At 52.4% G+C, this 459,275-nt stretch carries 430 protein-coding genes, 1 tRNA gene, 27 pseudogenes and 1 other annotated feature (2 of these 459 running past the window's edge); of the genes and pseudogenes, 267 read left to right on the top strand and 191 right to left on the bottom strand.

What is annotated here, in order from left to right; genetic code table 11:
• On the top strand, positions 1-877 hold the 3' portion of the coding sequence (tnpC, locus tag AC3RPL_RS10250; RefSeq protein ID WP_490739507.1) for an IS66 family transposase. It extends 695 nt beyond the left edge of the window; the window shows 877 of its 1,572 coding nt (coding positions 696-1,572); its start codon lies off the left edge, out of view; its stop codon occupies positions 875-877.
• Positions 878-1,095: 218 nt separating this feature from the next.
• Here the strand turns inward: tnpC (AC3RPL_RS10250) and AC3RPL_RS10245 are convergent, their stop codons facing one another.
• Entirely contained in the window at positions 1,096-2,640 is a 1,545-nt protein-coding gene (locus AC3RPL_RS10245; protein WP_490739506.1) for a methyl-accepting chemotaxis protein, read from the bottom strand.
• A gap of 370 nt (positions 2,641-3,010) precedes the next feature.
• Here AC3RPL_RS10245 and AC3RPL_RS10240 point away from each other — a divergent pair, with 370 nt between their 5' ends.
• Together AC3RPL_RS10240 and AC3RPL_RS10235 are read left to right on the top strand one after the other, a co-directional pair.
• On the top strand, positions 3,011-3,478 hold the full coding sequence (locus AC3RPL_RS10240) for a MarR family winged helix-turn-helix transcriptional regulator (RefSeq protein WP_490739944.1): 468 nt from the start codon (positions 3,011-3,013) through the stop codon (positions 3,476-3,478).
• Positions 3,479-3,572: 94 nt separating this feature from the next.
• The gene (locus tag AC3RPL_RS10235; RefSeq protein ID WP_490739943.1) at positions 3,573-3,791 is read left to right on the top strand and encodes a hypothetical protein; all 219 of its coding nucleotides are present in this window, start codon (positions 3,573-3,575) and stop codon (positions 3,789-3,791) included.
• A gap of 43 nt (positions 3,792-3,834) precedes the next feature.
• Here the strand turns inward: AC3RPL_RS10235 and AC3RPL_RS10230 are convergent, their stop codons facing one another.
• The 8 genes and pseudogenes from AC3RPL_RS10230 to umuD all read right to left on the bottom strand — a co-directional run bounded on the left by AC3RPL_RS10230 (position 3,835) and on the right by umuD (position 9,547).
• A complete protein-coding gene (locus AC3RPL_RS10230) occupies positions 3,835-4,104 on the bottom strand; it encodes a hypothetical protein (protein ID WP_490739942.1) in 270 nt (89 codons plus the stop codon).
• A gap of 774 nt (positions 4,105-4,878) precedes the next feature.
• The gene (gene iraP / locus AC3RPL_RS10225) at positions 4,879-5,226 is read right to left on the bottom strand and encodes an anti-adapter protein IraP (RefSeq protein ID WP_490739941.1); all 348 of its coding nucleotides are present in this window, start codon (positions 5,224-5,226) and stop codon (positions 4,879-4,881) included.
• 920 nt (positions 5,227-6,146) lie between these two features.
• Complete coding sequence (locus AC3RPL_RS10220; protein WP_490739940.1) at positions 6,147-6,392, bottom strand: hypothetical protein; 246 nt, start codon at positions 6,390-6,392, stop codon at positions 6,147-6,149.
• A 1,261-nt stretch (positions 6,393-7,653) separates the two neighbouring features.
• Positions 7,654-7,848, bottom strand: a complete 195-nt coding sequence (locus AC3RPL_RS10215; protein WP_490739939.1) for a hypothetical protein — start codon at positions 7,846-7,848, stop codon at positions 7,654-7,656.
• A 109-nt stretch (positions 7,849-7,957) separates the two neighbouring features.
• Positions 7,958-8,116, bottom strand: a complete 159-nt coding sequence (locus AC3RPL_RS10210) for a DUF2913 family protein (protein WP_490739938.1) — start codon at positions 8,114-8,116, stop codon at positions 7,958-7,960.
• A 74-nt stretch (positions 8,117-8,190) separates the two neighbouring features.
• Entirely contained in the window at positions 8,191-8,415 is a 225-nt protein-coding gene (locus AC3RPL_RS10205) for a KTSC domain-containing protein (protein ID WP_490739937.1), read from the bottom strand.
• Positions 8,416-8,887: 472 nt separating this feature from the next.
• Positions 8,888-9,115: pseudogene (locus AC3RPL_RS10200) on the bottom strand (Y-family DNA polymerase); the annotation flags it as partial.
• Between the two features lie 3 nt (positions 9,116-9,118).
• A complete protein-coding gene (umuD, locus tag AC3RPL_RS10195) occupies positions 9,119-9,547 on the bottom strand; it encodes a translesion error-prone DNA polymerase V autoproteolytic subunit (protein ID WP_490740666.1) in 429 nt (142 codons plus the stop codon).
• A 202-nt stretch (positions 9,548-9,749) separates the two neighbouring features.
• Between umuD and parM the strand changes: the two genes are divergently transcribed.
• The 8 genes from parM to AC3RPL_RS10155 all read left to right on the top strand — a co-directional run bounded on the left by parM (position 9,750) and on the right by AC3RPL_RS10155 (position 16,589).
• Complete coding sequence (gene parM, locus AC3RPL_RS10190) at positions 9,750-10,727, top strand: plasmid segregation protein ParM domain-containing protein (RefSeq protein WP_490739936.1); 978 nt, start codon at positions 9,750-9,752, stop codon at positions 10,725-10,727.
• Positions 10,728-10,730: 3 nt separating this feature from the next.
• Positions 10,731-11,126, top strand: coding sequence for a plasmid partitioning/stability family protein (locus tag AC3RPL_RS10185; protein ID WP_490739935.1), 396 nt, complete (start codon positions 10,731-10,733; stop codon positions 11,124-11,126).
• 84 nt (positions 11,127-11,210) lie between these two features.
• Positions 11,211-11,369 carry a hypothetical protein gene (locus AC3RPL_RS10180; RefSeq protein WP_490739934.1) on the top strand — a complete coding sequence of 53 codons (159 nt, stop codon included), beginning with the start codon at positions 11,211-11,213 and terminating at the stop codon, positions 11,367-11,369.
• 402 nt (positions 11,370-11,771) lie between these two features.
• The gene (locus AC3RPL_RS10175; RefSeq protein WP_490739933.1) at positions 11,772-13,052 is read left to right on the top strand and encodes an HlyD family secretion protein; all 1,281 of its coding nucleotides are present in this window, start codon (positions 11,772-11,774) and stop codon (positions 13,050-13,052) included.
• Positions 13,053-13,059: 7 nt separating this feature from the next.
• Positions 13,060-15,156, top strand: a complete 2,097-nt coding sequence (locus AC3RPL_RS10170; protein WP_490740665.1) for a peptidase domain-containing ABC transporter — start codon at positions 13,060-13,062, stop codon at positions 15,154-15,156.
• Positions 15,157-15,184: 28 nt separating this feature from the next.
• On the top strand, positions 15,185-15,847 hold the full coding sequence (locus AC3RPL_RS10165) for an ATP-dependent Clp protease proteolytic subunit (protein WP_490739932.1): 663 nt from the start codon (positions 15,185-15,187) through the stop codon (positions 15,845-15,847).
• Positions 15,848-16,026: 179 nt separating this feature from the next.
• Positions 16,027-16,233, top strand: coding sequence for a hypothetical protein (locus AC3RPL_RS10160; protein ID WP_490739931.1), 207 nt, complete (start codon positions 16,027-16,029; stop codon positions 16,231-16,233).
• Positions 16,230-16,589 (top strand): hypothetical protein, encoded by a 360-nt coding sequence (locus tag AC3RPL_RS10155; protein ID WP_490739930.1) that lies wholly within the window; start codon positions 16,230-16,232, stop codon positions 16,587-16,589. Before AC3RPL_RS10160 ends, AC3RPL_RS10155 begins: the two co-directional genes overlap by 4 nt.
• A 218-nt stretch (positions 16,590-16,807) precedes the next feature.
• Here the strand turns inward: AC3RPL_RS10155 and AC3RPL_RS10150 are convergent, their stop codons facing one another.
• From AC3RPL_RS10150 to AC3RPL_RS10140, 3 genes are all read right to left on the bottom strand, one after another.
• On the bottom strand, positions 16,808-17,452 hold the full coding sequence (locus AC3RPL_RS10150; RefSeq protein ID WP_490739929.1) for a PAS domain-containing protein: 645 nt from the start codon (positions 17,450-17,452) through the stop codon (positions 16,808-16,810).
• 2 nt (positions 17,453-17,454) lie between these two features.
• Positions 17,455-18,138: a helix-turn-helix transcriptional regulator gene (locus tag AC3RPL_RS10145; protein ID WP_490739928.1), complete on the bottom strand. Its 684-nt coding sequence runs from the start codon at positions 18,136-18,138 to the stop codon at positions 17,455-17,457.
• 276 nt (positions 18,139-18,414) lie between these two features.
• The gene (locus AC3RPL_RS10140; protein WP_490739927.1) at positions 18,415-18,564 is read right to left on the bottom strand and encodes a hypothetical protein; all 150 of its coding nucleotides are present in this window, start codon (positions 18,562-18,564) and stop codon (positions 18,415-18,417) included.
• Positions 18,565-18,692: 128 nt separating this feature from the next.
• On the opposite strand from AC3RPL_RS10140, the pseudogene AC3RPL_RS10135 reads away from it, so the two are divergent.
• Positions 18,693-18,926, top strand: a pseudogene (locus AC3RPL_RS10135) (DUF1281 domain-containing protein); the annotation flags it as partial.
• A gap of 222 nt (positions 18,927-19,148) precedes the next feature.
• Here AC3RPL_RS10135 and AC3RPL_RS10130 read toward each other — a convergent pair.
• The 4 genes from AC3RPL_RS10130 to AC3RPL_RS10115 all read right to left on the bottom strand — a co-directional run bounded on the left by AC3RPL_RS10130 (position 19,149) and on the right by AC3RPL_RS10115 (position 20,967).
• Positions 19,149-19,394, bottom strand: coding sequence for a hypothetical protein (locus tag AC3RPL_RS10130; RefSeq protein ID WP_490739926.1), 246 nt, complete (start codon positions 19,392-19,394; stop codon positions 19,149-19,151).
• Positions 19,369-19,902, bottom strand: a complete 534-nt coding sequence (locus tag AC3RPL_RS10125) for a hypothetical protein (protein ID WP_490739925.1) — start codon at positions 19,900-19,902, stop codon at positions 19,369-19,371. Before AC3RPL_RS10125 ends, AC3RPL_RS10130 begins: the two co-directional genes overlap by 26 nt.
• A 435-nt stretch (positions 19,903-20,337) precedes the next feature.
• Positions 20,338-20,622, bottom strand: a complete 285-nt coding sequence (locus tag AC3RPL_RS10120; RefSeq protein WP_490739924.1) for a hypothetical protein — start codon at positions 20,620-20,622, stop codon at positions 20,338-20,340.
• A 102-nt stretch (positions 20,623-20,724) separates the two neighbouring features.
• Positions 20,725-20,967 (bottom strand): hypothetical protein, encoded by a 243-nt coding sequence (locus tag AC3RPL_RS10115; RefSeq protein ID WP_490739923.1) that lies wholly within the window; start codon positions 20,965-20,967, stop codon positions 20,725-20,727.
• Between the two features lie 778 nt (positions 20,968-21,745).
• Between AC3RPL_RS10115 and AC3RPL_RS10110 the strand changes: the two genes are divergently transcribed.
• The 18 genes and pseudogenes from AC3RPL_RS10110 (at position 21,746) to AC3RPL_RS10025 (ending at position 33,112) form a co-directional block, all read left to right on the top strand.
• Positions 21,746-22,426: a DNA methylase gene (locus AC3RPL_RS10110; RefSeq protein ID WP_490739922.1), complete on the top strand. Its 681-nt coding sequence runs from the start codon at positions 21,746-21,748 to the stop codon at positions 22,424-22,426.
• Complete coding sequence (locus AC3RPL_RS10105; RefSeq protein ID WP_490739921.1) at positions 22,426-22,647, top strand: YubE family protein; 222 nt, start codon at positions 22,426-22,428, stop codon at positions 22,645-22,647. Before AC3RPL_RS10110 ends, AC3RPL_RS10105 begins: the two co-directional genes overlap by 1 nt.
• A 52-nt stretch (positions 22,648-22,699) precedes the next feature.
• Complete coding sequence (locus AC3RPL_RS10100; RefSeq protein WP_490739920.1) at positions 22,700-23,104, top strand: DUF1380 family protein; 405 nt, start codon at positions 22,700-22,702, stop codon at positions 23,102-23,104.
• Between the two features lie 359 nt (positions 23,105-23,463).
• Positions 23,464-23,910: an antirestriction protein gene (locus tag AC3RPL_RS10095; protein WP_490739919.1), complete on the top strand. Its 447-nt coding sequence runs from the start codon at positions 23,464-23,466 to the stop codon at positions 23,908-23,910.
• Between the two features lie 44 nt (positions 23,911-23,954).
• Positions 23,955-24,362, top strand: coding sequence for a DUF1380 family protein (locus AC3RPL_RS10090; protein WP_490739918.1), 408 nt, complete (start codon positions 23,955-23,957; stop codon positions 24,360-24,362).
• A gap of 336 nt (positions 24,363-24,698) precedes the next feature.
• Complete coding sequence (locus AC3RPL_RS10085) at positions 24,699-24,989, top strand: hypothetical protein (RefSeq protein WP_490739917.1); 291 nt, start codon at positions 24,699-24,701, stop codon at positions 24,987-24,989.
• A 608-nt stretch (positions 24,990-25,597) separates the two neighbouring features.
• On the top strand, positions 25,598-26,152 hold the full coding sequence (gene ssb, locus AC3RPL_RS10080; protein ID WP_490739916.1) for a single-stranded DNA-binding protein: 555 nt from the start codon (positions 25,598-25,600) through the stop codon (positions 26,150-26,152).
• 86 nt (positions 26,153-26,238) lie between these two features.
• Entirely contained in the window at positions 26,239-28,212 is a 1,974-nt protein-coding gene (locus tag AC3RPL_RS10075; protein ID WP_490739915.1) for a ParB/RepB/Spo0J family partition protein, read from the top strand.
• Between the two features lie 49 nt (positions 28,213-28,261).
• The gene (gene psiB / locus AC3RPL_RS10070) at positions 28,262-28,693 is read left to right on the top strand and encodes a conjugation system SOS inhibitor PsiB (RefSeq protein ID WP_490739914.1); all 432 of its coding nucleotides are present in this window, start codon (positions 28,262-28,264) and stop codon (positions 28,691-28,693) included.
• A complete protein-coding gene (locus AC3RPL_RS10065) occupies positions 28,690-29,421 on the top strand; it encodes a plasmid SOS inhibition protein A (protein ID WP_490739913.1) in 732 nt (243 codons plus the stop codon). Before psiB ends, AC3RPL_RS10065 begins: the two co-directional genes overlap by 4 nt.
• A gap of 71 nt (positions 29,422-29,492) precedes the next feature.
• Positions 29,493-29,765, top strand: a complete 273-nt coding sequence (locus AC3RPL_RS10060) for an AbrB/MazE/SpoVT family DNA-binding domain-containing protein (RefSeq protein WP_490739912.1) — start codon at positions 29,493-29,495, stop codon at positions 29,763-29,765.
• On the top strand, positions 29,765-30,130 hold the full coding sequence (locus AC3RPL_RS10055; protein WP_490739911.1) for a type II toxin-antitoxin system PemK/MazF family toxin: 366 nt from the start codon (positions 29,765-29,767) through the stop codon (positions 30,128-30,130). Before AC3RPL_RS10060 ends, AC3RPL_RS10055 begins: the two co-directional genes overlap by 1 nt.
• Positions 30,131-30,182: 52 nt before the next feature.
• Positions 30,183-30,311, top strand: coding sequence for a hypothetical protein (locus AC3RPL_RS10050; RefSeq protein WP_490739910.1), 129 nt, complete (start codon positions 30,183-30,185; stop codon positions 30,309-30,311).
• Between the two features lie 639 nt (positions 30,312-30,950).
• On the top strand, positions 30,951-31,310 hold the full coding sequence (locus AC3RPL_RS10045) for a hypothetical protein (protein ID WP_490739909.1): 360 nt from the start codon (positions 30,951-30,953) through the stop codon (positions 31,308-31,310).
• Positions 31,311-31,358: 48 nt separating this feature from the next.
• Positions 31,359-31,625 (top strand): hypothetical protein, encoded by a 267-nt coding sequence (locus AC3RPL_RS10040; protein WP_490739908.1) that lies wholly within the window; start codon positions 31,359-31,361, stop codon positions 31,623-31,625.
• Between the two features lie 92 nt (positions 31,626-31,717).
• Positions 31,718-31,966 (top strand): hypothetical protein, encoded by a 249-nt coding sequence (locus tag AC3RPL_RS10035; RefSeq protein WP_490739907.1) that lies wholly within the window; start codon positions 31,718-31,720, stop codon positions 31,964-31,966.
• A 37-nt stretch (positions 31,967-32,003) separates the two neighbouring features.
• Positions 32,004-32,330, top strand: coding sequence for a DUF5983 family protein (locus AC3RPL_RS10030; RefSeq protein WP_490739906.1), 327 nt, complete (start codon positions 32,004-32,006; stop codon positions 32,328-32,330).
• A 186-nt stretch (positions 32,331-32,516) separates the two neighbouring features.
• A pseudogene (locus tag AC3RPL_RS10025) lies at positions 32,517-33,112 on the top strand (DUF932 domain-containing protein).
• Between the two features lie 171 nt (positions 33,113-33,283).
• On the opposite strand, the gene AC3RPL_RS10020 reads toward AC3RPL_RS10025, so the two are convergent.
• Complete coding sequence (locus AC3RPL_RS10020) at positions 33,284-33,622, bottom strand: mobilization protein MobC (protein ID WP_490739905.1); 339 nt, start codon at positions 33,620-33,622, stop codon at positions 33,284-33,286.
• A gap of 199 nt (positions 33,623-33,821) precedes the next feature.
• Between AC3RPL_RS10020 and mobA the strand changes: the two genes are divergently transcribed.
• The 45 genes and pseudogenes from mobA (at position 33,822) to AC3RPL_RS09795 (ending at position 75,791) form a co-directional block, all read left to right on the top strand.
• Complete coding sequence (mobA, locus tag AC3RPL_RS10015) at positions 33,822-34,163, top strand: plasmid mobilization protein MobA (RefSeq protein ID WP_490739904.1); 342 nt, start codon at positions 33,822-33,824, stop codon at positions 34,161-34,163.
• Positions 34,163-36,127: a TraI/MobA(P) family conjugative relaxase gene (gene traI, locus AC3RPL_RS10010; RefSeq protein ID WP_490739903.1), complete on the top strand. Its 1,965-nt coding sequence runs from the start codon at positions 34,163-34,165 to the stop codon at positions 36,125-36,127. Before mobA ends, traI begins: the two co-directional genes overlap by 1 nt.
• A 108-nt stretch (positions 36,128-36,235) precedes the next feature.
• A complete protein-coding gene (locus AC3RPL_RS10005; RefSeq protein WP_490739902.1) occupies positions 36,236-36,508 on the top strand; it encodes a helix-turn-helix transcriptional regulator in 273 nt (90 codons plus the stop codon).
• Between the two features lie 193 nt (positions 36,509-36,701).
• Positions 36,702-36,908, top strand: a complete 207-nt coding sequence (locus AC3RPL_RS10000; RefSeq protein WP_490739901.1) for a TraY domain-containing protein — start codon at positions 36,702-36,704, stop codon at positions 36,906-36,908.
• 733 nt (positions 36,909-37,641) lie between these two features.
• Complete coding sequence (locus AC3RPL_RS09995; RefSeq protein ID WP_490739900.1) at positions 37,642-38,010, top strand: HNH endonuclease; 369 nt, start codon at positions 37,642-37,644, stop codon at positions 38,008-38,010.
• A gap of 543 nt (positions 38,011-38,553) precedes the next feature.
• A complete protein-coding gene (locus AC3RPL_RS09990) occupies positions 38,554-39,603 on the top strand; it encodes a TcpQ domain-containing protein (RefSeq protein ID WP_490739899.1) in 1,050 nt (349 codons plus the stop codon).
• The gene (pilM, locus tag AC3RPL_RS09985; protein ID WP_490739898.1) at positions 39,603-40,040 is read left to right on the top strand and encodes a type IV pilus biogenesis protein PilM; all 438 of its coding nucleotides are present in this window, start codon (positions 39,603-39,605) and stop codon (positions 40,038-40,040) included. The genes AC3RPL_RS09990 and pilM overlap by 1 nt, the downstream gene beginning before the upstream one ends.
• 257 nt (positions 40,041-40,297) lie before the next feature.
• The gene (gene pilN, locus AC3RPL_RS09980) at positions 40,298-41,935 is read left to right on the top strand and encodes a PilN family type IVB pilus formation outer membrane protein (RefSeq protein WP_490739897.1); all 1,638 of its coding nucleotides are present in this window, start codon (positions 40,298-40,300) and stop codon (positions 41,933-41,935) included.
• A 9-nt stretch (positions 41,936-41,944) separates the two neighbouring features.
• A pseudogene (gene pilO2 / locus AC3RPL_RS09975) lies at positions 41,945-43,252 on the top strand (type 4b pilus protein PilO2).
• Positions 43,239-43,817: a type IV pilus biogenesis protein PilP gene (gene pilP / locus AC3RPL_RS09970; RefSeq protein WP_490739896.1), complete on the top strand. Its 579-nt coding sequence runs from the start codon at positions 43,239-43,241 to the stop codon at positions 43,815-43,817. Before pilO2 ends, pilP begins: the two are co-directional and overlap by 14 nt.
• A 4-nt stretch (positions 43,818-43,821) precedes the next feature.
• Positions 43,822-45,345: a GspE/PulE family protein gene (locus tag AC3RPL_RS09965; protein ID WP_490739895.1), complete on the top strand. Its 1,524-nt coding sequence runs from the start codon at positions 43,822-43,824 to the stop codon at positions 45,343-45,345.
• Positions 45,338-46,453: a type II secretion system F family protein gene (locus AC3RPL_RS09960; protein ID WP_490739894.1), complete on the top strand. Its 1,116-nt coding sequence runs from the start codon at positions 45,338-45,340 to the stop codon at positions 46,451-46,453. The genes AC3RPL_RS09965 and AC3RPL_RS09960 overlap by 8 nt, the downstream gene beginning before the upstream one ends.
• Before the next feature lie 261 nt (positions 46,454-46,714).
• On the top strand, positions 46,715-47,068 hold the full coding sequence (locus tag AC3RPL_RS09955; protein WP_490739893.1) for a type 4 pilus major pilin: 354 nt from the start codon (positions 46,715-46,717) through the stop codon (positions 47,066-47,068).
• 39 nt (positions 47,069-47,107) lie between these two features.
• Entirely contained in the window at positions 47,108-47,464 is a 357-nt protein-coding gene (locus AC3RPL_RS09950) for a hypothetical protein (protein ID WP_490739892.1), read from the top strand.
• 40 nt (positions 47,465-47,504) lie between these two features.
• Complete coding sequence (locus AC3RPL_RS09945; protein WP_490739891.1) at positions 47,505-47,969, top strand: lytic transglycosylase domain-containing protein; 465 nt, start codon at positions 47,505-47,507, stop codon at positions 47,967-47,969.
• 18 nt (positions 47,970-47,987) lie between these two features.
• Complete coding sequence (locus tag AC3RPL_RS09940) at positions 47,988-48,641, top strand: prepilin peptidase (RefSeq protein ID WP_490739890.1); 654 nt, start codon at positions 47,988-47,990, stop codon at positions 48,639-48,641.
• Positions 48,641-50,077 carry a shufflon system plasmid conjugative transfer pilus tip adhesin PilV gene (pilV, locus tag AC3RPL_RS09935; RefSeq protein ID WP_490739889.1) on the top strand — a complete coding sequence of 479 codons (1,437 nt, stop codon included), beginning with the start codon at positions 48,641-48,643 and terminating at the stop codon, positions 50,075-50,077. Before AC3RPL_RS09940 ends, pilV begins: the two co-directional genes overlap by 1 nt.
• 182 nt (positions 50,078-50,259) lie before the next feature.
• Entirely contained in the window at positions 50,260-50,643 is a 384-nt protein-coding gene (locus tag AC3RPL_RS09930) for a DotD/TraH family lipoprotein (protein ID WP_490739888.1), read from the top strand.
• On the top strand, positions 50,640-51,461 hold the full coding sequence (locus AC3RPL_RS09925; protein ID WP_490739887.1) for a type IV secretory system conjugative DNA transfer family protein: 822 nt from the start codon (positions 50,640-50,642) through the stop codon (positions 51,459-51,461). The genes AC3RPL_RS09930 and AC3RPL_RS09925 overlap by 4 nt, the downstream gene beginning before the upstream one ends.
• Positions 51,461-52,627: a plasmid transfer ATPase TraJ gene (gene traJ / locus AC3RPL_RS09920; RefSeq protein ID WP_490740664.1), complete on the top strand. Its 1,167-nt coding sequence runs from the start codon at positions 51,461-51,463 to the stop codon at positions 52,625-52,627. Before AC3RPL_RS09925 ends, traJ begins: the two co-directional genes overlap by 1 nt.
• The gene (locus AC3RPL_RS09915; RefSeq protein ID WP_490739886.1) at positions 52,624-52,914 is read left to right on the top strand and encodes a conjugal transfer protein; all 291 of its coding nucleotides are present in this window, start codon (positions 52,624-52,626) and stop codon (positions 52,912-52,914) included. Before traJ ends, AC3RPL_RS09915 begins: the two co-directional genes overlap by 4 nt.
• A gap of 30 nt (positions 52,915-52,944) precedes the next feature.
• Complete coding sequence (locus tag AC3RPL_RS09910; RefSeq protein ID WP_490739885.1) at positions 52,945-56,592, top strand: LPD7 domain-containing protein; 3,648 nt, start codon at positions 52,945-52,947, stop codon at positions 56,590-56,592.
• 22 nt (positions 56,593-56,614) lie between these two features.
• A complete protein-coding gene (locus AC3RPL_RS09905; protein WP_490739884.1) occupies positions 56,615-56,965 on the top strand; it encodes a conjugal transfer protein in 351 nt (116 codons plus the stop codon).
• Positions 56,966-56,974: 9 nt separating this feature from the next.
• Positions 56,975-57,667, top strand: coding sequence for a DotI/IcmL/TraM family protein (locus tag AC3RPL_RS09900; RefSeq protein WP_490739883.1), 693 nt, complete (start codon positions 56,975-56,977; stop codon positions 57,665-57,667).
• 3 nt (positions 57,668-57,670) lie between these two features.
• The gene (locus AC3RPL_RS09895; protein ID WP_490739882.1) at positions 57,671-58,654 is read left to right on the top strand and encodes a DotH/IcmK family type IV secretion protein; all 984 of its coding nucleotides are present in this window, start codon (positions 57,671-57,673) and stop codon (positions 58,652-58,654) included.
• A 2-nt stretch (positions 58,655-58,656) separates the two neighbouring features.
• Positions 58,657-59,964: a conjugal transfer protein TraO gene (gene traO, locus AC3RPL_RS09890; protein WP_490739881.1), complete on the top strand. Its 1,308-nt coding sequence runs from the start codon at positions 58,657-58,659 to the stop codon at positions 59,962-59,964.
• Entirely contained in the window at positions 59,957-60,712 is a 756-nt protein-coding gene (gene traP / locus AC3RPL_RS09885; protein ID WP_490739880.1) for a conjugal transfer protein TraP, read from the top strand. The genes traO and traP overlap by 8 nt, the downstream gene beginning before the upstream one ends.
• A gap of 9 nt (positions 60,713-60,721) precedes the next feature.
• The gene (gene traQ, locus AC3RPL_RS09880; RefSeq protein WP_490739879.1) at positions 60,722-61,261 is read left to right on the top strand and encodes a conjugal transfer protein TraQ; all 540 of its coding nucleotides are present in this window, start codon (positions 60,722-60,724) and stop codon (positions 61,259-61,261) included.
• Positions 61,262-61,335: 74 nt separating this feature from the next.
• Positions 61,336-61,725, top strand: a complete 390-nt coding sequence (locus AC3RPL_RS09875) for a DUF6750 family protein (RefSeq protein WP_490739878.1) — start codon at positions 61,336-61,338, stop codon at positions 61,723-61,725.
• 64 nt (positions 61,726-61,789) lie between these two features.
• Complete coding sequence (locus AC3RPL_RS09870) at positions 61,790-62,113, top strand: hypothetical protein (RefSeq protein ID WP_490739877.1); 324 nt, start codon at positions 61,790-61,792, stop codon at positions 62,111-62,113.
• 96 nt (positions 62,114-62,209) lie between these two features.
• Positions 62,210-62,842, top strand: a complete 633-nt coding sequence (locus AC3RPL_RS09865) for a conjugal transfer protein (RefSeq protein ID WP_490739876.1) — start codon at positions 62,210-62,212, stop codon at positions 62,840-62,842.
• A complete protein-coding gene (locus AC3RPL_RS09860) occupies positions 62,814-64,814 on the top strand; it encodes a hypothetical protein (protein ID WP_490739875.1) in 2,001 nt (666 codons plus the stop codon). The genes AC3RPL_RS09865 and AC3RPL_RS09860 overlap by 29 nt, the downstream gene beginning before the upstream one ends.
• 63 nt (positions 64,815-64,877) lie before the next feature.
• Positions 64,878-65,864 (top strand): hypothetical protein, encoded by a 987-nt coding sequence (locus AC3RPL_RS09855; RefSeq protein WP_490739874.1) that lies wholly within the window; start codon positions 64,878-64,880, stop codon positions 65,862-65,864.
• 60 nt (positions 65,865-65,924) lie between these two features.
• A complete protein-coding gene (gene traW / locus AC3RPL_RS09850) occupies positions 65,925-67,106 on the top strand; it encodes a conjugal transfer protein TraW (protein ID WP_490739873.1) in 1,182 nt (393 codons plus the stop codon).
• 17 nt (positions 67,107-67,123) lie between these two features.
• Positions 67,124-67,885, top strand: coding sequence for a prepilin peptidase-dependent protein (locus AC3RPL_RS09845; protein ID WP_490739872.1), 762 nt, complete (start codon positions 67,124-67,126; stop codon positions 67,883-67,885).
• Positions 67,882-68,478, top strand: a complete 597-nt coding sequence (traX, locus tag AC3RPL_RS09840) for a conjugal transfer protein TraX (protein ID WP_490739871.1) — start codon at positions 67,882-67,884, stop codon at positions 68,476-68,478. The genes AC3RPL_RS09845 and traX overlap by 4 nt, the downstream gene beginning before the upstream one ends.
• The gene (locus AC3RPL_RS09835; protein WP_490739870.1) at positions 68,468-68,797 is read left to right on the top strand and encodes a hypothetical protein; all 330 of its coding nucleotides are present in this window, start codon (positions 68,468-68,470) and stop codon (positions 68,795-68,797) included. The genes traX and AC3RPL_RS09835 overlap by 11 nt, the downstream gene beginning before the upstream one ends.
• Positions 68,798-68,849: 52 nt before the next feature.
• Positions 68,850-69,053 (top strand): Hha/YmoA family nucleoid-associated regulatory protein, encoded by a 204-nt coding sequence (locus tag AC3RPL_RS09830; protein ID WP_490739869.1) that lies wholly within the window; start codon positions 68,850-68,852, stop codon positions 69,051-69,053.
• A 100-nt stretch (positions 69,054-69,153) separates the two neighbouring features.
• Positions 69,154-71,289, top strand: a complete 2,136-nt coding sequence (locus AC3RPL_RS09825) for a DotA/TraY family protein (protein ID WP_490739868.1) — start codon at positions 69,154-69,156, stop codon at positions 71,287-71,289.
• Positions 71,290-71,355: 66 nt separating this feature from the next.
• The gene (excA, locus tag AC3RPL_RS09820) at positions 71,356-72,024 is read left to right on the top strand and encodes a plasmid IncI1-type surface exclusion protein ExcA (protein ID WP_490739867.1); all 669 of its coding nucleotides are present in this window, start codon (positions 71,356-71,358) and stop codon (positions 72,022-72,024) included.
• A gap of 109 nt (positions 72,025-72,133) precedes the next feature.
• The gene (locus AC3RPL_RS09815) at positions 72,134-73,348 is read left to right on the top strand and encodes a secretion/conjugation apparatus DotM-related subunit (RefSeq protein WP_490739866.1); all 1,215 of its coding nucleotides are present in this window, start codon (positions 72,134-72,136) and stop codon (positions 73,346-73,348) included.
• A 14-nt stretch (positions 73,349-73,362) separates the two neighbouring features.
• Positions 73,363-74,391 carry a thioredoxin fold domain-containing protein gene (locus AC3RPL_RS09810; RefSeq protein ID WP_490739864.1) on the top strand — a complete coding sequence of 343 codons (1,029 nt, stop codon included), beginning with the start codon at positions 73,363-73,365 and terminating at the stop codon, positions 74,389-74,391.
• A complete protein-coding gene (locus AC3RPL_RS09805; RefSeq protein ID WP_490739862.1) occupies positions 74,378-74,662 on the top strand; it encodes a hypothetical protein in 285 nt (94 codons plus the stop codon). Before AC3RPL_RS09810 ends, AC3RPL_RS09805 begins: the two co-directional genes overlap by 14 nt.
• A gap of 580 nt (positions 74,663-75,242) precedes the next feature.
• Complete coding sequence (locus tag AC3RPL_RS09800; RefSeq protein WP_490739861.1) at positions 75,243-75,578, top strand: hypothetical protein; 336 nt, start codon at positions 75,243-75,245, stop codon at positions 75,576-75,578.
• 30 nt (positions 75,579-75,608) lie between these two features.
• Positions 75,609-75,791 carry a hypothetical protein gene (locus AC3RPL_RS09795; protein WP_490739859.1) on the top strand — a complete coding sequence of 61 codons (183 nt, stop codon included), beginning with the start codon at positions 75,609-75,611 and terminating at the stop codon, positions 75,789-75,791.
• Positions 75,792-76,104: 313 nt separating this feature from the next.
• On the opposite strand, the gene AC3RPL_RS09790 is transcribed toward AC3RPL_RS09795, so the two are convergent.
• Entirely contained in the window at positions 76,105-76,377 is a 273-nt protein-coding gene (locus tag AC3RPL_RS09790; RefSeq protein WP_490739858.1) for a helix-turn-helix transcriptional regulator, read from the bottom strand.
• A 503-nt stretch (positions 76,378-76,880) separates the two neighbouring features.
• Here AC3RPL_RS09790 and AC3RPL_RS09785 point away from each other — a divergent pair.
• From AC3RPL_RS09785 to AC3RPL_RS09765, 5 genes are all read left to right on the top strand, one after another.
• On the top strand, positions 76,881-77,294 hold the full coding sequence (locus AC3RPL_RS09785) for a GNAT family N-acetyltransferase (RefSeq protein ID WP_490739856.1): 414 nt from the start codon (positions 76,881-76,883) through the stop codon (positions 77,292-77,294).
• A 24-nt stretch (positions 77,295-77,318) separates the two neighbouring features.
• A complete protein-coding gene (locus AC3RPL_RS09780; RefSeq protein WP_490739855.1) occupies positions 77,319-78,005 on the top strand; it encodes a helix-turn-helix transcriptional regulator in 687 nt (228 codons plus the stop codon).
• An 11-nt stretch (positions 78,006-78,016) separates the two neighbouring features.
• On the top strand, positions 78,017-79,324 hold the full coding sequence (locus AC3RPL_RS09775; protein ID WP_490739854.1) for a purine-cytosine permease family protein: 1,308 nt from the start codon (positions 78,017-78,019) through the stop codon (positions 79,322-79,324).
• Positions 79,325-79,789: 465 nt separating this feature from the next.
• Positions 79,790-79,990 carry a hypothetical protein gene (locus tag AC3RPL_RS09770; RefSeq protein WP_490739853.1) on the top strand — a complete coding sequence of 67 codons (201 nt, stop codon included), beginning with the start codon at positions 79,790-79,792 and terminating at the stop codon, positions 79,988-79,990.
• A gap of 17 nt (positions 79,991-80,007) precedes the next feature.
• Positions 80,008-80,934 (top strand): hypothetical protein, encoded by a 927-nt coding sequence (locus tag AC3RPL_RS09765; protein ID WP_490739852.1) that lies wholly within the window; start codon positions 80,008-80,010, stop codon positions 80,932-80,934.
• A gap of 350 nt (positions 80,935-81,284) precedes the next feature.
• On the opposite strand, the gene AC3RPL_RS09760 is transcribed toward AC3RPL_RS09765, so the two are convergent.
• The 4 genes and pseudogenes from AC3RPL_RS09760 to AC3RPL_RS09745 form a co-directional block, all read right to left on the bottom strand.
• Complete coding sequence (locus AC3RPL_RS09760; RefSeq protein ID WP_490739851.1) at positions 81,285-81,698, bottom strand: hypothetical protein; 414 nt, start codon at positions 81,696-81,698, stop codon at positions 81,285-81,287.
• 542 nt (positions 81,699-82,240) lie between these two features.
• Complete coding sequence (locus tag AC3RPL_RS09755) at positions 82,241-82,891, bottom strand: YkgJ family cysteine cluster protein (RefSeq protein ID WP_490739850.1); 651 nt, start codon at positions 82,889-82,891, stop codon at positions 82,241-82,243.
• Between the two features lie 359 nt (positions 82,892-83,250).
• Positions 83,251-83,807 (bottom strand): annotated as a pseudogene (locus tag AC3RPL_RS09750) (hypothetical protein).
• 1 nt (position 83,808) lies between these two features.
• Positions 83,809-84,090 carry a hypothetical protein gene (locus AC3RPL_RS09745; RefSeq protein ID WP_490739849.1) on the bottom strand — a complete coding sequence of 94 codons (282 nt, stop codon included), beginning with the start codon at positions 84,088-84,090 and terminating at the stop codon, positions 83,809-83,811.
• A 375-nt stretch (positions 84,091-84,465) separates the two neighbouring features.
• Here AC3RPL_RS09745 and AC3RPL_RS09740 point away from each other — a divergent pair, with 375 nt between their 5' ends.
• A complete protein-coding gene (locus tag AC3RPL_RS09740; RefSeq protein WP_490739848.1) occupies positions 84,466-85,614 on the top strand; it encodes a PIN domain-containing protein in 1,149 nt (382 codons plus the stop codon).
• 110 nt (positions 85,615-85,724) lie between these two features.
• Positions 85,725-86,486, top strand: a complete 762-nt coding sequence (locus tag AC3RPL_RS09735; RefSeq protein WP_490739847.1) for a hypothetical protein — start codon at positions 85,725-85,727, stop codon at positions 86,484-86,486.
• 67 nt (positions 86,487-86,553) lie between these two features.
• Here AC3RPL_RS09735 and AC3RPL_RS09730 read toward each other — a convergent pair whose 3' ends face one another.
• The 3 genes from AC3RPL_RS09730 to AC3RPL_RS09720 form a co-directional block, all read right to left on the bottom strand.
• A complete protein-coding gene (locus AC3RPL_RS09730; RefSeq protein ID WP_490739846.1) occupies positions 86,554-86,928 on the bottom strand; it encodes a hypothetical protein in 375 nt (124 codons plus the stop codon).
• Positions 86,929-87,045: 117 nt separating this feature from the next.
• Positions 87,046-87,558, bottom strand: a complete 513-nt coding sequence (locus tag AC3RPL_RS09725; RefSeq protein WP_490739845.1) for a hypothetical protein — start codon at positions 87,556-87,558, stop codon at positions 87,046-87,048.
• Between the two features lie 146 nt (positions 87,559-87,704).
• Positions 87,705-88,286, bottom strand: coding sequence for a hypothetical protein (locus AC3RPL_RS09720; protein WP_490739844.1), 582 nt, complete (start codon positions 88,284-88,286; stop codon positions 87,705-87,707).
• A gap of 471 nt (positions 88,287-88,757) precedes the next feature.
• Here AC3RPL_RS09720 and AC3RPL_RS09715 point away from each other — a divergent pair, with 471 nt between their 5' ends.
• Together AC3RPL_RS09715 and AC3RPL_RS09710 are read left to right on the top strand one after the other, a co-directional pair.
• A complete protein-coding gene (locus AC3RPL_RS09715) occupies positions 88,758-89,489 on the top strand; it encodes a hypothetical protein (RefSeq protein WP_490739843.1) in 732 nt (243 codons plus the stop codon).
• Between the two features lie 20 nt (positions 89,490-89,509).
• Positions 89,510-90,280: a tyrosine-type recombinase/integrase gene (locus AC3RPL_RS09710; RefSeq protein ID WP_490739842.1), complete on the top strand. Its 771-nt coding sequence runs from the start codon at positions 89,510-89,512 to the stop codon at positions 90,278-90,280.
• A 340-nt stretch (positions 90,281-90,620) separates the two neighbouring features.
• Here the strand turns inward: AC3RPL_RS09710 and AC3RPL_RS09705 are convergent, their stop codons facing one another.
• The 6 genes from AC3RPL_RS09705 to AC3RPL_RS09680 all read right to left on the bottom strand — a co-directional run bounded on the left by AC3RPL_RS09705 (position 90,621) and on the right by AC3RPL_RS09680 (position 95,145).
• The gene (locus AC3RPL_RS09705) at positions 90,621-90,914 is read right to left on the bottom strand and encodes a hypothetical protein (RefSeq protein ID WP_490739841.1); all 294 of its coding nucleotides are present in this window, start codon (positions 90,912-90,914) and stop codon (positions 90,621-90,623) included.
• 33 nt (positions 90,915-90,947) lie between these two features.
• Complete coding sequence (locus AC3RPL_RS09700) at positions 90,948-91,214, bottom strand: hypothetical protein (protein ID WP_490739840.1); 267 nt, start codon at positions 91,212-91,214, stop codon at positions 90,948-90,950.
• 114 nt (positions 91,215-91,328) lie between these two features.
• Entirely contained in the window at positions 91,329-91,823 is a 495-nt protein-coding gene (locus tag AC3RPL_RS09695; RefSeq protein ID WP_490739839.1) for a hypothetical protein, read from the bottom strand.
• Between the two features lie 762 nt (positions 91,824-92,585).
• A complete protein-coding gene (locus tag AC3RPL_RS09690; RefSeq protein ID WP_490739838.1) occupies positions 92,586-93,125 on the bottom strand; it encodes a hypothetical protein in 540 nt (179 codons plus the stop codon).
• 77 nt (positions 93,126-93,202) lie between these two features.
• On the bottom strand, positions 93,203-93,676 hold the full coding sequence (locus AC3RPL_RS09685; protein ID WP_490739837.1) for a hypothetical protein: 474 nt from the start codon (positions 93,674-93,676) through the stop codon (positions 93,203-93,205).
• Between the two features lie 563 nt (positions 93,677-94,239).
• Positions 94,240-95,145, bottom strand: coding sequence for an omptin family outer membrane protease (locus tag AC3RPL_RS09680; protein ID WP_490740663.1), 906 nt, complete (start codon positions 95,143-95,145; stop codon positions 94,240-94,242).
• Between the two features lie 850 nt (positions 95,146-95,995).
• Between AC3RPL_RS09680 and AC3RPL_RS09675 the strand changes: the two are divergent.
• A pseudogene (locus AC3RPL_RS09675) lies at positions 95,996-96,259 on the top strand (IS110 family transposase); the annotation flags it as partial.
• Between the two features lie 168 nt (positions 96,260-96,427).
• Here AC3RPL_RS09675 and AC3RPL_RS09670 read toward each other — a convergent pair.
• Positions 96,428-96,811: a type II toxin-antitoxin system death-on-curing family toxin gene (locus AC3RPL_RS09670; RefSeq protein WP_490739836.1), complete on the bottom strand. Its 384-nt coding sequence runs from the start codon at positions 96,809-96,811 to the stop codon at positions 96,428-96,430.
• The gene (locus tag AC3RPL_RS09665) at positions 96,808-97,032 is read right to left on the bottom strand and encodes a type II toxin-antitoxin system Phd/YefM family antitoxin (protein ID WP_490739835.1); all 225 of its coding nucleotides are present in this window, start codon (positions 97,030-97,032) and stop codon (positions 96,808-96,810) included. The genes AC3RPL_RS09670 and AC3RPL_RS09665 overlap by 4 nt, the downstream gene beginning before the upstream one ends.
• Before the next feature lie 204 nt (positions 97,033-97,236).
• On the opposite strand from AC3RPL_RS09665, the gene AC3RPL_RS09660 reads away from it, so the two are divergent.
• Entirely contained in the window at positions 97,237-97,896 is a 660-nt protein-coding gene (locus AC3RPL_RS09660; protein ID WP_490739834.1) for a P-loop NTPase family protein, read from the top strand.
• A gap of 19 nt (positions 97,897-97,915) precedes the next feature.
• Here the strand turns inward: AC3RPL_RS09660 and AC3RPL_RS09655 are convergent, their stop codons facing one another.
• The 4 genes and pseudogenes from AC3RPL_RS09655 to umuC all read right to left on the bottom strand — a co-directional run.
• On the bottom strand, positions 97,916-98,164 hold the full coding sequence (locus AC3RPL_RS09655) for a hypothetical protein (protein WP_490739833.1): 249 nt from the start codon (positions 98,162-98,164) through the stop codon (positions 97,916-97,918).
• A 133-nt stretch (positions 98,165-98,297) separates the two neighbouring features.
• On the bottom strand, positions 98,298-98,600 hold the full coding sequence (locus AC3RPL_RS09650) for a hypothetical protein (protein ID WP_490739832.1): 303 nt from the start codon (positions 98,598-98,600) through the stop codon (positions 98,298-98,300).
• Positions 98,597-99,223: a division plane positioning ATPase MipZ gene (locus AC3RPL_RS09645; protein ID WP_490739831.1), complete on the bottom strand. Its 627-nt coding sequence runs from the start codon at positions 99,221-99,223 to the stop codon at positions 98,597-98,599. Before AC3RPL_RS09645 ends, AC3RPL_RS09650 begins: the two co-directional genes overlap by 4 nt.
• Before the next feature lie 176 nt (positions 99,224-99,399).
• Positions 99,400-100,438: pseudogene (umuC, locus tag AC3RPL_RS09640) on the bottom strand (translesion error-prone DNA polymerase V subunit UmuC); the annotation flags it as partial.
• A gap of 209 nt (positions 100,439-100,647) precedes the next feature.
• On the opposite strand from umuC, the gene AC3RPL_RS09635 reads away from it, so the two are divergent.
• From AC3RPL_RS09635 to tnpC (AC3RPL_RS09615), 5 genes are all read left to right on the top strand, one after another.
• On the top strand, positions 100,648-102,192 hold the full coding sequence (locus tag AC3RPL_RS09635; RefSeq protein ID WP_490739830.1) for a methyl-accepting chemotaxis protein: 1,545 nt from the start codon (positions 100,648-100,650) through the stop codon (positions 102,190-102,192).
• Positions 102,189-102,488, top strand: a complete 300-nt coding sequence (locus AC3RPL_RS09630; RefSeq protein WP_490739829.1) for a hypothetical protein — start codon at positions 102,189-102,191, stop codon at positions 102,486-102,488. Before AC3RPL_RS09635 ends, AC3RPL_RS09630 begins: the two co-directional genes overlap by 4 nt.
• A 99-nt stretch (positions 102,489-102,587) precedes the next feature.
• Positions 102,588-103,244, top strand: a complete 657-nt coding sequence (gene tnpA, locus AC3RPL_RS09625; RefSeq protein WP_490739509.1) for an IS66-like element accessory protein TnpA — start codon at positions 102,588-102,590, stop codon at positions 103,242-103,244.
• Positions 103,241-103,588 carry an IS66 family insertion sequence element accessory protein TnpB gene (tnpB, locus tag AC3RPL_RS09620; protein ID WP_490739508.1) on the top strand — a complete coding sequence of 116 codons (348 nt, stop codon included), beginning with the start codon at positions 103,241-103,243 and terminating at the stop codon, positions 103,586-103,588. The genes tnpA and tnpB overlap by 4 nt, the downstream gene beginning before the upstream one ends.
• Before the next feature lie 19 nt (positions 103,589-103,607).
• Positions 103,608-105,179 (top strand): IS66 family transposase, encoded by a 1,572-nt coding sequence (tnpC, locus tag AC3RPL_RS09615; RefSeq protein WP_490739507.1) that lies wholly within the window; start codon positions 103,608-103,610, stop codon positions 105,177-105,179.
• Between the two features lie 218 nt (positions 105,180-105,397).
• Here tnpC (AC3RPL_RS09615) and AC3RPL_RS09610 read toward each other — a convergent pair whose 3' ends face one another.
• A complete protein-coding gene (locus tag AC3RPL_RS09610; protein WP_490739506.1) occupies positions 105,398-106,942 on the bottom strand; it encodes a methyl-accepting chemotaxis protein in 1,545 nt (514 codons plus the stop codon).
• A gap of 160 nt (positions 106,943-107,102) precedes the next feature.
• Between AC3RPL_RS09610 and AC3RPL_RS09605 the strand changes: the two genes are divergently transcribed.
• The 4 genes from AC3RPL_RS09605 (at position 107,103) to AC3RPL_RS09590 (ending at position 111,157) form a co-directional block, all read left to right on the top strand.
• Positions 107,103-108,554 (top strand): hypothetical protein, encoded by a 1,452-nt coding sequence (locus tag AC3RPL_RS09605; RefSeq protein WP_490739828.1) that lies wholly within the window; start codon positions 107,103-107,105, stop codon positions 108,552-108,554.
• A gap of 14 nt (positions 108,555-108,568) precedes the next feature.
• Positions 108,569-109,240, top strand: a complete 672-nt coding sequence (locus AC3RPL_RS09600) for a hypothetical protein (protein WP_490739827.1) — start codon at positions 108,569-108,571, stop codon at positions 109,238-109,240.
• A gap of 185 nt (positions 109,241-109,425) precedes the next feature.
• Complete coding sequence (locus tag AC3RPL_RS09595) at positions 109,426-109,908, top strand: putative quinol monooxygenase (RefSeq protein ID WP_490739826.1); 483 nt, start codon at positions 109,426-109,428, stop codon at positions 109,906-109,908.
• A gap of 205 nt (positions 109,909-110,113) precedes the next feature.
• A complete protein-coding gene (locus AC3RPL_RS09590; protein ID WP_490739825.1) occupies positions 110,114-111,157 on the top strand; it encodes an oxidoreductase in 1,044 nt (347 codons plus the stop codon).
• A 130-nt stretch (positions 111,158-111,287) separates the two neighbouring features.
• Here AC3RPL_RS09590 and add read toward each other — a convergent pair whose 3' ends face one another.
• The 3 genes from add to manA form a co-directional block, all read right to left on the bottom strand.
• Entirely contained in the window at positions 111,288-112,286 is a 999-nt protein-coding gene (gene add, locus AC3RPL_RS09585) for an adenosine deaminase (RefSeq protein WP_034935900.1), read from the bottom strand.
• Positions 112,287-112,494: 208 nt separating this feature from the next.
• Positions 112,495-113,997, bottom strand: coding sequence for a YdgA family protein (locus AC3RPL_RS09580; protein ID WP_490739824.1), 1,503 nt, complete (start codon positions 113,995-113,997; stop codon positions 112,495-112,497).
• Between the two features lie 335 nt (positions 113,998-114,332).
• The gene (manA, locus tag AC3RPL_RS09575; protein ID WP_490739823.1) at positions 114,333-115,514 is read right to left on the bottom strand and encodes a mannose-6-phosphate isomerase; all 1,182 of its coding nucleotides are present in this window, start codon (positions 115,512-115,514) and stop codon (positions 114,333-114,335) included.
• Between the two features lie 194 nt (positions 115,515-115,708).
• Here manA and fumC point away from each other — a divergent pair, with 194 nt between their 5' ends.
• Positions 115,709-117,106 (top strand): class II fumarate hydratase, encoded by a 1,398-nt coding sequence (fumC, locus tag AC3RPL_RS09570; RefSeq protein ID WP_490739822.1) that lies wholly within the window; start codon positions 115,709-115,711, stop codon positions 117,104-117,106.
• Positions 117,107-117,179: 73 nt separating this feature from the next.
• Here fumC and tus read toward each other — a convergent pair whose 3' ends face one another.
• The 5 genes from tus to bhsA form a co-directional block, all read right to left on the bottom strand.
• Entirely contained in the window at positions 117,180-118,109 is a 930-nt protein-coding gene (gene tus, locus AC3RPL_RS09565) for a DNA replication terminus site-binding protein (protein WP_490739821.1), read from the bottom strand.
• A 167-nt stretch (positions 118,110-118,276) separates the two neighbouring features.
• Entirely contained in the window at positions 118,277-118,678 is a 402-nt protein-coding gene (locus AC3RPL_RS09560; RefSeq protein ID WP_034935908.1) for an H-NS family histone-like protein, read from the bottom strand.
• A gap of 772 nt (positions 118,679-119,450) precedes the next feature.
• Positions 119,451-121,493, bottom strand: a complete 2,043-nt coding sequence (locus tag AC3RPL_RS09555; protein ID WP_490739820.1) for a choline transporter — start codon at positions 121,491-121,493, stop codon at positions 119,451-119,453.
• A gap of 418 nt (positions 121,494-121,911) precedes the next feature.
• Positions 121,912-122,169, bottom strand: a complete 258-nt coding sequence (locus AC3RPL_RS09550) for a hypothetical protein (protein WP_490739819.1) — start codon at positions 122,167-122,169, stop codon at positions 121,912-121,914.
• Positions 122,170-122,215: 46 nt separating this feature from the next.
• Complete coding sequence (bhsA, locus tag AC3RPL_RS09545; RefSeq protein WP_490739818.1) at positions 122,216-122,470, bottom strand: multiple stress resistance protein BhsA; 255 nt, start codon at positions 122,468-122,470, stop codon at positions 122,216-122,218.
• A gap of 306 nt (positions 122,471-122,776) precedes the next feature.
• Here bhsA and AC3RPL_RS09540 point away from each other — a divergent pair, with 306 nt between their 5' ends.
• Together AC3RPL_RS09540 and msrA are read left to right on the top strand one after the other, a co-directional pair.
• Positions 122,777-123,439 (top strand): TetR/AcrR family transcriptional regulator, encoded by a 663-nt coding sequence (locus AC3RPL_RS09540; RefSeq protein WP_052018728.1) that lies wholly within the window; start codon positions 122,777-122,779, stop codon positions 123,437-123,439.
• 10 nt (positions 123,440-123,449) lie between these two features.
• The gene (msrA, locus tag AC3RPL_RS09535; protein ID WP_490739817.1) at positions 123,450-123,977 is read left to right on the top strand and encodes a peptide-methionine (S)-S-oxide reductase MsrA; all 528 of its coding nucleotides are present in this window, start codon (positions 123,450-123,452) and stop codon (positions 123,975-123,977) included.
• Positions 123,978-124,092: 115 nt separating this feature from the next.
• On the opposite strand, the gene AC3RPL_RS09530 is transcribed toward msrA, so the two are convergent.
• Positions 124,093-125,346, bottom strand: coding sequence for an MFS transporter (locus AC3RPL_RS09530; protein ID WP_490739816.1), 1,254 nt, complete (start codon positions 125,344-125,346; stop codon positions 124,093-124,095).
• Positions 125,347-125,440: 94 nt separating this feature from the next.
• On the opposite strand from AC3RPL_RS09530, the gene AC3RPL_RS09525 reads away from it, so the two are divergent.
• The 3 genes from AC3RPL_RS09525 to bioD all read left to right on the top strand — a co-directional run bounded on the left by AC3RPL_RS09525 (position 125,441) and on the right by bioD (position 128,593).
• Complete coding sequence (locus AC3RPL_RS09525) at positions 125,441-126,334, top strand: LysR family transcriptional regulator (RefSeq protein WP_490739815.1); 894 nt, start codon at positions 125,441-125,443, stop codon at positions 126,332-126,334.
• Positions 126,335-126,459: 125 nt separating this feature from the next.
• A complete protein-coding gene (mlc, locus tag AC3RPL_RS09520) occupies positions 126,460-127,677 on the top strand; it encodes a sugar metabolism global transcriptional regulator Mlc (protein ID WP_490739814.1) in 1,218 nt (405 codons plus the stop codon).
• Between the two features lie 244 nt (positions 127,678-127,921).
• Complete coding sequence (gene bioD / locus AC3RPL_RS09515) at positions 127,922-128,593, top strand: dethiobiotin synthase (protein WP_490739813.1); 672 nt, start codon at positions 127,922-127,924, stop codon at positions 128,591-128,593.
• A 44-nt stretch (positions 128,594-128,637) separates the two neighbouring features.
• Here the strand turns inward: bioD and osmV are convergent, their stop codons facing one another.
• The 4 genes from osmV to AC3RPL_RS09495 are packed head-to-tail and all read right to left on the bottom strand — an operon-like array spanning position 128,638 to position 132,102.
• Positions 128,638-129,777 (bottom strand): osmoprotectant ABC transporter ATP-binding protein OsmV, encoded by a 1,140-nt coding sequence (gene osmV, locus AC3RPL_RS09510; protein ID WP_490739812.1) that lies wholly within the window; start codon positions 129,775-129,777, stop codon positions 128,638-128,640.
• Entirely contained in the window at positions 129,777-130,424 is a 648-nt protein-coding gene (gene osmW, locus AC3RPL_RS09505) for an osmoprotectant ABC transporter permease OsmW (RefSeq protein WP_034935922.1), read from the bottom strand. Before osmW ends, osmV begins: the two co-directional genes overlap by 1 nt.
• 9 nt (positions 130,425-130,433) lie before the next feature.
• Positions 130,434-131,360 carry a glycine betaine ABC transporter substrate-binding protein gene (locus AC3RPL_RS09500; protein WP_490739811.1) on the bottom strand — a complete coding sequence of 309 codons (927 nt, stop codon included), beginning with the start codon at positions 131,358-131,360 and terminating at the stop codon, positions 130,434-130,436.
• A 25-nt stretch (positions 131,361-131,385) separates the two neighbouring features.
• A complete protein-coding gene (locus tag AC3RPL_RS09495; RefSeq protein ID WP_490739810.1) occupies positions 131,386-132,102 on the bottom strand; it encodes an ABC transporter permease in 717 nt (238 codons plus the stop codon).
• A 554-nt stretch (positions 132,103-132,656) separates the two neighbouring features.
• Here AC3RPL_RS09495 and AC3RPL_RS09490 point away from each other — a divergent pair.
• The gene (locus AC3RPL_RS09490) at positions 132,657-133,154 is read left to right on the top strand and encodes a T6SS effector amidase Tae4 family protein (RefSeq protein WP_490739809.1); all 498 of its coding nucleotides are present in this window, start codon (positions 132,657-132,659) and stop codon (positions 133,152-133,154) included.
• The gene (locus AC3RPL_RS09485) at positions 133,151-133,357 is read left to right on the top strand and encodes a hypothetical protein (protein ID WP_490739808.1); all 207 of its coding nucleotides are present in this window, start codon (positions 133,151-133,153) and stop codon (positions 133,355-133,357) included. Before AC3RPL_RS09490 ends, AC3RPL_RS09485 begins: the two co-directional genes overlap by 4 nt.
• A 460-nt stretch (positions 133,358-133,817) precedes the next feature.
• Here AC3RPL_RS09485 and AC3RPL_RS09480 read toward each other — a convergent pair whose 3' ends face one another.
• Together AC3RPL_RS09480 and AC3RPL_RS09475 are read right to left on the bottom strand one after the other, a co-directional pair.
• On the bottom strand, positions 133,818-134,114 hold the full coding sequence (locus tag AC3RPL_RS09480; protein WP_367167315.1) for a DUF1161 domain-containing protein: 297 nt from the start codon (positions 134,112-134,114) through the stop codon (positions 133,818-133,820).
• A 51-nt stretch (positions 134,115-134,165) separates the two neighbouring features.
• Entirely contained in the window at positions 134,166-134,513 is a 348-nt protein-coding gene (locus AC3RPL_RS09475; protein ID WP_367167314.1) for a DUF1283 family protein, read from the bottom strand.
• A 131-nt stretch (positions 134,514-134,644) separates the two neighbouring features.
• Here AC3RPL_RS09475 and AC3RPL_RS09470 point away from each other — a divergent pair, with 131 nt between their 5' ends.
• The 3 genes from AC3RPL_RS09470 to AC3RPL_RS09460 all read left to right on the top strand — a co-directional run bounded on the left by AC3RPL_RS09470 (position 134,645) and on the right by AC3RPL_RS09460 (position 136,707).
• Positions 134,645-134,971, top strand: a complete 327-nt coding sequence (locus tag AC3RPL_RS09470) for a YnfA family protein (RefSeq protein WP_490740662.1) — start codon at positions 134,645-134,647, stop codon at positions 134,969-134,971.
• 132 nt (positions 134,972-135,103) lie between these two features.
• A complete protein-coding gene (locus tag AC3RPL_RS09465; RefSeq protein ID WP_490739807.1) occupies positions 135,104-135,676 on the top strand; it encodes a cupin domain-containing protein in 573 nt (190 codons plus the stop codon).
• 11 nt (positions 135,677-135,687) lie between these two features.
• Entirely contained in the window at positions 135,688-136,707 is a 1,020-nt protein-coding gene (locus tag AC3RPL_RS09460; protein ID WP_490739806.1) for an SMP-30/gluconolactonase/LRE family protein, read from the top strand.
• Positions 136,708-136,759: 52 nt separating this feature from the next.
• On the opposite strand, the gene ydfG is transcribed toward AC3RPL_RS09460, so the two are convergent.
• On the bottom strand, positions 136,760-137,506 hold the full coding sequence (gene ydfG / locus AC3RPL_RS09455; RefSeq protein ID WP_490739805.1) for a bifunctional NADP-dependent 3-hydroxy acid dehydrogenase/3-hydroxypropionate dehydrogenase YdfG: 747 nt from the start codon (positions 137,504-137,506) through the stop codon (positions 136,760-136,762).
• 383 nt (positions 137,507-137,889) lie between these two features.
• Here ydfG and guaD point away from each other — a divergent pair, with 383 nt between their 5' ends.
• From guaD to xdhC, 4 genes are read left to right on the top strand one after another with little or no spacing between them, the layout of a single operon-like run.
• Complete coding sequence (gene guaD, locus AC3RPL_RS09450; RefSeq protein ID WP_490739804.1) at positions 137,890-139,221, top strand: guanine deaminase; 1,332 nt, start codon at positions 137,890-137,892, stop codon at positions 139,219-139,221.
• Positions 139,218-140,663: a xanthine dehydrogenase small subunit gene (xdhA, locus tag AC3RPL_RS09445; protein ID WP_490739803.1), complete on the top strand. Its 1,446-nt coding sequence runs from the start codon at positions 139,218-139,220 to the stop codon at positions 140,661-140,663. The genes guaD and xdhA overlap by 4 nt, the downstream gene beginning before the upstream one ends.
• Entirely contained in the window at positions 140,653-143,019 is a 2,367-nt protein-coding gene (gene xdhB, locus AC3RPL_RS09440) for a xanthine dehydrogenase molybdopterin binding subunit (RefSeq protein ID WP_490739802.1), read from the top strand. Before xdhA ends, xdhB begins: the two co-directional genes overlap by 11 nt.
• A complete protein-coding gene (gene xdhC / locus AC3RPL_RS09435) occupies positions 143,009-143,788 on the top strand; it encodes a xanthine dehydrogenase accessory protein XdhC (protein WP_490739801.1) in 780 nt (259 codons plus the stop codon). Before xdhB ends, xdhC begins: the two co-directional genes overlap by 11 nt.
• Before the next feature lie 91 nt (positions 143,789-143,879).
• On the opposite strand, the gene hpxO is transcribed toward xdhC, so the two are convergent.
• Positions 143,880-145,037, bottom strand: coding sequence for an FAD-dependent urate hydroxylase HpxO (gene hpxO, locus AC3RPL_RS09430; RefSeq protein ID WP_490739800.1), 1,158 nt, complete (start codon positions 145,035-145,037; stop codon positions 143,880-143,882).
• A gap of 241 nt (positions 145,038-145,278) precedes the next feature.
• Between hpxO and AC3RPL_RS09425 the strand changes: the two genes are divergently transcribed.
• Together AC3RPL_RS09425 and AC3RPL_RS09420 are read left to right on the top strand one after the other, a co-directional pair.
• Positions 145,279-145,917, top strand: a complete 639-nt coding sequence (locus tag AC3RPL_RS09425) for a hypothetical protein (RefSeq protein WP_490739799.1) — start codon at positions 145,279-145,281, stop codon at positions 145,915-145,917.
• 131 nt (positions 145,918-146,048) lie between these two features.
• Positions 146,049-146,495, top strand: coding sequence for a DUF441 domain-containing protein (locus tag AC3RPL_RS09420; RefSeq protein WP_034935954.1), 447 nt, complete (start codon positions 146,049-146,051; stop codon positions 146,493-146,495).
• A 211-nt stretch (positions 146,496-146,706) separates the two neighbouring features.
• Here AC3RPL_RS09420 and AC3RPL_RS09415 read toward each other — a convergent pair whose 3' ends face one another.
• Positions 146,707-147,981, bottom strand: coding sequence for a Glu/Leu/Phe/Val family dehydrogenase (locus AC3RPL_RS09415; protein ID WP_490739798.1), 1,275 nt, complete (start codon positions 147,979-147,981; stop codon positions 146,707-146,709).
• Between the two features lie 634 nt (positions 147,982-148,615).
• On the opposite strand from AC3RPL_RS09415, the gene eptB reads away from it, so the two are divergent.
• From eptB to AC3RPL_RS09400, 3 genes are all read left to right on the top strand, one after another.
• On the top strand, positions 148,616-150,274 hold the full coding sequence (eptB, locus tag AC3RPL_RS09410; protein WP_490739797.1) for a kdo(2)-lipid A phosphoethanolamine 7''-transferase: 1,659 nt from the start codon (positions 148,616-148,618) through the stop codon (positions 150,272-150,274).
• Between the two features lie 112 nt (positions 150,275-150,386).
• Positions 150,387-151,583, top strand: coding sequence for an enoyl-ACP reductase FabV (fabV, locus tag AC3RPL_RS09405; RefSeq protein ID WP_490739796.1), 1,197 nt, complete (start codon positions 150,387-150,389; stop codon positions 151,581-151,583).
• A 569-nt stretch (positions 151,584-152,152) separates the two neighbouring features.
• Positions 152,153-152,872, top strand: a complete 720-nt coding sequence (locus tag AC3RPL_RS09400; RefSeq protein WP_490739795.1) for a carbonic anhydrase family protein — start codon at positions 152,153-152,155, stop codon at positions 152,870-152,872.
• Between the two features lie 15 nt (positions 152,873-152,887).
• Here AC3RPL_RS09400 and ptrR read toward each other — a convergent pair whose 3' ends face one another.
• Positions 152,888-153,724: a putrescine utilization regulator PtrR gene (ptrR, locus tag AC3RPL_RS09395; RefSeq protein WP_490739794.1), complete on the bottom strand. Its 837-nt coding sequence runs from the start codon at positions 153,722-153,724 to the stop codon at positions 152,888-152,890.
• Positions 153,725-153,860: 136 nt separating this feature from the next.
• Here ptrR and AC3RPL_RS09390 point away from each other — a divergent pair, with 136 nt between their 5' ends.
• Positions 153,861-155,237 (top strand): NAD-dependent succinate-semialdehyde dehydrogenase, encoded by a 1,377-nt coding sequence (locus AC3RPL_RS09390; RefSeq protein WP_490739793.1) that lies wholly within the window; start codon positions 153,861-153,863, stop codon positions 155,235-155,237.
• A 114-nt stretch (positions 155,238-155,351) separates the two neighbouring features.
• Here AC3RPL_RS09390 and AC3RPL_RS09385 read toward each other — a convergent pair whose 3' ends face one another.
• Positions 155,352-157,100, bottom strand: a complete 1,749-nt coding sequence (locus AC3RPL_RS09385; protein WP_490739792.1) for a putative phage tail protein — start codon at positions 157,098-157,100, stop codon at positions 155,352-155,354.
• 384 nt (positions 157,101-157,484) lie between these two features.
• On the opposite strand from AC3RPL_RS09385, the pseudogene AC3RPL_RS09380 reads away from it, so the two are divergent.
• From AC3RPL_RS09380 to uilS, 3 genes and pseudogenes are all read left to right on the top strand, one after another.
• Positions 157,485-158,280 (top strand): annotated as a pseudogene (locus AC3RPL_RS09380) (siderophore-interacting protein).
• 30 nt (positions 158,281-158,310) lie between these two features.
• On the top strand, positions 158,311-158,847 hold the full coding sequence (locus AC3RPL_RS09375) for a PadR family transcriptional regulator (RefSeq protein ID WP_490739791.1): 537 nt from the start codon (positions 158,311-158,313) through the stop codon (positions 158,845-158,847).
• A gap of 113 nt (positions 158,848-158,960) precedes the next feature.
• On the top strand, positions 158,961-159,827 hold the full coding sequence (gene uilS / locus AC3RPL_RS09370; protein ID WP_490739790.1) for a UilS family quorum-quenching N-acyl-homoserine lactonase: 867 nt from the start codon (positions 158,961-158,963) through the stop codon (positions 159,825-159,827).
• A 54-nt stretch (positions 159,828-159,881) separates the two neighbouring features.
• On the opposite strand, the pseudogene AC3RPL_RS09365 reads toward uilS, so the two are convergent.
• Positions 159,882-160,281, bottom strand: a pseudogene (locus AC3RPL_RS09365) ((R)-mandelonitrile lyase).
• A gap of 660 nt (positions 160,282-160,941) precedes the next feature.
• Between AC3RPL_RS09365 and AC3RPL_RS09360 the strand changes: the two are divergent.
• From AC3RPL_RS09360 to AC3RPL_RS09340, 5 genes are all read left to right on the top strand, one after another.
• Positions 160,942-161,502, top strand: coding sequence for a hypothetical protein (locus AC3RPL_RS09360; protein WP_490739789.1), 561 nt, complete (start codon positions 160,942-160,944; stop codon positions 161,500-161,502).
• Positions 161,489-162,085 carry a glycosyltransferase gene (locus AC3RPL_RS09355; RefSeq protein WP_490739788.1) on the top strand — a complete coding sequence of 199 codons (597 nt, stop codon included), beginning with the start codon at positions 161,489-161,491 and terminating at the stop codon, positions 162,083-162,085. The genes AC3RPL_RS09360 and AC3RPL_RS09355 overlap by 14 nt, the downstream gene beginning before the upstream one ends.
• 118 nt (positions 162,086-162,203) lie before the next feature.
• Positions 162,204-162,725, top strand: coding sequence for a phenolic acid decarboxylase (locus AC3RPL_RS09350; RefSeq protein WP_490739787.1), 522 nt, complete (start codon positions 162,204-162,206; stop codon positions 162,723-162,725).
• Positions 162,726-163,078: 353 nt separating this feature from the next.
• Positions 163,079-163,870, top strand: a complete 792-nt coding sequence (locus AC3RPL_RS09345) for a DUF1460 domain-containing protein (protein ID WP_490739786.1) — start codon at positions 163,079-163,081, stop codon at positions 163,868-163,870.
• 107 nt (positions 163,871-163,977) lie between these two features.
• On the top strand, positions 163,978-164,193 hold the full coding sequence (locus tag AC3RPL_RS09340) for a hypothetical protein (protein ID WP_490739785.1): 216 nt from the start codon (positions 163,978-163,980) through the stop codon (positions 164,191-164,193).
• 15 nt (positions 164,194-164,208) lie between these two features.
• Here the strand turns inward: AC3RPL_RS09340 and AC3RPL_RS09335 are convergent, their stop codons facing one another.
• From AC3RPL_RS09335 to osmB, 7 genes are all read right to left on the bottom strand, one after another.
• Positions 164,209-164,877 carry an SDR family oxidoreductase gene (locus AC3RPL_RS09335; RefSeq protein WP_490740661.1) on the bottom strand — a complete coding sequence of 223 codons (669 nt, stop codon included), beginning with the start codon at positions 164,875-164,877 and terminating at the stop codon, positions 164,209-164,211.
• Positions 164,878-165,328: 451 nt separating this feature from the next.
• Positions 165,329-168,448, bottom strand: coding sequence for an efflux RND transporter permease subunit (locus tag AC3RPL_RS09330; protein WP_490739784.1), 3,120 nt, complete (start codon positions 168,446-168,448; stop codon positions 165,329-165,331).
• Entirely contained in the window at positions 168,445-169,926 is a 1,482-nt protein-coding gene (locus AC3RPL_RS09325; protein ID WP_490739783.1) for an efflux RND transporter periplasmic adaptor subunit, read from the bottom strand. Before AC3RPL_RS09325 ends, AC3RPL_RS09330 begins: the two co-directional genes overlap by 4 nt.
• On the bottom strand, positions 169,923-171,176 hold the full coding sequence (locus tag AC3RPL_RS09320; protein ID WP_490739782.1) for a TolC family protein: 1,254 nt from the start codon (positions 171,174-171,176) through the stop codon (positions 169,923-169,925). Before AC3RPL_RS09320 ends, AC3RPL_RS09325 begins: the two co-directional genes overlap by 4 nt.
• 14 nt (positions 171,177-171,190) lie before the next feature.
• Complete coding sequence (locus tag AC3RPL_RS09315; protein ID WP_490739781.1) at positions 171,191-171,526, bottom strand: copper-binding protein; 336 nt, start codon at positions 171,524-171,526, stop codon at positions 171,191-171,193.
• Positions 171,527-171,600: 74 nt separating this feature from the next.
• On the bottom strand, positions 171,601-172,020 hold the full coding sequence (locus AC3RPL_RS09310; RefSeq protein WP_490739780.1) for a hypothetical protein: 420 nt from the start codon (positions 172,018-172,020) through the stop codon (positions 171,601-171,603).
• A gap of 674 nt (positions 172,021-172,694) precedes the next feature.
• Entirely contained in the window at positions 172,695-172,913 is a 219-nt protein-coding gene (osmB, locus tag AC3RPL_RS09305) for an osmotically-inducible lipoprotein OsmB (RefSeq protein ID WP_034934216.1), read from the bottom strand.
• A gap of 312 nt (positions 172,914-173,225) precedes the next feature.
• Between osmB and AC3RPL_RS09300 the strand changes: the two genes are divergently transcribed.
• The gene (locus AC3RPL_RS09300) at positions 173,226-173,927 is read left to right on the top strand and encodes an L-ribulose-5-phosphate 4-epimerase (protein WP_490739779.1); all 702 of its coding nucleotides are present in this window, start codon (positions 173,226-173,228) and stop codon (positions 173,925-173,927) included.
• 102 nt (positions 173,928-174,029) lie between these two features.
• Here AC3RPL_RS09300 and AC3RPL_RS09295 read toward each other — a convergent pair whose 3' ends face one another.
• Together AC3RPL_RS09295 and AC3RPL_RS09290 are read right to left on the bottom strand one after the other, a co-directional pair.
• The gene (locus tag AC3RPL_RS09295; protein ID WP_490739778.1) at positions 174,030-175,961 is read right to left on the bottom strand and encodes an exoribonuclease II; all 1,932 of its coding nucleotides are present in this window, start codon (positions 175,959-175,961) and stop codon (positions 174,030-174,032) included.
• A 222-nt stretch (positions 175,962-176,183) separates the two neighbouring features.
• Positions 176,184-178,496, bottom strand: a complete 2,313-nt coding sequence (locus AC3RPL_RS09290) for an FdhF/YdeP family oxidoreductase (RefSeq protein ID WP_490739777.1) — start codon at positions 178,494-178,496, stop codon at positions 176,184-176,186.
• 426 nt (positions 178,497-178,922) lie between these two features.
• Here AC3RPL_RS09290 and AC3RPL_RS09285 point away from each other — a divergent pair, with 426 nt between their 5' ends.
• Positions 178,923-179,309 (top strand): hypothetical protein, encoded by a 387-nt coding sequence (locus tag AC3RPL_RS09285; RefSeq protein WP_490739776.1) that lies wholly within the window; start codon positions 178,923-178,925, stop codon positions 179,307-179,309.
• 627 nt (positions 179,310-179,936) lie between these two features.
• On the opposite strand, the pseudogene AC3RPL_RS09280 reads toward AC3RPL_RS09285, so the two are convergent.
• Positions 179,937-180,089, bottom strand: a pseudogene (locus tag AC3RPL_RS09280) (PTS fructose transporter subunit IIC); the annotation flags it as partial.
• Between the two features lie 1,200 nt (positions 180,090-181,289).
• Between AC3RPL_RS09280 and folC the strand changes: the two are divergent.
• Positions 181,290-182,567 carry a bifunctional tetrahydrofolate synthase/dihydrofolate synthase gene (gene folC, locus AC3RPL_RS09275; RefSeq protein ID WP_490739775.1) on the top strand — a complete coding sequence of 426 codons (1,278 nt, stop codon included), beginning with the start codon at positions 181,290-181,292 and terminating at the stop codon, positions 182,565-182,567.
• A 101-nt stretch (positions 182,568-182,668) separates the two neighbouring features.
• On the opposite strand, the gene AC3RPL_RS09270 is transcribed toward folC, so the two are convergent.
• Positions 182,669-183,643, bottom strand: coding sequence for a helix-turn-helix domain-containing protein (locus AC3RPL_RS09270; protein ID WP_490739774.1), 975 nt, complete (start codon positions 183,641-183,643; stop codon positions 182,669-182,671).
• A 311-nt stretch (positions 183,644-183,954) separates the two neighbouring features.
• On the opposite strand from AC3RPL_RS09270, the gene oxdA reads away from it, so the two are divergent.
• The 9 genes from oxdA (at position 183,955) to AC3RPL_RS09225 (ending at position 190,908) form a co-directional block, all read left to right on the top strand.
• Positions 183,955-185,001, top strand: a complete 1,047-nt coding sequence (oxdA, locus tag AC3RPL_RS09265) for an aliphatic aldoxime dehydratase (protein ID WP_490739773.1) — start codon at positions 183,955-183,957, stop codon at positions 184,999-185,001.
• Between the two features lie 30 nt (positions 185,002-185,031).
• On the top strand, positions 185,032-185,901 hold the full coding sequence (locus AC3RPL_RS09260; RefSeq protein ID WP_490739772.1) for a transporter: 870 nt from the start codon (positions 185,032-185,034) through the stop codon (positions 185,899-185,901).
• A 106-nt stretch (positions 185,902-186,007) separates the two neighbouring features.
• Positions 186,008-187,522 (top strand): amidase, encoded by a 1,515-nt coding sequence (locus AC3RPL_RS09255; protein WP_490739771.1) that lies wholly within the window; start codon positions 186,008-186,010, stop codon positions 187,520-187,522.
• 38 nt (positions 187,523-187,560) lie between these two features.
• Positions 187,561-188,184 carry a nitrile hydratase subunit alpha gene (gene nthA / locus AC3RPL_RS09250; RefSeq protein ID WP_490739770.1) on the top strand — a complete coding sequence of 208 codons (624 nt, stop codon included), beginning with the start codon at positions 187,561-187,563 and terminating at the stop codon, positions 188,182-188,184.
• A gap of 30 nt (positions 188,185-188,214) precedes the next feature.
• A complete protein-coding gene (nthB, locus tag AC3RPL_RS09245; RefSeq protein ID WP_490739769.1) occupies positions 188,215-188,874 on the top strand; it encodes a nitrile hydratase subunit beta in 660 nt (219 codons plus the stop codon).
• The gene (locus AC3RPL_RS09240) at positions 188,871-189,305 is read left to right on the top strand and encodes a nitrile hydratase accessory protein (protein ID WP_490739768.1); all 435 of its coding nucleotides are present in this window, start codon (positions 188,871-188,873) and stop codon (positions 189,303-189,305) included. The genes nthB and AC3RPL_RS09240 overlap by 4 nt, the downstream gene beginning before the upstream one ends.
• Before the next feature lie 31 nt (positions 189,306-189,336).
• Positions 189,337-189,546: a CbtB domain-containing protein gene (locus tag AC3RPL_RS09235; protein ID WP_490739767.1), complete on the top strand. Its 210-nt coding sequence runs from the start codon at positions 189,337-189,339 to the stop codon at positions 189,544-189,546.
• Between the two features lie 10 nt (positions 189,547-189,556).
• Positions 189,557-190,318 (top strand): CbtA family protein, encoded by a 762-nt coding sequence (locus tag AC3RPL_RS09230; RefSeq protein ID WP_490739766.1) that lies wholly within the window; start codon positions 189,557-189,559, stop codon positions 190,316-190,318.
• A 2-nt stretch (positions 190,319-190,320) separates the two neighbouring features.
• Entirely contained in the window at positions 190,321-190,908 is a 588-nt protein-coding gene (locus tag AC3RPL_RS09225) for a histidine phosphatase family protein (RefSeq protein ID WP_490739765.1), read from the top strand.
• On the opposite strand, the gene AC3RPL_RS09220 is transcribed toward AC3RPL_RS09225, so the two are convergent.
• Positions 190,900-191,415, bottom strand: a complete 516-nt coding sequence (locus AC3RPL_RS09220; RefSeq protein WP_490739764.1) for an SRPBCC family protein — start codon at positions 191,413-191,415, stop codon at positions 190,900-190,902. The two genes, AC3RPL_RS09225 and AC3RPL_RS09220, sit on opposite strands and share 9 nt — an antisense overlap.
• 144 nt (positions 191,416-191,559) lie before the next feature.
• Between AC3RPL_RS09220 and AC3RPL_RS09215 the strand changes: the two genes are divergently transcribed.
• The 5 genes from AC3RPL_RS09215 to AC3RPL_RS09195 all read left to right on the top strand — a co-directional run bounded on the left by AC3RPL_RS09215 (position 191,560) and on the right by AC3RPL_RS09195 (position 194,861).
• Positions 191,560-192,441, top strand: a complete 882-nt coding sequence (locus tag AC3RPL_RS09215) for a LysR family transcriptional regulator (protein ID WP_490739763.1) — start codon at positions 191,560-191,562, stop codon at positions 192,439-192,441.
• A gap of 185 nt (positions 192,442-192,626) precedes the next feature.
• Positions 192,627-193,085: a PACE efflux transporter gene (locus tag AC3RPL_RS09210; RefSeq protein WP_490739762.1), complete on the top strand. Its 459-nt coding sequence runs from the start codon at positions 192,627-192,629 to the stop codon at positions 193,083-193,085.
• A 247-nt stretch (positions 193,086-193,332) separates the two neighbouring features.
• Positions 193,333-193,455: a hypothetical protein gene (locus AC3RPL_RS09205; protein WP_490739761.1), complete on the top strand. Its 123-nt coding sequence runs from the start codon at positions 193,333-193,335 to the stop codon at positions 193,453-193,455.
• A complete protein-coding gene (locus tag AC3RPL_RS09200) occupies positions 193,452-193,826 on the top strand; it encodes a type II toxin-antitoxin system death-on-curing family toxin (protein ID WP_490739760.1) in 375 nt (124 codons plus the stop codon). The genes AC3RPL_RS09205 and AC3RPL_RS09200 overlap by 4 nt, the downstream gene beginning before the upstream one ends.
• Before the next feature lie 135 nt (positions 193,827-193,961).
• On the top strand, positions 193,962-194,861 hold the full coding sequence (locus tag AC3RPL_RS09195; RefSeq protein ID WP_490739759.1) for a LysR family transcriptional regulator: 900 nt from the start codon (positions 193,962-193,964) through the stop codon (positions 194,859-194,861).
• A gap of 676 nt (positions 194,862-195,537) precedes the next feature.
• Here the strand turns inward: AC3RPL_RS09195 and AC3RPL_RS09190 are convergent.
• The 3 genes and pseudogenes from AC3RPL_RS09190 to AC3RPL_RS09180 form a co-directional block, all read right to left on the bottom strand.
• On the bottom strand, positions 195,538-196,446 hold the full coding sequence (locus tag AC3RPL_RS09190; protein WP_490739758.1) for a LysR substrate-binding domain-containing protein: 909 nt from the start codon (positions 196,444-196,446) through the stop codon (positions 195,538-195,540).
• Between the two features lie 40 nt (positions 196,447-196,486).
• A pseudogene (locus AC3RPL_RS09185) lies at positions 196,487-196,585 on the bottom strand (Tn3 family transposase); the annotation flags it as partial.
• 273 nt (positions 196,586-196,858) lie between these two features.
• Positions 196,859-197,305 (bottom strand): winged helix-turn-helix transcriptional regulator, encoded by a 447-nt coding sequence (locus AC3RPL_RS09180; protein WP_490739757.1) that lies wholly within the window; start codon positions 197,303-197,305, stop codon positions 196,859-196,861.
• Between the two features lie 146 nt (positions 197,306-197,451).
• On the opposite strand from AC3RPL_RS09180, the gene AC3RPL_RS09175 reads away from it, so the two are divergent.
• From AC3RPL_RS09175 to AC3RPL_RS09160, 4 genes and pseudogenes are all read left to right on the top strand, one after another.
• Positions 197,452-198,228, top strand: a complete 777-nt coding sequence (locus tag AC3RPL_RS09175; protein WP_490739756.1) for an SDR family NAD(P)-dependent oxidoreductase — start codon at positions 197,452-197,454, stop codon at positions 198,226-198,228.
• Positions 198,229-198,238: 10 nt separating this feature from the next.
• A complete protein-coding gene (locus AC3RPL_RS09170; protein ID WP_490739755.1) occupies positions 198,239-198,658 on the top strand; it encodes a tautomerase family protein in 420 nt (139 codons plus the stop codon).
• A gap of 107 nt (positions 198,659-198,765) precedes the next feature.
• Positions 198,766-199,104, top strand: a complete 339-nt coding sequence (locus AC3RPL_RS09165) for a protein secretion chaperonin CsaA (RefSeq protein WP_490739754.1) — start codon at positions 198,766-198,768, stop codon at positions 199,102-199,104.
• 285 nt (positions 199,105-199,389) lie between these two features.
• Positions 199,390-199,698: pseudogene (locus tag AC3RPL_RS09160) on the top strand (carboxymuconolactone decarboxylase family protein); the annotation flags it as partial.
• Here the strand turns inward: AC3RPL_RS09160 and AC3RPL_RS09155 are convergent.
• From AC3RPL_RS09155 to pspF, 8 genes are all read right to left on the bottom strand, one after another.
• The gene (locus AC3RPL_RS09155; RefSeq protein WP_490739753.1) at positions 199,687-200,832 is read right to left on the bottom strand and encodes a CMD domain-containing protein; all 1,146 of its coding nucleotides are present in this window, start codon (positions 200,830-200,832) and stop codon (positions 199,687-199,689) included. The pseudogene AC3RPL_RS09160 and the gene AC3RPL_RS09155 overlap by 12 nt on opposite strands.
• 109 nt (positions 200,833-200,941) lie before the next feature.
• Positions 200,942-201,754 carry a putrescine export ABC transporter ATP-binding protein SapF gene (sapF, locus tag AC3RPL_RS09150; RefSeq protein ID WP_490739752.1) on the bottom strand — a complete coding sequence of 271 codons (813 nt, stop codon included), beginning with the start codon at positions 201,752-201,754 and terminating at the stop codon, positions 200,942-200,944.
• Entirely contained in the window at positions 201,754-202,746 is a 993-nt protein-coding gene (gene sapD / locus AC3RPL_RS09145; RefSeq protein ID WP_490739751.1) for a putrescine export ABC transporter ATP-binding protein SapD, read from the bottom strand. Before sapD ends, sapF begins: the two co-directional genes overlap by 1 nt.
• On the bottom strand, positions 202,747-203,637 hold the full coding sequence (gene sapC / locus AC3RPL_RS09140; RefSeq protein WP_490739750.1) for a putrescine export ABC transporter permease SapC: 891 nt from the start codon (positions 203,635-203,637) through the stop codon (positions 202,747-202,749).
• Positions 203,638-203,919: 282 nt separating this feature from the next.
• Positions 203,920-204,549, bottom strand: coding sequence for a hypothetical protein (locus AC3RPL_RS09135; protein ID WP_261640533.1), 630 nt, complete (start codon positions 204,547-204,549; stop codon positions 203,920-203,922).
• Positions 204,550-204,647: 98 nt separating this feature from the next.
• Entirely contained in the window at positions 204,648-205,613 is a 966-nt protein-coding gene (sapB, locus tag AC3RPL_RS09130) for a putrescine export ABC transporter permease SapB (protein WP_034934167.1), read from the bottom strand.
• Positions 205,607-207,238, bottom strand: a complete 1,632-nt coding sequence (sapA, locus tag AC3RPL_RS09125; protein WP_490739749.1) for an ABC transporter substrate-binding protein SapA — start codon at positions 207,236-207,238, stop codon at positions 205,607-205,609. Before sapA ends, sapB begins: the two co-directional genes overlap by 7 nt.
• Before the next feature lie 364 nt (positions 207,239-207,602).
• On the bottom strand, positions 207,603-208,604 hold the full coding sequence (gene pspF, locus AC3RPL_RS09120) for a phage shock protein operon transcriptional activator (RefSeq protein ID WP_490739748.1): 1,002 nt from the start codon (positions 208,602-208,604) through the stop codon (positions 207,603-207,605).
• A 163-nt stretch (positions 208,605-208,767) separates the two neighbouring features.
• Between pspF and pspA the strand changes: the two genes are divergently transcribed.
• The 7 genes from pspA to tyrR all read left to right on the top strand — a co-directional run bounded on the left by pspA (position 208,768) and on the right by tyrR (position 214,511).
• Complete coding sequence (gene pspA / locus AC3RPL_RS09115; RefSeq protein WP_490739747.1) at positions 208,768-209,433, top strand: phage shock protein PspA; 666 nt, start codon at positions 208,768-208,770, stop codon at positions 209,431-209,433.
• 56 nt (positions 209,434-209,489) lie between these two features.
• The gene (gene pspB, locus AC3RPL_RS09110) at positions 209,490-209,720 is read left to right on the top strand and encodes an envelope stress response membrane protein PspB (protein WP_034934161.1); all 231 of its coding nucleotides are present in this window, start codon (positions 209,490-209,492) and stop codon (positions 209,718-209,720) included.
• Positions 209,717-210,082: an envelope stress response membrane protein PspC gene (gene pspC / locus AC3RPL_RS09105; protein ID WP_490739746.1), complete on the top strand. Its 366-nt coding sequence runs from the start codon at positions 209,717-209,719 to the stop codon at positions 210,080-210,082. Before pspB ends, pspC begins: the two co-directional genes overlap by 4 nt.
• 12 nt (positions 210,083-210,094) lie before the next feature.
• Positions 210,095-210,352 (top strand): phage shock protein PspD, encoded by a 258-nt coding sequence (gene pspD / locus AC3RPL_RS09100; protein WP_071994966.1) that lies wholly within the window; start codon positions 210,095-210,097, stop codon positions 210,350-210,352.
• A gap of 60 nt (positions 210,353-210,412) precedes the next feature.
• Positions 210,413-211,810, top strand: a complete 1,398-nt coding sequence (locus AC3RPL_RS09095; RefSeq protein WP_490739745.1) for a YcjX family GTP-binding protein — start codon at positions 210,413-210,415, stop codon at positions 211,808-211,810.
• Positions 211,807-212,844: a TIGR01620 family protein gene (locus AC3RPL_RS09090; protein ID WP_490739744.1), complete on the top strand. Its 1,038-nt coding sequence runs from the start codon at positions 211,807-211,809 to the stop codon at positions 212,842-212,844. Before AC3RPL_RS09095 ends, AC3RPL_RS09090 begins: the two co-directional genes overlap by 4 nt.
• 92 nt (positions 212,845-212,936) lie before the next feature.
• Positions 212,937-214,511 carry a transcriptional regulator TyrR gene (tyrR, locus tag AC3RPL_RS09085; protein ID WP_490739743.1) on the top strand — a complete coding sequence of 525 codons (1,575 nt, stop codon included), beginning with the start codon at positions 212,937-212,939 and terminating at the stop codon, positions 214,509-214,511.
• A 362-nt stretch (positions 214,512-214,873) separates the two neighbouring features.
• Here the strand turns inward: tyrR and tpx are convergent, their stop codons facing one another.
• Positions 214,874-215,377 (bottom strand): thiol peroxidase, encoded by a 504-nt coding sequence (tpx, locus tag AC3RPL_RS09080; RefSeq protein ID WP_490739742.1) that lies wholly within the window; start codon positions 215,375-215,377, stop codon positions 214,874-214,876.
• Between the two features lie 156 nt (positions 215,378-215,533).
• On the opposite strand from tpx, the gene ycjG reads away from it, so the two are divergent.
• Positions 215,534-216,517 (top strand): L-Ala-D/L-Glu epimerase, encoded by a 984-nt coding sequence (gene ycjG / locus AC3RPL_RS09075; RefSeq protein WP_490739741.1) that lies wholly within the window; start codon positions 215,534-215,536, stop codon positions 216,515-216,517.
• Here ycjG and mpaA read toward each other — a convergent pair.
• Both mpaA and AC3RPL_RS09065 read right to left on the bottom strand, forming a co-directional pair.
• Positions 216,497-217,204: a murein tripeptide amidase MpaA gene (mpaA, locus tag AC3RPL_RS09070; protein WP_490739740.1), complete on the bottom strand. Its 708-nt coding sequence runs from the start codon at positions 217,202-217,204 to the stop codon at positions 216,497-216,499. The genes ycjG and mpaA overlap by 21 nt on opposite strands.
• A 191-nt stretch (positions 217,205-217,395) precedes the next feature.
• Positions 217,396-218,001, bottom strand: a complete 606-nt coding sequence (locus tag AC3RPL_RS09065) for an FMN-dependent NADH-azoreductase (protein WP_490739739.1) — start codon at positions 217,999-218,001, stop codon at positions 217,396-217,398.
• Between the two features lie 266 nt (positions 218,002-218,267).
• On the opposite strand from AC3RPL_RS09065, the gene hrpA reads away from it, so the two are divergent.
• Positions 218,268-222,164 (top strand): ATP-dependent RNA helicase HrpA, encoded by a 3,897-nt coding sequence (hrpA, locus tag AC3RPL_RS09060; RefSeq protein ID WP_490739738.1) that lies wholly within the window; start codon positions 218,268-218,270, stop codon positions 222,162-222,164.
• Between the two features lie 43 nt (positions 222,165-222,207).
• On the opposite strand, the gene AC3RPL_RS09055 is transcribed toward hrpA, so the two are convergent.
• The 6 genes from AC3RPL_RS09055 to rstA form a co-directional block, all read right to left on the bottom strand.
• Entirely contained in the window at positions 222,208-223,029 is an 822-nt protein-coding gene (locus tag AC3RPL_RS09055) for a trypsin-like serine peptidase (RefSeq protein ID WP_490739737.1), read from the bottom strand.
• Between the two features lie 115 nt (positions 223,030-223,144).
• On the bottom strand, positions 223,145-223,225 hold the full coding sequence (gene ydgU, locus AC3RPL_RS09050; protein ID WP_490740660.1) for a small membrane protein YdgU: 81 nt from the start codon (positions 223,223-223,225) through the stop codon (positions 223,145-223,147).
• Between the two features lie 86 nt (positions 223,226-223,311).
• On the bottom strand, positions 223,312-223,797 hold the full coding sequence (gene asr / locus AC3RPL_RS09045) for an acid resistance repetitive basic protein Asr (protein ID WP_490739736.1): 486 nt from the start codon (positions 223,795-223,797) through the stop codon (positions 223,312-223,314).
• Positions 223,798-223,996: 199 nt separating this feature from the next.
• On the bottom strand, positions 223,997-225,487 hold the full coding sequence (locus tag AC3RPL_RS09040) for a carboxypeptidase M32 (RefSeq protein WP_490739735.1): 1,491 nt from the start codon (positions 225,485-225,487) through the stop codon (positions 223,997-223,999).
• A 28-nt stretch (positions 225,488-225,515) separates the two neighbouring features.
• Positions 225,516-226,817, bottom strand: coding sequence for a two-component system sensor histidine kinase RstB (gene rstB / locus AC3RPL_RS09035; protein WP_490739734.1), 1,302 nt, complete (start codon positions 226,815-226,817; stop codon positions 225,516-225,518).
• Positions 226,814-227,542 (bottom strand): two-component system response regulator RstA, encoded by a 729-nt coding sequence (gene rstA, locus AC3RPL_RS09030; RefSeq protein WP_367167265.1) that lies wholly within the window; start codon positions 227,540-227,542, stop codon positions 226,814-226,816. Before rstA ends, rstB begins: the two co-directional genes overlap by 4 nt.
• Before the next feature lie 165 nt (positions 227,543-227,707).
• Between rstA and AC3RPL_RS09025 the strand changes: the two genes are divergently transcribed.
• Positions 227,708-228,121, top strand: coding sequence for a hypothetical protein (locus AC3RPL_RS09025; protein ID WP_490739733.1), 414 nt, complete (start codon positions 227,708-227,710; stop codon positions 228,119-228,121).
• On the opposite strand, the gene AC3RPL_RS09020 is transcribed toward AC3RPL_RS09025, so the two are convergent.
• Positions 228,122-229,513: an amino acid permease gene (locus tag AC3RPL_RS09020; protein WP_490739732.1), complete on the bottom strand. Its 1,392-nt coding sequence runs from the start codon at positions 229,511-229,513 to the stop codon at positions 228,122-228,124.
• Positions 229,514-229,705: 192 nt separating this feature from the next.
• Positions 229,706-230,659: a DUF1471 family protein YdgH gene (ydgH, locus tag AC3RPL_RS09015; protein WP_490739731.1), complete on the bottom strand. Its 954-nt coding sequence runs from the start codon at positions 230,657-230,659 to the stop codon at positions 229,706-229,708.
• Positions 230,660-231,168: 509 nt separating this feature from the next.
• Here ydgH and pntA point away from each other — a divergent pair.
• Positions 231,169-232,701, top strand: coding sequence for a Re/Si-specific NAD(P)(+) transhydrogenase subunit alpha (pntA, locus tag AC3RPL_RS09010; protein ID WP_490739730.1), 1,533 nt, complete (start codon positions 231,169-231,171; stop codon positions 232,699-232,701).
• 10 nt (positions 232,702-232,711) lie between these two features.
• The gene (pntB, locus tag AC3RPL_RS09005; protein WP_490739729.1) at positions 232,712-234,100 is read left to right on the top strand and encodes a Re/Si-specific NAD(P)(+) transhydrogenase subunit beta; all 1,389 of its coding nucleotides are present in this window, start codon (positions 232,712-232,714) and stop codon (positions 234,098-234,100) included.
• A gap of 228 nt (positions 234,101-234,328) precedes the next feature.
• Here the strand turns inward: pntB and uspE are convergent, their stop codons facing one another.
• Positions 234,329-235,279 (bottom strand): universal stress protein UspE, encoded by a 951-nt coding sequence (gene uspE, locus AC3RPL_RS09000; RefSeq protein WP_490739728.1) that lies wholly within the window; start codon positions 235,277-235,279, stop codon positions 234,329-234,331.
• Positions 235,280-235,570: 291 nt separating this feature from the next.
• Here uspE and AC3RPL_RS08995 point away from each other — a divergent pair, with 291 nt between their 5' ends.
• Positions 235,571-236,689 (top strand): metallophosphoesterase, encoded by a 1,119-nt coding sequence (locus tag AC3RPL_RS08995; RefSeq protein ID WP_490739727.1) that lies wholly within the window; start codon positions 235,571-235,573, stop codon positions 236,687-236,689.
• Between the two features lie 328 nt (positions 236,690-237,017).
• Here the strand turns inward: AC3RPL_RS08995 and fnr are convergent, their stop codons facing one another.
• Positions 237,018-237,773 (bottom strand): fumarate/nitrate reduction transcriptional regulator Fnr, encoded by a 756-nt coding sequence (gene fnr, locus AC3RPL_RS08990; RefSeq protein WP_490739726.1) that lies wholly within the window; start codon positions 237,771-237,773, stop codon positions 237,018-237,020.
• Positions 237,774-238,080: 307 nt separating this feature from the next.
• Between fnr and smrA the strand changes: the two genes are divergently transcribed.
• The 3 genes and pseudogenes from smrA (at position 238,081) to hglS (ending at position 241,713) form a co-directional block, all read left to right on the top strand.
• Positions 238,081-238,647, top strand: a complete 567-nt coding sequence (gene smrA, locus AC3RPL_RS08985) for a DNA endonuclease SmrA (protein ID WP_490739725.1) — start codon at positions 238,081-238,083, stop codon at positions 238,645-238,647.
• A gap of 202 nt (positions 238,648-238,849) precedes the next feature.
• Positions 238,850-240,175 (top strand): annotated as a pseudogene (locus tag AC3RPL_RS08980) (MFS transporter).
• A gap of 191 nt (positions 240,176-240,366) precedes the next feature.
• Positions 240,367-241,713, top strand: a complete 1,347-nt coding sequence (gene hglS / locus AC3RPL_RS08975) for a 2-oxoadipate dioxygenase/decarboxylase HglS (protein ID WP_490739724.1) — start codon at positions 240,367-240,369, stop codon at positions 241,711-241,713.
• Positions 241,714-241,728: 15 nt separating this feature from the next.
• On the opposite strand, the gene AC3RPL_RS08970 is transcribed toward hglS, so the two are convergent.
• The 3 genes from AC3RPL_RS08970 to AC3RPL_RS08960 form a co-directional block, all read right to left on the bottom strand.
• The gene (locus AC3RPL_RS08970) at positions 241,729-242,163 is read right to left on the bottom strand and encodes a DoxX family protein (protein ID WP_490739723.1); all 435 of its coding nucleotides are present in this window, start codon (positions 242,161-242,163) and stop codon (positions 241,729-241,731) included.
• Positions 242,164-242,200: 37 nt separating this feature from the next.
• Positions 242,201-242,884, bottom strand: coding sequence for a class I SAM-dependent methyltransferase (locus AC3RPL_RS08965; protein WP_490739722.1), 684 nt, complete (start codon positions 242,882-242,884; stop codon positions 242,201-242,203).
• Positions 242,885-243,198: 314 nt separating this feature from the next.
• Entirely contained in the window at positions 243,199-243,948 is a 750-nt protein-coding gene (locus tag AC3RPL_RS08960; protein ID WP_490739721.1) for an SDR family NAD(P)-dependent oxidoreductase, read from the bottom strand.
• Positions 243,949-244,053: 105 nt separating this feature from the next.
• Here AC3RPL_RS08960 and AC3RPL_RS08955 point away from each other — a divergent pair, with 105 nt between their 5' ends.
• Complete coding sequence (locus AC3RPL_RS08955) at positions 244,054-244,698, top strand: TetR/AcrR family transcriptional regulator (RefSeq protein ID WP_490739720.1); 645 nt, start codon at positions 244,054-244,056, stop codon at positions 244,696-244,698.
• 440 nt (positions 244,699-245,138) lie between these two features.
• On the top strand, positions 245,139-246,815 hold the full coding sequence (locus AC3RPL_RS08950) for a methyl-accepting chemotaxis protein (protein ID WP_490739719.1): 1,677 nt from the start codon (positions 245,139-245,141) through the stop codon (positions 246,813-246,815).
• Here the strand turns inward: AC3RPL_RS08950 and AC3RPL_RS08945 are convergent.
• On the bottom strand, positions 246,749-247,663 hold the full coding sequence (locus tag AC3RPL_RS08945; RefSeq protein ID WP_490739718.1) for a LysR family transcriptional regulator: 915 nt from the start codon (positions 247,661-247,663) through the stop codon (positions 246,749-246,751). The genes AC3RPL_RS08950 and AC3RPL_RS08945 overlap by 67 nt on opposite strands.
• Positions 247,664-247,781: 118 nt before the next feature.
• Here AC3RPL_RS08945 and AC3RPL_RS08940 point away from each other — a divergent pair, with 118 nt between their 5' ends.
• From AC3RPL_RS08940 to AC3RPL_RS08920, 5 genes are all read left to right on the top strand, one after another.
• Positions 247,782-248,948: a methionine aminotransferase gene (locus AC3RPL_RS08940; RefSeq protein ID WP_490739717.1), complete on the top strand. Its 1,167-nt coding sequence runs from the start codon at positions 247,782-247,784 to the stop codon at positions 248,946-248,948.
• 21 nt (positions 248,949-248,969) lie between these two features.
• On the top strand, positions 248,970-249,749 hold the full coding sequence (locus tag AC3RPL_RS08935; RefSeq protein WP_490739716.1) for a transporter substrate-binding domain-containing protein: 780 nt from the start codon (positions 248,970-248,972) through the stop codon (positions 249,747-249,749).
• 632 nt (positions 249,750-250,381) lie between these two features.
• Complete coding sequence (locus AC3RPL_RS08930) at positions 250,382-250,927, top strand: GlcG/HbpS family heme-binding protein (protein ID WP_490739715.1); 546 nt, start codon at positions 250,382-250,384, stop codon at positions 250,925-250,927.
• A 227-nt stretch (positions 250,928-251,154) separates the two neighbouring features.
• On the top strand, positions 251,155-253,581 hold the full coding sequence (locus AC3RPL_RS08925; protein WP_490739714.1) for a glycyl radical protein: 2,427 nt from the start codon (positions 251,155-251,157) through the stop codon (positions 253,579-253,581).
• A 66-nt stretch (positions 253,582-253,647) separates the two neighbouring features.
• Entirely contained in the window at positions 253,648-254,565 is a 918-nt protein-coding gene (locus AC3RPL_RS08920) for a glycyl-radical enzyme activating protein (protein ID WP_490739713.1), read from the top strand.
• Positions 254,566-255,008: 443 nt separating this feature from the next.
• Here the strand turns inward: AC3RPL_RS08920 and AC3RPL_RS08915 are convergent, their stop codons facing one another.
• Positions 255,009-255,332 (bottom strand): helix-turn-helix domain-containing protein, encoded by a 324-nt coding sequence (locus AC3RPL_RS08915; protein WP_490739712.1) that lies wholly within the window; start codon positions 255,330-255,332, stop codon positions 255,009-255,011.
• A gap of 53 nt (positions 255,333-255,385) precedes the next feature.
• Positions 255,386-256,054, bottom strand: coding sequence for a response regulator (locus tag AC3RPL_RS08910; RefSeq protein ID WP_490739711.1), 669 nt, complete (start codon positions 256,052-256,054; stop codon positions 255,386-255,388).
• A gap of 1,015 nt (positions 256,055-257,069) precedes the next feature.
• Here AC3RPL_RS08910 and rhaT point away from each other — a divergent pair.
• Complete coding sequence (rhaT, locus tag AC3RPL_RS08905) at positions 257,070-258,104, top strand: L-rhamnose/proton symporter RhaT (protein WP_490739710.1); 1,035 nt, start codon at positions 257,070-257,072, stop codon at positions 258,102-258,104.
• A 14-nt stretch (positions 258,105-258,118) separates the two neighbouring features.
• Here rhaT and rhaR read toward each other — a convergent pair whose 3' ends face one another.
• Positions 258,119-258,976 carry an HTH-type transcriptional activator RhaR gene (rhaR, locus tag AC3RPL_RS08900; RefSeq protein ID WP_490739709.1) on the bottom strand — a complete coding sequence of 286 codons (858 nt, stop codon included), beginning with the start codon at positions 258,974-258,976 and terminating at the stop codon, positions 258,119-258,121.
• Between the two features lie 8 nt (positions 258,977-258,984).
• A complete protein-coding gene (gene rhaS / locus AC3RPL_RS08895; RefSeq protein ID WP_490739708.1) occupies positions 258,985-259,812 on the bottom strand; it encodes an HTH-type transcriptional activator RhaS in 828 nt (275 codons plus the stop codon).
• 300 nt (positions 259,813-260,112) lie between these two features.
• Here rhaS and rhaB point away from each other — a divergent pair, with 300 nt between their 5' ends.
• Genes rhaB through rhaM form a run of 4 tightly spaced genes read left to right on the top strand, consistent with a single transcriptional unit; the run spans position 260,113 to position 263,994 of the window.
• Entirely contained in the window at positions 260,113-261,585 is a 1,473-nt protein-coding gene (rhaB, locus tag AC3RPL_RS08890; RefSeq protein WP_490739707.1) for a rhamnulokinase, read from the top strand.
• A complete protein-coding gene (locus tag AC3RPL_RS08885; protein WP_490739706.1) occupies positions 261,582-262,838 on the top strand; it encodes an L-rhamnose isomerase in 1,257 nt (418 codons plus the stop codon). Before rhaB ends, AC3RPL_RS08885 begins: the two co-directional genes overlap by 4 nt.
• Positions 262,839-262,847: 9 nt before the next feature.
• The gene (gene rhaD, locus AC3RPL_RS08880) at positions 262,848-263,690 is read left to right on the top strand and encodes a rhamnulose-1-phosphate aldolase (protein ID WP_490739705.1); all 843 of its coding nucleotides are present in this window, start codon (positions 262,848-262,850) and stop codon (positions 263,688-263,690) included.
• Positions 263,680-263,994, top strand: a complete 315-nt coding sequence (gene rhaM, locus AC3RPL_RS08875) for an L-rhamnose mutarotase (RefSeq protein ID WP_490739704.1) — start codon at positions 263,680-263,682, stop codon at positions 263,992-263,994. Before rhaD ends, rhaM begins: the two co-directional genes overlap by 11 nt.
• 43 nt (positions 263,995-264,037) lie before the next feature.
• Here rhaM and AC3RPL_RS08870 read toward each other — a convergent pair whose 3' ends face one another.
• Positions 264,038-265,222 (bottom strand): sugar transporter, encoded by a 1,185-nt coding sequence (locus tag AC3RPL_RS08870; RefSeq protein WP_490739703.1) that lies wholly within the window; start codon positions 265,220-265,222, stop codon positions 264,038-264,040.
• 273 nt (positions 265,223-265,495) lie between these two features.
• Between AC3RPL_RS08870 and AC3RPL_RS08865 the strand changes: the two genes are divergently transcribed.
• Complete coding sequence (locus AC3RPL_RS08865) at positions 265,496-266,368, top strand: NAD(P)-dependent oxidoreductase (RefSeq protein WP_490739702.1); 873 nt, start codon at positions 265,496-265,498, stop codon at positions 266,366-266,368.
• 202 nt (positions 266,369-266,570) lie between these two features.
• Positions 266,571-267,047 carry an RrF2 family transcriptional regulator gene (locus AC3RPL_RS08860; protein WP_490739701.1) on the top strand — a complete coding sequence of 159 codons (477 nt, stop codon included), beginning with the start codon at positions 266,571-266,573 and terminating at the stop codon, positions 267,045-267,047.
• Between the two features lie 219 nt (positions 267,048-267,266).
• Here AC3RPL_RS08860 and AC3RPL_RS08855 read toward each other — a convergent pair whose 3' ends face one another.
• Complete coding sequence (locus AC3RPL_RS08855) at positions 267,267-267,413, bottom strand: hypothetical protein (protein ID WP_490739700.1); 147 nt, start codon at positions 267,411-267,413, stop codon at positions 267,267-267,269.
• A gap of 583 nt (positions 267,414-267,996) precedes the next feature.
• Here AC3RPL_RS08855 and AC3RPL_RS08850 point away from each other — a divergent pair.
• Both AC3RPL_RS08850 and AC3RPL_RS08845 read left to right on the top strand, forming a co-directional pair.
• Positions 267,997-268,338: a helix-turn-helix domain-containing protein gene (locus tag AC3RPL_RS08850; protein WP_490739699.1), complete on the top strand. Its 342-nt coding sequence runs from the start codon at positions 267,997-267,999 to the stop codon at positions 268,336-268,338.
• 368 nt (positions 268,339-268,706) lie between these two features.
• On the top strand, positions 268,707-269,726 hold the full coding sequence (locus tag AC3RPL_RS08845) for an AI-2E family transporter (RefSeq protein WP_490739698.1): 1,020 nt from the start codon (positions 268,707-268,709) through the stop codon (positions 269,724-269,726).
• Between the two features lie 189 nt (positions 269,727-269,915).
• On the opposite strand, the gene AC3RPL_RS08840 is transcribed toward AC3RPL_RS08845, so the two are convergent.
• The gene (locus AC3RPL_RS08840; protein WP_490739697.1) at positions 269,916-270,101 is read right to left on the bottom strand and encodes a hypothetical protein; all 186 of its coding nucleotides are present in this window, start codon (positions 270,099-270,101) and stop codon (positions 269,916-269,918) included.
• Positions 270,102-270,257: 156 nt separating this feature from the next.
• Here AC3RPL_RS08840 and AC3RPL_RS08835 point away from each other — a divergent pair, with 156 nt between their 5' ends.
• Positions 270,258-270,929 (top strand): hypothetical protein, encoded by a 672-nt coding sequence (locus tag AC3RPL_RS08835; RefSeq protein ID WP_490739696.1) that lies wholly within the window; start codon positions 270,258-270,260, stop codon positions 270,927-270,929.
• The gene (locus AC3RPL_RS08830; protein ID WP_490739695.1) at positions 270,922-271,629 is read left to right on the top strand and encodes an RES family NAD+ phosphorylase; all 708 of its coding nucleotides are present in this window, start codon (positions 270,922-270,924) and stop codon (positions 271,627-271,629) included. The genes AC3RPL_RS08835 and AC3RPL_RS08830 overlap by 8 nt, the downstream gene beginning before the upstream one ends.
• 77 nt (positions 271,630-271,706) lie before the next feature.
• On the opposite strand, the gene AC3RPL_RS08825 is transcribed toward AC3RPL_RS08830, so the two are convergent.
• On the bottom strand, positions 271,707-272,519 hold the full coding sequence (locus tag AC3RPL_RS08825; protein WP_490739694.1) for an IclR family transcriptional regulator: 813 nt from the start codon (positions 272,517-272,519) through the stop codon (positions 271,707-271,709).
• Positions 272,520-272,845: 326 nt separating this feature from the next.
• On the opposite strand from AC3RPL_RS08825, the gene AC3RPL_RS08820 reads away from it, so the two are divergent.
• The 11 genes and pseudogenes from AC3RPL_RS08820 to araD all read left to right on the top strand — a co-directional run bounded on the left by AC3RPL_RS08820 (position 272,846) and on the right by araD (position 284,156).
• Positions 272,846-274,372, top strand: coding sequence for a sugar ABC transporter ATP-binding protein (locus tag AC3RPL_RS08820; protein WP_490739693.1), 1,527 nt, complete (start codon positions 272,846-272,848; stop codon positions 274,370-274,372).
• A 22-nt stretch (positions 274,373-274,394) separates the two neighbouring features.
• On the top strand, positions 274,395-275,489 hold the full coding sequence (locus AC3RPL_RS08815) for an ABC transporter permease (RefSeq protein ID WP_490739692.1): 1,095 nt from the start codon (positions 274,395-274,397) through the stop codon (positions 275,487-275,489).
• Positions 275,486-276,586, top strand: coding sequence for an ABC transporter substrate-binding protein (locus AC3RPL_RS08810; RefSeq protein WP_490739691.1), 1,101 nt, complete (start codon positions 275,486-275,488; stop codon positions 276,584-276,586). The genes AC3RPL_RS08815 and AC3RPL_RS08810 overlap by 4 nt, the downstream gene beginning before the upstream one ends.
• Positions 276,587-276,601: 15 nt before the next feature.
• Positions 276,602-277,432: an SMP-30/gluconolactonase/LRE family protein gene (locus tag AC3RPL_RS08805; protein ID WP_490739690.1), complete on the top strand. Its 831-nt coding sequence runs from the start codon at positions 276,602-276,604 to the stop codon at positions 277,430-277,432.
• Between the two features lie 245 nt (positions 277,433-277,677).
• Positions 277,678-278,676 carry a 3-dehydro-L-gulonate 2-dehydrogenase gene (yiaK, locus tag AC3RPL_RS08800; protein ID WP_034934050.1) on the top strand — a complete coding sequence of 333 codons (999 nt, stop codon included), beginning with the start codon at positions 277,678-277,680 and terminating at the stop codon, positions 278,674-278,676.
• Between the two features lie 14 nt (positions 278,677-278,690).
• A pseudogene (locus AC3RPL_RS08795) lies at positions 278,691-279,162 on the top strand (NanQ anomerase/TabA/YiaL family protein).
• A 12-nt stretch (positions 279,163-279,174) separates the two neighbouring features.
• Positions 279,175-280,470: an MFS transporter gene (locus tag AC3RPL_RS08790; protein WP_490739689.1), complete on the top strand. Its 1,296-nt coding sequence runs from the start codon at positions 279,175-279,177 to the stop codon at positions 280,468-280,470.
• Positions 280,467-281,948 carry an FGGY-family carbohydrate kinase gene (locus tag AC3RPL_RS08785; RefSeq protein WP_490739688.1) on the top strand — a complete coding sequence of 494 codons (1,482 nt, stop codon included), beginning with the start codon at positions 280,467-280,469 and terminating at the stop codon, positions 281,946-281,948. The genes AC3RPL_RS08790 and AC3RPL_RS08785 overlap by 4 nt, the downstream gene beginning before the upstream one ends.
• Positions 281,945-282,601 carry a 3-keto-L-gulonate-6-phosphate decarboxylase UlaD gene (gene ulaD / locus AC3RPL_RS08780; protein ID WP_490739687.1) on the top strand — a complete coding sequence of 219 codons (657 nt, stop codon included), beginning with the start codon at positions 281,945-281,947 and terminating at the stop codon, positions 282,599-282,601. The genes AC3RPL_RS08785 and ulaD overlap by 4 nt, the downstream gene beginning before the upstream one ends.
• On the top strand, positions 282,598-283,458 hold the full coding sequence (locus AC3RPL_RS08775; protein ID WP_490739686.1) for an L-ribulose-5-phosphate 3-epimerase: 861 nt from the start codon (positions 282,598-282,600) through the stop codon (positions 283,456-283,458). Before ulaD ends, AC3RPL_RS08775 begins: the two co-directional genes overlap by 4 nt.
• Complete coding sequence (gene araD, locus AC3RPL_RS08770) at positions 283,455-284,156, top strand: L-ribulose-5-phosphate 4-epimerase (RefSeq protein ID WP_490739685.1); 702 nt, start codon at positions 283,455-283,457, stop codon at positions 284,154-284,156. Before AC3RPL_RS08775 ends, araD begins: the two co-directional genes overlap by 4 nt.
• 592 nt (positions 284,157-284,748) lie before the next feature.
• Here the strand turns inward: araD and ahr are convergent.
• Positions 284,749-285,765 (bottom strand): NADPH-dependent aldehyde reductase Ahr, encoded by a 1,017-nt coding sequence (ahr, locus tag AC3RPL_RS08765; RefSeq protein ID WP_490739684.1) that lies wholly within the window; start codon positions 285,763-285,765, stop codon positions 284,749-284,751.
• 106 nt (positions 285,766-285,871) lie between these two features.
• Positions 285,872-287,218, bottom strand: coding sequence for a methyl-accepting chemotaxis protein (locus tag AC3RPL_RS08760; RefSeq protein ID WP_367167238.1), 1,347 nt, complete (start codon positions 287,216-287,218; stop codon positions 285,872-285,874).
• 411 nt (positions 287,219-287,629) lie between these two features.
• Here AC3RPL_RS08760 and AC3RPL_RS08755 point away from each other — a divergent pair.
• From AC3RPL_RS08755 to AC3RPL_RS08745, 3 genes and pseudogenes are all read left to right on the top strand, one after another.
• Positions 287,630-288,337: pseudogene (locus tag AC3RPL_RS08755) on the top strand (SrfA family protein); the annotation flags it as partial.
• Positions 288,338-288,381: 44 nt separating this feature from the next.
• Complete coding sequence (locus AC3RPL_RS08750) at positions 288,382-291,183, top strand: virulence factor SrfB (RefSeq protein ID WP_490739683.1); 2,802 nt, start codon at positions 288,382-288,384, stop codon at positions 291,181-291,183.
• Complete coding sequence (locus AC3RPL_RS08745; RefSeq protein WP_490739682.1) at positions 291,180-291,584, top strand: virulence factor SrfC family protein; 405 nt, start codon at positions 291,180-291,182, stop codon at positions 291,582-291,584. Before AC3RPL_RS08750 ends, AC3RPL_RS08745 begins: the two co-directional genes overlap by 4 nt.
• Here AC3RPL_RS08745 and AC3RPL_RS08740 read toward each other — a convergent pair.
• On the bottom strand, positions 291,550-292,359 hold the full coding sequence (locus AC3RPL_RS08740; RefSeq protein WP_490739681.1) for a HopW family type III effector protein: 810 nt from the start codon (positions 292,357-292,359) through the stop codon (positions 291,550-291,552). The two genes, AC3RPL_RS08745 and AC3RPL_RS08740, sit on opposite strands and share 35 nt — an antisense overlap.
• Before the next feature lie 180 nt (positions 292,360-292,539).
• Between AC3RPL_RS08740 and AC3RPL_RS08735 the strand changes: the two genes are divergently transcribed.
• From AC3RPL_RS08735 to AC3RPL_RS08725, 3 genes are all read left to right on the top strand, one after another.
• Positions 292,540-294,003: an anion permease gene (locus tag AC3RPL_RS08735; RefSeq protein WP_490739680.1), complete on the top strand. Its 1,464-nt coding sequence runs from the start codon at positions 292,540-292,542 to the stop codon at positions 294,001-294,003.
• Between the two features lie 288 nt (positions 294,004-294,291).
• The gene (locus AC3RPL_RS08730; protein ID WP_490739679.1) at positions 294,292-295,677 is read left to right on the top strand and encodes a diaminobutyrate--2-oxoglutarate transaminase; all 1,386 of its coding nucleotides are present in this window, start codon (positions 294,292-294,294) and stop codon (positions 295,675-295,677) included.
• A gap of 13 nt (positions 295,678-295,690) precedes the next feature.
• Positions 295,691-297,157, top strand: coding sequence for a pyridoxal phosphate-dependent decarboxylase family protein (locus AC3RPL_RS08725; RefSeq protein ID WP_490739678.1), 1,467 nt, complete (start codon positions 295,691-295,693; stop codon positions 297,155-297,157).
• A gap of 129 nt (positions 297,158-297,286) precedes the next feature.
• Here AC3RPL_RS08725 and dbpA read toward each other — a convergent pair whose 3' ends face one another.
• From dbpA to zntB, 5 genes are all read right to left on the bottom strand, one after another.
• Positions 297,287-298,666, bottom strand: coding sequence for an ATP-dependent RNA helicase DbpA (dbpA, locus tag AC3RPL_RS08720; protein ID WP_490739677.1), 1,380 nt, complete (start codon positions 298,664-298,666; stop codon positions 297,287-297,289).
• A 414-nt stretch (positions 298,667-299,080) separates the two neighbouring features.
• Positions 299,081-299,425, bottom strand: a complete 345-nt coding sequence (locus tag AC3RPL_RS08715; RefSeq protein ID WP_490739676.1) for a hypothetical protein — start codon at positions 299,423-299,425, stop codon at positions 299,081-299,083.
• 875 nt (positions 299,426-300,300) lie between these two features.
• Positions 300,301-301,197 (bottom strand): tRNA 2-thiocytidine(32) synthetase TtcA, encoded by an 897-nt coding sequence (gene ttcA / locus AC3RPL_RS08710; RefSeq protein WP_490740659.1) that lies wholly within the window; start codon positions 301,195-301,197, stop codon positions 300,301-300,303.
• An 88-nt stretch (positions 301,198-301,285) separates the two neighbouring features.
• A complete protein-coding gene (gene ynaL, locus AC3RPL_RS08705) occupies positions 301,286-301,477 on the bottom strand; it encodes a proline-rich small protein YnaL (RefSeq protein WP_490740658.1) in 192 nt (63 codons plus the stop codon).
• A 278-nt stretch (positions 301,478-301,755) separates the two neighbouring features.
• The gene (gene zntB, locus AC3RPL_RS08700; protein WP_490739675.1) at positions 301,756-302,739 is read right to left on the bottom strand and encodes a zinc transporter ZntB; all 984 of its coding nucleotides are present in this window, start codon (positions 302,737-302,739) and stop codon (positions 301,756-301,758) included.
• Between the two features lie 321 nt (positions 302,740-303,060).
• Here zntB and AC3RPL_RS08695 point away from each other — a divergent pair.
• Positions 303,061-304,443: pseudogene (locus AC3RPL_RS08695) on the top strand (PTS transporter subunit EIIC); the annotation flags it as partial.
• 161 nt (positions 304,444-304,604) lie between these two features.
• On the opposite strand, the gene AC3RPL_RS08690 reads toward AC3RPL_RS08695, so the two are convergent.
• The 5 genes from AC3RPL_RS08690 to AC3RPL_RS08670 form a co-directional block, all read right to left on the bottom strand.
• The gene (locus AC3RPL_RS08690) at positions 304,605-304,931 is read right to left on the bottom strand and encodes a hypothetical protein (protein WP_420842939.1); all 327 of its coding nucleotides are present in this window, start codon (positions 304,929-304,931) and stop codon (positions 304,605-304,607) included.
• A gap of 142 nt (positions 304,932-305,073) precedes the next feature.
• Positions 305,074-306,690, bottom strand: a complete 1,617-nt coding sequence (locus AC3RPL_RS08685; RefSeq protein ID WP_490739674.1) for a peptide ABC transporter substrate-binding protein — start codon at positions 306,688-306,690, stop codon at positions 305,074-305,076.
• A gap of 272 nt (positions 306,691-306,962) precedes the next feature.
• Complete coding sequence (locus AC3RPL_RS08680; RefSeq protein ID WP_490739673.1) at positions 306,963-307,289, bottom strand: YdbL family probable chaperone protein; 327 nt, start codon at positions 307,287-307,289, stop codon at positions 306,963-306,965.
• A gap of 12 nt (positions 307,290-307,301) precedes the next feature.
• The gene (locus tag AC3RPL_RS08675; protein ID WP_034933009.1) at positions 307,302-307,490 is read right to left on the bottom strand and encodes a YnbE family lipoprotein; all 189 of its coding nucleotides are present in this window, start codon (positions 307,488-307,490) and stop codon (positions 307,302-307,304) included.
• Positions 307,477-310,104 (bottom strand): YdbH family protein, encoded by a 2,628-nt coding sequence (locus tag AC3RPL_RS08670; RefSeq protein ID WP_490739672.1) that lies wholly within the window; start codon positions 310,102-310,104, stop codon positions 307,477-307,479. Before AC3RPL_RS08670 ends, AC3RPL_RS08675 begins: the two co-directional genes overlap by 14 nt.
• Positions 310,105-310,292: 188 nt before the next feature.
• Between AC3RPL_RS08670 and AC3RPL_RS08665 the strand changes: the two genes are divergently transcribed.
• A complete protein-coding gene (locus tag AC3RPL_RS08665) occupies positions 310,293-311,285 on the top strand; it encodes a 2-hydroxyacid dehydrogenase (protein WP_490739671.1) in 993 nt (330 codons plus the stop codon).
• Between the two features lie 42 nt (positions 311,286-311,327).
• Here AC3RPL_RS08665 and AC3RPL_RS08660 read toward each other — a convergent pair whose 3' ends face one another.
• Positions 311,328-311,600, bottom strand: coding sequence for a putative hemolysin (locus AC3RPL_RS08660; RefSeq protein ID WP_490739670.1), 273 nt, complete (start codon positions 311,598-311,600; stop codon positions 311,328-311,330).
• Positions 311,601-311,978: 378 nt separating this feature from the next.
• On the opposite strand from AC3RPL_RS08660, the gene AC3RPL_RS08655 reads away from it, so the two are divergent.
• Entirely contained in the window at positions 311,979-312,266 is a 288-nt protein-coding gene (locus tag AC3RPL_RS08655) for a putative quinol monooxygenase (protein WP_490739669.1), read from the top strand.
• Positions 312,267-312,349: 83 nt separating this feature from the next.
• Here AC3RPL_RS08655 and yciH read toward each other — a convergent pair whose 3' ends face one another.
• The 5 genes from yciH to pgpB form a co-directional block, all read right to left on the bottom strand.
• Entirely contained in the window at positions 312,350-312,676 is a 327-nt protein-coding gene (gene yciH, locus AC3RPL_RS08650; protein WP_490739668.1) for a stress response translation initiation inhibitor YciH, read from the bottom strand.
• Positions 312,673-313,392, bottom strand: a complete 720-nt coding sequence (gene pyrF, locus AC3RPL_RS08645) for an orotidine-5'-phosphate decarboxylase (RefSeq protein ID WP_034933025.1) — start codon at positions 313,390-313,392, stop codon at positions 312,673-312,675. The genes yciH and pyrF overlap by 4 nt, the downstream gene beginning before the upstream one ends.
• Positions 313,393-313,600: 208 nt before the next feature.
• Positions 313,601-314,770, bottom strand: a complete 1,170-nt coding sequence (gene lapB / locus AC3RPL_RS08640) for a lipopolysaccharide assembly protein LapB (RefSeq protein ID WP_490739667.1) — start codon at positions 314,768-314,770, stop codon at positions 313,601-313,603.
• 6 nt (positions 314,771-314,776) lie between these two features.
• Positions 314,777-315,082, bottom strand: coding sequence for a LapA family protein (locus AC3RPL_RS08635; RefSeq protein ID WP_490739666.1), 306 nt, complete (start codon positions 315,080-315,082; stop codon positions 314,777-314,779).
• Positions 315,083-315,226: 144 nt separating this feature from the next.
• On the bottom strand, positions 315,227-315,988 hold the full coding sequence (pgpB, locus tag AC3RPL_RS08630) for a phosphatidylglycerophosphatase B (RefSeq protein ID WP_490739665.1): 762 nt from the start codon (positions 315,986-315,988) through the stop codon (positions 315,227-315,229).
• 230 nt (positions 315,989-316,218) lie between these two features.
• Here pgpB and ribA point away from each other — a divergent pair, with 230 nt between their 5' ends.
• On the top strand, positions 316,219-316,806 hold the full coding sequence (gene ribA, locus AC3RPL_RS08625) for a GTP cyclohydrolase II (protein ID WP_034933037.1): 588 nt from the start codon (positions 316,219-316,221) through the stop codon (positions 316,804-316,806).
• 111 nt (positions 316,807-316,917) lie between these two features.
• Here ribA and acnA read toward each other — a convergent pair.
• The 5 genes and pseudogenes from acnA to topA form a co-directional block, all read right to left on the bottom strand.
• A pseudogene (acnA, locus tag AC3RPL_RS08620) lies at positions 316,918-319,600 on the bottom strand (aconitate hydratase AcnA).
• Between the two features lie 554 nt (positions 319,601-320,154).
• Positions 320,155-320,397, bottom strand: a complete 243-nt coding sequence (locus tag AC3RPL_RS08615; RefSeq protein WP_034933044.1) for a YciX family protein — start codon at positions 320,395-320,397, stop codon at positions 320,155-320,157.
• Positions 320,322-320,480, bottom strand: coding sequence for a YmiA family putative membrane protein (locus AC3RPL_RS08610; RefSeq protein ID WP_071994952.1), 159 nt, complete (start codon positions 320,478-320,480; stop codon positions 320,322-320,324). The genes AC3RPL_RS08615 and AC3RPL_RS08610 overlap by 76 nt, the downstream gene beginning before the upstream one ends.
• A gap of 500 nt (positions 320,481-320,980) precedes the next feature.
• Positions 320,981-321,955: an HTH-type transcriptional regulator CysB gene (gene cysB / locus AC3RPL_RS08605; RefSeq protein WP_490739664.1), complete on the bottom strand. Its 975-nt coding sequence runs from the start codon at positions 321,953-321,955 to the stop codon at positions 320,981-320,983.
• Between the two features lie 263 nt (positions 321,956-322,218).
• Positions 322,219-324,831: a type I DNA topoisomerase gene (gene topA, locus AC3RPL_RS08600; protein ID WP_490739663.1), complete on the bottom strand. Its 2,613-nt coding sequence runs from the start codon at positions 324,829-324,831 to the stop codon at positions 322,219-322,221.
• Positions 324,832-325,239: 408 nt separating this feature from the next.
• On the opposite strand from topA, the gene AC3RPL_RS08595 reads away from it, so the two are divergent.
• Positions 325,240-325,488, top strand: a complete 249-nt coding sequence (locus tag AC3RPL_RS08595) for a DUF2498 family protein (protein WP_490739662.1) — start codon at positions 325,240-325,242, stop codon at positions 325,486-325,488.
• A gap of 26 nt (positions 325,489-325,514) precedes the next feature.
• Here AC3RPL_RS08595 and sohB read toward each other — a convergent pair.
• Positions 325,515-326,530: pseudogene (sohB, locus tag AC3RPL_RS08590) on the bottom strand (protease SohB).
• A gap of 207 nt (positions 326,531-326,737) precedes the next feature.
• On the opposite strand from sohB, the gene AC3RPL_RS08585 reads away from it, so the two are divergent.
• On the top strand, positions 326,738-327,499 hold the full coding sequence (locus AC3RPL_RS08585; protein WP_490739661.1) for a YciK family oxidoreductase: 762 nt from the start codon (positions 326,738-326,740) through the stop codon (positions 327,497-327,499).
• The gene (cobO, locus tag AC3RPL_RS08580) at positions 327,499-328,089 is read left to right on the top strand and encodes a cob(I)yrinic acid a,c-diamide adenosyltransferase (protein ID WP_490739660.1); all 591 of its coding nucleotides are present in this window, start codon (positions 327,499-327,501) and stop codon (positions 328,087-328,089) included. Before AC3RPL_RS08585 ends, cobO begins: the two co-directional genes overlap by 1 nt.
• Positions 328,090-328,145: 56 nt before the next feature.
• Here the strand turns inward: cobO and rluB are convergent, their stop codons facing one another.
• Positions 328,146-329,000, bottom strand: coding sequence for a 23S rRNA pseudouridine(2605) synthase RluB (rluB, locus tag AC3RPL_RS08575; protein WP_490739659.1), 855 nt, complete (start codon positions 328,998-329,000; stop codon positions 328,146-328,148).
• A gap of 548 nt (positions 329,001-329,548) precedes the next feature.
• Between rluB and AC3RPL_RS08570 the strand changes: the two are divergent.
• Positions 329,549-330,701: pseudogene (locus AC3RPL_RS08570) on the top strand (glycosyltransferase).
• A 106-nt stretch (positions 330,702-330,807) separates the two neighbouring features.
• On the opposite strand, the gene AC3RPL_RS08565 reads toward AC3RPL_RS08570, so the two are convergent.
• Positions 330,808-331,428 carry an L-threonylcarbamoyladenylate synthase gene (locus AC3RPL_RS08565; RefSeq protein WP_490739658.1) on the bottom strand — a complete coding sequence of 207 codons (621 nt, stop codon included), beginning with the start codon at positions 331,426-331,428 and terminating at the stop codon, positions 330,808-330,810.
• 32 nt (positions 331,429-331,460) lie between these two features.
• On the bottom strand, positions 331,461-332,324 hold the full coding sequence (gene rnm, locus AC3RPL_RS08560; RefSeq protein WP_490740657.1) for an RNase RNM: 864 nt from the start codon (positions 332,322-332,324) through the stop codon (positions 331,461-331,463).
• Between the two features lie 169 nt (positions 332,325-332,493).
• Positions 332,494-332,590 (top strand) — a sequence feature (Trp leader region).
• A gap of 24 nt (positions 332,591-332,614) precedes the next feature.
• Between rnm and AC3RPL_RS08555 the strand changes: the two genes are divergently transcribed.
• From AC3RPL_RS08555 to yciA, 12 genes and pseudogenes are all read left to right on the top strand, one after another.
• Positions 332,615-334,177, top strand: coding sequence for an anthranilate synthase component 1 (locus AC3RPL_RS08555; RefSeq protein WP_490739657.1), 1,563 nt, complete (start codon positions 332,615-332,617; stop codon positions 334,175-334,177).
• Positions 334,177-335,770, top strand: a pseudogene (gene trpD, locus AC3RPL_RS08550) (bifunctional anthranilate synthase glutamate amidotransferase component TrpG/anthranilate phosphoribosyltransferase TrpD). The gene AC3RPL_RS08555 and the pseudogene trpD overlap by 1 nt, the downstream one beginning before the upstream one ends.
• Positions 335,771-335,772: 2 nt before the next feature.
• The gene (gene trpCF / locus AC3RPL_RS08545) at positions 335,773-337,134 is read left to right on the top strand and encodes a bifunctional indole-3-glycerol-phosphate synthase TrpC/phosphoribosylanthranilate isomerase TrpF (RefSeq protein WP_490739656.1); all 1,362 of its coding nucleotides are present in this window, start codon (positions 335,773-335,775) and stop codon (positions 337,132-337,134) included.
• Between the two features lie 42 nt (positions 337,135-337,176).
• Entirely contained in the window at positions 337,177-338,367 is a 1,191-nt protein-coding gene (gene trpB, locus AC3RPL_RS08540) for a tryptophan synthase subunit beta (RefSeq protein WP_490739655.1), read from the top strand.
• Positions 338,367-339,173: a tryptophan synthase subunit alpha gene (gene trpA, locus AC3RPL_RS08535; RefSeq protein WP_490739654.1), complete on the top strand. Its 807-nt coding sequence runs from the start codon at positions 338,367-338,369 to the stop codon at positions 339,171-339,173. The genes trpB and trpA overlap by 1 nt, the downstream gene beginning before the upstream one ends.
• 155 nt (positions 339,174-339,328) lie before the next feature.
• Positions 339,329-339,643 carry a BON domain-containing protein gene (locus AC3RPL_RS08530; RefSeq protein WP_034940938.1) on the top strand — a complete coding sequence of 105 codons (315 nt, stop codon included), beginning with the start codon at positions 339,329-339,331 and terminating at the stop codon, positions 339,641-339,643.
• Between the two features lie 223 nt (positions 339,644-339,866).
• A complete protein-coding gene (locus AC3RPL_RS08525; RefSeq protein WP_152542855.1) occupies positions 339,867-340,259 on the top strand; it encodes a CesT family type III secretion system chaperone in 393 nt (130 codons plus the stop codon).
• A 12-nt stretch (positions 340,260-340,271) separates the two neighbouring features.
• Positions 340,272-341,492 (top strand): type III effector, encoded by a 1,221-nt coding sequence (locus tag AC3RPL_RS08520; protein ID WP_490739653.1) that lies wholly within the window; start codon positions 340,272-340,274, stop codon positions 341,490-341,492.
• 216 nt (positions 341,493-341,708) lie between these two features.
• A pseudogene (locus tag AC3RPL_RS08515) lies at positions 341,709-342,127 on the top strand (YkgJ family cysteine cluster protein).
• A gap of 23 nt (positions 342,128-342,150) precedes the next feature.
• Positions 342,151-342,885 (top strand): YciC family protein, encoded by a 735-nt coding sequence (locus AC3RPL_RS08510; protein WP_490739652.1) that lies wholly within the window; start codon positions 342,151-342,153, stop codon positions 342,883-342,885.
• Positions 342,886-342,961: 76 nt separating this feature from the next.
• Entirely contained in the window at positions 342,962-343,498 is a 537-nt protein-coding gene (locus AC3RPL_RS08505; protein WP_490739651.1) for a septation protein A, read from the top strand.
• A 59-nt stretch (positions 343,499-343,557) separates the two neighbouring features.
• On the top strand, positions 343,558-343,989 hold the full coding sequence (gene yciA, locus AC3RPL_RS08500; RefSeq protein ID WP_034940955.1) for an acyl-CoA thioester hydrolase YciA: 432 nt from the start codon (positions 343,558-343,560) through the stop codon (positions 343,987-343,989).
• 221 nt (positions 343,990-344,210) lie between these two features.
• Here the strand turns inward: yciA and tonB are convergent, their stop codons facing one another.
• Positions 344,211-344,960, bottom strand: a complete 750-nt coding sequence (tonB, locus tag AC3RPL_RS08495; RefSeq protein WP_490739650.1) for a TonB system transport protein TonB — start codon at positions 344,958-344,960, stop codon at positions 344,211-344,213.
• A 204-nt stretch (positions 344,961-345,164) separates the two neighbouring features.
• Between tonB and AC3RPL_RS08490 the strand changes: the two genes are divergently transcribed.
• Complete coding sequence (locus tag AC3RPL_RS08490; protein WP_034940957.1) at positions 345,165-345,461, top strand: YciI family protein; 297 nt, start codon at positions 345,165-345,167, stop codon at positions 345,459-345,461.
• Between the two features lie 49 nt (positions 345,462-345,510).
• On the opposite strand, the gene AC3RPL_RS08485 is transcribed toward AC3RPL_RS08490, so the two are convergent.
• Positions 345,511-345,684: a YciY family protein gene (locus tag AC3RPL_RS08485; protein WP_152542859.1), complete on the bottom strand. Its 174-nt coding sequence runs from the start codon at positions 345,682-345,684 to the stop codon at positions 345,511-345,513.
• A gap of 150 nt (positions 345,685-345,834) precedes the next feature.
• Between AC3RPL_RS08485 and cls the strand changes: the two genes are divergently transcribed.
• Positions 345,835-347,295, top strand: coding sequence for a cardiolipin synthase (gene cls / locus AC3RPL_RS08480; RefSeq protein ID WP_367167204.1), 1,461 nt, complete (start codon positions 345,835-345,837; stop codon positions 347,293-347,295).
• A gap of 45 nt (positions 347,296-347,340) precedes the next feature.
• A complete protein-coding gene (locus AC3RPL_RS08475) occupies positions 347,341-347,664 on the top strand; it encodes an HI1450 family dsDNA-mimic protein (RefSeq protein WP_034940959.1) in 324 nt (107 codons plus the stop codon).
• A gap of 109 nt (positions 347,665-347,773) precedes the next feature.
• On the opposite strand, the gene oppF is transcribed toward AC3RPL_RS08475, so the two are convergent.
• The 7 genes from oppF to AC3RPL_RS08440 all read right to left on the bottom strand — a co-directional run bounded on the left by oppF (position 347,774) and on the right by AC3RPL_RS08440 (position 356,427).
• Entirely contained in the window at positions 347,774-348,775 is a 1,002-nt protein-coding gene (oppF, locus tag AC3RPL_RS08470; protein ID WP_034940960.1) for a murein tripeptide/oligopeptide ABC transporter ATP binding protein OppF, read from the bottom strand.
• Positions 348,772-349,785 (bottom strand): ABC transporter ATP-binding protein, encoded by a 1,014-nt coding sequence (locus AC3RPL_RS08465; protein WP_490739649.1) that lies wholly within the window; start codon positions 349,783-349,785, stop codon positions 348,772-348,774. The genes oppF and AC3RPL_RS08465 overlap by 4 nt, the downstream gene beginning before the upstream one ends.
• A gap of 11 nt (positions 349,786-349,796) precedes the next feature.
• Positions 349,797-350,705 carry an oligopeptide ABC transporter permease OppC gene (gene oppC / locus AC3RPL_RS08460; RefSeq protein WP_261643577.1) on the bottom strand — a complete coding sequence of 303 codons (909 nt, stop codon included), beginning with the start codon at positions 350,703-350,705 and terminating at the stop codon, positions 349,797-349,799.
• A 13-nt stretch (positions 350,706-350,718) separates the two neighbouring features.
• A complete protein-coding gene (gene oppB / locus AC3RPL_RS08455) occupies positions 350,719-351,639 on the bottom strand; it encodes an oligopeptide ABC transporter permease OppB (protein WP_034940963.1) in 921 nt (306 codons plus the stop codon).
• Between the two features lie 84 nt (positions 351,640-351,723).
• Positions 351,724-353,355, bottom strand: coding sequence for an oligopeptide ABC transporter substrate-binding protein OppA (gene oppA / locus AC3RPL_RS08450; protein ID WP_490739648.1), 1,632 nt, complete (start codon positions 353,353-353,355; stop codon positions 351,724-351,726).
• 165 nt (positions 353,356-353,520) lie between these two features.
• Positions 353,521-355,110, bottom strand: a complete 1,590-nt coding sequence (locus tag AC3RPL_RS08445; RefSeq protein WP_490740656.1) for an ABC transporter substrate-binding protein — start codon at positions 355,108-355,110, stop codon at positions 353,521-353,523.
• Positions 355,111-355,779: 669 nt separating this feature from the next.
• The gene (locus AC3RPL_RS08440) at positions 355,780-356,427 is read right to left on the bottom strand and encodes a YchE family NAAT transporter (protein WP_490739647.1); all 648 of its coding nucleotides are present in this window, start codon (positions 356,425-356,427) and stop codon (positions 355,780-355,782) included.
• Between the two features lie 490 nt (positions 356,428-356,917).
• Between AC3RPL_RS08440 and adhE the strand changes: the two genes are divergently transcribed.
• Positions 356,918-359,599 carry a bifunctional acetaldehyde-CoA/alcohol dehydrogenase gene (adhE, locus tag AC3RPL_RS08435; protein WP_490739646.1) on the top strand — a complete coding sequence of 894 codons (2,682 nt, stop codon included), beginning with the start codon at positions 356,918-356,920 and terminating at the stop codon, positions 359,597-359,599.
• A 208-nt stretch (positions 359,600-359,807) separates the two neighbouring features.
• On the opposite strand, the gene tdk is transcribed toward adhE, so the two are convergent.
• Positions 359,808-360,422 (bottom strand): thymidine kinase, encoded by a 615-nt coding sequence (gene tdk / locus AC3RPL_RS08430; RefSeq protein ID WP_490739645.1) that lies wholly within the window; start codon positions 360,420-360,422, stop codon positions 359,808-359,810.
• A gap of 529 nt (positions 360,423-360,951) precedes the next feature.
• On the opposite strand from tdk, the gene hns reads away from it, so the two are divergent.
• Complete coding sequence (hns, locus tag AC3RPL_RS08425; RefSeq protein ID WP_034940970.1) at positions 360,952-361,359, top strand: histone-like nucleoid-structuring protein H-NS; 408 nt, start codon at positions 360,952-360,954, stop codon at positions 361,357-361,359.
• Positions 361,360-361,402: 43 nt separating this feature from the next.
• Here the strand turns inward: hns and AC3RPL_RS08420 are convergent, their stop codons facing one another.
• The 5 genes from AC3RPL_RS08420 to rssA all read right to left on the bottom strand — a co-directional run bounded on the left by AC3RPL_RS08420 (position 361,403) and on the right by rssA (position 366,909).
• The gene (locus AC3RPL_RS08420; RefSeq protein ID WP_490739644.1) at positions 361,403-362,410 is read right to left on the bottom strand and encodes an NAD-dependent epimerase; all 1,008 of its coding nucleotides are present in this window, start codon (positions 362,408-362,410) and stop codon (positions 361,403-361,405) included.
• A 14-nt stretch (positions 362,411-362,424) separates the two neighbouring features.
• On the bottom strand, positions 362,425-363,765 hold the full coding sequence (locus AC3RPL_RS08415; protein WP_490739643.1) for a UDP-glucose dehydrogenase family protein: 1,341 nt from the start codon (positions 363,763-363,765) through the stop codon (positions 362,425-362,427).
• Positions 363,766-363,791: 26 nt separating this feature from the next.
• A complete protein-coding gene (gene galU, locus AC3RPL_RS08410) occupies positions 363,792-364,700 on the bottom strand; it encodes a UTP--glucose-1-phosphate uridylyltransferase GalU (protein ID WP_490739642.1) in 909 nt (302 codons plus the stop codon).
• A gap of 193 nt (positions 364,701-364,893) precedes the next feature.
• Positions 364,894-365,907, bottom strand: a complete 1,014-nt coding sequence (gene rssB / locus AC3RPL_RS08405) for a two-component system response regulator RssB (RefSeq protein ID WP_490739641.1) — start codon at positions 365,905-365,907, stop codon at positions 364,894-364,896.
• Positions 365,908-366,009: 102 nt separating this feature from the next.
• Positions 366,010-366,909 carry a patatin-like phospholipase RssA gene (rssA, locus tag AC3RPL_RS08400; protein WP_261643589.1) on the bottom strand — a complete coding sequence of 300 codons (900 nt, stop codon included), beginning with the start codon at positions 366,907-366,909 and terminating at the stop codon, positions 366,010-366,012.
• A 101-nt stretch (positions 366,910-367,010) separates the two neighbouring features.
• On the opposite strand from rssA, the gene AC3RPL_RS08395 reads away from it, so the two are divergent.
• The 4 genes from AC3RPL_RS08395 to xthA all read left to right on the top strand — a co-directional run bounded on the left by AC3RPL_RS08395 (position 367,011) and on the right by xthA (position 369,730).
• On the top strand, positions 367,011-367,466 hold the full coding sequence (locus AC3RPL_RS08395; protein ID WP_490739640.1) for a YchJ family protein: 456 nt from the start codon (positions 367,011-367,013) through the stop codon (positions 367,464-367,466).
• Positions 367,467-367,515: 49 nt separating this feature from the next.
• Positions 367,516-368,364: a formyltetrahydrofolate deformylase gene (gene purU / locus AC3RPL_RS08390; protein WP_490739639.1), complete on the top strand. Its 849-nt coding sequence runs from the start codon at positions 367,516-367,518 to the stop codon at positions 368,362-368,364.
• A gap of 174 nt (positions 368,365-368,538) precedes the next feature.
• Positions 368,539-368,623: transfer RNA gene (locus tag AC3RPL_RS08385), tRNA-Tyr, on the top strand.
• A gap of 300 nt (positions 368,624-368,923) precedes the next feature.
• Positions 368,924-369,730, top strand: a complete 807-nt coding sequence (gene xthA / locus AC3RPL_RS08380; RefSeq protein ID WP_490739638.1) for an exodeoxyribonuclease III — start codon at positions 368,924-368,926, stop codon at positions 369,728-369,730.
• A gap of 33 nt (positions 369,731-369,763) precedes the next feature.
• Here xthA and AC3RPL_RS08375 read toward each other — a convergent pair whose 3' ends face one another.
• From AC3RPL_RS08375 to AC3RPL_RS08365, 3 genes are all read right to left on the bottom strand, one after another.
• The gene (locus tag AC3RPL_RS08375; protein ID WP_367167195.1) at positions 369,764-370,114 is read right to left on the bottom strand and encodes a DUF1496 domain-containing protein; all 351 of its coding nucleotides are present in this window, start codon (positions 370,112-370,114) and stop codon (positions 369,764-369,766) included.
• Positions 370,111-372,024, bottom strand: coding sequence for a DNA topoisomerase III (locus AC3RPL_RS08370; protein ID WP_490739637.1), 1,914 nt, complete (start codon positions 372,022-372,024; stop codon positions 370,111-370,113). Before AC3RPL_RS08370 ends, AC3RPL_RS08375 begins: the two co-directional genes overlap by 4 nt.
• Before the next feature lie 284 nt (positions 372,025-372,308).
• Positions 372,309-372,860 carry an NAD(P)H nitroreductase gene (locus AC3RPL_RS08365; RefSeq protein ID WP_490739636.1) on the bottom strand — a complete coding sequence of 184 codons (552 nt, stop codon included), beginning with the start codon at positions 372,858-372,860 and terminating at the stop codon, positions 372,309-372,311.
• A gap of 192 nt (positions 372,861-373,052) precedes the next feature.
• Between AC3RPL_RS08365 and sppA the strand changes: the two genes are divergently transcribed.
• The 3 genes from sppA (at position 373,053) to pncA (ending at position 376,636) form a co-directional block, all read left to right on the top strand.
• Complete coding sequence (sppA, locus tag AC3RPL_RS08360; protein WP_490739635.1) at positions 373,053-374,909, top strand: signal peptide peptidase SppA; 1,857 nt, start codon at positions 373,053-373,055, stop codon at positions 374,907-374,909.
• Between the two features lie 82 nt (positions 374,910-374,991).
• Positions 374,992-376,008 (top strand): asparaginase, encoded by a 1,017-nt coding sequence (ansA, locus tag AC3RPL_RS08355; RefSeq protein WP_490739634.1) that lies wholly within the window; start codon positions 374,992-374,994, stop codon positions 376,006-376,008.
• A gap of 13 nt (positions 376,009-376,021) precedes the next feature.
• Entirely contained in the window at positions 376,022-376,636 is a 615-nt protein-coding gene (gene pncA, locus AC3RPL_RS08350; RefSeq protein ID WP_490739633.1) for a bifunctional nicotinamidase/pyrazinamidase, read from the top strand.
• A 5-nt stretch (positions 376,637-376,641) separates the two neighbouring features.
• Here pncA and AC3RPL_RS08345 read toward each other — a convergent pair whose 3' ends face one another.
• Together AC3RPL_RS08345 and msrB are read right to left on the bottom strand one after the other, a co-directional pair.
• Complete coding sequence (locus AC3RPL_RS08345; RefSeq protein ID WP_490739632.1) at positions 376,642-376,920, bottom strand: YeaC family protein; 279 nt, start codon at positions 376,918-376,920, stop codon at positions 376,642-376,644.
• Positions 376,921-376,925: 5 nt separating this feature from the next.
• On the bottom strand, positions 376,926-377,336 hold the full coding sequence (msrB, locus tag AC3RPL_RS08340) for a peptide-methionine (R)-S-oxide reductase MsrB (RefSeq protein ID WP_490739631.1): 411 nt from the start codon (positions 377,334-377,336) through the stop codon (positions 376,926-376,928).
• A gap of 347 nt (positions 377,337-377,683) precedes the next feature.
• On the opposite strand from msrB, the gene gapA reads away from it, so the two are divergent.
• Positions 377,684-378,679, top strand: a complete 996-nt coding sequence (gene gapA / locus AC3RPL_RS08335; protein ID WP_261643608.1) for a glyceraldehyde-3-phosphate dehydrogenase — start codon at positions 377,684-377,686, stop codon at positions 378,677-378,679.
• A gap of 2,076 nt (positions 378,680-380,755) precedes the next feature.
• Positions 380,756-381,634: a D-hexose-6-phosphate mutarotase gene (locus AC3RPL_RS08330; protein ID WP_490739630.1), complete on the top strand. Its 879-nt coding sequence runs from the start codon at positions 380,756-380,758 to the stop codon at positions 381,632-381,634.
• Between the two features lie 39 nt (positions 381,635-381,673).
• Here the strand turns inward: AC3RPL_RS08330 and AC3RPL_RS08325 are convergent.
• The 3 genes and pseudogenes from AC3RPL_RS08325 to AC3RPL_RS08315 all read right to left on the bottom strand — a co-directional run bounded on the left by AC3RPL_RS08325 (position 381,674) and on the right by AC3RPL_RS08315 (position 384,792).
• Positions 381,674-382,857, bottom strand: a pseudogene (locus AC3RPL_RS08325) (MFS transporter).
• A 251-nt stretch (positions 382,858-383,108) separates the two neighbouring features.
• Positions 383,109-383,957 carry an aldo/keto reductase gene (locus AC3RPL_RS08320; protein WP_490739629.1) on the bottom strand — a complete coding sequence of 283 codons (849 nt, stop codon included), beginning with the start codon at positions 383,955-383,957 and terminating at the stop codon, positions 383,109-383,111.
• 85 nt (positions 383,958-384,042) lie between these two features.
• Positions 384,043-384,792 carry a MipA/OmpV family protein gene (locus AC3RPL_RS08315; RefSeq protein WP_490739628.1) on the bottom strand — a complete coding sequence of 250 codons (750 nt, stop codon included), beginning with the start codon at positions 384,790-384,792 and terminating at the stop codon, positions 384,043-384,045.
• A gap of 425 nt (positions 384,793-385,217) precedes the next feature.
• On the opposite strand from AC3RPL_RS08315, the gene yeaG reads away from it, so the two are divergent.
• The 6 genes from yeaG to AC3RPL_RS08285 all read left to right on the top strand — a co-directional run bounded on the left by yeaG (position 385,218) and on the right by AC3RPL_RS08285 (position 394,124).
• Positions 385,218-387,152, top strand: coding sequence for a protein kinase YeaG (gene yeaG, locus AC3RPL_RS08310; RefSeq protein WP_034933107.1), 1,935 nt, complete (start codon positions 385,218-385,220; stop codon positions 387,150-387,152).
• A 71-nt stretch (positions 387,153-387,223) separates the two neighbouring features.
• Complete coding sequence (locus AC3RPL_RS08305) at positions 387,224-388,498, top strand: YeaH/YhbH family protein (protein ID WP_490739627.1); 1,275 nt, start codon at positions 387,224-387,226, stop codon at positions 388,496-388,498.
• 414 nt (positions 388,499-388,912) lie between these two features.
• Entirely contained in the window at positions 388,913-390,640 is a 1,728-nt protein-coding gene (locus tag AC3RPL_RS08300; RefSeq protein ID WP_490739626.1) for a potassium/proton antiporter, read from the top strand.
• Positions 390,641-390,717: 77 nt separating this feature from the next.
• The gene (locus tag AC3RPL_RS08295; RefSeq protein WP_034933118.1) at positions 390,718-390,951 is read left to right on the top strand and encodes a DUF1480 family protein; all 234 of its coding nucleotides are present in this window, start codon (positions 390,718-390,720) and stop codon (positions 390,949-390,951) included.
• Positions 390,952-391,338: 387 nt separating this feature from the next.
• Positions 391,339-392,805: an undecaprenyl-phosphate galactose phosphotransferase WbaP gene (wbaP, locus tag AC3RPL_RS08290; protein ID WP_490739625.1), complete on the top strand. Its 1,467-nt coding sequence runs from the start codon at positions 391,339-391,341 to the stop codon at positions 392,803-392,805.
• Positions 392,806-392,927: 122 nt separating this feature from the next.
• Positions 392,928-394,124: a multidrug effflux MFS transporter gene (locus AC3RPL_RS08285; RefSeq protein ID WP_490739624.1), complete on the top strand. Its 1,197-nt coding sequence runs from the start codon at positions 392,928-392,930 to the stop codon at positions 394,122-394,124.
• Here the strand turns inward: AC3RPL_RS08285 and dadX are convergent.
• Together dadX and AC3RPL_RS08275 are read right to left on the bottom strand one after the other, a co-directional pair.
• Positions 394,121-395,191, bottom strand: a complete 1,071-nt coding sequence (gene dadX, locus AC3RPL_RS08280; RefSeq protein WP_490739623.1) for a catabolic alanine racemase DadX — start codon at positions 395,189-395,191, stop codon at positions 394,121-394,123. The two genes, AC3RPL_RS08285 and dadX, sit on opposite strands and share 4 nt — an antisense overlap.
• A gap of 29 nt (positions 395,192-395,220) precedes the next feature.
• Positions 395,221-396,504 carry a D-amino acid dehydrogenase gene (locus tag AC3RPL_RS08275; protein ID WP_490739622.1) on the bottom strand — a complete coding sequence of 428 codons (1,284 nt, stop codon included), beginning with the start codon at positions 396,502-396,504 and terminating at the stop codon, positions 395,221-395,223.
• A gap of 503 nt (positions 396,505-397,007) precedes the next feature.
• On the opposite strand from AC3RPL_RS08275, the gene AC3RPL_RS08270 reads away from it, so the two are divergent.
• Entirely contained in the window at positions 397,008-398,543 is a 1,536-nt protein-coding gene (locus AC3RPL_RS08270) for a SpoVR family protein (protein WP_490739621.1), read from the top strand.
• 156 nt (positions 398,544-398,699) lie between these two features.
• Here the strand turns inward: AC3RPL_RS08270 and fadR are convergent.
• A pseudogene (gene fadR, locus AC3RPL_RS08265) lies at positions 398,700-399,419 on the bottom strand (fatty acid metabolism transcriptional regulator FadR).
• A gap of 299 nt (positions 399,420-399,718) precedes the next feature.
• On the opposite strand from fadR, the gene dsbB reads away from it, so the two are divergent.
• Positions 399,719-400,249, top strand: a complete 531-nt coding sequence (gene dsbB / locus AC3RPL_RS08260) for a disulfide bond formation protein DsbB (protein WP_490739620.1) — start codon at positions 399,719-399,721, stop codon at positions 400,247-400,249.
• 281 nt (positions 400,250-400,530) lie between these two features.
• On the opposite strand, the gene ycgN is transcribed toward dsbB, so the two are convergent.
• From ycgN to AC3RPL_RS08245, 3 genes are all read right to left on the bottom strand, one after another.
• On the bottom strand, positions 400,531-400,971 hold the full coding sequence (gene ycgN / locus AC3RPL_RS08255; RefSeq protein ID WP_261644492.1) for a cysteine cluster protein YcgN: 441 nt from the start codon (positions 400,969-400,971) through the stop codon (positions 400,531-400,533).
• A 63-nt stretch (positions 400,972-401,034) separates the two neighbouring features.
• A complete protein-coding gene (locus tag AC3RPL_RS08250) occupies positions 401,035-401,694 on the bottom strand; it encodes a fumarylacetoacetate hydrolase family protein (RefSeq protein ID WP_490739619.1) in 660 nt (219 codons plus the stop codon).
• 205 nt (positions 401,695-401,899) lie between these two features.
• Entirely contained in the window at positions 401,900-402,175 is a 276-nt protein-coding gene (locus tag AC3RPL_RS08245; RefSeq protein WP_490739618.1) for a YcgL domain-containing protein, read from the bottom strand.
• A gap of 156 nt (positions 402,176-402,331) precedes the next feature.
• On the opposite strand from AC3RPL_RS08245, the gene minC reads away from it, so the two are divergent.
• Genes minC through minE form a run of 3 tightly spaced genes read left to right on the top strand, consistent with a single transcriptional unit; the run spans position 402,332 to position 404,142 of the window.
• The gene (minC, locus tag AC3RPL_RS08240) at positions 402,332-403,015 is read left to right on the top strand and encodes a septum site-determining protein MinC (RefSeq protein WP_490739617.1); all 684 of its coding nucleotides are present in this window, start codon (positions 402,332-402,334) and stop codon (positions 403,013-403,015) included.
• Positions 403,016-403,056: 41 nt separating this feature from the next.
• Positions 403,057-403,869: a septum site-determining protein MinD gene (gene minD, locus AC3RPL_RS08235; RefSeq protein WP_490739616.1), complete on the top strand. Its 813-nt coding sequence runs from the start codon at positions 403,057-403,059 to the stop codon at positions 403,867-403,869.
• Between the two features lie 3 nt (positions 403,870-403,872).
• Positions 403,873-404,142, top strand: coding sequence for a cell division topological specificity factor MinE (gene minE, locus AC3RPL_RS08230; RefSeq protein WP_034933158.1), 270 nt, complete (start codon positions 403,873-403,875; stop codon positions 404,140-404,142).
• A 52-nt stretch (positions 404,143-404,194) separates the two neighbouring features.
• Here the strand turns inward: minE and rnd are convergent, their stop codons facing one another.
• The 5 genes from rnd to yoaA all read right to left on the bottom strand — a co-directional run bounded on the left by rnd (position 404,195) and on the right by yoaA (position 410,839).
• Positions 404,195-405,313 carry a ribonuclease D gene (gene rnd / locus AC3RPL_RS08225; protein ID WP_490739615.1) on the bottom strand — a complete coding sequence of 373 codons (1,119 nt, stop codon included), beginning with the start codon at positions 405,311-405,313 and terminating at the stop codon, positions 404,195-404,197.
• 247 nt (positions 405,314-405,560) lie between these two features.
• A complete protein-coding gene (gene fadD, locus AC3RPL_RS08220; RefSeq protein ID WP_490739614.1) occupies positions 405,561-407,243 on the bottom strand; it encodes a long-chain-fatty-acid--CoA ligase FadD in 1,683 nt (560 codons plus the stop codon).
• A gap of 208 nt (positions 407,244-407,451) precedes the next feature.
• On the bottom strand, positions 407,452-408,048 hold the full coding sequence (locus AC3RPL_RS08215; protein WP_490739613.1) for a Slp family lipoprotein: 597 nt from the start codon (positions 408,046-408,048) through the stop codon (positions 407,452-407,454).
• 118 nt (positions 408,049-408,166) lie between these two features.
• Positions 408,167-408,871, bottom strand: a complete 705-nt coding sequence (tsaB, locus tag AC3RPL_RS08210; RefSeq protein WP_490739612.1) for a tRNA (adenosine(37)-N6)-threonylcarbamoyltransferase complex dimerization subunit type 1 TsaB — start codon at positions 408,869-408,871, stop codon at positions 408,167-408,169.
• A gap of 57 nt (positions 408,872-408,928) precedes the next feature.
• Positions 408,929-410,839 (bottom strand): DNA repair helicase YoaA, encoded by a 1,911-nt coding sequence (gene yoaA, locus AC3RPL_RS08205; protein WP_490739611.1) that lies wholly within the window; start codon positions 410,837-410,839, stop codon positions 408,929-408,931.
• Between the two features lie 275 nt (positions 410,840-411,114).
• On the opposite strand from yoaA, the gene AC3RPL_RS08200 reads away from it, so the two are divergent.
• Together AC3RPL_RS08200 and AC3RPL_RS08195 are read left to right on the top strand one after the other, a co-directional pair.
• Positions 411,115-411,876 (top strand): DeoR/GlpR family DNA-binding transcription regulator, encoded by a 762-nt coding sequence (locus AC3RPL_RS08200; protein WP_490739610.1) that lies wholly within the window; start codon positions 411,115-411,117, stop codon positions 411,874-411,876.
• 170 nt (positions 411,877-412,046) lie between these two features.
• Positions 412,047-412,400 (top strand): RidA family protein, encoded by a 354-nt coding sequence (locus AC3RPL_RS08195; protein ID WP_490739609.1) that lies wholly within the window; start codon positions 412,047-412,049, stop codon positions 412,398-412,400.
• 16 nt (positions 412,401-412,416) lie between these two features.
• Here AC3RPL_RS08195 and AC3RPL_RS08190 read toward each other — a convergent pair whose 3' ends face one another.
• Both AC3RPL_RS08190 and AC3RPL_RS08185 read right to left on the bottom strand, forming a co-directional pair.
• A complete protein-coding gene (locus tag AC3RPL_RS08190) occupies positions 412,417-413,430 on the bottom strand; it encodes a hypothetical protein (RefSeq protein ID WP_490739608.1) in 1,014 nt (337 codons plus the stop codon).
• A gap of 2 nt (positions 413,431-413,432) precedes the next feature.
• Positions 413,433-413,615 (bottom strand): YoaH family protein, encoded by a 183-nt coding sequence (locus tag AC3RPL_RS08185; RefSeq protein WP_034933175.1) that lies wholly within the window; start codon positions 413,613-413,615, stop codon positions 413,433-413,435.
• 109 nt (positions 413,616-413,724) lie between these two features.
• On the opposite strand from AC3RPL_RS08185, the gene pabB reads away from it, so the two are divergent.
• From pabB to AC3RPL_RS08165, 4 genes are all read left to right on the top strand, one after another.
• Entirely contained in the window at positions 413,725-415,089 is a 1,365-nt protein-coding gene (gene pabB / locus AC3RPL_RS08180; RefSeq protein WP_490739607.1) for an aminodeoxychorismate synthase component 1, read from the top strand.
• Positions 415,082-415,654: a CoA pyrophosphatase gene (locus AC3RPL_RS08175; RefSeq protein ID WP_490739606.1), complete on the top strand. Its 573-nt coding sequence runs from the start codon at positions 415,082-415,084 to the stop codon at positions 415,652-415,654. The genes pabB and AC3RPL_RS08175 overlap by 8 nt, the downstream gene beginning before the upstream one ends.
• Before the next feature lie 346 nt (positions 415,655-416,000).
• Positions 416,001-417,365 carry an L-serine ammonia-lyase gene (locus AC3RPL_RS08170; protein ID WP_490739605.1) on the top strand — a complete coding sequence of 455 codons (1,365 nt, stop codon included), beginning with the start codon at positions 416,001-416,003 and terminating at the stop codon, positions 417,363-417,365.
• A 251-nt stretch (positions 417,366-417,616) separates the two neighbouring features.
• Positions 417,617-419,179, top strand: a complete 1,563-nt coding sequence (locus tag AC3RPL_RS08165; protein WP_490739604.1) for a cyclic di-3',5'-guanosine monophosphate phosphodiesterase PdeD — start codon at positions 417,617-417,619, stop codon at positions 419,177-419,179.
• Positions 419,180-419,213: 34 nt separating this feature from the next.
• Here AC3RPL_RS08165 and AC3RPL_RS08160 read toward each other — a convergent pair whose 3' ends face one another.
• The gene (locus AC3RPL_RS08160; RefSeq protein ID WP_034933192.1) at positions 419,214-420,779 is read right to left on the bottom strand and encodes a TerC family protein; all 1,566 of its coding nucleotides are present in this window, start codon (positions 420,777-420,779) and stop codon (positions 419,214-419,216) included.
• A gap of 534 nt (positions 420,780-421,313) precedes the next feature.
• Here AC3RPL_RS08160 and manX point away from each other — a divergent pair.
• The 4 genes from manX to AC3RPL_RS08140 all read left to right on the top strand — a co-directional run bounded on the left by manX (position 421,314) and on the right by AC3RPL_RS08140 (position 424,563).
• Entirely contained in the window at positions 421,314-422,273 is a 960-nt protein-coding gene (gene manX, locus AC3RPL_RS08155) for a PTS mannose transporter subunit IIAB (RefSeq protein WP_261644324.1), read from the top strand.
• A gap of 68 nt (positions 422,274-422,341) precedes the next feature.
• Positions 422,342-423,142 (top strand): PTS mannose/fructose/sorbose transporter subunit IIC, encoded by an 801-nt coding sequence (locus AC3RPL_RS08150; RefSeq protein WP_490739603.1) that lies wholly within the window; start codon positions 422,342-422,344, stop codon positions 423,140-423,142.
• A gap of 15 nt (positions 423,143-423,157) precedes the next feature.
• Entirely contained in the window at positions 423,158-424,018 is an 861-nt protein-coding gene (locus AC3RPL_RS08145) for a PTS mannose transporter subunit IID (protein ID WP_261644327.1), read from the top strand.
• An 86-nt stretch (positions 424,019-424,104) separates the two neighbouring features.
• Entirely contained in the window at positions 424,105-424,563 is a 459-nt protein-coding gene (locus tag AC3RPL_RS08140; RefSeq protein WP_490739602.1) for a DUF986 family protein, read from the top strand.
• A gap of 3 nt (positions 424,564-424,566) precedes the next feature.
• On the opposite strand, the gene rlmA is transcribed toward AC3RPL_RS08140, so the two are convergent.
• The 4 genes from rlmA to AC3RPL_RS08120 form a co-directional block, all read right to left on the bottom strand.
• Positions 424,567-425,391 carry a 23S rRNA (guanine(745)-N(1))-methyltransferase gene (rlmA, locus tag AC3RPL_RS08135; protein WP_490739601.1) on the bottom strand — a complete coding sequence of 275 codons (825 nt, stop codon included), beginning with the start codon at positions 425,389-425,391 and terminating at the stop codon, positions 424,567-424,569.
• 226 nt (positions 425,392-425,617) lie between these two features.
• Entirely contained in the window at positions 425,618-425,827 is a 210-nt protein-coding gene (gene cspE, locus AC3RPL_RS08130) for a transcription antiterminator/RNA stability regulator CspE (protein ID WP_001062678.1), read from the bottom strand.
• Positions 425,828-426,510: 683 nt separating this feature from the next.
• Positions 426,511-427,515 carry an MBL fold metallo-hydrolase gene (locus AC3RPL_RS08125; protein ID WP_490739600.1) on the bottom strand — a complete coding sequence of 335 codons (1,005 nt, stop codon included), beginning with the start codon at positions 427,513-427,515 and terminating at the stop codon, positions 426,511-426,513.
• Between the two features lie 26 nt (positions 427,516-427,541).
• Positions 427,542-427,802, bottom strand: a complete 261-nt coding sequence (locus AC3RPL_RS08120) for a YebO family protein (RefSeq protein ID WP_490739599.1) — start codon at positions 427,800-427,802, stop codon at positions 427,542-427,544.
• A 242-nt stretch (positions 427,803-428,044) separates the two neighbouring features.
• Here AC3RPL_RS08120 and AC3RPL_RS08115 point away from each other — a divergent pair, with 242 nt between their 5' ends.
• Positions 428,045-428,281, top strand: coding sequence for a YobH family protein (locus AC3RPL_RS08115; protein WP_490739598.1), 237 nt, complete (start codon positions 428,045-428,047; stop codon positions 428,279-428,281).
• Positions 428,282-428,316: 35 nt separating this feature from the next.
• Here the strand turns inward: AC3RPL_RS08115 and kdgR are convergent, their stop codons facing one another.
• Positions 428,317-429,108 (bottom strand): DNA-binding transcriptional regulator KdgR, encoded by a 792-nt coding sequence (gene kdgR / locus AC3RPL_RS08110; protein WP_490739597.1) that lies wholly within the window; start codon positions 429,106-429,108, stop codon positions 428,317-428,319.
• Between the two features lie 194 nt (positions 429,109-429,302).
• Here kdgR and AC3RPL_RS08105 point away from each other — a divergent pair, with 194 nt between their 5' ends.
• A complete protein-coding gene (locus AC3RPL_RS08105) occupies positions 429,303-430,670 on the top strand; it encodes an MFS transporter (protein WP_490739596.1) in 1,368 nt (455 codons plus the stop codon).
• An 82-nt stretch (positions 430,671-430,752) separates the two neighbouring features.
• On the opposite strand, the gene htpX is transcribed toward AC3RPL_RS08105, so the two are convergent.
• The 4 genes from htpX to AC3RPL_RS08085 all read right to left on the bottom strand — a co-directional run bounded on the left by htpX (position 430,753) and on the right by AC3RPL_RS08085 (position 435,209).
• Entirely contained in the window at positions 430,753-431,634 is an 882-nt protein-coding gene (gene htpX, locus AC3RPL_RS08100; RefSeq protein WP_490739595.1) for a protease HtpX, read from the bottom strand.
• A gap of 232 nt (positions 431,635-431,866) precedes the next feature.
• Entirely contained in the window at positions 431,867-433,906 is a 2,040-nt protein-coding gene (gene prc, locus AC3RPL_RS08095) for a carboxy terminal-processing peptidase (protein ID WP_490739594.1), read from the bottom strand.
• A gap of 19 nt (positions 433,907-433,925) precedes the next feature.
• A complete protein-coding gene (proQ, locus tag AC3RPL_RS08090) occupies positions 433,926-434,612 on the bottom strand; it encodes an RNA chaperone ProQ (protein ID WP_034933227.1) in 687 nt (228 codons plus the stop codon).
• A 96-nt stretch (positions 434,613-434,708) separates the two neighbouring features.
• Complete coding sequence (locus AC3RPL_RS08085; protein ID WP_490739593.1) at positions 434,709-435,209, bottom strand: free L-methionine (R)-S-oxide reductase MsrC; 501 nt, start codon at positions 435,207-435,209, stop codon at positions 434,709-434,711.
• 235 nt (positions 435,210-435,444) lie between these two features.
• On the opposite strand from AC3RPL_RS08085, the gene yebS reads away from it, so the two are divergent.
• The 4 genes and pseudogenes from yebS (at position 435,445) to AC3RPL_RS08065 (ending at position 441,615) form a co-directional block, all read left to right on the top strand.
• Positions 435,445-436,689 carry a membrane integrity lipid transport subunit YebS gene (gene yebS, locus AC3RPL_RS08080; RefSeq protein WP_490739592.1) on the top strand — a complete coding sequence of 415 codons (1,245 nt, stop codon included), beginning with the start codon at positions 435,445-435,447 and terminating at the stop codon, positions 436,687-436,689.
• The gene (locus tag AC3RPL_RS08075) at positions 436,658-439,294 is read left to right on the top strand and encodes a PqiB family protein (RefSeq protein WP_490739591.1); all 2,637 of its coding nucleotides are present in this window, start codon (positions 436,658-436,660) and stop codon (positions 439,292-439,294) included. The genes yebS and AC3RPL_RS08075 overlap by 32 nt, the downstream gene beginning before the upstream one ends.
• Before the next feature lie 147 nt (positions 439,295-439,441).
• Positions 439,442-440,834 (top strand): annotated as a pseudogene (rsmF, locus tag AC3RPL_RS08070) (16S rRNA (cytosine(1407)-C(5))-methyltransferase RsmF).
• A gap of 535 nt (positions 440,835-441,369) precedes the next feature.
• Positions 441,370-441,615: a hypothetical protein gene (locus AC3RPL_RS08065; protein ID WP_490739590.1), complete on the top strand. Its 246-nt coding sequence runs from the start codon at positions 441,370-441,372 to the stop codon at positions 441,613-441,615.
• Positions 441,616-442,114: 499 nt separating this feature from the next.
• On the opposite strand, the gene AC3RPL_RS08060 is transcribed toward AC3RPL_RS08065, so the two are convergent.
• Both AC3RPL_RS08060 and AC3RPL_RS08055 read right to left on the bottom strand, forming a co-directional pair.
• A complete protein-coding gene (locus tag AC3RPL_RS08060) occupies positions 442,115-442,366 on the bottom strand; it encodes a hypothetical protein (RefSeq protein WP_490739589.1) in 252 nt (83 codons plus the stop codon).
• Complete coding sequence (locus AC3RPL_RS08055; protein WP_490739588.1) at positions 442,366-442,809, bottom strand: DUF2778 domain-containing protein; 444 nt, start codon at positions 442,807-442,809, stop codon at positions 442,366-442,368. The genes AC3RPL_RS08060 and AC3RPL_RS08055 overlap by 1 nt, the downstream gene beginning before the upstream one ends.
• 266 nt (positions 442,810-443,075) lie before the next feature.
• Here AC3RPL_RS08055 and AC3RPL_RS08050 point away from each other — a divergent pair.
• Positions 443,076-443,303 (top strand): annotated as a pseudogene (locus AC3RPL_RS08050) (tyrosine-type recombinase/integrase); the annotation flags it as partial.
• Positions 443,304-443,567: 264 nt separating this feature from the next.
• Here the strand turns inward: AC3RPL_RS08050 and AC3RPL_RS08045 are convergent.
• From AC3RPL_RS08045 to yobA, 3 genes are read right to left on the bottom strand one after another with little or no spacing between them, the layout of a single operon-like run.
• The gene (locus tag AC3RPL_RS08045; protein ID WP_490739587.1) at positions 443,568-443,906 is read right to left on the bottom strand and encodes a YebY family protein; all 339 of its coding nucleotides are present in this window, start codon (positions 443,904-443,906) and stop codon (positions 443,568-443,570) included.
• Positions 443,907-443,955: 49 nt separating this feature from the next.
• On the bottom strand, positions 443,956-444,834 hold the full coding sequence (copD, locus tag AC3RPL_RS08040; RefSeq protein WP_490739586.1) for a copper homeostasis membrane protein CopD: 879 nt from the start codon (positions 444,832-444,834) through the stop codon (positions 443,956-443,958).
• A gap of 1 nt (position 444,835) precedes the next feature.
• On the bottom strand, positions 444,836-445,201 hold the full coding sequence (yobA, locus tag AC3RPL_RS08035; RefSeq protein ID WP_490739585.1) for a CopC domain-containing protein YobA: 366 nt from the start codon (positions 445,199-445,201) through the stop codon (positions 444,836-444,838).
• Between the two features lie 163 nt (positions 445,202-445,364).
• On the opposite strand from yobA, the gene AC3RPL_RS08030 reads away from it, so the two are divergent.
• The 4 genes and pseudogenes from AC3RPL_RS08030 to AC3RPL_RS08015 all read left to right on the top strand — a co-directional run bounded on the left by AC3RPL_RS08030 (position 445,365) and on the right by AC3RPL_RS08015 (position 447,482).
• Positions 445,365-445,595: a DNA polymerase III subunit theta gene (locus AC3RPL_RS08030; RefSeq protein WP_034935866.1), complete on the top strand. Its 231-nt coding sequence runs from the start codon at positions 445,365-445,367 to the stop codon at positions 445,593-445,595.
• Positions 445,596-445,679: 84 nt separating this feature from the next.
• Positions 445,680-446,423 carry a carbon-nitrogen hydrolase family protein gene (locus AC3RPL_RS08025; RefSeq protein WP_367167160.1) on the top strand — a complete coding sequence of 248 codons (744 nt, stop codon included), beginning with the start codon at positions 445,680-445,682 and terminating at the stop codon, positions 446,421-446,423.
• Positions 446,424-446,449: 26 nt separating this feature from the next.
• Positions 446,450-447,112, top strand: a pseudogene (gene exoX / locus AC3RPL_RS08020) (exodeoxyribonuclease X).
• On the top strand, positions 447,087-447,482 hold the full coding sequence (locus AC3RPL_RS08015; RefSeq protein WP_490739584.1) for an arginase family protein: 396 nt from the start codon (positions 447,087-447,089) through the stop codon (positions 447,480-447,482). Before exoX ends, AC3RPL_RS08015 begins: the two are co-directional and overlap by 26 nt.
• A gap of 72 nt (positions 447,483-447,554) precedes the next feature.
• On the opposite strand, the gene AC3RPL_RS08010 is transcribed toward AC3RPL_RS08015, so the two are convergent.
• Together AC3RPL_RS08010 and AC3RPL_RS08005 are read right to left on the bottom strand one after the other, a co-directional pair.
• Entirely contained in the window at positions 447,555-449,612 is a 2,058-nt protein-coding gene (locus AC3RPL_RS08010; protein WP_490740655.1) for a S9 family peptidase, read from the bottom strand.
• A 131-nt stretch (positions 449,613-449,743) separates the two neighbouring features.
• Positions 449,744-450,397 (bottom strand): tellurite resistance TerB family protein, encoded by a 654-nt coding sequence (locus AC3RPL_RS08005; protein ID WP_490739583.1) that lies wholly within the window; start codon positions 450,395-450,397, stop codon positions 449,744-449,746.
• Positions 450,398-450,632: 235 nt separating this feature from the next.
• Between AC3RPL_RS08005 and AC3RPL_RS08000 the strand changes: the two are divergent.
• A pseudogene (locus AC3RPL_RS08000) lies at positions 450,633-451,450 on the top strand (sugar phosphate isomerase/epimerase family protein).
• Positions 451,451-451,698: 248 nt separating this feature from the next.
• Here the strand turns inward: AC3RPL_RS08000 and AC3RPL_RS07995 are convergent.
• Positions 451,699-452,100 carry a YebG family protein gene (locus AC3RPL_RS07995; RefSeq protein WP_490739582.1) on the bottom strand — a complete coding sequence of 134 codons (402 nt, stop codon included), beginning with the start codon at positions 452,098-452,100 and terminating at the stop codon, positions 451,699-451,701.
• Positions 452,101-452,238: 138 nt separating this feature from the next.
• On the opposite strand from AC3RPL_RS07995, the gene purT reads away from it, so the two are divergent.
• Positions 452,239-453,417 carry a formate-dependent phosphoribosylglycinamide formyltransferase gene (gene purT / locus AC3RPL_RS07990; protein WP_490739581.1) on the top strand — a complete coding sequence of 393 codons (1,179 nt, stop codon included), beginning with the start codon at positions 452,239-452,241 and terminating at the stop codon, positions 453,415-453,417.
• A 101-nt stretch (positions 453,418-453,518) separates the two neighbouring features.
• On the opposite strand, the gene AC3RPL_RS07985 is transcribed toward purT, so the two are convergent.
• Both AC3RPL_RS07985 and zwf read right to left on the bottom strand, forming a co-directional pair.
• Positions 453,519-454,157, bottom strand: a complete 639-nt coding sequence (locus AC3RPL_RS07985) for a bifunctional 4-hydroxy-2-oxoglutarate aldolase/2-dehydro-3-deoxy-phosphogluconate aldolase (RefSeq protein WP_034935845.1) — start codon at positions 454,155-454,157, stop codon at positions 453,519-453,521.
• A 223-nt stretch (positions 454,158-454,380) separates the two neighbouring features.
• Positions 454,381-455,856, bottom strand: coding sequence for a glucose-6-phosphate dehydrogenase (zwf, locus tag AC3RPL_RS07980; protein ID WP_261640449.1), 1,476 nt, complete (start codon positions 455,854-455,856; stop codon positions 454,381-454,383).
• A gap of 375 nt (positions 455,857-456,231) precedes the next feature.
• Here zwf and AC3RPL_RS07975 point away from each other — a divergent pair, with 375 nt between their 5' ends.
• The 3 genes from AC3RPL_RS07975 to AC3RPL_RS07965 all read left to right on the top strand — a co-directional run.
• Positions 456,232-457,116, top strand: a complete 885-nt coding sequence (locus AC3RPL_RS07975; protein WP_490739580.1) for a MurR/RpiR family transcriptional regulator — start codon at positions 456,232-456,234, stop codon at positions 457,114-457,116.
• A gap of 105 nt (positions 457,117-457,221) precedes the next feature.
• A complete protein-coding gene (pyk, locus tag AC3RPL_RS07970) occupies positions 457,222-458,664 on the top strand; it encodes a pyruvate kinase (RefSeq protein WP_490739579.1) in 1,443 nt (480 codons plus the stop codon).
• 469 nt (positions 458,665-459,133) lie between these two features.
• Positions 459,134-459,275: the 5' end (the start) of a pyridoxal phosphate-dependent decarboxylase family protein gene (locus AC3RPL_RS07965; protein WP_490739578.1), read on the top strand. It continues 1,412 nt past the right edge of the window; the window shows 142 of its 1,554 coding nt (coding positions 1-142); the start codon lies at positions 459,134-459,136; its stop codon lies off the right edge, out of view.

The raw sequence follows: 459,275 nt of genomic DNA, 5'->3' as shown, positions 1-459,275 counted from the left end.
GGCGGTGAGTGAACTGCTGGAGCCGCTGTATGACCTGCTGCGGCAGTACGTGCTGATGCCCGGCAAGGTGCATACTGATGATATCCCGGTCCCTGTTCAGGAGCCGGGCAGCGGCAAAACGCGCACGGCCCGGCTGTGGGTGTACGTGCGGGATGACCGAAACGCGGGCTCGGTCATGCCACCGGCAGTCTGGTTCGCGTACTCACCGGACCGTAAAGGCGTTCATCCACAACAGCATCTGAGCGGGTACAGCGGGATCCTGCAGGCGGATGCATACGGAGGCTACAATGCCCTGTACGAAGAGGGGCGCATCACCGAAGCGGCATGCATGGCGCACGCCCGGCGAAAAATCCACGACGTTCACGTCCGTACCCCGACGGACATTACCACCGAAGCGCTGAAGCGCATCGGTGAGCTGTATGCCATCGAGGCGGAAATACGCGGCAGTCCGGCAGACGAGCGTCTGGTGATCCGGAAAGAGAAGACCCTCCCGCTGATGCAGTCGCTGTACGACTGGATACAGGCGCAGATGAAGGTGCTGTCGCGGCACTCGGATAGGGCGAAGGCGTTCGCGTACCTGCTGAAACAGTGGGACGCGCTGAACCTGTTCTGCGGCAATGGCTGGGCGGAAATAGACAACAACATCGCGGAGAACGCGCTGCGTGGCGTTGCCCTGGGCCGGAAGAACTGGCTGTTCGCCGGTTCAGACGCAGGTGGGGAGAGAGCAGCTGTGCTGTACTCGTTGATCGGCACCTGCAGGCTGAACGGCGTGGAGCCGGAGGCGTGGCTGCGTTACGTCATCGGCCATATCCAGGACTGGCCGGTAAACCGGGTCCGCGATCTGCTGCCCTGGAAGGCTGATCTCACATCTGTATAAGCATCAATACGGTCTGGACATGACGCTTACGAAAAGCGCATCGGTCTGTGACTTGATTTCTTCAACGCGCATATATTTTTCATGCATGGTGTTTTAATCTTCCCGTTAGCTGGCCGCTGTCATCTGCAGGATTCAGAAGAAGCCTGTCGTTCAGTATTACCTGGCAGTCATGTGCTGCCAGGTAATAAGGTGAAGAGACGGCCGTCATTCAGACCGGCTTATACCCTGAACGTCTCTACCATGCCGCGCAGCGCGTGCGCCTGCTCAGACAGTGACTGTGACGCTGACGAGGACTCCTCAACCAGCGCGGCGTTGTTCTGCGTGACGCCATCCATCTGGCTGACGGCAACGCTGACCTGTGAGATGCCATGCATCTGCTCGGATGAGGCCAGCGAAATGTTGTCCATGGCCTCCGCCAGCTCACCCACCATGCCGACAATTTTAAGGATGCTATGGCCGGTACCTGCCGCCACCTCCACGCCACTTTCCACCTGCTCCACGGCCTGCTCAATCAGCTGCTTGATATCACGCGCGGCGGTGGCGCTGCGCTGGGCCAGCGTCCTGACCTCGCCGGCCACCACGGCAAATCCCCGACCCTCTTCGCCGGCCCGTGCGGCTTCCACCGCCGCGTTGAGGGCCAGGATGTTGGTCTGGAAGGCGATGCTCTCAATCACGGCGGTAATGTCCCTTACCTTTGATGCGCTCAGCGAGATGGCATTCATGGTTTCCGACATGCGCTGTACGTCCGCTTCGCCGGTACGCGCAAGCGACGCAGTCTCACGGGCTGAGTCTGCGGTCTTCTGCGCGCCCGCCGTGTTGCTTTTCACCGTGGCGGTAAGCTGCTCCATGCTGGCGGCCGTTTCCTGCAGGGCGGCGGCCTGCTGCTCGGTGCGTGAGGAAAGCTCGGTATTGCCCTGCGAAATTTCATCCGCGGCCAGCGCCACTGAGGCGGAGGCGTCTTTAATCTGCGAGACCAGACCGCGAAGGTTCGCCTGCATACCGTCAAGTGAGGCGAGCAGGCTACCGGTGTCGTTACGGCGCAGCGTGACCAGCGTGGTCAGGTCGCCGGCGGCGATAGTGGCCGCGAGCGCCTGCGCCTGTGCCGGTTCCCCGCCCAGCTGACGCATCAGCACACGAATAGTCATTACGCAGGTTCCGGCCGCCACGAGCACGGATGCGGCCGCAAGTAACACCAGTATCAGCGATGCGCGGTCGACTGACCGGCTGTTCTGCTCAACGGCGGACTGGGTGTTTTTCATCTGAATCTGCGTCATGTCGTTCAGGGCTTTCAGCAGCGTGCTCTGCGCCGGACGCGTGACCTTCATGAGGTAATCGGTGGCTTCCTGAGCACGGTTAGCCAGCCCGAGCTGGCCCGCCTGCTCGAGCGCAGCCAGTGCCGGACCTTCAGCTTCAGCTATCTGGCTGAATACTTCGCGGCCCTGCGGCACAGAGTCCGCTTTCATCATCTCATCCAGAGCGCGCCGGTTTTCAATATAGAGAAGTTTCTGTTTCTGCAGACGCTCCCACTCCGGTTTCATGGCCTGAGGGTCGGTCAGCAGAGCCATATTACGGACCGCGATACCCATATCCCTCAGGCCCCCGCGCATGTCCAGTACCAGCTGGTACTTTTTCATTTTGACGTTGACGGCGTCGTCCATGCCGTCGCTTGCCTTACTCAGTGCGTTAAGTGCGATGCCGGTACAGAGTATAAAAAGCAGAATAAGCAGGCCGAAACCTGATGCAAGTCGCGTAGATATTTTCATGTATTTTCTCGTTATCCGGAAAGAGGAGGCCTGGTGTTAACTGTGTTATCGGCATAAACGGAGAAAAATACAGCAATCGGGGTAACTCACAATCCTTTTGCCTGAGGTGATCAGCACATTAAGCAGATAAACATATCCTGGCTGTCAATACGGTTTATATGTGACGCATACCACTAAGGGACCGCTTAACGTTGACATCAATTTAATCTGACTCAATACTGTGCGCGCCTCAATGGGCCGCACAGCGGCGGCGGCCTGTCCTGTCGGGGGAACTGACTGCCTGTCTGAAATTATCCAGCTCCCTGAGTACCCGTGCCTGCCTCAGCCGTACCGCCTGAAAGAAGTGGCTCTGACCGGAAGAAGTGACGATATGAAAGATGAAACACCAGGAAGCCCTGATGCGGCTCCCGAAACCATAGATCAGTTTCTGTGCTTTGCGCTTTACTCCGCGTCGCTTGCCATGACGAAACTTTATCAGCCCCGGCTGAAGCCGCTGGGGCTGACCTATCCGCAGTACCTGGTGCTGCTGGTGCTGTGGGAAAAGGATGGCCTCACGGTCTCCGAGGTCGGCACGCGTGTCCTGCTGGACTCGGGCACGCTCAGCCAGCTCCTGAAACGCCTGGAGCAGTCCGGCATTCTGTCCAGGCAGCGTGACACGCAGCATGATGAACGCCGCGTGCTGGTTTTCCTGACGGAGCAGGGCCGCCGGCTGAAGATTACGGCTGCCGGCGTGCCGGCGGACATGGTGTCGGTGATGGATACGGCCTGTGACGACCTGAGTGAGCTGACGTCGCGGGTCGCCGCGCTGCGGGAAAGGCTGGTGCGCGCCCGGGCCTGACACTTTTTACCGCTTTCCGTCCGGTACGGAAGGCATCATAAACCCGCCGGGCGGGATAAATGACGTCGTTTCCGGTGATAAGAGCAGGACATTTATGTCCCAGGAGTCTGAGTTGGGTACCGCCAGTCAGGATAATGAGGAAAGCGTTCAGTCAGTAATAGGGCATGCCGTCTCAAGCCTGCTGAAATCAGGTAAAGAGATAGATGAGCAGGAGATACTGACTTTTCTGAAGCAGCAGGAGGCCCGGTCGGTGGACGGCCGTAAAAAGCTTTACGGCCAGGCAATCCGCGTCGTCGCAGGCGGCACGGACTGATCATGTCATTTACCGGCTGAAGCACAGCCGGATGGCCGGTGCTTCAGTGCCTGTATGCGCTGGCGCATTCCGGGGCATCAGAACCGTTCATGACCCGGCCGTTTTCCTTTTCCTGCATGCACAGCGCTGCTTCAGCTTTACGGATGGCAGAAAAGGTTGCCTTCCGGCCGGCGGCATCCTTTTCGGTCATCAGCATCTCCTGCAGCCTGCACAGCAGCGCGGCCTCATTAACGGGCATTTCCTCGCTGAGTAAAAAAAGTACCGCCTCGCCGAGCTTTTCATCTGCCCGTTTTTCATCTTCTGTTCTGTACATGACACTGCATTCCTGGTTTCAGTGAGGGCAGATGCCGGCCGTGCCGGTATCTGCCGGAGGACTCTGACCTCAATGGTAGCCTCTGCGGCTGTATGTTCAACCGTAAATTTAAGCGCAGTCCGGCGGGCAGCAGCACGGCATCCTGACCGCCGGGGAAACGGCGACACATCCTGAGGCGGACGACTGCCGGCATGAAGCCTGACAGTGCGGGTGCCGGCGTGTTGCTTCCTCGCCCGGAACCTTTCCCACTGATTGCCGCCCTGAACTATCAGTGTCCGTCACTAACCTTCTGATGAACTTAACTATTTTTCTGAGGTCAGAATAATATCGGGAGACTTCCCGTAACGAATTTCCCCGCCGCTGGCGGGTTTTTTTTGCCTCATATCGCCCCTCCGGTGAGATGCTGCAGCCGGTCCGAACGTGCGGCATGACCGGCGCGGTCATTCCTGCCGGTTCGCTTGCGTATCCGCTTATTTGTATCAGAATTATCCTGTGCCTGTTTCTGAAACCCGGGCACGACGAGTTATTCTGAACTTTTTTACTGGTTCGCCCGTCAGGATGGCGGGTTTTTTTATGTCTATGGCGCGGCTCCGCGACGGTCGTGTGAACAGCCTGCCCCTGTGCCTGCCTGCGCAACCCGGCACGCAGGGAAGCACAGCGGCAGATAAACAGAGGTGGGGTTACCCGCACGGCCGTGCCCGTCAGACATTCACAGACGGTCTTCAGCCCGCGTCCGGCAACGGACATAAAGGCTGGCTGTTGCCAGACTGAACGTTATTCCTGTTCCAGAGACGTCACGCCGGTCAGCTTATCAAGGGCCTGATGATTGATTTCATCATCCGCACTGTCGACCGCCGCGGAAATGCTCAGCAGAGCCTGCAGCTCGCCTAACAGGATAGCGGCATCGGATTTAAGCAGTTCATCGGTTTCTGCGGAGTCAATCACGGTATTGATGGCCTTGTTCGCACTTTCAATCATCTCCGTTACGCCACCCTCCCGGCTCACCGCCAGAACAAGTGCGCTGATCAGCAGCGACTGTGCCTCAATGCGTGCTGTCAGCTGTTTCATGCCGGCATCAATGTGTGAAATTTTAGCCAGCATGCTCAGTACCACGTTTTTCATAGCGTCTGCCCCGGTTAAAAAGCCGATCTTACCCCCCCCATGCATGCTGTGCCTACGGGCTCGCTCTGAAAAAACTCCCGGCCATCCTGAAATGCGCACAGTCATCAGGAAAAAAACTGGCCGCTTCCTACTTCGGTTATCTTCAGAAGCGTGCTGTCCTGACATGCTTTTTCTGAAAAGGATACCGGTGAAAATTCACGATTCACCGGAAAGCCGGATGTTTTCGCAATGAAGCAGGCAGGACCGGCAGCAGGCTGTCACCGGCTCCGTTTGCCGAAAACCCTCGTGGCTCGGGGATTAAGGCCGGGATACGGCAGACTCGCCGGCTGCTGCCTGATGTTGCACCAGGTGCGGTAAGCGTTCTGACATGCCGCTTGTGGCTGTATACTCAGTGGCGGGAACAAGGGACTTATTGTTCGCGGCCACTACCGGCCGGGGTCTTACCTGCTGTCCGGCAAAGGCTCGATGTCAAGCCTGATGCCGCCTGCAGAGAGTTGTACATAAATTATCCACCATTTTTGTGGATAACATCAGCAGCCAGCTGTATTCACCGGCAGCTGATGCAATATACTCCCCCTCCGGCGATCCGGTCATTACATGCGTGCTCCCCGCCAGGTCAGACGTGTCCGGTTAAAGGAAAGATGCCGGACGCCTGAAGGCTTCCCCCGTGGCGGGTAGAGCAGAAGACCTGACACCAGCGTCTGACACCGTTGCGCTGAGTGCGCAGGCAGCCTCCCCATCAGGCCGGAACCGGTCCAGCCGGATAACATCAACGTGCTGCAGGCACCTTCACGCCCATAATCCGACTGTCCCGAAAATTCAGAACGCGCCGGGGGAGATGTGCTGACGGTGAAGGTTTCGGGCAAGCTGAAAAAGGGGAATAAAATTACGAAAAGAACGTCGGGTAGCGCGATCCTGAATCATTTATTACCGGCATTATCCGGCAGGTATTTAGACGGGATATAACGTTGTTTCATCTGATGCTCGTTTCTGACGTAGTCTTCTCCGCACTCAGCAGAACAGAAAGCCGTACCCGCCACGGCCGCTTCATCCCTGCACCAGATACACCTGCCATCCGGACTCTTCAGACCGGGTTTCCGGGCTGACAGGGCCGAAGCAATCAGTGCCTCCTGAACTTCATGTGCTAAATCTGCGTCATCCATCATATTTCCCTGAGCGTGATTGTTGCCTGCTGATATATCAGTGAAAAAACACCCGTTATGACCCAGTATAACCCAGGCCTTATTGGTGATTATAGTTCATGCGTATTGCCATTGAGTAAATTACATGCGCTGGCAGTGCAGGAAAATACGCATAACTGCACAACTCTCCGGTATTCACTGGTCCGCTGCCGGCATACTGACTCACTGAAATCCCTGCGGTTATCTAAGCGTCACGTTCACACCGCCTTCCGTTTCTGCCCGTGCTTTCTGCCAGGGACAAAATACGCCTTACACCAGAAGGCCTGGGATCACTGCATTCAGCCTGCGGTTTAATGACGCCCTGCCCGTCGTCCAGGGACGGAAGAACTGGCTGCCTGCCGGTTCAGACAAAGGTGGAGAACGTGCGGCAATCCTCTTTTCGCTGATAGGCACCTGTCGCCTGAACGGGTGTGGATGCGGGAACATGGCTGCGTTATACGGTCTTAACTGGCGCTTACGGTTGTAACGGGCTGATTTTTTTTCAGGTTGTGAACTGCGGCAGCCCGGCGTGAACCTGCTTTTGCTCTGGCGTATTTGATGACGGTTAACCAGCGTATATCACTGCAGCAGTTAAGGTATAAAGCCAGCGATAAACGCAGCTGTTCCCAGCTGATGATTTGCAACTCCGGCTGTTTCCGGTTCAGGTACCCAAGCTCACGGAGGGCGAGGTCGACACTGCGCTTTGCATCCTTCAGATTTCCGCCGCACTGATAAATTCCGGCTATCTGCCTGATTTTATGCGCACAATTCCCGGCTGCTGTATTAACTGCCAAAGAACACCCTGCTTTATACTTTTATTTGGCCCTTAAAAATTTACCCCAGAACAGGCCGCGGAAGGGTACTTACGGTTTAAAACAGTTCCACATTTATACAGAGTGCGGGCAGGGTTAACCGGCCTGTTCCTGAACCCGCATACGGGAAGGGGGGCCGGATAAGCACTAAAGATGTACCTGGATACAGACGGTTCAAAACATCAGGCAATCAGGTCCGGCGAAGAATCCACGCCGAAGGGTTTATGAAGGTACTTTACTGACAGCGACACATCAGTACCGGTTATAAATAATGATCCGTCAGGTTATCGTGCCAGATGTGCTGTTTTCATTATGCGGTGGATCCCCTGAGCGGCACGCCCGGGCGGCTATGTGACAGGAATCTGTATCTGCAAGATGATGACCGGCCCGCGCGCAGATGATAAGCGCAGCCGTGAGGGAGCAGCAGGAAAGGCTTACGGAGTCAGCCTGCCTGTGGTGTTCTCACACTCTCTGCTCTGCGCGATAAGATAATAAAGCAGCGGGTCACTGCCGTCCGGTTCCCGCCGCCAGCCGGACCGCTGCAGCAGGGAGTCCAGGGCATTCAGGTCGCCGGTGATACGGACGGGGAGGGCGGCCGCCTGAAAGCCGGCCCTGCCACTGACCTTCATCAGGCAGCCTGTAAACCCAGCCGGCCATCTGCAGCGCCTGAAGGGCATGCTGCAGGCGGGACAGGTCGTTCTGTGCCATCAACGCGTCGCTGCCCGTAAGCCAGAGGTATTACAGCTTACCGGGCAGGTCAGCGTGTACGCCCTTTTCGCGCCCCTCACGGAGCAGCCACCGGATGTCCGGCGCCAGCTCTTTACTAAAGCGCCGCTGTTTTTCAGCGACAGCGAGCCACCGCGTCAGAAACAGCGTCTCCTGAGCAGGCGTGCTCACCTGGCGGTCCTGCCGCACCAAGCCAGGTGCCCCACCGGGTTATTATCCTGACTCATTCTCTTCCTTACCCTGCTTTACTGCGGGCCGCACTGACCACGCACCGACAGGTAGCGCCCGTCTATGCTGCCGCGAAAAAATGCATCGGGGTCAGCGGCGGCGCAGAACCCCTGATACACCCGTGCGGGTACGGCCAGCCAGCGGCGGCAGCTGCCGTTGCGGTATTCCAGTTCCAGCACGCCGGACGTCGGATCAAATCCGGCGCTGCTGAACAACGTGGTATTCATGTCGTGTCGCTTCATGGGACCGTCCCTTATGCCGGTAATGCCGGAGGTCTACTGTAGCAGAAACGTCCGGCACTGAAAAAACGGGGGATCACGCCGGGGGCTGCGTAGCCAGCCCCCCCCACCTGAGGGTGCTTTAGTCCGGGAAGGAGATGCCGGAACCGGGGACCATGAGTCAGGCAGGACCGGTTACAGAGGCCAGGACAGAGTCTGCTGATAGCCGGAAAATACATGCCCGTTAATTACGGACTGATGAATGCAGCCAGGTGTACATAGCTGCCGCTGGCTGCAGAACACAAAATAATGGTGGGGCACTGCGGCAGGCGGTCAGTGTGTCCTGCACCCGTCCCTGGTAGGATAAGAGCTTCAGCCAGCGCTCTGCCAGCAACAGGACACGCTCATCAGGTGGGATCAGCATTGCGTTCACCTCTGCCAGCAGTTGTGCTGTTCAAAGTTACTCAGCGAATGTTGCATTCCACATAACTTACTACAACGAATAATTACTGGAAAAAGCATGTATGCGCCGCAGGAAATGTTGGGTTTTTATCTGGAACCAAGGCTGGCCCATTTTTATACCCAAAATTTTGCTCTCCGGGCTTCTGGCTATCACACAGCCATCGTTATTCGAAAGAACGATAACGGGCTCATTTTTTAAATCAGGACGGAATATCTTTTCACACGATGCGTAGAAGCTGTTGACGTCAACGAGAGCAAACATCGATCACCCCCGCGTGGCGTGAAGGAACCAGGTCACCACGCCAAAAATCTCCAGCGCGTCGGGTTCCGGATAGAGAGTGGGAAAAGACGGATTCATCGGTAACAGCGCCAGTGCCGGCCTTAAATGCAGCACCTTTACCGTGAACTCTCCGTCAACGGCGGCAATAACGATATCGCCATGGACGGGCTTCTCTGATTTGTCCACGACCAGCAGGTCGCCATCCCGAATGCCTGCATCCAGCATGCTGTTTCCTGAAGCGCGCACAAAATAGGTCGCGCTGCGGTGGCGGATACACAGTTCATTCAGGTCAAGCACTGCCTCAATATAATCCTGCGCCGGACTGGGAAAACCGGCGGCGCAGGGCTCGGCAAACAGGGGGATGCGCAACTGCGGTGCATCCGGAGCGGGAGAAACTGGAACGATTTTCAAAATATCACCTCGATACTGTATTTATATACAGTATATTGTCATCTCAAAAAAATCCAGAAAATTAAAGATACGCAATTTGCGTAAACTAATGATCAATGAAAAATTTTCCTTAAACTTAATATACTCATTTTGAGTATATTAATTGACTCTTTTTAAGAATTTTAGTAGGGTGTATACTCTTATTGAGTAACTACTAAGGTGCAAAATGAAACATATAACCTGTGACGACGGGTCTACCAGCGTTAAACTGGCATGGTATGACGGCGAGGAACTGCGGACGCTGGTCTCACCCAACTCGTTTCGCACGGGCTGGAAAGTTGAAGGGCTGAGTGGCAGCAAAGCCTTCAACTATCAGGTCGGAGGCATCAGGTACACAGCAGATAACGTCAGCAGGGATGCAGTAACTACGACAAACGTGGAATATCAGTACGGGGATTTAAACCTTCTGGCCGTTCATCACGCGTTACTAAACTCGGGCTTAGAACCGCAAAGGGTAAGTCTGACCGTTACGCTTCCTGTCAGCGAGTATTACGACGCAAACTGTCAGAAAAACCAGGAAAACATCAACCGTAAAAAGCAGAACCTGCTGCGACCCATCGCGCTGAACCGGGGAAAAACCTTCGGGATTACCGACGTCAGGGTGATGCCGGAGTCGTTGCCGGCGGTGTTCAGTGAACTCTCAAGGCTACAGGTCGGCCCGCTGGAAACCTCGCTGGTTATTGACCTCGGTGGCACCACCCTGGACGCTGGCGTGCTGGTCGGCCAGTTTGAAGACGTCAGCGCCATCTACGGCAATCCGGGAATGGGTGTATCGATGGTGACGCGCGCGGCGCAGGCGGCCCTGCGCAATGCCGGCAGCGAAACCAGCCCGTTTGTGGCAGATGCGGTGGTCAGGCAGCGTCACGATGCAGCATTTCTGGACCAGGTTATCAATGAGGCCAGTCAGGTCAGTGCGGTAGTTGATGCCATCGAATCTGAAATCGTGAGCCTCGGTGCACGTGTGGTCACCGACCTGGCGCGCTGGCGTAACGTCAACCGCGTCTTTCTTGTGGGCGGCGGTGCCGCGCTGATTGAACCTGCGGTGCGTAAAGCATGGAATCTGGCGTCAGAACGCATTATTGTCATAGCTGAGCCGCAGCTGGCGCTGGCCCGTGAAATCGCCCTGTTCGAAAAAGAGGAATGATCCGTGACGGAAAGAAGAAAATTCACGCTGTACATGCATCCTGATGAGGAGACGGATGCGCTCGGACTTGAGGTGATTGAGTCCGTTTCTCAGCGCACGCGCGGGGATTTTCTTCGTACGGCAGTGCTGGCCGGTTGTGCCCTGCATCAGATAGACCGGCGCCTGCCGGTGCTGCTGGCCAACCTCTTTGACGGGACGATGACGGCGGGCCAGCTGGTGAGTCTTATACGTCAGACGACCGGCTGGAAGCCCGATGAAGCGGACATCAGGGATGTGGTGACAGCGCTCATGGCGGAGCATCGCGTTGTCACCGTTAATTCCACACCTGCGCCCGCTCAGGAAGAGACTTCGATTGTGCGGAAAAATATGCACAGGATGTTTGGTGGAGAAAATAAGTGAGGCAGCTCCGGAGCTGGTTTTTCTAAAGTCACCGGAGCGGAACATCTGTCGCCATCCTCTCGCAAAAACATTGGTGAATATCTCATGTTGGGGAGTAGCCTGCTCATCGTTCCCCTGCTGTTTACAGACAATCCACCGTTACTCCTGAAGATTCTGCTGCAACTGATGTGGTCAGTTATGCTTGCCTGTGGTGTCATACTGGCACATGGGGAAAAAACCGATGCAAAAGGTAAGGGTGAGTGAATATGAAGATCAGGCGTGACCGGTTTTTTTTGCGGTTGTGGTGATACTACGCTTCCTCGCTGTGACTGTTCGTTCCTCGCGTTGCTGCGGTACGCCTCAGCCGCCACTGCGGCGAGCGTCAGATGTCCGGGGATTTAATTCCTTTATGATAATGGGCCGTTTTAACCCACCAGGTAGGCCGAAATTCTCCCTCAGTCCTTTTCTACTCATCAATAAAATGGAATATTTCCGGAACTGACGGTATTTTCTGGTTACCTAACCCGCATGTTATTGTCAGATATGTCATAGTCTTATTCCCCGATTCGGTATGTGTCTTTCATATCATTATGCTCTCCAGTGATTAACCTTTCTGATGCGGCCGTACGGGATGACATTATCCATGTTCATCAGGAGTCATTAAGGATGCTGTTCAGAGAGGAAGCGGTGGAGCACCGGAAACGGCGATGGACCGGGAAAGCCGTGCTCATTCCCCCCCTTTCCCCCGTCATTGTTATCATATTCACGGGTGTATTCTTTCTGTGTCTGCTCAGCCTGCTGATATCCGGAACCTACACGCGCCGGGTGACCGTCAGGGGAGAGCTGGTATCCGTTCCTCGCGCCGTAACGCTTTTTTCGGAAACGCAGGGGTTTGTGATTACGCAGCGTGTCTGGCCCGGAGAGCGTGTTAAAAAGGGTCAACCCCTGATGGATATCGACGTCAGCAGAACCACATTATCGGGCGGCGTCAGTGAACGTCAGCGGGAAACCATCCGCGGCCAGATAGCTACAGTTGAGAGCATTATTGCCCGCCTCAGGCAGAACCGGCAGGTGACACTGGATACCCTGACGGCACAAAAAGCACGCTATGAAGACGCGCTTAAGCATTCCTCAGATATCGTTCGCCAGTCTCAGCAGGGGCTGGAGATTATGAAGTCGGGTATGGAAAATTACCGTAATTATCATCGGCGTGGTCTGATTATTCAGGATCAGCTGACCAGCCAGACGGCCCTCTATTATCAACAGCAAAATGACCTGCTCGCGCTGGTTACCCAGAATGAGCAAAATGCCCTCCAGGTGATGTCACTGGAGGGGAATATCCAGACTCAGTCCACTGATTTCGATAACCGGATATACCAGCTTGAGATACAGCGCAGCGATCTCAACCGGCAGCTGACGGATGCAGAGGCGGCAGGCACACTGGTGGTGACCGCGCCAACAGATGGGCAGATTGACTCTGTTAATACCGCCAGCGGTCAGGTTACCCGTGCCGGTGATGCGTTGATGCAAATCATCCCCGGGAACGTATCCCGCTATCAGCTGGTACTGTGGGTTCCGGATAACGCGGTACCGTTTCTGCGTCCGGGAGAGCGGGTCAATATCCGGTATGATGCATTCCCGTCAGAAAAATTTGGCCTTTATCCCGGTCATATTGTTGCCGTGGCTGGGGTGCCCGCGACGTTTCAGGAGATGGCCACCTATCCTTCCGCCCCCGGTGTCGATCCTCAGCACCCACAGACATGGTATCGCGTCAGCGTCGAGCCAGAATCCAGCCGTTTTGCCTGGCAGGGACGTCAGTTGCCCGCTGAAAACGGGATGAAAGCATCCGCCACGCTGTTCCTTGAAAACCGCCGACTGTATCAGTGGGTGCTGTCACCTTTTTACGATCTGATTGAAAGCGCGGGGGGGCCTGCCAGTGGAAAGTAAAGACGCGATGTCATGGATGAGCGAGAGGCTTGATCTGCGTTTTCGCAGACGTTTCCCTCTTATCCTACAGACCGAGTCAGCTGAATGTGGGCTGGCCTGCCTGGCGATGGTTGCAGGGTGGTTTGGTCGGGATACAGACCTGCTAACGCTGCGTCATGCTCACGGTATTTCCTCTCGCGGCGCCACGCTGGCCGAGCTGATGGAGATTGCCACCCGGAACGGAATGGCCACCCGTCCGTTGTCTCTGGATCTGGACGACCTGCCGGAAATCCGGCTGCCCTGCATTCTGCACTGGGATTTCAGCCATTTTGTGGTACTGGTGAAAGTAAAAAAGGAGGGCTGCGTCATACACGATCCGGCTGTGGGGCGCAGGGTTGTGGGGCATCGGGAGCTTTCAGAGCACTTTACCGGTGTTGCGCTGGAAATCTGGCCGGATGCCGGATTTACACCGGTCCGGCAGAGAACGCGCCTTCATACGGGAAGGCTTGCGAGAAATATTACCGGCCTGCGCGCATCTCTGACGGTGATTTTCTCTCTCTCACTGGTCATTGAGTTTATCGGACTGCTGCTGCCTGTTGGCACACAGATGGTGATGGATCACGCCGTGCCGGCAGATGACCGGGGCCTCCTGATGTTGATTTGTCTTTGCCTGCTGATGCTGACGTTGTTACAGGCCGGACTGAGCGTTTTAAGAAACCGGACGTCGCTGATTATGAACACCCTGACTGACATCCAGTGGAAGGACGGTCTTTTTCGTCACCTTCTGCGGCTGCCGCTCGTCTGGTTTGAGAAACGGCATACCGGTGACATTCAGTCGAGATTCGGTTCACTGGATGCCATCAGGACCACGTTCACGCGCAATATTACCGGGGCACTGACTGACGGCATTATGTCAGCAGGCGCGCTGGTGCTGTTGTGCCTTTATGGCGGATGGCTCGCGGCCGTGGTGGTGGTGGTCACGGCGCTTTACGTGCTGATCCGGTTGCTGTTCTATCCGGTCTACCGGCAGACCTCAGAAGAACTGCTGGTCAAAAATGGTCGGGCGGCCTCGTCGTTCACCGAAACCCTGTTTGGCGTGGCTACCGTCAGGGCGCAGGGGTTGACTGAACGGCGTCGGCAGAACTGGCTCAGCCAGGTATCAGAGAGCGTGAGCACCGGTTTCCGGCTTGCTCGTTTTGACATGCTCTTCAGCGTGCTGAGTGCCTTTATCAGCGCCTGCGATAACGTTCTGATCCTCTGGCTTGGCATCGCGCGTGTCATGGACCATCAGATGACGGTGGGCGCATTTGTTGCCTTCAGTGCCTTTCGCGGGTTGTTTTCAGACCGTGTACTGTCGCTGACCGGACTGTTTATCCAGCTCAGGATGCTGTCCGTGCACAACGAGAGGATTGCTGACATTGCACTCAGTGAAGCCGAGACTGATGAGTCAGGCAGATCCGCGCTGGCAGGGCAGGGCCCACTGTCTTTGACTGCTCAGTCGCTGACGTTCAGCTACGATGCGCACGCGCCTGCCGTGTTCACCGGACTGAACCTGCATATTGATGCCGGCGAAAGCGTGGCCATTACCGGACCATCCGGATGTGGAAAAAGTACCCTGATGAAAGTGCTTTGTGGCCTCACCGAACCGACAGAAGGCTCTGTACTGGCGGGAGGAAGAAATATCAAAACGCTGGGTGCTGCCACCTTCAGGCAGGCGGTAGCCTGCATTTTGCAGGAAGACCGGCTTTTTTCCGGCTCACTGAAGGATAACATCAGCGGTTTTTGTGAAAACCCCGACGAGGCGCTACTGGAACGTTGCGCCAGGGCGGCGCATATTCACGACGACATTATCATCATGCCGATGGGATATGAGACGTTGATTGGTGAACTGGGAGAGGGATTATCAGGAGGTCAGCGGCAGCGCATCTTCATCGCCCGGGCCCTGTATCGCCAGCCCCGTATCCTGTTTATGGATGAAGCGACCAGCCACCTGGACGAAACCAATGAGATGCTGATTAACAACGCCATTGCCGCACTGGATATCACCCGGGTCATCATCGCACACCGGCCATCGACCATTAATTCTGCCGATCGGGTCATCAGTCTTGGCCTGCCCGGGCAGTGATAAACACCTTTCTTAACTGGAGAATCAAGTGAATAAAAAAACAGCCGCCCTGTTGATGGCCATGCTCCTGTCCTCTGTGGCAATGGCCAATACCTATCAGATGGCCGATAACACCATGTTCAAAGATGTGAAAACGGTAAAGGTTACCTTCAGCGGCCTGATTACCATCAAGAAATCTGCGGCTTTTATGTCGGTACTGGATGAAATTAATCAGCGGTATGTGAATGCAGAGCATGTTTATCTCTATTTCAACAGTGTCGGGGGAGATATGGACTCGGCGTTATCGATGTATTACGCCATCCGTGGTTCGCGCTTACCCGTGACTACCGTCAACCTGTCGGTGGTGGCCTCTGCTGCAACCATTCCTTACTGCGCAGCCGATCAGCGGCAGTCCATGAAGGAGGCCATTTTTATCATTCATCCGGCTCAGATGGGCAGCCTGGATGATAAAAATGTAACCCCGTCAAAAATCCGTATCACTGAAGATTACCTCAGTAACTACAACCATTTATTTATGAATATCTACGGTCACTGCACGGATTTTTCTGCACAACAGCTGAAGGATCCTCTCAACAGTGATGACAGCCGGCTCTATCTGTCTGCTGAGCAGTCTGTACAGCACCGGATGTCGACGCAGGTTGTTGATAAGATGACAGCTGCACCCGTTTCCTATTTTGTTACTGATGACTGAATGTTTTATGTTAAAAAATCTTACATCTTTAACAAAAAAAGAATTAATTGTTAACGTAAAATGATTAATATTAGTCGGGTTTCTGGAAGTGAATGCATCATTTCAAGGGCAAATGATACGGTCTGACACGATTAATTTTAGTTATGAATATCCGTGGGTGAATTTCCCTGGGGGGCTGAATGATCTTGAAAAGAGTTGGAATGATAGTTGTTCTGGGAATCATTTTTGCTGCTTTTTCATTTTACTTTATTGAAATTGCTACTGATTTAGGCAAAAAAAATCCTTCCCTTTCGAATTTCCTGATAGTTTCAGTTCCAGTGATGCTGGCTTTTCTTGTGGAAATAAAAATCAATAAGAAACTTACTGATAAGAGGCTTTTAAAATGATTAGGGAACTTTCACTGCCAGAGGTCGCCATGGTTTCAGGAGGCAATGCAAACTCAGGCTATGAGGGGGGATGCTCTTCTGCGGTCAGAAATGGTGCATACAGAGGTGGGCAGGACGGTGCCTTCAAAGGCGCAGTGCAGGGTGCAATAATGGGCGTTGCTGCTGATGGTGTGGGTGCGATTCCGGGAGCAGCAGGTGGTGCCGCTGTGGGTGGCCTCGTCGGAGCGGCAAGCGGAGCCTACGACGCTTATCGAAATAACCCCGCGTGTAATGGCAGCAGCAACAATGGCAATGGTGGAGGCTCTCTGGGCGGCGATGCCAGCGATAACAGCGTTAACGGACAGTGCCACTGGTAAATATGTGCGGCGGTCTTGCTGAAGGCTGCCGTTGAATAAAGATGTCTCTCTGCGGCGAGCGCGGCGGGATATCTGGTCATAAAGTAACCATTCCGGATGCTGATCAGGCAAAGACCCGGATTCAGGGGGCCCGAACCCAATGTGTTCCCGCTTTCCACATCTCCTGAGGCGGGTTATCCACTTACTCTGTGAATAAGTAGGTATGTTCATCGAGCGGGTTATACCAGTCGTACGTGCCCTTTTTTCAGGAAGAACGGGGGAATGTAGTTATCCCATCCGTTCAGCTGACAGTGCCTGATAAGGGTGGCGGGACTTGTAGCGGCGGACTTGTCATAGCATCGTGTCAGCCTGTTACGCAGCGTTGATGACCGGATACCCAGTATTTCAGGCATGGCGTTGCACCTGACGCCGCAAAGAAGCAGCAGGATCACCTCCCACTCTCTGTCTGTGAACCTCTCCGTCGGGCGGGTAAAAACAAACGGTTTTCTGTGGTACCGGTTGAGGAACGTGGACAGATAAATATTGGCTATCTCCATCCAGGTGCAGGCAATGCCAGGAGTGCCGTCGGTAAATCGCCAGGGCCGTTTTTCAACCATAAATGACCTCAGATCGGTTTGTCCGCCGTATCTGAATGTTTTAATGGCGATGCTCATTTTGTTCGTGGCCAGAATCTTTTCGTCGTCATGCAGAATACAACGATAATACTCACCGATGTCCGGCGTCAGGTCGGTGTCGAGACAGCCCGCAAGCGCCTGCTCATCGATGTTAAAAATCCGGCATGCCAGTGGGTTGGCGTACACATAGCGGGATGCGCTGTCTTTTATTGCCCAGGCAAACAGAGAGTGACCGAAATAGTAGTCCATCATTATCCTTTTATAACAATATGTCCCTTTCGCAGGAATATTTTCGGTATATAGTTATCAACGTTATTGTCCCGGCAGTATTCTGTCAGCGACGACAGCGAGTTGAGGCCGGTTTTTCTGTAGCAGCTCCGCAATCTGCCGTTTACGGCGTCAACTGAAATCTCCAGTATTCCGCTGATTTCCTTTATCTTTAACCCACAGATGAGGAGGTAAAGTATTTCCCACTCCTTCTCCGTAAATAAATCAGACGGTGATTCAAATACCGCATGCTGGCTGATTTTTCCGTTGAGCAGGGAGAGGGGAGTAATAATATTCACGTGTCTGACGCTGATGACGGTACCGATGCAGTTATTGTTCTCATCAAACAGCGGCTCCTGCACGTTGTAAGCGGGCTGCATGATTTTTTCCCTGCCCTGAATGTGCGTTGTGATCGCTCTTACCGGCCTGCCGGAGCGTTCTATCTCCCGTTCCTGTTGATTGAAAATGTCCGCAAATTCGGCAACGGGCACCGGAATGTCACTGATATTCAATCCCTCATAATCGTAGCGGGTTGATATGGTCTGCCAGATTTTAAACGTCTTGTTGACGTAGACAAAGTTCGAGTTTTTGTCCTTCACCGCCCATCCAACGACGTCATCTTTACTGAACATTTCTATTAATGCTGGCGGTAATGTGATTTGTTCCATAAATATTCCCCTACATATTTTTTGCCCTACATAAAATTCACCGTACTGCAAAGAGGCCTTTTTATCCGGCGGAAAAAAAGAATAATAACTCCATGGGCCAACGCCCAGGGAAAATGAAATTACCTTGCTTTTCACTATAATTATTATATATCCGGGCCCACATCGGTATTGATGTGGGTCTTTTTTTTTTATTCGGGCACATTAAATAAATCCAATATCTGTTGCCATTGGCATACACCCTCTTTCAGGTCGACCGCAGGCATCTTCGTGCGGCCATCAGCAATGATGACGTCGCTGCGCTCCGCTGTTTAACCGTCGTCCGTCACGCAGACCGCCGGGACGGGAAGTGCCTGGCGTACCGGCTTCGCCTGACGCCGGTTCAATGCCTGCCCACTGAGGCGATGTCCCTCTTTTCAGTGCCAGCACCGTGCCTTCACGTTAGCCGGGCCACTGCGCAGTCAAGGTACGCTGATGCTCGTCCTGCTCACCCGTTCCCCGCCGTGCGCGGGACATTCAGTCCGCTCCGGCGGCGCGTGCGGCTTGCGCGTCCGCCCGTGACTGCTCCGTTTTCCGCCCGGCTGCGGGTGACCGGCCCGAGTGAAAGTGTGAGCAGGGGGCGGGCATTGATGGCGGGAGATGTATGCCCGTCATATGCGAGGGCCGAAGTGGAGGGCATTCAGCTGTTTCTGGCGGGCTGTGCCGGACTGCTGCGTCCGGTGACGGGCTAAGCGTATCTGCCCTGGCCGGCCCTGACGGCGGCGGGCTCTGGAAGGCCCACCACTGACAACCACCGGGCCAAACGAAAGACGGCCCCGGTGTCTGGCCATCAACAATGCGAGCGGGTTGAATATTTCAGTTACAGCTCTGTGTAATTCTCACATAAAAGGATTGATCCTGAGATGATTGAGCGTTAAGTTAGCAGAACTGCCGCTCAGGCAGCTTAGTAAATAATGATGATGTTAAATTCATTATACTGCCGGACAGGCAGAAAAAAGGCCCTGATGGGCCTTTTAATCATCTTCAAGAAGCTTATCTTCTTTCACCGCCTCAATAAAATCCCTGAGTGCCTCTTCTGGCATTGCCCGAAAATCTTTATTGTAATCGCCCGCACGTTTGCTCCATCCGTGGATTTTCGCTCTGCTGACGTCCCGTCCCTTGCGACTAAACAACTCTATAATATAGTCCTTATCTTTATGCAGTCTGAGAATAAGACACAAATCCCTGAACACATCATTCGTCGCAATCACTGATGACATAGAAAATATTACCATCGTAAAGTTTAGGGGGGAGGGGAGAGGAACAGTTTTCCCTCACAAAGTTAAGGTTTTTCTGCGAGCGCGATATTTTCAGAGAACTGACGCCTACCGGCTGGCCGTCGTGCGTAACCGCGGTTGCAACATCAATCCTCTGACCGCTACGACGGGACGTGAGACAGTAGCCAATGACGCGATCATGGTTCAGGACCGCCGCCTCGGATGCGTCTCCAAGCGCTTTTTCAATCCGCGAACGTTCCTCCACAAAGGCTGCGTTGCGTTCATGAGTTTCCTTAGCCAGCTTTTCCTGTAGTTCCGCGCGGCTGATTTCCAATATTTCAATTTCCAGATTAACTTTATCAGCCAGCATTGCCGTAGTCGGAAACCCGCCCATATAGCGTTCATCCTGCCATAATTCATAGCAGACTGATGTTTCAGTCGCCTGAAGTCCAAGAGTTTTTGCGGCAGATTTTATTTCAGAGAAAGAGGCGTTTCTGGAAATCGTATTCATAAAAAATATCCTTTGCGGTTATTAATGAGGTTATTGCCCTCCTTTGCGGAGGTCAGAATTTTATTTTACCACGATATTAAAAGGATGATAACGCAATTCAGGTTATATTTATGACGTACATCATCTGTATCAGATAAATAATTTTCTCCTGACAACAGAATATTCATTAAAAAAATGTTGATGACGGGTGTCCGTTCTCTGGTAATTTTACTTTGAATGATAATGCTAATGTACACATACATTATCATTAACCACGCAGTGATTCAGTTACCCTCTGTGACGGGCACGGTTGATGCGCCCGTTTCTGTGACCTGAATGAAAACCGATGGGAGGACCACCGCTGACGCCTGAAAAGCCGCCCGGTTTGCCCGATGGCTGTTCATCTGAACAAAGATTAATCAATACATGGCAGTTTTTTATACAGCCTTCACAATATCACACAAAAAGGTGCGCGATGAACCCGATAATCAAAAATAGGGTTATGGCTATATATGGTTTTAATAACTCATAGATTACAGAGTCGGCTTCAAGATCATTGAAGGAAGCGGGGACACCTTTTGCCAGCTCTACAATACATGAAAGTCCGATAGCCCATGCAACAGTAATTGGCATTATCCCAAATGGAACAACAAACCATGACCATAGCAGCTTCAGGACCACTCCGGCATAGAGTAAAGAAAAAAACCAGATAGATATTGCCATAGCAACAAGACTAACCATAAAACAATCCTTTTATCTGTATTTATGATGAGAAAAAATAAACTGGTAGCGGTTGAAGCCAAAAATACTAAATCCGGGAACAGGTAAAAGTATCAAGGGACGTTACTGTGAAAACCCATTAAATAACATACCTGGTTCGTCCATGATGAACAGGGGTCTTCCCGGCTTTTTACCACGGAAGAAGCGGCCGCGCGGCAGACGTTCACCGCATTTCAGCCTGTATTGCCAGTCCTTAAACGCAAAGTGATGTTTGATACGACCCCCATCAAGTCGCTGAAGACTGCCGTCCTCAGCCCGTTTCAGGCCAACATCAGCAAGGCACTGCGCGACAGTGATGATTTTCATAAATGCTCTCCTGATAGCGTATTTTCAGTGTGTAGTCAGTTGCGGACTCAATCGTTTGAGTTCCTTCAACAACTCATCCAGTTCTTTTGTTCTATTTCTGGCTTTTCTTTCCTTCATCAATAAACACATTGAATTAGTATCAGCAACTATCGTTTTTGTGGTTTAGCGCGTCCAGCCCTCGCGTTGCCAGGATCACGGTTTTAGGTGGGATTGTTTTTTCATAGGTTTTATACGTTCGCAGACAGACACCCAGTTCTTCTGCTGCCCGTTCTTGTGTCCATCCCATGCCTCGACGCCACAGACGTAACTCAAACCCTGTCATAACAGTTTCCTCGCAAGACTGTTAATATTATAGCTAATAAGTGCAAAAAATGCACTTTAATCATCTATTTTAGATTCATTACTGCTCGGGCAGAGTCCCCTTAACACCTAATGCCCGGAGAGCGACGCAAAAAATCTATGGGAGCCAACATTTTTGTACGAACAGTCAATGCAAAACAACCAATAAGGATGTCGCTGCGCTCCGCTGTTTAACCGTCGCCCGTCACGACGCACGACGGAACCGGTCAGTGCCGTGCCCTCACTGTAGCCGGGCTGCTTCTCAAACAAGGGAAGCTGTCGCCGGCCTGCTCACCCGTTCCCCGCCGTGCGCGGGACATTCAGTCCGCTCCGGCGGCGCGTGCGGCTTGCGCGTCCGCCCTTGTTTGCTCAGCGGGCGCCCGTCTTTGTGGAGGTCACGGCACCAGAGGGGTGCCCCCTTCAATCAAGGAGTTTGCTTATGTCCCGTTTTACTCAGGGTGACTGTATCCAGGTTATGGCTGGCTTTCCGGATAATGCCGTCGATCTCATACTGACCGACCCGCCGTACCTCGTCGGCTTCCGCGACCGTTCCGGCCGGACGATTGCCGGCGATCGCACGGATGAATGGCTGCAACCCGCCTGCCATGAGATGTACCGCGTACTGAAAAATGACGCGCTGATGGTCAGCTTTTATGGCTGGAACCGCGCCGACCGTTTCATCAATGCCTGGAAAGCGGCGGGGTTTACCATCGTCGGGCATCTGGTGTTCACCAAAACCTACACGTCCAAAGCGGCGTTTGTCGGGTACGCGCATGAATGCGCCTACATCCTCGCAAAAGGCCGCCCGCGCCTGCCGGAAAATCCGCTGCGCGACGTGCAGGAATGGCAGTACACCGGTAACCGCCATCATCCCACGGAAAAACCGGTCTCCAGCCTGCAACCGTTAATCGAGAGCTTCACACACCCGGGCGCCATTGTTCTCGATCCGTTTGCCGGTTCCGGATCCACCTGTGTTGCTGCGCTACGGTCCGGCCGCCGCTACATCGGCATTGAGCTGATGGAAAAGTACCACCGGGCAGGTCAGCAGCGTCTGGCCGACGTACAGCGGGCCATGCAGCGGCCGGCCGCGAACGGTGACTGGCTGCCGGAGGCCGCGTAATGAAATGTGCCGGCCATAAAAAACTACACGCTGAAGTGACCGCTCTGGAAAAGGCAATGTATGAACTGCGTAAGCAGTTGTGGAGGATGGAATACAACTGGCGTTCTGATAGCCATAACCTGCCTGAACGACTTGCCGGTCAGTCCATCGGTCGGATAAACGCGCTGTTTTTGCAGGCATACCGCGAAGCCCTGGCGCTGGACGACTGCTTTGACGACTGACTTAACGCGGCCGGGTTCGCCTGGCCCCGATATGATTAATGGAGAATGACCCATGTTTGGCACACGAAAAGAAATCAGCAAAAAGCTTAAGCGCGCGTTCGCGCGCGATGAAAAAATGGCGGTACTGGTATGGACGCTGTTGGACGTACAGGCGGTGGAAAACATGACGGAGGAGGAAGCGGAGGCGATTTTATGCAGCATTGGCAACGTGGGGATGGGCGATCACATTGAGGAAGGAATATCCGAATCGACGGTGAAGGAAATGCTGGCAGGCCTGCGGGCCGACATTTCCGTGGTTGAGGTGCCGTCCGATGTGCTGGCCCGTATTGTCGATACGGCGGAAAGGGTTTTGAAAAGTGACGCCGCCTGTGCGTGGACGCTCGCGCGCCACAACTTCCCCGGCGTCGGTGATGCGCTGGCCGATATTGACTGGATTAAAAAACGGCTGGCCGCATAACCAGGCATTATCACGCCGCACCGTGCGGCGTGAGTCCGGGAAAAAATAAATAAGGATGTCGCGTTGCTCCTCTGTGCAGCGGCCAGTGCCCTGGCCTTGAGGGGATAAAAACCCCGCCTCTGCCGGCTGTCGCGTTGTGAGGGCTTACGCCGTTCCCTTACTTTAGCCGGGCCCACTCGTTCACAAGGGTACGCTGTCGCCGTCGTCCTCACCCGTTCGCAGCCTTTACGGGCATTCAGCCCGCAAAAGCTTTGCGCTGCGGCTTGCGGGGCCGCCCCTGTTCTCTCCGTTTTCCGCCCGTCTTTTGTGCGGTCACGGCGCAAGCCCGCGCTGCGTTATATGCTCACAACGGAGAGGCTATGAACACACAGACCCCTTTGGCCCCGGCTTTGTCTCCGGACCTGTTCCATCCCGATCGCGGTGCCACCCGGCATTTTCTTCCCCGCCTGTTTTCTCACGACTACGTGCGCGCTGAAAACTGCATTTATCAGTACGCCAGCCGCTACCTGCCGGATTTTGACGGCTGTGAATGGGAGTTTGTCCCGGTGAAAACCAGCGGTGGTTTTATGCAGCCGGGGGAGGGGCGGTGGCGCTTTGCCAGTACCGATAACGGCGCGGTTCTGGAGCTGTCAGCCGAAGCGGCGGGCGTGGCCATCACTGCCCTGGTGCTTAACCACTTCAGCTGGATGTATGAACACAATGACGAGCCGGACCTGTGTGAGCATTTCTGTCTACGCTTTCGCCAGCTGACGGCCTTTGCTGCAACCCATCCCGAAGCCGCGCAGATTTTCCGCGCCCTCAACTGATGCTGACGTGCGGCATTGCCGCCCGTGATAAACGGAGAAATACGATGTACGGAACGGTAAAAGAACTGTGTGAAAGGCTGCTGGCCGATTACCCGGCGGATGAAAAAATCGATCTGATTATCTGGACGCTGGATGACGTGCGCGAATTCCTGTCTGACATGAAGCCGACGGATGATGAGGCCGGTTGCATCCTCGCCTGCCTTGAGGGGGTTGATGCGGTGCATGAGTATGGCGTAAGCGCGATAACGCTGGTTGAAATGCTGGAAAACCTGCGTGAAGAAGAACGGCGCAACAGACAGGTCAGCGTGTCCGCATATACGCTGGCGCGTATTATTGAACTGGCAGAGAAATTGCTGGAGGCGGCGGAAGAAGAGTGCGGAGAAGGTGCTACGGGCTGGCTGTATCCCATCAGTGCGGAAACGATACAACAACTGAAGGCAGAACTGGGGTAGCAGCAGTGCCGGGCAGGGAGGCCCGGCGTGGCGTCCGGCCGCGCTGAAAACCCTGCCGCCTGACGGCGGCGGAGCAGGACCGGTTCAGCCTGCGGCTTCACCCGGCCCGCTCCTTTTTCAATATGCGTTTGTTAAAACCTTCTTATAATTCATGAACCATTATTTATGCTTTCAGGAATTCGCTTATGTGTGGCAAAGGGTATTACGGCGTGGCAAAACCTTCCGGAAGGGTAATAGTATTTTACATAATCCTTTATCTGGCGGTGTTGTTCTGTTGTGGGGGGCTATGTCATTGAATTTCTTATTCATTCAGTTGATAAAAGTGAAGAAAACGCCATGTTCACTTTCTGGTATGGCGTGGTGGCGCTGGGTTTCCTGCTGGGTGTTGACAGGCTGCCATGGAGTGCGCCTTTTCATGTGTATAACAGGCAGTTGAATTTAGTTCTGGTCTCCAGTGCCGCTGCCACCGCTTTTTGTGATTATTTTAAAACTGAACTGATTGATGCATGGGGTACGGACTCCGGTGTCCGGGATTATGCAGGCGTGGCCGTGTTGACGGGAGGGAGCATTATCCTGGTGCTGATACTCATGTGGAAAACAAAATACAGTGTCAGAAAGGGACTCTGAGTTATAAGAGGACAACAGAAATACAGCCTTCAGTAAAGCCATAATCCGTTAAAGGCTGATCCGTCAAAAGCCGGTCTTTTAAACAGTTTGTTACACCGGGCGTCTGCCCCCCTGGGGCACCGCGCTGTCATGCTGCGCACCGAGCCGCTTCGCGTCTCTGCCCTGGCCCGTTCCGGGCCGGGTTTCCATCGCCTGACGCAACCCCATAACCCCCCGCAGCCAGCCTGCGGCTGGCGCATCTCACTGGCCCCGTTCCGGTGCCGCTGAGGCGCAACGCCGTTTCGCGCCGCGCGCCCCGTCGTTGCCGCGTGCCCCTGCCCATCCCTCTGTCCTGTTTTCACCCGCCTGAGGCGTTCGCCGGGCTGAGAAAAGCACACCCCTTATCTGCTCCCGTCCAGGGTAAATGGCACTCGCTACGCTCGCCCTGGACAGGCTCAGGGGGCGCGCTCTTTCACGCCCGTTGCGGCGAACGGCTCTCAAACGGGTGAAGGTAACAATCAGTGGGAGCGTCAGGCAGGTTCCCGCAAAACGTCAAGACCGCGGCCCCGGCAACTCAACGGGTGATGGTTTTTTAAAGGCAAAAACACACAACTTTTAAGGAGTTCATTATGGCAGAGCGCGGCATTAACAAAGTCATTCTGGTGGGAAACCTGGGGCAGGATCCGGAAATACGCTACATGCCTGACGGCGGTGCGGTGGCAAATATCACGCTGGCGACGTCTGAATTCTGGCGCGACAAACAGACCGGGGAGCAGAAGGAAAAAACGGAATGGCACCGGGTGGTGCTGTTCGGAAAGCCGGCCGAAGTGGCCGGTGAATACCTGCGCAAGGGCGTACTGATTTATATCGAAGGCCGGTTACAGACCCGCAGCTGGGAGGATAACGCAGGCGTTAAGCGCTACACCAGCGAGATTGTGGTTAACCAGAACGGCACCATGCAGATGCTGGGCGCTCGTCGTGATGGCGGTCAGGCACAGCCGTCCGCTCAGTCAACATCTCAGGCCGCGCCACAGCCGACACCACAGGCCGCAGGTAAGCCCGCAGCGCCCGCAAAAACGAAGGGCCGGACTAAGGCCGGAATGACAGCCGCGCAACCCGAACCACAACCGCCGAAGGGTGAATGGCCCCCGGTCAGCGATCCGCTTGATGATCTTCCTTTCTGACGAAGAATTTCCGCAGTAAGCAGTAAGAGGTGCCGGAAAGATGGGCTTTCCGGCAGACAGTCATCAATATCAGAGAGGTATTAACGATGTCAGTTACCGAGTCTAAAACAAAAGTACGCGCTAAAACCAGCAAAAAAAGCGCAGAGCCTGCCACCGTTACCGCGCTTAAAACGGCCCTGGAAGCCGCGCCGGTTGAAACGATCCCCCTGTCCGGGCTGGTTAAGTCGCCGCTCAACGTGCGCACCATTCCGTACCCGGAAAGCAGCGTTCGCAGTCTGGCTGACACGCTCCTGACCGTAGGGCTGTTGCAGAATCTGGTGGTCCACGTCCTGCCTGACGGTCGCCACGGCGTGGCCGCAGGCGGCAGACGCCTGGCCGCGCTGACGCTGCTGGCCGGTGAAGGGCAAATCGCGCCCGATTATCCCGTTATCGTCAAAATCATTTCCGACGAGCTGGCCGTGGCCGCCTCGCTGACCGAAAACGGGGAGCGCTGCGATATGCACCCCGCCGAGCAGATCGCCGGATTCCGGGCAATGGTCAGCGGCGGGAAAACCGTCGCCCAGACCGCCGACCTGCTGGGCTACAGCCCCCGTCACGTTCAGCGAATGCTGAGGCTGTCAGACCTGGCTCCCGCCATTCTTCAGGCGCTGTCTGAAGATACCCTGACCACCGAACACTGTCAGGCTCTGGCGCTCGAAAGCGACCATGACCGCCAGGTGCAGGTGCTGGAAGCCGCCCGGTCAGCGTCATACAACGGTAAGCCGGAGGTGCATACCATCCGGCGGCTGATGACTGAAAATGAGGTGTCAACGGACAGCGACAGGTTCCGCTTTGTCGGTGCGTCGGCTTTCGCGCCGGAGGCCATTCGTACCGACCTGTTCAGCGAAGACCAGGGCGGCTACGTCGATACCATTGCGCTTAACGCCGCGCTGCTGGAAAAGCTTGAGGCGGTGGCAGACGGGCTGCGCGAGGCCGAAGGCTGGGCGTGGTGTCTGGGGCGCATGGATCGTGTGAGTCTGTATGGCGATGACGCCGCACTGTACCGACGACTGCCTGAACCTGATGCGGTGTTTACCGGGGCGCAGCGTGAACGTCTTGAGACGCTGGCGTCGCTGATTGATGACGGTGAAGAAAGCGACGACAGCCGCGATGCATCCGCTGAGATGGACGCGATCGAGGTTGCTGCCCGTGTACAGGCGTGGACGGCTGAACAGCGTAATCAGGCAGGGGTCGTGGTGTCCTGGTGGGGCAGTGAGGTTTACGTGCAGCGCGGCGTGGTGCGCCTCGGGGATGAACAGGCCGACGGCGCTGAACCGCCGGAAGAAACGACAGGTATCGTTCACCTGCGTGAGGCAAACCCCGCCGATGCGGTCAGCCTGCCGCTGCTGAAAAAAGCCTCATCCGAACGTACCCTCGCCGTGCAGGCCGCGCTGCTGGCCCGCCCGGAGGAATCGGTCGCCCTGCTGGCCTGGACGCTGTGCAGCAGGGTCTTTGCCTCATCCGTGTATGACCGTGTCGCTACGATCAGCCTGGAGTGCGGCCATCACACCATGCTGAACGACGCCCCGGAAGCAAAAGCGGGCGCGGCCTGGGCGGCGATTGATGCTGAAAAATCCCGTCTGGCAGAACTGTTGCCGCCGGGCTGGAAAAACGATTTCACCACTTTCTTTACCCTCAGCGGCACAGACCTGATGGCGCTGCTGAGCTTCTGCACCGCCGTCAGCCTCGATGGCGTTCAGAGCCGTGAGTGCAATCACACCCGTCCGAGCAGGCTTGACGCGCTGGAAAGCGCCATCGGGTTTCACCTGCGCGACTGGTGGCACCCGACAAAGGCGAATTTCTTCGGGCACCTGAAGCAGGCGCAGATTTCTGACGCGCTCAACGATGCGGGACTGACGGGCGCGGCCCGTGACGCCGCGAAGATGAAAAAGGGCGACGCCGCCGAACACGCAGAGGCTCACCTTGCCGGAACCCGCTGGGTCCCGGTCTGGATGCGCCCGAAAGACGCACAAACCGGAGAGCCGGGGGCCGTTCAGCCCTCTGAATCTGACGCCGCCTGATGCCACGATGCCGCCCCGTGGGGCGGCAGTACGACAACCCGGAGAATTCATGATGGAAAATCAGTACAGCAGCGAACGCCTGGCGCAGATGCAGGCGGATGAGTTTGAAGCGTGCCGCGAGGCCGGTACGGAATACAGATGGAGCCTGAGCCGCTCAGTGATGGCCGCAGTCACGTTACCCGATACCTGGGAGATGAACGGCGAGCGGGGCGGAGAGTATGGCGGCCTGTTCCCGGTGCAGGTGCGCTTTGCACCCGCACACGGACGCTTTCGCGTGGCGCTGTGCAGCCCCGGTGAAATCAGCGACCGCTGGCTGATGGTGATTATCCCGGATGGCGGACGTTCGGTGACGTGCGTCCGCAGCCGTGCGCACTTTGAACCGGCGACGTTCAGCGTGGTCCTGAGCCTGGCCGCCGTGATGGACGAAGAAGGTTATAATTTTTCCGCCATCCTCGATACGCTGATGGGGGACGAATTATGAACCCCATCCCCCGCCACCGGGCGCTGGTCCCGCACAGCCCGTACGTCAGCGCCGTTGCGCAGGCAACCGCCGAAGTGGACGCCCGCAGCCGGACCCGCGCACCGGTCGGAGAATATGCCTACGCCCGCGCTTTCCTGCGCCATCTGTGCGGCTGCAAAACCGTCCGCGCCTGTCACCTGCGCCGGGTGGTGCCGCTGTTCGTGCCGTCCCGCCGTTCTTCGCCGCCAGTGACGGCCTATCTTGCGGCGCTGGACGTGCTGATTGCCTCACGGGGGGAGGTCTGCCCGCTGCCGCTGCCGTCAGATACGGGCAGCCTGCTGTTTCCGGCGGTCGTCCACCGTGCGGCAGAGCGCCGTGAGGCACAGTTAATGATGAAGGTGCAGAAAAGAGAGGCGCAGGGTGAACGGAGTCGCCAGCAAAACAGGCGACGCTATCAGAACCTGCTGGCTCAGGCCCAGATTGACCTGGCCTTTCATACGCCGTCAACGGTCGGACGCTGGTACAGCCACTGGCAGCACAGGGTGCTGGATGTAAATGACCTGCTGGACTGCGTGCTGGCCTGGCTCAGGCGCACCCCCACGGGCAGGAGCGTCGATGTATCGGAGCTTGACGGCCTGCCCTTATGGCGCGTGATGCTTGAAATACGCTATGCGGCAGGGGCGGCAACTCACGCGCAGCGGTGGGCCGACAGGCTGGCGCTTCCTGACCAGCTGACGGTTAAAATCTGAACCTGAAAGTGTGACTTTGTTTCACCTGCTGGTATACTGGGTGTAACTAAGTCACACAAGAGGAAACGCCAGTGGCACAGACAAAACTCAGGAAACAGGGCGGCGCGGTTGTCCTGACTATCCCCGGCGATATCGCCGCCCGGGCAGGCTGGAGCGTGGGCACGCTGCTCGACGTCGCTGCTGACGGTGAAGCCGTCAGCATCCGGCCTGCCGGGCGCGTGGCGCGGGGCAGAAAGACGCTTTCGCAGCTGCTGGCCGGGATTGATAAAGCGGAAATCCGCGAGTTCAACGAAGCGGTCAGTGACGGGATGAACGACGCGCCGAAGGGCAGGGAGCCGAGCTGATGGTGACGCGCAGGGTGCCGCAGAAGGGGGAAATCTGGCACGTCAACGGCGATCCGGTCGAAGGCCGGGAGTTCAGAGGGCCACACTATTATCTGGTCATTTCCCCCCGCGAACTGGTCAGCGCGCTGGGCACGGCGGTCTGCATTCCCGTCACCAGCGGGGGCGGGGCGGCCCGCTCTGAGGCCGTCACCGTGTATCTCGACGGCAACAGCACCGATACGGGCCGGGTGACCGGCGTGGCCCTCTGCTACCAGCTGCGTTCGCTTGACCTAACGGCGCGTCAGGCCAGCTATGCCGCCAGGGTGGAGCCGCACGTTATGGACGAAATACTGTCAATGGTGGTCGATTTAATCGACCCGCGTTAAAGAGGTGAAAAATGCGATTCTTTCTTCTTTCATCAATTTTTCAGGGTGCTTATTGCGCCTGGTTTTGGGACAGCGCAGAAAAATGGTCTTTGATCCGCTGTACTGGTGTGGTGTTATCCTGTTAGTGCTGGCAGCCCGCTATTTTACTTCAGGTAGCCCGGAACTGAAAAATCGCGGCTGACAGGTCCACGGCCCTGACGGGCCAGAGAGGTGCCGGTGCTGGCGCACCCGCACTTCCCTTACGTGAAAACTTATTTCCCTGCGGCGTCTGCATCGGTTCTCAGAACTTCCTGCCGCTGTACCTCTTCTGACGCCTTCTTTTCTTCGCTCTGCTTTGTAGTAACCCTTTATCACGCCGGGCGTCTGCCCCCCTGGGGCACCGCGCTGTCATGCTGCGCACCGAGCCGCTTCGCGTCTCTGCCCTGGCCCGTTCCGGGCCGGGTTTCCATCGTCTGACGCAACGTCAACATCACGCTTGCTGCGACCGTTCCGGTCGCGCCGCTGTCACCGTGCCGGCGACAGGGCCGCCGGCACTTTACTGACGCCACGACGTTCCGTCGCGTCGGGTGTGTTCATCCTCATTTATCTCCGGTGAGCCATCTCACGGCCGTTCCCAGGCGAGGGCTGGTCGTAGCACCTTAGCCTCGCTACCGGAAGGGCCGCTTCGCTGTCTCCTCACCCGTTCGCACTCGCCTGCTGCTCGCTTGCGCTGCGGCTTGCGGGGACTCCCTTCCTCCACTCGTCGTCGGAGCTACTGGCCCTTTGCCGCCGGGGAACTCACCGAGAGATGGAATAACCACCAGAAGAGGGGAAACAAAGCATGAACACACAAAACGTCAACGTCAAAACCGCCACCAAAGAATCTTCCGAAAGATGGGGTGAACTGCCACCGCTGCGCGGCCTCGATATCCGCATGACCTGGGTAAGAGCGAGTCTCATGCGCCGCAGTGATGCAAAAAAAGCCGGTTATGGCATGACTGCGGCAGAGTACGACGCAGAGACTGAAGGTCAGCACGATCACCGCGCGGGCAGAAACACGTTACCGCATTTGTTCGCTGACGTGCAGGAACTGGCAAAAGCATGGCGGCGGGGATATGCGATCGCAGGCCGGTATACGGAAATGTCGGCTTGCCCCGGCTGTAACAACGACAGCGGCGAGCCTTGCCCGTATCACGGGTGAGTGACCTGACCAAAACGACATCTCACATTCACCCGGAGAATGACTCTCATGAGCAAAACATCCCTGACGCTCGATCAGTTTCGCGACCTGTGCCGCTATGTGTTTACCCACGGCACATTTACCGGCGTGAGCGGTATTAACTGGCGCGACCTACCCCGATACGACGTGGCAGAGCAACCCGGCAACCCGATGGAGGCCGACACGCTGTACCTGGCCGATGGCTGGCCAGCCGCTGTGTACGAATTTGATATTGGCTACACGGTGATAAAGGGCGCACTGAAGAGTGAAAGAGGCGCTGAAGAAAAGAATAAGTAATTCGAAACGGGCAGGGTTTCCCCTGCCGATCCCCGCCGGAAAACCTCTCTCAAAGGTCGCCCGGCATTCAACAACAACGTATGAGGCAAATCATGACTATTGCTGAAGCCAGCATCATCACACCGCCGGAAAATTATGTAAAGCATGAAAATACACGCCGGCAATTTCGCGCTCGCCGTGCGTGCATCAGTGCGCAGGACATTGCCCCGGAAATTCTGGCGCGCAGTCGTCACGTTGCGCATTGCGCCCGTAAACGTCAGACGGTACGGGTTCCTGCGATGAGTGTGAGTGAGTGGGGCCAGTTTTTACGCGGTCTTGAACTGAAACGGGCGCTGGCCTGATAACGGAGTGCCGCTCTGAAAGGGGCGGCAATATAAAATGAAAAGTGACTTTTTAATCCATTCTTATATCAGGTTAAACAGCTGCCATATGAGCAAAGAGGATGCAGAACGATTTCTGTACCTCAGCGACCCACGACAAAATAAGGCGAAAAACTCTCACAAATGGATCCACAGCACGGGGAAACCCGGCAACGTGTTAATTCGTCTTTCCGCTCAGGAAAATGCCCCCGCACGTTTACGTGAAATGGGCATATCGGAAGAACTCTGCGAAACGGTATCTGTTCTGGCCCGTGCAATGGAACTGGCAATGATCCATTTCGACAGTGATGCAGACGTGTTAACGGGAATACCCGTTTATAAATAATCGTTGAAAAGTGCGGGGTGTCTGCCTCGCACAGTATTGGGGCAGAAAAAATGAAGCGATTTTCTCAGCTTTACGTAGCGCAAATATGATCCGGAAAGACAGACCACTCACTGATGATGAATTGCACCATTACGTTCCAAGCATATTTTCGCAAGAGAAACATGAATCCCGAAGTGATCGTTATACATACCCACGATAACACTAATTAGTCGACTCAGAGATGAAGGTTTTGAGCCTTTTTTTGCATGTCAGCAGCGTGTACGAGATGCGAATAGAAAAGGGCATGTAAAACACATGATCAGGTTTCGACGTCATAACCAGGTAAAGCACAGCGAAGTGTCAGAAATTATTCTTCTCAACAGTCATGACGGTAGCAGTAGTTACCAGATGAATCCCGGACAGTTTCGTTTCGTCTGTGCAAATGGCATGGTCTGCGGTGAGATATTCGGTGACATACGTGTTCCACATAAGGGTGATGTGGTTGCTCAGGTTATAGAGGGGATTATGAAGTTCTCAATCGTTTTGAGTCTATAGAAGCATCACGTGATGATATGAAAAATATCCATCTGGATAATAATGAGAAAATTGAGTTTGCGCAAACTTCACTTGAGTACCGTTATGACGGTCAGCACGTTCCTATACTTCCTGAATCACTGCTCAAAAGTCAGCGCCGTGAAGATAACGCTAATGACCTGTGGACGGTTTATCAGCGCACTCAGGAAAACATAATCCGTGGAAATTTACCTGGCAGAACCACAAGAGAAGAGCGCACACGAACCTGATCAATCAACGGTATAGATGGAGATATAAAACAAACCGTTTTCTCTGGTCACTTGCAGAAAAAATAAAAAATTCTTAAATCCTGATAAAAAGAAAGGGCCAGTTATGCGGCCCTTTTTTCAAAACATTATCCATCTGACAACCTGAATCAAAGTACAGAAATTTAGTGCAATTTATTTACCATTTTCCATTTTTACGTTCTCACCCCTTCTCCTTTTCACCGGTGATTTCCCTGAGCGAATAACAGATGAAATGGCTCTCTCACTCACGGTCATTTTCATGGCATCCATGCAGGCTTTAATCTCTTTTGCATTGTAACCTTTCTGCGTGGCGAGCGTGAGAATTTCATCTTTCAATGCTTCCAACATTTCATCTGAAGAAATCCTGTTTTTTGACTGGTCAGGCATTGTTGCCAGTTTTTCTCTTGCCGCTTCAATCTGGTGCTGAGTAAAAAATTTTTGTGCCGCCATATGATAAAACTCCAAATAGAACCCGAGAACGTCATTTGACATCAATTGCTCCAGCCATTCCAGAAAATTTTCTCACTGACGCCTACCTTTTCCAAAGGATTGAACTGGCTATGAAGAAGACATCATAGTAAAATGACGGACAGGAAATGTTTTGTCATTACCGTCTGCACGCAGACAGTAATGACAAAACGCCTGGTCAGGGCTTCGCCCCGACACCCCGGTCCCGAGTTAAGGTTGAGTTATGGCTAAAAGTGAAAAGCGTCAAAGGAATGTTATTGTGCAGCTACGTTGCAGTGATAAGGAACTTGAAGCCATTGATAAGAAAGCACTGGCGGCCGGCATCACGCGGTCTGAGCTACTGCGAAGATCAGCCCTTAATCGCCGTATAATGGTACGCACTGACATCCGGATGATGAATGAACTTCTCCGGCTTGGTGGTCTACAGAAACATCTGTTTACACAGATGCAGGATACGATGACAACGGAACTGAGTCGCCAGTTTTCAGACGTGCTTGTCAGCATCACTCATGCGATCAATGCACTGGATATGACGCCGGTACAGGCGGAGGAAATTAAAGACTGATGAACGTAATTATCCCGCCCAAGCGTCGTGATAAAAAGACCAGCTTTAAAAAACTGGTTGAATACGTGAGCACGCGTGAAGATAAGAAAGTGACGGATATCGTTGCGCCGGATTTAACTGCTCATACGTCCGGCACTGAGTATGTCTCCACGCCGGGCTTTGGCCAGCTGGTTAACTACGTCGGACGGAAAAGTGTCGCGCAGGCATCGCAGATAGTCAGTATTTCACCCGAGGGCATTCAGCGCGTGCTCTCCGGTGAAGTACTGTGTGAAACCAACTGCTTTTCGCTGGATACCGCAGCAGCCGAAATGAACATGACGGCCAGCCAGAACCGGCACTGTAAAGATGCCGTATACCATTTTATTTTGTCCTGGCAGAGTGACGAAGCACCTTCACCTGATGCCGTTTTCAGTTCCGTGCGCTTCAGCCTGGAACAGCTCGGCATGAAAGAACACCAGTTCGTGGCGGCCATACATCGTGACACCGACAACATTCACTGCCACGTATCAGCGAACCGCGTACACCCGCAGACCTTTACCGCGCAGAATATGTGGAACGATGCTGACACGCTGCAGAAATCCTGCCGCGTTCTGGAGCGGAAGTTAGGTTTCAAGGTGGATAACGGAAGCTGGCATATGGATGCACAGGGTGCACTTCACCGCACCCGCCGGCACATACCATCAACTCCAAGCGGTGCGGCAAAACGGGAGATTTTTTCCGATAAAGAAAGCCTGCACGGCTACGCCGTTCGCGAAGTCCGTCAGAAGATTGCTGATATTGCTGAACAGGATTGTCTGAGCTGGGATCAGCTACATAACATCCTGTTCACCAGGGGCCTGGGGCTACGGGAGCAGAGTGGTGGACTCGCGATTTACGATCTGCTGAATCCGGACGGCGTCAGCGTGAAAGCCTCTGACGTTCATCCGGCCATGAGTCTTCCTGCGATGGTCAGCCAGCAGGGCGAATTCACGCCGTTACCGCCGACTTACGATCCGGAGAGACCTGAAGACGGAATGCTGCATATGGCATCATCCTACATGCCGCAGCTGCACGTTCGCGATCAGGAAGCCCGTCGTGAACGCCGCGAGGAACGCGCCATTGCCCGTGACATTCTTCGTGCCCGTTATGACGCATACCGGGCAAGCTGGGAAAAACCTGACCTGCGAGGAGCTGAGCGTTTCCGACAGATTTCATCACACTGCGTAGTGATGAAGGCACACGTGCGTGAGAGCATTCGTGATCCGCTATTGCGTAAACTGATGTACCGCGTTACCGAGTTTGAAAAGATGAAGGCAATGGCTGAACTGCGTCTGCAACTGCGTGAGGAACGACAGGTACTGAACGACAGTGGTGCGAATCGTCCACTGAGCTGGAAGGCCTGGATTGAACGTGAAGCGGTGAAAGGAGACGCTGCTGCGCTCAGCCAGATGCGTGGTTGGGCCTATCGTGAGAAGCGTGCGGCACGTCAGCAGAAAGCCAACTGGCCTTCTCCTAATGCCGTTATTCATTACGGACCTGGCGATGATGTACCGACATTTAAATCAAGCGAACATGAGACGCGGCTCTTGCGCGACGGGACGGTAAGCTACCTGCGTGACGGTAAACCCGCAGTAACCGATTTTGGTGACAGAGTGGAGGTTTACCCTGCGCCAGACAGCAAATCCGATCGTTTTAATAATGACCTTGCTGCCGAGCTGACCGCATGGAGAAGCGGAGATAACACCGTACTAAACGGTGAACCAAAAGCCGTTAATCGTGTGCTGTATTCGGGCGTGGTACGTAACCTGAACAAAGATGACGGACGCGTCTTCAAAGTAAGCGACCCGAAAATGATGGCCAGCGTATATGCTACTGAAGAAAGTCTCCGAAATCGCGGGTCAAAACCAGAGCTGAAAGAGTGCGAACCTCAGTTAAGGGACGATGAGGACTTACGGCCGATTAATAAAGATTTACCACGACCATGAGGAGACTGACGGAGGACACTTAACAAGTCGAATTAATCAGACGCTGATTGCACAGGGTTGAAGGCCTGTACAACCAGCTAACCTTAACAACCTGTAGAGGAGGCTGCTATGGCTGCCATCGATCCTAGTCAATTTTCACATCTGAGCAAGTTTTTTCCTGAGCTGACTGAATTACAGTCAATTCATGTCTGTATGCTGGTTTTCGGAAATATATCTATAGAGGAATTAGCTGAAACCAGAGGTGTCGCCCGAAACACTATTAAAGAGTCGATAGATTCAATCCAGAACCGGCTGGAAGTGGACTCTATTAAGTTGCTACGCACTTTAGTCATCAGTCGAGTGCTAACGAAAATTGCAATTTATATGTACCGGGATAAATAGTTACGCTGATAATTTGATTTTAATTTAAATAAATTTATGGCTGCAAAATAAATTGCAGCCTGTTTTTTTTCTATTAAAAAACATATTGTTAACTACACCCTGCCTTTGGCGGCAGGGTTTACACGAATAGGATGAATCCTATCTAATGCCATCCAATTACTTAATCCTTACAAAAAACGAATACGGAGTTGATATGGCGGCACCCAAAAAATATAAAGGCATTGCCATGATGCTGTATATGTCGCCTGATCTGAATGAGCTTCTCATTGCATCGGCCAAAAAATCAGGCCGCGCCAAAACAACCGAAGCTCATTTCCGACTTGAAGATCACCTCAGGCTGTACGACGCAATCGCCACACCAGGGCAACGTTTCACTGCAGAAAGTAACGATAAAGATTAAATAAGTCTTCCGCCGGCATTTGCGAATGCTGGAATGTTTTGAGTTCAAGGATGCTCACTGTTACCGGTGAGCAGGGCACCCTCTTGTCTTTTTTCAGGTGTCTGCTCTTTAACAACGTGCCCGTTATTACCCTGATCTCAAGGTCCTCTCTTGCCGGCATGCCGTACCGGTGCGCGGAAGATGTCCGGAGGCTCCGTCATGGCCTGCAACACATCAGGGGAACCCGCCGGGAGGCGGGGCAGCGCCGGGAGCGGCAACCTTAAATATTTTCTCGCTCCCCAAGCTGGCCGGGACAGTGCAAAGTCGGAATTGTGGGTGTTACGTTTATATCCCTGCGGATCAGTTCGATACATCTTGTTCTGGAGTCACCTGCGGAATTCGCGGTGCCGGTTTCAGGAAATCACCTTTCCTGAGTGTATTAGCACTGCGCATGTGCGCGGCTGCAAACGGGTTTACAGCAGTTTCATGAGCTTTTCCCTACGAATCAGTTCGACGTAACCACAGCAGGCCCCGGGGCGAACCGTCGGGCCACCTGTAACTGGTGATGATTAGCCCTTCATTCGAATGAAGGCGCGAACGGGTTTCCCTGCCGTAACACGCCACATCACGCAAATATGACATTGAGGAATCTGTGCGGGCCCACTCTTTCTGAGTGGGTCGGCCCGGAATTACTTACTTCTTTATTTTCATTTCAGGCTGATGCCCGTGAGAGGGGCTGATATTGGGGATCAATATGAGGTTTTCAAAAAAACGACGTGAAGTGCTTCGCATGCAGTATGGTGGTCGCTGCGCTCTGTGTGGAGACATTCTCCCGGAACGGGGCTGGCATGCAGAATATCTCGGGAAAGAATACGTCAGCGAAGGTTACGGCGCTGTCTGTACGGACTGCCGTACCACAAAAGGTAATGCGTCTCCGGAGGCATTCAGGGCCATTCTGGCTGAGCAGGTGGAACGGGCGCGGAGGGGCAGTATCAATTTTCGCACTGCCCTGCGCTTCGGACTATGTCACGTTAAAGTTGAACCCGTCGTGTTCTGGTTTGAAAAGTACCAGGCGCGCTATACCAGAATTACCGGTGCTCCTCAAAATTCCGCTTCACTGTGACGTCGCTCCCGGCATTGGCCGGGACGTTTCCTTCCCAATCCAATACGCCGTAACAGAAAGTACGCTGACCAGATAAAAGGTGAGCGTACTTTCTGTTGTGGCGAATGCGGCCAGCGCACGCGGTAAAACGGGCAGTTAGAACATTATGCCTTAAGTCTAAACTACCGCACCGGGGTTTACCTGTTTACCTGGTGCACCGGGAGGCACCCGGCGCCACAACACATTTTTCGTCGTTTAACTGAGGTATTTAATCATGAAGTAGCAGCGCGGTCAGACCGCAACCGAACGGCAATGCAGTAGTCGTAATACTGCCCTGAGTCGCCGAATGATGATTTCTTTTGGTGAGCCTGATTAGCGTCGGGTTAAGTCAATAAAAAATAGCTCCGGTAAAGCAGCGCGACCGCCAGACGCGCACCGGTTATCAGCGGCAATGGTGCGACAGATTCTCAAGGGCATGAGCGCGGCCACTGCGTAAGTGTGGCAGAACAAAAAAAGTCACTTTTCCCCTACCTGGAACTTCCCTGCTTTTCCGGAGTTATCTCTATGTCATTTACCGAACGGGCAGGGCTGTTTCCGGTCCTGCTGTTGACCGGCTGCGTGCAGCCTGCGGTTTACACCGGGCCACCTTCGGGCAACGTGGTGGACAGCATACTGTCACGCAGCGCGGCCAACATCAGCGCCATGCAGTACCGGGTGCATCAGACCGGGCCCTCGGCTCAGCGTCCTGCTTCTCCTGCCACTAAGACTGTTCAGCCTCTTATGCTGGGAACCTCCAATACTTACGCGCTGAAAGTGAAGCCAGCGTCGACTCCTACGGTATCTTCATCTGCGGCTGGACAGGCAGACGGTTTTGTTTGGCAGGCCGGAGCAGCGCCCACATTGCGTGCGGCGCTGCGAAAAATTGTGCCGCCCGGACAGACAGTGGTGTTCGATAGGGCAGTTTCCGCAGACGCGCCTGCGTTGTGGCGCTGGACGGGCAACGACCGCTGGCAGTTCGTTAGTGAGAAAATGTTGGCTGCGCGTGGACTGAAAGCCACTTTCAACACGAAGGAACATACTATGAAGGTGGAGCCCGCACAGCGCGCGCAGACCGTTCATGACGTTACCTCTTTTTCACCCGCGGTGCTGCCCGGCTCGCCGGTCAAACAGATGGCCGCAAGCACAGTGAATGCCAGGTCGATGTCGGTGACACGGCGTAACCCGTTCCGCGGTGATAAAAACATCGTGCTTGCCTCAACGGTCAAATCGATGGGCATATCTGGCCCGCCGGTCGATTTTCCCGCCACATCTGCCACAACACCAACCATTGTCCAACTCAGGCACTGGCATATTGAAACGGGCAACACCGTTAAAGACTGGCTCTACAGCCAGGCGTCATCAGAAATCTGTAACGTACCCGGCATTAAAAACTGGACCATCGCGTGGCTGACGCCGACCAATTACCGGGTGGATGCGCCGCTTAACTTTGATGGCAGTTTCCGCGAGATGCTCAACCGGCTGTTTACCCTGTACGGAACCGCTAAGGTACCGCTTTATGCGGGCTATCGCGCTTCGCAGTGCGTGGTGTCCGTGGATGACAGGGAGGTGCAGTAATGATCATGTACTGGCTGATGATACTGTTTTCGGGGTTTCTGATAGTCGGGCTGTCGCCAGAACAGCGTGCTATTGAAGATGCAGGGCAATTGCAGGACCAAACGCTAAGTCAGCAGGCTACACAGATGGTGCGATATATGAACCGCATTAATGACTGGCGCTACAACAACCCGGCGGCGGATAACGTCAGCGTTAGCGACGCTCAGCTTTCAGGCTGGCAGAGCGTCTCCGGCCTGAACAACCACATCTACGGGGGCAGGACATTTCTCTGGCGCGTCAGTCAGCCCGGGCTGATGTCCGCACTGCTCACACAGACGCATCAGTCGGCGCTTGCCGGACGGGTTGCATCCCGCCGGCTGCTCGACATCACCGGCACTGATATGCAGATCACCGTGCCCGCCGCTATCCCAGATGCCAGCGTGGTGTGGGTTAACTGATTTCTTCCCGACCGCTTTGCGGTCCTTCCGGAGTTCTCCATGAAACAACTTTCCTGCCATATGGACGCCCCCAATCTCAGCGAGGTTGGGTGTGAAAACTATATCCGGGCCGCCGTGTACGGCCATTTTTGCACTGATTCTGTCGACTTTCTGCTTACGGGCGTGCTGGCGCGCCTTTCAGTTCCATCCGCAATTCGGATCCAGACTGGAACCCCCGCTGCGGCTATATATAACAACCAACCTGAGGCCAAGCGGCCATGAAAATTACTCCTGTTTTCCCACTGAGCATGATAGCGCTGTGTTTTTTCATTAGTGGCTGCAGCACACTGGACCGAGTTGGCGCAACTGAAAATCGTGCAGAGGCTATTGAAGCACAGGCTGCCACTCATCAGCGGACGCTGGAAAATGGACAAGTTGTCCGTGATCTGACATCACAGTGGATCAACCCAGTGCCCATCAGTGGAATCCCCGGACAGCGTTCTGAGTTGCCGCCGTGCGCAGTCAAAATTAACCGTCCTGGCATGGTCACACTTGCCTATGTCAGCTCCTTTATCACTGACCAGTGCCGCATTCCGGTTGTGATCACACCTGACGCACAAGCGGCCATTTCAAGGGGTAATGGCGCATCAGGTGCGAGGACAGAGAAAATTAACGGCCCGCTACCCGCACCTGACGCTAGCGGTATGGTGCCGCTTGCATCAATGGGTCAGACGGGCAGCCAACCGGTGTCTGTGCAGCAGGGTGACGGAGGCCTGCGTGGAGTCAGCTGGAACGGGGCCCTCAGTGGATTGCTGGACAACGTGACTACTCGCCTCGGTCTGTCGTGGCGCTATGAGTATGGGCACATCGCTATCTTCTGGCTCGATACCCGCAACTTCGCTATCAACTTTATGGACAGTGATGCAAGCTTTGTGTCGAAGACGGTGAGTGGGACCACGACATCTACCGGCACCACCGGAGGGAGCGGGGGCAATACCGGTGACAACAGCACGAGTCAGACCACCACTGCAACCATTAAGTCGAACATCTTTAAAGACGTAGAAAATACGGTGAAATCAATGCTGACGCCGTCGTCTGGCCGCCTGAATCTCTCCTCAGGCGTGTTGACAGTGACAGACACACCACGCGTGCTGGATGCTATCGGACGCTATATCGATGACCGCAACCGCGAGCTCAATCGTCAGGTGATGATTTCAGTGAAAGTCTTCAGCATGGAGAACCGTCATCAGAACCAGCTGGGTATTGACTGGAATGCTGTCCTGAACACTGGCAGCGTCGGCCTGTCACTAACCAGTCCGTTCACCGGGGCAGCCTCCGATGCACTGAGCGGCGGCGTCGCCATTCTCGATGGTAAAGGGCAGGGCACGCAAACGTTTCTCAAGGCTCTGGACGAGCAGGCAAAGCTCAGCGTGGTCACTTCAGCTTCTGCGCTGACAACCAATCTTTCGGCCGTGCCAGTTCAGAACGCCATCCAGCAAGACTATGTGCCGAACATCAGCACCAGCCAGACGGCTAACGTCGGTACCAGTACCTCCATCACCACGGCGACTATTACTACTGGTTTTAACATGACGGCGCTGCCGTTGCTGTTCCCGAACTCACCGAGGATGCAGCTGGAGTTCTCCATCAGTATGTCCGACGACCCGACTTTTAAGGACTTTACGTCCGGCGGCCAGAATGCCCAGCTGGCGAAGACCACACCCAAGACGATTGTGCAGCGCGTCATCATGCAGTCTGGTCAGACGCTGGTACTGAGCGGTTATGAGCAGTTAAGCGACTCGGCCAACCGACAGGGCACGGGCAGCTACAACTTCTTTGGCCTAGGCGGTGGGGCGCGCGGAGACGATAGTCGCCGTATGTTCATCATCCTGGTTACGCCCGTAGTGCTGGGGTAAGGGGACACTATGACGACAGAAGTGACGCCTGTATCGGCTGTAAGCGTCGTGGCTGCGGGAAAAACCGCGCTTGTCGCAGGCCTCCAGTGGAAATGGGTGGCCGCCCGCGGCAGTCGGCGCATGCGCATAGAGGCCCGCGACCAGTTTGCCAGTTACTGGCTGGCGCTGCCAGCGGGCACCGCAGACGAACCGGCAAACTGGCTGGGGTGTCTCAGTGACGAAGCGACCGTGCTGCCGAAAGGCAAACGTCCGGCCTCGTTGGCCGCAGCGGTACTCGGTAACGTACCCGCCGACTGCTGGGGCATCTTTATGCTGCCCGGCGGAAAGTACTGGTTTATGGCGGTCACTGGCGGCCATCCCTCGCCATACGGAGATGTGGTTGGCGATGCAGCAAGTGCCGTGCACGCAGCCGAACTGTTTCGGACAACGGCACCGGCACCTTCTGCGGGCTGGGTCGTGTTCGATCCCGAGGGCCTGTTTGAACTACCTGAAGCCCGCCGGGAAGGGCTTGATTCACTGCTCCCGGCCAGCCCGCCAGGCCGGGCGCTCATGCATAAAACCGAAAGCCGCATAGCCTCCCGCATGCTGCTATTGGGCGTGATCTGCGCCGGAGCAGCCTGGTATTGCAGTCACTGGCTTGAGATGCGGAAAAAGGCCGAACATGATGCCTGGGTGCATTCCGAACTGACGCGGGCGCGCGAGGCGGCCGCGCTTAAGCCTGCCAGCCTGAGCAAGCCATGGGGCGGGCAGCCTGACTTTTCAGGCATGCTCAGCGCCTGCGTGAAGCAGTGGCGGCAGGCACCGCTGTCGATTGCCGGCTGGGTGTTCAGCCATGCTGTGTGCGAGGCCTCGGGACAGCTCACGCTGCACTACGCCTTACCGGATGGTGGCACGGTCGGCGATTTTGCTGCCCGCCTGCCGCAGCTCTACGGGCTGGGCACTCCGGCCGTTTTCAACATGCCAGGTCCCTCAGATGACGCATCCTTTAAGGAACAGGTGCGCTTTGCGCCAGTGCCGCCCGAGTCACTGTTACCCGGCGATGAGCAACTACGGCGCATGACCAGCTAAGCGCAGCGCCTGCGGGCAAACCTGCACTTCAGCGAGCCAGTACTGCTGAACCAGACCGTCGGGCAGGATAAGGTTCCGCTGCCGTGGAAGCGATACAGCTTCACTTTCATCACCGATATCCCGCCGGACCGGCTGTTTGACGCTTCGCGTTTTCCGGGCAACGGGCTGCGGCTGAGTTTCGTGAAGGCCGAACTGCACAGCAGCCGGCTGACCTACACCCTGGAAGGAATGCTCTATGCAGAGAAATAAGTGGCGTTATCTGCTGCTGCCCGTGCTTGTCAGTAGCCAGCTGGCCGTAGCCAATCCGTCATCGTTGGAGAGTCCGGGCGCTCACGATGAAATCAGAAAAGAGAAAACCATGGCGGCCAATGGTGCATTAGCATCGCCTGCTGCTACACCGGGCCAGACTGTTTCGAACATCGGAGACAACAGCATGGGGCGACTTGAGGATATACAGCCCAAAACGCTGCTTTATGAGGCGCAACTTGCACAAGCGAAGGCGCTTAACGAGTTGCAGAAAAATGGCTACGACGCGGTGCTGGGCGTTCCCTTTAATCCCCAACCCGCAGCGCCAACGAAGGACAGCGCCACGGCAAAACCGGCGCAGGATAGCCGCATGCTGCCGTTGATTGTGGAGATTTCAGGTGGGCAGCAGCTTTCTGCCATGCTCCAGCTTGAAGGCGGCAACCAGGTGCGGGTGCAGGCGGGCAGCCGCATTCCGGGCACCGCGTGGACCGTCTCTAAAATCACGTTCAGCGAGGTTACCGTCAGCAGCCCTGAAAAGGGCTTCGTCTCACTTTCCTTCGCGGGGTAGGGGTATGGAATTCAGCGAACAAAGTCTGAACTGGTTGTACCTTGACGACAGCCAACCAGAGCAGCGGCGGTTGTACGTGTCCACCGAGCATCGCGCAAGTCCGGCGGTACAGTCTGAAATTGCCCGTGCCATGCGGCGTTATCCAAGATTGAGTATGGAGTCAGTCCACCTGAGCGAGCTTCGCCGGCTACAGACAGGCCGCACTGGAACAGCTGTTGTGGGTTCGTGGTCGCCTGAGCAGAAAAAGGTGGTTGATTTTATGCGCCGCGCAGGCGAAGCACACGCCTCGGATATTCACATCATTACTGGTGCAGAAAACATCACGGCGGTAGTTTTCCGCATCCACGGTGACCTTGAGTTGCAAGCTGAACTGGACGTGGAGGAGGGAATGAACCTCGCCTCGACCATCGTGATGTCCATGTGCGATGTGGCGCCGCAGGCTTTCAGTGAAAGCGACGAGCAGGACGGTCGCCTGCGCAATGAGTTTGTGAATGCACTCGGGCTTTACGCCGCACGCTACTCCGCCGTGCCAACCGAGTCCGGCCTTTACGTCGTTCTGCGCGTGATCCTTGACGAGAGCGAGGACATCCCCTCGCTGGATGTGCTGGGCTATCTTCCCGAGCAGCAGAAGCTGATACGTCGCATGCTGCAACGGCCAGAGGGCATCATTATTACTGGCGGTCCTACGGGCTCGGGTAAGAGCAAAACAATGCGTACCTTCTGCCATATGTACGTGGAGTTAACCCGGGGTAAACGTCGTCTCGTAACGGTAGAGGATCCGGTGGAGGGCAAAGTAAGAGGTGCCGTACAGACAACCATTCTTGCAGATCGCAACGATTCAGAGTCCGTCACCCGCGCCTGGCAGCGTCGCCTGTCGGCCTTTAAGCGCCTTGATCCTGACGCCGAAGTTGTGGGTGAAATCCGCGATGGTTGGTCAGCGCGGGCATGTATCAGCGAAGGTAAAAGCGGCAGCCTGGTGATGTCCACGCTTCACGCCAACGACGCGCCGGGCATCATTGACCGTCTGACCGATACGCTGGATATCCCGCCTGGTATGGTCATGGATCCTCAGGTAGTAATCGGCCTCATCGCACAGCGCCTTGTGCAGACGCTATGCCCGACCTGCAAAAAAGGCTGGGACGACGTCAGGGAAAAACTTTCCGAGGACGATCGTGAGCTGGTTGAGACCTTCTGCGATACCAAAACTGTCGCATTCCGCAATCATGCCGGCTGTAACGCGCCAGGCTGCTGGCACGGCATAACTGGACGGAAGGTCATTGCTGAGGTCATCCGCCCTGATGCTCATTTTATGCAGCTTTACCGTGAGCAGGGTAAGCTCGCTGCCCGCAGCTACTGGGTACACCACATGGGCGGCATTACCCGTGGTAAGCACCTGATGCGTTATATCACGGCCGGTGAGGTTGACCCGATTGATGCGGACAAGTTCAGTCCTCTTGATGAGGACACCCTGAACCTGCTGCCACCGGAGGCGCTGGTCCCTTCCGGAAGTGGTGGTAAACATGGCTGAACTAATGCGCATGCTGCGAGCACGTTTTAAAGGTTCGTTTGCCAAAAACAGGGCCCGCTCTGAGGGGCTGGGGCGCTGGATAGGGCAGAAGACCTTCAGCACTACCGACCGCATGACGCTGTACGAGGACCTTGCGTTTCTGCTGGAGAATAACCAGAAAACAGAGGACGCGATAGCGAGCATGCAGCGCACGCGGCGACGAAAAAACGATGCTGTTTCCCTTTGCCTGGGAGATGTACGCCACGCGCTGACGCGCGGCCGCGGCCTGGACGCGGGGCTGGCCGGATGGATACCTCCGCAGGAGGCGACAATTTTGCGGGCGGGGCGCGTGGCTAAAGACCTCCGAGGTGCGCTGCTGCGCGCCATCGAGGTGGTGAAGGGCATCGGCGAAATGAAAAACACGGCGGTAGTGAATCTGACCTATCCGCTGATGCTGGTGGGCGGGACGCTCTACATGATGCAAATGGTTTATGACCGCTTTTTGCCGCGACTCGAGCAGTTGGCTTCATCAGACCGCTGGACGGGGCCGCTCTGGTGGCTTGGCGCTATTACCCACTTCTTTATCAGTAACCGCTATCTGCTGGCGATGGGCCTTACGGTGTTCTGCATCTGGGTTATCTGGTCGTTGCCCCGGCTCACCGGGCCGCTCAGGCAGCGGGTACTGGACAGGCTGCTTCCGTGGAGCCTGTACCGCGAGATGCAGGGCGTGTCGTTCTTGCTGAACCTCAGTGCTCTACTTCGCGCCAATGTTCGCACGGAGGAGGCGCTCGACATGCTCAGTCGTAACGCCACCCCGTGGATGTATGAGCGACTTACGGCAACCCGGCGTCAGGTAGCGCGCGGAAAGCACCTCGGGCAGGCGTTAGCAGACAGCGGCTATGCATTTCCCTCACGTGAGGCAATCGACAGGCTACTGCTGCTGACGTCCGGTCCAGGCGGCGAGGACAATGTTGAAAACTTTGCGCGCATGTGGCTCACCAAATCCATTAACCGTATCAAACGTATTTCGCGGCTTATGCAGTTGCTCGGCATGCTGATCACCGCTGGTTATCTCATGCTCACGTTTATTGCTACCCAGGATCTGGGTTCGTTTATCGGCAACCGTTAACTTACTTTCCCAATGAGGTCTTTACCATGTCCCAAAATTTAAAACGTTATGCCGTCCACCGTGGCGCCCTCAACCTGCAGGAAGCGGTCATCGTGGGGATTGCTGTGCTGCTCGTGTTAGTTGGGGTGCTGGCATCCGGTAGCGGACTGTTCAGCCGGTCTGACTCTACCGAAGAGATGTCCAATGCCGGGGAGATCATGGCCAACACCCGCGGCTTGTTGAAAACCAGCCGGTACCTATCAATTCAGCTCTGCGGCGACAATGACCGGTGCATTGGTGCAGTTCGGCGGCGCTCCGGGCAGCATGGCGGTTATCGGCACGAAGTCTTCGGGCAGTGCATTGCTGAACAACCGCTGGGGCGGCAGTGTCACGGTGGAGCCGGTCAGCACATCCGGCGGGCAGAACACAGCATTTTCTCTCACCTATACGCAGGTACCGCAGGAAGCCTGTGCGCTGCTGGTGCAGAAGATGAGCGGTGCCAACAACGTGGCGTCAACCAGTATCAACGGCAGCGTGACCAGCGGCTCTGTAAGTGCATCGGTGGCGGCCTCACAGTGCACGGCGGATAGCGCTTCAACCGGCACCAACACGCTGGTATTTACCAGTAATACCTGACAGCAAGCCGGGGGCAACCCCGGCGCTTAGGAATAAAAAATGAACGTTATGCCACGTCAAAAGTTGCTGAATAAGCTAAAAGTGGGGATTGATTATTTTTGCAGAATAGTGCTTGCCTTTACCGGAGTATTCGCTTTGTTTATTGTTGTGATCTGGCTGGCAGTTGATAAAGCTAACACAGACGCCACTTTTGACTGCGCCTATAGTGTGACTACCCTTGCCAGCGTCCCTTATGACGCGATTAACGAGCGCAACGAGATACTAGGCCACTTTGAGCGTCAGCCTGACGGCAATATCTGGCTGATGAACCTGGACACTTCTGTTCAGGATGCCAGCCGCTGCCTTCGGCAAAAGGGCTATACCGCCGGGCAGCTCAGCAAGATAACCCCGCGCTGACGCCATCTTTCAGCCTTCATTAATTTTCACGGTATGCATCATGAAGAAACTTTTTACCCTGCTGCTGGCTGGCGGGTTGATGCTATGTGCCTCCCGCTCCGCGCTGGCATTCTGCTATAACGAAGCAGGTGCGCGTTACCATGTCGACCCGCAGTTGCTTCGCTCCATCAGCAAGGTGGAAAGTGGCTTTAACCCCGGGGCCATTGGTTTCAATCGCAATAAAAAGGGCCTGGTGACCAGCCGGGACTTTGGTCTGATGCAAATCAACTCTACTCATGTGCAGCAGCTGCGCGACATGGGAGTACTGCAGAACGAGCAGGACCTGCTGACAAAACCCTGCCTGAATGTGATGGTGGGCGCGTGGATACTGGCGCGCCATCTTCAGGTCTGCGGCGTCACCTGGGAGTGCCTTGGCAGCTATAACGCAGGTTTTGCTGAAGACAACACGGCCCGCCGTATGCTTTACGCGCGCAAGGTCTATGCAGACTATATGGCTCGCCGCTGAATATCACCTGGAAAACATATGAATTCATATAGTTATGGTCCTGCTGCTGGCTTGTGGCTTGCCGGCTGCGCCGGGTTATTTGTGGTACAGGCTCATCAGGCCAGCCGCTTTCTGCGTACGCACGGCGGGCCGTCCCTGACCTTGCATCTTCTGACGCCGGTTGCCTTAATTTATATGCTTACCGCTGGCTGGCTGCTAACGCTGCCTCCCACCGTGTCGCACAACACAGTGTTACGAGGCGTGGCCCTGATGGTGCTTGCGGTACCACTGACGCTGACTGACTTGCGTTGTCAGTGGTTACCGATGCGGTACACAGTGTCGTTTTGGCTGGCCGGACTGGCCTCTGCGACACTACCGGATGCCGTGCTGACGTTCACTGAGGCACTGATGGCAAGCATGATCGCATATTTACTTTCTGGTGCCGTGCGCTGGCTGGCTAACGTTCGCCAGACTGACGAGCGCATGGGGCTGGGTGATGTTTACCTGATGGCCGGTCTGTGTGCCTGGCTGCCCTGGAGGAGTGCGTGTTACGCCGCTGCCGGCGGGCTGCTGTTGTGCTGCTTGTGTGCTGCGCTGACACGTCAAACGTCAAAACCTTTTGCACCCGCGCTGTTTGGTTACCTGTGCGGCCTGTCTATCCTCTCTCCCCAACAGCTGGTTGGAGTTCTCTGATGAAATTACTTAAACGAAAGCCGCGAGCGATGCACCGTGGGAACATGCTGCTGGAGCTCGGCATAGTGATGGCCATCGTACTCTTTATCGCGCCCGATGCAATGGACCGCTACGCCGGTATACAGCAGGAAAAAGTCTGGACCGGTACCGCCTCTCACTTAAGCTTCGTGGCACAGGCAGGAAAGAGATACGTACGCGACAACCGAGACACGCTGCTGACGCAGGTAGCAGCGGGTCCTGTGGTTATCACTGGGGCAACGCTTCTCACGCAGGGCTACCTGCCAGCCGGTTTTTCGCTGACCAATGACAGCGGTCAGAGTTACCAACTTGCGGTGGCTAAAGACCCCGGTCAGGCCGGGCAGCTGGTTGCCTTTATTCTGACGACTGGCGGCAGCGAAATCCCCTATAAGGGACTTCGTCAGATTGCATCGGATACGGAAGGGATGGGCGGGTACGTCTGGCCCGAGAATACGGCAGTGGGTGCCAATGGTGGCTGGCAGGCGAAGCTTGGCGATTACGGGCTGAGTGGCCAGCAGGGGCGCCTCGCGGCTTTTCTGTCAGCCGATGCGTTGGGTACGGATGCCGAAGAGAGTGACAGACTTTACCGCTATCAGGTCACAGGCCGGCCAGACCTGAATCGAATGCATACCTCCATTGATATGAATGGTAATAATATCAACAACGGCGGCACGGTTAATGCGGTAACGGGTGCCTACACCGGACAAATTTCCGCAGGAACAAGTGTGAATGCCGGAGGTGATGTTGTCGCGGGGGGGAACATCACGGCAAACAACGATATACGCAGTAATAATGGCTGGGTTGTTACTCGTGGAAGTAAGGGCTGGCTTAATGAAACCTATGGTGGCGGATTTTATATGTCCGATGACCAGTGGGTTCGCTCTGTCAATAACAAAAATATCTATACCGGGGGGCAGGTAAGGGGCGGCAGCGTCAGGGCAGATGGTCGACTTTCAACAGGGGAAGCTCTGCTGCTCGAGGGCATATATTCAGCAGACAGCGACTGCTCGCCAAATGGCCTGGCAGGACGTGATGCATCTGGGGCAATACTTTCATGCCAGAATGGTAAATGGAAAGGGAGCTCATGGAATGGTGAATATCACTATCTTGGAGGTTATACCTCATCTTACACATCAACGAATACCTCAGGCCAGAGCATGATGATTGTCGCTTCTGGCGGGGTATCGACAGTTAATAAGAGCATAGCAAGCGGTCAGAATTGCAACGTTACCTGGGCTTTACAAGGTACTGTAAACGGTACAGCCATAGTGTCCGCTTCTGATAACAATCCCGAATGGGCGAAACAGGGAAGCATCACTTTCCCTGTTCCTGCCGGGGCAACTTTTGGCGTTAATTCAAACCCCAGTCCATCTTATGGTTGTTCCCCAGGATCCTTTACTCTTTATTCATATCAGTAGCTGACAGCTTCTCCGTTAGTCCCCAGACCGTTTTGAGTGCGGTTGCATCAATACCTCTTTACGAGGCAGCAATTATTTTCCCGGAGTCATTGATGAAAATTTCATTTACTTCTGCCTGTGTGGCAGTAGCGTTTCTGACTGCGTGTCAGTCGGTACCAACAGCTCCTACTAAAGAAAAAAGTGTGCAAAAAAATCCTGAAAAAACTGCTTTACAGCGGGAATCTTTATGGATGGATGGTTCATTGCGAGAAACAGCTACGCTGCCTTTAAGTGTGATACGAGCTGACAGCGATCGCGTGACTTTTAGCTGGAGCGGTGATGCGGTGGAACTCCTGAGTACGCTTTCCCGGGCGCGCGGGCAGACTTTCAGTTACACAGGAATTCGTCTGCCGCTGCCTGTCGATATTGAGGTTCAGGGTGTCACCTATGCAAATGTGCTGCGCATCATTGAGATGCAGACCGCCTGGCGCGCCACGCTCGTCACGTATCCCGGACAGATGGTGTTGCAGTTTATGCCATCCCTGCCAGCGGAACCGGTCCGCTTCAGAAAGGGAGGCCGCCGATGAAAGCCTGTTTACGTGCCCTGCTGCCCGCGTTGCTGGCAGGCTGCGCAGGGTTTCACCTCTCAAAGCCAACACCCGCGACCGGGCCTGACGGCGCACCGCCGCCGGGTCCGGAGGCTTACCTGTCGCCCCAGAAACGCGACACATCTGATGTATCCGACAACCGCCGGCAGATGCTGACCGAAGGAGGCCGCACTACCGGCTTTCGCGGCGGCAAGGCGAAGCGGGCGTGGGAGCTCCGGCGTGACCTTGAGGCGCGCGCGAAGCAGCTTGACACCACCTATGACTTCCGCCCTCTCATAAGTGCCCGCGGCTGGCTACCGCCTGTCATTACCGAAGCAGTGGATGTGGCGCACGTTACTCCGGACCAGATACGAACGGCCAGTCATGTGTACGAAATCATCCAGCCCGAACGCTTTGTGAGTAATCCGCCTTCATGGCGCGGCTGGCTGATGGCCGGGCTTAGCACAGTGCCGCCTGACGAGCCGGAGGGCGGGCTTGTCCCTGAGAACGGCGTGCAGCGCGATATCTGGCAGGCGGCGGTTAATGAGGGTTGGGCAGAAGGCCGCCAGAGCGCCGACGAGACGCTTGAGGCGAATGTCAACCGCCTGACGCGCGACTACAACGGCATGTTGCAGTACGTGCTGTTGCGCCGCCAGAACCTTATCACCGCGCCGGTCGTGACCGAGCGTCAGCAGACGGTTACCGGCGACAGCAACAAACTCACCACGGGCGACCGGGAACGCCGTCTGGAATTGAGGGCTGGATTTGTCACCGAAAAGACAAAGTGGAAACCGATCATCAATACGGAGAAACGCTGATGGTAGCCCCAGACCTGAAATTTTACGATTTCAGCGGCGGCCTAAACGCAGACGCGCTGCGAGGATTTATGGTGTGGAGCTCACAAAATAATGTAAGCGACATCCATTTGCAGGGAGATAACCACTTTGTGGTAGGCCGCTACGGGCGATTGCTCAAGGCAAGCCCCTTCCCAGTAGCGGACGATACGCTGGCCAAGCTAATGGATGAGGTTTTCTCTCCTGAGCTACGCCCACAGGTGCGCGGAGGGCTCTCAGTGGACCGTGCCATGCAACTCGATGGCGACATGTACGGACGCTGGGGACTGACTCGCGGGGAGCGCGTCCGCTTTCGCGTAAATCTATTGCAGGGCACAGCGGGCAGGCAGGACAGTACTATTGGCTGGACAATGCGGGTTATCCCCTCCTACATCCCGCCGCTCGAAGATATGGGGCTGGCGCCTGAGCTGATGGAAAACATCCTGCCAACAAAGGGGATTGGTATATGGGGAGGAATTACGGGTTCAGGAAAGAGCACTGCCTGTGCATCAACCTACCGTTACTGCCTCGATAAGTATCCTGACCGCAAGGTCACCACCAAAGAGGATCCGATAGAGTACATTCTGGGCCGCCCTGGCGACATTCTGCCGCCGCTACAGTCGCAAGTGGGTAAAGATATTCCTGATTTTGCGACCGGCATCCGCGCGGATCTGCGACGCGCACCGTCGGTTATGGGAGTGGGAGAGATGCGCGACCGTGAAACTATTGATGCCGGTATCCGAGCCGGCCAGCTTGGTCACTTTTGCCTTACTACCACGCATATCGAAACTCCGGGGGAAGTTTTCGCCCGCCTGGTGATGGAGTTCCCGCACGAAAGCCGCGAAGCCATGGCGTGGGCTCTGCTTGGCGTTCTGCAGTACGTCGTGGTTCAGACGTTGCTGCGCACCACAGATGGTAAACGCATTGCGGTACGCGAGTACATCGTCCTGGACTACAACCTGCGTGAGAAGCTTGCAGGCATGCCGTGGTCGCAGTGGGGTCCACATGTGAACAACATCATCAAGCTGGAGAAGCGTCGCATCGTCGACCAGGCCTGGCAGCTGTACTGCACCGGCCGAATTGCGGGATCCGAGCTGGCCGAAGTGATGTCGCCGCGCCAGCGCCGTGAGTTTGAGGAGGGCACCGCGTGAGTGCGTTCAGAAAAGAAGATTATCCGCCGGGTTTCTGGCGACGAGCCAGCAGCGCGGTGAACTTCGTTGGTATTCCTGCCTGGCTGTTCCTGCTTTATCTCTTCTGGTTCCGATTTCCTGTCTGGAACACGCTTTATATCGTCACCGGCATCATCGCTGCATTTCGCGTACTGAGGATGTTTGGCTGGGGCGTGACCGAACTTCTCACACGCCTGGCCCGCCGGGTGCGCGGAAAAAGTCTGAGCGGCCGCCCGTGGTGGTACCGCCGGTTCACCGACGGCGAGTAGCCGTACTGACACTGCGTCACAGGAGGTTTCATGAAAACAGCGGACTACCCGGTGTGGCTTGCGGTCATGCCGGACCAGCGCGATGCTGCACGCGTCGACGCCGGAAAGCACCCGGATGGGCGTAATGCAATAAAGTGGGATAAAGAAGCCCAGCTCTGGTACGCACGACCGGGCGCTGACCTGAGCCGACTGCATGCATGGATGCCTGACCCATCCAGACGGAGCGGGGGAGGGGATCCGCATGCGGAGTTTCTGGACGCGCTGACTGACGCCGGACTGATTATAAACGGTCTACCAGTCATGGACGGGGAAATTCACCGTGTATCGGTGACCGATGGCCCTAAGGGCAATGGTGACGGCGTCTACCGTGGTTTTCTGAACGGCAGCAAGCCCGGAGGCTGGTTTATTAACTACTGGACTGCCAAAACGCATAAGGACATTACAAAGTGGAAAGGAACGGGCGGTGAATCCGATTCAGTTGCCCGCCTGCATATGAAAGCGGTTGCACGCCAGTTCCGTGATGACTCCGCACGCCATCTGGCTGAGACGCACGCCAGACAGACAGCTAAAGCAAAGGCGCTTTATCAGCGCCTGCCTCCTGCTGACCCGGGCCATGCATATCTGCAACGTAAAGGCGTGACGGCGGATGCTGATATCCGGCAGACGCGCAATGGGGCGCTGGTTGTGCCGTTTCAGGATGTAGAAGGTGTTTTCAGAACGTTGCAGTACATCCCGCCTGACGGCGAAAAGTACCTGTTTTCAGAGGCGCCAAAGGCCGGTCACTTTAAGGTCGTGGGCGGCGGGCTGCGTGATGGCGAACCCATTCTTTATGCCGAAGGGTACGCCACGGCTCGCAGTCTGAACGAGGTCACCGGCCTGCCGGTCGTGATGACCATTGATGCCGGCAATATGCTGAACGTTGCTGACGTTCTTAACGCCCGTTACCCGACCAGCCCGCATCTGTTCATGATCGACTTCGACCACAGCAAGTCGGTAAACACCGGCCTCGTCATGGGGAACCAGGCCGCGCTCAATACCGGAGGGGCGGTAATTGCCCCCGATTTCGTGCCTGCAGAACGCAGCGCGGGGATGACGGACTTCAACGACATACACCAGTTCCGCGGTGCTGAAGCCCTCCGGGCCGATCTCCTTCCCCGAATTCATCAGGCCCTTGCCGGGCTTAACTATAAGGAAACAGTCATGGCCACACCCGACGACGTACAGCCTGCGCCGGATAACCTTCCCGCCGCGTCCCCTGACTCCGTTGAATCCACGCCTTCCCGCCGCTCCGGGGCGGCGAAAGAGAAAACGGATGAGGTCCTGAAGCTGCGCGATGAAGGGCTTAACGCCGGGAAGATTGCTGAACAGCTCGGCATCGGGCAATCCAGCGTGTACCGCATTCTGAAAGCCCAAAAAACTGAAACCGCCGCAGAAAAAGGGGCGGTGGAATTCGCAAATACGCAGGGTGAAAGCGCTATGCCCGCAACTGATACCGTTCCGGGCATTACCGGTGATGCTTCCCCGGCCCCGCCCGTTAGTGACTCACCTGCTGACGCCGTCACGCCTGAACCGACCCCCGCGAAGGCTGCGGTACCGGCACCGGAACCACAGGCGTCGACTGAACGCGCGGATGATATTGCCCGCGCGGCGGCACTTTCCGCCTCGGGACTGAGTCTTGCCCGGGTGGCCGCCGAGATGAATTTTGGCATCAGTGAAACGCGCCGACTGATTGAGGCAGGAAAGAAGCAGGAAACCCCTTCAGCTGCTACCCCCGCAGATGCACCCACAGAAACCCCTGCGGTGGATTTTAGTAGTGACTTCCGTGACATTGCAGAACGTCTGCGCGCCCTCAGAGGTGAGTCGGAGTCGCTGGATAACGATATTCTGGCTCAGCGTCTGGGCGCGCTTGTTAACGAACGGATCGGCCTGACTGAAATGTGGGCTCAGGGAAATGATACGGAAAAAGCGCGCGCTCCCTCAGAAGATAGCGAAGCGCTGGAAGCTGAACTGCGCGAGGAGCTGGCCAGGCGTTCTGTGCCGACCGCTTTGCCGCTGACTGCGGCCTTCGGTGAAGATAACGCTATTCTCGTTGGCGCATCGCGCGTGGCACCGCAGGATGAAGAGGCGCCAGCTTCTTCAGGGCCGAAAAACTCACGCATCGATTCGGATAAGCTGCTGAGTCGCGTCACTCATGAGAAACAGCCGGACGGGAAAAGTGTGCTGTACAAGCTGGACGGTGAACCCGCTTTTTATGACCGTGGAAACCGTCTGGTTATGGCAGAGGGCGCGAGCTCGCACGAAGAGAAAGTGCTCGCCGCACTGCTGACTGCCGCCAATCACTACCAAGGGCGCATTGAACTAACCGGGAGCGACGCTTTTAAAGCATTCGCGATTGGCGTCATCGTGGCAAACAAGCTGGAAGTGAGCATGAAAAACCCCAACCAGCAGGCAGACCTGGACGCGGCACGCCGTGCTGCTGGTCAGCCTGTTGGCCCGACCGCCCATGCTGATGCGGTACGCGGCGATCCGAAGGTACTGCGGACAACTGAGCCATCGCCAGTCACGCCGCACGTACGAACGGCACAGAATGATGGGCCTGCGCTGAATACAGCACCCGTGACAACGTCACATGCCGAAACCACTGTAGCGACCCCTGAAACCGCAGCGACGAAAATACTTCCTTCGATCCACACTCCTGCTGAAAAGGCCCGCGAGCCGGTCACCGGTAAGGTGACCGCCTGCGGTCATGCACCGTTCCGGTTTGAGGCAGGCGAGAGTAATAGCACCTTTATTACTCTTCGCAGCAAAGAGGGCGTGCAGACTTTCTGGGGTAAGGAACTGGCTGGCCTGTTGCGCGAAACCAACCTAAAAACTGGCCGCATGGTTACATTGCAGTGGCAGGGTGAGCAACCAGTCACCATTAAGGTTCCAAAGAAGAACAGCGACGGCGAGGTCACACACTATGAGAACGTTGAAACGCACCGTAATCGGTGGTCGCTGGTCCCGGCCGGCGGAACGCGTGTGCAGACCGGCATGGACGAAATGGTGCCGCTCTCGGCCGTGGACGTGAATCGCTATACGCAGATACAACATACCCTGTTGAGCCGCCACGGGCTGGAAATTGATTCGCCACCCAGGCCTGCTGACGGATTGTACTGGTTCAGGCCGGACGGTCAGGGGAGCAGTCAGTCCGGTGATCCACTGTCAGCTCCACGTCCTGCCCACAACGAACGTGCCGGCATACAGGTCATGTCCGCGTGGGGTGAGGACGGACGCCCGGACCTGCTTCTGGTTCAGGGTGACGGTGACTACCTTCAGGGTGTGGTACGGCAAAACGGGACTTATCAGCATGTGCTGGTCAGTCTCCCGGGAAGCGCAGAGGCGCCGCCGATGGTGGTGAACCTGCTGACGCCTGAAGGTGCACAGCCCATCGGAAATGGTAATGGCATCAACCGCTCAAACGGCCAGCCGATTGCGCGGGAGCACGTGGTGGTGCGGCTGACAGGCGACGAGCAGCCACGGATTGCGAAACTCGACGCGCCGGCCGATGTACCCGCCGCGCTCCACGCCCGCCTCGGTTATGACGAACGCTATAAAGCAGAGTCCGGCTGGGCAAAGGAGCAGCCGGCAGCAGCACCACAGGCAGCACCGGTCACGCCGCCGCGGCCGGCACAATAATCGATCCCACCGGAGAACTCACATGATGATAAATACAGCGACCGCCCTTGTGGCGGTCTTTTTCTGCTGCACCGCTTTCGGGGCTGACGCCGCGACCTGTCGTTCCGGAACGGCCGCACAAGCCGGCAGCGAGGCAGGTTATAACGCCGCCAAAAAGGCCAGCGATGCGTGGGCTGCACGCGAGAGCCAGACCTCAGACCAGCTCCAGAACTGTCTGTCCGGCATTCGTAATATCTCCATCAGTCTTCCGAACCTGCCGAGTCTCCAGGACATCATGAACCAAGCGTCAGAGAAGGTCTGCGGGGCGTTGAACGACAAAATCAACAGCAACCTACCGACCAACATCGACCCGTGGCAGTCCTACGGTCTGTAAGGATCCCCCATGCAAAAACAACATTCCGACGCGCCGGTGGAGGCTCCGGCCGGGGTGCTACATGAACCAGACGCGTACCAACACGCCGTGCAGGCGCAGCACTCGCGGTCCCTTGGCACCGACTTTGCGCGCAGCTGCCTGAAAAAACTGGGCTGGAGTCTGATCGTGAATGCGATACAGGCTGTGGCAATCATCGTGCTGATTTTCCTCTACGTTAACGTGCCGCGAGAGTATTTCACGACTGAAGATGGTCGCATGACGCCAGCTTATCCGACAAACGAGCCTGTCTGGAGCGAAAGTGACGTGCGGCAGTTCGGGGCGGACACTATCGCTAAGTCCTTCACGCTGGATTTTGTGCATTTCAGGAACCAGATGACAGAGGTTTCTCCGAGATACTCGGAGGAAGGCTACGCTGGCTATAACATTGCGTTGAGTACCGGATCCAACATTCTGTCACTCATTAAAGACAAACGCATGAACCTCACCCCCTCCGTTGAACCGGGCGTCATTACCAAACGAGGCGTGATTGATGGTCGTTATACGTGGGAGTTCCAGTATCCCGTGACGCTGCGACTTCAGGGACAAACCACGAACTCGCCACCCTTACGTTACATCTTCACACTGCGCATCCAGCGTGTGGACTCGCGCGTTAAAAAACGCGGCCTTGAGGTCACGCAGACCATCACCAACAACGCAGGATAAGAAATGGCTATGAGCAACTTTCGCACGCTGGCTTTGTGGCTGGCGCTGTGCGGCAGCGCAGGCGCCACAACCACCTCTGATACATCTCCGGCGGCTGCTAACAATGGCGGCTGGCGTACCACAACAACGACGGGCGGAGCAACGGCAGGCAGTACAGTCGCTGCTTCAGGTACGCTTCCCGGGCAGGCCTTGCCACCGCCTACATCGGTTGCGTACGACCAGGCGCAGGCAACCATTGCACCGCTGACGCCGGATGAAATCCGACAGCTGCGGGCACAGCAGACCGAGCAGAATCGGGCACTGGCCACGCCGGGTATTACGGCAGTGCCACGCATCAGCGCACAGACCGTGAGCCTTCAGCCTGGCGCAAGCCTGCCGCTGGTACGAACCGCGGTGAACTGGCCGGCAACGGTGAGCTTTATTGACAGCACGGGTGCCCCCTGGAAAATCCTCGGTGACCCGGTGAGTGGCTCCCCGGATATTGAGGTGAAGTGGATCCCAGGCATGCCTTTTATGGTCATCAATGCAAAGCGCGATTTCGTGAACGCGTTGATAACCGTGGGACTGGAGGGATTGCCCGTGCCGTTACAGATCAGTGTTATGAGCGGAGAGCCTGATACCGGAAAAAAAACCTGGACGGTTGATGCCCGCCTTGATCTGCGTATCCCCCGACGTGGTCCCGGAGCTGCACCTGATGCACCGGGGCCGTCACGTATTGCTCTGCACGATGACGTGTTGCAGGCATTTCTGGATGGTGTCCCTCCTTCAGGCGCAAAACGTCTGAAAACAACTGGCAGCGTGCCGGATACGGCGGTGTGGCAGCAGGGCGACGACCTTTACATCCGCTCGCGCGCGGACATCCGCGACGAGTTCGACACCACGCTGTCGTCCGCAGATGGCACCCATCTTTGGAAGCTGCCGCTGACGCCGCGCGTGGCCTTCTCCGTTGACGGGCGGACCGAAGTCCTCAGCATTGCCCTGGAGTAATCATGAGTGATCAAGAGAACACCGGCGGCAGCAATGTCCGCCTGATGATGACCCTGATAGTGGGTGGCATCGTGGTGGTTGTCGGTGGCGGCTACGCACTGTGGAGCTGGCTGGCCACGCCGCCACCTGAAACCTCAAACGTCAATCTGACCCGTGTGGCGGGTACCACGCAGGTGAACGCACAGGAGCAGCCCGACTACCGCGAGCGCCTGCGTGAGAGCAACGCGCTGGGCGCACAGAACGCAGCCGCCTCAAACAGCAGCTTTATTGCCAGCATTCCGCTACAGCAGGATGTAATCACGCCCAAAGAGGCACCGAAGGTCGCACCGACCGTGGCACCGCGTGAGCGACCCCAACCACAGGCCAACGGACGCACAGCGGATCAGGAGAAGGCACTGGCTGAGGCCCGTATGAAATCGCTGAATGTTCTGCTCGCTAAAATGCAGGCTGAGCCGAAAACGGGCGACCTGCCGACTGCGCAGTTGCTGGGAGGAAAAGAAAGCGGCTGGGCAAGCTGGCGCGACTCGCTGCCGGGTAGCGCAGTGCAACAGGCCGCCGCCCGTAGTCATCAGGATGCTTCGAATACGCCCCCTGCAACCATTGTGGTGGAACCGTACTGGCGAGGACCGGGAAAAATCTGTACCGGGGTAGACTCGGATAACGGTGCCACCCCTGTACTGGGCTGTATTGATACGGGCCGCTATGCAGGTGCAAAACTGAAGGCACCCGAGGGGGCTAAGCTGTCCGGTAACGGCGTCATCATTCATTTCACCACCATGACCCTGAACGGACAGAACTATAAAGTTGACGCCTACGCGCTCGATGACAAGACGCTCGTGGCTAACATTGCGACTGACGTTGACCATCATTATTTCCGCCGCATCGTGCTGCCCTCTGTATTTGGCGGTGCGGGTGAGGCCGGGCAACTTTACGCGCAGTCGAATACGCAACTGCTAAGCAACGGTTTTAACTCCGTTACCGCGAGGCCCGGCCTGCCAGACCCTACGGCGGTGGCCGGCGTAATTACCGGCGGCATGGCACAGCGCGCAGGGCAGGTACTGACGAATGATGCAGCCCGCCTTCCGGACCGCACGGTTACTGTAAAAAACGCAGAAGTGGTTGCCATCCAGTTTATGAGTGCAGTGTACAGCACAGACGCGCTTGCCCCGCAGGCATCGACAGCGTCTGAGGGCGGCGTAAAAACGTCAGCTGCGTCGAGCAATAACCCGACCCCGACCGCCGCAGAACTGCGTGCGGAAACCCAGGCACGCATTCGCGCCGCCGCACAGAGAGGAAACGCCCGTGAGTGAATTCGATCCACACCCGACGGAGGCTGCGCCGGCGACACCGATCGCGTTACCTCCCCCAAAAAAGCAGGGCTTTCTGACGCGCCCGGTGTTTCTGGGGTACTCCATGCCCTGGCTGGCTGGCATCTTGCTGGGGACGAGCGTCGTTGCCTGGTACCTGTTCTGGCCTGCCTCCACATCACAGGATATAAGCCAGCGGGCTTTCGGGAAGGATGCCGTCCTTGAGGCCGTTCAGCAGCCCGCGGCTACATCTGTCGCCCATTCCATGACGCCGGCACCACGGCAGACGGGCGGGCTCAACGTCCCTGCTACGGCGAGTTCCCCGGATGCGACTGGTAGCGGGGCGGAGGATATGGCTTCACTCATTCGCGAGGGACGCGAATTTGAGGTAGCCAACCGTGAGGCCATCACCCGCCTGTCGGACACGGTGCGCGCGCAGACGAAGGCGCTCACCACGCTCCAGCAGCAGCTTGATGGCGTGGCACAGGAGAATGCACGACTGGGCAACCTGATGACCGTGCTTGCCGCCCGACCTGCGGCGGACGCGTCGGGTCACGCTGCTGGACGTAAAACCACGCGTTCCTTGCTCGCCGGCATGCGTCTCGAAAGCCTTCAGGAGGGCATGGCGTGGGTGAGCTGGCAGGGACGGACCTGGGCGGTGCAGCCCGGCGACAGTCTTGGTGGCGTGATCGTTGACGATATTAACGCGGCGGAGCGCAGCGTCACGACCAGCGCTGGCGTACTGCGCTAAGGAGACGTCATGAACGGTTCTCTTGACGGCATTCAGATGCTCTCTAATCTGGCCACCGGGCTACAGGGGGCATTCACTGATCTTGCTCTGACGCTGGGGTCGCTGTTCGGCGTGCTGGGTGCAGGCAGCTTCCTGGCCCGTCACTCCTGGCTTGCACGCAAGGCACCCGGGCAGTCGGTGAGCGGCGGCGCCGTGGTGGCGTGGATACTGCTGTGTGGCTGTCTGGTGGGGCTGGATCAGCTTATTGGCGCGGGTGCGCGTCAGGTGGGCTGGCAGGTTTCCTTTGATGCCATCAGCTACGTCGACCAGGGCACCTTCGGGCAGGGGGCGGTAGCGGCGAACGCTCTGCTCAGTCTGTTGCGTATGATCGGCGTGTGGTTTGCTCTCTCCGGCACTTTGTTGTGGCGCCGTGCAAGAAAAGACGGCCATACCGGCCTGACGGCGGGCGATGACGTCAACAAAGGCACCGTGAAATTTATCATCGGCGTGATGCTCGCGTGTAACCCCTACCTGCTTGACGCTCTACAGAAAAGTCTCGGGCGGCTTTAAAGCCGTCGCCCAGCTTTACGTCCATACGGACAAACTCAACGGGCCATCCGGCCATTTTTTAAAAGGAAAATACTATGTTCACTCGCTTTTACCGCGTGGCCTTCACCTGCGCCTTCATACTGTCTGAAACCCTTCGTCAGTTCATTCAGCGCAGAGTCTGCGCCTGGATGTCACTTATCTCTCCGATGGCCCTGGCAGACGGCGATGATTTGGCAGGCATGGCTAAAAACGGAGCGGATGGTGCGAAATCTTTCCAGACAAGTGGGATTACTATTATCCAGGTAGTCGGTTTCTTTGTCGTCGTCGGTGGGCTCCTTTCCATCAAGGGGATGAAGAGCAACCCGCAGATCAAGCCCTGGATGATTATCACGGCCATCTGCGTTGGTCTCATGGCCCTGGGTATACCAGAATTCATCAAACGTGGCATGACGCAGATTGGCCTGCAACCGGTCACGGTTAGTTAATTACGCTTGCCGCCTGCGGGCGGCAGTTTTTCCCTTTTTTTCAGCACTAATCAGGAACTTCATGATGAAAACTTTATTCCACTTGTTTATTGCGCTCTCATTATCTGCCGGGCTGTGTGCTGGTGCGTCGGCCAGTCAGCCGGTCGGAAACGCTGACGTCAGTGAGAAACTCGAAAAGCTGGATGCCACCGTGCAGATTATCGACAGTCGCCTGCAGCAAATCCTCATACAGCTTAACCGGAGCGCCCAGACCGGCGTCTGCTGGCTGGACGGCAAGGCCTGGAGTCAGGGAGCCGGGGCAACCGTGAAGGGGCAGGTGGCAACCTGCGGCGTACAGCCAAATACGGGCTGGCCGCAATGGACGAAAGCGGATGTCAAAGCGAACTGAACAAACGCATTGTCCGTATCACGGCATCACCGTCGCTGCACCTCTGCGTATATCGTGAAACTGTCTGACGTCAACCTGTCATGTCAGGCCTGATCTGTGAGTACCCCTATGCTTGAACACCATTCATCTGCCCTTTCAGGCGGTCTGCTGCCGCTCGCGCCGGACGTCAGCGGTGAGGATTGCCCGCCAAAGCCCGTATCTGTTGAGACCGGTTCTTCATGCCGCTGTTGCGGCACGTATGCGCAGCGACTCTGGACGGGACCTGACGTGCAGCCGCTCTGTACACTCTGCTGGCTGACCCTGAATCTCGACAGTCCCACCGCTGCCCACGGGCAACTGGTCTGGCTACCTGATGCGCCGCCGGCCGACATCATTAACCTGCAGCGACGCGCACTCATCGGTCAGTACAGCGACAGCAAAGCCGTGCGTAAAGCGTCACGGAAGCTCTGGAACTGGCTCGCCCGCCACGCGCGTGAGGTAGAGGGTATGTGGGGCACCTCGCGGGCGCCGGAGTTCGCAGCTGCCTTTAAGCGGCTCCCACCTGCAAAGCGCAAAACGTTACAGCAGCGGCTGGAAGGCTGCGTACTTATTTTGCCCGCTGACGTATTCAGCGACCTGACACTGCTGCTGCCACTGGGGCGCACCGCCGCGAAAGCCGTGCACACCCCGGCCTGGAACACTTACATCCGGAGCGACCTGTATGCCAAACCCCCTCATCCGTTGGATTGAAGAAATTATTACCGCCGTAACGCGCTTTGCCGTGTCCCGCGACCTGCCCGACTACTGCGACCTGGAGACCGTGGTGCGCCTGACGGAAGATGACCGCATCCGTCATCCTGAGCTGAACGCACCCTATATCATGGTTACTCACAACGGTGACTACCTTTCTGTATTTGAGATAGCCGGTAGCTACCGCGAGTCAGACGAAAATCAGGCCGCCTCGCACGATGACGCCTGGCAGGGGCGTCTTCAGCGCATGACCGAGACGCTGACCGCACACTACCGCTATACGGGACACCGCATCAGTATCGTCCACGAATGCGATCCGGCAGGCGGAGTGAGTGAAATCCGACGGCTGCTCAGGCCACAACATCAGTCCCTGAAGCGCACAGGGCTGAAGTTGCAGTATCTGCTCCATGAACAGGTGAAAAAGCTCGCGCCATGGGTGAACCGCGAACGCACCTGGCTCGTATGCTATACCGGGCGGAGCGTGCTCGCCGGGCACGAGCTGCGTGATGAAAATGCGCGCCTCAGCGAGCTGGTCAACGCAAGCCCTCCGGCAGCGTTCGGACAGAATCCGCTGTTGACCGAGCTTGCTGGACTGAAAATCCGCCATGATGCCTTTCTCTCCCAGGTGGAGCGGGCGCTCGGTGACAGCGGAAAGGGTGTTCTGATGCGCCGTATCGACGCTCACGAGGCGGGGCGCGTGCTGCGCACGCAAACGGACCCTGGTACCGGAAGTTGCTGGCAGCCGCTGCTGCCGGACGATCGCATTCTCCCCCACGGGTTACGGCAGGGGGCTGACGCGACAGCGCTGCTGGCACCCTGGTTGAAATTTCAGGTTATGGGGGCAGGCGTTCAGGAGATACGCAACAACCTGCTGAAAATTAACGGAGTGTGGCACGGAACGGTGGCCGTGGAACTCGGCCCGCAGAATCCGCAGAGCTTTGCCAGGCTGCGCGAACTTATCCCGCGCAGCGTGCCGTTCCGCATCCGTCAGGACCTGATGCCGGGCGGGATGCGTCGGCTGGGCGGTAAGCATTTCGTACTGAGCTTTACCGAGTGGGTGCCTGGCCTGAAGTCCATCTTCCAGTCGATTTCACTGCTCGAACAGCGCGAGATGCACGAACCGGTTTGCGTGATGACCATCACCGCTGCGACCTGGGGAGATTCGCCCGAGACGGTAACGCGTAACCTGACGTTGCTGCAACAGGCGCTGACCTCATGGGGGATTTGTGGCGTGACCCAGACCTTTGGAGATCCGGTACGCGCCTGGGTGGCCACGCTTACGGCGGCTTCAGCGGCAAGCGGGCCGTGCCTGATGTATCCACCCCTGTCTGAGGCGCTTAACCTGATGCCGCTCACCCGACCAACAACGGCCTGGGGTGAGGAGGGGGATGCACTGTTCGTGTCATCTGATGGCAAGCTGATGCCGGTGGCGCTGGCGGCGTCTAACCAGACGAAGAAAACCAACATTGTGGCAGGCGAGTCCGGAGGCGGTAAGTCGGTATTCATCAACCGCCAGCCCATCATTTTGTCCATGTGCGCACAGCAGCAATTACCGTTCTTCGCAGGTATTGAAAAAGGGTTCAGCGGACTGGGTATGGTGTCCATACTACGGAGTGCTCTGCCGCCAGAGCGCCAGGACGAGGTGCTGAGCATTATCCTGCGCAACGATCCGAAGCACTGTCGCAACCTGTTTGATATTCAGCTGGGTCTACGGGGACCACTCAGTTACGAATCGGAGTTTATTGAGAATGCGCTTAGCGCACTTTGCATAGATCCCAGCACGGGTGTGCCGCCCAACAGCCGCGATACGCCTATCATCCTGCGGCGTCTGGTAAGGGACTCGTTTAAGGCCTGTCGCGAGGAGCCACGCCGTTACGAGCCCGGTCTGGTGCCGGAAGTTGACCGGGCGCTGGAGATCGCTGCCATCTGGGAGGTGCATCCTGAATACCAGGAAAATGCCACCTGGTACTAAGTGCGCGACCTGCTTCAAGATGCGGGACATACGGACGCGGCGCAGCGGGCGCAGTTCCAGGCGGTGCCAGAACTTGCTGACATGCCATCGCGCCTGCTCAGCACGGATTATAAAAGCATGTATGGTGAAATCGAACGCGAAGGCAGCAGCGAGGCGTTGATTGAGTACATCGCCCGTTGCCTGCGCGACGCCTGTGGACAGTACCAGATGTTTGCAGGACGCACGCTTTTTATGATAAGTCCAAAGGCGCGCGTGATTACCGTTGATATTCAGCATGTGGCCGGTGACAAGTCGAAGGCAGGGTACTTACAGACCGGCATGATGTACCTGTTCGCCGGCCACATCGCTGGGGGAGATTTCGTGCTACCGCAATATCAGGACGAGCTTTTCCCGGCGCTGCACGAGCGATGGCATGCCCTGCATCGTGCTCGTGTGGAACAGCTCGATCAGGAGGTCAAAACAAAGCAGTACGACGAGCTTCACAACGCCAAAGGCGTCCCCTTTATTTTCCCGATGTTGGAAACCGCCGACCGCGAGCAGCGTAAATTTGGCGTGCGTACGGTGTTGGCCTCGCAATACTTCCGCGACATGCCCGAGGCGCTTCGTGATTCAGCGAACTCCGTATATATGGTTGGCGTCGACCCGGAAGATCGCGAAATACTGAAAAAACGCTTTAAGGTGCCGGATGCCACGCTGGACCGCTTTGATCGTATGGGCAGCGGCCCGTCGGCCGACGGCAGTGGCGTGCCCTTCCTCGGCATCTTCCGCATTAAGGGGGGCAGCACCATTGCTCATATCATGAAAAATACGGTGGGACCGGAGGAACTGTGGGGGCACAGTACCACCCCGGTGGATATGTCGCTGCGCCGCATGCTGGATGCTGATGTTGGTGACGATGCGTCCCGCCGCATCCTTGGACGATTCTTCCCGAACGGCACGGCGGAGAAGGTCATCGAACATCGCCGCCGGACAGCCGGAGATGAACGGGGAGAGAACGTCATACGGGCGCTGGCAAATGAACTCATCAGTAAACAGGGCTATGACCTCTGATTCTAACGGAGTTATTGAATGATTAACCGGACCTTGAAGTATCCCCAGGGGTATCTGCTATTGGCTTCCTGGATTCTGATAGCACTTTCACCTGAAGCAATGGCTTATGACGTTGAGGTAATGAGCAGTGTTCCCGTTGAGACACAGATAATGCCAGCTCTGAAAACCATGCAGCTCACGCTGGGTGAAATTCTTACGGCTGAAACTGAAACCGGCACTGCGGTAGTGCAGTCTGTGGATAAAACCACCACTGCTATCACCGAAGTCGCGCGCACCCAGCGAGAGGCCGATAACTTTAACCGGCAGACAGATCGTCTGGAAAAAGCGCGGGCATCCTATACGGTGCCGGACAGCATATGTAGCGAGTCATTCTCAGGCACTGCGGCGCAGGTGAGTCAGGCGACACGCGCAGTTTCATCAAAGCTTGCGGGCGGCGGGGGCGTATCGAGTGCAGCCGTGCGCGAAACGCTGGAAAGCCTGCCCATTTCACCACGACAGGGTGGTTATCGAAGCGCATTTATACATGCGGCGTACTGTACGGCGGAGGAGGCGAAGCTTTACGGCGGCACCGGCCTGTGCCCGTCTGTCTCGGCATTTCCGGGCGGTGATACCGAGGCGCGTTCGCTCTACGACGGGGCAGGGGATGTGGGTAAAGAACCCGAACTCACTTTTACCCAGGCACAGACGGACGCGGCCATGGCCTACGTGAAAAATTCGGCGAAGCTTGATGCCGGACGAACACCGGGAAAGGGCGAAATTCAGACCGCCACCGGTCAGGAATATCAGGGCCTGCTTACGCAGTATAAGGCTATGCAGAGTGCTGCAATGCAGCCGCAGCTGGATATGGTGGCGGCGAGCCAGCCGCAGGACGCCACGCAGGCGGCACTCACCGAAGCGCGTCAGTCAGCGTCGGCGGAAAGCTACTTTCAGCAGACGGCATCAGCCCAGGCAAAGCAAACCGGCACGATGAGCGAGCGTGAGTTCGAAGCCTATGAAGTGGGGCGCCGTTACGCCAATACCGCATGGATTACGGATCTACAGTCTATGGATGGCGACAACCTGGTGCGTGAAATGGCACGTCAGCAGAGTCTGGCTAACTGGCTGGCTCTGGGTATTAAAAATGAGCTACGTCAGGCCAATATTATCAATGGCCAGCAGTTGGCTCTGGCGGCCAAAGCCGAATACAGCCCGCAGCTACAGGCATTGTCTTCGCAGATGAGCGCTGGCGTCAGCGCACAGTAAAACTTCCGGAGTATTCCATGACAAGAAGCGGTACCTTCGCGCCGGACGCCGGCGCGCTATTTTCCCTGCTGGATTCGGGCCACGGGCCGGTGCTGGTGCTGGACCCCTGCGGTGCGCTGTGGGAGGTCTTCTGGCAGGCACCCTACTGGAAAAATTTGTGGCAGGCGTGGCGACTGGCTCCCGGGCAGACGCAGGAGGGCGATGTCTGGGACGTGATGGCTGCGATGCGCCATGTTCGCGCCTCGGATGGCAGCGAACGGCTGGCCACCGCGCTGTTTCCGGCAGACCGGCACAGTGTCCTGACGCGGCGCCTCATGACGAGCGTCATGGCCTTTGCCGACGATACGGGGCATTTCATCGGACACTCAGCCGGGCTTGGTGCACTTTCCGGACAGCTCTGGGCCGGTGACCTTTGGAGCACGATCGCGCGATGGAGCCGCCAGTATCCTTACCACCCGGCGCTGCAAACGGCTCGCGCACTTCTTACACTCGAGGGCGCCAGCGAGTCGGTTCTGGCCATCCGTAACCGTATGGAAATTTTTCACCATCCCCACGTGGCTGAGACATTTACCGGTGCGGTGGGGCTCAGACTCAGCACGTTCCGCCGGCGGCCGGGACAGGTCATCTTCCTGACGCCCGACATTCGCTGCATGGAAAGTGAGGACCTGACGTCTGTGTACGGTTTTCTGGTTAGCGCCCTTCAGTCGATGGCAGCGCTTCATAATGTAACTTTTTCGCTAGTTGAACCCGTCCTGACTGCGGAAGGAGATGCCCTGTGAAAGATGACGACCGCGCCGCTCAGAATGGCGGCGAGAAGCCTGCCCGCATCACGCCCAGGCTCGTGGGTTGGATTGCTCTGAATTTCTTTCTACCAGCATGGGAGGTGTCCAGCCTGAGCCGCCATGTGGGACGCAATGTCTCGCGCCTGTGGCAGCGGATCCGGGAAGTGACGGCCCGGGGCGCTGCTGGTGATTACCGGCCCGATGACTGGTTACAGGCGGTGGCAGACAGTGGTCTCACACCTGAACGTATCGGGCGTAATTTACGCATCAGTCGCTGGGTCTGGTGGGGAATGATGTGGCTCACTGGCCTTCCCGTTATGGGTTTTCTGCTGATGCTGGTCGCGGCCGGGGGTAGCATCGGCGGCACGGGCTGGCTGCGCGTTGGCTGCGTGATACTCGTGCTCAGTCTGCTGTCGGTCACCGGCTTCGTGCAGGCACTGGCAACAAGTTATCGCTTGTGGCAGCTGACGGAAAAAAGGGTATCGGTGTCAGAGAACGGAAGTTTTCATGCCTTCCTTGAGGAAACAACCTGGTGGCGGATGGTCATGACCGGTGGCCTGAGTCAGGGAGTAAATGTTAATGACAAATGAAAAGCTCAAACAGCTCCTCATTCAGGTGATCACTCTGCTGGATGGGGCGCGTATTGGGCAACGGAAGGAGACTGTTTTAACTCTGCTGCAATGCGCATGCCGGGCCAGCCGGGAACACGAAGTTTTTACGGCACAACAGCAAAGCGTTGAGGCTCTCAGTATCGTTTTGCTGGAGTCAGCCATAGAGCTGCTGCTTACAGTGCAAAAAGAAGCCCAGTCTGATGCGGAAGCGATGCTGATGTTACGACGGTATCTGCTAATTATTGTGGGCGCCGGGCTGGCGGTGAGCGTCCTTTTTGTGTGGGTACGCATTTGCTGATTTCTGAAAGAATTGCCGGTTTTATTTAATTCTTTAAAAAAATGGAAACAACATGACACGCATTGAATGGCTACTGAAGTTCCGGCGGTACCAGACGCTGGAAACACTTGAGAAGGTTTACGAACGTCTGAGTTATACCGCAGATGCCGCAGAAGAATTTGTAATGACACAGGCCTATGACCATCGCAAAGCAGAACTCGTCGCAGGCAAGCTGTTTGACCGCGTACCGAAGCATGTCTGGCAGTACGTTAAATAACCGTTTTTAGAGTGTTGCCCTGCTGAAATGAACGAACTGACTCAGCCGTAAGCCATTTCTTAACTCCCCATCCGGTCAGCCCCTGACCCGCAGGTAAAACATGAAGCTACTGAAAAAAATTCAGGCGGCGGCTTTGCTGTGCGCCGCGTCCTGCCCGGCGTTTGCCGATGGCGTGGACTACCAGACCATCAGCGATGCTGCCAGCAAAACGGGCGACCTTTCCCGCCAGGCGTTGGTGATGATATTTGGTGATGTGGTTCTCACGCCGTTTCAGCCCGGACAGATCACGCTTATCGGCTCGCTGTTTGCGTTGCTGAACGGCGTGTTGTGCGCTGTGGCCCTGGTGTGGTTCCTTATCGTCACACTGAAAACGCTTTTTAAGGGCGGGCAGGATGGCAAGGTGTTTAGCGTCGGCCGCAGCGCACTACATCCTGTAATGAGTTTTGCCGGCTTTATAACGCTTATTCCTACCGCATCCGGGTGGTCGCTGTCACAGCTGGTGATGTTGTGGGCGGCCTCAACCATGGGCATAGGCAGCGCGAATTTGTTCACCGATAAGGCAGCAGACATGATAAGCAGTGGCATGTCGCTGGTCGTGCAGCCTACGGCTCCCTCCACGCGCTCGGCGGCGCGCGCGGTTTTCGAGATGAACCTGTGCAAGTACGCCACCAACAGTGAGCTATCCTCGCTCTACCAGGACGGGCAGGCGCGCACGGCGCTGATGGAAACAAAGGGCGGGAATGGCGACTACACCACCGGCAACGGAAGCGCGATTTGCGGCACGGCCCGTATCCCTGAGCCGTCATCCGGCATGATGGACAGTTTGTTCGGTTCGGCGGTAAATACGGCAAGCGTCACCACAGCGTCGCGGGGCGCGCTGGACACGATGCAGTCCACGCTTGACGCCGCCGCGCAGGCCTACGTTGAGGGCTATCTGAACCGACGCGACAAGGATACCGGCACCCTTACAGACCCGGAAACTACCATTCAGAACGCGGCAGCCGCGTATGAAACTACGGTCAATAACGCACTGAATCAGCTGAACTATAAGGATTCGTTGCAGAGCCAGCTGACGACGCAGCTGAAGACGTACGGCTGGATTTCGCTGGGTGCCTGGTATAACACCTTTGCGACGGCCAACAGCAAGACAAACGAGGTGGCCAACGCAACACCGGTTACATCCGGCCCAAGTCTGCACGGCGAAACCGGCACGGGTGACCTGTACCAGCAGGTGTTTACGGCCTACCGTTCACAGGTGCAGAACAGCACCTACACTGCTCCTTTGGGATCTCAAACGGCGAAAGATGATGGATCTGCACTTAACGTAACTGACCCGGACGCGGTATTCGTGAGTTTCTACAGAAGCCCAATGCAGAAAATCACAAACACGATAGCTACAAACGAAATTGGTACTGATGCAGACTTTTCGCATCAGGTAAATCCACTTATCAAGATGCAAACAATTGGTGACTACACGTTAGGTGCTACTGAAACTGCCCTCGCCGCTTATACGCTTACTTTGGCGGCAGCATCCACTGCAGATAATTCAGTTTTAGGAAAAATTGGAGGTCTGCTTTTCATCAATCCGGGGGCTGTCGTTAAAGATGTTTTGACAGAACTCTCACCGCCTTTTTATTTTCTGATGTTACTGCTGTTCGCAATAGGATTCTCGCTGGCGGTATTTCTGCCAGCGGTACCGTTCCTGTACTGGATGGTTGGCGTATTTAACTGGCTGGTCAGCGTCATGGTCGGATGTGCAGCCGGTCCGATGTGGTCTGCGACACATCTGGGCGCTGAGGAAGATAAGGGCAGTCGCAGTGCGTATGGTTATATCTTCATGATAGATATGATGCTGCGTCCGTCACTCATGGTGTTGGGATTCTTTTTTGCATCAGTAGCCGTGATGGCCGGAGGCACACTTCTCAATCTGTTGTTCGGGACCGCACTGGCCAACGCAAATGCTGACTCAATTATGGGCCTTGCGAAAATGATTGGCTGGTTGTTGATTTACGCACGGGCAGCGACCTTCGGCGTAACACGCGTATTCGGCCTGCTGGCCACGCTGGCTGATTATGTCATCACCTTCCTGGGCGGTGCGGGGATGGCCGGTATCATGGGCGGACTGGTTGATGACGTCAAAGGAATGTTTGCGGCTGCTGGCGGGGGGGCGCGCAGGGTTCCAGGATTACAAAAATCACCTAACAGCGGCACGCCGAAAGAAGATGGAATTCAGTAATAATACCTGGCTTTATCTACAGTTGTGCGTATAATTTAATCAGAGAGAGTGCGGCAGGAGGATGCCATGAAATCAGTACAACGTCATGATTCAAAAGCTGAAAACATGTGGCTTGTAGTAAGGTTTGTTTACTATTTTTTGGCGCTGCCGTGTCTAATCTTTTTTGCCGCAGCTAGCATTATGATTTATCTGGGTAAACAACCGGGAGGTCATGATGATCCTGGTATGGCTGGTTTTTTCGTTTTGGTTTGGATTGCTTTAATTGTACCTCTGGCTTATCGCCATTACGGTAAAGTATCCCGCCGGCGTCAGCTTAAAAAGATAGTCGTTCTACTTACCAGTAAGGAACGTTTCAGCCCGCTTAAGCAGCATCAGGTGATGGATGCGGGTCGCGGTAAATACCTGGGTATCGATATCAGGTCCGGCAACATTCTGTACATCCACATGGTGAAAAAGGGCTTTGTGGACGTCATTGGCCTCACCATGCGTGACTGGACAGAACGCGAGCTGGAAGGCAGTACGCTGCGTATCAATACCAAAATCCCTGAGGTGCCGGTGCTGAGTATTAATGTGCATCCTACCGTAGCAAAAGAGCTGTTCAACACCCTCGGTGCGATGAGTCATAACAGCTACGTGGAATCCTTCCCAAAGGAGCCCTGGCCACTCCACGTGGGTATCCAGAGCCGCTTTGTTGAGTTTGAACACGACGTGGTGGTGCCTCAGGCCTGTAACTGATTCTTCCTGACATACTGACTTCTTTCCCCTGACACCGGCCTCCTGCCGGTGTTTTCTTTTCTGTAGTCCGGTGAGCCTTGTGGCCGCCACCGCTTCCGGAAATTCTTTCATGAATACCTATCACCCGAATGCCACCGGCAGTAACGAGTCTGCAATGGTGCTGATGACGTTTTGCCTGGTGCTTCTGCTCTGCTGGCTCTTTTTTGCCGACTTTGTGCGCTGGAGCTGCTGGTGTCTTTACTGGCTGTGGCGCTTTGCCGATTTCCCGCACATTCATCGTTACGCGGCGGAGCGTATCAATCTGCTGGCGGTGACGAGCAACGGCGCAGAGTCGGTTGGATTCAGCCAATGGCGGGACGTCATGAACCACACGGCAGGCATCCTGTTTGTACCCATGCTGCCACTAATCACCGTGACCAGCTGGGCGCTGGCGCGTCATCCGGCGCAGGGTTTTCGCAGCAGGCGGGCAATCGACATTCATTCACTGCCCCGCGTGATGGCCACGTTCGCCCCCTCGGTTATCCCCGTTCTGGCAGGGCATCGCGGGGATGGCCTGATGAACGACACGACGCCGGAAAATGCCTGGGCGCTTAAGCCCGAGGAGTTTGCTGAGCAGCACCGCCTGATCAGCCGCCGAATGCTTGACCGGGAGGCGGCCACTGCCCTGTTTGACGCGCAGACGGGACCGGCATTAACGCCCCCCGAGCAGTGGCAGCCGCACGAGCGCGCCCTGTTGGCCGTGTTTGGCCTACAGGTGTTTAGCGGCAATCGAGAGGCCGCCACCAGGCTGCTGGATGCTCTCAACCGTTCGTGCATGAAGCGGCGGTTCTTCAGGGCACCTGAATTTCGCAGCGTGCCTGACTGGCGGGTCTCAGAGTCAAAGGTTGCGAGCGTGCTGGCAAGCCCCGGCGTCAGCGAGTGGTTGAAAATGCACGGAACGGTACGCTCCGCGCTGGCCGGACTTTACGGACGCGACCTCCGCCTCCCTCCTGCGCGGTTCCGCTGGCTGAAAGGCTGCGACCGCACCCTGTGGTACGGGCTGCACACCGCCGACACCGCCAAAGTGTTCGTGGAGGGGGCCGGTGTTGTGGCGCAGGCGCGAGCGGAGCAGATGGCAGCAAAGCTTGGCCTGCCTCGCCCACCGCTGATGACCGATGAGGCGGTAGATGGTCTTCAGCTTGAGCTCGAGTCACTCGGCCTTGTTTACCCGCGCGACATAAGGCCGAAACGTGTGAAGCGACTGCGCGAAATGCCGTTCCCGGATGCGCTTTATCTGCCCAGTGAGGGCGAAGACGAATTTTCTGACGGCGCCGGCGCGCGCTGATAAGGGATAGCAGTATGAACTTTTTACGCAGAAAAGGCCTGTTTAAGGCTGATATAACTGGCGGGCTGTTGACGGCCAGCCGCAGGCACGAGCCGTTATTCACCTGCATGCTGACGGCGCTTCCCTGGTTCGTGGTACACGGCGACGGCCTGTATGCGCAGAACTCCCATGATGCGCTGACCCCGCTGTACCGGGGCGACGATGCCCCGCAACTGCTCACCTGCATTACCGGGGCGTTGCAGGCGCGGGAGGCCAGAAAAAAAGGCATCCGCATGTTTGCCACGGGCATCGCAATCGTCGCACTGGCGCTTGCTGCCTGGATGTCGCAGGTAACTCAGACCCGGCAGGCCGACGCGGGCATCCCATTTGCAGGCAATGCTCCTGCACTGAATCTGCAACAGGGGGCCACAGAGGGACCTGATGAACAGAGTGGGCGGGTAATTCAGCCCGGGAAATCCGTTCCGCGACCTACACCGTCACCGGCGAGTCCACCTTCGGATGGCTGGACCCTGCCGCCCGCCGCCCGCGCCGGGCTTCCCGACAGGCTCAAAAAAGCAGCGTCACGCGGGTTGTTCACCGTTCCGCTGTCCTCCGGTCACGCGCGGACGCTGTATGTGTTTGCTGATCCTGCATGCCCGAACTGCCAGCGCATGGAGCGCCACTTTGAAACCGTGTCCGGTACCGTCAACGTGATTATGTTCCCGGTCACCATTGAAGGCCGCGAGGTTTCGCTGAAGAGGCTGACGCCGGTGATGGCGCTGCCGGAGGCTGAACGTCCCGCCGCCTGGAAAAAACTGTTTGCGGCCGACGCCGGCATCGGCGTCCCTGGTGGTTCGCAGAACGCGGCGGCGGTGACAGATGAGAAGCAGGCGGAAACGGCTCGTGGGGCGATTGGCGTCAACGAAGTAGCCTTCCGTGCCTATCGTCTTCCGGGCACCCCCTGGACGATTTCAGACGACGGGCGCTACGTGCCGCAGAGCGTGCTGAGCTCTTCGGCGGCGCTGGCGGACTTTTTGAGCGGAGATGGTCATGACAGAGAATAATTCAGCGCTCGACAGCGCCCGCGTCAATCGGTACGCGGGCCGATCGTGGCTCATCGACGTGCTGTGTGAAACCAGCACGCTGGCCTGGGGGATGCTGGTATCCGTGGGTTCGGGCGTCGTATGGCCCGCCACACTGGTGTTGAGCCTGCCGGTGCTGTTTTTCTGGTCTGTGGTTGTAGCGCCCGCTGGTCGCTGGAAGATGCCGATGCGCATGCCAAGCGACATGGGCCAGGATGATCCGTCGACCGAGCGTAAGGTGCCGGCAAGGTAGCACCCCGGCAAGCCGGGGCAAGGTTAATACTGTCGAAGCTGACACCGCGAAAACACGGGAAAACAGTGACCAATACAAAGCCCCGCCACCCCGGGCCAGTGGCCCGGAACAGAGTGGCTTTATAATCGGGTGTTGTAACTAAACGCAAGTGTCGCTTCAGCAGGCGTCGTGATGGCATCGGAATACACGCCCGTAAGCGGCCCTTCGGCCCGCATAACGCGGAGATACGCCCCGACTACGGCTACGCCTTGTCGTGACCACTCCGACGGCGCACTATTAAATTTTAATGGCTGTAAGTGGGTATAGCTTGGCAGGGTGGGGGGATGGATTGGTAAAACCTTTCAAAGCTGTAACCGGCTTCGCCGGGTTACGGCGCCATTCAGCAACAGTGACATATTCAGCACCCGCTGGCGCCTTCATGCCGCTTCGCGGCATTCAGAAGACCGGCTGCGCACTGCTCGCCAGTCTGAAAACACTGCAATGCTAAGCCAATAATCAATGAAAACTGTGAGATCCGCCTTCCATGCGCCAGCGCATAGATAGAGCCTCTGTTTCTACTTATATTTCATAATTCTTTTGCATGAGCAGATGCCAGACCCCATGTATCAGCAATACAGACATCATTACCAGAATTCAGGCTGACAGTTTAATAGCCGTGCGTCTGGAGAAAGCCCTGGGCGGCGTGAAAGATGCCGTCATCGACCAGGTAAACCGTATGCAGCTCGGCGCCGTAACTATCGTCAGTTATTACGGCTACGTTCAGGAGTCCGCTGACACAGCAGACCGCCTCAGAGCGCGAAATCCCCGTTATTATTATGAGTTGTATGCTGAAAAACTGGAGATGCTCTATTTCATTGTTGAGCCGGTCATCAGCCGAAATGAGCTTCGATTTTCTCCCCCCTCGTCAAGACAGTGATATCGCTGAAGTCATTATGCGGATGATTAGATGAGCGATTTTTTAAGAAAATGGCTGCGTACGCAGCTCAGATATTTTGCCAGCACCCTTATTCCGGTAATGCTCATACTTGGGTTCGGGATGCTGGCGGTAACATTCTGGCCACAGTTTGCCTGGAGTTCGACAGCAATATTTGCGCTGTCCGTGATCTCCGTTACCGTCTGGCTGATTTAGGGGGCTGAAGCCAACAGTTCGATAACGTATTAAGATTATGTTTTTACTAAAAGGGGTTTGAAGGTCAACTGGGTTGTTTTCGCAACGCACTCTGAACCGGTAAGGTGGGATGACAACGCACAGGCGTCAATCCGGTGACAGTCTGTGCGGTAGTAACAGGGCTGGAGACGCTAACCGTTCACCAATTCTGAATTGAGAGACTGTCATTGTCACAAGCCGTAAGGATAGCCCACAAAAATTTTGGAGGCTTCCCGCATACAACTCCTGATACGTAGGATTGTGTTATCAAGAAAGACCAAAAAAATCACGTAAATTAACACCCATCAGACACCGATATTGCAAGCTTCAGTAACACGCGGCTTATAACGACAGTCCTCAGCATTTTAATGGAATTAACACCCAACTTCTTCTGCACAGAATCCATGGATTCTTTTATTGTATTCTCAGATACACCTCTGTGTTCAGCAAGATCTTTAATCGTAATGTTGCCAAAAGCAAGCATACACACCTGCATGGACTGTAATGCAGTAAGCTCGGGAAAAAAACTGTTTAGAGATGAAAAATGTTTAGGTTCGATTGCAACCATAATAGCCTCTCAGGGGTATAAATAAATGGTGTTTCCCCTGGATTTAACAAATCAAAAAAATTAACTAATCCTAAGCTGGGAAATTTTATCTCGCGATAAAAATAATTATATATATCAATTTTAATTATTATGTTTATAGTTAATTTCCAAATAAACGAAATATATTTCATTAGAAATAATAAAAAATCGAATTAACCACCTAACTATCTAAGAAATAGAATTTTATTAAAAAAAAGGATTGCTATTAAATAACATTAAACAATAACCTAAACACTTAGTTAAACTTAAATGAAGTATTTTTGTTTGAAACAATCAGTTGACAAAAGTGTGAAAAACAAACACCATAATCCTATATGACTGTTTTTAAAAAAGATATGTTTAAAATCTAATGAAGTAAATGGGGTTACTCACCATATTGACAAAATAATTTAAATGTGTTTAAAAAAACGACATACAAAAGATAATGTTACGTATTATACAGTTACAAACTTGAGGAGCGTACTTTGAATATCAAAACTATTAATAATCCCTCCCAGAAGGAAAAAAACGTTATTACTGATGGACTTTGGAGTCATAACGCTAACTTCCATCCGATTGAAATTAAACAGTTCCAGCTGAACTGCACATGTGAGAATGGCAACATAGCGGGAGGTCTGGTAGCTCAGATATGGTGGGGAGCGCTTGAAATACAATATTTGTGGATCTCTGAGAGTATCAGGGGTAAAGGATATGGAAAAGAATTGATGCTGAAAGCTGAAGCAGAGGCAAAAGACCGAGGATGCCACATGGCATATGTTGACACGTTCGACTTTCAGGCCAAGTCGTTTTATGAAAAGCTCGGTTATAAAGAGTATGGCTCTCTGCCCGGATATGCGCATAAGTTCAGGCGTCATTACCTGGCAAAAGAATTTAAGTAAATAAGCTGGGAACTAGAGGTCAATATGCGATATCAAAGAGTATGCGCGAATACATTGTCCATAATGATTTCAATGATCGAAAACCTTTGTGAACCGTGGGGGATAAAAGATTGCCAGTCAAGACATTTGTTCATGAATAAAAGCGCGCGCATGTATACCTCTACACCGGCAACTTTCGATCTTGAGGGAAAACTTGATTTTGAATTTCCTGCAACCTGGGCAGAACAGGCAGAAGGATTTATTGAGCATGACAGAAAAGCAGAATCAGAGGGAAAAATGGTCAGTGTAATTGAAACTGATTACTGGTTTGGTAGAAACGAATTGCATCCTTATATAAGTGATAAAATACCCTTTAGGGATGCCAGTGGAGCATGCATTGGTACATTATGGAACGCCAGAAAGATAAAAGCTCTTTCACCTTACGTATGTATTGGTGATAAAAAACCTGGTGTACTGCATACAGTATCTGATCAGTCCTATTTTACACGTTCTGAAATGAATTTGATTTTTTATTTGCTTAAAAACCTAAGTCAGAAAGAAGTGGCAAATCATCTTGGATTATCCACGAAAACAATTAATAACAAAATACAGAACATCTATAGAAAAACGGGTGTCAATTCAGTTTCAGCTCTTCATGAATTCTGTATAAATATAAATATGCAGAACTATATCCCTGAGTTTGCCATCAATAAAGGCATAAAATTTATCTGACTGGAGCATTTATGAGTTTGTATGAAAATTTTTCTGTTGAAAGAGTTCCGGTCACTTCGCGTTTGCCGTTCTGGGGAGTCGCGTTGGTACATATGGGTATGCTGACTGCGCTTGATCAATTTATGTTGGGCGCGGTTATTGGGCACTCCATGAGTTATACAAACGCTTTTCTGGCAATCACGGCCGGCAGCCTTGTTTTCTTTATCGCAACGTTTGGGCTGGGTTATGCAGGCATGCGGGAAGGTATATCAGGAAGCCTGCTTGCACGCTGGTGCGGTTTTGGCAAAATGGGATCCATAATGGTCAGCCTGTTAATAGCCGTCAGCCTCCTTGGATGGTTTGGTGTGCAGAACTCAGTCTTTGCCAAATCACTGGATTATGCTCTTGGCAACAATCTCGGCTTTCATTGGGCGGCAGCGATATCAGGACTTTCGCTAACGCTGATTGTTTCATTTGGTTTCAGAGCACTGCGTTATGCTGCACGGATAGCCGTTCCCGCATTTGCCATCTGCATATTGTATATTTCCGTAGTTTTGCTGACCGGGAAAAACACTAATGCGCTGGCTGCACTATCAGAAGCAGGTAACAGCCTCTCTGTCAGCGACGCTATTACGCTAGTTGTGGGGGGGAGCATAGTTGCAAGCCTCATAACACCTGACCTGACGCGTTATTACAACAGTGGGAAGCAGGTCATGCTTATGACACTTGTGACTATATTTGCGGGTGAATATATCGTAAACGGGCTGGCTGTTTTTATATCAGTAATACTCAAAACTTCAGATGTGGTCACTATTATGTCACAGGTAACAGGAGGGGTTGGGTTGATTGTAGTTGTTTTTTCTACGCTAAGGATAAACGATATTAACTTATATTCATCCTCTCTGGGTATTGCCAACGCTATTGAAGCGTTTACAGGACGAAAAATTCCCTATGTCGTGTTAACACTGTTCATAGGTGTTGTGGGTACATTGATGTCAGTAATAGGTATTTTAGACAGATTCGTGGATTTTCTTAACCTGCTAGGAATACTTTTTCCTCCAGTGATAGGAGTGATGCTCATCGATTATTTTTTTCTTAAAAGCGACAGGGCTGTACTGGATGAAAGTAAAAGAAGTAACAATTTACCTGATGACTCGCAGACAAAAAACTTTGGCTGGAGTGCAATTGTTGCAAGTCTGATTGGTGCATTAACGGGTTATTACGTTACTTACGGTGTACCGGCCCTGAATTCAATTTTCGCTGGCTGTTTGGCATACCTGCTACTGGTTTATTTTTCCAAGCTGATCGGCTCATCAGGGGAGAGAAGACTGATCAGGTAGGGTCAGTTTGGATATAAATAATTATTGTACGGTAAGCCTTTTTTGAACAGGCTTACCTATAGCAATAGGAGTAGGGGTCTGAAGCCCAACAAAATGAAGCAATACCAGAACGAAACCGTTCCCGTCGTGAATTTCCACACTATGATTTTCATTTTGCGTTATCTGCGGAAAATACCCTTTGCGCCTGACCGGGGTTGCGGAAAAAACGAAATAACCGATAAAAACAAAATTAACTGGGGAAGGTGACAGGGCCCGGAGAGGCCCGCTCACTACATCTTGTGTCCAGGTCAGCTGAGTCAGGCACAACATCCAGGCTTATCCACAGAAACTGGGGATAAGTGCGCCGCTGCGTCTTCTGCCGGAAAACCGCAACGACAGGGAAACGTGAACAACTTGCCTGTGATGTACAAAGTGATGTACAAATAGATGTGCAACATCAGTTGCATTGAAAAAGGAAAATACGCTATGTCGGTCAGAGTCGAAGTCAATGGGCTGGTCTGTGACAGCACAAACCCCGTGTGTAAGTGCATATTGTCGAACAGCCAGAACACACTGTATGCCTTTATTCAGGTGCTGGACGGCCCTGGAAAAAAACGCTACTGGGGAGAATTCAGCCACGAGGCACCGGAAGAGTCCATAAAGGAAATTATGCGGGGGGGCGGCTAATGGCCGGTATTACCGGAATGAGCAGGAATAAACGCGTCATGCTCACCGTGCGCCTGGACGCGGAACTGAAAAAAAACGCAGAGCGTCACCTGAATGCCCTGGGGCTGACTGCCACCGACGCGGTGGAAAAGCTCTATATGTTTATTTCCGAGCACGGGCGGATGCCCCTTACATCCAGAGTGGTTACGTTTGATTTAACCGATCCTGCCATCGCATTTAATCCCGTGCAGGGTATTGCAGATGAGGCTGACCGGTTTCTGTCCTCGCTGAAATCAGAAGATGTTGTTTGCTGCGACAGGGATACGTTTGTCCACACAGTGTGCGAATATTTCACCAAGAATCTGGCCGATAAAACCGGTTCTTTGTTTGCCGGTGTGCAGAACGTCACGTTCATGGATGCTGCCGACCATTTCAGTGAAGATGACTTGCATTCATGGTTTACCAGACTGCGGTCTGTGTTACAGCTGGACTTCAATTTCAGCGCAGAGCAGTCAAAGACGTTCATCACAAATATCGTCAGTGCTGACCAGGCCGATACCTTTATTAACAGCGTTGTTGACAGCCAGCACGTTACCGTGGGGGTTAAGCCTGAACCTTCAGCAGTCAGTTACAAAACTCCGAATGATCTTGTCCGGGCGCTCGCAGAAAGACACGTTCACTGCACTGACATTATCGGCATGAGCCAGGCTCAGGATAATCTTCCGTATGGTGAGACGCCGGATGTGGCTCACAGTCTGCTTCCTGCCCGTATGACAGCTTTGGCTGAAAAATTCCCATTAATTTACTGCGACGGGAAACGGCCAATGGATGCTCAGACCGTCGCAGAACTGTACCGGTTGCTTACGCAGGATTTCTGGTTCAGTGATGCCCTGGCCGGGGTATTTATTAATAACATCAGGACTGAAAGCGAGAATTACACCAGAGAAAACCCGAGCCGCCGATAAGAGCGGCTTTTTCTTTTCCCGCAGTCAGTCAGCTTAATTGCTAAGACACCTGAGCTTGTCAAAAATGCCCATCTTTTGTTTCCTCTGAACAGTCTTTAATCCCGCAGTTCATGTCATTGCAGCGTTTCCCGGCAGTAGCCAAAGCCCCGGTAGCACAGTGCGGCGACAATGAAGCAGATCGTGGCAAATGCAATAGCTGAGCTGGCGCTGGCCTGCGTGACTCTGTATTTCAGACATATTTTCTGCTTCCCTGTTGTGATGGGGTGTTCTCTGTGAGCCGGCTTCACTGTGCAGGCCCGTGCCGTAAATGAAAAAGAAAAGCAGGCGTCAGGAGAGATTTCATATCCATTTTATTCCTCATTCACCTGGACCTGCGTCGGCAGCCCGGCCTCGTGGCAGGCGCTGTACCACTTCGCGATGGTCACCGCATCGCCGCGAAGCCGGCGCCCCTGACCGGTCCCGTCATGCAGCAGCAGGTACGCTTCCCCGGCGGTGGTGATCACGTAGGCTGCCCGGGTGGTCACGTAGTCCACGCCGTCGAGCGCGACGGTTATCCCGGGGGCGGCGTCCGGCGCGGACCGTACCGGCAGTACGTGGTGCTCCGCGTCATGACGTCGCCTTTCTTCCTCATCGCGCAGGCCCGTCAGCAGCGGGGTGGCGACCGCCCGTCCCGCGTCGGTCAGCTCGACGGCCAGCCGCAGGTTCGGTGCACGCAGGGTGCGCAGCCAGCCCGCTGCCCGTCGTCCGGCGGAGCGGTAAACCATATCATTCTGGGTTTCTGCACGGCAGAATAGTGCTGACTGAAATCAGTTCCGTAATGTTTGCGGTAGTCTTTGCAGACGTCCTCAAGCATCCCCGGCATCGCCGTGTAATCATGGTGTCTGGTATCCTCATTTTCCAACTGGATTTCCCTGATGATTAAGGTAGAACCTCGATCATGAACCATTCATTATTCCTGGATGAAGTAAAATGCAGCTGACCGGCAGCCGCACATAACGGGGTCAGTATGGGAAACGTAAATTATTGTACGTTAAGAGCATAATTTAACCGTTTATGCAAGGTAACTGATTGGTTCGTCCTCAACGGCTATCTTTTTTAAGTTATAGCACTCATGGTGTCGCTTATGGTGTGACCACTTCCAACGGTCTGTGAGACAGTGTGTTGTGCGTATTTTATTCGGTCAGCTGATTTCGCAGCAATGTTTTCCAGCAGTATATAAAGCCACTTCGAGATGAAATAGCTGCGATGAAGCACACCTGATTCTTTTGTATGACGCCTGCGTTAAGGGCCTGATTTTGTGATTCACTCAGCAGAACGACCGGGGAGGATTGTGCTTAATAAAATCCTGAACATCACCACGCGAATACGGGAAGAAATCACGGATGTCCCTGACGTCCAGCTTTCCGGTAGTATGCAACGTCTGGAAATAGACCCATTCGGCAATCGTTTTATAAATATAATTTCCCATATCTGCGTTTTGTGAACCGTACTGGAGAACCGGTGCATCGGGATCTGCACATAACGCTGGATCAGAAAGCACGTGATAAGTCCTGCATAGTAATGGTCTGTAGTTGTATATGGTACAGGTCCCTTTCTCAGATAAGAAAGGGCACTGAGTTTCGTGTCCGGTTGTCAGGGGATTATCCCGTGCGGGAACTGTGCTCGATCTGCTGATGTATTCTGCTTCAAGAGCGGTGAGTTGCACGTCTATTTTGCAGCAGGAGGAACATCCTTTATTACAGGAAGTGAACGTACTGATAAATTCTTTATTAAATCGCGTCAGGAAGGCATAAAGTTGCTTTAACTTCAGAAACACCGTGCCGTGCTGCACGTTGAGCTTATCCAGAAGCCCCTGCAATTCTTTTATGTACCTGTCCGGAACAGGTCTGATTTTGGTATGGCCGGGCAGTGTCTCACCCGGCGCAAGATAAATGACGGACTTTGGATTGATGTCCATTCGATGAAGCACCTTTTATTTCAGTTTTGATGAGATTTTAACGAGAGGTTATAATAATAAGAAATATTGAACTAGGCATCTCACAAAATACCCGAATAACTCAGAATTTTAACCGACAACCCGCGGTCAGTCCTCCTGTCCGGGAGGGGCGCCAGCCTTGCATCAATCCCGGCCTGAGTAACTTCGGGTATACGGATTTAATGGTTGATGGGGCACCTTCACCCCACCAACCTGATACCACCCTCAGATTGTGTCATTCGTATCTCTCCGCTATATAAATTCTCATCCGCCGGCTTCACCGTGCGGGCCCGTGCCACTAATGCAAACAAATTTGGCGTAAAGGGAAAATTCACATCCGTTTATTCCTCATTCACCTGGACCTGCGTCGGCAGCCCGGCCTCGTGGCAGGCGCTGTACCACTTCGCGATGGTCACCGCATCGCCGCGAAGCCGGCGCCCCTGACCGGTCCCGTCATGCAGCAGCAGGTACGCTTCCCCGGCGGTGGTGATCACGTAGGCTGCCCGGGTGGTCACGTAGTCCACGCCGTCGAGCGCGATGGTTATCCCGGGGCGGCGTCCGGCGCGTACCGTACCGGCAGTACGTGGTGCTCCGCGTCATGACGTCGCCTTTCTTCCTCATCGCGCAGGCCCGTCAGCAGCGGGGTGGCGACCGCCCGTCCCGCGTCGGTCAGCTCGACGGCCAGCCGCAGGTTCGGTGCACGCAGGGTGCGCAGCCAGCCCGCTGCTTCCAGACGGCGGCAGGAGGCGCGCAGGTTAGGCCCGTAAACCGGGGCGTCCCCACCCTGCTCCAGCAGCCGCTCAATATCCCGCGTGGCCACCGGCCCCGGATGCTTTCCATCGAGAGCGGCCAGCACCGTCAGGATACTCCGCTGGAGTGCGGACATTCGTCCTGCCATCTCAGCTGTGCCTGAGTCTGGCGGCGAGCGCCCGTAATCGAATTCGGTCTTCGCTTTCGCGGGGATCGTCCGTTCCACTGATGCCGGCCTCCCAAAACTCACACATCATTTGTGAAACGGCCACAACTGAATTCCGAAGGGGTTCTCCTCCGGATTTAAGCCGGGATTCCAGTTTGCTCATCACGGCAATCGCCTGGGCGGTCTGTGAATCGTAATCACCGGGTCTGGCGCTCGCTGGAGAAAACATGTCTTCATTGCGAGAAGAAAGGGTGGATTTGCGCATGCTTTCTTACCTTGATTTGATTTGCGAAATTGAGTGTTAAATAAATCAGATATGTTTAAATTAATATATTATCTTAATCATACCATATATGTTTAATGACGCTACTGTTATTAACCGTACCTCAGTTTTTTTGCCGTGCGGATCCGGAAAAAGTACAGAGCCGGATCCCTCACTATCTCTGGCCTGGGGCATATTCCTGAATGCCAGAATTTTCCCCTGAATTGATGTAATGTATTAAGGGTTTATCTGTGAGTTTACCAGTGTGGTTGGACAGAATCGTTGCGGGAGCCACAGAGCTGGATTGAAACTTTGGGACGGCCGCTTTTATGCAAGGTAGTCAGTTAAGAAAGCCATCAAGAGGGTATTCGCATTCTCATGCCTGACATTCAACTAGACTTTGGCGCTATTACCCTTGATAACTCGGTCCTGAAGTCACTGGGCTATAAGTTTCATGAGGGGCTGCTGGCAGAACTGGCCCAGTTCAGGAACAGTCCTGTACAGATAATACAGACAGATATTGTTCATAATGAAGCGGTCAAACATCTGGCAAATGAAATTTCCACTGCCCGGTGTCACATTGAGAAAGGATTGAAAGCAGCTGAAAAACACCTGAAAGTCGGAGAAACTAAAGTCGTAAATGCGAGGCAGCTGCTTTCGGTTGACGGTTCTGATGAGGAAATAGTAGAGGCGCGTCTGGAGAAGTTTTATAAATTGACGGGGGCCCATAAAATAGACTCGGCCGAGCACGTCGATTTATCGGCCCTGATGGAGATGTACTTCAGAACGCAGCCGCCTTTTGAAACAGCGAAAGAAAAGAAATACGAATTTCCTGACGCGATTGCGTTGTTATCCCTCCTGAGCTGGGCTGAAAAGAATGACGTGAATGTCATTGCCGTCAGCAGCGACAAAGGCTGGCAGGATTTTGCTGAAGGAACGGAGAGGATCACGATAGTGCATTCGCTTGCGGAAGCGCTGGCAAAATTTCAGCCGCACGGCAAAGTGTCTGACATTATCGCACACATTCGCGAAGATTCTCTGCTCGAACAGGGTAATCACGTACTTAATGAAATTGAAGACGCGATAGTGACAAACCTTGAGGATGCTGATATTCAGGTGGACGCTGTTTCTTCAATGTATTACGAGTATAGTGACGTAGCCGCTTCTCTCGTCACGTATGAACTGGATGATGATGAGGAAGGACTGGTTAATATCCTTGTCGTCAGGATTGACGACGGATCCATCGTTCTCCGTCTGGGTGCGACCGTCGAGGCAGAGGTTGAGGCCAGTTTCAGTTTTTCGGTGAGGGATTCGATAGACAGGGATTATGTAAATATGGGAGGAAATGCTTATACCGCAACAAAGCATTTTCATACCGATATTCTCGTTACGTTAAGCGGTGACTTCTCAAAAGATTTTGATGATATTGAGGTTACTGATATCAAAGTGCTTGAGACGCTCACTGACGTGGACTTTGGTGAAGTGGAGCCCGACTGGATGAATGCGCCTGATTCAGGATTATGGTAACAGGAGTGAGTAAAAACCAATCAGGGTTTGACCTGAAAGGCAGCCTCCAGTTCCGGGTATAAATCAGGCCGGATGCAGATACTCTTCAGATTTCTCTGGCGGAGGAAGTGATGGGGTTTTTACTGAATTGTTCAGGCAGGGATACCACCCTGAGGTCTCTCTGTGAGGGGTTTGACTGCACGGTTGCGGAACTGGAGAGGGTGCTGCTCGGCATCGATCTTGAGGCGGAGTTTACTGCTAACCCGTATATCTCAAAAACGGCTAATAAGTTGCTTTTCGAACACGCCTGCAGTGTGCTCGGCGAGCCTGATGAAGTGGATCTGGCATACTGGTTTCACGGGACCCGCACCGCTGCTGCTAACCAGTTCACTGACGGTATTCTTCCTCTTAATCACGCAGCAACAGCGGTGATCCGGATGCTGGCAGACAACGCACCCGACAGCACGGTACGTGCGCGAATTAGTTCATGGAATGAAGGCAGCGTACCTGACAGGCTGTTTCGTACGCGCCATGGAAGTTCCTCACACTGGGGGCCTTATGCCTCCCTCATCAGGGAAATCCAGCTGGAAAATGAGGATACCGGACACCGTGATTACACGGCGATGCCGGAGATGATTGAGGACGTCTGCAAAGCCTACCGCAAACATTACGGAACTGATCTCATTCAGCACTATTCTGCCGTGCTGAAACCCAGAATGATATGGTTTACCGCTCCGCCGAACGACGGGCAGCGATGCATCGAAGCAGCCCTTGCTTATGCGTATACGTGCGTGCGCAGTCTGCCGCCTGACAGCTGCGCAAACTGGGGTATCGACAGGCACGGCGTTGCTGTCCCCTCTGAAGACATCGTGCAGATTGAAGAACTGTCCTGATGTAGCGGAACGCTTCCCGTAAGCGGGAGCCGGATCGTGGCGCAGGATGCCCGGTGACCTGGCTGCCTCAGTCCTCCAGTCGGTTCCAGTCCGGGCCAATGACCGCAAGCAGGCGGTCGCGGTCGGTCAGCCGCACGATCTTCCCCTCTCGCAGGGCGCGCACCAGCCGCCGGGCTTCCCTGCTGTGACGCACGCTGAGTCCGTGCGTCAGCCGGTCGCGGCCGGTATAGCAGTGCAGCCCTTCCGCCGAGGCCAGCGTGAGAAAGCGCAGGTGGTGCCCCCCGGCCAGAAAGGCTGCATGCCGCGCGGGACTGATCCAGTAAAGCGCCTCCAGCACGTCGTCCCATGCCCGGCGAAGCAGGTGCAGCGAGGCGTTCAGCCCGTAAACGGGGCGGCTGTAGTCGGGCTTACCGTTTGCGTCCAGCTCCTGAAACTTCCACACGGCCTCATGATGCGCCAGCCGGTTGCGCAGCTCACGGATGCGACTGAACTTTGCCTCCAGCTTGTGCCGTCCGGTGCGCGCCGGCCGGGCCGGGAATACGTCACCGAGCAGGTGCGGTCACAGCAGCGTGCGGTGTCGCGGCTCCTCATACTCTTTCGCCAGCAGGGCGGTCCAGAATCCGAAATCCAGGCCGGAAATAATGCGCCCCGGCGTTTCCTGCTTCCCTGCATCCCGGATCCGTTTTGCCACCTTTCTGACGGCCTGCTCCTCCCACGCGGTGAAGTGAAAAACCGGTGAGCCATCCGCCTCGCGCCTCGTATGGCCGTCCCCGTCGGTCCGGTAACGCTTGTTCTGGGGGATGAACTTCAGATCGCCGATATAGCGCGGAAGATCCAGGATCCACCACGCGTCGGTGCGCCACTGTCCGTCCGCGCCGGGCGGCGGATTGTGGCGGATGGCATGGTCAATGGCGTTGCGCAGCGTCACCTCAAGGCAGTGCAGCAGCGGCTGCATGGCCGCCGACAGCGCCTTGTTCCAGTTGTAAGCGCCTGCGACCTCTTCGGGCTTCAGCTTGAGCACGTCCGTGTAAATATCCAGTCGTTCGTCAGAAATGTAGTCTTTCAGGTGCATGCCGCCCTCCGCGACGCAGAACAGTTCTCAGGTTGACGCTGCCGTCAGGCGCTGGTAGATTAGTGTCATCAAGGCGCGGACTTCTTCGGACCCGTGCGTTTAAGTTAGTACCGGAAAAGCCACCCCTCGGGGTGGCTTTTCTCGTTTCAGAGTTCGTCCACAGGCTCCAGCTTCATCTCTGCGCGTATGGCGTTGACGTCACGGTAAAACTTTTCCGCCCCGGTCACGTAAAAAATCTCTTCGAATACCCGGGAAATGGTCCGGTGATCACGGCCGGCTATCTCGTTAAAAAGTGAAAACGTCAGGGAAAGTCCGCGGGGGACGTAGGCAAACTGCTCGTGTAACACCTGCGAGGCCCGCAGCTGAAGGTAAGGCATGTTTTTCATCATGATTTGCTGCAGGTCATCATGCGTGGCCAGATCCAGCAGCCCTTTGTACCTGAGGTTATCGGCACTGATCATATGGTTTTCGTACCAGTGCTCTGCCACCTTCAGACCCCACTTTTTCCCCAGCTCTTTGTCCATAAGATCCACGAGTGGACTGGTGCGGCTGAAATTTTTGATGAGATCCTGAAATTCCTGAGTAAGGAACTCTTTGAGGAAATCACTCTTCGACTTTCCTGCCAGGCCTGACTGCACCGTGATCATGGCATCCACATCAAGGGGGATGTTCCGCACCGTCAGCGTGGCTGTCCTGTTAACGTCCGGTTCCTGCTCATCAAATGTCATGTCTGAAATTATCGCTTATGAATGCTGCTTAAGTGGGTTGATTTAAAGATATCACCCGGAGTTAAATGGTCAAGACAATTTTGCATCATAATTTGCGTCTTGCATCATACTGATGCGTCTGACTTTGTCGCTTCTCACCTTCAGTCATGTCAGATCCGGAAAAGGGTAGAAGCGGATCTTTGCCCCTCAGCGGGGGTTTTTCGCCCGGAACACCACATATGGTGGCTTTTATCGCCTTCATGGCACAACACACGGGATGCGTCAGGGGAGCACAGGGAAGGAAACGGCGCCCCTCGTCCCGCTGCGGGTGCACCATGCTTCCGGGAAAGTGCTATATTGGGCAGAAAACGGATCCCGGCCGGGAAGGGATGAGGTAATTGATATTGGTTTTTATAAGCCCGCTAATTTTAACTGGCGGGTATATAAACGACGAGAGACGCGTTTTTTAACAAAGCAAAGGAGCATGAACAGATGGGGAACGGTTTTTTGATATGGGTACCACTGATCTCCACTCTCGCCGGTGCGATGGTGACCGGGATCATCCAGTATTCTGTGAACCGGCAAAACCATAAAATCACCCTTAAACGGGAGGAAAAGGCGTCAAAAGATAAGCTGGAGAAAGAACGGTATTTTCTGGCGACTGAACTGGTTGTTCTGCTGGAGCAGTTTGCTCAGGACTGTGCGCGGGTCGCCACCGATCCGGGACACTACAACGATGACCGGCAGCCGGTGAGGGTTACAGTCGTGGACTATCCCGGGTTAGACTTTACCGACGTATCCGGCGACTGGCGCGCTTTATCCCCCACGTTGATGTACCGCATTCGTCAACTCGTGGTTCAGCAAAAAGACGCCAACAGCCTGATTTCGGCTACCGGCGAAAATGACCATCCGCCCGATTACGATGAGTTTTACGCGGAGCGGCACTATCAGTACGCACGGCTGGGCATGAAGGCCATCATACAGGCCAGCCGCCTGCGCAGCATCGCCGGGTTGCCCGGCACCCGCCTGGGCGCCACACGCTGGTCGGCCCTGTCCACACTCCGGAGAGTCCTGCAGCAGGAGCGCCGCCGCAGATTAAAACTACTCATCAAATTCCGGCAGAAAAGGGCGGAATGGGATATTCAGGATGGGTTACGTGACGTTCGGGCTGAGGCAGACAGTGAAGACAAAGCCCCGCCCGTTTCCGGCACGGCCACGTTGTGACGGATAGCGGAGAAAAAAGGATGCCCATGCTTACCTCTGCCCTTTCATCGCCATCGCCGTCATTGCCCGTTGCCATTGACTACCCGGCGGCGCTGGCGCTTCGCCAGATGGCCTCGCTCGACGCGGAACTGCCGAAATACCTGCTGGCCCCGGAGGTGAGCGCCCTGCTCCACTACGTGCCGGACCTGCACCGCCGGATGCTGTTCACCACGCTCTGGAATACCGGCGCGCGCATCAACGAAGCGCTGGCGCTGACCCGCAGCGATTTTACCCTGACACCGCCGTATCCTTACGTGCAGCTGGCCACGCTCAAGCAGCGCGGGGAGAAGGCCGCCCGCGGTCCGGGCCGGACGCCGGCAGGCGTGATTTCACACCGCCTGGTTCCGCTGTCCGATCCTCAGTTTGTCAGCTGGCTGGAGATGATGGTGTCCACGCTGAAAATTCCTCTTGAGCGCCGCCGCCCCGACACCGGCCGCATGGAAAAAGTGCGGCTGTGGAGCATCACCGACCGGACCGCTCGCACCTGGCTGAACGAGGCCGTTGACGCGGCCGCCGCCGACGGGGTGACGTTCTCCGTGCCGGTCACGCTGCACACGTTCCGGCACAGTTACGCCATGCACCTGCTCTACGCCGGGATCCCGCTGAAGGCGCTGCAGAGCCTGATGGGCCATAAAAATGCGAAGTCAACGGAGGTCTACACGAAGGTGTTTGCGCTGGACGTGGCCGCCCGGCACCGGGTGCAGTTTCAGATGCCGGGCAATGAGGCGGTGGCCATGCTGAAGAAACGGTGAAAATGTTTGTCTGAGGGGAAGTTAATGATGTCAACATTAAAAACTCCGCTGGCGGTAAATCGCATTCGGGGAAACCCGCCCATACGGAAGTTTTACCGAACGTGCCGGACGGCGCGGGTGCAGAACAACGCCCCTCAGGGAAGGTGTAACGCCCCGACCGGCAGCACATCCAGTATGTCCGTCGGTTGGCCGGCGCACAACATAAAGCGTTATCCACAGAAACGGTGGATAACTTCAGCCATTCGGCAGAATGCGGGTTTTACCGAATGCCCGGACAGGGGCGTAAAAAAACCGCCTGGCGGCGGCTTTGTGCGTTACAGAGAAGATGTGAAGACCAGTGTCAAACATCTTTTTTGAGGATTAAAACACTATAGTAGAGCGTAGCTTTAATGAGATGATTAAGATTATGAACCTCTCGAAAAAGTAACAGCGTTTTGCGCAAAAATTCCATAAACGAAATATCTTCACCCTTTTCCCGATCCATGCCTTCCTTTGTGGGGTAATAGGTGATTATTTGTGTTGATTCATTATATTCATACTTATAGTGAGCAATGCCATTTCTAAGACGATTATCAATGGCTTTTGTTTCGATAGAATAAAAACAGTCATCAATAAACTGAATCTTACTGCCCAAATCAACGTCAGCAAATTTGTTAAGAGAAGAAAGCTATTTTCGCACTTCATTTTTTCTTGTCATCTTTAAAGATGGCTCAAATTCGTTATAATCTCCGCGTTTTAATAAATTATTCAGACCTGCAAGAAGTGTCAGTTGCCGGGAGAAAACCTCTGCCAGATCTTTATAGTAGTTATTGCATGAATCAAAGTGATCAGTTGATACGCGAGCAGGAACAGCCGTGTAATTTTTTTCATCAACATAATCATAGAAAAAGGCTGGGTGCAAAGGTAAATCCATCTGAACTATTTTTGGATACAAGGTGAGGCAATCATGATGTAAATTAGTCAGAAAACGACTTTTAATTATTTCATCAATAAAATCAATGGTTTTATCATGGTGTGTACTGTGCAGGTAAATATAAAGCTGCGGAAATCATTTTGCAAGCTCTTCATTTTGCTCATGAATCGTAAAAGGCGAAGACATAATTGACGTTGCTGTGTAGAGTGCGGCAAACACATCCTTCCTTTTCTTGGTTTTCAGGTTAACACCAGGGATTTTTTTGCAAACTTTCGCAAAATTTTTTATATCACCTTTTTTATATTGCGTTATGACGCTTTCCAGATCTTTCTTTAAGGGGTGCAGCTTATTTAATACTTCTAAGCGAAAAGCTAAATGACTGAAAGCGTCCTGACCAATTTCATCTATAACCCTGAAAAAGGTTGTCATTCCCTTAACATACTTTCCGAAATACACAGGGAAATCGAGATGAAGATCCACAAAAGGATTTTCCTCCGTAAACGGCCATTCAAAATCCAAACTGTCTGTGGCCCCTTCCAGATCTACTTTTTCATCACCAATAGTAAAGGTGATACGCTGCTCACATTGAGGACAAGCAAACTGAAAAGGCTGAATATCTCTGTTTGACATGCCAATCCTGCAATTAATTAATGTGTTGCAGGTATCGCATTTAAAGCTTTTTAGAATGTTAATTTTGACCACCTATAATGATTTAGAAGGCAGAATTGGCATTTTTCAAGCCTACTTCAGGCTCATAAAAGTGAGTGCTCAGATAGCAAAAAACCCGCTCAGGGCGGGTTATTTGCTCTGTAGCCTGTGATGCTTCGCGGGCATCCGGCGTACAGCGTGGTGAAATTCTCTTTTGGCGAGTTAATTATACGTCTAATGAGCCATATGATCAAACCTGTATTCAAGCAGCAGCAGCACGGTTTATAATGCTCACAGATCAATCGAGTAAAGCCCGCTTAGCCGCCTGTGTGATGAGCCAGATCAGACTCTTCAAAATCGAATTTGGTACAGACAGTACCGGAACCGTGGGCAAGCACACGGTAATGGTATAGCCCTCTTCCGGTTTCGCACCCGGAAGCCTGGGCGGCAGCGTGGTGAAATTCTCTTTTGGTTAAGTGAATGGCATAACCGGATGGGCGGATTTGAGGAAAGGGGATTGCCTAGTAGCCTACGCGCCACAGAGATGGAGGTGCGGGGAATGATTGAGCTAATTATCGCCATTCTTACCTTAATTGCAGCTGTATTGCAGTTGATCAACTGGTTCCTTTAATGGCTCCGGAGTCCGTGAAGGTGAAAACCTGAACGGGCAAAACTGAAAGGTTTATAGCCGTCCTCTTGGGCGGCTTTTTTCATTTCTAAGCTTAGTTCGGCAGAATGGGCGTTTTACCGAATATCCGGTTTAGTAGCCACCGGGATCAGATTTGACATCCTGACCCCCTTAAGCCAGTCCTCGTAGGAAGGCATCGCGTTCCACGAATCCTCCTGGCTCATCTGCCGGATGCCGGTTTCCTGAAAATCGAACTGTTTTACCAGAAGTCTTGTTTTCTGCGTCAGGCCCAGTCGGGTTTTTAAGGGTTTTTCATCATATGTGATTTTCTTACTGTCAGGGACAAATAATATGATAGTTTCACCATCAGTATTAAAAGTAAGATCTCTGTATACGCCATCCTTTCTGTATACAACATGACGCTCAGCTTCAATATACTTTCTTTTTATGTAGCATATTTTATAGCCGATAACTTTCTCACCGCCGTTCTGCTCAATGAATTTATCAACGTTCATCTCACAGTTGGACTGCTTACACCATAACTCTGGTTCGACATCTATATATACTGCGTTTTTCGTGCTTAACGATCTGCAGAATGAGGCTACATGCTGGTCAATGCTTTCTGGCGTGGTGAGGTCTTCGAAATTTAAAGTCATTGTATGGCATTTCCTTATGGCTGGATTTCAGTTCATGAGCAGGGCTGGAGTCTGGCGCAGGATTTTTATCAGGCTAATCAACTGCCTTCATCCGGGTTCGGAGCCGTTTTTCCGGTTTGAAGCGAGCGAACGTCATGTTCCGACATCCATTGATCAGTAGCCTCCGTATGCCCGTCAGATTCTGTAAACACGATGATTTCATAAACGGGATTAAGGCTGGCCTGGTATTCAACGGCTTTCAGCAGGTCAGGGCTGGGGAATAGTAATAAATACACAGCTTCTGGTAGACAGCTTTTATTAAGGGTCAGAGGCGAGTGTAAGCTAAGCTTTCGTCCGTCTATGATGATAGTCTGATTTGACTTAAGTTTATTGACCACTTTTTTTTCAAATATCCGTTCCAGTATTTGATCACAGTGAGATTTGTTGTTCACACACAAATAAACTTCACATTGATGGTGTTTGGCTCGGTCAATAGCATATCTTACGATGCTTCCGTGCAACCCATTCATAAGCTCCGAAAAATCACGCTGCAATATCACCCGGTCAGTCATTTTAGTTCCTTTGATGAATGAAATGTGGCATCTATCATATCGGTAAATTTCGGTGCGGCACAGTGCGGAAACTCGCCCTGTAGCACAGTTCGGTCTTATTGGCGTTTTACCGAATGCCCGGACAGGGCGTAAAAAAACCGCCATATAATAAAGTGTCCAACAAATGGGGTACACTTCACTTTGGGCGGTTTTTTTTCATTTCTAAACTTAGTTGGGGTTTGAGGTCCAATGGAGCTAAAACGTACGTTAAGAGCATAACCATATGATTTTAAGTCTATAAAGTCGTGGATAAGAATGAAGTTTTTATAATTTAAACAAAAAATTAAATATAAAATATCAGATACACGATTTTGCTGCAAAAGGAGAAATAAGAATCAGGATATCAATTACTCCTGAATTACTCAGCTATACTCGAATAAAAAACATGACCAAAGGATGAGATGCCGAAATTTCCAGCTGTCGATATAACCTGGCGTCCCCACTGCATCTTCATCACGAGACAAAAACCATGAGACGCTTTTTGCATCTCGTGGTTTTTATCTACTCAGGTTTCACTACCCCATTCAGAAACGATACTGAAGACCTGCGGTCAGGCTATAGTTTTTATTTTCTATACCTGCAACATCTCCGCCATAATGGGCTGATTCCCCACTTACACGGTCAATTATCTCCGTTCCCCCTTTACCCTGAGAGTATTTACTCCAGGTAAACTCGGTGAACACTTTGGCATTAGGGGTGACGTAATAACCGACATCCACCGAGGCCGAATAATAGTTGGAGCCGTTGGTCTTTTCACGGAAGGTCAAATCACGCATATAGTGCTCATCATTGTCTTTAGCTTCAACCCAGGGACTGAATTTCAACAATGCGTTAATTTCAATATCATGATACCGATAGCCGCCGGTCAGACCTATGTATGGCATGCTGAATTTCTGTTGATAGCCAATACCGCGCACTCCGCGATCAAAATCGCCGACATCAGTGCCATTATCATACTGATAGTGACCGCCAAAAGCAGTCCAGCTAAATCGGGTTTGTTGGTAACCGGCTACAGCACCTAGTTTATAATCAGGACGTTTTACCAGCCAGGCTTTGGCATTGACATCAAATTCATTAGCATGATTAAGACGGGTATTAGGTCTGTTAGACCAGTCAGTCCATTGCGACTGGCTGGCATCCAGCCAGTCGTAGTCATCCATTCCGGACCCACTTGATGCTAATGTAGTCCAACCTCGTGCATTCAGTGTCAGCCAGAATAACGGATCCCAGGATATATCACCTTTAATAATGGCCGTATTGTTAATCTTCCAGTTAAGCTCGCTGGTTTTTCTGCCGGTATCATCATAGACGTACTCTTTGGATTCGCCTCCAAGCCAGCCCAGAGAAGTGCTGACCGTTATGCTGTCGGCGTCAAAATTAACAGCATACGGATCGTCAACATTCTTAGCCAGGGCAACGTCTGTCGCCATTAAACCAAATACGCCTAAAGCTATCATGTATTTATTCATTAACCATTCCTTAGACAACGATGAGAATTTGTTCTCAAATCAGTCAGACCTGAGAGCAAGTAAGTTGCCTTCAGCGCACAGAAAGCAACTTACTTGCCTGTAACCATCAGCTTGACAATCCAATAGCCAATAATCTGTCGTGAAACCCTGACAATCCGACCGGACAGAGCTCTTTGTTGAAGAAGGGTCAAATCTGTGTCGGTCTGGCGTCATTGAACGTAATGACAAAACCGCTAATCAGACATATAAGCCCCCTCCATCCAATGAGTTCATCGCCCAGACCCGAGCTGACCCGATTAATATTTCATCGAAAAATGAAAAATAACGCAGGTCGCTTCATGCATCTGAGCGCCTCTGAAAAGGGATTTATTTAGTAAACTTATTTATTTGTTAAGCATACGTAAAGACTGAATTGATATATTACATTTCTTTCACAATCGTGCGCAACTCGCCACGGAAACAAAACACGATGTTAAGGGGGCGTTGTTCGGCGTAGTAGGGGTTTGAAGTCTAATCTTACGAGATAGTACGCTAAGTGCACTTTTTGAACAGATCAGGTGAGTGAAGAAAATGAGCGTTTCATTTACTCTTTCCGCTGATACCAGTAACCATGCGGTTTTCGGCACTTTCAGCGTTAATAAACCCTGTAATCAAATCAACATAAATCTGATCTACAACTCCACGACTTTATAGACATAAAATCATATGGTTATGCTCTTAACGAATGAAAGGGACTTCTCCTCGATTTGGTTACTGTAACCATCTTCCATGACATCATGGGGAGTAACCAAAATATTACAGGGGAATAACCATGGCCGTTGTAACTGTTGGGATCGACCTTGCTAAAAATGTTTTTGCCGTTCATGGCGTTGATAAAAATGGCAATGCTGTGCTCGTTAAACCAAGAGTATCCCGGGCTGCGTTGCCTGAACTTATTGCCAACCTACCTCCCTGCACCATCGGTATGGAAGCCTGCTCAGGCGCTCATTACTGGGCAAGGCTTTTCAGGGAGTATGGTCACGACGTTAAACTGATGGCTCCGAAATTCGTTTCACCATACCGGCTGGCCGGTAAAGCCGCAGGGGAAAAAGCAAAAAAATAAAAATCATGCAGGCCGTCCGGCAGAATTGGCCTTTTACCGAATGCCCGGAGAGAAGGAAAAGCCGCCCCAGACTTAATATAACCGTCATGATAAAAACATTGAACACTGTTTTTTTCATTCGATTGGTCATCCTTAATCTCATCAAATTATTATTGCTTTCAGGTGGTCAGATACCATCTTCCACGTATATTCACCCGTTGCAGCATTGATGGCTATGGTCTGCATTTCACAAAATGAAATACGTGAACTTATGATGTTTAAGCCATTGCGCTTTAAAAACATCTGAGCGACAAATAGCGCCGTTCTCTTATTTGCGTCGTTGAAAATATGACCACGGGCTATTGCTACCAGATATACGGCAGCCAGATCGTATACGTCTTTCACACCTTCGTAATAATGCATGTTCAACACACGGTGAATGATGGCATCCGCACGGCCAGGTTCAGCCATACCTGCAACACCACCATCACGCGCGACTAAGCGATCATGAAATTCAATCACTTCCTGTGAACTGACTAATTTCATCGCCTGGAAAGCTCCGTATACGCCGTTCCATGTGACTGCATAATTTCAGCAAATTCAGCATCCAGAGCCGCTTTGCGGTAACGCTCGAAAGCGTCTTTATCGACCAGGACAGCCGCGCCACCCTTCCTGCGCTGAATTTCGACCGGCTGATTTTCATCAACGGCCAGTTCCAGCAGGGAAGCAAGATTGTCGCGGGCGTGGCTGTAGTTACAAGTAAACATGATTACCCCTTTAATTGTTCAGCTTAATTGTACATGTTTATTGTCAGGTTTCAAAGAGGGATTCAGTTTTACGGTGTGTTGCGGCCATTCGGTAAACTAGGGGTTTTACCGAATCCGGCACGGACAGCGGAAGAACGTTGAAAATATCACCGCTTTCTAATAAATTAGAAATTCGTTAAATCTAATTTCTTAGAAAGGAATACCATGCCAACCAAACACATCGACGCCGCGCAGTGGTCAGCCATCGAGACAATGACGGTTGAACTGATACAGCAGACCAACGCGCCCGTAAAAGAAGGCGACGTGCTGAAAGAGGTTATCGCGGCGGGGCTGAATGCACTTAGCGTAAAGGGGCTGAGTGAACGGTTTGCCTTTCAGCCGCGACACAGCGCGGTCATCATGAGCAAACTCAGTCCCAGCGGCACGGCCACGACGAACCTGACCGCGCCCACAGCCGCGACGACGGCGGCCCTGCTTGAAGACAGCGCCGGATTTATCGTTTGCGTTTACGGTAAAACCAACTCCGGCCGCAGCACCTTTGCGCAGGCGCTGTGCGACGAGCTGAGCACGGCAAAGCGCCTTACGGTGAACCTGTATGACGACGCCGGTGCCGAAGCTATCAGCCAGGGCTGGGCCGACTATAACAACGGGAAAGGCGCGATAATCGTGCTTCACGCCGCAGGCCAGATGCAGGCGCTGGACGGGCTGTATTCGACGCACCGCTCAGTGCCTGTAATTGAGGAAGGCGAGGAAATCGTGCTGAAAGCATATAGTGGCACTGATCTGGATATGTCGCTGATCAGGGCCACGATGCGCCGCGCACCGGAACGGATGACAATTGGGGAGTTGAAGGAAAAGGAATAAAAAAACCGCCTGGCGGCGGTTAATTAACGTGATTACGGGCATCATCAAGAGTAAGCATTTTCAAATCTATCTGACTCTTTAATCGTGAGGCTCTGAAACGGATTAGCTCACGTATGTGAAGCTCGCTGGAGACGCGGGGGTTTGCTCTGCGTGCTTCTTGCAAAATATCCTCTTCCTCTGCAATAAGTCGAGCATATTCAACTTGCATTTTATTTATCTCTGTTTCCAGCCTTTCCAGCTCGGCCTGTGAATAGAGAACGCGGAACATGCGTAAGCCTCCAATAAAAGGTAGCTTACGTAAGATTCTCTTTGTTGATAGTTGCACTCCACGCACCCTCTTAAGATAACAAGATAACAAGATAACAAGATAACAAGATAACAAGATAACAAGATAACAAGATTTACTGCAGTTTTGCTTTTAGGATAAATGTGGAACGTTCATCAGAGCTAAATTTCTCGAAAGCCATGATTGCTGCCCTGACAACATCTGAACGATTAACCCTCGCTCCTGATGTATTCATTTCATCTCGAATGCAGTTATCTATTGATGCTAAATTGGTTGTCGCAAGAGAAATACTTACTGGTTTAGCTTTGCTTTTACTTGTAACTGAACTGCTTTCTTTTTGTACCAGCCCCAGTTCAGCGCTGCCACCATTTATGAATGCATTTTCGTCTCTGGGAGGGGTATTGGCTCTGTTCCTCATAATATTATTTCCTCGACAAGTGCAGAGATTTCTTCCTGAGCTTTTTCATTTTGTGTCTCAAAGATAGTAAAAGATTCGGCCCAGGCATCTCTGTGGGCTTTTCTGTCACAAACTCGGGACTGAGCCAACTGCATCTGTGGATAGTCGGACAGAACTTGCGCGGCTTGATGAGCTTCGTTCACAAACATGTTTGTTGGAGCCATATTGAGGACAAGAAAACCTCTTACATTCTCATTGAAATCCTTGGACGCGCTGAAAACTTCACATGTATGAGGAACAACATCCAGATCCATCTGCGAAGGTCTCAGTGGCGAAATAAAAACGTCAGCAGACATTAAACCGCTTCGCATTTCGGCACTGTCACGACCAGCACAATCAGCAATGACATAATCATACGATTTATCATGCTCTTTTAGCATTGTTTTAATGTTGCCTGTGGCTCCTGTGACGGGAATATGTGGGAGTGATTCCGGTCTGTTGTTATACCAGGTTAGGACTGATTTCTGGTCATCTGCATCCACTATGATTACTGATTTGCCCTTTGCTTTTAGACATGACGCAATGGATACAGCTAAGGTGCTTTTGCCCACACCGCCTTTTTGACTACCGATGACGATTATCATAACAATCTCACAAGTTGATAAGTTTTCAAGATAATATAATACTATCTTGTTAAGATGATAAGATAGTATTAATCATTAGTTATATGTATTTTATATCATTATTATGATAACAAGATAACAAGATAAGAGGTAAGAGGTAAAGAGGCAGTAGGAGGTAAAGGAATTATTTTTGAAAATCAGATAAGATTTGCGACAGGTATATCTGTCCATCTTGTTGTCCACGAAGGTGAAAGCATCTCCCGCTTCATCTCCCACTTGGGTGCAACGCCCTGACCTGCAAACCACAGTTTCCCCAGTCCCGAATTGTTGACCTTATCCATCACTGCCATCAGCTGCGCACTGGCCGGGCGGGGAGAATGATCGTCAAACAACGAAAGTTGTGCCGTCGCTGCGGGAGAGAAGTCACCCAGCATCACGCCAGATGTGTTCAAGGCTTTTTATGGCCATGGCGATAATGTCGCGCGTGTCCTGCGTGGCCACTGTAAGTCGTTCACCTCCAACATTGCCGTAATAGGGTTCTCCGGGAGAGAACGGGGACGTTTTGATGAATACAGATATGTGCCGGCAGTACTGACCTTCCTGACGCAGCTTCTCTGCTGCACGCTCTGCGTGCCGGCAGATGGCCTGGCGCAGGCCGTCAATGGTCGTTACCCGGTCACCGAAACTGCGGCTGCACACTATCTGTTGTTTGGTCGGCGGAGCCTCCTCGAGCGCGATGCAGGGTTCGCCTGAAAGCTCCCGTACCGTGCGTTCCAGCACTACACTGAAGTTTTTACGGATAAAAGCCGGGTTACTACGCGCCAGGTCAAGCGCGGTGATGATACTCATGGCATTCAGTTTTTTACTCAAACGCCGGCCGACGCCCCAGACTTCCTCGACCGGCTGCCGCGAGAGAAGCTTTTGGGTTCGGGCGGGATTACCTGGCGTCAGCGCGAGGACACCCCCGAACTGTGGCCATTCTTTGGAAGCCCACTGTGCAGACTTTGCTAACGTTTTTGTGGGACCCATTCCCACACCCACCGTCAGGCCCGTGACGGCCTTTACCCGCTGCCGGACGCGCCTGCCGTAATCTTCAAACGGCTCTGCTTGTCCAATACCGGTAATGTCAAGAAATGACTCATCGATGGAATAGATTTCGGTGGCCGGGGCCATTTCTTCCAGCACCGTCGATACCCTGATGGACATATCATGGTTTATGTGGAATGGAAAACCAAAGTGAGGTTAAGCCCGGTGCGGTTTACTGCAACACATATGCTGCACAGGCACGCCCCTGAACGGTTTTTGATCACTGCCTGCCAACTGTGTGGTTTTACTGAAAATTCCGCCGGATAGTGTATTGCGTTCAATTCAGTTGTGTTCAGCCCTGCTGAATCTCGCGTTTCTGCCGATACCCGTTCATCAAACAAACGTTTTCCGGAGAACTGATGAAAATTTCAACGCGCCTCAGCGCCGGCTTTGGCCTGCTTATTCTGCTTTTTATCCTGTGCACGGGCATTGCCGTTCACGCCCTGTGGCAGGCCAGAGATGGTATGAACGATACCGTCGACGTGAAGATGAAGCGCTTTGCCCTGGTCGTGGACATGCGTAACAGCATGCGCGACATGGCGATTGCGGCCCGTAACCTTGCACTGCTGTCTGACCCGACCCAGATGCAGCCCGAGTGGCAGCGCCTGACGGCCCAGCGTGAGGTTTATATTCAGAAACGGCAACAGCTGGAAAAAAGCATGTCCGGCAACGTATCCGCGCACGGAAAAACCCTGCTGGAGAAATCCCTTTCGGCAGAAGACGCCGCGCTTTCCACGCTGATGGCGGCCGGAAAGCTGGGACTGGATAACCGCCAGCAGGAGGCCACCGCGTTTCTGATGACCACCGCCCGGCCGGCGCAGAGGGTTCTGCTTAACGCCCTGGATAACCTGACGGACACGGAGATGCAGCTGAGCCGGGATACGGGGGCAGAAAACAGCGCCCGCACTGCCCGGACGGCCGTTATCCTGTCGGGCCTGGCCGCGCTGTCCGTCCTGCTGTCCGTGGCCACCTGTTATCTTCTGGTCCGCATGCTGATGCGCCAGCTGGGGGGTGAGCCCGCTCAGGCTCAGGCGCTGGCCGCCGCCATCGCCGCCGGTGACCTGACCTCGCCGGTCACGCTGCGCCGCGGCGACACCGCCAGCCTGCTCGCCTCGCTGGACGGCATGCAGGCCAACCTGCGCGGGCTGGTGTCGCAGATTAAGGACGCGTCCGCCTCGGTGGCGCTGGCCGCCGACGAAATTTCGCAGGGGAATACCGAGCTCTCCTCGCGCACCGAGCAGCAGGCCGCTGCCCTGCAGGAGACGGCCGCCAGCATGGAGCAGCTGACCGCCACGGTGAAAAGCAACGCGGCTGGCGCGCACCAGACCGCCGGCACCGCGCGCGAGACGGCCACGCTCGCCCGCGCCGGTGAGGCTGACGTGCAGCGCATGTCGGAGACCATGCATGAGATTTCGCTGAGCGCGGTCCGGATACGGGACATCACCTCGGTCATCGAGGGGATTGCTTTTCAGACCAATATTCTGGCGCTCAATGCCGCCGTGGAAGCCGCACGCGCCGGCGAGGAGGGGCGGGGGTTTGCCGTTGTCGCGGGGGAGGTCAGGTCTCTTGCTCAGCGCAGCGCCAGCGCCGCGCGGGACATCAAGCTGCTGATTGAACAGGCCGTGTCCCAGGTGGAAGGCGGCGTGGCCGCGGCCGCCGGTACGGGGGAGAGTATCCTGAGGATTGTCGGCATGGTAGGCGAGCTGGCCGACACCATGGACAGCCTTTCCCTCTCCTCCGGTGAGCAGATGCAGGGCATCTCTCAGGTCAGCATCGCCGTCAGCCAGATGGACGGCGTGACGCAGAACAACGCCGCCCTGGTGGAGGAGTCGTCTTCAGCATCGCAGTCGCTGTCAGAGCAGGCCCGCGCCCTGCGAGGCATGGTGGAGACCTTTCGCGTATGACGTACGACAGACACGCTGCATTCGCCGGCACGGACCGTATTACGTCTCTTAAGGCCGACGTGGACGCGCTGCTGCGGCAGCTCAGCGAGGGGGAATACCTGAGCGTGGACACGTTTGCCAACAACTGGGTTCACCTGACGGCCCTGTACGCGAAAATTCAGGAGCAGATGAACGACCGGGTCCTGATGGACCGGCTGGTCCGCACGGAACTGCTGCTCACCGCAGACCTGATGGCGGTGGGCCGGATGATTATGGTCATGAACAATTTTCTGCGCTGCACGGCAGCCCTGCGCTGATCGGGCTGCAGGATAAAACCTCTCTGCCGACCCCGTTGCACTAAGGGTAAGCGTCTTATTTAGACCGTCTGTCCGGTTGTCTCCCGTTACGGGAGAATAATGTCCATCATTTTTAATGGACATTATCGCGTGAAAAACCGGACATGGCTCCTTGAGGCTCTGCGCCTTCATTTTGATGAAAAGCTGTCCCGCGTTGAGGCAGGACGGCGGTTAGGTATCCCCAAAACCACCGTCTGCGAACTCTTCGTTCGCTTTCAGAGAGCGGAATTATCATGGCCTCTGCCGGACAGCGTAAATCTGAAAGCCCTGAACAACCGGCTTTACCGACAGGCGTCACGAAAGTCGCCTGTTCCGCCCCCGTCTGCTGCACCCACAGCAATACCTGCGTCCCGCAGGCGACCACGCCGGCCTAACTTCCCGCGCGAATTTAAAATCGCTATGGTGGAAAAGTCTATGCAACCGGGCGTCAGCGTGGCACAGCTTGCCCGCGAAAATGACATCAATGACAATCTGCTGTTCAACTGGCGGCGCCATTATCAGCAGGGGCTGCTGGGTGCTGCTCCTGCCGGTACGCCGGCACTGCTCCCCGTGACGCTGCCCCCGACCGACCGACCCGCTAAGCTGCCGGTCCCCTCAACAGGAGAGCCTGCCTGTTGCGAACTGGTTCTGCCCGCCGGTACGCTGCGCATCTGCGGGAGACTCACGCCGGAACTTCTGCAGATGCTTATCCGGGAAATGCAGGGCGGTCAACAATGATCTCCCTTCCTGCGGGCGCACGTATCTGGCTGGTCGCCGGCGTAACCGACATGCGTAACGGCTTCAACGGGCTGGCCTCGAAGGTGCAGAATACGCTTCGTGCTGACCCGTACGGCGGCCACCTCTTTATCTTCCGGGGCCGGCGGGGCGATATGATCAAGGTGCTGTGGGCAGATCGGGACGGTCTGTGCCTGTTCACCAAACGGCTGGAGCGGGGGCGCTTTGTCTGGCCGGTGACCCGTGACGGTAAAGTCCATCTGACGCCCGCGCAGCTGGCGATGCTGCTGGAAGGCATCAACTGGAAGCATCCGCAGCGGACGGAACGCCCTGGCCTGCGCATCTGAACCGGAGTAAAGTAAGCGCATGGTGCGCTCACTCTGCGATGAAAATGCCCGGCTCCGGGCGCTGCTGGACACGCAGCAGCACACAATACGCCAGATGGCGGAGTATAACCGGCTGCTCTCGCAGCGGGTGGCGGCGTACGCCAGTGAGATAAACCGACTGAAGGCGCTGGTTGCTAAGCTGCAGCGCATGCAGTTCGGCAAAAGCTCTGAAAAGCTGCGTGAAAAAACGGCGCGTCAGGTGCGCGAAGCTGAAGAGCGCATCAGCGCCCTGCAGGAGGAGATGGCGGAGGTGCTGGGAGAGCAGCATGACCCGGTACTCCCGCAGCCGCTGCGCCAGTCTTCCGCCCGTAAACCGCTTCCTGCCTCACTCCCGCGCGAAACAAGTACGCTGCCGCCGGCCGAAACTGCCTGTCCGGCGTGCGGCGGCACCCTCAGCCCGCTGGGCTGCGACGTGTCGGAGCAGCTGGAACTCATCAGCAGCGCCTTTAAGGTTATCGAAACGCAGCGGCCGAAGCTGGCCTGCTGCCAGTGCGACCACATCGTTCAGGCCCCGATGCCGTCAAAGCCTATCGAACGCAGCTACGCCGGCCCCGCTCTGCTGGCGCGCATCGTCACGGCGAAGTTCGCGGAGCACACGCCTCACTACCGGCAGTCTGAGATATACCGCCGCCAGGGTGTGGCGCTGAGCCGGGCCACGCTGGGGAGATGGTCCGGGGCGGTGAGTGAACTGCTGGAGCCGCTGTATGACCTGCTGCGGCAGTACGTGCTGATGCCCGGCAAGGTGCATACTGATGATATCCCGGTCCCTGTTCAGGAGCCGGGCAGCGGCAAAACGCGCACGGCCCGGCTGTGGGTGTACGTGCGGGATGACCGAAACGCGGGCTCGGTCATGCCACCGGCAGTCTGGTTCGCGTACTCACCGGACCGTAAAGGCGTTCATCCACAACAGCATCTGAGCGGGTACAGCGGGATCCTGCAGGCGGATGCATACGGAGGCTACAATGCCCTGTACGAAGAGGGGCGCATCACCGAAGCGGCATGCATGGCGCACGCCCGGCGAAAAATCCACGACGTTCACGTCCGTACCCCGACGGACATTACCACCGAAGCGCTGAAGCGCATCGGTGAGCTGTATGCCATCGAGGCGGAAATACGCGGCAGTCCGGCAGACGAGCGTCTGGTGATCCGGAAAGAGAAGACCCTCCCGCTGATGCAGTCGCTGTACGACTGGATACAGGCGCAGATGAAGGTGCTGTCGCGGCACTCGGATAGGGCGAAGGCGTTCGCGTACCTGCTGAAACAGTGGGACGCGCTGAACCTGTTCTGCGGCAATGGCTGGGCGGAAATAGACAACAACATCGCGGAGAACGCGCTGCGTGGCGTTGCCCTGGGCCGGAAGAACTGGCTGTTCGCCGGTTCAGACGCAGGTGGGGAGAGAGCAGCTGTGCTGTACTCGTTGATCGGCACCTGCAGGCTGAACGGCGTGGAGCCGGAGGCGTGGCTGCGTTACGTCATCGGCCATATCCAGGACTGGCCGGTAAACCGGGTCCGCGATCTGCTGCCCTGGAAGGCTGATCTCACATCTGTATAAGCATCAATACGGTCTGGACATGACGCTTACGAAAAGCGCATCGGTCTGTGACTTGATTTCTTCAACGCGCATATATTTTTCATGCATGGTGTTTTAATCTTCCCGTTAGCTGGCCGCTGTCATCTGCAGGATTCAGAAGAAGCCTGTCGTTCAGTATTACCTGGCAGTCATGTGCTGCCAGGTAATAAGGTGAAGAGACGGCCGTCATTCAGACCGGCTTATACCCTGAACGTCTCTACCATGCCGCGCAGCGCGTGCGCCTGCTCAGACAGTGACTGTGACGCTGACGAGGACTCCTCAACCAGCGCGGCGTTGTTCTGCGTGACGCCATCCATCTGGCTGACGGCAACGCTGACCTGTGAGATGCCATGCATCTGCTCGGATGAGGCCAGCGAAATGTTGTCCATGGCCTCCGCCAGCTCACCCACCATGCCGACAATTTTAAGGATGCTATGGCCGGTACCTGCCGCCACCTCCACGCCACTTTCCACCTGCTCCACGGCCTGCTCAATCAGCTGCTTGATATCACGCGCGGCGGTGGCGCTGCGCTGGGCCAGCGTCCTGACCTCGCCGGCCACCACGGCAAATCCCCGACCCTCTTCGCCGGCCCGTGCGGCTTCCACCGCCGCGTTGAGGGCCAGGATGTTGGTCTGGAAGGCGATGCTCTCAATCACGGCGGTAATGTCCCTTACCTTTGATGCGCTCAGCGAGATGGCATTCATGGTTTCCGACATGCGCTGTACGTCCGCTTCGCCGGTACGCGCAAGCGACGCAGTCTCACGGGCTGAGTCTGCGGTCTTCTGCGCGCCCGCCGTGTTGCTTTTCACCGTGGCGGTAAGCTGCTCCATGCTGGCGGCCGTTTCCTGCAGGGCGGCGGCCTGCTGCTCGGTGCGTGAGGAAAGCTCGGTATTGCCCTGCGAAATTTCATCCGCGGCCAGCGCCACTGAGGCGGAGGCGTCTTTAATCTGCGAGACCAGACCGCGAAGGTTCGCCTGCATACCGTCAAGTGAGGCGAGCAGGCTACCGGTGTCGTTACGGCGCAGCGTGACCAGCGTGGTCAGGTCGCCGGCGGCGATAGTGGCCGCGAGCGCCTGCGCCTGTGCCGGTTCCCCGCCCAGCTGACGCATCAGCACACGAATAGTCATTACGCAGGTTCCGGCCGCCACGAGCACGGATGCGGCCGCAAGTAACACCAGTATCAGCGATGCGCGGTCGACTGACCGGCTGTTCTGCTCAACGGCGGACTGGGTGTTTTTCATCTGAATCTGCGTCATGTCGTTCAGGGCTTTCAGCAGCGTGCTCTGCGCCGGACGCGTGACCTTCATGAGGTAATCGGTGGCTTCCTGAGCACGGTTAGCCAGCCCGAGCTGGCCCGCCTGCTCGAGCGCAGCCAGTGCCGGACCTTCAGCTTCAGCTATCTGGCTGAATACTTCGCGGCCCTGCGGCACAGAGTCCGCTTTCATCATCTCATCCAGAGCGCGCCGGTTTTCAATATAGAGAAGTTTCTGTTTCTGCAGACGCTCCCACTCCGGTTTCATGGCCTGAGGGTCGGTCAGCAGAGCCATATTACGGACCGCGATACCCATATCCCTCAGGCCCCCGCGCATGTCCAGTACCAGCTGGTACTTTTTCATTTTGACGTTGACGGCGTCGTCCATGCCGTCGCTTGCCTTACTCAGTGCGTTAAGTGCGATGCCGGTACAGAGTATAAAAAGCAGAATAAGCAGGCCGAAACCTGATGCAAGTCGCGTAGATATTTTCATGTATTTTCTCGTTATCCGGAAAGAGGAGGCCTGGTGTTAACTGTGTTATCGGCATAAACGGAGAAAAATACAGCAATCGGGGTAACTCACAATCCTTTTGCCTGAGGTGATCAGCACATTAAGCAGATAAACATATCCTGGCTGTCAATACGGTTTATATGTGACGCATACTGACATAAGAAGATTGGGTCTGAAGTATGAATACAATCTGTACCGGACAGCCTGTCGTCTGTACCCGCAGAATCCGTCTGCCGGGTTTGAACTCCTTCGCTTCGGCCGGGTTATCAGTACTGAACATGAAATCCTGACGCCCACTTATGCCCCGCTGTGGCGTACCGTCAGCTTTCCCGGCGGAACGGGTATGGTCAATCTGGCCTCCCCTGACATCAAAAAATTCAGCGATGCTGATTTCCCGCACTGGACGGGCTGGCGAATGGTGGATGATGACACGGACAATAACAGCCAGTGTAATTCTCCCCTTATCTCCGGATTGCAGGACGGTCGGCATTTCAGCGATCTGAGCAGCCGTATGGTCTGCCATTTTCCGCTGGAATGGAATGCCGCCACCTTTGACCAGCTCCATGCCTGGCTTAAAGAAGGCTCTGACGATGTCCCTGCCATGTCTGAAGAAGACTATGAACGACTTAAAAGTCATGCCTCAGCCTTGTGCTTTGACACTGGCGCAATTGGCACAGGCAGGCTGTGGCATTTCCACCCGCTTGCCTTCATCACCCATTTCCGCAGGTGTTGCTGGCTGAGCAAATCAGAACTGAAGCAGCTCATTCCCCGGAACGCGTTAAGAACGGCAGGCCGGAATGATTACCGCTGGGAGGCCATAAACAATTACCGGGATGGCACCGGCAGCGTAGCGGACAATATCCGCACGCACATGAACAGGACAATGCAGAAATACCTGATTACCACCCCGCTGCGCATCGCCTGCTTCTTGGGGAACGGTATTCAGGAAACGGGCTGGCTGGGGTCGATGGATGAAGGGTATCGCTATACGGAAATAGACCCGCGCACGCGTCAGGTCATCCGGCGTTACAACATCTGGTACTACCCGTGGTACGGGCGCGGTCTGTTACAGCTTACCAGCCCGGTGAATTACTTTGATTACTTCAGCTTCCGTGGACGAGCCTGCCCTGAAAATATCAGGAACACCCTGATAAATGAATATAATCGCCTGTATGCACACCGGATCATTCGCTACACCGACAATCACCTGTCTGATACCGAAAACCTCGTCCCGGAGAACATTATCCGGTTGCGGAATAACGTCAGCAGCGACCTCCATGAAGCGGCCAGCAGTGCTGGGTTTTACTGGATTTCAGCGAATATGGCCCCCTACGCAGATAATGATCATGTGCTGGAGCGGTGCAGCGTCACTCCCCGGCAGAGAGGGATAAAGATTTACTACCGCAGCCAGGCTTTCTGGCAGGCCAGTGCCGCCGTTAACCTGCCGGGCCAGGTCAATAACGAAAACTATCAGGGGCTGAATGGTTTTGATACCCGCTGCTGTGTCTACGGCAGCGCGATAGCAGTCCTCACCGAGCAGAAATTCCCGGACAGCCATAATAACCCGGTCAACGAAAAACCCGAATCAGACTAGTTAAGGAGAGAGGGATGAGGAAATTTTTGATTCCATTAATTCTGGCATTAATATCACAGAACGCAGTGAGTTCCATCGTTCCTGAAATACATGTTCCATCTGACTTCAATAATGATAATTTTGATAATTATTACAACGAAGTATCTACTGCTGGATATGGTGGAAGAAGTTGTGGTTATGTATTTTTTAAAAATTTCTACCCACCTGAATACACAGCATCAAAGGTAAAATCCCCTCCGTTTAATATCTGGCTTTGCCTGTTTCCTGTTGATGTCATCAGCGACGGATACGGACCAAACAGATCGCTTGCTGAAAAGGTCTATTTTAATAAAAAAACGGATACGTGGAAAAAGAAAAAATATAACCGGAACAGAGAAGAAACCCGGCGTTCTCTGGACGTCTATGGTATCAAAAGCCTGAGCGAGTTGCAGCCTCTGGAGTTGTATAATATCCGGTCCGTCAATGCCCATGGCTATGCAGTAATAGACCGCAATATTCCCCTGCGGGAAAAAAAGGAAGGGGTGAAGAAAAGGCTTTCATTCTGCTTGGTACGTGACGAAGCTGCATTTTGTGGTTCAGGATCAATGATCAACCTCGTCGACGAAAAAGAGGTCGACTTCACCCCCTATATGCTCAAATCCCTTGAAACGGTCGAAATAGGTCTGTCGGAAATATCAAATAACTAACGGTGACTGATATTTGACATAAGGCCAATTCAGAGCCATATAAGCAACTAAGACTCTCAGAAGCAAAAGGATCCAATTAGGATCTTTTTGCTTATCTTGACATACCATAATCTCTTAGCGTGAGTTTTCGTTCCACTGAGCGTCAGACCCCTTTAAGCAGAAAAGATAACGCACATCAGACATACATGATTGAAATATATAAAAATAATCAGGCATATCTTTATCATCTCAATGCCGCACCCTGGAGGGCATTTATTGCTGGTGCGTCTGAGATTATTGACCAGAAGCAGCAAATCAAGCTGATACCTCAGTTTGTCGGTGATAAGCGGGTGATACAACGTGCCGCAACCATTGATAATCTGGTTATTGTCGATGTAAAACCTGAATTTCAACAGGCATTTAAAAATGTTGTACTGCCGGAAATGGCGGCGGCCCTCACAACTGAGGAGGGGGTGCTGGCTATGTATGCTGCAGTCGATCTGAACAGAACAAACCGCTGGTATTTTTATGAAATTTACGCCAGCGACGCTGACTACCAGCAGCACAGGCAGCAGGCATATTTACGTGACTACCTCGCCCGGACGTCACGGATGACGATCGGTAAGGAATCCATCCCCGTAAAACCGCTGTTACTGCAAAATAAAGGCGGGAGCCGTTTTATTCAGTAGCATCGGATTCCGCATTGCCCGAGGCAGGGCTGCCCCGGCTTGATGGGGAAATCTCCGATCATTTCAACCCGGCGAGGGTGGATGACTGAGATCCGGTCACGGCATCTGCCGAAACAGCTGCCCGGTGACAATTCGGGTCATTCCTGCTTGTTCTTACGCGATTGATGGTCTTAAATCATCTGGATATGTGACAGAAGGAGTGCAAATGAGCGATAAAATTCGGGTAGGGCTGGTTGGCTACGGCTTTGCCAGCAAGACATTTCATGCGCCATTGATTGCCGGAACTTCCGGAATGGATCTGGCGGTAGTTTCCAGTAGTGATGCGGCTAAAGTCCATGCTGACTGGCCCTCGTCCAGCGTGGTAGCCGATCCGCAGACGCTGTTTGACGATCCTACAATCCAGCTGATTGTGATCCCCACGCCAAATGATACCCACTTTCCACTAGCGAAAGCCGCGCTGAATGCCGGTAAACATGTGGTGGTGGATAAGCCTTTTACCGTGACACTGTCACAGGCTCGTGAACTGGACGCGCTGGCTAAGCCCAGCGGATTGCTGCTGTCGGTATTTCACAATCGCCGCTGGGACAGCGATTTCCTTACGCTGAAAACGTTGCTTGAGCAGGGAACGCTTGGCGAAGTGCGCTATTTTGAGTCACATTTCGACCGCTTTCGGCCGGAAGTGCGCAACCGCTGGCGCGAACAGAAAGGCGCGGGAAGCGGTATCTGGTACGATTTAGGGCCGCATGTGATCGATCAGGCGTTGCAGCTGTTCGGCTCACCGGTTGCCATCACTGTCGATATGACAGAACTGCGGCCAGGCGCACAAACCACCGACTATTTTCATGCGGTGCTGACCTATCCTCAGCGTCGGGTGGTTCTGCACGCCAGTATGCTGGTGCCGGCTGAATCAGCGCGCTATCAGGTACACGGCACCAAAGGCAGTTACGTCAAATTCGGTCTGGATCCACAGGAAGACAGGCTTAAGTCGGGCGTCCGGCCCCCACAGGAAGAGTGGGGCTATGATATGCGTGATGGCGTGGTGACGATAGCCTCTGATGACGGTTCGCTGGTGGAAGAGACGCTGCTGACCACCCCGGGTAACTATCCTGCCTATTATGCCGGGGTGCGTGATGCCATTCTCGGGCGTGGGAATAACCCGGTGACGGCGGAAGAGGCCATTCAGGTGATGGAGTTGATTGAACTGGGTCTGCAATCGGCGGAAAAACGCCAGACTATGTCGCTGAAGTAGCTGGCATAAAGTCTGGCCGAATGGCAAAGCCAGCTGGCGAAATACCGTGACATTAGTGCGGGGGATGCTGTTAATCCCCCGCTTTTTTTATCCCGAACGGCTGCCGGACAACATGTTGTTTCTGGTCGCCTCAGGCAGCAACTTTTGCGCGAATTGCCTGCTTTTCACTTTCGCTTAAAAATGCAATTTTCAGCCCGTTTTCCTGAGCGGTGCGGATTTGTGCCTGGCTGAGGCCCGCCGCTGGTGCTGCAATCTGATACTCATGGGCCAGCTCAATACCCTGCACCGCCGGATCATCGGTATTGATGGTGGCAAGAATGCCGTGGTCAAGGAAGGTTGCCAGCGGATGACGGGCAAGCGATGGCACTGTGCTGGTCTGAATATTCGATGTCAGGCAGGATTCCACGCCTATCTGATGGGCGGCGAGGAAATCCATCAGTGCCGGATCCTCAACGGCTTTTACGCCGTGACCGATACGTTCAGCGCCAAGTTCGCGAATAGCCTGCCAGATACTTTCCGGTCCGGCGGCTTCTCCGGCGTGAACCGTAATGCGAAAACCCGCATCCCTGGCGCGGTTGAAGTGGCTGAGGAACTGGCTGCCTGGAAAACCCAACTCGTCCCCGGCCAAATCCAGCGCGGTAATGCCATCACGGTGAGCCAGCAAGCCTTCCAGTTCGCGCAGACAGGCCTCTTCGCCAAAGGTGCGGCTCATAATGCCCGTCAGACGTATCTCAATATCGTGTTGCTGACATCCGGCGCGGATACCGTCAATTACCGCCTCCACCACGCCCGCAACCGGTAACTGATGGGTCATCGCCATATAGCCCGGTGAAAAGCGCAGTTCGGCGTAGTGGATTCCCGCACGGGCGGCATCCTCAACGTTTTCCAGCGCCACGCGACGGCAGGCGTCCAGCGAGGCCAGCACTTTGACCCCCCAGTCAAGCTTATGCAGAAAACTGACCAGATCCGGCTCGTTTTCTGTCACCTGCACATGGGGGCGCAACGTCTCCAGCGTCGAGGCCGGAAGGGTAAGGTTATACTGGCGGCCTAAATCAAGAATGGTTTGTGCGCGAATATTGCCATCAAGGTGGCGGTGGATATCGGTAAGCGGGAGCTGGCTGTCGATCATGCGGTTGCACTCTGTAGTTAGCGGTAAAGTGCAGAACAGTATAAAAACATTTAGCGCTTTTCTGCCAGAAAATTGCGCCATCGGACGGTTAATTGTTGGTTATTTGACCCTGTTTTCAGGCCATGAGGGCCGGACGTCCAGCCGTCATAAAATAAAAAGGGCGCCAGATGCGCGCCCTGAGAAAGATAATGGTCACCGTACTGGCTCTTCAGGGGGCCGGAACGGCTTCTGGTGCGCTGCCGCCCAGCGTGTAGCGGGAGAAAAACTGGTCTGGCGTCATTTTTTCGCCATTCATCGTCACCTGACCTTCGGCATATTGCAGGCTGGTGATGATGTTGTTGTCCTGCTGCGTGGTCAGGCGGAATATCTGGCCCATCGCAGCCATGCCTTTCACCTGCTGCTCTGCCAGTCTGGCAGCGTCATCCTGTTTGTGACCTTCCGCCATCGCCACATGAGTCATCAGTTCGGTCGCCATATCCATCGAGATGGATAGTTTACCATCCAGTGTTTTCAACACTTTATCGACGGCTTCAGTCACATTCTGCGGCTGCGCAACGCCGGTAGCCGGATCTTTAAACTGAACCGCGAGGTTAAGGCTGCTCTCACCTTTGGCATTTTTCCAGCTCAGCGGGGCAATATCGAGCTGCGGATTGCCTTTCAGCAACAGCGGCAGGTTGGCACTGAGCACCTGGCTCAGACGCTGCTGGTACAATTGCGGATTAGCGCTGAGGGCGGGATCGTTGGCCAGCGCCTGTGCCTGACGGTTATAGTTTTCTGAGAAGGCTTTCATCCCGTTAGCGTCGAATTTAGTCAGCTTAATTGCCAGCTTGCCCTGACCAAAATCCTGGCCCTGCACCTTCAACGATGCCAGAGCATAATCAATCGTTCCTGAAATAAGACTGTTTTCGGCGCTGAACGAGGACTTACCATTCAGCCCTTCTGCGTTAAAGGCAGGCTGACCGTTGACCGTTGCCGCCAGCGTCTTCAGGTTGATGCTCTGATCGCCAACACGCATTCCCTCCGGACTGAGCTGAGTCTCGGCATCCAGATTGAGGCCGTTGGCAGTAAACAGCACCGGCATATTCAGTTGGTTTTGCGCGGTGAGGGTCAGGCTGTCCAGCTGACCACTGAAATCCACCTTATCGCCTTTTTCATCGGCGCTGATGTGCAGCTTGCCCCCGCTGGACGCGAAACGTTCGCTGGTCTGAGGATTACTGTAATCAACGGGCAGCAGGGTGACATCAGACACCGTGTTACCGCTGTAACCCACGCGGGTATCAACCTGAACAATCGACTGACCTTTGGTGACTTCAAACAGCTTTTTCACTGCGTCAGTGTTTTCCAGCTGACTGTGCACGGAAGCCATGCTGGGGATCAGATTGAATTTCTTCAACTGGGCAAAGGGGAAGGGACCGTGATCAATTTTTTCATTGAACACGATGCTCTGACCAGGTTTCAGTAAGGCGTTATCTTCTGTTTGTGAGCTGGACTGAATCACTACCTGCGCGGTACTGCTGAACAGGCCGCGTTTAAAGTTCTGGTAGCTCAACCGCAGGCGGCTTTCCGGTGCCATCTCGTTCATACGAGCATTGGCATTCTGCACCAGTTCGTCCATGTTTTTTTCCAGCTGTTTACCGGTGTACCATGCCCCAGCTGTCCAGACCACCCCAAGCGCAACCACTACGCCAATTGCTATCTTTGTTCTCTTCATCTGTAACATTGTCCTTTATTCAAGTCGCTGACTACGGCATCACCCGCCGGTCGGTTAACGTCCCACGAACTAAAAAACGCCATACAGGCGTTTTTGGTCTCATCCCTGTCCCTCAGGCGGAAGAGCTGTTCCTGTCGTGATGAAAGGCGGTGGCGGAATTTATCACCTTTCAGCCAGTGCAGACAGATTTGCGCTCTTTCCGAATGCTGACCCTGAAAATCCGCTACAGGAACGACAGAAAATGTCCCCGCTCTCATCGTGCAGGCTTGCCAAAGCCACTGCTGAAACAGAGAACGTATCAACCTGATTGATAATAGCAATTGTGGCTGATGCCGTCAGCCGCAATCTCCCACCCGGTTATAAACCCTCGCCGTGCGACCCGTGCCGCTTAATGTCAACGGGGCGCTGGCGGCGGGCACAAAACAGGCTTCTCCGGGAGCCAGCTTCAGCCTGCAGTGGCCGTCGCTTATCTCCGACTGCCCGTCAATGCAGAATAAAATAGCGGCGCTTCGTTGCCTGACAGTCAACGGTGTGTCGCTCAGCCGATGCACGGAAAAGGCAAAATCCGGCACCGGCACCGGGAATGACAGCATCTCGTTCTGCCGGACGGGCCGCGTCAGCAGGCTGTTGAAAGGGCGGGGCTCAAATTGCAGATTTGCCATCAGCTCCGCAACATCAATATGTTTGTGCGTCAGTCCGGCACGCAATACATTGTCAGAGTTAGCCATCACTTCCAGTGCCACGCCATGCAGGTAAGCGTGAGGGGTGCCGGCAAACAGGAACATCGCTTCACCGGGCTGTAAGGTGATGACATTCAGCAACAGCGGTGAAAACAGACCGCTGTCATCAGGATACAAGTCTGCAATCCGGGCGATAGTCTGCCAGGGCTCACCGGGCTGACCGTTCAGTGCGCTTTTCAGAATATCCAGCGCCCGTTTTTTCTCCTCCCCCTGCATGGAAAGTAGCGCAGAAAACAGTTCAGGCAGACCGTCGGTGGATAACTGTAGAAAATGAGCAATGGCAGGATGCGCCCCGGCTACCGGCTGCAGCAAAGATACGATTTCGTGTCGCTGACGAAAGCCGTTAATAGCGTGAAATGGGGTCAGAGCAAAAACCAGCTCAGGCTTGTGATTAGCATCTTTGTAATTTCGTTCAGCGGCATTCAGGGGGATCCCGGCGGCATTTTCGCGGGCAAAACCCGCTTCTGCCGCAGGTTTGCTGGGATGGACCTGAATCGACAGCGGCTGTTCAGCACAAAGTACTTTAAATAAAAAAGGCAATTCACCAAAGCGCGCGGCGATCTCTTCACCCAGCATGTTTTCCGGGTTTTCGGCAATGACCTCACGGAGTGAGCGATTTTCGCCTCTGACTTCAATATAAGAGGAACTTTTAGGATGTGCTCCCATCCACATTTCAGCAACCGGGCGCTGTTGTGGATCGCTTATGCCATACAAACTGTCCAGCGCATGGCGGCTACCCCATGCATAATGTTGCAGCGAATTGATTAATTTTTGCATATTAACTCATAAATAATCAGGTGGACGCGAAGGTTATTAAAGCAGAAAACCTTTACTAAAAGGCAATCGGCAGTGCAGAAAAGAGGTATACATTGCATAATGTTAAATTATTGTATGAAAAATGGCTTCCTGCGCCTGATAACCGCAAATACCAGCAACAAATTATTCCCGCCATTTAACCAAAGGAGACAGTCATGGCTGCTAATCGCGTTGAAAAAGATTCAATGGGCCCCATCGATGTACCTGAAGAAAAGTTGTGGGGCGCACAGACACAGCGCTCACTGGAACATTTTCGCATCTCAACGGAAAAAATGCCCGCTGCTTTGATCGATGCACTGGCGCTAACCAAGCGTGCTGCCGCCAGAGTTAATCAGGATCTCGGGCTGTTGCCGGAAGAAAAAGCGCGAGCAATTGTCTCCGCCGCTGATGAAGTGCTGGAAGGAAAGCACAGTGATGAGTTTCCACTGGCTGTCTGGCAGACGGGATCGGGCACGCAGAGCAACATGAATATGAATGAGGTGCTTGCTAATCGCGCCAGTGAGCTGCTGGGTGGTGAGCGTGGCATGTCCCGCCTCATCCATCCCAATGATGACGTCAACAAAAGCCAGAGTTCCAATGATGTTTTCCCCACCGCAATGCACGTTGCTGCGGTCATCGCACTGCGTGAACATCTTCTGCCTGCACTGAACGTATTGCATAAAACCCTGGCTGCGAAAGCGGACGCCTTTAAAGACATCGTTAAAATTGGCCGGACGCATTTACAGGATGCCACGCCGCTGACGCTGGGGCAGGAAATTTCCGGGTGGGTGGCGATGCTCAGCCATAATCTGAAGCATATTGAGCAGAGTATTCCTCACCTTGCTGAGCTGGCGCTGGGGGGCACGGCAGTGGGGACCGGGCTTAATACCCATCCGGAATATGCCGTGCGCGTGGCGAAAGCGCTGGCAGAGGCGACCGGTCATCCTTTTGTTACCGCGCCGAATAAGTTTGAGTCGCTGGCGACCTGTGACGCGTTGGTTCATGCCCACGGTTCACTGAAAGGACTGGCCGCCTCGCTGATGAAAATTGCCAATGATGTTCGCTGGCTCTCGTCCGGACCGCGTTGTGGTATTGGCGAAATTGCCATCCCGGAAAATGAGCCGGGCAGTTCGATTATGCCGGGCAAAGTTAATCCAACCCAGTGTGAAGCGATGACCATGCTCTGCTGCCAGGTGCTGGGGAATGATGTGGCAATCAATCTGGGCGGTGCGTCCGGAAACTTTGAGCTGAATGTTTACCGGCCGATGATCATCCACAACTTTTTGCAGTCTGTGCGCATGCTGGCTGATGGTATGGACAGCTTCAACCACCACTGTGCGACAGGCATTGAACCCGTCAGGGAACGCATTTCACAACTCCTTAATGAATCACTGATGCTGGTGACCGCATTAAATACCCATATTGGTTACGATAAAGCGGCAGAAATTGCTAAAAAAGCGCACAAAGAGGGGCTGACGCTGAAAGCGTCGGCGTTAAAGCTGGGTTATCTCTCTGAAGAGGAGTTTGATGCCTGGGTGCGCCCCGAAGATATGGTTGGCAGTATGAAGTCATGATGTAAGTAAGTAATAAGAAGGGCCTGAGCGGAAAATATTCCGCTCTTTTTTTACCCGGAAAATCCCCGATCGGTCAGTCCGGTCGATCACTGTAGAGATGAAGTCGTGGAATAAGTAAATAAAGTGTCTCTGCCTGAGGTTTAAAACGATGAACGACGTTTTTTGCATCGTAATTAAGTAATTCACCTGTTTTTGGCAGTTGACTGGCATTTTCACAAAGAACTAACAGTGGAGAGGGACAGGCCAGCTGGGTTTGCTTCTGTTGTTCTTTACTCCATACCCTTGCCAGTGGCTGTACCTTTACCGGACGTTTAATTTTTAGCCGGGTGTTTTCTGGTAAGGAATTAATCAGATTTATTTCTTCCTGCAATTTCTCTGCCCATTGTTCTCGCGTCCAGGGGGCTGAGGCTCTGCCGGCGTTAAGACTTTTTTTAAGTTGATCGAGTATTGTCTGCCGGGAAACATTTTTGATGATGTGCTTATTCGCCCAGCCAAACCGAACAGAATCTACACCGTTCAGCACGGTTATTGAGCGATAGGCATTCAGGGTAATCAGTCCATGCAGTTGCCTGTGGACGAAATCAAATCTTTCCTCACTGGTCACGCCGGAGTCAACGGTGATTATTTTTTCAAGCCTGGCTTTGAGCGCGTTTATCTTTTCGATCTGTTGGATAAGAAGGGCAGACTGTTGCGCATCAGCCTCCATGCAAATAACACCCGGCAGGCGCACGGCGGATTTAGTGCTCAGCGTTTCTGACTGGTGCTGCATAAACAGATGATTGTAATGCGCCAGAGCCATTTTTAACCCTGGCTTACCCAGATGCTGTTTGACTTTAATTTCAGTGACGGGCTGATGATCTTCCCCCTTTCTGACCGGCGGTAGTTCGAACACTCTGGCGACCAGCAGGCGCTGTTGTTCTATTTGTTCTGTTAACAACATCAGGGCGTGTTCAATATCTGCTATACAGCACCGCAGATTTTCAGCCGCATCGTATCGTTTCATCCTCTCAGTCCTTAGTTACAACATACTCATCAGGTGATTTATAACATTAATTGATTCAGCGAAAAATTTTGTTATTGGGAAAAGAGAGCGCAGGGCAGACAGGGAGAATAAATAACAGCTAAAAGGGTTAAAAGGTGCCACGCTGATGTGACCAGCGTGGCCGGAGATTAGATCAAAAAATCATCCAGCTGCTTGCCTTCGTCAAGCGCCTGCTTGATTACCGCAGGGGTACGACCCTGGCCGGTCCATGATTTTTTCTCACCGTTTTCGTCGGTGTACTGGTATTTTGCCGGGCGAGGAGCACGTTTGGCACGAGATTTACCAGAAGTCGTCTCAGCAGAAGTCAGCTCACTTAAATCAATGCCATCGTCGAGCAACATCTGACGATATTTTGCCAGTTTTTCTTCTTTTTCTTTAATTTCTGAAGCAATCGCCGCTTCAGCTTCGCGACGTTCTTTAACAATCGCTTCGAGTTTCTCCAGCATATCTTCAAGTTCAGATAAAGAAACTTCCCGGGCCTGAGCACGAAGAGTTCGGATGTTATTTAATACTTTCAGCGTTTCGCTCATATAAGGAGTCCGTAGCGTTGTGAGTGGTTAAACTTAATCAATGTTTGAATCGAACGATGGTCAGTGTACATAGAAATTGCTCAGTAAAAAATACCTCAACAAGAAAATATTTCTTTATTCACCTTCTTTTTCATATTTTTTGCGAATAAACCCTCGATGAATGCGCATATATTTACAATATTGAGATTAGTCTTACTGCCTGTTGCTTGTCGCCATTACGGGTAATGAGGAGAAAAAGTGGGGCTGGCGAATAATTAGCATGGTCTGGTCTGGGCCTTATATTCAGCTAATCAGCAAAGGCCAGGCATACCCCGCGCTGAACCTCATTTAATAATTACGTCGGTTAGTAACTTCTTCAACGTGTTACGAAAGGGCTTTGCTATTCCTGTAACAATAACCTTTATCAACTTATTTCCTGAAGTGTGCAGGGTTAACCCGTTGGATAGCAGTCCTGAAGGATACCTGATGCATGATTATCATTTTAGTTACAACATACTTTTTAATGAATAAAATCATCGCGGTTATCTTTAGTAATTCTTGTAAAAAAAAGTCGCGGTAGGTCAATATCCCACAGGGCTTTACAGCCAGTGGCAACAATTGCCAGCAGGTCACGTAAGATATTTACGACTTTTTATCTCAAACCAGAAGGAACTTTTTTTATCAGGCACCACTCGAGACCTGTCTGGCAGGGATGTATCAGGCGGATGAAAAAAGCGTATATGCAGATAAAAAAGTGTTTATTACCTTTTTTATCTGCTGCTTTACCGCGAGATTAGGGCACTTCAGGGAACGACATGGTGTTACCCGGTGCTTCCCGGTGAATATGCAGGAAGGTCAGATGACGCTCATACTGGTCAAGAATGTCATTAATAATCTGCTCTTTGGTGTAATCCATCAGATCATTACCCTGGCTGCCTTCAAGTAAAAACGTTTCCAGTCGGAAATAGTCGGACTTACCACTGCGGGCGCGGTAGGTAAAGGACGGTACGGAATAGCGTTGTGGCCAGATTTGATACACAAAACTTTGTTCATCAGCCAGACTGACCAGCATTTCAAGATGGTTAAGACGCTCATCTCCGGTGGGGGAAAGTTCGTTAACCTGTACCTGAGCGCCCCTGCGCTCCAGCTCCAGCGCCACTTCTTCCATTGCCGGACGGCAGATGCTTTCCAGCATTTTTCGGGTATGGGTACTACCGGGGTAGTGCATTACCCTTGAAATGCGCTGTTTCCAGTTCAGACGATCGTCGCGTAAAACAGGCACCGGTGGTGTACTGACCACGCTACTGGCACGACGGTGATCTTCAACGCGCAACGATTTGTACAGCCCGGCCATAACAAAGAAGATCACGAAGCTGAATGGCAGGCCCATAATCACCGTGGTTTTTTGTAAGGCACTGACACCATTAACCATCAGCATTCCCATGGTCAACACACCAATCGCCAGCGACCAGAAGATACGCAGCCAGTTTGGCGCATCGTGATTGATATCGCTGAGGCGCGAAGTAAAATTTCCTAACACCAGCGAACCGGAATCCGCAGAAGTGACATAAAAGAGTAAACCGGTAATGGTTGCCACCGACGCACTGAAGGTAAAGGCCGGGTACTGTGCCAGCAGGCTGTAGAACCCACGTTCAGGGTGTCCGAGCGTTTCCTGCGCAAAAGCGGCGTTACCGTGGATAATCTCATTCAGTGCGCTGTTACCAAAAATCGATAGCCACAGCAGGGTAAAAATAAATGGAATGGTCAGCGTACCCACCACGAACTGGCGGATGGTACGCCCCCGTGAAATCCGCGCGAGAAACAGCCCGACGAAGGGGGACCAGGCAACCCACCAGGCCCAGAAAAACAGTGTCCAGTTATTCATCCATTCGGTGGGGCGGTCGAAGGCGAAACTGTTCAGGGTCATTCCCATAAAACGGTTGATGTAGTCACCGACGTTCAACACCAGAGCATTCAGCAGAAAACGGGTATCGCCAACGAAAAGGACGAACAGGATCAAGCCAACCGCCAGAAATACATTCAGCTCTGACAGAAAACGAATCCCTTTGTTAACCCCGGAAGTCACTGAAATCGTAGCCATAATCACCGAAAGAGCAATCAACCCCCCCTGCACGGCAAGTCCTTCTGGTATATCAAACAGCACATTCAAACCATAGTTCAACTGAACCACGCCGATGCCAAGGGTAGTGGCAATACCAAATATGGTGCCAATCACCGCCGCGATATCCACAGAGTGACCAATGGGACCGTTAATTCGTTTGCCAAAAATCGGATAGAGCGCGGAGCGTATTGTCAGCGGCAGCCCGTAACGATAGCTGAAATAACCCAGTGCGATGCCCATCAATGCATACATGGCCCAGCCGGTCAGTCCGTAGTGGAACAGAGTCCAGACCATCGCCTGGCGCGCTGCCTCCATTGTTTCAGCCTGGCCTTCAGGCGGCATCATATATTGTGTCACTGGCTCGGCGACTGAAAAAAACATCAGGTCGATACCAATCCCTGCTGCAAACAGCATTGCGGCCCAACTCATCAGGCTGAATTCGGGTTTGGATTGCTCAGGTCCCAGTTTTATTGAACCGAACCGCGAAGCGGCAATCAGCACCACAAAGACGATATAAACCGTAGCGGCCAGTAAATAATACCAACCAAAGGTTGCAGACACCCATTGCAGAGTACGGTTGATCCACTGGTCGGAAAAATCCGTGAAGGTGATGGTGGTCAGGGAAAATAATAAAATCAGCGCGGCTGAAGTATAAAAAACCACCGGGTTAATGCGATCCTGCTGTTCTCTTTTCAGTATTTCTGTTGTTGGCATATTTTCTCCGCAAGCGCCTGAGCGTTGCAAAGTGCGTCTTAGCGCATACCAGGAAACTGTCATCCGTATCCGCTAACCACACTGGCAATTTAATCAGGAGTTGTTAACTATCTTCATGATTTTCAATGCATTGGTAAAAGAGCTGCTGTAATTTTTGTACTGTGAATGTAAAAAAACTGGCACAATCATAGTTTTTATTGATTGAACATTCAATTTAAAAAGGTCCATTCAAAAGTAATGAAACAATAAACATATAAAGCTTATGGATATATAAAGCTGTGAAAAATCTGATACGGCTTAAATTAACTGTCATAAGCGAAGCGGGAGTATTAGTAATACGAAAAAGTTGTTGAATGAGATATTTTGCTGGAGCGAACAAGGCCGTCGACAGGTTAAGGGGGACGGCCAGGGAGAGGGACTAATTATACACTGCTGTGATGAGACGAAGATTGTTGCGGGCAAAAACTGACCTTACTTGTGGCGACAGGCTATCTGTAACCGAGTCTGTATCAGTGAGTTGTCTCTTTAACGAGGTCAGGTTACTGCTTCCTGTTGCAGCAACGATGTCGTTTTCCTGTCGTTGACAGGGCAGGTTGTGAGCCTGCACTGCCGCCGTCGCGCTGTAAGAAAAAAAGCTATACAGTACGGCTGCCAAAAAAAAATTGATGTTTTTCATGGCAATACCTCAGATGTTGTTATGCGCAATCTGTCAGTAACTTCTGTTACTGATAAATCACTGCGGTGGCATGCATACGATTATTACCGGTGGTAGAGGTAATACGAAATGCCTTTGCGCCCTGTGCGTCGGCTTTAGCTGACAGACTGGCTTCCAGCGCGGAAAGATTGTTACCGGTTGCTGAAATCACCCCGGCTTGCTGCTGCGCAGAGGGATCGGAATTAACCAGTTCAGCCGCATAGCCGCCAAAAGAAAGAGATGTCAGAGCTACAGCAATCAGGGACATTTTGATACTTTTCATAATGAATTCTCACTTAATTCAGGTTGATTCAGAAGTCGCGTCGTTATTAGTTAACGATCGATAATTTAATCGTAAATTATCCGGAGTTACTGGTCAACAGTATTTTATTATCGATCACTAATAAATAGCCTAATAAGCTGATATAAATAGAAAATTAAATTTTAAAAATGGCTTTATCGTGATGATGAAAAGCGCTGAATCAGGCCGAAAACGTTTCGCATACCGGCTGCTCGACAGGCGCAGGGCATTTTTTTATAATGATTGGTAATTTAATCTGATGTGCCTGAACAGGCAGGGGGTGAAGTGATGACTGACCACCAACATTGTGCATCCAAAAGTCGCGGCAGGCCAAAAACCTTTGACCGGGAGATGGCGCTGGATAAGGCGCTGGAACTTTTCTGGCTGCATGGCTATGAAGCCACATCTCTGTCCGATCTGGTTGCTGCCACCGGCGCTAAAGCGCCTACGCTGTATGCTGAATTTACCAATAAAGAAGGTCTTTTCCGTGCAGCGCTCGATCGCTACATCGAAAAATTTGCCGCACAACGTAAGTCCGCACTGGTTTGCCCTGAGAGCTGTGTAGCGCAGGGTGTTGAAAACTATTTCCGCTCCACGGCTGCGTGTTTCACGGCGGGTGATAAACCGGCAGGCTGTTTTTTTATCTGCACCTCCTCAGCGCTGTCTGCTCAGTCCGGCGAGGTCGCACATATGTTACAGACCCGCCATATCAGCCAGCAAAATGACCTGAACACCTTTTTACTGGCAAGACAGCAAGCCGGGGAAATTCACGCTGATACCAATGTCGGCAGGCTCAGTACCTATCTTGCCTGTCTGCTTCAGGGGATGTCGGTACGCGCCAGAGAAGGAGCAAGCCGGCAGGAACTGGATAGCATTATCGACATGCTTATGCTGCAATGGCCTGTATTAATTCAACCTGCCAGCTATGCTGGTCAGCAGGCAGGCAACTGAGGAGAACATCATGACAATCAAGTATGCAATCATCGCCGGAGGCTGCTTCTGGTGTACTGAAGCCGTCTTCAAGCAGATTAATGGCGTTGAGTCAGTTGAAAGTGGTTACATTGGCGGCCATCTGCCCAATCCAACTTATCGACAGGTGTGCAGTGGTGAAACCGGTCATGCTGAGGCCATCCGTCTGGGATTCGATCCGCAAAAAATCAGCTACGGTGAACTGCTGGATATCAGTTTCGCCACTCACGATCCCACCCAGTTGAATCGTCAGGGAAATGATATCGGCACACAGTATCGCTCTGCGATTTTTCCGCTTGATGAACATCAGGCGTTGGAAGCAAAAGCGGCGATTGCCCGCGCTCAGGATGAGTACAGCGAAGCGGTTGTAACCACCATTGAAAAAGGGGAGTGGTATCCGGCTGAAGATTACCATCAGAATTACTGGGAAGGTGAAGGGCAGGAGAATCGTTATTGTCTGGCGGTTATTCCTCCCAAACTGCAAAAGTTGCAAAAGCGTTACGCGAGCCGGACGAAATAACCCCATCCGCCGGTTTGATGAAATTAAACCGGCTGCGCCAGCCAGAATGCATTATTGCGAAAATCGTTCTGGCTGGCGGTCGCTTTTTACTCAAACCACCTTAAATCAAATTATGTCACAATTGCCGTTTTCTCAGCTTTACAGCAACCAGCAAGGCTGTCAGCAGCAGCAGGGTGATAAATGCGGTAATGCCCTGCCAGCCAAACTGATGCCAGAAAATACCTCCGGCCGTACCCGCCAGACTCGACCCCAGATAATAACTGAACAGATACAGTGATGAAGCCTGTCCTCTTGCCCGACGTGCGCGGTGCCCAATCCAGCCACTGGCGACTGCATGTGCAGCAAAAAAACCGGCTGAAAACAGCATCATCCCTGCAAAGATTAACCAGAGTGAAGCGCTCAGGGTGATCAGTACACCGGCCAGCATCATGCTGGTTGAAAACAGCAGAACGACCGCCCGTCCATGTTTGGCTGTCAGGGCTCCGGCTTTTGGGGAGCTCCAGGAACCCGTCAGGTAGACCAGTGAAAGAACGCCAACCGTTGCCTGGCTGAGCGAAAACGGCGTAGCCAGTAAACGGTAGCCAATGTAGTTAAACAGGGTGACGAATGCGCCCATCAGCAGAAAACCTTCAGCAAACAGCAACGGCAACCCCGGATCGCGCCAGTGCAGACGGAAATTGACCATCAGGCTACGAGGTTTGAGAGACGCAGCGCGAAAATGTCGGGAAGGGGGCAGAATTTTCCAGAACATTACGGCAGAGGCCAGCGCAAAACAGCCAATTACCGCCACGGCAAGCCGCCAGCTGCTGAAATCAGTTACCACGCCACTCAGCAGACGGCCGCTCATGCCGCCAATGGAATTACCACTGATGTACAGCCCCATTGAAAAAGCAACCACCCCCGGATGAACTTCTTCACTGAGCCAGCTCATCCCTACCGCTGCCACACCGCTCAGCGAGAGTCCCGTCAGTGCACGGGTAAGCAGAATGCCGTGCCAGCTGTTCATGGTGGCAGAGGCAAGGGTGCAGCATGAAGCCAGTAGCAGGCCGGCGACCATCACCGGCTTTCTGCCGATCGCATCCGACAACGGGCCGGTAACCAGCAGGCCCAGAGCCAGCATCCCGGTAGAGACCGACAGAGAAAGGCTGCTGGTTGCCGGATCGATAGCAAATTCCTGCGACAGGACCGGGAGAATGGGCTGGACACAATAGAGCAGGGCAAAGGTAGCCAGGCCCGCAGAAAAAAGCGCCAGCGTCGCGCGAATAAACAGCGGGGTCCCTCGCCTGATATAGTCCTTTTCAGCCATTACGGTTGCGGGAGCAACAGATCTACGCTGCGCCAGTGAAACAGATTGTGTAAAACGGCTCACGGTAAATTCCTGAATAAAACCAAGTTACTCCACTGTAATAAGCGATTATTATGATGTCTAATCTATTAATAATCTCAAATGATACTTTTAAAATATGAATATTGAGCTGCGCCATCTTCGCTATTTCATTGCTGTGGCGGAAGAACTGCACTTTGGACGCGCAGCCCGTCGTCTGAATATTTCTCAACCGCCGCTGAGTCAGCAAATCCAGATCCTCGAACAACAGATTGGTGCCCGTCTGCTGTCGCGAACTAACCGCAGTGTTCAGCTGACTGCCGCAGGCGCGCAGTTTCTGGCCGACGCACGGCAGATTATGCAGGACGTCTCTCTGGCAGCGAACAAAGCGGCCAGGCTTCATCGCGGGGAAGCCGGAGAGTTGCGTATTGGATTTACCTCTTCTGCCCCTTTCATCAGCAGCGTTTCAGATGCGCTCTACACTTTCCGTCAGCGCTATCCGGAGGTGCAAATTCGCATGCAGGAGATCAACAGTCGTCAGCAGCTGGAGCCACTGATTGAAGGACGGCTTGATCTTGGCGTAATGCGTAACACTTCGTTGCCCGATACGCTGGCGCACCAGCTGATCCTGCGAGAGCCATTATGTGCCGTCGTACACCGTGCACATCGCCTCGCTACGCAGCGTTCCGTTTCAGTGAAGGAGTTACATGGTGAGCCCTTCGTTTTTTTTGATCCGCAGGTTGGCACGGCGCTTTATGCCGAGACGCTGGCGTTCCTGCATCGTTATACGGTTTATCCGGCCATCGCTCAGGAAGTGGGGGAAGCCATGACCATACTGGGCCTGGTGGCAACCGGCCTGGGGGTGTCCATTTTGCCCGCCTCTTTCCGCCGTGCCCGGCTGGAAACGATCTGCTGGCTGCCGCTTGAGGAAGAGGATGCCTGGTCTGAAGTCTGGCTGGTCTGGACAAGACAGCGGGAGCTGAGCGCCACAATATTGCAGATGAAAAATCTGCTGCTGAGTGGTCCTGATTAAGCCATTCGGGCGTTTTTATGTGCGGTAAATCACATTCTTAATCAAATATTTGACGTGGTCAGGGAAGTGTTTCACCATGACCGGAGGGTTTATTTAGAAGCGCGAAAATAAGTGAGAGCAGAGGCGTGATAATGGAAAGCCAGCCTGGTCATATCGATCAGATTAAGCAGACTAATGCAGGCGTGGTTTACCGGTTAATCGATCGGTTTGGTCCCATTTCGCGTATTGAACTGGCTCGCAAAGCTCAACTGGCACCCGCCAGCATTACCAAAATTGTGCGTGAGATGCTTGAAGCTCATCTGGTGCAGGAAACGGAATTTCAGGAGCCTGGCAGTCGGGGACGGCCCGCCATTGGCCTGATCCTTGATACCGTAGCATGGCACTACCTGTCAGTACGTATCGGTAATGGTGAAATCACCCTGGCGCTGAGGGACCTGAGCAGTTCGCTGGTGGTGGAAGAATTAAGGCCGCTGCCGGCCAGGGATGCGCAGCCGTTATCTGAGCGGATTATCGCTGAGATCAATCATTTCTTTGTCCGCCATCAGCAAAGACTGGAGAGGCTGACGGCAATCGCCATCACGCTGCCGGGAATTCTGAACAGCGTTCAGGGGATAGTGCACAGCATACCGCTCTACCCGGACAAAGATATGCCGCTGGGACCGGAGCTGGAAAAATGTACCGGTCTGCCTGTATACCTTCAGCATGACATCAATGCCTGGCTGATGGCGGAAGTGCTGTTCGGCGCGGCCCGTGACGCCACTGAGGTTATCCAGGTGGTGATTGATAATCATGTCGGAGCCGCCGTGGTAACCGGCGGTCATCTGCTGCACGGCGACGGCATAAGACGCGTTGAGATTGGGCATACGCAGGTCGATCCCTATGGAAAGCCCTGTTACTGCGGCAATCATGGCTGTCTGGAAACCGTTGCCAGCTGCGAAAGCATGCTGGATATGGCAGCACAAAGACTGCGGGCGGCGGATTCCAGTCTGTTACATCAGCAGTCGCTGACCGTTGACAGCTTGTGCGATGCGGCGCTGGCGGGTGACCGACTGGCCAGAGATATTATTATCGATGTGGGTCACAGTGTCGGCCGGGTGCTCGCCTTAATGGTTAATCTGTTTAATCCACAAAAAATCCTGATTGGCTCGCCGCTTAATCGCGCCAGTGACATTCTCCATCCCGCCATCAGCGAGTCTGTCCGGCGTCAGGCGTTTCAGGCGTACAGCGCTGACACTGAAGTACTGCCAACCTTTTTTCAAAATCAGGGTACCCTGCCTGGCGCGGCGTTAATTAAAGACGCCCTGTATAACGGAACGCTGCTGATAAAATTATTACAGGGCTGAACCTTTCAGGTTTATACGGATGAAGTTTTCACTTTTTTTACCCGCCAGCGTTTCAGACATTTTCAGGTGTCGCATCGCGCTTTAACCGGAAAAACCTGCCTGATATTTCCATGACTTTGCGTTTTATCGCGGAAAATGTTGCGCTAACGCAAGCTGTTTTCCCTGCGCCTGCCCTAAGATGTTTCGTCTTAAATGTTCATTAATTCTTATCATTTTTGGTGAGGATCGGGATGTGGAGAGCAGCATGTTAAAGCGTTTTTTTGTCACTGGTACCGATACTGAGGTGGGTAAAACAGTGGTCAGTCGTGCGCTTCTGCAAAAACTGTCCACAGGAAATAAATGCGTGGCTGGCTTTAAACCGGTAGCGAAAAGCAGCCAACATACGGAAGCGGGGCCGCGTAATAAAGATGCGCTGATTTTACAGTCTGCCTCTTCGCTGGTGCTACCTTATTCTGCTGTGAATCCCATTACCTTGCTTGATGATGAAATCAGCACCAGCCGCGACTGCTGCATTGATTACTCGCTGCTGAGCAGGGGATTACATGCGCTGAGCGATTGCAGCGACCATGTGGTGGTTGAGGGAACCGGCGGCTGGCGCAGCCTGATGAATGATATGCGGCCGCTCTCTGACTGGGCAGTAACAGAAAAACTGCCGGTGGTGATGGTGGTAGGTACCAAGCTGGGTTGTATCAGCCATGCGTTGCTGACCGCGCAGGCAATTATAAATGATGGACTGCCGCTGCTCGGTTGGGTTGCTAACCGGATTAATCCCGGCCTGGCGCATTATGCGGAAATTATTGATGTGTTGAGCAACAAAATTCCGGCACCCAAACTGGGGGAGTTACCCTATCTGGCAAAAATTGAAACGCGGGATCTGGCAAACTATTTTGACCTGAGTGTGGTCGGGAGAGGCTGACCGGATGGCGACAGGAGAAAGAAATCATCCTGTCGCCCGTTTATTTACGCCAGATTCAGCGCCCGTCGTGTGCGTCCCGAACTGAGATAATTAGCAATATAATCCTGTGATATTTCTCCGCTGTAACGTCCGTCTTCATCAACAATTGGCATCCAGGTGGTGTCATGCTCATAGAGTTTTGACAGCACGACACGCAGGTTCTCCTCCGCACGACCAGTAACTTTAAAGGTGTGCAGTATGTCGCTACAGCTGCCGCTACTGCCACGTGCTTCACGACGTTTTACAAAGCCCAGTGGACGTTGTTCTGCATCCACTACGGTAATGGATCGCATATCGTTATCATCCATCACGCCAAATGCTTCAGTAAGCGGGGTGAAGAGCTGCACAGTAATGGTAGGTTGCTGGTCGGTAACATCCCCTGCGGAAACCAGCAGCAGGCGTTTGAGCGTTCGGTCCTGACCGACAAACGAACCGACAAAATCGTTACGTGGCGTAGCTAACAGCTCATCCGGGCTGGTGCACTGTACGATTTTACCCTGACCGAACACGGCGATGCGGTCCCCCAGCTTCAGGGCCTCATCGATATCATGACTGACCAGCATCACGGTTTTCTTCAACTGCCTTTGCATATCGAGAAACTCATTCTGGATCACCTCGCGGTTGATCGGGTCTACCGCACCAAAAGGTTCATCCATCAGCAACACCGGTGGATCCGCAGCCAGGGCACGGATCACGCCAATGCGTTGCTGTTGTCCACCGGACATTTCACGCGGGTAGCGATGCAGGAAGCTTTTCGGGTCCAGCGCCACCATACTCATCAGCTCACTGGCGCGCTCATGGCAACGCTTTTTATCCCAGCCCAGCATTTTGGGCACCACGGTGATATTTTCTTCAATGGTCATATTGGGAAACAGACCAATCTGCTGAATAACATAACCAATATTACGTCGCAGGGTTACCGTATCCAGCCCGCTGGTATCTTCACCATTAATCAGGATTTTGCCGCTGGTTGAGGGTATCAGGCGGTTAATCATTTTCAGCGTGGTTGATTTGCCGCAGCCGGAGGGGCCGAGCAGCACGCACATCTCGCCTTCCGGCACGTTCAGGCTGACATTATCCACCGCATTTATCGTGGTACCGTTTTTCTGGGTAAACGTTTTAGTCAGGTTTTCCAGTTTTATCATTATCGAATCCCCTTAGGTGTCATCGCCAGCTGCAAACGATGCAGCAGCCAGTCGAGAATTATCGCCAGCAAACAAATCATCACCGAACCGGCAATTAACAAACGAATATCACTGCCGCTGATACCGTCCAGCAGCAACAGGCCAAGTCCACCCGCACCAATCACCGCAGCGATGGCCATTACGCCAACGTTCATCACCACAGCGGTGCGGATCCCGCCAAAAATCACCGGCAGCGCCATCGGGATTTCCACCCAGCGCAGGCGCTGCCAGAATGTCATGCCGATACCCCGGCCAGCCTCGCGTAAACCATCAGGCAGGTTTTCCAGCGCGGTATGGGTGTTACGGACAATCGGTAGCAGCGAATAGAGGAACACGGCAGTTACTGCTGGCAGTACGCCAATCCCCTGACCAATAAGCGAGAACAGCGGTATCATCATACCGAACAGAGCGATAGCCGGAATGGTCAGCACGATGGTAGCCAGTCCCAGCACCGGGGTTTCCAGCCATTTGTAGCGCACAATCAGAATACCCAGCGGAACGCCAATGATAATTGCCAGGCCTACGGCCAGGCCAACCAGCCACAGATGTTGAAAGGTGAGGCTGGCTAAATAGCTCCAGTTGTCAATGAAATAATGGATAGTTTCCATGCCGCCTCCTCAAAGCAAACCTTTAGATTTCAGAAAATCACTGGCCACCTGCTGCGGTGACTGGTGGTCGATATCCACACGTTTGTTCATTTCCGTAATCGCTTCATTGGTGATCATCGGGGACAGAATATTCAGCGCGTCAGCGAGACCGGGGTGTGAATCCAGCGTCTCTTTGGTCAGCACCGGGGTCACCGCATAGCTTGGGAAGAAGCCTTTATCATCCTGCAATACTTTCAGATCAAAGCCCTTTACCCGGCCATCGGTGGTGTAAACCAGTCCGGCATCGACAAAACCGTCGCGGGTCGCGTTGTAAACCAGGCCCGGATCCATCTGCCGGATTTGTGGTCTGTCCAGCGTCAGGTTGTAGGCTTTTTGCAGCGGTTTTAGGCCGTCAGAGCGGCCGGCGAACTCCAGGTCCAGACCCAGTGTCCAGTTATGCTCAGGATCCGTTTTGCGCACCTGTTCAATTTTCGCCACCAGCTGCGACATCGTCTCGATATGCTCAGCCTCAGCACGTTTGCGCTGCATGGCAAAGGCATAGGTATCGTTCATTGGTGCCGGATTCAGCCAGATCAGACCCCGCTTTGCATCCAGCCTTTTGACCGTTTCGTAGGCTTCCTGCGCTGACATGGGTTGGGTGATATGGTTGAAAATAATCAGCGAGGTGCCGGTGTATTCCCAGGTCATATCAATCTGCTTGTTGATCATCGCGTTGCGGCTGATGGTGGTGGCAATGTTGGTCTTTGGCTCAATCTGAAACCCTTTTTTTCTCAGGTAAAGGGTGGTCATGGCTGACAGCACATGTTGCTCGGTATAGCTCTGAGTGGCCATCACAATCGGTGTGGCTGCACTGACGCTGGCGGCAGAGGCCAGCAGGACGCTGAGCGCCAGCGCGGTATTGCGGACCCAGCGGGTCAGATTAATGGCCTGCGCCATGGTTAACTCCTTTCTGTTCATTCTTCTATGCGGCAGCATGCGGGCTGAGTAAACGTCCCAGTCCGGCCAGCAACATGTCGAGGATCAACGCAAACAGTGCAGTAGCTACTGCGCCCAGAATCAGCGTGGGGAAGTCATTAAGATAAATACCGGGGAAAATCAGCTCGCCGTAGTTACTGGCCCCAATCAGGAACTCCAGAGGGGCAGTACCGACATTGATAGCGGTAGCAATGCGCACGCCTGAAAGGATCACCGGCATTGCATTGGGCAGTTCCACCTGTCGCAGGCGCTGTCCTTTGGTCATGCCGATGCCATTAGCCGCCTCAATCAGCGAGGCCGGCACGGCACACAGGCCAGAATAGGTGTTACGGACGATCGGCAGCAGTGAGGCGAGAAACAGCGTGATAATGGCTGGTTTTTCACCGATACCAATGATAACCATCGCCATTGCCAGTACAGCCAGCGGGGGCAGGGTGTTACCGACGTTAAAAATCTGCATCACAAATTCAGCCCAGCGGCGGGCAAACGGGCGACTCAGAATGATGCCGCTGGGGATACCTACCAGCAGCGCTGCGAGCATCGACCAGAAAACCAGCACCATATGTTTTTGCCCAAGATAGACCAGATCGACCTGACGGGCCCTGATGGTGTCGATGCCTAATCCGTAAACCAGCAGGCCAATCGCCACGATAATAAAAAACACGGCAAGCAATGCCCGCCGCAGAAGCGATGCGTTTTGCATGTTATCCATTCTTCCTGACAGTCAATAAATAGAGCTTATGGCGCTTTTTGTTATTTAAAGGTAAAAAGAGCATTAAAAGCTATAGCAGCTCCTGGCGACAGATGCCAGTTTAAGGCCGAAAATCAGCAGGATAGAAAATGTGCGCATTCGATGGCAGCCCTGATAAATACTGGCCTGGGCTTGATAAACAATATTTATCGTCATATTGGTGACAATGTCACTTATTGGCAAGATTGAGCATTTTCAGGCTGCTTGCACAATAAAATCTGCTCTGTCAGCAAGTATCGATGGGGATGAGAGAGCACCACTGGTTTTTTGTGGGAGCAACCAAAAGGTGCATCAGCGTCCGGCAGGGTTATCGGGTTCATTTTCAATTCCGTTGCAAATCGTTTTATGACAATGCGAGACATCTCCCATGTAGCAGATGGAAAAGCATCTAGTGGGAAGGTCTGGTATTTATTTCCGGATGGCTTTTCCCTCCACGTCATGCTAATCAATGCAGCCTGACACTAACGTTACAGGAGTTGCGTTATGGCTCTATCATTTGAATCTCTGTGGAATGCCCACCCCCCGAAATTAAAGGCGATGCGAACCCATGTCGCCTGTCCAACGGCCTGAAAGCTTTTGATGATCAGTGCGCTATTTGCCTCGTAACGGCGCTGGCCCGCTGTGGCTGCGACGTTACCCGACTGAGAGCGGCATTTTGCTGGCATCACCCTAAAAAAGAGGGGCACGTATTGCGGGCTGAAGAACTGGCTCTTGCACTGCGCATGAATCCATTCGATGGCATGGCTCCTGTGGTTAAAGTCACCGTCAAAAATTTTGAGTACATTCTCCGGGGAAGCAGAGGGATCATATTTTTTAAGGACTACTGGCGCAGACCTGGCGAATCATTTGGAAATCGTAGCGGTGATCATATCGATCTCTGGAATGGAAAACGACTCACTCAAAAATCAACCTGGTTTCGTATCCAGTGGGGGATGCACTGGGAAGGCTGGGCGAGTAACTATTTTGACGCTGTCGAAGTATGGTTCTGGAAGATACGCGGATGAAAATATTCCTGTTTTCATTACTGGGGGGCTGCGGCGGTTTTGCGCTTTCGTTTCTGGTGTTCCCTTTGCTTTCCCGTCTGTTTGTTGGCCCGGTCGTCAGTGATGATGAAATGAATCAGAATGTTGTGCTGTTTCTTGTTAGTGTTCCTCTTTTTGTTATTGTTTACATGCGGTATTACCTGAATAAAAAGCGCCAGCGCTAAACATCCAGCACTTTACCCTCTGCGTCGCTCTACAGTGTAGGGTGCAGTTGGCAAATTTTCAGCAGCCCGGCGATGAATGATGGTTATCATGTCAGGTTAAGCCTTCAGCAATCTGCTTTACTGTAAGACACTGAAATTTTTATCATTCACTGCCCGATACTGCCTGCGCGATGCAAACGAGTCTGAAGATTCAATGGAGTATGTAGTCATGGCGCGTTAATGCATTATTACAGCGTGATAGCTGAATAAAATCAGCTCGGCGAGTTGCTGGGAAATCCAGCCCCATGGGGTTTGGCTCCCTGCAAACAGCCATAGCTGGCATAAAAAAGGCCGCATCAGCAGCCATTTCTAAAGCAGGTCAGCAGCGCTGTTGTCTGGTCAGCCGTAACCATTTGACAGCGTTGCCGGGAAGTTTCACCGCAGGTAGCATCCGTCACGGTGCCAGGCTACGTCGGCATCATCAGGATGAAGGGGCATCCTGCGAGGTGCCGGTTTTAGCCGGTGCCGGCGCACTGTTTTCACTGCCATCACGTTTATAGACGATCTTCTGACTGTCGTTATCACAATGTCCGACTACCTGACCGCCAGCCTGATCGGCCTGATCGCTGGGCACGATTTCCAGTGAAAAACTGCCCTCGGCCACACCGTTTTTAATAATTTTCTGGTTAATATCTGCTTTTACCGTTTCGCATGATGCCTGTACCATCAGGGGAGTGGCGACAATCAGTGCGCTTAACATCCACTTCATTTTTTTCATCATCCTGTCCTTTTGTATGAAACCAGCGATAACTATAGCAGTATTATCCTGTCAGGGAGCGACCGGGCGTCCGGTACGACGGTCGAGGCAGCGCTGTGTGCCGGATTCCCAGTAGGCGTTAACATTAAGACTTTGATCGCAGGCATCCCGGTTATCGATGGCCCGGTCATTCTTATCAAAATTTTTCTCATCGCGCAGGTTCTCTTTACTGCGCAGACGTTGCGTTTGATCCCACTGCTGTTTCTGCTGACGCGCCTGCTCGTTACTTAAAGGGTTACTGCCATTCTGAATAACCAGCGTATCGGTTTGCGCCTGCGCGCCCTGCACGATGCTGAACAGCGAAGCAGACAGCAGTAACGGCAGAGTCACTTTCTGCCAGGTTTTCATCGTCATTTTCATTATCGGTTCCTTAATGGTTGTTCCCCGCACGGCCAGCGGATGCGACCCTTGCCGGAACTATTATATCATCAGCCAGCCCTGGCACACACTCAGGGCAGCAAACTCATTGATGTTTCAGAGAGGTCAGGATGTTGTTTAAGACCACCGTGCTGTTCTTTATTACCGCGCTGGCCGAAATTACCGGCTGTTTTCTGCCCTGGCTGTGGCTGAAGAAGGGCGGTTCAGCATTACTCCTGTTACCCGCTGCCTGTAGCCTGGCACTGTTTGTCTGGCTGCTGACGTGGCATCCGGCGGCCAGCGGGCGGGTTTATGCCGCATATGGCGGCGTCTACGTGGTGGCGGCACTGCTGTGGTTGCGATGGGTGGAGGGTGTCAGACTGAGCTACTACGACTGGCTGGGCGCGACGGTGGCGTTTTGCGGCATGATGATTATTGTGGCGGGATGGGAAAGCGCCTGAAAATAGCCGCCCCGGGTATCATCATCCGCCTTCCACCCGGCTGTTTATCATCAAGATTTATTAATAAATCAGGCGTGGTGGATTGTTCAGGTCTACGCTTATTTTCTGAATCAGCCACAGAAGAGAATAAGGATGAAAAACAGTCAATTAATCATACTTTCCGCGCTGTGCTGCCTGCCTGTGCTGTCATTTGCTGCTGGCGAAATTTCTGCTGTACAGGCAGAATCTCCGGCGCAAACAATCAGTAATGGAAAAGTTCAACCGCCGGTGAAATACGCAACCGTCTGGGCCGATGAGCAGGGTGCCACACACATCGGCCACTGTCGTTTTGAGGGACTGGAGTATAAAAGCTATGCGCCGCCCTCAGCGCCGCAGTGGATTGGTGTTTCACCTGATGAGGTGCAAAGCATCGCCTGGGCTGTGCTTCCGCCAGGCTATGTTGGTAACTGGCATCATGCGCCGGGTCCGCAGTGGGTCGTTACGCTGTCCGGAAAGTGGTCAGTTGAAACCACGGATGGGACCACGCTGGTTCAGGGACCCGGCGAAGTTCAGTTTAACGCCGACAGTACCTCTCATCCGCGCGCTGATGACCAACATATCGGTCACATTACGCGCACGGTGGGCAATGAACCCAATGTGCAGTTAATTATAAAACTGAAGCCCGGTGCCAACCGTGCCCGGACCAAAGGCAATTGTGCCAGTTAAGAGGAATAGTGATGATTTTCAGTGCGAAGCAGTCAGCCGCTGCCCTGTTGGGCGGCATCATCCTGTCAAACGTCTGCCATGCTGAGGCCACTCAACCGCAGGTAAAAATCGTGGCGGAGCAGCCAGAATTCTCCAGCCTGATAAACAGCAACAGCACGGCGCAATTATTAACCGATAAGGCCGTCTGGGCTGAAGGCCCGGCCTGTCTGCACCAGGGTGACTTTATCTTCAGTGATGTTAAGCAAAATAAAGTGATGCGCTGGTCTGAACAAAAAGGGCTGGAGGTCTGGCTGTCCCCGTCGCACTACCAGAACGGTCATGCGGTGGATACTCAGGGACGTGTCATTGCTGCATCACACGGTCAACGTGCCGTGTTGCGTCAGGAGCATGATGGTCGCTGGGTAACGCTGGCCAGTACATGGCAGGGCAAAAAATTAAACAGCCCTAATGACGTGATCGTTGCCCCTGACGGGGCGATCTGGTTTACCGATCCCACCTTTGGCGTGCTGAATAAAGCGGAAAGTTACGGTGGCAAGCCTGAGCAGGACGGTGAATATCTCTATCGGTATGATACGACCACCAAAACCCTGTCACGAATGAACACGCCGGAAGTCCATTCCCCCAACGGCCTGGCTTTTTCCCCGGACGGTAAACGGCTGTATGTTGCTGATACACAAATTGCGCATGATTTCAGTAATCAAAAGCTTGCGCACCAGATTGTTACCTATCGCGTTAACGGTACGCATCTGGAAGAAGGCAGGATTTTTGCGAAGGTTTCCCCTGGCATCCCGGACGGCATCAAAGTGGATGAAAAGGGCAATGTCTGGAGCAGCAGCAAGGAGGGCGTACAGGTGTACTCGCCGCAGGGAATGCTGCTGGGAAAAATTCTTATTCCGGCAAGCAATACGGGAAATCTGGCGTTATGTACTGATGCGGGCAACCGCCACTGGCTCTATGTCACCGCCGCCAGTCTGGTATTGCGTATGCCCGTAATGGTTGGTAACAGCACAGAGGTTGCTGCTAACAAGTAAACGTTAGCGCACCTGTTCAGCAAAAACAGGTGCGCCTGCGCAGGCAGCTGAGTCAGGCTTTATGCACCTTCAGACCAGCCAGCGTCTGTCCTACCGGCATCATTTCAAGCGTATTAATGTTGACGTGTTTCGGCAGTGAGGCCACCCAGAAAACGGCTTCAGTGACGTCTTCTGCGGTTAAGGGTTCAGTGCCGTCATAGACGCTGCCAGCCTTATCACTGTCCCCTTTAAAGCGAACGTTAGAAAATTCCGTACCGCCAACCAGGCCAGGCTCAATATCGGTCACCCGCAATGCCGTGCCGTGCAGGTCGGTGCGCAGATTCAGGCTGAACTGACGCACGAACGCTTTGGTCGCGCCATAGACGTTGACCCCGGCATAAGGCCAGTTGCCCGCCGTTGAGCCGATATTGATGATATGTCCGACGTTACGTTCGACCATGGCGGGCAGAATGGCACGGGTCATAAAGACCAGGCCTTTGTTATTGGTGTCGATCATCGCTTCCCAGTCATCAATGCTGGCCTGATGCGCAGGTGCCATCCCCAATGCCAGCCCGGCATTATTGACCAGCACATCAATATCGCGCCATTCGGCTGGCAGGCTGTGCAGTGCTGCATCAATTCCGGCGCGGTTTCTGACATCGAGTTGCAGGTTATAAACATTTTCGCCCAGCTCATCCTTCAGCGCCTGCAAACGCTCGCTGCGGCGACCGGTAGCGATCACCTTGTGGCCCTGAGCGATAAAACGGCGGGTAATACTCTCACCAAAACCTGCGGTGGCACCGGTAACAAAAACAATCATCTTACTGTTCCTCAACACATTCGCGGTTTTTCACCTTAGCATTTTCCCGCCAGCCTGATAAGTCAGCGCGAGGTTAACGCCCGGCGCAGCTCTGCACGGTAATGGTGCGCGGCTGTGCGTCTCTGCCAGATTATGGCGCAACGGCCGGACGCGACAAAGCGGCATCAGCCAGAAATTTGCCACAGCAACCGTTTGCTATCCTCAGCAAACGGTTGCGTAGTGGATATGCGGGAAAGTCTTTTCGGTTATGATAAAAATCGAATAACGTATTGATAATTAATCATAAAATTAAAAAATACTCAATGGCATAACAATTGCTTAACTTAAGACATTGTTACTCGCACTGATACCTGACGCGCCACTGGCGCTCAAAAGGAACGACTATGACACTCTCCGTCACCCAGGCTGTACGCGGCAGCTTTTTCGATGTCACACAAACGGTCACCGATCCGGCACAGCTGCCGGAGTATGCCCGTTTTATCGAAGATGGCCTGCTGCTGCTTAACGGCGGCGAAATTGTTTCGTTGCAGCGCTGGGAAGCAGGGCAGCATCTGCTTAACGACGCCATACCCCTTGCGGACTATCGCGGCAAACTGATTGTCCCCGGATTTGTGGATACCCACATCCATTACCCTCAAACGGAGATGATTGGTGCTTTTGGTGAACAGTTATTAGAGTGGCTGCAACACTACACCTTCCCGGTGGAAAGCCAGTACCATTGCCCGGATCATGCTGCCAGCATGTCAGCTTTCTTTCTGCATCAGTTACTGAGCAATGGAACCACCACCGCACTGGTATTTGGCACCGTGCATCCGCAGTCGGTCGAGGCGCTGTTCAGTGCGGCGGAGACGCTGGGAATGCGGTTGATTGCCGGAAAGGTGATGATGGACCGCAACGCGCCGGATTACCTGACGGAAACGCCGGAGCAAAGCTATCAGCAGACCCGCGATTTGATTGAGCGCTGGCATAACCGGGGTCGCCTGGGCTACGCGCTGACGCCACGCTTTGCGCCCACCTCATCACCGGCGCTGCTGGAGAAGGTCCGCCAGTTAAAAGAGGCCTATCCCGACACCTGGATCCACACTCACCTCAGCGAAAACCCGCAGGAAGTGGAGTGGGTTAAAGCGCTGTTTCCGGAGCACGACGGCTATCTGGATGTTTATCATCAGCACCGGCTGACCGGGCGTCGCAGTCTGTTCGCGCACTGCCTGCATCTGGAAGATAAAGAGTGGGATTGTCTGCATCACACCTCGTCAGCCGTGGCCTTTTGCCCCACTTCCAATCTGTTTCTTGGCAGCGGGTTGTTCAATTTAAAAACCTGCTGGCAGAAGGGCGTCAGGCTGGGGATCGGCACCGATGTTGGGGCGGGCACCACCTTCAGTATGTTACAGACGTTGGGAGAAGCGTATAAAGTCGGACAGTTGCAGCAGTATAAGCTGGCCGCCTGTGAGGCCTTTTATCATGCCACCCTCGGCGGTGCACACGCGCTGGATCTGGACAACCGTATCGGCAATTTCATGCCCGGCAAAGAGGCTGACTTTGTGGTGCTGGACCCGGGCGTGTCGGCTCTTCAGCGCATGCGCTTCGCCAACAGCCGTGACATCTGGGAAAAGCTGTTCGTCCTGATGACGCTGGGTGATGACCGCAACATTGCCTGCACCTGGGTGAACGGCCAGTGCATCTTGCAGCCAGAGGAGAAGGGGGTGGCCGCATGATCCAGTTTTTGCTCAACCAGACGCTGGTTTCGGAAGCGTCACTGGACCCTAATCTGACCGTACTAAATTACCTGCGTCAGAACAAACGCCGCTGTGGTACCAAAGAGGGCTGTGCATCCGGCGACTGTGGTGCCTGCACGGTCACCCTTGGTCGCGTGGAAAACGACGCGATGGTGTGGGAGACGGTCAACAGCTGTATGACCTTTGTCAGCGCATTGCAGGGTAAGCAGCTGATTACCGTCGAAGATCTGAAGCAGGGCGACAAACTTCACCCGGTTCAGCAGGCGATGGTGGACTGCCATGCTTCACAATGCGGATTCTGTACGCCGGGATTTGTGATGTCGCTGTTTACCTTGCAGAAAAACAGCGATGGCTGGCAGCACAAACAGGCGGAACAGGCGCTGGCGGGAAATCTGTGCCGCTGTACCGGTTACCGACCGATTGTCGATGCGGCGCGCCAGGCCTGCCAGCAGCCGGAGCAGGACAGTTTCCGTCAGCAGGAGGCCGCTACCGTTGCGCGTCTGCTGGCGCTGAAAAATGACCAGGTGCAGGAGATGGCCCTTAACGGCAACCGCTGTCTGTTGCCGAAAACCCCGGCCCAGCTGGCCGAACTGCTGACGGCACATCCTCAGGCAAAACTGCTGGCTGGCGGCACCGATCTGGCGCTGGAGGTGACCCAGCGTCATCATGCGCTGCCGCTGATGATTGCGTTGGGGCAGATTGAAGAGCTTAAGCAGTGCTACGTCAGCGACGACGAAATTATTCTTGGCGCAGGTACGTCACTGCATTTCTGTCAGGCGTTTTTGCATCAGCATATTCCGCAGTTTGCCGCACTGCTTGATCGTTTCGCCTCTCTGCAAATCCGCAATCAGGGTACGCTGGGCGGTAATATTGCTAACGGCTCACCGATTGGTGACACCCCGCCGTTACTGCTGGCGCTGAATGCCACGCTGGAACTGCAACAGGGCGAATCGCTGCGCCGACTGCCGCTCAGCGACTTTTTCCTCTCATACCGTAAAACAGCCCTTCAGCGGGGTGAATTTATCCGCGCGGTAAGGATTAAAAAAGTGACGTCGTCACAAAATTTGCGCGTCTGGAAAGTCTCCAAACGCTATGAAGATGACATTTCGGCGGTGTGCGGTGCCATGTTGCTGGAGACGGATGGCGACGGCGTGGTACGTGAAGCCCGCGTTGCTTTTGGTGGCATGGCGGAAATTCCAAAACGCGCCACCCACTGTGAACAACAGCTGGTGGGTAAGCCTCTGACACAAAGCTCGGTGGAACGGGCCTGTAGCGCCTTATCGCAGGATTTCCGGCCGTTGAGTGATTTACGTGCGTCGGCGGATTACCGGCTTCAGGTGGCAAAAAACCTGCTGCGTCGCTACCACGCTGCGCTTGGCGATCGGCTGCCGCTGCTGGAGGTGACTGACTATGTCCCATAATCGTCCCGTGGTTGCCCAGGAAGTGATCGCCAGCCAGTACCTCAGCGGCATCAGTACCGGCGTGGGGAAAAATAACCAACATGAAAGCGCCGACAAGCACGTCAGTGGCGAAGCTGTCTATATTGACGATCGGCTGGAACTGCCGGGGATGCTGCATCTTTGCCCACGACTGAGTGAACATGCTCATGCCCGTATTCTGAATATCAATACCGAACCCTGTTACGCCATCCCCGGCGTGGTGGAGGTGTTAACCTGGCAGAGTGTGCCGGGCGAGCTGGACATTGGTCCGCTGGAACCCGGTGATCCGCTGCTGGCCCGGGATCGGGTGGAGTATGCCGGGCAAATCGTGCTGGTGGTGGCGGCAGAAAGCCCTCAGATAGCGCGACAGGCAGCTGAGGCTGCGGTGATTGAATACGAGGTGCTTACACCAGTGCTCGACGTTAAAGAGGCGCTCGAACAACAGCATTTCGTGCAGCAGCCACATATTCATCAGCGTGGCGATGTAGCGGGCGCACTGGCGCGGGCCAGCCACCGGTTACAGGGTGAGTTTCATATTGGCGGTCAGGAACATTTCTATCTGGAAACGCAGGTGGCGATGGTCATCCCCGGCGAAGACCAGTCGCTACAGGTTTTCTCGTCAACCCAGAACCCGACCGAGGTGCAGAAGCTGGTTGCCTCGGTGATGGGCATCACCATGAACAAAGTCACCATTGATATGCGGCGGATGGGCGGCGGTTTCGGCGGTAAAGAGACGCAGGCCGCCGGGGTAGCCTGTCTGTGTGCCGTGGCGGCCAGACGCAACAACCGGCCGGTAAAAATGCGCCTGTCCCGCCGGGATGATATGCGTATCACCGGCAAGCGCCATCCATTTTATGTTCGCTATGAGGTGGGCGTTGATCGGCAGGGCCGTTTTTGCGGGGTGAAAATAGACCTGGCGGCAAACTGTGGCTATTCGCTGGATCTCTCCGGTTCGATTGTTGATCGGGCAATGTTTCATGCTGACAACGCCTATTATCTGGGCGATGCGCTGATCACCGGCTACCGCTGTCGTACCCACACTGCCTCCAACACCGCCTATCGTGGTTTTGGCGGGCCGCAGGGGATGGTGGCGATTGAACAAATTATCGACCACATTGCCCGTCACCTGCGACTTGACCCGTTAGAGGTGCGCAAGCGTAATTACTACGGCAAAGAAGAACGTAATATCACCCATTATTATCAGCAGGTTGAAGACAATCTGCTGGATGAGATGACCGCCGATCTGGAACAGAGCAGCAGCTATGCCGCACGGCGACAGGCCATTGCCACCTTTAACGCGGGCAGTCCGTATCTTAAACGCGGGCTGGCGCTGACGCCGGTAAAATTTGGCATCTCCTTTACTTCCAGCTTCCTCAACCAGGCCGGGGCGCTGATCCTGATCTACACCGATGGCACGGTGCAACTGAATCACGGTGGCACCGAAATGGGCCAGGGGCTTAATACCAAAGTGGCGCAGGTGGTGGCGAAGGTGCTCCAGATTGACGTCAGTCAGACCCAGATCACCGCAACCGACACCGGGAAAGTACCGAACACCTCGCCCACGGCAGCCTCCAGCGGGGCCGATCTTAACGGTAAGGCGGCGCAAAATGCGGCGGAAATATTGCGTGACAGGCTGACGGCTATGTTGTGTCAGCTGCATGACTGCGATCCGGCCGAGGTTGGTTTCAGCAACGGAATTGTCAAAGTCCGGGAGAAACACTTCACCTTTGCGGATGTGGCGCAGCTGGCGTGGCTGAATCAGGTGCCGTTGTCGGCCACCGGCTACTATAAAGTGCCCGGCATCCATTATGACCGTCTGGCCGGGCGCGGTACGCCTTTCTATTACTACGCCTTTGGCGCTGCCTGTGCCGAAGTGATTATTGACACGCTGACCGGGGAATATCGCCTGTTGCGGGCCGATATTTTGCATGATGTAGGTGCGTCGCTGAATCCGGCCATTGATACCGGCCAGGTGGAAGGGGGATTTGTGCAGGGCGTGGGCTGGCTGACCTGTGAAGAACTGGTGTGGAATGAACAGGGCCGACTGATGACCGACGGGCCAGCCAGCTACAAGATCCCGGCAATTGGCGATGTGCCTGCCGATTTACGGGTTCGGCTGGTGGAAAACCGAAAAAACCCGAAGGAGACGGTATTTCACTCGAAAGCGGTGGGAGAGCCGCCCTTTATGCTGGGGATTGCGGTATGGAGTGCATTGCAGGATGCGGTCGCCAGCGTCGGCAATTATCAACACCATCCGTTGCTGGATGCCCCCGCCACGCCGGAAAGGGTGTTTTGGGGGGTGACGAAAATGCAGGCAGAGGTAAAAGATGGCGACTGATGACTGGATTTCGGTGCTGGCCTCGCTGCGCGAACGGCGTGAGCCCTGCGTGCTGCTGACCGTGCTGGATGAAAAGGGATCGGTGCCGCGCGACCGGGGGAGCAAAATGGTGATCACCGCAGATAACAGCTGGCTGACCATTGGCGGCGGCCATCTTGAATTCAGCTGTACCGCCACCGCCAGAGAGATGCTGCAAACCCGGCAAACCCAGCCAAAGACCGAACATTTTAATCTGGGTGCGCGGCTGGGGCAGTGCTGTGGCGGCATGACCACGGTGCTGTTTGAACCCCTGCTTCAGCCACAGCCGCAAATCGCGGTGTTTGGTGCCGGGCACGTCGGTCAGGCACTGGTCAATCTCCTGTCAACGTTACCCTGTCACGTTTTCTGGGTGGATGAGCGGCCGGAACAATTCACTTCTGTACCGGCGGGAGTAACAATTTGTTGTCCGGAGGACCCCACTGATCAGGTAGGTCTGATGCCCGCAGGGAGCTATTACGTGGTGATGACCCACCATCACCCGCGCGATCTGTCGTTGTGCGAAGCCATCCTGCGGCGCGGTGACTATCGCTATTTTGGCCTGATCGGCTCTGAAAACAAACGGGCGCGTTTCGACTACCGGCTGGAGGGGAAAGGATTCAGTCGCCAGCAGCTGGACACCCTGCGTTGCCCGATTGGTCTGCCGGATGTGAAGGGTAAACTACCGGCAGAGATTGCGGTTGCGGTGGCCGGAGAGATTATTGCCTGCTATCAGCAAAAAGCCGGGGAGTAAAAAGCCGGGGAGTAAAGTGTGCTGAACAGGAACAGTAGCGTAACCCTCTAATCCCGCCCCGGCTGAAGATCATTCAGAGAGCGGGACATTTTCAGGCCAGCGGACCACCCAGAATGGTATCGCACATGCCGCTGATGATGCGTTCCCCCGTTTCACTTTTCAGTTCTTCATACCACTGGCGGGTGGTTGCCATCTCTCTGGCATGGGTGACGTCGCAGCGTTTACGCGCTTTCAGTACCAGATCTTTCACCCGGTCGGCGCGTTGCTGCTGGTAGCGCAGCAGCGCGTCTTCTATCCCCAGCGAGTGGGCCTGCAACACGTTAGCCAGCACCACCGCATCCTCCATCGCCGCACAACCGCCCTGACCAATATCCGGCGTGGTGCTGTGCGCGGCATCGCCAAGCAACGCCACCCGGCCTTTAACCAGTTGTGCAAAGGGATCGATATCGTGGATCTCCACCCGATTGGTGGTCTGCGGATCGATTTGCTCAATCAACCTTTGCACCGGCTCTGTCCAGCCGTGGAAATAGCGTTTCAGGTCGTCACGCAATGTATTACGGTCTTCCGCCAGCCCGGCAGGCAGCGGCACATCGAAGAAGAAATAGAACCGGTTACCGGCAACGGGCATCAGAGAAACGCGTTTGCCTTCCCCGACAAACGTACTCCACTGCTGCGGCGGCGCGAGCGATTCATCGATCTGCACAAGACCGTTCCAGTTAACATACCCGGCATAGCGTCGCTCAACTGTCCGCCCCAGTACATATTTGCGCACCACTGAATGGGTGCCGTCGCAGGCAATCAGCAGATCGCCCCGTGCCTCGCTGCCATCCTCAAACCACGCGGTTACCCCCTGGTCATCCTGCTCAACCCGGGCCACACGTTTACCAAACTGCACCTGTTCAGGGCCACAGGTCGCCAGCAGCATCGCCTGCAATTCGGCGCGGGCAACCGGATAAGGACGCTCTCCACAGGCTGCGACCAGCGGATCGAGGCTGAAACGGGTAAGGGGATGTCCGTGCTGAAAGTCATAGTAGGCCATGCTGTTCATGGTGCCGCCGAGGGCGCGCAGCGGCTCTTTCATCCCCAGCAAATTGAGGCATTTCACGCCGTTTGGCCAGATGGAGATAGCCGCACCAACCGGTTTAATCTCTTTGACGGCTTCAAACACCGCCGTTTCAATGCCAAATCGTCTGAGGGCGATGGCGGCAGACAGTCCGCCAATCCCGGCGCCAATTATGATTGCTTTCATCGGTTTCTCCTGTTAGGCATCCGCTTAAACTAGCAATTTCCATACCATTAACTGTTGACTGCTCCGACGCGGTTTTACCGGCAGCTGAAACCTTTGTTTCATCATTACAGGGCAGAAAACTCGGGTAATGCACCATGCTGGTGAGGCTTTGGTGAAACTATTGCTACTTTTATTTCCCTGAGGTTGGCAATCCTGTTGAAATTTGCCACAGTGTTGCCTTCACTGTTCCGGAGATCCCAGCATGACAATCATCGCCTGCCTGCACGCGGCAGAGAGCAATATTGCCGTATTTGAACAGGCGTTGCCCCTGGCCGGGGCTGGCGCGGTTCGGCTGTTACATCATGTGGAGAGCGAACTGCTGGCCCGTGCCACCGCCGCCGGGGAAGTCACCGGGGAGATTGCAGAAGCTACCCGCCATATTTTACAGCAGCTTTGTCAGCAGGCGGACGTGGTGATCGTCACCTGCACCACGCTGGGCATGGTCGCCAGCGATAGCCGGCTGTTCAGCAAACCGGTGTTGCGGGTGGATGCCGTGCTTGCCGGCGTCGCTTCCCGCTGTGAAGGCCATATTGCGGTGCTCTGCACCGCGCCTGGCACCCTGGCGTCTACCCGTCAGCTGTTCGAAACCTGCATTGCCCCCGATCGCCTCAGCGTGACGCTGGTGCCGGAAGCCTGGGAGCGGTTCACCCGTCAGGACAGCGCGGGCTATCACCAGAAGATTGCCGCCAGCGCCCGGCAATGTCTTGCCCATTCGCCGGGCAGCATCGTGCTGGCGCAGAGTTCAATGACCGGGGCTGAGGCACTGTTCGACTCACCGGTGCCGGTGCTGACCGTACCCTCTGCCAGCCTGCGGGCCGCGCTCGATGCGATAGTGGGTTAAAACTGTGTATATAAATTGCGTAACAGCGTGACATCTACAGCAGTGAATCGCCACGCGTCAAAAAAGTAGAGTGGCAACAGAAAGCGCATTAAGCTTAAGGCTCAATACCTTAGCGCCTTACTGAGAAAACCATGTTTGACCTGACTTTATTTATCCTGCTGTTGCTGGCTGGCCTCAGCTATTTCAGTCACAACCTGACCGTTGCCATCGCCCTGCTGGTGTTAATCGTGGTGAGGATGACGCCGCTCAGTGCCACTTTCCCCTGGATAGAAAAACAGGGCGTCACGGTGGGCATCATTATTCTGACCATTGGCGTGATGGCCCCGATTGCCAGCGGCACCATTCCCACCAGCACGCTGATGCACTCTTTCCTGCACTGGAAATCCTTGCTGGCGGTTGCCGTCGGAATTTTCGTTTCCTGGGTGGGTGGGCGCGGGGTGACGCTGATGAGTTCTCAACCGTCAGTGGTGGGTGGCTTGCTGATTGGCACTATTATTGGTGTTTCTCTGTTTCGTGGCGTACCGGTCGGGCCGTTAATTGCTGCCGGCCTGGTTTCACTCCTCATCGGTAAAATGTAATCGCTGGCGATTCTCCTTTCTTCTCTGCCTGCAACAGGGGATGCTTCACCATCCCGCTGCGGCGATCCTGTGCCGCAGCGTCTTTTTTTGCCCGCCTTGTTACGCATTGTGCAGTAAGGGCGCGTGGCCTGCGATAAGTAAAATCCCGGCAGGACAGGATGCGCTGATATCCCTTCGGCTGTACACACCGCTGTATCGTCGGGTGAGAGGGTTATCCCGGATAAATGCCGCGATCTTTACGTGCCATCAGAATTCGCTCGCAGGCAGCAATATAGGCGGCGGTGCGCAGGCTGCACTCTTTCTCGCTGGCCTTGTCCCAGACGTGGGTCATGGCATCGGTCATGATCCTGTCCATCCGGTCATTGATTTCGCTCTCGCTCCAGAGAAAGCTGGCCATATCCTGCACCCATTCAAAGTAACTGACCGTAACCCCGCCGGCATTACAGACCACGTCGGGCACCACGGTAATGCCCCGAGCGCTGAGCACATCGTCTGCATCAGGATAGGTCGGGCCGTTTGCGCCCTCCAGCACCAGCTTACAGCTCAGTTGCTCCGCCCGCTGCCGGGTAATCTGGCCTTCCAGCGCCGCCGGGATCAGGATATCCATCTGCACCGTCCAGAAGTCGTCACTGGCGATCTCTTCTGCACCGCTGAAACCGGCAATCATCTTGTTACTGGCCTGCCAGTCACTCAGCGCGGTTAAATCAATACCGTCGGCGTTATAAAGTGTGGCGGAATGGTCCTGTACCACCACCACCCGTGCGCCGGCGGCGACAAATAACCGTGCGGCTTCGCTGCCGACGTTACCAAAGCCCTGTACCGCGATTCTGGCACCCTCAATTTCAATATTACAGCGGCGAGCCACCTCCAGACCGGTGATATAGACGCCGCGTCCTGTCGCTTTTTCACGTCCCAGCGATCCGCCCAGATGAATCGGTTTGCCTGTTACCACCCCGGTAATGGTGGTGCCGTGATTCATTGAATAGGTATCCATCATCCACGCCATCACCCTGGCGTTGGTGCCGACATCCGGTGCCGGAATATCTTTCTGCGGGCCGATAATCAGACCAATTTCGCTGGTGTAACGGCGGGTGAGACGCTCAAGTTCACCTTCGGAAAGGGTAAAAGGATCGACGCGAATCCCGCCTTTTGCTCCGCCGTAGGGCAGGTTGACCGCAGCACATTTAATGGTCATCCAGGCTGACAGCGCCATCACTTCGTTCAGATCCACATTAGGGTGATAACGAATCCCGCCTTTGCCTGGCCCGCGGGAAAGGTTGTGCTGCACGCGAAATCCTTCGAAGTGGCGAATCGTACCGTCGTCCATCTGAAGAGGTATATCCACTATCAGCGCGCGCTTCGGATGACGCAGGGTGTCGATCCAGCGGCTGAGTTCACCAAGATAAGGGGCGACGCGATCGATTTGAGCAAGGTAGGTAGACCAGGCAGTTGTGCTGCCTTCAGCAACGTAAGATAGCTTATCCATAAAAAACCTTAGTTAAATTAGTTATTTATTCTGTTTAACCGGTAAATATTCAGTGCTTGTATCTCCAGCGCGAAAAAATCTATCATTAAATTTATGTATTTTGTTTTTTAAATTAATGTGAATTTTCACTGCCAGAGGGTCAACAGCGCGGGGGCGACGAATAATTAATTATCCTGTCACCAGACAAATTCGGTGCGGCCTGAGAAGGTTTGTTGTTTATGCGAATTTTATGCATAAATAATGAATTTATGTTAATTTTCAGAATTTTGAATGTGATCAAATTATGCTGCCTTTCTGTGGAGAACATCACATCACAACTTATCAATGGCAGCCCGGTTATGCCCTGGCGCAGACAACAGGCAACCAGCAACAGGACATGGCGGAAGGAACTCAATTGACCGGCTGACCCACTCAGTCGGGGGTAATAAGATTATCGCTGCTGATACCAGCGTGAACTTTACGCTTTTCTCACATTTCTTGTTACAAGTTTACACTCTGGTTTCACACTGGCGGAGTAAACTCACCGCGCTTTACTTTGTCTGATTTTTTGCAACATTTTCGCTATGGCAGTATGCAGAGCAAATCTGGTCTGTTTCTGGCATTACATTCACCTGCAACAATAACGACGACACAGATGAAAAAACTGCATTTTCTGACCCAGAGCCGGGTCTGCTGCTTTATCGCTTTTTACATCGGGATAGTGTTAAACCTGCCGATCTTTTTCCGCCGTTTTCACCAGCTACACTATGATGCCGCGTTGTCAACCACCATTGAGGTGATCGCGGCTTTTTCGCTGGTGCTGTTTACCACCTTACTGGCCTCAATGGCCGGGCGTCTGCTGTTTCGAATTTTGCTTTCGCTGCTGGTGATTTTTTCGGTGACCGCCAGCTATTACATGATTTTTTTCAACGTCGATATTGGCTACGGCATCATTGCCGCAGTAATGACCACTGACAGTCTGGATTTGTCAAAAGAATCCGTTGGCTGGAATTTTGCGCTGTGGCTGGTACTGGTGAGTCTGTTACCGATGTTAATGCTGTGGCTGACGCCATTGCCGGAAGCGGCGATACGTCGTCAAAATGGCGGGGCCTTCCTGCGTCGCGGCGGGGTAATGATTGTCGCCGGGCTGGTCTGCTGGTTGCCATTGAAAGTGATGGGTGACCATCAGGAGAGCCTGGACAAACAGCATAACCGTATGATGGCCAGCTACGGTGGCGTGGTGGCGGGCAGTTACTCGCCATCAAACTGGCTTTCCGGAATGGGACTGCTGGCCTACAGCAGCTGGAGCCAGGCAGAGGACAGTCGTAATCTGTTTGACCCCACAGCGCACTTTACTTACCAGCCACCTAAGGACGTTAACGATCTGTATGTGGTCTTTGTTATTGGTGAAAGTGCGCGCCGCGACCATATGGGCGTCTACGGCTACAGTCGTGACAATACGCCTTATCTTGATAAAGAAACCCATCTTGCGGCTTTGCAGGGCTACTCCTGTGATACCTCCACCAAGCTGTCACTGCGCTGCATGTTTGTAAGGGAAGGCGGGGCTTCAGAAGCGCCGGAACGTACCCTGAAAGAGATGAACGTTTTTACCGTACTGAAAAAACAGGGCTTCTCTTCAGAGTTATTTGCCATGCAGAGCGAGGCCTGGTTTTATAATAAAGTGATGGCTGACGATTATGCGCTGCGTGAAACCATTCAGTCGGAAAAGCGCAACGTCGGCAAACCCATCGACGATATGGCGCTGGTCAGCGAACTGAAAGATTCACTGGAGCGTCACCCGCAGGGCAAACACCTGGTGGTCCTGCATACCAAGGGTTCGCACTATCTGTATACCGAACGATATCCGCGCGAGTTCGCCCGCTATCAGCCGGAATGTAAAGGCATTGACGACAGCTGTTCCACCGAAGAGATGATCAACTCATACGATAACAGCCTGCTTTACACCGATTACGTGCTGAAGCAGATCTTTGACCAGTTGAGGAACCGTAACGCCATTGTGTTTTACGCATCGGACCATGGCGAATCAATTTCAAAAAACATGCATTTCCATGGCACCCCGCGCGATCAGGCGCCCATTGAGCAGCGTTCGATTCCGATTATGGTCTGGGCTTCGGATAAATTTCTGCAACAGCCTGATAATGCCTCGGCATTCCGGCAGTTGCAGACGCTGGCAAAGGATAAAACCCCGGTATTTCACGAGAAGCTGTTTGACAGCATCCTCGGCTGTAGCGGCTTTACCTCACCGGATGGTGGAATTAATCAGCTGCGTAACTGGTGCCACGTCAGTCAGTAATATGACCTGAAGGACGGGCTCCAGGGATAAGTGGTGGTCATCTTTGCCTGAATCGCCACAAGCAGGTATCCTGTTGCCCGAATTTACTGAGACAGTTTCCATTGAGGTTGACATGATTATTAAACCACGCATCCGTGGCTTTATTTGTGTGACTGCCCATCCGGCGGGTTGCAAAGCTAACGTTGACAAACAGATTGAGTATGTCACCCAGCAGGGACCCATTGCCGATGGCCCGAAAAAGGTTCTGGTGATTGGCGCGTCCACTGGTTACGGCCTTGCGGCCCGCATCTCGGCAGCCTTTGGCTGTGGTGCCGATACGCTGGGCGTATTCTTCGAACGTCCCGGAGAAGAGAGTAAACCCGCCACCGCCGGTTGGTATAACTCCGCTGCGTTTGAAGCCGCTGCCGAAGCAAAAGGGCTTTATGCCACCAGCATTAATGGCGATGCCTACTCTGATGAAGTCAAGCAGAAGACCATTGAGCTGATTAAACAGGATCTGGGGCAGGTTGACCTGGTGGTATACAGCCTGGCCGCGCCGCGCCGTACCCATCCGAAAACTGGCGAAGTGTTTAACTCCACGCTAAAACCGGTGGGTAAATCGCTGACCACTCGCGGTCTGAACACCGATAAAGAAACCATTACCGACATCACCCTGGAACCTGCCTCGCAGGAAGAGATCGCCGGTACGGTTGCGGTGATGGGCGGTGACGACTGGCAGATGTGGATTGACTGCCTGAAAGAGGCGGGTGTGCTGGCTGATGGCGCGAAAACCACCGCCTTTACCTATCTGGGCGAGAAAATCACCCATGATATCTACTGGAACGGCTCCATCGGGGAAGCGAAAAAAGACCTCGACAAGCGTGTCCTGTCGATCCGTGAGACGCTGGCTGAGAGGGGTGGCGATGCGCGGGTATCAGTGCTGAAAGCGGTAGTCACTCAGGCCAGTTCTGCCATCCCCGTTATGCCGCTGTATCTGTCTTTGCTGTTCAAAGTCATGAAAGAGAAAGGCACCCATGAAGGCTGTATCGAGCAGGTTTATGGCCTGTTTAAAGAGAGCCTGTACGGCGCATCCCCGGTCATGGATGATGTGGGTCGTCTGCGCGCTGACTACAAAGAGTTGCAGCCAGCGGTGCAGGACGAAGTGGTCAGACTGTGGCCCACCGTCACCAACGAAAACCTGAATGAACTGACCGATTTCGTCGGCTACAAAAAAGAGTTCATGCAGCTGTTTGGTTTCGGCCTCGACGGCGTTGACTACGACGCGGATGTTAATGCCGATGTCAAAATCAATCATCTGGTGCAGATGTAATTAACAGCAACCCGTCGCTAAAAAACGCGATGGCATAATATGGACTGCCTTTTACTCAGTCGGCTTGCGGCTCAGTGGGGCAGTCTTTTTTTTGGCACAGGACATCCGCGCATTTGCCTGCGCAGAGGCTCTAAGTGCAACAAAATATGTCACCAGAATGATGATCTCATCTCCCTGACTAATCGGTTACTTTGCTTATTAGTGGCGGTATTTTTATCTGGTAATGCTGGCTTTTCTCCTGCAATTAAATAGCCTGAATAATTACAATCTTTATTTATCTGTACCATTAAATATCAGGCAGCTTATGCAACTGATGAGAATGACTGCTGAAATATTTCTCAGGAGATGTTAAAAATAACAACGCCACCCTGTTTTTTCTTCATCACCAGATATTTTTTGGCTATGATTGAGTAAATGTTATTTCAGTGCAAACACTTCTGCTGTTTGTCTGCAAATAATTAGTATTTTTTCATTGTAGAAAATTAACCTGGTGATGATATCAACAGAGATAAATACTGTCGTGCCTGCCGGATTACCGTTAATAAATTCTGAATCAGCATGAGGTGTTTATGCAGTCTGACAGACGTTTTTTCATTAAAAAAGCCACGCTTTTTTCAACGGTTATTGCCAGCGGTTTTCTTTCCGGGATCCCTTTCAATGCCGCAGCAAAATCTGCGCTGCTCAGTAAAGAGGAACGCGATAATCTTTCGCCAGACCAGGTGATTGAGATGATTAAAGCGGGGAATAAGCGTTTCAGAAATGGTGAAAAGCTCGAACATGACTTTCTTTCTCAAAAACGGACCAGCCGTGGCGGACAGTATCCGGTTGCGGTCATCCTGGGCTGTATTGATTCCCGAACACCTGCCGAAATTATCACGGATACCGGTATTGGCGAGTTATTTAATTGTCGTGTGGCCGGTAATATTGAAAATGACGATATTCTCGGTAGTCTGGAGTTTTCCTGTGCGCTCTCCGGGGCGAAAGTGGTGATGGTGATGGGACACACCAAATGTGGTGCCATTAAAGGCGCAGCATCTGATGCTAAACTGGGTAATCTGACCTCTCTGCTGGAAAAAATTAAGCCTGCAATTGAAAAAACGAACTATTCCGGCGAAAAGGATGTTAACGACTATCAATATATTGATGCGATTGCCAGGAGTAATGTATTGCTGACCATCGAAAATATCCGTAATAAAAGTGCCGTTCTTGCTTCTCTTGAGAATGACCGGAAAATTAAAATAGTTGGAACGCTGTATCATCTCGAAGGAGGCAGACTGGAATTCTTATAATATTTTTTATTATTCCTAAGTACGTGAGGATTTCGGGCACCGGCTGCCTTTACGCCATACCAGCCAGATAGCTATTTCTCCCATCCCATCGGCAACGGGCCAGGCCTGCACGCTGTCCCGGCCCGGCATACTCTTCAGCATACTCAGCGGGATCATTGCCAGTCCGGCACCGGCACTGACACAGGCCACAATGCCGTGATAGGACTCCATTTCAAATATTTTTCCCGGTGCAGAGCCTGCGCGGGAAAACCAGTTTTCAAACAATCGGCGATAAGAACAGTTGGCACGAAAAGCATATATCGTAGCCCCGGCGATATTGTCGGCACTGGTGACCGGTGGGTGATTGAGCGACGAGATCACCACCATCTCTTCCGGAAATACCGCCACACCTTCCAGCTCCGGATGTCTGGGCGGTCCGTCAATAAACACCGTGCTGAACCGGCCAGCCAGTAATCCGTCGATCATCTCCCCCGAAGGGCCGGTTGACAGATCCAGTTCCACCTGCGGCCAGGCCTGATGATAACGGGCGATCAGCGGTGGCAGATGAACGGCAGCGGTACTTTCAATGGCACCCAGAGTGAAAATGCCCGCAGGCTGCGAACCGGAAACCTGCTGTTGCGCCTCTTCGACCAGTGCCAGAATACGGCAGGCATAATCCAGCAGGGTTCGCCCGGCATCGGTGATGTGCAGGCGCAGTTTTTCACGGGTGAAAAGTTCGGTGCCCAGCTCATCTTCCAGCTGGCGCAAACGCGTGGAAATATTGGAGGGAACGCGATGCAGCTGTTCAGCAGCAGCGGTGACGCTTCCCTGTTCGGCAATGGCACGAAAGACGGTCAGTTGGGTCAGATCCATAACTATTCTCATTTTGAGCAGGATATTTTCACTATTATTCATTTTTCAGAAAGGTACAAGCCGCCTATGCTGGAGGCCATTAATTATCGTTTATACCGGCAATGTGCTGTTGCCGTGGTCACTGGAGGGCTGTTTTATGACTGCTACCTGTTCTGAATCCCGAAATCCTTTTACCGGTGAAGTGATTCGCCAGACGCCATTTGCTTCTGCGGCTGAAGTGGAGAGCGTGCTGGAGAAGACCAGCCGCGCCTTTGCAACGTGGCGGCTGAGCCTGCCGCAGGCCCGCAGTGAACTGTTGCTGAATATGGCAACAGCGCTGCGAGTGCGTGCCGGTGAACTGGCCGGGATGATGACCGCAGAAATGGGTAAACCGATCGGCCAGAGCCAGGCGGAAGTGGAAAAATGCGCCTGTCTGTGCGAGTGGTATGCGCAGCAGGGACCGGGTTTTATCGCGCCTGAACCGACGCTGGTAGAAGATAATAAGGCATCGGTACACTATCTGCCGCTGGGTCCGATTCTGGCCATTATGCCGTGGAATTTCCCGGTCTGGCAGGTTCTGCGCGGTGCCGTACCAATATTTATGGCGGGTAACAGTTACCTGTTAAAACCTGCCCCGAATGTGATCGGCACGGCACTGCTGTTGCAGGATATTCTGGCGGCGGCAGGGGTACCGGACGGGCTGTTTTCCGTGGTTAACGCCGACAATGATGCGGTGGCGACCATCATTAACGATCGCCGGATTGCTGCGGTGACCCTGACCGGTAGCGTACGTGCCGGTGCCGCTGTTGCCAGCCTTGCCGGTGCAGCCCTGAAAAAAAGCGTGCTGGAACTGGGGGGCTCAGATGCGTTTATCGTGCTGGCCGATGCGGATATTGACGCGGCTGTTCAGGGAGCCATTTCCGGGCGCTTTATGAACAGCGGGCAGATCTGTATAGCCGCCAAACGGATCATCGTGGAAGAGGCGGTGTTTGCCGAATTCCGCGACAAATTTGTCGCCGCCGTGAAAGAGATGGTGGTGGGCGATCCCACTGATGAGGCAACTTACATTGGGCCGATGGCGCGCTATGACCTGCGTGATGAACTGGATGCCCAGGTGCAGGCCACGCTGGCAGAAGGGGCTGAATGTCTGCTCGGTGGGCATATCATCCCCGGTGAGGGCAATTTCTATGCGCCAACTGTACTCAGTCGCGTCACGCCGGGAATGACCAGCTTCACTGAGGAGCTGTTCGGGCCGGTGGCTTCGCTGATCGTGGCTCAGGATGCGGAACATGCCATTGCCATGGCCAATGATTCTGAGTTCGGGCTGGTCGGCAGTTTGTGGAGTCAGGACCTGGAGAAGGCTCGTCAGCTGGCCGCGCGGATAGTGACCGGTGGCGTGTTTATCAATTCGCCCAGTTTCTCCGATCCCCGCGTACCCATTGGTGGCGTGAAACGCAGCGGCTTTGGGCGTGAACTGTCGCACTTTGGTATCCGCGAATTCACTAATGCGCAGACCGTCTGGCTGGCATCCTGAATCAGTCTGGGTTGCCGGCCGCCCTGAACAGCGGCTGGCAAACCGCTCTGACAGTCAGGCCTGATGAGATCCCTCTTTCAGGCCTCCGCACCACAATGCGGGCATGCTTAGCAATCAGCGCCGGGTTAACGGAATGCCATAGCGCTGGCCGTTGACCCGAATCACCAGCTGATTATTGTCAATCTGCCCCCGGAACAGCAGCTCATTATCATTGTTGTAACCGATTCCCACCTGGCGGTTACCGATCCACGTCAGGTTGAAACAGTTAACCGCCGCGTTGTCCAGCTCATTGATTTTTTCCTGGTCTTCAATTCGCTGATACTTTTTGTCAAATCTGAAGGTGACCCCGGCGCTGAAGCGATCGGGCGAATTGGTGGTCACAAAGGCTTTCACCCATGCGGTATATTTGTTGATCTTAAGATAGATATTGACGCGGTTATTGCCGGTACTCTCCAGATGGACCCGGGTAATGGGGGACGAGCCGATACAGGACCAGGCACCGCTGACGGTTCCCTGCACGTTATGCAAAAAGAGATCGGCACGTCCTTCGGCGGTGCCGGGATCAAAGTCGGTTTGAGTCTGCCGCATAATGTACCATTCGGAGCTGCCAATCAGTTTGATTTGCGTATTAGACTGCCAGTTCTCCATGTGCATATTGCCCAGCAGAAACCAGGCTTCATCCTGTCTCTGGTTATCCATAAACTCAGTGGACGAGATGTAATCGTAACTCAGCGAACCTTCCAGCCGTACCCCGTGGTTTTCATACCAGGTGCGGCCCACTTCCCACTCATTCAGCCAGTTTTCGCCCTGTTCGCTGGTATCAATCCAGGAACCGGATTGCAGGTTAAGCTGTGAAGAGATGATGCGGGTGTAGTGTGCAAGAAGGGGATTAGGGCAGTTCTCAATATTCAGTGCGGTCAGCGTCCACTGACCGTTGGAAATATTTCCCGGGAATTCGGTATGCTCAATCCAGCCATTCCAGATCAGGCACTGAGTGGCACGCGGTAGCCACAGCATATGGCTGCTACGGCCCCCTTGTATATTAAAGTTGGTCAGCTCAATGGCGGTAACGTGGTCCCAGGAACCGATGACCTGATCGGACCATCTGGAATGAATGACCGTTTCATGGCAGTTGGAGGCATACCACTGGTCGATCTTACAATCGAGTGTGTCTATCAGGCTGAGACTGCGGCCCCCCATGTTAGAGAAAGTCATGCCTGAAACGCGCAGGAACTGACCGCCAGGGTTCGTATTTTCATAAAAACCTTTGTGATTGCGTGCGCCGTCGAAATCACTGCGACCATCAATCGCCAGACCGGTTATCTCAACGAAGCGGGCTTTCACCCTGAACATGTAGTTACTGTCGTTGTTGGAAACCAGGAAAGTATTATTGTGATAGCCAAAATTAACGTTTTCACCGGCCAGACGGAATTTCGTCGCGTCCCAGTCAATAAATTCATCGGCAATATCGAATGAGGAGATAAAAAAGCGTCCGGCAGGAAAGCGGATGCCATCAGTTTCTATACGTGACCATTCCCACATACGCTTTACCGCATCCAGGCAGTCAGTCTGCCCATCGGCAACCGCGCCAAAATGAACCACGTTGAGATCGTTCAGCCTGTTAACGTGACGTCTCCAGCGCTTTCCTCCCCGGGTAATAAAAATGTAACCGCCATCGTCGCGCGAATGCGTATCATCCATGTCATAGACAAAGATACCTCCGCCAAGTTGTGTCCCGCTGTTGTATTCCAGCACAATGGCAAGCTCGCCATGTTCATAGGGTTCATGATTACGTAATTCATCAATACTGTGTAACGTATAAACCACACTGGGTAACGTTGTGGAGCGAAGAGCTGGTGACATGGTTTTTGCCTCTTTTTATAAACTGGTCAGCAGATTATAAAGCGGACTGGCGAGGTAAAACCTTCACTGCCACTCTTTACTGGAGCCGGTAATTACGCGGGATAAAGAGCAAAAAACACCGCCCTCTGTTTTATTACGCGCCCGGCCTGTGTTTATTTTTCTGCTGAGAATTTTTGTGGAAAAAACGCAGCAAAATTCAGCAATTCACTGGTTTTTTTTAAGGGCGGGGATGATTGAATGTTTACTTTTGTTTAACAGAACACAACCTGCTCGCCAACCAGCAGTGACTTTTGTGATGCAGACGCGCTTGTAGTTAAGATATATCACAGATATATTTCTTACCGCTGGTGCACATCCACCTGCCGTCCAATTGCTCAGAGGAGAATCAACTTGTCAAAGTCTTCAGAACGCCTGCCACGCCGCATCAGAAACGAATTACGTTTTCGCCCGGTGGAAGTACTGTCAAAAACGTTGATTGCCAACAGCTTTTACCGCGTTGAGTTTGGCGGTGAGGCGCTGGCAGGGTTTACTTCAGCGGGTTTTGACGATCACATCAAAGTGTTTTTTCCGGATGCTGCAACCGGTGAGTTTCATCTGCCGGAAATAACAGAGGAGGGCGTGGTGTGGAAAGAGGGCGTTCGGCCTGCGGCTCGTGACTACACGCCGCTGTTTTTTTGATGGTATCAGTCGCCTCACGGTGGATTTCTACCTGCACGCCTCAGGTCTTGCCAGCGACTGGGCGTCTCGCGCTCAGGCTGGCGACAGGCTGGCTGTCGGAGGCCCACGCGGTTCACTGATTGTGCCGGAGGATTACCACTTTCAGCTGTATGTCTGTGACGAGAGCGGTTTACCCGCCTTCCGGCGGCGTTGTCAGACTCTTAGTGGAGAGTCTCTCAGACTGTATGCGTTTGTTGATGAAGAAAAAGGGCGTGACTACCTTGGCACGTTACCGGATGTGGAGATCTGCTGGCTGGGGAGTGGCGCTATGCACCAGAAGGGCGTGGCTGCGCTGATGACGCAACTGGATCGTCTGGCATTACCTGAACAGGACTACTTTATCTGGTTGACCGGCGAAGGCGCTGCCGTAAAACAGCTTAGCGACTACTTTATTACTCTGCGGGGTTTACAGGCCGATTTTGTCCGTGCTGTGGCATACTGGCACCAGAAACAGTCCGGCTGACCGGCCGCCACTTATCATCACAGGCAGCGCATGAAACCACATTTATCTCAACAAGACCCCCTGGCTGACTCACCATCGGCCTGTGCGGGTGTTCGCAGAAAACGCCGGGAGAAGATGCTCGATGCCAGCGACATCCGGCTGTTGATACTGCATTTTGTTTCACAGGGGGCGGCTCACGGTTACGAGCTGATTAAATCGGTTGAGGAGCTGTCAAAGGGAGAGTATGCGCCAAGTCCGGGGATCATTTATCCCGGCCTGTCGTTGCTGGAAGAGCTGGAGTATATCCGTAGCGATGGACCGCAATTGGGGCGCAAGGCATTCAGCCTGACGCCTGCCGGTAAGCATTACCTGCGACAGCAGCATGACAGCCTGCAAAATATTCTTTCCCGGCTCTCCTCCCTTGCCATACTGGCAGAAAACCGTAGCCTGCCGGAAGTGCAGCGTGCCATCCACAATATGAAAATGGCGCTGAATACTCGTCTCTCACGACCAGAGCTGGCGGAACACACGCTGCATGCCATTATCGACGCGCTGGATGAGGCAGCCAAAAAAATTGAGCGCAGTTGATCATTAAATCAGTGACGTTGCGAGATTCAGTCGCTATGTTATGTCGCTGATTCACTTCCCAGCAGGCCGCGTGCTGCGCGTCTTATTGATTCAACGAAAAGGAATTCTTTCTGATGAAAACTTCAGTACATAAAATCACCAACGGCATTGTGCTTACCCTGCAAACCCCCGCGGAGCATGCCTGCCCCAAAAGTCCAACGGTCATTCTGTGTCACGGCTTTTGTGGCATCCGTGAGATCCTGCTGCCTGACTTTGCCGCCGCTTTTACCCGTGCCGGGTTTGCTACTGTAACCTTTGATTATCGTGGTTTCGGTGACAGTGAGGGAGAGCGTGGGCGTCTGGTTCCGACAATGCAGATTGCTGATATCGTCTCTGTGATCCAGTGGGTGAGGGAGCAACCGCAACTGGATGGCGAACGGATCGGCTTATGGGGCACCTCATTTGGCGGCTGTCATGTATTTGCGGCGGCGGCACAGGATGCAGAGATAAAATGTATTGTCAGCCAACTGGCATTCGCCGATGGTGAGGAAATTGTAACAGGTGGCATGGATGATGATGAAAAGACAGCTTTTCTTGCCACGATGAACAAAATGGCTGACAGGCAGCAGCAGACCGGCAAAGAGATGTTTGTCGGCATTACCAGGGTGTTGAGCGATGCGGAGTCGAAGGCCTTTTTCGAAGAAAACAGAGCCAGGTATCCCAAAATGGATATCAAAATCCCGTTCCTGACGGTAAGAGAGACGCTGCAGTATCATCCTGCGCGAAGCGCTGCTCAGATCAGCTGCCCAACGCTGGTTGTTATCGCTGAGAAGGACAGGGTTAATCCACCGGAACAGGGCCGTGCGTTATATGAGGCGGTGGGTGGCCAGAACAAAAAGTTGTACGAAGAGAAAGATGCCCGCCACTACGATATCTATTCGGGAGAGCATTTCAGACGGGTTATTCAGGTGCAGACCGAGTGGTTTATTCAAAATCTGTAATCAGACCGGTCTGGGGGCATTGGCGTCCGCAGGCCGGTTGCTCGCATCACTGATTTACTGCTGATACTGCTCGTCGCTGACCTTTTCCATCCAGTCAACCACTTTGCCCTCCAGCGCTTCCGCAATGGCAATATGCGTCATTGCGGAACCGGCTGAGGCACCATGCCAGTGTTTGACGCCGGGCCGTATCCAGATGATATCGCCCTGAGCGATGGTCTGAGCGGCTTTACCCCACTCCTGAACCAGCCCCTGTCCTTGTGTCACGATCAACGTCTGTCCAGGAGGATGCGTATGCCAGGCCGTGCGTGCGCCAGCCGGAAAAGAGACGGTCGCGCCACTGACGCGGGCAGGCTCCAGTGGTTTTAAAAGGGGCGTTAATTTTAACACTGCCGGTAAAGTAATCTTCGGGGCCAGTGGCTTCGGGGGTACTGCCCTGCTTAAAAATATCAATCATCTTCAGCCTCAGTTTATTGTCTGTAAGCGGTTATCTGATACGCAGAGATCTTAGAATAGTTTGAGCGCAATAACTAATCCGCATAGCCGATAGGGCTTATCAGCCGCATTCATTAATGGCTGTGACAGGTAAAAAAGCCTGCAATTTATCTTAATTGTTGCCCGCTTATGCCGACTGACAGAATATAACCGCTTTTCACCCCGGCATCGTGAACAGCGCGCCCGGGATAAACATGCAAGCATGGTTGCAGGATTACTCTGCATAACGCTGGTATTGATTAAAATAAAAAAATTGAGGTAAATTTATTTCTACCTTTATCGCTACGCTATCAACGATTTATTTTCATTGGCTTAAATATCAACTTACCGCAGGCTGCTGCATAAGTTTACTGATTTATATCCGGATGCATACCACTTTAAAAACAACTACGGCCAAAATCAGTGAGGGTAATTAATATTTTTCGACCCTTTATCGCAGCGTTTACGTCTGCGATGTAACTGAGGTCAGATTATAAATCGATATTAAGATTTACCCTGGATTTACAGCTTGCAATTTATGTGTTGTTGTAAAGTTTATTCAGAACGTCGCCGTCGGGGAAGGGTGTTTTATTATCTGAGAAGCTGAGTGCTTCAGCTGCTGGCCGGTAACTGAGGGGGTGCAATGCGCGTTGGCTATTCTGGTTTTCATCATCCTGGTCTGAAAGCTGTTCAGGTCGACAGCGATGTCGAATACATCAACTGTGATAAAAAGAATGTTTATTTTTATACAGATATTCTGAGTCGTCGAAAAACATTTCTCTTCAAACCGTTAACTGTATTTCCTGATGGCGAGATTGATATTTACCATCTGTTCAATCAGGTTGCCCTGACTGACCGAAAGTGGCTGGTAACATTTGACTCTCTGTTAGCGCAGGTTATTTCCCCGGGAGATGAATATAAAAGTGTAGCGGAACCGACAAAAATTCTTTCTGCACTGGCTGGGGAAAATTGTGTTGCATTAATTTCCTTATCAAATGCGGCTTATTATGTGGAACGAAAATTACTGAGCAGGATGCCGCAATTTTCAGCGACATTGCTGCATAAGCTGCAGGTTATCCCGCCACCCCAGCCGCTTTACGTGCAAAATCGCCGCAAACGCCTTGATCAGCTGCCGGTACATTTTGTTTTTGTCGCCGGGGAGTTTTACCGTCAGGGGGGGGGCCGAAACGGTGCTCGCTATTGAGCAATTGCTTACCGATGGCATGATTGCCGCCGATCAGGTCAGAGTCAGGCTGGTTGGGGATTTAAGTCATCGTCACAATGATGCACTGGGCGCTCACCAGGACAGTGCGGCCTTTTTTCAGGCAACAGAAACGGCCATTGCCCGCCACATTGTATTTGAACATCTCACCAGCATGTCTCAGGATCAATTGCGCCTGTTATTTCAACATGCTGATGTCGGGTTGCTACCCAGCTGGGCTGAAACTTATGGTTTTTCGGTGCTGGAGATGCAGTCATGCTGCTGCCCGGTTATCACCAGCAATGTCCGCGCACTTGCTGAAATTAATCCCCCCGATGTTGGCTGGCAGATTGTTCAGCAACTGAATGATGACATGGAACTGCCGGTATTATCCTCTGTGGACCGGGATAAACTTCGCCAGCAGAGAGTCGATCGGCTGAAAATACTTATTCTGGATATTATTACCCACCCATTGCAAATTACCGTCAAGGCCAACGCGGCTGTTAACAGGATCAGAACTGAGCACGATCCGCAAACACACCACGAAAAATTGCTTCATATCTACAACAGGCCGCATCGTCTTTGATCGCCGCTTTGCTTAATTCCTTTCCGCCAGAGTGAGCAGATGTACGCGCTCTGAATTAATAACTGAGTTTTTGCTGCGGTTTATTATTTTCGTACTGAACAGTAATAAAGGAGATGTTATGAATAATACGCAACAGGATATATCCGACGACCTGTCCGGCTTCACGGGAACACATTTTGTTTATACCTATGAAAATGGCTGGAAATACGAGTGGTATGCCCGCAATGACACCACCTGCGATTATCGTATCCATCACGGACTGGTCGGTGGGCGTTGGGTTACTCATCAAAAAATGAATGCCGTACATTTTGCCCCCGGAATTTACAAGGTGGACTGGCACGAACCAACAGGAACCTGTGTCAGTTTGCTGTTTGACTTGCAAAGGAAACTGATTCACGGAACCATTTTTTTTCCTCAGTGGATCGCGGGTGAAGGTCAACATCCGGAAAAAACCATCTGCTATCAAAATGAATTTATTGAGGATATGCACCGATTTCGTGACCAGGGTCCGGTGTGGCCTTATGTGGTTATTCCTGAGTTTGCCCGCGTAACTTATATGAAAAATGAGGGCGTCGATAACGATACGGTGATCAACATGCCGCCAGGGCAACTTCCGGATAATTTCTTCGATGACAAATAGCTATTTTTCCTGATTATCGTAAATTATTAACAGCAGACGTATCCTGTTACAGGTTCAGGCCTGTACGTCTGAACCATTATTTATGACGTTAATATTCGTCGTGCACATCCAGAGAGAAAACCATAAAGCCTGTATGTGCAGAAATAAATTTCTGGAAATTTTAACGTTATTGCATCTGAATACTTCCTGTTGAGGTTTACACTGAATCCGGCAGGTGGGTGGGGCTGAATTTCTACAGAATTAAATTTCTGGTCATATTTCTTAATCAACCGTAAACGAGATGGAAGAAGATATTGCCCGGCTGAAATAAATTATTTAAATTCGCTGCCGGTCAACGCTGAAGGACACAGCAAATGAAAATGAAATCGGCATTATTTCTCACCTTGGCACTGACAGCCTGTAGTTCAGTGCATTCTGGCTGGCAGACCCGGACAGATCCTTTCACTACACAGCAAGCCGCAAAAATTATCGACAATACCGTTGTGCCAGAAGGCAGTAGTACGCAGGGAGAACGGATTGAACAAATTTCAGCTTATTTCCTTGGCACGCCCTATCAGTCAGATACGCTTTCCGGCTCTGCAACGCAACCAGAGGTACTGGTCGCTGACTTTAATGGCGTCGATTGTTTTACGCTGATTGATTATGTCAATGCGCTAAGCCACTCGCAAAAACCTGATGATTTTCTGCCACAGCTGATTAAAACACGTTATATCGACAGCAAAGTTGATTATCTGCACCGCAAACATTTTTTCACCGACTGGTTTGCGACGATGCCACGCAATGCAACAGACGTTACCACGTTGATCAGTCAGGACTATGTGACCGTCAGAAAAAATCTCAACAGAAAATCAGACGGCGGTGAATTTATTAGCGGGCTGGGGACTGTTCCCAGAGAAATAAACTATATTGCCGGCAACCGTATTAATCAAAGCGTGTTGAATAACCTCAGAGCCGGTGACTTTATCGGCGTTTATTCGCCCATCGCCGGGCTGGATGTTTCGCATGTTGGGATTGTTGTCAAAAAGGGCGGTGAGGTTTGGTTCAGAAACGCCTCGTCACTCGATAAAAATCAGAAAGTGGTTGATTCACCGTTGCTGGATTATATGAAAAGTAAGCCAGGAATAGTTGTCCTGCGCGCACTTTAATACAGGGTCAGTTTGTTAACAGCCGGTAGTAACCTTACTGATATTACCGGCTGAGTACCATGCTGAAAAAACGGATGGCTATTGCCGGAATAAGGAAATATTTCATCATGCTGAAATTAACAACCGTCTGTTTACTGATATCAGCCACTGTGGGCTGCACGGCAAATAGCAGCAGTGACAGTATCGCCAGTCAGTCAGCACGAAAAATCATGCCGGATATGAATCAGCAGATCACCCCGACTCAGCGGCGGGCGATTATGTCCGGCGATCAACCGGACTGGAGTGAGATTGCTGCGCCGCGCATTGATAAGAGCAGTAAATAGCCGTAACTTTCGTTGCTACCAGCGCAGCGTTCGTCCTGCATAGTCAATATAGTGATGCCCACCTTTACCGCGCCATGCGTCCATTTGCTTAACTATTCCACTGGTACTTTCTGCAACGGTCAGGGTAGCGTTTTCACCGCCCATATCCGTTTGTACCCAGCCAGGATGGACACACAACAGCGTCTGGGATCCCTGCAGATGCGCTGACAGATCACGCGTCAGCATATTCAACGCCGCTTTACTGGCGGAGTAGAGTGGATAGGTGGCTGACGCGTTTTCATTCAGGCTTGCCAGTTGTGACGTCATCAACGCCAGTACTCCCTTTTCCGCCAGCAGGGGAAGCAGCGCCAGCGCACAGCGTACCGGCGAGAAGGCATTGGTTATAAACAGCGCGACCAGCTGCTCATCGCTGGCCTGGCGGATATCCTGATGGTCTGGTCCAAACACACCGGCATTGATAAAAATCAGATCGAGCTGCTCGCCATCAAGTGAATGCCTCAGAGCTTCCCGTTGCGAGGGGATGTTAATGTCAGCACTGAGCCAGCGCACCGCTGTGCCGTGCTCCGCAATGGTACTCCGTGTGGTTGCGGTAACCTGCCATTGCCGCGTATCCAGTGTGTTGACCAGACCTGCACCAATACCGCGTGATGCACCAACGATTAACGCTTTTCGTTCTGTATTGATCATCTTCTCTCCTGGGTTAAGGGTAATGCCAGCCAGTGAGTGGCTCAGCTGTGCCCATCCGGCAGCGGGCATAAGAAATTTAGCACGGCTGATGATGACCAGCCTGTGCGCGCCACGCTCAGTGGCACGATATGGAAAATTCAGCAGGCGGTGATTTTTTCATTTCCTGTTAACTATCAATAATTAATGCGGATCAGGCCGCACAGCACCTGACAGAGTTCAGCGCGCCGGACTGTCTGACCGTGTCAGAGATGACCTGGTTTTTTTGCCGGTAAAAGCTACAGTGAGGAGAATTCTGTCAGAGAACGGCAAATTATGACTGAGGCTGTCGTTGCAAGCTGGCGTGATGGCTACGAGGGCCGTCCGTAATCAGTGAAGCGCCGGGTTGTCGCGATGGCTGTGGCCTGATGAAAAACCGGCAGGGGCTGGCTTGCCAGCCAGCCCTTCTTCCTTATTTCGCATTACGGTGGATAAGCAGATAGATGGCCGGGATAACCAGCATCGAAAGCAGTGGGGCGGTGATCATGCCGCCAATCATCGGCGCGGCGATCCGCTGCATCACCTCAGAGCCTGCTCCGCTGCCCCACATGATGGGAAGCAGACCCGCTATAATCGTGGCGACGGTCATCACTTTTGGTCGCACCCGCAGCACCGCGCCTTCATGTATGGCCTCATGGAGCTGACTTTCCGTGATTAACGGCTGGCTTTCCGTACTTCGTCTGGCAATCGCCTGGTTCAGATAGAGCACCATGATCACGCCAAACTCGGCTGCGACGCCCGCCAGCGCGATAAAACCCACCGCCGCAGCCACGGACAGATTGTAGCCCAGCAGCCACAGCAGCCAGATCCCGCCAATCAGGGAAAAAGGCAGGGTGCCGATAATCAGCAGGGCATCTTTTACCCGATTGAAGGTCAGCCAGAGCAGAAGAAAAATGATCGCCAGGGTGAAGGGCAGCACAATTTTCAGCTTTGCGCTGGCGCGTTGCAGGTATTCGTACTGCCCGGACCAACTCAGGGAGATCCCCTGAGGAAGCACCAGCTGACGGTTCACCGCCTCCTGCATCGCCAGTACGGCTGACTTCAGGTCGCGGTCGCGCAGATCAACATATATCCAGGCCGAAAGGCGACCATTTTCACTCTTTAACATTGGCGGTCCGTCGGTCACCCTGATATCTGCCAGCGCCGACAGCGTCAGCTGCGCACCGCTCGCAGTGATGACCGGCAACTCGCGCAATTTTTGCAGCGAATCGCGTATCTCTCGTGGATAGCGCAGGTTAATGGGATAACGTTCACGGCCCTCAAGGGTTTCAGCAATATTTTCTCCGCCCACCACGCTGGCGATAACTGACTGTAATTCAGCAACGGTGACACCGTAACGTGCAGCCTGCTGGCGATTGATGTTGATTTCAACATAATGTCCACCCTCAAGATGTTCAGCCAGCGCAGAGGTAACGCCCGGCACCTGGCGGACAATCTGCTCAATTTCAGCGGCGGTTTTTTCGATCTGCGCCAGATTACTGCCGTTAACCTTGATCCCCACCGGGCTTTTAATCCCGGTTGAGAGCATATCCAGACGATTGCGGACGGGCGGCACCCAGATATTGGCAATGCCAGGCACATTCACCGTCTCATCCAGTTCCGCAATCAGCTTATTCATGGTCATTCCGGCGCGCCATTCGCTTTTGGGTCTGAACTGAATGGTGGTTTCCAGCATGGTCAGCGGGGCGGGATCGGTGGCGGTATCAGCGCGTCCGGCCTTACCGAATACGCTTTTCACCTCCGGGACGGTTTTGATTAGCCGATCGGTCAGTTGCAGCAGCCGTGCCGCTTCCCGGCTGGAGATGCCCGGCAGAGTGGAGGGCATATACAGCAAATCTCCCTCATCAATCTGCGGCAGAAATTCGCTGCCCAGTTTTGCCAGTGGCCACAGTGTAGCCAGCAGCAGCAGGGCGGCGGTGGCCAGGGTTATTCCGGGCCGTAACAGCACCATATTGAGCAGTGGCGTGTAAAGGCGGATCAGCCAGCGATTGAGCGGGCTGGCGTTTTCGTCCGGGATAGTGCCGCGAATAAACAAGCCCATCAGCACCGGCACCAGGGTAATACCCAGTCCTGCCGAGACAGCCATGGCACAGGTTTTGGTGAAGGCCAGCGGGGAGAACATCCGGCCCTCCTGAGCTTCCAGGGTGAATACCGGAATGAATGACAGGGTGATAATCAGCAGGCTGCAAAACAGCGCCGGACCGACTTCCGTTGCCGCCTGGCGGGTAATCTGCCAGTAGTCAACCGGCTGGCCGTCAGGATGCTGATGTCGCCACTGCTCCAGTACTTTGTGCATATTTTCAATCATGACGATCGCCGCATCTACCATCGCTCCAATGGCAATAGCGATCCCCCCAAGCGACATCATATTGGCACTCACCCCCTGATAGTGCATGACGATAAAGGCGCCGAGGATGCCGAGCGGCAGGGTGATCATTGCCACCAGCGCACTGCGAAAATGAAACAGAAACAGTGAACAGACCACGGCCACCACGATGAACTCTTCAATCAGCTTATGGGTCAGCGTCTTCACCGTATTTTCAATCAGGGTGGAGCGGTCATAAACCGGGACGATCTCCACGCCATCCGGCAGGCTTTTTTTCACCTCTGCCAGGCGGGCTTTCACGGCGTTGATCGTGGTCAGGGCATTTTTACCAGAGCGCATAATGATAATGCCGCCAGCCACTTCGCCTTCACCGTTAAGTTCTGCCACGCCCCGACGAATGGTCGGGCCACGACGCACGGTGGCCACGTCGGAAAGCATGACCGGTATGCCATTGCGTGATGCAATCACCACCTCGCTGAAGTCGCTGACGGTGCGCAGATAGCCACGGGTACGCACCATGTATTCTGATTCGCCCATCTCCAGGACGGAGCCGCCGCCTTCCTGATTAGCCTGCCGGATGGCGTCGACCACCATCTGGTGGGTGATATTCAGCGCCCGCATACGTTCCGGCAGCAGCACCACCTGCCAGGCTTTTATCATGCCGCCTGTGCTGGCCACGTCCGCCACATCAGGCACCGTTTTCAGCTCATATTTCAGTATCCAGTCCTGCATGGCCCGCAGATCGCCGGCGCTGTAGTGACCACTTTTGTCGGTCAGCACATATTCATAAATCCAGCCGACGCCGGTCGCATCCGGCCCCAGCGAGGTCTTTGCTTCGGCTGGCAGACTGCTTTGCACCTGACTTAAATATTCCAGCACGCGGGAGCGCGCCCAGTAAGGATCGGTGCCATCGGCAAACAGGATATAAATATAGGCATCGCCAAACATCGAATAGCCGCGAACGGTTTTCGCCCCCGGTACAGACAGCATGGTGGTGGTCAGCGGCCAGGTCAGCTGGTCTTCAACAATTTGCGGAACCTTGCCCGGGTAATTCACCCGGATGATCACCTGGGTATCGGACAGATCCGGAAGCGCGTCCAGCGGAGCTTGCTGAACGGACCAGATCCCCCAGACGGCGAGGATCAGCGCCGCCACCAGCACCAGCAGCCGGTTATGTAATGACCAGCGAATTATTGCGGCTGTCATGGCTGCCCCCTGTTGTCGCGCACCGGCATTATTGAGGTTATCCGTGCCCCCTCATCGCCCAGCGTAAAGCTGAACATCGCCTGCTGGCCTGTTGTCAGCGACTGTTTCTGTCCGCTGTCGATGATGAAATCCATGGTCATCGCGGTCCAGTTCAGCTCAGCAACCGGCTGGTGCGCAATGGTGATGGAATCGGTGTTGATCGCTTTAATCACGCCCCGGGTGGCGTAAGTCGGCGTGGCGGAAGATGGCGATGCGCTGGCGCTGCTCATTTGTGGCAGGGCGCTGCGCAGGCTGGCCTCTGAATCAATCAGGAACTGACCCGAAGTGACAACCTCTGTGCCTTCATCCAGACCGGAGAGAATTTCCACCCTGCCATCCTGGGTGAGGCCGGTGGTAACCGTGACCGGGTGAAAGTGGCCTTCACCTTCGCTGACCAGAACCTGATTGCTGCTTCCGGTGACTATCAGCGCCTCTTCCGGAATGGTTAACACCGCAGGCATGGCTGTTGACTCTGCCAGCCCGACGCTGAGATACATCCCCGGTTTGAGCTGATGGTGTGGATTTTCCATCACCACTCTGGCTTGCAGGGTGCGGGTGGCGCTGGCGAGATCGGGCAGAAGTTCACTGACCCGCCCGTGGAATTGTTGACCGGGCCAGCTGAGGCTGGTCGCCGTTATGCTGCTTCCCCGGCTCAGCAGGCTGGCCTGATTTTCCACATAATCAATCACCAGCCATACCGGATCGAGCGTTGCCAGCTCAAACAGTGACTGGCCGGCAGAAACCTGTGCACCTTTCCGCACACCCAACTGGTTGATATAGCCATCATAAGGCGCGCGGACGGTAATCCTCAGCTGTGGTGTACCACGTCGTTCTGCTTCGCGGATCAAATCTGGCGGGATAAACTGAAGCGCCAGCCGCTGACGGGCTGCGGCGCTCAACGAGGCATCGCCCAGTCGGCGAACCGCCAGATACTCCTGCTGAGCGGCTGCCCATTGTGGATGCCAGATTTGTGCCAGCGCCTGACCTTTTTTTACCCACTGCTGCGGCGCGCTGACATAGAGTTTTTCCACCACGCCGCTGGTTAACGCCGGGATGACCTCGATATGTTGCTGGTCGGTGGCGATGGTGCCCGAGGCGGAAAAGCGCATTTTTGCTGGCTGTCGCGTTACTTTTGCCGTGCGTATCCCCAGATTCTGCTGCTGACGGGCGCTGATGATCACCCCCTCGTCATTGTTTGTTTCACTGGCATAGCGGGGCACCAGATCCATATCCATAAACGGCGACTTTCCGGGTTTGTCAAAGAGGGTGGCCGGGCTCATCGGGTCATACCAGTAAAGTATCTGACGCTCCCGGTCGGTGACAGTCTGTGGCGATGCGGCTGGTGTGCCGTGTTCCTGCTGTCTGCCCAGCCAGAAGCCTGCCGCGCCGGCAAGCAGTGGCAGCAACAGGAAAAGAGTAAGACGGGCTTTCTGTTTCATTGGATCACATCCTGTGGTACGAGGTAGCGCAGTGCCGTCCAGGCATCTGCAAGGATTTTTTCAGCATTGTCGCGGGCTATCTGCCCATCCAGCCACGCCCGCCTGGCGACCAGTAGCTGTGACAGCGTGCTGGTGCCTGAACGATACTGCGCATTCAGCAGGTCAATCCGCTGCTGCAATAACGGCAGAACGTCATTCTGCTGCCGCTGGTAGCGTGATTTTGCCGCGTTATAGTCAAAAATCAGGCTGTTAACCTGAGACTGATGCTCGCGGATTAACTGTGTCAGCCTGTCGCCCGCCTCATGAGTACGTGACACGTCGGCAGCGTGGTCCTTATCCTGTCGTCTGCCCTTCAACAGCGGCAAATCCACGCTGAACATAATGCCGACCATATCATCGAGACGATCAGCACGATGCGCGTAGTAGACTTCCACCCCAACATTGGGAATGGCTGCCACGGCTGACTGCGCGGATTTTGCCTGCGCCAGATCGGCATCACGTCGTGCCTGAAGGATCTCAGGATGTTGTTTAACCGCATTCATCAGGGTGGTTTCATCGGCGGGTAGCTGGCCTATCGGCGGCAGGCTGCCGCTGATTTTGTAGATTTTTTCACCGGTCAGCTGCCACAATTTTTCCTGTGCCAGCTGAACATCGCGGCGGGCGTTATCTTCCTCATTTTTCATGGCGTTGAGGGCCAGTTTCAGCTCCAGTACGCTGTCCGCACTGGCGCTGCCGCTGGCCACACTGGCGATTTGCGCGCCTGTCTGGCGGGTGGTTTCGCTGATGATGTGTTGTACTGATTTCAGCGTTTTTTCTGCCAGTGCCAGTGCCAGCCAGGCCCGGGCAGTCTCCCGTTGCAGGCGGGCGCGGATCACTGCGGCATTGCTGGCGGTTCTGCGCGCGTCGGCCCTGATGGAATCAGCTTTGCGCTCCCGCCGGGTCAGGCTGACATATTCCTGCATAAAGCCAATCCGCTGCATGGTCATGGCATCACGGGTCAGCCTGCCGTGGTTGTTTCCTGCCACCGGCACATTTTCAATGCCAAACTTTACTTTGGGATCGGGAAGTTGCAGGGCGGAGTCGGCCAGGTTCTCCAGCGCATCACGCTGATGGCGGTTGGCTGACAGTTCGGCCGAGTAGTGCTCAGCGGCGATAAGGGCCTCGTCGAGGGTGGTGGCCGGGCTGCTTTTGACAAGCAGCAACAGCAGAAGGGGCAGCCCGCAGGCTGCCTGATGACGTGAGATGTGCATATTGACTCCGACGGTTATTTCGCGGTAACGGAAATGAGTGCGTAGCCGGAGTCGGTCTGGCGGAAGGTGAAATTCACCTGTTGCCCGGCGGTAAATCTCTGCCCCTGATAGCCGTCGAGTGAAAAATGCATGGTCATCGCAGGCCAGTTCAGTTGCGGGATCGGTTGATGTGCCAGCGAAACCGTATCCTCGCCCCAGACTTTGATTGTGCCGCTGGCGGCAAACACCGGGGCTGCCTCAGAGTGACGGGCAGATAACGGCTGTGAGTCCTTGTGGTGATCGGCGGCAGCGACGTTAAAAGCGGGGAGGGCAACAGTGGCAACGGCAAAAAGTTTAAAGAGAATATGCATGATTAATTGTCCGTAAAAAATAAAAAGGAACCCACGCGCGGGGGCGATAACCTGATGATTTTGATTACGGTTTTTTATTCTCTGAAACGACAGAAGCGTATTTCAGTTGGCGGTCCGGTTACGGGTGGGGTCTGCCATGCTGTGAGGGTGCTGTACTGTTCCGGCTTACGGACGGGTATCAGCAGCAGGGTTTCCAGTGCAACGGCATCAGGATGTAACGGTGTGGTCGACGATGGCTGCACTCTGTCCGGGTGGCAGTGCTTTTCGCACAGCAGCTTCTGACTGGTGTTTTCAACACAGGATTGCGTCAGTGAGTGGTTCATCCTCGCTGCGTAATGCCTCTTCCCCTCGCTGGCCGGTGGCGGGGAGCTGTGGTGGCTGCCTGTCACCAGTTGCATATTCAGCAGTATCCAGCAGGCAACGGTCAGCCCCACCCGCAGACGGTATCTGCGGCGTGTGGCTTTTCTGAGTAATGTCCGTAATAACTGCAACATATTATCAGCCTGCAAAATGGGATGGCCGGATTAAATCACAGGTATGTAATACATAGCCAGAAAAATATGGAGAACGGCAGTTGGTAAATAATTTAACAAACAATCAAAAATCTAATAACAATGCATTTTGAGTTGTGATAATTTTTATTTATACATTTTTATCAGCATAGATATATGGTGATTTTTAGTCATTCTATTTCTCTGTCAGGATTTTTTTCCGAAATAAAAGCGTGCTCGCAGCCTGGCGGTGTTTTGCTTTTTTCAGGGAATAATATTGGGGTGGTTGGTTTTTTGCAGGTATTTCATATCATTCAGTGGGTTACATGCATGGCCTTATCAGGGGTAATTACCGTTTGATTAACATTTATCGCCAGCTCAATAACCATTAAAGGTGACAAAAATTTATCGGGAAAAACTCGGGAACTGAGACTGATTATGGTTGTTATTTTCAGTGTAAGAGGTAAAGCCTGCCTGGTATGCAGATTTTATCTGCGATTTGATTATTGTCTGGCGACATTATTAAAAAGATAGTGAATATGCTTTTCTGATCAGTATCAGTCACCAGCTAGTATTCCAGTGTTAGCAATAAATATGGCCCCTGAAGGGGCCATCGGTAAAATAATCTCTGTATCAGAGAGGGAAATTGTCGGCTGTGCGATATCTTTAACTCAGCGTTAACGGCTGATCTGATGTCCGATAATTCCGCCTACGGCTGCACCACCGACGGTACCCAGACCACTTCCGTTAGTCAGGATCGAGCCACCGATGGCACCGGCACCTGCGCCGATAGCTGTGTTGCGGTCGCGTTTGGACCAGTGTGAACATGCGCTCAGGGAAAGCACTAAGGTTGCGGCCAGCAGGCCAGCGGTAATACGTTTTGCAGTTATTGTCATTTTTCACTTCTCCATCATTGCTGCTACAGAAATTCTCTTTGAGTATAGAGAGAACTCTGCGTACCCGGCCGCCAGTGCTGCATTATTATTGCGACTCGTCTCACTAAGTAACAAAGTCACAATGGCTTAACGCATTCTTTCGGCTTGTTTACATTGTATGTGGTTCTGTTTTACCTGACAGGTAAAAAATCTTAATTCCCGCCACAATTCTGAGGTCTCCAGCCAAAACCTGCCTTTCATCCAGCCACTACATCCATACCCTGCATCGCCGGTGCGGGGGAAAATGAAGTAAATGGCCAGGAGAGAGAAACAATGCTGGAAAAACTGAAACAACAGGTGCTGGAGGCGAACCTCGCACTGCCGAAACATGGACTGGTGGTCTTTACCTGGGGCAACGTCAGTGCTGTGGATCGCGACAGCGGCCTGATGGTGATTAAGCCTTCCGGTGTCGGCTACGAAGTGATGAAAGCCGAAGATATGGTGGTGGTTGACCTGGACAGCGGCAGGGTTATCGAAGGTGAGATGCGCCCCTCATCAGACACTGAAACGCACCGGGCACTCTATCTCGCCTGGCCTGACGTGGGCAGTATCGTCCATACCCATTCGCGCCATGCCACTATCTGGGCGCAGGCCGGACGGGATATTCCGGTATGGGGAACGACTCATGCTGATGATTTTTATGGTGCGATACCCTGTAGCCGGCAGATGACGGCAGAAGAGATCGGGTCGGCGTATGAATGGCAGACCGGCAAGGTAATTATTGAGACTTTTCGTGACAGAGATCTCGACCCCGGCGTGATCCCGGCTATTCTGGTCAATTCACATGGACCGTTCTGCTGGGGAAAAACCCCGCAAAGTGCGGTGCATGCTGCGGTGGTACTGGAAGAAGTGGCTTACATGGGGATTTTCAGTCGGCAGCTGACGCCTGATTTACCGGCAATTGCTCAACCGCTGCTTGACTGCCATTACCTGCGTAAGCATGGCAGTAATGCCTGGTACGGCCAGAAAAAATAGTTTTTCAGCGAATAAAAACATCTGCCAGCCGGGATAAAACGCAGAAGGGAAATTCAGGGTGGAAAGGGCGGGATAACAACGGTTATCCCGCCTGGTAACGCCTTACGCTGACGGACGCGCCACGATGCTGCGGGTTTCCATACGGACTTCCGCAATGGTAACCTCAATCAGGTCAGTCACCCGATAAACAACCTCGCCTTTGATTTGCACGCTGCCGTTTTCCTGACTGCATACCAGCTCATCCCGCACGGCGTGGATAAACGGGGCAGGGATAAAGGCTACCGCGCCGTTGGCGGTCAGACGCACGCGCATTACGCCCCGTGAGACATCAATAATCTCTGCGCCAAAGCGCTGGTCGGTTCCGGCGGCTTTTTGCAGAAAGCGGGAATAGAGCCAGTCACCGACATCACGCTCAGCCATCCGGTTCAGACGACGGCGTTCGCTCATCCTCACGGTGACCTCATCCTGCGGACGGGCAGCCTGTTCTCCACGTACCAGCGCTTTCAGCAGGCGATGGTTAATCATATCGCCGTATTTACGGATAGGAGATGTCCAGGTGGCGTAGGCTTCCAGACCCAGGCCAAAGTGTGGACCCGGATCAATACCGATCTCCGCAAACGACTGGAAGCGGCGAATACGGCTGTCGAGGAACTGTGTCGGCTGCGAATCCAGCTCACGACGCAGTTTACGGAAGCCCTCCAGCGTGGCAATCGCCAGCGGATCGACTTTAACACCATGATTTTCCAGCACCGCAGCGGCCTGCTCGGCACTGGCTGCATCAAAGCCCGGATGGATGTTGTAGATGCCAAAGCCCAGCGTGTCGCGCAACACCGTGGCTGCGCAGATATTCGCCGTGATCATCGCCTCTTCAACGATACGGTTAGCAATACGTCGGTGCTCTGCGATGATATCCAGCACTTCACCCTTTTCACCCAGCACGAAACGGAAGTCGGGACGGTCTTTAAAGACCAGCGCGTGGGTCTGGCTCCATTCGGCGCGGGCCAGGCACAGACGGTGCAGCAGGCGAATCTGACCGGCAATGGCCTCACTTTCTGGCTGCCATTCCCCGCTGTTTTCCAGCCAGTCTGAAACGTTGTCGTAAACCAGTTTAGCTTTTGACTCAATCCAGGCCGCGAAGAAATGCGGTTCACCCAGCGCGCCATCAGCGCTCACGCTGACGCGACAGGCCAGCACCGGGCGGCGCTCATGTGGGCGCAGCGAGCAGACGTCGTCAGACAGCTGACGGGGCAGCATCGGAATATTGAAGCCTGGCAGGTAGTTGGTGAAGGCGCGCTGAGCGGCAATACGATCCAGCTCACTGTCGGCGGCGACCCAGGCGGTGGGATCGGCAATCGCGATGGTCAGCGCCAGCGCACCTTCCGGCGTCTCTTCCACATACAGCGCATCATCCATATCTTCGGTACTGGCGCTGTCAATGGTGACAAAAGTCAGCGCGGTCAGATCTTCACGCGTCAGCTTCTCGTCAAGCATTTCACCGGCCACGCCTTCAGGGGCTTCACGCTCCAGGTTATGGCGGGAGAGGGTGACCCACCACGGAGCAAGATGGTCATCACCGGTAGTGATAAACGCGGTCAGTTCGGCGTAAAAAGTGCGATCGCCTTTCAGCGGATGACGACGCATCTCAGCCACCGCCCAGTCACCGTCCTGGAAATCATGCTTCACATGGCGATCGGCACGGCACTGGATGGCATCTTTCAACAGGGGATGGTCAGGAACAATCGACAGACGATCGTCTTTCTTCTGCACACGTCCCACAAAGCGGCTGAGGAAAGGTTCAACCAGCTTTTCCGGATCGGCAACTTCACGGTCCTTGTCGGTTTGCAGCACGGCAATCACCCGATCACCATGCATCACTTTCTTCATGAAAGGAGGGGGAATAAAGTAGCTTTTCTGCGGGTCGACTTCCAGAAAGCCGAAGCCTTTTTCAGTGCCTTTAACCACACCCTCAACACGCGGCGTCTGGGAGTGGAGTTTCTCTTTGAGCTGCGCGAGCAGCGGGTTATCCTGGAACATAATCTCAATAGTTTTCGTGGCCTGTAAGCGGCAGACAGTTTTACGCGATTAACTCTCTCGCGGCAAGTAAAAAGCCAGGGCATCGCGGCTTTCGCGCGGTGATTAAACGGGAATATGACAGCGATCAACGCCACTCTTTTCTGAATGATGTCGCTCGTTCTCCCGGGAAGCCATTTGTCCAGGCCGGGGCCGTCCGGCCTGGATTATCGCGCCGTTTCGGGGTCAGGCAATACGCAGGTCAGATTTAACCGCTGAAAGGGTAATTTTGACCGGGATTGATTTTGAGGTTGGCGTTCCGCTGCCATCACCGAAGCTGGAGAGCGGAACCAGCGGATTGGTCTCCGGGTAGTAGGCGGCCAGATTGCCGCAGGGAATGTTGTAAGGCACCAGTCGGAAACCTGAGACTTTGCGGGTAATGCCGTCATTCCACAGCGTTTCGATATCCACATCATCCCCGGCGGTAAAGCCGAGACTTTCCATATCCTGCGCATTAATAAACAGCACCTCACGCTGGCCGTAAACGCCGCGATAACGGTCGGCCAGTCCGTAAATGGTGGTGTTGTACTGATCGTGAGAGCGCAGGGTTTGCAGGGTGAAGGGCACCGTGACATCCTCGCCTAACTGCGGAAACAGGGAGTCCGGCAGGCGGGCAGCACTGAACTGCGCTTTATTATTGCGGGTATTAAAACGGAATTCGGCCGCTGCGTTGCCGAGATAAAAGCCCCCTTTGATATCACAACGGGCGTTGAAATCGCTGAATCCGGGGATGGTGGCGGCAATGTGATCGCGGATCTTGTTGTAATCCGCCGCCAGCGCCAGCCAGTCCACTTTTTCCCCACTGAGAACCGCATCGGCAATGCCGGCAACAATCGCCGTTTCCGAGCGCTGAGTGTCCGCCACCGGCTTACCGACGCCTTCAGAGGCATGGACCATGCTGAATGAGTCCTCGACGGTAATAAACTGTGGGCCGCTGGCCTGGATGTCCTGTTCGGTACGACCCAGCGTCGGCAGGATCAGTGCATCCTTTTTGCCGGGGCAGAGGTGGCTGCGATTCAGTTTGGTGCTGATCTGCACGGTCAGATCACAGCGGCGCAATGCTTCCTCGGTGCGGGGGCTGTCCGGTGCGGCGGCGGCAAGATTGCCGCCCAGCGCGATCAGGACTTTGACCTCGTCACGCAGCATGGCCTCCAGCGCTTCAACGGTGTTATGACCCGCTTCTCGCGGTGGTTCGAAATTGAAGTGGCGGGCAAGGCTGTCGAGAAAGGCAGCGGAAGGTTTCTCATCAATCCCCATCGTGCGGTTACCCTGCACATTACTGTGCCCACGGACGGGACAAAGCCCCGCCCCTTTTTTGCCCAGTTGCCCAAACAGCAGTTGCAGGTTGACGATTTCACGCACCGTATCGACGGAGTGTTTGTGCTGGGTAATGCCCATCGCCCAGGTGCAGATCACCCGTTCCGCACTCTGATATAACGCTGCCGCTTCGCGCAACTGCTGCTCGCTCAGGCCGGATTGTTGGGTTATCTGCTGCCACTCCGTGGCGGCAACCTGTTCAAGCCAGGCCGCCACGCCTTCGGTATGGGTGCGGATGAACGCTTCGTCGAACAGGCCCGGTTCGCCTTTTGCCCGTCGTGCCGCGTGGGTTTCCGCCAGCGCTTTGACCATACCCCGCACCGCTGCCATATCCCCGCCGAGGTTAGGCTGATAATAGGTGGAGCTGATGGTGCCGGCTTTACTGGTCACCACTTCCAGTGGTTTTTGTGGATCGGCAAAACGCTCAAGTCCGCGCTCACGCAGCGTATTGAAGGTAACAATTTTTGCACCGTGATCGGCGGCATGGCGCAGGCTGTGTAGCATTCTGGGGTGGTTGGTTCCGGGGTTCTGACCGAAGACAAAAATGGCGTCGGCGTGATCAAAATCATCCAGACGGATGGTCCCTTTGCCCACGCCAATACTCTCTTTCAGGCCGGTGCCGCTGGCTTCATGGCACATGTTGGAGCAGTCAGGAAAATTGTTACTGCCATGCATCCGGCCAAACAGCTGATAAAGCCATGACGCTTCATTACTGGCGCGGCCGGAAGTGTACAGCTCCATCTGATGCGGGTTATCCATCGCCTTAATATGGCGGGCGATCAGTTTAAAAGCGTCGTCCCAGCTGATGGGTTCATAATGGTCGGTTTCCCGGTTATAACGCAGCGGCTCGGTCAGCCGCCCCTGATATTCCAGAAAATAATCACTCTGCTGAGAGAGCGCGCTGACGCTGTAGCTGGCCAAAAAACCAGCATCAACATAACGGCGGGTCGCTTCCCAGGTCACGGCCTTTGCGCCGTTCTCACAAAAACTGAAGGTACTTTTATTGTCGTCACCCCAGGCGCAGCCGGGGCAGTCAAAGCCTCTGGCCTTATTCATACGCATCAGGTTGCGCATATTTTTCAGAACTTGTTTGCTGTCGAAGACGAAGCGGGTGGTCGCTTCAAGAGAGCCCCAGCCGCCCGCAGCGGCCCGGTAAGGCTTAATAGCTGTTTTGAATTTCATAGTGCTTCGCAGGTTATGAATATGTTTATTTAATGTTAGCAGTCTATTTCTGATTTACAGGGAAGTGTGAGGTGAGTGGAAAAAATTGTCTAATTGATAGCTTTAATCATGCGATAGGTGCGGTTTATCACGGGGACGTCCAATACATGCGATTCCTTAATAACACCAGAAAACGCCGGAATCACGACAGGTCAAAAGCAGTATTCGTGAAATGACGTATGTGGCTGGATGCAAATATTCACAAAAATGCCATATTCATTACAGTTTTTGAAATTGTAACCACTATCATATTTTTGAAAAAAAGTCAATTATTTCAATAGGATAATAAACTAAAAAAGTTTAGTTTTTAATTGTGTAAAAAGGGCGTTTACTTATTCTTTACATTGTATATATTACTGGATGTGTCAGTTAATTTCTGGGGATTTTATGAACAACAGGGTCATTTTAATCATTTTAACGCTTATGCTAGCCGGATGTTCCAGCGGAGGAATGTCTGTCGGTGGTAATTCAGATAAACTCAATCGGGAATACATCTCACAACATATAACTGTAGGTAAAACAACTAAATCAGATGTTCGCAGAGATTTTGGGACGCCCGCTTCCGGCCGAATCAGTATCAAGTCGGATGGTTCGGAAAGCTGGTACTACCCGGTTGACAGCGGCTATGACCTTTTAGGCGCCGCAGCATCTCTCATCCCAATATCCGGAGCATCTACTGCTGCAAATGTTGCCAGCAGCAATAATACAAAAGACACTAACTCTTTAATGATTTGGTTTGACAAAAATGGAATTGTAACTAACTGGATAAGATAAGTTACTGAGCGTTCGTAAAATAACGCTTATTATGGATGGAGAGGGTGACAACACATCTCCGTTTCAGGGATGACAAAGAGTTGATCTTTTTTTCTGTACATCATCGGGCCTGTCAGCTGCTTAATAAGTGGCGCAGGCTTACAGATTAGTAACAGTCTGGCTCCATAAAGTCAGATAAGCAATTAAGTATGAATACGTTCGCCACGCCAAAATTCATGATTTAAAAGATACAGAACTCTTCTGAAGACTCTTCAAAAAAATATCACAGTCTTAATTTCATAACGCACCTGTTTCTGCACTTTTTTGCAATATGATATTTTGAACAAATTTAACTTTCTGTCTCATTAATAAGAAAGGATCTGAATATGAAATCCATTTAATTTGTCATTTTATCTACAGTTTCCCTGCCTTTCTGTTCCCGGGCGAAAGGTCAGGCATGTGTGATTAAAGGTTCAGTTAATACCCCTTAAAGTTCGGTGAGGGTGAAAGATTGCATGCAGATCAATACCAGCGATCGTGTAGATGATTTTCGGTCAGGTTGCCATTGTCTGGTTTCCCTGTGGTGATTGCACTACCACAGGTGCCACCGATTGCAGCAGCAAAAACACCCCGAACGATATCATTAGAATCAACAATATATAAAACGCCAATAACAGCACCTGAGACCAGATTGGATGAAGTGCCCATATTTCGCAGGAACGATGTCAGTACATCAGTAAACATACCAATGATGGAGATCACGATCAGGCAACTGATAATGGATGCATTAAAGGGAACAATCGAATATGTCAGGACAATATCAATATATTTCCCCTCCCGACAGGCCTGATTTTCATCACCATTCTCGCGGACGACACCAATCCTGAAGGGACTCAGCCCATATGTCCGAAGGTTTACTGTATCAGAAAAGTGGCGTGGAAATCAGGGTGGGGGGATGACACTGATCGCGACGGTTTCACCGCTTCCATGAATTTTCGATACCAGACTAACCGCAAATATATTGTTCGGCTGATTGACAAGCTGATCTTTAAATGTAAACTGTACAGTACGGTTCACTTATGAGGTCAGTTAACATGATGTCAAAACTCTCGTTCGGTCTGTGCATCCTCGCGGCAACAGTGGTGTTGTCCGGATGCGTCTCACTCTTCTGAAACAGGAAAACAATGATGAAGCCACTCTTCATTTTTCTGATGACCACAGCGGCGTTTGCTTTGTCTGGCTGTCTCTCCATCGGTACACATATCTGATAACGCGCCTGCTGATGACCCGGTGCGGATAAGCGTTATCAGCCAGCCAGAAAAATTGTCTTTATGGAGGCGGTTTTAATTACAGGTTCAAAAAACTGTCTGAGCCTTTAATAGAAAAGCCGCTTTCTCGTCAACAAAATTTAATACCGACATGATAGCGGAATGCGCACGCCAGAATGGTGCGGATTTAAACAGGAAATAAATTTATTTTTAAGATTAATCTTGCCGAACTGCGGCAGAAAACCGGCCACTTATTTTTTTAATATGAGGTACTCCTTGTGAAACTTATTTTCAAAAGATCATTGCTTGCTCTGATTATGATGGTTGCAGGCGTGGCTACATCCTTTTCATGGTTTATCGACTGAAGCCGCAAAGTAGCCTGAATAATTCCCTTTACAACGAAGCAGGAGTCGTCGATCCTTGCTTTTCTTAGATGCTGGCAGGCCTTCTCTTATCCGGAGCGGTTCATAATATCTGTAAAATGATGGCATTGATGGAATAACACTAACAAAGCTTTGTATCTGAGCTATCCAGCCATTCGATGAGAAAGAACATGCAAAAACCTTCTTTTCATTTGCGCAGGCATGCGGCGGCTGGAGAAACCGGCAGATACACTTTGTGAGAAAACCTCCTGAGACATTGCTGAATGTAAAGATATCATGCATTAAATTTTTAATAACACCGCTGCAAGTAAATACTAACCTTGATGAATCAGTATTAGAGGAAAATATACGTGAGTATAAAATTGAGCGTTCCTGATGCGACATCTGATTTACACAGATGGCTTTCTTACATTGATAGCCTGCATTCCCAGGATATAGATATGAGCCTTACAAGAATTAAGACGGTGGCGAAGACGCTCGGTGTTTTAAAACCAGCCCCATTTATTTTCCTGGTCGGCGGCACTAACGGAAAAGGCACGACCTGCCATATGCTTGAAAAAACGTTACAGCTTTCTTACTACAAGGTCGGAGTTTTCAGTTCCCCGCATATGATTAATTATACTGAAACCGTTCGCATCAATGGCAATGAACTGGCCGATGCCGACCATATTGCTGCTTTCGATGCTATCAATCAGGCTCGTAAGGATACGACGCTTACACCCTTCGAATTTAATACATTGGGCGCATTCTGGTTGATGAAGCAGGCACAGGTGGATGTGGTCATTATTGAAGTCGGCATTGAAGTCGGCATGGGCGGGCGCGATGATGCGACTAATATTATTGAACCGGATGTTTCGGTTATCACTAACGTCGCTCTGGATCACGAAGACTGGCTGGGCAAAGACACCGAGGCAATTGGTGAAATTAAGGCTGGCATCTTCCGGACAGGCAAACCTGCGGTGGTTGGACAGGCCGTAGCCCCTGCTTCGTTGCTGGCTTATGCGCAGCAAACTGGTGCTATAACACATCAGCGTGAAGTTAACTGGTATATCAATGTTCAGGATAATCAGTGGACATTTAGTGACACCTCCGGTGAACTGGCCCAATTACCCGTACCGAAAATGCCACTGGAAAATGTGGCGACGGCGATTGCGGCGTTGCGCGTGAGTGGTTTGAATTTCACTTTTTCCGCGCTGGAAAAAGCGATTCTTCATGCCACTTTGCCTGGTCGTTTCCAGATACTGGGCAACAATCCCACAGTTATTTTGGACGTTGCGCATAATCCGCACGCTGCGGCTTATTTGGCTCAAAGGTTACGACAATTCCCAATCAAAGGTCAGTATCGCTTTGTTATCGGTATGCTTAAGAATAAAGATATCAAGAGTACCGTCGGGCATTTAAGCGGTTTATCTGATATTTGGTATTGCTGTGGTATTCAGGCTGGACCGAGAAGTACTGACCCTGAAGATGTGGCGCAATTTTTACCGCAGGCACAAAAATTCCCCGATGTTTTAGCAGGCTGGGAAGCCGCAAGGCGCGAAGCTAAAGCTGATGACGTGATTGTGGTTTGTGGTTCGTTTTTCTGCGTAGCACCGATATTAGACGGGCTGAAATCCTTTTATCAATAGCGATTTTACTGCCCCGAGCCTGTGCGTTTACTGATGGATCTCACCGTAATGGCATCAAATTCTGCTATCCGGGTGCGACTGGTGGTCTGTCTGCAACGGCATCACCGGCAGGCCACCGTTACCTTGCGGCGGGAGGTAATCAGTGAATTCGGGGTGACGCCAAATGCTTTGCGAAAGGCATGGCTGAAGTGCGAAAAATCAGAAAAACCATAGTCCAGCGCAACCTGAGAAACGCTGGCTGCCTTGCCATCAGCCAGCGCATCCCGGCTGGCTGTCAGTCGCTCCTGCCAGATAACCGCCGCCGGAGTCAACTGATGGCGGGCAAAGGTGCGGGTGACAGTGCGCACGGAGACATAATGGGCGAGGGCGATATTTTCCACATTCAGCTGCGGATTGCTGAGATTGCGACTGATGTAATTGCGCATTCTGGCATAGAGATCGGCGCTGCCCGGCTGTCCATCCGCGCTCTGCATCTCCAGGCTGAGGATCAGCAGATCCAACAACGTTTGCGAATAGCGTCTCGCCAGGTCTGGTTGAGCGATCATCAACGGTGACTGGACAGCCTGGCCAATCATCTGGCGCAGCGGGATGACGCCCGGCCTGGCATCATCCAGTACCGTGGCGGTTAAGGTTTCCGCACCGGATACTTTGCCAGCCAGCAGATGTCTGGGGATGCGGATCAGATGGTTATTTCTGCCGCCGATACTGAAGCGAAAGGTCTGTGCGGCATCGTAAAGCACCAGATTTGTGGCGGCGAGGCAGGCTTTGCGTCCTCCCTGTTCTAACTCTCCGAAGCCATCCTGAATGTAACCCAACCAGAGATCATCTTCCGGCCCCATTCGTAAATGCTGCGCTTTTCGCTCCCAGTGATGCAGGGTTGAGCTGAGCGAACAGATATCCACCAGTCCCACTTCCCGCACCGCCAGTTCCCCTTCGAAATGCCCCTGAGCAGGCGGTTTACCGTCAGACGGAATACAGTGCCGCAGCACCACGTCATTCCAGTATTCGAAGCGGTGAGGGAGGGAGATGTTTGCAGTGGAGTAACAAATATCACGGGAAGCGGAATCAGAATTCACGGCGTCACCTCACAGTCATACTGCCTGTCGGAAAGGGTTGTTTCAGACTGAAAGCAATATTTACGCCAGACTCGCCATGCGTCCGGATCCGGGCACTAAGGGCGATTTTTTTCACCGGTAACGATAAATCATGCACTGTTGGCGGGCATCGATGCACCGCGTCATCACCTGCGCGCTTTATTCTCTGCCGCCTGCGGCGACTGTCCTTGCCAGCCAGGCGGTTGTCCGGCTGGGCCAGGCATCCTGCGGGATTCTCCTTAGTATCACTGGTGTATTCACTTATCGCCGCGATGGCACACCAGGGAGTTTCTATGGAATCAGCAATTGATAAACATCTGCAATGTCCCCGTACGCTTTCCCGTCGGGTGCACGACGACTACCAGCCGCCCTTTCCGATGTTTGCAGGGCGTGCCGGTGAAGATCTGACCCAGGTGGTGATGGCCTGTATGGGTGTTCAGTTTCGCGAGGCCGATCGTGCAAAAGCGCTGGCGGGGATGCAACACATTGTTGCCTCTTTCCGCATCGGGGAGGGGCCCGGCCACTACGATATGACCTTTCATACTGATAATCAGGGCTACGGGAATTTTATCGTGATGGGCTACTGGCGCGATCCGGCCGCCTGGTGCCGCTGGGTGCGTCAGCCGGAAATTGACCGCTGGTGGTCTGCTGAGCAGCGGCTGTCCGACGGCATCGGCTGGTTCCGCGAAATCATTGCTCCCAGGGCCGATCAGTTAGAGACGCTGTATGCCTTCCAGAAGGATCTGCCCGGCGTCGGGACGGTGATGGACAGTATCAGTGGTGAAATCCAGGAGCACGGTTACTGGGGATCGGTTCGCGATCGCATTCCGGCCTCACAACATGACTGGCTTCAGCCTGACGGTGAGTTACGCATTATCTCCGGCGATCCGGCGGCAGGCGGTAGGGTGGTGGTGCAGGGCCATGACAATATCACCCTGATCCGTTCCGGACAGGACTGGGCAGAGGCCGACGAGCAGGAACGCGCACTCTATTTCAGCGAAATGCTGCCGCCGTTGCAGGCGGGTATGGATTTTCTGCGCGATGAGGGGCAGGCGCTGGGTTGTTACAGCAACCGCTTTGTGCGCAACGTCGATATTGACGGCAATCTGCTGGATATCGCTTACGATCTGGGCTTCTGGCGTTCGCTGGACAGACTTGAGCGCTGGGCTGAATCACACCCCACGCATCTGCGCATTTTTACCACCTTCTTTCGGGTGGTGACCGGGCTGCAAAAGCTGCGGCTCTACCATGAGGTATCCGTCTCGGATGCCCGATTCCAGACCTTCGAATACATCAACTGCCATCCCACCACCGGGATGATGCGCGACGCGGTTCGTTAATTTTTCCATTCTTATCTTTTGGGGTCCGCCATGATGCAAGGATTACGTTTTTTCCTGCCTGCCATGTTGCTGTGTAGCGTGTCCGTCCGGGCGGTAGAAGTTGCGCCAGGGGACTACAGCCAGTTTCCGGATGGTACCACCGTTGGCCTGCTTTACTATCAACACGCCTCAACCGGCTCTGCCTGGGCTGAGGGTAAAAAAGTCGGCACGGATTACCGGATCAACTCGGATATCGGCATGTTGCGTCTGCTGCATACCGTGCAGATAAACGATACCGCCACACTCGACCCGCAGTTCCTGCTGCCCTTTGGTCATCTCGCCAGTGGTGGCAACGCCGACGCGCTCGGATCGGCCAGCGGCACCGGGGACCTGATCCTCACCGTACCGTTAAAAATACGGCTCAACGCCAGCGGCGATCTGTTTGGGTTTGCGCCTTATCTCTCTCTTCCCACCGGTAGCTATGACCACAACCAGGCGCTGAATCTCGGTGAGAACCGCTGGAAGGTTGACCTGCAAGCCGCCTGGGTGAAATCGCTCAGTGAGAAGTGGGCGCTGGAGATGGTCGGTGACGCCATCTGGTACGGCGACAATAACGATTATGGTCCCGGCTCGGGCCGCCTTCAGCAGGACAATGCCTGGACCGCGCAGCTGATGGGCCGCTATATGCCGGATCCGACCCTGTCGCTGGGCGCGGGAGTCGGACAGAGCTGGGGAGGCAGTAGCACGCTGGATAGCAACCGGCAGAGCGGGGATGTCCGCACCAGCAATGTCCGACTTACCGCCACCAAATTTGTCACCCCTCGCGACCAGGTGCAGATCCAGCTGGGCCGCGACTTGCGGGTGGAAAACGGCGCAGCAGAGGATTTCCGACTCAATCTTCGTTACGCCAGGGTGTTCTGATGCTGTCCTGGCAGGCCAGGTAGTTGTCCGGCTCAGCCAGGCAGCCGCGCCGTCGGCAGGTTATTTTCACTCCATGAACCACGTCGTTTTTCTGTAAGGAACCGTTATGGCTATTGAACGTCCCGATATTGCTCAGTTACAGCAGCTTGCCCGTCAGCTCCATCTGCATATCTCAGAAAGCGAGGCGGCGGAATATCTCGCGCTGATGCAGCCCAATTTCGATGCCTATGACCTTGTCGATCAGGCAGAGGATGAGATCCCGCCCGTGCACTGGCAACGTGGTCCGGGCAGGCGGCCAGACGGCGAAGAAAACCGCCTGAATGCCTGGTATTACAAAACAGAAGTGACGGGTGCCGCCACAGGCAAGCTGGCGGGAAAAACCGTCGCGCTGAAGGACAACATCGCGCTGGCCGGTGTCCCCATGATGAACGGGGCCAGCTCGCTGGAAGGGCATATTCCCGCCTTTGATGCCACGGTGGTCACCCGCCTGCTGGATGCCGGAGCAACCATCAGCGGCAAAGCCACCTGCGAACATTTCTGTCTCTCTGGCGGTAGCCATACTTCCGATCCGGCACCGGTACATAATCCGTGGCGACAGGGTTACAGCGCCGGCGGTTCATCATCCGGCAGTGCGGCACTGGTGGCGGCGGGCGAGGTGGATCTGGCGGTGGGCTGCGATCAGGGGGGATCCATCCGCATTCCCTCTGCTTTCTGCGGCACTTATGGCATGAAACCCACCCACGGACTGGTGCCCTATACCGGTATCATGCCGATTGAGGCCACGCTTGATCACGCCGGGCCGATCACGGCGAACGTCAGGGATAACGCCCTGATGCTGGAAGTGATGGCCGGAGAAGATGGCCTTGATCCGCGCCAGTATGGCGGTCACCGCGGTAGCTACAGCGATGCGCTGGAGAAAGGCGTCAGCGGACTGAAAATTGGCGTGGTGACCGAAGGGTTTGCCTTACCGGCACTGACCGATGGCGTGGCAGAAAAAGTGCGTCAGGCCATTGCCCGGCTGGAAAGCCTCGGCGCTGTCAGCCGCGAAGTTTCAGTGCCGGGTCATCAGCTGGCTGCGGCCCTCTGGTCGCCGATCGGCTGCGAAGGGCTGACCATGCAGATGATGCACGGCAACGGCATGGGGTTTAACTGGGAAGGGCTGTATGACCTTGATTTGTTGGATCGCCACGCGGGCTGGCGTCAGAGTGCAGACAGTCTTTCTGCTTCGCTGAAAATCTGCATGTTAATCGGCCAGTTCGGTCTGAGTCACTACAACGGACGCTATTATGCCAAAGCGCAGAATATCGCGCGCCGTGCCCGCGCCGACTACGACCGCGCGCTGGGCGATTTCGATCTGCTGGTGATGCCGACCGTGCCCTTCACCGCCCGCAAGCTGCCGGAACCCGGCTGCTCATTAACCGAAACCATCTCCTGCGCCTTCGGCTTGATTGGCAATACGGCGGCGCTCGACGTGACCGGACACCCGGCGATGTCGGTTCCCTGTGGTCTGGTCGAGGGTCTGCCGGTGGGCATGATGCTGATTGGCCGTCACTACGACGAAAGCACTCTCTATCAGGCTGCTGCCGCCTTCGAAGCCAGTGGTGACTGGAAGCTGATGTAACAGCCGTCAGGCATATCACAACCTTAACGGAGAACCCCATGTCACAAGACCACGACCATGAGCATACCGAACCACCTGAAGAAATCGCGCTGCGCGTCAAGGCGCTGGAGTCTCTGCTGACGGAAAAGGGCCTGGTGGATCCGGCGGCGCTGGATGAGTTAATCGATACCTACGAACACCGCATTGGTCCACGTAATGGTGCCAGGGTGGTGGCAAAAGCCTGGTCTGATCCGCAGTACAAAGCGCGTCTGCTGGCCGATGGCACCCGTGCCATTGCTGAGCTGGGATTTTCCGGCGTGCAGGGGGAAGACATGATGGTGGTGGAAAACACCGCGCAGGTCCACAACGTCACCGTCTGTACGCTGTGCTCCTGCTATCCGTGGCCGACGCTGGGGCTGCCGCCAGCCTGGTACAAATCTGCACCCTACCGCTCACGGATTGTTATTGAGCCACGCAGCGTGCTGGCTGAATTTGGCCTGAACATCAGCGAAGAGACGGAAATCCGCGTGTGGGACAGCAGCGCAGAGCTGCGTTATCTGGTCCTGCCGCAAAGACCGGCAGCCACTGAAGGCTGGAGTGAGGATCAACTGGCGGAGCTGGTCACCCGTGATGCGATGATCGGCACCGGCGTGCCGCGTCAGCCTGCGGGTGAGCCGCAATAACGTCTTTTTGACGCAATTCTGGAGGTTCTGATGAACGGGATACACGATCTGGGCGGTATGCACGGCATGGGGCCGGTGATAACGGAAGAAAACGAGCCGCCTTTTCATTACGAGTGGGAATGGCGCGCCTTTTCGCTGTTTGCCTCGCTGTATGTTGGCGGCCATTTCAATGTGGATATGTTTCGCCACGCCATTGAGCGCATGGACCCGGCACACTACCTGGAAGAAAGTTACTACCAGCACTGGATGCATGCCTTTGAAACCCTGCTGCTTGAACGCGGAGTGATCACCGCCGGGGAGCTGTCCGGGGCGGTAAAAGCGCAGCCTGCTCCGGCAGAAACGCCGGTGCTGAAACAGGAGATGGTTCAGGCGGTGGTCACCACCGGCGCATCCGCCCGTGTTGATGCGCAGGTAGCCGGGCGTTTTCAGGCTGGCGACCGGGTCAGGGCAAAAAACATCAATCCCTGCGGGCATACCCGTCTGCCGCGCTATATTCGTGGCAAAACCGGCACCGTTGAGCTTGATCACGGGGTGTTTATTACCCCGGACACGGTGGCGCATGGCAAAGGCGATCATCCGCAGCATGTTTACAGCGTCAGCTTCAGCGCCCGTGAACTGTGGGGCGATAACGCGCCGCCAAAAGACACCGTACGTATCGATCTGTGGGACGACTATCTGGAGGCACCATGAACAGAGAGACTGAGACACCTTATGCCAGCCCCGAACAAGAGGGCGCGCCTTTTGAGCATCCCTGGCAGGCCCAGATATTTTCGCTGATCGTTCATCTGCATCGTGCCGGACACTTCAGCTGGAAGAGCTGGGTGGCGATGTTCAGCGAAGAGATCACCACAGCCCCGCTGTTGGCGGGGGAAAGTGTTAACGATGCTTATTACCGGCAGTGGGCAGCGGCAGCGGAGAAGATGCTGCTGAAACTGCAACTGACCGGGCAGGATGAGATCGTCCGACGCACGGAGCAGTGGCGACAGGCTTACCTGCATACCCCACATGGTATGCCGGTGATGCTGAGCAGTGCAGAGTGCGCACCTGAACACGCCCATCACCATCCGACGCTACGCCAGCCGGTGGCTGTCAGTCCGGCCTTAGTCAGCCGCAGCGCCTGAGATGTCACTTTCTGCTTACAGAGGAAAAAAAATGGAACGTACCGCCAGTGAAATTGTTTTACAACCCGCACCGATCCCCGTAACTGCCGTGTTGCCCTGGGCGACCTTTATTGTGCTGATGGTGTTGCTGTCAGTCTATTTTATTGGCGCAGAGCAGGGCGCAACCGCGCTGTTTTCCGGCAATCAGGTGCATGAGTATTTCCATGATGCCCGGCATCTGCTGGGATTTCCCTGCCACTGAGGATCACACCATGACCGGAAAACTTCTGTTACAGGGAATGCTGGCCGGGCTGCTGGCCGGCGTGATCGCCTTTGGCTTCGCCCGTCTCTTTGGCGAGCCGCAGGTTGAGCAGGCGATTGCCTTTGAAACCCTTGCGGCCAGCCATCATGCCAGCGAAGCTGTGGGCCATCATCATGACGATGAGCCTGAAGGTGAGGTGTTCAGCCGCCAGACTCAGGCTGGGGTTGGTCTGCTGAGCGGGATGATGCTGTTCAGCGCGGCGATGGGCGGGGCACTGGCCCTGGTCTGGACGCTGTGCTGGCAGCGCACCGGCCCTGCGGGTGTCGGATCGCTGGCCCTGCTGCTGGCGTTGGGCGGCTTTCTGATTATGAGTCTGCTGCCCGGACTGAAGTATCCGCCCAATCCCCCTGCGGTTGGCGATCCGGCCACCATCGGCTATCGCACCACGCTTTATTTCAGCATGTTGTTGATCTGCGCGGGGATAGTGGTCAGCGCCGTCTGGAGTGCTCATCAGCTGACAGCGCGTTTCGGCAGCGGGTATGCGGTGTTATGGGCAAGCCTGGCGGCACTGGTGGTGCTGACCGTCGTTTATGCCGGGATGCCTGCGGTAAATGAAATTCCCACCGGATTCTCTGCGGATGTGCTGTGGCGTTTTCGCCTGAGTGCCTTTGGTACGCAGCTGGTGATGTGGTGTGCCACCGGGCTGTTATTTGGCGCATTTGCCGAACGCACCCTGCAAGGCACGACCGCTCAGCGTCTGGTAAAAGGTTAGCCGTGGCAGGCGTGCTGCAACTGATTTGCCAGGGGGAGAGCCTGGCAAACCGCAGTTCACGTTTCCCGAACGACGACCCCCTCAGCGGGAAATCACTGCGGCAGGCCGGGCAGCTCGGGCAATTGATCGCACCCGGCAGGCAGGTGTGGGCCGCGCCGGAACTGGCCTGTCGGCAGACTGCGCAGGCGCTGGGCTGGGCTGCCGCAGCGGTTCCGGCGCTGGCGGAACCGGCTTACGGATCATGGGCGGGTTTGCCGCTTAAAGAGGTAATTACCGATCATCAGCAGGCATTTTATCTCTGGCGGATGGGGGAAGCGCCGCCGGGTGGGGAGAGCCTGCTGCAACTTTCTGAGCGTACCGGCAGGTGGTTGCTGATGCAGACGGCAGAGCGGGGAATGCAATCTGCCGTGGTTTCCCCTGCGGTGATCCGGGCGATGATTATCCATCTGCTGGCAGCGCCTGCCGGTTCTTTCTCACTGATTGATCTTCTGCCACTGAGCGTCACCACGTTGCGCAGTGACGGCAAACGCTGGCATCTGTGCAGCCTGGGCAGTCAGCCGCACAGCCTGGACGACGGATCCTCAGCGTGATTTTTTATCTGCTCTGGCCGCAGCAATCAGGCCATCCAGCCACGCCTGATGGCCGTTGATCATCGGATTGGGCCGTGTACTGGCCAGCTCCTGCGCTGGTTTGCCGTTTTGCGTTTCCTGAGTCAGGATCCGCACCCGGTTACCGGGTAAATCTTCCAGCAGCCAGGCGTGGTGTACGTCGAGACGGCTGTCGCCTTCACCAGACCAGCCATGCCAGGCGATACGCGCCGTTTCACCCTCAACAGGCGCAACATACTCAGTGACTTCGGCGTCGACCGGAAAACCAAAAGTGGTGAAGTAAAAACGGACTTTTTCCGCCAGCTGTGGGCCTTTCTGCTGGTAAAAGCGGATATCAGCCGCGTTTTTGTAGTAGTCAGGCCAGAGAGCAGGCGTGACAAGGAATGGCCAGACATCTTTTGTTGACAGCCCGGCGACAATTACCTCGTTAGAGGCAAAATTATCAGAAAAACCAGGCAGATAGCCCTCAGGCCAGATAATCGCGTTCATAATATTTCCTCTGTTCAGTCAGCGTGCTGGCGTGGTATCACGCCGTCTGAGGCAAGTTTGTGCGGAATTAAGAAATAAGACCAATCACGCTTTTTGATTTTTGTTATCATAAAATTTGATAACTGAATGACAGGAAGTGCTGGCATGAAACATGACATCAGGACGATGGACCTTAACTTACTGAAAGCGCTGGACGCGTTGCTGGATGAGCGAAGCGTGACACGCGCGGCTGAACGCCTTGCGCTGACCCAGCCTGCGGTTAGCGGCATGTTGACACGACTGCGTGACTGCTTCAGCGATCCGCTGTTCAGCCGGACCCAGCGTGGCATTGTCCCCACGCCCAGAGCGCTGGAACTGGCCGCGCCGGTGAAGCAAATTCTCAGCGACATGGATGCGCTGCTTCAACCCAGCGTGTTTGAACCTGAAAATGCCAGCATGACGCTGACCATTGCCGCAACGGATTATGCGCTGAAAGCGGTGGTGGTTCCCTTTATCGCCCGGCTGCGTCCGCTGGCTCCGGGGGTGATAGTGTCGGTGGTGGCGGTGGATTACAGCCAGCTGACAGGGCAACTGGAGCGCGGCGATGTTGATGTCGCGTTGATCACGCCGGATACCACCCCCGAAGGTCTGCACGCTCGTAACCTGTTTGATGAAGAATATCTGTGCGTTATGCGTCACGATCACCCGGATGCAGCCGGCGTGCTGACGCTGGACCGCTTCTGTGAACTTGACCAGGTGCTGGTTTCCTACACCGGCGATAAGTTCAGCGGCGCGACCGATCGGGCGCTGGCGTTGCTGGGCCGCCACAGGCGGGTGGTGATGGCGGTTAACAGCTTCCTGATGTTGCCGGAAATCCTCGCCGTCAGCGACCTGATAGCCGTTGCGCCTGCACGACTGATGGTGGCAACGCCGGGAATGGTTTGCAAGACGCCGCCGCTCACCATCGAGGGATTCAGTAAAACGCTGGTGTGGCACCAGCGTACCCACCATAACGCGGCGCATCGCTGGCTGCGCGCGCTGTTTTAGCCGGGCATCCGGGCATTGCTGGTATAGAAACGGCCGGTGCCGTGGCGTCGCTTCGTCTCAGTTGATCTTCAACGTGATTGCGGTTCACGCATAACCTAAACCGCCCCTCACACAATGGCATAAACCCGTAGCGATGGTGTGGGAATATCTTATAATCCCCAGCCCCCTGGATCAACGGACAGACTATGATGGGCGATCTGAGTTATCTGAATAAAAGTATTAAAGAACGAATCTTTCATGCGGTGCTGTTTGAAGTGCTGGCGAATCTGCTGATCATCCTGATGATGTGCCTGACATTGTCGGTGACAGCCACAGAGTCAGCGGTGCTGGCGACGATTTCTGCACTGACGGCAATGCTGTGGAATATTGTTTATAACCGCCTGTTTGACGCCATACAGTACCGGCTGGCTTTTACAAGAACGGTATTGGTTCGTGTCATTCACGCGGTGATTTTTGAAGCCGGTCTGGTGGCGATTTTGTTGCCTGTAGCCGCGTGGTGGCTTTCGATTTCACTGATACAGGCTTTTTTCCTTGAACTGGCGCTGGTGCTGTTTTTTCTGCCCTATGCTCTGATTTTTAACTGGTGCTACGATGCACTGCGTGCCTGTATTGTCCGGCGACGGGCTGGTGTTGTTTTAAATTGACCTGATGTAAGGCTTTTGGCAACGAGGAGAGATGTCCGCACGTGACTGCACATCAGGGGTTGCTGAAATCGTGCCGTCACTTTACACTCAGCCCATCGGCAACTGAATTATACAACTCAGTTGCAACCATGCTCCAACCGTCTAAGAAATATCCCATGATGACTCTGACTTTCTCTGATGTTCGTCAGAAATTTGCCAGCGTACTGGACAGCGCGATCCATCAGCCGGTTACCGTTCAGCGCCGGATATGGTGGTAATTACTGCCGAGCAATTTGCCGAGTTACAACAGGCAAAATTTGAGGCTTCGCTGTCGCATGTCATGAGCCAGCCGAAAAATAAGGCGTTGTTCAACGTACTTGCTGATAAGTGATCTTCTTCTTAACGGTTAAGCAGGTTATCGCCATTCACGACATGCAGATAGCGGCCTTGGGTGGTCTCGCCGGATACAGGGATATTGGTCTGGTGGAAGGGATGGTCGCTCGCCTTGAAAACCTTCATGTTTATAACAATGAGCGAGATCTCTTTGTGTTGGCGGCGGCGCTGTTACTGTCAATCGTCCGGGTTGATGGTTTTAACGATGCCAATAAAAGAACGTCTGTTGCTTCAGCTATGGTGTTTCTTGACATGAATGGCGTGGCTTTTACGCCATCCGACGATCTGGCTAATTATATTGTTGCTGCTGCTCACGGGCTGCATGATGTCCAGGATGTCGCAGCAACGCTGAAAACGCTGTGCACTTAGAACCCGACCCTCAGAGTCGGGTTTTTTATCTTCAAATACAGTGCTGATGCGGTCATTAACGGCAATTCTGTGCCAACCTCTTAAGTCTGGTAGCCGAACAGACTGCGGCTATTAACCCAAAGATAAGAACAATAAATGGACATCAAGCAACTGATTTATCTGTGTAATCTGGAGAAGGAACGGCATTTTGGCCGCGCTGCTGAGGCCAGTTTTGTCAGTCAGCCGACGCTCTCACTGCGACTGAAAAACCTGGAACGTGAGCTGGGCCTGCCGTTGATCCATCGCAGCAATAACTTCGACGGATTCACTCCTGAAGGTGAAAGAGTGCTGAGCTGGGCGCGTGAAATTGTTTCGGTCTATCAGGGACTGAAACTGGAAGTCGAATCGCTGAAAGATGGCGTGGCCGGTACGCTGAGAATTGGCGTGGTGCCGCAGTGCAGCATCTCATTGCCTGTGTTACTGAAGGGCGTCAGCGATCGTTATCCGCAGCTTGACTATCGGGTTGCCGTGCTCAGTGCCGACCAACTGCTGGATGCGCTGAATAATCACACGGTGGATGCCGGGATCGGTTTTTTTGAGCCTTCGACGCTGCGGGAGTTGCATTTGCAGATGGAACCCTTACCGGACAAGGGTGCGGAAGTGGTGTTTCATCCCCGGTTTTTTCCGCAACTGGTGGGTGAAGGAAGTCTGGCGCTCAGTGCACTGCATCACCTTCCGCTCTGTCTGTCTGAGCAGACACGCTATTTCCGACGTTATCTGGATAATCACTTTCTTGATGCAGCGATCACGCCAAGAGTCATTGTGGAAACCTCTTCGGTGTTTCAGCTCTCTCAGGCGGCGCTGGTTGGCTTAGGTTGCCTGATTTCTCCTCGTGGACATCTGCCAGATGAGATGATGTCCACACTGCAATCGCGTCTTCTTGCCATTGCGCCGATGTCACGACAGGCGGCGGTGGTTGTCGCTGCGCCGGGGCGGGCGACGCCGCTGGCACAGCATTTTTTCGATTGGATCAGGCAGTGGCTGGCGGAGCAATAAAATGAGCCTGCGGCCGCTGAATGTAAAGCCACCTTTTAAATAACCTTTTTAAGGTATTTGCTATTTTTTTATTATAAAATTACCTTTTTCATTGTGAATAATTAAATTTATTATCGTGTGATGGAACATATTTTTGTTATCTTCTTATCAGAATAAAGGGGGTTATCGATATTCCTGAAAGAAGATTTTTTATATTGTCTGAGTGTGATTTGTTTTTGCGATTTTTTTTATTTAGAAGCAGAAGTCTATGTTGTGGTGCGCTATTTTATGGAGTAACTCCCTGTGAAATAATTATCAATGCAGGAGATTAATATGTTTAAATGCGAAACATCGACATCCAGGTCTTCACGTCCTGATGCAATTGAACTTAGCATTAAAAATGAACGCCGCGTAACTGAAATAAAAAAACTCGAAGCTTCATTTGATAAAAAATTCTGAAAGTTACTAATAATAACGGCACCTCTTTTAAAATGGGAATGCCGCAGGGTAATTCAGTTTTAATCGAGGGACTGGCTTATCGCTATTTTCATGCAAAGTAAGAATCCTCTGCGGACATCACGAAAAAAATTGTTTTGCTCCGTGTCGGCGAGTCGGAAGCATAACGGCTGTCATCGACGACCATAGTTCCGGCATTACTGCCGGATATATGCTCCCTGCACGGACGGGCTGTGCAAGGTCAAAGCGCGGTGCGCTGCGTGGAGGCCAGCAAAAAATTAATCAGGGCTTTCACGCGTTTCGTTTTGCCCGCGCTTTTCGGATAATAAAGATAAACCGGTGGGTAGGTTTTCCAGTAATTTTCCATTACCGGGAGAAGTTTCTCCCGGTCGGGCTGTAAGCGGTGCACAGGTTCAAATAAGCGTCCAATCCCCAGTCCGTTACGGATGCCATCGGCCATCACATCAATATCGTTGCTGATAAGTTGGGCTGGCATCTCAACGGTCAGTGTCTCTCCGTTCACCTCCAGCATCAGCGGAAGAATTCGGTTATTGGTGATAAAGCGATAACCAATCAGCTGATGGGCGCTGAGATCGGCTGGCTCGACAGGCATTCCATACTTTGCCAGATATGCGGAGGAGGCGTAGAGCCCTTCACGGAATGGCTTCATTAACAGCCGGGCGACCACGCCACCCTCCAGCACATCACCAAAGCGAATCCCCAGGTCAAAACGGTCGTCAATCACATTGACGGTGCCATCAAAGACTGAAATCTCCAGCTGAATGGCGGGATAGCGTTGACAGAAGGCGGCCATTGCGGGTTTAAGAATTAACAGCCAGGCGAAACGTGACAGTGTAATGCGCACCAGGCCTGAGGGTTCCTGATTCTGCTCGCGGATACTCTCCAGTGAGCTTTCCAGCGAATCTACCGCAGCGGTGGTTTTCTCCAGCAGTTGTTGTCCGGTTTCAGTCAATTCAATACGCCGGGTGGTGCGTACAAAAAGGGCGTGCCCGATATGCTGCTCAAGCATTCTCAGCGCATTACTGACTGAGGGTGGGGTGATTTCAAGCTTCCTCGTGGCCGCTGTAATACTGCCTTCCCGTGCAATGCTTTGAAAGATGCGGATCTGATTGTATATGGCGTTATTCATCGCGAAATTCTGTAACAATGGCCTGTTGATTATTAACTACGATCTTCAGCCCTTTACGCTTCAAGGCCTCGACCGCTCTTTCCATATAGACGGTATTCCACTGCGAGATAGCTGCTGTCAGCAGCGTCAGTCCACTGGCAAATCTAATGTCAATATGGCTGAGAATTCATCTTCGCTATAATGCTCTCCTGGAATATATCGCTTTGGTGGAGGCCAACGCTTTGATAAAAATTGGTAGTTTGTACAGTAAAGACTTCTTGCTCCAGCTTCAGAACGATACTCACCAGCGCATATCAACCATCAGCCCGACAATACAACAGTATTTTTCATGGATGAATAAAACCAGGTCTAATACGCTTATGTGGTTGACAGAAAATTCGTCAAAACAGCCGACATAAAGTAGTTTTCTTTATTACATATCTCGTTCCACTTTCAAATCGCTTAACGCCACCTCCTGACCGCTCACATCATCCACCACAGTTAAACGAATCGGATTACCCGTGTGTTGATTGGTAAAACGTAACGGCACGTTTTCCCACCCAGATAAATTCCATTGGGTCCCAATTTTAGCAAGTGCCAACATCACCCAGGCCATTGATTGACCTTGTTTGGTTAGATGGTATTCGTAGCGGTCGGGGCAGGTTTGGTAAAGCTGTTTTTGCACCAGGCCGTTTTGTTCCAACGTTTTTAAGCGGTTGCTTAACGTGGCATTGGTAATGTTGCTGGATGCCCGAAAATCGCTGTAACGATTTATCCCCAACATCAAATCCCGTAATACCAGACCTGACCACTTATCGCCCAGAACCGACAGAGCATCGGCAATCGGACAGAAGATATTCTCAAATTCATTTGATTTCATTAAGAAAACCAACTTAAATTTATTTCAATATCAATATGTTATCAATAAATCCTTATAACTTCAATAATTAGAGTCTTTATTACTCTAATTATAAGAGTTACTATGTGAATACTTTCCCATCTACCATTTCTTACAGGAGTGAAGTTATGAATAAAACAGCTTTAATTACAGGCGCATCGTCAGGCATTGGAGCGGTATACGCCGGGCGTTTAGCCAGACAAGGTTATGACCTGGTGCTGGTTGCCCGTCGTCGTGAACGCCTCGAACAATTGGCTGATAAAATTCGTGAACAATTTGCGGTCAAAATTTCCGTGCATACCGCAGATTTAGGCGAAGAAAGCGGACAAGGAAGTGCGAGTCAACTCATTGAACAAAATGAAAATTTATCTTTTTTAGTTAATTGCGCTGGTTTGGGGGCGCTGGGGTTTGCAGAGAACATCGCCTGGTCTGAAATGGATAATTTAATAAAAGTGAATGTACAAGCCTTATCGCGCCTGTCGTTGGTGGCGGCCAAACGTTTTATCAACGAAAAACAAGGGACGATTGTCAATATCGGTTCAATCGTGGCGCACATGCCAGGTGCTGGTGCAGGGGCGTATAGCGCTTCTAAAGCCTATGTCCTTAATTTTACCCGCGCCTTGCACGCTGAATTGTCGCAACACGGTGCATTTGCCCAGGTAGTAATGCCCGGCCCTGTGACGTCAGAATTTTTTGGCGATAAACCTGCCCCATTCCCCGAACACTTATTTATGTCGCCTGAAACGTTGGTAGATACTGCATTGACCGCTTTGGCACAAGGTGAAAGCGTGTGTTATCCGACGTTGCCACAACTGCAAACCTGGCAAGAATTTGAATTGAGCCGAGGGGAATTTATGCAAACTCTTACCCAGTCTGGCAATCCTGCCGAACGCTATCAAGCATAAGGATTTAGTTATGCCAATGTGGAAAATTTATCACCCGAAAAATGTGTTTAGCGAACAGGATAAAGGCGAAATAGCTGAACAAATTACCGCCTTATATGCCACATTTTTACCTAAATTTTATGTGAATGTGTTGTTTCACCCTTTGGAGGATAAACAGCTATATATAGGGGGTGAGCCTGCAACTGATTTTGTGCGGGTAACGATTAACCATATCGCCCGTTCCATTAAAGATGAAGCCACGCAACAGCAATTTTTACACGCCTGTTCACGCATTTTAAATCCATATGTGGCTGAGCGGGGTTATCGCTGGGAATTGCATGTTGGCGAAACACCGATTGAATTGTGGACGGTGAACGGCCTTAAGCCGCCTATGCCAAACACCCCAGCCGAAAAGCGCTGGCGTGAAGAAAACAAAGCGTCTGCATACTAGAATTAAATGCCGTTTGAATTTCTATTCAGGCGGCATTTGTATTTTCGCTTCGATATTTTTTAGATGACTGAATTTGACATTTATCTAAATGACGAGACAGGAACCAAATGATGAAAGATACGGCTATATTTGAATCATTTTCGGCCCTTGATATACGTACAGGCACTATTATCAAGGTGGAAGAAAGCAAAACGTCCAAACCTACCTGGCGGATGACTATTGACCTCGGGCCTGAACTGGGAACCAGAGTCTCCTGTGGAGCCTATACCAACTATGACGCTCAGGAACTGGAGGGTATGCAGGTAATCTGCATCATCAATCTGGGCACAATGAAAATGGGTCCTGAACAGTCTGAGGTGTTGGTACTTGGAGTGGCGGGTGACTCAGGCGGAACAATCCCGCTGACAACTGAAAAGCCAACCGAAAATGGTGAAAGTGTCTTTTAAAAATCAGTGAAAATATCCGGATACCAGGGTGGATCGTGGCTCTTACTGACCGCTTTTCTAAGAGATCATAACCACGAGTAAACAAGTGACAGGACCATGTAAATTTAAAACCCCACAGGCCCTTTAAGCAAAAATATAAGTAAATAAATGAATGTCAAGGAAGGTCTGCTGTTCGCTCAAAGCTGCCCGTCAACGTGGTCAATCTCCCTTGCCGCAGCCTGGTAGTACAAAAAACAACCTTAACGTACAATAATTTTCGATATCCAAACTGACCCCAACACAGAACCTTCAGCGCTGGCCACGACTGACATCCTGTCTGTCTCTGCGGCACTGGACCGATTCGGTCGCGAAGTCATTTCGCAGGATCTCTGGCAGCGTGATGAGCTGTCCATGCGTGACCGTAGCATGGTGACTGTTGCAATGCTGATAGCAAAAAATCAGGCCGCTGAACTTGGGCACTATATTGAGGTGGCCCTTGATGGTGGTGTCACCGTAGCTGAAATATCTGAAGTCATCACCCATCTGGCGTTTTATGCAGGCTGGCCGAATGCGTTCAGCGCTGCGCCCGTTGTCGGCGAAGTGTCACGCGCCAGGCGATCCCAGGGTTTGTAATAACCGGTTGTTCCAGTTGGCCAGCGCCACTTGCAGGATCACCGCCAGCGTCGTTTGCTGCGAAAATCCGGCCTCACTCAACGGTTGCAGATGAGCGCTGCTGAAGCGTTCGGGCGCGCGCGTGAGCTGGGCCGCCGCCTGAATAATCGCCTGTTGCGATCGACTGGCACGGGTCAGCGCCTGAGAGACGCTTTGCCGAAGTGGCTGGCGTAATTCTTCATTTTCATAACGCCAGAAGCAGGTTGCACTGCCATTGATCCTTGCGGCAACGGCGGCAGCCAGCGCGCACTCCGGCGTCTGCTGCGTTTCCTGTAAAGTGTTGATTAAGGTGCTCCAGCCGCTGAGCGCGTCAGCATCGTGGGCCAGCAGCCAGGCACAGTCACTGAGCAGGGGTTGTGGCTGACACCATGTCAGGGCTTCAAGCTGACGGGGTGACGCGTAGCGTAGTTCAACCGGCGGCAGCAGCGGCTGCCAGGGTGCGGGATGTTCAAAACCGTCGGCGGCGGCATCTTGCGGTTCTGATATACCGGGTATCCAGCGCACCGGCAGTTGAAGCATCGCCATAATGCCTGCCTGTACCCGCGCCTGGTAGCTGACAAAACCAATAACCTGGCTGAAGGTGATGATATCTGGCGCGGTCAGACCTACTTCATCCAGACGCTGTAGTGAGGCCGGAGTAATCAGTGACGGCTGACTGGCCAGCTGACGGGCGTATTCAGTAATTTGCGTCAGGCGGCGATTGCTTTCTCTGGAAGAGTCAGGACTGGTAAGCGGATTAAGCCTGGCGGCGTAATGATTGCACAGGCGCTGGACACCGGTGACCTGAGCTACCGTCAGGGCGGTACTGAGACGGTCATAGAGCGTCAGAGTATGGGTCAGAGACGTGTCCAGCTGTGCAGGAAACAGCAGCTGATAAAGTTCGCGTGAAGCCAGCAGGGCAGGCTGTGCCTGTTCAAGCAGGGCGTTCAGTTCAGCAGAACAAAGCGGGACAAGGTCAAGCAGAAAGCGATCCTCAATGCCGGCGGCTTCAGGGACCAGCGGTGCGGCAGGTGCACTCAGCGTGCATTGTGTTTCATGATACCAGTGGCTGTTGCCGGAAAAACGGCGCTGTTCCATGACGATTCCTTTATCTGCGAGGATGCCGCTATCCTCGCCCAGCCGCAGTAGTCAGCAAAATAACGTTCAGTGCTAACCAATAACAGAAAGGCATAAAACCGGGTTCAGCTTAAAGCGGGTGATCCCTGCGCCAGGCGTCTGCGGTCAGGGCTTCACCAAAATGGCTGTTAATCAGCCTGCGGGTTAAATCGTGTAACGGGCTGGCAAGCACCTCCGCCGTGCTGCCACGCTCGACCACTTCTCCCTGATGCATCACCAGCACCTGATCGCTGATGTGCTTCATCATCCCCAGATGTTGTGTGACGTAGATATAGGCGATGCCGTGTTTATCCTGCAACTCCAGCATCAGGTTAATAAGCTGTGAGCGCATCGACATATCCAGTGAGGCAAGGGCTTCATCGGCAACAATCACCCGTGGTTGCAGAATCAGCGCGCGGGCAAGCCCAATACGCTGCTTCTGGCCGGGGGCCAGCATGTGAGGATAGTAACCGGCGTGATCGCGCAATAACCCGACCTGACGTAGCGTGGCGATAATCCTTTTTTCACGCTCATCCGGCGTCAGTGACGTGTTCAGCCGCAGGGGAAAGTCAAGGATCTGACTGATGCGTTGCCGGGGATTGAGCGCCGTAGAGGGATCCTGAAAAATCATGCGGATATGCTGGCTGCGATAGCCATAGTCACCGTATTCAAGTGGATGATCGTCAATAACAATTTCGCCGCCGCTGGGGGCGACCATCCCACTGAGCATTTTTGCCAGCGTCGATTTACCCGCGCCATTCTCACCAATAATGGCCAGCGTTTGCCGCTCGCGCAGCATAAAGCTCACCTCTTTCACCGCCTCCACATGCTGCCGCCGGAACAGGCCGGTGCGATAACGCCACGTTTTGCTGAGGTTGCGCACTTCCAGCAGGGTTTCAACCATCACTGACTCTCCATATTAAGCGGGAAATGGCAGGCAAAGAGATGTGTTTTTGCCCCGGTCAGTCGTGGTCGGGCAATGCAGGTCTTCTGGGCATAGGGGCAGCGTGGTCCCAGCCGACAGCCGGTCGGCAGATGTTCCAGCGATGGGATCGCTCCGGGTAAGGTATTGAGTCGGCTCTTATGGGGCAGTGAACGACCAAAATCAGGCATCGCCCGAATCAGCGCCTGGGTGTAAGGATGATGCGGCGCGGCGATCAGCTCTTCGCTGGTTGCGGTCTCGACGGTTTGTCCGCAATACATGACATTGATGCGATCCGCCCACTGGCTGAGCATCTGTAAATCGTGGCTGATCAGCAAAATGGTGGTGTTATTGTTCTGATTCAGCCGTCGCAACAGCCGAAAAATCTGTGCCTGAGTGGTGGGTTCCATTGCGTTAGTCGGCTCGTCCGCAATCAGCAGACGCGGCTGGTTGGCCAGCGCGATGGCAATCATCACCTTCTGACATTCACCTTCGGTCAACTCATAGGGAAAACTGCTCATAATGTCTTTGTGGTCTTTGATGCCCACGCGATGCAGCAGATCGATGGCCCGACGATGACGCCAGCGAAAACGTTGATACCAGCGGCCTTTCCAGGTCCAGCCGGGGATGGCCTGCATCAGCTGACGGCCAATGTTTTCAGATGGATCCAGACAGGATTGCGGCTCCTGAAAAATCATCGACACATTATGCCCGACCAGCTTACGACGCTCACGCGGGGAGAGGCGTAGCAGGTCGGTATCGTCAAAACGCATCCGGTCAGCGGTGACGCGCCAGTTGTCTTTGGTCACGCCACAGATGGCTTTCGCTATCAGACTTTTACCCGAACCCGACTCGCCGACCAGCCCACGAATTTCCCCTTCGGTCAGCGTCATACTCACCCGGTCAACGGCTTTCACCGGGCCTTCAGCGGTCATGAATTCAATGGTCAGATTACGAATATCAAGCAGCGGCATCTATTCCACTCCCGCAACAATGGCCCGGCGTACGCCGTCACCCAACAGGTTAACAATCAGTACGCTTACCATAATGGCTGCACCTGGCAACATCACGGTCCAGGGTGCGACATAAATCAGCTCCAGCGCGTCACCCAGCATGGCGCCCCATTCCGGTGAGGGGAGCTGCGCGCCGAGATCGAGAAAACCCAGCGCGGCAATATCCAGGATGCCGATCGATAAGGCGCGGGTAAACTCGCTGACCAGCGAAGCCAGAATATTGGGGAAAATGGCATGTCGCAGAATATTCAGGTTGCTGGCGCCATCGAGGCGGGCGGCAACCACGTAATCTTTTTCCCGTTCGTCATGGACGGCGCTGTAAACCGAACGCACCAGACGCGGAGTAATCGCCAGAAAGACCGCCAGCAGGGCATGTTCCAGTTTCGGCCCCAGAAAGGCCACCACAATGATGGCCAGCAGTAGCGAGGGGATTGACAGCAGCGTGTCAAGTATATGGTTCATCACCGCCGAGCGCAGTCCACGAGTCAGCCCGGCGAGAACGCCCAGTAGCACGGCGAACAGAGCGGCCGGCAGGGTGATGATGATGGCAGAACCGACGGTCGACGCGGCCCCGCTCAGCAGGCGGCTGAGCACGTCGCGGCCCAGGTCGTCAGTGCCTAAAAAGAATGACACATCGCCATAGCGTGACCATGAAGGTGGGAGTAACTGGTAACCGAGAAACTGTTGGTCCAGTCCATAAGGTGCCAGAAACCGGCCAAACAGGCAGATAAACAACAGGGCGATAAAAGCATAGAAGCCAACCATCGCGGTGGTATCACGATAAAAAAGCCGCCAGGTATGGCGCAGAGGACTGGGCAGCCGTTTCTCGGCATAGATATCAACAGAGGGCATGGGTGTTCACTTGATTGTGTTTTGCAATGCTCGAGCTCATTTGAAATTCCGCAGACTGTCAGTCATGTAATATGCATTCCCTGGGCAATATTCTTCAGCATATCTGCGTGAGTACCGCACTGGTTTACCTGCATGGCCGGGGTAAATCCTGGCCTGCCCGCACAGCCCGGCTGAATCTGTTCAAAAAACCTTCTCAGTCGCGTCAACCGTAAATCAGGCTGTCGCTTACCTTGAAGGGACGGGTTATCCGGGCAGTGGTATCACGATGATGTTCTGAAATGTTTAACTGGCAGGAAGTGGCAGCTTCGAGATGATCGCAAGCCTGTTTTGATGCTGCTGAGGATCTCCCCACAGCCACTGTTCGTAACGGCCAACGTCATCATCTGACCTCATTTCGTGCAGGTCGCAACTGATCATATCGTACGCGTAAACTCTGAGGCCATAAGCCAGAGCGTCATACATACGGGCCTGCCAGAAAGACATGCCATCGTGCGTCTGGTTCATATCCGAAACAATAACATCATACTGATCAAGCAAATAGCTAAGAAATATAATGCCTGCCAGATCGTGAAGTTCTTTTCGATGTTTTGGCTTCTGGGTACGCCAGACCAGTACCTGAGTGACAGGACGGCAGTTGAGAAACGTATCAGGTTGAATAACCACCCTGTTGTAGTAAGCGATGTCTTCAGAAACATCGTTAATGAGCGCCAGTTCAAAATGGTTCTGGCTCAACAGGCCGGAAAGACGACTGTCAACACGCACAATCCGGTAGCCTGGCGATAAAGTGACGCCTTTGATGTTAACGTCTTTACCCCGGGCGAGAGCAGAATAGAGGGCGCGATTATCCTCGCTTTCGTTCAGATGAGCGAAAACCTGGTTAATCTTTGCCGCATTGACCAATTTTGTTGGCATATGCTCCCCCTTACTGTTGTTAAAATAACCGCATAATTGCTGATGATTGTATCGCTGGCGCGCTGTTTTAGCAATTAATGGGGCCGGTACTCTGTTTCTCATCGCAGGGCATACCACTCCTTGTGCTTGAGTGGGTTGGTCATCGCCCCGAGAATATCCGCCAGCACGTTGACACTGATGACCATTGCGCCAACCAACATCACCCCTGCGGAAATCGCGGCATAATCCTGCTGACGAATGGCATCGACCAGCCAGCGCCCCAGTCCCGGCCAGCTGAACACCACTTCGGTAATCATGGCCAGCGTCAGCATGGTGGAAAACTGCAAACCCAGGCGGGGGATAACCGGCGGCAGGGCATTGTGCAGCACATGACGGCGAATGATCCCCGGTCTGGACAGCCCACGGGTTGCCGCCGCCTTGATGTAGTTCTGCTCCATGACTTCCCGCGTACTGATGCGCAACAGCCTGACCACTTCAGTGGTTGGTGCGAGAGCCAGGGTGATAACCGGCAGGATCAGATGACGCAGGGCGCTCATCATCATTTCATGCCGCCACGGCGAATGACTGAGCCAGGCGTCAATCAGTGAAAATCCGCTGATGTTTTTTACCGGATAAAGCAGATCAAAGCGGCCGGAAACCGGTAACCAACCAAGATTGAGTGAAAAAAGCAGCGTCAGCAGCAGTGCCAGCCAGAAGACCGGCATCGAGAAGCCCAACAGGGCAAAAATGCTGATCAGGCGGTCGGGCAGGCGGTTGTGCATCACGCCTGCGGTGATCCCTAAAGGAATACCAATAAGCATTGCCAGACTGAAGGCCATAATGCACAGCTCAAGGGTGGCTGGAAACACTTCCCGCAGCTGGGAGACAACGGGGTCACCGTTGATGCTTGATACCCCAAAATCGAGCTGAAACAGTCCCTTATACCAGAACAACAGCGCATCACTCAGCGACGCACCCTGCAAGGGCGCATGAGGCGTGTAATAGCACAGGCTGAATCCCACCAGCGTTAACATCAGCAGCGTCACCAGCCACAGTACCAGACGACGCAGGGCATAAATTACCATGAGGATTGCTCTCCGTTTCTGTCACGCCAGACACCGGCGAAGGACGCATTACCAAACGGACTGAGCACCAGCCCGTGAATATCATAACGGTAGGCCTGGAGCCGCAGCGATGAGGCCAGCGGCAGCACCGGTAGCGCCTGAGCCAACAGCGTTTGTGCCTGATTGTAATAGTCAATACGCGAGGCCAGCTGCTGTGAGAGCAGGGCCTTGTGCAGCGTCTCATCAAAAGCCGCATCGCACCAGTGAGCGAAGTTGGTCTGTGAGCCAATGGCGGCGCAACTCAACAGTGGGCGGAAAAAACTGTCCGGATCGTTACTGTCGGTGGCCCATCCAGTCAGCGTCAGGTCATGGTTCATGGTCATCAGACGCGCCTCCTGAAAACGACCTTCAACGGGGACGATGGTCACCCTGACGCCAACCTGGGCGAGATCGGCCTGGATCAGCTCAGCGGTTTTCAGCGGGCTGGGATTCCACGATTGCGAAGAGGAGGGCACCCACAGGGTAAGATGCAGATCCTTTACCCCCAGCGCCTGCAACTGCTGACGCGATTTTTGTGGATTGTATTCTGTTACTTTCGCGTTACCGTCATAAGCCCATGAGGCGCGCGGCAGGATGGATGCGGCGGTTTCTGCCGTACCGTAATAAATTGAGGCCATCAGGCGTTCATTATTGACAGCCAGTGAAAGTGCCTGACGCACTGCCGGCTGGTCGAGCGGCGCCTTACGGGTATTAAACGCCAGATAGGCAATATTCATTCCGGGACGGAGCGTCAGACGAAGGCGTGGATCGTTACGCAGCACCGAAATCTGACTTGCGGCGGGATAGGCCAGCACGTCACATTCGCCGGTAAGCAGTTTGGAGAGACGACCGGTTCCACCTGCGCCCATATCAATCACCACCTGCTGCATGCGTGGTACCCCTTTCCAGTAGCGAGGGTTGCGCGCCAGACGGATATACTGCCCCGTACGGTACTGGCTTAGTTGAAAGGGGCCGGTCCCCACCGGTTGCCTGTCGAGCTGTTCCTGCCGGTCCTTTTTGCTTAACTGGCTGGCATATTCAGCGGAAAGAACGGGCGCATAGTGGGTGGCCATATGCCAGAGAAAGGAGGCATCCGGGCTGTTAAGGCGGATATCGACGGTATATTTATCCCGTTTCTTTACGCTTTGCACGGCATCGGCAAATTGCAGGCTGTCAAAATAGGGATAGTTACCGCCGTTGACATTGTGCCAGGGGGAGCGCCTGTCGAAAATGCGTTGAAAGCTGAACACCACATCATCCGCGTTAAGCGTGCGGGTGGGGCTGAACCAGTTGGTTTTCTGGAAACTGACGTTGCGGCGCAGATGGAAACGGTAGGTTGCGCCGTCATCCAGCACTTCCCAGCGTTCTGCCAGCTCCGGAATCAAACGATAAGTGTAGGGATCCACATCCAGCAGCCGGTCATACAGCTGGGCGGCAAGGGTATCGACCACCAGTCCGCCACTGGCCATCTGCGGATTGAAAGTGGTTACCGTGCCGCTGACACAGTAAACAAAACCGCTCTGGCGGATATCATCCGGCGCAGCTGAAAAAGCAGAGGCACTGGTCAGGCTGAGGCTCAGCAGCAGAGAAGAGAAAAATATAAGCATTAAGTTATCTGAGAAATCAGGCAATGTTCAGAGTGTACCGCACTCTCTGCTGCTGCCCAAAATTTGCCGGAAAACGGGTGGATTTTCCGCCACCCTGCTGGGGGCAGGCGGAGATAAAGGGTGACAATACACCCAGTCAGTTTATGGTAATGAGAAAAATTCTCAACAAACTGCTTTACAAATGATATTGCGAATGATTACTATTCACCTGCGCTTCAACGGTGGCTCTGCCGGAGAAGAGCACGACATTGCTCACATTGCTTCCAGTATTTTTCAGCCCGCCTTGCGCGGGCTTTTTTTTGCCTGACAGCGGCGATTTTTAATCGGACCAGCGTGTGCAGATTGACAGCCTCAGCAGGCAGAATTACTGCGGGCTGCTTTTAACGTCAATCTCGTGTTTTTTCATCATTGCGCGCAGTTGATGGTAAGTCAGGCCCAGCAGTTCGGCGGCACGACGTTGATTAAAGCGTGACTGGTGCAGACTTTGTTGCAGCAATGCTTTCTCCTGCTGATTCTGCCAGAGGCGCAAATCAACGGGCAGAGTGGGTTGCCCGTGCGATTCTCCCGGGGTATCACTTTCAGTCGCGGGTTGAGGACGCAGAAACGGGTTGATGATGATGTTATCCAGTGCCTGATCCGTCGCGTTATGGCGATAAACCGACCGCTCCACCACGTTTTTCAACTCACGCACGTTGCCGGGCCAGCTGTAGTCAAACAGCACTTCGCGTGCCGTGCGTGAAAAACCGGGGAACAGCGGTAAACCCAGCTCACGACACATCTGAATCGCAAAGTGTTCTGCCAGCAGCAGGATATCACTGCGCCGCTCACGCAGGGGAGGCAGCTGCACCACGTCAAAGGCCAGTCTGTCGAGCAGGTCAGCGCGGAATTTCCCCTGACGCGCCAGCAGAGGCAGATCATCGTTGGTTGCGCAGACCAGCCTGACGCTGACCTGTAACGGCTGACTACCGCCGACGCGCTCCAGCTGACCATACTCAATCACCCGCAGCAGTTTTTCCTGTACCAACATCGGCGCCGTCGCCAGTTCATCAAGGAACAGCGTGCCGCCATCGGCGCGTTCAAAGCGGCCCAGGTGGCGTTTTTGTGCGCCGGTAAAAGCCCCGGCTTCGTGACCGAACAGTTCCGAATCGAGCAGGCTCTCGTTTAACGCGGCGCAGTTAAGGGAAATAAACGGCCCCTGCCAGCGCGCCGAGAGGTAGTGCAGACGGCTGGCAATCAGCTCTTTGCCGGTGCCTCGTTCGCCGATCACCAGCACGGGTTTATTCAGCAGCGCCACGCGGGAAACCTGTTCCAGTACTTCCAGAAAGTTATTCGACTCACCCAGCAGGCTGTCATTAAATTCACTCATGAAATTCACCATAAGTTAGTTATTCAGACCACATTAACCAGACGCGCTGGCGATGTAAAGCCGGATAAATAAGTAAAATCAGTAAGATAAAAACTGGCACACTATTTGAATATATCCCGTCAGCGCATCGCGCAATCAGAACAGACTAAAGAGGATTGTGATTATGGGTATTTTTTCTCGTTTTGCCGACATTGTGAACGCCAATATCAACTCGCTGCTGGAAAAGGCCGAAGACCCGCAAAAACTGGTTCGCCTGATGATTCAGGAAATGGAAGACACGCTGGTTGAAGTTCGCTCCACTTCAGCGCGTGCGCTGGCTGAAAAAAAACAGCTGTTGCGTCGCATCAGCCAGGCGGAAACTCAGCAGGCGGAATGGCAGGAGAAAGCCGAGCTGGCACTGCGTCGGGATAAAGACGATCTGGCCCGTGCCGCGCTGATTGAAAAACAGAAACTGACCGAACTGACCACCTCGCTGACGGCTGAAGTGGAGCAGGTGGAAGAGACGCTGAGCCGAATGAAAGGCGAAATTGTCGAGCTGGAGAAAAAGCTCAGCGAAACCCGTGCGCGGCAGCAGGCGCTGACGCTTCGCCATCAGGTGGCTTCCTCCTCTCGTGATATACGGCGTCAGCTGGACAGCGGAAAAATTGATCAGGCGATGGCCCGGTTTGAATCCTTTGAACGCCGCATTGACCATATGGAAGCGGAAGCAGAAAGCCAGCGTTTTGGTAAACAGAAAACGCTGGATCAGCAGTTTGCTGAATTGCAGGCCGATGATGAAATCGGTGAACAGCTGGCAGCATTGAAAGCCAGAATCAACCGCAGCGAGTAATGCAACTTCAGGCATCCGGCAGATGCCTTCATCAATGCTGATTTCAAGGAGAGTCAATGAGCGCATTATTTCTGGCCATTCCCCTGACCATATTTGTGCTGTTTGTGGCACCCGTCTGGTTATGGCTGCATTACAGCAACCGTCAGAACGGGGGAAGTGATGATTTATCAACCAGTGAACGACAACGTTTACAACAACTGACGGCGGATGCAGGCAGGATGCGGCAACGGATCCAGGCGCTGGAGGAGATCCTTGATGCGGAACATCCGGACTGGAGGCAGCAATGAAAGGCGTGAGTTTTAAAGGCAAAAAACTGTACCGTATTCCGGCGCAGGGCAAACTGAAAGGCGTCTGCGCGGGCATTGCAGACTACCTCGATATCCCTGTCAGGCTGGTTCGGGTGATTGTGGTGTTGTCACTGTTTTTTGGCCTGTTTATGTTCACGCTTATCGCCTATGGCGTGCTGGCGTTTGTGCTGGATGAACAACCGGATGAATTCGCCCGACAGCATGACAGCGCACCCGATACACATCAGATGCTGGAGCAGCTGGAGACAGATTTACAGAGCGGAGAACGCAGCCTGCGCGAAATGGAGCGTTATGTCACCTCGGAAACCTTTAACGTGCGCAGTCGCTTTCGTCAGCTATGACCCCCGGCCCGCATGCGGGCCACCATCCTGTGGAGGAGAACGGTAATGCGTAACTGGCAGTCAGCGGTACAACGGCATGCCACACCGGCGCTGAAAAAAGCCGGAAAATTTGTTCTGCTTGGCGCGCTGGCCTATGGTCCGGCGGGCCTGACCGGTATGCTGGTTAAATCCGTGGCGCGCAGGCCGCTAAAAATCGCACTGGCGTGGGCGATGGAGCCATTGATTCGTCGCGCTATGCTGCGGGCGACCTCGCGATGGCATAAACCCTGAAGCAGGTTAATATAGCCAGAACCGAACGTCATAAAGAAAAGACAAGGTGTCGATGCGTAGATGAAACGACTTCAGAATGAATTACGGTCACTGGTCAGCCGGGGGGTGGATCGCCATCTTCGGTTGGCCGTCACCGGGCTCAGCCGCAGTGGCAAAACGGCTTTTATTACCTCACTGGTTAATCAACTGCTGAATGTGAATACGGGGGCGCGTCTGCCCCTGTTTTCCGTGCTGCGCGAAGAACGTCTGCTTGGCGTCAGACGCGTGCCGCAGCGCGATATGGGAATCCCGCGTTTTACTTACGATCAGGGCCTGGCCCAGCTCTACGGTACGCCTCCCGCCTGGCCAACGCCGACACGGGGCGTCAGTGAAATCTCACTGGCGCTGCGCTATCGCTCCCGCGAGTCGCTGCTGCGCCATTTTACCGACACCGCCACGTTGAATCTGGAAATTGTTGATTACCCCGGAGAATGGTTGCTGGATCTGCCGATGCTGGCCCAGGACTATTTCAGTTGGTCACGTCAGATGACGGGATTGTTACAGGGTGACCGGGCAGCGTGGTCTGCTGACTGGCGGCAGCGCTGTCAGGGCCTTGATCCTTTTGCTCAGGCCGATGAAAACCGTCTGGCTGACATTGCCGCCGCCTGGACAGACTATCTGTTGAAATGTAAGCAGGAAGGACTGCATTTTATTCAGCCTGGCCGTTTTGTACTGCCCGGAGATATGGCAGGTGCGCCAGCGTTACAATTTTTTCCCTGGCCGCAGCTGGATGAATATGGTAAGACTAAACTGGCTCAGGCGGCTGCCAACAGCTGTTACGGCATGCTGCGCGCCCGTTATAACTATTACTGTCAGCATGTGGTGAGCGATTTTTACAGGGATTATTTTCTGCGCTTCGACCGGCAGATCGTGCTGGTTGACTGTCTGCAACCACTTAACAGTGGACCGCAGGCCTTCAATGATATGCGACTGGCGCTGACGCAACTGATGCAGAGCTTCTCTTACGGTCAGCGGACGCTGTTTCGTCGGCTCTTTTCGCCGGTGATCGATAAGTTACTGTTTGCGGCCACCAAGTCCGACCATGTTACCCACGATCAGCACGCTAATCTGGTTTCACTGCTGCAACAGCTGGTGCAGGATGCGTGGCAAAACGCGGCATTCGAAGGCATCAACATCGAGTGTATCGGGCTGGCTTCGGTGCAGGCAACGCAAAGTGGACTGGTTGATCATCAGGGTGAAAAATTGCCTGCGCTACACGGCCATCGTCTGAAGGATCATCAACCACTGACCTTTTATCCCGGAGAGGTCCCGCCGCGCCTTCCCGGCAGTGCATTCTGGCAGCAGCAGGGATTCCATTTTGAGCAGTTCCGGCCACAGCAACCGGAGACTGACCGTCCACTACCGCATATCCGGCTGGATGCAGCGCTGGAGTTTTTACTGGGAGATAAACTGCGATGACCACACCGCTAAAACCAAGAGTTGATTTTTCCCGGCCGCTGGAGGCCGACAAAACGCCATCCCTTAAAGCTGCACAGCTGTTTGATGGTGAAGAAAGTCAGTTTGTGGCTGTCGAGGCGGAGCAGGAGCTGGCAGAAGAGGGAGAAGATGAAAAAGTGGTTGAGGCCGCACTACGGCTAAAACGCACGCTGTGGCGCAGAATGATCAAAGTCGGGCTGCTGATCTCCGGCGCAAGCGTGGTGGCACAGGGGGTGCAATGGGCACACAATGCATGGATCCAGCAGGACTGGATTGCGCTGGGAGGCTGCGTGGCCGGGGGGCTGATTGTCTGTGCCGCCGCCGGTTCGCTGGTTGCTGAATGGCGACGCCTGTGGCGTCTGCGCGAGCGGGCGCAGGAACGGGACAGGGCGCGTGAACTGCTTACCAGCCACGCATCCGGGAAAGGGCGAGAATTTTGCGAGAAACTGGCCCGGCAGGCGGGCATCGATCAAAGCCATCCGGCGTTGCAACGCTGGCACGCCTCGCTGCATGAAACCCACAATGACCGCGAAATAGTCACGCTTTATGCCCAGCTGGTTCAGCCGGTGCTGGACAGGCAGGCTCGTTACGAAATCGGGCGCAGCGCGGCAGAATCCACCCTGATGATTGCGGTCAGTCCGCTGGCGCTGGTGGATATGGCGTTTATCGCCTGGCGCAATTTGCGGCTGATCAACCGGATTGCGGCGCTCTATGGTATTGAACTGGGTTATTTCAGTCGTTTGCGACTGTTTCGTCTGGTGCTGCTGAATATCGCCTTTGCCGGTGCCTCGGAGCTGGTAAGGGAAGTCGGTATGGACTGGATGTCACAGGATCTGGCCGCACGTTTTTCGGCGCGGGCGGCACAGGGAATTGGTGCCGGATTACTCACCGCCAGGCTCGGAATTAAGACCATGGAACTCTGTCGCCCACTCCCCTGGCTGGAAGAGGATAAGCCCCGTCTGGCGGATTTCCGCCGCGATCTGGTTGCCCGGTTGAAAGAAACGCGCCATAAATAACCGGCTGTCAAGATTTCCTTCCACATGACTTCTGACGCCTGCGCCAATAGAGTATGATTATCCTTCGCCCGCCATGATGAAGGTTACAACATATGCGTCTGGAAGTTTATTGCCAGGATCGACTGGGTCTGACCCGCGAACTGCTTGATTTATTGGTTGAACGACGCATTGATTTGCGTGGTATCGAAATAGCCTCCATTGGTCGCATTTACCTCAATTTTTCCTCCGTTGATTTTGAACTGTTGAGCCGGTTAATGGCGGAGATCCGGCGTATACCCAGCGTGACAGATGTTCGTACGGTGTCATTTTTGCCATCAGAACGGGAGCACCGGGCGCTGAGCGCGTTACTGGTGGCGTTACCGGAACCGGTATTCTCCATTGATCTGAAAAGCAGGATCGAGCTGGCTAATCCGGCAGCCCAGACGCTGTTTTCACTCAATGAAGAAAAAATACGCAGTTGCAGCGCCGGAACGCTGATCGCCGGTTTTGATTTCCAGCGCTGGGTGGAGAGCGATCATCTCAACGCGCAGACGCATCATGTGGTGATTCAGGGCCGCGATTTCCTGATGGAAATCACCCCTGTTTTTGATTCAGGCAGCGATCAGCCTGCGGGCAACCCGGCTGGCGCGGTGGTGATGCTGAAATCCACGGTCAGAATGGGGCAGCAGTTGCAAAACCTGGCGGTAAACGATGACAGTGAATTTCAGCATATCGTGGCGGTGACGCCGAGAATGCGGCAGGTAATCGAACAGGCGCGTAAACTGGCGATGCTGGATGCGCCGCTGCTGATCGTGGGGGATACGGGAACCGGTAAAGACATGCTGGCACGGGCCTGCCATCTGCGCAGCGCGCGCGGTAAAAAGCCATTCCTGGCGCTGAACTGCGCTTCTCTGCCCGATGACGTGGCGGAGAGTGAGCTGTACGGTCATGCTGCCGGTGCCTATCCTAATGCCCTGGAAGGCAAAAAAGGCTTTTTTGAGCAGGCCAGCGGTGGGTCGGTGCTGTTGGATGAAATTGGTGAAATGTCGCCACGTATGCAGACCAAGCTGTTGCGTTTTCTCAACGACGGCACCTTCCGGCGGGTAGGGGAAGAACATGAAGTTTATGTCGATGTCAGGGTTATCTGTGCGACGCAGAAAAACCTGACCGAACTGGTACAACGCGGCGAGTTTCGGGAAGATCTGTTTTACCGACTCAACGTGTTAACGCTCAATCTGCCGCCATTACGCGACAGGCCGCAGGACATTCTGCCCCTGACTTCACTGTTCGTTGCCCGTTTTGCTGATGAGCAGGGGCTGGTCCGCCCCCGATTGTCACCCCAACTCAATGCGTTTCTCAGCCGCTACAGCTGGCCCGGCAACGTGCGTCAGTTAAAGAATGTGCTTTACCGCGCACTGACTCAGCTGGAAGGCAATGAACTACGGCCACAGGATATTGCGCTGCCGGAGCTGGCCGCTGCCCTGCCGCTCGACGAAGAAGTGCTGGAAGGCTCGCTGGATGACATTACCAGCCGTTTTGAACGCTCCATTCTTACACGTCTTTATCTCTCCTATCCCAGTACCCGCAAACTGGCGAAGCGTCTGGGCGTCTCGCATACGGCCATCGCCAATAAGCTGCGGGAATATGGTCTGAGCCAGAAGAAAACCGATGCCGGGGAAAATCCCTGACTAACCCGCCTCGCTGGAGCGCGCGTGCGCTTCTGGCACAACGGCGTGATTCCTGCGCGGTGCAGCGCCAGGTTCAGTCGGAACGGAAAACGTTGACAGGCAGGCGGTTAGCAGGGGGAAGTGAACAGGCCCGACCCGGACGGGCCTCTGTTGAACGGCGCGTCAGGGTTCTTTTACCATTGAGACAATAAGTGTCTCTCATCAAAAATCCCACTGTATGATATAAGCCCAGGGTGTTTACCATTGACATGGTATTTCGGTATATCAGAAGGTTAATTAAATAAGCTTTTAATTAACCGGACTTCAGCCACCCTGCAAGTCTGTGGCTTGCAGGGTGGAAGTATTACCGGACGGTGTCGCGACTATTTCAGCGCTGCCAGAGCAGCGTCATAGTCTGGTTCGGTGGTGATCTCTTTTACCAGCTGGCTGTGCAGCACGTTGTCATGTTCATCCAGAACCACAACGGCACGCGCCGTCAGTCCTTTCAGCGGGCCATCATCAATTGCCACGCCGTAGTCCTGCTTAAAATCGTCGCCGCGTAGCGTGGAGAGGGTGATTACGCTGCTCAGGCCGTCCAAGCCGCAAAACCGCGACTGCGCGAAAGGCAAATCAGAGGAAATACAGAGCACCACGGTATTGTTCAGTTCGCTGGCAAGCTGATTAAATTTACGCACAGAAGCGGCGCAAACGCGCGTATCAATACTTGGAAAAATGTTCAGTATTTTACGTTTGCCCGCGTAACCGGAAAGGGAAACATCCGAAAGGTCTTTGGCTACTAGGGTAAAGGGTTTGGCAAGCTCGCCCACACCCGGAAACAGCCCTGCAACGGCAACCGGGTTGCCCTGAAAATGAACTTTCTGTGACATAACTTTTCCTTATTGAAAGATGACAGACGTAGCTTTGAGTGTATGCCATGCGGCGTGACTGAGACAGTAAAACCTCGCTTTATGCCTCAGCCTGTAAAATATCTGCCATCATGACTATTGTTTTGGATGGGCTTTTTTTGCCGGAAGGACAAATCAATGAGAGCAGTGAAGGCATACCCGGAAACCTGGCCATTGCAAAAACCTTTTGTGATTGCCAGGGGCAGTCGCAATGAAGCCGCAGTTGTGGTGGTGGAGCTGGAGGAAAATGGCGTCAGAGGGGTGGGCGAATGCACGCCCTATGTACGTTATGGTGAAACGGAGGCGTCGGTACTGGCACAAATTGCCACGCTGATTGACGCACTCGAACAGGGAATGACGCGAGAGCAGTTACAAAATGCGCTGCCCGCCGGGGCGGCACGCAATGCTATCGATTCTGCCCTGTGGGATCTTGAGGCGCGCAGGCAGTGTAGCGATCTCTGGCAGCTCACCGGAACGGTGCAACCGGCAGTGATTAAAATGGTGCAGACCATCAGCATTGATACGCCGGAAAGTATGGCGGTGACCGCACTGGCGCTCTGGCAGAACGGTGCGCGACTGCTGAAAATTAAGCTGGATAATACGCTGATTACCGAGCGGCTGGTCGCCATCCGCGCGGCCGTTCCCGAAGCAACCCTGATTGTGGATGCTAATGAGTCCTGGCACAGTGAAGGGCTGGCAGCGCGTTGCCAGTTGCTGGCGGATCTGGGGATCGCCATGCTTGAGCAGCCACTGCCCGCATCGGCTGATGCCGCACTGGAAAATTTTATTCACCCGCTGCCGATCTGCGCCGATGAGAGTTGCCACACGCGGGAAAGTCTGCCGGGTTTGCAGGGGCGCTATGAAATGATCAATATCAAACTGGATAAAACCGGTGGCCTGACCGAAGCGCTGGCCCTGACTGCGGCGGCTAAAGCCAGGGGGTTGGTGGTGATGCTGGGCTGTATGCTGTGCACCTCAAGAGCGATTGGCGCAGCGTTGCCACTGGTAAATGTGGCGCGCTACAGCGATCTTGACGGTCCCACCTGGCTGGCAGTGGACGTGGAACCGGCGCTGGCTTTCAGCTGCGGCAGACTGCGTCTTTCAGCCCGGCCAGCGGAGTAATTCCACCAGGGAGTACAGATACTTCTCACTGGCAAGATCGGCAGAGACGGCCGGCAGTTCGGCGGTAATAACCGGCAGTTGCTGCTCTGCACACCAACTGCCGAACGAGCCGGGTGTGGCGTAACCTACCGTTGTAACCAGTGGCAAATCCATGCTGTTTGCCAGCCAGTTCCCCAACTTACTGCTCTGAGGATCTTCAATACAGGCCAGTGGTTCATGAAATGTCACCACCCACGCCGGGCGCAGACGTTGAATTAAATCGCACAATGCCTGGGTTTCGGGTTCGGATCCAGCCCGTTCCCCGGTTGACAGGAGCACATCCCGCTGGTCGGCCATGCTGTTCCAGCGGTATACCGTCTGGTCAGGCTGCCAGTCGACCGTAGAAAAATTACGGTTCAAATCCACGCCACGAGAGTTGGCGCGCAGTCCCAGCTGACAGCCATCAGGGTTGACAGCCAGCACCACATGATGGCGGCGCTGCGTCTCCTGCAAGGTGCGCATGGCACAGGAAAGGGCAATCACCGAGGCGGTTTCATCACCGTGTGTACCGGCGAGGATCAGCCCGCTCTCTTTATCTGCCAGCGGCGCGGGAAACCAGAGCAAAGGGGCTCCCATTACACTCCGGCCATAGATCTGGCCTGATGCGGTCAGTTTGCCGCGCTGTGGGCGGGGATTTATCAGGGACATGGATTCAGGCTCCGCAACAATTTTGTCCAGGCTAACCTGAAACCGCAGCGAAGAAAAGCGTTTCGGAATCGACAGATTGTGTGAATGGCTTCAGCGTGGTCAGCCGGTGGGCTGCACACCCTGCCAGCAAATCACTGGCAGGGTGGAGATCGTCATCAGTTAATCGGTGACTCAGACTGTTGAAAGGAAGCTCAGGCGCTGATGATTTGCTTCAGCTCATCTTTTGCCGCGTCGGTCGCTTTAGTTGCCACTTCCGGCCCGTAAGCGATGCCTTCAGCAAAAACGAATTTGATATCTGACATACCGAGGAAGCCGAGGAACAGCTTCAGGTATGGGGTCAGCAGATCGCTCGGCGTATCTTTATGGATGCCGCCACGGCTGGAGATAACCACGACTTTTTTCCCGGTGACCAGACCTTCAGGGCCATTCTCACTGTAACGGAAAGTCACGCCAGCGCGGGCGACCAGGTCGAAGTAGTTTTTCAACTGGGTCGGGATATTGAAGTTGTACATCGGCGCGGCAAAAACAATGGTGTCATGCGCTTTCAGTTCGGCAATCAGGGTGTTGGACAGATCCAGAGCTTCCTGCTGGCGCGGTGTCAGTGTTGCATCGGAAGGGCGTAACGCTCCCACCAGTTCGCCATCCAGAACGGGCAGCGGATCGGCCGCCAGGTCACGCACGGTGATTTCATCGTCAGGGTGGGTGGCTTTCCACTCGGTAATAAAATGATCGGCCAGCTGGCCTGACTGAGAATAACCGGCAAGAATACTGGATTTCAGGACTAATACTTTGCTCATAATAAATTCCTGTTAGTTAGCGGAGGTCTTCTGGCCCAATGTTTTACACTCCAGGAGAAATACACTGTTAGTGGTAGTGCAATATTCCTGGGTATTGAGTAACAGTGATAGTGCAATATTCTGAAGCCAGCATTCAAATTTACTGAACAATCCTACAAGGCAGCGCTCCAGGCTAAGTGTTTGTCTGTGCTACACTGCGTGAAATTTTTTCCAGCTGTTCCCTGTTGAACTGGCCAGTGAGCCTGCGATTAGCGAGTTTTCTTTATATGTCTGAAACACCCCATTTGCCTTTGGCGGCGCTGTTTAAGCGTCTTGATGTGCTGATGCTGCGCGACCGCCAGCGTCTGCTGAAACGTCTGCATGGTGCGAAAAAAGTGAAAAACCCGCAGGCACAGCAGACGATTGTCGCTGAGCTGAGCCTTGAGATTGATGCGGCGGAGCTGCGCATCCAACAACGCCGGGCTGCCACACCGGTGATTCGTTACCCTGAAAATCTGCCGGTCAGCCAGAAGAAACAGGAGATAGCAGATGCCATCCGTCAGCATCAGGTGGTGATTGTGGCGGGGGAAACCGGCTCCGGAAAGACCACCCAGTTACCGAAAATCTGTATGGAGCTGGGCAGGGGCGTCAGCGGACTGATTGGCCATACCCAGCCACGGCGGCTGGCTGCCAGAACCGTTGCCGACCGGATTGCTGACGAGCTGGAAACCACGCCCGGCGGCTGCATTGGTTACAAGGTGCGCTTTAACGATCGGGTCAGTGACACCACCCAGGTCAAACTGATGACCGATGGCATTCTGCTGGCCGAAATTCAGCAGGATCGCCTGCTGATGCAGTACGACACCATCATCATCGATGAAGCGCATGAGCGCAGTCTGAATATCGATTTCCTGCTGGGGTATCTGCGTGAACTGCTGCCACGACGTCGCGATTTGAAAGTCATCATTACCTCCGCCACCATCGATCCACAGCGTTTTTCCCGCCATTTCCACAATGCCCCAGTAATTGAGGTGTCGGGCAGGACCTTTCCGGTTGAAGTGCGATATCGTCCGGTAGTTGAAGAGGCCGATGACAGCGATCGCGATCAGCTTCAGGCTGTTTTTGATGCCGTTGATGAACTGGGCAGGGAAAGTCGGGGGGATATCCTGATCTTTATGAGTGGTGAGCGTGAAATTCGTGACACCGCTGATGCTCTGAACCGCCGCGAACTCCCCCATACGGAGATTCTGCCGCTTTATGCCAGGCTGTCAAACGCCGAGCAGAACAGGGTATTTCAGGCCCATGCCGGACGTCGTATTGTGCTGGCAACCAACGTGGCGGAAACCTCGCTGACCGTGCCAGGCATTAAATATGTTATCGATCCGGGAACGGCGCGTATCAGCCGCTACAGTTTCCGTACTAAAGTACAGCGGCTGCCGATTGAGGCCATCTCCCAGGCGTCGGCGAATCAACGTAAGGGACGTTGCGGTCGTGTCTCAGAAGGGATTTGCATCCGCCTCTATTCAGAAGAGGATTTTCTCAGCCGTCCGGCCTTTACCGATCCGGAGATTTTGCGTACCAACCTTGCTTCGGTCATTCTGCAAATGACCGCGCTGGGGTTGGGCGATATCAGTGCTTTTCCCTTTGTGGAAGCGCCGGATAAACGCAATATCCAGGATGGGGTTCGTCTGCTGGAAGAACTTGGCGCGATAACTTACCGCGATGAGCAATACCGGCTGACGCCTTCCGGACGGACGCTGGCACAACTGCCGGTCGATCCCCGCCTGGCGAAGATGGTGCTGGCCGCACAGCACTATGCCTGCACCCGCGAGGTGATGATCATTGCCGCGGCGCTTTCCATTCAGGACCCGCGTGAACGTCCGGCAGACAGACAGCAGGCATCGGATGAGAAGCACCGGCGCTTTGCTGATAAAGAGTCTGATTTCCTGTCGTTTGTAAAACTGTGGGATTATCTTCAGGAACAGCAACAGGCACTCTCATCCGGTCAGTTTCGTCTTTTGTGTAAAACGGATTACCTCAACTACCTGCGCGTGCGCGAATGGCAGTACATCTACACCCAACTTCGTCAGGTGGTACGCGAGCAGGGAATGCCGCTAAACAGCGAACCGGCTGACTTTCGCGGTCTGCACACCGCGCTGCTGACCGGACTGCTGTCGCATATTGGCCAGAAAGATGCGGAAAAGCAGGAGTTTACCGGAGCGCGCAACGCAAGATTTGCCATTTTCCCCGGCTCGGCGCTGTTTAAGAAACCGCCGAAGTGGACCATGGTGGCTGAACTGGTGGAAACCAGCCGTTTGTGGGGGCGGATTGCCGCGCGCATCGATCCGGAGTGGATCGAACCGGTGGCACAGCATCTGATCAAGCGCAGTTACAGCGAACCGCACTGGGAAAAAGCGCAGGGCGCGGTGATGGCCAGCGAAAAGGTAACCTTATACGGGCTGCCGATCGTCCCGGCGCGCAGGGTCAATTACAGTCAGATTGATCCTCTACTTTGCCGTGAGCTGTTTATTCGCCATGCGCTGGTCGAGGGCGACTGGCAGACCCGACACGCTTTCTTCCGCGCCAATCTGAAACTGCGCGAAGAGGTGGAAGAGCTGGAGCACAAATCCCGCCGTCGCGACATCATGGTCGATGATGAAACGCTGTTCAGTTTTTACGACCAGCGGATCCCACATGAGGTGATATCGGCGCGACATTTCGACAGCTGGTGGAAGAACGCCAGTCGCGAACAGCCGGAACGTCTGAACTTTGCCAAAGAGATGCTGATTAAAGACGGTGCGGACAGCGTCAGCAAACTCGATTATCCAAACGTCTGGCAACAGGGAAATCTGAAACTGCCGCTGACCTATCAGTTCGAGCCAGGGGCCGATGCCGATGGCGTGACCGTTCACATTCCGTTGCCGCTTCTGAATCAGGTTGAGGAAAACGGTTTTGAATGGCAGATCCCGGGACTCAGACGTGAGCTGGTTATTGCATTGATCAAATCGTTACCCAAACCAGTGCGACGTAATTTTGTTCCCGCGCCCAATTACGCAGAAGCGTTTCTTGGCCGGGCCACTCCTTTTGAGTTGCCCCTGCTGGAGTCACTGGAGCGTGAATTCCGCCGTATGAGCGGCGTGACCATTGAGCGTGAAAGCTGGCAGTGGGATCAGGTGCCCGATCATCTGAAAATGACTTTCCGCGTGGTCGATGAACACAATCGTAAGCTGAATGAGGGGCGCGACCTGACAGCGCTCAGGTCGCAGCTGAAGGATAAGGTCCAGCAAACGCTGTCGCAGGTGGCTGATGATGGCCTTGAGCAGAACGGTCTGCATATCTGGAGCTTTGGCGATCTGCCCGATCATTACGAGCAAAAACGTGGCAATTATCGGGTTAAAGCCTGGCCTGCGCTGGTTGATGAAAAAGACAGTGTGGCAATCTGCCTGTTTGATTCTCAGCATGAGCAACAAAAAGCGATGTGGCAGGGCCAGCGCAGACTGCTGCTGCTGAATATCCCTTCTCCGGTTAAATATCTGCATGAAAAGCTACCCAACAAGGCCAAACTGGGCCTCTATTTCAACCCTTATGGCAAAGTCATGGAGCTGATTGACGACTGCATCGCCTGTGGTATTGACAAGCTGATGGCTGAGTATGGTGGTCCGAGCTGGCAGGAACAGGGTTTCAACAAACTGCATGACAAGGTGCGCGCAGAACTGAATGACACCGTGGTGGATATTGCGAAGAAGGTTGAGCAGATCCTCACTACCGTGTTCAACATTAATAAGCGCCTGAAGGGCCGTGTGGATATGAGTATGGCGCTGGCGTTGTCCGACATTAAAGAACAGCTCGGTGGGCTGGTGTACCGCGGATTTGTCACCGGCAACGGCTGGAAACGCCTGCCCGATACTTTACGCTATTTGCAGGCTATCGAGCGCAGGCTGGAGAAGCTTCCGGTCGATCCACACAGCGATCGCGCCAGAATGCTGAAGGTTGAAAAACTGCAACAGGACTGGCACAGCTGGTTTAATAAACTGCCGGAGACGCGCAGGAATGATGCAGACGTACAGGACGTCCGCTGGATGATTGAGGAACTGCGGGTCAGCTATTTTGCGCAACAGCTGGGCACGCCGTACCCGGTATCGGAAAAGCGCATCCAGCAGGCCATGGATGAGATCGTCCCTTAGCCTTGTGCCGGGAAACCGCTTAATCCGTACCCAGTCGCGTGCTTTACTGGCCTTGTTCAGATGACAGGGCCTGTAAGTTATCGCGAAACGCGGTGACAGCAATGGCCCGGTTATCTGCCAGATAACGATCTTTTGCCCCCGGAGCGGAACTTTGCACGGCAATCAGCTGCCAGGCGTTATCCACCTTCATCAGCAACGGCGAACCACTGTCACCGGGCAGGGTATCACACTGATGTGACAGCACGCCTTTCTGTGCCCAGCCGGTAACCAGACAGTCACTGTGAGAATAGAGCGTATCAAGATGGTCCAGTGGATAGCCTGCCTGCGTCACTTTTCTTGCGGCATTCTTCAGCGCCAGAGTCAGATCGCTGCGGCTGCCGGTGAACAGTGGCAAAGGAACGATTCCCGATGGGGGGTTATGTAAAATAATCAGGCCGTAATCATAGGGAGCCGCAGAGGAGGGCACAATCCAGCCATCACCATCTGCCTTTAATTTTTTGCCCAGTTCCGGGTCAACCCGGCTTTCAATATCATGAATTTCATAGCGCCAGCCGCCCCGTCCGTTAGAAATAAAACGCAGTGCGACAGCTTTGTCGAGCTTGCCCGGCGGGGCAAACAGGCAATGTCCCGCCGTTAATGCCAGGTGGGCGGAAATTAAGGTGGCGGTACATAAATTGCCGCTGGTCGTCTCAAGCTGACCGATTGCTTCCCAGGGCTGGGTGCTGGTTGCGGTAACGGGTTTACGATCGTCCTTACCAAAAAAAAGGGTTTTAACTTCGGCCGGATCCGGGCCTTCATCATCAGCAGCACGGGTCTGAACTGAAAGGGCAAAACAGCAGATTAAAAAGAAAGCAGTCAGGCGCATGTCACTCTCGGAGCGGAGAAATAATCAGAAAATCCAGGAACCAGCAGTGGCGATAACTATAGTAGTTAAGCGGGAAAAAAGGGAGCTTAATTTGGAATATCAGCAGCTCAGGCGATTACAGATAGAAACTGAACGCCACAACGCCACAAATGATCATCAAACCCAGGATAATTTCGAATAAATAGCGACGCACCATCATCCGATACTCCAGAAAGAAACACCCGGACGAACCGGGTGTTTGTATTGTCATTCTGAGTGGGAGCGGCGCTCCCGCTTCATCAATTATGCTTTAGGTGCAGCGGCTTTTTTAGTTACTTTTTTGTGGTGTTTTTTAGCAGCCTGAGCTTTCTGTGCAGCGTCTTTTTTAGCTACTTTTTTGTGGTGTTTTTTAGCAGCCTGAGCTTTCTGAGCTGCATCTTTTTTAGCTACTTTTTTGTGGTGAACTTTTTTAGCAGCCTGAGCTTTCTGTGCTGCGTCTTTCTTAGCGACTTTTTTGTGGTGTACTTTTTTAGCAGCCTGAGCTTTCTGGGCTGCGTCTTTCTTAGCTACTTTTTTATGATGCTTTTTAGCGGCCTGAGCTTTCTGGGCTGCTGCTTTTTTGGCAACTTTTTTGTGATGCTTTTTAGCAGTGTCAGCTTTTGCTGGCGCGGTGGTCGTTGCTGATGCGGCAGGTGCAGCAGCAGAAGGAGCAGCAGTGGTATCAGCAGCAAAAGCAACTGAAGACAGACCCATAGCAGCGGCTACAACCAGAGCAAATAATTTTTTCATTGCAAAACCCTCAAAGTTTATTTCACGTGTCAGCCCACTGCGGGGCCGGTGAAAAGACTATATGAAAAGCAGACAACGGTTTCCGTGAGTGATTGGTATCGGTATGTAACGGATTGTACAAACAGGCAGGAAAACAGAAAGAGAGGGGGGATTGCGGCCTGAGCATCATCCTTGCTGCATCAGGCCGCTGCGCTGTAAATCAGCTGTTATGCAGGTAACGATTTTCCAGATGCTGCCTGAACCAGGCTGGATTAAGATCTTCCCCGGTAGCATTTTCAATCAGTTGCCGGGTAGTGAAACGGCTGCCGTGCTGCCAGATATTTTGCTCAAGCCACGCAAATACCGGCTGCAAATTACCTTCCTGTAACAGCGTAGTCAGATCGGGCAGGGCTTTATTAACCCCTCTGAACAGCTGAGCTGCATACATTGCGCCCAGGGTGTAGGTCGGGAAGTAGCCAAAGGCACCATCTGTCCAGTGGATGTCCTGCATACAGCCATCACGATAGTTACCACTTGTGTCGATACCCAACAACGACTGCATTTTTTCCTGCCACAGTGCCGGGATATCATCGACCTCTGTTTCACCGGCAATCAGGGCTTTTTCGATCTCATAACGCAAAATGACATGGGCAGGGTAGCTGACTTCATCAGCATCAACACGAATAAGGCCCGGCCTGACCCGCTGATTGAGCGCAATGAAATTGTTTTTCTCCAGCGCTGATTGTTCGCCAAACAGTTGTCGGACTTGTGGCAAAAGCAGAGCAAGAAATTCCGGACTGCGTCCCAGCTGTTTTTCAAAGAACAGACTTTGTGACTCATGAACAGCCGTCGATCGGGCAAGGCCAACCGGCTGTCCGGCCCACTGCTTCGGCAGATTCTGTTCGTAACGGGCATGACCGGTTTCGTGGATAACGCCCATCATGGCACTGATAAATTCGTTTTCATTGTAACGGGTGGTGATACGCACATCTTCCGGCACGCCGCCACAGAACGGGTGCGCGCTGACATCCAGACGGCCGCTGTTAAAGTCGAAATCCAGCAGCTTCATGATTGCCAGACCCAGCTGTTTCTGCGACTCCAGCGCAAAGGGGCCAACGGGTACCTCAACTTTTTCCTGTGCCTGCTTGTCAACAATGCGCTGTAAGAGCGAAGGCAACCACTCTCTGATTTCTCCAAAAGTCTGATCGAGCCGTGCGCTGGTCATGCCTGGCTCATAAAGATCCAGCAGGGCATCGTAGCGGGAGCAGCCCGCAGCCTGAGAACGGATCTCTGCCTCCTCCCGGCTGAGTCTGACCACTTCTTTCAGATTGGCAGAAAAACCCTGCCAGTCATTTGCCGGTCTCTGCTGCCGCCAGGCGTGTTCGCAGCGTGAACCCGCGACGGATTTAGCCTCTACCAGTGAGGCCGGTAGCAGGGATGCCTGCTGCCAGCTGCGTTGCATTTCAGCCAGATTGGCACGTTCAACATCGTTCAGCTGTTGCTGAGCGGCTTCTTCCAGCCACTTGCCAACCTGTTTGTCAGTGAGAATCTCATGTTTTAATACGCTGAGTTCAGCCAGCGCCGCTCCGCGTGCGCTGCTGCCGCCGGGGGGCATCATCGTCATCATATCCCAGCCGGTAATGGCAGCGAGATGACTGAAGCGTGAGAGGCGGGTAAAAACCCGGGTCAGATTAGTGTAAGCAGATGACATGAATATCCTTAATGTTAACGGGCAGCATTCAGACTGCGCGAGGAAGTTCTGAGGGTAAATGAACGGGCCAGCAAAAGCGAACGCTGGCACCACCCAGCGGGCTGGCATCAATAAGTACATAACCGCCAAACGCCTGAGCGACCGAGTGAACAATTGCCAGCCCGAGGCCGCAGCCACCGGTCGCGCGGTCACGGCTGGGATCGAGTCGTACAAAGGGTTCGAATACCCGTTCACGTTCACTGAGCGGGATCCCCGGCCCGTCATCTTCTACCTGAAGGCAGGCCAGATTACCGTCAAACCATAATCCCACACGCAAGCGGTGACCGGCATAACGCAGGGCATTATTGACCAGGTTGTCCAGTACGCGTTCCATTAAACGGGTATCGGCTACCCCAACGTTCTGACGTTGAGGCGTATTCAGTTCAATTGTGAATTCACCGTGCACGGAACGAATATCGTCCAGCCGTTCAGCCAGCCATGCGGCCAGGTCCAGTGACTGTAAATTCAGCTCGACTTTCGGCCGATCCAGTCGGGCATAGGTCAGTAACTCTTCAATCAGCGATTCCAGCTGGCCTATATCACGATTGAGGGCGACTGATTCGGCATTACTGAGGTTATCACTCATTTCCAGGCGGTAACGCAGTCGTACCAATGGCGTCCTTAATTCATGAGCGATACCGTCAATCAGCTGTTTTTTACTGGCAACCAGGGTGTTGATATTGTCAGCCATCTGATTAAACGCCACGCCAAGACGTAGCAGGCTGGATGCGCTGTCAAAGTGAATACGTTCATCAAGATGTCCCTGACCAAGCCGTTGTGCTGCGGACTCCAGCCGTAACATATCCTTCCAGTGCGGTCGCATCCAGATGAATACCGGCAAGGCCAGTGAGATTCCGATAAACGCCAGCAGCGCAATATCCAGAATACGCATCTCATGCAGAAAAAACAGGTAGGGGATGGGGCCAACAGCCAGCACGTAATGGCTGCGCGGGATGTGCTGAATAAAGGTGTATTCATCATCCAGCGCCACGATCTCGCCTGCGCGCAGACGCCGCAACGTGACAGGATCAAGCTGATATTTACTCATCGGTTCAATGTGCAGTTTGAACGACAGATTCAGCTCAAGATTATCGATGGTTTTGTTCCAGTCCCGTGGGGGGATTTCCCGTAGTTCGCTGCGCATCAGATAGAGTGAGCTCTTCATCAGGTCGTCCATTGACTGGCGTCCTGCGCGCTCAGCGGTGAACTTATAAACCAGGCCCACCAGCATCGCCATGACCAGAAAACAGACAAACAGCAACAGGTAAAACTGAATGAACAGCTTCTTCATTTTGCATCCCATGCATGAGGCGCAAACAGGTAACCCTTATTACGAATGGTTTTGATGCGATATGGCTCGGTGGCATTATCCAGCAGTTTCTTACGCAGCCGGGAGATGGCCACATCAATACTGCGATCCATGCCGTCGTAGCTTACGCCCCGCAAGGTTTTCAGTAATGCATCGCGGTTGAGAATTGAACCGGCATGTGTTGCCAGTTCCCACAACAGATCGAAATCAGCGGTGGAAAGGGCAATCACTTCGTCACCGAGCGTCACCTGGCGGTTAACCGGATCGACGGTAAGCGTGCCGAAGTTCAGCGTGTTTTGCGCTGAAATTGTGCTGGCAATGTCCTCGTTCTGACTTTGTGTCCCGGCCTGACGCAGATGCAGACGCAGGCGTGCCAGCAGTACTGCCGGTGGAGTGGTCTTCAGAATGTAGTCGTTGGCGCCCATTTCCAGCGAAAGGATATGATTCATATCACTGTCCAGCGAAGTGAGCAGCACGATGGGACCGGACCAGACATTACTGGCGCGAAGGTCCCGGCATAGCGTCATCCCATCTTTGCCGGGCAACATAATATCCAACATAACCAGATCAGGACAGGCAGCAGCAATGGTGGCTTCGGCGCGGTCACCGCGATTTTCGACGATCACGTCAATATCATGACGGCTCAGATAGGCCGCAATCAGTTCACCCACATCCTGATCGTCTTCGACAAATACAATTTTGTTCATAGGGTTAATTATCTGCAAAGGAAACAACAGACTACTATTTGTTAATACAGACTACTATGATTCCGCGCTAAATAATTCTTGTTGTATAGTATAAAGTATCTGAAATATGTCATTATAGTTAACGGGTCTACTGTGGCTAATCTGGCGGAAAAAGGAGAACAAAGGGTGGCTGACAAAGAACAGGTTTCAGCAGCGCGAAGTGAAAGCATTTGCCTGAATTACATGGATTTTCTTTCTTCTTCCTGTAAGAAGCGCTGGAGCTTTGTTGATGCCATTTATGGCGTAATGCCCATCTTTGGTATGGTTACCAGAAATACCCCTGATCTGCCCGGTAGCGCCCCTGAAAGACTAAAAATACTGGCCTTACAGATCATTTCCACTCAGGTCAGCGATGAGATAAATATTGCCCGATTGATAACTCTGGCTGAACAACAGCATATTGCGCGGTTCGATATTTTACTGCCTTACCCACTCTCTGAACATCAGCTGGCGGTGATCCGTCAGGAATATACCCGCCCTGTCGAACTTGAGCAGTTTGATGACCGCCTGACGGTTGCGATGCCCGCCTTTTCTCACTGATTAATGTAACAGTACCCATAATGCCGGCGCTGCCACCACTACCAGTAACACCATCGCGACTTTCTCTGCGAGACAAAGCCTGGCAGCGCCTGCGCTGCCCCGACGGGCATAAATAAACAACGCGATGCCCGGTGCATATAACACCACAGACAGCAGCAGATGGAGCGGACCGGAAGCATAAAGCAACCACAGGCCATAAGCGCTGGCCCCGCAGGCTACGGTCGTTGCACCAGGATTTTTTAATGAGCGCGCCACTTTAAACAGGAAGGCCCCCACCAGAAAATACGGCACCAGGATCATCTCAGAAGCAATGGTCAGCAGGGTGTTATAGTCTGAACCGGTCAGCCAGATCAGTATCAGACACAGCTGCACGCTGACATTGGTCAGCCACAAAGAGGCGGCCGGGGCTCCACGCTTATTTTGTCTTGCCAGCAACGCCGGAAATGCGCCATGCTGCGCTGCCGCCATTGGGACTTCCGCCGCCATAATGGTCCAGCTGAGATAGCCACCGCAGACTGAAATCACCAGCCCGCTGGCAATAACGATATCGCCCCAGGAGCCAGCCATCCGGGTCATCAGACCTGCCATCGATGGATTACGCATCGTTGCCAGTTCTGCTCTCGGTATCACCCCGAGAGAAAGCAGGGTGACCAGCAGATAGACTATCAGTGCAGCAGTGACGGCCAGCAGGGTGGCGCGGCCAACGTCCTTCTTATTTCTTGCCCGGGCAGAAACCACCACGGCCCCCTCCACGCCGATAAACACCCACAGGGTGATAAGCATGGTTTCTTTTACCTGCTGCCAGACAGGTTTTCCCAGCGCCAGCCCGGTGAAGTCGAAATGAAAACGTTGAAAGTTAAAGGCTAAAACGGCCAGCACGATAAACAGCCCCAGCGGCACCAGTTTACCCAGCGTGGCGATCAGATTAATACTGGTGGCGGTCTGCACACCGCGAAGCACCAGACAGTGCACCAGCCACAGCAGTACCGATGCACCCAGCATCGCCTGCCAGGTATTGCCGTTACCAAAGATCACGCGTTCACCAGAGTCGGTAAAAAAACTCAGCGCCGAAAAAACAATAACCAGATAGGAGACGTTGGCGATAACGGCACAAAGCCAGTAGCCCCATGCAGAGCAGAATCCTACCAGCTCACCAAATCCGGCTCGTGCGTAGGTGAAAATACCGCCGTCGAGTTCCGGTTTCAGACGTGTCAACAGGAGCAACGCCAGCGCAAGCATCATGATGCCTGTTCCGGTAATGGCCCAGCCAATCAGCAAGGCAGCAGGACTGGCGACCGCTGCCATATTTTGCGGCAGACTGAATACGCCAGCGCCCAGCATGGAACTCAACACCAACGCCGTGAGGGCGGTAAGACCTAATTTTTTGTTCAAAACACATCCTGAAAGCAGAACGAAAATCCGTAACGGCGAGGGGATCCGCAAAATTTTACTTAAATTACATTAACCGGCGGCGATTCTAACGGAGTGACTCAGAGAGATGCAATGTTAAAACAGGGAATTGCGCAGACCAGGCAGGAAATACTCAGGAGGGTGAGGGGATCGCGGGATCCCCCCGTAAGCCAGCTATTTAAACAGATCGGCAGAAACCGTCAGGTTGCCGCCACTCTGGTTCGACCACTGGCGAGTGATATGGTAATACTTCGCCCCTTTTGCAATTGCTGCGCGACCGACAGCCTCCGAGATTTCAGTTGGCGTACCGAAATGCCCGGTAAAGGTGACGCTGTCAAAAGGTTGCATTTGCGCTGCGGTAACCGCATTCACTTCCTGCACACTTTTGCCATCTGGCGCTTTTATTGTGTAGCGCTCATTGCTGGATGTCTGAGTTTCGAAGAAGCGACCGACTTTATTGGTTGGCGATTCAGATGAGGCCACGCCGGGGATCTGTACTGTCTTCACCGCCGCACCGCCGGTGGCAAGCGCCGCTTTACCTGCCTGAGAATCTGCCGGAATCAAATCAGGCGACTGAACTTTACGCGCTGGCGCATCTGCTTTATAGATGTAAGCTGTAATGTACTGATGATTGCCGCCGCTGTTGGCATCAATCTGCCGGATAATAAAGAAAGAGGACGCACCTTTTTCTTTCGCCTTTTTGGTCACCGCATCATTCACATCTGGTTGGCTGCGGTAAAAACCCGTTACGGTGACGGTATCATAAGGTTCCAGGCGGAATGCTTCACTTTTAGTCAGTTCACGAACGCCATTAATAATACGGTCTTTGTTTCCGGATGCTTTAGGGGCATCAGCATGGTAAAGGTCGGCCACCACACGCCAGTTGCCGCCATTGCCATTGGTATCGTTGATTCCCTGAACGTAAAAGGCGGCTGCACCCAGCTCATCGGCACGTTTTGAAACAGCGGCGGTGGCATCACCAATTGCGTTGAAGCGACCTGAAATAGCTATACGATCAAAGGGTTTCAGCGCGGCCGCTTTTTCCGGCGTCAGTTCCTGTGCCGCGTATGCGGATAATGATGTGAGTGACAACAGGGCTGATGCCAGAATGGTATTCTTCAGCTTCATAAAAATAATCCTTCGCCTTGCGCAAAAAATGAGTACGAAAACGTTCTGGACTCTTGATGTGTAACAGATTAGCTGCCGATTATTGCATGTAATAATGCATCCTGTCTCAGCCATTTTGAGCGTAATGAGATGGTTGGTAAAAATACCCGCGTTAATTTTTTAAAAAAATGTTAATTGTCGGGTATTTGTTTTTACATTCAGGGGAATCATTTGATTTGCAATTCCGTTAAGGTTAATGGTTTGTTAAATAATGAATTAAAAAATGAAAATTAATGCTTTTGTTTGATAAATAAAGCATTTAATCAGCTCAATCCATTCACAATTTGGTCGCTCCACAGTATATCTGGCCTCTTATGTTTATTTATAAATAAAAACTTTTTCAGGCTTACGTAATAGCTGGATCATTAAGGGTATTTTCAGTAGGTTATAAAAGTTTGTAACACTCCTGTCAGGCCGCTGGCCCACGCAGTGAGGACCAGTATCATCTCACCTCTGATGAAGGGAATATTATGCTAATTGGAATAACCCGGGAGCGATTGCCCAATGAAGCACGCGTTGCCGCAACCCCCAAAACGGTGGAGCAACTACTGACATTAGGTTTCAGCGTCACCGTTGAACGTGGAGCAGGCAAACTGGCCAGTTTCGACGATGACGCCTATCTTGCTGCCGGAGCGACGCTTACCGATACAGCCAGCGTCTGGCAGTCAGATATTGTCATGAAGGTAAATGCACCCACGGATGAAGAGATCGCACTGTCTCGTGAAGGCTGCACCCTGATAAGTTTCATCTGGCCTGCACAGAATCCTGAATTACTGGAAAAACTGGCCGAAAGAAAAGTGACCGTGATGTCAATGGATGCGGTGCCTCGAATTTCGCGGGCGCAATCGCTTGATGCACTCAGCTCCATGGCAAATATTGCCGGCTATCGGGCAATCATTGAAGCGGCACATGAGTTTGAACGCTTCTTTGCCGGACAGATCACTGCGGCGGGCAAAGTTTCTCCGGCCAGGGTGATGGTTATCGGCGCGGGCGTTGCCGGTCTGGCCGCTATCGGTGCCGCAGGGAGTCTGGGTGCCGTGGTACGTGCATTTGATACCCGTCCCGAAGTGAAAGAACAGGTCCGGAGCATGGGAGCTGAATTTCTTGAGCTGGATTTTAAAGAGGAAGCGGGCAGTGGTGATGGTTACGCCAAAGTGATGTCAGAGGCTTTTATCAAGGCAGAGATGGCTCTCTTTGCTGCGCAGGCTAAAGAAGTAGACATTATTGTCACCACCGCGTTAATTCCGGGACGTCCGGCTCCGAAACTGATCACGGCGGAAATGGTCGCCACGATGAAACCCGGCAGTGTCATTGTCGACCTTGCCGCTCAAACCGGTGGCAACTGTGAACTGACCGTCGCGGACCAGGTCACCACCACCGACAATGGTGTCAAAATTATTGGTTATACCGACCTGCCATCCCGCCTGCCAGGCCAGTCTTCACAGCTGTATGGCACCAACCTGGTTAATCTGCTTAAACTGCTGTGTAAGGAGAAAAACGGTGAAATTCAGGTTGATTTTGATGACGTGGTTATTCGGGGAGTCACCGTTATTCGTGATGGTGAAGTGACCTGGCCTGCTCCCGCCATTCAGGTTTCTGCCACGCCGAAAGCTGTCACCACTGCGGTCAGACAGCCTGAGAAAGTTGAAGCTAAACCCGTCTCTCCGCTACGAAAATATGCATTGCTGGTGCTGGCCGTGGTGCTGTTTGGCTGGTTTGCAAATGTCGCACCGCCCGCATTTTTGTCTCACTTCACCGTCTTTGCCCTCTCCTGCGTAGTGGGTTACTACGTGGTGTGGAATGTCAGTCATGCTCTCCATACCCCTCTGATGTCAGTAACCAACGCAATTTCCGGGATCATTGTGGTGGGTGCCGTATTGCAAATAAGCCACGGTGGGTGGGTCAGTTTTCTGTCCTTTATCGCCGTTCTGATCGCCAGCATTAATATTTTTGGTGGTTTCACCGTGACTCAGCGCATGCTGAAAATGTTTCGTAAAAACTGAGGGGTAATCAATGTCTGGTGGATTAGTTACAGCAGCATACATTGTTGCCGCGATTCTGTTTATTTGCAGCCTGGCTGGCCTGTCGAAACATGAAACGTCCAGACAGGGTAACCTGTTTGGTATCAGTGGCATGGCCATCGCTTTGTTAGCCACTCTCTTTGGCCCGGACAGCGGCAATGTGAGTTGGGTTCTGCTGGCGATGGTGATTGGTGGCGCTACAGGTGTCAGACTGGCACAGAAAGTCGAAATGACTGAAATGCCGGAACTGGTTGCGGTACTGCACAGCTTTGTTGGCCTTGCCGCCGTGCTGGTGGGTTTCAACAGCTATCTGGATCATGCTCCGGGTATGGAGCCGGTACTGGAGAACATTCATCTCACCGAAGTTTTCGTTGGTATTTTCATTGGTGCGGTCACCTTCACCGGTTCACTGGTCGCCTTTGGTAAGCTGTGCGGTAAGTTATCATCGCGTCCTCTGATGCTGCCTCATCGCCACAAACTTAATCTGCTGGCACTGGTGGTTTCACTGTGTCTGTTGATTATTTTCGTTCGCACCGACAGTACCGCAATGCAGGTGTTTGCACTGATTCTGATGACCCTTATCGCGCTGGCTTTTGGCTGGCACCTGGTGTCCTCAATTGGCGGGGCAGATATGCCTGTCGTAGTTTCTATGCTTAACTCTTATTCCGGTTGGGCAGCGGCAGCGGCGGGCTTTATGCTCAGTAACGATCTGCTGATTGTTACCGGTGCGCTGGTTGGTTCGAGCGGAGCGATACTCTCATACATCATGTGCAAAGCGATGAACCGCTCTTTCATCAGCGTAATCGCCGGTGGCTTTGGTACTGACACCAGCTCGAGCGGGGAAAGTGAAGAAGTGGGTGAGCATCGCGAAATCGATGTTCAGGGCACGGCTGAACTGCTCAATAATTCCCGTACGGTAATTATCACTCCGGGATACGGCATGGCAGTGGCGCAGGCGCAATATCCGGTTGCTGAGATAACAGAAAAACTGCGCGCCAGAGGAATTAATGTTCGTTTTGGTATTCATCCGGTGGCTGGCCGTCTGCCGGGACACATGAATGTGCTGCTGGCGGAGGCAAAGGTTCCTTACGATATTGTGCTGGAGATGGACGAAATTAATGACGATTTCGCAGAGACCGATACGGTGCTGGTGATTGGCGCTAATGATACCGTTAATCCGGCTGCACAGGAGGATCCACACAGTCCGATCGCAGGTATGCCGGTACTGGAAGTCTGGAAAGCACAGAACGTGGTGGTATTTAAACGCTCGATGAATACCGGTTACGCCGGGGTGCAGAATCCGCTGTTCTTTAAGGAAAACACCCAGATGCTGTTCGGGGATGCAAAAGCTACCGTTGATGCAATCCTTAAAGCGCTGTAAACCATCGGGCTACAGGGTTCCAGCCATCCGGTATTTAACTGAAATCTTTCCGATCTGATGACAGAAAGCCCCGGCGTCATAGCCGGGGCTTTCTTATTGCTGCGGGTAACAGATGTTATCTGACAGGTACTGATAAGAGTCTGATGTCGCGGTATCGTAAACCAGCATCTACCGTAACCCCGCTGTTTTTAGTTACAGGGCAGAATTACTGGTCACCACACACCAGCGTCAGTCATCCTCATCATCATCCAGTTCTACCGGCGAGATAAATCCATCCGGTTTTATCGCCAGCAAATCGCAGCGAAGATGATCAATAACCTGCTCAGCGGTATTCCCCAAAAATGCGGCGGAGAGACCGGTGCGGCCAATGGTTCCCAGTACTACCACGCTAGCATCCAGCTGGCTGGCGATTTCCGGAATCACTTCTTCAGGTAGTCCTTTATCGACGTGGGTGAATTTTTCATCAATGCAGAATTTCTGCCGTAGCGATTTCATTGCCAGCAGGTGCTGTCCACGAATGGCGTCGTTATAAACGCTTGGGTCGAAATCAGGCAGCTCAATGGCGATATTGATTGGCGTAACAGGGTAAGCGCCGACCAGATGTACTTCGGTATGATTGACCAGCTCAGCCAGTTCCAGCGTTTCCTGTACCAGTTTGGTATTGAGCGGGTCATGATGTGGCTCTTCACTGGCCAGGTTAACGGCGACTATGGCTTTGCCATCCTCTGGCCACGGCTGATCTTTTACCATCCATACCGGGCAGGGGCACTTGCGAAGCAGATGCCAGTCTGTTGGGGTAAATACCACCGCCTGCAACCGGTCATGCTGATGCGTCATCTTCAGTACGAGATCGTGATGGCCATTAAGCACTTCCTGAATGATGGCCTCGTAGGGGCGGTTATGCCAGATCACCTTGATGTCAATTTCAACGCCAGCCTCAAGATAGGCGCTGGCCTGCTCACGGATCCATTCTGTACGCTGACTGACCACGCCTTTGCGCATGGTTGTTCGCTCATCGGGGGAAAGCAGGGTGGTCATCTCATAGGAGAAGTCATAGATGGGCAAAAAGGCAGTAATACGTCCACCCAGACGTTGATTGAGATAAACCGCCCGACGAAGCGCTGGCTGATCGTCCTGTTGTGGATCAACAGCCACAAGAATATTTTGATATTTAGCCATAACGGATTCTCCAGATGCTGATCGTTTCAAGATAGCGCAATCTTCAGACTGGCAGAAGAAAATTATCGGCAGTTCAATAAGTAATAATTATCCTGCTAGCTAATTTTCCGCGACTTCAGATTGATGTTACTGCGAGATGGTTAAGAATATAATAATCCTGTTGATGATTTTTACCCACCAGGTTCAGGTATCAGACATATAACTCAGGTGTTTTCGGTCAGCGTATTTTGTTGACAATGTTGCATTATTGCCGAATTAATGCCCACCAATTCACATAACAGGATGTAGCCAATGTTCCACCTGATTTTCAGCCTGCCAGGCTGGTACGTGATTGCGCGATTTATCATTCCTTTGCCGATAACGATGACAGCAAAAATATTACTGTCAGTGCTGGTTTTATCTGCCACACAGTTTTTAATTGTCAGTCGTTTTACCTCTGGCTCTGTTTTTTCAGCAGAGATGCCCAGAATCATCATCATTCTTTTCAGCTGGGCTTTCTGTTCGGTGTTATTTATTGCCCTGATGCAGTTACTGCTGGACCTGGTCATTCTGACAACACTGCTTTTTCACCATCCTTTGTCGGGGCTGGAAGTCGTCCGTTACACCCTGGCATTTATTGCTATGGCTGTGGCGGCTGTGGGTGTCACTCAGGCGATACGCATTCCCAGGCTTAAAGAGGTTGCCATTACTATCAACAATTTGCCTGCCGAATTTGAAGGTTTCCGCATACTACAACTGACGGATTTACATCTCAGCAAACTGTTCAATGCAGGCTGGAGTTCTTTGCTGGTTGAAAAGGTGGCTGAACTGAACGTTGATCTGATCGTTATAACGGGCGATGTCGTTGATGGAACCGTACAGAATCGCAGAAATGACGTAGAGCCATTGCGCAGGCTCAATGCGCCTGATGGCGTGCTGGCGGTTACGGGTAATCATGAATATTTTTTTGAACAACAGCGTTGGACCGAACACCTGAATTCGCTGGGATTAAAAACGTTGCTGAATAATCATGCGGTAATTTGTCGTGGGGACGCAAAGCTGGTTATTGCCGGTGTTACCGATGCGTCAGCCGGGAGGCGGGGAGCACCAGGTTCGGATTTGACGAAGGCGCTTGCTGATACGCCCCAGGATGCGCCGGTGATTCTCCTCGATCATCAGCCGCGTAACGCCAGGCGTAATGCAGAGCAGGGCGTGGATTTACAATTGTCAGGTCATACCCATGGCGGTCTGATTGCGGGCTTTGATCGGCTGTTTGCCGGTGCTAATGGCGGTTTCGTTTCTGGTCGCTATGATGTGGCAGGGATGCAGCTTTATGTTAACAACGGGACTGCACTGTGGCCGGGTATGGCAATAAGACTGGGGCGACCGTCTGAACTGACCCGAATAACGTTAAAACGTGCAATTCAGTGACAGCGGGTGTCTGGGGCAAAAAAGCGGGCAGGAACCAGGATTAACAGGACAGGGAAGTAACCTGCCGGGGTGACTTACGACAGGACTGTTAACCCGGAGACAAACGCCTCAGCCTGCCGACAGTAATATTAAACTGGCAGGGGCTGGACATATGAAATTAAAAAGACACAAACCTGGTGCTAAATTGAAAATTAAGCCTGCGCAAGCGCAGGCCTAAGGAAAAATCTACGATTCTGTTGATGGCGTTAAAGCTAAAAGTGCCGCAATAAATAAAAAAACTTTTAAAAAATACGACCACAATAAAATAAAGATGCATACCTGTTATTTATCAGGCAATAGCACGGCTCTGACCGGCAAGTTCTGACAGAACATCATGATTTTCGATGGTAATATATTTTCCTTTCACCGACAGCATCCCGCTCTTTTGAAAACGGCCAAGCAGTCGACTAATTGTTTCCACGGTCAGACCAAGATAATTGCCAATATCTCCTCGGGTCATGGTCAGACGAAATTCGCGCTGAGAGAAGCCACGTTCACCAAAACGACGTGACAAACCATAGATAAAAGCGGCCAGCCGTTCTTCGGCATTTTTCTTCGACAGGAGTAATATCATCTCCTGATCCCCTTTAATTTCGCCGCTCATCAGCCGCATCATCTGCTGACGCAGGCTTGGCATCTTACCGGAAAGGTCATCAAGTGTTTCAAATGGGATTTCACACACCATCGCGTTTTCCAGCGCCTGAGAGAAACTGGGGTGATGACCTGCACTGATGGCATCGAAACCAACCAGGTCACCCGCCAGGTGGAAACCAGTAATCTGTTCATCGCCCTGTTCAGTGATGGTGTAACTTTTTAGCGTCCCGGAGCGGATTGCATACAGTGATTTCAGTTCATCGCCAGCTTTGAACAGAGTCTGGCCTTTCTGGATAGGTTTTTTGCGTTCAATGATATTGTCCAGCTGATCGAGTTCATGCTCGTTCAGCGTGAAGGGAATGCACAGTTGACTGATACTGCAATCCTGACAGTGAATAGCACAACCGCCAGACTGAATACGTCTGCTAATAACTCGCTTTTCAGGGATCATAGTTATGGGCCCAGTTGATTATTGACTGAGGTCAATTTTATCACTTTTTTTTGTTTAAAGGGAACGGGGCAGAGCAGTTTTCGTCTTATTGAAGTCTCTATATCAATTTTAGTGTCATCTCGTTTAAGAATTTATCAAAAAAATAACATCCAACTTATTTCAATAATATTCCAACATAATAATTATCAATAATTGGCATTTTTCAAAAGTGGACCACAGCCAGGCAGTAGATAACGATTGCTGTAATGCAGTATAAACTGTGATCTGTCCGCCACTATTTTTACGCCGACAATGGGGAAACGACACGATGAGTCCTGATGATAAAGAGTTGTTTAAAGACGCGATGGAAGATGTTGTCCCGCTGAAAAATCGTGCCAGCACTCTTTGGCTGAAATCTCCTGCACGCAAGGTTCCGCAACATAGCGTTGCAGAACCGTTGCCGCAAAATCCCCTGATCAGCGGTTTGCTCGACATTATCCCTGTTACCACCCCGCTGGAATATAAAGCGCAGGGGATCCAACAGGGGGTGCTGGACAAATTGCGCTGCGGAAAATACCGGCCTGATGCCAGTCTCAATCTGCTGCGCCAACCCACAGAATCCTGCCGACAGATACTCTACCGCTTTATGCTGGAGGCTATGCTGGAAAACTGCCGTAATTTATTGATTATTCATGGCAAAGGCAGCAAAGATACCGCCCACGCAAACATTGTCCGCAGTTATCTGTTTCGTTGGTTGCAACAATTTGAAGAGGTGCAGGCCTTTTGCATTGCCCGTCCCCAGCACGGCGGTAGCGGTGCCTGCTATGTGGGTTTAAGAAAAAACGAACAGGCACGCGCGGAAAACCGTGAACGACATGCCAAACGCAGCCGTTGACCTCAGGATCCCAGGCCAACTCTTCCTGTCGTCATCGGTTTTACTTATGAAAAACTACCACAACGGCGAATAAAAGATTTTCCTTGCGGGAAAGGGGCGTAATTCAGCAAGTGAAGCTTCTTACAATCCGTTATCATACCCGACACTTTTTTCAGGAACCGATGCCAGCCTGCTAAACGGCAGTGGCCCATGGAGCGCTATCGTGGAAAGTATCGCTGCGACAGATGTGCGAACCTTAATTAATGAAGGCGGTATCAGCCGTTACCAGCTACGGATTATTGTTCTTTGCTTTGCCGTGGTGGCAATGGATGGAATGGATATCGCAGTAATGGGTTTTATCGCGCCAACGCTGAAAGCTGCCTGGGATGTGACTACCCAGCAACTGGGTATGGTGATCAGCGCTGCGCTGATTGGTCTGGCGCTGGGTGCGATGCTGGCCGGCCCGCTGGCGGATCGCTTTGGTCGCCGGAAAATTATCATCGGTAGCGTTTTCTTCTTTGGTATGTGGACGCTGGCGACGGCATTCTCACAAAACATCGATCAGATGATGTTGTTCCGCTTTCTTACCGGGCTGGGGCTGGGGGCGGCCATGCCCAATGTGGGGACGCTGGTAGCAGAATATTCTCCTGAGCGTAAACGCGCCTTCATTATTACCGTGGTGTTTTGTGGCTTCACTTTTGGCGCTGCCGGTGGTGGATTTGCTGCATCATAGTTGATTCCCAATTTTGGCTGGCATGCGGTACTGGTTGTGGGTGGCTTGCTGCCATTACTGATCGTGCCGATGCTGGTCTCGTGGCTACCTGAGTCAGTACGGTTCCTGCTGGCCCGCCATGCCCCGGCTGAGCAGATCCGTAAGATTGTTGAGAAAATGGCACCGGGGAAAATTGACCGACACAGTGAATTTGCCATGCAGGAGAAAGGGAGCCGCCACGGCTCGGTAAGACTGGTCACCAGCCGTCCTTTTTTGTTGGGCAGCACCATGCTGTGGGGCGGCTATTTTATGGGCCTTTTTCTGGTCTATCTGATCGGCAGCTGGCTGCCTTCTCTGGTCAAAGATATGGGGATGACTGTCACTCAGGCTGCACTGGTTACCGCCATGTATCAGGCTGGCGGAACGGTAGGTTCGTTGTTTGCTGGTTGGATGATGGACCGTTTTAACGCCAATCTGGCGCTGGCCTCAATCTATTTTGTCGGGGCCATTGCCACTGTGTCTATCGGCTACGCGCCAGCTCATACGCTTACCCTCAGCCTGGTTGCCTTCAGTAGCGGCTTTTGTCTTAATGGCGCGAATACCGGAATGAATGCGCTTTCTGCCAGCTATTATCCCACTCATGCGCGGGCCACCGGTTCCAGCTGGATGCACGGTGTTGGCAGGATGGGAGCCATTCTCAGCGCCTTCGTTGGGGCGCAGATGCTCGCTATGGGCTGGAATATCACCCAGGTATTTACCAGCCTTGCAATACCTGCCGTACTGACATCACTGATGCTGTTGATTAAATATCGTTATGCTCATCATCGTAGCGCCTGAACACGCTGCCGCCCGACCAACACCCTGCGTCGGGCGACACCACAACCCTGCCGATAATCCGCTTTTGCTCCGTTTCCTGCTTCGCGCATCGCCCGGCTGGCCCGATCACAGTTTGTGGATTTCTTCCTCAGTACCGTTCAGTTTCCACTAATCTGACAACAGTCAGGACAGGACAGGACAGGAGCGGGATGATGACTGATTTATGGGTGAGTGCCGACACCATTCGTGATAATTTTGCCAGCGCAATGTCTGCAATGTATCAGCAGGAAGTCCCGCAGTATGCTGTGTTACTCAAGCTGGTTGCTGAGGTTAACCAGCAGGTGCTTGATCAACAACCAGCGCTGAGACGTCAACTGGCAGAAAGTAGGGAACTTGCCCGGCTGAGTGTTGAACGGCACGGCGCAATCCGCGTTGGCACGGCAGCAGAGCTGTCAATGCTGCGACAGATGTTTACTGTTATGGGCATGTACCCGGTGGGCTATTACGATCTGAGTCAGGCCGGTGTGCCCGTGCATTCAACGGCTTTTCGGCCGATATCAGACCTCTCGCTTAACCACAATCCTTTCCGCCTGTTTACTTCGCTACTGCGACTGGATTTGATCGACGCCCTGCCATTACGGCAGAGGGCGACGGAGATTCTGGCGCAGCGTGATATTTTTACTCCACGTTGCCGTGAAATGGTGGCATTACATCAGCAGCAGGGAGGTTTTACCGCTCATCAGGCGGCTGAGTTTATTACCGAATCGCTGGAAACCTTTCGCTGGCATCAGCAGACTACGGTTGACTCTGCCACCTGGCAGGCGTTGCAACAGCAGCATCGCCTGATTGCCGATGTGGTCTGTTTTCCGGGATGTAATATTAATCATCTGACGCCCCGCACGCTGGATATTGACCGCGTACAGGCGCTGATGCCCCAGCGGGGGATCGTGCCCAAAGCCATTATTGAAGGTCCTCCCCACCGTCGGGTTCCTTTATTACTGCGGCAAACCAGCTTCAGAGCCCTGGATGAGCCAGTGTGCTTTACTGACCGACAACAGGGCACGCACACTGCCAGGTTTGGCGAAATCGAACAGCGAGGCATCGCTCTTACCGCAAAAGGCAGAGCATTGTATGATCGGTTGCTGTTACAGTGTGAAGCGGGCAGTGATAACAGCATCCATCAACACCAGCTGACAGAGGTTTTCCGGCAATTTCCCGATGATGAACAGACGCTGCGTCAGCAACAGCTGGCATGGTTTCACTATTCGCTGACTGAAAGCGGCAAGGCCGCACCGCAGCGCATTGCGCAGTTGCAGGATATTGAGAAACTGCTTGATGAAGGGTTGATCCGTGCCACGCCAATGATTTATGAAGATTTCCTGCCGGTCAGTGCCGCCGGTATTTTCCAGTCAAACCTGGTCGGTGAAGTAAGAAAAATCAGTCAGGGCAATGCCAACCGGGTGGCCTTTGAGCAGGCGCTGGGGGCAAATGTGCAGGATGAAATCATGCTTTATGCTGCGCGGCAACAAGCCAGCCTGCAACGCTGCGGGCTGGGATAAAAGAGAGTCAGAAGATCATTGCAGGCTGCTGTTGCGGATCAAACAATATCTGCCTGCACCCAGCAGCATGATGGCGAACGCGGCAAAGAAATAGAATGCTTCACTCTCCAGCGCCCATGCGCCGACGGAGGTTCGATCCCAGACCGCGCCGGTTTTGACCAACAGGGTTGCAAACACCAGATTGACCGCGATGATAAATGCGGCCGGGCGGGTCATCAGTCCGATAATCAACATAACCGGTGCCACCACCTCGCCAACATAGGCTCCCCAGGCGACAAAGCCAGGAATGCCGTGCGCTTTCAGCATGCTGGCAATCCAGCCGACACCGTGCACCACTTTAAATTCGCCGTGAAACAGCAGCAAAAAACCAAGAGAAAGACGCAGCACCAGCTTGCCAAAATCGGGATGATCAAAGAAGCGGTTAAAACCGCTGTTAATGGCAGTAAACATCTCAAATCCTCATGCAGGTTGTTTAAAACGCCGGGATTCAGGCTGCACTTTTTGCCTCACCGCTAATCTTATCTCTGGCGGCAAACAGGGCGACCGTACCGTGCAGCTGAATCTCGACCTCACGAAAATGCTGTTGCAGGGCCATTTTCAGACTGGACAGGGAATCATGCTGGTTACCAAAAATCCCCTTTTTATTGTAAACATTCATCAGCTTTCGTCCGAAAGCATTATGCTCGACGCCGTTGCCTAAAATCGTCGCGCCATAAACGGTTCCGCCCTGAGTCACCGCCGCCTTGATATTAGCCAGTGCGATACTTTTTAATGACATCTCACCGGGCAGGCAGTGCAGGAGATAGAAAAGGGATACCGAGTCGTAACGATCTTTCATCTCAGCGGGCAAGGGTTTAAAAACGTCATGACGAACACGGTCGGTAACACGACCGGTACCAATACGCCCGGCTGCTGCGTCAAGACTGACAGGATTAAGATCCAGCAGTGAGACGCGTTCCAGTGCCTGCGTGGAGTTTGCAAGATACCAGCCTGTCCTCACGCCGATATCGAGATGGTTTTTACTTAAATGACGCTGGAAATGGGGCAGAAGTATTTGCTCAGTAGGGCAGCGCCAGGCATAGCGATTGGAAATATTCAGTACCCACCAGTCATAGAGACGCAGAGTAACAGGCGTATAAACTCGCGAACCTTTCGCACTATCAACATTCATTATTCTTCCTTAACAGTCGGCCATTTCGTTGTGGGGCTATAAGGTAATGTAATCTTTAACTTGATTACAATAAATCCTGCACAGACAACGTGAGAAACATTCATAGCGCTTATTTTACAACCAGTAATGTAGGGTGCGTGAATGAAAGGCCTTACTGTGCGGAGAAACCCGCATTTGCCCCTATTTTCCTTCAGGTGAGCTGTTGGGCGACTGTTGATATTGCTAATAAAACTCCATAAAACGACAGTTTTATGGAGTCCATTATGAAATGATTTGAGGTAAGGTTTATCAATAAAGCGTGCGAAGGAGGAAAACTAAACCTGGGCCCATCCCCCATCAACACACAGTTCTGAGCCAGTCATATATGAAGAGTCGTCCGAAGCCAGGAAAACAGCTGTTCTGGCAATTTCATCCGCAGTACCACTGCGGTGCATAGGGATCAAAGTATGTAAATGGGCATTAGACTGCTTAATCATTTCTTCACTCATACCGATTTTTCTGGCCTGGTCAGTATCAATAAGTCCCGGAGAAAGCGCGTTGACCCGAATGCCAGCATCAGACAGTTCGGCCGCCAGTGATCTGGCTAATGAGCGGAGAGCAGCTTTGGTTGCTGAATAGACACTAACATACGGCCGGCCTTGTTGATCCAGTGTCGATGTAATCAGAATGACAGAGCTTCCCCTTGCCATTAGCGGGATAATTTTTTGTACTGTAAAAAAGGTGCCTTTAAAATTTGTATTGGCCGTAAAATCAAAGTCTTCTTCTGTAACTTCTGTGAACAACCCAGGTCTGCCACCACCTGCATTTGCAAAGAGGATATCAACTCGATTGTACCGGGATTTAGCATAGTTACTGAACTGCTCAATCTCTGCCATAACAGAAATATCACTGCGCAATGCATCAATCTTGCCGTCAAAATGCTCAATTACCGAATTAAGTCTGGCCTGATCCCGGCCAGTAATCACCACTGTCGCACCTTCCTGATAAAACCGTTGAGCGGTTGCCAGTCCAATACCGTCACTGCCACCTGTTATTACTGCGACTTTTCCGTCCAGCTTACCCATATGTACCTCCTGACATTCATATTCTTCCTCTGCTCATGATGGAGATTGAGTTAGAGGGGCTGAAGAATTATTATGTGAATTATTCTTCAGATTTTGAATTCGCTTATGGCTACAGTTATCTCTCACCAGCTTAATCGCCGCAGAATGCCGCGTCAGGAACGATCGATCGTCACCGTTGACGCCATATTTGAGGCAACCATTCAGGTTTTGTTAACGGCAGGGCCAATACGGCTTAACACAACACGAGTCGCTGAACGAGCGGGAGTTTCAGTAGGTACGTTGTATCAGTATTTCCCTAACAAACAGTCTTTGCTGCTGGCACTGCTGGAAAGGCATCTGAACTCCCTTACACGCATCGTCGAAGAGGCCTGTCACGAAAACCTGAATACTGAATCAGCTAAAATTGCTGCTGTCGTAGTCAGGGCCTACCTTGAGGCCATCATGTCAAATGCTGAGGTTTCTCCCGCGCTTTATTACATTGCGGTAGACCTGGATGCCGGGAGGTTGCTTGATAAATCGGTGCAAAAAACTGTTCATGCCATTGAGAAACTACTGACATCAGCCAGTGATGGCAATTTCAACGAATGTCATATCATTGCGCAAACTATGGCGGCAGTTCTTTTTGGGACAGTTCCTGCTTTCTGTGTACGGGTTATATCGTCCAGCGCCGGCGAGGAGGCAGAAAGACAATTGATACTGATGTTACGCGCTTATCTTGCTGCGCACCAACAGGGTAAATCCGGAGAATGACACTCTCTTTCACATCATCGATAATCAGGCTATGAATTTGTCTTTTTCATTTTAAGCTGATACGGGTTGCAGAGATTGAATTCAGGTTGGCATGTATAAATGCAGGTCATTACAACGACAGACTATCCTTCAAGCCTTTCAGGTTATTACTGCCGGGCCTTCAGTTTGCAAATTCAGAAAAAAAACACCCTTGTCACTACCTTAAACTGTGATCGACAGAACGAATTTAACAATCTGGTTTTAATTACATAAGTCTCTGTTGCGTCAGTTTGAGATAAAAAAGCCTGTCAGTGCAAATACTTAACCTTTCACCACCTTTCTTAACATTATGAATAAAAAGAAATAATTACTCAGGTAATGCGCGATGGTGCCGATAACCCTTATCAGGCATCCAGATGTCAGGCTGAGCTGACACAGTTCTCTATCGTTACGGAGTAGTTATGAATATGTTAAAAAACTTTACCATCCGCAGCGTGTTGCTTTGGATCCTCGGGCTGTTCTGCCTGATGTGGTCTGCCGTAGGCATGTACAGCGTTTATTCTTTGAACGCACTGGGAAAGGGAAACGAAGTTGATCGCCAGCTGGTTAACCAGATGACTATTTTGAGTAAAGGCAACGATCAATATTTTCGCTTTATTACCCGGCTGAACCGGGCCGTTGATTCCCGGCAGGCCGGCAGTGCAACGGCGGCAGCGGATATGGCATCCGTACAAAAAGCGCTGGATAACATGACGAAATATCTGGCTGACTTTAAAGCCCTTTCGCCCGGCCCCATTGACGCCAGTTATTCGGCAGCGGTGATCGCCAACTGGGAAAAACTGCTCAATGATGGTGTTCTGCCGCAGATGCGGCTTGCTCAACAACCTGTGCTTGATGATTTTCGTCGTCATGCAGCAAATGTCACCCCCATGCTCAGTCGGGATTTTGGCGGCAGCGTGGAGAAATTCAACAGTGCGGCCAGTGATAAGCTGGATGTCACCAGGGTAAAAGTCGATTATCTGACGCATGCAACCAAACTGGTGATTGTTATGGCGGCGATTGCCGGTCTGGTGATTCTGTTGTTAACCGATCGCTACCTGGTAAAAATGCTGGTGCGCCCGCTGGAGGGAATGCGTCAGCATTTTCGTCTGATCGCAGAGGGTGACCTGAGTCAGCCGATTGAAGATATCGGACGCAACTGCGTAGGTAAACTGGTTCCGTTGTTGCGGGCGATGCAGGAGAGTCTGCGCGATGCGGTAAGTGCCATCCGTAACGGGACCGACAACATTTATCGTGGTGCGGCAGAAATATCTTCCGGGAATAACGACCTCTCATCCAGAACGGAAGAGCAGGCGGCAGCACTTGAGCAGACGGCAGCAAGCATGGAGCAGCTGACCGCGACGGTAAAACTAAACGCTGATAATGCGGCACACGCCAGTGAACTGGCCGAAATTGCCTCCAGCACCGCCAGTAAAGGGGGTAAACTCGTTGGTGACGTTGTCACAACCATGCAGGGCATTGCCGGCAGCTCACATAAAATTGGTGAGATCACCAGCGTGATTAACAGCATTGCCTTTCAGACCAATATCCTGGCACTGAATGCTGCCGTTGAAGCCGCCAGAGCAGGTGAACAGGGGCGAGGTTTTGCTGTGGTCGCCAGTGAAGTTCGCAACCTGGCTCAGCGGAGTGCTAACGCCGCTAAAGAGATTGAGTCATTAATCAGTGATTCGGTCAGCAGAGTGGATAACGGCTCGCGTCTGGTGGGAGAAGCAGGCAGTACCATGGATGAAATCCTGCGGGCAGTGGAAGAAGTCACGCAAATTATGAAGCAGATAGCCTCAGCGTCGGAAGAGCAGAGTAAGGGGATATCTCAGGTGGGCACTGCCATTACCGAAATGGACAGCGTCACGCAACAAAATGCCTCACTGGTGGAACAGGTTTCAGCCGCCGCCAGCGCGCTGGAACGCCAGACTGAGGAGTTGACGCTGTCAGTGTCAAAATTCCGTCTGTCCCCGACGGCGATATCGGCAACTGTCCCGCAGCTCACAACGGCAACCAGTCTGAAGCCAGCTCAGTCGCTGCCGCTTCCCGGAGCGGCTAAATCAAAAGCGTCGCCTGATGACTGGGTCTCTTTCTGAGCATATTGACAGAGCCACGCCACCAGCTCCTGTAACTGAGCGGGCGCTTCGTTGGCCGGGCGCTGAACCAGACTCCACACCGCGCCCGTTTTAACCGTTGCCCCGAATGGGGCAACCAGCCGTTTCATTGCCAGATCCGATTCGATCAGCGTCACATCCGCCACCGTCACGCCAAATCCCTGAACAGCAGCGCCGATCGCCAGATCCATCGTATCGAAATGCTGGTTGCGCTTCATTGTCACCTGCCTGCGCTGCTGATTAAGCCACAGAAGCCAGTCGCGGTTATCGGCAGTCGGATGCAAAAAAGTAAACCGCTCCAGCGCCTCAATTTCCAGCCCGCCTTCTGGTGCAAGTTCAGCGGCAAGCACCGGTGTCAGCGCTTCATCAAATAACCGATAACTGCCGGTCAGGGGTGGCCCGTAAAGTATTGCCGCATCATAGTTTTCCAGCCGACTGTGATGATCGAGCGTGGTGGTCAGTGAGACATGAAGGTCTGGCCGGGCCTGCTCCAGTGCCACCAGTTTTGACACCAGCCAGCGCATGGCGCAGGTGGGGGCTTTCAGTCTGATCACCGCATGGGTTCTGCTGGCCTGATCGGCGGCCTGAGTCATTTGTTCGTAACCGGCTCGCACGGCGGGCAGCAGCGCTGCGCCCTGAGCCGTGAGACGCATACCACGCGCGTGGCGATCAAACAGGGCAAAGCCCAGCCAGTTTTCCAGCATTGCCACTTTACGACTGACCGCACCCTGGGTAATGCATAACTCCCGGGCAGCATGAGTAAGGTTAAGATGACGGGCAACAACAATAAAAGCATAAACCGCATTGAGTGGCAGCGGGCGCCTCGACATGGTCATTCCTGTAAGCAATGTTTAAAAGTCATGGCTATTATGACAACAATTCGCTTGTTCACTCAAGCCGCCTCACGTTGAATGAATCACACCGCCTCACCCGTTATGTGGAGTATGCATGACCATCAAATCCAGCGTGCAGCCGCGTTCTAAACTGCCTGATACCGGCACGACCATTTTTTCAGTGATAGGTCAGCTTTCTGCACAACACCGGGCCGTTAACCTTGCACAGGGCGCGCCAGATTTCCCCTGCGATCCCATGCTGACGGCCAGTGTGACCAGAGCGATGCAGCAGGGACATAATCAATATGCGCCAATGACCGGCCTGCCTGCGTTGAAAGAGGCGCTGGTCAGCAAGGTCAGCGCCCTCTATGGTCAGCAATATGATGTCGGCCGCGAAGTGTTAATTACCGGCAGTGCCAGTCAGGGCATTTATGCTGCTATCAGCGGCCTGGTATACCCAGGCGATGAAGTTATCTTCTTCGAACCGGCGTTTGACAGTTATGCGCCGGTAGTGCGATTGCAGGCTGGCATTCCGGTGGGGCTGAAACTGCAACCGGGGGATTTTACTGTCAACTGGGACGAGGTCCGCGCCGCCATCACGCCGCGCACGCGGATGATCATTATTAACACGCCTCACAATCCCGGTGCACAGGTGCTTACCCGACAGGATCTTGATCAACTGGCGGCCATCATTCGTCACAGCGATATCGTGGTGCTGTCCGATGAGGTGTATGAGCATATTCTGTTTGACGGCCGGCAACATCACGGCATGGCAACCCATCCGGAACTGGCACAGCGTAGCGTCATCGTCTCCTCTTTTGGTAAAACCTTCCACGTCACCGGATGGCGAGTTGGTTACTGCCTGGCCCCGGCGGAACTGATGAGCGAACTGGTCAAAGTGCATCAGTTTATGATGTATTCCGCTGATACGCCGATGCAGGTCGCTTTTGCCGACTATCTTCGCCAGCCTGAAAATTATCTGGGTTTGCGCGATTTTTATCAGCGCAAACGCGATTTGCTGATCGCATTATTGCAGTCATCGCCATTTCGGTTGCTGCCTTCTGCGGGATCGTTCTTTATGCTGGCAAGTTATGCTGATTTCAGTGATGAGCGTGACAGCGAAATGGTAAAACGGCTGATTGTTGATTACGGCGTCGCCACTATTCCACTCTCGGCGTTTTATACCGACGGCAGCGACAACAAACTGATTCGTCTCTCTTTTGCAAAAGATGACGCCACATTACGAGCCGGTGCTGAAGCGCTGTGCCGGGTAAAGTCCTGAATGACTTCTGAGGGGAAGTGAATGAAGAAACTGAGTGCACTGTTAGTGGCAGCAGGGTTGTTGTCATCATTATCGGCAATGGCACAAGAGAGCCTCCGTTATGGCCTTGAATCACAATATCCGCCATTTGAAAGCCGTAATGCGGCAGGTGAGCTGGAAGGGTTCGATATCGAACTGGGTAATGCCATCTGTCAGGCCGGTGGCTTCAAATGCAGCTGGGTGGAAAGCAGCTTCGATGCGCTCATTCCGGCGCTGAAAGCGAAAAAGTTCGACGCCATTAACTCGGCAATGAACATCACCGAAGCCAGACTGAAAAGTATCAGTTTTACCCGGCCCATTTATCGCATTCCCAGCCAGCTGATCGGTAAACGTGGATCAGGTCTGCAACCTGAGTTGGCGTCGCTGCGAGGCAAGAATATTGGCGTGCTTCAGGGATCAGTTCAGGAGACCTATGCTAAAAAACACTGGGAGCCACAGGGTGTGACCATCACTTCCTACCAGGATCAAAACCAGGTTTACAGTGACATGGTGGCGGGCCGTCTTGATGCCACGCTGGTGATGTCGGCAGCGGGTCAGTCTGGCTTTCTGGAAAAACCGCAGGGGAAAGCGTTCAGCTTTGCCGGCGCGCCGGTAGAAGATAATCAGATACTGGGGGTTGGCATTGGTTTTGGTTTGCGTAAAGACGACAGTAAATTAAAGGAAGCGCTGGATAACGCCATCGCTAAAGTCCAGTCTGACGGCACCGTTACCCGGCTGGCGACAAAATACTTTCCTGGTATCGACGTCGGCGTTAAACCTTAACAGGTCTGAACTGGACTCTTCAGACTGGGTCAGCAATCAACAGAGAGATTGCTGATTTATCGCTGAGTAAAAAACCACGTCCTTCAGGCGTGGTTATCCACCATCAGAAAAGATCAGCACAATAAAATCCCCGATCACCACAAATTATTCCAGTCTTAGTTTTTTCTGCGGATGATAAGTTAACCCGCAGTTTTAGCAAAAAATGTACGGAGCAAGTGATGAGCAGTGGGTTAACCTCCTGCGCCTGTTAAACAGGCAGTTATCCATTCCCCAAATCTGACCGCCGCCGGAATTGAGAAAAAAACATCGCCAGATGTCGTGAGACATCGATCACAGCCACGCTGACAGATGCCTGTACATCAATGAATCCCCGCAGGCCAAAAGCTGCGGATATCGATCAATTACTGCCTGAAATTTCAGGGTGATTGCGTTTATGGATAACAATCAACATCGCGCAGCGCTGATCGCCCGGCAAATTTTACAAAAGTGCTCAGCGGTGAGGGACAATCAGGCCAAAACGTTCGCCCGGACTGAGGGCAGGTCAGGAGCACTGAGTCATTGATGACGCTGTGGCAGTTATCATTGATTCACTGGAACTGAATTAAAAATAACCATAAGGATGAGGTCGGAAAATGTCCGGATACAATGCGGTTGTTTCATCGCAACCCGAAGGTTGGAGCGATAAAACTGTGGCCAGTCAGATCCAGCCATCACACAGTTTTAAGCTGGCAGATGCGTTATTGCTGGGGCAGTTTGTTCGTGATCATGCCGCAGAATTTGGTGTGCCGGTGGTGTTCAGCATGGTGGATGCGCAGGGGACCCAGCGCCACTTTTTTAGCATGGACCATGCCATGCTGATAAGTCATCAGTTGGCGTACCAGAAAGCCTGGACGGCAGCGTCATTGAGAATGACAACAGAAAAGCTGGGCCAGCAGGTTCAACCTGATATGGAGCTGGCGGGCTTACAATATACGCCGGGCATATGTTGTATCGGTGGCGGCTTGCCTTTCTGGTCAGGCGGGCAGCTGTTGGGCGCAGTCGGCGTTAGTGGCGGAAGAGTGGATCAGGATATCGCGATTGCCCGTTTTGCGCTGGCTCAGTTCAGCCGCACGCGCTATCCGCTTGAATATTCTCACCATTACAAGGAGTTGACATGTGTCCAGGCACAGCGAGGTTGATTATTAACGGCGGCCCATCTTCATTTATGGTCTTTTACCGTTATGCCGACCTTGCCAGCAAAACAGTCAGGTGATGGTATCTGAAATCTTTGGCAGCTGACCGTAACTATCACCACACTGGCCATATCTGATGAGAGGGCCGCAGTGACAGAAGCGATGTGCATAATCGGCGATTGAACAATTCAGCTGTGACCGATGGTCACACCGATTATTTAGGAGGTTACTTCATGTTAGAACAAGGATTTTCTGAACCGACCCGTCGCGTGGTCAGACTGAAGAATGCGATCCTTCAGGCAAAGCCCTGCGTGGAAGCAGAAAGAGCGATGCTGGTGACCCGGGCTTATCAGCAAAATGAACACCTTCCTGCCATTATGCGCAGAGCAAAAGCGGTGGAGAAACTCTTCCTTGAACTGCCGGTTACGATTCGTCCTGACGAGCTGATTGTCGGAGCGGTGACAGTCAATCCTCGATCGACAGAAATTTGTCCCGAATTTTCTTATGAATGGGTCGAAAAAGAGTTTGAAACCATGCAACATCGCCTGGCCGATCCTTTTGTTATTTCGTCACAAACCGCGCAGGATCTTCATCAGGCTTTTAAATACTGGCCGGGTAAAACCACCTGTGCTCTGGCTGAATCACTGATGTCACAGGGGACTAAAGAGAGCATGGCGAGTGGAGTTTTTAGCCCGGGCAATTACCTGTTTGGTGGCGTCGGCCATGTCTGTGTTGATTACGGCAAGATACTGAAAAAAGGCTTTCGCGGCATCATTGAAGAAGTCAACGATGCACTGGCACGACTTGATCGCAGTGAACCCGGTTATATACGCAAAGAGCAGTTTTATCAGGCGGTCATTATCAGTTATCAGGCAGCAATTCTTTTTGCTCACCGCTATGCGGATGAAGCTCTCCGGATAGCCACCAGGGAGAAAGAACCGCAGCGTAAGCGGGAACTGGAGCAGATAGCAGAAAACTGTAAGCGTGTACCGGAACATGGGGCTGAGAATTTCTGGCAAGCCTGTCAGGCTTTCTGGTTTATTCAAAGTATGTTGCAAATTGAATCCAGCGGTCACTCTGTCTCGCCAGGGCGTTTCGATCAATACATGTATCCATACCTGAAAGCCGATAAAACCATCCTGCCTGAATTTGCACAGGAACTGGTTGATTGCTGCTGGATTAAACTCAACGACATCAATAAAACCCGGGATGAAGTGTCTGCACAAGCTTTTGCTGGTTATGCCGTCTTTCAGAATCTTTGTGTTGGCGGTCAGACCTCTGATGGCCAGGATGCCACCAACGCGCTCAGCTATATGTGCATGGAGGCAACGGCTCACGTGCGGCTGCCACAGCCCTCCTTTTCTGTTCGTGTATGGCAGGGCTCGCCGGATGCCTTTCTCTATCGGGCATGTGAGCTGGTACGCCTGGGTATGGGTGTACCCGCTATGTATAACGATGAAGTGATTATTCCGGCGTTGCAAAACAGAGGGGTGACACTGGCTGATGCACGGGACTACTGCATCATTGGTTGTGTGGAGCCACAGGTCCCTCACCGCACGGAGGGATGGCACGATGCTGCCTTTTTCAATGTTGCCAGGGTACTGGAAATTACCCTTAATAATGGCCGGGCAGGCAACCACCAGTTGGGTCCGGTTAGCGGTGAAATGACTGATTTCACCAGCATTGAAGACTTCTATCGCGCGTTCCGTCAGCAGATGGCGCACTTCGTTCATCAACTTGTTGAAGCCTGCAATGCTATTGATATGGCACATGCGGAACGCTGCCCACTGCCATTCCTTTCGGCACTGGTGGATGATTGTATTGGACGTGGTAAATCCTTACAGGAGGGGGGCGCCGTATATAACTTTACCGGGCCACAGGCTTTTGGCATTGCTGATACCGGAGATTCAGTTTATGCCTTGCAAAAGCAGGTGTTCGAAGAGGGCAGAATCACCCTTGCGGAATTAAGAAATGCGCTTGAAGTCAACTTTGACCATCACCCTGACCCGGAGCGACAGCCGTCTTCCGCGTCGCAGCTGTGGGTCGGAGATAACAACAGGTTTACAGAAACCCGTCGCATTCTGGAAAGTACGCCCTGTTTTGGTAATGACATTGATGAAGTGGATTTGGTGGCACGTCGCTGTGCGCTGATTTATTGCCAGGAAGTTGAGCGCTACGGTAATCCTCGTGGGGGGACATTTCAGGCTGGGATTTATCCTGTCTCGGCTAATGTATTGTTTGGAAAAGACGTCGGAGCATTACCTGATGGCCGTCTGGCCGGAGAACCACTGGCTGACGGGGTTTCACCTCGTCAGGGCAAAGATACCCTTGGGCCCACTGCGGCGGCAAACTCTGTTGCCAAACTTGATCACTTCATCGCGTCGAATGGCACCCTGTATAACCAGAAATTTCTGCCGTCATCACTGGCTGGCGAGAAGGGCCTGCGTAATTTCAGTGCGATGGTGCGAAGCTATTTTGACAAAAAGGGAATGCATGTTCAGTTTAACGTCATCGATCGTGAAACTTTGCTGGCGGCCCAGAAGGATCCCCGGCAGCACCAGGATCTTGTTGTGCGGGTAGCAGGTTACAGCGCACAGTTTGTCGTTCTCGCCAAAGAAGTTCAGGACGACATTATCAGCCGTACTGAGCAACACTTCTGAGTCCGGGCGGGCCGTATTCTGCAATATGGCCCTCTGCTGACTGCATCATTGTATTACGGAAGTCTGATGGAAAAAGTGGATTATCAGGCAGAAGGGATTCTGTTCAATATTCAACGCTATTCCCTGCACGACGGGCCGGGTATTCGTACAATTGCTTTTTTTAAAGGATGTCCACTCGCCTGTAAATGGTGCAGTAATCCTGAATCACAGTCCCCACGGCCGGAATTAATATATAAGAACAACAACTGCATTCGCTGTGGCAGGTGTGTCGCAGCCTGTGAACAGCAGGCAATTGAGATAAATAATCGCTATTTTGTCGATCGTGAGCGGTGTATTCAGTGTGCTAAATGCACAGAGGTGTGTCCTGTGGGCGCGCTTGAGATGAAAGGCCGTCGCATCACCGTCGCAGAAGTGATTCTTCAACTGCAAAAAGACGAAAACCTGTATCGTCGTTCAGATGGGGGAATCACTTTGTCAGGGGGCGAGCCGCTGGCACAACCTGTGTTTGCCAGAGAGTTGCTGAAGGCCTGCAAGCAGAGAGGCTGGCATACGGCGATTGAAACGACCGGTCTGACGACGCCCAAAATCATCGACGACATTTTCCCATGGGTTGACCTGGCGCTGACCGACATCAAAGCAATCAATCCTGTGGTACACCGGCATAATACCGGCGTTGATAATCGCCACATTATGGAGAATCTAATCCGTATCTCGTCGATTACTCAGGCTGTCGTACGCATCCCGGTTATTCCCGGCGTCAATGATAATCAGCAAGAGATGCAGCGTATCGCCGGGTTTGCGCGGTCAATGTCAAACGTCACCAGCGTTCATTTATTGCCTTACCACAATTTTGGTGAAAATAAATATGACCTCCTTGGCCGTGATTATCTCCTCAGCGGATATAGCAACGTAAGTCCTGAAAAAATAGCATCACTTCAGGAAACTATTTTTTCATCAGGTTTTGAGTGCCTGATCGGCGGTTAGCACCGGAAAGTTTTTTATATTTTTTAACCGATGGTGAAGGCGGGGTAAGGTAATTTCCTGTCGTCCGGTGTCGGCAGCTGGCTGGCCGTCAACACTCAAAAAATTACGTTCTGATTCATATTACTGAGAGCTGGTTTGTGTTGAAGATAATAATGTCCGTATTAACTGCAAAACAAGTTTTTTGACAAAATCACATCATTAAAAAACGCACCGGCCCAAAGGGCTTTTACTGAGCATAATATCCCATCAGGACACAAGAAGCTCAGCCTGTGGCGGGGCTATTGCATCAGAATGGTCAACATCCAGCCTTGATGTACACCAATTTTCTATATCCATACTGGCCTGTATATATCACTTTGACCGCGTGGTGATGAATTATCCGGTCGTAAATGAAGAACTTTTGTTCTTCTGGTTAATTTAATAAGCATCAAAAACTGGCTCTTTCATAAATTACCAACATTTCTTCGATAGTCAGAGGGTGCCATGCCGGTTTCTTTTTTAAAAATACGACAAAAATAATTCGAATCATGCCAGGATAATTCAAGGGCGATGGTGTTGACCTTGAGGTCACTGTATTGCAACAATGACTTGGCAACGCTAATTTTTCGGTGAGTAATATAATTCGACAGGGCCGTGCCCGTAATTTTTTTTAATTTACGACTCAGATAACATGAGCTGACAAAAGATTTTGCGGCAATTTCGTCGAGGGATATATTATTCAGAATATTTCTTTCTATGTGAAATTTTGCTCTGGAAATAAAATCCATTTTCATTTCCGTATGCCGCAAAATATATTCAAATAGTTCTGCGCTGATATCAATCAGTGTGGTGATAATATAAAAAAATAGCTGCGATTCAGTCCGTGAGTATTCAGGAAATTTATTATGACCTCGATTTTATTACGGCAACCACTCAAGCATTCACTCTGTAATTCAGGCCTTTTTTTTATTATATTTAACATTTCGGTTAGTCTGTTTGTATATGGAAAGGGCCCCTTCTGGCAGGTTTTAAATCCATCAATAAGATTAAAAATAAAATGATGCCACTGTGTATAATCACATGTCTCGAACATTGTACTGATTTTCTTTGTAAGTGCTTTTCTGAAAACAATGTCATGATAATTGATACACAAATTTTTCAGAACAGAATCGATTATCAGTTTTTTCTTCACTGGTTTAAGAAGATAATCATCCACTTTAAGACTTAACATGTACCGGATGGTATGAAAGTCATCATTGGCAGTAACAACAATGATTTTGGTTTCTGAATCCTTTTGTCTGAGATACTCTACAATCTGACAGCCATTTGGCACAGAGATATTTATATCAATCAGTACTATATCTATACAAGATAGCCGATCGATTAACATCATTGCGCTTTCTCCTGTACCTGCTTCATAAATCCGTATATTTTCCGGACATTTTGAAAGTATACTTTTAAGTGATTTCGACTCGACTGGTTCGTTTTCGATAATAACGACACTGTACATACCTTTCCTCCATGTTAAAGGGATGATGCCAGAAGGGTGAAATATCATAATTCTGTCTACATTGTATTCAGGGGTAAAATTACGTCATAAACACCAGCTAAAGCCTGATTTCATTATCAACCAGTCTGTCTCAGACTGACTTACAGGGTACCCGTATCATGGTCGATAAACCATTCAGCACGATCATATTTTTCCGGTTTTATTCTGAAAACATGATACATATGGTTGCTAATCAACATATTATTTAATTATACATTACATCCCAAATGCCAGCGGGCGCCACTTAGAATAATATAAACTTTATCATTCATAATGAAATGAGGTATTGAAGCGTTTCAGAACAGCCCTTGCAAAATAACTAAAAACTGAAACAATGCTTGTTGGTTGTTATAAGTAATGTTCATCCACTTTTAATTTACCATTTAATTTTTATTGCATGATTAAACTGTTACTGATTTGACATAAAAATTCAACTATTGATATTTTTTCATCAGTCATGCAATAAGTATGTTCTTATTTTTACTTTTGTTATATTTCATGAAAAAATTAAAAATATCAGTTAAGTTATGAAAAATATTTAAACCAATCGTTAAGTGATTATTAAAAATTAGTGGGTGAGGAAAAATACAGCACAATCCCGTTTCAGTGTGTCAGTTGTTTTATATTTTGATAAATTAGATATTTTCGGGCTTGTTGAATTTCTCATATTCTATTCTTGATTGACCAGGTGCCTGTCAAAATCAATATCAGACAGGAAGATATTTATAACCTGAAATTATGATTTAACTTAACGCCTGCTGAAATTGCCCTGACATTGAACCATAAAGAAAACGTTGAATCAGTTGCATGAAATTTTAATTATCAGGAAATAAGCATGCACGATATTTGTGACCAATATCAGCAAAATTTACTGAATTTTGCCATATTTTCCTTTTTCTGGTCAGCCAGCTTAAGGTGGCAATAGCCGCTTACTTCGTAGACTGCAAAATCTAATCACCTGCGAAGGAAGTCAATAATGAATCAGGCAATTGTATCAGGCATTCTCTGGCATCTGGTGGGTGCCGCAAGTGCAGCATGTTTTTATGCCCCCTTTAAAAAAGTTCGTCACTGGTCATGGGAAACAATGTGGTCGATTGGCGGAATCATGTCGTGGATCCTGTTACCCTGGCTGATAAGTAGCATCCTGCTACCAAATGTCTGGCAATATTACAGCGCTTTTTCCGTAACGCAGCTGATGCCAGTATTTCTTTTTGGCGCGATGTGGGGCATCGGCAATATCAACTATGGCCTGACCATGCGCTACCTGGGCATGTCTCTGGGTATTGGGACGTCGATAGGCGTGACGCTGGTGGTTGGCACCTTGATGACACCGCTACTTCAGGGGCGTTTTACTGACCTGTTCAGTTCGGCAGGTGGAGAGCTGACACTCACCGGAATAATGGTTGCATTGGCTGGAGTCGCTATTGTTTCACGAGCGGGACAGCTGAAAGAGCGGGCAATGGGAACAACTACCGAGGAGTTCAGTCTCAAAAAGGGACTGCTGCTGGCGGTGATGTGCGGCGTATTTTCGGCTGGCATGTCGTTTGCTATGAATGCGGCTAAACCTATGCATGAGGCTGCTGCGGCACTGGGAATTGATCCACTTTATACGGCACTGCCCAGTTATGTGGTGATTATGGCAGGCGGTGCGGTAGTCAATCTGGGTTATTGTTTTTTTCGTCTTGCCACCGCTTCAAATTTGTCAGTAAAAGCCGATTTTTCATTAACAAAATCGCTGCTAATCAGTAATTTGCTGCTGTCTTTAACAGGGGGCACCCTTTGGTATTTGCAGTTTTTTTTCTATGCATGGGGGCACGCCCGCATCCCGGCACAGTATGACTTTATCAGCTGGATGTTGCATATGAGTTTCTATGTGCTGTGCGGTGGTGTGGTGGGACTGATCCTCAAAGAGTGGAAAAACGTCGGGCGTCGTCCGGTTTGTCTGCTTTGCGGCGGGTGTCTGGTAATTATTCTTGCGGCGAATATTGTTGGAGCAGGGATGATGTCGTGAAGGCAGACGCTATATCATGATGGCATCATTTTGACGCGTCGGGCATGATGTTGAAACTGCTGACGAAAAGCCGTTGGCGTCATGCCGGTTTCGCGGGTAAATACCACCGAAAAGTAGTTACTGTCGTCAAAGCCACAATTTGCCGCAACTTCACCAATCAAAAGCTCGCTGCTTCGTAGCAAAAACTTTGCTTTGCACAGTTTAAGCTGCCGTATGTACTGCGCAGGCATCATGCCGGTCTGTTGACGAAAGAGCTGTTTAAGGGCGCGCTCTGACAGTTGGTGCTGTTCGCAGAAAGCACCCAAATCAAAATTATCGCCAATCTGTCCCTGTATTGCCGACATCAGTAAATCCAGCTGTTCCCCTTCGGGCAGTTGCCACGCACAATCTGCTTTATAGCGGTGACGTTGCAAAATCAGCACCAGTTGTAAAAAGAGTGTTTCCGATAACTGACGTGAGAGTTGATCGCTTTTATGACACTCCTGTGAGAGTTGCAGGATCACCCCCCGCGCAAGGGCCATTCCTCGCGTTGTCAGACGCCAGGCTGCCTCATGCTGTGGCAGAAACTGCTGCAAATCCAGACCCGGACAGAATCGTTCAGGACAGTAAATAACATTGTCGAGAACCAGATTATTAACTGACTCATAGCTGTGGCAATCATCCGGTCCGACATAGAACAGATCGCCACAGGTAATCAACCACGGATGCTCATTCATCACGTGAAGACCATTACCACGCCAGACGAGGACCAGTTCGCTAAATTCATGCAGGTGCGGGGGAAAAGAGGGCTGTGGACTACGGTCAGCAACCACCACAGGCATCAGTTCTGAAGGAAAATAGTCGGCTTTAGCCAGACGAAGGGGCACGTCCAAAGTTCACCTCACAGGTCATTTTGCCTGATGGTACGCGGAGAGGTGCCAAACTCACGTTTAAAAAGTGTGGAAAAGTGATTACTGTCACCAAATCCGCAGTGAAAGGCGATGTCCGTGATACGCATTTCACTGTGTCGTAGCAGATGCCTGGCCTGTAACAGCCGCAGGCGATTCAAATAACGCTGTGGCGTGCTGCCGGTTTGCTGTTTAAGCTGCCGATGCAGTGTTCTGAGCGAAAGTGAGAATTGCTCTGCCAGCATCTCCCAGTCGATTTCCTCGTGAAAATGATCGGCCAGCCAGTCCAGTAAACCATGCATCCTGTCATACTGATCGCCACCCTGTTGTTCACTGCATCCCCGACGCAACAGTAGCAACAGCTGCATAAAGCGCATCTCCTGTTCGGCCTGAGTCTCAACGCAAAGCGGCAGGCGATCTTTTTTCATTTCATTTATCAGTTGCCTGGTCTGCCCCAGCACTTTGCTGTTGATACGCCAGTGAGAAGGGTAATTCCCATTACACTCCTGTGGCAGCAGATGTTGAAAGCCCGCGACAAATCGAAAAGCTTCCGGTCCCCGATACAGAACGTTGGTCAGCACCAGCTGCTCGGTCTGCTCATACATATGACGGTCATGATTGCGTACAAAGCAGATACAACCGCCACACAGCGGTTTTGGCTCGCCGTTGAAAATATGCACGCCGGCACCTTGCTCAACGATAACGATTTCATGGAAATCATCATGATAATGCTCCGGAAAGGCGCTTTGAGGCGCACGGGGTTCAATCGCGACCGGGAATCCGCCGTCGGGGAAAAAATCCACGCTGTGTAACACCGTCATGATGTTTCCTCTCTCAATTTCAATCGGGAAATTTTACTGCCAGAGCTCTCTTTCCACCTTGAATTTTCGACATAAAACGGTTGTCGGCTGGCGAATTATTCAAGAACACCCGGCGTAAAATTCGAAAATTGCGCGTGGCATCACATCCCATAACGTCGTGATTCAAAAATAAAAGTGTGAGCTGATTCACTCTTACCTTTGTTGTGTTGCCAGCAGGAGGCGTTGTCTGGCAGTAGAGGGAAGGTAGTAAACAGGCTGGCTTTTACACTGTCGTCATTGAACTGACAGGAAGCCAATACCATGAGCATACGAAATTGTGTTGCCATCGACCTGGGCGCGTCCAGCGGTCGCGTCATGTTGGCCCGCTTTGATTCACATAACGGAGAACTTGCGTTACAGGAAATAGCCAGGACGAAAAATCGCCTTGTCACGCTGAGTGATTTTCAGTGCTGGGACATAGACGCGCTGGAAAAGTTTATTTTTGACGCGCTACATACTCTCGAACCGGACGGCATCCATGCGGACAGCATTGGAATTGATACCTGGGGAGTGGATTTTATTCTGTTGGATAAACAGGGTAAGCGTATCGGCCTGCCGGTGGCGTATCGAGATGACAGAACTCATGGTATTCAGGAACAGGCCTGCTGTGAACTGGGGCGTGAAACCATCTATAAACGTACCGGCATTCAGTTTCTTCCTTTCAACACGCTTTATCAGCTACGAGCATTGTCGGAAAGCAAAGCAGCGTGGCTGAAAGACGTTCGCCACGCGTTGCTGATCCCCGATTACTTTCACTACAAACTGACCGGTGAGATGAACTGGGAATACACCAACGCCACAACCACTCAATTGCTGAATATCAACAGTGGTGAATGGGATACGACGCTGATGCAGTGGGCGGGGGTGAATCCGGACTGGTTTGGCAAACCTTCACTGCCTGGTAATCAGCCAGGGTGCTGGCAGAGCGCATCCGGGGAAGAAGTGCCTGTTGTCGCCGTAGCTACGCATGACACCGCCAGTGCCGTTCTGGCGGCCCCCCTGACCAACCATGATTCAGCATGGTTAAGCTCAGGCACCTGGTCGCTGATGGGGTTTGAAAGCCTGGAACCCTATAACAACGACGCCGCGCTGATGTTGAACATCACCAATGAGGGCGGGGCAGAGGGGCGTTATCGGGTGTTGAAAAACATCATGGGACTGTGGCTGTTGCAGCGTGTTTGCAGCGAACTGTCAATTGAGGATTTGGACTCCCTGATTGCTGAAGCCAGGGTACATACGGCCTGTCGTGCATTAATTAATCCAAACGATCCTCGTTTTATCAATCCTGCCAGCATGGTTTGTGAAATTCAGAATGCATGCGTGGAGCGGGGGATGCCGCAACCCACCAGTCCGGCGGCACTGGCCAGATGTATCTTCGACAGTCTGGCTCTTTTTTATCGCCAGGTGTTGCAGGAGCTGGAACAGGTACGCGGTGCACCGTTCAGGCAATTGCACATTGTTGGCGGCGGTTGCCAGAACCCGCTACTCAACCAGCTATGCGCTGATGCTTGTGGTATTCCGGTGCTGGCCGGGCCGGTTGAAGCCTCGACGCTGGGCAATGTTGGCTGCCAGTTAATTGCCTGTGGTGAGGTGCGCGATGTGACGCACTTTCGCCAGCTGATCAAACAAAATTTTCCGTTAAAAACTTATACCCCACAGGTCAGTGATGTCTGGCGGCGTAGTTGGCCACTTTTTCAGTCACTGACAGACACGGCTAAGGAGCTATGTATATGACCCGAGCAATCGAACAGGCGTTCGAGTTGGCAAAACAGCGTTTTGCAGAGATCGGTATTGATGTTAACGCCGCTATGGCCCAGCTGGATAAAATACCGGTATCCATGCATTGCTGGCAGGGTGATGACGTGCGTGGGTTTGAGAATCCGCAGGGATCGCTGACCGGAGGAATTCAGGCCACCGGCAATTATCCGGGAAAAGCCCGTAATGCCACAGAGTTGCGGGCGGATGTGGATAAGGCCATGTCGCTGATCCCGGGCGCAAAAAGGCTGAATCTGCATGCTATCTATCTGGAAAGCGACAAACCCGTTGAGCGGAGTGATATCCGACCGGAGCATTTCGCGCAGTGGGTTGAATGGGCCAAAGCAAATCAGGTGGGCCTGGATTTCAATCCATCCTGTTTTTCGCATCCGATGAGTGAGAGTGGTTTTACCCTCTCCAGTGCCGACAGGGAAGTGCGTCAGTTCTGGATTGAACATTGTAAAGCCAGCCGGCGGGTTTCGGCCTGGTTCGGTGAGCAGACAGGAACACCATCGGTCATGAATATCTGGGTACCGGATGGTATGAAAGATCTGACCGTTGATCGCTTCGCGCCACGCGAACGTCTGATGAATTCTCTTGATGAGGTAATCAGTGAAAAACTGAACCCGGCCCAGCACATTGATGCGGTGGAGAGCAAACTGTTTGGTATTGGGGCGGAAAGTTACACCGTGGGGTCGAATGAATTTTGCCTCGGCTACGCTGCCAGCCGCCAGACGGCACTGACACTGGATGCCGGACATTTCCATCCAACTGAAGTGATTTCAGACAAAATTTCTACCGCCATGCTTTATGTACCGCGCCTGTTGTTACACGTCAGTCGTCCGGTCAGGTGGGACAGCGACCATGTGGTGTTACTGGATGATGAGACTCAGGCGATTGCCAGCGAAATTGTCCGCCAGAAATTATTCGATAAGGTGCATATCGGCCTGGATTTCTTTGATGCCTCAATTAATCGTATCGCGGCGTGGGTGATAGGCACGCGTAATACGAAAAAAGCACTGCTACGGGCGTTGCTGGAACCTGTTGACCGATTAAAAAAACTGGAACTGGAAGGAGATTACACCTCTCGCCTGGCATTGCTGGAAGAGCAGAAATGCCTGCCCTGGCAGGCGGTTTGGGAGACTTACTGTCTGCGTCACGATGTTCCGGCGGATGCCAGCTGGCTTGGTGAGGTACGTCATTATGAACAACACATTCTCAGTAAACGCTAAGGGTCTATTATGCAACACATTCTGACTTCCTGGTTTGTCCAGGGAATGGTCAAAGCTACCAGTGATATGTGGCTTAAAGGGTGGGATGAACGCAACGGCGGCAATGTCAGTCTGCGCCTGCTTGAAGAGGAGGTAAAACCCTTCGCACAGGACTTTTACCAGCAGCCTCGCAATATCGAGCTGAGCCAGCCTGCACCTGCTCTCGCTGGCTGCTGGTTCCTGGTCACCGGTTCCGGCAAATTTTTCCGTAATGTTCAGTTGGATCCTGCCGACAGTCTGGTGCTGCTGCGTGTCAGCGAAGATGGTCGTGCCTACAGTATTTACTGGGGGTTAACCAATGGTGGTTTGCCGACTTCTGAACTGGCTTCACATTTCCAGTCACACGCCATACGAATGAAAGTCAGCAATGGCATTGATCGGGTGATTATGCACTGTCATGCGACTAACTTTATGTCACTAAGCTATGTGACAGAGCTGGATTCTGCCGTCTTTACGCGCTTGTTGTGGGAAGGAAGTACAGAGTGCCTGGTGGTGTTTCCTGACGGGGTGGGGATCGTGCCCTGGATGGTACCGGGTACTGACGGTATTGGTGATGCCACGGCAGAAAAAATGGCTTCACACAGCCTGGTCATGTGGCCTTTCCACGGTATCTTCGGCGCAGGTCCTACGCTGGATGAGACTTTTGGCCTGATCGATACCGCTGAGAAGTCTTCAGAAGTTGTGGTGAAAGTGCTGTCGATGGGTGGCATGAGACAAAGTATTTCGACAAAAGAACTCATAGCCCTGGGTGAGCGTTTCAACGTAAAACCCTGGCAGGCAGCGCTGGACGCCAGGCATCCCTATGTTGCGTAAAGCCTTCGTGATGCAGATTCATGCCGACAGGCATCAGGAATACCAGCGCCGACATAATCCCATCTGGCCGGAACTGGCCGGGACGTTAAAAAAACACGGAGCGCATCATTACAGTATCTTTCTTGATGCGTCACGTAATTTGCTGTTTGGCGTGGTGGATATCGAGTCGGAGGAACGCTGGAACGCGGTGGCGCAAACCGAGGTCTGCCAGCGGTGGTGGCGCTCAATGTGTGAGCTGATGCCATCGAATGCCGACTGTAGCCCGGTCAGTAATGAATTGTTTTCTGTGTTTTATCTTGAGTAGTAAAAAGGGCGGTTTGCCATTCTGACAAACCGCCCGTTTTTCTTCAGCCGTTAATACGCAACTGAGGATAACGCCGCATACTCCATACGCACCATATCAGAGAAATCACGCCAATACCGCCTCCCACATAGCCGATACTCGCCATGTTAAGATGCTGGCTGACCTGATTCCCCAACAGTGCACCACCGCCAATGCCGATATTGTAGATACCAGACAGCAGTGACATGGCAACATCTGTGGCATCCGGAGCAAGGGTCAGCACACGCACCTGTACCGCCAGACCGATGATCATCATCGACATACCCCAGAGAATACATAATGTTGCAATAGCGATACTCTGAGTGGCGGCAATATACAAACACAGCATACACAGAGAAATGATCGCAATCGAACCGGTCAGAAAGGCTGCGGGAAATTTATTTCCTGCCGTACTGAACAGGATGCTACCAATAATGCCGGCGGCACCAAATATCAGTAACAGAAAAGTGGTGAAATTTTCACCCATTCCGGCAACGGTCTGAATAAACGGCTCAATATAGCTGTAAGCGGTGTAATGCGCCGTCACCACCACGGCAATAAGCAGATAGAGCGTAACCAGCGCGGGACGCTTAAATAACATCGGCACACTTTTTAAAGAACCAGTATGTTCACTGGGTAGTTTTGGCAGCAGCTTCATCAGACAAAGCATCGTTGCCAGCGCCACGGCGCCAATCACCCCGAATGTCACCCGCCAGCCAAGCAGTTGACCAATCATTCGGCCAACAGGCAGGCCCAACACCATAGCCAGTGCTGTCCCTGTTGCTAACATACTCAGAGCCTGGGTTTTTTTGCCTGCCGGTGCGACCCTGATCGCCAGTGAAGCGGTTATTGACCAGAAAATAGCGTGCGACAGAGCGATACCTACTCTGGACACCACCAGAATATTAAAACTCCATGCCACTGTGGATAACGCATGACTGACAACAAACAGCAGAAAAATGCCCGTCAGCAGAAAACGCCGCTCAATGTTACGGGTCAGTAACATCATAGGCAGTGAAAGCAGTGCAACCACCCATGCATAAATAGTCAGCATCAATCCCACCTGAGCAGTGGGCATTGAGAAACTCAGGGCGATGTCAGACAACAGTCCTACTGGCGCAAATTCGGTGGTATTAAAAATGAACGCAGCAATGGCTAACATGATGACACGTAACCATGCAACTTTGCGTGAAACAGTGGTTGATTGCATTGAAGTTAACAGCTTATTGGTAGCGGATTAATTTCACACCAGGCGAAATAAGGAAGAAGATTGCATATTGTGTTCGATCTGGCAGGCAGATGACATCTGAAAATTATCTTTTTTGTAAATTCACGCATCATCTCCTTCGCTCATCGTCTTTAAACGGTGCCACCGTACAAAAATAGCGGCGCTTTTTACAGGCACAGTATGGCAGATTGCGCTATCCTGGGCTGTGAAAGGTGGCTTTAGTGCCACTCCTGCGAACGATTAAGGGGTTATGCAATGAGTTCACTTCCTTGTGTGGCAGTACTGGGCCTGGGGGCGATGGGGCACGCTTTTGCTGCCAACCTGCTTAAAAAACATTTCACAACCTGTGGCTGGAACCGGACAAAGGCACGCGGTGAAGATCTGGAGGACGCCGGGTTGCTACTTACCGCGTCACCGCAACAGGCGGTACAACAGGCTGATGTGGTGATCAGCATGCTGGCAGATGCAAACAGCACGGAAAATGTAATGCATCAGATTCTGCCTGAGCTTAAGCCGGGAGCAATAGTCGCGCAAATGGGAACCATTGGCGTCGATGCGACAGAAAGGCTTATTGCCGGTTTTGCAGCACAACGTTCAGATGTCATTTTTCTTGATGCCCCGGTTTCCGGGACCAAATCCCCGGCAGAAAATGCGCAGATCGTGGTGCTGGCAAGTGGTGAACGCCAGAATGCTCAAGCCGCTGAGCAGGTATTTTCAGCTATAGCAAGAGAAACCAAATGGTTGGGCGAAGCAGGTCGTGCATCACGGATGAAGCTGGTCGTTAACGCCTGGCTGATTTCAATGGTGCAGGGGCTGGCCGAGAGCCATCAGATCGCTCAGACGCTGGGTTTCAGCCCTGATGAGTTATGGAACACGCTTGAAGGCGGGCCGCTGGCTGTGCCTTATGCGAAAAGCAAACTGGATATGATAAAGCAGGGGAGCTATGAGCCACAAATGCACCTCAGCTGGGCGCTTAAAGATGCCAGACTGGCGCTCGCCGCTGCATCTGAAAGTCGACTTCCGGGACTGGAAACGATCGCAGAACTCTGGCAGGAAGCGGTTAACGCAGGATATGGAGAGAAAGATCTTTCGGTAGTCAGCCAGTACCTGGCTGAGAATAAGGGCTGATATTTGTCAAGATTAACTACCATAATTGCCTGTATTTCAGCGTGATACAGCTAATAGCAGTAATCGCTTACTGACAATCTTCTAAAACGCAACAGTATTTGTTATATTAATTTAGTGTTTTTTATTTTCAACAATTTGATTTTAAAGGCTTTTAAAACCACCACTGTTACAGTGGTGTGCAATTGAAAGCAAGGACTAGAACATGCTTGATATTCGTTTTCCTACGGCCCTACAAATGGTGCTCTGTATAGCCCAGGCGGAGCGGGAAGGTAAACGCAGCACCAGCAAAATTCTGGCGATGGGGCTGGACGCTAATCCAAGCTTTGTTCGCAAAATGATGGTGCCGTTGACCCGTGACGGCATCATCGTTGCAACACTCGGGCGGGCAGGGACCATCAGACTGGGGCGCCCGGCTGAAGAGATAACCCTGTGTGATATCTATACTTCGGTGCTGGAAGATAAACCTTTGCTGGCAGGAAGACCAGAAGTGCCAGCCCGCTGCCTGGTCAGCGCTAATACCTGTTGGTTTTTTAAAGAGCTTGCGCGTGAAGCGGAGCAGGCCTCAATGAGCGTGCTGGCCAGACGTACGGTGGCGGATGCGTTAAAGGAGATCTATGAACGGGACCGCCGTCACCCGGAAGGGATTAGTGGTACGGATAAAATCAGTCAGGACAGCTGAAATATTTCAGGTAACAAACAAAGGGACATCACCATGATGTCCCTTTTATCATTTAATAAATAATCCTGTCTTAATAACAGAGAAAATTGTTAAACAGCTACAGGATTAAACGTATAGAAGCCGCCCACATCAGCCCATGTAACTTTATAAGTTATGCCATAATCGTTTGTGTGGTAGTAATAACCAGATTCACCAGCAATGGTATTAAGATTTTCCCAATCAATATTTTTCCTGATCGGCAGAATTCAACATAATATCTGCGATATCATTTACCCCCATGCCAGAGTTATACATGGCGAGCAAAGCACTTGTTTCAATTGAAGCGCCACTAACTTTAATCTTTTCTGACTGATTTAATTCATGCATGCTTTTCAACCTCATTAGTTATTTTAACATGATTAAAAGTAACAAAGTTTATTAAATCGGAACTGCCACCAGGTCGACGCAAATAAAAATAATCAATTTAACTTATGTAAGCAATTTATTATTCAGGATAATTTAAGAATGAATATTATTTTATATTGTAAAACACATTACTAATAGTCAGATAATTGACAAATATTTTTCTGACATCCCTCTGCCATTTGATTAATTTAATGATAAAACAGTTATATAATCTGATTCTGGTAAAATTATTTTTTGGGTAACAATAATAAACAGCAGAAAATTAGTGTTTAAAAAAATCAATGATTTTGCCAGCTGCAATGTAATGAACTGCAAACCGTAAACAACGTTTACTCTCAGCATTAGTGATTTGCGGGAAGAAACTCTAACCAGACACCTGGTCAGTATCATGCATCGCACTTAATGCAACAATTATACTTGCATTATAGTGTGGAGTTCTCCAGGATAAGCAAATGCACTTATGAAAGTTACTTTTATCTGTCAGCAGCCGTGATTTGGTGAGCAGTATCGGGTTGGTATCAACAGAATCACTAAGGGGGAGAGCATGAGCCATGATGATTTTATAAACGATCTTGTTAAATGGATTGAAACGCACATCGAAGGAAAAATGGATCTGGATACCGTAGCCCGACGGGCAGGTTACTCCAAATGGCATCTGCAAAGGATGTTCAAACAATACACCGGATATCCTCTGGGGGAATATATCCGTGCCCGTCGCCTGAAAAAATCGGCTGAGCGTCTCGCCAGGGGCGGTGAGCCGATTCTTGATGTGGCGATCTCTTTTGGTTTCGATTCCCAGCAATCGTTTAATCATAGCTTCAAACGCCAGTTTGGTCAGTCTCCTGGAGCATGGCGGCGGCAGTCTCAGGTCAGTGCCTGCTCCTGATATCCTCACAATGGTATTGCAGGACTTGTGTCAGCCCCTGCAATACCCATCTGAGTGGGGAAAAAGCCTGATTTTCAGGACGGGAAGGGGGTATTTCGTAAATCACACTCGTTTACTACGTCAATACCTGTCTCATTTGAGACGCTTTTCATATTAAGAATGCAGACCCGCTCACAACCACTTCTGGATTTCCCGTTTTCTACGATCAAGCCAGAGATAAACTGTACTTTTCCCAGTCGAATGGACGTAGTGCCACGCCAGACAACAGGCAGTTCTGCACTTTATCATTCAGTCCTTACCCAAAGATTGCATCGCATTGTATACTCAGCGAATTGTAATCTTCTTCACTTTTCTGACAGGGAAGCGTAATGCGGAATTCATCACTGGATAAACAGGTTCTTTGTGAGTGGGTCAGCTATCTGCTGGTTGCCCTTGCGCTGTTTGCAATATTCCCACTACGACTATTGCCCTGTTTTCTTGCAGGTTTTATCGTTTACGAAACCATTCTGGCACTGACTCCGTGGGTAGAAAAGTGGGTCAAGGGGCCAATGGCGCGCTGGATTATTATCTTTTTCCTCACCATGGTCGTGGTACTGGCGCTTGCGCTGGGCATAACCAGGCTGATTGGATTTTTACTGAATGATTTTCAGAACCCTGCCGCTTTTCACTCGGCGGCCAGTAAACTTCTTGAAGACGCACAGCACACCCTGTCGCCTGTCATTACCCGCTATTTACCCGCCGATATTGATGAACTGCAGCATCAGGCGATGCTCTGGTTACGGGAGCATCTGGTGGTAGTCCAAACCTTTGGCCGCAATGCCGCACATACCTTTGCCACGATGCTTATTGGCATGCTACTGGGTGCGATTATTTCTTTGCGGGTTAGTGGTAGCGATAAACAAGATGCGCCACTTAAGCATGCGCTACTGGTAAGACTTAGCAGGTTGGCCGATTCTTTTCATAACGTTGTCTTTGCACAAATTAAAGTCTCGTTAGTCAATACCGTATTAACCTGCGGTTTCCTTTTTGGCGTCCTGCCACTGTTTGGATTGCATTTTCCGTTTGCCAAAACGGTGGTGGTGGTAACCTTTATTGCCGGACTGTTACCTATCATCGGCAATCTTATCTCCAACACGGTTATTTTACTGATCGGCCTGTCGATTTCGCTCGAAGCAGCTTTAATCTCACTGGTTTTTCTGATCGCAGTACATAAGCTGGAGTACTTTATTAACGCCCGTATTTTTGGTAGCCGTATTAATGCCAAAACATGGGAGATATTGCTGGCAATGCTGGTCTTTGAATCCGCGTTTGGCCTTGCCGGCGTGGTGGCTGCTCCGGTGTATTACGCCTATCTTAAAGTCGAACTGAGATATGCAAGACTGATTTAGAGTGGCTGGTATAGGTTTTTACTCTCATCATGTCCGTCTGTATGAGGTTGGCATATCTTCTATTGAAAAATTATAAATATAAAAATGCCAACATTGTTTTACAGAGGGAAAACTGACTTACTGCATGTTCCTTCCTGTCACATAAAGCCTGTTACTTTGCAACGCACACTGCCTGAACCGATCGCATAGTTATCCGTTAAAAGGCATAAAAATATTTTTTACTTTAATTTTCTTAGAGTGCTTTGTTAATTGTGAATAACAAGAATTATGTTGATTATCAGAACAGCTCACTTCATATTTTCTCAACTGAAACATCTGAAATTTAATCAAACTCTTATCGACGAATTCGTCTTTTAACACCTCATCAATCGCCACACTTTTCTCCTTTACCGTTGGTGGACTGATTGTTGAAACGGTTGATGTACAGACGGGGCGTGTGGCTGAGAAATGAAAGAGAGGAGAATACTCTGGAAGGTTATTACAGATATGATATTATTTAATCATGTTGATAACCTGTTCAGGAGAGCGTTCATGACTATCCAGAAAGAGCACTATGGGGTTTCCACTCTGATTGGGACCCCGAAAGAAGTAAGAGGTCGTCTCGACAAATCCCATGCCGAGCAAGTGCTGGTTGTCGCTTTTGAACATCAGAATCATGGGACAAAAGTTCTGTTTGAAAATCTGTCAAATATGGCATCTTCGATGCTTGGGGTGTTTCAACAGCATCAAAGTCGTGCAACGCTGCAACGCCTGGCGGAGGCATTGGTGCCATCCACGCCGACATCACCACACATCATTAAAGAAGTGGCAATGTTGGTTAAAGCACGTAAGGCCGTGCTGGAAAGTGGTGACTGGCTGACTGCTGCCGAACTGACAGAGCTGGCACAGTTAAGCACCGCCAACCCAAGTGCGCAGCCAAATAAGTGGAAGAAGGCTGGTCGTATCTTTGCCATCCATCATAATGGTGTCGATTACTTCCCGGCCTATGGTTTGAACAAGAATGAGGGCTTCCGGCCACTCAAATCTCTGGCCGATGTGATCGAGGTTTTTAAGGATCATAAGGATGGCTGGGGCATGGCGTTCTGGTTTTTGTCAGCCAACAGCTTTCTGGGTGGAAAACGGCCGCAGGACATGTTGGCTACTCAACCTGAACAGGTGATTGCAGCTGCCAGGGATGAAGTTCAAGGGCCAGAACATGGCTAAGCGTCCCACCAGAACACAAGCGGTGCCAGAACAACCAGAGCATGATAAGGTCAGGAATACGCCGTATCCCCATCCTGGTCCCCTCAATACAACCCCTTACTTGCTAAAGAAAGGGACGGTATTACACCGGGTCCATCAGGAGCAATATGCCGCCGAACAGTTTAATCCTGGTAAGCGTGGCAACGCGCGCTTCAGTCCTGTACTGAATGCTGAAGGTGAGCCTGTCCCGACGATGTACGCAGGGGTGACCAAAGATTGCGCCATGATGGAGACGGTGTTTCATGATGTTCCGTTCGCTCCCGGCGTTAAAACGTACGATAAAAGCAAGCTGAATGGGCAAGTACATTCCACAATAGAGGTTGTGGATGATCTGGAATTGCTGGACCTTCCCAGTGTGGCGTTGCGTAAGTTGGGTATTACTCGCAAAGCGTTAATCGACACTGAAAAGGATCAGTATCCGATGACCCGCAAATGGGCCGAAAAGCTTTATCAACAAAACCCGACGGCGCAGGGACTGATATGGGTATTGAGGCAGGATGACAAAGCATGTTCGATGATGCTGTTTGGTGACAGGATTACCCCCGGTTCGCTTTGCCAGACAGGTGAGTCACGTAGTCTGGTGTACGATCCCGCGACTTACGACGATGTGATAGCGCTGGCTGGCAGGCTTGATGTCTTTATTGTGCCTGGCAAGGAGTGAAAGCCAGAGCAGGGTAAAGTGACCAGACCCCGGAAATCAGCGAGAAACAGATAATCAGCGATGGCCTCTGTCGCTGTCTAATCAACGAAACCTAACTCTGCGGAAATTTGACGGGCGGTAGCAACTACCGATGCGGTCAATTCCTTAATTCCTGTTTGCTGAAGTTTGGCCGTTGGCAGGGATATCGACACCGCATAAGGCACACGTTTTTGAATGTCGAAAACGGGAGCGGCGATGCAGGAGACACCGAGTTCATTTTCTTCCCGATCCATCGACGTCTTGAGCTGACGAATTGTCTTCAGCTCTTCCATCATCTCCGGCAATGAGGTAATGGTGTTCTTTGTTAATTTCTGGATAGTATCCTGATGGCTGTTCCAGTACTCGGCGAGATAATCTTCACTGCCCCAGGCCATAAAAATTTTACCCATCGCTGAGCAATAGAGGTCCATATGCTGACCAATATAAGCACGAGTGCGCATCATGCCTGTTGTGGGTTCGAGCTTATAAATCAGAATGACATGATCATCTTCGCGACTGGAGAAATTGACAGTTTCGCCCACTTCCAGATTCAGCCTTTCCAGATGGGGGGCAGCGACATGAATAATATTCAGCGAGGAAAGTGTTTTTTGCCCGACGGAGATAAATTTCGTCGTCAGGCGGTAGCTCCCTTGTGATGGCGCCTGAGTGACGTAGCCGCTGGTATGCAAACCCTGCAACAGGCGATGCACCGTACTTTTATTCATGCCGGATAATTCAGCCAGATTGGCCAGTGGGCAACCGTTCGGATAATTGCTCAGCAGTTCAATAAGCTGTAAGCCACGAAACAGACTTTGCGTACCAAGTGGTTTGTCGCTTTTCTCTTCTTTTACTTTTCCTGCTTTTTCTACCATCCCCACTTCCTCTTCGTTTTCACTCTCCGGCGTCAGCGCGGCCGACAGATCTTAACCCAGGCACTCCACGCAGGGAATAGTCAGCCAGATTGAATATGAATTCTGAGGAAAAAAAAACCTCATGGGAAGTGAGTTATACATCACAAATTCGCAACATTTATTTCATGATATTGTTTTTATTGAAAATATTTCCTCAACTCTTTTTTGCTTTTCGCCTCTTTGAGGAATAATATTTTTTTGGAATCATGTTTCGTATGTTGAAATTTGGCGGCGTTGCAAACCAGACGCCGCTGTTGATGTTCACCAGGAACAAACCGGAGGCGCTAATGCAGCAAAGCCCCACAAAACCGATTCTTACTCTGAGCCATATCACCAAACGTTTTGGTGGCAACCCCGCAGTTAACGATGTCAGTCTGGACGTTTTTCCTGGTGAAGTTGTCGCCTTACTTGGAGAGAACGGGGCAGGTAAATCAACGCTGATAAAAGTCATGGCGGGTGTTCATAGCTGGGATGAGGGAGACATCCGTTTCCATGATGCCAGCATTGCATCCGCAGCCAGTCTGAAAACCGCGACACACCAGCCTGTCGCATTTATTCATCAGGACCTTGGCCTTATTGAGTGGATGTCGGTGGCGGAAAATATGGCACTGGTCATGGGATTTACCCGACGTTGCGGGCTTATCGACTGGCGGGCCGTACGTAAACGCGCGCGGATCGCGCTGGAGGAGGTGGGGATCATGCTGGATCCCGACGCCCGGGTTTTTGAATTATCCCGTACAGAAAAATCACTCCTTGCGATCGCCCGCGCGGTAGCTGTTAACGCAGAGGTTCTGGTGTTGGATGAACCAACGGCCTCGTTACCTGCTAATGACGTACGCCACCTTTTTGAAGTCATCAACCGCCTCAAAAGTCGTCAGGTTGGCATGATATACGTCACCCACCGGCTGGATGAGGTGATTGAAATTGCCGACAGAATCTGCGTGATGCGTGATGGTAAGCGGGTAGCCACGGGGAATACGGTGGACTATCAGCTGCGCGATCTGGTTGAAATGATTGTTGGCGAAGCGCTGGAAGGAAATCAACGCCAGCCGCTGCCGGAAGCAGGCAAGCCGGTGCTGGCGTTACAGCAACTCTGCATAGAAGACGTCGGCCCGGTAACGTTCAGCCTGCAACCGGGCGAAATGCTGGCCCTGGCGGGATTGCGGGGTGCCGGACAGGAGGAAATTGGACGCCTGCTGTTTGGTCTGGGGCGCGCGACTTCAGGCAGTGTGCAGTTCCGCGATCGCCCCTTCAGTCCGCACACGCCGCAGCAGGCGATGGCTGCGGGTGTCTCGTTGGTGGCGGGAGACAGAACGGGCGAAAGTCTGGTGATGTCAATGAGTGTGCGTGAAAACCTGTTTCTGAACCCCTGCGCCAGTGGTCATCGTCTCCTTTCCCGCTACGGGCGTCGTGCCGAAATGGGAGCAAGCTGGTGGAAAGTTCAGTTGTTCGACGTCCGTCCCAAAGACGTCAATCTGGATATCGCTGCGTTGTCCGGTGGCAATCAGCAAAAAGTAGTGATGGCTCGCTGGATGCATCTCAATGCCCCGTTGCTGATACTCGAAGACCCGACAGCGGGCGTTGACGTGGGGGCAAGAGAAGAGATTTATCATTTGCTCAATAAGGCGCTGGCCGAAGGTGTCGCAGTGCTGGTGATTTCAAATGATCTTGAGGAGATCGCCCACATTTGCAACCGGGCGCTGGTCTTTAACCGTGGCCAGGTCGTGGGGGAATTAAAGAATGAGCAAGTGACGTTTGCCGGTTTGCTGGAACTGGCTTCTGCCAGCAGTGTTGCCCCATTAACCCTTGTCTGAGAAGGAAGGCAGGAGAAAAGTCATGTCAAAAACATCTATAAAATCCACTGCGCTGGAGCAAAGAGTCAGCCTGGCACAACATGGTCTGGCACCCTGGGCCATGCAGATGATGACCCGCTACGGCCTGTTGTTGCTCTGCGTGTTACTGACCCTGTTATTTTCAGTATTATCTCCATCATTTGCTTCAATGCTGACTTTGCAGGCGATTCTGTCCAGCAAGGCAAAAATCGCGTTGCTGGCACTGGCCGCAACGCTTCCGATGATTGTCGGGAAAATCGATCTGAATGTGGGATTTGGCATTGTCCTCTGGCATATCCTCGCGATCACCCTACAGGTTGAATACGGGTTTTCATGGCAGATGGCGGTGCTGACGGTACTGGTCGTCTCTGCACTTTATGGTTTGCTCAACGGTATTCTTGTTGCGCTGGCAGATATAGACAGCTTTGTCGCGACACTGGGGTCCGGTACCGTCCTGTATGCCGTGGCTTTGTGGCATTCAGGTGGCAGACAGATTGTTGGTGACCTGCCTGATGCGTTCAGTGCTCTGCATCATACCGAACTGTTTGGTATTCCGGTGGGGGCATTCTATGTGTTGATCGTCGCGCTGGTGCTGTGGTTGATCACTGAGCACACACCTCTTGGCCGTTGTATGTATGCAGTGGGGGGCAATCCAACCGCAGCACGTTTGAACGGCATCGCGGTGAACAAATACATCATCGAAACGTTTATTGCCTCCAGCGTCCTGACGGGTTTCAGCGGGGTACTGATCGCAGCAGAACAGGGTGTCGGCCAGGCCAGTGTCGGTATGGATTATCTGTTACCCGCGCTGGTAGGTGCCTTTCTTGGCAGCACCACAATTCGCCCGGGACGCGTTAACGTCTGGGGGACCGTGGTGGGCATTGCCATCCTTGCTATCGGCATTGCAGGTATCCAACAGTTCGGAGGCGACTTCTGGGTGGAGCCATTATTTAACGGCGCGACCCTGCTGCTGTCGATCACGCTTGCCGGATACGCACAGCGTCGAAGAATGTTGAATCAAAAAGCGGTGGTACGCAGCCAGATCACACCGGCTTCTGACCCCGAACAAAAGACCATCATGCCAGGAAATCCATCATGAAAAATAAGGTATTAAGCCTCACATTTGCAGCTATCTGTGTCGCATCCGTTTCTGCGCAGGCAGACAGCTACCTTGATTCGGCAACCGCTGCGGTGGCAAAAGCCACCGCCCGCGCCAGTAGCTGGGATGGCCCGAAAACCGGCCCTGAACTGCAACTTGGCAAAAAAATCATCTTTATCGCTTCAGATATGAAAAATGGCGGTGTGCAGGGGGTGCAACAGGGCCTCAGTGAAGCCGCAAAAGTGGCTGGCTGGCAACTCGAAACCCTTGATGGAGGCGGTTCAGTTAAAGATCAACTTTCGGCGCTGAATCAGGCGATTGCGCAGCATCCGGATGGCATCGTTATTGGTGGCTGGAACCCGAATGTGGCAAAAATTCCGTTGAAAAAAGCCCGGGAGCAGAAAATCGTGCTGATGGCATGGCATGCGGAGCCGCAGCCGGGACCCGTTGAAAAATATGGCATCACCAACAACATCACCTCTGATTCGAATGATGTGGCTCGTCTGGCTGCGCAGTACGCCGTGGTGCGCTCCGGAGGGAAGGCGGAGGTGCTGATTTTCACCGACTCGCTTTATCAGATAGCACTCGATAAAGCCAACACCATGAAGCAGGAGATTGAGAAATGCAGTGGTTGTAAGGTCGTCGAATTCATTGATACGCCGCTGGCTGATACCTCAAACCGTATGCCTTCAATGACATTCAGTTTATTGCAAAAACACGGCGATCATTTCCAGTACGCTCTGGCGATAAACGATCTCTATTTTGATTTTATGGCCCCGGCGTTAAAAACGGCCGGTAAAGGTGGCAGCCATGCGCCTTTCAATATCTCCGCTGGCGACGGTTCAATTTCAGCCTTTCAGCGCATCCGGAACGGTGACAGCCAGATTGCCACCGTGGCGGAACCGCTAAAACTGCATGGGTGGCAGCTACTTGACGAGTTCAATCGTGCTTTTGCCGGACAACCGTCTTCCGGATATGTCACTCCCGCACATTTAATCACCAAAGAAAATATCGCCAGTGATGGTGGTCCCCAAAATAATTACGACCCGGCTAACGACTATCAAGGTCACTACAAAGCTATCTGGGGCGTGAAATAAAGGAGGGCAGTCGTGATGGAAGTTGAAAAACTTTGTTCTCCCGCTATCTGGGCTGAAGGGCCGGTCTGGTTACCCGAACAGGATGCGGTGGTGTTCAGTGATGTAAAAGGCAACCGTATGTTCCGCTGGCAGCGTAACGGTGAGTTAAGCCTCTGGCGGGCCAACTCGAACTACGCTAACGGCAATGCCTGCGATGGTGAAGGCCGTGTAATCAGTTGTGAGCATGGCCGACGCGGCATCAGTCGCTCTGAACATGATGGCAGCGTGACACTGTTGGTGGACAGGGTGGAAGGCAAGCGCTTTAACTCCCCAAATGATGTGGTTGTGCACTCTGACGGCACCATTTGGTTTACCGATCCACCCTACGGAATCATCAATGATGAAGAGGGGTATGCTGCGCATAGCCAGGTGATAGGTTGTTATCTTTACTGCTTTGATCCCGATAGCGGGCAGCTTGCCATCGCCGCCAGCGACCTGCAACGCCCCAATGGATTAGCGTTCTCGCCGGATGAAAGCCTGCTGTATGTGGCCGATATGTCAGTGGTGGATTTTCCCGTTTCAGGACGCAGGGAGTTACGCGTCTATAACGTTGATGGTCATCAGTTGTCAGCAGGGCGTTTTTTGGTCGAGGTCTCGCCGGGTTTTCCTGACGGATTTTGTGTGGATGGTCGTGGCAATATCTATTGCAGCTGTGCTGATGGGGTGATCATTTTTGACAGCGGCGGCCGGAAGCACGGCAAAATTGCACTGCCAGAGCGGGTATCCAATTGCACTTTAGGCGGCCCTGATGGCAGCGAGCTGTATATCACCGCCACCACGTCGCTGTACCGGGTGCATCTTCACTAATCCGGCATGGTAACAATGCGCATTGAAAACCGGGGCAGTATAACCTTCCCCGGCTTTGCCATGCCTCAATCCTGACCAATCTGCGTACGATCACAAAAGTCAACTAAAAAAATAAACATATGATTTTAAACGAAATAATAAAGTCGCATTTCTTTGACTCACTACTGCTTTCCTTATAGTATTTATTTGAAATCACATTCCAACATATGAAATTCAGATGTGATAATGAGAAGGATGCAGCCGTCATGAGAATCAGTCATCAGCAGTTATACCAGGAATTCCTTCGCGTCCTGTTAAGTCGAAATGTGTCAGAGGACAAGGCCACCGCCTGTGCCGCGATGTTTACCGAAACCAGCCTGAACGGCGTTTATTCACATGGCGTCAACCGGTTTGGCCGTTTCATCCAACAGCTGGATGCCGGACACATCTTGCCCGATGCTTCAGCGGAAAAAGTGCTGTCACTGGGTGCTATTGAACAGTGGGATGCCGGGCGTGCCATCGGCAATATCACCGCGCACAGCATGATGAACCGGGCTATGGAGCTCGCCAGCGCTCATGGCATTGGCCTGGTGGCATTACGCAATGCTAACCACTGGATGCGAGGCGGCAGTTATGGCTGGCAGGCAGCTGAAAAGGGCTACGTTGGCATTTGCTGGACGAACTCAATTGCAGTGATGCCGGCATGGGGAGCAAAAAACTGCACTATCGGCACCAACCCGCTGATTGTTGCCGTGCCGGGTGAGCCCATCACCATGGTTGATATGTCAATGTCGATGTTTTCTTACGGGATGCTGGAAGTGAACCGGCTCGCAGGAAAAACCTTACCGGTAGATGGGGGTTTTGATGATGACGGTTCATACACGCGCGATCCCGGAACTATCGAAAAAAACCGCCGCATTTTGCCCATGGGTTACTGGAAAGGGTCCGCGCTGTCGATCGTGCTTGACATGCTCGCAACCCTGCTATCAAACGGCGCTTCGGTAACTGAGGTCACTGAAGACAACGGTGATGAATTTGGTATCTCGCAGGTGTTTATGGCCATTGACGTTGATCGCCTGATTGACGGCGAAACGCGTGACCAAAAGTTACAGCGGATCCGCGCTTCTGTGACTGGTGCCGAGCGTGCCGAGAATCAGCAGGCAGTACGTCTGCCGGGGGAGCGTTTTCCGAAGCTGCGTGCTGAGAACGAACGGCTGGGTATTCCGGTAGATGAAAGGGTGTGGACGCACATTCAGGCACTGTAACAGAGGATAACGTTATGATCTGCGGGCACATTGATAATACAGAAGCCATCCACTATCCGTCGGCTGTTGCACGGGCCATTGCCTGGTTGGCCAGTCAGGGATCTGAAGGGCATGGAAGCAGGGCGATATAAAGACAGCGAAACCGGCTGGCTGATACAGGTTCTGGATCTTCAGACTGCGCCGGTGCAGGAAAACTATCCCGAAGCACATCGCCACCATATCGATGTGCAATACCTGGTCGCCGGTTCTGAGTTAATTGGGGTGGCGAGCCAGCCGTTAAATGCGGCTGTTCATCAGCCTTATGACGAAAATCGCGACATCATTTTTTATCAGCAGGTTCCTGATGAAACCTGGATCCGTATGGTGCCAGGCAGCTTTGCCGTGTTTTTCCCACAGGATATTCATCGGCCTAACTGCGCGCCGGATTTGCCGGCGGCGATTCGTAAAGTTGTGGTGAAGATCCCGACTGCTGACCTGGTGAACTAAAAGGTAAATAACATGAGTCTGACTTCAACTGCGCCCGCTCATGCAGACGTACCTGCATTACGGTGGCTGTATATCATTCCGCCTGTTCTGATTACCTGCATCATCTCATACATGGACCGCGTCAATATTGCCTTTGCTATGCCGGGCGGCATGGACGCAGAACTGGGTATCAGTGCGTCTATGGCTGGACTTGCCGGCGGCATCTTCTTTATCGGCTACCTGTTTCTACAGGTTCCGGGGGGAAAACTTGCGGTACACGGAAACGGCAAACGTTTTATCGGCTGGTCACTGGTGGCGTGGGCAGTGATTTCGATCCTGACCGGCCTTGCCACCAGTCAGTATCACTTACTGGTGCTGCGCTTTGCACTGGGTGTTGCAGAAGGTGGGATGCTGCCCGTGGTGCTGACCATGATAGGCAACTGGTTCCCGGATAAAGAACGGGGGCGTGCCAATGCCATTGTGATCATGTTTGTCCCCATTGCCGGCATCATTACGGCACCGTTATCGGGTTGGATAATTACCAACTGGGACTGGCGCATGCTGTTCTTCGTTGAAGGCGTGTTATCGGTTTTTGTCATGCTTCTCTGGGTTTTTACCATCAGCAATCGTCCTGAGGAAGCCAGCTGGATTTCTGCGGCTGAGAAGCAGTATCTGATCAAAACCCTTCATGACGAACAGTTGATGATCAAGGGTAAGAATATGCGCAAAGCCTCGTTGAGCCGGGTGATGCGTGAGCCCGTCATGTGGCGACTGATCCTCGTCAATTTCTTCTATCAGACCGGGATATATGGCTACACCCTGTGGTTGCCGACCATTCTGAAAGGACTGACCAACGGTAATGCAGAGAAGGTGGGAATACTGGCCATTTTGCCTTACGTCGGTGCCATTTTGGGCATGTTCCTGTTCTCAATACTTTCCGACGCCAGCGGCCGTCGCAGAATCTTCGTCGCGCTGCCACTCGCTGGATTCGCCATCTGCATGGCGATGTCAGTGGTCCTGAAGGCACATATCTGGTGGTCCTATGCCGCTCTTGTGGGGTGTGGCGTGTTTATCCAGTCTGCTGCCGGTGTGTTCTGGAGTATTCCCCCGCGCCTCTTTCATGCTGAAGTCGCGGGTGGCGCACGCGGTCTGATAAATGCACTGGGTAACCTGGGCGGATTCTGCGGGCCCTATATGGTGGGGATTTTGATCGCGGAATACAGCAAAGATGTGGGGATTTACAGTCTGGCCATCTCGCTGGCCATGGCTTCTGTGCTGGCATTGACGCTGCCCGGGCACTGTGATTCGCCTGAACGGGAGGCGCTATGAAAAGCTGGTTAGGGCTGGATTGCGGCGGAACCTTTATCAAAGCCGGACTCTATGACGCGCAGGGGCGCGAACTGGCGGTAGCACGGCAGAACCTGCCGGTGCTGGTACCTGAACCCGGTCGTGCCGAGCGCGATATGTCGCTGTTGTGGCAACAGGCTGCGATTGTGATACGCGATGTGCTGCAACAAAGCAAACTGAATGCCTCTGAGGTTGCAGGGGTAGGGATTTCTGCTCAGGGTAAGGGCCTGTTCTTACTGGATAAACAACATCAGCCGTTGGGTAATGGCATCCTTTCTTCCGATCGCCGGGCGCTGACGATTGTGCAGCAATGGCAAAGAGAAGGGATACCGCAGCAGTTGTATCCTGAAACGCGCCAGACCCTGTGGACCGGACATCCGGTATCATTACTACGTTGGATCAAAGAGCATGAACCCGAGCGCTATGCCGCCATCGGCAGTGTGCTGATGGCGCATGATTATCTGCGGTTCTGCCTGACGGGCAAACTGGCTTGCGAAGAAACAAACATTTCTGAATCCAACCTGTACAGCATGCAGAGCGGCGGCTGGTCCGCTGCACTGGCGGATACGCTGGATATCGGGGAAATCGTCCCCTCACTGCCTCCCATCATTGGCCCAACCGAAGTCGCCGGTTATGTTACTGAACAGGCGGCGCAACTGTGTGGATTACCCGCAGGCATCCCTGTTGTAGGTGGCCTGTTTGATGTGGTTTCCACGGCAATCTGTGCGGGACTTCATGACGATACCCGGCTTAACGCCGTGATGGGCACCTGGTCGGTGACCAGTGGCATAACCGACTGCATCAGTGACGAGACGGACTACCCCTATGTCTATGGCCGCTACGCTATCGACAATCAGTTCATCATTCATGATGCCAGCCCAACGTCGGCAGCTAATCTGGAGTGGTTTTGCCAGCAGTGGGGGATTAATGACTATCAGCAGCTGAATAACTGGGTTGCTGAGTTGCCCGCAGCCAGTAGTTCACTGTTTTTCCTGCCTTTTTTGTACGGCTGCAATGCCGGTGCAGAAGTGCATGGAACTTTTCTGGGGATGCAGGCTGGCCACACGCGCGGTCACCTGGTTCAGGCCATCTACGAAGGGGTGGTGTTCTCGCATCTTACTCATCTCAATCGCATTCGACGGCGTTTTCCACACGCAACGGCACTGCGACTCAGTGGTGGTCCCACGCGTTCTGCGCCCTGGATGCAAATGTTTGCTGATGCGAGCGGCCTGCCCGTAGAAGTACCGCAGATTGCTGAAAGCGGATGCCTTGGCGCGGCCCTGGTCGCGCTCACCGGCACGGGCGTATATGCCTCATTACAACGGGCGCAGCAGGCGCTTAATCCACAGATTGTCACCTGGCAGCCTGATTTAAACCGGCATGAACGCTATCAGAAAAAATATCAAAGCTATCAGAGGTTGGTTGATGCACTGACTGCGGTACAAGGAGTTTATTTATGAGTCTTCCTTTACTCCAGCTGGCGCTGGACCACACCGACCTGGATGCTGCGCTGCGCACGGCAGAGTTGCTTCATCGCGATGTCGACATCATCGAAGCGGGTACGATTTTATGCTTCAGCGCGGGTATTGAAGCGATATCCCGCCTCCGCAGCCAGCATCCGAACAAAACCCTGGTGGCCGACTTCAAAGTTGCTGACGCCGGCGCGACGCTGGCGGAGATGGCGTTCAAAGCAGGGGCCAACTGGATGACGGTTATCTGTGCTGCGCCGCTGGCTACTTTTGCCACCGCGCTGGATGTGGCGGGGCGCTATCAGGGCGACATTCAGATTGAGTTGTTTGGACACTGGACAACAGAGGATGCGCGCCAGTGGCGCAACCTTGGTCTGACGCAGGCTATTTATCACCGAGGCCGTGATGCGCAGGCGGGCGGCCAGCAATGGAGCCAGCACGATCTTGACGCTATGCAGGCGTTATCGGATATGGGGTTTGCACTCTCTGTCACCGGCGGCATCACCCCCGAAGAATTACCGCAGTTTCGCAATATCGATGTAAAGGCATTCATCGCCGGGCGAGCGCTGAGTGACAGCACCAGTGGCCTAGCCACTGCAAATCAGTTTCATCAGGCAATTGCCAATATCTGGGGAAAGCAATGAGACGACAGCATCCACTGGGGATCTACGAAAAAGCACTACCAGCACATCTCACCTGGCCTGAGCGACTGGCACTGGCTAAAGCATGTGGCTTCAACTTTGTCGAGATGTCGATTGATGAGACTGATGAAAGGCTGGCAAGGCTGGACTGGAGTAAGGAGCAGCGCCTTTCACTGGTCAACGCCATAATTGAAACCGGCGTCAGCATCCCGTCTTTATGTCTGTCCGGGCATCGGCGTTTTCCCTTCGGCAGCCGGGATGCAGCAACGCGCCAGCGGGCAGATGAACTGATGGAACGCGCCATTCAGCTTGCCAGAGATGTCGGGATCCGCACCATCCAGCTGGCGGGATATGACGTCTACTACGAACCCCATGATGAAGGCACCGAGGCTCGCTTTGCAGAGGGCTTGTCACGCGCGGTAGAGCGCGCCGCGGCTGCTCAGGTCATGCTGGCGGTGGAAATTATGGACACTGAATTTATCAACGCCATCAGCAAATGGAAAAAGTGGGAAAAACAACAGGCATCACCCTGGTTTTCTGTTTATCCCGACGTCGGCAACCTCAGCGCGTGGGGTAATGATGTCACGGCTGAACTCACTCTGGGAATTGATCGCATCGCTGCGATTCACCTTAAAGACACCCAGCCGGTGACCGCCAGCTCGCCAGGCCAGTTTCGGGATGTTCCTTTTGGACAGGGCTGTGTCGATTTTGTCAGCGTTTTCCGCACCTTGAAGCAGCTTAATTACCGCGGCTCATTTCTTATTGAGATGTGGACAGAGAAAGCAGAGGAACCGGTGGCAGAAATCGTGCAGGCACGGCGCTGGATTGAACAAAAAATGCAGGAAGGAGGATTACAATGAGTTTACAGATGCTGAAACAACAGGTGCTTGAAGCGAATTTAGCCTTACCTCACCATCAACTCGTCACCTTTACCTGGGGTAACGTCAGTGCCATCGATCGCAACAGCAATCAGGTCGCCATCAAGCCATCCGGCGTTGAGTACGACAACATGACGGTGGAGGATATCGTGGTGCTTGATTTGGAGAGTGGCCGCGTTATTGAGGGTAAGAAAAAGCCATCATCTGATACGGCAACCCATCTGGCGCTTTACCGTGCTTTTGATGATATTGGCGGCATTGTTCATACCCATTCTCGTCATGCCACCATCTGGTCCCAGGCGGGGCAGGATCTGCCAGCGCTGGGAACCACGCATGCAGACTATTTTTACGGCACCATTCCCTGTACGCGTTTAATGACTGAACAGGAAATTGTGAATGATTACGAACACAATACCGGGCAGGTTATTATTGAGACATTCCAGTCACGAGGTATCAGCCCCACGGATATTCCCGGTGTGTTAATTAATGCCCACGGACCTTTTGCCTGGGGGAAAGATGCATCTGCTGCCGTGCACAATGCCGTGGTGCTGGAAGAGGTGGCCTACATGGGGATTTTCTCTCGTCAGCTGAAGCCGGCAATTGACAGCATGCAAAAACAATTACTGGATAAACACTTTCTAAGGAAACACGGTAAAAATGCCTATTACGGACAATGTTAAGTATATCCGTGCCGGAGATATCTCCAACGCTGCGTTTTACCCTTAGCGCGAAAGTACAGCGGGATTTTCCTCAAGAACTGAAACACATGTGGCAGCTTTAAGAGGAAAATCCGGGCATTAAGATAAAAGAAGGGAAGGCTGGCTTCACACGCCCAGGTAGGGAAGCCAGATCACATGTAAAGGGTTACGGATGATGATGGTGAATTTGGTAAAAAGCCGTGATCATCTCAGCAGTCAGACTTCGAAAAGATCTGTGGGGCATGCCACTGCCCATCTTTAATTTAACATAATATACATTATGCGAACCAAGGTGGCGCTACGTGAAAACGATGACTTGTACGCGGTTCATTCCGTTGTTCTCTGATGGTGGTATGTGTAAGCGCTTTCTCCAGCGATGAAACATAGATGATTGAAATTTATGTTATTTTTTATTTAACAAAGAGGATAATAATTAATCATTAAAAACGATGCGATAATAAGATGTTTTTTCAGGGGGCTGATATTTCCGTTCTGCTTAAAATATAACCTTTGACATGCCTGGCATTACCCGCCAGGCATGGCCACTATTTCAAATATCGACCCTGGAAAATATTCAGAAGTCCGCTTTCAGAACCACACGGTAATTAGCTTTACCCGCACGGACATGCTCCAGAGCATCATTGATGCGGGACATCGGGAAATATTCCACCCGGGGAGCAATTTCTGCGCGAGATGCCAGTTTCAGCAGTGTGCGCAGTTGCCCCGGCGAGCCGGTTGATGACCCCGTGACGGCTTTGTCACCCATAATCAGGTCAAAGGCGGACACCTGGAATGGCTTCATCACTGCGCCGACGGTGTGAAACCTGCCCTTCGGCGCCAGTGCGTCGAAATAAGGTTTCCAGTCAAGATCAACGGCGACGGTGCTCAGGATCAAATCAAAGCGCCCTGCCAGCTTTTTCAATGCTTCCGGGTCGCGACTATTGACGACTTCATCAGCGCCCATATCAAGAATGGATTGCTTTTTATCGGGCGTGGAGCTGAATGCCACGACCTCAGCACCCATTGCGCGCAATATTTTTATCGCAATATGACCAAGGCCGCCGATGCCAATAACGCCAACACGGCTGGTCGCGGTAATGTTACTCATCAACAGGGGTTTAAATACCGTAATGCCGCCACACAGCAGTGGACCGGCCGTCGCAGCATCCAGTTTTTCCGGGAGTGGGATCACCCACTGCCAGTCGGCACGCAGTTTCTGCGCGAAACCGCCATGGTTAAGAATGGTGGGAATAGCGCCGTTTTCACAGTTGACCTGTTCACCGTTGATGCAGGGATCACAGTGTTGGCAGCTTTTTGCCATCCAGCCGATACCCACCCGCTGGCCCACTGACAGCCCTTTGTTTTGCGCCGCTGAACCCAGTGAAGCAACGCGACCAATCACCTCATGTCCGGCAATGGTGGGATACTGAGAAATTCCCCACTCGTTATCAATCATCGACAGGTCAGAATGGCAGACGCCGCAATACTCAACTTCAACCTCAACTTCTTCTGCTGCCAGCTCTGCGGCTTCATATTCATACAGTTCCAGAGCCTGACCTGGTTGCATAGCGGCGTAGCTTTTAATTTTCATCCTTTACCTCATTCTGGTTAACAGTCCTGAAAGAGTGTAGCAAACTCCCCTCTTCCCCCTGTTAACCTGACGAGGCATCGATCGGTTGAAATGTTGCAAAGTGTAATTAAGCGAGTGTCCTGGTCGGAATAATATTCTCAGCCACCAGATGCTCAGTCACATGGCCAATAGCCTCCACCACCTGCGCGGAGTTATTCTGAATATCCATGATCACACTTCCAGCTTCCCGAACCAGCGACACGCCCTGATCTGCACGTGACAGATTGGCAGAAATATTTTTCTGTGCCAGCGCAGCCAGTTGCTGGTTATGCTCAACCACTTCAGAGATCTCCTGCGAGGCCGTATTGATATTCGCAGCCAGACTTCTTACTTCATTAGCCACAACCGCAAAGCTGCGGCCATGCGTACCGGCGCGTGCCGCTTCTACCGCAGCGTTTAACGCCAGCAAATTCGTCTGATTAGCGATCCTTTTAATCGTTTCCACTATCTGACCAATCTGCGCCGACTGTGAACTGAGGTCATTAATGCCGGCAGAGACATTACGCAGCTCAACGGCGATTTCATTCATCTTGCTGACGCTGTTCTCGATCACGCCTACACCCACCCGGGTATTCTGGCTGGTCTCAAGCGCGGCTTTATAGGCATGTTCTGCCGCCTCGCGCTCCTGCCGGTTCTTAACCACCTGGGTGGTCACATCGGTGGCAAATTTCACCACTTCATACAGCTGGCCGTTCTCATCAAAGACAGGATTGTAGGTTGCCCGCAGCCAGATGGTGTTGCCCCTGCTGTCAACACGCTCAAACTGACCGGAAACAAAGTCTCCGTGCCGCAACTTTTGCCAGAACTGATGATACTCAGTGCTATTGTAAACTTCCGGAGAACAAAACATGCGATGATGTTTTCCCAGCACTTCTTCAATCCGGTAGCCGGTGGTTTTCAGAAAATTATCATTAACACGTAATACTTCGCCATTGAGGTTAAATGCTATCACCGCCATGGAACGGTCAATGGCATTGGTCATCCCTTTCTGTTGCTGTGCGGCAAGCGTGCGCGCGGTGATATCAGAAGCCAGTCCAACGATCTTAATGACTTTGCCATTGTGATTACGTATCGGGACATAATTCGCTTCAAACCAGATTTTTTTGCCTTCTTTGGTCAGACGTAAAAATTTATCACTGAAACTCTCACCACGGGCCAGACGCTGCCAGAATCGGGTATATTCGGGCGAGGCAAGCACCTGCTCCGGACAGAAGATACGATGATGCTGCCCGACAATCTCATCCAACTGATAACCCATTTTTTGCAAAAAAAGGGCATTGGCATTGAGCACGACGCCCTCAGGCGTCAGTTCCATTATTGCCATGGCACTGTGAATAGAACTCTGTGTGGTACGACAGAGTGTGTTGGATCTGAAAAATCTCTTGAAGAAACCTGACCGATTGAAAATGCGCATATCGTAACCTTACTGTTATGTTTTTATGTTGTTCGCACGATGAAGATTATCGGCAGGCATGGAGAAAAAATTATGATTTTTTTTCACTAAAACCACGGGATACCGCCCTTTGCAGCCAGTAATCTGCTGCGCAATGTGGGTGAAAAAAACTTTTTTTCATAAGATTAAGTTATTTCAGGCAATCCGGCGTTAAGCCGTTCAGAGTAATCAGAGCTAAAGCAGGCGGGCAAATAGCTGTCAGCCGCCTTCTGTTGATATTACAGGAGATTTTTTGTCATCCGATTGCGAAAGCAATCACCAGTTTAGCCCCTTATTTCGTCATTTGATTTAAGTCCACTGGACTACAGTATAAATAAATTCGCTTCAGATCGTTTCAAGCACCCCTGACATCTGACAAAAGGTCCTTTTTGCGTGGCTAAATTATTTTTACGCAGCGGAAGTCTGGATGCGGTTCTGCCCCTTGGAGAAAACGGGCAGCCTGTTTACCTGTCGGCCCTGCAATTGCGCGAGACACTGCGCCTGAGGAAACAGCAACATATTGCTGACTGCCTCGCTATCCCTCAACCTGATGACGCCGGAAACCGCCTGGACTGGTATGCGCCCATTGGCGGTAAAGTTACTTCCTGGGCTGCGGCCAGCGACAGTGCCCGCAACCATGCCCTCAATCAGCTGGTCGCCTGCCAGCAGGTGGTGGCAGAGATGTGTCAGCGGGCACAGCAGTCGGAAAAAAGTAATCAGAAGTTATTTGGCGCCCTGCTGGCAAAAGCCCTGCAGTTTCCGGACCAGAACTTTGTTTATCTGGTGGACGGCAAGCCGGTTTTAACCTTCTGGGGCTTCGTCAGCCTGGATAAAAAATCCCGCCAGGACTCGCTGGATTGTCTGCGTAAAGTGGAAGAAGACCATCCACCGTTGAGCCTCTCTAAACTGGCCGTTGCGGTCCCCCCTCCGCCTGCTGCCGCACCGCCGCTCCCCGAACCTGTTACGGTGACCGTGGTGGAGGAGATGCAGACGCAGCCTGAAGCTGAGCAGGCGATGCCGGCACCAGAACCCGCTCCGGTTGTACAAAAAGTCGTGGTGCCAGCAACATCCCGTCCGCTGCTTCGCTATGGCTGGATAATGGTCCGCTGCTGCGTCTGAATTTTAACGCCCTGAGTGGTAAATACATGCTGCCGGTTGCCACCGGTGGCACTCCTGAAGTCGTTAAGCCTGAATCCAGCTTTTCTCTGGAACAGTCGCTGACCCTGCTGAACGGTATCTGGTTACCGCTGCCCTTCTTTCGTTTTAATCCGCCGCGTACTTTTATCGGCGGACCGGATAACTGGGCCAGAGTGCAGGTTGTTGCGCTGGATAAACCTGATGCCAACGGCCACAGTCACCGCGTCTGCCTGGCATTCGAAACCCGCGTCTGGCCGGAAGGTGAAGATGAGTCACTGGCGCTGAACAGCAGCGATGCCCAATCCGGCGTCAGCTTTGTGCTGGCTCACCACAGTGACGAGCTGGGCGAATTTCTCGACCATACGTGGGTTGATGGCTGGCTGCGTGAAGTCTTCAGTCAGCAGGCGTCGGAGATTGAACAGCGTCCTCAGGTCAATATTCGTACCGCTCTTCGCGAATTTGAATATCAGGCTCACTATCTGAACATTCTGCATATGCTGGGGCATCAGCTGTCGCTACCCGAGCTGAAAATCAGCGCCGCTAACCCTTCCTCCCCGGCCATTCCGGTTGATTTGATTCTTGATGTCGGTAATTCGCACACCTGCGGCATTATGGTTGAAGACCATGTCGATGATCATCATGGTCTCAGGCACACCTATGAGCTGCACCTGCGTAACCTGAGTGCTCCCCACCTCGTCTATAACGAACTGTTTGAAAGCCGGGTTGAGTTTGCGCAGGCAAGCTTTGGCAAACAAAACTTTTCAGTGGAAAGTGGTCGTGACGATGCCTTTATCTGGTCTTCCATCACCCGTGTTGGTCGCGAAGCCAGCCAGCTGGCGCTGCAACGTCTGGGAACCGAAGGCGCCACCGGGATCTCCAGTCCGCGCCGCTATCTGTGGGATGAAGAGAGCTTCACCCCCGGCTGGCGCTTCAGCCGGACGCCCGGTAACGCAGCTGATGAACCCATTGCCACCGCCATGCCGCTGACCAACCTGGTCGATGATGAAGGCCAGCCGCTGTATAACCAGCCGCTGGAAGAGAGGCTGCCGGTTTTTTCTGCCCACTACAGTCGCAGCGCGGTGATGAGCTTTATGCTCTCGGAACTGCTGGCCCAGGCGCTGATGCAGATGAACAGCCCCGCTCAACGGCAAAAGATGCTGCACAGCAGCGCCCCGCGCCAGCTGCGTAACATTATTCTGACGTTGCCGTCGGCGATGCCAAAACCTGAACGGGAGATTTTCCGGCGACGGATGCAGGAAGCCATTGCGCTGGTGTGGAAAGCGATGGGCTGGCACCCGGCTGATGATGATTTCACCAGCGACCAGGACAAAGCCAAAAGCCTGATGCCCGTCCCTGACGTGCAGATGGAGTGGGATGAAGCGACCTGTGGCCAGATGGTCTATTTGTACAATGAAACGCAGGTTAATTTTGGCGGACGCGCAGAAGCCTTCTTCAGCAGTATGGCGCGTCCCGATCGCCCGCGCGCCGCAGATGAACCGGCGGGGAAAACGCTTCGTATTGCCTCAATCGATATTGGCGGCGGCACCACCGATCTGGCCATTACCCAGTACCGGCTGGACGATGGTCAGGGCAACAACGTAAAAATCATGCCCCGGCTGCTGTTTCGTGAAGGCTTCAAACTGGCCGGTGACGACATTCTGCTCGATGTTATCCAGCTGTATGTGTTGCCGGCGTTGCAGGCTGCCCTTAAGCAGGCGGGCGCGGGCAATGCGGAAGCGGTGATGACCAGGCTGTTCGGCGCTGAGGGTCGCCTCGGCGGTCAGTCCACCCTGCGCCAACAGGCAACACTGCAACTCTTTATTCCACTGGGGCAGGCTATTCTTGAAGCCTATGAGCGCTTTGACCCGCTGGATCTGAATGCCGAAGTTGAAGCGCTGTTTGCTGAACTGCTGCCGCAGGCACCCACGCCGAAGCTGCTTGATTATCTCAATCGCGAGATCCAGCGGGAGCTGCCGAATGACGCTGAATCCTTTGATATTCTGCGCGTGCCGTTGATCGTCAGCCTGAGCAAGCTGCACAGCGCTTTTCTCTCACCACAGATGAACATTACGCAAAGTCTGCGCTCCATGTCCGAGGTGGTCGCCGTCTATGACTGTGACGTGCTGTTACTGACCGGTCGCCCTTCACGCTTTCCAGGTATCCAGGCGTTGTTCCGCCATTTACAACCGTTGCCGGTCAGTCGGATTTTGTCGCTGGACGGTTATCACACCAATGACTGGTATCCTTTTAATAAGCAGGGACGTATTGAGAATCCGAAATCCACTGCGGCCGTCGGCGCCATGCTGTGTCTTCTGTCGCTGGATCTGCGACTGGCCAACTTCTGGTTTAAAGCCGGTGATTTCCAACCCTATTCCACTATCCGCTATCTGGGGATGCTCGACGGTAACGGCTCGCTCAGCAGTGAGAACGTCTGGTACAGCGATATCGATCTTGACGACAACCAGTTCAGCCTGGATTCCCGCCAGCGGTTCCAGGTTCGGGGAGCGCTGACGCTGGGGTTCAGACAACTGGATAACGACCGCTGGCCTGCCTCACCACTCTACAGCCTGTCGATTGCCGATCCGCAGCTGGCACGCCGCGTGGCAGGCGATAAGGTGCTGAAAATCAGGCTGGCGATAGTCAGCACCGCCGCCAGTGGTGCGGAACGATTTGAAATTGCCGAGGCCAGCCTTGATGATGGTACGCTGGTTCCTTTACATCACCTGCGGCTCAGGCTGAATACGTTAGCCAGCGGTGGATCAGGATTAACCCATTATTGGATTGACAGTGGGAGCGTATACAAGAAATGAAAGCGTTGACGCCTAAGCAGTTATCAGGCCAGTTCGGCAAAAAACTGGATACGCTGGCAAAAAGTATTGGCGGGGCGATCGACTGGCTGGAGAGCGCACGCCACAGCGCACCCCGTCTGGAGATGGAGGCCGACCGTCTGCGTATACGTCTGATGCGTCAGCGTAACCACGCGGGCAATCTGGCGAGTGCGGCGGCAAAAGAGTCTGCGATAGGATTTTTTGGACTGTCGCAGGCGGGAAAGTCTTACCTGATCTCCGCGCTGGCCGCCAGTGATAAAGGCCGGATGGAGATTGCCCTTGGCAACGCCACGCTGGATTTCCGCCAGCTCAACCCTCAGCAACACACCGGTAGCATGGTGCTGCGTATCAGCGGTCAACAGACGCGCGTTGATAATGAATGAGCGCGCGCAGGTCATGCTGAACGGGCGTATCGCGACAACTCTCCGTCCATGCCGTCAGGGCTTCCGGCAACTTTTCCAGATGCAAAAGCGTATCGACATGCGACTGGAGCAAAGGCGTCACGTCGGCAGAGTGATTGCGAAGCGTTTCGCTCAGCTCAGCAGTGCGGTCTCTGGCGGTGCAGAGAAAAGCGCTGAATTTCGCACTGGGCGGCATTCCAGCTGAATTCCCGGCCAGGCCAGTAGGATCCGTATGAATCAACGCCAGAAGGTCCGGTACACCCTGCACCTTCTGGTGTGATTGATCAGCCATCTGACTGACTGACTGCTGCATCCGCGCCGTGGTCAGATCGGTGCAGGCCTGAGACAGCGGCTTATATGAAGCATGTGACGCCGGGGTATGCGCCAGCTGGCTGGTACAGCGGTCAATCGTCTCCTTCAGCACCTGTTGCTGCTCGTTGCCCAGCCAGTGTCCGTTCGGCTCACCCAGCGCCGCTTCTGACAGCTGACCTGCGAGTTCGGCAATGGCGGGAAATGACTGGGGCACTTTCTCGAGCTCCCGCTGAAAGGTATGCAGCAGGCTGGTGCAATCCTGCGCCGACGCCGTGGAGGAGCGTCCGAACGCCGTACTCAGTTTACCTGACGCGACAAAAGCCCTTGTGCGTGCCTGCCGCGACAATTGCGCATCACTTTTATCAATTGCGCCGGAACTGCCGGAACTACCGGAAGCCACTGGCATACAGGAGTGAGAGGCGCGCGCGATCTGAGCTGGATTCATTAGTTTTTCCTATAGTTTGCCTGAATGAGAGGGCTGAGTGGTGAGGTGCCTGGCGAGGTTCCCTTCTGCAGATGAAATGCCGAATGATTCAGACAGATTGAATGTTAAGGTAATCTGTTACCAAAAAGCCCTGCTTTGATTGTGACTATCTGCAGGCCTGTCATTTATGGAGGAATACTGATGGCTTTGACAAAAGAGAAAACAGGAAAATCGCTTCTCCCGTTACTGACCCTCGTGGTGATGTTGCTTATCCCCGTACCTGATGGTATGCCACCCCAGGCCTGGCACTATTTTGCCGTGTTTGTGGCGATGATTGTCGGCATGATTCTGGAGCCCATTCCGGCTACGGCAATCAGTTTCATGGCGGTCACCCTTTGCGTTATCGGCGGCAGATTTCTGCTGTTTGATGCTGATGAACTGGCAAATCCGGATTTTGATGCCAGCAGCCAGGCACTGAAATGGGGGCTGGCCGGTTTTTCCAGCCCGACGGTATGGCTGGTGTTTGGCGCGTTTATCTTCGCGCTGGGCTATGAGGTGAGCGGGCTGGGGCGTCGTATCGCGCTCTTTCTGGTCAAATTTATGGGTAAGCGCACGCTGACCCTGGGTTATGCCATAGTGATTATCGATATCCTGCTGGCCCCCTTTACGCCCTCCAACACCGCCCGCACCGGCGGTACTGTCTTTCCGGTGATTAAAAATCTGCCGCCGCTGTTTAACTCTTATCCCAACGATTCCTCTTCCCGCCGCATTGGCGGTTACCTGATGTGGATGATGGTGATCGGCACCAGCATCAGCTCCTCAATGTTTGTCACCGGCGCGGCACCCAATGTGCTCGGCCTGGAGTTTGCCAGTAAAGTTGCCGGTGTCCATATCAGCTGGCTGCACTGGTTTCTGGCTTTTCTGCCGGTGGGGATCATTTTACTGCTCGTCTCGCCCGCACTGGTCTGGCTGTTGTATAAACCGGGGACCACACAGAGTACGGAAGTCGCGGCCTGGGCAGCTGAGGAACTGAAAAGACTTGGACGGCTCACCCACAAAGAGATAACCCTGATTGGTCTGGTGCTGCTCAGCCTGGCGCTGTGGGTGCTGGGCGGCAAGCTTATCAGTGCCACCGCCGTTGCCCTGCTGGCCGTGGCATTAATGCTGGCCCTGCGCGTGGTGCACTGGAAAGAGGTAACCCGCTACAGCAGCGCCTGGAATACGCTGGTCAACCTGGCCACGCTGGTGGTGATGGCAAATGGCCTGACCCGTTCCGGATTTATTGACTGGTTTTCTGCCACCATGAGCCGACATCTGGAAGGTTTTTCGCCCCAGGGAACCGTCATCGTGCTGGTACTGGTGTTCTACTTTTCCCATTACCTGTTTGCCAGCCTCTCTGCCCATACTGCCACCCTGTTGCCGGTTATTCTGGCGCTGGGCAAAAGTATCCCCGGCGTGCCAGTGGAACATCTCAGCCTGTTGCTGGTGTTATCGATTGGCATTATGGGTTGCCTGACGCCTTACGCAACCGGCCCCGGGGTGATTATTTATGGCTGTGGCTATGTAAAATCAAAGGATTACTGGCGGCTGGGGGCCATCTTTGGGGTGATTTTCATCAGCATCCTGTTGCTGGTTGGCTGGCCTGTGCTGGCTGTCTGGTATTGAGATACTCTGAGCGGCCTGTTTACCGCCGCTCCGCTGTCATTTCCCCACAATGAATAACTTTTTGTGCCTTATTAATAACCAGCTATTTCAGTGTAGACGAGATCTTTGGTTATTTACCCAGCAACACATTGATTACTATCATAAAAATATAAGATTTTCTGAACAAAATTAATCATTGAGATGCAGAGTGAAAAGCCATATATTGGGCGCGCTTTTTTACATGGGCAGTTCTACTAATTCATTTATTCAACTGCGGCGTTAGTGACAACCCGCGGTTGTAGGAGAGATATGATGACGGATAAAGTCCGTATTGATACTTTAGGTGCGATTTCCTCAAATGGTAACAACGAATCCTATTTAGCCAGACAGGCTGAATTCGAGTCGAATGTCAGAAGCTATCCACGTAAATTGCCGTTAGCAATTGCCAAAGCTCAGGGCGTCTGGATCACCGACGTTGAGAATAATCAATATCTTGATTGCCTGGCCGGTGCGGGAACGCTGGCGCTTGGACATAACCATCCTGATGTACTGCAAAGCATCCAGAGTGTCATTACCAGCGGCTTGCCGTTACATACTCTTGACCTGACCACGCCGTTGAAAGACCGCTTCTCTGAGTACCTGCTCTCTTTATTACCCGGCCAGGGCAAGGAGTATTGCCTGCAATTCACCGGGCCTTCCGGAGCCGATGCGGTGGAAGCCGCGCTGAAGCTGGCTAAAAAATACACCGGCCGCTCTGGCATCATCAGCTTCTCCGGCGGCTACCACGGTATGACCCACGGTGCGCTGGCGGTAACCGGTAATCTGGGACCTAAAGAAGCCGTTGATGGCATGATGCCTGAAGTGCAGTTTATGCCTTACCCGCATCAGTACCGTTGCCCGCTGGGTATCGGTGGCGACGCGGGGGTGAAAGCCCTGGCTTACTATTTCGAAAATCTGATCAACGATGTTGAGAGCGGTGTACGTAAGCCTGCGGCGGTGATCCTGGAAGCGCTACAGGGTGAAGGCGGAGCCAACCCGGCCCCGGCAGAATGGCTGCAACGTATCCGCAAAGTCACCCGCGAGCATGGTATCGTGCTGATCCTCGATGAGGTGCAGGCGGGCTTCTGCCGGACAGGTAAACAGTTCGCCTTTGAACACGCCGGTATTGAACCAGACATTATTGTGATGTCCAAAGCCGTGGGTGGCAGCCTGCCACTGGCTGTACTGGGGATCAAAAAAGAGATCGACGTCTGGTCTCCGGGTCATCACACCGGCACCTTCCGCGGCAATCAGCTGGCGATGGCTACCGGCCTGACCACTCTGAAGTACCTGAAGGACAATAATATTGCCGATAAAGTGGCTGCGCAGGGCGAATGGCTGAAAGGCAGACTTAATGAGATGCAGAAACGCTTCCCGGTGCTTGGCCACGTACGTGGTCTGGGGCTGATGATCGGCATTGAAATTGTCAAACCTCATGAAGCCGCCGATCACCTGGGAAGCTACCCCGGCGATCCGGAACTTTCTGCGTTGTTGCAGAAAAAATGCTTTGAAGCCGGTCTGATCCTTGAGCGTGGCGGCCGCAACGGTAACGTACTGCGCCTGCTGCCCTCTCTGCTGATCACCAATGAAGAGCTGGGGATCTTTATGGATAAACTGGAACAGGCCCTGATTGCCGCCGGCATTAAGCCCGTCTGAGTGGAGTAAGTTGATGTCCCGGTCTAACCCGATTCTGGCGGCTTCTGCACAAAGCACTGAAGCCTACCAGCAAGCCATTGCTCAGACCAGCGAAGCGGTGGTGCAGTGGTTGCAACAACCTGAGATGTATCAGGGCAAATCCGTTGCTGAACTGCGTGAGCGTATCCGGCTTGATTTCACCCCGCAGGGCCTGGGCAACCAGGCCGCCATCGGGCGCGCCGTCGAATATTTTTTAAAAGACAGCCTCTCAGTACACCATCCGCAATGCGTGGCGCACCTGCACTGCCCAAGCCTGGTGATTAGCCAGGCGGCGGAAGTACTGATTAATGCCACCAACCAGAGCATGGACTCCTGGGATCAAAGCCCGTCAGCGACCATTATTGAAATGAAGCTGATTGAATGGCTGCGTACCCAGGTGGGTTACCAGGCGGGTGACGCCGGAGTGTTCACCAGCGGTGGCACTCAGAGTAACCTGATGGGCCTGATGCTGGCGCGTGATGCCTTCTTTGCCCGTCAGGGGCACTCCGTTCAGCAGGATGGATTGCCAGGCGACCTGAAAAAAATCCGCGTGATGTGCTCTGAAAATGCCCACTTCTCAGTGCAAAAAAATATGGCGCTGATGGGCCTCGGCTATCAGTCAGTGACGCTGGTGAAAACGGACAGCTGTGCCCGCATGGATGTCAACGATCTGGCGGAGAAAGTGGCTCAGGCGCAGGCGCGTGGCGAACAGATCCTCGCCATCGTTGCGACCGCCGGGACCACCGACGCGGGCGCTATCGATCCGCTGCGCGAAATTGCGGCACTGGCTGCAAAACACCATATCTGGCTGCACGTTGACGCCGCCTGGGGCGGCGCACTGTTGCTGTCAGAACAGTACCGCCACTATCTGGACGGTATCGAGCTGGTGGACTCCATTACGCTGGACTTCCATAAGCAGTTCTTTCAGACCATCAGCTGCGGTGCTTTTCTGTTAAAAGAAGCCCGTCACTATGAGCTGATGCGCTATCAGGCTGCCTATCTGAATTCAGAATTTGATGAAGCGCATGGCGTGCCTAATCTGGTGTCCAAATCGCTGCAAACCACCCGCCGTTTCGACGCACTGAAACTGTGGATGGGACTGGAGGCGCTGGGTCAGAAACAGTACGCAGAGATTATCGATCACGGTGTCAGCCTGGCACAACAGGTTGCCGAGTATGTCTCTGCCCACTCTGTCCTGCAACTGGTGATGCAGCCGCAGCTGGCCAGCGTATTGTTCCGCTATGCTCCGGCACAGCTGACCGCCAGCGGCGAGGCTGCCGTTGCCATGCTGAATCAGAGAATCGGTGATGCGCTGTTGGATTCCGGCAAGGCGAACGTTGGCGTGACCGAGCACAACGGCATCACCTGCCTTAAGCTGACCCTGCTGAACCCCACGGTTACCCTGGACGACATTAAAGTGTTGCTTTCACTGGTTGAAAGTACCGCCGCACAGCTTCCGTAAGCGTGATATCTCTGCCTCATTGTTAACAAAAAAGCCGGTTCTCAACCGGCTTTTTTGTTTCAGCTTCTCTTGAATTTTTTGCCATAAAATAATGCTGCCCGGTTATGCACCGGCCAGTTTTGAATATATTTATTTTAATAATCTGGCCCGACAGTTTTTACCTTTAATTTTAACCCGCTGTAAGTGCCTTATTGCCTGACTGGCGCTGCTGGCATCAACAGCCACGAAAGCATGCGCTGCTGTAACAGAAATTTTTCCGATCGATTCGGCGTTTAACCCTGCCTCGCCGGTCAGAGCACCAAGAATATCGCCAGGCCGAATTTTTGCTTTCTTACCACCATCAATCATCAACGTTATCATTTCCGCTAACAGCGACTGAGGCCTGGTGGATTTCAGGGAGCCGGTATCATTCCATACCACTTTTTGTTGCAGAAAATCTTCCAGCGCAACCGCACGAACCATTTCATCAGGTGCGACGAAGCTGACTGCCACCCCTTTTTCCCCCGCGCGTGCGGTTCTGCCGATGCGGTGCAGGTGCACTTCTGGATCGAATGAGAGTTGATAATTCACCACCATCGCCAACATTTTCACATCCAGTCCACGGGCAGCGACATCCGTGGCCACCAGAACGCGACAACTGCCGTTGGCAAAACGAACCAATACCTGATCACGTTCACGCTGTTCAAGGTCGCCATGCAGCGCAAGTGCGCTTATCTGCCGACTTTCGAGGGTACGCGCAATATCGTCACATTCGCGTCTGGTATTACAGAAAACCACGCAGGATGAGGGCTGTCTTAAACTTAACAAGCCCGTAAGGGCGCTGAGCTTCTCTGTCGCATTGACTTCGTAGAACAGCTGCTCAATATCTGATAAATCCGGTGCCACATCGATTTCTACAATCTGAGGATCACGCTGAATACGTTGACTGATTTGCTTAATATCATGAGGCCAGGTGGCAGAAAACAGCAGCGTCTGGCGGTTAACCGGACAGTGCTCGATCAGCGTATCGATTTCCTCGCGAAAGCCCATTTCAAGCATCCGGTCGGCTTCGTCCAGTACCAGCGTTTTCATTTGCGTCAGTTTCAGTGTTGAACGCTTAAGGTGATCAACAATACGTCCTGGCGTGCCCACCACAATGTGCGGAGCGTGTAACAGAGAGTCACGCTGTGCAGCCGCGGGTTGACCTCCACAAAGAGTAAGAATTTTTATATTGGCAGTGAAACGAGCCAGACGACGCAATGATTCCGCAACCTGCTCAGCCAGCTCCCTGGTCGGGCAGATGACCAGCGCCTGTGTTGAATAGTTTGTCGCATCAATTTGTTGCATGACCCCCAGGCCAAAAGCTACCGTTTTGCCACTGCCGGTTTTGGCCTGGGCACGGACATCCTCCCCCGCCAGTATTGCGGGTAAGGACGCGGCCTGAACAGGGGTCATAAGGTGGTAACCCAGTTCATGCAGGTTGGCGATTTGACTGGCGGGAAGTGAAGTCAGGTTGGCGAATGCGGTCACAAATTACTCTCTGATAGAACCAAAAATGATTCCCGCGATTTTAGCAGATAATCTTTGCAGGTCGCTATCACAGGATCAATGTGATAGCGCGGAAGCAGACAACATCGTCAGTGGTTAACAGATATACGTTTTATTTATCACCCTTCCCATCGACAATTTATGTCACTCCTGACTGCAACGGTATCGCAACTTAACAGTGCCGGGTATATCTTCTTGAATTTCAGTTTCAGAAAAGAGTATTTTACGCGACATTTTAATTTCAGGTTATACACTTTTATACAGAACAGCTCCCATATAATACCCTGCACCAAGTCCGACAATCATGCCATATTTCTCTTTGCGCCCCCCTCCTCTTCATAAGAGGCAACAAAGACTCTGTCTTCCTGATGTTCGGCACAATGTTTAGCAGCTGAATTAATCGAAAAAAATAGCTGAAGCGCAACCCATGAAAAGATACTCTTCCGGCGGTGTTTTGAGGGGGAGTAATTCTAATTCAGAACAAAGCTGGCTGGAAATTGTTGGAATGAAATTCTTATGAGAACTCATGTTATATGACAAAGAGATGAAATCAGCATGGCCCCCTTCAAACAGACCATTATAAAGTAATGAAAGCCATTCAACAGGTGTTTCGCCGTTAAGAACACGCTTGCGTGGAAATTCAGCAAGATCAATTGATATATATCTGTTATCAATGCCTGTATATGCTGAAAACCTACGGGCTAATTTTTTAAGAGACTTTTCTTTATAAAGAATATTCATTACCTTGCTTGTGCTATTTTTTTTGGTAGGTGCATTGAACTTTCAACTATATATGCGTTACCCATGATGAACACCAGGGGGTAATAGTAGTGTAGTCATTTTTCAGATCCTCCCATCCTGCAAACCGCCTGTTGGCTATCTGAAATCAGCAGGATGGGTAATACTAGTATGACGCCTGTTTTTTATCATCAGGCGATTAATAAATCCCCCGAACAATGTCTGGCCGACGTTATTCAGTAATCATATAAATAAATCCATGGCTCTCCCCAGGGGACGAAATGCAGATCGGGTGGCATATTAACGGAGTAGAAATTGTGCCGATAAACTTTACGCTTCCAGCTAACCTGCTCGCCATGAGTTGAATAAATTTTTTGACTCTGCCAAACAGGAAAAGGTGCATCCGGCACGACAGGAACCACATCCGGAACAGGATGGATTGGATCCGGAGTCAAATCCGGAATGTTGTAATCATATAAGTAGATCCAGGGTTGGCCCCAGGGGCAGAATTTACATCGGGCGGCATGTTTACTGAATAAAAGTTCTGTCGATAGACCTTTCCTTTATATAAAACCAGCTCTCCATACGTTGAACAGACCTTCTGACTGTTCCACGCAGGGACCGATGCCTCATCCGGTACACTTCAGTAAGTAACAATAACTGGGTCAACTACCGTTACGGCAGAACAGTCAGCGAATATTATTATCAAGGTGAGAAGAACAGAAAAAACGTATGTTGTTTATCAGAATGTGCAAACTTTGAATCAAATTATTTATGATAATCAGGGTTCATTTCAGGATGCATAGCATTTAGCGGTAATATTTTATATCTTGATGAAGCGGGCAAAAAGCCCGCTTGCCAGCAAATAAAGCCTGCAATTAAATGATGTTTGTCACATCGATAAACTGTGATGAATTAATATTGCTGGAAGATATGGTGGCTTCAGTAAAGGCATATTTCTCTCTTTCACCAGAGCGATCGAGTGGTAACTGAGCAAAATCGAACAGATTTTTATCAGCAAGCTGGCTCGGTATAACGTTTTGCAGAGATTTAAACACTCTCTCAACCCGACCTGGTTCACTTTTATCCCAACCGGTAAGCATGGCTTTTATCGTCTGACGTTGCAGATTTTCCTGCGAACCACAAAGATTGCAGGGAATAATGGGAAAGTTTTTATATTCGGCATAGCGAATCAAATCTTTTTCCCGGCAATAAGCCAGCGGTCTGATTACCACATTACGTTCATCGTCGGAACGAAGTTTCGGGGGCATAGCCTTCATTTTCGCCCCGTGAAACATGTTGAGAAACAGAGTTTCAACGATGTCATCCATGTGATGACCTAGCGCAATTTTGGTTGCACCAATTTTCTCCGCAAAGGAGTACAACGTGCCTCTGCGCAAACGTGAACATAATCCACAGGTCGTCTTACCTTCAGGCACTTTTTCTTTTACGACGGAGTAAGTATCTTTGTCGACAATATAATAAGGAATGTTAAGCGTGTTAAGCCATTCCGGTAAGATGTGCTCAGGAAAACCAGGCTGCTTTTGGTCCAGATTCACCGCGATCACTTCAAAATTAACTGGCGCTGCTTTTTGCAGGTTTAACAGGATATCCAGCATAGCAAATGAGTCTTTACCCCCACTCATGCAGGCCATCACTACATCACCTTCTTCAATCATGTTGTAATCAGTGATGGCATTACCAACATTCCTTCGCAGCCTTTTCTGAAGCTTATTAAACTCAAGTGTCTCTTTTCTGGTGTCTTCTTGTATCATCATTTTCGCTTTCAAAAACCGCGCAGGCAGCCTGTCTGTTGAGGAATTGCCGCAATTATACGTTTTTTCCAATAAGGTTGGAACCAGCCTAATCGTGATGGGGTAAACCAGGCTGACATAAAGCCAGCTTGCAACAGTCAGCGAAACGGGGGGGATCGAGAATGGGGTCCGGGTCGACGGGGGGTGGATCGGGCATTGGCTGAGGGGATGGGATTGGCCCGGGAACGGGCGGTGGATCCACGGGTATAGGTTCTGATGCCAATGGCTTGTCAGTTATCATGACTGAGTGCATGCTTTTCTCCTCCCATAGGTGAGTTTTAAGCATAGGTGCGACTCTTCTGGCTGGCAAACAGGCAAAAAAAAGCCGGTATTAACCGGCTTGTGCGAATCAAATGTGCTATGCAGTAATTCAAAAAAGGAAGTAAGACAATATGGAGCGCAACGCCCATCGCTTGACGTTGCATTCACCTGCGGAAAAGAGTTTGCCTCAGCTGTGCTGGCATTTTATTGATGCTGATCAGCATAAAGGTCCCTTTATATCGCACGGTAAGATATTACTCACAACCATTTACGTCGCCGCAACCACCAGGCAACGCCCAGTACTAAGCACATCAGCAGTAAACAGAACGCGCCAAATCCATAGCGCCAGCCACCGCCGGGAATCCCGCCCAGATTAACGCCAAACAGTCCGGTGAGAAAGGTGGTGGGCAGAAAGACCATCGCCAGAAGTGACATGGTATAGATGCGACGGTTCATCGCCTCTGCCATTACCGAGCTGATTTCATCCGCCAGCACTGCCGTTCTGGCTACGCTGGCATCCAAATCGTCAAGCCCCCTCCCCAGTCTGTCAGCAATATCCTGCATTCTGCGGCGATCGTCATCGTTCATCCACGGTAGTCTTTCGCTGGCAATACGTGAAAAGACATCACGCTGAGGAGCCATGTAGCGGCGCATGATGATCAGTTGCTTGCGGATTAGCGCCAGCTCACCTCGGGGTGGAACACGTTGGTCCACTACGGCATCTTCCAGCTCAATAATATTGTCATGGAGTTGCTCAATGAATTCACTGGTATGATCGGTCAGCGCATCGCAGACATCAACCAGCCAGCTGCCGCCATTGGTGGGCCCGTTACCATTTTGCAGATCGGTCAGCACTTCATCGATAGCAAAAACTTTTCTCTGACGGGTTGAAACAATCAGTCTGTCATTGATAAATACCCGGATCACCACCAGTTGGTCCGGACGTGATTCGCTGTTCAGGTTGACACTCCGCAAAGTGATCATCGTGCCATCTCCCAGACGATTCACCCGCGGGCGCATACTGTCGCCTGCCAACGCATCCCTGACCGCATCAGGGATTAACGGAGTGGATGTCAACCAGTCAGCGCTTTCACGGTGGGTATAGTTCAGATGTAACCAGCAAGGCTTATCACAATGAATGACGTCCTTATCATCAATGGGAATTAAGCCCCCTTTACCGTCCAGCTGGCAGGAAATTATGGCATCTGATACCTGTAAAGCTTTACCTTCAATGACGTCCACGGCAACTCCGCGCTCTGATTAATCAACATGATACAGTCTAACCTGAGCCACGAGCCTTGCAAAACAACCGCAGCCGGCTTATCCGTTAAAAAAAGTGTCATTGTGCAACTAAAATTCGATCCTGTTCACGTAACTGAATTTGCTGCCCCTCGCTGCCTTGTTATTTATCTGTTGTTGCTGAACTATTTTGCAGACATATCAGGGGCGTTACTTGCCCGACAGGAAACCCGAATCATTTGTTTTTCTTTGGTCGCATGAGAGCAAGTCAATTGGATTTTTGGTCGGTATCAGATTTTGAGCAAATACAAAGGAGTGTACAGGATGAAATATCAACAACTTGCCAGAGAGATCATTGCCGGAGCAGGAGGCAGAGAAAACATTTCTTCAGTGGTGCATTGTGCTACCCGACTGCGGTTTAAGCTTAAATCTCATCAGAAAGCTGATGGTGCCGGAATGCAGAAGAATCCCGCCATTCTTGCCGTTGTTGAAAGCGGTGGCCAGCTTCAGGTTGTTATCGGAAATCACGTCAGCGAAGTCTATCAGGCAGTGATCAGTGAAGGTGCCTTCGAAGAAAAGGAACAGGGGCCAGAGGATAAAGCCACAAAGAGCACAGGATTATTTGCCCGCTTTATTGATATTGTCTCGGGCATTTTCACCCCATTTATTGGGGTAATGGCCGCATCCGGTATCCTGAAAGGTCTGCTGGCTATCTCACTGGCTGTTGGTCTGTTACAGGAACGCAGCGGCACCTATAAAATCTTTTTTGTTGCCAGTGATGCGCTGTTCTGGTTTCTTCCGGTCGTTCTGGGCTACAGCGCCGGAAAAAAGTTTGGCGGCAACCCTTTCGTCTGCATGACCATTGGCGCTGCGTTGATCCATCCGATAATGCTGGAAGCCTTTGAACAGGCACAAACGGCCGGGCTGTCAGCAGATTTCCTCGGTATCCCGCTGGTGCTGATCAATTATTCTGCATCAGTGATCCCGGTCATTCTCGCAGCCTGGGTTTCCTGCCTGATCGAACGAGGAGTAAACCTCAGGCTACCCAGCGCTGTGCGCAATTTTACCACCCCTTTAATTTGTCTTATCGTGGTTGTACCGCTCAGTTTTCTGGTCATTGGACCGGTCGCCACCTGGCTCAGCCATCAGTTGGCCAGTGGGTATATCTGGATTTATGCCCTCAGTCCACCGGTCGCCGGGCTGCTTCTGGGCAGCTTTTGGCAGGTCTTTGTCATTTTCGGACTACACTGGGGTCTGGTTCCTCTGATGCTGAATAATCTCAGTGTTACCGGCCATGATTCGATGTTACCCCTGTTAGTGGCGGCCGTGCTTGGTCAGACCGGAGCCACGCTTGGTGTGCTGCTCCGGACTTGCGATATGAAAATGAAAGGTATCGCCGCATCGGCTTTTGCTGCCTGTTGGTTTGGTATTACGGAACCGGCGGTCTACGGCGTCACCCTGCCCAATCGACGTCCATTTATTTTGGGCTGTGTTGGCGGCGCGCTCGGTGCTGCAATTACGGGTTATTACCAGGCAAATGTTTATTCCTTTGGCATGGCTAATATTTTTACCCTGCTTCAGACCATTCCAGGCACCGGAATCGATGCATCGGTGATCGCTGCTTTTTGCGGATCGCTGCTGGCTTTTTCTTTCGCCACCTTTACAACCTGGCTATATGGTTTGCCTCGCGATGAAAGCACGAACGATGAGACTCCTTCATCTTAGTCAGCAACGGAATTTTATAAAAACGGGCTGAAAAACGACTTCAGTCCGGATGGCTTTGATACATCCGGCCCACAATCAGATATCTGTCAGCCAGCTCGTCAGCATCACTTGCAGAGCTGTATTGCAGGTTGGTTCATTACAGGTTACGAGCCACGCTGTGTGGTGGTGCAACGCGTATTCTCCAACTGTTTTAGCTGAGCCATTCGCTGGTCTGCATGTTTACGGGCCTGGCTTTTCGCCACCCCGTTCCCGATGCCAAAGTCGCCGATAAAGCCAAGTACTGTCAGACCGTCAAACTGTCCGGTTTTGTCGATCTCTGCCTCTACCTGTTGTTGGCTGATTATTGCTTGTTTAACGCCGTTACAGTCCAGTTGCGTAGCCTCTACCGAACTGACAGGTTGCGAAGCTGGATACTGTTTCAGTGCACAACCACTCAGCAGAAATACCAGATTAAAAACAAAGAATTTCACCACAAGGCACCTGGTCTGGAAATCGAAAGATAACAAAACAATAACAAAATGACGCGAGAGCGTCATTATCTGCTGCGGGCTGAAACTTCTGTTAGTTACAAAACATCACGAAGCAGACGCAACTTCGCCTGCCCCGTGAACATTAATGACTCAGGATATACAGCGTGCGACTGTAAGCCACATCTTCCGGATTAGTGACAGGGTAACCTTTAACCCACGGTTTGATCAGGCGCCCATTGGTAAACTGATACAGCGGGGCAACCGGTGCCTTATCAGCAATGATTTGCTCAGCACGATTGTAATCATCATTACGAATGGTGGGGCTGGTTTCCCTGCTGGCTTTTTCAAGCAACGCATCATAGTTATCGTCTTTAAACCGTGAAATGTTGCCACTGTGGCTGGAGGTTAACAGACTGAGGAAGGTGGAAGGCTCGTTATAATCAGCAATCCATGAGGCGCGAATCACATCGAAGTTACCGCTGTTACGGCTGTCAATGTAGGTCTTCCACTCCTGATTCTGTAGCCTGACGGTCACACCCAGGTTCTTCTTCCACATTGACGCCACGGCAATAGCAATTTTCTGGTTATTCTCTGAGCTGTTATAAAGCAGTGTCAGATTAAGTGGATGCGTTGGACCATACCCTGCCGCCGCCAGTAGCGTCCGGGCCTGAACATTCAGCTCTTCCTGGCTGTGCTGTTGCAAAAAGTCAGGTTTAGCTTTGAAACCCGCTGTGGCATCCGGCGTAAAATGCCAGGCCGGTTTTTCGCCCGTTCCCAGTACTTTTTCCGCAATAATTTTTCTGTCAATACTCCACGAGAGCGCCTGGCGAACCCGCACATCTTCTGCCGTCGGACCTTTCACCGTGTTAAAGGCAAAATAGTAGGTGCCCAGTTGATCAGGAGTGTAAACCTGATCCGGGATCTGTTTTTTTAGCAGGCTGTACATGTTTTTCGGGAAAGACTCCGTGATATCAATGTCCCCTGCGCGGTAACGTTTGGTCGCGCTGGATTCTTCACTGATGGGCACGAAGGTGACCTTATTAAGAACGCTGTGTGCGTTATCCCAGTAGTGTTCATTACGCACCAGAACCAGTTTTTCATTAATCACGCGTTGCTGCAATTTATAGGCACCGTTGCCCACCAGGTTGCCCGGCAGGGTCCAGTCATTGCCGTATTTTTCAATAACCTTCTGTGGCACTGGATAGAGGCTGAAATTAGCTGTCAGGCTGATAAAGTAAGGAACGGGCCTGTCCAGCGTCACTTTCAGTCGATAGTTGTCCAGTGCGCTGATGCCAAGTTTATCTGCGGTCATTTCCCCTTTAGTAATGGCTGTTGCATTTTCAATCCCTGCCAGCCCGGCGAACCAGGCGAAAGTCGAGCCAACTTTAGGATCCACCAGGCGACGCCAGCTCCACACAAAATCCTCTGCCGTTACCGGCTCACCATCTGACCAGCGAGCATCTTTACGCAGCGTAAAGATCCAGGTTTTGTTATCGCTTGTCTGCCACTGAGTGGCTACGGCAGGGATGATATTTCCAGCTGCATCCTGACTGGTCAGTCCTTCAAACAGATCGCGAATAACCGGAATTTCCGGTAAACCCACAGCTTTGGCCGGATCGAGTGAAGCCGGTTCATCTTTAATGTGGCGAACAATTTCCTGACGTGCGGCCAGTTTGGTTCCTGGCGGAACATCGGCGGCAAACACTGTGGTAGTGGCAACCATAAACAGCGCAGCCAGCGTAAAACGTGAATTGATCATCGGCAGTCCTTAACCTGTTATTGGCGGGATGGATTTAGAGCGAAATCTTAAAGCAAATCATTGAAAATTATTATTCATTTTTAATTTCAGACGGGCAATTATCACAATTGCTGATTCTAATCACAGCGGGTGACAAACGGTAAAGCTTGAGATGGCCTCAGTCTCAGGCGTCACTAATCGTCAGATGCCGGGCTGGCTGACACTGACACCAGATAAATCATGATCCGTAAAGCGAAAGGAGCCTGGCGTACTGGAAACAGACTGTTTTTATTTCAGGGTGTCTTTTGCAACCATTTTCCATTAAGTCCACGCACATATTCCCCCGGCGCTGCCCGTTCGACCAGTTTTTGTCCAGCTATTCGTGCGACCTCTACCGTGCTCATATTATTTTTTTCCGCCAGCACCCGGTACTGCTGCTCACGTCCCTGATTGATTTTTGATACCAGTTCCAACGTCTCGCTGTCCTGCTTTAATGGGGCAATATAGCCCGATAATGTTTCACCCGCCCGCCCCTGCTTTCTTGCCTCATCCAGGGTCAAAGCCATCAGAGGCGGTGAAATCAACAGCAAAACCGATAACAGAACCTGTAGTTTCTTCATCCGGCACCTCTTTCAGAACAGGCCATTCTGGTTTTTTAGCAACGCTTCAACATCTTTATCTACCTTGATGTGAATTTCATGTTCGATTTTCACATTCATATTGATAGTAATTGGTTCCTTTGGCGCTGCCACTTCAATGCGCGGTATACAACCGCTGAGCAACCAGATTGTGCCTGGTAATAACAGGCTAATGCATCTCATTTTTGTTTTCCTTCTGAGTTGGCAGGGAAGCATTCTGCTCCACCCAAGATTGCAAATTATCGCCAAAGCGCAGGCTACGCCAGAGCTGGAACAGGTTTTCCTGCTGCGTGTAATTAAGTGAAACACGCTGATTTTTATCACTGAAACGACTGGTGCCGTTGACCTGAGCTTTTAAGGTCAGTTGACCAATATTGTCAATATTCAGGGTTGCATAGCTTCGTGAAATTTCCATATAGCGTAACCAGTCGGTTGCTGCACCGGCTGCGATGTTATTCGCTGAGACAGCATCAGCAAAATCTTTGTCCAGCCGCACGGTGAGAGGACCGCTGTTTGCAATCCATCCCTCTTTCACCAGCCAGTGTGAATCGTCCAGCCACAGCGGCAAGGCAGCATTGATATGACCGGACATCGCAATCTGTTTTGGTCGGATGGCGGTGATTAGCTCACTCATACTGATATTTTTCAGCCGCAACGTGGCGGCTTCTGTTTGTGGCATTTGCAGGCTTTCCATGCGCATTTTTCCACCCAGTACATCCACTCCAACATTACTGAGACGCAGAGGATGACTTTTGCTCCACGGATACCAGCCTTGCAAATCAGCCGTAATGTTCTGCAATGCAAACTGATTTTTAACCTCTTTGATGCGCAACGACACCGGTCCCCTGGCACCGAAATACCATTGATTATTCCTGAATCGAAAAGGTAAAGAGAAATCGGCACCATTAATTTCGTTGTCCGGCATAAGCATGCTGCCATCTGCTACCACCCAATGTCCTCCGGCTGCCAATCCCTGCCCGCTGGCCGCCGAAAAAGCCATCTGTGCTTTCAATGTTCCACCCTGGATCTTCATTTTCAGATCGTCACTGAGCAGTGGTTGAAAAACGGTTAGCGGCTGTTGCGGCCACCATGCCTGACCGCGCAAACGCTGACCATCCCAACGCCCGTACAGTCGCACTGGCCCGATGGGGCTGGCCTGCAATGTTCCTTGCAATAAAAAGGAACCGGGATCGCGTCCATTCAGCGCCAGGCGCAATATCGCCGGAGGCAGATGCCCTCCACTGCTGAACGTCGTTTGCTGCGCATTAAGTTTCAGCTTTCCGCTGAAGGATGGCGCAGAAGTATCGCGCTGCCATCGCAGCGGGGTCTCCAGCGTAAGACGGGGAGCATGTACATTGACACTGTCGTAACTGATCTGATTGAAGCCGGTTGAGAGTGACTCCAGCTCGATCAATTTGTCCTGCCAGCGTCCCCGGCCATTTACATCCCATTCAGCCCTGAAAGAAGACAGCACACCATCCCCCCAGTAACGCCACTGCCATCGCCCTTGATCGGGCCAGAAATTATCGGCGCGGCCATCCAGATGCACGCGAAACTGACCGGTGTCAGGATCATGTGCGGTCAGAATTGCTTGTAAACGCCCGTCAATGCCAGAGGAGGAAACCTTAAGGCCGGAAAGAGGCCAGCGCGCTTCATCTACTTCAAGCGTGGAGAGTAGCTTTCCTCGCATTCGTAACAGTGCGCCGGGTTTGAGTATCATTTCGGGTGCGGATAACGATCCCTGCACTTCCCCCGGAATGGCAGCAAAAAAGAGCATCTGTTCCATTTTGCTGTCACCGGTCAGCCTGAACGGTAACTGACTCTGTTCCCAGTCCAGATGACCCGGCCCCAGGGTCAGCACCACGTTGCCTTTACCGCCTTTTCCCTGTGTCAGCGCGTTCAGACGCCCGGTAATCTCGGTTGATGACAGCCCCTGTTGCCAGTTTTTCAACGCAAAATTAATCCCACCGGAGAGCGGCTGACTGGCATATGACCAGTGCCACTCCCCTTGCTGCACGCTGATTTCCAGCGGAGATATCTGCCAGGGCAGTCTGAACAAAAGCGTTTTTGTATCTTCGGCCATGATCCTGACCTCCCCCTTATCCTGCTGCCAGTTTAGTGTGGCAAGCAGAGGATGCGGAACGCTATCGGTTGTCAGGTTAGCGTGGATAGCACCGGCATCAGGCAGCGCGTCAGGAATAGCTGGCAGGGTTACGCTTCCGCCCACTCTCACTGGCTGTGGCAGACCCTGCGCATTGACCACCAGAGAAGAGATATCGAGACGCTGACCATGGAGTGTGGCCGCCAGATGAATATTTTTTCCCTGATAATCAATGCTCTGCTTTTCAGGTTGCAGATCGAGTTGTAGAGAGCCCGCCCAGTTTTGCCAGGGCGTGACCGTCAGTTGACTGACTGAAACCTGTGCAGAGGGGAGCAGAGACTGCCACTCAGCCACCGATTTTGGGGCCGTTGGCTGACTGTTCTGCGGCAACTGACTGAAGCAATTGCTGTTGACATCTACGTTACCGGCAGCTAACTGCCAGCGGCCATTTGCCCTTTTTAATGACAGACCCTCCACGGCAGCCAGTTGACAGTCACCGACGCGATAACTGATTGCGGGCAACCACCCCCCCCCGTCACGCCAGGAAAAATTGCTTTCCAGTCGGATGGTGGTGTTAACAGGTAACCAGAGCCCCGCAAGACGGGGTAACCAGTGGACAGCAGTCAGCCACAGGCTTGCGCCAGCTAACAGCAGTATCGTTATTATCGCAGTGAACAGCCTCCAGCTGCGGGTCATGACAGTTGTTCCGTATAGTCCGTAAAAGTCACAGGGCTGAATGATGTCATGTTATCTGCCCGGCGAGAAGCATTGTGAAAAGTTTCCATGTCGGGATGCCTGGTTATGTAAAGCAGGGTCGCCGCAGAATACGAATTGTTGTTATTATCCTGTCAGTCTTTTTTATCTTCAGGACATCAGGAGAGATAATGAAAATCGCGGTATACAGTACCAAGCAGTACGACAGGAAATATCTCGAACAGGTAAATGCTACCCCTGACCATGAACTGGAATTTTTCGATTTTCTGCTGACTGAAAAAACCGCCAAAACCGCTTCCGGCTGTGAGGCAGTGTGCATCTTCGTCAATGATGATGGCAGGCGTAGCGTGCTGGAAGAACTGGCCGGACTGGGCGTTCGCTTCGTGGCACTACGCTGCGCAGGATTCAATAACGTCGATCTTGATGCGGCAAAAGAGCTGGGTATCAAAGTTGTCCGCGTTCCTGCTTATTCACCGGAAGCGGTGGCGGAACATGCTGTAGGTATGATGATGACGCTTAACCGACGTATTCATCGTGCGTATCAGCGCACCAGAGACGCCAATTTCTCTCTCGAAGGATTAATTGGTTTTAATATGCATGGCCGTACTGCCGGCGTTATCGGCACCGGCAAAATTGGTATTGCCACTTTGCGGATCCTGAAAGGATTCGGTATGCGTCTGCTGGCTTCAGACCCTTACCCTAATCCTCAGGTTCTGGAGCTGGGTGCCGAATACGTTGATTTACAAACCCTGTTTCGCGAGTCTGATGTTATTTCGTTGCACTGTCCGCTGACAGCAGAAAATAATCATCTGCTCAATATGTCAGCTTTCCAACAAATGAAAAATGGCGTAATGATTATTAACACCAGTCGCGGCGGGCTGATAGATTCTCAGGCTGCTATTGATGCGCTGAAAATGCAGAAAATCGGGTCGCTGGGTATGGATGTTTATGAAAACGAACGTGACCTGTTCTTTGAAGATAAATCTAATGACGTGATCCAGGATGATGTATTCCGTCGCCTTTCTGCCTGCCACAATGTGCTGTTTACCGGACATCAGGCTTTTCTGACTGCTGAGGCACTGACCAGTATTGCGCAAACTACACTGGAAAATCTGACAATGCTAAACAACAATCAGCATTGTCCCAATGAACTGACCGTCTAAGATAATTTTCGCAGGCCGGTTTAACCGGCCTTACCTCAGTCCTTAACGTATGCAGCTGCCACTGACCAGGGCATTTTCTCCACAGCGGCGACCATTGGCCAGCTGACACATGCCAACCGAACTGCCATCCAGCTGCCGGGACAGCGCCAGCGTGCCTCCGGCATTGCTGCAAACCTGCTCTGCCATGCCGGACATCTCGACGCGTGGCGAGACATGTGCAGCAGTGGCCTGTTGAGGAGGATCGTCATCACCATGACCACTACATCCGGTGAGTAATAATGTCGTGACGACGATGAGAAAGGTTGCAGCTTTCATTCAAAAAACTCCATTTGCGGTGGGCAGGCAGTTTGCCAGCATAATCCACGTTTTCGGGCAGGTCGAGTTGTGAGATAAATATTTTTGAAATAAAAAGAAACCCGATGACAATAGCCTGCGCCGCTGATTACTTTAACCAAAAATAATGATCAGAAATCATCACGGTAAATAAAACAATCTGACCTGAACAGCGTGAAATCGCGGCAACGAAAATAAAATTTTTTACTTCTTCAGGGCTGGCCCGTCGTCGTTCTCTGTAAGGTCGCGGAAAATATGGCATGATGTTCTACTGATTCGATAACGGCAGTTGTGTCAGTCGTTATCACCTTTTCAGGGCTGGATTATGTCCTGTTTGTCAGCGTAATTAAGGAGTGGATCATGACCGAAAAAAACGTCTGTATCGTGGCAAAGTTCGTCGCCATTGCCGGTAAAGCCGATGAACTGAAGAAAGTGCTGAATGCAGGGGTGAAACCCGCCCGATCTGAAGCAGGTTGTCTGCATTACGATTTGTACCGCAGTGTCGAGGATGGCAATGTTTTTCTGTTTCATGAAACATGGAAAAATGCTGCTGCCGTCGATTTTCACGGAAATCAGCCTCATTTTAAAACGCTGATGGCTGAAGCAGGATCACTACTGGCACAGCCGCCTGAGGTAACTAAAATGTAGCAACGAGTAAGGCCAGATTACCTGGCCTTGCAAATGTCTGAACCGGGCGTAGCTGAATCGCATGGTCTGTATTCACTTCGCTTTCATCCCCCCGCGAGGCGAACTTTCATCCCTTTTGACTCCAGCAGGCTTTTCAGCAAGTCACGTTTATCGCCCTGAATTTCGATAACGCCATTTTTAACTGAACCGCCACAGCCGCATTTTTTCTTCAATTCCGCCGCCAGCTTATCCAGTTCGGCATCAGAAAGATCCAGCCCCGTCACAAGGCACACGCCCTTACCTTTTCTGCCACTGGTCTGACGTTGAAGACGAACAATTCCATCGCCTTTTTCTCTTTGTACCGCTGGCGCAGATTCGGTAATTCGCCCTGTTTCCGTAGAGTAAACCAGCCGACTGTTGTTATCGGTCATTGCGCCCCCTGCAAAGATGTCAGAATGTCAGCCAGCGCGACGGCGGGATCGGCAGCCTGAGTAATTGGACGTCCAATTACCATATAGTCCACGCCAGCCTCTTTAGCTTCCTGCGGAGTCATAATCCGGCGCTGATCACCTGCTTCGCTGCCCTTTGGGCGAATACCGGGTGTGACCAGACGAAAATCTGTTCCCAGCGTGCGCCTGAATCGTGCTGCTTCTTGTGCCGAGCAAACAACCCCGTCAAGTCCACACTGATGGCTGAGACTGGCGAGACGTTGAGCGTGATCGCCGGGTGTGGCATCAATCCCAATTCCTCTGAGATCTTCGGCATCCATACTGGTCAGTACCGTCACTGCTATCAACAGCGGAGCATCGTTGCCAAACGGCATCAGAGCTTCGCGTGCAGCATCCATCATTCTGGCTCCCCCGCTGGCATGGACATTCACCATCCAGACACCCAGTTCGGCAGCGGCGGCAATCGCATGCGCAGTGGTGTTGGGAATGTCATGAAATTTCAGATCGAGAAACAGGTCAAAACCACGCTGCTGTAAATCCTTTACCAACTGTGGTCCAAAAAGGGTAAACATCTCTTTACCCACTTTCAGACGGCAACTACGCGGATCAATTCTGTCTACGAAAGCCATAGCCTGGTCGCGGTCGGCATAATCAAGTGCAACCAGAATCGGGGAATCGCTTGCCAGCGGTGATTGCATAAGAAGACCCTCTGAAAATAAAGCACCTGGAGGCGCAGAAAATAAACGGCAGGCATTTTACCTGTGGTATCGATAAATTCACAGCCTGACGCACTTTTTCTTTTCTGACAGACGCAAGCGACATTGATGCTTAAGTTATGATTAACCAGAGCATAAATAGTATGTTGTAACTAAAAAATCAGCAAACGTGGCGTTCATCAGCCAGAAATTACTGCCCATCCAGTCCGCGTATCGGTTTAACAGATGACCAGGCACGGCAGGATGGACAATGCCAGTACAGTGCATGTGCAGTAAATCCACATTTATGGCAACGATAGCGAGGCTTGGTACGGATCTGTTCTCCAACCAAATCCCGCAGCACCATCAGGCTCTCTTTTGCTCTGCCGTCTTCCGCATCATTCAGGTGGAAATCGATCAGTCGATGGAAAACACGCATGGTGGGATGTCGTTCAAGTTGACGATTGATATAAAGTTGAGCGACGTCCCCGCCTTCATCACGTTCGATAATATCAGAGAGGTAAAGCTCGGCTACAGCACCCGTATTTTCTTCAACACAACGTCGCAGATAATCGGCCCAGGCCTGAGGCTGCTGCAACTGGTTATAACAACTTTCCAGCATTTCCAACGTTTCGCTGACCAGCTCTTTATCCTGCTCGATCACCCGTTGAAGCAAACCAACGGCTCTGGCGTAATCACCTTTCGCCATAGCAATACGGCCCATCATTATTGAAACACGTGCGCTCTGACGATCGGCACCCTCGCCTTTTTTCAGCAGATTCATGGCACGATCCAGATCGTCACTGCTCATAGCCTGCAATGCCAGCTCGCAATAAAAATGGGCAATTTCCATCCGCTGTTTATCTTTGCCCAGTTTGACCAGCCGTTCAGCCACCTCAATGGCTTTCGGCCAGTCGCTGGTTGCCTGATGAATAAGCAGTAACTGTTGGAGTGCACCGACACGGAAATCTGTTTCATCAACAAGTTGAGAGAACATTTCCTCTGCGCGGTCATAAAAACCTGCCGCCATATAGTCGCGCCCGAGTTGCTGTAAGGCCAGCAGGCGTTGATCATAAGTGAGCGATGCGCTTTCCATCAGCGCCTGATGAATTCGAATCGCACGGTCTACTTCCCCTCTGGATCGAAAAAGATTGCCCAGCGTCAGATGAGCTTCGACCGTGCCGCTGTCTTCTCTGAGCATATCAAGAAACAAATCGACCGCTTTGTCCTGCTGATTGGAGAGCAAAAAGTTCACCCCGGCAACATAATCACGCGACAGCCGACTGGCTTCCTGCTGCTTATCCTGTTGCGCACTTCTGCGCCCCATGTACCAGCCATAGGCTGCGGCAACGGGCAATAACAGAAACAGCAGTTCCAACATGAGAAATTATTCCTTAGCGACAGGTGCAGGTGACGTTGTCAGCGGTTCTTCAGTCTGCGTTATCTGTTGCAGACGTTTTAATTTTCGCTGAGCTGCCGCCAGTGAGACACGAAGTCGCAACCAGAACAGTCCACAAATCGCCCAGCCAAGAATAAAGCCGACGGCGAAAAGCGTTGCAACCAGCGTTGAAACCCGATACTGCCCCTGTGCCAACAGATAATTGAAGGTCACGATTTGATCGTTGTGTGCCCCAAGAGTAATTGAGATGACAAAGATCACTAAAACCAGTAAAAAAATCAGCAAGTATTTCACAGTCCGTCCCGTAGTCTGGTGATAACCAGATGAATTATGCCAAAAAAAACGCCCTGTTGCTTGACTGATACGTTAACGAAATCTGCGCAGTTACAGAACCCTTCTCCACGCAATGATATTGGGGCACAGGTTGATAATCACAATCTAATCGCTTTCACGTTGACGAATTTCATGCTCTTCCACCGGGGGTACGCTTAATGGACCGCACCAGCGCTGAACCAGCCAGGTCGCAACGGTAACCAGCAGCCAGCTGATCAATGTTGAGATAACCAGATCCCGAGGCCAGTGCATACCCAGTACCAGTCGACTTGCCATGACACCCGTAGCCCAGCCAAAAAGTAGCAGCAGAGTCACAACCCGGCGGCGTGGCCAGAGCAGACCAAAGGCCAGCAGTGCCCAACTTGCGGCAAACATCGTATGGCCGGAGGGGAAAGCATAGCCTGTTTCAAATTCCCAGTGAGCTTTCAGCCAGTCCGGCAGACGATTGTCGCTGGCCACAGCCTCATTCACCAGCCTGCTACGCTGCTGACGGGGTTGTTGATAAAACACTTTGTCATCCAGCGCATGAATTTTTTCCAGCCATAACACGTAGGGGCGCGGTTCCTGCACCTGTTCCTTGATAACGTTTTTGGCGTACTGCCCCGCAAGAATCGCCAGAATCATAATTCCCAGTAATAATATCGCTGGCTTCAGTCTGAAGCGCAGGCACCAGACGAACCACACGCAAAGGATCGCACTGGTTACAGCTCCCCACGGACTGGTGACGGTTTCAGTTACCCAAAACAGCCCCCTGTGCCAAATTCCCATATTATCAGGTTGCCACTGCCAGCCAGAAATCCAGACGCCAACAGGCATAATCAGCAGCAATAATGCTCCCAACGTAGTGCGCCTGACTATTTCAAACATAATTTTCCTTTATTGACCGGCGTTTTATTGCCAGTTTTTGCTGACATTATGAGAAAAAATAATAACATAGTGAGCTGAATGATGATAATTGTGCAGTATCACAACAATCGCTCCAACTTGTTAACTGCACTGATACTGATTGTGGCAAAATAGCCACCGTTAATTTTTCAGCCTGCTGAAGATGCCCTGCCATAAGGGCGATGTATTACCTGGTGTATCTGGAGAGTCACATGCAGCTTAAACGGGTGGCAGAAGCCAATCTGCCCACGCCATGGGGAGATTTCCTGATGGTTGGATTTGAAGAACTGGCAACTGGCCATGACCATGTCGCGCTGGTTTATGGTGATATCAGTAACGGCGAAGCTGTGCTCGCCCGCGTACATTCAGAGTGTCTGACCGGTGATGCCCTGTTCAGCCTGCGCTGTGACTGCGGCTTTCAGCTGGAAGCCGCGCTGAATCATATCGCAGAAGAAGGTCGCGGCGTGTTGCTCTACCATCGCCAGGAGGGACGTAATATCGGCCTGCTGAATAAGATTCGCGCTTACGCGTTGCAGGACAAGGGATATGACACGGTTGAAGCGAACCATCAGTTAGGTTTTGCAGCTGATGAGCGCGATTTCACCCTTTGTGCTGATATGTTCCGTTTACTTGGCGTTAACGAAGTAAGGCTGCTGACTAACAATCCCCGAAAAGTTGAGATACTCAGTGAAGCCGGTATCAACATCGTCAGCCGGGTACCGCTGATTGTCGGGCGTAATCCGGAGAATGCGCATTATCTGGATACCAAGGCTGCTAAAATGGGACACCTGCTTTCTTGAGTATCGCGGCATTACACGCAATAAAATCTGTTCTGTCAGCCTGTAAAGCTGGCATCTTAAAGAGTGAGCAGGCGGCACAAGCGAAAGTGTTGTGCCACCTGCCCGGTGAACTCAGTTCAGCATGTTGCGAATGACATAATGCAGAATGCCGTCATGTTGATAGTAAGTAAGCTCATTACCGGTATCGATGCGGCAGCGCGTTTTCAGCACGGTGACCTCACCATTTTGCGCGGTGACCGTGACTTTGACCTCCCCACCGGGTTGCAATTGCGCCAGATCCTGCACATCAATCTGCTCATCCCCCGTCAGGCTCAGCGTTTTGCGCGTCACACCTTCGGGAAACTCCAGAGGCAGGATCCCCATACCAATCAGGTTTGAACGATGAATACGCTCAAAAGATTCGGCAATCACCACCCTGACGCCAAGCAGGCGAGGCCCTTTTGCAGCCCAGTCACGACTGGAGCCTGAACCATATTCTTTCCCGGCGATCACCGCCAGCGGCGTTGAGTGCTGACGATATCGCATAGCGGCATCAAAAATCGCCAGCTGCTCATCTCCCGGAATAAAACGTGTCATTCCTCCTTCCACCCCAGGGACCATTTCATTGCGGATGCGGATATTGGCAAAGGTACCCCGCATCATCACTTCATGATTCCCCCGTCGCGAACCGTAAGAGTTAAAATCACTCTCACGGACGCCATTGCCGACTAAATAGCGACCCGCCGGGCTGTCGGCTTTGATGCTGCCTGCAGGAGAAATGTGGTCAGTGGTAACTGAATCTCCCAGCATCGCCAGGATCCGTGCGCCTCTGATATCGTTGACGGGTTTCGGTTCTTTGCTCATGTCATCAAAGAATGGCGATAACCTGATATAGGTTGAATTATCGTCCCAGGAATACGTGACATCGTCACTTACAACGATTTGTTGCCACTCGGGTGTGCCTTCAAATACTGCGGCATACTGCTGATGAAACATGCTGGTAGACACCATCTCCAGCGCTGCGGCAATTTCCGTCTGCGAAGGCCAGATATCTTTCAACCATACCGGATTGCCGCTTTTATCATTGCCAACAGGATCTTCACGCAGATTAATTTTCATATTACCTGCCAGCGCATAAGCTACCACCAGCGGCGGTGAGGCGAGCCAGTTTGTTCTAACCAAAGGATGGATACGACCTTCAAAATTACGGTTACCTGAGAGTACAGCGCCAACGGTGAGATCGCCTTCTTTAATGGCGCGCTCCACCTCATCAGGCAGTGGTCCCGAATTACCAATACAGGTCGTGCAGCCATATCCCACCAGATTAAAACCAAGCTGGTCGAGGCTGAATGTCAGATTCGCTTTTGCCAGATAGTCAGAAACAACTTTAGACCCCGGAGCCAGAGAGGCTTTAACCCATGGCTGGCGCTGTAAACCTCGTTCAACAGCCTTTTTCGCCAGCAGCCCGGCGGCCATCATCACTCCCGGATTGGAGGTGTTAGTACATGAAGTGATAGCGGAAATCACCACCGCGCCCTCTTCGAGAGTGTGGCTGAGGCCAGTCTGACTGTCGGTGTAGCTTACAGACTGGAGATGTTCATGTGTGCGATTCACCTCAAGACTGTTGCCGGCACTGAAAGCTGTCGGAACATCCGCCAGTAAAACACGGTCCTGTGGACGTTTTGGCCCGGCGAGGCTTGCCTCAACCTCACCCATATCTAAAGCCAGTGAACTGGTGAAAACCGGTTCGTCACCAGCCTTGCGCCAAAGCCCCTGCGCTTTGGTATAAGCTTCCACCAGCGCGACCTGCTCAGCAGATCGCCCGGTGATCGTCATATAATCCAGGGTGACAGCATCGACCGGAAAAAATCCACAGGTGGCACCGTACTCCGGAGCCATATTAGCAATGGTGGCACGGTCAGCCAGCGGCAGCTGGTCCAGACCATCGCCATAAAATTCAACAAATTTTCCCACCACACCATGCTTACGCAGCATTTGTGTTACGGTCAGAACCAGATCGGTAGCGGTAATTCCCGGTTTTAACTTACCGGTCAGTTTAAATCCCACCACATCGGGGATAAGCATTGAAACCGGCTGTCCAAGCATTGCCGCTTCAGCTTCGATACCACCCACTCCCCAGCCTAATACCCCCAGCGCATTGATCATAGTGGTGTGAGAATCGGTGCCAACCAGGGTATCCGGCCACGCAAAGTCTTTACCATTAATTTTTTCATGCCATACCGCCTGGCCGAGATATTCCAGGTTCACCTGATGGCAAATTCCGGTTCCTGGCGGCACGACACGAAATTTATCAAAGGCTTTCTGTCCCCAACGGAGGAATACATAGCGTTCATGGTTGCGTTCCATTTCCAGCCCAACATTTTCTGCAAATGCCTGCCCGTCTCCAAAATGATCAACTGTTACCGAATGATCAATTACCAGGTCAACGGAAGAGAGTGGATTCACCCTCGCCACATCCCCCCCCCAGACGTCTGACGGCCTCACGCATGGCGGCCAGGTCGACGACGGCGGGAACACCTGTAAAGTCCTGCATCAGCACCCGGGCAGGACGATACGCAATTTCACGATCGGCGTGTGCATGTTTGAGCCATCCCGCCAGCGCAATAATATCCTGCTCACTGACAGAAACTTCGTCATGCCAGCGAAGTAAATTTTCCAGCAAAACTTTCAGAGATTTTGGCAGACGGGAGAGGTCACCCAGAAACTTTTCAGCTTCGGCCAGGCTGAAATAATGATAATTCCGGCCCTGCACATCCAGCAGTGCACTGACCTTTTGATGCAGACTGGACGTCATGGCTTTCTCCTTTGTTAATATCCAGATAACCTGAGTAACTACATGGTTTGATCTAAAGATAGTACAGATTCAATTTAACGAACTGATAACAAAGTCAACAAACACTGATTACCGCGCACGTTATAGCAACAATCAGGCGTTTATCCGCGCCAGCGTCCTCTCTTCAGTTCAGGCTTAACAAAAATGATTACAAGTCAGCTTTCAGAAAATGATTTATCAGCAATAAAAAAACGCCCCTCGCGATAACGATGGGGCGTTTTTAAGGAATTCTTGTTGTTTAAATATGCATGTTTGACGCATCGGTATTGCCATAATCAAGCTGACATGCAACTCAAAACAAAAAAGAGTTAGCCACTTGCTTAAATTTGCCTTAATTCCGACTCAGGCCACAAAAAAGGTTCACTGTTAACCGGAAAACAGCATCAACATAAAACTGTCAACGCCAGTAACGTTTGTTAAATGAAATTAAAAATGGTGTTAAGTGCGTAAAGCAGTCAGGGAATGCCTGAACTTGTAATTTTAATGGCTGGCCGCGCGCCAGAAATTTGACTTTATTATTTGCTTTTATTATCGGACATTGAATCAATAAAACTGCGCTGAAGCTCGCTCAGGCCCCATGACTCGGGAATTTTCACGGCTTCAGCATCTTTACTTTTACAAAAACGCTGTTTCACTTTGGTTTGCTGTTGCTGCTTACGATTGAATGTCTCCAGATGCATCTTTATCCCCAGAAGTGCCAGACCATCATTGCGACGGCCAGCCAGAATAGTGCTGAACCAGCGAAAACAGCCATCCACGCTTTGCGTTTGAGGTTAGTATTACGCTGAACCGGTACGGTTTCATGCCCGAAGCTGGGCTCTACTGATAGTCTGGTAGTCATAGTTATCGATAATCACTCTCATTAAAACGATTGATCAAGCCAATCAGAAATTAGGATGAATCCTAAACATTTTGTGGAACGAAATCCAGTCATTTTTATTGAACTAAACGATTAACAACCTTTATCAAAAGAGTAAAATTCTATTAGCTGTCTTTAATCAAACTGAGGATAGTTTATTAATCCTTAAAGCAAATAAGCACAGCGAAAGACTTTCATAGTTCCATTTATAACTGTAGTTATCTTTTCTCATCACTGACAGTAAGCTCCTCTTACGAATTGTAAATCAGAGTGTAAGAATAGTCCTGGCCGCCTGCAAAGCAATAAACCGAAAAATGTGTACCATTTCTCATTTAATAAAAAACAAAGAAAAAACATGTGATACATGTTTCATTCACAAAAAAATAATAAATGAGATTGATTGATACGGATAAGAACAGATCCAGCAATAAGGCAGAGAAGCCTGGCAGCCCCCTGTATAACCACATTTAATGAAAGGATATCTATTTGGCCGGTAGCTTGATGTCTTTAAACATCGCTTCGATGTCTTCATTTGAACGCAGCGCTACGGCAGTATCGACCACATCTCTGGTAAGATGGGGGGCAAAGCGCTGTATGAAGTCATACATATAACTGCGCAAAAAAGTACTACGGCGAAAACCAATTTTGGTGGTGCTATAGCTGAATACATCAGTCGCTTCAATTCTCACCAGATCGGGGTCGGAAAGCGGATCGACAGCCATGCTGGCTATCACACCAACGCCCAAACCGAGGCGTACATAGGTTTTAATGACGTCGGCATCGGTGGCGGTAAACACAATTCGTGGGGTCAGACCGGCACGATTAAACGCCGTATCCAGCTCTGAACGACCAGTGAAACCAAAGGTATAAGTCACTAACGGATACTCTGCCAGCTCCTCAATAGAGACCTTCGCTTTATCAGCCAGTGGATGATCGGGTGTAACCACAATTGCCCGATTCCAGTGATAGCAGGGCAGCATAATCAAATCGTCGTAAAGATGAAGGGCCTCAGTTGCAATAGCAAAGTCGGCGTTGCCTTTGGAGACAGCCTCCGCAATTTGTGTTGGTGAGCCCTGATGCATATGCAAGGAAACACGAGGATAACGCTCAATAAATCCTTTGATAACCCCTGGCAAAGCGTAACGGGCCTGCGTATGAGTGGTGGCAACATAGAGAGAACCTTTGTCTGGCCAGGTATGCTCACCCGCCACTGATTTAATCGCATCAACCTTGGAGAGAACTTCTCGGGCTATGCGAATAATTTCCTGTCCGGCCGGAGTGACCTGAGTCAGGTGCTTACCACTTCGCGCGAAAATCTGTATACCCAGCTCATCTTCCAGCATGCGTACCTGCTTACTGATTCCGGGTTGAGAGGTGTAGAGCCCTTCGGCCGTCGACGAGACGTTGAGGTTATGATTAACCACCTCAACGATGTAACGCAGCTGCTGCAATTTCATGTTGATTCCATCCAGGGGTTATAAGCCGCGCACCCGTAACCCAGTGCTGTCATATCGTTCACAGCCATGGTTTGCAGGATCTCCGGTTTAATGCGATTTGATAATAAGAAATGATATTTCTATAACAACTATACCAAAAGCTGGCGTGATGTGAAGCAGAGATGAGAGGCGTAGGAACACAAAGTCGCTTGTTAATAAACACAAGAGCTCTGATTAACAGTCAGTGAAACAGGGCCAGTCTGAGCTGGCCCTGAATGACATGATTACTTCTTAGCAGACGACTTAGTGGTCACCTGCCATTTACCATCAACGTAAAATGCTGACCAGCCGGTTGCTTTCCCGTCTTTTTCGGTACTGACATATTGCTGTTTGGTTTTACGGCTGAAGCGTACCACCGATTTATTACCTTCATCGTCGGCTGCCGGAGCATCTGCCAGGTAGCGAAGTTTTTCAGGCAGTCGGTCGCTGAAGCGTTGCAGTTCCTCAACCAATGGTGCACGTGTTTCACGAGATTTCGGAAAAGTATTCGCCGCAAGAAACACACCGGCCGCCCCATCGCGTAAGACAAAATAGGCATCCGACTTTTCGCAGGCCAGCTCCGGAAGTGGCACAGGATCCTCTTTAGGTGGAGCGACATCGCCATTGCGCAGAATTTTACGGGTGTTTTTACACTCATCATTTGTGCAGGCCATGTACTTACCAAAACGCCCCATTTTCAGGTGCATTTCAGAGCCACACTTCTCGCATTCAACCACCGGTCCGTCATAACCTTTGATACGAAACTCGCCCTGCTCAATCTCATAGCCATCACAAGCCGGATTATTGCCACAGACGTGGAGTTTACGCTGGTTATCGATCAGATAGCTGTCCATTGCTGTGCCGCATTTATTACAACGGCGACGGGCACGGAGTGCATTAGTTTCTGCATCATCACCTTCCAGAACATTCAGTACTTCATTTTCCGGTATCAGGTTGATGGTCTGTTTACAGCGCTCTTTTGGCGGCAAAGCATAACCAGAGCATCCCAGGAAAACGCCGGTACTGGCCGTTCGAATCCCCATTTTGCGGCCACAGGTTGGGCAGTCAATCGAAGTCAGGATCATCTGATTCGGCTGCATCCCGCCCTCTTCCGGGTCCTTATCGGCCTTCTCCAACTGCTGACTGAAATCAGCAAAAAAAGTGTCGAGCACACTTTTCCATTTTGCCTCGTTATTGGCTACCTGATCGAGGCTGTTTTCCATATGAGCGGTAAAATCGTAATTCATCAATTCGCGGAAGTTCTCTTCCAGACGATCGGTGACGATTTCTCCCATTTTCTCAGCGTAGAAACGGCGGCTTTCAACCCGCACATAGCCACGGTCCTGGATTGTGGAGATGATAGAAGCATAAGTCGAAGGCCGGCCGATGCCGCGTTTTTCCAGCTCACGCACCAGAGAAGCTTCACTGAAACGCGCGGGTGGCTTGGTAAAGTGTTGGCTCGGCTTCAGTTGCAACAGTTTCAATTCTTCACCCACTTCGACCGGCGGCAAAGTGCGATCTTCATCACCTTTACGCAGCGCAGGCATCACTCTGGTCCAGCCGTCAAAACGTAAAGTACGACCCTTCGCTTTCAGCCTGAAATCACCGGCGGTCACCGTAAGCGTGGTCGAGTCATATTTCGCCGGCGTCATCTGACAGGCAACAAACTGTCGCCAGATCAACTGATAGAGTTTTTGCGCGTCCGCTTCCATATCTTTCAGCTGTTCAGACAGCACGCCAACATCAGAAGGCCTTATCGCTTCATGCGCTTCCTGGGAATTATCTTTGCTGACATAAGCGTTGGGCTCTTTTGGCAGATACTTTTCGCCAAATTCATTTTCAATGTAGCCACGCACCATGCCAAGGGCATCCTGACTGATATTAGTCGAGTCAGTACGCATATAAGTGATATGTCCGGCTTCATAAAGACGCTGAGCCATCATCATCGTCTTCTTAACACCGTAACCCAGTCGGGTACTTGCCGCCTGCTGCAACGTGGAGGTAATAAAAGGCGCCCCCGGTTTACTGCTGGTCGGTTTATCTTCACGATCCTCTACCAGATAACGGGCTTTCTCCAGCAGGCTGACCGCCGCCTGAGTCTGTTCCCCGTTAACCGGACGAAACGGCTTATCATGCTGGTGCGTCACTTCCATCGGCAAATCGCTGCCTTTAGGCGTGTTTAAATCAGCATGTAACTCCCAGTACTCTTCCGGAACGAAGGCCTTGATTTCGCGCTCGCGCTCAACCACCAGACGTACAGCCACCGACTGCACACGGCCCGCCGACAAGCCACGGGCGATTTTTTTCCACAGCAGCGGTGAAACCATGTATCCCACCACACGATCCATAAAGCGACGTGCCTGCTGTGCATTGACCCGATTAATATTCAGTTCGCCAGGCTTCTCAAACGCCTGGCGAATGGCATTTTTGGTAATCTCATTAAACACCACGCGACTGAAGCGTGAATCATCACCCCCGATCACTTCGCGCAGGTGCCATGCAATGGCCTCTCCTTCACGGTCAAGGTCGGTCGCGAGATAGATATGTGAGGCATTCTGTGCCAGTGATTTCAGCTCGGAAACCACTTTCTCTTTGCCCGGCAGAATCTGATAATTGGCATCCCATCCATGATAAGGATCAACGCCCATCCGGCTTACCAGCGCCGCTTTTTCGTCCTTCTTCACCTTTTTGGTGGTTTTACTGGTTGTAGAGTCAGCGCTCTTTTTAGCTGTTGAACCACTGGTCGGCAAATCCCGGATATGACCCACGCTGGATTTCACCACGTAGTCATTTCCAAGATATTTATTGATTGTTTTGGCTTTTGCCGGGGACTCAACTATTACGAGAGCTTTGCCCATATTTACCTTTACCTGATTAAAACATCCGTGAGTGAATGGTGTCGTTTACCGGGACAAATCCGCCGCGTTAGCGATATCGCTTTCAGGTTTTTCGTTTTCAACCCTGTCGCAATTTGCCGGGATAACCGCTGTCACTCGTGAACTTAACTTATTGATTAAATTAAACTTTTACAACACTCTTCGTGATGCACTCACTAAGCGTAAAGCCAGTTTTACGCCCGGAACCCGAAACGCCCACACTCTACCTGATAAAATCTGATACGCAACTTAATTAGCATCTGCCTGTGGTTTCTGCCAGAGAGCGGGATAAAAAGAGTGGTGAAAGGTAAGGTCGCGCAAACATTGTGCTTTTGTTTAGCGAGGTCTTAATATAGTGCCGGTTGTCATCGACTATAAAGGAGAGCTGGGATGAACCAGACCAACGTTATTGACAAAGTAACCCTGCTGCAAAAAGCCAACAAACTGGTTGCAGAACATGAACTCTATTTTGAAGGTCTGACTGCGACGGATGTGGAGCAGAAAGGTGACGTTCTGGTGTTTCGCGGCAACTACTATCTGGATGAGCACGGGCTTCCAGGTGAAAAAAGCACCGCTGTTTTTAACGTCTTCAAATATCTGGCAACGGAATTATCATCCCGTTACCAGCTGAAAAACTAAGCGCCTGCGCTTACCCCATAAAACCATTAAAGCAGTGGCTTTTCACCCCGCTGCCAGAAACGCAGTATCACACCTTCTGCACTGCTGGCTGCACTCTGAGTAAAACGGTCCATCAGTTTTCTGCGTCTGACATAACGCACGGCGATGACTTCGTGACCGTTCAGATGTTCAATGATCAAATCATCGCTGGTGCCGATAGCATCCACCAGCCCTTTTTCCAGGGCCTGCGTGCCGAACCAGTGTTCGCCGGTTGCCACGCTGTCGATATCTAACCCTGGGCGCATCTGGTGAACAAACTGTTTAAACAGCAGATGGGTTTCATTAAGATCTTCGCGAAATTTTTCACGCCCCTGCTCGGTATTCTCACCAAACAATGTCAGGGTGCGTTTGTACTCCCCTGCGGTATGCAGTTCTACATCAATTTCGTTACGCTTCAGAAGTCGGTTAAAGTTTGGGATCTGCGCGACCACGCCAATCGACCCGATAATGGAAAACGGTGCTGCTACGATACGATCGGCCACGCAGGCCATCATATAACCACCGCCACCGTCAGCCTAATCTTTTTGTCACGCAGACGCTGCAACTGCGAGGAAGCCAGACCATAACCATGCACAACACCGCCCGGGCTCTCCAGACGAAGCAGCACTTCATCTTCTGCTTTTGCCACCGCCAGCACCGCTGACACTTCTTCGCGAAGGGACGAAACCTCATGGGCATCCATGCTGCCGCGAAAATCGATGACAAACAAAGTGGGTTTCTGCTGGATGTGATTCATCCCCTGCTTTGCAGATTTCGCCTCCTGTTTTTGTTTTTTCTTTCGCTCTTTCTGCCACAGCTTTTTCTGTGGTTGTTTCATCTTAGCCAGCAGCATGTCATCTTTCATTTCCAGATAACGTTCACCCAGATGGGTCAGCTCAAGCTGACCGCTCTGTCCGCGCCTGCGCATAGCCAGATTGGCGATCACAATGGCAATCGCAATAACTGCCAGCACTATCGTCACTGTCTTTGCCAGAAACAGCCCATAATAAGAGAGTAGTTCCACTAATTCCGCCTTATTCACATCGTGTAAGCAAAACGGCTAGTTTAGCTGAGTCACTGGCAGAAGTCGCCCGATTCCTGTCAAATACCGTCTGCGTTAACAGTGCGATCACATTGAACTGACAGCCATTTTCAGGCATAACACTTTGTTCATCGCGGGCGACAAACATTGTCAGCCCGCGCCAGTCTGTTCACTGCTGAGGACAATCCTGTGCATTATCTTCCAAAAAGCGATTTGCTGACCGATCGCATCATTCTGGTAACCGGAGCCAGTGAGGGTATTGGCCGTGAAGCAGCACTGACCTGTGCACGTTATGGTGCAAAAGTTCTGCTGCTTGGGCGTAACCCAGAAAAACTACAGGGCGTTGTCGATGAGATTGCGGCACACAACCTGCCGGTAGCCCATAAATTTATTCTCGACCTGGAAACCGCTACGCCCGTAGATTGCCGGCAGCTGGCATCAGAGATGGCGCAACAGGTTTCACGGCTGGATGGCGTACTACATAATGCCGGGCTGCTGGGTGACATAGCCCCTGTTGAACAGCAGGACCCACAGGTCTGGCAGCGGGTGATGAGGGTAAATGTTGATGCTGCCTTTTTTCTGACGCAGGCATTGCTGCCGCTGATGCTCAAATCGGCCTCGGCATCGCTGGTTTTTACCACCTCAAGCGTTGGTCGTCAGGGACGTGCGGGATGGGGAGCTTATTCGGTTTCCAAGTTTGCGACTGAAGGCCTTATGCAGGTACTGGCGGATGAATACGACAGCCAGTCACTCCGCGTCAATTGCATCAATCCCGGCGGAACAAGGACTAAAATGCGTGCCAGTGCATTCCCCGGCGAAGATGCGGAAAAACTGAAAACACCGGCGGATATCATGCCGCTTTATCTTTATCTGATGGGTGATGACAGTAAAGGAAAAACCGGAATAAGTTTTGATGCCCAGCCGGGTCGTAAACCCGGAGCCGCATCATAATGGCTGAAAATCGCCACCAGCAACGTCAGCAGCGGTTAAAAGAAAAAGTCGATGCCCGGGTGGCCGCAGCCACTGAAACACGCGGCATCCTGATGATCTTTACCTGCAATGGCAAAGGTAAAACCACCGCTGCGTTTGGCACGGCTTTACGCGCATGCGGTCACAGAAAGCGGGTCGGGGTTGTTCAGTTTATTAAAGGCGAATGGCCGAATGGCGAGCGCAATGTGCTGGAACCTCTCGGCGTGGAATTTCAGGTTATGTCGACAGGGTTTACCTGGGATACGCAAAATAAAGAGACGGACACGGCCGCCTGCCTGACCGTCTGGCAACAGGCAAAACGAATGCTGGAAGATCCCGCGCTGGATTTGGTCGTGCTGGATGAACTGACGTATATGATTAACTTCAGTTACCTGCCGCTGACAGAGGTTATAGCCTCGCTGTCAGTGCGCCCGGTCGACCAGAACGTGATTATTACAGGTCGCGGCTGTCATCGGGAATTGCTTGAAATGGCCGATACCATAACCGAGATGCGGCCGGTCAAACACGCTTTCGATGCGGGTGTGCAGGCTCAGCAGGGGATTGACTGGTAAGATTGTTCTTTTGCTTCAGAAGAGAGGTGTTGTTGTCTCTTCTGAAGCTCGCAGCATTAGCGTTTGCCGGAATTGCTCACCTGCGAGTGACGTTTGACCGCTCGACGAATCTGGTTAGCCTTGGTGCGGCGACGATCTTTATCAACCGGCACTTTGCTGTTGGTTTCTGCTGGCAGACCGACCAGCTCGCGCAGGTAGTTGGTGGGGGTCAGATCCAGTTCCGTCCATCCCCCACGCGGCAATCCCTTTGGCAAATCGATGTCGCCATAGCGGGTGCGGATCAGTCGACTGACCTGAACACCGACCGACTCCCACAGACGGCGTACCTCGCGGTTGCGCCCCTCAGTCAGTGTCACGGTGTACCACTGGTTGATCCCTTCCCCACCGCTAAATTTCAACGTTTTAAAAGCCGCAGGACCATCTTCCAGTTGTACACCCCGGCTCAGCTGTTTGATTTTTTCATCATCAACCTGGCCAAACACCCGCACCGCGTATTCCCTTTCAACTTCCCGGCTGGGATGCATCAGGCGGTTTGCCAGTTCACCATCAGTGGTAAAGAGTAAAAGCCCGCAGGTGTTGACATCCAGTCGGCCAACTGCAATCCACCGCGCCCCGCGCAGTTTTGGCAGACGATCAAATACGGTAGGACGCCCTTCAGGATCATTACGGGTGCATAATTCGCCTTCAGGTTTGTAATAGGCCAGTACGCGGCAGATCTCTTCGGTTGACTCTGCGACGGAAACGAGATGACCGTCGATGCGGATTTTAAGTGCTTTACTGGATTCAACCCGATCGCCCAGCGTTGCCAGCTTGCCATCCACGCTGACGCGACCTGCTGAAATCATGGTTTCGATCTCGCGGCGGGAACCGTGCCCGGCACGAGCCAGGACTTTCTGTAATTTTTCGCTCATGGAATTACCTCGTTGTCGCCTTCCCAGGCGTCATGTTAAATATAAATTTCTTTTATTTTCAATTTCTTAAATTTGCGTAACATTATACAGACATTTCACCACAGTGTAACCTTCTAAGTTGCCGCCTGGACAATGTACCTTTCGCGCCCTGTCTGATGAAAAGATTGGCCATCTTCATGAAAGAAGATTATCCGGCGGGCCATTCAACTCACGACCATGACGTAATGGTATTACACAATTTTTTCGCTGATAAAACGGCAACGATCAGCTTAACAATCCAAACACTTTCGTTCAGGTCTTATTATTTAATCTCGCCATAAGCAGATATATTTGATACTACCATCCTGGCTTTAAATTTTATTGGTTTGAATATTTTCGATTCGGGAAAATGACTTAATTCAACTGTGTAACTTCAGGGTGAAATTGCAGCTAAGGAATAATCCTATTATCAATCGGTTAGATTTCGTGTAAACCGTTTAACATAGCTAATGAATGGTTTCAGCTCATCAACCTGAATCCTCCCTGAAACAACAGAGTGTCGGAAATTTATGAAGATTGCGATTAGTGGCACAGGATATCCGGAGCAGAGAAACATTATTGTTGATCCGCAAAATGACTACGTTAATTGCAAAAAGAAAAACATCTATTCTTATATCAATGTGATACGCAGTAAACTTCTTAAGAAAAACAAAACCTTTATGTTCCAGTGCTTACCGGGCACCCTGCCTGCTGGTACTCAGGTTATTCATCTTTTTAATGAGGTTGCCCGCACCTCGCATCCGTGGGTGGCTACTTTTGAGACAGAAATCCCCAGAGTACTGCCTGTCGCGGGTGTGGCTAAGTCAGAGAACCCTGAACTGCATCACCTGCTCGGGCTGGCTGCAGATAAATCCTGCATCCGTTTGATTGCCATATCTCAGAGTCCACCCTTCAGATTCAGAACAAACTGTTACAGGCTTTTCCGGCCTGGCAAAAAGTAATCAGCGAGAAGTTATGTGTGTTGCATCCGCCACAACCGGTACTGGCCGGTCATGCACGCCAGGTGCAGAGCGGCAAGGTGAATTTCACTTTTGTGGGCAATGAGTTTTATCGTAAGGGCGGAGCGGAAGTGGTTCTGGCATTCTCGGCTCTGGCAGATGAGGGATTAATTAACAGCGATGACGTGCAGGTAAATCTGATTGGTGATTTATCCCGCCAACACAACGTTGCCCATCGAGGCTGGCAGGACACAGCAGATTTTCACCGGCATATTGAAAGTCAGCTGGCAAAACTCCCTTTTTCAGACACCACAGCAGTCTGCCAAATGCGCAAGTGATGACGTTGCTGGCTGAGAGTGATGTCGGGTTATTACCCACCTGGCAGGACACCTATGGCTTTTCAGTGCTTGAAATGCAGGCCAGCGGTTGTCCGGTTATCACCACCAATCTGCGCGCGCTACCAGAAATAAATCCGCACGCCGCCGGATGGCTGATTAACTGCCCACTGAACGATATGTATGAATTTGATGTTAACAGTGCGAGCGCTAAAGAAGAGTTAAGGAAATCCATCGTCGGGCAGTTCAAGGCACATATTCTTTCCGCCCTGCATAACCGTGGTGACATCAGCGAGAAATCTGCCCGTTCGCTGGCAAGGATAAAAGATGAACACGATCCGACCCGATTCAAACAGCAACTGAATAATATCTATTCATCTGCCCGATAACTGCCCCTGATGGTTTAGCGCCACAGCAGGCGGCAGTTTTACATTAAAATTAGTCAGCCATAAGGAACACCACGCCTTATGGCTGGGTGTTTCCCTTCTGCGTTTATCACAGAAAAGGTTGAACATCTCCGACACCTTCCCTGACTACAACTGGCGCGTCTTCGGTCAGATCAATCACCGTAGTCGGTTGCTGGCCCAGATAGCCACCATGAATAATCAGGTCCACCAGCTTTCCAATGCTGTCCTGGATGGCCTCCGGATCGGATTCGGTGAAATCATTGCCGGGTAGCATCAGGGAGGTCGAAATCAGCGGTTCGTTCAGTGCTTCAAGCAACGCCAGCGCGATCTGGTTTGAAGGTACGCGCAGGCCAATGGTTTTTCTCTTCTCACTCATCAGCCGCCGGGGCACTTCTTTGGTGGCTTTCAGAATAAACGTGTAATTCCCGGGCGTATTATTTTTGATCAGCCGGAAGGCACTGTTATCGACGTGAGCATAGGTAGACAGTTCCGAGAGATCGCGACACATCAATGTAAAGTTGTGGTCACCATCCAACTGCCTGATGCGGCAGATGCGCTCCATGGCATTTTTATCTTCCAGCCGACAGCCAAGCGCATAACCGGAGTCGGTCGGATAGACAATCACTGCGCCTTTTGTCAGCAGTTCCACCGCCTGTTTAATCAGGCGAGGCTGGGGATTTTCCGGGTGAACATAAAAAAACTGACTCATAAAAACCTCTTGTTTGCCGCATCACCGACGGTTCAACGTTTCGCGATGTCGGGAAAACGCTGCCAGACGGCCTCAACACCGCCCGGCAACCATAATTTTTTTCCCAGCTCTATCCACGCACAAGGTTGATGGAAATCAGAACCCTGTGACGCAGCCAGCTGGAAGTCAAGGGCGTAGCGCGCCAGCTGGCTTCGTTCCTGGGGGGCCTGCTGGCACTGCGCCACTTCCATCGCATCGCCTCCGGCTTCACAGAAGCAGGTCAGCAGACGCTTTAACCATTTGGCCGACAATCCGTACCGCCCCGGATGCGCCAGGACGGCGCAGCCGCCAGAATGATGAATCGCATCAACAGCTTGTTTAATTGTACACCACTGGGGTGGCACGTAGCCGGTTTTCCCTCTGGCAAGATATTTTCTGAAAACCTGCGCCATATTCTCCGCCTGACCCTGCGCAATCAGAAAACGGGCGAAGTGACCGCGGGTTACCGCCCCGCCCTCTGCCAGCGCCAGTGCCCCCTCCAGCGCACCGGGAATATGAGCTTTCTCGAGACGTTCCGCCATCAGCGTTGCACGGGACAGACGTCGTTCACTCTGCTCACGCAGAAATACCGTCATCGCCGGGTGGCACTCATCAATACCCAGCCCGACAATGTGAATCTCATGATTTTCCCACAGAGAAGAGATTTCCACGCCAGCTATCAGCTTTAGCGGGAGTTGATGGTGGGCAACAGCCTCACGCGCTGGTTGAATACCGGCAATGGTGTCATGATCGGTGATCGCCAGCACCCCAACACGATGCTCAACGGCTCTCAGCACCAGCTCCTGCGGCGAGAGTAATCCGTCAGAAGCCTTTGTATGGCTGTGGAGATCGTATACAGGCCAGGGATTATCGGTCATTACATCGCTCACAACGACTCCGGATTAAGTGGATTGTACAGCCGCGCATGATACGCAGATTTAATGACGGGGAAAAAGAGTATTGACTTTTTTTCCCTGAACCAGTTAACTAGTACGCAAGTTCACACGCAGGGGTATCTGGATCATGACAATCACCAATACAACGATGACAGGCTGGTGGCGTACTTTTCCCTGAACGGGCGAAGGATGGATGCACGCAACCAGCGAAATGCAGATACCCGGCCCGCACCAGCGGGCTTTTTTTTTAGCAAATTTCAGAGAGTGTCCTGATGCAAAATGCCAAACCTGTAATGAAACTGATCACCGGTAATGCGCCTTACCGCGCCGATCCGGCCGCTGTTTTTCATCAGCTGTGTGCTGCACGTCCGGCTACACTGCTGCTGGAGTCAGCCGATATAGACAGCAAACGTAATCTCAAAAGCCTGCTGATTGTCGACAGCGCGCTGCGAATTAAGGCATTGGGCAACCAGGTTACCGTGCAGGCTCTGTCAGAAAACGGCCGTGCCGTACTGACGCAGCTGACCGCCGCGCTGCCGTCAGCGGTGACCATCAGCTTAAGACCTGACAGCCTTGAGCTGACGTTTCCGGCAGACAGCGAAGTGCAGGATGAGGATTCACGGCTTAAGTCGACCTCGGTGTTTGATGCTCTGCGCCTGATCCCTCAGCTTTTCAGCTGCCCGGAAGACGAGCGGGAAGCGATGCTGTTGGGCGGCCTGTTTGCTTATGATCTGGTGGCTGGCTTCGAAAATCTCCCCGCGCTGGATAATCAGCAGAACTGCCCGGACTATTGCTTCTATCTGGCAGAAACGCTGCTGGTTATCGACCATCAAACCCGGACGGCACGCTTACAGGCCAGCCTGTTTACCTCAGTACCTGCGGAGTTTTTACGCCTGCAAAGTCGTATTGAACAACTGCATACCCAGATGCTGCAACCCGCACATCCTCTGCCGGTTCAGCAGGTTGAAACCATGACGCTGGCATGCAACCAGAGTGATGAAGAGTACTGCAACATCGTCTCTCAGTTGCAGCAACAGATCCGCGCCGGAGAAATTTTTCAGGTTGTGCCGTCTCGTCGCTTCTCGCTCCCCTGTCCCTCTCCGCTGGCCGCCTACGAGACGCTGAAAAACGCTAATCCCAGTCCGTACATGTTCTTTATGCAGGATCAGGATTTCAGCCTGTTTGGCGCTTCACCAGAAAGCTCACTGAAATACGATGCCGCCTCACGGCAAATTGAGATCTACCCGATTGCCGGTACTCGTCCGCGCGGACGCCATGCTGATGGCTCTCTGGACCACGATCTCGACAGCCGTATTGAACTGGAAATGCGAACGGATCATAAAGAGCTGGCAGAACATCTGATGCTGGTTGACCTGGCCCGTAATGATCTGGCACGCATCTGTAAACCAGGCACCCGATACGTAGCGGATCTGACCAAAGTTGACCGTTATTCCTTTGTTATGCATCTGGTGTCCCGGGTGGTAGGCCAGCTGCGCGACGATCTCGACGTGCTCCATGCCTACCGGGCCTGCATGAATATGGGCACGCTCAGCGGTGCACCGAAGGTTCGCGCCATGCAGCTGATTGCCACCGCAGAGGGCAGCCGACGCGGCAGCTACGGCGGTGCCGTCGGTTACTTCACCGCCAGCGGCGATCTCGACACCTGCATCGTTATCCGTTCGGCTTATGTTGAGGACGGCATTGCCACCGTTCAGGCGGGTGCCGGTGTGGTTCTGGATTCTGTGCCCCAGGCGGAAGCGGATGAAAGCCGTAATAAAGCCAGGGCAGTGCTGCGCGCGATTGCCACGGCTCATCATTGTAAGGAGATTTTCTGATGGCGGATATTCTGCTGCTCGACAACATCGATTCGTTTACCTGGAACCTCGTCGACCAGTTACGCGCCTCGGGCCACAACGTGGTGATATACCGTAACAATGTCCCGGCGGAGGTACTGACTGAACGCCTTCAGGCGATGGAAAACCCGGTGCTGATGCTGTCTCCCGGACCGGGTGCGCCCTCTGAGGCAGGCTGTATGCCTGAACTACTGGCCCGCCTGCGCGGACGTCTGCCGATTATTGGTATCTGCCTCGGCCATCAGGCGATTGTGGAAGCTTACGGCGGCTATGTCGGCCAGGCCGGGGAAATCCTGCACGGTAAAGCCTCTGCCATTGAACATGACGGTGAAGGCATGTTCGCCGGGCTGAGCAATCCGTTGCCGGTGGCACGCTATCACTCGCTGGTTGGCAGTAAGGTTCCTGCCGGGCTGACGGTGAACGCCACCTTTAACGGCATGGTTATGGCCGTTCGTCATGATGCCGATCGTGTCTGTGGATTCCAGTTTCACCCGGAATCGATCCTCACTACCCACGGCGCTCGGCTGCTGGAACAGACGCTGGCCTGGGCGCTGGCGGGATAATAAGGAGATAACGATGAACAGCATTCTTGAAAAGCTTTACCAGGGACAAACATTGTCCCGTAATGAAAGTCAGCAACTTTTTTCCGCCATCGTTACCGGGCAACTGGAGCCAACCCAGCTGGCAGCCGCACTGATCGCCATGAAGGTACGCAGTGAGCATCCGGAAGAAATCGCCGGTGCCGCCACAGCCCTGCTGGCCGATGCTCAACCGTTTCCACGCCCCGATTACAGCTTTGCGGATATCGTCGGTACGGGTGGTGACGGCAGCAACAGCATTAACATCTCGACGGCCAGTGCCTTTGTTGCGGCAAGCTGTGGGCTGAAAGTGGCAAAACACGGTAACCGCAGCGTCTCCAGCAAATCGGGCTCATCCGACCTGCTGGCAGCCTTTGGCATCCGCCTGGATTTACCCGCAGAGCAGGCGCGTCAGGCGCTGGACGATCTCAACGTCTGCTTCCTGTTCGCTCCGCAGTATCACACCGGTTTTCGTCATGCCATGCCGGTGCGTAAAGCACTGAAAACCCGCACGCTGTTTAATGTGCTGGGACCACTGATTAACCCTGCCCGTCCGCCGCTGGCGGTGATTGGCGTCTACAGTCCGGAACTGGTATTGCCTGTGGCGCAGACGCTGAAGATCCTGGGTTACCAGCGTGCGGCGGTGGTTCACGGCGGCGGTATGGATGAGGTGGCGTTGCACAGTGCCACCCATGTGGCAGAACTGCGCGACGGTGAGATCACCAGCTATCAGTTGACGCCAGAAGATTTTGGCCTGCACAGCTATCCGCAGCAGGCGCTGGAGGGCGGTACGCCAGAAGAAAACCGTGACATTCTGGCACGATTGCTCCAGGGTAAAGGCGATCGCGCACACGAAGAAGCCGTCGCCGCCAATGTTGCGCTGTTGCTGAAAATTTTCGGCAACGAAGATCTGCGGCAAAATGCCCAACGGGCGCTGGATGCCATTCGTGGCGGCGACGCCTGGCAACGTGTTGTCGCACTGGCAGCAAGAGGATAATCATGCAGGAAACCGTACTGACTCAAATTGTTCAGGATAAAGCCGTCTGGCTGGCAGAAAGACAGCAGCAACAGCCGCTGGCGACCTTTCAGAACGAGATTACACCGTCCACCCGCAGTTTTTACGATGCGTTGCGCGGTGCCCGTACCGTCTTTATCCTGGAGTGCAAAAAGGCGTCACCCTCGAAAGGGTTAATCCGCGAGGATTTCGATCCGGCAGTCATCGCCGGTGTTTACCGGCACTATGCGTCGGCTGTTTCCGTGCTGACCGATGAAAAATATTTTCAGGGAAACTTCGATTTCCTGCCGGTGGTCAGCGCGGCCATCACTCAGCCGGTGCTGTGTAAAGACTTTATTATCGATCCGTACCAGATCTACCTGGCGCGCTACCACCAGGCTGATGCCATCCTGCTGATGCTTTCAGTGGTGACGGATGAGCAGTATCGCCAGCTTTCTGCGGTCGCGCACAGCCTCAATATGGGTGTGCTGACCGAAGTCATCAACGATGACGAGCTGGCGCGCGCCACAGCGCTGGGGGCGAAAGTCGTTGGGATTAACAATCGCGACCTGCGCGATCTGTCAATCGATCTGAACCGAACCCGCCAGCTGGCACCGAAAGTGGCACATGGGGTCACTGTCATCAGCGAATCCGGCATCAACAGCTACGCGCAGGTCCGTGAGCTGAGCCATTTTGCCAACGGTTTTCTGATTGGTTCTGCACTGATGGCGGAAGACGATCTTACTGCGGCTGTTCGCCGGGTGATCATCGGTGACAACAAAGTATGTGGACTGACCCGTGCGGAAGATGCCCGTAGCGCATTTGAATCGGGTGCTATCTATGGTGGTCTGATTTTTGCCGAAGGTTCTCCGCGCCAGATTACTCAGGATAAAGCCACAGAGGTGATGGCCGGTGCCGCATTAAAGTATGTTGGCGTGTTCCGCAATAACGCCATGAGTGACGTTGTCACTACTGCCACTGCCCTGCAACTCAGTGCGGTACAGCTGCACGGTGATGAAGACCAGCAATGGGTGACGCAGTTACGCAGTCAGCTGCCAGCGGAAATCCAGATCTGGAAAGCTTTCAGCATCGGCGATACGCTGCCCGCCCGCGACTGGCAGGACGTGGACCGCTATGTTTTCGACAACGGTCAGGGTGGCAGCGGCAGGCGTTTTGACTGGAGCCTGTTGCAGGGACAATCGCTGGAGAATGTCCTGCTGGCCGGAGGTCTGGGTGCGGATAACTGCGTTGAGGCGGCTCAACTCGGTTGTGCTGGACTGGATTTCAATTCCGGCGTGGAAAGCGCGCCAGAAATCAAAGATGCCATGAAAATTGCCTCAGTTTTTCAAACGCTGAAGGCGTACTGACCTTTCAGAGCGGCTGCTCTGCTTAGTGAAAAGAGAAGCGATATGACCTTACTCAATCCCTATTTTGGTGAATTTGGTGGCATGTATGTGCCACAAATCCTGATGCCCGCCCTGCGTCAGCTGGAAGAGGCTTTCGTCAGCGCCCAGCGCGACCCGGAATTTCAGGCCGAATTTAACGACCTGCTGAAAAACTACGCTGGTCGCCCCACCGCGCTCACCCTGTGTCAGAATCTGACCAAAGGCACCAGAACCCGTCTGTATCTGAAACGTGAAGATCTGCTGCACGGTGGCGCGCATAAAACCAACCAGGTGCTGGGACAGGCTTTGCTGGCTAAGCGGATGGGGAAAAACGAAATCATCGCGGAGACGGGGGCCGGTCAGCATGGCGTGGCTTCCGCGCTCGCCAGTGCCCTGCTGGGGCTTAAGTGCCGCATTTATATGGGCGCGAAAGATATTGAACGCCAGTCTCCCAACGTGTTCAGAATGAAACTGATGGGCGCTGAAGTCATCCCGGTACACAGCGGCTCCTCAACGCTGAAGGATGCCTGTAATGAGGCGCTGCGCGACTGGTCCGGCAGTTATGAAACCGCGCACTATATGCTGGGAACAGCGGCCGGCCCCCATCCGTTTCCAACCATCGTCCGTGAGTTTCAGCGAATGATTGGTGAAGAAACCAAAGCACAGATACAGGAAAAAGAGGGACGTCTTCCGGACGCGGTGATCGCCTGTGTCGGTGGTGGCTCTAATGCTATCGGCATGTTTGCAGACTTTATCGATGAGCCTGCGGTTGGCCTGATCGGCGTTGAGCCTGCCGGACACGGTATCGAAACCGGCGAACATGGCGCACCACTGAAACATGGTCGGGTGGGTATCTATTTTGGTATGAAAGCCCCCATGATGCAGACTGAGGACGGACAGATTGAGGAATCTTACTCGATTTCTGCCGGGCTGGATTTCCCGTCTGTCGGACCACAACACGCTTATCTTAACAGCACCGGCCGGGCTGACTATGTTTCGGTTACCGATGACGAAGCGCTGGATGCATTCAAGCTTCTTTGCCGTAGCGAAGGAATTATTCCTGCGCTGGAGTCTTCCCATGCGCTGGCCCACGCGTTGCGGATGATGCGTGAAGCGCCGGAAAAAGAGCAGCTGCTGGTGGTGAACCTCTCCGGACGGGGCGATAAAGATATCTTCACCGTCCACGATATTCTGAAAGCGAAGGGAGAAATCTGATGGAGCGTTATGACCAGATGTTTAAACGGCTCAGCGCCAGTAAAGAAGGTGCCTTTGTGCCTTTCGTTACGCTGGGCGATCCGACACCGGAGCTTTCACTAAAAATTATTGATGCGCTGGTTGCGGCGGGTGCCGATGCACTGGAGTTGGGTATCCCGTTCTCTGATCCACTTGCCGATGGCCCCACAATTCAGAACGCCACCCTGCGGGCCTTTGCCGCAGGCGTGACACCGTCACAATGTTTTGAGCTGCTGGCTGCCGTACGTCAGAAATATCCGCAGATCCCCATCGGCCTGTTGATGTACGCCAATCTGGTTTTTTCCAATGGGATTGATAACTTTTATGCCCGTTGCGAACAGGCGGGAGTGGATTCGGTACTGGTTGCGGATGTGCCGGTTGAAGAGTCAGCGCCCTTTCGTCAGGCCGCAATGCGCCACAATATCGCGCCGATTTTTATCTGCCCGCCTAATGCAGATGACAATCTGTTGCGTGAAATAGCCTCGCATGGCCGTGGTTACACCTACCTGCTCTCGCGGGCAGGCGTCACCGGCGCGGAAAAACGCGGTGAAAGCCATTCGCTGCAACATCTGGTCAACCGGCTGCAAGAATTCAATGCCGCCCCACCGGTACAGGGATTTGGTATCTCTGAACCCGAACAGGTGAAACAGGCCCTCGCAGCAGGGGCAGCCGGAGCCATTTCCGGCTCTGCTATTGTGAAAATTATTGAAAAACATCATGGTAACCCGCCAGTGTTACTGGCCGAGCTGAAGACATTTGTCAGCAGTCTGAAAGCCGCCACCCGCTGATGCGTTCGGGTGCCTCGTCTTTTAAGGTAAGGCACTCTTTTTCAGCCATTTTTACGGCCTGAATATTGCGTATTCTTCCCCCGAGGCTAAGCTTCTTTTACAGAGCAAATCTGTAATCACGGCGAAGGCCAATTCAATGGGCAGGGAGAAAAACCATGAAGTTAATGAAAATTCTGACAAGTCTGGTTGTTGCAGCAGTGGTGGCGCTGTCTGTCAGCGCCTGTGCGCCGACAAAAACGCAGGAAGGAACCGGTGGTTATCTTGATGACACCGTTATCACCACCAAAGTTAAAGCGGAACTGCTGAAAGATGACTCGCTGAAATCCACCGAAATTAATGTCGAAACCTTCAAGGGGCGCGTCCAGCTTAGCGGATTTGTCAGCTCCCCGCAGATGGCTAATCGCGCCGTTTATCTCACCCGTAACGTGAAGGGCGTGACATCGGTCACTAATAAAATGCAAATCAAGTAACAACCGATTACTGCAAAAAGGCGCATCCCTGCGCCTTTTTTATTCTGCCCCTGAGCTCCCCCACACGGTGTCCCGGGAACCTTTTCCTGAGCGAAACCACTTAACGTCACAGTGCAGATATTGCAGGCGGTCTGCCACAGGATGCCGCAGAGCGATTTTCAGCCGGTGCACAATACCCGTTACCTGAACGTTGATATTGGATTTCACTCATACCGGAACAGCCATGACCAGATTTCTTACGTCCCAAAAACTTTACGACGATTTGCATCACACCGATACCAGCAATACCGGTATCCATGCGGTGAATTCGCCTGACGGCATCACCCTTACGTTATATGTAAACGGCCCGTCGCTGACCTTTCTGGCTGAAATCGTTCCGTTGCAGGCCACTCCCCGGGATGATTTGCTGCTGCGCAAGATGCTGACTTATGCATTTCCTGGGCTGCGGCTACGTGGCGGCGCGTTGACCATCAATCCTGATGAAAAAACGCTGGTGTACTGCTATGAGCAGGCACTGAACACCTTGAGTAAAACGCAGTTTGAAAGCCTGCTGGCTAATTTTTCCAGCACCGCGCTTGAACTGCGTCAGGCTGCCGAACGGTTAAAATTCAGTTGAGGGATAAGATTAGTGGTAAATGAAATTAATGCGGCCGGTAAAATCGCCCGGTCAACTGCCGTCAGCAATGAGGCTCCGTCGCCGATGAGCATGGATGCCGCACGCGGACAACAGGCGCAACCTCCGCTGGACTCACCATCCGGATTACGTCTGCGGGCCACCACTTCAGCCGCAGCAGCCCCTGCTGAACAGGCGGTAGAAAACCCGCCTGCTGCTGATGCCCGACGAACCGCGCCCACCTCCGTGAACCCGATCACGCTGTCTGCCAAACTGATGACTGGTGCCCTCGCGCTGTTAGCGGGCCACCGGATAGCCAGTTACCCCGGCGACTTTGCCAGAGATCCCGGCGGCACCATATGGGCGGCAATCAATCTGGCTCAGCGCGCCACGCCAGCTCATTTGCAGACGGGCAACCAGTCCGTTCTTAATCATTACGGTAGGTATATTCCGGATAACAGCCCCTGCTTTAATGCCAGAGCAGAGATAGCACATGACCTTCCCGCCAACGTGCAGGGACGCTGGTCACCGGGTAAATCACTGGTCCAGCTGGATAATAATATTGCTATGGAAACGCCCCCAGCTGACGTCGCGGCGCATGAGTTTGTTCACTGCTATACCCATCCTGAATTTCGCGATCGCAACAATAAAAACCCTTCGTGGCAGGCAATGAATGAGGGCATGACCACCCATCTGACCGAAAAAATACCCAGCACCGGTAAATTCTGGCATTTCGGGAAAGATGCCTATCACGGTTTCAAACTGCCCTCCGGTCGTTCCTGGCCGCAGGCGGCACAGGACGTTGAAAAGAAAGTGGGTGAAGATACGCTGCTGCGCGCCTTTTTCAGCGGTGACGATGACGCCATCAGAAAAGTTTCCACCGCCGCAGCGCAGGTTTATCCTCAGGCTGCTTCGCAGCAGACCGAGTCACAAATCTGGCTGGCCGGACAGCTGCGCGGCGCTCAGCATCTGGCAGAATGCTACGCCGGGGCGTTGCTGGTTGCGGGACAGTCGTTGCCGGAAAGCTGGACGCGGAACATGCTGCCGGTATTCAGTTACAACGAAATCACTCACCATCAGGCCAGTCAGATAAAACAGCAGGCGCTGGAGAGCAAACAACGCATGGGTGATGTGTTTGATGCTGCATTTTTCGCCGCCGACCTTAAAACGCAGAAAACCGCACTCGGAATGTTGCGTGAAGATTTGCTGATACACTGGAAACCGGTGCTTTCATAAAAGCCATAAACGGCCTGCGGGCCTCTGTTCTGTCGGACTGCACGCTTTCCCGGCGTCATGCATAAAAAGGTCCGACAGAACAGTATGTTGTGGTATGTGAACTTTTGGATCTCAGGAGTTAATAAAATCCGCTTGCAGAAATAAAAGCGCCAGATTATGTTGCTGATCCTGATCAATGTGATTTTGGTTCGAAGCCTCGGGAGGGCGGGCAATCAGATGAGCGACACTCTCAATCCCTGTGTAAGTTGTGGTGCCTGTTGCGCGCATTTTCGCGTTTCCTTCTACTGGTCAGAAGCCGATGATAGTGGCGGAATTGTCCCGGCCAGTCTCACTGAACCCCTGAATCTGTTTATGCGCAACATGCGCGGGACCAACAGCCGTTCGCCACGTTGCGTTGCGCTGGAAGGCGAAATCGGCGGTTGCGTCTCCTGCAACATTTATCAACATCGGCCCACCCCCTGCCGTGAATTTTCGCAGTCTGGCGAAAATGGCGAACATAATGAAGCCTGCGACAGGGCGAGAGCACGTTATGGTCTGCCGCCGCTGGGGATGCAGATGGTGCCTTTGTAACAGAAAGTTATGTAAGTCAGGGTGCCAGGTTGCCGCGAGAGCATGTACAATCCCCGGATCGCTAATTTCAGCTTTTCAAGGAGAGTACATGTCTTTCACGGCGGGTTCGTTATACCGTGACACCGGGAATTTTTTCCGCCATCAGCTGATTACCATTGTGCTGATTTCACTGCTGACTTCTTTTATCACCGTACTGATTGGCCATGCGCTGACGCCCGGTGCCGACCAGCTCTCTGTGCTGACCGATGGTCAAAACGGCTCAACCAGCTTGCTGGAGATGGTGCAGAATATGTCCCCCGATCAGCAGCGTATTTTGTTACGGGCTTCGGCAGCGGGCACTTTTGCTTCGCTGGTGGGGAATACCCTGCTGCTGGGCGCAATGCTGAGTCTGATCCCTCTGGTATCGGCCGGGCAGCGGGTCAGTGCGCTACGTGCCATCGGTACCTCTGCTCCATTGTTGCCACGGCTGCTGTTGCTGGTATTTCTGATGACACTGGTGGTTCAGATTGGCTTTATGGTGTTGGTGGTGCCGGGTGTGATCCTGAGTATTGTGCTGGCACTTTCCCCGGTGATCCTCTCTACCGAAAAAACCGGTATTTTTCGGGCGATGCGCATCAGTATCAACCTGGTCTGGCGTCAAATGAAGGTAGTCGCGCCCGCCGTGGCGGTCTGGTTACTGGCTAAAGTCGCGGTGCTGTTGCTGGCATCCTCTCTGACCGTGCTTCCTGCGAATGTCGCCTCCGTGCTGCTCAACGCCGTGAGTAACCTTATTTCGGCCATACTGATTATTTATCTTTATCGCCTCTATATGCTGTTACGTTAATCTGCCGTTGCGTGTCGCCCTGCGGCACGCTGTGCTAACGTAACGTTTTGCATCCGTCTGAAATCTGGAAGCCTTTATGAAGCAGCTATTCGATTTTCTTCCGCTAGTGGTTTTTTTTATTTTCTACAAGTTATATGACATCTATGTCGCTTCCGGCGCGCTGATAGTAGCAACCGCTCTGGCGCTGGTCGCCAGCTGGGTGATGTACCGCAAAGTGGAAAAAATGACCATTTTCACTTTTGTGCTGGTTGCCGTTTTTGGCACCCTGACGCTGGTTTTCCACAATGATGAATTTATCAAATGGAAAGTGACGGTGATCTATTCGCTGTTTGCGCTGGCCCTGCTGTTCAGTCAGTTCTGGATGAAGCAGCCGCTGATCCAGAGCATGCTGGGTAAAGAGCTGAAACTGCCTGATTTTGCCTGGCGTAAGCTGAATATCGCCTGGGCCGCTTTTTTCCTTGCCTGCGGTCTGGCTAATATCTACGTCGCGTTTTGGTTATCTCAGGCGTTCTGGGTTAACTTTAAAGTATTCGGTCTGACCGGTCTTACACTGCTCTTTACTCTTATCTGCGGCCTCTATATTTATCGTCTGATGCCACAAGAAGAAAAATAATCTTTCGCGCCCGGCAGCAGTCGGGCCACCTTCTCCCTTTACTCTCCGGAAGCAAGATCATGAATGATGTTAATAACCGACTCCCTCAGGGAGAGATGGTGCTGCGCACCCTGGCGATGCCTGCGGATACCAATGCCAATGGCGATATTTTTGGTGGCTGGCTAATGTCGCAGATGGATATGGGCGGCGCTATCCTGGCAAAAGAAATTGCCGGTGGCCGGGTGGTGACGGTACGCGCTGACGGGATGACATTTCTGAAACCTGTTGCCGTGGGTGACGTGGTCAGTTGTCACGCCCGCTGTATCCGCACCGGCAGCAGCTCCATCACCATCAATATTGAGGTATGGATTAAAAAAGTGTCATCGGAACCTATCGGCCAGCGTTACTGCACGACAGAGGCAGTGTTTATCTACGTCGCGGTGGATGATGAAGGAAAACCCCGCCCGCTGCCTGCGGACAAAAGCCATTTTGAGGCTGATGGACAGAACTGAAGCGGCAGATCGTCAGGCCGCGGTGCCCTGCACTGCCCTTAAAATCGCCCATTGCAATTGCTGAAGCACAATGGGTAATTTTTCTCTCCCTGACGATCGGGGGCCATAGCGCATTTTTTAAATGGACAGGTTAACGCCCTCTGCCCGGATTATTTACCGCAATCTGAGCAGGAGCAACAGGCGCTGTTCAGCTATCAGCCGCAACGCTGGCAGCAAAGGGACTATTCAATATTCGATCCGCCTTTCAGTTTAAACACGATGTTCATGGTTAAGTCCTTTCCAGGCTTACCGGCCTGGTAACGCCATTTCTTCATCGCCTGACGCACTTCACGTTCAAAAAGATTGCGCGGCTCGGCGGAGAGAATGCGAATGTTAACCACCTGCCCCGTACCGTCGACATCGAATTGCACCCGCACACGCCCTTCCATGCGCAAAGCCCAGGCACGGCTCGGATATTCAGGCTTACCCACGCTGATGGCTTCAGGGCCGGTTGAAACCGCAGTGGACGGCGCTGGCGACGTTCTGGGTGCGGTGGAAGGTTTGGTCGCCGTTGCCGGTTTGTCATTGTTAAAGGGCGATGCCCGTTGAGGTTCAGTGCGGGGCTTCACCTCTTTTTTCGGCTTCACCACCTCTTTTTTTACCGGTTTGGGCTTTGGCTTCGGTTTGGGTTCCGGTTTTGGCAAAGGCACGGGGACAGGCACTGGCGGCTCTGGTTCCGCAACAGGCTGTGGCTCAACGGGCTCAGGTTCAGGCTGTGCGACGGGTTCGGGCTGTGGCGCAGCCTGGGGTTCTGGCTGCACTTCGGGTGCGACCATTGAAACACTGATCGGCTGAGATGCTTTCGGCACCTGTACGGCCTGATGAAATGAAGCATAAAGTATTGCCCCGATTACCGCCGCGTGCAATCCGACGGAGAAAAGCACAGGCAGGGAAATTCGGCGGGGTAAAGAGTCTTCGGTCAGCGTGGTCATAATCTGTCTGCAAAAAATAGTGAAGCGTCAGTTTAAATGCAAATAGCAATCAGTTTCAACAACACAGCCGTCCGGCCCGCGTTATTTAACGTCAAAGGCCCGGACAGGATCTGCTTTACTGCCGACCTTATCTTTCGTTTGCAGAAAAACAGACGATCACTTAACGTGAGGGCCAAATCTTATCGACCGGACAGGAGTTGTATCGTGCTCTATGTAATCTACGCAGAAGATAATAGTGATTCTCTGGAAAAACGCACCGCGGTGCGCCCTGCTCATCTCGCGCGCCTTCAGTTGCTGCGGGATGAAGGTCGGCTGATTATCGCCGGGCCGATGCCTGCGGTGGACAGTAATGATCCAGGCGCAGCAGGTTTTAGCGGCTCAACAATCATTGCCGAATTTTCCTCTCTGGAAGCTGCCCAGTCCTGGGCGCAGGATGATCCCTACATCGCGGCGGGCGTCTATAAGCAGGTTACCGTCCGGCCATTTCGGCGGGTGTTTTAGCCGTCTCTTTTCCCTGTGTCTGACCGGCACAGGGATATCTCACGCCAGATCAGAACGTCTGATTGATAAAAAGCACGGACCGCCGCTGCTGCTGACTCAGCTGATGACGAATAGCATGCATACGACCATATCGTCTGGACTGCCCTTCGAGCCAGCGCGCCCGACGGCGCTGGATCTGACGCGACATACGCCAGCGCGCCACTTCATTACGGCTTCTTCTCATGCCAACTCCACAGCCTGAAAAACTCGCCGCCGAGTGTACCCCCTCCTCTCTGCTTATCCGGTCCGATGACTTCCTTGCGGAAAAGGTTTCGTCAATGCAGATCTGCACGTAAACTCATACTATTCAAGGGTGAACGGAACGTCCGCTGATATGTCGACTTTTTATACTCTGCTCAGTTGGCTGCTGATATTTGGTTACTGGTTGCTGATTGCGGGGGTGACGCTACGCATTCTGATGAAACGCCGCGCCGTGCCCTCTGCCATGGCCTGGCTGTTGATCATCTATATTCTGCCGCTGGTCGGAATTATCGCCTATCTTTCGTTTGGCGAACTTCATCTGGGAAAGCGACGCGCCGAGCGCGCCCGTACCATGTGGCCTTCTACCGCCCGCTGGTTGAATGAACTGAAATCCTGCCATCAGATTTTCGCTCACGATAACAGCGATGTTGCCCGTTCACTGTTTCAGTTGTGTGAAAATCGTCAGGGCGTGGCGGGCGTCAAGGGAAACCAGCTACAACTGCTTACCTCCACCGATGATACCCTGCACGCGTTGATCCGTGACATCCAACTGGCGCGCCACAATATCGAAATGGTGTTTTACATCTGGCAACCGGGTGGGTTGGCGGACGAAGTCGCTGAATCGCTGATGGCCGCCTCCCGTCGCGGTGTTCACTGCCGCCTGATGCTCGACTCCGCTGGTAGCGTACAGTTTTTTCGTAGCCCCTGGGTAACGATGATGCGTAATGCCGGTATCGACGTGGTTGAGTCGCTCAAAGTCAGCCTGCTGCGTGTGTTTCTGCGTAGGATGGACTTGCGTCAACACCGTAAGGTCGTACTGATTGATAACTATATCGCGTATACCGGCAGCATGAACCTGGTCGACCCACGTTTCTTTAAGCAGGATGCGGGCGTAGGCCAGTGGATAGATTTGATGGCGAGAATGGAGGGGCCGGTCGCCACCACCATGGGGATTATTTATTCCTGTGACTGGGAAATAGAAACGGGCAAACGCATTTTGCCCCCACCGCCTGATGGCAACATCATGCCGTTTGAACAGGAGAGCGGCCACACTATTCAGGTTATCGCCTCAGGGCCGGGGTTCCCGGACGACCTGATTCACCAGGCCCTGCTGACCGCCGTCTACTCTGCCCGTCAGCAGTTGATTATGACCACACCTTATTTTGTTCCCAGCGATGATTTACTGCATGCCATTTGTACTGCCGCGCATCGGGGGGTGGACGTCAGTATTATCGTGCCCCGTCGCAATGACTCCGTGTTGGTTGGCTGGGCCAGTCGGGCCTTTTTTGCTGAGCTACTGGAAGCAGGCGTCAAAATTTATCAGTTTGAAGACGGGTTACTGCATACCAAAAGCGTTCTGGTTGATGGACAGCTGAGTCTGGTTGGCACCGTTAACCTCGATATGCGCAGCCTGTGGCTCAATTTTGAAATCACCCTGGTCATCGACGATGACGGTTTCGGGGGCGATCTGGCCCGTGTTCAGGACGACTACATCGCCCGCTCACGGCTGGTGGATGCTAAACGTTGGGCGCGACGTGCTTACTGGCAACGGATTGTTGAACGCCTGTTTTACTTCTTCAGTCCTTTGCTGTAAAACGAGCGGGATTGCACAGCGCCTGCGGGCCTTATGGGAAATGCTATGGATTTGAATAACCGCCTTACTGAAGACGAAACCCTTGAACAGGCCTACGATATTTTTCTTGAGCTGGCAGGAGATAACCTCGACCCGGCTGATATCATCCTGTTCAATCTGCAATTTGAGGAGCGCGGCGGCGCGGAGCTGTTTGACCCCGCTGATGACTGGCAGGAACACGTCGATTTTGATCTGAATCCCGACTTCTTTGCTGAAGTGGTTATCGGGCTGGGTGAAGCCGATGGCGAGCCAATTACTGATGTGTTTGCCCGCGTGCTGTTGTGCCGGGAAAAAGATCACAAGCTCTGCCATATTCTGTGGCGCGAATAACCCTGAAACAAGACGCTTAAAAGGCGCGACTTCCTCTCCTCCTGACCCGCACTCCCGCGCTATCACTGGCGCGGGGTGCTTTTTACCACAATGACTCACTGCCGGACATTTATAACGGGTCGACCTTCAGACAGGAAACCGCATGGCGGAAACTGCCTTCCAGCAATGGACGTGTCTTCGCGCATTCCGGGCCGGCAATCGGGCAGCGGGTGCGAAACACACAGCCAGAAGGCGGATTAATCGGTGAAGGCAGCTCCCCTTCCAGTAACTGGATAACCTTGTTTTTCTCCAGATCCGGGTCGGGAATCGGTACCGCCGACATCAGTGCCCGCGTGTAGGGGTGCTGCGGGTTCTGATAAACCTCGTCATAGGTGCCCAGTTCCACGGCATGGCCCAGATACATTACCAGTACCCGATCGGAGATATGCTTCACTACTGCCAGGTCGTGAGCAATAAAGATCAGCGACAGCCCCATTTCACGTTGCAGTTTTTGCAGCAGGTTGACGACCTGTGCCTGAATCGATACATCGAGCGCAGAAACCGGCTCATCACAAATAATCAGCTTAGGCTCAAGGATCAGCGCACGGGCAATACCAATACGCTGGCACTGACCGCCGGAAAACTCATGAGGATAACGGTTGATCAGGTTTGGCAACAACCCGACCTTCATCATCATCGTTTTCACCCGCTCTTTCACTTCCTGACGCGGCATTTTGGGATGATAGGTGCGTAAGGGTTCCGCAATGATGTCACCGATGGTCATGCGCGGATTCAGCGAAGCCAGCGGGTCCTGAAAAATCATCTGGATATCGCTGCGGGCTTTGCGCCACTCTTCTTCACTCTGCCCAAGCAGGTCACGCCCCAGCCAGGCGACACGCCCTTCGGTGGCATTGACCAGACCGATAATGGCGCGTGCGAGGGTGGATTTACCACAGCCTGACTCACCCACCACGCCGAGGGTTTCTCCCTCGTACAAACGCAGGCTGACGCCATCGACGGCCTTCAGGCTTTTGGGCGGCTGCCAGAACCACTGACGGCCATCCTTGATCGCAAAGTGGACTTTAAGATCGGCAATTTCTAATAACACTTTCTTTTCTGCTACCGCGCTCATACCAGCTCCTCCACGGGTTTAAAGCAGGCACGCTGACGTCCTTCACCAAAAGGTGTCAGCGGTGGCGCCGTTGAACAAATTTCCATCGCATTGGGGCAGCGCGGCTGAAAAGGACAACCCTGCGGCAGACGCAGCAGATTAGGTGGATTACCGGGTATGGTGGTCAGCGATTCACCTTCTGCATCCAGACGCGGCACGGCATTAAGCAGGCCAATAGAATAAGGATGTGTCGGCTGATAAAACACATCCCTCGCCCCGCCATACTCCATGGTTCTGCCGGCATACATCACCAGAACCCGATCGCAGATCCCGGCCACCACGCCCAGATCATGGGTGATCATAATGATGGCCGTATTGAACTCGCGTTTCAGATCATTAAGCAGGGTCATAATTTGCGCCTGAACCGTCACATCAAGCGCCGTGGTAGGTTCATCGGCAATCAGCAGTTTTGGCCGGCAGAGCAGCGCCATCGCGATCATCACTCGCTGCCGCATCCCCCCTGAAAACTCATGAGGGAACATCTTCATCCGTTTACGCGCTTCCGGCATTTTTACCGCATCGAGCATACGTACCGACTCTTCAAAAGCCTGCGCACTGCTCATCCCTTTGTGCAGTTTCAGTACTTCCATCAGCTGCTCGCCTACCCGCATGTATGGGTTCAGAGAGGTCATCGGGTCCTGGAAAATCATGGCGATTTGCTCAGCCCGTAGCCGGTTCAGCTGCTTCTCAGGCAGATTAAGAATTTCACTGCCGTTGAACAGCGCCGAGCCGCCAATACGCCCATTGCTGGCCAGTAATCCCATCAGTGCAAAGGCCGTCTGGGATTTACCCGAGCCAGACTCACCCACGATCCCCAGCGTTTCGCCCGCCCGCAGGCTGAAGTTGAGATCGTTAACTGCGGTAACATCACCATCCTGCGTGGCAAACGTAACCCGCAAATCCCTGACGTTAAGCAGAGCGTCGCTTCCCGCTTTTTTCACCATAACTGGCTGTTGTTCAGTCATATTCATCGGGAAACTCCTTAACGATCTTTCGGGTCGAGGGCATCACGCAGGCCGTCACCGATAAAGTTAAAACAGAACAGCGTAATCACCAGAAATCCTGCCGGGAACAGCAGCAACCACGGCGACACTTCCATTGAATTCGCACCATCACTGAGCAGTGCTCCCCAGCTACTGAGTGGCTCCTGTGTACCCAGCCCGAGGAAGCTGAGGAAAGATTCGAACAGGATCATGCTTGGCACCAGCAGCGAGGCGTAGACCACCACCACACCCAGTACGTTTGGCACGATATGCCTGAGGACAATACTGACCGTGGAAACACCGCCGACATGGGCCGCTTCGATAAACTCTTTACGTTTCAGGCTCAGTGTCTGACCGCGTACAATACGTGCCATATCCAGCCAGGAAACCAGGCCAATAGCGACAAATATCAGCAGTATGTTGCGTCCAAAGAAGGTGACCAACAGGATGACAAAGAACATGAACGGGAAGGAGTTAAGGATTTCCAGCAGGCGCATCATTACCGAATCAGTTTTACCGCCAAGATACCCGGCCAGCGATCCGTATAATGTGCCCACCAGCACGGCGACCATTGCGGAAGCAATGCCAACCATCAGCGAAATTCGCCCACCAATCGCCACGCGCACCAACAGATCGCGGCCGGATGAATCCGTGCCAAAGTAGTGCTTCGACACCATATCCGGCGCGGCAGACATCATGCTCCAGTCGGTATCATCATAGGTGAACGAAGAGAGCATTGGCGCAAACACCACAAACAGGGCGATTATCAGTAAGACTAACAGGCTGGCCAGCGCGGCGCGGTTGTGAATAAAACGACGTCGTGCGTCCTGCCAGAGACTACGGCCTTCCACCTCCAGCTTCTCGCTGAAGGCATCAAGAGCGGCGCTATTTTTTTTACTCAACATCATTGCCAGCTCCGGATCAGTAACGAATTTTGGGATCGATAACCGCATACAGCACGTCAACGATCGCATTAAACAGGATGGTTAACACACCAACCAGAATGGTCAGGCTCAGAACCAGCGAGTAATCGCGGTTGAGTGCACCATTAACAAACAGCTGGCCGATTCCCGGCAGACCATAGATGGTTTCAATCACCATTGAGCCGGTGATAATGCCTACAAAGGCCGGGCCGAGGTACGAAAGCACTGGCAACATGGCTGGTTTCAGCGCATGGCGCAGCACGATGCGGTGCATTGGCAGACCCTTAGCCCGCGCAGTACGAATAAAGTTGGAGTGCAGCACTTCAATCATCGAACCACGGGTGATACGGGCGATACTGGCAATGTAGGCCAGCGACAACGCGACCATCGGCAGGATCATAAACCGCAGTTCCCCGCCATTCCAGCCACCACCCGGCAACCACTTCAGGGCAATGGCGAAAATGAGCACCAGTAAGGGAGCGACCACGAAACTGGGGATGACCACGCCCGTCATCGCTACCCCCATCACCACAAAGTCCCATTTGGTATTTTGCTTCAGCGCCGCAATGACTCCCGCCGCCACGCCAAAAATTATCGCCAGGATAAAGGCGGCAAGACCCAGTTTGGCTGAAACCGGGAAAGCATGGCCTACAAGATAATTCACCGAATAGTCTTTGTATTTAAAGGAAGGCCCGAAATCACCGTGAGCCAGCTGTAACAGATAGTCGGTGTACTGTTTCCAGATCGGATCGTTCAGGTGGTATTTGGCTTCGATGTTTGCCATCACCTCTGGCGACAGTGTGCGCTCGCCGGTAAAAGGGCTTCCCGGTGCAAGTCGCATCATAAAGAAGGAGATGGTGATCAAAATAAGTAACGTCGGAATCGCTTCCAGAATACGACGTAAAATAAACTTTAACATTGCCCGTACCTGCTGGCTTGTGCCTCAGCACTGCTTATAAAACGACACGCAGGGGGAAGGCTGCCCTTCCCCCTGTGGTTGCCATTAATGTTTGATAATATACAGATTTTTATCGTAGACGTTATCCAGCGCATCCTTACCGGTGTAACCACCCACGTAAGTTTTCACCAGACGGGCGTTTACGTAGTAGTAAACCGGGGCAATAACAGAGTCTTTATCCAGTACCTGTTCAGCTTTGGCGTAGAGATCGCTGCGGCTTTTTTCATCACTGGCCTGTCCTGCGGCGGCCATGACCTTATCGAACTCAGGTGAGGCATAGTGTGAGGTGTTGTTGCTGCTGCCGGTCAGCATGGTATTCAGGAAAGAAGTCGGTTCGTTGTAATCTGCACACCAGGCGGCACGCGCCACATCAAAAGTTCCCTGATGACGGGTATCGAGGAACGTTTTCCACTCCTGGTTATTGAGCTTGATATTGACGCCGAGGTTTTTCTTCCAGATTGAAGAGGCGGCAATCGCCAGTTTTTTATGCAGATCGGAAGTGTTATACAGCAGTTCAAAGGAGAGCGGTTTCTCTGCCGTGTAACCTGCGGCAGCCAGCAGTTTTTTCGCCTCTGCGTTACGTTTTTCCTGCGACCAGCTGGCCCATTCAGGCTTAATCAGCGCGGCGCCATCGGTCGCCGGTGACGTATAACTCCAGGCTGGCAGCTGTTCCTGAGCCAGTACCTTATTAACGATAATATCGCGATCGAGGCCCAGTTTCAGAGCAGTGCGGACGCGCACATCGTTAAATGGCGGCTTCTGATTATTAATTTCGTAGTAATAAGTGCAGAGGTAGGGATCAACATGCAGTTCTTTCGGGTTCTCACGTTGCAGTTTTTTAAACAGCTCGATCGGCATGTTGTTGTAAGTCATATCGCTGCCGCCATCGCTGAAATAGCGGTTAACATCGCTCACTTCAGATGAGATAGGCAGGAAGGTGACTTTATCCAGTTTGGTATTGGCGTTGTCCCAGTAGTCCGGGTTACGTACCACCACAATACGTTCATTGATGATGTGGGTCTGTAATTTATACGCGCCGTTGCCTACCCAGTTTTCTGGCTGGGTCCACTTATCACCAAACTTCTCAACAGCCGGCTTGTAGACAGGCGACATAGAAGAATGAATCAGCAATTTATAGAAATAAGGCACCGACTCGGTCAGGGATACCTGTAAAGTATGATCGTCCAGCGCTTTTACACCAAGGGTATCAGGCGATTTCTTTCCGGCGATGATGTCATCAATATTTTCCAGATGGCCATATTGCAGGTAACTGGCATACGGAGAGGCTGTTTTGGGATCGGCCAGTCGTTGCCAGCTGTAGACGAAGTCCTGTGCGGTAACCGGTTCACCATTGGACCATTTGGCATTCTTACGCAGGTGGAATGTCCAGACTTTTCCGTCTTTGTTATCCCAGCTTTCTGCCACACCAGGAACAGGATGTCCCTGAATATCACTGATGACTAATCCTTCCAGCAGATCACGGCTGACATTCGATTCCGGCGTACCCTCAATTTTGTGCGGGTCGAGTGACTGGACTTCGCTGCCGTTACCTTTTATCAGTTCCTGCTTTGCCGCCAGTTCCACCCCTGCCGGAACAGTTGCTGCCAGTGCCATATTGCCGGTCAGTGCAGTCATAATGCCCAGAGCAACCAGGCTTTTTTTGGTGATGTTGGTCATGTAGTTATTTACTCCAGTTTTATTTATTGCTGATGAACTCAGAGAGCATCAGCGACCCCCGTTAACCGGGTATCTCAGAAGCCGGAACGATGACAGTCTGAGGTGCTTTGGCTATACCCTTGCTGTTAGTTATCCCGTCTGGCATCCCTGTCTGACGTATGTCCTTCAATGTTGAATAATGTAGTAATAGTGTAATACGGTCTGATCCTGCGGATCGTTGCCGGTGAAACCACCTACCCAGGGTTTCACCAGTCGGGGGCTCACCCGGTAATAAACGGGCACAACAGGAGAATCACTGTCCAGTTGCTGCTCAGCCTGCTGATAATATTCTGCACGCTGTTGATTGCTGCTGGCGGTGAGTGTTTTCGCCATCAACGCATCGAATTTATCGCTATGGTAAAACGCGGTGTTATTTGAAGAGTGACTTAGCAGGGTATTAAGAAAACTGGACGGCTCATTATAGTCAGCGCACCACGTGGCACGCGCCACGTCGAAGTTGCCCTGATGACGGGCGTCAAGCATGGTTTTCCATTCCTGATTGTTCAAAGTTACGCTGGCCCCCAGGTTTTTCTTCCACATCGAAGCGGCGGCAATTGCCTGTTTCTGATTCACGTCGGAAGTGTTGTACAACAGCGTGAAGCTGAGTGGGTTATCGGCAGTATACCCTGCCTCCTTCAGCAGTTTTTTTGCCAACTCATTTCGTTGCTGCTGGCTCAGATTCATCCAGTCGGGTTGCTTCAGCTGTGCCCCCTTAATATAAGGCGGTGTAAAGCTGCCTGCCGGGACCTGTCCCTGAGCCATAATTTTTTCTGCAATAATCTGACGATCAAGAGTAAGTTTGACCGCTGTGCGAACCCTGACGTCATTGAACGGCGGACGTTTATTGTTCAGTTCATAATAGAAGGTGCACAGCAGCGGGCTGACGTGAAGCTGAGAACCCAGCGATTTTTGCAACATTGGGAACTGCTCAGGCGGTAACACGCTGCCGGTAATATCAATCTCTCCACTGCGATAACGATTTACATCGCCAGAGGTGGAGGTAATGGGCAGAAACGTCGCCCTGTCGATGACGGTTTTTGCGTTATTCCAGTATTGCGGGTTGCGTTTAACTTCAATCTTCTCGTTGATAACCCAGCGACTGAGAACATATGCTCCATTACCAACATAATGTTCCGGAAGCGTCCACTTATCGGCCCACTTTTCCAGCGCGCCGCGATTAACTGGCACCAGCGAGCTGTGTGCGACAAGGTCAATAAAATAAGGTACAGACTCGGTAAGGGTCACCTGTAAATGACGGTCATCCAGGGCCTGAACGCCCAGCGTGTCAGCGTTTTTTTTGCCGGAAATAATGGCATCGATGTTTTCAATATGGGCATACTGAAGATAACTGGCATAAGGCGAGGCGTTTTTTGGATCGGCCAGCCGCTGCCAGCTGTAGACAAAATCCGTTGCGGTGACAGGGTCACCGTTACTCCATTTTGCATTTTTTCGTAGGGTAAAGGTCCATATTTTGCCCTGCTCGCTCTGCCAGCTTTCGGCCACGCCGGGAACCAGTTTGCCGTTATTGTCGGTAGTCACCAGCCCTTCCAACAAATTAATAATGACGTTGCTTTCCGGCACCCCTTCTGTTTTGTGGGGATCAAGAGAAGAAACTTCGCTGCTGTTGTTAATCACCACCGATTGCGTTGGCGCAAGGGTCACATTTGCCGGCACCTTTGCAGCTAAGGCAAAGTTATCAGCGGCAAAGGTAGCCATAGCGAACAGTATGAGCTGACGTAACGGACGACTTACATCGTAAGAACTTTTCATCAAAGCTAAGCAACCTGTAGTGATCGTTATCTGACATTGCGAAACAGCAATCGCACTTCCGCATTGCACAACTGATGCCAGTTTTTTTTAACGCCTTCGAAAAACTAACAGAACGGCGTTTTGGCAGCTAAGGAAGAACGCCAAAAATGTTAACTCGTTCTCTTTTACCACGAGTTTTTTACAGGTGAAGTGTTATTTAACAGAGAAAAATAATATTTTTTATCTATATATCAATATATTAGATAAAAGATAACGTTATACATACTTCAGAAGCAGAGGTTTTGCCTATAAAATGAACCAATTACGTTATACAGCCGTTAATTTGGATCTTTTAGCCTTAAAAAATCAAATTAACAGTTTTTTATTTTCAAATAACGATATATAAGGATCATTATTCCATAATGAAATTTTTTCAGTGCGCTGTATTTGCTTGCATATTAGCAAGTTGCAGTAATTACACTAATGATAGCGAGCATATGTTAAGCCATACAAATAATTGCACACCTCTGGTGCAATAAATCGCTTAGATGCACTTATTTGATGCATTAGTTGATAGCTGGCTAAAAAAAATCGCATATTATGCGCTTTAATGGGAAGTTTTCAGCGGGTGATTTTTCAGTTAACCAGACCGGGAAACAGGGCTTTGACTCCCGTCACGACAAATTCAATCCCCAGCGCCATCAGTAACAACCCCATGATTCGTGTAATGACGTTGATCCCGGTCTGACCAAGTACACGTACCATCAGTGGGGCCGCGCGGAACAACAACCAACAGCAGCAGGCAAACAGTGCCACTGAAATGCTGAATCCCAGCAGATTCTGCCAACTGTGATAGCGTGTGCTCCAGACGATAGTTGAACTGATGGCACCCGGACCGGCCATTAAAGGCAATGCCAGAGGTACGACGCCAATACTTTCTCTGATGGCCGTTTCTGATTTTTCCTGTTTATTTTGCTTATCTTCGCCCAGCTTGCCGCTGATCATTGACATGGCGATAGTCACCACCAGAATCCCTCCGGCGATGCGGAAAGAATCGATGGAGATCCCAAAAAACTGCAAAATAATGTCCCCAAGAAACAGTGAAATACACAGGATAATAGCCACCGAAAGGATAGCTGTCAGGTTAGTTTTGTTACGTGCAGCAGGCACCTGATAGCTGGTCATGCTGATGAAAACCGGAATAATGCCGAACGGATTGACCAGGGCAAAAAGCCCGACGAAAAATTTGATATAGATCGAAAAATCGAAAAGTGCCGGATTCACGCTAAGCTCCTGAGCGGACCAATTTGCCGTGGGCTAATTTAATAGAAAATCATCTTTCTTGCCATGCCCATTGTTAGCTATTTTCATCTACATGACAGGTCATTTCCCGGCAAAAAAATCCTTAATAAAAGTTTTTATTAGCAAAAAAAACCACACGATTATTTCAGGAATAATTCACAATAATAAAATGACGTGAAATGGCTCACAGACTGAAGCTGAAAGGAGTCAGCTTATTATAATTATGACTCAGATCAAAATTACTCCGTTTCATAGTGGGTAAGCTTTATTCCATACCTGTTTCGGTTAACATCCAGAACGCTTTCCAGTCAGGTTGTTAAACCCAGACTCTGTCAGTAAATCAGTGGTCCGGATGGTCAATCATCAGGTTGCAACTGCACCCTTTTGTCGCAACAGATTTACCCCCCAGGGCTATACTGGACAGTTCTCACTTGTTTACTAACAGAGTTTAAACTTCCATCAGGAGAGCATTATGGCCGTTACTAATGTTGCTGAACTTAACGCACTGGTTGAGCGTGTTAAAAAGGCACAGCGTGAATATGCTAATTTCACTCAGGAACAAGTTGATAAAATTTTTCGTGCCGCCGCTCTGGCAGCTGCTGATGCCCGCATTCCACTGGCGAAAATGGCGGTTGCAGAATCAGGCATGGGCATCGTCGAAGACAAAGTCATTAAAAATCATTTCGCCTCTGAATATATCTACAACGCGTATAAGGATGAAAAAACCTGCGGCATCCTCAGTACTGATGAAACATTTGGAACCATCACTATAGCCGAACCCACCGGCCTTATCTGCGGTATCGTGCCAACAACCAACCCCACATCCACCGCCATTTTCAAAGCGCTTATCAGTCTGAAAACCCGTAACGGTATTATCTTCTCTCCTCACCCACGCGCTAAAGATGCCACTAATAAAGCGGCAGACATTGTGCTACAGGCGGCGATTGCCGCAGGCGCGCCTGAAGATATCATCGGCTGGATTGACGTGCCATCAGTTGAATTATCCAATCAACTGATGCATCACCCCGATATCAATCTTATTCTGGCAACCGGCGGGCCAGGCATGGTCAAGGCTGCTTACAGTTCTGGTAAACCAGCTATCGGCGTTGGTGCTTGTAATACCCCGGTAGTAATAGATGAAACGGCCGATATTAAACGCGCTGTGGCATCGATTCTTATGTCAAAAACCTTCGACAATGGCGTTATTTGTGCTTCAGAACAGTCAGTGATCGTGGTGGATTCTGTTTATGACGCGGTTCGTGAACGTTTTGCCAGCCACGGTGGGTATCTGTTACAGGGCAAAGAGTTGAGATCCGTTCAGGACGTTATCCTGAAAAACGGTGCACTGAATGCCGCTATTGTTGGCCAGCCAGCGGTGAAAATTGCTGAAATAGCAGGGATTACCGTACCAGCCAATACAAAAATTTTGATTGGTGAGGTAAAACTGGTCGATGAATCAGAACCTTTTGCCCATGAGAAGTTATCTCCCACTCTGGCGATGTACCGCGCAAAAGACTTCGAAGACGCCGTTAACAAAGCAGAAAAACTGGTTGCTATGGGCGGTATCGGTCACACCTCCTGCCTGTATACCGACCAGGACAATGAACGGAAACGCGTTAATTACTTCGGCGATAAAATGAAGACTGCGCGTATTCTGATCAATACCCCTGCATCGCAAGGAGGAATTGGCGATCTCTACAACTTCAAACTGGCACCGTCTTTAACCCTCGGTTGTGGTTCATGGGGAGGCAACTCCATTTCTGAAAACGTCGTACCAAAACATCTTATTAATAAGAAAACTGTGGCTAAACGGGCAGAAAATATGTTGTGGCATAAACTTCCTAAATCTATCTACTTCCGTCGCGGTTCTCTGCCCATAGCCATGGAGGAAGTCGCGACCGATGGCGCTAAACGCGCTTTCATCGTTACCGACCGTTTTCTGTTCAACAATGGTTATGCCGACCAAATTGTTTCAGTGCTGAAATCGCATGGTATTGAAACAGAAGTGTTCTTTGAAGTAGAAGCAGATCCCACGCTGAGCATCGTGCGTAAAGGGGCTGAGCAGATGAATTCGTTTAAACCGGATGTCATCATCGCTCTTGGCGGAGGATCGCCAATGGATGCCGCCAAGATTATGTGGGTCATGTATGAACATCCGGAAACCGCATTTGAAGAGTTGGCATTGCGCTTTATGGATATTCGCAAACGTATTTATAAGTTCCCGAAAATGGGTGTGAAGGCCAAAATGATCGCCATCACCACCACTTCAGGTACGGGGTCTGAAGTCACACCCTTTGCCGTGGTCACTGATGATACCACCGGTCAGAAATATCCACTGGCAGACTATGCACTGACCCCGGATATGGCGATAGTCGATGCGAATCTGGTGATGAATATGCCCAGATCGCTGTGTGCCTTTGGTGGTCTGGATGCCGTGACCCATTCGCTTGAGGCCTATGTCTCCGTGCTGGCTAATGAATATTCCGACGGACAGGCCTTACAGGCACTGAAACTGTTACAGGAAAATCTGCCTGCCAGCTACCATGAAGGCGCGAAAAACCCGGTTGCTCGTGAGCGTGTTCATAACGCTGCCACTATCGCCGGTATTGCTTTTGCCAATGCCTTCCTTGGGGTGTGTCACTCTATGGCCCACAAACTGGGTTCTGAGTTCCATATTCCACACGGTCTGGCCAATGCCCTGCTAATCAGCAATGTTATTCGCTACAACGCGAATGATAACCCCACTAAGCAAACCGCATTCAGTCAGTACGATCGTCCTCAGGCTCGCCGTCGCTATGCTGAAGTGGCCGATCATTTACGTCTCAGCGCAGCGGGCGACCGTACAGCGCAGAAAATTGAGAAGCTGCTGTTATGGCTTGAAGGGATGAAAGCTGAATTGGGCATTCCAAAATCGATTCGCGAAGCCGGTGTACAGGAGGCGGATTTCCTCGCAAAAGTCGATAAGCTGGCTGAGGATGCATTCGACGATCAGTGTACCGGTGCAAACCCACGCTATCCATTGATTAGCGAACTAAAACAAATCATGCTGGATTCGTTCTATGGTCGTGAATTTACCGAAACCAGCTCATCAGTAAGTCATATAGCTGAAACCGAGGCGCCGGCCAGAAAAACAGAAAAGAAAGTAAAAAAATAAACCATTCCGAAAATTGCTCTCCCGTGATGATTTCCTGACCGGATGTTTGATCGGGCGACCCGCCGGGCCTGAGTTTACCACCTCGTTAAACTCAGGCTTTTTTTATACTTTATCTCTGCTGATTAAAGGTTTTCGTTCACTACCATAATTAATATCCGGTAACCGGAGACGATGGGGAAAATGACTTTCAGTTATCGTATTATCGTTTTTAAGCGTTCCTTTCTCCATGAACCGCACGTAAGCAATTCTGTTCAATTGCTGCCTTGTAATGCTTACGACAAACTGAAACATAACGTTCATTTCCGCCGATGACCACCTGCTCACCCTCTTTAAAAGGCGCACCATTTTCGTCGAGTCTTAATACCATCCCTGCCTTTCTGCCACAGTGGCAAACTGTCTTTAATTCAACCAGCTTATCTGACCATGCCAGCAAATATTGACTGCCACTGAATAATTCACCACGAAAATCTGTTCTCAGCCCATAACAAAGAACAGGTATATCCAGCGTATCAACTACATCTGATAAATCTTTAACCTGCTCGCGGGTAAGAAACTGACATTCATCTATTAATACGAAGTGAACCGGTTCCAGGCGATGTCCTTCGTTTATCTCTGAAAAAAGTTTTGTCCCGTTATTATACAATTTTGCTGGAGAAGAAAGGCCAATGCGCGAGCATACCTTGCCGGAGCCAAAACGATTATCAATTTCTGCGGTATACACCAATGTGCGCATGCCACGTTCGAGGTAGTTATATGAAGACTGTAGTAAGGCAGTAGACTTGCCTGCATTCATCGCAGAATAATAAAAATAAAGTTGGGCCATCAGGCTGCACTCCAGGTATAGGTTTAGCACAAACGCGCAGAATTGTAACACAGCACTACATCCGCACGAGACATTAATGACTCTCTGCCAGGCTGCATTTTGCTGATTATATCTGCCATTTTCTCTTCGCGGTCAGTAAAGGATTTGCTACTGTACCCGGCGAGATAATTTTGTTTATGACCTTTTTTTTTCACAATGTATGCTTTTAAAAACTCAAATTACCTTGCTAATATTCTCTGAGTTTTCTTAAGGTTAGACTGAGTATCGAATAAAATTTTTCCTTTTTGTGATTATATACTGTCCTTTCAACTTAATGATAATCGTAATCAAAAACCTTTAGCTGAGTCAGGGCGTGAGAATGTAATTCAGCCAGGACTCACCGTTTTGTATTGTTAATAATCATTCTGCTGAATCACCCATACTTACTTATTCTGAGTCTATTACAAAAATTACTATTGCAGTTCCTATTGCCGCACTCTATTATTATCAGGCAGAACGACCCCACCCATTATAATTTGAGATCAGGAACATGAGCGAAGCACTTAAAATTTTGAATAACATCCGTACCCTGCGTGCGCAGGCACGAGAGTGTTCCCTGGAAACTCTGGAAGAGATGCTGGAGAAACTGGAAGTCGTGGTTACTGAGCGTCGCGATGAAGAGAATCACGCTCAGGCTGAAATCGAAGAGCGCAGCCGTAAATTACAGCAATACCGTGAAATGCTGATTGCCGACGGTATTGATCCTAATGAATTGCTGTCAACGCTGTCCACCGCCAAAACGTCAGGAAAAGCTAAACGTGCGGCACGTCCTGCTAAATACAAGTACGTTGATGAAAATGGCGAAACTAAAACCTGGACAGGTCAGGGCCGTACTCCAGCCGTGATTAAAACAGCAATTGAAGAACAAGGTAAGAAGCTGGAAGATTTCATGCTGTGATTTTTCATTTAATACCCCATCCTTTGCAATGGGGTATTAAATATCAGCACTGATAGAACGAACGATACCAGTCGACAAAGCGTTTAATCCCTTCATCAATACCGGTTTGTGGTTTAAATCCAATCACCTTATATAAAGCTGAGGTATCTGCACTGGTTTCAGGTACATCCCCAGGCTGCATAGGCAACATATTTTTATTTGCCGTGATATCTAAAGATTTCTCCAGCGCTTCAATATAACTCATTAATTTTACCGGGCTGCTGTTACCAATATTGTAAACACGATAAGGCGCTGAACTGCCTGCGGCGCTACCCTCTTCTACCGTCCAGCCTGCATCTGCCTGTGGAATAACACCCTGAAGCCTGAAGATCGCCTCGACGATATCATCAATGTAGGTAAAGTCACGTCGCATCTGTCCGTTGTTGTATACATCAATCTGATCTCCAGCGATCATCGCTCTGGTGAATTTGAACAGCGCCATATCCGGGCGTCCCCATGGACCGTATACGGTGAAAAAACGCAGACCGGTAGTCGGGATACCATAAAGATGTGAATAAGTATGGGACATCAGCTCATTGGCCTTTTTAGTAGCGGCATACAATGAGATTGGGTGGTCGACAGAATCATCGGTAGAGAATGGAAGCTTACGGTTCAGGCCATAAACTGAACTGGATGAAGCATAAAGCAGGTGAGAAATGTTGTGATGACGACACCCTTCAAGGATATTAAGATGTCCGGTCAGATTTGCATCAGCATAGGCAGATGGGTTTTCCAGGGAATAGCGCACACCTGCCTGAGCCCCAAGATGAATAACACGATCAAAGGCGGCTTCACTGAACAGCGAAGCTATTCCTTCCCTGTCAGCAAGGTCAAGTTTAACGAAGGAAAATGCAGGATAAGGCTTGAGTAAATCCAGGCGGGCAAGCTTAAGTTTAACATCATAATAGTCGTTCAGGTTGTCGAGACCGACAACCTGGTGACCGGCGCGAAGCAAGCGTTCTGCAACATGGTAGCCAATAAATCCTGCCGCACCGGTAACCAGATATTTCATACTGCCCTCGTTAATTATGCAATTTGGATTGAAGCTCCGCGGCCGATTGCATAATAAACAAAACCGCGTTTGCTGACTCTTTCCGGATCATACAGGTTACGACCATCAAAAATCACGGGTTCTTTCAGAGCATTTTTAATAACATCAAAATCAGGAGCGCGGAAACTTTGCCATTCGGTACAAATAACCAGCCCGTCAGCACCCTGCAAAGCCGCCTCTTTGGTGCCCATCAACTTCAGATCGTCGCGGTGACCATAAATGCGCTGTGCTTCATCCATCGCTTCCGGATCGAAAGCCTGCACGCTGGCACCAGCCTGCCACAATGCTTCCATCAGTACCCGGCTGGAAGCCTCACGCATATCATCGGTATTAGGCTTAAAAGACAGTCCCCACAGTGCAAAGGTTTTGCCCTGAAGATTATCGCCGAAGTGGCGTTTAATAAACCCAGGCAGTTTGTTTTTCTGTGAGTCGTTAACATCCTCAACGGCCTGAAGCAGACGTGGCTGATAACCAATTTGCTGCGCAGTGCGGATTAAAGCCTGCACATCTTTCGGAAAACAGGAACCACCGTAGCCACAGCCAGGATAAATAAATGAGTAGCCAATACGGGAATCAGAACCAATTCCCTGACGAACTTTTTCAATATCTGCGCCCAGACGCTCAGCCAGATTCGAAATTTCGTTCATAAAACTGATTTTAGTCGCCAGCATGCAGTTGGCTGCGTATTTTGTCAGTTCAGCGCTACGGATATCCATTAAAATCATGCGGTCATGATTGCGATTGAATAGCTCATAAAGTTCACGCAGCAGTTCAACCACGTCATCATTATCCGTGCCAACCACAATACGTTCAGGTCGCATGCAGTCAGCAACGGCCGCGCCTTCTTTGAGAAATTCCGGGTTGGAAACCACATCAAATGTAATATCAACGCCACGTGATTTGAGCGTTTCCTCCATCACAGCGCGGACGCGATCGGCTGTACCTACTGGCACGGTCGATTTATCGATGACAACCTTACTCTCTTCCATATGTTGTGCGATTGTGCGCGCAACGGCAGTAACATATTTCAGGTCTGCTGAACCATCTTCATCCGGCGGTGTTCCCACAGCAATAAATTGCATCACGCCGTGGCGTACACCCTCTTCTGCGTTGGTAGAAAACCGAAGCCGGCCGGCTTCATAGTTTTGCATAACCAAAGGCGTCAGGCCTGGCTCAAAAATAGGAATGATCCCTTTCTTCAGATTGTCGACTTTCTTTTCGTCAACATCGATACAAAGAACGTCATGTCCGACTTCGGCCAGAACAGCAGCCTGAACCAGACCGACATAGCCGATACCAAATACGGTGACTTTCATTGAATTGTCCCGGTTAGAAATTAAACTTACTTTTTATTACCCACGATGGCTTCCAGCCAGGCTTTAAAATCGCTGCCCAGTGTGTTGTGACGCACACCGTATTCAACGAAAGCCTGCATGTAGCCCAGTTTGTTACCACAATCGTGGCTTACACCTTTCAGGTGGTAGGCTTCAACCGTCTCTTTCTCCATCATCATGGCGATGGAGTCAGTCAGCTGAATTTCATCACCTGCGCCCGGAGGCGTTTTAGCCAGCAGAGGCCAGATGTCAGCAGAAAGAACATAGCGTCCTACCACTGCGAGGTTGGATGGCGCTTTATCTGCTTTAGGTTTTTCAACAACACCGACCATTGGCGCGCTGTCGCCAGGGCTCAGTTCTGCGCCCTGGCAGTCAACCACACCATAAGCAGTCACGTCGGCGACAGGTTCAACCATAATCTGGCTGTGGCCTGTTTCATCAAAGCGCCGTATCATGTCTGCCAGGTTGTCTTTCTTCAGATCGGATTCATATTCATCGATAATCACGTCTGGCAGAATAACGGCCACAGGTTCATTGCCTACTACCGGATAGGCACACATCACTGCATGGCCCAGACCTTTAGCCAGCCCCTGACGAACCTGCATAATGGTAACGTGTGGAGGACAGATAGACTGGATTTCTTCCAGCAGCTGGCGCTTTACACGTTTTTCGAGCATGGCTTCCAGCTCAAAGCTGGTATCGAAATGGTTCTCAATAGAATTTTTTGATGAGTGCGTAACCAGCACGATATCATTAATTCCGGCGGCGATACACTCATTAACGACATACTGAATTAACGGCTTATCAACCAGCGGCAGCATCTCTTTTGGAATTGCCTTGGTGGCAGGCAACATGCGCGTTCCCAAACCTGCTACAGGGATAACCGCTTTTTTTACTTTGGACTTATAGGCAGACATCAAAGTACCTCTCTTTAGGCCGTTCAAGTTATTACTTGATATGTCGAGTTAAAAAACGAGATGAGTATACCAGTTGAATCCGGGTGGATTTATCCTGGATAAACAATTTCAGCATAAATTAAGATTATTACCCAAGTGTAAAGCCATTTTCTGGCCCTGCTCTCGGCACCCGGCAATAAATGATTCAGATTGATCAATTTGTCGACAACATCAGACGTAGCCTGCCTCCTGCTCCCCATACCTGACACTGCCATGCGTCACAACGCTGGCTAATCTGATTGAGATGTGTGCTGCCAAGAGTACCAAGCGGCATGCCATTACTGAGTTGTATTTGATGAGTATTAATATTGAGCGTGGCATTTAACCCTGCGGAAACCAGGATTAAATTTTTAATTCCCTGATGATAATAACCCACCAGTAATGGAAACTGTCCGGTCAGATTTGCCTGGCGAAGAAGCTGATTGACTTGTTTCAACAATGAACTTAATTCCGGCAGACCTTGCGCATGACCGGATAATTGATCCTGTAAAAGGCCATTGAATAAAGCCCGAAGTAATAATGCAGCCAGAACACCATTATTACCTGCCCTTGTAACGTCCAGGCAGTAAAAGGCCAGTTCATGTCCTGACAATGCCGCGACATCCAGCACCAGGCCTGGCTGTTCAGCCATCGTCAACTGGCGATAATTCAGGCGGCAGTTAGCAACGACCTGTTGCACCGGCGGTTGCAACTGCTGAAGCAGTTTTGCTGCGGCAGGAGGATCGTTTACCAGCGCATCCCAGTCCTGGAACAGCTGTTCATCTTCTTCAACTTTGGAAGTAAACATTGAGGGATACAGACACTCATAGACGGCATCACGCACACGCCCGAGGTCTTTCAGGGGTTTCAACAGAATATCCTGTACCCCAAGCCGCAGAACCTGAGCGATGTCGGACATGTTTTCAGTCGCGGAGATCACCAGAACGGGCACATCGTTACCCTGCGCTCTCAGATGCTCAACCAGTTTGATACCGTTCATTCCGGGCATCTCCAGGTCGCAAATAATCAGCTCGTATGGCTGCTTATCTATCATATCCAGGGCCTGGAGCCCGTTATCTGCAAGCGCGGTATCAGCACCAAGCGCCAGCAGAAAATTATCCAGCAGAGAGCGGAAAACGATTTCGTCTTCAACGATCAGAATCTGTTTCCCACTTAATGGCTTCTCCATTCTCCCCCCTTGTACACCAGCTAAATCAATAGTGGCTCATAAACCACGATTGCGCCTCTCCGATTTATCAGCAAAAGCGCCATATTTACCCGGCAATTCCTGTTAACGAACCAGTGGGAGTAGTTCATCTGTCTTCTTTTCTACCGCGAGTCTGCCAGCTTCAATAGCTTCTTCAGCACGATGGAAATCGAGTGTTGAAATCTGAGGGCATAAAGGTTGAATCAGTAAATCCGGAGGATCACCCGCCATACGATTACGCTTTACGCGATTTTCCAGCACCTGAATTGAGGTTGACATAATTTGCATCGCACCTGGGGTCTGATTCACTTTGCGCTGTGCTCCGCGTGTAAAACTTTGTCGCAGCCTGCCAGTCCAGGTTGTGGCCGCCACGATGGCTTCCTGCTCCTCGGCATGCGTGGTGACCGACAGTAAATCTTGCTGTGTAAGATGCGCATCATGCTGAAGATCGACAGCGATGACAATATCAGCCCCGAGCGCACGAGTCAGGGAGACGGGAACGGGATTGACGACCGCTCCGTCTACCAGCCAGTATCCATTCCATGCAACAGGCGCCAGCAAACCCGGAATGCTACATGAAGCGCGCACCGCCTGATGAATATCCCCCTCAGTCAGCCATAGTTCACGCCCCGTGCTGAGGTTAGTGGTTACCGCACCAAAAGGCATTGCGCACTGTTCAATAAGATCGTGGCCTGTAAGCCTGCGCACATGGTTAAAAACACGCTCACCCCGCAGCAGGCCTCCGCGCCGCCAGGATAGATCCATCAGGCGGATAACATCCCAGTAACTGAAAGAACGGACCCAGCTTTCCAGTAAGGGCAGGCGTTTGCTGGCGTAGACAGCACCGACCAGCGCACCCACAGAGCAGCCCGCCACTAAATCCACCTTAATACCAGCTCTTTCCAGCGCATTTATCACACCAATGTGGGCCCATCCACGGGCAGCACCAGAACCCAGTGCCAGTCCTATTTTAACCTGTCTCATTGAACCTCAATGTCCGCTTAACTAACAAATGGCATCACGTACGCCACTCAGTTACCATGCTGCCAAACGTGTTAAATCTTTTATATTCTCGTGGAGTCAACGTGTCAGACCTTTGCCCATGCTGTAGCGGGTTGCAGTATAGCCTATGTTGCCAGCCCTGGTTGAACGGAGTGGCGCTGCCCTCTACCCCAGAAAAATTAATGCGTTCGCGCTACACCGCCTGGGTCCGCTGCGACACAGACTATTTGTTGAACAGCTGGCATCCATCCTGCCAGGCCGAACGTTTTCGGGCCAGTGTGGAACAAAGCTACCTCAGTACCAAATGGCTTAGTTTACATATTATTGCGTCAGAAGTGGAAAAGGATAATACCGCAGGGTATGTCACTTTTTTTGCTCGTTACTCTGAAAATGGGCAGGAAAGTTTTCTTCACGAGCGTTCGCGCTTTCTTCGGCTGGAACAACGCTGGTACTATATCGACGGGACATACCCTGATACAGGGCGCAATGATCGGTGCCCATGCGGCTCCGGCAAAAAATTCAAAAAATGTTGTGGGTAGTTATCTGCCCCTTTCCAAACAAAGTTGCTTCGACAGGATTACCATCGCAATGCAATCGCAAACACTGCAACGAAAAGTTTTACGGACTATTTGCCCGGACGCAAAAGGTCTGATCGCCAAAATCACCAACATTTGTTACAAACACGAACTGAATATCGTGCAAAACAATGAATTCGTCGATCACCGCACGGGCCGCTTCTTTATGCGGACTGAACTCGAGGGGATTTTTAACGACAGCACGCTGCTGGCCGACCTGGACAGCGCATTGCCGGTCGGTTCAGTACGGGAGCTCAATCCGGCGGGTCGCCGTCGCATCGTTATCCTGGTGACAAAAGAAGCGCACTGCCTGGGTGATTTGCTGATGAAAAGCACTTACGGTGGACTGGACGTGGAAATCGCTGCGGTTATTGGTAATCACGAAACCCTGCGTACTCTGGTTGAACGTTTTGAAATTCCCTTTGTTCTTGTCAGCCACGAAGGTCTGACCCGTGAGCAACATGACAACAACATGGCAGTGGAGATCGATCGCTACCAGCCCGACTATGTGGTGCTGGCAAAATATATGCGTGTATTAACTCCCGCATTTGTTGAACGCTATCCTAATCAGATTATTAACATTCATCACTCATTTCTTCCGGCCTTTATTGGTGCACGTCCCTATCACCAGGCCTACGAGCGTGGGGTGAAAATTATCGGGGCAACAGCTCACTACGTGAATGACAATCTGGATGAAGGCCCGATTATTATGCAGGACGTCATTCACGTCGATCATACCTACACCGCCGAAGATATGATGCGTGCCGGGCGTGACGTTGAAAAAAATGCGCTGAGTCGCGCGCTGTATCATGTGCTGGCCCAGCGCGTGTTTGTATACGGAAACCGTACCATCATTCTGTAGGGTTGAGCAGGGTGCTGAATTGTCCATGAAAACAGCACCCTGGGCAAAAAAACGGCAAACGATTTTTTTTCACAGCAGACGGACTTTACTCTCTTATTCCATCTGATATGATGCGCCCCACTTAAACAGCTTGCAGACAGACCGGCAAATTGTTGAGTGCTGATTTTACCCCGTGGTGGGGTTCCCGAGCGGCCAAAGGGAGCAGACTGTAAATCTGCCGTCATCGACTTCGAAGGTTCGAATCCTTCCCCCACCACCATTTCGATTTTACCCGCCAGGCTGATAACACCTTCTTCAATCTCATTAGTAAAAATAGTCACCTTCAGCAGTGAAACAGTGTTTGACCCTCTGCCGTTCGCCCCCGGTCACCTCAGTGAGGCAAACTTTATCTGCACAGACTCACTGAAATATTTTTTCCATAAGAAACCGCAGGTTCCGGTCATTTTTACGGTTATTTACCTCTGCCCACATACTTATCAACGCCCTCCTTAAGGATGACATTGGCTGCGGTATTCTGTTACCATTCCGGCCTGTTTTTCATCGCTAACCGGCAGGCGAAATGAAATTTGTCTCTTTTAATATCAATGGGCTACGTGCTCGCCCTCATCAGTTAGAAGCCATTGTTGCGCAACACCAGCCAGATGTTATTGGTCTTCAGGAAACCAAAGTTCATGACGATATGTTTCCCCTCGAAGAGGTAGCTAAACTGGGCTATCACGTGTTTTATCACGGCCAGAAAGGTCACTACGGCGTGGCATTACTGACCAAAGTGCAGCCTGTTATGGTCCGTCGGGGATTTGCTGACGACGCTGAGGATGCGCAACGTCGTCTGATCATGGCCGATATCCCCAGCTCGCTTGGCAATATCACGGTGATCAACGGCTATTTTCCCCAGGGAGAAAGTCGCGATCACCCGCTCAAGTTTCCGGCAAAAGAGAAGTTTTACCGCGACCTGCAAAACTATCTGGAGCAGGAACAAAAAGCTGACAATCCCGTGCTTATTATGGGCGACATGAATATCAGCACCTCCGATCTGGATATCGGTATTGGCGAGGATAACCGCAAGCGCTGGCTGCGTACCGGCAAATGCTCTTTTCTACCTGAGGAGAGAGAGTGGATGGAACGCTTACTTAACTGGGGGCTGGTCGACACCTGGCGGGCGAACAATGCCCAGACAAACGACCGCTTTTCCTGGTTCGACTACCGTTCTAAAGGATTTGATGATAACCGGGGTTTACGCATCGATCTGCTGCTGGCCAGTCAACCGCTTGCTGAACGTTGTGTGGCAACCGGCATAGACTACGACATCCGCAGTATGGACAAACCCTCTGACCATGCGCCAGTCTGGGCACAGTTCAGTCTGTAATCTCGCCGTCCCGGGGTCCATCCCTGGCAACTCTCATTGCTTCAGTGGTTTCCAGATAAGATTATTGGTTCCGAAGGATTGCTCGTCGCGGGCGCACTGCAATAACACCCCTTCCATCTTCACCACCGACCCTTCTGTGTAGCTGCGGTTCTGCCAGATACAACAACGCTGACAGGGGGGCTGATTGTTATTGCTATTTTGATTCTGTGTCCATACCTGTGGTGGCATATCAATCACCACGCCGGAGCCTCTGCCCGTGCTGTTGTCATAGGCTGATACGCTGTCATCAGCACTATTCTGTTGACCGCCGTACTGCTCAGTTGCCCATGACGGCTGGCTGCACAGCAACAATACGCCCAGTAACATCGCGCTTTTTTTGATCATTTCCTCTCCTTCGCTTTGCCTGCCTTACGTTTCGGCCTGTTGTTTCCCGCCACGGGCAGGCCACGAAAAGCGTGAGCCGCCGGTTGCTGCCGTGCCTGATTAATTAACTGGTATAACGTCTCCACCAGGGGCTGCATAAACCCCTGATAGCTGCACTGCTTATCACTGATTTTAGTCAGTGTCGACTCCCAGTGGGCGGTCATATCCGGCCGCGCGGCCATTTCCGGCAATGAGTGGATAAGCGCGCGACCGGCCGGGCTGGAATGGATATAGCGCCCTTTTTTAAACAGGAACGTTCGCTTAAACAGCAGTTCGATAATTCCGGCACGCGTTGCCTCTGTTCCTAAACCATCGGTCGCACGCAGCACTTTCTTTAGATCTTTATCCTGTACAAAGCGTGCGATACCGGTCATAGCTGACAACAATGTGGCATCGGTGAACGGCCTCGGTGGTTGAGTCTGCTTTGCCACCACCTCTCCGCGTTCGCACAGCAGCTCATCTCCTTTTGCCACGACAGGCAGCGGCGTGCCGTCATTCTCCTCGTCACGCTCTTTGCTACCCAGCAACGCCCGCCAGCCGGCCTCCGCCAGAAAACGTGCTTTTGCGACAAATTTCCCTCCGGCAATATCCAGTTCAATCACGCATTTCCGATATACCGCATCCGGACAGAACTGCATCAGATATTGGGTAGCGATCAGCTGATAAATATTGTTTTCATTCTCTGTCAGACGAACAGAATTGCTGCGCGCGGTAGGAATAATGGCGTGGTGAGCATCAACTTTCTTGTCATCCCAACAGCGATTTTTGCGATCCGCATCAAAATCCTCAGGGGGTAGCAGATCAGGCTGATGGACAGAGATGGCATTTAATACCGCCTGTCTCCCGGCGAAATGCTCGTCAGGCAGATAACGGCTGTCAGAACGTGGATAGGTAATCAGTTTGTGGGTTTCGTACAGTTTCTGGCAGGTATCCAGCACTGTCTGTGCACTCAGGCCAAACCGTTTTGCCGCCTCGATTTGCAGAGCGGAGAGCGAAAAAGGCAGCGGTGCCGTGTCATTTTCCCGCTTGTCGTTATAACTGGTCACCCGTGCAGGCTGCCCGCCAATGCGCGCCACAACATGTTCAGCGAGCGGGCGGTGCAGCAGTCGCCCCTCCTCATCCTGATAAGGCTCACAGGACTCACTCGGCTGCCACAAAGCAACAAATCGCTCATCCTGCGGGGTGACAATATGCGCTCTTACCTCGAAGAAGTCTTTTGCCACAAAGTTTTCAATCTCTTCATCACGCCGCACCACCAGTCCAAGCACCGGTGTCTGGACACGCCCGACAGAGAGCACGCCGTCATATCCCGCATTACGCCCCAGCAAAGTGTAAGCGCGGGTCATATTGATACCATACAGCCAGTCCGCCCGAGCCCGTGCCAGCGCGGATACACAAAGAGGAATAAACTCACGGTTCTCACGCAGACGACCCACGGCACGTTCGACCGCCGCAGGATTGAGATCGTTGATTAAGCAGCGCATTACTTTTTCACGTTTTTCCGGCGACAGCGCCAGATAATCCAGAACCTCATCGACCAGCAGCTGTCCTTCGCGATCGGGGTCACCGGCGTGAATCACCTCACTGGCCTGTTCAAGCAATCCTTTAATCACGCTGAGCTGTTTTGCAACGGAAGGACGCGGCTGCAACTGCCATTTTTCCGGCACAATGGGTAAATCAGCCAGCGACCAGCGGGCGAAGCGGCTGTTGTAGCTGTCAGGCTGAGCCTGTTCCAGCAGATGCCCGACGCACCAGGTGACCGCATCTTCGCTGCCACAGGCAATATAGCCCTCTCCCCGGCGATGAGGTTTCGGCAGTACATCGGCAATAGCGCGGGCAAGGCTGGGCTTTTCGGCAATAAACAAACGCATCTGGCAGTGATGACCTTCAGAATAAAGCTTCGGTCAGGGTACCCCTGTGGCGGAGAGTCCGTCCTTGCCACTTACAGGTGTAAAGAAAGTTTACTGATGCAGGCCACGATTTACAGGACAGAAGCGTGATTGATACGCGTCTGAAAGCCTGCATACGGCAACATGACCGCCAGTATGTTAACGCGTAAGGAGTTCGTGGGTAAGGCCACAGCAGTTCGATTGCTTACAATCAGAGCAATATGCAGGGCTGCTCACAACCCTGCCAGCATCGGTCGTGATTTCTGTCAGAACCGGCTGACAAAAGGTGACGTGTCAGGCGGGACCACCGTGGTGGCAGATTTAAGCTGTGGCGTACCAAGATAAAGGAAGCCGACGATGGCATCCTGCTCGCGGCAATGAAAAGCCTCGCGGACCGCCTGATGTTCTGTCCATGCCCCACTTCGCCAGATACCATTGAAGCCCTGCGCTACTGCGGCCATCTGCATCGCCATCACTGCACATCCTGCGGAAACCAGCTGTTCCCAGTGAGGGACTTTATGATGCGTTTCACAGTGAGCGACCACGGTAATAATCATTGGCGCACGGAAAGGTGCCTGCCTGGCTTTATCGATGGCTTTAGCTTCCATCTGATCCTGACGTGCGACATTCTCAAGAAGAGTACTGAAACGTTGAAGTCCTTCATTCTCAATGATAATGAAGCGCCAGGGCTGCAATGTGCCATGATCGGGCGCCCGCATGGCGGCCCGCAAAATGTTTTCCAGCACTTCTCCTGACGGAGCTCGCTCACTCAAGCGCGATGCGGAGCGACGATTAACCAACAGATCCAGTGCATCCATAATTGTCTCCTGATAATGATTTTTATTCAGCAGAAGCTAGCACAGGATGATGAATTGTTACAGCATCACGCTTTTTCCTGCTGACAATTTGTTCCCCGCTATTTAGGATGTCACCATCTCAACCCGGTTTACGTCATCCAGCCTTGTGCCTGAATACCCGACCGGCTTTTTAATCGCGATTATGGAGAACCTATGCGGATTTTGTGGCGAGCAATCGCTGGTTTTTTTAAATGGACGTGGCGGCTGCTGAATTTCGTCCGTGAGTTTATTCTCAACCTTTTTCTGGTGTGTCTGATTCTGATTTGTGTCGGAATTTATTTCCAGTATACCAAAGCCAGCGCCCCCGCCGAGGTGCAGAAAGGCGCACTGATTGTTGATCTGAGTGGTACGGTCGTCGATAAGCCTTCGGTCAGTAATAAGCTGAGCAGAATTGGTCGCCAGTTGCTGGGAACCAGCAGTGACCGCCTGAAAGAGAATTCACTGTTCGATGTGGTGGATGCCATTCGTCAGGCCAAGGGTGACGTCAACATCACCGGCATAGTGCTGGACCTGCGTGACTTCGCCGGGGCTGACCAGCCATCTCTGCAATATATTGGTAAAGCTTTGCGTGAATTTCGTGACAGCGGTAAACCCATATTCGCTACTGGCGACAGTTACAGTCAGGCACAGTACTATCTCGCCAGCTTTGCCAACAAAATTTACCTGTCACCACAGGGTACGGTAGATCTTCATGGATTCGCCACCAATGGTCTTTATTACAAAACGTTGCTGGATAAGCTCAAAGTCACCTCGCATGTTTTCCGCGTTGGCACCTATAAATCAGCAGTAGAACCTTATCTGCGGGATGATATGTCCCCGGCGGCCCGCGATGCTGACAGCCGCTGGATTGGAGAGCTATGGCAGAATTATCTTAACACGCTGGCTGCAAATCGTCAGCTGACGCCTGAGCAGGTGTTTCCTGGGGCGCAGGGCGTACTGGACGGACTGAACAAAACAGGTGGTGACACGGCTGTATATGCCAGAGACAACAAGCTGGTCGATCAGCTGGCTTCTCGTGCCGTTGTCGATCAGGAGATGAGTAAAGTCTTTGGTTGGGACAAACAGTCCAACGATTTCAGAGGCACCAGCATCTATGACTATCAGGTGAAAAATAACAGCTCTGCCGACGGTAACATCGCGGTGGTGATGGCCAGTGGCGCAATCCTTGACGGGGATGAAACCCCCGGCAACGTGGGAGGCGACACCACCGCGATGGAGATCCGTCAGGCCAGACTGGATCCCAAAATCAAAGCAATTGTCTTTCGGGTTAACAGTCCCGGCGGCAGCGTGACGGCATCTGAAAGCATTCGTGAAGAGCTGGCAGCGGCAAAAGCAGCGGGTAAACCAGTTGTGGTGTCAATGGGTGGCATGGCGGCATCAGGTGGCTACTGGATCTCCACGCCAGCAAATTACATTATTGCCAGCCCGAACACACTTACTGGCTCCATTGGCATTTTCGGCGTGATTAATACCATTGAGAATACGCTGGATTCAATTGGTGTACACACCGATGGCGTGGCAACCTCACCTCTGGCTAATGTGGCAACCACCCGCGCACTTCCCCCTGAAGCCCAGCAAATGATGCAGCTGAGTATCGCTAACGGTTACAGAAACTTTATTGGCCTGGTGGCCGCCGCACGCGGTAAGACGCCAGAACAGGTTGATACTATTGCTCAGGGACATGTCTGGACCGGCAGCGATGCTAAAGCCAATGGACTTGTCGATGCCATGGGTGATTTTGATGACGCAGTGGCAAAAGCCGCTGAGCTGGCCAGGTTGCCGAAATGGCAACTGAGCTGGTATCAGGATGAGCCTGGCTTCTTCGACCTGTTACTCAGCCAGATGAACGTCTCTGTGCAGGCGGTACTGCCGACAGCGTTCAAAGCCTGGTTGCCGGCTCCGCTGGCAGAGGTCATGGTCAACATGAAAAATCAGCCCGGCTTGTTTGATAATCTCAACGATCCACAGAATCGCTATGCGATGTGTCTTACCTGTGGCCTGGTAAAATAACTGTTCAGCCCGGCATCTTGTCGGGCTGCTTTTCACGGGTTTTCCCCTTATAATCCGCCTTTTGGCAAGCCTGAGTTAATCCATGCATAAAAAATCCATTTACGTTGCCTATACGGGCGGAACCATCGGTATGCAACGTTCCAGCCACGGCTATGTTCCGGTGTCGGGCCACCTGCAAAACCAGCTGGCTGACATGCCTGAATTCCATCGTCCTGAGATGCCAGACTTTACTATTCATGAGTATCAGCCATTGATTGACTCTTCGGATATGACACCGCAGGACTGGCAATCGATTGCGGATGATATCAAGGCCAATTACGATCAATACGATGGTTTTGTCATCCTTCATGGCACCGACACCATGGCATTTACCGCATCAGCCCTGTCATTTATGCTGGAAAATCTGACCAAACCGGTCATTGTGACAGGGTCACAAATTCCGCTTGAAGCGCTGAGATCTGACGGACAGCAAAATCTGCTGAACGCCCTGTTCATTGCGGCGAACTACCCGATCAGTGAAGTCTCGCTGTTTTTCAACAACCACCTGTTTCGCGGCAACCGTACCACTAAAGCTCATGCCGATGGTTTCAACGCTTTTGCATCGCCTAATCTGCCCCCGCTGTTGGAAGCCGGAATACATATCCGCCGACTGAATACACCACCCGCCCCGATGGGCAAAGGCCAGCTGATTGTTCATTCGGTTACCCCGCAGCCTGTTGGCGTGGTCACACTCTATCCGGGAATTTCAGCTGATGTGGTAAGTAATTTCCTGCGCCAGCCGGTTAAAGCGTTGATCCTGCGCTCGTATGGCGTGGGCAATGCTCCGCAAAACCCGGCCTTTCTCAACGAACTGAAGGAAGCGTCAGCGCGGGGCATTGTGGTCGTTAATCTGACCCAGTGCATGTCCGGCAAGGTCAATATGGGCGGCTATGCCACCGGCAATGCTCTGGCGCTGGCTGGCGTAATCAGCGGTGGCGACCTGACGGTGGAAGCCACCCTGACCAAGTTACATTTTCTGCTTAGTCAGGATTTAACCACTGAGCAGGTCCGCCAGCAGATGCAGGTTAATCTGCGTGGTGAGCTGACTACCGAAGAATAATCAGGAATAAATTATGACGATTCGCCAGGCGCTGTTACTGATAGATCTACAAAATGATTTTTGTCCCGGCGGCGCGCTGGCTGTCAGCGAAGGCGATCGGGTGATTGCCATCGCTAACCAGTATGCAACGGAGTTTCATCAGCGTGATCAGCCCGTGCTGGCGACCCTGGACTGGCATCCCGCCGATCATGGTAGCTTTGCCTCGACTGCGCGCCAGCCGCCCTGGACCAGCGGAGAACTCGATGGCCTGTCTCAGGTGTGGTGGCCCGATCACTGCGTTCAGGGCTCTTCAGGCGCAGAACTGCATCCCGCGCTGCATCAGCATCTGATTACCGAGCGTTTCTTTAAAGGCCAGACTGTCGACGTGGACAGTTACAGTGCCTTCTATGATAACGGGCGCCGCAGTAAAACCTTGCTGGACAGCTGGCTGAAAGAGCAACAGATTGTGGCATTGACGGTGATGGGACTGGCAACCGACTACTGCGTAAAATACAGCGTGCTTGATGCGCTGGCCTGCGGATACACGACAACCGTTATTTCCGCGGGCTGTCGTGGTGTCGATTTACAACCGGGTGACAGTGCTCGGGCGCTGGAGGAGATGGCCACAGCAGGGGCCATTATCCTGTAGCGATATTACTGCAAACGGATCGGCATCCGTTGATCATCAGTAATACCAAACTCTTCTTTCAACTGCTGTTTGCTTTTCACTACCAGCTCGCCGCCCTTTCCCACCGTCATATGCTGCGGCTGGTCGTTATGGCGGGCCTGCCAGAGGAGAACAAGTTGCAGACTGTTCTCTTTTTGCTCGGGGGTCAATGCCACCCCATCCGCCCATTTTCCCGTTTCAACTGCGGTGACCAGACGTTGGTATACGTCAGGGGTCATCGCCGCAATTATCTCATCCAGCGCCATAGCGACTATCCTTTAATGTTATTGCCATCATCACTGGTAAAACTCAGCGAGGCGGAATTTACGCAGTAGCGTTCACCGGTTGGCTGAGGTCCGTCAGGGAAAACATGCCCAAGATGTGCATCACAGCTGCCACAACGAATTTCAATACGCTGCATCCCGTGTGAGTCATCCTCAAGATATCTGACCGCGTCATCATTACAGGGCTGGTAAAAGCTGGGCCAACCGCAACCAGAATCGAACTTACTGGCTGAAAGAAATAGCGGCGTGTTGCAGACCAGACAGTGATAAATGCCGTCATCTTTGTTGTGCAACAGCTTGCCGGAAAAAGGCGGTTCAGTGCCCCGCTGCTGTGTAACGTAGCGCTGCATTTCCGTCAGCTCAGTTTCCGGATGCAGTGATTCAGGATGATTAACCATAATGTTATTCTCAGGCGGGCGTTTGAGATCAGAAATTATAGCTGCAGCCATACTAACAAATATTTAACATCGCCGGGAGCTTTTTTACCTTGCGCAGAAGTCTGAAACTGATCTCGGGATAAAATTGTGACCATGATCACTCTTTAGCCTTATCACCCCTTTATATTCAGGCAGGATGCCTCAACATTGGGTACTTAGCGGCGTCAGAGGAAGTTGCAAAAGCGTAATAATTCCTGTCGTTCGGTTTGATTTGTCGCAACTATTGAACCGATTCCGCTTGACGCCTGACAAGCTTTTTGTAATTTTACAGCCAACCTTTTATTCACTAACAACAGCTGGTGGAATATATGACTATCAAAGTAGGTATCAACGGTTTTGGCCGTATCGGTCGCATCGTTTTCCGTGCTGCTCAGCAGCGTTCTGACATCGAAATCGTCGGTATCAACGATCTGCTGGACGCCGACTACATGGCTTACATGCTGAAATACGACTCCACCCACGGCCGTTTCGATGGCACCGTTGAAGTCAAGGACGGCCATCTGGTTGTTAATGGCAAAACCATCCGCGTTACCTCTGAGCGTGATCCGGCCAACCTGAAGTGGAATGAAATTGGTGTGGACGTGGTTGCTGAAGCCACCGGTATCTTCCTGACTGACGAAACTGCACGTAAGCACATTGAAGCAGGCGCGAAGAAAGTTGTGCTGACCGGACCATCAAAAGATGACACCCCTATGTTTGTTATGGGCGTGAATCACAAGTCTTATGCCGGTCAGGAAATCGTTTCTAACGCCTCCTGTACCACTAACTGCCTGGCACCGCTGGCGAAAGTCATCAACGATAAGTTTGGCATCGTTGAAGCGCTGATGACCACCGTTCATGCAACGACTGCAACGCAGAAAACTGTTGACGGTCCTTCGCACAAAGACTGGCGTGGTGGTCGTGGCGCATCGCAGAACATCATCCCTTCTTCTACCGGTGCTGCTAAAGCGGTGGGTAAAGTTATCCCTGAGCTGAACGGTAAACTGACCGGTATGGCGTTCCGCGTTCCAACGCCAAACGTTTCTGTGGTTGACCTGACCGCACGTCTGGCTAAACCGGCTTCTTACAAAGAAATTTGTGAAGCAATCAAGTCTGCTGCTGAAGGCGAGCTGAAAGGCGTTCTGGGCTACACTGAAGATGAAGTGGTTTCTACCGATTTCAACGGTGAAAAACTGACTTCCGTATTCGATGCAAAAGCAGGCATCGCCCTGAGCGATACTTTCGTTAAACTGGTTTCCTGGTACGATAATGAAACCGGCTATTCAAACAAAGTACTGGATCTGGTTGCTCATATCGCTAAATAAGCGTCACAAACAGATTCTGAAGGCGACTCCGGTCGCCTTTTTTTATGCCTGTGAAACACTTATTTTAAATCCTTTTCATTCAACTTTATCCCCAGGTCGCCCGGTTATTATGAGTGAGCGGCTATGCCCGTCAATTTCATATCCGTCAGCACGGTTCCTGAAGAGTAAGAACCCGATCGCGGGTTGAAACTCGGGTGTATCATAAAGCGCCATAATGATAAAAAATGTTTCGTTTAACTCAGGATGGTGAGAATGAAACATCAGGGCAGGATATACACAACCCAAATGAGACAGACAAACTGTCTCACTGGATTGTCGGATTTGGATAACTCTGATAAATCAAATACGCCGTTACAGACAGCAAGACTAACTATAGACGCCATGCAAGCGATAATCTCTATCCTTAAATGCCAATAATCATGAAAGACATTTTTTATAGCATCCTCGTTTTTTAAAAAACATCATCTCTTATTTTTTTGGCAACTTATTAATGATATTTTGCCAGTTATTACTTTGTTTTTCCACTCTCTTTCTCCATCCACGGAACTAAATGATATGATTATCATCTTTATCAAAAACCTCAAGGCTGGTTATTTTTTCCTTCAGGAAATTTATTTCCCACCCAGATCTGAGCAACAAAATCAGGTGACATTTTACACACCACCTTTTCATTTTCTTTTGTTGTGCCATGAATAATATATTTATTTAATTCAGCCCCCCACTGGCTGAATTGTTTTTGTCAATTTTACCGGTGTAAGTTTGAATGGCAGAATTATTCTGTCAGATAAAATATTTGTTACCTGAATCGACCTTCCTCCATTATTAAATGTGATATTATGACGATATTTACCATCTGAACTTTTAATAACTTTTATATCTGCAGATTTCACTTTACCTGGCAAAAATCGCAAATCAATCCCTTTCGGATTTAAAATTAAATGACCATTTGAATATGAATTTTTGTATTCACCGCTGACATGCAGAGATGCCCCACTGTTGAATATCCTTGTTTCAACAATATTTGATATGTTTTTGATATTTTTATGAATACCAGAAAGATTATTAGCTATATCGTTGTTATTCAGACTTACCCTATCGCACGTCCAGTTGTGTTTATAATTTTTCTTTCTGATTTTGTTAGCATGTAATATTCCCCTTGATTAAATTTTTGTTGTAACGTTCCATGTACTTTGCTTTCACATAGCTTTATTTAATATAACTATAAGAGTCGATCAGATATAATAAAACGACTATTTATAGTTAAAATTTTATAAGTAGGAAATCAGCAAGACTAAGCTACTCGGCCTGGTGGCTGGTATATCAAATTCGATTTGCAGTTAATGTGAGCCCGGTGGACTGAATTGCGAGTTAGTTATCACTCAAAGAGAGCCAGGGGTGTTTTCATTTGCAGTAAATGTGGGCCAAAATTTGCACACATTGCCCGTCGAAGAGATGTCGATTGCGAACCGCTACAGCCATAACATTATCCTTGTAGCCATAAACCTCCGCTATCAGGCTGATTGCGATAATTTACCTCTCGCCTTAATATGAATACTGTACAGATAGTTGATGCATGCTATAACCGCAGGAACTGACCAGGGCTGAAAAGTATTAATAAAAATCCGTGATATGATGAATTCATTGTCTGAAGCGGGCAAGAATCTAACAAAATTGTTTGGTGATCACAGAATAAAAAATAAGTCATATTGATATTCCTCCTGTTTCACACTGTTCATTATGAATGATTTACCTCTTCTGGACAGATAAACAGACTGTTGTTGATGACATGGTTCCGACCACTGCTCACGGATCGCTGGTAGCTGATGATGTAAAGATAAAAGTATTTTCAGGGTTAGTTCTGTTTACAGGTGTGATAACCCGGGCCGCTTTGCTTATATTGATAAACCAAAAATGGAAATGGTTTGAGTGTTCGCAAATTGTCTCAATTACTGCTGTAAGGTGTGGTTTCATCTTGTAGAATGAGATAGCTGTTTATCTGTCATAATAATTATTGAGTTCCAATGTTGAACAGGGGCAACTTCGGTCGCCTTTTTTGATGAATGAAAAGGACTGATTATGAACGAGAAGCTTTTTTCACTGCCGGTACTGGAACAAATTACGCCCTGCATTTCTCTCCGTCAGATTGGCGAACTACCGGTATTAATCATTGTGCACCCGGCAGTACGTGCCGCGGTGACTTTACAGGGGGCCCATCTGATTGCCTGGCAACCCGCCGCAGAAAAACCCGTCATCTGGCTGAGTGAGAAATCCGCATGGACCCAGGGTAAAGCCATCAGGGGAGGTGTGCCGGTCTGCTGGCCATGGTTTGGCCCGGCTGGAGAACCCGCTCATGGTTTTGCACGTACATTGCCCTGGACGCTCTCAGCTCATGATGAGAATGATAAAAGTGTCATGCTGACACTGATGTTAAAAAGCGATCGGCAGACTCTGGAGCTGTGGCCACACGAATTCACGCTTCTGCTGCGCTTCCGCTTTACCGATAGTTGTGAGATTGAACTTGAAGCACACGGTGACTATGAAGCCACTGCGGCACTGCACAGCTATTTCTGTGTCGGTGATATTGCTGACGTTGAGGTCAGCGGCCTTGGACCTGATTTTATTGATAAAGTTAACAGCGGCAATGCCGGGCATTCTGTTGACGGTAAGCAAACATATCCTCATCGTATTGACCGTATTTACACCCAGCCGGAAGACTGTAGCCTGATCGGTGATAAAACAGGCAACCGTATGCTGGAAGTTTATCATCATCATCAAAGTGACGTTGTCACCTGGAATCCGGGACCCGAACTTTCACAAAGCATGACGGATATGGCAGATGATGGATACAAAACGATGGTTTGTGTCGAAACAGCCCACGTCTCCTCACCGATGAAAAGCACCGCAGAATCACCAGCACGACTGTCGACAACAATCAGAATACGCAAAGGCAAATAACCAGGAGATAAACAACGGGGCAGTGCTTTACCCGCTGAATCAGGACTTTGCTTCTCCCTCTCTGGTCAGCAACCTTATTGCCGGGACTAAACTGGTTGCCAGAGTGGCAACCAGAACGGCAACCGCTGAGATTATCAACACCGTTTTATTACCCAGCTGCAAAGCCAGTGGGCCAGCAGCCAGTTCACCGAGCGGGATGGCGACAAAAGAACCCATCGCATCCCATGCGCAAATACGGGCAAGCTTGTCAGCGGGAATGCGGGTTTGCAGATAATGGGCCCACACCACACCAAACTGACCAAAACCCACCCCGGCAAGAAAAAAGATGATGCCGGGATACTTAACAACAACATTGGCAGGGCGCAAAGTGCAATCAGCATGACGCCTGCCTGCATATCACGGCGTGGACGCCAGCGTAATGCCAGACATGAACCCGCTATCAGCCCACCACTTTGTGCGGCAACCATTATGCCCCACACCGTCCTGCCAAAAGAAGCATCAGCTATAACGGGGCCAAGCACCATCACAATGCCGCTAAAGGCCACGTTGACCACGGCAAACTGAGCAACAACCGACCATACCCAGGTGTGAGCAATAAACGTCTTCCAGCCTTCGCGAAGTTCATACAGCATATTACGCTGCAAAGTCGCCACCCGCTGTTTGCCCACCCTGATCAACAACCACAGCGGCGTGGCGGCAGCAAAGCCCAAAGCGTCCACTGCCAACCCCCAACCTGGCCCAACGGCCCCGATCAGCATTCCGCCCAGCGAAGCGCCGGTAATGGTTCCGGCGTATATTCCCAATTGAATAAATGCATTGGCCTGCCGGAGTTTCTGGCCAGGCACAGTCAGAGGCACCATTGCGCCAGAGGCCGGTAAAGCCATACCCGCTGCTGCACCGTTAATCATCCCCAGAATGATCAACTCACCGATCGTTGCGGCGTGCTCCAGCACCAGCCAGGCGCACAGGCCCTGAGAAAGCGCAGCAATAACAGAAGCACTAAAAAGAAGGCGAGTACGTGAATAGCGATCTGCCAGTACACCGCCAGGCAGAAGAAACAACACATTTATCAGTGAGCGTGATGCCACCACAATACCCAGATCTCCGGCATTTCCCCCCATATCCAGTACGGCAAAAGCCAGGGCTATCGGGGCGATACCATTACCTGTCACGGTGAGGAGGCGGGCAAAAAAAAGGTGTCTGAAGGCGGCATAACTGAACAGGTGCTGGTGGGAAGCACTCACTGAGCTCTCTCCCTGACATTAGCTGCTGACAGATTGTGTGCGATGGCATTATCAATGCCGGATATCCGGAGCATATTTTTGGTGGATGCGTAAGAGCGGATAAGCTGCTGTTTATTCATTCCTCTTCCCTGGAAAACTATCATTTGAATACGCCAACCCGGCATCAGAGCCCGTCCGTTGACGGTGAATCACACTGCTCTCTGCCCGCAAAAAAGCGAGCTGACCGGCACCTAAACCATATCCAGCGGCATTTTACGTTCTGGCGGCGGATATGCCAGATTGATTTTTGTCAGATCTTCACTACTTAATACCACATTCAGAGCTGCGGCATTTTCGACTGTATGAGCAACTGAGCTGGCTTTAGGAATGGCTATCACACCCTCCTGACGGATAACCCATGCCAGCAGCAACTGGGCCACGCTGATGCCCTTTTGCTGTGCCAGCTCACACAACACCGGCGCATCCATCAGATCACGACGCAATCTGCCCCCCTGGGCTAGCGGGCAATAGGCCATCACCGGGATCCCACGTTGCTGACAGTCGGGAAGGAGATCATACTCGATACCACGAGAACCCAGATGGTAAAGCACCTGATTAGCATCACAGCCATCTCCCCCATCTTCAGCCAGTAGATCGGTAAGGTCATCACTGTCAAAGTTCGACACTCCCCAACGCAGAATTTTGCCAGACTGCTTTAATGATGCCATCGCGCTAAGCGTTTCCTCCAACGGCACGTTACCGCGCCAGTGCAACAGATAGAGATCGAGATAATCAGTATTCAGTCGGCGCAGGCTGTGTTCGCAGGCCTCAATGGTGTCCACGGCCCCTGCATTCCACGGATAAACTTTGGAAACCAGCCATGCTTTATCCCTGCGCCCTTTCAGCGCTTCACCCACTACGGCTTCTGCCTCACCATCAGCATACATTTCTGCGGTGTCAATCAGCCTCAATCCTGTATCCAGTCCTGCCTGAAGCGCTGCAATTTCCTGCTTGCGTCGGCTGGCATCCTCACCCATGTACCAGGTTCCCTGACCAATAGCCGGTAAAATGGCCCCTGAACTGAATGCTATATTTTTCATTACCTACTCCTGCTGCACCTGTTTATTTCACCACCTCTATGCAAAAGGGCGCTCAGCGCCCTTTTTTAGTGCATTGATGGTGATATCAGAACGTGTAGCTTACCCCCGTCCATACCGATACCAGAGAATCTTTATTGACCATCGGGCTGTCTTTCACCTCAGTGGCCAGTCGGGTATAGCGCCCGGAGAGGGTAGCGTTCCAGTTTGATGACAGTGACCATGCCGCGGTCAGTTCAAGATAGGGGTTCCAGCTGTCATCCGCATCGTAGCTGGCCAGCCCACTGCGCCGGGACTCCTGCTTTGATATACCGTAATAGTAATTGTTCTGACGATCGCTGCTGTAGACCAGACCAAGGCCGGGCGTCAGACTGAACTCTCCCAACTGAAAGCGATAAAGATAAGCCAGATCCCACTGATAGCCGTCGCTGTTACCCAGCATATCGGCTGCTAAAGTCGTGCGTATGATCCCCCACTCTGCCAGATGCCGGTAATCCAGGCCTCCCATCATCGTCATGTGGCGGTTATCAAGTTTCTTGAGCTGTTTATTGTAAGTGTGATCGGTATCAAAACTTTGCGGCGAGCCCATAATGGTCAGCGACAGCTGATCCTGCTGGTCTTTCCACAAATAATATCCCGCCTGTACGGTACGAAAATAAAAGCTATCACCTTCGTAATTGATCACCGGCAATGGGAAATAACGGCCCTTTGCTCCTTTATACGGACTCTGACTGTAAATTACCGACGCCCCGAGGCTCAATGGATTCGCCAGCGCACTGACAGAGGTAAAACTCACTGCCGAAATCGTGGCAAGCACGCTAAGTTTGAAATAGTTCACAATTAATTCATTCCATAAACATAACAATTAAGTCAGGTAGTTTAACAAACCCGACATCCCAGGCGGAAAGTTTACACGATTGTACACCGGCTGCCAGATGTCAAAGGGTGCGGTCCGGGGGTTATAATCGCTTATTTACAAATATCAGCCAGCCCGCATCAGTCAAGGGCAGCGTTAAGCTCATTTATGACTTTGTTATTGAAATCTCATCGAAAAAGACAGAAGTATCAGGAAATTTCTTAGATAGCCAACTACGCTTAATTCATCGACAGTGCATTTTAAGAGAGCAGTAGCCATAAGCTTTAATTATCCCGATAAAAAATGTCAGATTGGCATAAGGGTTGCTGTAATTCATAAGTTCCTTCAGGGGGTGAGGTTTTAAGCTCCCTGTTACCTTTGCTAAAAACGAAAGGACGGGCATCGCTATGAATATATTCGATCACTATCGTCAGCGCTATGAAGCCGCCAAGGACGAAGAGTTTACACTTCAGGAATTTCTTACCATTTGTCGGCAGGATCGTAGTGCATACGCCAATGCAGCTGAGAGACTGTTGATGGCGATTGGCGAGCCGGTAATGGTAGACACTGCTACAGAGCCACGCCTTTCCCGACTTTTCTCCAACCGTGTTGTTGCACGCTACCCTGCTTTTGAAGAGTTTTATGGCATGGAAGAGGCGATTGAACAGATCGTCTCCTACCTTAAACATGCCGCTCAGGGACTGGAGGAGAAAAAACAGATTCTCTATCTGCTGGGGCCCGTTGGTGGGGGTAAATCATCTCTGGCTGAGCGTCTGAAGTCTCTGATGCAGAGAGTGCCAATCTATGTGCTCAGCGCCGATGGCGAGCGTAGTCCTGTCAATGACCATCCTTTGTGTCTTTTCAATCCACAGGAAGATGCCACGATCCTCGATAAAGAATATGGCGTGCCCCGCCGTTATCTCGGCACCATCATGTCCCCATGGGCCGCCAAACGCCTTCATGAATTTGGCGGAGACATTTCGCGCTTTAAAGTAGTTAAGGTATGGCCTTCAATTCTTGAACAGCTGGCGATTGCCAAGACGGAACCTGGTGATGAAAACAATCAGGACATTTCAGCACTGGTGGGTAAAGTAGACATCCGCAAGCTGGAAAACCATGCGCAAAACGATCCTGACGCCTACGGATATTCAGGCGCACTTTGCCGTGCAAACCAGGGGATTATGGAGTTTGTTGAGATGTTTAAAGCACCGATTAAAGTGCTACATCCCCTGCTGACTGCCACTCAGGAAGGAAATTATAACGGTACTGAAGGGATATCTGCCCTGCCATTTAATGGCATTATCCTGGCGCACTCTAACGAGTCAGAATGGGTCACCTTCCGTAATAACAAAAATAACGAGGCGTTTCTTGACCGTGTTTATATCGTCAAAGTGCCTTACTGCTTGCGGGTATCGGAAGAGATTAAAATCTACGACAAACTTCTTGATCACAGTGAGCTGACTCATGCACCCTGTGCTCCAGGCACGCTGGAAACGCTGGCACGCTTCTCGATTCTTTCACGACTGAAAGAGCCGGAAAACTCCAGCACTTATTCCAAAATGCGTGTATATGATGGTGAAAGCCTGAAAGACACCGACCCGAAAGCAAAATCCTATCAGGAATATCGCGACTATGCCGGTGTTGATGAAGGTATGAATGGCCTGTCTACCCGCTTTGCCTTCAAAATCCTCTCCAGGGTGTTCAACTTTGATCATGCTGAAGTGGCAGCAAACCCGGTTCATCTTTTCTACGTACTCGAACAACAGATTGAGCGTGAACAGTTCCCTCAGGAACAGGCCGAGAAATATCTTGAGCATCTGAAGGGTTACCTGATCCCGAAATACGCCGAATTTATCGGCAAAGAGATTCAAACTGCTTATCTTGAGTCTTATTCTGAATATGGTCAGAATATTTTTGACCGTTACGTTACTTACGCTGACTTCTGGATCCAGGATCAGGAATATCGCGATCCGGATACCGGTCAGTTATTCGACAGAGAGTCCCTGAACGCCGAGCTGGAGAAAATCGAGAAACCGGCGGGTATCAGTAATCCGAAAGACTTCCGTAATGAAATTGTCAATTTCGTATTACGCGCCCGGGCCCACAACAATGGCCGCAATCCAAACTGGACCAGTTATGAAAAACTGCGCACGGTTATTGAGAAGAAAATGTTCTCAAATACTGAAGAGCTGCTGCCAGTCATTTCATTTAATGCGAAAACGTCCACGGATGAACAGAAAAAGCATGATGATTTTGTCGATCGGATGATGGAAAAAGGCTATACCCGCAAGCAGGTTCGCCTGTTGTGTGAATGGTATCTGCGTGTTCGCAAATCATCGTGATACCAGCCTCATAAATGCTGAAGGGGTCAGGGCAACCTGACCCGGTTTGCACTGTTTTTTGGGGGAAAGTTATGGCCTATTTTATCGATCGGCGGTTAAACGGTAAAAATAAGAGCGCGGTTAATCGCCAGCGCTTCCTGCGCCGCTACAAATCGCAGATTAAACAGTCGATTTCCGAGGCCATTAATAAGCGTTCGGTGACCGACATCAGCAGCGGTGAGTCCGTTTCAATTCCTGTTGATGATATTAATGAACCTGTTTTTCATCAGGCTCGCGGTGGACATCGTCACCGCGTTCATCCCGGCAATGATCATTTTGTACAAAATGATCGGGTCGAAAGACCGCAGGGTGGCGGCGGCGGCGGAAGTGGTCAGGGCAATGCCAGTCAGGATGGTGAAGGACAGGACGAATTTGTTTTTAATATTTCAAAAGACGAGTATCTCGATCTACTGTTTGAAGATCTCGCTCTGCCCAACCTGAAAAAAAATCAGCACAGACAGCTCAACGAATACAAAGTCCATCGTGCAGGCTTCACGGCAAACGGTGTTCCCGCCAATATCAGCGTGGTACGTTCGCTGCAAAATTCACTGGCGAGACGCACCGCCATGACCGCCGGCAAGCGACGTATGCTGCATGAACTGGAAGACGCACTGGATGCCGTTCAGAAAGCTGAACCCGCACAGCTGCTGGAGGAAGAGCGTCTTAAAAAGGAAATGGCTGAACTGCGTGCGCGAATAAAACGCGTACCCTTTATTGATACTTTCGATTTACGCTACAAGAATTTTGAAAAACGCCCGGATCCATCCAGTCAGGCGGTGATGTTCTGTCTGATGGACGTGTCAGGTTCAATGGATCAAGCAACCAAAGACATGGCCAAGCGATTTTACATTTTGCTCTACCTGTTTCTCAGTCGTACCTATAAAAATGTCGATGTGGTCTACATCCGTCACCACACTCAGGCTAAAGAGGTGGATGAGCAGGAATTTTTCTATTCACAGGAAACCGGTGGCACCATTGTTTCCAGCGCACTGAAACTGATGGATGAAGTGATTAAAGAGCGTTATGACCCTGCTCAGTGGAATATTTACGCAGCGCAGGCTTCAGATGGTGATAACTGGGCAGATGATTCGCCACTATGTCATGAGATTCTGGCGAAGAGTATTCTGCCCGTCGTGCGTTATTACAGTTACATTGAGATCACCCTGCGCGCGCACCAGACTTTGTGGCGCGAATATGAACACCTTCAGGCTATGTTTGATAATTTTGCTATCCAGCACATCCGCGAGCCGGAAGATATTTACCCTGTTTTCCGTGCGTTGTTTCACAAGCAGACCGAGAGCGCCTGATGAAATGCAGCCAGTACCATAACGTACTGGCTGTTTATCGCGAAATCGTTATTTCAACTTCTGTTATCTCAGCTTAACCAACCGAGCGTGATGCAGCGCCGCGCCCCACCCGCTTTTTACTTAGCATGACCTGCAAATCGTCAGAATTAAGTTTGCATAAACCCTTTCTTGATTTCTGGCCCTGAAGGGTAATAACGTCAGGCGGTTTAATTGGCTGAGCAGCCACATCTTATCGTTGTTATTCTTCTTATCACGAAACCTGACATACAGATTATGATGAGTTGGTTGATAATAAGGCCTGCAACGCAACAGGTAATGAGGCAACACACGCAGCATCTGAATTTTGACTTTTAAGATACTATTGCAACACACTGTCAGGGCAGATAATTTAACCAAAACAGGAGAAAAAATACATTGGAAGCCAGCGCGATTTACAGTCTGTTTATTATTGGTTCAGTGCTGGTTGCAGCAAGCATTTTACTCAGTTCATTCTCATCCCGGCTCGGCATCCCTATTCTGGTTATTTTTCTCGCGCTGGGCATGCTGGCAGGGGTCGACGGTATTGGCGGTATTGCGTTTGATAATTATCCCGCAGCCTATCTGATTAGCAACCTTGCCCTCGCGGTCATCTTACTGGACGGTGGAATGCGAACTCAGGCCAGTTCTTTCAAGGTGGCACTGGGCCCGGCACTGTCACTGGCAACGGTTGGCGTATTAATCACTGCCGGACTGACTGGCATGGCGGCCGCATGGTTATTCAACCTGAACATGATGAATGGTTTTCTGGTGGGGGCGATTATTGGCTCGACGGATGCCGCCGCCGTTTTTTCTCTGCTCGGGGGCAAAGGTCTTAATGAGCGTGTAAGCGCCACGCTGGAGATTGAATCCGGCAGCAATGACCCGATGGCGGTCTTTCTGACCATCACATTGATTGAGATGATTCAGCAAGGACAAACCGGGCTGAATGGCATGTTCGTCATTCATCTCATTCAACAATTTGGCCTGGGTATCGTGCTGGGAATTGGCGGCGGCTGGGCTTTGTTACAGCTGATCAACCGCGTCTCACTGCCCGGAGGCCTTTATCCCCTTCTGGCCGTCAGCGGCGGAATTCTGGTCTTTGCCCTGACTACCGTGCTGGAAGGCAGCGGCATCCTTGCCGTCTATCTTTGTGGTTTTGTGCTGGGTAATCGTCCAATCCGAAATCGCTACGGTATCCTGCAAACCTTTGATGGTATGGCGTGGCTGAGTCAGATTGGCATGTTTCTGGTGCTTGGCCTGTTAGTGACGCCAACCGACCTGTGGAACATCGCCCTGCCTGCCATGCTGCTGTCCGTATGGCTGATACTGATCGCCCGCCCGCTGTCGATCCTGATTGGCCTGTTGCCATTCCGGGGTTTTAATCTGCGTGAACGACTGTTTATTAGTTGGGTTGGTCTGCGTGGTGCCGTGCCGATCATCCTGGCTGTCTTCCCGATGATGGCCGGTCTGCCACACGCCACGCTGTTCTTCAATATCGCCTTCTTTGTCGTGCTTGTCTCTCTGATGATACAGGGGACGTCGCTGGGTTTTGCCGCACGTAAAGCCAGGGTAATTGTTCCCCCCACCGCCTCCCCAATTTCCCGCGTCGGGCTGGATATTCACCCCGAAAACCCGTGGGAACAGTTCGTTTATCAGTTAGGCGCTGACAAGTGGTGCGTGGGCGCTGCGCTGCGCGATCTGCACATGCCAAGAGAAACCCGTATTGCTGCACTGTTTCGCGATAATCTGTTGCTGCATCCTACCGGCAACACGCGTTTGAAAGAGGGAGACGTACTGTGCGTTATTGGCCGCGAAAAGGATTTACCCGAACTGGGAAAACTGTTCAGCCAGTCTCCACCGGTCGCGCTTGATCAGCGCTTTTTTGGTGACTTCATTTTGCAGGCAGATGCCCGTCTGCATGACATTTCTGAAATTTATGGTATCGAACTGGACGATGACATGAATAACCAACTGACGCTGGGCCATCTGGTTGCCGGGATGATCGGTGGCGCGCCGGTGGTGGGTGACCAGGTTGAATGGAAAAATATGATCTGGACGGTGGCTGAAAAAGAAGGAAATGAGATTAGCAGAATTGGTGTCCGGGTAACGGAAGATAAGGAATAATCCTGGAAATAATCGCTCGATCTCTGCGGAATCAACGCTACGCTTAAAGTTCATGTCTTTCCGTATGGGAGAATATCATGGGTCATATCGTGAAGATTGGTCGCTATGAAATTATTGATGCAGAGCTGGACGGGCAGGATGTGGAAACCATCAGCATCCCCTGCCATACCAACCCAGGGCTGACTTATCAGCTTGATGGATGGGATGATGAAACCAGTGTGCCAGCCTGGATTGACGGCCAGCCTGTCGATCTGGCCATTGGGCATTATGATCAGCAGCAAAATCGCTGGGTGCTGAAAAAACCTGCCTGATCTTTCAGACTCACCGATGCAGAAATTAGCTGAGGTGAGTCTGACATCTTATTGCAGTAAAAATGTTATCTTTCCGAAAAAATGACGCCATTCATCTGTTTATATTTCTCCCTCCCGCCTGTTTTTAACTATTCCGCCAAAAAGCAATTTGAAAGTTTTAGGAATTACCCGTATTAACTAAGCCAAATGTCTGCTGCATACTTGCCTCAGCTTTACGAAAAAGATCCGACGTTTAATTCAGCGCGTCGAATTTTTTAAGTGTTTGTATATAAACAAAGAAACAATAATTATCTGAAACTAAAGAAATTTACTTTAGTTCGTTTCCCCCTGAACGCGTGCTTGAACCTCGTCAGGTCACTTATTCTTTATCAAAAGAGAGCAGGCATTATGGCAAGTACTCTGGTACTGAATGATCGACGTCGTGCCTTTAGTGGCACTAGAAAAAACATTATTACCAAGGTGACATTGAGTCTGGCAGATTTGATATCAATTAACCTTGCCCTGTTTTTATCTGCGGCTACCGTGCAAGGTTTCTGGGGAAACCTGGATATCTTTATTCCACCTCAGGAAGTTAAGGTCCGTTTTATCGCGCAGTTCGTCATGTCGATTGTCTGTACGGCCTGGTTCTGGATGCGACTGCGTCACTACACTTATCGCAAACCTTTCTGGTTTGAATTAAAAGAAATAATTAAAACGCTGGTCATTTTTTCACTGTTAGACCTTGCGCTGATTGCCTTCTCAAAATGGGATTTTTCCCGCATGTTGTGGAGTTTCACCTGGGTGTATGCGCTTATCCTGGTTCCACTGCTACGCTCTTCGGTTAAACATGCCATCCTCAAAGCGGGCCAGTGGCAAAAACAGACCATCATTATTGGTTCAGGTAAAAATGCGCGTGAAGCCTACGCCGCGCTACAAAGCGAAGAACTGCTGGGTTATGAAGTAAAAGCCTTTGTTGCTTCTAACGGATATAAAGGCGCGGAAAATCTGCATGGCGTGCCGGTGATCACGGCCAGAGACATTGTCTGGGACACGGTTGATCTTGAAAACACGCAGTTTATCGTGGCGATGGAGTACGAACAGCAGTCAATGCGCGATAAGTGGCTGAAGCTGCTGTCGAAAAAGAAATGCCGTTCAGTTTCCGTGGTGCCTACCCTACGTGGTGTGCCGTTATACGGTACGGATATGTCATTTATCTTCAGCCATGAAGTGATGATCCTGCGGGTTAGTAACAGCCTGGCTAAACGCTCTTCCCGTATCCTGAAGCGTGCGTTCGATATCGTGGTGGCCTCGCTGCTACTGCTGGTTCTTGCACCCGCATTTGGCCTGATTTGCTGGATGGTAGGACGCGATGGCGGTAATAAAATTTACGGACACGAACGGGTGGGCCAGGATGGCAAAAAATTCAAATGTCTGAAGTTCCGTTCGATGGTGACCAACTCGAAGGAAGTGCTGGAAGAGCTGCTGGCGACTAATCAAGAAGCCCGTGCCGAATGGGATAAAGACTTTAAGCTGAAGAACGACCCTCGTGTGACAAAAATTGGTGCATTTTTGCGTAAAACCAGTCTGGATGAGCTTCCGCAATTGTGGAACGTGTTGCGGGGTGAGATGAGCCTGGTTGGCCCGCGTCCGGTAATAGAAGCAGAGCTTGAGCGTTATGCCGGGGATGTTGATTACTATCTGATGGCTAAACCCGGGATGACCGGACTGTGGCAGGTCAGTGGCCGTAACGATATCGACTATGATACGCGTGTTTACTTCGACTCCTGGTATGTAAAAAACTGGGCACTGTGGACCGACATTGCCATCCTGTTTAAAACTGCCGGTGTGGTGCTTCGTCGCGACGGCGCTTACTGATACCGCAATACGAAAGCCGTGAAGCGCACGGCTTTCGTATTCAGAGCCACATTCCCCTTTTCTTTTCCTCTGTTCATCACTAACCTGTGCGGCTCGCTTTTTAACGGAAGTCGCTTCGCCTGATGCAAAAATTTACCTTACTTCTTCTTAGCCTGGTGCTACTGGCACCTTTAGGAATCGACCTCTATCTGCCCACGTTGCCGGAGATTGCCCTGGGACTGGCAACACCGGTCAGTCAGGTTCAGACCACTATCCCGCTGTTCCTGCTGGTAATGGGGCTTGGGCAACTGGTCGCCGGCCCCCTGGTGGATAACCTGGGGAGAAAACCCATTGCTCTGGCCGGACTGATGCTCTATCTGCTGGGCAGTATTCTCGCCGCTACTGCGGGTGGCTGGTCACAATTCCTGATTGCCCGCCTGGTGCAGGGCTGCGCGGTCTGCTGCACAGCTGTCGTCGCTTTCAGCGGGGTACGTGACCGCCTTGATGGCGATGAGGCCGCCAGGGCGTATGGTTTCCTCAACGGTGCATTAAATATCGTCCCGGCGCTGGCTCCCATGCTGGGCGGTTTTCTGGCTGATGCGTTTGGCTGGCGGGCACCTTTCTGGTTTCTGGCTGGCTATGCCACATTGATTGGCGTGCTGGTGATTGTTTTTCTGCCAGAAACCCGTCCGGCAGATACCGTTGCGGTGCGAGGCATCCCCCTCAGGCAATACTTTGGTATCCTTTCTCAGCCGCGTTTCCTTGCCTTTTCGCTGGCAAACGCCGGAGCGCTGGGCATGGTGCTGACCTATGTTTCACTGGCACCTCAGGTGCTGATGACCGAAGGCAAACTCAGTGCGCTGCAATTTTCGGTTGCCTTCGGGGCAAACGGATTCTGGATCATGCTGGTCAGCGTGCTGGTTAATAAAACAATCCGCAAGCTGGGACGGCCATTTTGCCTCGCCACCGGCAGCATCGCTATGGCGCTTGGGGCGGTGATGTTGATGTCAGGCGTATGGCTGTTTCCGACAGGCTGGCAGCAGCACTGGGCGCTGTATATGTTTCCGGTCGCCGTTGCGGTGGCGGGTCTGGCTTTTACCGTCGGTCCGGCCACCAGCTTCGCTCTGGAACCTTATCAGCAACAGGCAGGGGTAGCTTCGGCTCTGGCCGGATTCATTCAGATGGCCGGAGGGTCATCAGCAGGGCTGGTTGTGATGGCACTGCCGCTGCCAGAAAAAACCGCGCTGGCGCTGATGATGGTGGCAGGTACTCTGCTGACAGGACTGGCATGGATTTGTAGTAAAAAGGTGCGCGGCACGTTGACCGCGCTGAAACCTTAACTGACGCGAACCGGTACGCGTGGAGCCAGTGCGCACATCAGCTCATAGCCCACCGTACCAGAAGCCAGGGCGACCTCATCGATTTTCACATTATCACCCCAAAGCTCTACCGGGCTGCCAGTCACGGCCTGATGGCAGGGGGTCAGATCGATGGTAATCATATCCATCGAGATCGCCCCCACCGTGCGGGTTTTCACGCCATCCACCCATACCGGTGTGCCCGTTGGCGCATGGCGTGGATAACCATCCGCATAGCCACAGGCCACCACGCCAATACGCTGTTCGCCCTCTGCACGGTAGCGCCCACCATAGCCCACGGCATCACCGGCTTTTAACGTCTGCACGGCAATAATCTCACTACGTAGCGTCATGGCTGGCCGTAAACCAGTGGTGGCAATGTCCTGCCATCGCCCGCTGGGAGAGGCACCATACAAAATGATACCAGGACGCACCCAGTCGCCATGCGTCTGTGGATGCCACAGGGTGGCGGCAGAGTTAGCCAGTGACCGCGGGCAGTCGAGCGCCTGTGCTGCCAGGTCGATTCTTTTCAGCGGCCCGGTGATACCGTCCGGCGAATCTGCCTCAGCAAAATGGGCCATAAGCGTCATTTCAGCGACACTGGTCAGCTCACGCAGGCGATGCCAGGCAGAATTAACCTCTGCGGGTTGAAATCCCAGCCGGTTCATGCCGCTGTTCATTTTCAGGTAAATATTGAGTGGCGCAGAGAGTTTTGCTTTTTTCAATTCCTCAATCTGCCAGTCGCTGTGAATACTGGTGGTCAGGCGGTAATGATCGAGAGCAGCCAGCTCATCTGCGTGAAAAAAGCCTTCCAGTAAAAGAATCGGTTTTTTCCAGCCGCGTTCACGCAGCAGGATCGCCTCTTCCAGATTAAGCAAAGCAAACCCGTCGGTGTCTGATAAACTTTGCCATACCCGGTCAATGCCATGACCGTAAGCATTAGCTTTGACTACCGACCAGATGCGGGAATGAGGTGCAGCCTGGCGGGCAATGGCCAGGTTATGTCGCAACGCGCTGGTGTGTACAGTTGCGACAATAGGACGAGACATAACTTCTCCTGGTTCCTTAAAGACAAAAACTAACGAGCCATACCCGTCGGCGGATTAAAACCGGGCAGATAGCGCATCACTGACAGATCGTCTGCATCAATAGCCAGCGGGTGCCCGGAGATAATATCAGAGATAAGCTGTCCGGAACCGCAGGCCATAGTCCAACCGAGCGTTCCGTGACCGGTGTTCAGATAAAGATTTTTCAGCGGCGTCCGGCCGACAATCGGCGTGCCATCCGGCGTCATAGGGCGCAATCCGGTCCAGAAAGTGGCCTGCTCAATATGGCCGCCCTGCGGGTAAAGATCACGCACCACCATTTCCAGAGTCTGGCGACGTGCCCTGCGCAGTTCCGTGTTATAACCGACAATTTCTGCCATACCGCCGACCCGAATACGATCGTCGAAACGGGTAACAGCCACCTTGTAGGTTTCATCAAGGACGGTAGAAACAGGAGCCGCCGCGCTGTCTTTGATCGGCATAGTCAGTGAATAGCCTTTAAGGGGATAAACCGGAATGCTGAAAATGCCATGCAGCAGGCTGGTTGACCAGGATCCACTGGCCACCACATAGGCATCCGCTTTTATCGTTTCCGCTTCGCACTTCACCCCCACGATCTGATTGCCTTCATGCAGTAAAGCATCGACCGACGTGTTAAATCTGAAGTTCACGCCCGCCGCTGCCGCCATCTCTGCAAGGCGTTGGGTAAACAGCTGACAATCGCCCGTTTCATCGCCAGGCAGGCGCAAACCGCCGGTTAATTTATGCTGAGTGGCAGCCAGAGCCGGTTCAGCCTCAGCCAGCTGGCTGGCCTCCAGTAACTGGTACGGTACGCCCGCCTCTTTCAGCACGGCGATATCTTTGGTGGCGCTCTCAAACTGTTGCGTGGTACGGAACAGCTGAAGCGTGCCGCCCTGACGCCCCTCGTAGGCAATCCCGGTTTCCTGACGCAGCGTCCGCAGACAATCCCGGCTGTATTCAGCAATACGCACCATGCGACTTTTGTTCAGTTGGTAGTGCTGCATGTCACAATTGCGCAGCATCTGCCACATCCACTGCAACTGAAAACGCGTTCCATCCGGGCGAACAGCCAGCGGCGCATGACGCTGAAACATCCATTTAACCGCCTTCAGTGGTACTCCCGGCGCGGCCCAGGGCGCGGAATAACCGGGAGAAATCTGACCAGCATTACCGGCACTGGTTTCCAGCGCCACGCCCGGCTGACGGTCAATGACCGTGACCTGATGCCCGGCTTTGGCAAGATACCAGGCGCTGGCGACACCCACCACCCCACTTCCCAGAATGACAACTTGCATATTCGCTCCAACAACGCTCAAAAGAAGAATACACTACCCTGACGGCACAAAGTCAGATGATATAACCAGACCACCTCAGCCCTGCGCGCCGATATACTTCACCCTTTTTTTCATCCGGATGCGAATAAAAAAAGCATGACCTCATACTTCAGAGTTAAATGCTGGCTATGATTCTTTTTAAGAATCATATCATTACACAAAAGGGATTTTTTACTTTTGGCAGCAGATTGTTATCTGGTCAAAGGTTTAACTTATATACAGATTATTATTCTGTATATAAGCCATATTTATGCATTAAACATCGACGATAACTTTAATTCGCCCGGTAACTCTGTTTTCTGGTTACAGATTTCAATTGTATTAGCCAGAGCAATCAGAGAGAGTGAACTATCATTGAAAGATTGGCTTTAATTCCAGCCCTGCTCCGGCAGGTCAAAATGAAAACGAAAGCTTTGCCGTTACATGATGTAACGTCGAGAAACGGTTTTTAAAAGGGGTGCGCTATGACGACTATCTTTGATGATGCCATGACCACAGCTAAACGCCTGAGTGATGGACCAGACTGGACTTTCGAACTGCTCGATGTGTACCTGAGTGAAATTGACCGCGTTGCCAAACTCTACCGACTTGAAACTTATCCGCATCAGATTGAAGTGATTACCTCTGAGCAGATGATGGATGCCTATTCCAGCGTCGGGATGCCAATAAACTATGCACACTGGTCGTTTGGTAAGAAATTTATTGAAACGGAACAACGTTACAAGCATGGCCAGCAAGGTCTGGCGTATGAAATCGTCATTAATTCCAATCCCTGCATTGCCTATCTGATGGAAGAGAACACCATCACCATGCAGGCGTTGGTGATGGCCCACGCCTGCTATGGTCATAACTCATTTTTTAAAAATAACTATCTGTTCCGCAGCTGGACCGATGCCAGCTCAATCGTCGACTACCTGATTTTTGCGCGTAATTACATTACCCGCTGCGAAGAACGCTATGGCGTCGAAGAGGTCGAGAAGCTACTGGATTCCTGCCATGCGCTGATGAATTACGGCGTGGATCGTTACAAAAGGCCGCAGAAAATCTCTTTGCAAGAGGAAAAAGCGCGTCAGAAAAGCCGCGAAGAGTATCTGCAAAGTCAGGTTAACATGCTGTGGCGAACGCTTCCTCGTCGGGAGAGAGAGTCAACACAAGCTAAGGCCGCCCGCTATCCTTCTGAGCCCCAGGAGAACCTGCTCTATTTTATGGAAAAAAATGCGCCGCTGCTGGAGTCATGGCAACGGGAAATTTTACGCATCGTTCGTAAGGTCAGTCAGTATTTCTATCCTCAAAAACAGACTCAGGTGATGAATGAAGGCTGGGCAACATTCTGGCACTACACCATTCTTAATCATCTGTATGATGAAGGAAAAGTTTCCGAACGTTTTATGCTGGAATTCCTGCACAGCCATACCAATGTGGTTTACCAGCCGCCTTATAACAGTCAGTGGTACAACGGCATTAACCCCTATGCGCTGGGCTTTGCCATGTTTCAGGATATCAAACGCATCTGTCAGGAACCGACTGAAGAGGATCGCTACTGGTTCCCGGACATTGCCGGCAGCGACTGGCTGGAAACACTCCATTTTGCCATGCGTGAATTTAAGGATGAGAGTTTTATCAGTCAGTTCCTCTCGCCGAAAGTGATGCGCGATTTCCGTCTGTTTACCGTTATGGATGATGACCGCAATAACTTCCTTGAAATTGCGGCTATCCATGATGAAGCAGGCTACCGGGCAATCCGCCAGCAGTTGTCTGCCCAGTATAATCTGAGCAACCTGGAACCTAACATCCAGATTTATGATGTGGACCTGCGAGGCGACCGTTCACTTACCCTGCGTTATGTTCCACAAAACCGCGCGCCGCTGGATAAGAGCCGTCGGGAGGTGCTGAAACATGTTCATCGCCTGTGGGGCTTTGATGTCCATCTGGAACAGCAGAACGAAGACGGCAGCACTGAAATTCTTGATCGCTGTCCACCGCGCACGTCTGCCTTATAATCCCTTCGATCATCTGCCCCGGCCTGCCGGGGTTTTTTCTTTACGGCCAGACTCTGGCCACCTGCCGTCGATATACGATCACTCTTTGCCCGCACGCAAGTCAGTGTCCAGAGACGAGATGAAGAGAAGGATTTACCACAAAGAACCGGCTACGATTTAATGCGACTTGAGAGACAAATCCGTGGGCATGGTATTCTGCATGCCGTGCCAGATTTCCCCACTGCGACGCCCGTAATCCCGCACCGTATCAACAATTTTATCAAACTGCTCCTGCTGACAAATACTCAGCAACTGCTAATAAAAGTCACGCGCCAGCTGGCGGGCTTCCGGATTGGAAAAATAATGGCGTCCGACCCGGGTATACAGGCCTTTGAGGCCGTTCAGGATCAGGCCATAGATAGGGTTACCGGAAGCAAAAGCCAGTCCCCGGAAAATATTGTAATCAAGTTCCGTATAAGCATCGGCCCGGTCTTCCACATCCTGCGCCGTGACCAGTACATCACGGGCTTTTTCCGGATAGGTACGAATGGCGCGGCGGATAAAAATGGATGAGATATTGGTTCTGACGGAAAGCAGATTATCAATCAACTGGGGAACGCTATCATGATCAAGACGCGCCAGCGTTTCCAGAATATTCAGCCCTGAAGTTTCCCAGAAATTATTTACGCGGGTTGGCTTGCCGTGTTGGATAGTTAACCAGCCATCACGAGCCAGCCGTTGCAGGACCTCACGTAGCGTGGTGCGGGTGACACCTATCAGCTCCGAAAGCTCCCGCTCAGCAGGCAGGATCGAGCCGGGAGGGAAACGATTATTCCAGATGCTTTCTATAAGATATTCTTCCGCGAAACCGGCAGGGCTCTGCGCCTTGATGACCATAGGATTTTGTTTCCGTTACGTTCACACGAGTGCAAATTTCGGCTCATCATACCAGATGCCTCCGGCATCACCTAGACTGCCCGTCAGGAAAACGATCTTCTTGCTGCAAATTTCCAAAAAATTTTCCGGGGTGATTTATGCAGACCCACTGACTCAGATCGGTCTTCATTTAATCAGTCAGCGTCAGTTAAGTTGATTTCGGGCTGCAATATTTTCGTCAGTAATTTTGTCTTAACGGGCTGGCACAGCAACGCTTTTGGTTTACACTGCCCGTTTCACGCCCATTACACGGATTGATTATGTTGCGATATTTGAATGGCTGTTCCCGGGGTCGCGGAGCCTGGCTGTTGATGGCACTGACCGCTTTTGCGCTTGAGATGGTCGCGCTCTATTTCCAGCATGTTATGTTGTTGAAACCCTGCGTGATGTGTATTTATGAACGCTGCGCGCTGTTTGGGATTATGGCTGCGGGTCTGGTCGGCGCTATTGCCCCTAAAACCCCGCTGCGCTGGGTCGCTATCCTCATCTGGCTTTACAGTGCGATTGAAGGTCTGCGTTTGTCATGGGAACACACCATGATCCAACTGCACCCTAATCCTTTCACCACCTGCGACTTTGCTGCCCGCTTCCCGACCTGGCTGCCGCTGGATAAATGGCTGCCTTCGGTGTTTGTCGCCTCGGGTGACTGCGCTACAAAGCAATGGTCTCTGTTCTCACTGGAAATGCCTCAATGGCTGATCGTCATTTTTGGCGTCTTCCTGACAATCGGTGTTCTGGTGCTGCTGGCACAGTTTTTCAGAGCGAAAAAACGCGAACTTTTCGCCCGCTGATAATGGCACAGCGTATATCGGGCAGCTAAGATGAAATGACCTTTCACTGATGGCAGGATCCTGATGAAAAAGTCAATTCTTTCCTTAATCCTGATATTTTTCTCTTTCGCGTTGTCTGGCTGTTTGTGGCAACACGATGATCTTCACAGCGCGCCACCTGCCCCACCCGGTGGGCAGCAACCACCCGGTGCACCCGGTGGAAGTGGACCGGCTGGCCAGCCACAGGCTGGCGGATAAACAACCGGAATAAAAAAACCGCCTTTGTCATGGCGGTTTTTTTGTCAGCGATGGGGACGGTTAATAATATGATCTTCCCAGTCTCTGACCTCACTTTCACGCACTGCAATATGTCTGACCGAAATGCGGGCGGCGTGCATGGCTGCTTTTGAGCCCGTGCGCAGCGGATGCCAGACAGGTAAGTTTTTACCTTCGGCAAGCACACGATAAGCGCAACTCGGTGGTAACCAGGAAAATGTGGGCAGGTTTTCGCGGGTCAACTTGATGCAGTCTTCTTCGTAATCAAAACGCCGCTCATAATGACGGCACTGGCAGGTTTTGATATTCAGGAGGTTACAGGCGACGTTGGTGAAGTAGATTTCATCCGTATCGGCGTCCTGTAATTTATTAAGACAGCACTGTCCACATCCATCACAGAGGGATTCCCATTCCTCGTCGCTCATTTGTTCCAGCGTCTTACGCTGCCAGAAAGGGGTCTCAGTCATGTTAGTTGTCCGGTTGAGAGAAAACCCGCACCTTATAAACAGTTCGGGCCTGAGATGCAAGTTTCAGAGAACGCGTTTGGACACGCCATAACCGCCCAGCGACACTTCCAGCCTGTCACCCGAAAACATCGGACCCACACCCTCTGGCGTTCCTGTGATCACAATGTCACCGGCACGCAGGGTAAAAAACCGGCTCATATAGGCAATTAATGGCAAAATTTTGTGGATCATATCCTGCGTATTCCCCAGCTGGCGAATCTCACCATTAACCATCAGTTTCAGCTCAATGTTCTGTGGATCGGCATTAAATTCGTTTACCGGGATAAAACCAGAAATCGGGCAGGAATTATCAAAACCTTTGGCTTTCTCCCAGGGCTGCCCTGCTTTTTTGCAACCTGCCTGCACGTCACGCAGCGTCAAATCAAGCGCCACGCCATACCCGGCAATCGCTTTAGCAACATGCTCCTCAGACGCCTGTTTTAAATCAGAACCAATCAATACCGCCAGTTCAACCTCATGATGGACGGCACCGAGGTCTTTAGGAATCGAAAGTGGCTGGCGAATATCACATAATGCCGTTGCAGGTTTGATAAATAATACCGGTTCGACTGGTACTGCGTTGCCCATTTCCTTAATGTGTTTTGCGTAATTACTGCCAACGCAAACCACTTTACTTACCGGATAATCTAACAACGCGCCCTGCCAGTTATGATGCTGATACATAAAGCTCCCCTTCCTGTGATAAGAACGGATGGTCAGTCATTGAGCATCCTTTCATGGTCCTGCGTGAGAAAAACGCTGCCCGGTTGACGAATATGTCTCCGCAATCAGACAGATTTTTATCCCCACACATTTTAAGATGGATCCTGGCGACAATTTAAATTCACGCTTTGATGCATGAATAAAATATTTTACCGATGCATCCCGGTTAACTTTTTTTATCACCCGTCAGATGATGCTTAAGCAAATTTTCTACCGGAGGTGGAACCTGTAAATAATAGCCCTGCTCTTGCAGAGCGCTTTTCACTTTTGCTAAATCAGCATTGGCAAGACGTTTCGAACCGTCAAGCGGCAATATCATTGCCAGCTGGGGCTGCCCGAAGCCGTTGAGCAGTTCAGGTGGGACCCGGCCGAAATCGTCTTTTTTTTCGACATACAGATATGTCTGATCGCGTCGGGGACTTCTGTAGATTGCACAAAACATATTTTTACCTGAATTAAGCTGGCTGCTCACTTGCCTGAATATAGCAGTAACTATAACATGCTTGCAGAACTTAAGAATATTGTTCCGCCGCGATTAAATGTCTCTCTTCAGGCATGATTTAGCGGGGAAACGAAATAACAGGAATGAGCGCGACAGATGTCACAAACGCCAATAGAGTTGAAAGGCAGCAGTTTTACTCTGTCTGTTGTTCATTTACACCACAATGATGCCGATATTGTTGGTCAGGCATTACAGGACAAAGTCAGTCAGGCGCCAGCATTTCTGAAAAATGCCCCTGTGGTGTTGAACGTTGCCTCACTGAGCAGCGAAGTTAACTGGCAACAGATGCAGCAGGCGATCACCGCCAGTGGCTTGCATGTTGTCGGCGTCAGCGGCTGTAAAGATGAACAGTTGAAACGCATCATTGTTCGTTCCGGTCTGCCCCTTCTTTCGGAAGGCAAAGAGCAGAAAAAAACCGCTGAGGTGGTTAAACCCAGTGAAACACCCGCAATCAAAACCAGGGTAATCAGCACCCCGGTCAGGTCCGGACAGCAGATTTATGCCAAAAACAGCGATCTGATTGTCACTAACAGCGTCAGCGCCGGGGCCGAGCTGGTTGCCGATGGGAATATTCATATTTATGGCATGATGCGCGGACGTGCGCTGGCGGGTGCCAGCGGTGACCGTGATTGCCAGATTTTTTGCACCAGCTTATCAGCGGAGCTCGTTTCCATTGCCGGTGAATACTGGATTATGGATCAAATTCCTGCTGAATTTTTTGGAAAAGCGTCGCGTCTTTGCTTAAAAGACGGCACCCTGACTATACAGGCACTGAACTGAGCAGGTTCACCAGCCCTTTCTTTTCTTAAGGAAATTATTTTATGGCACGCATTATTGTAGTGACTTCAGGTAAAGGAGGCGTGGGGAAGACCACGTCCAGCGCGGCCATCGCTACCGGTTTAGCCCAGAAAGGTAAAAAAACCGTGGTGATCGATTTTGATATCGGCCTGCGTAACCTTGATTTGATTATGGGCTGTGAGCGCCGGGTGGTATACGATTTCGTCAATGTGATTCAGGGCGATGCCACGCTGAATCAGTCATTAATAAAAGATAAACGCACAGATAATCTCTTCATCCTGCCAGCCTCACAGACCCGTGATAAAGATGCCCTGACCCGTGACGACGTGGAGAAAGTGCTGAACGACCTTGCCAAAATGGAGTTTGACTTTATTGTCTGTGATTCACCCGCTGGTATTGAAACAGGTGCATTGATGGCGCTCTACTTTGCCGATGAAGCGATCATCACCACCAACCCCGAAGTCTCTTCGGTTCGCGACTCAGATCGTATTCTGGGTATTCTTTCCTCCAAGTCCCGCCGCGCTGAAAATGGTCAGGACCCGATTAAAGAGCATCTGCTGCTGACCCGCTACAACCCGGGCCGGGTGAATCGTGGAGATATGCTCAGCATGGAAGATGTGCTGGAAATCCTGCGCATTCCTCTGGCAGGGGTTATTCCGGAAGATCAGTCTGTCCTGCGCGCATCCAATCAGGGTGAGCCGGTTATTCTGGATGCTGATTCTGATGCGGGTAAAGCATACGCTGATACCGTTGACCGTATCCTGGGTGAAGAACGCCCCTTCCGCTTCATTGAAGAAGAGAAGAAGGGTTTCCTGAAACGTCTGTTTGGGGGATAAACCATGGCCTTACTCGATTTCTTTTTATCCCGAAAAAAGAGCACAGCCAATATAGCCAAGGAGCGGCTACAAATCATTGTGGCTGAACGCAGAAGGGGGGACAGTGAGCCCCATTATCTGCCACAGTTGAAAAAGGATCTTCTGGAAGTGATCTGCAAATACGTGAAGATTGATCCAGAGATGCTCAGCGTCAAACTGGATCAAAACGATGACGATATTTCGATTCTGGAACTGAACGTTACGCTTCCGGAGGCGGAAGAAGCACCGAAATGATCCTCTTTCCTCCCGGATGTTCCCCTGCTGATTCGCAGGGGAGCCCTCTGTCTTAATCGTGCAGAATGTCCCTGATCCCCGCCTGCAGCAACTCACCACGCCAGCCATCCAGCAGTTCCGGTGTCCGGTCACGCGGTTTCAGTTGCCAGTGCCAGTTCAGTAACTGATTGATCTGTCTGCGTGAAGCCAGCAGCTCCTGACTGATGCCATTTTTTTCTGCCACCTCAGCCATCAGCGCCTTCAACGATTTGAAGATTTGTTTGTAGCCGGGATAGTCAATCAGATTGCTCAGTGGCTGCGGCAATTCACTTTCGTCCAGTTCATTTGCTCTGGCAACCATCGCCACCAGCGCTTTGCCATGAAAGCGAATTTCCTGGCCTGACAGCCCAAGGTGGTCAAGTTCTCCCAAACTTCCCGGCATAAATCGCGCCACTTTCCACAGATTCTCTTCACGCACCACGAAGTTAACCGCCATATCTTTTTCGCGAGCCAGCTCAAGCCGCCAGGCAGCCAGCAAACGCAACGCGGCCAGCTGACGCGGGCGCAGCTGCCAGGCATTGGTGATGTCTCGCCAGGCCTCCAGGGGTTCCGTCACCATCTGTCGGCGCTGGCAGAGTAATTCACACTCATTAAGCGCAGCTGTAATGTTGCCTGCTGCCCGGGCAGTGGCCATCAGCTTTTCGGCGATCGGCAGGAGATAATAGACGTCGGCTGCCGCATACTGGCACTGTTTGCCGGTCAACGGACGTGCCAGCCAGTCAGTACGCGATTCACTTTTATCCAGCGCGATACCGGTGAAGGATTCAACCAGCGTGGCAAAACCACAGGAAAGTGGATGGCCGTTAAACGCGGCGAGGATTTGCGTGTCGATCATTGGCGTGGGCAGCAACCCAAACTGATGCAGAAAAACTTCCAGATCTTCGCTCCCGGCATGCAAAAACTTAACGATCTCATGGTTGGTGAGCAGTTCGCGGAAGGGTTGCCATTCCGTGATCGGCAAAGGGTCGATCAGCGAAATATGCTCACCATCATAAAGCTGAATCAGGCCAAGTCCGGGGTAGTAGGTACGGCTGCGGACAAACTCGGTATCCAGCGCGACGGCAGATACCTTGCCGGCAGCCTCACAGCATGCTGCCAACGCTTCATTGGTGGTTATCAGGGTGTAATTCAAAATGTTCCTCGCGCTGTGGCGTGTTTACCTCAGTGTGGTTAGTGTCGGATCGCCCTTACTTCGGACGGCTCTGTTATCACGCACCGGGCGGTTAATAAGGCCTGCACCTCTCTGCCTGCTGTAACTATCAATATCACTCGGCGTGGCGGAAGATTTATCAGGCCCTGGTGCACAGACTTTCGTCAACAGTAAAAACGCCGGGGTTTCCGGCGTTTGGCGCTTTTTGATGCAAAGTGAAGTGCGTTGTTCATCCCGCTTTAAGCGACTTTATCGCCTCGTCACGCAGTTCACGTCGCAAAATTTTTCCGACATTAGTTTTTGGTAAATCTTCGCGGAATTCAACTATCTTTGGAATTTTATAACCGGTCAGATGCTTCTTGCAGTGAACAAGCAACTCTTCGGCGGTGAGGGATGCATCCTTTTTCACCACGCAGGCTTTAACGGTTTCACCGGCAGAACCACCTGGTACGCCAATTGCGGCAGCTTCCCGCACTTTCGGGTGAAGCATCAACACATCTTCAATTTCGTTAGGGTAGACGTTAAAACCAGATACCAGAATCATGTCTTTTTTACGATCGACGATGCGAATAAATCCCTGAGAGTCAACGGTGACGATATCACCACTGTGCAGCCAGCCATCTTTCAGCACTTCATCGGTGGCATCCGGACGCTGCCAGTAGCCCAGCATCACCTGCGGCCCCTTGATGCAGAGTTCTCCCGGTTCGCCTTCGGTCACCTCTTCCCCCTGATCGTTAACCAGTTTGATGTCGGTTGAAGGCACCGGCAGGCCAATGCTGCCATCGTGAACATGAATATCATAGGGATTAACCGATACCAGTGGGGAGCATTCTGTCAGTCCATACCCTTCCAGCAGATAGTGTCCGGTCAACTTTTCCCAGCGCTCTGCCACCGCTTTCTGCACCGCCATGCCCCCACCCGCTGAAAAATTGAGGTCTGAGAAGTCCAGTTGCTGAAAAGCTTTATCGTTCAGTAACGCATTAAACAGCGTATTGACGCCGGTAATGGCGGTAAAACGGACTTTTGACAGCTCCTTCACCATACCCGGAATATCACGCGGATTGGTGATCAGCAGGTCAGTACCGCCAAGCTCAAGAAACAGCAGGCAGTTCACGGTCAGCGCAAAGATATGATAGAGAGGAAGTGCGGTAACCACCGTTTCCCGGCCATCCTTTAACAGTGAGCCATAGGTCGCCCGCGTCTGCTCGAGATTGGCCTGCATATTACGATGGGTAAGCATGGCTCCTTTTGCCACGCCGGTAGTGCCGCCGGTGTATTGCAGGAAAGCCAGATCGTCATTAATGATATCCGGCCGTTGGTACTGCATCTGCCGTCCCAGATGCAACACGCTACGAAACGAAATGGCATCGGGCAGATGATAATGGGGAACCAGACGCTTGATGTATTTCACCACGAAATTGACCAGCGTCCCCTTTGCCGGCGAGAGTTGATCGCCCATGCGGGTCAGAATAACGTGCTTTATCTGCGTCTTATCGACGACTTTTTCCAGGGTGTGGGCAAAATTCGACACAATGACAATGGCACTGGCACCGCTGTCATTCAGCTGGTGCAACAGCTCACGAGGGGTATAGAGGGGGTTCACATTGACCACAATCAACCCGGCACGTAATACGCCAAACAGCGCCACCGGATATTGCAACAGGTTGGGCATCATCAGGGCAACCCGATCGCCCTTTTTCAATCCCAGCCCCTGTTGCAGATAGGCGGCAAAAGCCCGGCTCCGCTCTTCAAGCAGACGAAAGCTCATCGTCTGGCCCATGTTGATAAAGGCAGGTCGATCACCGTAACGCTTTACTGCCTGTTCAAACAGATCGATAAGGGATGTATAGCGGTCGGCGCTGATTTCTGCCGGTACATCTGGCGGGTAGCGGTTTAACCAAACCTTATTCAAGAAAACACCTCGGAAATGATTATTCACAGTCATCACAATCTCGATCCGGCACGTTTGTTAACATTATTTTAACTCAGCGTACCAGTCAGCTCATCTCTCAGTGAAAAGGTTGCGAAGCCCATCACTAATTTTCTTCCAACCTGCGTAAATCAACAAAAACGCCCCGGAAACTGAGCCACAGTCGCCAGGGCACGTAAAATAAGGTCGGTTATTCCGTCAGGATGGTCTGCACCTGAGCCGGTCCCTGGTTATAGAAATAGCCCGGAGGGGGTCCCCAATAGCCTCCACGATGACGGCCTGGGGGTGGACCGTACCAAATCCAGGGATCGATCGGCTGAGGAGGCGTAATAATCTGCTGTGTCAGATGCCAGCGCTGATAACCGGTGACGTTGATGGTCACGAAATTATAGGATGCCTGACCTACCTGCCCTTTTTCACTGCCGGTAACCGGTCCCACCACGGTGACCATCTGATTATTAAAATCTACCGGATCGGCAAAACCTTTGATATCGGCATAAATGCGGCCAATCGACGGAGAACCTAACAGCGGACGGGCCGTATCATCCAGACTCATCGCCGCAATTTCCAGCCGGGTGACACCATTTTTATTGGTAACTTTCACCACTTTGCCACCGAAGCGGGATTCCTGACCGATATAAAGCTGGGGCGCATTCATTACCCGAACCAGATCCTGCTGCGGGCTGGGGGAGCTACCACGAACAGAATCCGGGACGCTGACACATCCGGCCAGTAAAACGGCCAGTAAAACTAAACTTCCAGACTGCATTACCACACGTTTACGCATAATGTTCTCCCTGTTACCGAAAGCTTGGACTGCACCGCTGCGGAATAGTTGCGTGGGCGGGTAACAGACCAAAGTGCGGGCAGAACCGTATCCACTGCGCCTGACCTGTATCTGCCACTCAGTCGCGACCCGGCAACTTTTTCCATGTCACCTCATTACGCAGATAGGTCGGCTCTGCGTCTTCGGGCGCTACCGTGTTGCCCGCAGCCACCGCCGCGCACGCCAGCGGCAACATATCCTCCGCAGAGGGTAACAACACGTCCGAGCCCTGTAAGTGCAGTCCATGACTGATTGCCACCAGCGACGGATAAGCGTCCCAGCCCGTCCCAACCTGCATCCACTCACCGGTCAGTTGCAACATGCGTTGCGTTGCCGCCTCTGGCTTCAGCACGGCTTCCGTCTCTTCACCCTGCCAGTTCCCCTGCTCATCCCGCTGATATTCAGCCCAGTAAACTTCTCCCATGCGCGCATCCGTCGCCGCCAGCACGCGCGTCGCGCCATGCAGACGCCAGGCACGTAGCGCCATCGTCTTCAGGGTGGAGACGCCTACCATGGGCAGCCCGGCCCCTAACGCCAGGCCCTGCGCAATGCCGATAGCGATGCGCACACCGGTAAAGCTTCCCGGACCACGGCCAAAGGCCAGCGCATCCAGCCGGGCCAGCGTGGTCTGACCTTCAGTCAGGATTTGTTGCACCATCGGCAGAATGCGTTGAGTATGCTCACGGGCGCATAACTCAAACTGCGCTTTGATCTGATCGTTCATCAGTAAGGCCACAGAACAGGCTTCGGTTGCCGTATCAATGGCTAAAATTTGCGGGGACATGAAGACCTCAGGCAGGAGAAAAAATTCGCTGCGCAGCATAACATACTGTGGATGAAATTACCCTTGAGGCGGCGATGTGAGAAAGGCCACCGCACGTTGAATATCGCGGGTACGAGGCGTCGGTGGCAGGCTGTTAAGGAAAACCGCGCCATAGGGACGCATCACCAGACGATTATCACAAATCACCAGCACACCACGATCGTCAACGTCACGGATCAGCCTGCCGACACCTTGTTTCAGGGTGATCACCGCATCGGGCAACTGCACCTCATTAAAAGGATCGCCACCCCGCAGCCGGCAATCCTCCATTCTGGCCTTAAGCAGTGGATCATCCGGCGAGGTGAACGGCAGTTTATCGATGATCACCAGCGACAGCACATCGCCCCTGACATCAACCCCTTCCCAGAAACTGCTGGTGGCCACCAGCAACGCGTTTCCTGCTGCAATAAATTGCTTCAGCAGTTGCCCTTTACTGGTTTCCCCCTGTAACAGCACCGGCAGGGTCAGCAGACTGCGAAACTCCTCCGCCAGAGAGCGCATCATCTGCCGGGAGGTACACAACAGAAAACAGCGACCATTGTTGGCTTCAATCAGCGGCAACAACATCCGGGCCATCTGTTTCGCACTGCCAGGCTGATGAGTGGCAGGCAGATTTCGCGGTACGCACAGCAGGGCCTGACGGGCAAAATCAAAGGGGCTGTTAAGGATAAGCGTTCTGGCCGTGCTGACACCCAACCTTTCGACAAAGTGGGTCATCTGCTCGTTCACTGCCAGCGTGGCCGAGGTAAAGATCCAGCTGGCCGGACGTTCGTCCATCACTTCACGAAAACGTTCAGCCACCGACAGTGGCGTAAGCGCCAGCACAAAATGGCGGGCACTACACTCATACCAGTAACTGAATCCCGGCTGGCTGACATCTTTCAGCCGCCGCAGCCTTCCCCGGTAAAGGGTGGCGCGTTCAAAAGCTGCGTCCAGCAGCGCTGAACGGCCCAGCGCCATTCTGGTCACGTCATGACAGAGTTCAAGTGCATCATCCAGCAGTAATAACGCGCGTTGGGTATTGGGATTATTAAGCATATCGCGCAGGTTGCCGCGAAACCCCGGCTCACCCAATGCCAGCCGGAAATCCTGCGCGCTCTGCGCCAGACGATCCGCCGATTTTTGCAACTGCTGCATATCGCGTATTTCCGTCCGATAGGCAATGGTGATATCTCGGGCAAGATCCAGCAGCTGTTTGCTGGAAATCTGCTGACCAAAATACTGACTGGCAATATCCGGCACCTGATGAGCTTCATCAAAAATCATCACATCCGCCTGCGGGATCAGCTCGGCGAAACCACTCTCCTTCACCACCATATCCGCCAGAAACAGATGATGATTGACCACCACCACGTCAGCATCCATCGCTTTGCGACGGGCTTTAACCACAAAACAATCCTGGTACTGAGGACAGTCACTGCCCAGACAGTTATCGTTAGTACTGGTGACCAGCGGCCAGAGTGGACTGTCTTCTGTCACGCCGCCACAGGTGCTGATGTCGCCATCAACGGTTTCAGACGACCAGCCGCGCAGGTGCACCAGGTCGCTCATTGCCTGGGCGACCAGTTCGCCCCCGGCCATCGATTGCTGCTCCAGCCGTTCCAGACAGAGGTAATTGCTGCGTCCTTTCAGCAACGCAAGCTTACCTTTGAATTTCAGAGCGCGGGCGACGGTGGGTAAATCACGACTGTAGAGCTGATCCTGTAAGGCTTTCGAGCCGGTAGAAACGATGACTTTTTTACCTGAACGCAGCGCCGGGGCCAGATATGCATAGGTTTTGCCCGTGCCGGTCCCTGCCTCCACCACCAGCTCATTTTTACTCTCAATGGCCTGTCTGACCGCATCAGCCATCTGGCGCTGAGGTTCACGCGGTTTAAAGCCAGGGATGGCCTGCGCTAACGCGCCCTCTGCTGCAAAGTCGTCTGCCACATATCCTCACTGCCAGCGAAAAAAACGTCTCATTATGTCAGTCCGTACATCAGGATGCAAAAACGTAAAAAATGCATAATTACATAACCTTATCGCGATAACGGCATCCGGTCTGCCAACAAGGGCTGACTGTCAGTCAGTAACAGGTCAGGGTGCTGAGGGGGACGCAATTGCCGGATAATGAAACGCCCGCCTCTGTTCTCTCTGGGGCAAAGGCGTGGCCCGTGATATATTCAGCAGTATTATGCAGCTTTATGTCTGTTTAAGGGCGGATTATGGTCGATTATGATGCATTACCGGAGGAAAGACAGTCGCTGATCCACCAGATGCTGAACGAGAAAGGCAGAGTTATTGGCGCAGATATGGCCCGTCAGCTGGGGGTTTCCGAACATACTATTCGCCGGGATTTACAGGAACTGGCCCGCAAGGGGTTGTGCAAAAAAGTCTATGGTGGCGCGGTCAGTCAGCTGAAACAGTCGGCCAGTTTTGACATTCGCTCAGCACAAAATATGACGGAAAAATCACGCCTGGCAGAAAAATGTACAGCGCTGATTCGACCCGACAGCTGTATTTTTATCGACTGCGGTTCAACGCATTTTGCCATGACGGCACACATTCCTGCGGAGACAGAACTGACCATTGTCACCAATTCCCCGCAGATAGCGGCGGCCCTCAGCCCGCGACTCTGCGGCGAGCTGATATTACTGGGAGGCAAAGTCAACCCCAAAACCGGCAGTGCGCTGGGTTCAGACACCGTGAATCAAATCCGCAATATGGTTTTCGATCAGGCATTTATCGGCGTCTGTGCGCTTGATCCTCAGGCGGGGCTGAGTGCGGTTAACTATGAAGATGCCTGCTTTAAGAAGGAAGTCCTTGCCCAGAGCAGTGAAATTATTGCTGCGGTGACCGCCGACAAAATTTCACAGGTGGCGAGGTACAAAGTTGCCCCCTGTGAAGATATTGATGTGCTGGTGGTGAGCGATAAAAGTCATGCTGTCGATTTCGCTCATCTCAATCTGCACATTGAAGTAGCCTGAACATCATCCCGGTTGAACAGGAGCCGGGTGGCATCGCCCGGTGTAACAGGCAGCTGATTCAGGGTCGGCCAGTCAACAGATTACACCTGCACAGGCGGCACAGAGATGTTACTTTACCACACCCGAGCCGCGCCGATTGGGGCGTGAAAAATGATGATTAAGGTTTTGCCATGTCAGATGAAATAATCAGAGTCGAGCCAGTAGAACACCGGATGTCCGAAGCTGTCATTCACAACAATACCGTCTATTACACCAGCGTGCCTGACAATCTGGATGAGGGTGCGGAGGCACAAACGGCCAACGCCCTGTCAGCTATTGATCGTCTGCTGACCCGCACAGGATCGGATAAGAGCCGCATTCTTGATGCGACCATTTTTCTGGTGAATAAAGAGGATTTTCCGGCGATGAATCGCGCATGGGATGCCTGGGTATCACCGGGCAATGCGCCAGTACGTTGTACCGTTCAGGCAGGATTGATGAATCCAGGTTATCTGGTGGAAATCAAGATTGTCGCCGCCCGATAACCTGCTCCGTTAAGCGTCAGCGGCTGAAAAGCCGCTTTCTGCCAGCATCAGAGGGAAACACACAGCGCACATCGTGGCGACAGCCCGGCACCACGTCGAAGGGATGCGGCGTGACAGGCTTCAGGATCGCTGCGTCGTAATGTGCATAATTGACCGCACGATCCAGCCGGTATTGCCCCTGACTCTCTGCGGCGCAGGATTTATCAAGAATGTGTTCATACCTGCCCGGTCCGCTACCCTGATCCTCGCTCCCCACCAGATAACTCACCGCTGCCGCACGATAGCGCTCCCTTGCACCCTCTGCGCTCCCCACCAGCCATGCAGGAATCTTCTCCATTCCATATTTCCACTGATTCACCTGCCGGCAGCCGTTGGTCGGACGGGGATCAAACCACAGCCAGCTTCCCGGATCGGCGACCACGTAACGCATCCGTATCCCCGCCGGAGGGCGGGCAAAAGCAATATAGTGCTGAACAAACTGTCCGCCCGCAGAAAAACCCGCAAAGGTCACCTGATGCAGCGCAGGCCAGCGCTGTTTTAGCTGCGCCAGCAACTGATCGATTGCGGCAAAGGCGCTCAGCTTACCCTGTTCATCCAGCCCCCCCTCCAGCCAGGAATGGCAGTTCCACAGCACATCCCCCGCTGAGGGCGCAGGTAAACCGGGTGAGTTACAGCGTTCACTCTGCGAAGCAGCAACCTGAAACAAAGGGGCGACGATCGGGATATGGCTGGCGGAGGCGTTAACGCCGGCGGCCTGTCTGGCGGCATTGAGGGTTCTGCCCACATCACGCGGATGACCGTGCATCACAATCAGGACAGAGGTGACAGGGTAACTTTTATCGGCGTTGGTAACAAAATAGTGAACATTTCCGGCAGCGTGACGGGCAGCAAAGCGATATTCAGTCGCCTGTTGCCGCCAGTCATCAGGAGCCGCATGAGCAACAACCGGCAGCCCGCTGCACAGCAGCATAAAAAGAAGGCGCGGCAGAACCGCGTGCCGCCCGTTCTTACCGCGCCCTCTTATTATCATCCCTACTCTTCGTCTTCATCATCAAAACGGGCGGCAATCATCCCACCCGTATGATTCTCACGAATTTCGGCAGCCACCAGTTGAATGGCCTGGCCACTGCTCATTCCTTCTGCCATCAGTTGCTGAATGCGTTCGACAGCCTGTTGTTGCTGTTCATGGGACAGCGCCGGTAAACCAGTGATCATATCTGCTCCTGTGAGATTGCGCGGATTATCACACGAGGAACAAACAGATGCCAATAACAGAAAAATATGCCAGGCTGACGGGAAAATATTGTGCCGACCCTGAAACTGTATGCCACCTGTTTACTCTTCTCTCCGCTACACGCCTGATGCTCTGGAACAGCTGTTCAGCGCTGTATCCCACCAGCCGTGGGCAATGCTGTTGCACTCTGGCTTTGCCGATCACAGCGATAATCGTTTCGATATTATGGTAGCCGAACCGTTAATCACCCTGACCACCATGGGCAACCTGACCACCGTTCACCATATCGACGGCGTAACGGAAAGCCGTGAAGACCCGCTCTCTCTGCTACAAAATACCTTGCAGGATGCGCAGTTGCAGGCAGATGAAAACGCTGACTATCCCTTCCAGGGCGGCGCGCTTGGTCTGTTTGGCTACGATCTGGCGCGTCGTTTTGAAAAACTGCCGCAACAGGCAGAACAGGATCTCTTTACCCCGGATATGGCAGTGGGCATTTACCACTGGGCGCTGATTGCCGATCACCAGCTGAAAAAACTGACGTTGATTACCCACGGCGACCCGGCTTCACGACTTGACTGGTTAGCCACGCTGAAACCACGGCAAACCGCTAAGCCGTTCCGCCTGACCAGCCCGTGGGTATCCAATATGACCCGCGAGCAGTACGGAGAAAAATTCCGCCGTATACAACAGTGGTTACAGAGTGGTGACTGTTATCAGATAAACCTGGCGCAGCGCTTTCGGGCCAGCTATTGCGGTGATGAGTGGCAGGCTTTCCGCCTGCTCAATCAACAGAACCGTGCCCCGTTCAGCGCTTTTATCCGCCTGCCGGAAAGCACCCTTATCAGCCTGTCGCCGGAACGTTTTCTGAACATCACCGGGCGGCTAATTCAGACCCGTCCCATCAAAGGCACACTGCCACGTCTGAGCGATCCGGCTGAGGATCTTGCTCAGGCCAGCAGGCTGGCAAACTCGCCAAAGGATCGTGCGGAAAACGTCATGATTGTCGATCTGCTGCGTAATGACATTGGCCGGGTCGCGAGTCCGGGCAGCGTAAAGGTGCCGGAGCTGTTTGTGGTCGAGCCTTTTCCGGCCGTCCACCACCTGGTCAGCACCATCACCGCCAGGCTGCGCTCTGAACTGACCGCCTGCGACCTGCTGCGCGCCTGTTTTCCGGGGGGGTCAATCACCGGGGCACCCAAAGTCAGAGCAATGGAAATTATTGATCAACTGGAGCCGCACCGGCGCAATGCCTGGTGTGGCAGCATTGGTTACCTCAGCTTTTGCGGCAGAATGGATACCAGTATCACCATCCGCACGTTAACGGCGGAAAACGGTCATCTGTACTGTTCGGCGGGCGGCGGCATTGTGGCTGACAGCAGTGAACAGGCCGAGTATCAGGAAACCTTTGATAAAATAAATCGTATCCTGCCCTGTCTGGAGAGCGACGATGTCTGAGATGCCGCTGACGATGGCCGCTTTCATCAGCCGATTTTTGCTACAACCACCCGCCACGCAGACGCCATGCGTGGCAGGTCGTCAGGCGGCCGTGCTGGTGCCCGTCGTTAACCGCCGCCGCCCCACACTGTTACTGACCCGACGAGCCAACACGCTGCGCAAGCATCCCGGCCAGGTGGCATTTCCCGGCGGCATGATGGACAGGGACGATCCTTCGCTGATTGCCACCGCATTACGCGAGGCACAGGAAGAAATCGCGCTTCCGCCTGAATGCGTCGATGTACTGGGGGTACTGCCGCCGGTGACCAGCAGCAGTGGCTTTCAGGTGACCCCTGTTGTTGGCATCCTGCCGGACAATCTGCGCTGGCGGGCCAGTGATGAGGAAGTGGAATCCATTTTTGAGATGCCGTTACAGGAAGCACTGCGTCTGAACCGCTACTCGTCGCTGGATATCTGGCGCGGTGGCCTGTCTCATCGCGTCTGGCTGTCCTGGTTTGACCATTATTTTATCTGGGGCATGGCCGCCGGAATTATTCGTCAGCTGAGTTTGCAGGTCGCTGACTGAAGCCGCCTGAGTCTCCCTGCTGCTATCTGGCAGGCATAAGGCTGTCAATCCGGCACTGAGTGTCTTCTTTTTTACTGTCGCTTTTTGCCCTCAACATCTCACCTGTCCAACTTAACCACTGCAAAACGGGCTTTGATGCTATATATTGCAGCGCTGGTTCCGGGACCATCCCCTCCTGTCAGTTGTAAAGCCTGTCATTGCTCTGACTGACAGCCCGATCGGTGCATTCAGTCATAATTTTTTTGTCTGAACCTGATTAGTTTATTTCATGCGAAGATCGGAGGTCGGATGATTACTATTACCGCATCAGTTTCCCAATATTTCCGGTGTGCTAAAGGAGCAGAGTGTGATTAGCGTTTTCGACATGTTCAGAGTGGGCATTGGCCCCTCCAGCTCCCATACCGTAGGCCCAATGAAAGCCGGTAAACTGTTTGTCGATGAACTGACCAGCGCGGGTATCCTGACTGACGTCACGCGCATTGCCGTTGACGTCTATGGTTCGCTGTCACTGACCGGTAAGGGGCACCATACTGATATCGCCATCATTATGGGATTGTCCGGCGCGGCACCGGAAACCGTAGACATTGATGGCATCCCGGCATTTATTCGTGATGTTGAGGAGCAGCAACGCCTGCTGCTGGGCAATGGCCGCCATGAGGTGGCTTTTCCGCGTGAAGGTGGGATGGTGTTTCGCAGTGAAAACCTGTCACTGCATGAAAACGGTATGCGGATCACTGCGTTTAACGGCGAACAGTCCATTTTCAGCAAAGTCTATTACTCTATCGGCGGCGGTTTTATCGTTGATGAAGCTCATTTCGGTCAGTCAACGCTTAACGAAGTTTCCGTGCCCTATCCCTTCGATTCCGCTAAAGAGATGCTGACACACTGCCATCAGACCGGTCTTTCCCTCTCCGGGATGATGATGAAGAATGAACTGGCGCTGCACAACAAGGCAGAAATTGAGCGCTATTTTGCTGATGTCTGGCAAAACATGCGCGACTGTATCGATCGCGGTCTGAATACCGAGGGCGTATTGCCCGGCCCGCTGCGTGTTCCGCGCCGTGCTTCCGCGTTGCGTCGGCTGCTGGTTTCTTCTGACAAACTCTCCAGCGATCCGATGAACGTTATTGACTGGGTTAATATGTTTGCGCTGGCCGTTAATGAGGAGAATGCCGCCGGAGGCCGTGTGGTAACCGCTCCGACTAACGGTGCCTGCGGCATCGTCCCGGCGGTTCTTGCCTACTACGACCACTTTATCCAGTCAGTCAGCCCCGACATTTTTATCCGCTATTTCCTTGCCGCAGGCGCAGTGGGCATTCTTTATAAGATGAACGCCTCCATTTCCGGTGCAGAAGTGGGGTGTCAGGGAGAGGTTGGCGTCGCCTGCTCGATGGCGGCGGCGGGCCTGGCTGAACTGTTGGGGGCCAGTCCCGAGCAGGTTTGCGTGGCGGCAGAAATCGGTATGGAACACAATCTGGGGCTGACCTGCGATCCTGTTGCCGGTCAGGTGCAGGTTCCCTGTATTGAACGCAACGCCATTGCTTCAGTGAAGGCAATTAATGCCGCCAGAATGGCGATGCGACGCACCAGCGAAGCCAGAGTGTCACTGGATAAGGTGATTGAAACCATGTATGAAACCGGTAAAGACATGAACGCTAAATACCGTGAAACCTCGCGTGGCGGACTGGCTATTAAGGTACAGTGTGATTAATTGTCTGCTGCCGTTCTGATTTCGCTTTACCGCTCTTTTTAACTGACTGACTCAGGCTGAAGGCATAAAAGTGTGCATACAGCCTGGGTTTTCCGGTTTAAAAAGTCGATGTATTTCACAGAAATAGTCAGTCAACTCACTGTTTTAGCTCGCCCTGCATTTCCACCAATAAAGACTAAACTTAGTACTGATTCTGCCGATATCAGGGGTTTGGTTTCTGAATTATTGTTTCGATCAAAGGGTGATGACTGATGCAAATGTCCCAGGAAGTTTTAGGACAGTTTCGCCGTAAGCGCTTGCTGATCGCTTTAACGGTTGCCGCGTTGGTGCTTATCCTGACCCTGGCCCTGCGTTTTTTCGAAGAAAAAAGCCGTATTGAACAGCAATCCCATACCTTTGCAGGCAATGCCATCCAGCGCTTTGATCGCCTCTTTTCGCCGCTGGATGTTGCTGCCAGCAATACCCTGGGACTGGTAGGGTTGCCCTGTGATGAGGTGCGTTTTCCGCTGATCGAAAAGCTGGCAACGTTGCAGACCGTGCGTTCAATTATCCTGGTGGATAAGGACATCATGTACTGTTCGAGCATCTACGGCCGCAGTGAGATAAATTTCAGCAGCACCTATCCGGAACTGGCGATGAACAATCAGCGCATGATGCTTGGCATTGATGAGCATTTGCTGAAAGGGACCCCAATCCTGCTGCTGTGGACGCCGCAGGATACCGATAACCGCTCAGGGATCCTTCAGATCATTAATATCGAAATGATCAGCAACTATCTGCTTGAGCCAACGCTGCCCTGGGTTGAGCGCGCCATTTTTAACGTTGGCGGCCGAAGTCTCGAATACGGCAATCCGCTGCTGGAACAGGCCCTGCCCGCAGATGATGAAGTCAGCTACCAGGAGTCTTCGCTGCGTTATCCATTCAGTATTACGTTGTTTGGTCCGGCTCCGGGCCGGATGGCGCTGATTACCCTGCCTTCGCAACTGCCACTGGCTCTGTTGCTGAGCCTGCTGACCGGTTATATCGTCTGGCTGGCAACCGCAAATCGTATGAGCCTCGCCTGGCAAATCAGCTACGGCATCACCGCCAGGGAATTTATGGTTTACTGCCAGCCACTGATTAATTCACGAAGTGGCGATTGCGATGGGATTGAGCTGCTGTTGCGCTGGCATAATCCACGCCAGGGCTGGGTGCCACCGGATGTGTTTATTCTCCTGGCTGAGCAACATCACCTGATTGCCTCCCTGACCCGCTTCGTGTTCGGTGAAGTCGTTCGTCAGTTACCCAAGCTGCCAACCAGCCCCACGTTTCATATCGCGATTAACGTGGCTTCCGGCCATTTTCGCGATCGGGAAATTATCGACGACCTCCAAAAACTCTGGTGGCCCGCCAGCCCGCTACCCCAGCTGATTGTTGAGCTAACCGAGCGCGATGCCCTGCCCGCAGTGGATCAACGGGTGGTTTCCCATCTGCATAAAATTGGCGTCAAACTGGCAATCGATGATTTTGGCACCGGCCACAGCTCCCTCTCCTATCTGAAAACGCTGAGTCCGGATGTGCTGAAGATTGACAAGGTTTTTACCGCAGCAATCGGTACCGATGCCATCAATGCCACGGTCACGGATATGGTGATTTCTCTGGCACAGCGGCTGAATATCAGTCTGGTGGCGGAAGGCGTCGAAACGGCAGAACAGGCAGAATATCTGCGGGAAAGAGGCGTGGATGTGTTACAGGGATATTTCTTTGCCCGCCCGATGCCTCTGGGCGACTTCCCCGAATGGCTGACGGAATACAAAAACAGTCTTAACCACTGAAAAACAGGTCGCCATCTGGCGACCTGCAACAGGATTATGCTTCGCTTTCTTCATCATGCGCATCGCGTTCGCGGGTGACACGAACCAGATCGATGCGATAATCCGTCGCTTCCAGAATCTGAAAACGCAACGGTGGCAGTTCGATGCTTTCGCCCACTCGCGGCAGCTGCCCTTTCTGCGCAATCAACAGGCCGGCCAGCGTGGCGTGATCATGGTCCGGATCGACCAGTCCCTGCGTATCCAGCAGCTGCTGTAAAGAGTGCAGATCTGTCCCTCCCTTCACCAGCCATCCCTCACCATCGGCAATAATATCAGGCGTTTCATCTTCGTCAGGAAACTCTCCGGCAATGGCTTCCAGCACGTCCAGCGGAGTAATCAGCCCCTGCACCACGCCAAACTCGCTGGTCACCACCACAAAGCTTCCTTTTGCCCGGCGCAGGACGCCCAGCAGATTAATCGGGTCGAGGGTATCGGGAACAATGATCGGCGGTGTTGCCGCCGCAAAGGTTGCCACGTCCATGCCATGTTCGAGGGCTACCAGTAACTCTTTCGCCCTCACCACACCGATAATTTCATCCAGTTCCCCCCGACACACCGGGAACAGGCTGTGGGGGGTATCCAGCAGCTGGATGCGGATTTCATCCACGGGCCGTGCGGCATCCACCCAGGAGATGTCACCACGCGGCGTCATGATGCTGCGCACCGAACGGGAGGCCAGGGTCAGCACACCGTTGATCATATAGCGCTCTTCATCCTTGAATGCTTCCTGTGGCAGTATCTGGGCGACTTCCGTCCCTTCGGCATGATTCGCTTCCTGACTACGACGCCCCCCCATCAGGCGCAGTATTGCCTCTGCGGTACGTTCACGCATGGGCTTACGCGCCTGATTACGCATAAAGTTGACCCGCGCAATCTGATTAAACAGCTCAATGAGGATGGAGAAACCAATCGCCGCATACAGATATCCTTTCGGAATATGAAAACCGAAACCTTCTGCCACCAGGCTCAGACCAATCATCAACAGGAAGCTCAGACAGAGCACCACCACTGTTGGATGAGCATTGACGAACCGGGTCAGGGGTTTAGAGGCCAGTAGCATCACTCCCATCGCGATAATCACCGCAGTCATCATGATCGCCAGATTATTCACCATCCCGACGGCGGTGATGACGGCATCCAGCGAGAACACCGCGTCCAGCACGACGATCTGTAATACCACGGCCCAGAAACTGGCATAGCCTCTGTTACCACCGTCCGCATGGTCACGATTCTCAAGGCGTTCGTGCAGCTCCATCGTCGCTTTGAATAACAGAAATAATCCACCCACCAGCAGGATCAGGTCTCGCCCTGAAAAACTGAACTCACCGACGCTGAAGAGTGGTCGGGTCAGAGTGACCATCCACGAAATCAGTGACAGCAGTCCCAGACGCATAATCAGCGCCAGCGACAGGCCAATCAGGCGGGCTTTGTCCCGCTGCTTAGGCGGCAGCTTATCGGCGAGAATGGCGATAAACACCAGGTTATCAATACCGAGAACAATCTCAAGAACAACCAGCGTGAGCAAACCGGCCCAGATTGAGGGGTCCAGAAGAAATTCCATTACAGACTCCGAAAAAAGGTGCAGTAAGACGCAGCAGGCGAACGCAAAATCGCACAGCACGAGGCAACGCAGGATTGAGAAAAGATATCGTCAGGTGACGGGGAAATACGGGCCGGATAATCCGGAGAAATGATATAGCGACGTCGGTGACAGTCCATAGGGAGGGCTGATGCCCGTTACTCCTGTGTTAAATAAGAAACAGTACTGTAATCAGCAACTCAGCCGCCGTCAAAATATTTTCTTACATTTACATTGTTTTAAGCGGTTTTGTGTTGCAGTTTCAAAATACCTTTGACGGTTAATGTAACGAGCGTCTCAATTACGGAGCATGGTCACACATTTTATTTTTTCGCAAACTAAAATAATTCCCGTCTCATTAACTGAGTCCGTGATGGTTTAACGGGGTAACCCGCGCTGACCATAATGCAATAAATCCATGTTCCTGATGTTCAGGCTTAATGCTTTCGCGTTGAGCTGAATAATGATGCGGCTCTGCGTTACGCGGCCGTGGAATCACGCATAAGGAGGTAGCAGGTGAGTATTGCGATTGTTATCGGCACGCATGGCTGGGCTGCGGAGCAACTGCTGAAGACCGCAGAAATGCTGCTCGGTGAACAACAGAATGTTGGGTGGATTGATTTTGTGCCCGGGGAAAATGCGGAGACGCTGATTGAAAAATATCAGGCTAAACTTGCCGATGCCGACACCAGCCAGGGTGTGCTTTTTCTGGTCGATACCTGGGGAGGCAGTCCGTTTAACGCTGCCAGCCGTATTGTGGTTGATAAAGATAATTACGAAGTGATCGCCGGGGTGAATATTCCGATGCTGGTCGAAACGTTAATGGCGCGTGATGACAACCCCACGCTGAGCGACCTGGTCGCGACAGCACTGGAAGCCGGGCGCGAAGGCGTTAAGGCGCTGAAAGCAAAGGAACCTGAGCCCGTTGTAGTCAGATCCCCCACGCCAGCCCCGGCAATGCAAAAACCCGCCGGCCCCCATGAGCACATGAAAATTGGCCTCGCCCGCATCGACGATCGCCTGATCCACGGCCAGGTCGCTACTCGCTGGACCAAAGAAACAAACGTCAGTCGTATCATCGTCGTCAGCGACGAAGTGGCGGCTGACAAGGTGCGTAAAACATTGCTGACTCAGGTAGCTCCGCCGGGAGTAACAGCCCACGTGGTGGATGTCGCCAAAATGGTACGCGTCTGGAACAACCCGAAATATGCCAGTGATCGCGTAATGTTGCTGTTTACTAACCCTGGTGATGTGGAACGGCTGGTGGAGGAAGGGGTTAAAATTACCTCCGTGAATATCGGCGGGATGGCATTTCGTCAGGGCAAAACGCAGGTAAATAATGCCGTTTCCGTCGATGAAAAAGACATCGCCGCATTCAGAAAGCTCAACGAACGCGGTATTGAGCTGGAAGTACGCAAGGTTTCCAGCGATCAACGGCTGAAAATGATGGATCTGATTAATAAAATGGCCCGCTAGCCACCCCCAACTTTATTACCTGCTTCGTCAGGTTTAACTCAGTTCACTACTGTCAGAGGAGAAGTACAATGGAGATGACCACTCTTCAAATTGTGCTGATATTCATTGTTGCCTGTATTGCCGGTATGGGTTCCATTCTGGATGAGTTTCAGTTTCACCGGCCGCTGGTGGCCTGTACCTTAATCGGCATGGTTTTAGGGGATATGAAAACCGGCATTATCATCGGCGGTACGTTAGAGATGATCGCCCTGGGCTGGATGAATATCGGTGCAGCGGTCGCCCCGGATGCCGCCCTCGCCTCAATTATTTCCACCATTCTGGTAATTGCCGGTGGTCAGAGTGTCGGTGCCGGGATCGCCCTTGCCATTCCTCTGGCCGCCGCCGGACAGGTGCTGACCATTATTGTGCGAACCATCACCGTTGCTTTCCAGCATGCGGCAGATAAAGCGGCGGAGAAAGGCAATCTTTCCGCCATCTCCTGGATTCACGTCTCAGCACTGATTTTGCAGGCCATGCGCATTGCTGTTCCTGCGTTGATTGTGGCTGTCTCTGTTGGAACCAGCATCGTGCAAAGCATGCTGGAGTCTATTCCCGAAGTGGTCACCAATGGCCTGAATATCGCCGGGGGGATGATTGTGGTGGTCGGCTATGCGATGGTCATCAATATGATGCGCGCGGGTTATCTGATGCCTTTCTTCTACCTGGGTTTTGTCACGGCAGCATTTACCAGTTTCAATCTGGTCGCGCTGGGTGTCATTGGCGTGGTGATGGCGGTGCTCTATATCCAGCTGGCCCCAAAATATAACCGCGTGGCGGGTTCACAGGCTTCAGGTCCGGTAGCTAACGACCTTGATAACGAATTAGATTAAGAAAAGGTGAATACCATGGTTGATACCACAACTTCTGCGCCTGTCGGCAGCCCGAAAAAACTGACGCCGGGAGATATTCGCGGCGTGTTCCTGCGCTCTAACCTTTTCCAGGGATCATGGAACTTTGAACGTATGCAGGCACTCGGCTTCTGTTATTCAATGGTGCCGGTCATCCGTCGTCTCTATCCTGAAAATGACGAACAACGCCGTCAGGCGATTAAGCGCCACCTGGAGTTTTTTAATACCCACCCCTACGTTGCCGCGCCGGTACTGGGCGTCACCATGGCGATGGAAGAACAGCGGGCGAACGGTGCGCCAATTGACGATGCCGCAATTAATGGTATCAAGGTGGGACTGATGGGACCGCTGGCAGGGGTCGGTGACCCTATTTTCTGGGGTACGGTCCGTCCGGTATTCGCCGCACTGGGGGCGGGCATCGCGATGAGTGGCAGTTTGCTTGGCCCGCTGCTGTTCTTTGTGTTGTTTAACCTCGTACGAATGCTGGTGCGCTATTACGGCGTAGCCTACGGCTATCGTAAAGGGGTGGATATCGTCAGTGATATGGGCGGCGGCTTCCTGCAAAAGCTGACTGAGGGGGCATCCATTCTTGGCCTGTTTGTCATGGGGGCGCTGGTCAATAAGTGGACCCATGTCAACGTCCCGCTGGTGGTTTCGCGTATCACCGATCAGACCGGAAAGACTACGGTCACTACCGTGCAGTCAATTCTCGACCAGTTGATGCCCGGTCTGATCCCTCTGCTACTGACCTTTGGCTGCATGTGGCTGCTCAGACGCAAGGTCAACGCCCTGTGGATCATCATGGGCTTCTTCGTCATCGGCATTTTCGGCTACTGGACAGGCCTGCTGGGCGTGTAATCGGGATGCCGGATATCCCGGCATTCGTTTAGCAACAACCGACATCGTGTTAACTGAAACGATGTCGGTTGTTTTCAGGAGGAAGCATGACGCTGACTGATTGTGTCATTGCATTGTTTATCGCCCTGTTTCTGCTGTATGCCATCTGGGATGAAGTAATTATTGACCGTCTGAAGGGTAAAACCGGTCTGAAGGTACAACTGAAACGCAGGAACCGGCTGGACAGCCTGATTTTCGTCGGACTGATTGCCATCCTGATTTATCAGAACGTGATTCATCATGGTTCAGCAGTCACCCGTATCCTGCTGATGCTTCTGGCGTTTATGGCGCTGTATCTGTTCTGGTTCAGGCAGCCCAGGCTGCTGCTGAAAGCATCCGGTTTTTACCACGCCGGTATTTTTATCCACTGGGAGCGAATGAAAAGCCTGAATTTGTCTGAAGATGGCATTCTGCTCGTCGGGCTGGAAAATCGCCGTCTGCTGATCCATGTCAGTAAGCTGGACGATCTGGACAATATCTACCAGTTTATGATCAAACAGGCGTGAGCATCATCCGTCGCTGTTTCGCTGCCACAGGCGCAGGATAAAATCTGTTTCACAGGTGAATTCAGTGGTGGTCGCCAGTACTCCCCAGACCTCCGGGCGGGCGCGCCAGGCAAACGGCGTCATTTGCAACAGTGCCGCTGATTCTTCACTGTTAAGTGTAACCGGATAGCTGAGGGAGTGCTCAGCGGTAAGGGTGAATCCTTCCATCTTTTCCGGGGTGGCATCATGTAGCTTCACGTCCTGGTAAATAAGCTCTTTAAACTGAATCAGATGGCGTGGGCCAGGCGTGACGGTCAGCACATATCCCTGATCTTTTACTACCCGAAACAGCTCTTCAGCTTTACAGGGAGCATAAATCCGTAATACCGCATCAAACTGGCTGGCGGCAAAGGGGAGTCGGTGGCTGGAAGCCACGCAAAACTCCACGTTGTGGTAGCGTCTGGCGGCATAACGAACAGCAACTCGTGAAACATCCAGCCCGTAAATCCTTGCCTCTCCCCTCGCCTGTAGACGTCTGGCGACTTCGTCAGTGTAATAGCCTTCACCACAGCCAATATCCAGCAGGCTCAGCGACGACGCTGGCAGCACGTCCTCGAGGCGTTCACAAACTTTTTGCTGTAATGGCCGATAGTGCCCGGCATCAAGAAATTCACGTCGTGCATGCATCATGTCAGCGCTGTCGCCCGGCTGGCGGGAACCTTTATGCTGGACCGGCAGCAGATTAACATAGCCCTCTTTTGCCCGATCAAACTGGTGACGGTTTTCACAGCGCCAGGCCGTGGCTTCAGGCAACAGGGGCTGTTGGCACAGGGGACACTGGTAAGACATAACACACCTCTGGCAGGATTGAGGGCGGCAGTGTACCGGAAACCTTCAGTGGACGGCATATTTTCTTAGCGGGGTCAAAAATCACTTGTGCAAAAGGGCTTTTCCGTTGCTCCGGACGTTTATTGAGGGAAATAAAAAAGCCTGACCATTTCTGGCCAGGCTTTTTTATTCGAATTCGTGCCTGAATTACACGCCAGGCGAGCAATATACAGGCTCAGATCGAAAATTAGATTGCGGTGACGTTCACAGCAGCAGGGCCTTTCTGGCCATCCTGAATTTCGAACTCAACGTTCTGGCCTTCAGCCAGAGTTTTGAAACCATTACCCTGGATAGCAGAGAAGTGTACGAAAACATCTTTGCTGCCGTCTGCAGGAGTGATGAAACCAAAACCTTTAGACTCGTTGAACCACTTAACCTGACCTTTAATCTTTGCCATTTTACAAATTCCTTAGAATGTTTATTCGCCCGAAGGCTTACGTACAGAAAAAACCAGAGACACTACTGCATGAGGCACAAATTAAGGCTCGGCAAGGAAGCGGTATTCAACTTTACGTCTTTACTCGAAACTTCTTTACTGAAGATGCCACACATAAACAGAACTGTACCTCGTTTAACCCAGAAAGCGTTATCACATATTCGTTAATTAATGGCAAGTTATTTTTAAACAGCTCCTGGGATGAAGCACAGAATTGAAACAGTCAGCCAGAGATTGCTTCAGATTAGAATACGTTCCCCTTCTCCGGTTTAAAAGTTGAGGTTATCCACACCCTGTTGAACGCACGAAGCGCCTGATGCCAGACTTAAGTTCACCGGGATGAATTATCCCTGCCCCTTCCTGAAACCACCGCTGAATTTATTGCACAATTGTGGCAGAGCTTACTCAAAAAACTTCATTTAAAAAGCATACCCTCATGCGTCTTAAAGTCAGCACCAACCGAAACAAAAGAAGCGGCTGGTACAATCTGAATTTAAATTGCACCAAAATCAGGAAACTGCATTTATTTCTGCCCCAAATAAAAGCGACATTTATTGTGTTAATTAACGGACTCACCATCAACAGATTTGTTTTATTATATGAGCATCTCATTTTTACGATTGTTAAATACAAACCCTTTAGGATTATTCCTGGTTTAGGTTATTCAACAGGCGTCGCTCACCAATTTTCCATGCATGAAAGCGTTGTCGATCCATTCCCGCATCCTGCATCGCAGCAGAAAGTACCCGGGGAGGATCATCCAGTGACTCATCTGCCAGTTCAAAAACCCCCCAGTGGATGGGAATACTCAGCGGTTCTCCAAGTTGCTGGTGCAGCCGGACGGCGCTCTCCGGATCCATATGCTGTCCGTGCATGAACCATTTTGGTGCATAGGCACCCACCGGCAGAGCCGCCAGGGTGAAAGGTCCAAGGCTACGAGGGATCTCCAGCAAGTCTTCAGCAAAACCGCTGTCACCGGTAAACCAGAAATCCAGCGCCTGATAGCGAATAACCCAGCCACACCAGAGTGAACGATTACGCTCCCATAATGTTCTCATGCTCCAGTGACGGGCAGGTACCGCGTTAATAGTCATTTCACCTGACGATGTCTGCTGCCACCAGTCCAGCTGAACGACGTGCTTTGCGCCCATCCGTTTAAACCATGGCCCGAGCCCCAGCGGCACAATAAATTCAACCTGTGGAAAGCGTCTGAGGATTTTTTTGATGGTCGGTCTGTCCAGATGATCGTAATGGTTATGTGAGATCAGCACGCTGTGTAGCGAGGGTAAATCCTCGATACGCAGAGGCGGAGGGGTTTTGCGTTGCGGCCCATAGAAACTCACCGGCGAGGCGCGCGCCGACAGCGCAGGATCAATCAGCGTATATCGACCGGCGCAGCGTAATAACAGACAGGCATGTCCCAACCACCAGACGGCATCGTCCACCCCGGACAAATCGGCTGGTTGCCACCACTGCTGAGTAAACTGCTGATAGCCACCAGCCGGAGGAAATGGCAATCCCTGCTCTTTGCGTTCCCTGCGCCAGCGTTGCAGAGCACCTTGTGGTCGCTCTTCAGCTCCAGGATTGCAAAAACCTTCAGGGGTGTGGTGGGGTTGACCGGGGTCGTACCAGGGATTCTGCCAGGCCATTGAAGAAAATTCCTTCTGTTACGCGTTTACCGCTGCGGAATAAAACGAGTGAAATCGTCGCTTTCGCCTTCAGGCTTCTCTGTCTCCACGACGGATTCAGTAATCCTGCGCAGCAAAGCGTTCTGGCGCTTGTGCTCTTCCAGTATTGCTTCGAGTAAACGCACCTGTTCAGTGGCTTTCACGCTGGCGCGGTTAATGAAAAACCAGGCAATCAGCCCGACAATAACCAGCGCGACGCAAAAACCGATTGATGCAAACCCCATTGCACCACTTGCTATTTCGTTCATAAGTGCCTCAAAATGCCAATGTTTTCTGTAATCTGAGCCCGGTACGGGAGGATTTTACCCGCTCACCTGTAAATTGACAGCCAGATCACGAAAATTTCGGAAGGTTCACACAGGCAAAGCGTGTCGGAATGTGTATTCTCAGCAACGAATTACGTATTTCATCGCAAGTATGCTGGCATATCAGCGACTGACGGCAGGGCGGAAACGCCGGTACAACGGTCTGGAAAAAATTAAGGGGAACCATGAGATTTTTAGTTCGCATCGCAGCACTGCTGGTGATTGTCTGGCTGGCCATGCTGTTTACGGGTTATGGAATTCTGGCCGGCAGCAGCAAAAAAGTCGCAGGAATGGGGCTTCAGTGTCAGTATCTTACCGCCCGGGGTATGATTAGCGCACAGTATCTGCACAGTGACAGCGGCATTATCGGCGTGACCGATTGTCCATTGCTGAAAAAGAGTAGCCAGGTTGTCGATAACTGATACCTGCCGGACCAGTGCTGAACTGGTCCGCTTTATCAGAATGCGTAGTGGTGATATCCCATCTGTTCAGAAATAATTCTTCCCGCCTGATGTAACATCTTCACATAAGTGCTTTTGTCCTCTTCCGAGAAACGCAGCGTCGGGAAAGAGATGCTCAGCCCCGCCACAACCACGCCAAAACGATCAAACACCGGCACGGCGATGCAGCGTAGTCCTTCTTCCTGTTCTTCATTATCTTCGCCATACCCCTGCGCCCGCACGCTGTCCAGCACAGGCAGGAGTGCTTCGGCACTGCTTACCGTACGGGACGTACTTTGGGTGAATTCGACGCCGGAAAGGATCTCCTGCACTTCCGCCCTGTCGCGCCAGGCGAGCAGCACTTTACCAATTGCCGTACTGTGCAGCGGATTACGGCGACCAATGCGGGAATACATCCGCAGGTTATAAAGTGAGTCGATTTTGTGAATGTAAACAATGCTGTCCTCTTCCAACGCGCCCAGATGAATGGTTTCGCGGGTCAGCCGCGAGATTTCCCGCATCTGTATGTCTGCGCTACGAATCAGGTCCACGTTCTGTAACGCTTTCGCCCCCAGCTCGAACAGTTTCAGCGTCAAAGTATATTTTTCTGATTCGCCTTCCTGTGCAATATAACCCAGCGTTTTCATCGTCTGTAAAAAGCGATAGACAGTGCTTTTTGACATCATCAACCGCTGTGAGAGTTCAGTGATGCCATGTTCCCTGCCCTCGCCCAACGCCTGTAAGATGCCAAAAACCTTCAGCACCGATGAGACAGAATCCGGCTGTTTGTCCATATCGTCCTTCGTCATACTGAAACCTTTTATGATTGTTTTATAAAAAATGGAACGGCATTTCCAGTATACGTTTGGCTGTGTCATTGCTGCAACATCTGCCATTAAATAAGCGTATTTACATCTGCTGATGGTTTTAGCCGGGCGTCATACTGGAATAGTCCCGGAAAACCATTAGCATAGTGGTACTCACTTCCCTCTGATACGAAACTATGCCGCAATTATCACCACAGGACGGTCTGCCCGTTCCCCAACGTTATGGTGCTATCATGGCCATTGCGCTGGGCATCACCGTCGCCGTGCTGGACGGTGCCATTGCTAATGTTGCCCTGCCCAGCATCGCCCGCGAGTTACATGCCAGCCCGGCAGAGTCGGTCTGGATTATCAATGCTTATCAGCTGGCTATCATCACTTCGCTGCTGTCTCTCTCTTTTCTCGGGGATATTCTTGGTTACCGTCGCATTTATCAGTGCGGTCTGGTGCTGTTTACCTGCACCTCACTGTTATGTGCATTCTCAGATTCACTGGGCATGCTCACCCTGGCCCGCGTGATGCAGGGCTTCGGCGGTGCCGCTCTGATGAGTGTCAATACGGCGTTAATCAGGATTATCTATCCGCAACGTTTTCTGGGCCGGGGAATGGGAATCAACTCGCTGATTGTTGCCGTTTCCACTGCCGCTGGACCGACGGTAGCAGCGGCGGTGCTCTCTGTTGCTTCCTGGAAATGGCTGTTTTTGATCAATATTCCGGTGGGCGTGCTGGCACTTTTTCTCGCATGGCGTTTTCTTCCGGATAACAGCCAAAAAAGTCAGGGACAGCGCTTCGACATCCCCAGTGCTGTTATGAACGCCCTCACCTTTGGCCTGCTGATTTCCGCTATCAGTGGTTTTGTTCAACGACAAAATAACGGGCTGATTCTGGCAGAAATTGCAGGGCTGCTGGTTACGGGTTTTTTCTTTATTCGCCGCCAGCTACGACTGCCTTTTCCTCTTTTACCGGTCGATTTATTGCGGATCCCGATTTTTTCCCTGTCGATAGGCACTTCGGTATGCTCGTTCTGCGCCCAGATGCTGGCGATGGTATCCCTGCCCTTTTCCCTGCAAAACGTGCTGCAACGTGATGAAGTGGCAACCGGTCTGTTGCTGACCCCCTGGCCTCTGGCAACAATGGTGATGGCGCCCATTGCAGGCAGGCTGATTGAGCATTACCACGCAGGCCTTCTTGGCGCGATTGGTCTGACGATGTTTGCGGGTGGATTACTTTCGCTGGCACTGCTACCTGCTGCACCTGACGATGTGAATATTTTCTGGCGCATGGCACTTTGCGGGGCCGGTTTTGGTCTGTTCCAGTCGCCCAATAACCACACCATCGTCTCTTCTGCACCACGGCATCGCAGCGGTGGAGCCAGCGGTATGCTCGGTACTGCACGCCTGCTTGGTCAGACCAGCGGCGCAGCGCTGGTTGCACTGATGTTTAATTTGTTTGATACCCGGGGCACTCATGCTTCTTTATTGACAGCAGCTGTCTTTGCCTCAGTTGCTGCGGTGGTCAGTGCGCTGCGTATCAGCAGAACGCCCTGAATGTAAAAAACCCTGTCAGCACAGTGATGCTGACAGGGTATGGCGAGGAACGTGCTGAGCGTTATCAGCGCAGCTTTTACCACTATTTCAGGTATTGCCCGCTACGTAATGCTTCGATGCGCTTGTCCAGCGGGGGATGCGACATAAAGAGTTCGCTCAACGATTTCGATTTGCCGTTGATGCAGAACGCCATCATGGTACTGGCTTCCTGCGGCTCATAGCTGGTTTTCAGACGTTGCAGGGCGGCAATCATTTTTTCACGACCTACCAGCTTTGCAGAACCGGCATCGGCGTGAAATTCACGGTGACGTGAGAACCACATGGTGATGATGCTGGCGATAATGCCAAACACCAGTTCCAGCACCATCGATACGACAAAATAGACCAGCGGATTGCCGTTGCTGCTCTCCCCTTCATCGCGATCGCCTGAGAGAAAGCCAGCGGCTATCTGAGCAATGATGCGTGAAATGAAGATAACGAAGGTATTCACGATACCCTGAATCAGCGTCATGGTGACCATATCACCATTGGCGATATGGCTGATCTCGTGGGCCAGCACCGCTTCAGCTTCATCGCGGCTCATATTTTGTAACAGACCGGTGGACACCGCCACCAGCGACGCGTCACGACGCGCGCCGGTGGCAAATGCATTGATGTCCGGCGCGTGATAAATGGCCACCTGAGGCATGGCGATCCCCGCCTGCTGAGCCTGCTGTGCAATGATCTGCATCAGCCAGCGTTCCGTTTCGTTGCGCGGCTGTTCAATCACCTCGCCACCAACGGAACGTAGCGCCATCCATTTAGACATCAGCAGTGAAACAAACGCACCGCCGAAGCCAAACAGACCCGCCATAATCATCAGGCCCTGTACACTGCTTGACTGGATCCCTGTCAGGCTGAGTATCAGCCCAAAAACCAACATCACGCCCAGGTTGGTCAACAGGAAAAGCGCAATACGCATCATAAAATTTTTTCTTCCTCAGTTAACAAAAAATGCTTATAACAGCCCCTATCCTATGGGCATTGCAAAACATTTCAAGCTCTGAACCCATTTAACTCATTTAAAAAACATAACTTTACACTTTCTGGCGACACAGTGTTCCGGTGCTGAAAATCGCTGTCAGAAAAGGTGAAGTTTGCGCATGAAATGGGAAAATTCAGGTAAAAAAAAGCACAGCTCTCGCTGTGCTTAGTGGTTATTTTGCTGCCGCAGGTGGCGCCTGAGTTTTCTCAAGCTGTGCCAGGTCGTTAGCAATATTGACCGTTTCATCGAGATACGGATCGGGCTCTTTATAATCTTTAGGCAAATCGTCAAGTTTCGCTAACGGCTTCTTGCCCTCACGCTGCATACGGGCGTTGATTCGTTCCAGACGAAGTGCATCATCTTCATGATTCTCTTTCTCACGCTCGGCGAGATTAAGCGAGATGATGTTGCGCTTGTCCTTGTTAGCGTTATACCGCGCAATGTCCTTAATGATGTACTGGAATTCCGTATCTTTGGCGATACGATCCTGATGCATTTTAATCAGCTGCGGCTCCAGCGGTTTTAAATCACCGGTTTTGCTGTAGGTGGCAGCATTAATGCTGTCCCACGGCAGAGCATTGTCTTCAAACTTCTCTCCCGTCTCCACCGCTTCCACACCGGTCGGCATCAGCAGGTCTGGCGTCACCACTTTACGCTGGGTACTGCCGCCATTCACCCGGTAAAACTTCTGGATGGTGTAAGTGATGGATCCCAGAGCAGGCCACTCCGGGCGGAGCATCTGATCGTAAATGCGATTCAGTGAACGGTACTGCTGAACCGTACCTTTACCAAAGGTCGGTTCGCCGACAATCAGCGCGCGGCCATAATCCTGCATCGCGGCGGCGAAAATTTCGGATGCTGAAGCACTGAAACGGTCAACCAGCACCACCAGTGGACCTTTGTAATAGACGATGCCGTCGTTGTCACTGTCTTCGCGAACTTTACCATTGTTATCACGCACCTGAACCACCGGGCCAGATGGAATAAACAGGCCGGAAAGAGAAACCGCTTCGGTCAGCGCTCCCCCGCCATTGGTGCGCAGATCGATTACCACGCTGTCCACGTTCTGTTTTTGCAGTTTTTGCAACTGCACCTTCACGTCATCTGTCAGACCAACATAGAATCCTGGAATATCCAGTACGCCGACTTTTTCTTTGCCGACATTGTGCACACTCATTTTTACCGCACGATCTTCCAGACGGATTTTTTCACGCGTCAGGGTAACGGTCCGGGTTTTGGTGCCTTTGCCGGCAGGTAAAATTTCCAGACGGACTTTGCTGCCTTTTGGGCCTTTAATCTGCGCCACCACATCATCCAGCCGCCAGCCGATGACATCAACCACTGGCTTACCGGGCTGGCCCACGCCGACAATGCGATCGCCAACGGTTATGGATTTGCTTTTTGCCGCCGGTCCGCCCGCCACCATCGAGTTGATCACCGTGTAATCATCATCCATCTGAAGCACGGCACCGATTCCCTCCAGAGAGAGACTCATCTCGGTATTAAACTGGTCAGTATTGCGTGGTGAAAGGTAACTGGTATGGGGATCGATTTCGCGGGCAAAGGCCGTCATCGCCAGCTGGAAAACGTCTTCACTGTTGCTCTGGGCCAGCCGGCGAATCGCGAACTGATAGCGTTTTGTCAGGACATCACGAATTTCTTTCTCGTTTTTTCCCGCCAGTTTGAGGCTCAGCTCATCATATTTGACTTTTGCATCCCACAGCTGATTCAGCTCTGCGCTGCTTTTGGGCCACGGAGACTTACTACGATCGATATCAATGGTGTCGTTGCCGGTGAAACTCATCGGCCGGTTGAGTACGGTCAACGCATACTGATAGCGTTCAAATCGACGTTGCTGAGCAAGGTTGTAGAGATCATAAAATACATCCAGCTTGCCGCTTTTCAGTTCATCACCGAGGGTGGTTTTTTTCCCGGCGTACTGATCGACATCTGATGCCAGCAGAACGTTGTGGTTGTAGTCGAGAAGGTTAAGATAGCGGGCAAAAATCTTCTCTGAGAAAGCCTGGTCCAGATCAAACTGACGATAGTGCGAGCGAGTGAAGCGTGACGTTACGCGTTCACTGACTGTCGCATGCTGCGGCTCCTGATGGAGCTGCGGGATCTGATCTGCGCGCGTAATGGTATCGGCAGCAAACACATTACCTGCCAGAAACAGACCGGCGATAACGGTGGTTCTGAAAAAATTGTTCATGCCCTGATTGGCCTCCGTCTCAGAACTGCAAGTGTTCTGCGCGCACGATCATCGCAAGGCCAGAAGCCAGCTGGACGCGGACGCCATCTTTAGTTACTTCAAGAATGGTTGCATCCATCGCATTTTTTCCCGCAGTCACTTTAATACTCTGGCCCACCTGTAAAGCACGGGTATCAGTGACAGGTGCGGTGCGGGGAGACGCCTTGGGGGCAGCTGTTGGCTGACGCTCTGCGCTGTTGCTTTGCGGCTTGTTGCGCGCCTGACGCGGCCGTTCACCTTCTGCGGCAGGTTTACGGGCAGGTTTGCGTGGACGGCGGGGAGCCGTTTCTTCACCCGCTTCACGTTTTTTTGCCTGCTGCTGCTCACGATGTGCCTGTACACGCGCCTTTGCTTCTTCAAGCTGCTTACGCGCATGTTCCACGTGCTGCTCGTCAAGAACACCACAGGGATTACCATCAAGGTCAACACGGGTCGCACCAGCTTTGATGCCGTAAAGGTAACGCCAGCTGGAGGTGTAAAGCCGTAATGCAGAACGAAGTTGAGTTTTACTCAGATTCATTTCGCCCTGAACGCGTTCGACCAGATCCTGAAAGATCCCGATTTTGAGCGGTCTGGCTTCGCCTTCCGCACTAAAACACTGAGGAAAGCGTTCGGCCAGAAAGGTAATAACTTCTTTGCTGCTATTCAACTTGGGTTGATTTTCCATGAAATTTCCTGATTACAACGGGTTGCCAACAAGCCGCAGGCATGAACAGGCGTCATTATAATGACACCATCGGCAAATGCTACGTGATCCAGCGCTTTAGCTGCGTTTCATGTGAATAAATTTTTCCACATCAGACCCGGCAAGTACCTCGCAAAGCACGGCAGTAAGGGTTGACAGCCCCTTTTCATCCTCGCTGTCGAAGCGGTTATATTCCACACTGTCGATATCGAGTACGCCGATAATCTGGCCGTTAACAACCAGCGGTAAAACAATTTCAGCATTACTGGCAGCATCGCAGGCAATATGACCGGGGAAAGCATGGACATCATTCACCCGCTGAACACGGTTCTCACTGACTGCGGTGCCACATACGCCCTTGCCAACCGGGATACGTACGCAGGCAATTTTGCCCTGAAAAGGCCCCAGCACCAGCGTATCTGCTTCCGTGAGCAGGTAAAAACCCACCCAGTTGACGCCGTCGAGACGCTCATACAACAGGGCACTGCAATTGCTCAACACCGCGAGAAAACTGCTCTCCCCGGCAATAAGTGCACCTGAATCCCGATTCAGGTCCGAATAAAACTCAGCTTTTGTCATCTTTTAACCATTGTGAAAGCATCTCGCGATAACCGTTTCGGTTACGCCAGATAAAAATAAGCATTAAATATACTGTCAGACAAGGTGAATGATTCTGTTAGTTAATATAACCTTATTCACCAGGAGCAAGTGAGCATGACCAGGTAGGGTCCGTTAATCGCTATGGCGACCAGAAAACTTAACCCTGCCCTGCACCTGAACTGTTGCCCGGGCCTGGAGCACCCTGTTCAGGATCATGAAAATATACGCCATCAGCCACGCTTTGCCTCAGGCACGTTATCAGCGTTGCCCCCAATGCGATACCCTTTTTTCCTTACCAGATGTTAAATCGGACCAGTCAGCGCACTGCCCGCGCTGCAACGCGAGGATCCTTAACGGCCGCGACTGGTCGATGACCCGCCTGATGGCGATGGCTGTCACTATGCTGTTGCTGATGCCCTTTGCCTTTAACGAATCACTGCTGACCGTTCACCTGCTGGGCACCACTATTCGCGCCAGTCTGCTGGAGGGGATTCTTCAGATGGCGCAACAGGGCGATGTGATCACCGCCTCAATGGTCGCCTTCTGCACTATCGGCGCGCCGGCAACGCTGGTGGCGTCTTTTGCCTGGCTGTGGTTCGGTAACAGGCTGGGGATGAATCTGCGGCCGGTATTACTGATGCTTGAACGGCTAAAAGAGTGGGTGATGCTGGATATTTACCTGGTGGGTATCGCGGTCGCTTCGATAAAAGTTAAAGACTACGCGGATATCCAGGCCGGGCCGGGGCTGGTTGCATTCATTTCACTGACCGTCCTCAGCCTGATAACGCTTATTCATACCAATGTTGAGCAACTCTGGCATCGCTTTTATCCGCAATCACAGCCCCATGTCGCACCTGAGCAGTTGCAGGTCTGTCTGAGTTGCCATCACACCGGGTTGCCGGACGATCGTGGCCGTTGCCCGCGCTGCCACACGTCTCTTTATTTCCGACGTCGTTACAGCCTGCAAAAATCCTGGGCGGCGTTAATCGCGTCGATCGTGCTGTTGATCCCGGCTAATCTGCTGCCGATTTCAGTCATTTATCTCAACGGAGCAAAACAACAGGACACCATTCTTTCCGGCATCATGTCGCTGGCTTCCGGAAATGTTCCGGTGGCCGCCGTGGTTTTTATTGCCAGTATTCTGGTGCCTTTTACTAAAGTCATTGTGCTGGTCACGCTGTTAATCAGCATTCATTTTAATTGTGAACAGGGGCTGAAAACCCGGGTGCGTCTGCTACGGGTGGTTACCTGGGTAGGCCGGTGGTCAATGCTCGATCTGTTTGTCATTTCACTCACCATGTCGCTGGTCAATCGCGATCAGCTGCTGGCTTTTACCATGGGACCGGCTGCCTTCTACTTTGGCGCAGCGGTCATACTCACTATCCTTGCCGTTGAGTGGCTGGATAGCCGTTTACTTTGGGATGCACATGCAACAGGAAACGCCGACTACACCGACTAACGCACGCATCAAAAGCAGGCGTAAGATTTCACCGTTCTGGCTGCTGCCTTTTATTGCATTGCTGATTGCAGGCTGGCTGGTCTGGACAAATTATCAGGAGCGCGGAACCACCGTTACCATTGATTTTGCCTCGGCTGATGGCATCGTGCCGAGCAGAACGCCGGTGCGTTATCAGGGGGTGGAGGTCGGTCTGGTGCAGGGGATCAGCATGACCGACGATCTGCGCACGATAAAAATTAAAGCCAGTATCAAAAGTGACATGAAAGACGCGCTGCGCGAGGATACCCAGTTCTGGTTGGTGACGCCAAAAGCGTCTCTGGCCGGGGTATCCGGACTGGATGCTCTGGTGGGCGGTAACTACATCGGCATGGTGCCCGGTAAGGGGAAACCCCGTGACACCTTTGTGGCGCTGGATACCCAGCCCAAATACCGGGTCAACGCTGGCGAAATGCTGATTCATCTGCACACGCCAGACCTTGGCTCACTCAATTCCGGCTCGCTGGTCTATTTCCATAAAATTCCTGTTGGTCGGGTCTATGACTACAGCATTAATTCGGGCAATAAGGGCGTCACGGTGGATGTGCTGATCGAACGCCGCTTCACTAATCTGGTGAAAAAGGACAGTCGTTTTTGGAACGTTTCGGGGGTCAAAGCCGATGTCAGCCTGAGCGGTGCCAAAGTTCAACTGGAAAGCCTGGCCGCGCTGGTAAATGGTGCCATTGCTTTCGATTCGCCAGAACAATCGCCGCAGGCCAAAACCGACGACAACTTTGACCTGTATCCCGACCTCGCTCACAGCCAGCGCGGGGTAAATATCACTCTTGATCTGCCTGACGGCAAAAACCTGAAAGCGAACAGTACGCCGCTGATGTACCAGGGGCTGGAAGTTGGCACCCTGACTGGCCTGACGCTGCAACCCGACGGCAAAGTGACCGGCTCTCTGACCATCGATCCTTCGGTCACTGGTCTGATGCGTACCGGCACGCGAATTGAAATGCGCAGCCCCAAAGTCAGCCTGACCGATACCAGCCTCAGCGCGCTGCTGACCGGTAACACGCTGGAGTTAATTCCCGGAGAAGGCGAACCACAGGACCATTTCACCGTACTGAAAAGTAATGAGTCACTGCTCCAGCAGCCTGCCACGCTGGCGGTCACGCTGACGGCTCCGGAAAGCTACGGCATCGATGCAGGTCAGCCCGTTGTGCTGCATGGTATGCACATTGGCCAGGTCGTCAGTCGGCAACTGAATGAACAGGGCGTCAGCTTTGTGATTGCTATCGCCCCCGATTACCGCCAGCTGGTTCACGGAGACAGTAAATTTATTATCAACAGTCGACTGGACGTTAAATTTGGTCTGGACGGCATGGAGGTGCTGGGTGCCAGCGCAGGCGAGTGGGTTGATGGCGGCATCCGTCTCGATCCCGGCAGCAAAGGCAGCGTTAAAAACAGCTATCCGCTGTACGCCAATGCAGAAAAGGCAGAAGAAGGGATCACCACCAATCAGTTACCCACCACCCTGACGCTGACCGCCAACAGCCTGCCGGATATTCAGGCCGGCTCCATCGTGCTGTACCGGAAATTCCAGGTCGGTGAAATCGTTGAGGTGATACCACAGGCCAACCAGTTTGACGTAAAGGTTCATATTAAACCGCAATACCGCAAACTGCTGACGCCTAACAGCGTCTTCTGGTCTGAAGGCGGCGCGCGCGTACAGCTGAACGGTAGCGGTCTGACCGTGCAGGCCTCCCCGCTGAATCGGGCTCTGAAAGGCGCAATCAGTTTTGATAATCTGACCGGAGCAGGCGCGGGGCTCACCAGCAGAGACAAACGCGTGCTGTATGCCTCGGAAACCGCTGCCCGGGCAGTCGGGAGCCAGATTACACTCCATACCTTCGATGCCAGTAAACTTTCCCCCGGTATGCCGATTCGTTATCTTGGCATCACCATCGGGCAGCTGGAATCGCTGGCGCTGAGCCCGGATAAAAACCAGGTGATTGCTAAAGCCGTGCTCTATCCGGAGTACGTGCAGGACTTCGCTCGTCTGGGCAGCCGCTTTTCAGTGGTCTCACCAGAGATCTCCGCCGCCGGAGTCAGTCATCTGGACACACTGCTTCAGCCTTATATCAATGTTGATCCCGGAAAAGGCCACGGTCAGCGCAGCTTTGAACTTCAGGAATCAACCATTACAGATGCGCGTTATCTTGACGGACTCAATGTGGTAATGGATGCACCGGAAGGCGGCTCGCTGTCTGTGGGAACGCCGGTGCTGTTCCGTGGTATCGAAGTGGGAACGGTAACCGGAACGTCGCTGGGCGCGATGGCTGACCGGGTGCAAATCACCCTGCGTATCAGCAAAAAGTATCAGCATCTGGTGCGCAATAACTCCATCTTCTGGCTGGCGTCTGGCTACAATCTGAAGTTCGGCCTGATTGGCGGGGTAGTGAAAACCGGCACCTTCCAGCAGTTTATTCAGGGCGGTATTGCCTTTGCCACACCGCCGACCGTCCCGCTGGCACCGCAGGCGACATCCGGTAAGCATTTCCTGCTGGAGGATGAAGAGCCGAAAGACTGGCGGAAATGGGGCACCGCACTTCCGGCTAATTAATGCCAACGGGCAGTCAACACGACTGCCCGTTTTTTTTCCCGGCAAAGGCTGTGTTAAACTCGCCCAACTTCACTTCTATTGTCAGACGGAACCTTCCCAGTGCCCTGCTCTTCTTCGCTTTACTTTCCTGACGCTTTTCTTGCACAGATGCTCGAACTGTTGCCCGATCCCGCGCAGTTTGATCAGTTTATCGCCATCAGTCAGCAGCCACTGCGCCGCAGTTTGCGGGTTAATACGCTGAAAATCAGCGTGCCCGACTTTCTGGCTCTCGTTGCGCCCTGGCGCTGGACTCTCACTCCCATTCCCTGGTGTGAAGAAGGCTTCTGGTTGTCGCGTGAGGATGTCGACACTCTGTCTCTGGGCAGTACGGCTGAGCACCTGGCCGGTTTATTCTATATTCAGGAGGCCAGCTCAATGCTGCCGGTCAGCGCGCTTTTTGCCCCGCGATTGCCAGCCTGAGCGGGTTATGGATATGGCCGCCGCACCGGGTTCCAAAACCACCCAACTGGCCGCAAAGATGTCGACTCACGGCACGGTTGTTGCCAATGAGTTCTCGGCCAGTCAGGTCAAAGTATTACATGCCAGTCTCAGCCGCTGTGGCGTCACCAATACGGCAATAACCCACTTCGACGGACGGGTTTTTGGCGCAGCGTTGCCAGAAACTTTCGATGCCGTTCTGCTGGATGCGCCCTGCTCTGGTGAGGGCGTAATCCGTAAAGATGCCGATGCCCTGCGTAACTGGACGCCTGAAAGTACCGCAGAAATAGCGGCGACCCAGCGGGATTTGATCCTCAGTGCCTTTCACGCTCTGCGGCCCGGCGGTACGCTGATCTACTCCACCTGCACGCTGAACACGATTGAAAACCAGCAGGTGATTGCCTGGCTGATGGCGGCTTTCCCCGATGCGGTAGAAATTGAACCGCTCAACACTCTTTTTCCTGAGGCGCATCGGGCCTGCACGCAGGAAGGCTTTCTGCATGTTTTCCCGCAAATTTATGACAGTGAAGGTTTTTTTGTAGCCCGACTGCGAAAACTCCGCTCAGTGCCGCTGCTCCCCCCGCCCGGATACAAAATGGGTAAATTTCCCTTTGCACCGCTGAAGCCGGTAGAAGAACAGGCGGTGATTGCTGCTGCCATGCAATCCGGTCTGGGCTGGAACAGTGACACTCATCGCCTGTGGCAACGTGATAAAGAACTCTGGTTATTTCCACATGCCATCGAGCACATGCTGGGCAAAGTCCGCTTCTCACGTATCGGGCTGAAACTGGCAGAGGTCTTCTCCAAAGGTTATCGCTGGCAACATGAAGCGGTGACTGCGCTGGCACAGCCGCTGGCCGCCAACCGATTCGAACTGACCACCAGCGAGGCGGAAGAGTGGTATCGCGGGCGTGATATCTACCCTGAGCGGGAAATACCCGCCGATGAAGTACTGCTTACCCACCAGCATCACCCTGTCGGGCTGGCTAAAAAGGTGGGAAGCAGGATTAAAAACAGTTATCCCCGTGAACTGGTGCGTGACGGCAAACTGGCCACGCCATAAGGACTTGCCGTCAGGCTGGGGGCGAGTTAGCGCCTTAATCATCTGGCTGATTTTAGCCAGCGCGGAACCTGTTGCATGACGATTTATCATCTCGCCTGTGAATACCCGTTGTGCTGCAACGGGTGTTGATGGCGCATATCTGATGAAATGCGTATCGATGGCTACCCCCATTCACGTCAAGTATGGATTATCATCAATCTTGCTCAGGTTGACGGTTTGTTTAACTGGTGGACTCTATTTTTGTTCAGGGTTCAGGAAATGACATAAATGAACAATCAAAAGCAGTTTTACTTTGTGCTGGCACTGCTGTCTCTCGGGAGCGCGCTGATTATTGAAGTACTGGCAAGGCTGGTTCATTTACTGATTGTTGGATAAGTGGTTTGCCGTCCGTACTCTGTTTCCGCCAGGGTATTTCTGCACTGAAAGTGGGTAATTTAAATAATTTTCCACAATTAACAACTCCGACGATCAGATAAAAACGTCGAAATATTAAAATGCTGTCTTTATTCTAAATGAAAAGGAACTTTCGATATTTATGAAAGCGATTATGCTGCTAATTCTCAGCACATTACTCTCCGCCTGTTCTTCTGAGCCACACCAGAATCACCCCTCTTCGGGTGAGATATGTCAGGGCTTCGGCTGTAGCACGGCACCCGGAAAGTCACCCAGCAGAGCTGATACTCACAAGCCAACGAAAGAAGAGAAAATACGTGTCCGGCAGGGGGGAACACCCGATTTTGGTTCTGATGAGATGAGTATTGATGGCCATTTTCCCTTATAAGCAAGCTCAATTACGAAATAATACCTGCTGAATATATTCGGTAAGCACCCTGTATATTGTTTCCTCCAGTTCAAAAGTTTTATGACCTGAATAATGCTAAAGAGCCAGATGGTGGTACAACGCCTTTTTCAGAATAAGCATTCTGTGAAAAGTCTTGCGGATAGTGAGTTTATGCAGCAACGACCGGAACGCATACAGCTCGATGAGTGCGGTGATTACTGCTCAATCATTTCTCGTTAAGTCATCGGACGCTGGCAACAGGTTACAGCTGTTGATGAGGCTGAAAGTTTTTACAGCCCTATGACTGAATATTTTTAGCAGATATCTGTATGGTCCCATTCAGGTAAGAAAATTAGCTTTTCTTGAAACAAGGCTCTGATCCCTGACTTCTTACGGGCCGCTGGCGTTATTAAATGGCAAAACGCCTGCAAAAGCAGGCGCTATGTATTCAGTCTGTTAAGGCTTTTTACAGCGAATATCCCCGCAACGCACCATCTTTTTAGCTACCTGCTGACTGCCTTTTCTGCCACTTAAACAGACAGAAGACCACTACCGTTAGCAGTAGCGCGGTAATAAACGTGAAGTTGATCAACAGGTCTGCCGTGTTTTCCACACCTGAGCTGTTAAACCAGCCAGCAAGCAAATCAGTAAAATTGGGGGCTGTGAGGCGAATAAACCAGGCAACCAGTAAATTCATTATTATTAACACAACAATGAAAGCCAGTGCGCGTAAACTCCATTTTTTCATCATTAATCGACCTGTATTGTGCCGTAAGCTTGCATGCCTGAACCGGGTATTTTAATCATGCTTGTTTTCAGTAACTGGCTGCGGAGATATTCAAAGTCCGTAATGTGATTAAGTGTTATACAACCTTCGCTCAGCCCCATAGGGCCGATAGGATGCAGGCGAAAATTCCCACGCTTAATGCCGTTGATGAATGTCCAGTCGTCAATTTTGCCGTCATCCCTGTACAACGCAAACCACTCCCGGCGGTCTGTACCATATCCGTATTTAAGCAGAGTTTCCCGTAAGTCGCCCAGGCGTCCGCCGGATTGACGGCCTACGATGTAATATTTTCCCTGCGGGATAGGCCCGATGTTTTTAACCGTTGTAGGACTTTCATTGTTGCGACCCTGCTTCTGGCCTGAAAAGGCGGGAAACGCGCCGATGCCATAGCAGGTAAGGAGAGACATTGGCATTCCGTTTAAAGAAAACGAACAGGTTACAGACATAATCATCATCCAGGCTGATTAATTTTTCGATGATTATAACTAGAGATTAAAATCATATGGAAGCTTCGTGATTCCGAAAAGGTATAAAAGAGAATTCAAGATTATGATATCTATATGTTTATTACTGGGATAGGTAACTGGAAACCTTTTCACCATGCATAACCAGTGTAGGGTGTAAGGTGTTAAAAAACAGGATAACTTCAGCTCATTGCATCATTCTTTAGCGAATACCGGAAGGCCAGATGAGCCACGTTCTGCGCCACAGCTTCGCCAGTCACTTTATGATGGCCGGGGGAAATATCGTGGTATTACAACGCATTCTGGGACATTCAGATATCAGGGTAACTATGTGTTATGCGCACTTTGCACCAGATCACCTGGAGGAAGCCGTCACCAACAATCCTTTGGCAAGAATGGCTCGCCAAAATGGCGACACAGAATCCAACAGGGGGTAATACCGTACAACAGAGTGAGCTTTAAGTGCCTGATTTAAATATAAATCACTGTTTTTGATGCCCAGATAAAAAAAGACCGAAGACGATTCCTGTCTCCGGTCCAGGGAAATGGCTCCGTAAAGAGCCGTGCGCTAAAAGTTGGCATTTGTGCAGGTCGTATCACCCTGCCCTTTAAAGATAGTCGGGCAATGCGGATTTTCCAGCCGCTTATCAGCCCGCTGGACAAAAGTTAGCCGTACTGTGATCCTCGCTGCAAAATGCTGATCAGCTACATAACTTCTGCGCGCGTTCAATAAAGGGGGCAAGGCTCTTTTTCTGGCCTGGTCGCTGCGGATCATCAATCTGAATCACACTGATGGGCTGGCCCTTCATCTGGCCATTTTTAATCATCTGTTCGGCAGCATCATTCAACGGATATTGCATCAGGGTGCTCGGATTGATGGCTAACAGGGCGCCGCCTTTGGCACAGGTCAGCATCACCTCTTCCCGGTCGAATGCCCATTTATCTTTGCCCATTTCAAAACGGCTAACGGTAATAATTTCGGCAGCCATCGCACCGGAACAAAAACTCAGTGCAATGATCAGACTGGCCAGTTTTTTCATGGTGTAACAAACCTCTCTGGATAAATGCCTGGTACGGCAGTAAAAAAATTCAGGCTGGTTCCAGCGTGGCAAACACGCTGACTAACAGCAGTACCAGCGCGGCAAAAAATATTTCTGCCAGCGTGGTGAGTATAAATATGCGCCGGGCACTCTCTCCGGCGTATCTGAAACGTGGCACCAGCCAGTAGCGATTGAATAACGCCACGCCACACATCACCGCTACCAGCAGCGTTTTCAGCAGCAGCAGCCGGGTGTAAAGGCCAAATCCGCTCGCTGACCAGTCCGGTATCAGCAATGAATTAATCACGCCAGTCAGCACCACCAGCGCTACCGCCAGATGACCGTAACGGGAAAAACACATTAACGTTTTAATGGCGTCGTAGCGGGTGGTCAGCTGGCGGGTATCGCGCATCAACAGCAGCACGGGCAGCAGGCCGCCAGCCCAGAAAGCAGCCGCGAGAAGATGCACCACCTGGTTAATGCGCTGCAATGTTCCCATCAGACCATCCGCCATCGCGGCATGCCCCGTGAATGCCAGCCCGACAAGCTGTCCGCTCCCGCAGAATAAGCATAACCACTGCCTGCCTCCTCCCCGCAGCGCCAGTGCCGACAGCCCCAGCAATGCCGTAACCAGTTGCCATTGCCAGACCTGACCCGTGTGCGTTTGCATCACGGCCTGCCAGGTTGCAGCATCCCACAATGCTGAGCCGCTTCCCGCCATCAGTGCAGTTTGCGCTACCAGAAGCATGATGGCAGTCACCAGCGTGGCCGATACGCTGACAACCAGCAACCTGTGGAATTTTTTATCAAGAAACGCCCTGAATCTGGCAGGAGCCAGCAGTGCGCTGAAAAGACTACAGCCGCCTGACGACATCAGTGCCGAAAAATGCAGCCAGCGACAAAGTATGTAAAACAGACTGAGGGACATATCACTTCACGCTGAATCCATAGTTCCCGTGGGTCTTATGTCCGTCAACAGAGAGCACATGCCAGCTGACCTGATAGTGGCCCGCCACCAGTGGCTTTTCCAGCGGGACGATCAGCTGGTTGTGTTGCCTGGGTGCCCGTTCCGCCTTTGTCAGTGGGACAGCTTTCTGACTGGCATCGGTAATGTCAACCCCGCTGAAAGCCGGCTCAATATCTTCAGAGAAGGTCAGCGTGAGCGCCTGCGGTGAAGCAGTGACATCTGCATTCGCAGCCGGGTACTGACTTTTAAGGTGAGCATGGGCAGAAGCCTGTAAGGAAAACAGCGTGGCTACGGAGGCGAGGACAAATAAGAGCGGGAGTTTACGCATGGACAAGATTCCATCTTAATCAGAGCAACCCGACGGCTGCGATAAGGCCGCAAGAATACTCCGCTTAAAATAAGGTGTCGAGCAGATAAGCCCTCAGCCAACGAGCAGGCTTGCGAAATATCACCCGCTGTTTTATCCTGGCCGACAGAATCAGGAGGAATAAATGAATCACAATCTTGCTCTGTTGCCGCAGGAAGAAAAAGACAAAGTGAACGTCGACCTGGCAGCCGCCAGCGTTGCCTTTAAAGAACGCTATAACATGCCGGTGATTGCCGAATCGGTAGAGCGTGAACAACCGGAAGCACTTCGTGACTGGTTTCGTCAGCGCCTGATGCAATACCGTCAGGCTTCACTGGGTTTTTCACGCCTGCCTTATGAACCGAAACAAAAATAGTATTTAATATTCGTGTTATTCCCTTGTGTTTACGCTGCGCTTAGGATGAGATATGTCTTCTGAAACTGCTATGCAGGAGAGTATATGTCCGTCTGGAGTGTCGCTGCGGCACAATCAGGGTCGCGTTCCGGAGAGACTGACTGGAACATTTCGCACCATCTTGAATTTATCCATCAGGCTGCTGAACACCAGGTTAATGTTCTGATTTTCCCCGAATTATCCCTGACGGGCTACGAGCTGGCCCTCAGCCGTGAACTGTCGATGAATATGGACGATCCCAGACTGGAACCCTTTGCTATTGCCGCCAGCCAGCATCAGATGATTATTGTCATCGGGTTGCCGTTACTGGATGGCGATCACACCCTGCTGTGCGCGTTGGCGTTTCTACCCGATGGCACACGTCTGGCGTATGGCAAGCGCAACCTGTTTGGTGATGAAAATCTTTTTTTTCAGGCGGGTGCCGGGATCCCGCTGTTTGGCTATCAGCGGCATAACATCGCGCTGGCGGTTTGCGCAGATATCAGCGTTGAGGAATACGCCCGGGACGCGGCCCTTCGCGGTGCTAACCTTTACGCCACGGGTGTACTGGCATCGGAAAAAGGTTATCAGCATGGCTGCGACTTTCTGGTGCGCTGGGCTACGCAATACAAAATGGCGGTGCTGATGGCTAATCATGCCCTGCCGACCGGTGGTTACCAGAGTGCCGGAAAAAGTGCCGTCTGGGACGAACAGGGTCGTCAGGTCGTGCAGGGTGGTAGCGGCGAACAGCTGGTCATCGCTCGCAGGACGGAGAGCGGTTGGCAGGGAGAAGTGCATCCGGTGCGCTAACCGACGGTAATCTGACAGAGAGCATTATGTTACGTGTGATCGATACTGAAACCTGTGGCCTGCAAGGCGGCATTGTCGAAGTGGCCTCAGTGGATGTCATTAACAACACCATTGTCAATCCCATGAGCGATCTGATTTGCCCCGATCGCCCCATCAGCCGTGAGGCTATGGCCATTCACCGCATTACTGAATCGATGGTGGCCGGTAAGCCCACCATTGAGCAGGCTATCCATCGCTATCATGGCAGCAACTATTACGTTGCCCATAACGCCAGTTTTGATCGCCGAATGCTGCCAGAGATACAGGGTGAGTGGATTTGCACCATGACGCTGGCACGAGGTTTGTGGCCGGGCAGAAAATACGGCAACTAGGCGCTGCGGGAATCCCTGCAACTGGAGGTGGAGACGCCGCCTGGCCTGCACGCACACCGGGCGTTGTATGACTGCTACGTGACAGCGTCACTGCTTATTCGCATCATGGCGTTTTCTGGCTGGGATGCCGGGGAAATGGTTCGCAGGATGCAGGTGCGTGGTTCTGCTGTCACTTTCCCATTTGGCAAATACCGTGGCAGTAAAGTTGATGAAGTGGTAAAGCGCGATCCCGGTTATCTGAAGTGGATGCTGAAAAACATTCCCGACCTGAATGCCAGTCTGCGCAGCGCCATTGAACGGGCCCTGTCGGCAGAATAATATTCCGCATGAAAAGGCATTTATCGCCCGGCACGGTATCGCCACCTGCGGCCCGCAGGAGATTAAAAACGGTGCGCAGCCGGTGACAGACTGGATAGAGAAACAGGGCATTAAATATCTGGCGGTACATATCGATCCTGATGTGTTGGATCCGACCCTGTTCCGCTCTGTGCTGTTCGCAAGACCCGCCAGAGGTAAAGACGATTTTGCTGGTGCAGCGGAAGGCAGACTGACAATCAATGAGGTGGTGACGCTGGTCAACCACGCCGCGAGCAGGTCGCAAATGGCCGGTATAACCGTGGCGGAACATCTTCCCTGGGATGCCATCAACCTGAAGAAAATGCTTGAATCTTTGCCGATGCCGGGCTGATACCCGACAAGCTATCCTGCCCGCCACTCTGCGGACATTCGGCAGAGTGGCGGCAGTCTTTCGAAGTAAAATTCAGTCAGCCGTGGGAGCGAGGGTGCCCTGTGCCAGTGCGATCAGAAAGGTAAACTCATCCGCCACCCCTTCATAGAAGGTAAAGCGACCCGATTTACCGCCGTGGCCGGAGTCCATGTCGGTGTCGAGTATCAGCAGATTGTTATCGGTTTTCACATCGCGCAATCTGGCAACCCATTTTGCCGGTTCCCAGTACTGCACCTGCGAGTCATGCAGGCCGGTAGTCACCAGCATGTGCGGATAGTTCTGCGAAGTGACGCCATCGTACGGACTGTATTGACGGATATAGTGATAGAACGCCTCATCAGCCGGATTACCCCATTCATCATATTCAGCGGTCGTCAGGGGAATTGACTCATCCAGCATGGTGGTTATCACATCGACAAACGGCACCTGAGCCACAATGCCATGAAAACAGGATGACGCCATATTGACCACCGCTCCCATCAACAGGCCACCCGCGCTGCCGCCCATTGCGTAAATTCTTTCCGGATCGCCATAGCCCTGCGCCACCAGCGCGTGGGTGGCATCGATAAAATCGTGAAAGGTATTCATTTTGTTGAGCAACTTTCCGTCATCGTACCACTGCTGCCCCAGCTCACCGCCACCACGAATATGCGCAATGGCGAAGACAAAACCCCGATCTAACAGGCTCAGGCGACTGGCGCTGAAATCAGCATCCATACTGCTGCCGTAAGCACCGTAGCCGTATACCAGTAGTGGATTTTTTTTCGGCTGGAAATGTTGCCGGTGATAAACCAGCGACACTGGCACCTTCACGCCGTCGCGCGCGGTTATCCAGTGCCGTTCACTGCAATAATTGCCAGCGTTGAAGCCTTTTACTTCAGTCTGCTTGAGCGTCCTGCGTTCGCCGCTGTCCATGTCCAGCTCGTAAAGGGTATCGGGCGTGGTCATCGAGGAGTAACCGTAGCGCAGCAGCGCAGTTTCCGGCGAGGGATTATAAGAGAGCCAGGTTACGCAGGCAGGGTCATCGAAAGCAATTACCACATCCCTGCCGGTCTTGCGACAGATCTGCCGCAGTCTGTTCTGCCCCTGCTCGCGTTCCTGCACCACCAACCAGTCACGGAACAGGCTGAAATCCTCCAGCAGAACAGGCGTGCGTGCCGGGATCAGGGTTTGCCAGCTGTCCTCACTGAACTGCTGGCTGTAATAAAGTGCAAAATTCTTCCCTTCCCGGTTCGAGCGAACCCAGAACTGTTGCTGATAGTGATCCACCGCGTACTCGTGATCTTTACGGCGTGGACAGAATATCTGTGGCTCAGCCGTGGCGGAATCCGCATCCAGCAACAGAATTTCACTGGTGGTGGTGCTGTTCAGACTGATAAGAACAAACTGCTCAGAGGTGGTTTTGTGAACGCTGACGTAGAAGGTATCGTCCTGCTCTTCATACACCAGTTCATCTTCCTGTTGTGAGGTGCCAGGACGGTGACGCCATACCTGCCACGGCAACAGAGTCTGCTTATCTTTCAGCACGTAATAGAACGTGCTGCTGTCTGCCCATGCAAATCCTGAAGAGACATGCTCCAGCACTTCCGGATACCACTCGCCGGTGGTCAGATTGAAGAAACGAATGTCGTACTGACGGCGTGACAGATAGTCCTCTGCCACCGCCAGCAGTTGATTATCCGGACTGATACCCAGTCCGCCAGGCGTATAAAAATCCGCGCCTGCCGCTCGCTGATTGCAGTCAAGCAGGATCTCCCATTGCTCCGGTGTGGAAGTGTCTTCCGGCTGGCGGGTATAAATTGCATACTCTTTGCCTTCCTCGTAGCGGCTCTGATAACGCCAGCCCCTTTTAACATAAGGCACGGAAAACTCACGTGGCGGAATACGTTGAATAATTTCCTTCAGCACCTCCTGCCGTAACGCCTGGTGCGGTGCCATAATCGCGCTGCCGTACTCATTTTCAGCTTCAAGATAGTCAACAACATCCTGCTGCTGACGCTGGTCATCACGCAGCCAGTAATAGTTATCGATGCGCGTCTCACCGTGCAGGGTCATTTCAACAGGAATTTTTCTGGCGATTGGGGGTTTCAGCATTATCGGACATCCACTCAGTCAGTCATGTCTGCTTAGTGTGGCATTTACCGCGCTGATTGTCAGGCGGGAGCCTGAAGCAGTCAGTGACAAAACAACAGGTTGGGGACAAAAATGCCCCCGGCGGGTGATCAGGCAGATAATTTTTGCTTCTCAGCCTGAATATCACTGGCAATACTCTCGCGAACATCCTCGGGTATTTTCAGTTCGTCTGCGAGAGCCTGAAGGTAGCTGCGCTCCATGAAATGGTCCACGTCAATCACCAGATTACTGAGGAAATAGACCTCCAGCGCTTCCTCCTCATTACTGATGTCCTTCGCCAGCTTTTGTGGATCCAGGGGCATATCAATGGCCTGCTGGATCATTCGCTCACCCTCTGCGCCCAGCCCGGCCTGCTGAATATGCTGGTCGATCGCCTGTCGCTCATTGTTGTCAATATGACCATCGCTTTTCGCCGCAAACACCAGCGCCTGCACCAGACGCTCCGCACGACGGTCTGGTGGCGAGAACTGCTGACCAAACTGCGGCTGGTCGCGGTGAGTTTCAGCGATACGCTGCTTATATTTATTCCACAGCACCGCCCCCGCTGCCGCGCTGCCGCCGATGATCAGCGCATTTTTCCCGTATTTCGTCAGCAGTTTGCGCGAAGATTTACTCGCTATCAGCAGGCCTGCCAGACCACCCAGCGCGCCCGGTGCCAGCATCTTGCCTAATCCCTCGCCACCACTTTTTCCCTGCTTGCCATTGCCCAGCACATTTTGAATTTGTTTCAGCCAGTCAGCCATCGTCTTTCCTTTCAGTGACAGAAAACGTTCAGCATAGAGGGCGTTACGTCAAGAACCGTCAAGTCTGGCAAAGCCCCGAAAACAACCAGCTACACTTCGCTAACAAAGGAACAACACTATAATTAGCATGATAATTATTACGCCTGGCATTAGCGCAGGGAAGACAGCGGCATCTCAGGTTTTGACGGCAGAACTGATTCGACACTTAATCGCCGGATATCGGCTGAGGAAAATCATGCGATTTGCTCATAATCCCCTGTTTATCAACACGGTTATTTTAGGGGGAACACCGGAAGAAAAAATTGAGGCCGCAGCGCAGGCGGGCTTCAGTCAGATTGAACTCTGGCGGCAGGATGTGGAGAAAGCGGGCGGCGGCGTGCCGGGGATTATTGACCTGGTCAGCCTAAAAATCTGGCATTTACCGATTATCAGGTGCTGCTGGATTTCGATGGCGCACCGGACGCCGTTCGTCAGCGAAAGTGTGATGAAGCTTTGGTGATGCTGGATACGGCAGTGGCTCTCGGTGCAACCACGCTGCTGACGCCAGCATCAACCGCTGATGATTGTCTTGCCGGGCGCGAAGAGGAGGATATCCGCTGGCTGGTTGATGAAGCAGGCAGGCGGGGACTGAGTGTGGCCTTTGAAGCTATGGCATGGAGTACACACATTAACAATACTGCGGCAGCATGGCAGCTGGTGCAGCGCATCGATAAGCCGAATCTTGGTCTGGTGGTCGATGCTTTCCACATCTTTGCCCGTCGGCGCACGGTAGCAGACCTGGCAGGGATCCCGATGGATAAAATCTTTCTGGTACAGCTGTCCGACCTCGCCGCCCTGCCCGCTGAGCACGCGCTGGTCGACATCGCACGTCATAAGCGCCTGTTACCCGGCGAGGGGTGTTTCCCGCTGAACACCCTGCTGGATTATCTGGCAGAGGGTGGATACAACGGGCCTCTTGGCCTGGAAGTCTTTAACGACCAGCTGCATCAGCGTGCAGCTCATGACGTGGCGAAAGAAGCCATGTCTGCCCTGAAGCGATGTTGTGGCATCTGAATAAATCTGCCGCTGTGCTGAAATGGATAACGTCGCCCAATCCGGCGACGCTCCGGAGCCGGTTCGACAGGTTAACCCGCTTCATCGGACAAACTGGTCGCCGACACTCCTGTGGTGACCCCATAAAATACGGTAACAGCACGCAGGACGTGGAGCACAACGCCAGACTCCCGGCACACTGCTGGTCACCAAAGCCGCAGGCCCCGGATGAGAGGACCACAGCAACGGACGGATTTCGTTTGCTGACCTCAGGCTACCTTACTGGCGCGGGAGGGTTTGCCTGCACCGATCGCTTTCAGTTTGTTCTTCGGTTCTGCTTCATCCGTGGCGTCTGCCAGAGTGTCGCTTTCCTGCCCGGCATCGGGCTCCCCGGCCGGGTTCAGGTCGTTACCTTCCATGCTCACATTTGCACGCTCAGGTTGTTTGCTGGTGCGCAGAATATGTGCAAGGGCATCTTTATTCTCTGCGAGGAACAGCCCGAGTATTTCGCGCTGCTCTTCGTCAATCGTCAGCGGGGCCACACCAAGCCAGTCGGAGAAGACTTCCGCCATATCCAGCATTTTGTCGTAGGCATCGGCTTCTTTTTTACTGGCGAAAGTCATTTTTTCCTCACCTTTTCTGACCACAACATATTTTATTTCAACAGCCATTGTTCCCACCTTATTTAACTGTATTTTCATACAGTATAACAGCGATGATTTTCCTTCTCAAGCCCGTAAAGCGGATGTATGCGCAATCGTTTTCGTTTATACTGCGCGCGTTTTTTTCCTTCCAATCAGGTAGACATTATGACAACTCTTGGTACTGCGCTGCGCCCCGCCGCCACGCGTGTAATGCTGTTAGGAGCGGGTGAACTTGGCAAAGAAGTCGCGCTGGAATGCCAGCGCCTGGGCGTGGAAGTCATTGCCGTCGATCGCTATGCCGACGCACCCGCCATGCATGTGGCGCATCGCAGCCATGTCATCAACATGCTGGATGGCGAAGCACTGCAAGCCCTGGTGGCGTCAGAACGTCCTGATTTTATTGTGCCAGAAATCGAAGCCATCGCGACAGATATGCTGATTGAGTTGGAAAAACAGGGGCAAAAGGTGGTGCCGACCGCGCGTGCCGCCCGTCTGACCATGAACCGCGAAGGCATTCGTCGCCTGGCCGCTGAAGAGCTCTCCCTGCCCACCTCAGATTACCGCTTTGCCGATGATGAGCAGGCTTTTCATCAGGCCGTACAGGCAATTGGCTTCCCGTGCATCGTTAAGCCGGTCATGAGCTCGTCCGGTAAAGGACAAAGTTTTATTCGTGAAGCCTCACAACTGAAGGCAGCCTGGGAGTACGCCCAGCAGGGTGGACGCGCCGGGGCCGGGAAAGTGATTGTTGAAGGTGTGGTGAAATTTGATTTTGAGATAACTCTGCTGACTGTCAGCGCGGTTGATGGTATCCATTTCTGCGCCCCCATTGGTCACCGTCAGGAAGAGGGTGATTACCGCGAATCATGGCAACCCCAACAGATGAGCGCCCTCGCCCTGCAACGCGCTGAAGAGATCGCCGCAAAAGTGGTTACCGCGCTGGGTGGTCAGGGCCTGTTTGGCGTTGAGCTGTTTGTCTGTGGTGATGAAGTGGTGTTCAGCGAGGTTTCTCCACGTCCACACGATACCGGGATGGTCACGCTGATTTCGCAGGACCTGTCAGAGTTCGCACTGCATGTCCGGGCCTTCCTCGGCCTGCCAGTGGGCGCTGTTCGCCAGTATGGTCCGGCGGCTACTGCGGTGATCCTGCCTGAACTGGATAGCGACAACGTGCAGTTTGCACAGCTGGCAGACGTGCTTGGGGCAGGTCTGCAACTGCGTCTGTTCGGCAAGCCTGAAATTCACGGTAAGCGGCGGATGGGGGTTGCGCTGGCAAGCGGTGAAGATATTGCTGATGCGGTACAACGTGCCATCAACTGCGCAGCGGGCGTCAAAGTCAGCGGCTGAGAAGCATAAAGGTCTGGCGCACTGCTCTTTTCCTCGTCCCGCCAATAAAGAAAGGATGGCGTTTGCCATCCTTTCTCGCTTTACCGGCTGGTCCGGAAGCGTTAAGCCGCACCGGCAACGGCTTCTTTCGCCAGTCGGGTAATGCGTTCATAATCGCCGGCTTCCAGCGCATCGGCGGGCACCAGCCACGAGCCGCCAATACAAAGCACGCTTTTCAGGGCCAGATAATCACGGTAATTAGCCGGTGAAATCCCGCCGGTTGGACAGAAGCGTACCTGCGGGAAGGGTCCGCCAATTGCCTGCAACGCCTTCACGCCACCGTTGGCTTCCGCCGGGAAAAACTTAAACTCACGCAGCCCGTAATCCATCCCGGTCATCAGCTCTGAAACCGTACTGATGCCCGGGATCAACGGCACGGAACCTGCTACGGCAGCTTTCAGCAGCGGTTCGGTCAGACCCGGACTGATGGCAAACTGCACGCCTGCATCAGTGACTGCTTTTAACTGCTCCGCATTCAGCACCGTGCCCGCGCCGACGATAGCTTCCGGCACCTCGTTGACCATCGCTTTTATCGCCTCCATCGCACAGGCGGTACGCAGCGTCACTTCCAGCACTTTCACGCCGCCCGCCACCAGTGCCTTCGCCATTGGCACCGCATGTTCCAGCTTGTTAACCACAATCACCGGCACAACCGGGCCGGTCGTCAGGATCTGTTCTGCACTTATTTTCCAGTTACTCATCGACCTGCTTCTCCTGTCTTGCCAGCCGTGTGAGTGACTGGCTAAAGCGACGCGCAACGCGTCTGGATAGTGATGTTGTTCACTACCATACAGGACAGTTGCCCGGTACGTCCATGTGATTGAACTTTTTTTGAAACAGCGGTTTATTTTTTAACGTCGGCGCAGGGCATCATCTTTCAGCAATAAAAAAACCCGCCGGAGCGGGTCTTATCGTACCGTGAAATTACTCAAATTCATTCCAGGAACGGCCATCACGGGTGATCATCGCCACCGAGGCAACCGGTCCCCAGGTGCCGGCCTGGTAAGGCTTGGGCGCTTCTTTATCTGCCGCCCAGGCTTCCATGATTGAATCGACCCACTTCCACGCTTCTTCCACCTCATCACGGCGAACAAACAACGCCTGGATGCCGCGCATGGTTTCCAGTAACAGACGCTCGTAGGCATCCGCCAGATGCGACTGGTTAAAGGTTTCTGAGAAGCTCAGATCCAGCTTGGTGGTTTGCAGATTGTGTTTGTGGTCCAGTCCGGGAACCTTGTTAAGGATCTGGATCTCAACCCCTTCATCCGGCTGTAAACGGATGGTCAGCTTGTTCTGTGGCAGTTCCTGCCAGGATTCTTTGAACAGGTTGAGCGCTGGATTTTTGAAATAGACCACCACTTCGGAACACTTGGTTGGCAGTCGTTTACCGGTACGCAGATAGAAAGGCACGCCTGCCCAGCGCCAGTCGTCAATATCCACGCGGATAGAGACAAAGGTTTCCGTATTGCTGGTTTTATTGGCGTCTTCTTCTTCCAGGTAACCCGGTACTTTCTTACCCTGCACAAAGCCCGCGGTATACTGGCCACGCACGGTTTTATCACGCACGTTAGTGTGGTCAATACGACGCAGCGAACGCAGCACTTTTACCTTTTCATCACGGATACGGTCGGCAGAAAGATCGGCGGGTGGTGACATGGCAATCATGGTCAGCACCTGTAACAGATGGTTCTGGATCATGTCACGCATCTGACCCGCTTTATCAAAATATCCCCAGCGTCCTTCGATACCCACTTCTTCTGCCACGGTGATCTGCACGTGGTCGATGGTGCGGTTATCCCAGTTTGAGGCAAACAGCGAATTGGCAAAACGCAGTGCCAGCAGGTTCAGTACCGTCTCTTTACCCAGATAATGGTCAATGCGGAATACCTGGTTTTCTTCAAAAAATTCACCGACCTGATCGTTAATTTCCTGGGAGGTTTCCAGTGAAGTACCCAACGGCTTTTCCATCACCACACGGGCTGGCTGTGCATTAAGTTTGGCAGTGCCCAGACCTTTGCAGATAGCACCAAACGTGCCGGGCGGCATGGCAAAATAGTTAATGGTCACGCGTTTTTTCTGGTCCAGCATTTTACCCAGTTTGGTAAAATGGCTGGTGTCGTTAACGTCCAGGTTACAGAAGTCGAGTCGGCTGCTCAGTTTGTCCCAGAGTGCCTCATCAATCTTCTCCTTCATAAAGGTTTCCAGTGCTTCCCGCACCACCTTGGTCCAGGCTGCTTTATCCCAGTCCGCCCTTCCCACGCCAATAATGCGTGACTCTTCATGAATCTGACCGGCTTTTTCCAACTGATACAGGGATGGCAACAGTTTCCGGCGAGCAAGATCGCCTTTAGCACCGAAAATGACCAGATCGCATGCCTGGGCCGTTTGTGTAACCGCCATTATATTCTCCTCGTTGCAGGATAAGCCTGACCTGCTAAATCCGTAACACTCAGGCTCTTATTGTAATTTTCTTTCAGTACAATGTACTGCTTTTGTTCGCTCCGCGTAAACCGACCTGCACGCCTGCCGCACAGAGAAACCAGATTGTGCAAATTTTAACGGCGGTCAACAGCTCTTTTATTGCGCGATCATTGATCGTTTTTTGTCGACTGGCCTGCGCGGGTAAAACCGGACAGAGTTCAAATTCTGGCAAAAAAACGTGACAAAGCGCACCCGTCCTCTGCCCCCGCCCTTAGCGCGCTTGTATATTCTCTACAAAATGACATCGATTTCTCCTTTGGTTGAAATCGCCAGAATGTATCAGCGGACACCGTTATGACTATGCTGGAAAGAATTCAGTCTCAGCTGGAAAATCTGAGCAAATCCGAGCGCAAAGTGGCTGACGCCATTGTTGCCGCACCCGAAACGATAATCCATCTCAGTATCGCCCTGCTGGCCCGCCAGGCTGGGGTCAGTGAACCCACCGTCAACCGTTTCTGTCACCGTTTACAGACCCGGGGCTTTCCGGACTTTAAGTTACAGCTGGCGCAAAGTCTTGCCACGACGGGCACGCCCTGGGTCAGCCGCGTAATTGACGAAAACGACAGCGTGGAGACCTGGTCCGGCAAGATATTTGAATCGGCGATGGCAGGTCTGGACAGGGTTCGCCACAATCTGGATCCTGTCGCCATCACTCGCGCGGTGGACCTGCTGACCCGGTCTCAAAAAATTGCCTTTTTCGGCCTCGGCGCGTCTGCCGTGGTGGCACAGGATGCGATGAATAAATTTTTTCGCTTCAATGTGCCTGTCATCTGTTCCGATGATATTGTGATGCAGCGGATGCACTGCATCAACAGTACGGAAGACGATGTAATCGTGCTTATTTCCTATACCGGACGCACTAAAAATTTAGTCGAACTGGCACAACTTGCGCGGGAAAACAGAGCAACGGTGCTGGCGATAACCTCGCCAGACTCATTACTGGCACGTGTTGCCACGCTGGCGTTACATGTTGATGTGCCGGAAGACACTGATATTTATATGCCTGTGGTGTCACGACTGGCACAGCTTACGATAATTGATGTACTTGCCACCGGCTTCACGCTACGGCGCGGTGCAACATTCCGCGACAATCTCAGACGTGTCAAAGCGGCGTTGAAGGAGTCACGATTCGACAGGGAAGACCTGACAGCGCAGCCAGACCGGCCCGGATTTCGGTAGTTAAATGGGCAACAGGCCAACAGACATCGCCTGAATATTATAAAATACTAAACCTTTACAGGGATTGCTCCGGCATCACCCCTTTCAAAGTCAACGGAGTCATACATGTCCAGACGTCTCAGAAGAACCAAGATTGTAACCACCTTAGGCCCGGCAACCGATCGCGGTAATAACCTCGAAAAAATCATCGCTGCCGGTGCCAACGTTGTGCGTCTTAACTTCTCCCATGGCACCCCGGAAAACCACATGCAACGTGCGGACAGCGTGCGGCAGATTGCGGCGAAACTGGGTCGCCACGTCGCCATCCTCGGCGATCTTCAGGGGCCAAAAATTCGCGTTTCTACCTTCAAAGAAGGAAAGGTCTTTCTGAGCGTGGGCGACCGGTTCTTACTTGATGCCAGTCTTGCCAAAGGTGAAGGCGACAAAGAGAAGGTTGGTATCGATTATAAAGGCCTGCCTGCTGACGTGGTGCCCGGCGACATCCTGCTGCTGGATGATGGTCGTGTGCAGCTAAAGGTGCTGGAGGTTCAGGGGATGAAAGTCTTCACTGAAGTTACCGTGGGGGGCCCGCTTTCCAATAATAAAGGCATCAACAAACTGGGTGGTGGTCTGTCTGCTGAAGCGCTGACGGAAAAAGATAAAGCCGACATCCTGACCGCAGCAAAAATTAACTGTGACTACCTGGCCGTGTCGTTCCCGCGCTGTGGTGAAGACCTCAACTATGCCCGTCGTCTCGCCCGTGAAGCCGGATGCGAAGCAAAAATCGTCTCCAAGGTGGAACGCGCTGAAGCGGTTGCCACCCAGGAAGCAATGGATGACATTATCCTCGCCTCTGATGTGGTGATGGTGGCAAGGGGCGATCTCGGCGTCGAGATTGGCGATCCTGAACTGGTGGGGATCCAGAAGGCGCTGATCCGCCGGGCGCGCCAGCTGAACCGATCGGTGATCACCGCCACGCAGATGATGGAATCGATGATCACCAATCCTATGCCGACCCGTGCTGAAGTGATGGACGTGGCGAACGCCGTGCTGGACGGCACCGATGCGGTGATGCTGTCGGCTGAAACGGCGGCCGGTCAGTACCCTGCCGAGACCGTCACCGCGATGGCTAAAGTGTGCCTGGGTGCCGAGAAGATCCCCAGTATTAACGTTTCCAAACATCGTCTGGATGTGCAGTTCGACAATATCGAAGAAGCCATCGCCATGTCAGCCATGTATGCCGCCAACCACCTGCAAGGGGTGACAGCGATTATTACCATGACCGAATCGGGACGCACCGCGCTGATGACGTCGCGGATCACCTCCGGCCTGCCGATTTTCGCTATGTCACGTCACGAACGCACGCTCAACCTCACCGCCCTCTATCGCGGGGTAACGCCGGTCTATTTCGACAGCAACAACGATGGCGTCGCGGCCGCGCACGATGCAACTAATCTGCTGCGTGACAAAGGTTTTCTGATGTCGGGCGACCTGGTCATTGTCACCCAGGGCGACGTGATGAGCACCACCGGCACGACTAACACCAGCCGCGTGTTGCGCGTGGAGTAATCCTGCTTACTGGCCCGCTTCAGGCGCTCAGCTCACAGCTTTCGTCATCCGCGACATGCGGATGACGATAACCTCATCAGCCAGATCATCTGCCTCTTCCCCGCCACTTTATTGTCCCTGCCCATTGTTCTTTGCCCGCTCCCGTTCCTGACTGGTTATATTTTGAGACACTAAAATGTGATCTATATCACATTTGTGACATTAACAATGCTTATCACAACTTTGTCACAATAATCCTATTGAATGATAATGATTGCTATTTATAATCCCATTCTCAATTACATCAGACACAAACAGGTAACAAAACCATACTAAAACAAGGTTTTTTAGCTTAACAAAGCGAATAAACCTGTCCGATGTTTCAACGGGAAATCTGTTTTCCCAACAATACGTTAATGACTCTGAACTGACGATGGCCGTCATTGCTTCTGATGGCAGGACTGTTCACATCTGCAAAAAGGAACAGAATATGGTTTTACGTTCGCACACTCAGCCAGTACAGGACTTGCATCCTTTCCCGGACAACAGCGGGCACCGGCAATATATTTTCAACGATCAGCAATTAGCCGCGTGGAACCAGCAAACCCAGGAGGTGCTGGCACTGCTGAGCA

It is taken from the genome of Erwinia papayae (assembly GCF_058241465.1).
The sequence above is the reverse complement of the archived record's forward strand: the minus strand, read 5'-3'. Positions and strand labels throughout refer to the sequence as shown.

What these genes read in the sequence shown, in the direction of transcription:
- AC3RPL_RS10245 (WP_490739506.1), bottom strand. Translation starts at nt 2,640, where the DNA reads ATGAAAATATCTACGCGACTTGCATCAGGTTTCGGCCTGCTTATTCTG.
- AC3RPL_RS10240 (WP_490739944.1), top strand. Translation starts at nt 3,011, where the DNA reads ATGAAAGATGAAACACCAGGAAGCCCTGATGCGGCTCCCGAAACCATA.
- AC3RPL_RS10235 (WP_490739943.1), top strand. Translation starts at nt 3,573, where the DNA reads ATGTCCCAGGAGTCTGAGTTGGGTACCGCCAGTCAGGATAATGAGGAA.
- AC3RPL_RS10230 (WP_490739942.1), bottom strand. Translation starts at nt 4,104, where the DNA reads ATGTACAGAACAGAAGATGAAAAACGGGCAGATGAAAAGCTCGGCGAG.
- iraP (WP_490739941.1), bottom strand. Translation starts at nt 5,226, where the DNA reads ATGAAAAACGTGGTACTGAGCATGCTGGCTAAAATTTCACACATTGAT.
- AC3RPL_RS10220 (WP_490739940.1), bottom strand. Translation starts at nt 6,392, where the DNA reads ATGATGGATGACGCAGATTTAGCACATGAAGTTCAGGAGGCACTGATT.
- AC3RPL_RS10215 (WP_490739939.1), bottom strand. Translation starts at nt 7,848, where the DNA reads ATGAAGGTCAGTGGCAGGGCCGGCTTTCAGGCGGCCGCCCTCCCCGTC.
- AC3RPL_RS10205 (WP_490739937.1), bottom strand. Translation starts at nt 8,415, where the DNA reads ATGAAGCGACACGACATGAATACCACGTTGTTCAGCAGCGCCGGATTT.
- parM (WP_490739936.1), top strand. Translation starts at nt 9,750, where the DNA reads ATGAAACATATAACCTGTGACGACGGGTCTACCAGCGTTAAACTGGCA.
- AC3RPL_RS10180 (WP_490739934.1), top strand. Translation starts at nt 11,211, where the DNA reads ATGTTGGGGAGTAGCCTGCTCATCGTTCCCCTGCTGTTTACAGACAAT.
- AC3RPL_RS10175 (WP_490739933.1), top strand. Translation starts at nt 11,772, where the DNA reads ATGCTGTTCAGAGAGGAAGCGGTGGAGCACCGGAAACGGCGATGGACC.
- AC3RPL_RS10170 (WP_490740665.1), top strand. Translation starts at nt 13,060, where the DNA reads ATGTCATGGATGAGCGAGAGGCTTGATCTGCGTTTTCGCAGACGTTTC.
- AC3RPL_RS10160 (WP_490739931.1), top strand. Translation starts at nt 16,027, where the DNA reads ATGATCTTGAAAAGAGTTGGAATGATAGTTGTTCTGGGAATCATTTTT.
- AC3RPL_RS10155 (WP_490739930.1), top strand. Translation starts at nt 16,230, where the DNA reads ATGATTAGGGAACTTTCACTGCCAGAGGTCGCCATGGTTTCAGGAGGC.
- AC3RPL_RS10150 (WP_490739929.1), bottom strand. Translation starts at nt 17,452, where the DNA reads ATGGACTACTATTTCGGTCACTCTCTGTTTGCCTGGGCAATAAAAGAC.
- AC3RPL_RS10145 (WP_490739928.1), bottom strand. Translation starts at nt 18,138, where the DNA reads ATGGAACAAATCACATTACCGCCAGCATTAATAGAAATGTTCAGTAAA.
- AC3RPL_RS10130 (WP_490739926.1), bottom strand. Translation starts at nt 19,394, where the DNA reads ATGTCATCAGTGATTGCGACGAATGATGTGTTCAGGGATTTGTGTCTT.
- AC3RPL_RS10125 (WP_490739925.1), bottom strand. Translation starts at nt 19,902, where the DNA reads ATGAATACGATTTCCAGAAACGCCTCTTTCTCTGAAATAAAATCTGCC.
- AC3RPL_RS10120 (WP_490739924.1), bottom strand. Translation starts at nt 20,622, where the DNA reads ATGGTTAGTCTTGTTGCTATGGCAATATCTATCTGGTTTTTTTCTTTA.
- AC3RPL_RS10115 (WP_490739923.1), bottom strand. Translation starts at nt 20,967, where the DNA reads ATGAAAATCATCACTGTCGCGCAGTGCCTTGCTGATGTTGGCCTGAAA.
- AC3RPL_RS10110 (WP_490739922.1), top strand. Translation starts at nt 21,746, where the DNA reads ATGTCCCGTTTTACTCAGGGTGACTGTATCCAGGTTATGGCTGGCTTT.
- AC3RPL_RS10105 (WP_490739921.1), top strand. Translation starts at nt 22,426, where the DNA reads ATGAAATGTGCCGGCCATAAAAAACTACACGCTGAAGTGACCGCTCTG.
- AC3RPL_RS10100 (WP_490739920.1), top strand. Translation starts at nt 22,700, where the DNA reads ATGTTTGGCACACGAAAAGAAATCAGCAAAAAGCTTAAGCGCGCGTTC.
- AC3RPL_RS10095 (WP_490739919.1), top strand. Translation starts at nt 23,464, where the DNA reads ATGAACACACAGACCCCTTTGGCCCCGGCTTTGTCTCCGGACCTGTTC.
- AC3RPL_RS10090 (WP_490739918.1), top strand. Translation starts at nt 23,955, where the DNA reads ATGTACGGAACGGTAAAAGAACTGTGTGAAAGGCTGCTGGCCGATTAC.
- AC3RPL_RS10085 (WP_490739917.1), top strand. Translation starts at nt 24,699, where the DNA reads ATGTTCACTTTCTGGTATGGCGTGGTGGCGCTGGGTTTCCTGCTGGGT.
- ssb (WP_490739916.1), top strand. Translation starts at nt 25,598, where the DNA reads ATGGCAGAGCGCGGCATTAACAAAGTCATTCTGGTGGGAAACCTGGGG.
- AC3RPL_RS10075 (WP_490739915.1), top strand. Translation starts at nt 26,239, where the DNA reads ATGTCAGTTACCGAGTCTAAAACAAAAGTACGCGCTAAAACCAGCAAA.
- psiB (WP_490739914.1), top strand. Translation starts at nt 28,262, where the DNA reads ATGATGGAAAATCAGTACAGCAGCGAACGCCTGGCGCAGATGCAGGCG.
- AC3RPL_RS10065 (WP_490739913.1), top strand. Translation starts at nt 28,690, where the DNA reads ATGAACCCCATCCCCCGCCACCGGGCGCTGGTCCCGCACAGCCCGTAC.
- AC3RPL_RS10055 (WP_490739911.1), top strand. Translation starts at nt 29,765, where the DNA reads ATGGTGACGCGCAGGGTGCCGCAGAAGGGGGAAATCTGGCACGTCAAC.
- AC3RPL_RS10045 (WP_490739909.1), top strand. Translation starts at nt 30,951, where the DNA reads ATGAACACACAAAACGTCAACGTCAAAACCGCCACCAAAGAATCTTCC.
- AC3RPL_RS10040 (WP_490739908.1), top strand. Translation starts at nt 31,359, where the DNA reads ATGAGCAAAACATCCCTGACGCTCGATCAGTTTCGCGACCTGTGCCGC.
- AC3RPL_RS10035 (WP_490739907.1), top strand. Translation starts at nt 31,718, where the DNA reads ATGACTATTGCTGAAGCCAGCATCATCACACCGCCGGAAAATTATGTA.
- AC3RPL_RS10030 (WP_490739906.1), top strand. Translation starts at nt 32,004, where the DNA reads ATGAAAAGTGACTTTTTAATCCATTCTTATATCAGGTTAAACAGCTGC.
- AC3RPL_RS10020 (WP_490739905.1), bottom strand. Translation starts at nt 33,622, where the DNA reads ATGTCAAATGACGTTCTCGGGTTCTATTTGGAGTTTTATCATATGGCG.
- mobA (WP_490739904.1), top strand. Translation starts at nt 33,822, where the DNA reads ATGGCTAAAAGTGAAAAGCGTCAAAGGAATGTTATTGTGCAGCTACGT.
- traI (WP_490739903.1), top strand. Translation starts at nt 34,163, where the DNA reads ATGAACGTAATTATCCCGCCCAAGCGTCGTGATAAAAAGACCAGCTTT.
- AC3RPL_RS10005 (WP_490739902.1), top strand. Translation starts at nt 36,236, where the DNA reads ATGGCTGCCATCGATCCTAGTCAATTTTCACATCTGAGCAAGTTTTTT.
- AC3RPL_RS10000 (WP_490739901.1), top strand. Translation starts at nt 36,702, where the DNA reads ATGGCGGCACCCAAAAAATATAAAGGCATTGCCATGATGCTGTATATG.
- AC3RPL_RS09995 (WP_490739900.1), top strand. Translation starts at nt 37,642, where the DNA reads ATGAGGTTTTCAAAAAAACGACGTGAAGTGCTTCGCATGCAGTATGGT.
- AC3RPL_RS09990 (WP_490739899.1), top strand. Translation starts at nt 38,554, where the DNA reads ATGTCATTTACCGAACGGGCAGGGCTGTTTCCGGTCCTGCTGTTGACC.
- pilM (WP_490739898.1), top strand. Translation starts at nt 39,603, where the DNA reads ATGATCATGTACTGGCTGATGATACTGTTTTCGGGGTTTCTGATAGTC.
- pilN (WP_490739897.1), top strand. Translation starts at nt 40,298, where the DNA reads ATGAAAATTACTCCTGTTTTCCCACTGAGCATGATAGCGCTGTGTTTT.
- pilP (WP_490739896.1), top strand. Translation starts at nt 43,239, where the DNA reads ATGCAGAGAAATAAGTGGCGTTATCTGCTGCTGCCCGTGCTTGTCAGT.
- AC3RPL_RS09965 (WP_490739895.1), top strand. Translation starts at nt 43,822, where the DNA reads ATGGAATTCAGCGAACAAAGTCTGAACTGGTTGTACCTTGACGACAGC.
- AC3RPL_RS09960 (WP_490739894.1), top strand. Translation starts at nt 45,338, where the DNA reads ATGGCTGAACTAATGCGCATGCTGCGAGCACGTTTTAAAGGTTCGTTT.
- AC3RPL_RS09955 (WP_490739893.1), top strand. Translation starts at nt 46,715, where the DNA reads ATGACCGGTGCATTGGTGCAGTTCGGCGGCGCTCCGGGCAGCATGGCG.
- AC3RPL_RS09950 (WP_490739892.1), top strand. Translation starts at nt 47,108, where the DNA reads ATGAACGTTATGCCACGTCAAAAGTTGCTGAATAAGCTAAAAGTGGGG.
- AC3RPL_RS09945 (WP_490739891.1), top strand. Translation starts at nt 47,505, where the DNA reads ATGAAGAAACTTTTTACCCTGCTGCTGGCTGGCGGGTTGATGCTATGT.
- AC3RPL_RS09940 (WP_490739890.1), top strand. Translation starts at nt 47,988, where the DNA reads ATGAATTCATATAGTTATGGTCCTGCTGCTGGCTTGTGGCTTGCCGGC.
- pilV (WP_490739889.1), top strand. Translation starts at nt 48,641, where the DNA reads ATGAAATTACTTAAACGAAAGCCGCGAGCGATGCACCGTGGGAACATG.
- AC3RPL_RS09925 (WP_490739887.1), top strand. Translation starts at nt 50,640, where the DNA reads ATGAAAGCCTGTTTACGTGCCCTGCTGCCCGCGTTGCTGGCAGGCTGC.
- traJ (WP_490740664.1), top strand. Translation starts at nt 51,461, where the DNA reads ATGGTAGCCCCAGACCTGAAATTTTACGATTTCAGCGGCGGCCTAAAC.
- AC3RPL_RS09910 (WP_490739885.1), top strand. Translation starts at nt 52,945, where the DNA reads ATGAAAACAGCGGACTACCCGGTGTGGCTTGCGGTCATGCCGGACCAG.
- AC3RPL_RS09905 (WP_490739884.1), top strand. Translation starts at nt 56,615, where the DNA reads ATGATGATAAATACAGCGACCGCCCTTGTGGCGGTCTTTTTCTGCTGC.
- AC3RPL_RS09900 (WP_490739883.1), top strand. Translation starts at nt 56,975, where the DNA reads ATGCAAAAACAACATTCCGACGCGCCGGTGGAGGCTCCGGCCGGGGTG.
- AC3RPL_RS09895 (WP_490739882.1), top strand. Translation starts at nt 57,671, where the DNA reads ATGGCTATGAGCAACTTTCGCACGCTGGCTTTGTGGCTGGCGCTGTGC.
- traO (WP_490739881.1), top strand. Translation starts at nt 58,657, where the DNA reads ATGAGTGATCAAGAGAACACCGGCGGCAGCAATGTCCGCCTGATGATG.
- traQ (WP_490739879.1), top strand. Translation starts at nt 60,722, where the DNA reads ATGAACGGTTCTCTTGACGGCATTCAGATGCTCTCTAATCTGGCCACC.
- AC3RPL_RS09875 (WP_490739878.1), top strand. Translation starts at nt 61,336, where the DNA reads ATGTTCACTCGCTTTTACCGCGTGGCCTTCACCTGCGCCTTCATACTG.
- AC3RPL_RS09870 (WP_490739877.1), top strand. Translation starts at nt 61,790, where the DNA reads ATGAAAACTTTATTCCACTTGTTTATTGCGCTCTCATTATCTGCCGGG.
- AC3RPL_RS09860 (WP_490739875.1), top strand. Translation starts at nt 62,814, where the DNA reads ATGCCAAACCCCCTCATCCGTTGGATTGAAGAAATTATTACCGCCGTA.
- AC3RPL_RS09845 (WP_490739872.1), top strand. Translation starts at nt 67,124, where the DNA reads ATGACAAGAAGCGGTACCTTCGCGCCGGACGCCGGCGCGCTATTTTCC.
- AC3RPL_RS09835 (WP_490739870.1), top strand. Translation starts at nt 68,468, where the DNA reads ATGACAAATGAAAAGCTCAAACAGCTCCTCATTCAGGTGATCACTCTG.
- AC3RPL_RS09830 (WP_490739869.1), top strand. Translation starts at nt 68,850, where the DNA reads ATGACACGCATTGAATGGCTACTGAAGTTCCGGCGGTACCAGACGCTG.
- AC3RPL_RS09825 (WP_490739868.1), top strand. Translation starts at nt 69,154, where the DNA reads ATGAAGCTACTGAAAAAAATTCAGGCGGCGGCTTTGCTGTGCGCCGCG.
- excA (WP_490739867.1), top strand. Translation starts at nt 71,356, where the DNA reads ATGAAATCAGTACAACGTCATGATTCAAAAGCTGAAAACATGTGGCTT.
- AC3RPL_RS09815 (WP_490739866.1), top strand. Translation starts at nt 72,134, where the DNA reads ATGAATACCTATCACCCGAATGCCACCGGCAGTAACGAGTCTGCAATG.
- AC3RPL_RS09810 (WP_490739864.1), top strand. Translation starts at nt 73,363, where the DNA reads ATGAACTTTTTACGCAGAAAAGGCCTGTTTAAGGCTGATATAACTGGC.
- AC3RPL_RS09805 (WP_490739862.1), top strand. Translation starts at nt 74,378, where the DNA reads ATGACAGAGAATAATTCAGCGCTCGACAGCGCCCGCGTCAATCGGTAC.
- AC3RPL_RS09800 (WP_490739861.1), top strand. Translation starts at nt 75,243, where the DNA reads ATGAGCAGATGCCAGACCCCATGTATCAGCAATACAGACATCATTACC.
- AC3RPL_RS09795 (WP_490739859.1), top strand. Translation starts at nt 75,609, where the DNA reads ATGAGCGATTTTTTAAGAAAATGGCTGCGTACGCAGCTCAGATATTTT.
- AC3RPL_RS09790 (WP_490739858.1), bottom strand. Translation starts at nt 76,377, where the DNA reads ATGGTTGCAATCGAACCTAAACATTTTTCATCTCTAAACAGTTTTTTT.
- AC3RPL_RS09780 (WP_490739855.1), top strand. Translation starts at nt 77,319, where the DNA reads ATGCGATATCAAAGAGTATGCGCGAATACATTGTCCATAATGATTTCA.
- AC3RPL_RS09775 (WP_490739854.1), top strand. Translation starts at nt 78,017, where the DNA reads ATGAGTTTGTATGAAAATTTTTCTGTTGAAAGAGTTCCGGTCACTTCG.
- AC3RPL_RS09770 (WP_490739853.1), top strand. Translation starts at nt 79,790, where the DNA reads ATGTCGGTCAGAGTCGAAGTCAATGGGCTGGTCTGTGACAGCACAAAC.
- AC3RPL_RS09765 (WP_490739852.1), top strand. Translation starts at nt 80,008, where the DNA reads ATGAGCAGGAATAAACGCGTCATGCTCACCGTGCGCCTGGACGCGGAA.
- AC3RPL_RS09760 (WP_490739851.1), bottom strand. Translation starts at nt 81,698, where the DNA reads ATGGTTTACCGCTCCGCCGGACGACGGGCAGCGGGCTGGCTGCGCACC.
- AC3RPL_RS09755 (WP_490739850.1), bottom strand. Translation starts at nt 82,891, where the DNA reads ATGGACATCAATCCAAAGTCCGTCATTTATCTTGCGCCGGGTGAGACA.
- AC3RPL_RS09745 (WP_490739849.1), bottom strand. Translation starts at nt 84,090, where the DNA reads ATGCGCAAATCCACCCTTTCTTCTCGCAATGAAGACATGTTTTCTCCA.
- AC3RPL_RS09740 (WP_490739848.1), top strand. Translation starts at nt 84,466, where the DNA reads ATGCCTGACATTCAACTAGACTTTGGCGCTATTACCCTTGATAACTCG.
- AC3RPL_RS09735 (WP_490739847.1), top strand. Translation starts at nt 85,725, where the DNA reads ATGGGGTTTTTACTGAATTGTTCAGGCAGGGATACCACCCTGAGGTCT.
- AC3RPL_RS09725 (WP_490739845.1), bottom strand. Translation starts at nt 87,558, where the DNA reads ATGCACCTGAAAGACTACATTTCTGACGAACGACTGGATATTTACACG.
- AC3RPL_RS09720 (WP_490739844.1), bottom strand. Translation starts at nt 88,286, where the DNA reads ATGACATTTGATGAGCAGGAACCGGACGTTAACAGGACAGCCACGCTG.
- AC3RPL_RS09715 (WP_490739843.1), top strand. Translation starts at nt 88,758, where the DNA reads ATGGGGAACGGTTTTTTGATATGGGTACCACTGATCTCCACTCTCGCC.
- AC3RPL_RS09710 (WP_490739842.1), top strand. Translation starts at nt 89,510, where the DNA reads ATGCCCATGCTTACCTCTGCCCTTTCATCGCCATCGCCGTCATTGCCC.
- AC3RPL_RS09695 (WP_490739839.1), bottom strand. Translation starts at nt 91,823, where the DNA reads ATGTCAAACAGAGATATTCAGCCTTTTCAGTTTGCTTGTCCTCAATGT.
- AC3RPL_RS09690 (WP_490739838.1), bottom strand. Translation starts at nt 93,125, where the DNA reads ATGACTTTAAATTTCGAAGACCTCACCACGCCAGAAAGCATTGACCAG.
- AC3RPL_RS09685 (WP_490739837.1), bottom strand. Translation starts at nt 93,676, where the DNA reads ATGACTGACCGGGTGATATTGCAGCGTGATTTTTCGGAGCTTATGAAT.
- AC3RPL_RS09680 (WP_490740663.1), bottom strand. Translation starts at nt 95,145, where the DNA reads ATGGCGACAGACGTTGCCCTGGCTAAGAATGTTGACGATCCGTATGCT.
- AC3RPL_RS09670 (WP_490739836.1), bottom strand. Translation starts at nt 96,811, where the DNA reads ATGAAATTAGTCAGTTCACAGGAAGTGATTGAATTTCATGATCGCTTA.
- AC3RPL_RS09665 (WP_490739835.1), bottom strand. Translation starts at nt 97,032, where the DNA reads ATGTTTACTTGTAACTACAGCCACGCCCGCGACAATCTTGCTTCCCTG.
- AC3RPL_RS09660 (WP_490739834.1), top strand. Translation starts at nt 97,237, where the DNA reads ATGCCAACCAAACACATCGACGCCGCGCAGTGGTCAGCCATCGAGACA.
- AC3RPL_RS09655 (WP_490739833.1), bottom strand. Translation starts at nt 98,164, where the DNA reads ATGTTCCGCGTTCTCTATTCACAGGCCGAGCTGGAAAGGCTGGAAACA.
- AC3RPL_RS09650 (WP_490739832.1), bottom strand. Translation starts at nt 98,600, where the DNA reads ATGAGGAACAGAGCCAATACCCCTCCCAGAGACGAAAATGCATTCATA.
- AC3RPL_RS09645 (WP_490739831.1), bottom strand. Translation starts at nt 99,223, where the DNA reads ATGATAATCGTCATCGGTAGTCAAAAAGGCGGTGTGGGCAAAAGCACC.
- AC3RPL_RS09635 (WP_490739830.1), top strand. Translation starts at nt 100,648, where the DNA reads ATGAAAATTTCAACGCGCCTCAGCGCCGGCTTTGGCCTGCTTATTCTG.
- AC3RPL_RS09630 (WP_490739829.1), top strand. Translation starts at nt 102,189, where the DNA reads ATGACGTACGACAGACACGCTGCATTCGCCGGCACGGACCGTATTACG.
- tnpA (WP_490739509.1), top strand. Translation starts at nt 102,588, where the DNA reads ATGTCCATCATTTTTAATGGACATTATCGCGTGAAAAACCGGACATGG.
- tnpB (WP_490739508.1), top strand. Translation starts at nt 103,241, where the DNA reads ATGATCTCCCTTCCTGCGGGCGCACGTATCTGGCTGGTCGCCGGCGTA.
- tnpC (WP_490739507.1), top strand. Translation starts at nt 103,608, where the DNA reads ATGGTGCGCTCACTCTGCGATGAAAATGCCCGGCTCCGGGCGCTGCTG.
- AC3RPL_RS09610 (WP_490739506.1), bottom strand. Translation starts at nt 106,942, where the DNA reads ATGAAAATATCTACGCGACTTGCATCAGGTTTCGGCCTGCTTATTCTG.
- AC3RPL_RS09600 (WP_490739827.1), top strand. Translation starts at nt 108,569, where the DNA reads ATGAGGAAATTTTTGATTCCATTAATTCTGGCATTAATATCACAGAAC.
- AC3RPL_RS09595 (WP_490739826.1), top strand. Translation starts at nt 109,426, where the DNA reads ATGATTGAAATATATAAAAATAATCAGGCATATCTTTATCATCTCAAT.
- AC3RPL_RS09590 (WP_490739825.1), top strand. Translation starts at nt 110,114, where the DNA reads ATGAGCGATAAAATTCGGGTAGGGCTGGTTGGCTACGGCTTTGCCAGC.
- add (WP_034935900.1), bottom strand. Translation starts at nt 112,286, where the DNA reads ATGATCGACAGCCAGCTCCCGCTTACCGATATCCACCGCCACCTTGAT.
- AC3RPL_RS09580 (WP_490739824.1), bottom strand. Translation starts at nt 113,997, where the DNA reads ATGAAGAGAACAAAGATAGCAATTGGCGTAGTGGTTGCGCTTGGGGTG.
- manA (WP_490739823.1), bottom strand. Translation starts at nt 115,514, where the DNA reads ATGCAAAAATTAATCAATTCGCTGCAACATTATGCATGGGGTAGCCGC.
- fumC (WP_490739822.1), top strand. Translation starts at nt 115,709, where the DNA reads ATGGCTGCTAATCGCGTTGAAAAAGATTCAATGGGCCCCATCGATGTA.
- tus (WP_490739821.1), bottom strand. Translation starts at nt 118,109, where the DNA reads ATGAAACGATACGATGCGGCTGAAAATCTGCGGTGCTGTATAGCAGAT.
- AC3RPL_RS09560 (WP_034935908.1), bottom strand. Translation starts at nt 118,678, where the DNA reads ATGAGCGAAACGCTGAAAGTATTAAATAACATCCGAACTCTTCGTGCT.
- AC3RPL_RS09555 (WP_490739820.1), bottom strand. Translation starts at nt 121,493, where the DNA reads ATGCCAACAACAGAAATACTGAAAAGAGAACAGCAGGATCGCATTAAC.
- AC3RPL_RS09550 (WP_490739819.1), bottom strand. Translation starts at nt 122,169, where the DNA reads ATGAAAAACATCAATTTTTTTTTGGCAGCCGTACTGTATAGCTTTTTT.
- bhsA (WP_490739818.1), bottom strand. Translation starts at nt 122,470, where the DNA reads ATGAAAAGTATCAAAATGTCCCTGATTGCTGTAGCTCTGACATCTCTT.
- AC3RPL_RS09540 (WP_052018728.1), top strand. Translation starts at nt 122,777, where the DNA reads ATGACTGACCACCAACATTGTGCATCCAAAAGTCGCGGCAGGCCAAAA.
- msrA (WP_490739817.1), top strand. Translation starts at nt 123,450, where the DNA reads ATGACAATCAAGTATGCAATCATCGCCGGAGGCTGCTTCTGGTGTACT.
- AC3RPL_RS09525 (WP_490739815.1), top strand. Translation starts at nt 125,441, where the DNA reads ATGAATATTGAGCTGCGCCATCTTCGCTATTTCATTGCTGTGGCGGAA.
- bioD (WP_490739813.1), top strand. Translation starts at nt 127,922, where the DNA reads ATGTTAAAGCGTTTTTTTGTCACTGGTACCGATACTGAGGTGGGTAAA.
- osmV (WP_490739812.1), bottom strand. Translation starts at nt 129,777, where the DNA reads ATGATAAAACTGGAAAACCTGACTAAAACGTTTACCCAGAAAAACGGT.
- osmW (WP_034935922.1), bottom strand. Translation starts at nt 130,424, where the DNA reads ATGGAAACTATCCATTATTTCATTGACAACTGGAGCTATTTAGCCAGC.
- AC3RPL_RS09500 (WP_490739811.1), bottom strand. Translation starts at nt 131,360, where the DNA reads ATGGCGCAGGCCATTAATCTGACCCGCTGGGTCCGCAATACCGCGCTG.
- AC3RPL_RS09495 (WP_490739810.1), bottom strand. Translation starts at nt 132,102, where the DNA reads ATGCAAAACGCATCGCTTCTGCGGCGGGCATTGCTTGCCGTGTTTTTT.
- AC3RPL_RS09485 (WP_490739808.1), top strand. Translation starts at nt 133,151, where the DNA reads ATGAAAATATTCCTGTTTTCATTACTGGGGGGCTGCGGCGGTTTTGCG.
- AC3RPL_RS09480 (WP_367167315.1), bottom strand. Translation starts at nt 134,114, where the DNA reads ATGAAAAAAATGAAGTGGATGTTAAGCGCACTGATTGTCGCCACTCCC.
- AC3RPL_RS09475 (WP_367167314.1), bottom strand. Translation starts at nt 134,513, where the DNA reads ATGAAAATGACGATGAAAACCTGGCAGAAAGTGACTCTGCCGTTACTG.
- AC3RPL_RS09465 (WP_490739807.1), top strand. Translation starts at nt 135,104, where the DNA reads ATGAAAAACAGTCAATTAATCATACTTTCCGCGCTGTGCTGCCTGCCT.
- AC3RPL_RS09460 (WP_490739806.1), top strand. Translation starts at nt 135,688, where the DNA reads ATGATTTTCAGTGCGAAGCAGTCAGCCGCTGCCCTGTTGGGCGGCATC.
- ydfG (WP_490739805.1), bottom strand. Translation starts at nt 137,506, where the DNA reads ATGATTGTTTTTGTTACCGGTGCCACCGCAGGTTTTGGTGAGAGTATT.
- guaD (WP_490739804.1), top strand. Translation starts at nt 137,890, where the DNA reads ATGACACTCTCCGTCACCCAGGCTGTACGCGGCAGCTTTTTCGATGTC.
- xdhA (WP_490739803.1), top strand. Translation starts at nt 139,218, where the DNA reads ATGATCCAGTTTTTGCTCAACCAGACGCTGGTTTCGGAAGCGTCACTG.
- xdhB (WP_490739802.1), top strand. Translation starts at nt 140,653, where the DNA reads ATGTCCCATAATCGTCCCGTGGTTGCCCAGGAAGTGATCGCCAGCCAG.
- xdhC (WP_490739801.1), top strand. Translation starts at nt 143,009, where the DNA reads ATGGCGACTGATGACTGGATTTCGGTGCTGGCCTCGCTGCGCGAACGG.
- hpxO (WP_490739800.1), bottom strand. Translation starts at nt 145,037, where the DNA reads ATGAAAGCAATCATAATTGGCGCCGGGATTGGCGGACTGTCTGCCGCC.
- AC3RPL_RS09425 (WP_490739799.1), top strand. Translation starts at nt 145,279, where the DNA reads ATGACAATCATCGCCTGCCTGCACGCGGCAGAGAGCAATATTGCCGTA.
- AC3RPL_RS09420 (WP_034935954.1), top strand. Translation starts at nt 146,049, where the DNA reads ATGTTTGACCTGACTTTATTTATCCTGCTGTTGCTGGCTGGCCTCAGC.
- AC3RPL_RS09415 (WP_490739798.1), bottom strand. Translation starts at nt 147,981, where the DNA reads ATGGATAAGCTATCTTACGTTGCTGAAGGCAGCACAACTGCCTGGTCT.
- eptB (WP_490739797.1), top strand. Translation starts at nt 148,616, where the DNA reads ATGAAAAAACTGCATTTTCTGACCCAGAGCCGGGTCTGCTGCTTTATC.
- fabV (WP_490739796.1), top strand. Translation starts at nt 150,387, where the DNA reads ATGATTATTAAACCACGCATCCGTGGCTTTATTTGTGTGACTGCCCAT.
- AC3RPL_RS09400 (WP_490739795.1), top strand. Translation starts at nt 152,153, where the DNA reads ATGCAGTCTGACAGACGTTTTTTCATTAAAAAAGCCACGCTTTTTTCA.
- ptrR (WP_490739794.1), bottom strand. Translation starts at nt 153,724, where the DNA reads ATGGATCTGACCCAACTGACCGTCTTTCGTGCCATTGCCGAACAGGGA.
- AC3RPL_RS09390 (WP_490739793.1), top strand. Translation starts at nt 153,861, where the DNA reads ATGACTGCTACCTGTTCTGAATCCCGAAATCCTTTTACCGGTGAAGTG.
- AC3RPL_RS09385 (WP_490739792.1), bottom strand. Translation starts at nt 157,100, where the DNA reads ATGTCACCAGCTCTTCGCTCCACAACGTTACCCAGTGTGGTTTATACG.
- AC3RPL_RS09375 (WP_490739791.1), top strand. Translation starts at nt 158,311, where the DNA reads ATGAAACCACATTTATCTCAACAAGACCCCCTGGCTGACTCACCATCG.
- uilS (WP_490739790.1), top strand. Translation starts at nt 158,961, where the DNA reads ATGAAAACTTCAGTACATAAAATCACCAACGGCATTGTGCTTACCCTG.
- AC3RPL_RS09360 (WP_490739789.1), top strand. Translation starts at nt 160,942, where the DNA reads ATGCGCGTTGGCTATTCTGGTTTTCATCATCCTGGTCTGAAAGCTGTT.
- AC3RPL_RS09350 (WP_490739787.1), top strand. Translation starts at nt 162,204, where the DNA reads ATGAATAATACGCAACAGGATATATCCGACGACCTGTCCGGCTTCACG.
- AC3RPL_RS09345 (WP_490739786.1), top strand. Translation starts at nt 163,079, where the DNA reads ATGAAAATGAAATCGGCATTATTTCTCACCTTGGCACTGACAGCCTGT.
- AC3RPL_RS09340 (WP_490739785.1), top strand. Translation starts at nt 163,978, where the DNA reads ATGCTGAAATTAACAACCGTCTGTTTACTGATATCAGCCACTGTGGGC.
- AC3RPL_RS09330 (WP_490739784.1), bottom strand. Translation starts at nt 168,448, where the DNA reads ATGACAGCCGCAATAATTCGCTGGTCATTACATAACCGGCTGCTGGTG.
- AC3RPL_RS09325 (WP_490739783.1), bottom strand. Translation starts at nt 169,926, where the DNA reads ATGAAACAGAAAGCCCGTCTTACTCTTTTCCTGTTGCTGCCACTGCTT.
- AC3RPL_RS09320 (WP_490739782.1), bottom strand. Translation starts at nt 171,176, where the DNA reads ATGCACATCTCACGTCATCAGGCAGCCTGCGGGCTGCCCCTTCTGCTG.
- AC3RPL_RS09315 (WP_490739781.1), bottom strand. Translation starts at nt 171,526, where the DNA reads ATGCATATTCTCTTTAAACTTTTTGCCGTTGCCACTGTTGCCCTCCCC.
- AC3RPL_RS09310 (WP_490739780.1), bottom strand. Translation starts at nt 172,020, where the DNA reads ATGTTGCAGTTATTACGGACATTACTCAGAAAAGCCACACGCCGCAGA.
- osmB (WP_034934216.1), bottom strand. Translation starts at nt 172,913, where the DNA reads ATGACAATAACTGCAAAACGTATTACCGCTGGCCTGCTGGCCGCAACC.
- AC3RPL_RS09300 (WP_490739779.1), top strand. Translation starts at nt 173,226, where the DNA reads ATGCTGGAAAAACTGAAACAACAGGTGCTGGAGGCGAACCTCGCACTG.
- AC3RPL_RS09295 (WP_490739778.1), bottom strand. Translation starts at nt 175,961, where the DNA reads ATGTTCCAGGATAACCCGCTGCTCGCGCAGCTCAAAGAGAAACTCCAC.
- AC3RPL_RS09290 (WP_490739777.1), bottom strand. Translation starts at nt 178,496, where the DNA reads ATGAAATTCAAAACAGCTATTAAGCCTTACCGGGCCGCTGCGGGCGGC.
- AC3RPL_RS09285 (WP_490739776.1), top strand. Translation starts at nt 178,923, where the DNA reads ATGAACAACAGGGTCATTTTAATCATTTTAACGCTTATGCTAGCCGGA.
- oxdA (WP_490739773.1), top strand. Translation starts at nt 183,955, where the DNA reads ATGGAATCAGCAATTGATAAACATCTGCAATGTCCCCGTACGCTTTCC.
- AC3RPL_RS09260 (WP_490739772.1), top strand. Translation starts at nt 185,032, where the DNA reads ATGATGCAAGGATTACGTTTTTTCCTGCCTGCCATGTTGCTGTGTAGC.
- AC3RPL_RS09255 (WP_490739771.1), top strand. Translation starts at nt 186,008, where the DNA reads ATGGCTATTGAACGTCCCGATATTGCTCAGTTACAGCAGCTTGCCCGT.
- nthA (WP_490739770.1), top strand. Translation starts at nt 187,561, where the DNA reads ATGTCACAAGACCACGACCATGAGCATACCGAACCACCTGAAGAAATC.
- nthB (WP_490739769.1), top strand. Translation starts at nt 188,215, where the DNA reads ATGAACGGGATACACGATCTGGGCGGTATGCACGGCATGGGGCCGGTG.
- AC3RPL_RS09240 (WP_490739768.1), top strand. Translation starts at nt 188,871, where the DNA reads ATGAACAGAGAGACTGAGACACCTTATGCCAGCCCCGAACAAGAGGGC.
- AC3RPL_RS09235 (WP_490739767.1), top strand. Translation starts at nt 189,337, where the DNA reads ATGGAACGTACCGCCAGTGAAATTGTTTTACAACCCGCACCGATCCCC.
- AC3RPL_RS09230 (WP_490739766.1), top strand. Translation starts at nt 189,557, where the DNA reads ATGACCGGAAAACTTCTGTTACAGGGAATGCTGGCCGGGCTGCTGGCC.
- AC3RPL_RS09220 (WP_490739764.1), bottom strand. Translation starts at nt 191,415, where the DNA reads ATGAACGCGATTATCTGGCCTGAGGGCTATCTGCCTGGTTTTTCTGAT.
- AC3RPL_RS09215 (WP_490739763.1), top strand. Translation starts at nt 191,560, where the DNA reads ATGAAACATGACATCAGGACGATGGACCTTAACTTACTGAAAGCGCTG.
- AC3RPL_RS09210 (WP_490739762.1), top strand. Translation starts at nt 192,627, where the DNA reads ATGATGGGCGATCTGAGTTATCTGAATAAAAGTATTAAAGAACGAATC.
- AC3RPL_RS09205 (WP_490739761.1), top strand. Translation starts at nt 193,333, where the DNA reads ATGGTGGTAATTACTGCCGAGCAATTTGCCGAGTTACAACAGGCAAAA.
- AC3RPL_RS09195 (WP_490739759.1), top strand. Translation starts at nt 193,962, where the DNA reads ATGGACATCAAGCAACTGATTTATCTGTGTAATCTGGAGAAGGAACGG.
- AC3RPL_RS09190 (WP_490739758.1), bottom strand. Translation starts at nt 196,446, where the DNA reads ATGAATAACGCCATATACAATCAGATCCGCATCTTTCAAAGCATTGCA.
- AC3RPL_RS09180 (WP_490739757.1), bottom strand. Translation starts at nt 197,305, where the DNA reads ATGAAATCAAATGAATTTGAGAATATCTTCTGTCCGATTGCCGATGCT.
- AC3RPL_RS09175 (WP_490739756.1), top strand. Translation starts at nt 197,452, where the DNA reads ATGAATAAAACAGCTTTAATTACAGGCGCATCGTCAGGCATTGGAGCG.
- AC3RPL_RS09170 (WP_490739755.1), top strand. Translation starts at nt 198,239, where the DNA reads ATGCCAATGTGGAAAATTTATCACCCGAAAAATGTGTTTAGCGAACAG.
- AC3RPL_RS09165 (WP_490739754.1), top strand. Translation starts at nt 198,766, where the DNA reads ATGATGAAAGATACGGCTATATTTGAATCATTTTCGGCCCTTGATATA.
- AC3RPL_RS09155 (WP_490739753.1), bottom strand. Translation starts at nt 200,832, where the DNA reads ATGGAACAGCGCCGTTTTTCCGGCAACAGCCACTGGTATCATGAAACA.
- sapF (WP_490739752.1), bottom strand. Translation starts at nt 201,754, where the DNA reads ATGGTTGAAACCCTGCTGGAAGTGCGCAACCTCAGCAAAACGTGGCGT.
- sapD (WP_490739751.1), bottom strand. Translation starts at nt 202,746, where the DNA reads ATGCCGCTGCTTGATATTCGTAATCTGACCATTGAATTCATGACCGCT.
- sapC (WP_490739750.1), bottom strand. Translation starts at nt 203,637, where the DNA reads ATGCCCTCTGTTGATATCTATGCCGAGAAACGGCTGCCCAGTCCTCTG.
- AC3RPL_RS09135 (WP_261640533.1), bottom strand. Translation starts at nt 204,549, where the DNA reads ATGCCAACAAAATTGGTCAATGCGGCAAAGATTAACCAGGTTTTCGCT.
- sapB (WP_034934167.1), bottom strand. Translation starts at nt 205,613, where the DNA reads ATGGTAATTTATGCCCTGCGTCGTCTGGTACTGTGGCTGGTGACGCTG.
- sapA (WP_490739749.1), bottom strand. Translation starts at nt 207,238, where the DNA reads ATGCTTATATTTTTCTCTTCTCTGCTGCTGAGCCTCAGCCTGACCAGT.
- pspF (WP_490739748.1), bottom strand. Translation starts at nt 208,604, where the DNA reads ATGAGTGAATTTAATGACAGCCTGCTGGGTGAGTCGAATAACTTTCTG.
- pspA (WP_490739747.1), top strand. Translation starts at nt 208,768, where the DNA reads ATGGGTATTTTTTCTCGTTTTGCCGACATTGTGAACGCCAATATCAAC.
- pspB (WP_034934161.1), top strand. Translation starts at nt 209,490, where the DNA reads ATGAGCGCATTATTTCTGGCCATTCCCCTGACCATATTTGTGCTGTTT.
- pspC (WP_490739746.1), top strand. Translation starts at nt 209,717, where the DNA reads ATGAAAGGCGTGAGTTTTAAAGGCAAAAAACTGTACCGTATTCCGGCG.
- pspD (WP_071994966.1), top strand. Translation starts at nt 210,095, where the DNA reads ATGCGGGCCACCATCCTGTGGAGGAGAACGGTAATGCGTAACTGGCAG.
- AC3RPL_RS09095 (WP_490739745.1), top strand. Translation starts at nt 210,413, where the DNA reads ATGAAACGACTTCAGAATGAATTACGGTCACTGGTCAGCCGGGGGGTG.
- AC3RPL_RS09090 (WP_490739744.1), top strand. Translation starts at nt 211,807, where the DNA reads ATGACCACACCGCTAAAACCAAGAGTTGATTTTTCCCGGCCGCTGGAG.
- tyrR (WP_490739743.1), top strand. Translation starts at nt 212,937, where the DNA reads ATGCGTCTGGAAGTTTATTGCCAGGATCGACTGGGTCTGACCCGCGAA.
- tpx (WP_490739742.1), bottom strand. Translation starts at nt 215,377, where the DNA reads ATGTCACAGAAAGTTCATTTTCAGGGCAACCCGGTTGCCGTTGCAGGG.
- ycjG (WP_490739741.1), top strand. Translation starts at nt 215,534, where the DNA reads ATGAGAGCAGTGAAGGCATACCCGGAAACCTGGCCATTGCAAAAACCT.
- mpaA (WP_490739740.1), bottom strand. Translation starts at nt 217,204, where the DNA reads ATGTCCCTGATAAATCCCCGCCCACAGCGCGGCAAACTGACCGCATCA.
- AC3RPL_RS09065 (WP_490739739.1), bottom strand. Translation starts at nt 218,001, where the DNA reads ATGAGCAAAGTATTAGTCCTGAAATCCAGTATTCTTGCCGGTTATTCT.
- hrpA (WP_490739738.1), top strand. Translation starts at nt 218,268, where the DNA reads ATGTCTGAAACACCCCATTTGCCTTTGGCGGCGCTGTTTAAGCGTCTT.
- AC3RPL_RS09055 (WP_490739737.1), bottom strand. Translation starts at nt 223,029, where the DNA reads ATGCGCCTGACTGCTTTCTTTTTAATCTGCTGTTTTGCCCTTTCAGTT.
- ydgU (WP_490740660.1), bottom strand. Translation starts at nt 223,225, where the DNA reads ATGGTGCGTCGCTATTTATTCGAAATTATCCTGGGTTTGATGATCATT.
- asr (WP_490739736.1), bottom strand. Translation starts at nt 223,797, where the DNA reads ATGAAAAAATTATTTGCTCTGGTTGTAGCCGCTGCTATGGGTCTGTCT.
- AC3RPL_RS09040 (WP_490739735.1), bottom strand. Translation starts at nt 225,487, where the DNA reads ATGTCATCTGCTTACACTAATCTGACCCGGGTTTTTACCCGCCTCTCA.
- rstB (WP_490739734.1), bottom strand. Translation starts at nt 226,817, where the DNA reads ATGAAGAAGCTGTTCATTCAGTTTTACCTGTTGCTGTTTGTCTGTTTT.
- rstA (WP_367167265.1), bottom strand. Translation starts at nt 227,542, where the DNA reads ATGAACAAAATTGTATTTGTCGAAGACGATCAGGATGTGGGTGAACTG.
- ydgH (WP_490739731.1), bottom strand. Translation starts at nt 230,659, where the DNA reads ATGAAGCTGAAGAATACCATTCTGGCATCAGCCCTGTTGTCACTCACA.
- pntA (WP_490739730.1), top strand. Translation starts at nt 231,169, where the DNA reads ATGCTAATTGGAATAACCCGGGAGCGATTGCCCAATGAAGCACGCGTT.
- pntB (WP_490739729.1), top strand. Translation starts at nt 232,712, where the DNA reads ATGTCTGGTGGATTAGTTACAGCAGCATACATTGTTGCCGCGATTCTG.
- uspE (WP_490739728.1), bottom strand. Translation starts at nt 235,279, where the DNA reads ATGGCTAAATATCAAAATATTCTTGTGGCTGTTGATCCACAACAGGAC.
- AC3RPL_RS08995 (WP_490739727.1), top strand. Translation starts at nt 235,571, where the DNA reads ATGTTCCACCTGATTTTCAGCCTGCCAGGCTGGTACGTGATTGCGCGA.
- fnr (WP_490739726.1), bottom strand. Translation starts at nt 237,773, where the DNA reads ATGATCCCTGAAAAGCGAGTTATTAGCAGACGTATTCAGTCTGGCGGT.
- smrA (WP_490739725.1), top strand. Translation starts at nt 238,081, where the DNA reads ATGAGTCCTGATGATAAAGAGTTGTTTAAAGACGCGATGGAAGATGTT.
- hglS (WP_490739724.1), top strand. Translation starts at nt 240,367, where the DNA reads ATGACTGATTTATGGGTGAGTGCCGACACCATTCGTGATAATTTTGCC.
- AC3RPL_RS08970 (WP_490739723.1), bottom strand. Translation starts at nt 242,163, where the DNA reads ATGTTTACTGCCATTAACAGCGGTTTTAACCGCTTCTTTGATCATCCC.
- AC3RPL_RS08965 (WP_490739722.1), bottom strand. Translation starts at nt 242,884, where the DNA reads ATGAATGTTGATAGTGCGAAAGGTTCGCGAGTTTATACGCCTGTTACT.
- AC3RPL_RS08960 (WP_490739721.1), bottom strand. Translation starts at nt 243,948, where the DNA reads ATGGGTAAGCTGGACGGAAAAGTCGCAGTAATAACAGGTGGCAGTGAC.
- AC3RPL_RS08955 (WP_490739720.1), top strand. Translation starts at nt 244,054, where the DNA reads ATGGCTACAGTTATCTCTCACCAGCTTAATCGCCGCAGAATGCCGCGT.
- AC3RPL_RS08950 (WP_490739719.1), top strand. Translation starts at nt 245,139, where the DNA reads ATGAATATGTTAAAAAACTTTACCATCCGCAGCGTGTTGCTTTGGATC.
- AC3RPL_RS08945 (WP_490739718.1), bottom strand. Translation starts at nt 247,663, where the DNA reads ATGTCGAGGCGCCCGCTGCCACTCAATGCGGTTTATGCTTTTATTGTT.
- AC3RPL_RS08940 (WP_490739717.1), top strand. Translation starts at nt 247,782, where the DNA reads ATGACCATCAAATCCAGCGTGCAGCCGCGTTCTAAACTGCCTGATACC.
- AC3RPL_RS08935 (WP_490739716.1), top strand. Translation starts at nt 248,970, where the DNA reads ATGAAGAAACTGAGTGCACTGTTAGTGGCAGCAGGGTTGTTGTCATCA.
- AC3RPL_RS08930 (WP_490739715.1), top strand. Translation starts at nt 250,382, where the DNA reads ATGTCCGGATACAATGCGGTTGTTTCATCGCAACCCGAAGGTTGGAGC.
- AC3RPL_RS08925 (WP_490739714.1), top strand. Translation starts at nt 251,155, where the DNA reads ATGTTAGAACAAGGATTTTCTGAACCGACCCGTCGCGTGGTCAGACTG.
- AC3RPL_RS08920 (WP_490739713.1), top strand. Translation starts at nt 253,648, where the DNA reads ATGGAAAAAGTGGATTATCAGGCAGAAGGGATTCTGTTCAATATTCAA.
- AC3RPL_RS08915 (WP_490739712.1), bottom strand. Translation starts at nt 255,332, where the DNA reads ATGGATTTTATTTCCAGAGCAAAATTTCACATAGAAAGAAATATTCTG.
- AC3RPL_RS08910 (WP_490739711.1), bottom strand. Translation starts at nt 256,054, where the DNA reads ATGTACAGTGTCGTTATTATCGAAAACGAACCAGTCGAGTCGAAATCA.
- rhaT (WP_490739710.1), top strand. Translation starts at nt 257,070, where the DNA reads ATGAATCAGGCAATTGTATCAGGCATTCTCTGGCATCTGGTGGGTGCC.
- rhaS (WP_490739708.1), bottom strand. Translation starts at nt 259,812, where the DNA reads ATGACGGTGTTACACAGCGTGGATTTTTTCCCCGACGGCGGATTCCCG.
- rhaB (WP_490739707.1), top strand. Translation starts at nt 260,113, where the DNA reads ATGAGCATACGAAATTGTGTTGCCATCGACCTGGGCGCGTCCAGCGGT.
- AC3RPL_RS08885 (WP_490739706.1), top strand. Translation starts at nt 261,582, where the DNA reads ATGACCCGAGCAATCGAACAGGCGTTCGAGTTGGCAAAACAGCGTTTT.
- rhaD (WP_490739705.1), top strand. Translation starts at nt 262,848, where the DNA reads ATGCAACACATTCTGACTTCCTGGTTTGTCCAGGGAATGGTCAAAGCT.
- rhaM (WP_490739704.1), top strand. Translation starts at nt 263,680, where the DNA reads ATGTTGCGTAAAGCCTTCGTGATGCAGATTCATGCCGACAGGCATCAG.
- AC3RPL_RS08870 (WP_490739703.1), bottom strand. Translation starts at nt 265,222, where the DNA reads ATGCAATCAACCACTGTTTCACGCAAAGTTGCATGGTTACGTGTCATC.
- AC3RPL_RS08865 (WP_490739702.1), top strand. Translation starts at nt 265,496, where the DNA reads ATGAGTTCACTTCCTTGTGTGGCAGTACTGGGCCTGGGGGCGATGGGG.
- AC3RPL_RS08860 (WP_490739701.1), top strand. Translation starts at nt 266,571, where the DNA reads ATGCTTGATATTCGTTTTCCTACGGCCCTACAAATGGTGCTCTGTATA.
- AC3RPL_RS08855 (WP_490739700.1), bottom strand. Translation starts at nt 267,413, where the DNA reads ATGCATGAATTAAATCAGTCAGAAAAGATTAAAGTTAGTGGCGCTTCA.
- AC3RPL_RS08850 (WP_490739699.1), top strand. Translation starts at nt 267,997, where the DNA reads ATGAGCCATGATGATTTTATAAACGATCTTGTTAAATGGATTGAAACG.
- AC3RPL_RS08845 (WP_490739698.1), top strand. Translation starts at nt 268,707, where the DNA reads ATGCGGAATTCATCACTGGATAAACAGGTTCTTTGTGAGTGGGTCAGC.
- AC3RPL_RS08835 (WP_490739696.1), top strand. Translation starts at nt 270,258, where the DNA reads ATGACTATCCAGAAAGAGCACTATGGGGTTTCCACTCTGATTGGGACC.
- AC3RPL_RS08830 (WP_490739695.1), top strand. Translation starts at nt 270,922, where the DNA reads ATGGCTAAGCGTCCCACCAGAACACAAGCGGTGCCAGAACAACCAGAG.
- AC3RPL_RS08825 (WP_490739694.1), bottom strand. Translation starts at nt 272,519, where the DNA reads ATGGTAGAAAAAGCAGGAAAAGTAAAAGAAGAGAAAAGCGACAAACCA.
- AC3RPL_RS08820 (WP_490739693.1), top strand. Translation starts at nt 272,846, where the DNA reads ATGCAGCAAAGCCCCACAAAACCGATTCTTACTCTGAGCCATATCACC.
- AC3RPL_RS08815 (WP_490739692.1), top strand. Translation starts at nt 274,395, where the DNA reads ATGTCAAAAACATCTATAAAATCCACTGCGCTGGAGCAAAGAGTCAGC.
- AC3RPL_RS08810 (WP_490739691.1), top strand. Translation starts at nt 275,486, where the DNA reads ATGAAAAATAAGGTATTAAGCCTCACATTTGCAGCTATCTGTGTCGCA.
- AC3RPL_RS08805 (WP_490739690.1), top strand. Translation starts at nt 276,602, where the DNA reads ATGGAAGTTGAAAAACTTTGTTCTCCCGCTATCTGGGCTGAAGGGCCG.
- yiaK (WP_034934050.1), top strand. Translation starts at nt 277,678, where the DNA reads ATGAGAATCAGTCATCAGCAGTTATACCAGGAATTCCTTCGCGTCCTG.
- AC3RPL_RS08790 (WP_490739689.1), top strand. Translation starts at nt 279,175, where the DNA reads ATGAGTCTGACTTCAACTGCGCCCGCTCATGCAGACGTACCTGCATTA.
- AC3RPL_RS08785 (WP_490739688.1), top strand. Translation starts at nt 280,467, where the DNA reads ATGAAAAGCTGGTTAGGGCTGGATTGCGGCGGAACCTTTATCAAAGCC.
- ulaD (WP_490739687.1), top strand. Translation starts at nt 281,945, where the DNA reads ATGAGTCTTCCTTTACTCCAGCTGGCGCTGGACCACACCGACCTGGAT.
- AC3RPL_RS08775 (WP_490739686.1), top strand. Translation starts at nt 282,598, where the DNA reads ATGAGACGACAGCATCCACTGGGGATCTACGAAAAAGCACTACCAGCA.
- araD (WP_490739685.1), top strand. Translation starts at nt 283,455, where the DNA reads ATGAGTTTACAGATGCTGAAACAACAGGTGCTTGAAGCGAATTTAGCC.
- ahr (WP_490739684.1), bottom strand. Translation starts at nt 285,765, where the DNA reads ATGAAAATTAAAAGCTACGCCGCTATGCAACCAGGTCAGGCTCTGGAA.
- AC3RPL_RS08760 (WP_367167238.1), bottom strand. Translation starts at nt 287,218, where the DNA reads ATGCGCATTTTCAATCGGTCAGGTTTCTTCAAGAGATTTTTCAGATCC.
- AC3RPL_RS08750 (WP_490739683.1), top strand. Translation starts at nt 288,382, where the DNA reads ATGCTGCCGGTTGCCACCGGTGGCACTCCTGAAGTCGTTAAGCCTGAA.
- AC3RPL_RS08745 (WP_490739682.1), top strand. Translation starts at nt 291,180, where the DNA reads ATGAAAGCGTTGACGCCTAAGCAGTTATCAGGCCAGTTCGGCAAAAAA.
- AC3RPL_RS08740 (WP_490739681.1), bottom strand. Translation starts at nt 292,359, where the DNA reads ATGAATCCAGCTCAGATCGCGCGCGCCTCTCACTCCTGTATGCCAGTG.
- AC3RPL_RS08735 (WP_490739680.1), top strand. Translation starts at nt 292,540, where the DNA reads ATGGCTTTGACAAAAGAGAAAACAGGAAAATCGCTTCTCCCGTTACTG.
- AC3RPL_RS08730 (WP_490739679.1), top strand. Translation starts at nt 294,292, where the DNA reads ATGATGACGGATAAAGTCCGTATTGATACTTTAGGTGCGATTTCCTCA.
- AC3RPL_RS08725 (WP_490739678.1), top strand. Translation starts at nt 295,691, where the DNA reads ATGTCCCGGTCTAACCCGATTCTGGCGGCTTCTGCACAAAGCACTGAA.
- AC3RPL_RS08715 (WP_490739676.1), bottom strand. Translation starts at nt 299,425, where the DNA reads ATGAATATTCTTTATAAAGAAAAGTCTCTTAAAAAATTAGCCCGTAGG.
- ttcA (WP_490740659.1), bottom strand. Translation starts at nt 301,197, where the DNA reads ATGATACAAGAAGACACCAGAAAAGAGACACTTGAGTTTAATAAGCTT.
- ynaL (WP_490740658.1), bottom strand. Translation starts at nt 301,477, where the DNA reads ATGATAACTGACAAGCCATTGGCATCAGAACCTATACCCGTGGATCCA.
- AC3RPL_RS08685 (WP_490739674.1), bottom strand. Translation starts at nt 306,690, where the DNA reads ATGATCAATTCACGTTTTACGCTGGCTGCGCTGTTTATGGTTGCCACT.
- AC3RPL_RS08680 (WP_490739673.1), bottom strand. Translation starts at nt 307,289, where the DNA reads ATGAAGAAACTACAGGTTCTGTTATCGGTTTTGCTGTTGATTTCACCG.
- AC3RPL_RS08675 (WP_034933009.1), bottom strand. Translation starts at nt 307,490, where the DNA reads ATGAGATGCATTAGCCTGTTATTACCAGGCACAATCTGGTTGCTCAGC.
- AC3RPL_RS08670 (WP_490739672.1), bottom strand. Translation starts at nt 310,104, where the DNA reads ATGACCCGCAGCTGGAGGCTGTTCACTGCGATAATAACGATACTGCTG.
- AC3RPL_RS08665 (WP_490739671.1), top strand. Translation starts at nt 310,293, where the DNA reads ATGAAAATCGCGGTATACAGTACCAAGCAGTACGACAGGAAATATCTC.
- AC3RPL_RS08660 (WP_490739670.1), bottom strand. Translation starts at nt 311,600, where the DNA reads ATGAAAGCTGCAACCTTTCTCATCGTCGTCACGACATTATTACTCACC.
- AC3RPL_RS08655 (WP_490739669.1), top strand. Translation starts at nt 311,979, where the DNA reads ATGACCGAAAAAAACGTCTGTATCGTGGCAAAGTTCGTCGCCATTGCC.
- yciH (WP_490739668.1), bottom strand. Translation starts at nt 312,676, where the DNA reads ATGACCGATAACAACAGTCGGCTGGTTTACTCTACGGAAACAGGGCGA.
- pyrF (WP_034933025.1), bottom strand. Translation starts at nt 313,392, where the DNA reads ATGCAATCACCGCTGGCAAGCGATTCCCCGATTCTGGTTGCACTTGAT.
- lapB (WP_490739667.1), bottom strand. Translation starts at nt 314,770, where the DNA reads ATGTTGGAACTGCTGTTTCTGTTATTGCCCGTTGCCGCAGCCTATGGC.
- pgpB (WP_490739665.1), bottom strand. Translation starts at nt 315,988, where the DNA reads ATGTTTGAAATAGTCAGGCGCACTACGTTGGGAGCATTATTGCTGCTG.
- ribA (WP_034933037.1), top strand. Translation starts at nt 316,219, where the DNA reads ATGCAGCTTAAACGGGTGGCAGAAGCCAATCTGCCCACGCCATGGGGA.
- AC3RPL_RS08610 (WP_071994952.1), bottom strand. Translation starts at nt 320,480, where the DNA reads ATGACTACCAGACTATCAGTAGAGCCCAGCTTCGGGCATGAAACCGTA.
- cysB (WP_490739664.1), bottom strand. Translation starts at nt 321,955, where the DNA reads ATGAAATTGCAGCAGCTGCGTTACATCGTTGAGGTGGTTAATCATAAC.
- topA (WP_490739663.1), bottom strand. Translation starts at nt 324,831, where the DNA reads ATGGGCAAAGCTCTCGTAATAGTTGAGTCCCCGGCAAAAGCCAAAACA.
- AC3RPL_RS08595 (WP_490739662.1), top strand. Translation starts at nt 325,240, where the DNA reads ATGAACCAGACCAACGTTATTGACAAAGTAACCCTGCTGCAAAAAGCC.
- cobO (WP_490739660.1), top strand. Translation starts at nt 327,499, where the DNA reads ATGGCTGAAAATCGCCACCAGCAACGTCAGCAGCGGTTAAAAGAAAAA.
- rluB (WP_490739659.1), bottom strand. Translation starts at nt 329,000, where the DNA reads ATGAGCGAAAAATTACAGAAAGTCCTGGCTCGTGCCGGGCACGGTTCC.
- AC3RPL_RS08565 (WP_490739658.1), bottom strand. Translation starts at nt 331,428, where the DNA reads ATGAGTCAGTTTTTTTATGTTCACCCGGAAAATCCCCAGCCTCGCCTG.
- rnm (WP_490740657.1), bottom strand. Translation starts at nt 332,324, where the DNA reads ATGACCGATAATCCCTGGCCTGTATACGATCTCCACAGCCATACAAAG.
- AC3RPL_RS08555 (WP_490739657.1), top strand. Translation starts at nt 332,615, where the DNA reads ATGCAAAATGCCAAACCTGTAATGAAACTGATCACCGGTAATGCGCCT.
- trpCF (WP_490739656.1), top strand. Translation starts at nt 335,773, where the DNA reads ATGCAGGAAACCGTACTGACTCAAATTGTTCAGGATAAAGCCGTCTGG.
- trpB (WP_490739655.1), top strand. Translation starts at nt 337,177, where the DNA reads ATGACCTTACTCAATCCCTATTTTGGTGAATTTGGTGGCATGTATGTG.
- trpA (WP_490739654.1), top strand. Translation starts at nt 338,367, where the DNA reads ATGGAGCGTTATGACCAGATGTTTAAACGGCTCAGCGCCAGTAAAGAA.
- AC3RPL_RS08530 (WP_034940938.1), top strand. Translation starts at nt 339,329, where the DNA reads ATGAAGTTAATGAAAATTCTGACAAGTCTGGTTGTTGCAGCAGTGGTG.
- AC3RPL_RS08525 (WP_152542855.1), top strand. Translation starts at nt 339,867, where the DNA reads ATGACCAGATTTCTTACGTCCCAAAAACTTTACGACGATTTGCATCAC.
- AC3RPL_RS08510 (WP_490739652.1), top strand. Translation starts at nt 342,151, where the DNA reads ATGTCTTTCACGGCGGGTTCGTTATACCGTGACACCGGGAATTTTTTC.
- AC3RPL_RS08505 (WP_490739651.1), top strand. Translation starts at nt 342,962, where the DNA reads ATGAAGCAGCTATTCGATTTTCTTCCGCTAGTGGTTTTTTTTATTTTC.
- yciA (WP_034940955.1), top strand. Translation starts at nt 343,558, where the DNA reads ATGAATGATGTTAATAACCGACTCCCTCAGGGAGAGATGGTGCTGCGC.
- tonB (WP_490739650.1), bottom strand. Translation starts at nt 344,960, where the DNA reads ATGACCACGCTGACCGAAGACTCTTTACCCCGCCGAATTTCCCTGCCT.
- AC3RPL_RS08485 (WP_152542859.1), bottom strand. Translation starts at nt 345,684, where the DNA reads ATGAGAAGAAGCCGTAATGAAGTGGCGCGCTGGCGTATGTCGCGTCAG.
- cls (WP_367167204.1), top strand. Translation starts at nt 345,835, where the DNA reads ATGTCGACTTTTTATACTCTGCTCAGTTGGCTGCTGATATTTGGTTAC.
- AC3RPL_RS08475 (WP_034940959.1), top strand. Translation starts at nt 347,341, where the DNA reads ATGGATTTGAATAACCGCCTTACTGAAGACGAAACCCTTGAACAGGCC.
- oppF (WP_034940960.1), bottom strand. Translation starts at nt 348,775, where the DNA reads ATGAGCGCGGTAGCAGAAAAGAAAGTGTTATTAGAAATTGCCGATCTT.
- AC3RPL_RS08465 (WP_490739649.1), bottom strand. Translation starts at nt 349,785, where the DNA reads ATGAATATGACTGAACAACAGCCAGTTATGGTGAAAAAAGCGGGAAGC.
- oppC (WP_261643577.1), bottom strand. Translation starts at nt 350,705, where the DNA reads ATGATGTTGAGTAAAAAAAATAGCGCCGCTCTTGATGCCTTCAGCGAG.
- oppB (WP_034940963.1), bottom strand. Translation starts at nt 351,639, where the DNA reads ATGTTAAAGTTTATTTTACGTCGTATTCTGGAAGCGATTCCGACGTTA.
- oppA (WP_490739648.1), bottom strand. Translation starts at nt 353,355, where the DNA reads ATGACCAACATCACCAAAAAAAGCCTGGTTGCTCTGGGCATTATGACT.
- AC3RPL_RS08445 (WP_490740656.1), bottom strand. Translation starts at nt 355,110, where the DNA reads ATGGCTACCTTTGCCGCTGATAACTTTGCCTTAGCTGCAAAGGTGCCG.
- adhE (WP_490739646.1), top strand. Translation starts at nt 356,918, where the DNA reads ATGGCCGTTACTAATGTTGCTGAACTTAACGCACTGGTTGAGCGTGTT.
- tdk (WP_490739645.1), bottom strand. Translation starts at nt 360,422, where the DNA reads ATGGCCCAACTTTATTTTTATTATTCTGCGATGAATGCAGGCAAGTCT.
- hns (WP_034940970.1), top strand. Translation starts at nt 360,952, where the DNA reads ATGAGCGAAGCACTTAAAATTTTGAATAACATCCGTACCCTGCGTGCG.
- AC3RPL_RS08420 (WP_490739644.1), bottom strand. Translation starts at nt 362,410, where the DNA reads ATGAAATATCTGGTTACCGGTGCGGCAGGATTTATTGGCTACCATGTT.
- AC3RPL_RS08415 (WP_490739643.1), bottom strand. Translation starts at nt 363,765, where the DNA reads ATGAAAGTCACCGTATTTGGTATCGGCTATGTCGGTCTGGTTCAGGCT.
- galU (WP_490739642.1), bottom strand. Translation starts at nt 364,700, where the DNA reads ATGTCTGCCTATAAGTCCAAAGTAAAAAAAGCGGTTATCCCTGTAGCA.
- rssB (WP_490739641.1), bottom strand. Translation starts at nt 365,907, where the DNA reads ATGGAGAAGCCATTAAGTGGGAAACAGATTCTGATCGTTGAAGACGAA.
- rssA (WP_261643589.1), bottom strand. Translation starts at nt 366,909, where the DNA reads ATGAGACAGGTTAAAATAGGACTGGCACTGGGTTCTGGTGCTGCCCGT.
- purU (WP_490739639.1), top strand. Translation starts at nt 367,516, where the DNA reads ATGCAATCGCAAACACTGCAACGAAAAGTTTTACGGACTATTTGCCCG.
- xthA (WP_490739638.1), top strand. Translation starts at nt 368,924, where the DNA reads ATGAAATTTGTCTCTTTTAATATCAATGGGCTACGTGCTCGCCCTCAT.
- AC3RPL_RS08375 (WP_367167195.1), bottom strand. Translation starts at nt 370,114, where the DNA reads ATGATCAAAAAAAGCGCGATGTTACTGGGCGTATTGTTGCTGTGCAGC.
- AC3RPL_RS08370 (WP_490739637.1), bottom strand. Translation starts at nt 372,024, where the DNA reads ATGCGTTTGTTTATTGCCGAAAAGCCCAGCCTTGCCCGCGCTATTGCC.
- AC3RPL_RS08365 (WP_490739636.1), bottom strand. Translation starts at nt 372,860, where the DNA reads ATGGATGCACTGGATCTGTTGGTTAATCGTCGCTCCGCATCGCGCTTG.
- sppA (WP_490739635.1), top strand. Translation starts at nt 373,053, where the DNA reads ATGCGGATTTTGTGGCGAGCAATCGCTGGTTTTTTTAAATGGACGTGG.
- ansA (WP_490739634.1), top strand. Translation starts at nt 374,992, where the DNA reads ATGCATAAAAAATCCATTTACGTTGCCTATACGGGCGGAACCATCGGT.
- pncA (WP_490739633.1), top strand. Translation starts at nt 376,022, where the DNA reads ATGACGATTCGCCAGGCGCTGTTACTGATAGATCTACAAAATGATTTT.
- AC3RPL_RS08345 (WP_490739632.1), bottom strand. Translation starts at nt 376,920, where the DNA reads ATGGCGCTGGATGAGATAATTGCGGCGATGACCCCTGACGTATACCAA.
- msrB (WP_490739631.1), bottom strand. Translation starts at nt 377,336, where the DNA reads ATGGTTAATCATCCTGAATCACTGCATCCGGAAACTGAGCTGACGGAA.
- gapA (WP_261643608.1), top strand. Translation starts at nt 377,684, where the DNA reads ATGACTATCAAAGTAGGTATCAACGGTTTTGGCCGTATCGGTCGCATC.
- AC3RPL_RS08330 (WP_490739630.1), top strand. Translation starts at nt 380,756, where the DNA reads ATGAACGAGAAGCTTTTTTCACTGCCGGTACTGGAACAAATTACGCCC.
- AC3RPL_RS08320 (WP_490739629.1), bottom strand. Translation starts at nt 383,957, where the DNA reads ATGAAAAATATAGCATTCAGTTCAGGGGCCATTTTACCGGCTATTGGT.
- yeaG (WP_034933107.1), top strand. Translation starts at nt 385,218, where the DNA reads ATGAATATATTCGATCACTATCGTCAGCGCTATGAAGCCGCCAAGGAC.
- AC3RPL_RS08305 (WP_490739627.1), top strand. Translation starts at nt 387,224, where the DNA reads ATGGCCTATTTTATCGATCGGCGGTTAAACGGTAAAAATAAGAGCGCG.
- AC3RPL_RS08295 (WP_034933118.1), top strand. Translation starts at nt 390,718, where the DNA reads ATGGGTCATATCGTGAAGATTGGTCGCTATGAAATTATTGATGCAGAG.
- wbaP (WP_490739625.1), top strand. Translation starts at nt 391,339, where the DNA reads ATGGCAAGTACTCTGGTACTGAATGATCGACGTCGTGCCTTTAGTGGC.
- AC3RPL_RS08285 (WP_490739624.1), top strand. Translation starts at nt 392,928, where the DNA reads ATGCAAAAATTTACCTTACTTCTTCTTAGCCTGGTGCTACTGGCACCT.
- dadX (WP_490739623.1), bottom strand. Translation starts at nt 395,191, where the DNA reads ATGTCTCGTCCTATTGTCGCAACTGTACACACCAGCGCGTTGCGACAT.
- AC3RPL_RS08275 (WP_490739622.1), bottom strand. Translation starts at nt 396,504, where the DNA reads ATGCAAGTTGTCATTCTGGGAAGTGGGGTGGTGGGTGTCGCCAGCGCC.
- AC3RPL_RS08270 (WP_490739621.1), top strand. Translation starts at nt 397,008, where the DNA reads ATGACGACTATCTTTGATGATGCCATGACCACAGCTAAACGCCTGAGT.
- dsbB (WP_490739620.1), top strand. Translation starts at nt 399,719, where the DNA reads ATGTTGCGATATTTGAATGGCTGTTCCCGGGGTCGCGGAGCCTGGCTG.
- ycgN (WP_261644492.1), bottom strand. Translation starts at nt 400,971, where the DNA reads ATGACTGAGACCCCTTTCTGGCAGCGTAAGACGCTGGAACAAATGAGC.
- AC3RPL_RS08250 (WP_490739619.1), bottom strand. Translation starts at nt 401,694, where the DNA reads ATGTATCAGCATCATAACTGGCAGGGCGCGTTGTTAGATTATCCGGTA.
- AC3RPL_RS08245 (WP_490739618.1), bottom strand. Translation starts at nt 402,175, where the DNA reads ATGTTTTGTGCAATCTACAGAAGTCCCCGACGCGATCAGACATATCTG.
- minC (WP_490739617.1), top strand. Translation starts at nt 402,332, where the DNA reads ATGTCACAAACGCCAATAGAGTTGAAAGGCAGCAGTTTTACTCTGTCT.
- minD (WP_490739616.1), top strand. Translation starts at nt 403,057, where the DNA reads ATGGCACGCATTATTGTAGTGACTTCAGGTAAAGGAGGCGTGGGGAAG.
- minE (WP_034933158.1), top strand. Translation starts at nt 403,873, where the DNA reads ATGGCCTTACTCGATTTCTTTTTATCCCGAAAAAAGAGCACAGCCAAT.
- AC3RPL_RS08215 (WP_490739613.1), bottom strand. Translation starts at nt 408,048, where the DNA reads ATGCGTAAACGTGTGGTAATGCAGTCTGGAAGTTTAGTTTTACTGGCC.
- tsaB (WP_490739612.1), bottom strand. Translation starts at nt 408,871, where the DNA reads ATGTCCCCGCAAATTTTAGCCATTGATACGGCAACCGAAGCCTGTTCT.
- AC3RPL_RS08200 (WP_490739610.1), top strand. Translation starts at nt 411,115, where the DNA reads ATGGTCGATTATGATGCATTACCGGAGGAAAGACAGTCGCTGATCCAC.
- AC3RPL_RS08195 (WP_490739609.1), top strand. Translation starts at nt 412,047, where the DNA reads ATGTCAGATGAAATAATCAGAGTCGAGCCAGTAGAACACCGGATGTCC.
- AC3RPL_RS08190 (WP_490739608.1), bottom strand. Translation starts at nt 413,430, where the DNA reads ATGATAATAAGAGGGCGCGGTAAGAACGGGCGGCACGCGGTTCTGCCG.
- AC3RPL_RS08185 (WP_034933175.1), bottom strand. Translation starts at nt 413,615, where the DNA reads ATGATCACTGGTTTACCGGCGCTGTCCCATGAACAGCAACAACAGGCT.
- pabB (WP_490739607.1), top strand. Translation starts at nt 413,725, where the DNA reads ATGCCACCTGTTTACTCTTCTCTCCGCTACACGCCTGATGCTCTGGAA.
- AC3RPL_RS08175 (WP_490739606.1), top strand. Translation starts at nt 415,082, where the DNA reads ATGTCTGAGATGCCGCTGACGATGGCCGCTTTCATCAGCCGATTTTTG.
- AC3RPL_RS08165 (WP_490739604.1), top strand. Translation starts at nt 417,617, where the DNA reads ATGCAAATGTCCCAGGAAGTTTTAGGACAGTTTCGCCGTAAGCGCTTG.
- AC3RPL_RS08160 (WP_034933192.1), bottom strand. Translation starts at nt 420,779, where the DNA reads ATGGAATTTCTTCTGGACCCCTCAATCTGGGCCGGTTTGCTCACGCTG.
- AC3RPL_RS08150 (WP_490739603.1), top strand. Translation starts at nt 422,342, where the DNA reads ATGGAGATGACCACTCTTCAAATTGTGCTGATATTCATTGTTGCCTGT.
- AC3RPL_RS08145 (WP_261644327.1), top strand. Translation starts at nt 423,158, where the DNA reads ATGGTTGATACCACAACTTCTGCGCCTGTCGGCAGCCCGAAAAAACTG.
- AC3RPL_RS08140 (WP_490739602.1), top strand. Translation starts at nt 424,105, where the DNA reads ATGACGCTGACTGATTGTGTCATTGCATTGTTTATCGCCCTGTTTCTG.
- rlmA (WP_490739601.1), bottom strand. Translation starts at nt 425,391, where the DNA reads ATGTCTTACCAGTGTCCCCTGTGCCAACAGCCCCTGTTGCCTGAAGCC.
- cspE (WP_001062678.1), bottom strand. Translation starts at nt 425,827, where the DNA reads ATGGCAAAGATTAAAGGTCAGGTTAAGTGGTTCAACGAGTCTAAAGGT.
- AC3RPL_RS08125 (WP_490739600.1), bottom strand. Translation starts at nt 427,515, where the DNA reads ATGGCCTGGCAGAATCCCTGGTACGACCCCGGTCAACCCCACCACACC.
- AC3RPL_RS08120 (WP_490739599.1), bottom strand. Translation starts at nt 427,802, where the DNA reads ATGAACGAAATAGCAAGTGGTGCAATGGGGTTTGCATCAATCGGTTTT.
- AC3RPL_RS08115 (WP_490739598.1), top strand. Translation starts at nt 428,045, where the DNA reads ATGAGATTTTTAGTTCGCATCGCAGCACTGCTGGTGATTGTCTGGCTG.
- kdgR (WP_490739597.1), bottom strand. Translation starts at nt 429,108, where the DNA reads ATGACGAAGGACGATATGGACAAACAGCCGGATTCTGTCTCATCGGTG.
- AC3RPL_RS08105 (WP_490739596.1), top strand. Translation starts at nt 429,303, where the DNA reads ATGCCGCAATTATCACCACAGGACGGTCTGCCCGTTCCCCAACGTTAT.
- htpX (WP_490739595.1), bottom strand. Translation starts at nt 431,634, where the DNA reads ATGATGCGTATTGCGCTTTTCCTGTTGACCAACCTGGGCGTGATGTTG.
- prc (WP_490739594.1), bottom strand. Translation starts at nt 433,906, where the DNA reads ATGAACAATTTTTTCAGAACCACCGTTATCGCCGGTCTGTTTCTGGCA.
- proQ (WP_034933227.1), bottom strand. Translation starts at nt 434,612, where the DNA reads ATGGAAAATCAACCCAAGTTGAATAGCAGCAAAGAAGTTATTACCTTT.
- AC3RPL_RS08085 (WP_490739593.1), bottom strand. Translation starts at nt 435,209, where the DNA reads ATGACAAAAGCTGAGTTTTATTCGGACCTGAATCGGGATTCAGGTGCA.
- yebS (WP_490739592.1), top strand. Translation starts at nt 435,445, where the DNA reads ATGAAAATATACGCCATCAGCCACGCTTTGCCTCAGGCACGTTATCAG.
- AC3RPL_RS08075 (WP_490739591.1), top strand. Translation starts at nt 436,658, where the DNA reads ATGCAACAGGAAACGCCGACTACACCGACTAACGCACGCATCAAAAGC.
- AC3RPL_RS08065 (WP_490739590.1), top strand. Translation starts at nt 441,370, where the DNA reads ATGAAAGCGATTATGCTGCTAATTCTCAGCACATTACTCTCCGCCTGT.
- AC3RPL_RS08060 (WP_490739589.1), bottom strand. Translation starts at nt 442,366, where the DNA reads ATGATGAAAAAATGGAGTTTACGCGCACTGGCTTTCATTGTTGTGTTA.
- AC3RPL_RS08055 (WP_490739588.1), bottom strand. Translation starts at nt 442,809, where the DNA reads ATGTCTCTCCTTACCTGCTATGGCATCGGCGCGTTTCCCGCCTTTTCA.
- AC3RPL_RS08045 (WP_490739587.1), bottom strand. Translation starts at nt 443,906, where the DNA reads ATGAAAAAACTGGCCAGTCTGATCATTGCACTGAGTTTTTGTTCCGGT.
- copD (WP_490739586.1), bottom strand. Translation starts at nt 444,834, where the DNA reads ATGTCCCTCAGTCTGTTTTACATACTTTGTCGCTGGCTGCATTTTTCG.
- yobA (WP_490739585.1), bottom strand. Translation starts at nt 445,201, where the DNA reads ATGCGTAAACTCCCGCTCTTATTTGTCCTCGCCTCCGTAGCCACGCTG.
- AC3RPL_RS08030 (WP_034935866.1), top strand. Translation starts at nt 445,365, where the DNA reads ATGAATCACAATCTTGCTCTGTTGCCGCAGGAAGAAAAAGACAAAGTG.
- AC3RPL_RS08025 (WP_367167160.1), top strand. Translation starts at nt 445,680, where the DNA reads ATGTCCGTCTGGAGTGTCGCTGCGGCACAATCAGGGTCGCGTTCCGGA.
- AC3RPL_RS08005 (WP_490739583.1), bottom strand. Translation starts at nt 450,397, where the DNA reads ATGGCTGACTGGCTGAAACAAATTCAAAATGTGCTGGGCAATGGCAAG.
- AC3RPL_RS07995 (WP_490739582.1), bottom strand. Translation starts at nt 452,100, where the DNA reads ATGGCTGTTGAAATAAAATATGTTGTGGTCAGAAAAGGTGAGGAAAAA.
- purT (WP_490739581.1), top strand. Translation starts at nt 452,239, where the DNA reads ATGACAACTCTTGGTACTGCGCTGCGCCCCGCCGCCACGCGTGTAATG.
- AC3RPL_RS07985 (WP_034935845.1), bottom strand. Translation starts at nt 454,157, where the DNA reads ATGAGTAACTGGAAAATAAGTGCAGAACAGATCCTGACGACCGGCCCG.
- zwf (WP_261640449.1), bottom strand. Translation starts at nt 455,856, where the DNA reads ATGGCGGTTACACAAACGGCCCAGGCATGCGATCTGGTCATTTTCGGT.
- AC3RPL_RS07975 (WP_490739580.1), top strand. Translation starts at nt 456,232, where the DNA reads ATGACTATGCTGGAAAGAATTCAGTCTCAGCTGGAAAATCTGAGCAAA.
- pyk (WP_490739579.1), top strand. Translation starts at nt 457,222, where the DNA reads ATGTCCAGACGTCTCAGAAGAACCAAGATTGTAACCACCTTAGGCCCG.